The organism is Streptomyces sp. NPDC088097 (genome assembly GCF_044741845.1).
Classification (GTDB): Bacteria; Actinomycetota; Actinomycetes; order Streptomycetales; family Streptomycetaceae; genus Streptomyces.
This window is the reverse complement of the sequence record NZ_JBIUTJ010000001.1, coordinates 736554-1185511: the sequence shown is the minus strand read 5'-3', so window position 1 is coordinate 1185511 and position 448958 is coordinate 736554. Positions and strand designations below refer to the sequence as shown.

Below are 448958 nucleotides of genomic sequence, written 5' to 3'. Positions count from 1 at the left end.
CGCGAACAACTCGGCGGCGAAGTCCAGGATCGTCTCGACGACGGCTTCGGCGCCCCGCTCGCGGCCGGTGGCGCGGCGCGCCTCGTGCAGCAGGGTGCCGTCCCGGGCGATGAGGGCGGCCTTCATCCCGGTGCCGCCCACATCGAGGGCGATGACGTGTTTCACGGGTTTCACAGGAGACAGTCTCGCGTGCTCGGGAGGCAAAGGTCTAGTCCATTGGGGGGGATTGTTGAGTGGCCATACAAATTAGGGACCTTGGTCCGGATACGGTCCGGACACAGTCCGGACGAGTGCCCGCACAGGGGTGTGGAGGTGTCGCCAAAGTGGTGTAGACCTTACGTGCAATCGTACGTACGACAAGGGGTGGAACGAGAACTGTGAACGGCCGTTACCTGAGGTCGGCCGCGGCCGGCGCCGCACTGTGCCTGACCGCCGTCACCCTGGCGGGTTGTGGAACCGTTCCCGGCCTCGGCGGGAACAACGAGGTGACCCTCCGGGTCGTGGCGGCCGACTACGGCGACAATCCGCAGAACTCCTCGGCGGCCTACTGGAAGGGCCTCGCGGCCTCCTTCGAGGAGGCCAATCCGAAGGTCCACGTCGAGGTCAGCGTCTACTCCTGGTCGGAGGTGGACGCCAAGGTCGCCGAGATGGTCAAGGCCGGCAAGGCCCCCGACATCGCCCAGATCGGCGCCTACGCCGACTACGCGGCGGCCGGGAAGCTCTACACCACCGACGAGCTGCTCTCCGTGAAGACCGAGGCCGACTTCCTCGGCCCGCTCGCCGACGCGGGCAAGGTCAAGCGCGTCCAGTACGGCATGCCCTTCGTGGCCAGCACGCGCCTGCTCTTCTACAACCAGAAGCTGCTCGCCGACGCCGGGGTCATATCGAAGGACGCCAACGCGGCCTGGCAGCCCAAGAGCTGGGCGGAGCTGGAAGCGGCCGCCAAGAAGCTGAAGACGGCGGGCGTCCCCACCCCCCTCGCGCTGCCGCTGGGCCGCGAGGAGGCACAGGCCGAGTCCATGCTGTGGATGCTCTCGGGCGGTGGTGGCTACACCGACAACGAGGAGGTCTACACGATCGACTCCGAGGAGAACGTCAAGACCTTCGAGTTCCTCCGCGACAAGATGGTCGGCCAGGGCCTCACCGGCCCCGTCGAGCCCGCCAAGCTGGACCGTCAGGCCGCCTTCGACGCCTTCACGCGCGGCGAGGTCGGCATGCTCAACGGCCACCCGACGCTGCTCAAGCAGGCCGCCGGCAAGGGCCTCAAGTTCGGCATGGTGGCGATGCCGACCATCGACGGCACCGAGCACTCCACGATGGGCGTCGCGGACTGGGTCATGGCATTCAAGAACGGGCACCGGGCGGAGTCCGGGAAGTTCCTGGACCACCTGTACGCGGAGAAGAACGTGACCGCCTTCACCGGCAAGTACGACCTCCTCCCGGTCACCACCAGCGGCTTCCGCGCGATGGAGGCCTCCAGCGGCGGCTCGGCGACCCAGCTGAAGACCTTCCTGGCGGCCCTGCCGACGGCGCGGCTGTACCCGGTCGGCAAGAAGTCCTGGGCCGGGGTCAGCGAGGACGTGAAGAAGAACATCGGGCAGGTCGTCCAGCCCGGCGGGCAGCCGGCGAAGGTCCTGAACGACATCGCGACGAGCGCCGCCAAGCACGACGGCGACCGCTGACGACGCCTACCGCCGATGACGGTGGCCGTCGATGACGGTGGCTGCCGGCGACGGCGACGGTGGCCGTCGGCAGCCGGCCGGTGGCCTCCGGTCGGCTGTCGGCGCGCGCCGTTAATCTGGCCGTATGACGGACGACGGGCAGGCGGGTGAGGTGGACGGTACGGGTGGTGTGACGCGCGGGCGGCGGCTCACGGACGCCGAGGCCGCCGTCCTCGCCTACGAAGGACGCAGCTGGCCGGGGCCCGGAGCCAAGGAGCGGGCCATACGGGAGGGCCTCGGCCTGACCCCCGTCCGCTACTACCAACTGCTCAACGCCCTGATGGACGACCCGAGGGCCCTGGAGCACGCGCCGGGCACCGTCAACCGCCTGCGCCGGATCCGCGAGGCCCAGCGGGCCCGACGGTAGGCCGGCTCGCGGGCCGGCGGGCGGGGCCGTGGGCGGGGTGGGCGTGGCGCGGCCGCGCCGGTAGGGTCGACCGTATGGGGAGCCATCCGCACGACTTGCCGATGCCCGTCACCGCCGCTGGACGCGAGGGCCTGGAAGCCCTCCTGCGCACACCCCGCAGGGCCGTCGTAGCCCTCGACTTCGACGGCACACTCGCCGACATCGTTCCCGACCCCGACCAGGCCCGCGCGCACCCGGACGCCGTGCCGGCGCTCGCCGCGCTGGCTCCCGAGGTCGAGGCCGTCGCCGTGGTCACCGGCCGGCCGGCCGGTGTCGCGGTCCGCTACGGAGGCTTCGCCGGGGTCCCCGGCCTGGAGCACCTCGTCGTCCTCGGCCACTACGGAGCCGAGCGGTGGGACGCCGTCAGCGGCAGCGTCCACGCCCCGGCCGAACACCCCGGGGTCGCGGCCGTACGGGCCGAGCTGCCGGGCTTCCTCGACGCGATCGGCGCCTGGCGCGGCACCTGGATCGAGGAGAAGGGCCGGGCGCTGGCCGTCCACACCCGGCGCGCGGAGGACCCGGTGGCGGCCTTCGAGGCCCTGCGCGAGCCCCTCTCGGAGCTGGCCGCGCGCCACGGGCTGATGGTGGAGCCGGGCCGGGCGGTGCTGGAGCTGAGGCCGCCGGGCATGGACAAGGGCGTCGCCCTGACGGAGTTCCTCGCGGAACGGGACGCCGGGCCCGTGCTGTACGCCGGGGACGACCTGGGCGACCTCGCGGCGTACTCGGCGGTCGAGAAGCGGCGGGCCGACGGGTTGCCGGGGCTGCTGGTGTGCAGCGGCTCGGCGGAGGTGCCGGAGCTGGCGTCCCGTGCGGATCTGGTCGTTCCTGGGCCGGAGGCGGTGACGGGGCTGCTGGCCGCGCTTGCTGTCGCCCTGCGGAGTCGCTGACCTCCGGTCCGGTCCGGTCCTGGTGGGGTCCGGTGCGGGGTCCGGTGCCGGGTGCGGGGCCGGTGCCGGGTGCGGGTGGGGTGGCGCTGCGCGGTGCTGGTCCCCGACCCGCCCTTCCTCCGTTCCCCGGGCTGCGCCCGGACCCCCCGTTGGGTGCGGCGTCGTTGCGGGGGCTCCGCCCCCGGGCCCCCGCGCCTCAAACGCCGGCGGGGCTGGAAGGTCGCCTCAAGCGCCGGCGGGGCTGGAAGTGGCGCCGGGGCTGGAGGGGGCTCTGGGGGCGGAGGGGATCAGGTGTGGGTGGGGCTCAGGTGTGGGTGGGGTTGGCCTTGGGGTGGGTCAGGGCGGTCAGTTGGGCTTCGAACCAGGTGGACGGGGGGAGGGCCGTGGAGGCCGCTGCCAGGCGTTTGGTGCGTTCCGCGCGTTCCGCGTCCGGCATGGACAGGGCCTCGTGGAGGGCGGCGGCCGTCGCCGTGACGTCGTACGGGTTCACCGTCAGCGCGTCGGCCCGCAGTTCCTCGTACGCCCCCGCCCCGGTGGACAGCACCAGCGCGCAGCCCGCCTCCGAGACCACCGGGATCTCCTTCGCGACCAGGTTCATGCCGTCCCGGACCGGGTTGACCAAGGCCACGTCCGCCATCCGGTACGCGGCCAGTGAGCGCGCGAAGTCGTCCTCGACGGAGACCAGCACGGGCTGCCAGTCCGCCGTGCCGAACTCCGCGTTGATCTCCGCCGCCAGCTCCCGCACCGAGGCGGTGTAGGAGCGGTACGCCTCCAGGTCCTGCCGGGACGGGTACGCGGAGGCCAGGTGCACCACCCGCTCCCGCCATTCGGGGTGCGTGGTCAACAGCTCGCGGTAGGCCAGCAGCCCGCGCAGGATGTTCTTCGACAGCTCGGTGCGGTCCACCCGGACGATCGCCTTGCGGTCGCCGACCTCCGCCCGCAGCGCCGCCAGCTTGTCGTCCACGACCGGCCGGTGCGCCAGCGCGCGCAGGTCGTCGGCGTCCACCCCGAGCGGGTACGGGCCCACGTGCGTGAACCGCTCCTCGCCGAGCCCGCCCCCCGCCGACACGCGCCGGTGCGCGACCCCGTGGTCCCCGCTCCCGGACGGCCGGGACGGCTCGGCCACCCCGGTCGCGTCGTCCAGCCGCGCGCCGAGCAGGAAGTTCTCGGTCCACGCCCAGGTGTGGAAGCCCAGCCGGTCCGCGCCGAGCATGCCCCACATCAGCTGCTGCCTGATGTCGTCGGGCAGCATCCCCAGGAAATCGGGCGACGCCCACGGCGTGTGCGTGAAGTGCCCGATCCGCAGGTCCGGCCGCAGGTCGCGCAGCAGGCCCGGGACCAGCGCCAGTTGGTAGTCCTGGACGAGGACGGCGGCGCCCTCGGCGGCCTCCTCGGCCAGGGCTTCGGCGAAGGCCCGGTTGTAGACGACGTAGGAGTCCCAGCGGCGACGGAAGGCCGCGTCGAAGACCGGCTCGCGCGGGACGTCGTAGAGGTGGTGGTGGGTGAACCAGAGCACCGAGTTCGCGATGCCGTTGTACGCGTCGTCGTACACCTCGGGGTCGATGGCCAGCATCCGCACCCCCGGCTCGGCGACGCCCCGCCGCACCGCCTCCCGGTCCGCGTCCGAGAGGGCCGCGCAGATCCAAAGGGCCCCCGGCTGTTGCGCGAGGGCCGCCGACAGACCGGAGACGAGACCGCCCCCGCCACGCCGGGCGTCGAGCGTCCCGTCGTCGGAGAGGGCGTAGGACAGCGGGCCGCGGTTGGCCGCGACGAGTACCTGGGAAGCCATGCCGCGAACCTAGCCCGGGAGGTTCCGGCTCAAACGTCTACCGCGTCACGCCACCCGCCGTCCCGCGTACTCCTTGACGTCGACCATCGGCGGTCGCTCCTCGGTGTCCACGGCGTACGTGCGCGGCACGAAACCGCCCGGCCCCCGCTCGAACTGGGTCAGCGCCGGCCGTACGAGGTGCCCGCGCGAGAGCCGCAGCTGCGCCGTGCGGTAGATCGCGGCGGCCATCCGGCCCAGCGCCTGCCCGTCCTGGTGCCGGTGCAGCCGGACCCCGACGTCCACCTGGGCCAGCGCGTCCAGCCCGACGGTGTGCAGCGCGTCCACCAGCAGGCCCAGCTCCACCCCGTACCCGACGGGGAACGGCAGCCGCTCCAGCAGGGAACGGCGTACGGCGTACTCGCCCCCCAGCGGCTGCACGAAACCGGCCAGCTGCGGCCAGTGCAGGTTGAGCAGCGGGCGGGCCACCAGCTCGGTGACCCGGCCGCCCTGGCCCGGGGCGTCGCCGAGCGGGCGGTCGTACATGGCCTTGACGAACTGGACCTGCGGATCGGTCAGCAGCGGGCCGACGATGCCGGACACGAAGGAGGCCGAGAAGTCCCGCAGGTCGGCGTCCACGAAGCAGACCACGTCCCCGTCGGTGGCGAGCAGCGAGCGCCACAGCACCTCGCCCTTGCCGGGCACCGCCGGGATCCTCGGGAGGATCTCGTCGCGGTGCACCACGCGGGCCCCGGCCTCGGCCGCGACCTTCGCCGTCCGGTCCGTGGAGCCCGAGTCGATCACGACCAGCTCGTCCACGAGCGGGGTGGGCGGGCCCTCGATCAGATCGCGCCGGATCACCTCCACGATCTGCCCGACCGTGGCCTCCTCGTCGAGCGCGGGCAGCACCACGCTGACCGTCGTCCCGGTGGCCCGTTTCCGGTCGAGCAACTGGTCGAGCGGTCGATCGGCGGCGGACCAGGAGCGGTCGGCCAGCCAGCGCTCCACCTCATCCAGCACTCTGAGCACTCCCTGCGGCGTAGAGGGTTTGGACGGAAATGTGATCCATCTCGCGGTTCGGACGTCTGTCTCAACCGCCCGTCCCTTCGGTTACAGTCTTGAACAACGCGAAGGCCCGCCGCATGCCGGGGGGTCCCGCACACAAACGCACCGGCGCGCCACAGAGCGCGTGTGTCCGGTGCCATACCGCTCATCCAGAGGGGCAGAGGGACACGGCCCGTTGAAGCCCCGGCAACCCTCCAGTCGGTTCTCGCGATGCGTTTTTCGGACGCACTCCCGCGAGGTCCCCGACTAGGGAAGGTGCCAATTCCGTCTCATGGCGAAGTGCGCCATGGGGAAGATGAGGAGAAAGGGCCTCGCCATCATGGCTGCACAGACTGTTCCCACCTCTGTTGACCTCGGACCCGCCAACGGTCTTTCCTGTCGCGAGTGCGGCACCCGCTTCGAGCTCGGCCCCATCTTTGCGTGCGCCGAGTGTTTCGGACCGCTGGAAGTGTCCTACGACCTTCCCACCGGTGACCCCGAGGCGCTGCGCGCGGCGATCGAAGCCGGCCCGAACAACATCTGGCGCTACGCGCCGCTGCTGCCCGTCCCCGCCGACGTGGCCTCCAAGCCCAGCCTGAACCCCGGCTTCACCAAGCTCGTGGACGCGGCCAACCTGGCCAAGGAGCTGGGCTTCACCGGCAAGCTGTACGTCAAGGACGACTCCGGCAACCCGACGCACTCCTTCAAGGACCGCGTCGTGGCCATCGCCGTCGAGGCCGCCCGCGCCTTCGGCTTCACCACCCTGTCCTGCTCCTCCACGGGCAACCTGGCCGGCGCCGTCGGCGCCGCGGCGGCCCGCGCCGGCTTCCGCTCCTGCGTGTTCATCCCGCACGACCTGGAGCAGGGCAAGGTCGTCATGGCCGGTGTCTACGGTGGCGACCTGGTCGGCATCGAGGGCAACTACGACGACGTCAACCGCTTCTGCTCGGAGCTCATCGGCGACCCGCTGGGCGAGGGCTGGGGCTTCGTCAACGTCAACCTGCGCCCGTACTACGGCGAGGGCTCCAAGACCCTGGCGTACGAGATCTGCGAGCAGCTCGGCTGGCAGCTGCCCGACCAGATCGTCATCCCGATCGCGTCCGGCTCCCAGCTGACGAAGATCGACAAGGGTCTGCAGGAACTGATCAAGCTCGGCCTGGTCGAGGACAAGCCCTACAAGATCTTCGGCGCCCAGGCCGAGGGCTGCTCCCCGGTCTCCACCGCCTTCAAGGCCGGCCACGAGGTCGTCCGCCCGCAGAAGCCGAACACCATCGCCAAGTCCCTGGCGATCGGCAACCCGGCCGACGGCCCGTACGTCCTGGACATCGCGCGGCGCACCGGCGGCTACGTCGAGGACGTCAACGACGAGCAGGTCGTCGAGGCGATCAAGATCCTGGCGCAGACCGAGGGCATCTTCGCGGAGACCGCGGGCGGTGTGACCGTCGGCGTGACGAAGAAGCTGGTCGAGAACGGGCAGCTGGACCCGGCGCTGACCACGGTGATCCTGAACACCGGTGACGGCCTCAAGACCCTGGAGGCGGTGGCCGACGACAGTGGCCAGACCGCCACCATCCGACCGAGCCTGGACGCCTTCCGCGCCTCGGGCCTGGCCTGATCACCCTCCCGATCACCCTCCCGACTTCCGGAAAGGCGGTAGCGCCATGAGCGTCAACGTCCGCATCCCCACCATCCTGCGCACCTACACCGGCGGCGTCGCCGAGGTCCCGGCCGAGGGCACCACCCTGGCCGAGGTCATCGACTCCCTGGAGAAGAGCCACCCGGGCATCGCCGCGCGCGTCCTGGACGACCAGGGCAAGCTGCGCCGCTTCGTGAACGTGTACGTCAACGACGACGACGTGCGCTTCGAGGGCGGCCTGCAGACGGCGACCCCGGACGGCGCCGGCGTCTCGATCATTCCCGCCGTCGCGGGCGGCTGCTGACCCCTGCGGCATCCGGCCGGCGACCCGCGGGATCCGGCCGAACCCCGGCACACCTGAATTGCCCCCTCCGCTAATAAGCGGAGGGGGCAATTCTGCTTGATTGGGCGCGGTAGGGTTGGGGAAGTCCCCTCCGCTGTTCTTGCCCGCCGCATATGAGCGGGCCCCGGAAGGGTTGACATTGAGTCAACATGTAGGCGCGCTATGGGGCATTGGCGAAGATTGCCGGGCCCGAGTTGCCCTGGAATACCGCAAATTTTCACTCTATTTCAATCTTTCCGCGTGTCCGGAATTCTCGTCGGAATGACCTGTTGCAGACAGCAGCGGTGCGGATACATTCAGCCCCGGTCGAGGCGTTCCGGCGCAAGTTCTGACCCGGTTCCGCGAAGTGCGGAGCCGCGCAAGGGCCAGTAATAGGGGAGTTAGGCATGGCTCAGGGCACCGTCAAGTGGTTCAACGCGGAGAAGGGCTACGGCTTCATCGCGGTCGACGGTGGTGCGGATGTGTTCGTCCACTACAGCGCCATCCAGATGGACGGGTACCGCACCCTTGAAGAAGGTCAGCGGGTCGAGTTCGAGATCTCGCAGGGCCAGAAGGGTCCGCAGGCGGACATGGTCAAGCTCGCGGCCGGCGGCTGAGTACCAGCGCGTTCGACCAACGAGACCGAGACACACGAGGGGCCCACATCCTGGACACGGGATGGGGGCCCCTCGTGCGTGCGGCGCCCGGGTGTCGGCCCGGAATCCGGCCCGGCGTTGCCCGAAGCCGCTTGCACTCGGGGGGGTCGAGTGCTAATCATTGGCGTTAGCACTCTCCAGGTGAGAGTGCTACTAAGACGAGGACCGGGTCGGTGAGGCCCGCTGGATCCGCCGGTAAGGAAACCGACGGATCCGCAGGCCGTCCGTCGCGGGCGCGGGCGCGGTCCGGAGCAATCCACCCCTTCCCCCATGGCTACAACATGGGAGGGACCCCCTGGGAGGACCACTTCAGATGGCCAAGATCATTGCGTTCAACGAGGAGGCCCGGCGCGGTCTCGAGCGGGGCATGAACCAGCTCGCCGATGCCGTCAAGGTCACCCTTGGCCCCAAGGGTCGCAACGTCGTCCTTGAGAAGAAGTGGGGAGCGCCGACGATCACCAACGACGGCGTCTCCATCGCCAAGGAGATCGAGCTCGAAGACCCGTACGAGAAGATCGGCGCCGAGCTGGTCAAGGAAGTCGCCAAGAAGACGGACGACGTCGCCGGCGACGGTACGACCACCGCCACCGTTCTGGCCCAGGCGCTCGTGCGCGAGGGCCTGCGCAACGTGGCCGCCGGCGCCAACCCGATGGCCCTCAAGCGCGGTATCGAGAAGGCCGTCGAGGCCGTCTCCGCCGCCCTGCTGGCGCAGGCCAAGGACGTCGAGACGAAGGAGCAGATCGCCTCCACCGCCTCGATCTCCGCCGCCGACACCCAGATCGGCGAGCTCATCGCCGAGGCCATGGACAAGGTCGGCAAGGAAGGCGTCATCACGGTCGAGGAGTCGCAGACCTTCGGCCTGGAGCTTGAGCTCACCGAGGGCATGCGCTTCGACAAGGGCTACATCTCGGCGTACTTCGCCACCGACATGGAGCGTATGGAGGCGTCGCTCGACGACCCGTACATCCTGATCGTCAACTCCAAGATCGGCTCGGTCAAGGACCTGCTGCCGCTCCTGGAGAAGGTCATGCAGTCCGGCAAGCCGCTGCTGATCATCGCCGAGGACGTCGAGGGCGAGGCCCTGTCGACCCTGGTCGTCAACAAGATCCGCGGCACCTTCAAGTCCGTCGCCGTCAAGGCTCCGGGCTTCGGTGACCGTCGCAAGGCCATGCTCGGCGACATCGCCATCCTCACGGGCGGCACCGTCGTCTCCGAGGAGGTCGGCCTGAAGCTGGAGAACGCCGGTCTCGACCTGCTGGGCCGCGCCCGCAAGGTCGTCATCACCAAGGACGAGACGACCATCGTCGACGGCTCCGGTGACAGCGACCAGGTCCAGGGTCGTGTCAACCAGATCCGCGCCGAGATCGAGAACTCCGACTCGGACTACGACCGCGAGAAGCTCCAGGAGCGCCTCGCGAAGCTGGCCGGCGGCGTGGCCGTCATCAAGGCCGGCGCCGCGACCGAGGTGGAGCTCAAGGAGCGCAAGCACCGCATCGAGGACGCCGTTCGCAACGCGAAGGCGGCCGTCGAAGAGGGCATCGTCGCCGGTGGTGGCGTGGCCCTGCTCCAGGCTTCCTCGGTCTTCGAGAAGCTCGACCTCACGGGTGACGAGGCGACCGGCGCCAACGCCGTCAAGCTCGCGCTGGAGGCCCCGCTCAAGCAGATCGCCGTCAACGGTGGCCTGGAGGGTGGCGTCGTCGTCGAGAAGGTGCGCAACCTTCCGATCGGCCACGGCCTGAACGCCGCGACCGGCGAGTACGTCGACATGATCGCCGAGGGCATCATCGACCCGGCGAAGGTCACGCGCTCCGCGCTGCAGAACGCCGCGTCGATCGCCGCGCTGTTCCTGACGACCGAGGCCGTCATCGCCGACAAGCCCGAGAAGGCCGGTGCCCCCGCGGGCGGCGGCATGCCGGGTGGTGACATGGACTTCTGATCGGCCCCTGGCTGATCGGCTGTTCTCGAACGAGGGCGGCACCCCGACGGGGGTGCCGCCCTCGGGCGTTTGCGGGCACGGTGGTTCAGGCGGCCGGCCGCGCCACGAAGACGACCTCCTCGTGGTGCGCGTCCAGCGCGATGTTCAAAGAGGCGTCGAGGGCGTCCGCGAGCCTACGCAGGAGCGGGAGCGTCGGCACTGCGTCGGCCCCTTCGACGCGGGAGATCTTGGCCTGGGTGAGCCCTGCCCGATCCGCCAGCTGGGCCTGGGAAAGCCCGAGGTCCTTGCGCCGGTCGTACACAGCCTTGGCGAAGGCCATGGCCAGCCTGATTTCGGCCCGCTCCAACTCGACCTCGGCGGATTCGGCGTACTGCGAGCCGACGGTCTTTTCCCTCGCCAACTTCCAGCGGCTGTGGCTCATCAGGCGCCCCTTTCCTCGCCGCGGCTGTATGTCGTGTGTGCGGGTTCGTGCTCGCCACCACACACCGTACGGGCGGTCACGGCCCGGCCGATCTGGCCCGACTCGTGTGCCCGGGTCTTGCGGAAGACGGTGAGCAGCACGATCCTGCGTCCCGGTGCGAACCAGTAGGTGATGCGCGTCGCCACACCGTCGAGCGTGGGCCTCAGCTCGTACACCCCATCCCTGAGGGGACGGGCGAACGGCATGGGGGTGAGGGGCCGTGGGTGGCCAGCAGGTCCGCGTACTCCTCGACCTTGCGGTACTGCCGGTCCGGCAGCAGCTCCAACCAGGTGCGCACCTCGGGCTCCACCTCGATCGCATAGGGCTCGTGCATGCGGGCGACCGTATTATGTCGTCAACGACATAATACGCGGGAGGCGGCCATTCGCATCCCAACGAGTGGGCTCGGGCTTCGGGGTTGACGGCCCGGGTGGTTGACTGGAGAGCATGACCGAGCCCTTCGTCAAGATCTGCGGACTCAAGACCGCGCACGACGTCGACGTGGCCGTGGCGGCCGGCGCCGACGCCGTCGGGTTCGTCTTCGCGCCCGGGAGCCCGCGGACCGTCGGGGCCGGCGAGGCGCGGGAGCTGGCCCGGCGGGTGCCGCGGGGGATGCTGACCGTGGGGGTGTTCCGGGGGCAGTCCGTCGAGGAGGTCCGCCGCCTGGCCGAGGAGAGCGGGGTGCGCGGCGTACAGCTCCACGGGGACGAGGGCCCCGATTACTACGAGGCCCTGCGCGCGCCCGGCCGGACCCTGCTGCGGGCCACCGCCGAGCACGTGCGGCGCTGCGGGGAGTACGGGGAGGACCTGCTGCTGATCGACGCCCCCGACCCCGGCTCCGGCAAGCCCTGGAACTGGGGCTCCGAGGAGTTCACGGCGCCCGAGGGCCGCTGGCTGCTGGCCGGCGGGCTCACCCCGGCCAACGTGCGCGAGGCCCTCCTGGCCACCGGGGCCCGGGGGGTGGACGTCTCCAGCGGGGTCGAGCGGGAGCGCGGGGTGAAGTCCCCCGAGCTGATCCGCGCCTTCGTCGAGGCCGCCCGCTCCGGAGGCTTCGTAGAGTAGTCACATGATTACGCTGGGCGAGCGTATGGGTATGCCGAGGGCATGGACTCGGAACCGTTCGGATGGCTGCGGCGCCTGACCGCCCGCCTCGTCCCAGGGGGAGGGGGCGGCGGCCTCCCGGTGTTCACCCCGCGCCGCGCCGCCGTCTTCACCGCCGACTTCGCCTCGACCACCCAGTGGGTGGCGGGCCGCTCCTGGGCGTATCCGGGCGGCGGCCCGGTCAACCCGGGGGACAACAAGCTCGACCACCTCGTCGCCGACCCCGACTACAGCCGCGGCGGCACCTTCCGCGCCACCCTGCGCCCCGACGGCGACTGGGACGCCGGGCTGCTCACCACCGAGGGCAGCGACGAGGGCTTCATGGTCCGCGCCGGGGACGTCCTGGAGGCCCGGGTGCGGCTGCCGTCGGAGACGGGCGCCTGGCCGGCGATCTGGACCTGGCGGGACGGCGGCCAGGAGATCGACGTCTTCGAGTACCACCCCGACAACCCGGACCTCCTCGAACTGTCCAACCACGTCCGCGAGGCGCACCGTTACCACCGCGACCCCGCGGTCCGGCCCGGTGCGTGGGTCGACCTGAAGGTCGAGTTCGGCAGGAACTCGGTCGTCTGGTGGGTCAACGGCGCCCGCGTCTTCGCGGACCGCCGGGGCGTGGGGCGGACCTGGAGGGCGTACCTCATCGTCAACCTGTCGGTCTGCGCGGGCCGTTACCACCCCGCGCCGGGCCCGGAACTGCGCGAGATGTCCTACGAGGTCGCGCGGCTCCAGGTGTACCGGGCCTGACCCTCCCGGCCGGCCGGGAGGGGTCGACGGCGCGGTCGCGTAGGGGGCCTTCGAGCCCCCCGGGGGTGGACCTGGGTGGGCACGGCTGTGACGGCCCGGGGCCCCCGGTCGGGGATCATCGCGGGCCGCCCTGTCGGCGGCAACAGCCCGAACCGGCCGCTGTTCACCAACGGTCTCTGACGGACCCCACGAAGGTGGCCCAGGCCCGCGCGCGGAACACCACGTGCGGGCCTTCGGGCTGCTTGGAGTCCCGAACGGGCACGACCCCGGGATGGCCGTCGGCCACTTCTAGGCAGTTACCACCGCTGCCGTCGCTGTGGGTGGACTTCCGCCAGGTGGCCATCTCCAGGCATTCGCCGCCATCGCCGCCGCTGTAAGAGGACTTGTGCCAAGTGGCCGTGGACAGGTCGTACTCAGGCATGCTCGTAATCCTTTGCTGCGGACTCGATCATGGCCAGGGATTCTCTTGGTGGCAGTGCACTGGCCGTGACGAGATCGTAGTTGAGGACGTGGCGCGCCACCGTGGCCGGATCATCGAAGAGCCTCCCCGTTCCGTTCCCTTCGGTGTAAGAGAGTGTCGGCGCGTCATCGAAGGACATGATCTTGAGGAGCCCCATCATGCCCGCGTGGGCGCCGGCATCGAATGGGACGACCTGCGCGATGATCCTGTGTGACCGGATCAGTGCGGTCACGTGCCGGAGCGTATGAGCCATCACCTGCGGGCTGTCGACCACGCGACGGATGACTGCCTCGTCGAATACGCACCACAACAGTGGTGTTGTTGGATCGGACAGCAGCTCGGACCGAGCCAATCGGGTTTTCACCAGCTCGTTGATGACGTCGTCCGTCGCCGTCGGCTGATAGGCGCGGAAGACTGCCCGTGCGTAAGTCTCTGTCTGGAGCAACCCGGGGATGATCAAGGGGGCGTAGTCCCGGATCACCGTAGCCAAGGACTCCGCGTCGGCCGCCTCCGCGAAGTGGTCGGGGTATTTGGACTTGGCCAGCGCCGTGCAGTTGCGGAAGAAGAAGCCGTCCGTGTCGAGGATCTCGTCCAACTGGCGGGCCAATTCGGGGTGCATCCGCCGCGTGCCCGCTTCGAGTTGGCCGATGAAGGAGCCGCTCACGAAGAGTGGCGCTCCCAGTTCGTCCTGGCTGAGGCCGGCCCGGTTGCGTGCCACGCGCAGTTCGGCTCCGAGGAGGGCGCGGGGGGAGGTGGAGGGGTCGAGGTCCTTGGGTCCTGGCATGGGAACTCCCGGTACAACACGTGCGGTTGTCGGCTGGTCGTCATTGAAAGGCTAGCCGGCGCGCCGCCACTCTGGGTGGGGAAGTCGATTACTCAGAGCGAAAGGTGACATGTCATGGTGCTCACTCCCCAGGAGCGGATGGTGGCGGCCGAGGAGGCCGTGCGGCAGTTGAAGGACGCCCTCAACGGGGTCGGCGTGCTGTTCCCCTCGCTCGGGGTGGACGGGGTGTCGGCCGCCGGGTCGTACGGGTTGCCGTTGGTGGACCTCGGGCGGTGCAACCTCGACACCGCGCTGCGGCTCGCCGCCGTGCTGCACGAGCGGGCGCATCCGTGAGCGGGGACGCCGCCTCGCGGTCCGAGGCGTTCCGGGAGGGGGTCGCGGCGGCCGGGCGGAGCTGGGAGTTCGAGGCGTGCTGGAACCTGTGGCTGCTGGAGCGGGTCCTGCGCGGTCTTCGGGACTCCCGCGACACCGATAACTCAAACCATCACATAAGTGACAATCAGTCACCCCGTCCCTAATCTCTGGCCCATGAGACGACGGCTTTCGGCGATCATCGCGGCGTGTGTGGCCGTGCTCCTCGCGCTGGTGGGCGGCCCCGCGGCCGCCCAGGTGACCAACCCGGACGGCGGCAAGGGCGGCCGGGCCGAGTGCGCCCCCGGAGTGCCGGTCGGGCCCGCCGGCGAGAGGTTCTACGACCCGCCGGCCCCGCTGCCCGAGGGCGACCACGGGGACCTGATCTGGGCCCAGCGGGTCCAGGCCCCCGACGGCGCCCGCGCCTGCCGGATCCTCTACCTCTCCGCCCTCGGCGACGGCAAGCCCGTCGCCGTGTCGGGGATCGTCGCCTGGCCCGACCGGGCCGCCCCGCGCCAGGGCCGCAACGTCGTCGCCTGGGCGCACGGGACGGTCGGCGGGCCGCGCATGTGCGCGCCGTCCGCCGTGCCGAACCCGGCCGTGAACCTGATCGACTACTTCACGTACGACAGCCCCTTCGGCATCGACGTCGGCGTCCCGGCGCTCACGAAGCTGCTCGACGCGGGGGACGTCGTCGTCGGGACCGACTACCAGGGCCTCGGCACGCCCGGCGTGCACCAGTACGTCGTCGGGGCCACGGAGTCCAACAACGTGCTGGACTCCGTCCGCGCGGCCCGGCAGATCGGCGCGGCGCACGCCAACGACAAGGCGGCGGTGCTGGGCTGGTCCCAGGGCGGTGGCGCGGCCATGTTCGTCGCGCAGAACGCCTCCTCGTACACCCCCGAGACCCGTCTCGTCGGCGTGGCCGGCCTGGCCCCGGCGGCCGACCTCGGGCCGCAGTTCGAGGGCCGGGTGCTGCCCGGTCCGACGGATGCCACCTCGCCCTCGCACCAGGCGGCGCTGCGAACCAACGTCTACCGGGGTTTCCTTGCCGCCTACCCGGAGCTGAAGGCCTCGCAGGTGCTCAAGCCGGCCGGGCTGGACGCGCTCCAGGGCGACGGGGTGGCGTGCATCGAGCACTTCTCCGACGTCATCCAGAACAACGTGGGGAACGTCGGACAGCTCGACACCCTCTTCAAGAACATCCTGGAAGTGCCGCGGAGCTGGTTCCAGCGCTTCCACGAGAACACCCCGGGCTACGTGACCACGGTGGCGCCGGTGCTGGTGATGCAGGGGACCGCCGACACGGTCATCAACCCGTACTCGACGACGGAGTACGTCAAGCGGGCCTGCACCTTCGACCAGCCCGTCCAGTACACGCGCTACCAGGGCGCGACGCACCAGACGATCCCCTTCGTCGCCCAGGACGAGTACCTGGCCTGGATCGCGGAACGCTTCGCGGGTCGCCCGGCCCCGTCCAACTGCTGACACCACGGCCGGCGGGCGGGGAGCGGGCCGGACACGGTGTCGTGCCCGCCGCTCCCCGCCCGTCGGCGGCGTACGGCCGGATCTAGGCGGGGACCGTCGCCTTCGGCTCGGTGGCCGGGCCGGTGGTGGCGGGGCCGGCCGCGGTGGGGGTGCCCGCTTCGGCTCCGGCCTCGGCGGTGGTGGCCGGGTCGGTGTTGAACTCGGCCAGCATCTCCTTCGTGAAGCCGAAGAAGTAGGTGGCGGCGAAGCCGACCAGGTAGCCGACGGCGAGGCCGCCCGCGTAGATGGCGATCGTCGGGCCCAGGCCCGACTTGCCGTTCAGCAGCGGGAACAGGGCCCAGCCGGAGGGGCCGATGGCGGTGGAGCCGAAGGCCACGCCCATCTGGTTGAAGAGGCCGACGAAGGCGCCGCCCGCCGCGCCGCCGACGCAGGCGGTGATGAAGGGGCGGCCCAGCGGCAGCGAGACCCCGTAGATCAGCGGTTCGCCGACCCCGAGGAAGCCCGCCGGGAGCGCGGACTTGATGGTGGCGCGGATCGAGCCGTTGCGCGGGAGCTTGTAGTAGACCGCGATGGCCGCGCCGACCTGGCCCGCGCCCGCCATGGCGAGGATGGGCAGGAGCACCGTGTAGCCGGACTGCTCGATGAGGGTGGTGTGGATGGGGATCAGGGCCTGGTGCAGGCCCAGCATCACCAGCGGCAGGAACAGTCCGCCGAGGACCAGTCCGGCGAAGGCGCCGCCGGTGGCGAGCAGCCAGTTGGCGAAGGTGCCGATGGCGGTGGAGACCTCACCGGCGACGAACATCAGGCCGAAGATGGTCACCAGGCCCGACACCAGGACGGTGAGGGTGGGGGTGACGAGCACGTCCAGGGCCTCGGGGACCCACGTGCGGCACCACTTCTCCACGTACACGGCGAGCAGGGCCGCGGCGAGCGCGCCGAGGACGCCGCCCTGGCCGGGCTTGAGCTCCATGCCGAAGGCCGTGATCTTGGCGACGCCCGGGAAGACGATGATCGCGGCGACGGCGCCGCCGAGGATCGCGGTCCCGCCGAACTCCTTGGCCGTGTTGTAGCCGACGAAGACGGCGATCAGGGACATGAACCCGGAGGCCATCGCGGCGAGCGCGGGCACGAGCGCCGGGAGCCAGCCCAGATTCGTCAGCAGGCCGTTGAGGCCGGCGAGGATGCCGCAGCCGATGAGGGCGGGGATCAGGGGGACGAAGATGTTCGCGATGCGGCGCAGGAACAGCTTGAAGGGCGTGGAGTTCTTCGCCTTCCGCGCGTCCTTCAGGGCCGCGCCCTGGGCCGCGAGTTCCTCGGCGCCGACGGGCTTGGGCGCCTGCGTGCGGCCCTCGGCGACGAGGGCCTCGAACTCGGGGGTGACGCGGGCGACGGTGCCCGGCCCCAACACGATCTGGTAGGTGTCGTCCTCGACCACTCCCATGACCGCCGGCACGGCCTTGAGGGCCTCCTCCTGGACGAGGGAGGAGTCGCGCAGACCGATGCGCAGGCGGGTCATGCAGTGCGCGACGGAAACGATGTTGTCCGGGCCGCCGACCAGAGGAAGGATCGCGGCGGCTGTGGCGCGGTTCTTGTCAGTGGACATGTGGTGGTCGCCTTGCGTTCGGGACGGGCGTCGGGTCGAGGGGCTAGCGGGCGTCGGTCAGGGCGGCGCGGAGGTGGCCCTGGGAGGTGGCGAGGAGTGCGGCGGCGGTGGGGCCGTCGACGCCGCCGAGGATGACGAGGATGGCGTTCTTGACCTCGCCGTCGGTGGCGGTGAGCGCGGCCTCGATCTCCGCGTCCTCGGCGCCGGTGGCCAGGGAGACGATGCGGCGGGAGCGGGCGCGCAGCTTCTCGTTGGAGGCGCGCACGTCGACCATGAGGTTCCCGTACGTCTTGCCGAGGCGGATCATCGTGACGGTCGAGATCAGGTTCAGTACGAGCTTCTGCGCGGTGCCGGCCTTGAGGCGGGTGGACCCGGTGAGCAGCTCCGGGCCGACGACCACTTCGATGCCGTGGTCGGCGGCGGCGGCCAGGGCGGAGCCCGCGTTGCAGGAGAGTCCGACGGTGAGGGCGCCGCGGGCGCGGGCCGCGGTGACGGCGCCGATCGCGTACGGGGTGCGGCCGGAGGCGGAGATGCCGATGACGGTGTCGTCGGGGCCGATGCCCAGCGCGGCGAGGTCCTCGGCGGCCAGTTCCTCGGAGTCCTCGGCGCCCTCGACGGCCTTGACCATGGCGGACGGGCCGCCCGCGATCAGGCCGACGACCCGGGAGGGGTCGGTGTTGAAGGTGGGCGGGCACTCGCTCGCGTCCAGGACGCCGAGCCGGCCGGCGGTGCCGGCTCCCGCGTAGACCAGCCGGCCGCCGCGTGCCATGCGGGCGGCGATCCCGTCGACGGCGGCGGCGATGACCTCCAGCTGCCCGGCCACGGCGGCCGGGACGGTGGCGTCCTCGGCGTTCATGATGCGGGTGATCTCCAGGGTGGACAGCCGGTCGATCTCCGCCAGTTCGGGGCGGAAGGCCTCGGTGGTGAGGGTGTCGAGCTGGGCGCGGAGGGCGGCGTACGCGGTCATGGGCGGAGGCTCCTAGCGGGTGGTACGGGCAGTACGGGTGGTGCCGTCGGGGTGCGAGGGGTCGGCTCCGGCGGGCCCGGGGTGCGGCGGGCGCGGGGCGCGGTGGCGGGGGGCGAGGGCCTCGTAGGAGGCGGCGAGCGCGGGCGCGGCCGTCTCGTAGGTGCGCTGGGCGACACCGACGAACAGGCAGTCCACGACGAGGAGCTGGCTCGTCCGGCTCGACATGGCGGCCGGGCGCAGTTGCGTCTCGCGGGGGGCGGAGGTGGCCAGCACCAGGTCGGCGTAGTGCGCGACGGGGCCGTTGGGCCGCCCGGTGATCGCGAGGGTCGTCGCGCCGCGCTCGAAGGCGATGCGCAGCGGGTCGATCACGTCGGTGGTCGTGCCGGAGTGGGTGATGGCGATGGCCACGTCCCCGGGGCGCAGCAGGACGGCGTTGGTGACGGCCAGGTGCGGGTCGGCGTGGACGTGCGCGATCAGGCCGATGCGCTGGAGCTTCTGCGCGAGGTCACAGCCGACGAGGTGGGAGGCGCCGACGCCGTGGATCTCGATGCGGCGGGCGGACGCGAGGGCCTCGACGGCGGCCGACAGCTGCGTCAGGTCGAGCTGGGCGGCGGTGTCGGCCAGGGTCTGCGCCTCCTCGGCGGCCAGCTTGGCGACCACGGCGGATAGCGGGTCGTCGACGGCTATGCCGGCGGCGACGGCGGGGGCCGCCCCGGTCTCCTGCTGCGCGGCGAGCGCGGCCAGGGCCAGGCGCAGGTCGCGGTAGCCCGGGTAGCCGAGGTGGCGGGCGGTGCGGACGATGGTGGCCTCGCTGGTGCCGGTGCGCTCGGCGAGGGCGGTGACGGTGAGCTGGGCGCAGCCGGCCGGGTCCGCGGCGACGACTTCGGCGACGGTCTGCATGGAGCGGGTCATGGAGGGGCCGAGGCTGCGGACGCGGGCGCGGAGGGCGGCGGGGGCGGGCGACGGGTTCGTCGGGGGCGCGGACGGGGCCGCGGGGGCCTCGGCGCCGCCGTTGAAGGTTTCTTTCGCGTTCTTGCTCACTCCTGAAATCTATTTTCAGAAGGGGGTGGGCGTCAAGAAGCCATAAGGCACCAGGGGGGTGGGACTTCGGACCCGGCACGGGTTCACAATGGGCGCATGGACCCTACGACCCCCCTGGAACAGGCGCTGCACGTCGCGCGCGCCCTGGTTCTCGCCGATCTCGCCGCCGGTGAGGTCTCCGATGCCGATGTCGTCTCCCTCGTCGAGGACGCCGTCACGCACCGCCGGTGGTGGGTGGAGCAGTGGCCGGAGGGGGTCGACTACCTCGCCGGACTCGTCGCGCAGGACGTGAAGGACGCCCTGCTGGAGAAGTACGGCCGCTGGCCGCTGTGCCCCGTCTGCGGGCACGGGGAGCCGCACGCCCTGGACGTGGAGCCCGAGCTGGGGCCCGATCCGCAGTGGGTGTGCTCCGAGGCGGGCGTGCGCGTGTCGGCCGTCGGCGGCCTCGGCCCCGTCCTCCACCCGGAGCGGTGAGGCACCCGTGACGGTCTACATCGACCCGCCGATCTGGCCGGGCCACGGCCGCATGTGGTCGCACCTGGTCAGCGACGTCTCGTACGAGGAGCTGCACGTCTTCGCGCAGTCCATCGGCTGCCCGCCGCGCGCCTTCGAGCGGGACCACTACGACGTGCCCTCGCACCGGTACGCGGACGCGGTCGGGGCGGGCGCGGTGGAGATCGGCAGCAAGGAACTGGTCCGCCGCATCACGGACGCCGGCCTCCGCCGCCCGAAGGGCCGCCCGGTGGCATGAGGGCCCGGGCGGTCCTTCGGGGGCGCCGTCAGGCCTTGGCGTCGGCGGTCGGGTGGGCCGGGGCGGGGGTGCCCGTGGCGATCACGCGGGTCGCGGTGGGGCGCGTACGGCGGTCCAGGCGCAGGGCGATCACGGTGAGGCCGATCGCGGCGAGGGTCATGGCGGCGCCCGCCCAGGCGGGGGAGGCGAAGCCCAGGTCGGCGTCGATGACGGTGCCGCCCAGCCAGGGGCCGCCCGTGTTGCCCAGGTTGAACGCGGCGGTGGTGGTGGCGCCGGCGAGGGTGGGCGCGGCGCCCGCCACGTTGAACATGCGGGCGTTGAGGGCCGGGGCGGTGAAGAAGGCCGAGACCCCGAGCAGGAACGCCAGCGCGATGGTCGCCGCCGCGACGGAGGCCAGCAGTGCCAGGGCCGCCAGGAAGACGGTCGAGGCGGTGATCCCCCAGAGCATCACCCCGAAGAGGTGCGCGTCGGCGATCCGGCCGCCCACGGTGGTGCCGATGAGCGCGCCGACGCCGAACAGGCCGAGGATCCAGGGGACCCACTTCGCGTCCAGCCCGGCCACGTCGGTCAGCAGCGGGGACAGGTAGCTGAAGGCGCAGAAGACCCCGCCGGCGGCGAGCGCGGTGATGCCGATGGACAGCCACACCTGGCGGTCGCGGTAGATCCGCAGCTCGCGGCCGAGGCGGGGCTTCTCGGCGGGCAGCGGGATCTTCGGGATCAGGGCCAGGATCCCGACGAGGGCGACGGCCGAGGCCACGCCGACCGACCAGAACGCGGCCCGCCAGCCGAACTGGGCACCGAGGAAGGCGCCGAGCGGGACGCCGAGGACGTTGGCGATGGAGAGGCCGCCGATCATCACCGCCATCGCGCGGGCCCGCTGGTCCTTGTCGACCATGGCGATGGCCACGGCCGCGCCGACGGCCCAGAACCCGGCGCAGGCCAGCGCCGACACGACGCGGGAGGCGAAGAGGAACCCGTACGAGGGGGCCAGCGCGCCCGCGATCTGCCCGAGGCCGAAGAGGCTGATCAGGGAGACGAGGGTGGTGCGGCGCGGCAGGCGCAGGGTGGCCACGGCCAGCAGCGGCGCCCCGACCACCATGCCGATGGCGAACGCGGATATCAGCAGCCCGGCCTGGGGGATGGTGACGCCCATGTCGTCGGCGATGGGCGGGAGGAGCCCGGAGAGCATGAATTCGCTGGTGCCGAGCGCGAAGACCGAGAGGCCGAGGACGTACACGGCCACGGGCATGCGCGTGCGTGCGGGTGCGGGTATGGAGGCTGCGGGCATGACAGTCACAAACCATCCCGAAGCGCATCGCATTCCCGCCGTGGCCGGAATCCGTCAGGTCGCGGGGGTCAGCGCGTCGAGTTCGGCGGTCAGGTTGGCGCGGGCCGGGGCCTCCCAGTGGTCGGTCCCGTACGGGGTGCGGAAGAGCCGGGGCAGCGCGAGCAGCTGGCGCAGGACGGCCGCGCGACCGGTGCGGAACGCCTCGTCGGGGACGAAGGAGTACTCGGCGCGCACGGCGGCGGCGTAGGCGGCGTAGGCCCGCGGGGCGCCGGCGAGGACGGCCAGGTCGGCGTCGCAGAGGGCCTCGCCGTTGGTGTCGCCGGGGGCGGGGTCGTGGGTGACGGTGAGGCGGACCAGGCGGGCCACCTCGGCGGTGCGGGCCGCCCCGACGCCCAGCTCGGGCAGGGCGCGCTCGGCGAGGGCGGCGCTGCGCTCCTCGTTCTCGGAGCGGTCGGGTCGGTAGACGGCGTCGTGGAACCAGGCGGCCAGCTCCACGGCGGCGGGGTCGGCGGCGTGCCCGGCCAGGGTCTCGGCGTGGGCGAGGACCGCGATCAGGTGCGCGGTGGTGTGGTAGCGCCGCCGGGGCTCGGCCCAGGCGGCGAGCAGGCGGTCCGCGTACGGGGCGGGGTCGGTGGCCGGGTCGGCGCCGGCGGCGGCGGTGGTGGCCCGCCAGCGGGCGCGGAGATCGGCCTCGGCGGCCGGGTCGAGGTCGGTGGTGTCGGTGTGCGCCGGGTCTGTGTTCATGCGCACATTGTGGGGGTGGCGTGATTGTGCTGGTGGAGCGCGGGCGGTGGCCCGTATTCTGGATATTGGACTAGACCTATTTTCCATACCCGACCAACCCGGAACAAAGGACGGCATCGAATGAGCAACCGTGCGCTCCTGGAGGTGATCGCCCTCGACGTGGAGGACGCGGTCGCGGCCCAGGCCGGTGGGGCGGACCGCCTTGAGCTGGTCACCGACATGGCCGCCGACGGGCTCACCCCGCCGCGCGAGACCTTCGCGGCGATCAGGGCGGCCGTCGACATCCCGCTGCGCGTGATGCTCCGCCGCACGGACGGCTTCGCCGCGGGCGACGTCTCCGCACTGGTGACGGCCGCGCGGGAGCTGCGGGCCGAGGGGGCGCGGGAGTTCGTCCTCGGGTTCCTGAACCCGGACGGCAGCCCGGACCTCGACGCCGTCGAAGCGGTCGTCGCCGAGCTGTCCGGCTGCGCCTGGACCTTCCACCGGGCGATCGACCGGACGGCGGACCGGGACGGCCTGCGCAAGGCGCTGGCCGACTTCCCGGGCCTGGACACCTACCTCACGGCGGGCTCGGCCGCCGGGGTCTCCGAGGGCCTGCCGGTCCTCGTCGCGGAAGCCGCGCGGGCGGGCGAGCCGGGATACGGGGCCCGGATCCTGGTCGGCGGCGGCCTGACCCTGGAGCACGTCCCGGTGCTGCGGGAGGCGGGCATCGACGCCTTCCACATCGGCGGCGCGGCGCGGCCCTCCGGGTGGGACCGACCGGTCTCCGCGGCGGCCGTCGCGCAGTGGCGCACGGCACTGGGCTAGGCCGCCTCCGGGCCGCCCCTTCCGGGCCGGGCCGGGCCGCCGCGTGGGACCACGCGGTGAGGCCTACGCGGTGGGGCCTACGCGGTGAGGCCTACGCGGTGGGGCCTACGCCGTGAGGGCCTCCGGCAAGGGGGCCGAGTGGAGGGCCGTGAGGCCGGAGACGGCGCGGGTGAGGCAGACGTACAGCCGGCGCAAGCCGGTCCGCTCGTCCGGCTCGCCCGACACGATCGCGGCCGGCTCGTCCAGCACGACGTAGTCGTACTCCAAGCCCTTCGCCAGCGAGGCCGGCACCAGCGTCAGCCGGGACTCGGCGGTGGTCTCCTCGCCCGGCGACAGGTACGGCAGCCCGGCGCCGAGGAGGGCGTCGCCCAGCTCGGGGATCCGGGCGTCGGCCGCGATGAGGCCGACGGACCCCTCGTGCAGCAGCGCCTCCCGGCAGGCCGCGAGCACCGCGTCCGTCAGGTCCTCCGTCCGCGCGACGACCAGCGAGCCCGGGGTCTCGCGGACCGAGGACACCGGGGCCAGCCCCGGCGAGATCGCCGGGAGCAGCCGGGACGCGTACGCGATGACCTCGCGCGGCACGCGGAAGCCCGCCGTCAGCTCCTCCAGCACCGCCTCCGGCTTGCCCAGGTGGGTCAGCGCCTCGGTCCAACTGCGCGTCGCCCACGGGGTCGTGCCCTGGGCGAGGTCGCCCAGCACGGTCGCCGAACCGGTCGTGCAGCGGCGCCCCACGGCCCGGTACTGCATCGGGGAGAGGTCCTGCGCCTCGTCGAGGACGACGTGGCCGAGCGAGTGCGTCCGCTCCACCAGGTCGCGGGCCTCGTCGATCAGGACCAGGTCCGCCGCCGACCACTTCGCCGACTTCACGCCGCGGAACGGCTTGGGCCACAGGAGGAGCTTCTGCTCCTCGTCCGTCAGGACCCCCTCCGCGTGCCGGGCGAGGAACTCCGGTTCGGCCAGGAGGCGCAGGACCAGCTTGGCCGGCTCCACCAGGGGCCAGGCCTGCTTCACGGCCGCCTTGACGGCGGGATTGCGCGCCACCGCGTCCTGGACCCGGTCGTCGGGGGCCTCGCCCGCCTGCTCCATGCGGACGAGGATCGTGTGGGCGATGCGCTGCGGCAGGGCGTCGCGGGCCGCCCCGTAGCGGATGTCGCGCTCCTGGAGTTCGGCGACGATCTCCGCCAGCTCGTACGCCGGCACCCGCCAGCGGCGCGAGCCGCGGACCACCATCAGGGGTTCGGTCGGCTCGCTGACGTGGGAGCGGACCGCGCGGCGCAGGACCGTCGCCATCCGGGCGTCGCCCTTGACCACGGCGGTCGCGGCGGGGTCGACGGCGCCGACCTCCAGACCCTCGCGGGCGACGAGGTCGTCCACGGTGGCCTGCTTGACCTCCAGCTCGCCCAGGGCGGGCAGGACCTGCTCGATGTAGTGGAGGAAGGAACGGTTCGGCCCGATGACCAGGGTTCCGGTGCGGGCCAGCCGGTCGCGGTGCGCGTAGAGGAGGTAGGCGACGCGGTGCAGGCCGACGGCCGTCTTCCCGGTGCCGGGGCCGCCCTGGACGCAGACCGAACCGGACAGGCCGGAGCGGACGATCTCGTCCTGCTCGGGCTGGATCGTCGCGACGATGTCGCGCATGGGGCCGACGCGGGGACGCTCGATCTCCTGCTGGAGCAGCTTGCTGACCGTGGCCGCGCTCTCCGCCGGATCGGACAGGTGCTCGTCCTCGTACGCGGTCAGCTCGCCGCCCGTGTAACCGAAGCGGCGGCGCAACGAGACGTCCTGCGGATCGGACTTCGAGGCGCGGTAGAAGGGCTGGGAGACGGGCGCGCGCCAGTCGATCACCATGGGGTCGCCGCCGGCGTCGTGGACGTGCCGGCGGCCGATGTAGAACTGCTCGCCCTCCGCGCCCTCGGCCAGCTCCGCGCCGGGCGCGTGCAGGTAGTTCAACCGGCCGAAGAAGAGCGGGGTGTGGGCGAGGTCGGCGAGCGCCTTGATCCGGTCGTCGATCTGGGCCTGAAGGACGATGGCGTTGACCCAGTTCGCGGTGACGTCGCGGATGTCGAGGCCTTCGACGTCCTCGCGCATCGCGCGCAGGGCGCCGCGCGAGGCGCTCAGGTGGGCCCGTTCCCGGCCGAGGGGGTCGATGTCGGTCGCGGCCGTGGTGTCGGGGGCGTGCGCGGGCATGGGGAGTGCCTCCAGGCTGCTGCTCGGTGCGGATCAGATGCCCACCGGTTTCCGGCCGGTGGGCGGCTCTCCCCGGTACGGCGGCGGGAGGCGGCAAGAGCGGAGAGTGTAGTCACCGGGCGGCGCCCGCGCGAACGGATTGTCCGGGCCGAAAGTCCCTCTGGGGCGGGACCTCCGTACGGGTGTCATACGCGGGAGTGTCAGACCTCCGACAGAGCCACTAGGGGACGGCATGGGCCGGGAGGAGGACAACGGAGGGCTTGAGGTTCCCTCCCGAGAGCGATGCGGGGGAGGGGGTCGCGAGCGCACCATGGATACATGACCACCGCAACCTTCACCCCGATCAGGGACGGCCGCGCCGGAGGCGCCACCGCCATCTCCGACTCCCGTCCCCGCCTCCGCGTCGGCGACGTGCTGCGCGCCGCGAAGGTCTTCGCCGCGACGGCCGTGAGCGTCGTCGTCCTCGGTGAGTACGCCGAGGACGCGGGCGTCATACGCCGCTGAGCCGGGCTTGGAGCCGGGCTTGGAGCCGGGCTGAGCCGGGCTGAGCCGGGCCTGTGTCCGGGCCACGTCCGGCCTGAGCCGGGCCGTGCCGTGTCCGATCCGGGCTCGATCCCGGCCTGAGTCCGGACTGAGCCCCGCCCGGGCCTGGCCTGATCCGGGCGGTGCGGGGGCGCTGATCCACTAGGGTCACGCGCGTGACCCGCAGCCCCGACCCCGCCCGTACGCCGTCACCCCTCGTCGGAGTGCTGGTCACGGGCTCGCTGCTCGCGCTGGGCGTGCTCTGCATCGCGCTGCGCGTCCCGACGGCCGACGCCGTGCTCCACGACTTCGACGCCGCCGACTGGCATCCGCCCAGCGCCTACCCGCCGTTCGCCGCGATCCTGTTCACCCCGGCCGCCTGGCTCCCGGCCGGTGTGCTGAAGGCCGTTCTCGTCCTGGGGAACGCCTGCCTGCTGGCCCTGCTGATCCTGCTGTCCTGCCGACTCGGGGGACTGCGGGCCCGCCGGGGCCCGGTCCTGGCCGCCACCATCGGCGGGCTGTGGCTGGAGCCCCTGTTCCAGACCCCGCTGCCGGCGCAGATCAACCTCGCGCTGGCCTGCCTCGCCGTGTGGGACCTGGGACGACCGCGTACCGCGCTCGGGAAGGGCTTCGCCCTGGGCGTGGCCGCCGGGATCACCCTGACCCCGGCCGTCTTCGTCCCGTACCTGCTGCTCACCGGCCGGGTCCGGGCCGGGCTGACCGCCCTGGCGGGCTTCGCCGGGACGGCGCTGCTCGGCCTGCTCGTCCTGCCCGGGGCCTCCGCCGACTTCTGGTCCCGTCACCTGCCCGAGACCGGGCGGGCCCTGCTGCTGGACTGGCCCCACCTGTGGGTGTGGTCGGTGCCCCTGCTCGCGGTGCTGGCCGGCGCGCAGACCGCCCCCCGCCGGGCCCGACCGGCTCCCGCCGTCCCCGACCCCGCCGTCGCTCCGGCCCCCGCCGTCGCGCCGGCCGTGGTCCCCTGCCCGAGGTCGGCCCCCGGGCAGGAGTCGGTGACGGGCCCGGTCAGTCGCTCGCCAGCAGCTCGTCGGCGTCCATGATCCGGTAGGCGTACCCCTGTTCGGCGAGGAAGCGCTGCCGGTGGGCGGCGAAGTCCTGGTCGATGGTGTCGCGGGCGACCACCGAGTAGAAGCGCGCCTCGTGACCGTCCGCCTTCGGGCGCAGCACCCGGCCGAGGCGCTGTGCCTCCTCCTGGCGGGAGCCGAAGGTGCCCGACACCTGGATGGCGACGGTCGCCTCGGGCAGGTCGATGGAGAAGTTCGCGACCTTCGAGACGACCAGCACGCTGATCTCGCCCTCGCGGAAGGCATTGAAGAGCTTCTCGCGCTGCGCGTTCGAGGTCTCGCCCTTGATGACGGGCGCGTCCAGGTGCTCGCCCAACTCGTCGAGCTGGTCGATGTACTGGCCGATGACCAGGGTCTGCTCGCCCTGGTGCTTGCGCACCAGTGCCTCGGTGACCTTGCGCTTCGTCGCGGTCGTCGCGCAGAAGCGGTACTTCTCCTCGGTCTCGGCGGTCGCGTACGCGAGCCGCTCCGCCTCGGTGAGGTTGACGCGGACCTCGACGCAGTCGGCGGGCGCGATGTAGCCCTGCGCCTCGATCTCCTTCCACGGGGCGTCGAAGCGCTTCGGCCCGATGAGGGAGAAGACGTCGGACTCCCGGCCGTCCTCGCGCACCAGGGTCGCCGTCAGGCCGAGGCGGCGGCGGGCCTGGAGGTCGGCGGTGAACTTGAAGACCGGCGCGGGCAGCAGGTGCACCTCGTCGTAGAGGATCAGGCCCCAGTCCCGGGAGTCGAACAGCTCCAGGTGCGGGTAGACGCCCTTCCGCTTGGTCGTCAGCACCTGGTAGGTGGCGATGGTGACGGGCCGGATCTCCTTGCGGGTGCCGGAGTACTCGCCGATCTCCTCCTCCGTCAGGGTGGTCCGCTTGATCAGCTCGTGCTTCCACTGGCGGGCCGAGACGGTGTTCGTGACCAGGATCAGCGTGGTCGCCTTGGCCTTCGCCATGGCCCCCGCGCCGACCAGGGTCTTGCCCGCGCCGCAGGGCAGGACGACGACCCCGGAGCCGCCGTGCCAGAAGCCCTCGACGGCCTGCTGCTGGTAGGGGCGCAGCGACCAGCCGTCCTCGACGAGGTCGATCGGGTGGGCCTCGCCGTCCACGTACCCGGCGAGGTCCTCGGCGGGCCAGCCCAGCTTGAGCAGGGTCTGCTTGATCTGTCCGCGCTCGGAGGGGTGCACGGCCACGGTGTCCGGGTCGAGGCGGGCGCCGACGAGCGGGGCGATCCGCTTGGAGCGCAGGATCTCCTCCAGCACGGGCCGGTCGGTGCTGGTCAGGACCAGACCGTGGACGGGGTGCTTGGAGAGGGTGAGCCGGCCGTAGCGGGCCATGGTCTCGGCGACGTCGACGAGCAGCGCGTGCGGGACGGGGTAGCGGGAGAACTCCACCAGGGCGTCGACGACCTGCTCGGCGTCGTGTCCGGCGGCGCGGGCGTTCCACAGTCCGAGCGGGGTGATCCGGTAGGTGTGGATGTGCTCGGGGGCGCGTTCCAGCTCGGCGAAGGGCGCGATGGCCCTGCGGGCCGCCCCGGAGAGCTCGTGGTCGATCTCCAGGAGGAGTGTCTTGTCGCTTTGGACGATCAGGGGCCCGTTCACGCGGCACGTCCCTTTCCGGCGGTGATACGGCCGCCCGGACGCGGGCGGCCAAACCTCCAGTCTGCCCTATGGGGCTCCCGGCCGGGTGGGCTCGGCGCCGGTGCCGCGCGGGGAGCGGGGCCGCCGACCGCCACCGGAGCGGGTCGGCTACGCGCCGAGGTGGGGCAGTGGGCCCGTCGGGTAGGGGGTCTCCACCGGCAGCAGGGCGCGGGCGGCCGTGTCCTCGCCGGCGCGGACCAGGGCGTGGACCTCCCGGGCCAGGGGGGTCACGTCGCGGACGGAGACCGTCCACTCGTCCGCGTAGGCCCGGGAGAGGGGCCCCGACAGGCCCAGCTGGAGGGAGCGGTGGGCCAGCGGGTTCAGGTGCAGGTCGCGCTCCGGGTCCCACTGCACCCGCGCCGCCGACGCGGCCAGGGCGTCCTTCCAGGCGGCGTGGTCCGCGTGCACGCCCCGGACGTAGTGCGACAGGCAGGCCCCGGCCAGGGCGCGGTCGAAGCCGGCGCGGGTGATCTCGACGGCCAGGACCGTCTCCTGATCGGCCTTGGCGGCCCAGCCGCAGCGGTACATCATCCACAGGAACGAGGGCTTGATCCAGGTCATCCGCTCCCGCTTCCACGCGGGCGGGAAACGGCCGTCGCGGGCCGCCGGCATGCCGATCCGGGGAGCGTACGCCTGGTACACCGTGACGGTGTCGGCGGTGTGGGCCGCGCGGATCCGGTGGACGGGCTCGGCGGCCGGGGCGCGGGGGGTGGCCGGGGCGGAGGCAGCGGTCGGGGTGGAGTCGTGCGGGGCGGGCATCCGGTCAGGATGCGACAGCCGCCCGCCGGCCGGCGAATCGTTTTCGCCGCCGGGCGTGCGTGCGCGGACCCTTCAGACCTGGTCCTCCGCCAACTCCGCCACTCCCGTGATCCGGTGCAGCGCGTACGTGCGCACCTCGTCCGCCGTGTGGTCGTAGCCGGTGACGAAGCCGCCCTCCACCCGCACCGGGGCCAGGACGCGCTGGCTCGCCGCGCCCTCCGCGTTCACGTACCCGATCCACACCGCCGACCCGGTCAGCGCCGCCGCCTGCACCGTCGCCAGGGTCTCCGCCGCGCTCGTGCGCGGGAGGGCGCCCGGGGCCGGGGCGACGCCGCCGGAGGGCGCGGGTTCCTTGCGGACCGCCGTCGCCGCGAGGTCGCCCGCGCGGATCGCCCGTACCGCCGCGCCGAGCAGCGTCGCGTCCGGCACCGGAGGCCCGTCCGGGACGGGGGCCGGCGCCGAACGGGGCGGGGTGCGGTGCGCGTCGGCCCGCGCCAGCAGCACGTCGCCGGTACGGGACTCCGCGGCCGGGGCGTAGCCCATCCCCCGCAACCCGTCGAGCAGCGCCCTCGGTTCGGCCTGCGCCGCGAGCACGGTCGGCGCGATGCGGCGCAGCCCCAGCCCGGCGGACCGCTTGTCGGCGAGGATCTCGCCCAGCATCGCGTCGTCGTCGCAGCGCACGTACGAGGAGGCCGCCCCGACGCGCAGGTGCCCGTGCCGCCGGGCCACGTCGTCGATCAGGTACGACAGCGGCTGCGGCACCGGGGTCCGGCTGTGCTCGGCGAGGAAGGCGTGCAGGTCGACAGCGGTGTGCCCGGCGTCCAGGGCCCGGCGCACCGACCCGGGCGTGAAGCGGTACACCGTCGCCCCGCCCTTGGACTCGATGTTCGCGAGCACCGCCAGGGTGTCGCCGAGCGGCCGGCGCAGCGGCCCGGGGGCCACCGCCGTCAGGTCGGCCTGGAGCAGGACGTGGTCCACCGGCTCCGGCAGCAACGGGGCCAGCAGCGGCGCCGGATCACGGTGCTCCAACAGGGCCCGCCCGAAGACGCTGAGCGCGCCCCGGCCGGTGACGCCCAGCACCTCGGCGTCGTTCAGGGTCCAGTGCGCGAGGCGGGCGCGCAGATCGCTCGTCCCGCGTACGGGCCGCTCCCACGCGAGCCGGTCCAGCAGCGCGTCCGGATCGGGGGAGGCGCCCTCGGGCAGCTCCGCCAGCAGGTCCAGGACCCGGCGGCGCACCTCGGGCGCGGCGGACCGGTCCAGGTCCGAGCCCAGCGCCGACAGGGTGCGGCCCTTGGCGTCCTGCTCGCCGATCAGCCCGGCCGTGCGGGTGGCCGCCAGCCAGGCCGCGGCCGGCACCGACCACCGCTCGGCGGGCGGGAGTTCGCACCAGGCGTCGAAGGCGGGGGTGGGCGCGTACCGCTCGTCGGCCTCCCCGTCACTGGCCACCAGCCCGGCCGCGTAGGCCAGTTCCACCCAGAACGCCGCCTGCTGCTCGGTGGTGTCCAGGGTGGTCGCGGCCCGCTTGAGGTCCCGTACGGCCAGACCGCCCGCCCGCAGCACGGCCGGACCGGTGTGCTCCCAGGACTTGACCAGCTCCTCCAGGGTGGACAGCGCGGCCAGGGCCTGCCCGGCGGCGTTCGCGTCCACAAGCTGTGGACGGTGCTCGCGGTGCGTGCCGACCTGCGGCGCGAGCGGGGCCGTCCGCCGGTGCGCGAACCCGCCGCGCAGGTGCAGGGCCACCTCGCGGGGCAGCAGGACCGTCCGCGCCGAGGCCGGCAACAACAGCCCCCGGTCGCGCAACCAGCGCACCGGCGGCGTCGGGTTCGGGGTCACCTCCCCGTACGGCGGCCCCCACACCAGCCGCCCGAGCACCTGGTGGGCCTCCGCGGGGGCCTCGTCCAGCAGCGCCGACATCCGCTCCGGGTCGGTGAACAGCCCGGTCAGCGCGGCCACCGCCGACACCGGATCGTGGGTCCCGGGCAGCCCGGCCGCCGTGACGATCTCCTGGATCCGGGTCGGGGACATCCCGGCGGTAGCCTCGGCGACGGTCGGGCCCAGGCCCGTCGGGGAGGGCCGCTGCGCCGAGGGGGCCAGCAGCTCGCGGGCGGTGCGGACCAGCCGCAGCCGCTCCTCGTCCCCCCACACCAGGGCCTGGTCGCGCAGGGTGCCGAGCGCGCGGGGCAGCGCGGCGCGGGCCGCCTCGTCCTCACCGCCCGTCAGCAGCGACTCCAGCACCGGGTACGGGCACGGCTCCGGGGCCACCGCGAGGGCCTCGGCCGTCTGGAGCGCGAACCGGTCCAGTCGGTCCAGGGCGCGCACCACCGAGGCGCGGGTCCCGGCGCGGGTCGCCAGCTGCGTGATGTCGCCGGGGACGGGCCCGAGGAGGTCCGGGCGCGCGTGCAGCAGGGCGGCGAGGCCGACGTCGTCGCGGGCCCGCAGCGCCTCGGCGAGGGAGCGCGGGGGATTCGCCGCTACGGTCGCGGCGGCGGTGCTTGCCTCGGGCACGGTGGTCGCCTCCTGGTCACGTCGGCCGGTTCGTCCGCCGATCCCCATCCGGTCAACGGTATCCGCTGCGCCGACGGCCGCTCCACGGGCGCACGCGCTACCTTCGGGTCAGGCGGGTCGGGAGGAGCCGGGGCGTGGCAATCGAGAGCGACCATCTGGTCTACGAATATCTGAGCCGGGTCGGGGACTTGGCCCAGCGCAGGCAGCTGTCCTCGGGGGACCGCATGCGGCTCGTGTCGGGGCTGCGGGACGAGATCGACCGTCGGCGCGCCAAGTACGAACCGGAGACCCCGGCGGCCGTCCGGCGCATCCTGGAGCGGATCGGGACGCCGGAGGAGGTCCTCGACACCCTCGGCACGCTGTCGGCCCCCACGGCCCCCACGGCCCCCACCGCCACCGCGCCGCCGCCGGCGGCGCCCTCCGCCGTGCCGGAGCAGCGCGCCGGCGGACTGCGGCGGAGGCCTGCGGCGCGGGAACGAGAGCGGGAACGAGAACGGGAACGAGAGCGGGAGCCGGAGAACGTGCCGCCGCACCTGGCCGGGCTCGACGAACTCGGCCCCGGTGGCGGCGAGGAGCCCGACTGGTGGCGGCTCGGCGCGACCGGGGCGGGGCCGCAGGTGGAGGGGTTCGCGGGCGGCATCGAGATCCCGGACCTCTTCAAGGAGCGCGACCCGCGACGGGACCCCGAAGCCGATCCGGAGACGGGGACGGAGACGGAGCCGGGGACGCGGACGCGGACGGACAAGGAGAAGGCGTCGGGCCCGGACCCGGGCGCCGACCCCGACCGGCCGCCCCGGGGCGCCCGGGCGCGGCGGCTCGTACGGCTCCTGCGCGAGCGCCGCAAGGCGGCGGCCGTCGTCCCGGAGGCCCCGGCCCCGGCGCCGGCCGTCCGGCGGCGCCTCCACGTCTTCCTCACCCTGGCGGCATTGCTGCTGGTGGCGGGCTCGATCAGCGGCTACTGGCTGCTGCTCGGGGCCGGCTGGCTGCTGGCCTACGCCTCGCGCGTGCTCGGTCCCGCCGAGCGCAAGTGGGTCCTCCTCGGGGTGCCGGCCACGGTCCTCGCGGGGGCGGTGGTGTGGCTGTGGGGGCGGCGCAACGGTCGCTGGGGCGAGGCGCTGGCCGCCGAGGCACTGGGCGGCGCCTTCCAGGACATGTGGCCCCTGCTGGCCCGGGTGGCCGCCCTGACGACGGCCGCGTACCTGGCCTGGCGCGCCCGCCGGTAGCCCCCGGCGGGCGGCACGTTCCCCCCGGCCCTGCACCGCCCCGGGGCCCCGCCACAATGGAGGGCATGAGCTCCCAGACCACCGCCCAGCTGACCGTCGGCTTCGACCTCGACATGACCCTGATCGACTCGCGTCCCGGGATCAGGGCCACCTACCAGGCCCTTTCCGCCGAGACGGGCACGTTCATCGATGCCGACGAGGCGGTCACCCGGCTCGGTCCGCCGCTGGAGGAAGAGCTCGCGTACTGGTTCCCCGAGGCGGAGATCGCGGCCATGACGGTCCGCTACCGGGAGATCTATCCCACATACGCCATCGAGCCGACCGAGGCGATGCCCGGAGCCCGCGAGGCCGTCGAGGCCGTCCGGGCCCTCGGGGGCCGCGCGATCGTCGTCACGGCCAAGCACGAGCCGAACGCCCGCCTCCACCTCGCGCACTTGGGCATCGAACCGGACGCCGTCGTCGGCTGGCTGTGGGCGGAGGCCAAGGCGGGCGCGCTGCGCGAGTACGGCGCGCAGGTGTACGTGGGCGACCACGTGGGCGACGTACGGGGCGCGCGGACGGCCGGCGCGCTGTCGGTCGTCGTGCCGACCGGCCCGTGCCCGGAGCCCGAACTGCGCGCGGCCGGCGCCGACGTGGTGCTGGCCGACCTCACCGCGCTGCCCGCGTGGCTGGAGGCGTACGTGGCCGCGCGCGCGGCATAGCGGAGCGCGCGCCGCGGCCCTCAGGCCCGCGCGACCCGACCCCGACCTCAGGCCTGCGAGGCGCGGGCCGCCCTGCGCTGCGCGGCGGCCGAGCGCAGCACGCCCGCCGCCGAGAGGGCGAAACCGACGCCCATGAGCATGCACACGGCCCACGCGTACGACGGGAACGGGTCGGTGTCCAGGAACAGCGGAGCCATGGTGGCGAGGGTGGCCACGGCGCCGAGGGCGAACACGATGCCGCCCGCCTTGACGAGTCCGTCGCCGGGCCGCGCTTCGTCTTGATGAGGAGTAACAGTCACCCCACCAGGGTAGTTCCCTGGCCGAAGCGGTGAACCGGGAAGGACCGGGGAACGACTTGTCACCCGTTTCTGGACCACTAGCCTGGAGGAGCCGGGTCGAAGGACCCGCCGCACTGCTATCCGGAGCCGGTTCGCACCGGCCGACCGGACCCGACGAGCACAAGGACAGAGGACGGACGTGCCCACCGGCAAGGTCAAGTGGTTCAACAGCGAGAAGGGCTTCGGCTTCCTCTCCCGCGACGACGGCGGCGACGTCTTCGTGCATTCGTCGGTACTCCCCGACGGCGTCGACGCGCTCAAGCCCGGCCAGCGCGTCGAGTTCGGTGTCGTCGCGGGCCAACGCGGTGACCAGGCACTTTCGGTGATCGTCCTGGATCCCGCGCCCTCCGTCGCGGCGGCTCAGCGCCGCAAGCCCGACGAGCTGGCCTCGATCGTGCAGGACCTGACGACCCTGTTGGAGAACGTCACCCAGCAACTGGAGCGCGGTCGCTACCCGGACAAGGCGCACGGCTCGAAGATCGGCGACATGCTCCGCGCGGTCGCCGACCAGCTCGACGTCTGATCCTCCCCGCGCGTCCCCGGTGCCCCGCCCCTCGACGAGAGCGGCGGGGCACCGGCGCGTCCGGACGAGGTCAGGGGAAGTCGAGGGCGCCGGCGGCGATGGCCGGAACCAGTCCCTCGGCCGCGGCCCTGGTCAGGAGCCCGCGGACGGCCGCGTAGCCGGCCTCGCCGAGGTCGGCGGTGAACTCGTTGACATACAGCCCGATGTGCTGGTCGGCGACCGCCGGGTCCAGCTCCTGCGCGTGGGCGCGGACGTACGGCCGCGAGGCCTGCGGGTCCTCCCACGCCATCCGCACCGACGCGCGGGCCGACTCGGCGAGCACGCGCAGCGCGTCCGTGCCCAGCGAGCGCCTCGCGATGATCGCGCCCAACGGGATGGGCAGGCCGGTGGTGGACTCCCAGTGCTCGCCCATGTCGGCGAGGCAGTGGAGCCCGTAGTCCCGGTAGGTGAACCGGGCCTCGTGGATGACCAGTCCGGCGTCCACGCGACCGTCGCGGACCGCCGGCATGATCTCGTGGAACGGCAGCACCACGACCTTGCCGACGCCCGCCGGCAGCACGTCCGCCGCCCACAGCCGGAACAGCAGGTAGGCCGTGGAGCGTTCGCTCGGCACGGCGACCGTGCGGCCGGTCAGGTCGAGACCGGGCTCGCGCGAGAGCACCAGCGGCCCGCACCCACGACCCAGGGCCCCGCCGCAGGGCAGCAGCGCGTACTCCTCCAACACCCAGGGCAGCACGGCGTACGACACCTTCAGCACGTCCAGCTCGCCGCGCTCGGCCATGCCGTTGGTGACGTCGATGTCGGCGAAGGTGACGTCCAGGTCGGGCGCGCCCGGGACCCGGCCGTGCGCCCAGGCGTCGAAGACGAAGGTGTCGTTCGGGCAGGGCGAGTAGGCGATCTTGAGCGGTTCAGCGGTGCTCATGGCGTTCTCCCCAATTCACGAGTACGGGTCCCAGGGCGCGGAATCCGGCGCTCAGGGCGGCCAGCGCCTCCCCGATCCGCCAGGCGTCCCGGTCACGCGGTCCGACCGCGTTGGACACCGCCCGGACCTCCAGGACCGGCAGCCCGTAGGCGGCGGCGGCCTCCGCCACCCCGAAGCCCTCCATGGCCTCGGCCCCGGCCATCGGATGACGGGCGGCCAGCTCGGCGGCGCGGGAGGCGCTGCCGGTGACGGTCGACACGGTCAGGACGGGAGCCAGGAGCGCCCCCGTGGCCTCGGCGGCGCGGGCGGCCAGCTCGGGCGGCGGCAGGTGCGTGGACCGGCCGAAGCCCAGCGCGTCCACCGGGAGGAAACCGTCGGGGGTCTCCGCCCCCAGGTCGGCGGCGACGAGCGCGTCGGCGACCACGAGGGATCCGGGCGGGGCGGCGGGCGCGAACCCGCCGCCGATGCCGGCGGACACGACGAGGGAATAGTCGGCCAGCGCGAGCGCGGTGGCCGTGGCGGCGGCGGCCGCCGCCGGTCCGACACCGCCGACCATTACGTCGACGGCGAGGCCGGGCAGGTCTCGACGGGTGATGAGGTACCCGCCGCGCAGGGTGCGCGGCTCGGGCGTGACCGGATCCGGATGAGGGGTCAGACCGGTGGCCACGGAGTCGGCCTCCGCGGCCACCGCCGTCACGACGAGCGCGCGCATGGGTGGGGTACTAGTCCTTGAGCTTCAGCTTGAACGACCAGACGGAGAGCGGCTTGCCGTCCTTGCCCACCTGGACGAAGCCGAGCATCTTCGAGGCGGGGGCCTCGCCCTGACCGCCGGTCGCGAAGACGTCGGCGCCCTGGAAGCTGCGGTAGGTGTTCGACGAGGGCTCGGTGATCGGCTGCCCGTCGAGGACCGCCTGCCACTTCTTGCCGTCCGCGACGACCTCCGGCTCGACACCCAGGCGCAGGGTGTCGCCGCGGCCGTACACGATGGTCTTGGCGTCCTTGAGGCCCGTCAGGCACTCCTGGACGCGGTCCATGGCGAGGTCCTTGGAGCCGTCGCCGTGGCATTGGGACTCGGCGGACACCGTGGAGGTGCCGACGGTCACCGTCGCGAGGGGCGTCGGCTTGTCGCAGGCGGACAGGAGGAGGAGGCCGGCGGACACGGCTCCGAGGGCCGCGACGCTGCGGCGGGCCCTACCCGGGAAAAGCGGTGCGGTCATGAGCCGAAGGCTATCGGGCGACCCGCTCCGCCCGTGGCAGGGGGTCCTCGGCCACGTCGCTGCCCTCCCGGGCGGGGCGGGGGTGGGGTGCGGCGCCGCCGCGGGGTGGCTCCGGGCGGTTGGGCCGCGCCCGGGCCTCCCGGGGCTCCGCCCCGGACCCCGCGCCTCAAGCGCCGGCGGGGCTGGGTGTGCGCCTCAAGCGCCGGCGGGGCTGGATGCGCGCGGCGGGGCTGGGTGTGCGCCGGCGGGGCTGGGTGTGCGCCTGCGGGGCTGGATGTGGGTCAGGCCGGGTGGGCTTGGGGGTGGCCGGGGTGGTCGCGGCGGGTGGACAGGAGGCCGCGGACGGCGACCAGGGTGCCCAGGGCCACCATGCCCGAGGCGACCGCCATGCCCAGCACCCCGTTCAACGGCAGCGCGATCCCGATCGCGCCCCCCAACACCCACGCCACCTGGAGCAACGTCTCCGAGCGGGCGAACGCCGACGTCCGCACCGCCTCCGGCACGTCCCGCTGGATCATCGCGTCCAGCGACAGCTTCGCGAGGGCCTGGCAGAATCCCGCCGTCCCGGCCAGCACCGCCACGAACAGCCCGCTGAACAACACCGCCGACAGGATCGCCACGCCGAGCGTCACCGACAGCACCGCCGCGACGATCGCCTCCGGCGCCCGCGCCCGCAGCCACGCCCCCACCGCCGTCCCGCACGCGTTCCCGACGCCCGCCGTGACCCCCACGATCCCCAGCGACACCGCCGCGCTCTGCCCGCCCAACGGATGCTCCCGCAGCAGGAACGCCAGGAAGAAGATCAGGAACCCCGAAAGCCCCCGCATGGCCGCGTTCGCCAACAGCCCGCACAGCACCGGCCGGCTCACCGTCCGCAGCCCCGGCCGCTTCGAGTGCGCCTCGTGGGTGGACAGCCGCGCCCGGCGCTCGCCCTTGGCCTCGTCCACCTTCGGCGGCAACTGGAACGCCGCGACCGTCCCCCACACGAAGATCGCGCAGGCCCCGTAGAGCGGCCACGGCGGCCCGATCGTCTGCAACCCCGCCCCCACCGGCGCCGCCGCGCCCGTCGCGAGGAGCCCGGCCAGCGTCACCCGGGAGTTCGCCTTGACGAGTGAGAACGTCGGCGGCAGGAGTCTGGGCACCACCGCGCTGCGCACCACCCCGTACGCCTTCGACGCGACCAGCACGCCCAGGGCCGCCGGATACAGCTCCAACCCGCCCGTGGCCACCGCGCCCGACATCATCAGCGCCAACAACGCCCGCGCCAACATCGCGCAGGCCATCGCCGCCCGCCGCCCGTGCGGCAGCCGGTCCAGCAACGGTCCGATGACCGGGGCCAGCACCGTGAAGGGGGCCATCGTGATCGCCAGGTAGAGGGCCACCCGGCCGCGCGCCTCGTCCGTGGGGACCGAGAAGAACACCGTCGAGGCCAATGCCACCGTGATCATCACGTCGCCGGCGCCGTTGATCGCGTGCAGCTCGATGAGCCGCCCGAGGCCCGACTCGCCCGCGCCGTGCGCGTGCGTCGCCCGCCGGATCCCGCGCGCCGTACCGGTGAAAGGGAGGTGCAGGGCGCGCCCGACAGCCCGGCCGGCCCGCCTGGCCGGTCCCGAGCCGTCTGCGGACGACCGTGCGGGAGCCACGTGGCCCATAGTGCCCCACACGGCTCGCGGGGACCCCTCCCGGCGTGTCGCACCTGCCGCCGACGGGCCGCCGTGTCCGCCGGTTGCCCTCCTGTTGTCCGCGAATCGGACCTCGCATGTGGGACGAAGGCTTCGAAGGAGGTAGCGTGCGTAGCGCGCCACCGGCGGTTGCTCTTGGCCGCGCGCCTCTTCGCGATCCCGCAGAATGGATCGCAGTGGGGTGCGCCCGAGGCCGATCGGGGCGCGGACGTCGACGCGGCCCTCTGGTCCGCTCCGCCCGCGCTACGTACGGATGACACCGACGGGTCGTTGTGGACGACAGTACGGACGGCGCACTCGTGAGACGGCGTAGGAGAGAACGAGACCTGTGAGTGCTGCGACGACGCGAAGCCGTACCCCGCGTACCCCTGCCCCCGATCGGCTGTGCGCCGAGGCGGTGGACCTCGCCCGCTCGGCGGCCGAGGAGGCCGCCTTCCCCAACCTGGTGGGCGAGCACCTCTCCGTAGTGGCGGAGGGCGACAGAGTCGTCACCCACTTCTTCGAGTGCCGGGAACCCGGCTACCGCGGCTGGCGCTGGGCCGTCACGGTGACCCGCGCCTCCCGCGCGAAGAACATCACCCTCGACGAAACGGTGCTGCTCCCCGGCGACGACGCCCTCCTCGCCCCCGAGTGGGTGCCGTGGAGCGAGCGGCTGCGGCCGGGCGACATGGGTCCGGGCGACCTGCTGCCGACGGACGCCGACGACCTGCGACTGGAGCCGGGCTGGTCCGGCGAGGACGCCCCGCCGCCGAACTCGGTGGTCTCGCAGGAGATGGGCCGGCTCGTCGAGGCGGAGGACGCGGTCGTCACCGACCGGGTCGTCGTCCCCGAGCGCGGCTCCATCGCCTCCGTCGCCGAGGAACTGGGCATGCGCCGCACGCGCGTGCTCTCCCGCTACGGCCTGCACAGCGCGGCCGACCGCTGGGACGAGTCCTTCGGCGCCAAGACCCCGATGGCGCAGGCCGCGCCCGCGTCCTGCGTGTCGTGCGGGTTCCTCGTCGCGATCGGCGGCTCCCTGGGGCAGGCCTTCGGGATCTGCGCGAACGAGTTCGGCCCGGCCGACGGGCGCCTCGTGTCCCTCTCGTACGGGTGCGGCGGCCACTCGGAGGCCGCGGTCGTCCCGAAGCCGCCGAAGCCGGCGCTGCCGGTGCTCGACTCGATGGCGACGGACGAGTTCCCGCTCCGCCCGACCGCCGACACGGGCTCGGTCCCGGCGACCGACCTCGACTCGGCGGACCTCGGCCACAGCTGACGCCCCACCCGTCCGGGCGCCGCCCGGACGGACGGGGGCCCGGACGGGTCGGTCAGGGCGGTGGCGCCGCTCCGGGCCTGATCCGCCGGATCGGACGCGGACCTCCGCAGAGCCCTCCACGGCCCGCCGTCCGCCGCGTAGGCTCCCCGCATGGGGGACACGGACGGGTACGCGGGCACGGACATGGTGGGGATGACGGGGCGGGTCACCGGGACGGTCGGGCCCGGCCTGGTCGGCGAGGTCATCGTCCGCATCCGGGGTGGCGCCGAGCACTTCCTCGCCCACCCGGCGCCCGGCGAGGGCCGGATCGCGGTGGGCACGGTGGTGACGGTGGTCGAGCACCTGCCCCCGCGCACGGTCTACGTGATGGCCGCCTACGACGGCCTCGGGGGATAGGGAGCGGGATGGCGCGCCCCGACCACGCGGTCCGCCGGTTGGTCGTCGAGGGCCGGACCTTCCACTGGTCGGTCCGCCACGTCCACCACGTCCGGAATCCCGACGGGTCCCTGACCTGCCACGACACGCTCAATCTACGGCTGCCCCCGCACGGCGGCCGGCTGCGCGTGGTCTTCCCCTGGGGCCGGGGTCGGATCCTGCCCGGAGTCGGCTGGGTGCCCGGGGCGGCCGGCGCGGTCCCCCCGGGCGAGCGCGTCGCCGTGAACCTGCACGAACCGGGCACCGCCAGAGCCGTGGTGGACCGGTTGCTGGAGGACGGTTGGGACCCCGAGGACCGGCACGGCCGGGACGTCGACGGATGGGACGTGTCGGCCTCCGTATCAAGATGGCGACAAGAATGATCCGGCCGCTTCTCCGGTGACCCCGGCAGGCGCAGAATCCCCTCGTCGGTGTCGAACGGCACCGCGCTAAGGGGGCGTTGCTGATGACCGTCGGCGTCGTGGCGGGACTCGTTCTCGCAGCAGTCGTGGCCCTGATCGGGCTGTTCAAACTCATGTGGCGGGTGGCCGAACCGAACGAGGCGCTCGTCATCTCCGGCTCCGCGCACAAGACCGAGGGCATCGGCGAGGGCATGGGGTTCCGCATCGTCACCGGGCGCGGGACGATGGTCCTGCCCGGGGTGCAGGCGGTGCGCAAGTTGTCGCTGGACCTCAACGAGACCCAGTTGAACGTGGACTGCGTCACCCACCAGGGCATCCCGCTGCGGGTGAAGGGCGTGGTCATCTTCAAGATCGGCGACGACTTCGTGTCCATCGCGAACGCGGCCCGCCGGTTCCTGGACCAGCAGAAGATGATGCCGGAGCGGGTGCACATCGTCTTCGCCGGCCATCTGCGGTCCATCGTGGGCGGACTGACGGTCGAGGACATGATCCGCGACAGGGAGAAGCTGACCGGGCAGACCCGGATGGCCTGCGGGACCGAGATGGAGAAGCTCGGTCTGATCGTCGACTCGCTCCAGATCCACGAGATCGAGGACCCGACCGGCTACATCAAGAACCTGGCGATGCCGCACGCGGCCGCCGTCCAGCGTGACGCGCGCATCGCGCAGGCCGAGGCCAACCGGTTGGCGACCGAGGCCGAACAGGCCGCCTTCGCCCGGATGTCGGAGGCCACCCGGGACAGCGAGATCCTCCAGGCCGGCTACCAGGCCGAACGGGACAAGGCCGCCGCGACCGCCCGTCAGGCGGGCCCGCTGTCGGAGGCCGCCGCCCGCCAGGAGGTCGTCGTGCAGGAGACCCGGGTCGCGGAGCTGGAGGCGCACCGGCGCGAGCAGCAGCTCCAGGCCGACGTGCGCAAGCCCGCGGACGCGGCCGCCTACCAGACGAGGACCCTCGCCGAGGCGGAGCGCGACGCACGCATCTCGGCGGCCCAGGCCAAGGCCAAGGAGACCGAGCTGGCGGCGGCGGCCGAGGCCACCCGGGTCAGGACGGCCGCGGCGGCCGAGGCCCAGGCGACCGAGGCGCGCGGCCTCGCCGCCGCCACCGCGACCCGGGCGAGCGGTGAGGCCGAGGCCGCCGCCACCCAGGCCAAGGGGCTCGCGCAGGCGGAGTCGGCGCGGGCGAACGGCCTCGCGACGGCGGAGGCGGCCAAGGCCAAGGGCCTCGCCGAAGCCGAGTCGATCAAGGCGCGGGCCGCCGCGCTGGCGGAGAACCAGGAGGCGGTCGTCGCGCAGCAGCTCGCCGAGAACTGGCCGGCGATCGTGGAGGCGGGCGCGGGCGCCTTCGGCAACGTCGAGCACATGGTGCTGCTGAACGGCGCCGAGGGCATGTCGGAGGTGTTCGCGAAGGCCCTGACCATGGGCGGGGCGGGACTCGGGATGGCCCGCCAGATGCTGGCCTCGATGGCCCAACAGGCCCCGGGGTCAGCGGCGCCCGGGGGAGGGGACCCGGACCCGAGGACCTCCGCCGTCACGCCCGTGAACGGCAGGGACCCGCGTCCGGGAACGGGACGGATCCCGATCGACGACCAGGCGTAGGCCGCCCGCCGCCCGCCGCCCGCGGGCGCGGCGCCGGAGGGCCGCTCACGCCTTGGGACGTCGCCCGAGCAGCCGTTTGCCCGCGAGGACCACGGCCGTGCCCGCCGCCAGGACGAGGACCCCCTTGCCGTACCCGCCGGCGGCCCCGCCGTCCGCCGGGTCGCCGGAGGCTCCCGGGGCGGCCGAACGGCCCCCGGCCGGGGCGGGCGAGGCGGGCGGGGTGGCCGCGCCGCCGGGGGCGGGGGCCACGGGGACGGCCACGACCTTGCTGTTCGCGCCCTCCGCCCCGAACATCAGGGTCTTGCCGTCCGGGGTGTAGGTCACCGACTCCGCCTGGCCCTGCCAGGGCGCGCCGACGCTCTCGCCCGCGCCCTCGGTGCGGCCGTCCTTCCACGGATAGCTGCGGGCGGTGAAGTACCCGCGCAGGGTCAGCCGGTTCCCGTCGGGGGAGAAGGCCCCGTCCGTCACCCACGGCACGTCCCCGACCCGCCGGAAGACGTTCTTCCCGTCCGCCGACAGCCGCTCGGGCCCCTCGTATAGTCCGCCCTTGGTCTCGTTCTTGCTCGCGATGTACACCCGGCCCGTCACCGGATGGACCATCAGCGCCTCGGCGTTGCGCGGCCCTTCCTCGTACGTGACGGTGAACTGCTCTGCCTTGACGGTGGCGTCGCGCAGTTCCTTCGGCTCGGGGAACCGGTAGATCCAGACGTGGTCCCAGGTGCCGTCGCGGTTGTCCCCGATGTCCCCGACGTACAACTGCCCGTCCGGGCCCAGCGAGATGGCCTCGACGTCGCGGGGCTTGCCGATCCCGGTCAGGGTCACCCGGGCCACGGTCCTCCCGGTCGCTGAGTCCACCCCGTACACGTACGGGCCGTCGTCGCTGTCGTTGTGCGTCCAGTACACGCCCGGGTGGATCCGGCTCGCCGCGAGCCCGCTCGACTCGGTGACGCGGGGGTCGGTGATGGTGAAACCGGAGGGGCCGGACGCGCCGGGGGCCCCGGACGCGAGGGCGGGCGCCGCCGACAGCGGCAGGGCGCACACGACCGCGGCGGCGACGGTCGCGACGGCGGTGGCGAGGGCGGCGGACGGGACGGTCGACCGGGGCAGCAGGCGCATTCCCCCAGCCTGCCGGCCCGATGCGCGTGTTCGGCATCACAGGGGTGCCTGTCGGGTGATCGGCGATGATGACCGGATGCGTTTCATGTTCGTCGGCGACTCCATGACCATCGGACGCGCCGGCGACTGGACCTGGCGCTACCGCATGTGGCGCCACCTCCAGGACACCCTCGGCGCCCCCTTCGAGATCGTCGGCCCGCGCACCGCGCTCTACGACACCTCGACGGACACTCCCACCAGCGAGGCCTACGCCGCCCCGGACTTCCCCGCGCCCGCCCGCCGCCACCTGGCCGGCTGGGGCGAGGGCTGGCAGCACATGGCCCCCCTCATAGGGCCGGCCGTCCGCGCCGCCGAACCGGACGTACTGCTCGTCTCCCTCGGCCTGATCGACCTCGGCTTCTACACGAAGGCCGAGCAGACCGCCGCCAACCTCCGCGGCTTCGTCGCCGCCGCCCGAGGGGCCCGTCCGGGCGTGCGGATGGTCCTGATGCCGGTGATACCGAACGTCCGCGCCGAGTCGGACGCACCCTTCGCCGAGGAGGTCGCCCGCTTCAACGAACTGCTCGCCAAGGCCGTCGCCGACCTGACGGACGCCACCTCGCCGATCCTGCTCGCCGCCCGCCCGCAGGCGTACGACATCCACCGCGACACCTACGACGGCACCCACCCCAACGCCGACGGGGAACACCGCCTGGCCGGCGAGTTCGCCGCCGTCCTCCACCAGGCCTGGGGCGTCGGCGGCCCCTACCGGCACACCCCGCAGGCGTAACACGCCCGTCACGACCGGGTCTTGCTTCGAGCGCACTCCAGGCAGTTGGCTTGGGCCCATGAAGTACACGCAGCTCGGACGCACGGGACTCAAGGTCAGCCGACTCGTTCTCGGCACGATGAACTTCGGTCCCCAGACAGACGAACCCACCAGCCACGGCATCATGGACAGCGCCCTCGACGCCGGCCTGAACTTCTTCGACACCGCCAACGTCTACGGGTGGGGCGAGAACAAGGGCCGCACCGAGGAGATCCTCGGCACCTGGTTCGCGCAGGGCGGCGGGCGCCGCGAGAAGACGGTCCTCGCCACCAAGGTCTACGGCTCCATGGCCGCCGAGGGCGACCCGTGGCCCAACTACGACCGGCTCTCGGCGCTCAACATCCGCCGGGCCGTCGACGCGAGCCTCAAGCGGCTCCAGACCGACCACATCGACGTCTACCAGTTCCACCACGTCGACCGACAGACCCCCTTCGAGGAGATCTGGCAGGCCGTCGAGGTCCTGATCCAGCAGGGCAAGATCCTCTACGCGGGCTCCTCCAACTTCCCCGGCTGGAAGATCGCCCAGGCCAACGAGACCGCGAAGCGCGGCGGCCGGCTCGGCCTGGTCAGCGAGCAGTGCCTCTACAACCTCGCCGAGCGGCGCGCCGAGATGGAGGTCATCCCGGCCGCGCAGGAGTACGGCCTGGGCGTCATCCCCTGGTCCCCGCTGCACGGCGGGCTGTTGGGCGGGGCGATCCGCAAGTCCGCCGAGTCGGGGCGCACCGCCTCCGGCCGGTCGGCGGACGCGCTGGCCAACAGCGCGGTGCGGGCGCAGGTGCAGGCGTACGAGGACCTCCTCGACAAGCACGGCCTGGAGCCCGGCGACGTGGCCCTGGCGTGGCTGCTGAGCCGTCCCGGCGTCACCGGCCCCATCGTCGGACCGCGCACGCCGGAGCAGCTCGCCTCCGCGCTGCGGGCGCTGGAGCTGGAACTGTCGGAGGAACTGCTCGCCGCCCTCGACGAGATCTTCCCCGGCCCGGGCGCCTCGCCGGAGGCCTTCGCCTGGTAGACCGGGCCGTGCCCGCGTCGCTCGCGGTGGTGGCTACTGGCCCACGGCGGCCGCCACCGCGACGACGACGAACATCAGCACGAGCACACCGGCCATGACACGGTTTCTGGTCTTCGGATCCACCCGTCGAGACTAACGCGACCGGCCCCCGGGCCCGTGCCGGGGGCTGCGAGACTTCCGTCATGGTGACCGTGGAGGACGTACGGCGGCTGGCCCTGGCGCTGCCGCGCAGCGAGGAACACCTCGTCCGCGACCGGGTGAAGTTTCGCATCGGCCGCATCGTGTACCTGGCCCTGTCCCGCGACGAGAGCGAGCTGGGCTTCGCCTTCCCCAAGGAGGAGCGGGCCGCGCTGGTCGCCGCCGAACCGGAGAAGTTCTTCCTGCCGGGCACCGGGGACATGCGCTACCACTGGGTGGAGGCCCGGATGGCCGCCCTGGACCCCGCCGAACTGGCGGAGCTGGTCACCGAGGCCTGGCGGATGTGCGTCCCGGCGAAGGTGGCCCGCGCCCACCTCGGGACCCCCGAGGACGCGCTGCCGCCCGCGCCCGGAGCCGCCCGGCTACGGGCCGCCGCCGAGGTGTTCGGGGCCTTCCCCGGGGTGGACCGCAGCTGGCTCGCCCTGGTCGAGGACACCGCCCCCGGCCCGGACCTGGCCACCGCCGCCCACCGGGCGGTCCTGCACCGCTGGCTCAACTCCTGGGGCTGCCGCCTGCGTTATCCCCGACCGGGGGAGCCGGACCCGCTCGACACCGGGCTCGACGCCTGGTGGACCCGGCACGCCCTGACCGGCGACGGCCTGCCCTCGGCGCCGCTCGCGGAACTGACCGACCGCGACGTCGCCGCCCTCGCGGTCGCGTACGGGGAGCTGTCCGCGCTGCCGCTCGGCCGGCGCACCCTCGGCCCGACCGCCGCCGCGAAGGCCCTCTTCGCGCTCCGGCCGCGCACCGTGATGCCGTGGGACGCGGCCATCGCGACCCGGCTGCACGGCGGCCGTGACGCCGGGGCCTTCGCGCGCCACCTGCGCACCGGCCGGGCCTGGGCGCGGGCGGCGCTCGCGGAGACGGGCCTGACCGAGGAGGCCCTGACCGCCGACCTGGGACGCCCCGGGCTGCCGCTCGCGAAGGTCCTCGACGAGTACTTGTACGTCACCCTGAGCCACCGCTCCGGCGCCGCTCAGCCGGTCCCGGTGCCCGCCAGGGGCCAGGCGCCGACCACCTCGTAGCGGGGCTGTTCGCCCGGGACCCCGTGGACGGGGAGGTTGCTGCGCACCAGGCTGAGGGTGTCCACCCGCCAGGGCGCGCCCTCGAAGCCGGCAAGGGCCTCCACGGCGGGCCGCAGGTCGGCCCCGTCGTGGCCCCGGGCGAGCGTGAGGTGCGGGGTGTAACGGTGGTGCTGCTCCATGGGCACCCCGGCCCGTCGGGCGGCGGCGTCGGCCCGCTCGGCGAGCAGCCGCAGCGTGTCGATGCCGCCGGCGGCCCCGACCCACAGGGCGCGCTCGCCGAAGTGGCCCGAGCCGTGGATCCGGAGCCCGAAGGGGGCCGTACGGGCCGCCGCGCGGGCCAGGCGGGCGTGCAGGTCGGGCAGGAGCGCCTCGGGGACCTCCCCCATGAAGGCGAGCGTGAAGTGCCAGCCCGCCTCGGCGGTCCAGCGCAGCCGCTCCCCGCGCGGCACGGGAGCCAGGGCCGAGCGGAGTTCCGCGACGGCGGGGGCGTCGGGCAACACGGCGGCGAACAGCCTCATGCCCCGACGATATCCCGCCCCGCCCGCCCCCGATCGGGCGACGGCGACTGGGCCGGCAGCAGGGGCCGGGGCAACGGCAGGGGCAGGGGCAGCGGCCGGGGGCGGTGCGGCCCCCGGCCGGACGCTACGCCGCCGTGGCCAGCTCGCGTGCGCGGGTCGAGGGCACGAAGGCGATGCCGTGGCGGTCCAGACGGACGCGCAGGTTGCCCACGCGGGCCAGGACGGCGGCGACGCCCAGAGCCGCCAGCAGCGAGATCGCCCCGCCCGAGGCCATGCCCACCCGGGCCCCGTAGGTGTCGGTGACCCAGCCCACCAGCGGGGCCCCGACCGGGGTGCCGCCGGTGAAGACCATCATGAACAGGGCCATGACCCGGCCCCGCATCTCGGGGTCGGTCGCCATCTGGACGCTGGAGTTGGCGACGACATTGACGGTCAGGCCGAACATCCCGACCGGCACCAGCAGCGCCGCGAACAGCCAGAAGCCGGGGGCGTACGCCGTCACCAGCAGCAGCCCGCCGAACAGTGCGGCGGCCGAGACGAGCAGCCGCAGCCGAGCCTGGCCGCGTCGGGCGGCGAGCAGCGCGCCCGCCAGGGAGCCGGCCGCGATCAGGGTGTTGAACAGCCCGTAGGTGCCCGCGTCGCCGTGGAAGACGTCGCTGACGTAGGCCGACAGCCAGATCGGGAAGTTGAACCCGAAGGTGCCGATGAAGCCGACCAGGACGATCGGCCAGATCAGCTCGGGCCGACCCGCCACGTAGCGCAGGCCCTCCCGGAGCTGGCCCTTCGCCCGCGGCTGCGGGGTGACGGGGTGCAGGTCCCGGGTCCGCATCATCAGCAGCGCGGCGATCGGTGCGGCGAAGGACAGGCCGTTCAGCAGGAAGGCCCAGCCGGAGCCGACGGCGGTGATGAGTACACCGGCGATCGCCGGGCCGACCAGCCGCGCGGACTGGAAGTTGGCGGAGTTCAGGCTGACCGCGTTCGCGACCTGCGCCGGGCCGACCATCTCGGGTACGAAGGTCTGGCGCGCCGGGTTGTCCACGACGGTGACCAGGCCGAGCAGGAAGGCCGCGAGGTAGACGTGCCACACCTGGACGTGTCCGGCCAGGGTGAGGACGGCGAGGGCGATGCCGGTCAGGCCCATCGCGCCCTGCGTGGCGATCAGCAGCGGTCGCTTCGGCAGCCGGTCGGCGAGGACGCCTCCGTAGAGGCCGAACATCAGCATCGGCAGGAACTGCAGGGCGATCGTGATGCCGACGGCGGAGGCGGATCCGGTCAGGGACAGGACCAGCCAGTCCTGGGCGATGCGCTGCATCCAGGTGCCGGTGTTCGATACGACCTGGCCGGTCGCGAAGAGTCGGTAGTTGCGGATCTTCAGCGAGCCGAACATGGAGTTCGTGCCCGCCGGGACCGCGGTAGAGGGGGTGGATGTGTGGCCGGGTGCGGAGTCTGCTCCGGTTCCCGTACTCAAAAGCGTTCGCCTCCAGGCGTCGTTCCTACAGGTGCGCGAGCTTCTCCAGGACGGGGGCGGCCTCGCGGAGCTTGGCCCACTCGTCCTCGGACAGCTCGGCGGCGAGCCCGGCCAGGAAGGCGTTGCGCTTGCGACGGCTCTCTTCGAGCATCGCCTCGGCCTCCTCCGTCTGGCTGACCACCTTCTGGCGGCGGTCGTCGGGGTGCGGTTCGAGCCGGACCAGTCCCTTGGCCTCCAGCAGGGCGACGATGCGGGTCATCGACGGGGGCTGGACGTGCTCGCGCCGGGCCAGCTCACCGGGGGTGGCCTGGCCGCATCGGGCGAGGGTGCCGAGCACCGACATCTCGGTCGGGCTCAGCGATTCGTCGACGCGCTGGTGCTTCAGGCGTCGGCCCAGCCGCATGACGGCGGAGCGGAGGTCGTTCACGGCGGCAGCATCGTCGCCATGGGAAAGGTCAGACATGTCTTTAGAATAACTCATTACTCTTCCTAAGGAACACCGGGTATCCCCCTGCCCCTCCCGTCACTCGTACGGGTGAGTCGACGGCGGAAAGTGACGCGCGTCCGCACCCTGTGGCCCGACCCTTTCGGCATGGGGACACATGTGCTGAGCATGCGCATAGACGGGGAGCTGCTGGAGCGGCTCCGGCACCATGCCGCCAAACGCGGAATGAGCGTCCAGGACTATGTCGTCCGGACGCTCATTCGCGATGACTTCGACGAGCGGTTCAAGACCGCCGTCGACGAGACAGAGAAGTTCTACGGTCTGACGTGACCGCCGTGGGCGGCCTGCGTCCGGCCCCTGGGGCCTAGGTGAGGCCGAGCGCCGGCATGGCGTAGTAGAAGACGAACACCGCCGAGACGACGTACATGGCGACCGGGACCTCGCGGCCCCGGCCCGTCGCCAGTCGCAGGACGGCGAAGGTGATGAAGCCGATGCCGATGCCATTGGTGATCGAGTAGGTGAAGGGCATCGTCACCATGGCCAGGAAGGCCGGGACGGCGACGGTGAAGTCGCTCCAGTCGATGTCCTTGACCGAGCCCGCCAGGATCAGGAAGCCGACCGCCACCAGGGCGGGGGTGGCGGCCTGCGAGGGCACCATCGTGGCGATCGGGGTGAGGAACAGCGCCACGGCGAAGAGGGCGCCCGTCACCACGTTGGCCAGGCCCGTACGGGCGCCCTCGCCGACGCCGGCCGTGGACTCCACGAAGCAGGTGGTGGCGGAGGAGGAGGTCGCCCCGCCCGCGGCGACGGCCAGGCCGTCGACCAGCAGCACCCGGTTGATGCCCGGGAAGTTGCCGGCCTTGTCGATCAGCTTCGCCTCGTCGCCGACGCCGAGGATGGTGCCCATCGCGTCGAAGAAGCAGGACAGCAGCACGGTGAAGACGAACAGGACGCCCGTCAGCAGGCCGACCTTCTGGAAGCCGCCGAAGAGGCTGACCTGGCCGACGAGCCCGAAGTCGGGCGCGGCCACCGGGCTGCCCGGCCACTGCGGGACGGTCAGGCCCCAGGCCAGGTCCGGCAGGTCGGTGATCAGCTGGACGGCGACCGCGATCAGGGTCATGGCCACGATGGAGATCAGGATCGCGCCCGGGGTCTTGCGGATCAGCAGCGCGAGGGTCAGCAGCACCCCGACGGCGAAGATCAGGACCGGCCATCCGTGCAGGTGGCCGCCCGTGCCGAGCTGGAGCGGGACCGTGGTGTGCGCGAGGTCCGGGATGCGGGTGACGAAGCCGGAGTCGACCAGGCCGATCAGCATGATGAACAGGCCGATGCCGATCGCGATGCCCTTGCGCAGGCTCAGCGGCACGGCGTTCATGACCCGCTCGCGCAGGCCGGTGGCGACCAGCAGCATCACCACGAAGCCGGCGAGGACGACCATGCCCATGGCGTCCGGCCAGCTCATCCGCGGGGCCAGCTGGAGGGCCACGACGGTGTTCACGCCGAGGCCGGCGGCCAGCGCGATCGGGACGTTGCCGATCACACCCATGAGGAGGGTGGTGAAGGCCGCCGTCAGCACGGTGGCGGTGACCAGCTGGCCGCTGTCGAGCTGGTGCCCGTACATGTCCTTCGCGCTGCCCAGGATGATCGGGTTCAGCACGATGATGTAGGCCATCGCGAAGAAGGTCGCCAGGCCGCCGCGGACCTCCCGGGCGACGGTCGAACCGCGCTCGGAGATCTTGAAGTAGCGGTCCAGGGCGGTGGTGGGGGCCGCGGCGGGTGCCGAGGTGCTCATGCGGTCCTCAAACTGGTCGATTTAGTGGTTCGTACGAATAAATCAGGCCGTAGGCAAACCGTTTCAGTATGAACACATGAACGAGCGGCCGTCCATCTCCGCGCGTAGACCCGTTTTCCGGCCACCTAGACTGACGGCATGGCGAAGTGGACTGCGAAGCATGAGGCGCCCGAGCCCCTGGAGGGGCCGGTCGTCGCTACCGTCACGGGCGGCACGATCCTCTGGTTCGCCCTGTTCCTCGTTCAGCTCCCCTTCTACGGGTGGTTCGCGGACCGGGAACTCCTGTGGTGGCTGTGGACCTGCGCGGCCGGTGGCGGGCTCGGCCTGATCGGCGTCTGGTACGTCCGGGGCCGCGACGCCGCCCTCAAGCGCCACGCGGCCGAACGCGCCGCCGCCGAGCCCCCGGCGCGGGCCGCCGGGGATTCCGCTGGCGAGCGGGACCGATAGGGCGGCGAAGCCCGCCGTACCTGCGGACGATTCCACTCATCCTGAAGTCGGATCTTCCGACCGCTCGGCGGGTGAACCGTTGGAACGCCCTTTACCGTCGAAAGCATGACGCAGCGGGCAGGGATCGACCATGACGGGCCGGAGCGGTCCGGCGCCGCCATCGACGCGGGGGCCGAACTGGATCCCGTCCACCCCATGAAGCCCCCCGCCCCCCGCTTCAAAGCGGGCGGCCTGACCACCGCCGAGGTGGCCGAACGGGTCGCCCGGGGAGAGGTCAACGACGTCCCCGTCCGCTCCTCGCGCTCCACCGCCGAGATCGTCCGCGCGAACGTCTTCACCCGCTTCAACGCCATCATCGGCGTCCTGTGGGTGATCATGCTCTTCGTCGCGCCCATCCAGGACAGCCTCTTCGGCTTCGTGATCATCGCGAACACCGGCATCGGCATCATCCAGGAGATGCGGGCCAAGAAGACCCTCGACGGCCTCGCCGTCATCGGCGAGGCCAAACCCAGCGTCCGCCGCGACGGCGCCACCTCCGAGATCTCGACCTCCGAGATCGTCCTCGGCGACGTGATCGAACTCGGACCCGGCGACAAAGTCGTCGTCGACGGCCGCGTCGGCGAGGCCGAAGGCCTGGAGATCGACGAGTCCCTCCTCACCGGCGAGGCCGACCCCGTCCTCAAGAAGGCCGGCGACCCGGTCATGTCCGGATCCTTCGTCGTCGCCGGCGGCGGCGCCTTCACCGCCACCAAGGTCGGCCGCGAGGCCTACGCCGCCCAGCTGGCCGAAGAGGCCTCCCGCTTCACGCTCGTCCACTCCGAGCTGCGCTCCGGCATCTCCACCATCCTCAAGTACGTCACCTGGATGATGATCCCGACCTCGATCGGCCTGATCATCAGCCAGCTCGTCGTCAAGGACAACAACCTCAAGGACTCCATCGCCCGCACCGTCGGCGGCATCGTCCCGATGATCCCCGAGGGCCTCGTCCTGCTGACCTCCGTGGCCTTCGCCATCGGCGTCATCCGCCTCGGCCGCCAGCAGTGCCTGGTCCAGGAGCTGCCCGCCATCGAGGGCCTCGCCCGCGTCGACGTCGTCTGCCTCGACAAGACCGGCACCCTCACCGAGGGCGGCATGGACGTCACCGAGCTGCGCCCCCTCGGTGGGGCGGACCCGGCCTACGTGCAGAAGGTGCTCGGCGCCCTCGGCGAATCCGACCCGCGCCCCAACGCCAGCCTCCAGGCGATCATCGACGCCTACCCCGACAGCGCCGAATGGCGCTGCACCGAGTCCCTGCCCTTCTCCTCCGCCCGCAAGTACAGCGGTGCCAGCTTCAGCGAGGGCGACGGCGAGAACAACACCTGGCTGCTGGGCGCCCCCGACGTGCTCCTGCCCGCCGGCGACCCCGCCCTGGAGGAGATCAACGGCCTCAACGAGCAGGGCCTGCGCGTCCTGCTCCTGGCCCGCTCCGCCCGCGAACTCGACCACGCGGGCGTGGCCGAGGGGGCCCGGCCGACCGCCCTCGTCGTCCTCGAACAGCGCCTGCGGCCCGACGCGGCCGACACCCTGCGCTACTTCGAGGACCAGGAGGTCAAGGCCAAGGTCATCTCCGGCGACAACGCCGTCTCCGTGGGAGCGGTGGCCGCGAAGCTCGGGCTGCCGGGCGCCGAGAACACCGTCGACGCCCGCAAGCTCCCCACCGAGCAGGCCGAGATGGCCGCCGTCCTCGACGAGAACGCCGTCTTCGGCCGGGTCACCCCGCAGCAGAAGCGCGACATGGTCGCCGCCCTCCAGTCCAAGGGCCACACGGTCGCCATGACCGGCGACGGGGTCAACGACGTCCTCGCCCTCAAGGACGCCGACATCGGCGTCTCCATGGGCTCGGGCTCGGAGGCCACCCGGGCGGTCGCGCAGATCGTCCTGCTCAACAACAGCTTCTCCACCCTCCCCTCGGTGGTCGCCGAGGGCCGCCGGGTCATCGGCAACATCACCCGCGTCGCGACCCTCTTCCTCACCAAGACGGTCTACTCCGTACTCCTGGCCGTCCTGGTGGTCTGCTCGCAGGTCGAGTACCCCTTCCTGCCGCGCCACCTGACCCTGCTGTCCACGCTCACCATCGGCATCCCGGCCTTCTTCCTGGCCCTGGCGCCGAACAAGGAGCGCGCCAAGCCGCACTTCGTGAAGCGGGTCATGCGCTACGCCATCCCCGGCGGGGTCGTCGCCGGCGTCGCCACCTTCGTGACGTACGTGATCGCCCGCGCCCACTACAGCGGCCCCGACGCCCTCAAGGCCGAGACCAGCGCCGCGACGCTGACCCTGTTCCTCACCTCGATGTGGGTCCTGGCGATCATCGCCCGCCCCTACACCTGGTGGCGGGTGGGCCTGATCGGCGCGATGAGCGGGGCCTTCCTGATCGTGCTCGTCGTCCCCTGGCTCCAGGACTTCTTCCAGCTGGAGCTGGAGGGCGTCACGATGCCGTGGATCGCGGTCGCCATCGCGGTGGTGGCGGCGGCCCTGATCGAGTTCGCCTTCCGCTGGGTCACCCGGAAGTTCCCCGCCTGAGGGCTGTCCCCGGCCCCCCAACTCCCCCGTGACCAGGCATGCCTATGATCGATGCCCGCAACGGGGAGGTACGGCATGTCGGACGGTCTGGGCCAGTGGAACGGCGGCCCGACGGGCGCCGGTACGAGCATCCGGGAGGCCTGAGATGGGACGGCTCCGGGACAGGTGGACGGGGACCAGGTACCCCGACGTCGACGTCAGGGCCCTGCCGACCACGGAGTTGAGGGAAGCGCTGCTCGCGTTGGGCGGCCCGGACAGCGGCTTCCGCGTGCGGCAGGGGTTCGGCAAGGAGAAGGCCGACGTCGTGGCGGAGCGCCGGGTCCCGGAACTGGACCTGAACGTCAAGATCCGGATGCGACTGGTCCCGATGAGCCGCGAGGTCGTCACCATCGAGGAGCAGTGGGGGCGGGAGGTCTCGCACGACGGGAGCAAGGTGCGGACCTACGGCCGTGGGGGTTCGACCCGGATCGCCCGCCAGTGGGAGATCCGGAAGGGCCCCGACGGGCGGCGGCGCCTGGTCGAGACGTTCCGCTACAGCTCACGGGAGATGAAGGACCCCCTGCGGAGCGCGGTGCTCGACGCGGGGTGGACCTGGCGCGGGGTGCTGTTCCGGTTCTGAGGGGACGCGACGGGCCCCCCGGGGACGCACGGACGCACGACGGGCCCCCACGGGGGCGCCGCCGGCCCCCGGGGGAGCGGCGGACCCCCGGGGAGGCGGTCTCAGTCGAACCAGCGGTCGCGGGCCAGTTCCGGTGTGCGGGAGGGGTCCTCCAGGAGGGCGGCGACCTCGAAGCGGCGCGGCCACTGGCCCGCCGCCCAGGCCAGGGCGGCGGCCACACCCTCCAGGGTGGAGGCGTGCAGCGTGCCGTCCGGGGTGCGGCGCCAGTCCAGTTCGGTGCCGCCCGCGATCAGCTCCTCGTGCTCCAGGTACGTCGCCGGGGTCGCCGGACCCAGCAGGGCGCGCACCGACTCCGGCACCTCGTGCTCCTCGCCCGGCGTGCTCACCTCGGCCGGGACGGTGTCCGACAGGCGGCGGACCTGGAGGAGTTCGGCGAGGTCGGCCGCCCGGGACGGGGAGACCGGCAGGAGCGGCAGCCCCCGCGTCAGCGGCAGGAGGTCCGGGGCGTCGGCGATGACCGCGTCGGCGGCGTCGACCACGACCACCTGCCCGTCCACCACCGCGCGCAGCTCGTCGGGCAGGGTGACCTGCTCGGGGTCCAGGTGGGCCAGCGCCCCGTAGAGGCCGTGCAGTTGTCGGCCGGTGACCTCGCGGTCCGGGTCGGCGAGGCGGCCCAGCAGCTCGGCGGCGCCGCCGGGCTCCTCCAGGAGGGCGCGGGCGGTGGTGCGTACGCCCAGCGCCCGCAGGACCTGCTCGTCCTCGAAGCCGGTGGCGTCGGCGGGCGCGTAGAGGCCCTCCAGCAGCGGGTCGCCGCCCGCCGCCCGCAGTCCGGCGGGGCGGCGGCCGTCGAGCACCGGGTGGTCGCGCAGCCACCAGGCGGTGTACGAGCGCACGGACTCGGTGGTGCCGTCCGGGAGCAGGATCCGCACGGGCTGGGTCAGGGCGTCGCGCAGCGGGGGCTGGGCCAGCATGGCCAGGGCCTGGGGCCAGCGGTCGTCGTCGACGAGGTCGAGGTCGCGCACGGCGACCAGCTCGGTGGCCACGGGCGGGACCGGGGTGTCGGGGAGCTGGTCGAGAAGGTCCTCGCACCAGACGTCGACGGCGTCCAGCAGTCCGGCGTCGTCGGGCTCGGCGAAGTCCCCGTCGCGGGGCTCCAGTTCGTCCGGGTCCAGGACCACGTCGGTGGCGCGGACCAACTGGAAGAAGGTCAACACCCCGCAGGCGGCCAGGGTTTCCTCGTCCCAGCGCGCCGCCAGCTCGGCATCCAGGTACGGGATCTCGTCCTCGCGCAGTACGGAGGCCAACGCGCTGCCCGCGAGCAGGAGTTCACCGGCCGGGGTCGGCTCGCCGTCCTCATCGGGCAGGGCCAGGGCGCCCAGCCAGGGCTCGTCCCCGGCGCTCAGGCCCGCGTCCCGGACCAGGGTCAGGACGGTCTCGGCCAGCTCGTCGGGGTCCAGGACGTCCGCGTCCTCGTCCCAGATGTCCCCGGCGTCCAGCGAGGCGGCGACGGCGGCGCGGACCTGCGGGGTCGTCAGGACGGCCCGGGCGGTGGCGGGGAGGGCGCCGAGCTTCTCCAGCAGCGGGTGCGCGGCGTCGGGGTGGGCCACCTTGAGGCCGAGGCGGGCCAGGTTGACCGGGGTGTCGGCGTAGGGGAGCAGGACGTGGCGGGGCCCGATGGTGGTGCGGCCGTCGGCCAGCGGTACGGGGAGCCCGGACAGCCGGTCGGGGTCGACCCCGGCGAGGGTGTCGTAGAGGCGGTGCCACCAGTCCGGGGTGCGCTCGATCCCGGCGATCCGCTCGATGGCGTCGCCGAGCGGCAGCCGGCCCACCCCGAGGGTGCGCAGCTCGGAGCGGCGCTCCAGCCCGGCGGGGAGCAGGGTCGGGAGCACCTCGGCGAGGACCCGTACGGTGTCGGCGCCGGCGCCCTCGACGACCTCGGCCTCGAAGGGGCGCAGGGCGTGGCGCTCCCGCGCGGCGGTGGAGTCGTCGGAGGCCGCGAGGTCCCCGGAGGCCGCGAGGTCCTCGGCGGTCGCGGTGTCCTCCGCCTCCGCGGGGGCGGCCGGTGCGGCGGGGGCGAGGAAGGCGGTGCGGGGCAGGCGGGCCAGGACGGCGCCGCGCAGGGCGCCGTCCAGCTCGCCCTTGCCGAGCGGGCCGGGGACGAGGTCCACCAGGGCGGTGCTCACCGGCTCCCAGGTGCCGAGGAGTTCGGCGTACGCGTCGGCCGCGCGCTCGACGAGGAAGTCGGTCAGCGGTCCGGGCGCGGGGTGGCGGCGGGTGGGGTCCAGGGGCAGGGTCGCGATGAGCAGCCCGGGGATGCCGAGGGGTTCGTCAGTGGGGGTCGGGGCGTGCACGAAGGGAGCGGTGCGGGGGTGTTCGGGGGCGCCGTCGAGGTCGACGGGGACGGCCCAGGTGACCGCCCAGGCGGGCCGGAGACGTTCCTCCAGGGGCCGGTCGGCGAGGAGCGCGGGCTCCAGGGGGCCGGTGTGGCGGACGGTGCGCCAGCGGTGGGTGCCCGAGGCGGAGTCCTCGATGACGGTGTACGGGCCCTCGGTGCGCCGGTAGAGGGTCCGGGAGCCGCCCGCCGGGGTGTCGACGACGACCTCGCGCAGGCCGGGCAGGGTCAGCAGGAGGGCGTCGTCGATCCCGGCGAGGAGGCGTTCGGCGAGGTCGGCGGCGGCGGCGTCGCGCAGCGGGAGGACCACGACGGTGTCGTACCCCTCGGGGGCGGTGCCCTCGGCGGGCAACGGCAGGCGCAGCAGCGGGACGTGGCCGTCGCGGCGGCGCAGTTCGTCGCCGAGGCCGGGGCTGCCGCCGGCGGCTTCGCGGGCCAGCTCGCGCGCTTCGGCGAGGGACCAGCGGACACCGCCGTGGCGGCCGAGGACGGCGGGCTCGTCGGAGACGGCCAGCACGGCGGCGAAGCCGACGCCGAAGCGGCCCACGGCGTCCGACGCGTTCTCCCGCTTGGCGGAGGCGCGCAGGGTGCTGAGGGACTCCACGCCGGTGGCGTCGAGCGGGGCCCCGGTGTTGGCGGCGGCGAGGACGGCGGGCCCGTTCGCGTCGGCGGGGTGCAGGGTCAGCCTGAGCCGGCCGGGCACCTGCGCGCGGGCCGCGGCGTCGGCGGCGTTCTGGGCCAGCTCGACGACGAGCCGGTCCCGGTAGCCGCCGAGCGCCAGGTCCTCTTCGGCGTTGGCGTCCTCCCGGAAGCGGGCCGGGCCGGCGCCCCAGGCATCCAGCACCGCGCGCCGCAGTCGGGCCGTGCTGAAAGGGTCCACGCCGCTCCGGGCCGCCGTCACTCGCACGCTCACGCCGCTGCCTCCAAGATGTGCCGGGTTCGGGACCAGTTCCTGCCCCGAACGCCTGAAGGTATCGCGTGTGGGGTTACGCCTTGCCCGTGAGGTGGGCGAACACGACCACGTTGGAGTCCCAGTGGCGGTCCGCGGTGAGGTTGCCGCCGCAGGTGATGAGGCGCAGCTCGGCCTTGCCGTGGGTGTCCCCGTAGACCTTGTCCGAGGGGAAGGCGTCCTTCTTGAAGGTGTCGACCTCGTCCACGGCGAAGACGGCCGTGCTCCCGTCGGTGCGGTGCACCTCGATCTGCCCGCCCTTCTTGAGGGACTTGAGGTTGAAGAACACCGCCTTCGGGGCCTGCGGGGTGTCCATGTGGCCGACGATCGCGGCCGGTCCGGCCTCGCCGGGGGTGGGGCCCTGCTGGTACCAGGCCGCGTCGTCGGGCTTGGCGAAGTCGGGCTCCCGCATGACGCCCCGGTCGTCGAGGCCGACGGTGTCGAGGGGGGCGTCGACCTTGATGTCCGGGATGGTGACGCGGTCCGGGACGGACGGGGCGAGGGAGGAGGCGGCCACGGCGTTGACGGGCTTGACCTCCGAGGAGCCGGCGGCGGAGGAGCAGCCGCAGGCGAGGGAGGCGGCGAGGGCCGTGGCCCCGGCCAGGGCGGCCGCGCGGCGTGCGCGGCGGCCGCCCCGGCCCGGGGCACGGTGGGGGATCCGCTCAGCCACGGGTGGACTCGGCGACGTAACCGACGGGTGCCTGACCGGTGTTCACGGAGCCGCGGGGCGTCTTGTGGTCGCTCGGCTTGAGCGGCTTGACGTCCGGGTTCACGTGCGGGTTCACGTGGGTCTTCTTGTCCGGGGTGGACTTGCCCTCGGTGGAGAACTTCACGGTGTCGAACTTCTTGCCGCCCGCGTAGGCGTCGACGCCGTAGTAGCCGGACTTGACGTCCTGGGCGACGGTGGCGGTGCCGGTGAAGGTGCCCTTGCCGTCGCTCTTGAGGTTGACCTGGCCGCCGGCGAAGGCGAGCGACTTGACGGACGCGTCCTTCGCGGAGGTCTTGACGGTGACGACGACCTTGTCCCCGGCGCGACCGAAGTCCGTGGAGAGCTGGACTGTGGAGGGCGCGGGGGTGGGCTTGGGGGAGTCGGCCTTGACGTGCAGCTGCGCGGTGGCCTGGAGCTTCTGTCCCTCGGGGCCGGTGCCGACGAGCGAGACGCCGTAGTCGCCGTCCTTGACGTCGGCGATCGTGGCGCTGACGCCCCTGCCGTCGGTCATCTTGACGTTATTCAGGGCCGAGGAGGAGACGGAGAGGTTCGTCGAGCCGTCCGGGACCTCCATGGAGAGGGTGACGGAGTCACCCGGCTTGACCGGGGAGGTGGGCACCGACAGGGCCGCGTGGGCGGGCTTGGGGGTGGAGCTCGCGCTCGCGCTCGCCGAGGGAGAGGGGGACGCCGTGGAGTCGGCGGCGAAAGCGGTGGTGGCGCCGCCGAGAGCCATCGACGAGGCGAGGGCGATCGCCGAGATGGTGAGTGCCTTGCGCATGTGATTCCTCCTGAACGGGCCGGGGCTTCTTCCCGGCACATCAGACATGAGGGACATCGCGGGGCATTCGGTTGCGTGGGGTTTTCGGGTCGGCGAGGGGCCCGCCGAAGGTCCCGAGGGGTGAATCCGCAGGCCGTGCGAGGGATCGGGAAGGTCCGTTTGCGGTCTCTTTGCCCCCATTTTTGGGACCAAAGTCCCGGCCCCAGCCCCGGAACCGACATGCGCGGCGCCCGCCGCCGCGAACGCCGGAGCCCCCGGCGACAGGAGGTCGCCGGGGGCTCCGGGGAAAACTACGGTCCGACGGTCAGAGCTGCTCGATGACGTAGTCGACGCACGCCGTCAGCGCCTGCACGTCCGCCGGGTCGATCGCCGGGAACATCGCCACGCGCAGCTGGTTGCGGCCCAGCTTGCGGTACGGCTCGGTGTCCACGATCCCGTTGGCGCGCAGCACCTTCGCGACCGCTGCCGCGTCGATGTCGTCCGAGAAGTCGATCGTGCCGATGACGGCCGAGCGCTTGTCGGCGTCCTGCACGAACGGGCTCGCGTACTTCGAGGACTCGGCCCAGCCGTACAGGTTGCGCGCGCTGGCGGCCGTACGACCGGTCGTGAACTCCAGACCGCCCTGGTCGTTCATCCACCGCAGCTGCTGGTCCAGCAGGAAGAGCGTGGACAGCGCCGGGGTGTTGTACGTCTGGTTCTTGAGCGAGTTGTCGATCGCCGTCGGGAGCGAGAAGAACTCCGGGATGTGCCGGCCGGAGGCGTGCACGCGGGCGGCGCGCTCCAGGGCGGCGGGGGAGAACGCCGCCAGCCACAGGCCGCCGTCGGAGGCGAAGGACTTCTGCGGGGCGAAGTAGTAGACGTCGGTCTCGGTGATGTCCACCGGCAGACCGCCGGCGCCCGAGGTCGCGTCCACCAGGACGAGCGAACCGGCGTCGGCGCCCGCGACGCGCTTGATCGGCGCCGCGACACCCGTCGAGGTCTCGTTGTGCGTGTACGCGTACACGTCCACGCCCGCCTCGGCGACCGGCTCGGGGTGCGTACCCGGCTCGGAGGAGATCACCGACGGCGCGTCCAGCCACGGCGCGAGCTTCGCGGCCGTGGCGAACTTCGAGGAGAACTCGCCGAAGGTGAGGTGCTGCGACTTCCGCTCGATGAGACCGGCGGTCGCGACGTCCCAGAAGGCGGTGGAGCCGCCGTTGCCCAGGATCACCTCGTAGCCCTCGGGGAGGGAGAAGAGGTCCCTGAGGCCCTGACGCACCGATCCGACCAGGTTCTTGACCGGGGCCTGGCGGTGCGAGGTTCCGAGCAGGGAGGTACCGGTGGCGGCGAGGGCGTCCAGCGCCTCGGTCCGCACCTTGGAGGGGCCCGCGCCGAAGCGTCCGTCGGCGGGCTTGATGTCAGCGGGAATCCGGATCTCAGCCACGAGCGGAGCGTATCGGGTCGCGCACCGCGCTTCGAAGGCGAGTCCACCCGATGAGACGCACGGTACCGGTGGGAGGCTGAACGCGTGACGTCTACCGGTGAACTCGAACGGACATTGCGGGCGAACGTGCGCGGCGAGGTGGACTTCGGTGCCGCCGCGCGGGCCCTGGTCACCATGGACGCCTCCAACTACCGCCGCGTCCCGCTCGGCGTCGTCGCCCCGCGCGACGCCGAGGACGTGACCGCGGCCCTGAGGGTCTGCGCCGACGCGGGCGTCCCCGTCGTCCCCCGGGGCGGCGGCACCTCCATCGCCGGACAGGCCACCGGGACCGGCGTGGTCCTCGACCTCACCCGGCACATGGACGCGGTGCTCTCCGTGGACCCCGCCGCCCGCACCGCCGTCGTCCAGCCCGGCCTCGTCCTCGACCGGCTCCGCGACGCCGTCCGCCCCCACGGCCTCACCTTCGGGCCCGACCCCTCCACCCACTCCCGCTGCACCCTCGGCGGGATGATCGGCAACAACGCCTGCGGAGCCCACTCGGTGGCCTGGGGCACCACCGCCGACAACGTCACCGAGCTGGCCGTCACCACGTACGGCGGCACGCACCACCGTCTCGGCACCGGATGGGCCGGAGCCCCGGCGGGACTGCGGGAACTGATCGCCGGGAACCTCGCGGTCCTGCGCACCGGGATGGTGCCCGGCGTCGCCGACGGCTTCTCCCGACGGATCTCCGGCTACGGCGGCCTCGACGCCCTCCTCCCCGAGCGCGGCGTGGGCCTCGCCCGGGCCTTCTGCGGCAGCGAGGGCACCCTCGGGGTGGTCACCGAGGCGGTGGTGCGCCTCGTAGAACTCCCCGCCGCGCCCGTCCTCGTCGTCCTCGGGTACGCCGACGAGAGTGCGGCGGCGGACGCGGCCGCCGGCCTCCTCCCGTACGGCCCGCTCACCGTCGAGGGCATGGCCGCCGACCTCGTACGGGGCGCCACCGGGCTCCCCCGGGGCGGCGCCTGGCTGTTCGTGGAGATGCCCGACGAGGGCGCGGGCCGGGCCCTGCTCCGGGCCGCCGACGCCCTCGACGCCACCCTCCTCACCGACCCGGCCGGGCAGCGCGCCCTGTGGCGGATCCGCGAGGACGCCGCCGGCACCGCCACCCGCACCCCGGACGGCTCGATGGCCTGGCCGGGATGGGAGGACTGCGCGGTGCCGCCCGCGCGGCTGGGCGCGTACCTGCGCGCGTTCCGACGGCTCCTCGCCTCCCACGGGCTGCGCGGGACCCCGTACGGGCACTTCGGCGAGGGCTGCGTCCACGCCCGCATCGACTTCGACCTCGTGACGGGCGAGGGCGTGGCCCGCTTCCGCGCCTTCTCCTCCGACCTGGCCGACCTCGTGGTCGCCCACGGCGGCTCCCTCTCCGGCGAACACGGCGACGGGCAGGCCCGCGCGGAGCTGCTCCCGCGCATGTACGGCCAGGACGTGATCCGGCTCTTCGGCGCCTACAAGGACCTCTGGGACCCGGCGGGCGGCATGAACCCCGGCATCCTCGTCCGCCCCGCCCGCCTCGACGAGAACCTCCGCTTCGCCGTCCTGCCCGCGACCCCCTTCGCCGCCGACGTCGCCCGCTGCGTCGGCGTCGCCAAGTGCCGCACGACGGAGGTGGGCGGACCGGCGGTGATGTGCCCCTCGTACCGGGCCACGGGAGAGGAACGGCACTCCACGCGCGGCCGGGCCCGACTGCTCCACGAGATGCTGGCCGGGGAGGTCGTCCGGGACGGGTGGCGCTCCCGGGAGGTCGCCGACGCCCTCGACCTGTGCCTCGGCTGCAAGGGCTGCCTCAGCGACTGCCCCGTGGGCGTCGACATGGCCTCCTACAAGTCCGAGTTCCTCCACCGCCACTGGTCGGGGCGGCTGCGCCCGCTGTCCCACTACCTCCTGGGCGGCCTCCCGACCTGGCTCCGCCTGCTCTCGGCCCTGCGCCTGACCCGCCCGGCCGGCTCCCTCACCCGCCTCGGACTCCCCCTCCCGGGCCTGACCCGCGAACGCCCCCTGCCGGCGCCGGCGGCAGTCCCGTTCAGCCGGTGGTGGCGGGGGCGGGGGGTTCGGGTCGGCGGGGGCGGGGGTGCGGTGGGTGCGGGTGCCGTGGGTGCGGATGTGGGTGCTCGTGTCGTCGGTGCGGGTGCCGGTGCCGTCGTCACCGTGACCCTGTGGCCCGACACCTTCACCGAGCACCTCGGCCCCGAGGTCGGGCGGGCCGCCGTCGCCGTGCTGGAGGCCGCCGGGCTCCGGGTCGAGGTGCCCCGCCGCAGGGTGTGCTGCGCCCTGACCTACGTCTCCACCGGCCGCCTGGACACGGCCCGGGCCGTCCTCCGCCGCACCCTGGACAGCCTGGACGCCCCGGGGGAGCCCCGGGGCCCCCTCGTCGTCCTCGAACCCAGCTGCGCGGCGGCCCTGCGCGCCGACCTCCCCGCCCTGCTCCCGGACGACCCCCGCGCGCACCGCCTCGCCGCGACCGTCCGCACCTTCGCCGAGACCCTGGAGGAGTACGCCCCCCACTGGACCCCGCCCCGCCTGGACCGGCCCGTCGCCGGCCAGACCCACTGCCACCAGCACGCCGTCCTCGGCGACGCCGCCGACCGCCGCCTGCGCGAGCGCGCCGGCCTGACCGGGGAACTCAGCGGCGGCTGCTGCGGCCTGGCCGGCAACTTCGGCTTCGAACCGGGCCACCACGCCGTCTCGGTGGCGTGCGCCGAGGAAGCCCTGCTCCCGTCCCTGCGCGCCGCCGCCCCGAACGCGGCCGTCCTCGCGGACGGCTTCTCCTGCCGGACCCAGATCGACCAGCTGTCCGACCGGCGGGCCCGCCACCTGGCAGAACTCCTGGCGGAGGCGCTCCCCACCCCGACCGACCGGCCCGTGTGAGGAACCCGTGTAAGGAAAACGAAGCCGTCATGCTCCTTACCGACGGCTTAGTCTGGAGAGATGCCCGCACCCTCCTCCTCCCCGGCGACCACCGCCGCTGCCGGCGCCCCCGCCACCACCCAGGCCGGGCCCGACGCCACCCCCGCCCGCGGCGGCCCGGTGGCCTTGGTGGTCGCGGCCGGGATCTCGGTGCAGTTCGGAGCCGCCATCGCGGTCATGATCATGCCCAGGGTGGGCGCCGCCGGCGTCGTCAGCCTGCGCCTGGCCGCCGCCGCGCTGGTGCTGCTCGCCGTCTGCCGGCCCAAGCTCCGCGGTTACGGCCGCGCCGACTGGGGCACCGTCGTCGCCTTCGGGGTGGCGCTGGCCGGCATGAACGGCCTCTTCTACCAGGCCATCGACCGCATCCCGCTCGGCCCCGCCGTGACCCTGGAGGTCCTCGGCCCGCTGGCCCTGTCCGTGATCGTCTCCCGCCGGCTGGTGAACCTGCTCTGGGCGGCCCTCGCCCTCGCCGGGGTCGTCCTGCTGTCCACCCACGGCGGAGGCGGCTTCGGCGGACTCGACCCGCTGGGCGCGGCGTACGCCCTCGGAGCGGGCGCGATGTGGGCCGCGTACATCGTCTTCAGCGCCCGTACCGGACGCCGCTTCCCCCAGGCCGACGGCCTGGCCCTGGCCATGGCGCTGGCCGCCGTGCTGTCGCTCCCGCTGGGCATCTGGGAAGCGGGCACCGACCTGCTGCGCCCGAGCACCCTCGCGCTCGGCCTCGGCGTCGCGGCCCTGTCCTCGGTGCTGCCGTACACGCTGGAACTCCTCGCGCTGCGCCGGATGCCGGCGCCGACCTTCGCGATCCTGATGAGCCTGGAGCCGGCCATCGCGGCGACCGCGGGCTTCCTGCTCCTGAACCAGGCCATGTCCCCGCTCGACGCCCTCGCGATCGCCCTGGTGATCACGGCCAGCATGGGCGCGGTCCGCTCCCAGATCGGCCGCCGAAACCGCCCGGCGGCCTGAGCCGGGGCGGGGGCTGCGGGGGAACCTCGGCGGGGTGCCGTTGACCGGTTTCGCGGATGGTGTGGGGGTTTCCCGCCAGTCCACTGTCCTTCCGTGCCGGTCCGATTTTTCAAGGGCGCTCACTGCGTTCGCGTCGCTACGCGATTTCGCTGCGCTCCACCCTTGACCGACCGGCCCGTCACGGAATGCCAAAGACTGTCGGGAAGCCCCCAAAAGAACGGGCTGGTCTGAACGAGGGAGGAGCGGCCCCGTCATAGGCAATGGGACGGCCGCTTCGGCGACCAGACCGGGCATCCGGGTCCCTCGCAGAACCTTTCAGGACGGTGGAGACGGCCCACGCACCATGCCGTGCCCCCTCCCACTCGGCTCAGCGTCTGCGATCCGTCTGTGGCCGGACACAAGCCGCATGAGGCCCGCGAGGCCTTGCGGCTTTTTGTGGTCAAGCAGGTGCGTTAGCGAACGATAGTGAATCGTTAACGGCCCGGTTTACGGTAGGCCTCGGAGATCATCGCTGGTTTATGCGGCGTGATTCCTTCACGAATTACGCATTTCCATCCCAGTTGATTGCTCCGCCCCGAGAGTCGTGAGCCGCAGTCTTCCCCACGTTTCGCCCTGAATCGGAGAACAGGCATGAGCCCTACCCGTCGTGACGTCCTGAAGTGGGCAGCCGGAGCCGGTGGCCTGGCTGGTGCCACCGTGCTCGGCCTGCCGAGTACGGCAACTGCCGCAAGCTGGTCCGCCCGGTCCTGGATGGGACAACTCTCCAACAGCCTTCCCGTCGCGAAGCTGACGATCCCCGGAACCCACAACACCTGCGCCAACAGCGGCATAAGCATCGCCAAATGTCAGGACTGGGACCTGCTGACGCAGCTCAACAACGGAATCCGTTTTCTCGACATCCGTTTGAACGGATTGCAGGGCTCCGCGAACCAGATGGGCCTTTACCACGGCAACGTGTACATGAAGAAGCTCTTCCAGGACGTCCTCAACGACTGTGACTACTTCCTGCGGAGCAACCCGAATGAAGTGATCATCATGCGAGTCAAGAACGAGAACGCGGGAGGCCAGGCGCTCGGTGCAGAGGAATTCAGGCGCCGCTTCAACTGGCACTTGGACGACCCGTCGATGCATTTCCGTCCGCTCTTCTGGACCATCCCCGAGTGGCCCACCCTGGGCCAAGCTCGCGGCAAGGTGGTGCTCCTCACCGACTTCAGCCACGACTGGACCGTCCTGAAGTGGGACAGCCACTGCAAGATCCAGGACAAGTACAACGTCCCGGACGACGAGAAGAAGAAGGCGATCGTCGACTGGTTCGACGCGGCGTGGTTCGACCAGACCACTTCTCAGATGTTCATCAACTTCACCAGCACCGCCAAGGGGCCCATCCCCGAACCTTCCATCGGGGCCCAGAAGATCTTCCCGAGCGTCTACTCGTACCTGGAGCCCAGGAAGGCCCAGCGAGCCCGCTTCGGCATCGTGCCCATGGACTTCCCCAACTACCGCCCCGACATCATGAACCTCCTGATCGACAAGAACTTCATCTAAGTCATCGTTGCTTTTGGTCAGTTGTTCTGCTGTCGCCCGAGCAGACTCCCCTGTTCCTGCTTCAGGCCGGCGAACCCGAGCCGCGCATATGCGGCGATGCCCTCGGGGAAGGGCACCACCGACTGGTGCTGGTCGTAACAGTCACGCTCCCACCGGGCAACTGTGATCTCGTAGCCGGATACGTGGGCGCAGAGCTGAAGCAGGATCGGCGGCATCTCTCGTTCGCTCAAGAGGTCAGCGTGCTTGATGACGAGGTCACGCATCCTTTGGATGTTCGGAAGGAAGACCGTCTTGACCCAAAGCCGCCATTCGGCGAGTTCTTCCTCGGTGGGAGGCAGCTCATGCACAAAGGGCGACCTGCCGTCATCGCGAGCGTTGCGCTCCATGAACGCGCCGAATACGCGGCTGTTGGCCTCAGTGAGGGCGAACAGCGGCGCGCGGCGTCGGCTACGGCACCTCGCCGCGTTGTCGGAACGCCCGAATACGTCCAGTATTCGGGCGTCCCTCCGCCTTGCGATGCACCGCATCCGACGCCGCGCGCTGATCCACCACGGATTACGGGACAGCCCTTAGGAAGCGTCACCTCACTTGGCTAGACGTCATTTCGACGACCCAGCGGTGGCGGCCGAGCTGCTGCTCTAATGCCCGGACTTGGGGGTCTTCATCCCTCCTGGGCCCTCTCCCCCGCCCTCATGACCGCTTCCCCACATCCACGGTTGATGACTTCGTCATTCCGTGCGGTCAGAGAGCGGGGGAGTCTGTCCGGGCCGCAGACGCTAAGCCGAGTGGAAGGGGTCGCGATCTGATGCGTGGGCCGTCTCCACCGTCCTGAAAGGTTCTGTGAGGGACCCGGATGCCCGGCAGGCTCGCCGAAGCGCCCGCCCCACGGCCCCTGAGGGACCCGCTCCTCCCTCGTTCAGACCAGCCCGTTCTTTTGGGGGCTTCCCGACAGTCTTTGGCATTCCGGGACGGGCCGGTCGGTCAAGGGTGGCCGAAGGCCATCGCGTAGCGACGCGAACGCAGTGAGCGCCCTTGAGGGACCGGATCGGCACGGAAGGACAGTGGACTGGCGGGAAACCCCCAAACGTTCCGAGAGCCCGGTCAACGGTGCACCGCTCAGTTTCCCCCGAAGCCCCCGCCCCGCCCCCTCACCCCAGCGGCAGATCCACGTACGACGGGGTGGCGTCCGGGGAGGTGAAGGCGAGGGTGGCGCGGGGGTGGTTGGCGTCGCCGTAGAAGGGGTCTCGGGCCGTCAGGACGAGGCGGACGCGGTGGCCCGGGGGGAGGTCGTAGGCCGTCGCCTGGAGGTCCAGGTCCGCTTCGACCAGGGTGTCCGGGGTCGGGTCGAGGTCGGTGTACGGGGCGTGGGTGACGAGGTGGGCCGTGCCGTCGGGGGCGAGGTCCAGGAGGTACGCGACGAAGCTGGAGCCGGGGTTCGGGGCGCGGTAGGTGACGCGGAGGCGGGGGGTGCCGCGCAGGCGGGTGGGTTCCCGTACGGGCTCGGAGGTCCAGGAGGCGGCCACGGTGGGGTCGAGGGGGGCGGCCGGGTAGGACTTCGGGAGTCCCGCCAGCTCGGCGTGGCCGGAGCGGGCGACCTCTTCGGCGACGGTGGTCGGGGTGTCGACCCCGCACAGGATGGTCGCCGACCAACCCGGGTCGGGTTCCGCGGTCAGTTCGGCGGCGCCGGTGAGGTGCAGGCGTCGGATGTGGCGGGTGAGGGAGTGCCAGGTGGGGGCGGGGGCGAGGGTCCGCGTCCACATGGCCTCGGTGAGCACCTCGCCCTCGTCGGCGATGGGGTCGTCCACGCCGCCCAGGTGGTGGTCGAACCAACGGTGGGCGTCGGTCCAGACCCGATTGGGCAGGCCGAGCAGTCCGGTGGTCTCGGGGTCGCCGTGGTCGCCGACGGAGAGGTCGGCGCGCTTGGGGCCGGTGAGTTCGTTGAACAGGCTCAGGGTCTGGTTGGGCGGGAAGAGGGTCTCGTGCCAGGCGTGGGCGAGGAAGACCGCGACCTGGCGGCGGTTGAGTTCCTTGACGTGGGTCAGGGGTGAGCGCCGTTCCGCCCAGCGCAGGTTCTCCTCGGCGTCCCGGTCGGCCAGGACGTTCTCCAGGGCCCGCTGCGTTCGCGCGCCGAGTCGGGCCCGGGCTGCGGCCGAGAGCAGGGCCCGTACGGCGGCGGTTCGGGGGGTGGAGTTCTCGTAGAGGACGCGGCCGAGGTCGCCCCAGCCGCTGAGCGCCACCACCGCGTCCACCCGGGGGTCGTGCGCGGCGACGAGCTGGGCGATGGCGGCGCCGTAGGAGAACCCGAGGAAGCCGATCCGGGTGACCGGGCCCGCCGTGCGTTCCAGGAGGTGGTCCAGGGCGCGGCTGCCGTCGGCGACGTCGAGGGGGCCCGCCAGCTCGGCCTGGCCCTCGGAGCCGGCGAACCCCCGGACGGTGTAGGCGACGACGTCGTGGCCGCGCGCGGTGAGCAGGCTCGCCTGGACGGCGTACGCGATCCAGCCGAGCGGGTGCCAGGGCGAGGGCATGACGACCGCCGGGCGGGGCGTGGAGCCCGTGTGCCGCCAGAGCGCGGCGTCGAGGAGGTCGCCCTGGGCGCCGGCGATCTTGCCCCGGCTGAAGACGGCGACGGCCCGTACGGCCTCCACCTCGGCGGCGCGGGCGGGCGGCAGGCCGGTGGTGTCGCCGCTCTCCAGGGCTGCGGCGAAGGCGGTCAGCGCGGCCGTGTCCAGTTCGGGATGGAGGCCGGAGTGGAGACCGGGATGGAGGCCGGGGCGGGCCGGGTTCGGGGCCGGGTGCGCGGGCGGGTTCGCGGCTGGGTTCACGGCTGGGTTCACGGCGGTTCATCCTCTTCGTCTCGTCGAGTGGCATGGACGGGGTCGGATGCGACGGCGTGGGGGGCTCGGGTGGGGCGGCGGGCGTTCAGTATCGGCGGGTGCGCGGGGGCGTACGGGGTGGTGCGAGCGGAACGGCCGGATGCGCCCCCGGGCCGGGTGTCCTGTGGATCTCGGGCGGGGGGTGGAGCGGCCTCGGGGGATGTCGGATGGTCGAGCAAGTGGGTTTTTCCGTAGGCGTGTTGGGTGCGGTGGCGTGAATGTGGGGTGGACGTGCGGAAATCATGCAAGCGTGCTTGATTGTTTTCCCGGTCGATGCCAGGCTGCCTCCACGCCGAGAGGGGAGCACTCCGTGCCCGAGCCGTCCGCCGCCACCGCCGTCTTCGTCGATCTGGCCGAGGAGGGACGTGAACTCGACGCCCTCGTAGCCGAGTTGCCCGGCCAGGAGTGGGCGAGAGCCACCCCCGCGAGCGGCTGGAGCATCGCCCACCAGATCGCCCACCTGCACTGGACCGACCGGGCCTCGCTGCTCGCCCTCACCGACGCCGAGGGCTTCGCGCGCGAGGTCGAGGTGGCGCTCGCGGCGCCCGATTCCTTCGTCGACGAGGGCGCCGAGGAGGGCGCCCGGACCGCGCCCCCCGAGCTGCTCGCGCGCTGGCGGGCGGGCCGGGTCGCCCTCGGGGAGGCGCTCGGCGCGGCCTCGCCCGACACGCGGTTCCCCTGGTACGGGCCGCCGATGAAGGCCGCGTCCATGGCGAGCGCCCGCCTGATGGAGACCTGGGCGCACGGCCAGGACGTCGCCGATGCCCTCGGGGTGCGCCGCGTCCCCACGGCCCGGCTGCGGCACGTCGCGCGGATCGGGGTCCGGGCGCGGGACTACGCGTACGCCGTGCGCGGACTGAAGCCGCCGGCGGGGGAGTTCCGGGTGGAACTCCGGGCCCCGCAGGGGGGCGAGGTGTGGGCGTACGGCCCCGAGGACGCCGAGCAGCGCGTCGAGGGGCCCGCCCTGGACTTCTGCCTCCTGGTGACCCAGCGGGCCCACCGCGCCGACCTCCGTCTCACCGCGACCGGCCCCGACGCCGACGCCTGGCTGGACATCGCCCAGGCCTTCGCCGGCCCGGCCGGACCCGGGCGCGCCCCGGCCGGGGGCGCCGCGTGAGCCGCCGGCCGCTGCGCGTCGGCAACGCCTCCGGCTTCTACGGGGACCGCCTCGGCGCACTGCGCGAGATGCTCGAAGCCGGCCCCCTGGACGTGCTCACCGGGGACTACCTGGCCGAGCTGACCATGCTGATCCTCGGCCGCGACCGGCTCAAGAACCCGGACCTCGGCTACGCCAAGACCTTCCTGCGCCAGTTGGAGGACTGCCTCGGCCTCGCGCACGAGAAGGGCGTACGGATCGTCGCGAACGCCGGTGGCCTCAATCCGGCCGGACTCGCCGACGCGGTACGGGAACTCGCCGCCGAGGCCGGCGTCCCGGTCTCCGTCGCGCACGTCGAGGGCGACGACCTGATGCCCTACGAGGAGGGGGCCCTCACGGCCAACGCCTATCTCGGCGGCGCCGGGATCACGGCCTGCCTGCGCGCGGGCGCCGACGTGGTCGTCACGGGCCGCGTCACCGACGCCGCGCTGGTCAGCGGGGCGGCGGCCTGGTGGTTCGACTGGGATCCGGAGGACCACGACCGGCTGGCGGGGGCGGTGGTCGCCGGACACGTCCTGGAGTGCGGCACCCAGGCCACCGGCGGCAACTACTCCTTCTTCACCGCCCACGACGTGCGCCGCCCCGGCTTCCCCCTCGCGGAGGTCTCCGAGGACGGCTCGGCCGTCATCACCAAGCACCCCGGCACGGGCGGGGTGGTCTCCACGGGCACCGTCACCGCCCAACTGCTGTACGAGACCCAGGGCGTGCGCTACCTCGGCCCCGACGTCACCGCCCGGCTGGACAGCGTACGGCTGGCGCCGGAGGGCCCCGACCGGGTGCGGATCACCGGGGTCGTCGGAGAGGCCCCGCCCGACACCCTCAAGGTGGGCGTGACCCGCATCGGCGGCTGGCGCAACGAGATGGTCTTCGTGCTGACCGGCCTCGACGTCGAGGCGAAGGCCGCGCTGGTGCGGGAGCAGCTCGCCGGGGTGCTGGCCGGCGCCGCCGAGGTCCGCTGGACCCTGGCCCGGACCGACCACGAGGACGCCGACACCGAGGAGACGGCCGCCGCCCTGCTGCGGCTGGTGGTGCGCGACCCCTCCCCGGACCGGATCGGCCGCGCCCTCACCTCGGCGGCCGTCGAGCTGGCCCTCGCCAGCTACCCGGGCTTCCACGTCACCGCCCCGCCGGGAGCCGCCCAGCCCTACGGGGTGTTCTCCTCGGGGGCCGTGGACGCCGCCCGGGTGCCGCACACCGCCGTCCTCGCCGACGGGACCCGGCTGGACGTACGCAGGCCGGTCGCGGCCGAGGGGGCCCCGGCGGCGGAGCGGACCCCGTTCCCCGGCGCCGAGGCGGCCACCCCCGCCCCGCCCCCCGAGCCCGTACCCACCATCCGGGCCCCGCTCGGCCTGCTGGTCGGGGCCCGCAGCGGGGACAAGGGCGGCGACGCCAACATCGGGGTCTGGGTCGAGACCGACGCCGCCTGGCCCTGGCTGCGCGACACGCTCACCGTCGAAGCCCTCCGACGGCTGCTCCCGGAGACGGCCGCGCACCCCGTCGAACGGCACGAACTCCCGCACCTGCGCGCCCTGAACTTCACCGTCCCCGGGATCCTCGGCGCCGGGGTCGCCTCCGGGCACCGCTTCGATCCGCAGGCCAAGGCCCTCGGGGAATGGCTGCGCGCCCGCCACGTGGACGTCCCGACCCACCTCCTGCCACCGACCCCGACCCCGTGACCGACCCCGACCCCGCGACCGGCCCCGACTCCGTCACCGCCCCCGCCCCCGCGACCGACCCCGACCCCGCCCCCGCCCCCGCCCACCGTCCCGGAGGGAAACCGCCCGTGACCCGCCTCTCCACCACCGTCGACCCGCTCGACCCCGAGCACGCGCGGGCCCGTGACGCCGCCCTCGAACGCCTCGACGCCCTCACCACCGAGCACGCCAAGGCCCTGGCCGGGGGCGGCGAGAAGTACACTGCCCGCCACCGGGACCGGGGCAAGCTCCTCGCCCGCGAGCGCGTCGAGCTGCTCCTGGACCCCGACACGCCGTTCCTGGAGCTGTCCCCGCTCGCCGCCTGGGGCAGCGACTACCCCGTCGGGGCCTCCATGGTCACGGGCATCGGCACCGTCGAGGGCGTCGAGTGCCTGATCACCGCCAACGACCCCACCGTGCGCGGCGGCGCCAGCAATCCGTGGACCCTGCGCAAGGCGCTGCGGGCCAACGAGATCGCCCGTCAGAACAGGCTGCCCTGCATCAGCCTCGTCGAGTCCGGCGGCGCCGACCTGCCCTCGCAGAAGGAGATCTTCATCCCGGGCGGGGCCATCTTCCGCGACATCACCCGGCTCTCGGCCGACGGCATCCCGACCGTCGCCGTCGTCTTCGGCAACTCCACGGCCGGCGGCGCGTACATCCCGGGGATGTCGGACCACACCATCATGATCAAGGACCGGTCGAAGGTGTTCCTCGGTGGTCCGCCCCTGGTCAAGATGGCCACCGGCGAGGAGAGCGACGACGAGTCCCTCGGCGGCGCCGAGATGCACGCCCGCGTCTCCGGCCTGGCCGACTACTACGCCCTCGACGAGTACGACGCGATCCGCCAGGCCCGCCGTGTGGTCGCCCGGCTCAACCACCGCAAGGCGCACCAGGATCCGCCGATCGCCGCCGAGCCGCTGTACGACCCCGAGGAGCTGCTCGGGATCGTCCCGCCCGACCTGAAGACCCCCTTCGACCCCCGCGAGGTCATCGCCCGGATCGTGGACGGCTCCGACTTCGACGAGTTCAAGCCCCTCTACGGGGCCAGCCTGGTCACCGGCTGGGCCACCCTGCACGGCTATCCCGTCGGCATCCTCGCCAACGCCCAGGGCGTGCTCTTCAGCGCCGAGTCGCAGAAGGCCGCGCAGTTCATCCAGCTCGCCAACCAGCGGGACATCCCCCTCCTCTTCCTCCACAACACCACCGGCTACATGGTCGGCAAGGAGTACGAGCAGGGCGGCATCGTCAAACACGGCTCCATGATGATCAACGCGGTCTCCAACTCCCGCGTCCCGCACCTGTCCGTGCTCATCGGCGCCTCCTACGGCGCCGGCCACTACGGCATGTGCGGACGGGCCTACGAGCCCCGGTTCCTCTTCGCCTGGCCCAGCGCCAAGTCCGCCGTCATGGGCCCGGCCCAGCTCGCGGGCGTGCTCTCGATCGTGTCCCGGCAGTCCGCCGCCGCCAAGGGCCTCCCGTACGACGAGGAGGCCGACGCCGGGATGCGGGCCTTCGTCGAGGCGCAGATCGAGTCCGAGTCCCTCCCGATGTTCCTGTCCGGGCGGCTGTACGACGACGGGGTCATCGACCCGCGCGACACCCGTACCGTCCTCGGCCTGTGCCTGTCGGCCGTCCACAACGCCCCCGTCGAGGGCGCCCGTGGCGGCTTCGGCGTCTTCCGGATGTGAGCCCGCAGATGACCCAGCCGACGAATCCGATCACTTCCCTGCTCGTCGCCAACCGGGGCGAGATCGCGGTACGGATCTTCCGCACCGCCCGCGCCCTGGGCCTGGCCACGGTCGCCGTCCACTCCGACCCCGACGCCGACGCCCTCCACGTCCGGGAGGCCGACGCCGCCGTCCGGCTGCCCGGCGCCGCTCCCGCCGACACCTACCTGCGTGCCGACCTGATCATCGAGGCCGCGCGGGCGGCGGGCGCCGACGCCGTCCACCCCGGCTACGGGTTCCTCTCCGAGAGCGCCGACTTCGCCCACCGGGTCCGGGCCGCCGGCCTGACCTGGGTCGGACCGCCGCCCGGGGCCATCGAGGCCATGGCCTCCAAGACCCGGGCCAAGGAGCTGATGCGCGCCGCCGGAGTGCCGCTCCTGGAGCCCGTGGACCCGGCCGCCGCCACGGTCGCGGACCTGCCCCTGCTGCTGAAGGCCGCGGCGGGCGGCGGAGGCCGCGGGATGCGCGTCGTACGGGACCTCGACCTGCTCAAGGAGGAGCTGGAGGGGGCCCGCGCCGAGGCCCTGTCCGCCTTCGGGGACGGGGAGGTCTTCGCCGAGCCGTACGTGGAGCGGGGCCGCCACGTGGAGGTGCAGATCCTGGCCGACGCCCACGGCACCGTCTGGGCGCTGGGCACCCGCGACTGCTCGCTCCAGCGTCGCCACCAGAAGGTCATCGAGGAGGCCCCCGCGCCCGGCCTGCCCGACGCCCTGCGCGAGAGCCTGCACGCCGCCGCCGTGGCCGCCGCCCGGGCCGTCTCCTACGAGGGGGCGGGCACCGTCGAGTTCCTCGTCACCGCCGACGGCCGGCCCTACTTCCTGGAGATGAACACCCGCCTCCAGGTCGAGCACCCGGTCACCGAGGCCGTCTTCGGCCTCGACCTCGTCGCCCTCCAACTGCGGGTCGCCGAGGGCGCGGCCCTTCCCCTGGAGCCGCCGCAGCCCACCGGCCACGCCGTCGAGGCCCGTCTCTACGCCGAGGACCCCGCCCGGGGCTGGCGGCCCCAGACCGGGGTCCTGCACACCCTCGACATCCCGGGCACGGTCCGCGTCGACACCGGCTTCACCGCCGGGGACCCGGTCGGCATCCACTACGACCCGATGCTGGCCAAGGTCGTCGCGCACGCGCCCGGCCGCGCCGAGGCCGTCCGGCTCCTCGCCCACGCCCTGGCCGGGGCCCGCATCCACGGCCTGACCACCAACCGCGAGCTGCTCGTACGCTCCCTGCGCCATCCCGAGTTCACCGCCGGGCAGCTCGACACCGGCTTCTACGAGCGCCACCTCACGGCCCTGACCGGCGAGACCCCGGACCCCGCCCTGGCGGTGCTCGCCGCCGCACTCGCCGAGGCCGCCCCGGCCCCCGGAGCCTCCCTCGCCGCCCGCCTCGGCGGCTGGCGCAATCTGCGGTCCCAACCGCAGACCCGCCGCTACACGGTGGACGGGGCCGAGTTCGAGGCCCGGCTCCAGCCGGTGGAGCACCCCGGAGTCCGTGTCCTGGCCGCCTCGCGCGAGCTGGTCACCCTCGAAGTCGAGGGCGTCCGAAGGGTGTTTCACGTGAAACACCAAGCGAACGGGACGGGGCGCACCGAGATCTACGTGGACTCCGCGCTCGGCGCCCACACCCTCGTCCCCGTGCCCCGGTTCCCGGACCCCCAGGACCGCACCGAACCGGGCTCCCTGCTCGCCCCCATGCCCGGCACCGTCGTCCGGATCGCCGAGGGGCTCGCCCCCGGCATCCCCGTCACCGCCGGGCAGCCCCTGCTCTGGCTGGAGGCCATGAAGATGGAGCACCGCATCCTCGCTCCGGCCTCCGGCACGCTCACCGCGCTCCACGCCGCCATCGGCCAACAGGTCGATTTCGGCGCCCTGCTCGCCGTAGTCCAGGAGGAAACGCAGTCATGAGCCCCGCCGTGATCGAGACAGAGGAACACCAGGCCCTGCGCGCCGCCGTCGCCGCCCTCGGGCGCCGCTACGGCCGCGACTACCTCGCCCGTGTCGCCCGCGAGGGCGGCCACCCCGACGAGCTGTGGGCGGACGCGGCCAAGCTCGGCTACCTCGGGGTCAACCTGCCCGAGGAGTACGGCGGCGGGGGAGGCGGCATAGCCGAACTCTCCATCGTCCTGGAGGAACTGGGCGCGGCGGGCTGTCCGCTGCTGATGATGGTGGTCTCCCCGGCCATCTGCGGCACGGTCATCGCGCGCTTCGGCACCGAGGCCCAGAAGCGGGCGTGGCTCCCGGGACTGGCCGACGGCAGCCGCACCATGGCCTTCGGCATCACCGAACCGGACGCCGGCTCCAACTCCCACCGGATCACCACCACGGCCCGCAGGGACGGCGGGGAATGGGTGCTGACGGGTCGCAAGGTCTTCATCTCCGGGGTGGACATCGCCGACGCCACCCTGATCGTGGGCCGGACCGAGGATGCCCGGACCGGCCGTCTCAAGCCCTGCCTGTTCATCGTGCCGAGGGAGAGCGCGGGCTTCGCCTTCACCGCCATCGACATGGAACTCCAGGCGGCGGAGAAGCAGTTCGAGGTGGTCATGGACGGGGTGCGGCTGCCCGCCGAAGCCCTGGTCGGCGACGAGGACGCGGGCCTGCTCCAGCTGTTCGCCGGACTGAACCCCGAGCGGGTCATGACGGCAGCCTTCGCCATCGGCATGGGCCGGTACGCCCTGGCCAAGGCCGTGGACTATGCCAAGACCCGCCAGGTGTGGAAGGAACCCATCGGCAGCCACCAGGCCATCGCGCACCCGCTGGCCCAGGCCCACATCGAGCTGGAGCTGGCCCGCCTGATGATGCAGAAGGCGGCCCACCTCTACGACGCGGGCGACGACATGGGGGCGGGGGAGGCCGCGAACATGGCGAAGTACGCGGCGGCCGAGGCCTGCGTACGGGCCGTGGACCAGTCCGTCCACACCCTGGGCGGCAACGGCCTCACCCGCGAGTACGGCCTGGCCTCCCTGATCACCGCGGCCCGGGTCGCCCGGATCGCCCCGGTCAGCCGCGAGATGATCCTCAACTTCGTCTCCCACCAGAGCCTGGGCCTGCCCAAGTCCTACTGACCCCCGGCCCCGGCCCCTGACGCCCGCCCCGCCCCGACCGGCCCCGGTGGGGGCGGGGTGGCCGCGTACGCTCCCGGGCGGGGATCCGTACGCCCCCGGGGGAGCCCACCCCCCGTCCGTACGCCCCGCCCGTACACCCCTCCGGAGGAGACATGGCCCCACTCGTGCACGCCGGCCAGGCGACCGGCATCACCACGCTCACCCTCGACTCCCCGGGGAACCGCAACGCGCTCTCCGCGGGGCTCGTCGGCGAACTGCGCGCCGCCCTCGCGGGGGCCGCCGCCGACCCCGCCACCCGAGCCGTGGTCCTGACCCACACCGGCACCACCTTCTGCGCCGGCGCCGACCTGAAGGCCCCCTGCGCACCGGCCGACTTCCTCGCCCTGCTGTGCGAGATCGCCGAACTGCCCCGGCCGGTCGTCGCCCGCGTCACCGGCCACGTCCGGGCCGGCGGCCTCGGCCTGCTCGGCGCCTGCGACATCGCCGCCGCCGGGCCCCGGTCCACGTACGCCTTCACCGAGACCCACCTCGGTCTGGCCCCCGCCGTGATCTCGGCGGCCCTGCTGCCGCGCCTCGACGCCCGCGCCGCCTCCCGCTACTTCCTCACCGCCGAGCCCTTCGGCCCCGCCGAGGCCGCCCGGATCGGCCTGCTCACCCTGCACGCCGAGGACGATGTGGACGCCGCCCTGGAACCCGTCCTCGGCGGGCTGCGCAAGGCCGGCCCCGAGGCGCTCGCCGCCACCAAGGTCCTGGTCACCGCCGGGCTGCGGGAGGCCCTGGAACGGGACGGGGAGCGCCTCGCGGAGCTGTCCGCGGCCGTGTTCGCCTCCGCCGAGGCCCGTGAAGGCATCACCGCCCGCTTCGAACGCCGGGACCCCTCATGGGCGCGATGACCGGCCCCAAGCAGGCCCGCAGCCGGGTCACCCGCCGCCACCTCCTGGAGGCGGCCGTCTCCTGCCTCGCCGAACACGGCTGGGCCGGCTCCACGGTGGCCGTCGTCGCCGAACGGGCCGGCGTCTCGCGCGGCGCCGCCCAGCATCACTTCCCGACCCGCGAGGCCCTCTTCACCGCGGCGGTCGAGTACGTCTCCGAGGAGCGCTCCACCGCCCTGCGCGAGCTGTTCCAGGCCGCCCCGGCGCCCCGCCCGGCCGTCGTCGAGGCTCTGGTCGAGCTGTACACGGGCACGCTCTTCCGGGCCGCCCTCCAACTGTGGGTGGCCGCCTCCAACGAGGAGCAGCTGCGCCCGCAGGTCGTGGAGCTGGAGGCCCGCATGGGTCGGGAGACGCACCGGTTCGCCGTGGAGCTGCTCGGCGCCGACGAGTCGGTGCCCGGGGTCCGCGAGACCGTGCAGGGCCTCCTGGACATGGCCCGGGGCCTGGGCCTGGCCAACGTCCTGACCGACGACGCGGCCCGCCGCGCCCGCGTGGTGGCCCAGTGGTCCCGCATCATCGAGGCCGCGCTGACCCCTGGGCCCGCGCCGGCCTGAGCGCGGAGCGCCGAAGGCGCCGCACCCCCGTGACGGGAGTGCGGCGCCCTCGGCGTGCCGGCGCGGGGCGCCGGTGTCGTGCTCGCGGGTCCGGGTCAGGCCGTTTCGGACATGTCCTCGTAGCCCTGGATGTCACGCGGGTCGCGGCGGCCCGGGCCCGTGTAGCGGGCCGAGGGGCGCACCAGGCGGCCGGTGCGCTTCTGCTCCAGGATGTGCGCCGACCAGCCGGCCGTGCGGGCGCAGCTGAACATGGAGGTGAACATGTGGGCCGGCACCTCGGCGAAGTCCAGCATGATCGCGGCCCAGAACTCCACGTTGGTCGCCAGCACCCGGTCGGGGCGGCGCGCGTGCAGCTCTTCCAGCGCGGCCTTCTCCAGTGCGGCGGCCACCTCGTAGCGCGGGGCGTCGAGCTCCTTGGCGGTGCGCCGCAGCACGCGGGCGCGCGGGTCCTCGGCGCGGTAGACGCGGTGCCCGAAGCCCATCAGGCGCTCGCCCTTGTCGAGCGCCTTCTTCACGTAGGCCACGGCGTCGCCGGTGCGCTCGATCTCCTCGATCATGCCGAGGACGCGCGAGGGCGCGCCGCCGTGCAGCGGACCGGACATCGCGCCGACCGCGCCCGACAGGGCCGCGGCCACGTCGGCGCCGGTGGAGGCGATGACGCGGGCGGTGAAGGTGGAGGCGTTCATGCCGTGCTCGGCGGCCGAGGTCCAGTACGCGTCGACGGCCTTGACGTGGCGCGGGTCGGGCTCGCCCCGCCAGCGGATCATGAACCGCTCGACGACGGACTCGGCCTTGTCGATCTCGCGCTGCGGCACCATCGGCAGGCCCTGCCCGCGGGCGGACTGGGCGACGTAGGACAGCGCCATGACGGCGGCCCGCGCCAGGTCGTCGCGGGCGGTCGCCGCGTCGATGTCCAGGAGCGGTTTCAGGCCCCACACGGGCGCGAGCATGGCGAGCGCGGACTGCACGTCGACCCGGATGTCCCCGGAGTGCACCGGGATGGGGAAGGGCTCGGCGGCGGGAAGGCCCGGGTTGAAGGCACCGTCGACCAGCAGGCCCCACACGTTCCCGAAGGAGACGTGGCCGACCAGGTCTTCGATGTCGACCCCTCGGTAGCGGAGCGATCCGCCTTCCTTGTCGGGCTCGGCGATCTCCGTCTCGAACGCGATGACCCCTTCGAGTCCGGGTACGAAATCGGACATCAGGCGGCTCCTCAAATAGTGCGAACACGCGCGGCTCCCGGCGTGATTCGCGGTCCGGCGCGGTCATCCCCGTTGATGCCCGGCACGGCCGATGGTCATCCGTGCGGGGACCCTCGGACCGGCCCCAAGATTTTGTCCGTTCCGCTTGGGGTTCGGAAGCGTGACATACGGCACACTCCCCGGTCCCGTCCTGCGGCAGGATGTGCCGCGTGACCCATCAGGACCTTGACCCCGCCGTCATGCGCAAGCAGTACCGCTCCGAGATCGTCGAGGAGGGGAGCCTCGCCGACGAGCCGATGGCACAGTTCGCGCACTGGTTCCGGCAGGCCGCCGACGCCCACCTCTTCGAGGCCAACGCGATGGTCGTCTCGACCGCCACCCCCGAAGGCAGGCCCAGCTCCCGCACCGTCCTGCTCAAGCAGTTCGACGCGCGCGGCTTCGTCTTCTACACCAATTACGGCTCCCGCAAGGGCCGCGAGATCGACGCGAACCCGTACGTCTCGCTGCTCTTCCCCTGGCATCCGATCGCCCGCCAGGTCATCGTGACGGGCACCGCCACCCGCGTCGGCCGCGACGAGACCGCCGCCTACTTCCGCTCCCGCCCGCACGGCTCGCAGCTGGGCGCCTGGGCCAGCGAACAGTCCAGCGTGATCGCCTCGCGCGCCGAGCTGGATCGTCGGTACGCGGAGCTGGAGGCGCGCTACCCGGAGGGCGAGCAGGTGCCGGTGCCGCCGGAGTGGGGCGGGCTGCGGGTGGTGCCCGACGCGGTGGAGTTCTGGCAGGGCCACGAGAACCGGCTGCACGACCGGCTGCGCTACGTCCTGGTGGACGGCGGCGGGTGGCGGCTGGAGCGGCTCTGCCCGTAGCGGGGTTGCGCGCGGGGACCGCGGGCGGGACCGCGCCCGCACGCGCGGGGGCCCGGCGGCCCGTGAACGCAGGCGACCCGCGGTCTCGGGTTCCTCTCCTGCAGTGAGAGGAGCCGGCCGGACGTACCGGCGAGACCGCGGGTCGGGTGACTGCTTGGGATTGGCGCCAGGCGGGCTGCGCCGGGCACCGCACTGGGTGCGTTGCTGACGACGGGCCCTTAGCCCGCAGCCACCTCACGCGTCCGGTTTCCGTACATTTCGGGAACCACCTCCCTTCTCGTGTAGGACAGAGCGTAGGCCTGCTCTCCGAGGGCCTCAAGCTATTTATTCGACTCCTTGCGCGATGTCTCAACTCGCCTACCCCTGCCGGGAGTTGCTCCCTACACTGGCCCTCCGTCACTGGGGGAGGGGTTGTCATGAGCGCACGGTCACTGCCGCGCGACTACCGGGTCCGGGCCCAACAGATGAACGCCGTCTACATCGCCGTCGCCCTGGGCACGGCCGGCATCGCCCTGTCCGTCCTGAACCTCAAGGACGTGGCGGGCGGAGTGAAACTGCTGATCATGGCGGTGATCCTGCTCCTGTTCGGCTGGCTGCTGTGGGCCTCCAAGCGCTGCTCCACCTCCGCCGACCTCAAGGGCATCCGGGTCCGCCGCTTCACCGGCAGCCGCAGCCTGCGCTGGGAGGACGTCCAGGAGATCCGGGCCGTGCCCAATCCGAGCGCGGGCATGGCCAAGAACCAGCCGAAGTTCATCTCGTACGCCTACGACTACACCGGGCGCCGGCTCCAGCTCATGTACCTGGACGACAACCACGTCGACGTGGCCCGCGAGATCGGCCTGATGCGCGGCGCCTGGGAGGAGCTGCGCGGCGAGGACTGGGAGCCCGAGCCCGAGGCGCTGGCCCGCATGGGACGCCAGGAGAGCCGCGGGCGCAAGGCGCTGGCGGCGACGGGCTGGGTCCTCGGCTTCATCGCGGTGGTCGCCGTCATCTCCGTGGTGGTGATCGTCGCCGGCGGCTGACCGGACCCGCGCCCGCGTCCCCTTCGCGCCCCCCGGCCGCGCCTTCGCATAGCGAACATTCCGGGACGATTGCGGGAAGCGGCTGTGGTCTGCGTCACGTTCCAGTTCAATGATCTGACGTGCCGCACACGCGAACACCTGCGGGGGGTGCCAGGTGAGTGCTTCCGGACGGGGCGATACCGCCGACGACCTGCTCGCAGCGCTGCTCGACGGGATGGACGCCGCCCTGTGCGCGTTCGACTCCGCCGGCGTGATCACCCACTGGAACCGCGAGGCCGAACGGATCCTCGGCTGGAGCGCCGCCGAGGCCGTCGGCCGCCACGGCTTCGCGGGCTGGGCCGTCCGCCCCGCCGACGCCGACGAGATCCAGGACCGGCTGATGTCCGCGCAGGAGGCGCCCGGCCGACAGGTCCACGAGTTCGCCCTGCTGACCAAGGACGGCGGACGGATCCTCGTCCGCACCCAGTCCGCCGCGGTGCCCGGCTCCGACGGGAAACCGGCCGGGGTCTACTGCGCCTTCAGCGAGGTCCACGCCCAGATCGACCTGGAACGCTCCATCGCGCTGAGCGAGGCGCTGATGGACGACGCCTCCTGGGGGGTGGTCCTCGTCGACGTCGACCTGCGCCCGGCCGTGGTCAACACCCACGCCGCCCGCGCCTTCGGCTCCGGCCGCGCCGCCCTGCTCGGGCGCCCGCTCGGCGACCTGCTGCTCCAGGGCGTCGAGGAGCTGGAGGGCGCCCTCCAGCACGTACTGGCCGAAGGGGCGCCGCCCGCCCCGCTGGAGCTGTGGGTGTCCGTACGGACCCCGGAGGGGGTGCGCAGGCGCTGCTGGCGGTGCGGGTTCCTGCGGCTGGCCTCGCCGCTCGCGGAGGAGCCGGTGCCGCTCGGCGTCGGCTGGCTGTTCCAGGACGTCACCGAGGCCCGGCGGGCCGAGCTGGACACCGGGCAGCTGCGCTTCCGGACCAACCAGCTCCAGCGGGCCGGGCGGGCCGCCGCCGAGTGCGAGGACCCGGCCGAGGCGGCCGCCGTACGCCTCGACTACGCGCTGGCCGGGTTCGCGGAACACGCGCTGGTCGACGTACTGGAACCGGGCCCGCGCCGCCGCCTCGTCCGCGCCGCCGCCTCCCCCTCCGGGCTGGCCCTGCTGCTGCCGGGACCGGGAACCATCCCGGTCCGCTACGAGCCCGCGCACCCGGCGCTCCAGGCCCTCGACCGCGTCGGCCCCGTCCGGGCCAGCGCCCCCGGCGCCCCCGGCGGAGACCCGGCCGAGGGCTGGGCCCGCGCCCGCCGGTGGCCGCCGGGAGCCACCCACGCCCTGTGCACGGTGCTGCGCAGCCGCGGCCGCACCCTGGGCACCCTGACCTTCCTGCGCGGCGCCTCCCGCCCCGCCTTCGAGCGCCCGGACGCCCTGTACGCGGAGGAGGTCGCGGCCCGCGTCGCCGCCGACCTGGACCTGGCGACGGCGACCTCGACGGGGAGCCCGGCGGACAATGCGCCGGACGACGCGCCGGGCGACCGGACGGGCTCCTAGAGGGGCGTCAGGGCTTGGTCTCGCCGGTCTTCGCGGCGGGCGGCAGCGCCCAGACATGGGCCGGGGTGACGATCTTCGTCACGGCGTTCGCGACCTGGCTGCTGAGCGAGCCGCCCCGGTCGGTGTCGGAGTTGATCAGGATCACCAGCGTGGCCCCGGTCGCCGGCAGCCCGACGGCGATCGTCTCGTAGCCGGGCAGGTCGCCGTTGTGCCCGACCCAGCCGTTGAACTCGGCGATCCCCAGCCCGTACGAGACCCCGGGGAAGCCCGTCGGCTCGGTGCGCAGCCGCTGCGCCTGCGTCGCCGGCTTCAGCAGCCGGCCGTCCAGCAGCGCGGGCACCCAGGCGCCCAGGTCTTCCAGGTCGGAGGTCATGGCCCCCGCGGCCCACCCCCAGGAGGGGTTCCAGTCGGTGGCGTCGACGACCTTCCCGCCCGGACTGAAGGTGGTGTAGCCGTGGGCGTGCGGCTCGGGGAACGCGCTGCCGGACGGCAGGGCGGTGGAGTTCAGCTTCAGCGGGGCCGCCACGTGCTCCCGGAGGTAGCCGGACAGCGGCTGCCCTGACACCTTCTCCACCAGCAGGCCCAGCAGCACCGTGTTGGTGTTGCTGTACTGCCACTTGGCGCCCGGGGCGAAGTTCGGCGGGTGCGCGAAGGCGTAGGTCAACACCTCCCGCGGGGTGAAGGCCCGGTGCGGGTCGGCGCGCAGCTCGGCGAGGAACTTCTCGTCGTCGGTGTAGTTGAAGAGCCCGCTGCGCATGCTGGCCAGCTGCCGCACGGTGACGTGCTCGCCGCCGGGGACCCCGGCGACGTACTTCGAGATCGGGTCGTCGAGGCCGACGAGGCCCCGGTCGACGAGCTGGAGGACGCCGGTGACGGTGAAGGTCTTGGTGACGCTGCCGATCCGGCTGTACATGTCGGTCTTCATCGGGACGCCGGTCTTGACGTCGGCGACGCCGAAGGCCTTGACGTACTCGCCCCGTCCCGGGATCCGCAGGCCGATGTTCACCCCCGGGACGTCGGCCTTCTCCATCACGGCGGCGATGGCCGTGTCGAGCCGTCGCACGGTCCCGGGGTCGAGGTCGGCCGGTACGGACGCGGGCGCGGCGGCGACCGTCGTGGGGCCCGCGGGCGGCGCGGCGGCCGCGGACGCGGGGGCGACGCCGGAGCCCGCCATCAGCAGCGTCAGGGCCGCCGCGCAGGCGGGCAGGGCTCGGGCCCCGACTCCGGCCGACGCCCGGCGGCAACGGGCCTCGGGAACGCGGGGTGCACGACGCGGGGCACGGTGCGTGGGCATGGGGCATCGCCTCCGAGTCCCCGAGGCCCCGAGCTGGACCTCACCAGCCTAGGAACGGCCCGAGGCGGCCGCGACCCGGTTCGGGATCGGGGCAGGTACCGGGGCAGGCCGTGACGTCGGCGGTGTCAGGGGGGCGTCAGAGGCGTCGGCGGCGTCAGGGGCAGTAGCGGCGTCAGCGGCATCAGTGGCGGAAGAAGATCCGGTCGCCGTACTCCTGCATGACCCGGCCGTTCCACTCGTGGCCGCCGTCCACGTTGCCGGAGCGCAGCAGTGGCGGCTCCAGGCCCCGGGAGGCGAGTTCGCCGGCCGCCACGGCCATCACGGCCTGCATGATCGCGCTGGTCACCACGGTGGAGGCGGGGGCGAACGGCGCGTCGATGGCCTCGTGCGTCAGCTCGGCGTCCCCGACGGCGATCTTGCTGTCGAGGACGATGTCGCAGTGGTCCTTGAGGTAGGTGCCCGAGACGTGCCGGGACTTGGTCTCCGTCGCGTACGCCACCGAGGTCACCCCGATGACCGTCAGGCCGATCGCGCGGGCGTTCATCGCCATCTCGACGGGCAGCGCGTTGCGCCCGGAGAGGGAGATGATCACGAGGACGTCCCCGTCGGAGGCCGGGCTGCTGTCCAGGACCGCCCCGGCGAGGCCGTCCACCCGCTCCAGCGCGCTGCCGAGGGTGGCGGGCATGACGTCGATCCCGACGGTGCCGGGGACGGCCAGGAAGTTCATCACCGCGAGTCCGCCGGCGCGGTAGACCACGTCCTGGGCGGGGAGCGAGGAGTGTCCGGCGCCGAAGGCGAAGAGGCGGTTCCCGGAGGCGACGGCCGCGGCGATGGCGGTCCCCGCCTCGACGATCCGATCGGACTCCTCGTCACGCACCCGCTCCAGCAGGCCGATGGCGGCGTCGAAGAACTGCCCGGCCAGCTTGCTCTCGCTCATACGCCGAAGGCCCTTCAGGGTGGGGTGCGGTGGGGGTGCGACGGTGTCCGCCGCTCACCGTGCGGTCTGGACCAAGGACCTGTCAATACGAACGTCAATCCCGGGCCCAAAGGCCTGGCAGCGGGGCCGCGGCGGGCGAGTGTGAAGATCTGCGGACATGTCCCGTACATGCCTTGACGCTCGGCGCGGGACGGTTGTCGGCCCGATGCGTCAGAATTGGGTGCAGGGCCAGCGCACGCAATCCGAGGGGCACGAATGTCCGGACTGATCGATACCACGGAGATGTACCTCCGCACCATCCTCGAACTCGAAGAGGAAGGTGTGGTCCCCATGCGCGCCCGGATCGCCGAGCGGCTGGACCAGAGCGGTCCCACCGTCAGCCAGACGGTGGCGCGCATGGAGCGGGACGGACTGGTGTCCGTGGCCAGTGACCGCCATCTGGAGCTGACCGAGGAGGGGCGCAAGCTCGCGACGCGCGTGATGCGCAAGCACCGCCTCGCGGAGTGCCTGCTCGTCGACGTGATCGGGCTGGAGTGGGAGCAGGTCCACGCCGAGGCCTGCCGCTGGGAGCACGTGATGAGCGAGGCGGTGGAGCGGCGCGTACTGGAGCTGCTGCGTCACCCGACCGAGTCTCCGTACGGGAACCCGATCCCGGGCCTGGAGGAGCTGGGGGAGAAGGCCGAGGCGGACCCGTTCCTGGAGGACGGCATGGTCAGCCTGTCGGAGCTGGACCCGGGCAGCGAGGGCAAGACGGTGGTCGTCCGTCGGATCGGTGAGCCGATCCAGACCGACGCCCAGCTGATGTACACGCTGCGCCGGGCGGGCGTACAGCCCGGTTCGGTGGTCAGCGTGACGGAGTCCCCGGGCGGGGTGCTGGTCGGCAGCGGCGGAGAGGCCGCCGAGCTGGACTCGGAGATCGCCTCGCACGTGTTCGTCGCCAAGCGCTGATCCCTCGCCGAGCGCCGAGCCGACTCCCGTAGAGGTGGTCGGCGGTTCGGTGGTTGGCGGTTCAGGGGCGGGAAATGTGGACGGTCCCGGCGCCTTGCGGCGCCGGGACCGGTCCTCCCCTGGCTGACCCGGAGCCCCGAGCTCTCAAGGTCATCCCCTTCGGACCGTCTTCCCCGATCGGTCCGCCTCCCTGTTGAAAGGATCTCCATCGGCAGCGGCGGCCAATCCTTGAGCAAGGTCACTCGAAAGAGCGGTGTTGTCGGCGCGAACCCGATTCTCGAATACAGGTTCGATAGTCTGGCCGGGAGCGAAGGGGGTGCATCTGCGGTGGTACAGCGCATCGATGTGACGGGGGCCGACGGGGTCCGCCTGGCCGCCTGGGAGTTCCGCGAACCGCCGGCGGAGCCCCTGCGACCGCCGGTGCTGTTACTCCACGGGCTGATGGGCCGCGCCCTGCACTGGGCCGGCACCGCGCGCTGGCTCGGCGAACACCGCCGCGTCGTCGCCCTGGACCAGCGCGGCCACGGCCAGAGCGAGCGCCCGCCGCCCGGACCCGGCCTGAGCACCCCCCTGGGCCGGGACGCCTTCGTGGCCGACGTCGAGGCCGCCATCGAGCAGCTCGACCTCGGCCCCGCGGTCCTGATCGGCCACTCCATGGGCGCCCTCACCGCCTGGCAGCTCGCCGCCCGCCGCCCCGAGCTGGTCCAGGCGCTCGTGATCTGCGACATGCGGGCCTCCGCGCTCGGCGAGGCCTCGCAGCAGGAGTGGGAGGAATGGTTCCGCCACTGGCCCCTGCCCTTCCCCACCCAGGACGCCGCCCGCCGCTGGTTCGGCGAGGACGATCCCCGGGTGGAGCGCCCCGACCCCGGGCGGGGGGACTTCTTCGCCGAGGTCATGCACCGGGCGCCGGACGGCTGGCGCCCGATCTTCTCCCGCCGCCAGATGTTGACCGCCCGCGCCACCTGGGTCCACGACGCCCACTGGGAGGAGCTGGCCCAGGTCCGCTGCCCCACCCTGGTCGTCCGCGGCCTGGACGGCGAGCTGGGCCGCGCGGAGGCCCAGGAGATGGTCCGCGTCCTCCCGGCCGGCCAGTACGCCGAGATCCCGGACGCGGGCCACTACCTCCACTACGACCACCCGGCCGCCTGGCGCGCGGCCCTGGAGCCCTTCCTGGAGGGAGTCACGGCGAACGCGACCTAGGCGCGACCGGGTCCCCCCTCGGGGGCTGGGCCGTCTCTTTCGGATCTTGGCGGCCCGGCAAGATCCGAAAGAGCCGGCTAGGCCCGGCCGGTGTTCAGGAGGATCTCCAGCAGTTCCTCGGGGGCGTCCCGCATCACGTTGTGCCCGGAGTCCACGGCGTGCGTGCGCCAGGAGGGGTCGGCGGTCAGGCGCTCGTACTGGGCGGCGAAGGGGGAGGGACCGTCCCAGCCGGTGGCGTAGACGAAGTCCCGGCTCCCGAAGCGGTCGAGGCCGTCCTTCAGGCGTACCGCCTGGAGGAGCGAGGCCAGCGGGTGCGGGGTCGCGCGCGGGTCGAAGAACGGCAGCGGGGCGCTGGAGTACCCGGTCTCGCCCGCCCCGGAGAGGTACCAGCCGCGCTCCTGCTCGCCGACCAGCGACCAGCAGGAGTCCCCGTCCGCCGGGACCGTCGCGTCCACGTAGACCAGCCCCGCCACCCGCTCCGGCACGCGGTCGGCGGCGCCCGTGACGACCATCCCGCCGTAGCTGTGCGCGACCAGGACCGCGTCGGTGATCTGGTGGTCGGTCAGGAGCCCCACCACGTCGTCGATGTGGGTGTCGAGGTTGACCGAGGCGCCCAAGAGGTGCTTGCGCTCGCCCACCCCGGTGAGGGTCAACGGGAAGGCCTCGTGGCCGTGCGCGCGCAGCGCCCGGGCGAGGGGTTCGAAGGTCCAGGCGCCGTGCCAGGCGCCGGGTACGAGGACGTAGGTGGTCATCGGGGTCTCCTCGGAGGTCGTGGAGGGGTGCGCCGCGAGGGCGACGGTCAGTCGACCGTCAGTACGATCTTGCCCGTCGTGCGGCGGCCGTCGGCGCGTTCGTGTGCCTCGGCCGCCCGTTCCAGTGGCAGGACGGTGTCGATCTCCGGCCGCAGCAGCCCGGCTTCCACGAGGCCGGCGATCTCCCGCAGGCCCGCCTGATCGGCCTCCACCGCCATGAAGCAGGCCCTCAGCCCCAACGGCCGCGCCACGGCCGCCAGATGGGACTCGGCCGGGGAAGCCAGCGAGACGACCAGGCCGCCGGGGCGCAGGGCGCGCAGCGAACGCGGCCCGTACTCCCCGCCGATCGTGTCCAGGACCACGTCCACCGGGTCGATCGCCGTCTCGAACGCGGTCCCGGTGTAGTCGACCACCTCGTCGGCGCCCAACTCCTTGAGCAGGGCGTGCTTCTGTGCCCGCGCGGTGCCGATCACGTACGCCCCCCGGGCCTTGGCGATCTGCACGGCGAGGTGACCGACCCCGCCCGCCGCCGCGTGCACCAACACCCGCTGCCCGGGCCGCACCCGCGCCGTGTCCACCAGGGCCTGCCAGGCGGTCATCGCGGCCAGTGGGGGGGCGCCCGGTGTGGGGGCGCCCCCTGCGGGGTGGGTGGCGGGGGGTCAGCCCCTGCTGACCGCGGTGAGGATTTCCGGGAGGCGGCGGGAGACCGTGGGGGAGGCCAGGCGCAGGCCCGCCCAGGTGGCCAGGGTGCCCCAGAGGGCGCCGAAGGGCAGGACGGTCCAGGCGAGGCCGGAGAAGCCGTCCACCGCGGCGACCAGGATGGTCAGGACGATCACCGGCGAGCAGATCAGCGCCGAGGCGACCAGGCCCAGGAAGATGCCCAGCCAGGCCAGACCGCCCTGGCCCGGGGCGACGTTCTTGAAGGCGCCGTCCGACGGGATCGAGTACGGGAAGCGGGCCGAGGTCAGCGCGCCCGTGCACAGCATCGAGCCCAGCAGGGCCAGCGTCAGGCCCAGCGCGGGCGGGAAGCCGTGCCAGTCGCCGACCAAGGCGGCCGTGGCCGTCGTGACGACGACCGAGTACGGGACGGTGATCAGGGCCAGCGCGGCAGCCCGGGCCCGCAGCTCCACGAAGGCGTCGCGCGGGGAGGAGATCGTCTGGGCGACCATCCAGAACGCCGAGGTGTCCTGCCCGAACTGGTTGTACATCTGGACGCCCAGCATCCCCGCGCCGAAGCACGCCAGGTACACCGAGCCGGTGCCCTGGAGGGCGTTGAAGATCGGGACGATCGCACCGACCGCCAGCGCCGACACCCAGGCCGCCTTCGTCTTCGGGTCCCGCACCACGTAGCGCAGGGTGCGCTGCATGGTGGCTCCCGTACGGCCCGCCGGGAGGAAGGACCAGACGCCGCCCGTGCCGCGGTCCTTCGCCGGCCGGGCGGAGATGACCGTCGAGCCGTCCGGGGTGACCATCAGCTTCGTCAGGCTCCGCTCCCAGAACCAGAGCAGCCCCGCCAGGGCGAGCAGGGTCAGGGCGAGCTGCGCCACCGCGACCCCGTACGAGCCCTCGCTCGCGGAGTCCACCATGGCGACCGCCGTCATCGGCGGCACCCACCGCAGCACGGCCCGCGCCGGCTCCAGTTGCTCCAACCCGCCCGTCTGCAGCAGGCGCTGACTGGCGAAGTTGGCCACCTGGGCGCCGATCGCGATCAACAGGCCGCTGAGCAGCGCGAGGTCGCGCCCCTTGCGGCTGGAGAGCAGTCGCACGTTGGCCGTGGCCACGGCGCGGGCCAGCGTCACGCAGCCGAGCAGCAGCAGCGGCGCGCCCACGACGGCCGCCACCACCCCGGCCGCGCCCCGCGCGAGCGCCGCCACCGAGCCGACGGCCAGGCAGAGCGTGAACAGCGGGCCGATCCCCACCAGGGAGGAGGCCAGGAGGGCCCGTACGAGAGGCCGCGGGCGCAGCGGCAGCATCACGAGCCGGCTCGGGTCGAGGGTCTCGTCGCCGGTGGGGAAGAACAGCGGCATCACGGTCCAGCCCAGCGCGATGATCGCGGTGAGCAGCACCACCACGGCGCCCGCGTGGGCGTTGCCGTGCAGCAGGGCCAGGCCGAGGGTGGCGAGGGCGCTGAGGACGAGCGAGAACACCAGGCTGACGATCCAGGCGGCCTTGCGCTTCGAGGAGCCCTTGAGGCCGTTGCGCATCAGCGACAGCTTCAGCCGGACGAACAGCGGGACCAGCGAGACGGATGGGGCGGCCGAGGTGGTCGGGCCGGCGGAGGCGGTTGTGGTTGTGCTCGTGGTCTCGGTGGTGGCGGTCATCGGGCGCCGCCGAGCCAGTCGAGGGAGCCGCCGTCGGCGCGGTCCTGGGCGCCGACGAGTTCGAGGAACGCGCTCTGCAGGGAGGGCGCGGAGCCCCGTACGTCGGCCAGCGGACCGGCGGCGCGGATCTGCCCGGCGGCCATGACGGCCACCCAGTCGCAGAGCGATTCGACGAGCTCCATCACGTGGGAGGAGAACACGACGGTGGCGCCGGAGGCGGTGTAGCGCTCCAGCACCCCGCGGATGGTCTGCGCCGAGACCGGGTCCACGCCCTCGAAGGGCTCGTCCAGGAAGAGGACTTCGGGGTTGTGCAGCAGGGCCGCGGCGAGGCCGATCTTCTTGCGCATGCCGGTCGAGTAGTCGACGACCAGCTTGTGCTGGGAACCCGCCAGGTCCAGGACGTCCAGCAGCTGCGTGGCCCGCTTGTCGGTCTCCTCGCCGGGCAGGCCGCGCAACCGGCCCATGTAGCCGAGGAGTTCGCGGCCGGAGAGCCGCTCGAAGAAGCGCATCCCCTCGGGCAGCACCCCGATGCGGGACTTCACCTCGACCGGGTCGGCCCACACGTCGTGGCCGGCGACGATCACGCGTCCCATGTCCGGGCGCAGCAGCCCGGTCACCATCGACAGCGTGGTCGTCTTGCCCGCGCCGTTCGGGCCGACGAGCCCGATGAACCGGCCGGCGGGCAGTTCGAGATCGATTCCCCCGACGGCCACCTGCTCGCCGAACCGCTTCCACAACCCCTCGACGCGGACGGCCGCGGGCCGCCCGGCCCCCGTGCCCGTCGTGTCCCCCTTCGCCCCCGTTGCCGCCGTCGACCCTGTGGCCCCCGCGCCCGTCGTGCCCGCCGCGTCGGTGCCGCCCGCTGCCGCATAACCCTGGTCCGGCATGCGCCCGCCTCTCGTTCCGTTCCCCGTGGTCGTACGTTCCTCACCATAGGAGGGGGGAGGTGCGGGAGGCAGTTACGTATGTCATGAACTTGCGGACACGAATGTCAGCGGTCGGCGTGGGCGGCAGACGGCAGACGGCAGCCGGCGATGCAGACGATCAGCCGCCCGGCGGTCAGCGCCGGTTGCGGGCGGCGGCGGCCTCGCTGCCGCACGCGTACGCGAGAGCGTCGATCAGTTCCTCGGTGTCCGGCAGCCAGCGGTTCGCCGGAGTGGGCTTGCGCGCCCACTGCACGGGGCCCTTGCCGCCGTAACGGGTCGGCGGGGCCGGCACGAACTCGCCCTCGCCGCGCGCCGCCAGGTCGATCATGGACGGGGACCAGCCCGACTTGCGCACCAGATCGGCCATCTTCACGCCGGCGCCGGGCAGGACGAAGAACAGCATCCGGTGGTCGGGGGTCAGGGCCACCGGCCCGAGCGTGCGCTGGTGGCGCTCCAGCCGGGCCAGCGCCAGGAAGCCGGCGGAGTCGGGCACGTCCAGCACGTCGAAGGTGCGGCCGGTCGGCAACAGGATCGAGGCCTGCGGGTGCCGCGCCCAGTTCCGGCGCACCCCGACCGCGCTGCCCGAGGCCAGCGAGGCCCACTCCTTCACCGTCGGGTGCGCCCCGGGGGCCGTGCAGTCCGCCGCCCCGCAGGAGCACGTCTCCCGGCCGTCGCCGTGTTCCAGCCAGGTGCCCGCGAAGACGTCCCAGTGCCGCTCCTCGACGTACCGCAGGGCATGGTCCAGCGCCTGTTCGCCGCGTTGCTGGGGGATGGGCGCGGTCTCCGTGACTCCGATGGTCTCTTCCACGACCATCACAACTCCCGGGGTCACGGGGGGTTACGGGCGTAAACCAGCCGGTGGGCGCTGCATCGATCCTGCATACGGGGCGCATAGGAGCACACGCGGGGGCGCGTAGGAGGCCGGGGCGCGGTCGTTGGGTAACGACACGTCGCAGAGGGGAAGATTCTCCGCACTTCAGGCGGGAAGTGATCATTCCATCGCTCTCCCGTGGCTTCAGGGGGTTTTTGAATGGCAGCCAGGCCTCTCGTCGCCCGTCAGCCGAACGAACGGCTGCAGGCGCTCATCCAGGAAGCCGGGTGCTCCAATGCCGGGCTCGCCCGGCGCGTCAACATGTGCGGGGCCGAGCACGGCCTCGATCTCCGCTACGACAAGACGTCCGTGGCCCGTTGGCTGCGCGGTCAGCAGCCGCGCGGTCGGGCCCCGGGCATCATCGCCGAGGCGATCGGCCGCAAACTCGGCCGGACCGTCACCATCGACGAGATCGGCATGGCCAACGGCAAGAACCTCGCCTCCGGCGTCGGCCTGCAGTTCTCCCCGACCGTCATGGGGGCCATCGAGCAGGTCAGCGAGCTGTGGCGGAGCGACGTGGGGCGGCGCGACTTCCTCGCCGGGTCCAGCGTCGCGGCCTCGGCGCTGGTCGAACCGAGCCGCGACTGGCTGATCACCGGCGCCGACCCGCAGGTGGCCCGCAGCGGCGGGGCACGCGTGGGGATGTCCGACGTGGAGGCCGTCCGGGCCACCACGCAGGCGCTGACCGAGCTGGACCACCGCTTCGGCAGTGGGCACGTACGGCCGGTGGTCGTGCACTACCTCAACTCGGTGGTCTCCGGGCTCATCGGCGGCTCCTACCGGGAGCCGGTCGGGCGGGCCCTGTTCGCGGCGGTGGCCCGGCTGACCGAACTCGCCGGGTACATGGCGGTGGACACCGGCCAGCCGGGCCTCGCCCAGCGCTACTACATCCAGGCCCTGCGGCTGGCCCAGGCCGCGGGCGACCGCGCGTACGGCGGCTACGTACTGGCGGCCTCCATGAGCCACCTCGCCGCCGAACTGGGCAACCCCAGGGAGATCGCGCAGCTGGCCCGGGCCGCCCAGGAGGGCACGCGCGGGCAGGTCACGCCGAGGGTCGAGGCGATGTTCTACGCCGCCGAGGCGCGCGGGCACGCCCTGCTCGGCGACCCCCGGGCCACGGCGGTGCTGTCCGGGCGGGCCGTGACGGCGCTGGAGCGGGCGGAGCCGGAGTCCGGCGACGACCCGGTCTGGATCCGGCACTTCGACCGGGCCTACCTGGCGGACGAGCTGGCCCACTGCCACCGCGACCTGGGGCAGGCCGACGCGGCGGCGCGGCGGGCGGAGGAGGCCCTGCGGGGGCTGCCGGTGGAGAAGGCGCGCCGGCGGGCCATCGGGCTGCTGCTGCTGGCGGCGGCGCAGGTGCAGCAGCGGGAGGTGGAACAGGCCTGTCAGACGGCGACCAAGGCGGCCGATCTGCTGGGGTCGCTGCGCTCGCGACGCGGCGCGGAATACCTGGACGACTTCCGGACGCGACTGGAGCCGTACCGGGAGGAAGCGGCGGTCAGGGAGTTCGGGGCGAGGCTGGAGGTTCAGGTGGCCTGACGCGCCCGCGGGGTGACCGGGTAGCGTGACCCGACGTCCGGAGCAGGTGCGGGGCAGTCGGAGAACGCGGAGGAGTACCGGTGACGCAGAACGGACAAGGGGGCGTCCCCCAGCCCGGGTCGGCGCATCCGGCACACCCGGATCCGGATCCGGACGCGTATCCGGCCCCGGGCCGCGCGCCGGAAGGAGCCGGTCGGCAGGACGACGCGCAGGGCCCCCCGCAGGCCGGGGAGCCCTGGGCCGCGCCGGCCTACGGGTACCCGGACCAGTCGCAGCAGGCGTACGGGCAGCCGGGGCACGGGCAGGACCCGTACGGCGCCCCGGCCCCCGGCCCGGCCCCCGCTCCGGGGCCGGAGCAGGCGTACGGAGGCGGGTACGGCGCGCCCCCGTACGGGCAGCAGTCGTACGGGCAGCAGGCGTACGCACCCGCGGAGCCAGGCGGGCCCGCCTACGGCTACCCGCCGGCGGGTCACGTCGTCGGGCCCGGCTTCGAGGGGCCGGGCGATCCGCACGGGTACGGCTACCCGCCCATCCCGGAGGCGGCCACCCAGTACATCCCGCCGGTCCCGTCGGCTCCGGGCCATGAGGCGGCGACGCAGTACATCGCGCCGGTCCCGTCGGCTCCGGGCCATGAGGCGGCGACGCAGTACATCGCGCCGGTTCCGTCCGCTCCGGTGCACGAGGCGGCGACGCAGTACATAGCGCCGGTTCCGTCGGCTCCGGGCCATGAGGCGGCGACCCAGTACATCGCGCCGGTCCCGTCCGCCCCGGTGCACGAGGCGGCCACGCAGTACATCGCGCCGGTCCCGTCCGCTCCGGTGCACGAGGCGGCCACCCAGTACATCCCGCCCGTTCCGTCCGGGCCGGGGGCCGAGGACGCGACGCAGTTCATCGCGCCGGTGCCCGCCGGGCCCGCTCCGAACGCCGCCGAGGGGTTCGACGGGCTCTTCCGCTCGGACTCCGACTCCGCCGGGCACACCCAGCACCTCCCGCCCGTGCCGGCGCAGGCCGCGCCGCCCCGGCGGACCCCGCCGCCGGCCCCGCCCCAGCAGTACGCCCCGCGGCGGCCCGGCCCGCCGCAGTCAGCGCCGCAGCATCAGCAGTACGCGCCGCCGCCCCCGCCCCCGCCGGGTCCCCGCCGGATATCGCCCGTGGTCATCGCCGCCGGGGTGTTCGGGCTGGCCGTGGTCGGGCTCGGGGTCGGCGCGCTGCTCAGCGACTCCAAGCCCAGCAACAACGACCCGGCCGCGGTGGCCCCGCAGCCCAAGGACTCGGCAGCCGCCGAGGCGGCGGCCGGGGAAGCCCCCGTGGACCCGGCTCGCCCGCAGGCCGTCCAGCTCGACAAGCTCCTCGCGGACAGCAACGACAGCCGGGCATCGGTGATCAAGGCCGTCGAGGACATCAAGGTCTGCAAGAACCTCCCCCAGGCCGCGCAGGACCTGCGCGACGCGGCCAACCAGCGCGAGGGGCTGGTCACCCGGCTCCAGGAGCTGAAGGTGGACAAGCTCCAGGACCACACGAAGCTCTCCGCCGCCCTCTCGCGCGCCTGGAAGGCCTCGGCGGACGCCGACGGGAGCTACGCGGACTGGGCGGACGAGATGGCCCGCGACCGGGGTGCCTGCAAGGACGGCAAGGCCAAGAGCACCGACAACGCCTCCGACGGCAACAAGTCCAGCGGCGAGGCGACGAAGGCCAAGCAGTCGGCGTCGGTCATGTGGAACCGGATCGCCACCAAGTACTCGCTCACCCCCCGCGACACCACCGCGCTGTGAGCCTGCGCACCGGCCTGGGCCGACTGTTCGGCTCCGAGGGCCCGGGCTCGGTCCCGGGACGGCCGGCGGAGGGGGACGCGTCCCTGGCGGAGGCCACGGCGTTGCTGGGCACGAACATGGAGGCGATCGCCGGGGACTTCAGCCTGGAGGGCATCCGCTCGCTGGGCAGCCCGGTGGCCACGCACGTCTCCAACGGGGGCGGGTCCCTGCTGGAGCTGTGGCTGGAGCCGTTCGGCCAGGACTACTGGCTGCGGCCCGGCGAGACCTTCGTGGTGACCTCGTACGGGAAGACCGGCGACGGCGCCGTGTTCGAGGTGGTCCACGAGCCGGAGCGGATCCAGGTGTGGGCCACGTCGTTCTTCGCCACCGTCACCTTCCCCGACGGCACCGAGGTCCCCGGCGGCCACCAGCGCCCGCGCGAGGAGTACTACTAAGGCCGTAATCCCCGCGCGCCCGCCGGGGATTACGGGACAGCCCTTGGGGCGTCAGGCCGAGCGGGGGGCCTGTTCCAGGACCGAGGTCATGTCCTGGGGCGCCTCGCCGGGCTGGGTGATCAGCCGGCCGGCCTGGACGACCTGGAAGCTGACCCGGCCGTTGACCAGGCGCGGGAAGCCGGAGATGGCGCGCATGTCCTGGTAGCGCCAGCTCAGGTCCGGGGTGAGGCCGCCGGTCTTGACCCCCGAGCTCTGGCCGAGGGCCCGGGCCACCTTGCGGCCGGTGATGTCCCCGTCGTCCATGCCCCTGAGGATCTCGCTCAGCACGGTGTACGCGATCCAGGTCGTCTGGGCCCCGCTGTCGTCGGGGTCGACGGAGTCGTCCCCGAAGGCCTGCTCGGAGATCACCTTGCGCATCGGCGCCCACAGCGGGTCGGTGGAGACCGGGTACCAACTGGTGAGCAGGGCGCCTTCGAAGGGGCTCTCCTTGCCGCCGGTGCGGTCCACCAGGGCCTGGCTGACGCTGCCGAGGACCGAGGAGATCTGCGGGTCCTTCTGCGGGGCCTGGGAGTTGACCCGGCGGAAGGCGTCGAAGAAGGTCTCGGTGCGCTCGCCGAGGACGGCGGTGACACAGCTCTTGGCGCCGTCCTTGGCAGCCTCCTTCGTCGACCCGCCCGCCGAGGGCGACGGGGTGGACGAGGAGGACGGGGAGGACGGGGAAGCCGTGGAGCCGGAGCCGGAGCCGGAGCCGGAGCCGGAGCCCGTGGCCGTGGTGCCCGTCAGGGCGTCGCGCGCCTGCTGGGTGAAGTCGGTGGCGTCCTCGGCGGCCCGGATGTCGTGGGCGTCGGCCATCTTGTTGACCTTCAGCCCCGCGTTCAGCAGCACCGGCATGGAGTCGCCCGCGAGGGTGTCGGGCCGGACCAGGGACACCTCGGAGCAGGCCTTGCCCAGCTGGTGCCCGGCGCCGGCCAGGAGGGCCGGCTGGCCGCCGTTGATCGGGTAGGACAGGGTGCTCTGGAACTCCTCGGACGACACCCCGTAGCCGCCGACGAAGGGGATGCCCGCGGCCTCCAGCGGGGCCATGAAGGAGCGCCCGTGCTGGCTGTAGGAGCCCACGACCGCGATGGCCTTCTCGGAGACGGCCTGCCGGGCGCACTCGCCGGCGCCGGCCGGGGTGTTCTTCTCGTTGCAGGTCAGCACGCGCAGCTTGTGGCCCTTGATGCCCCCGTTGGCGTTCACCCACCGCTCGTAGGCCTTGGCCATGCCGGGCATGCCCGGCATGTTGGTGGCCTTGGTGTCGATCGGGGCGAACGTCATGACCGTGAGGGTGTCCCCGGAGCCCCCCGAGCCACCGGGGATCACCCCGCACCCGGCGGTGAGACATGCACCCATCGCCGTGGCCAGAAGGGTGCGGGAGAAGGATGCTGCGCGTCGCCGATTGGTCATGTCCACGCACCATTCCGCTCGCCGGGGAACGAAGGAGTGAGGTGTACACAACATTCGGTGACGACCAGGTGAACGCCGGGGGAGCGGGCTCGCCGGCCGGTGCGACGAAGAGGCGCGGGCGGGGGCGCCGGTGGGGGCGCGGGCGCCTGAAGATCGCTCCGGGGAGGAACGTACGATCGAAAGCGTGACATTCGCCCAAGGTTCGAAGAACTCTTCCCGCCGCGGCGGCCGCTCCTCCACCATGGGCGGCATGCCCCTCAACGACATGCCGTGGTGGCGCTGGCGCAGCAACGTGCGCTCGGCGCTGCACATGCTTTCCGACCCGGAGTTCCAGGAGCAGACCTGGCTCGCCGGAATCGGAGGGTACGGAGACGTCACCGACGCCGTGTACCGGCTGGTCGAGGACACCTGGCTCGACAGCTGGTCCGCCGACAAGTACGTCGGCACGATCTTCCGCGACACCCAGGAGGCGGCCCTCGTCGACCTCGCCGTGCTGCGGGTGCTGCGGATCCTGCACCAGGCCGGGCCGGACGCGCCCGTCTCCACGTACCTGGCGCACCCGGACTGGCCCGAGGCGGTGCGGGCGGCGCGCGACGCGCACGTACGCCTCGCGACCGCCGACGGGGAGGACCCGGACGAGCGCCCCAGCTCCGTGGAAGTGCTCAAGATCCTGACCAGCGCGGTGTGAAACGGCGTGTCGTCGTGAAAGGCTGTCCCGTCATGAGCGAACTCCCGCAGCCGAAGGCGCAACAGCTGACCCAGCAGTACGTACTGACCCTCTCGTGTCCGGACAAGCAGGGCATCGTGCACGCCGTGTCGAGCTATCTCTTCATGACCGGCTGCAACATCGAGGACAGCCGGCAGTTCGGCGACCACGACACCGGCCTCTTCTTCATGCGCGTGCACTTCTCGGCCGCCGAGCCCGTCACCGTGGAGAAGCTGCGCGCGAGCTTCGCCGCGATCGGCGACTCCTTCCGCATGGACTGGCAGATCCACCGCGCCGACGAGCGCATGCGGATCGTCCTGATGGTGTCGAAGTTCGGGCACTGCCTGAACGACCTGCTGTTCCGCTCCAGCATCGGCGCCCTGCCCGTGGAGATCGCGGCCGTGGTCTCGAACCACACCGACTTCGCCGAGCTGGTCGGCTCCTACGACGTGCCGTTCGTCCACATCCCGGTCACCAAGGACACGAAGGCCGCCGCCGAGCGGCAGGTGCTGGAGCTGGTGCGGGAGCAGAACGTCGAGCTGGTCGTGCTCGCCCGCTACATGCAGGTGCTCTCCGACACCCTGTGCAAGGAGCTGAGCGGGCGGATCATCAACATCCACCACTCCTTCCTGCCGAGCTTCAAGGGCGCGAAGCCGTACCACCAGGCGCACGCGCGCGGTGTGAAGCTGATCGGCGCCACCGCGCACTACGTGACGGCGGACCTCGACGAGGGCCCGATCATCGAGCAGGAGGTCGAGCGCGTCGGCCACGAGGTCACCCCCGACCAGCTCGTCGCCATCGGCCGGGACGTGGAGTGCCAGGCGCTGGCCCGCGCGGTGAAGTGGCACAGCGAGCACCGCGTGCTGCTGAACGGCACGCGCACGGTCGTCTTCGCCTAGGCCGGTGCGTGCGTGCGGACGGGGCCCGGCCGCGACCGGGCCCCGCGACCGCGGGCGTTATGCGTCCGGGGCGGCCACGCCGCAGTAGCCCGAGAAGGCCGCCAGGATCTCGTCCTCCGTGATCCGGCCGTCGCCGTCCGCGTCCAGGGCAGCGGCGACCTGCACGGACAGCTCCTCCGGGGTGCCCAGCACCCGCATCACGCGGGCCGCCGCCGCCGGGGTCGCCCCGGCGCCGTCCTCGTTCGCCACCGCGATCACGGCCGCCAGGAACGGCCGGGCGATCTCCGCGAACCGCTCCGGGCTGTCCCGCAGCCGCTTCGCCGCCCCGGTCACGAACTCCTCGCGCGAGACCCGCTGGTCCCCGTCCACGTCGGCGATCCCGGCCATGCCCTGCCAGAAGGCCTCGGCGCCGATGAAGACGGCCTGGCCCCGGTCGGAGCGCGCGGTGGTGCCGAACTCCTTCAGTACCGCCTGGGCGGCCGTGTTGAAGTCCTCCCGGTCGATGTAGCCGGAGCCGTCCTGGTCGAAGGTGGCGAATCGGGCGGCGATCTTGCGCTCGTACTCTGCGCTGTCCATGTTCGGCGTTCCGCCTTCACGTGTGCGATGGGGTGCGGTGAGGATGCAGTTCAAGACAGGCAGGAGCGTAAGGCCTCGGTGGCCTGCGCGTTAAGCGAAGCGGTCAAGGAGGTGGCCGCATCGAACCCGCGCACGGGGCGCGCGGCGGGGCGCGTACAGATGTGCGCACGCGTGTGTCGCCCCACAGGCCCCGGAGTTCACGGGACGCGCCCGTGGCGACTTCACGGACCGGCACTAGCACGCGTCCGCACTTCCGAGGCGAGCTTCTCCCAAAACAGGCGCGGTGTGGCCGGTGCCCACTACATTTGACGGGTCGACACAGGGCTGGAGGCGCACCATGGCGAAGGACGTTCCACCGCGTTGGGACCGCCGCATGCAGCAGCGACTCGCCCGCGGTGAGGCCGCCGCGCTCGGTGAGCTATACGACCGCTTCGCCTCCCTCGTGCACAGCCTGGCCCATCGGGTCCTCGGCGACGAGAAGGCCGCGGACCGCATCACCCGCGAGGTCTTCGGCTACATCTGGGAGAACCCGGACGCCTACGACCCCAAGCAGGGTTCGATGCGTTCGTGGGTCGCCCGCATCACCCAGGGCCAGGCCGTCGCCCGGCTGCGCCAGGCAGAACTGGGGCGCGGCTCGCGCGAGGAGCTGGAGCAGAAGGTGCGCAGCGCCAACGCGGCGGCCCGCGCCGACTTCATCGTCACCTCCATGCCCGCGCCGCTGCGGGCCGCCCTCGAACTGGCCTACTTCAAGCGCCGCGACTACCGTCAGGCCGCCGCCGACCTCCAGATCAGCGAGGACGAGGCGCGGCGCCGGTTGCGGCTCGGCCTCCAGCTCCTGTCGACCGCCAACGCCCTGCCCCGGGAGGACCCCGCTCCGCCCGGACGCGGCCCGAGCGGATATGGAACCACCCGATGACCGGTCCCTCCGAAGAGCTTCCCGACGACGGCCGCGAGCGGCCCCCGAGCGGTCCGCCGCGGATACCCGGGCCCCGCGCGGCCGGTGACGACCTGCGCCCGCCGCAGCCGCTGCCGCTGCCCGCGCCCCGGCCGCGGGTCGTGCCCGATCCCGCGCCGGCGCCCACCCACGCGGTGCTCAAGTCCCTGCTCGGAGCGTGGGCGTTGGCCGCCTGCTCCGCCGAGGAGACCGAGGCCGTCGAGGACCACCTCACCGAGTGCGCGCCCTGCGCGGAGGAGGCCCTGCGGCTGCGGGACGCCGTCGGGCTGCTGCACCCCGAGGAGAGCCTCGACCTGAAGCCGCTGCTGCGTTCGCGGGTGCTGGAGGACTGCCTCGGCAAGCGGCCGGCGCGGATCCCGGTGCCGGTGTGGGCGAGCCCGTACGACACGGAGACCGCGCGCCTGGACGCGCTGCTGCGGGACTTCGGTGACGCCGAGTGGCACACGCCCGTACGCCTGAAGTGGTTCGAGGAGGAGCGGCGCCGCACGCACCGGACCACCGTGGCGGGGGTGATAGGGCACCTCCTGACGGTGGACGGGATGATCGCCACCGCCCTCGGACTGGACGACCCGCTCGGTCCCGAGGCCCCGCGCGGCGGCCCCACGGGCCGGACGGAGCACTTCTGGAGCTCCTCACCGCACCCGACCACCCGTCGGGTCCGCGAACCCTGGCGGGACCAGGGCCACACCCTGGTCCGTACGGTCTCCTTCGCCGGCCGGGGCGTCGCCGAACTCTCCGTGGACTACGGGGGCTTCGCCCTGCCGCTCGGGGACGCCTTCCTGGAGCGGGCCTTCGAGTGCTGGGTGCACGCCTGGGACATCGCGGAAGCGGTGGACTACCCGTACGAGCAGCCCTCGGGCCCGCACCTCAACCGCATGATCGACCTCGCGGCGCGCCTCCTGCCGGGCGCGCTGGCGGGTCGGCGCCGCTCGGGCCTGGCCGCGCCCGCGCGGGGCCTGGTCGCGGCGGGGGCTCCGGGGCGGACCCTGCACCTGGAGATCGAGGGCGCGGGCGGGGGCGGCTGGGACATCGCCCTGGACTCCCCGGCCGCGAGGCCCTCGCGGGAGCACACGGTGGCGGAAGTGGCTCTGGACGGGCTGGAGTTCTGCCAGCTGGCCGCCGGGCACATCTCGCCGGAGGAGGCGGCGGTGGGCCAGACCGGCGACCGCGAGGCCATCCGCGACGTCCTCTTCGCGGCGGCCTCCCTCAGCCGACTGTAGGAAGGGACCGCCCCGTCGCGGAGCCCGACCCGCCGCCCCGCCCGGCCCCCGCCCGACCCCTGCCCGGCCCGCCGCACCCGGCGGGGGAGCGGTCAGGCGTACCGCTCGCGGAGCCGGTACTTGAGGACCTTGCGCAGGGCCTCGTTGCGGGGCAGGGATTCGACCAGCTCCAGCTGTTCGGGGAGCTTGTGCGGGGACAGGCCCTGGGCGCGGAGGTACGAGGTCAGCTGGGGCAGGGTCAACGGGGCCGCGTCCGGGGGTTGTTCGACCACCGCGCAGACGCGCTCGCCGCGTTCCGGGTCGGGCAGGCCGATGACGGCCACGTCGCCCACGGCGGGGAGCTGGTGCAGGAGGTCCTCGATCTCCTTGGCGGAGATGTTCTCGCCCTTGCGGATGATCACGTCCTTGCTGCGTCCGGTCAGGACGAGGTGCCCGCTCGGGGTGAGGTGTCCGAGGTCGCCGGTGATCAGGTAGCCGTCGGGGTCGAAGACGCCGTCGGTGGCGCCCTCGCGGCCCAGGTAGCCCTGGCAGACGGCCTCGCCGCGCAGTCGGACCTCGCCGTCGGTGTTCGGCGGGAGGAGGGCGCCCTCGGGGGTGGTGATGCGGATGGACATGCCCTCGGGCGGGCGGCCCTCGGTGGTGGCGAGGTGGTCCGCGGTGTCCTCCGGGTCGCCCATGGTGATCATCGGGACCTCGGTCATGCCGTAGCCGTGGGTCAGTTGGCAGCCCAGCTCGCGCACCACCGCGTGGTAGATCTCCGGGGGCTTGGGGGCGCCGCCGCCCGCGAGCAGCCGCAGGGTGGGGATCAGCCTGGTGGCGGGGTCCTTGCGCTGCTCGGTCAGGAACATCGAGTAGAAGGCGGTGGAGCCGCCCGCGACGGTGACCCCGTGGCGGCGGTACCCGTCGAGGGCGGCCGGCAGCGCGAACTTCTCGAAGAGGACCGCCGGGAATCCGTACAGCAGCAGCATCACGGTGTAGTCGGGCCCGGCTATGTGCGCGAACGGGAAGGCCATCGATCCCACGTCCGCCGGGGTCAGGCGCAGGGCGTGGGCGAGGCAGGAGCCGCCGGCGAGCAGGGAGCGGTCGGTGTGCAGGACGCCCTTGGGGTCGGAGGTGGTCCCGGAGGTCCAGTAGATCCAGCGGACGTCGGTCCCGGTGGCGGGGGGCGGGGGCAGGACGGAGGGATTGCCGTCGGGGAGGTCGTCGTAGGCCTCGAAGACCCCGTGCGCGCCGAGCCGGGCGGCCATGGCGGTGTGGTCGTGGCCCCGCCAGACGCCGGGGACGGCGAAGTACTCGGCCTTGGACTCGCGCAGCGCGAAGCCGACCTCGCGGTCCCGGTAGAAGGGGATCACGGGCGACTGGACGGCGCCGAGCCGGGCGAGGGCGACGGACAGCAGGACCGTCTCGATGCGGGTCGGCAACTGCCAGGCGACGACGGTCCCGGGGCGCACGCCCATGTCGTGCAGGCCGGCCGCGACGCGTTCGGCGCGCTCGCGCAGGGCGCCGAAGGTGAGGGTGCGGTCGTCGGCGGGGTCCTCGGCGGCCTCGATCAGGACGGGGCCGTCGGGGGTGAGGGCGGCCCGGCGGGTGACCAGCTCCCACAGGGTCCGGGACCGGCTCAGTTCTGTCGCTGTCGCGATGTCCGTCATCCGGACCTCCCCAGGCAGGCTGCGGCTCAACACATTATCTGACGGATGGTCAGATCCAGCGCAGAGCGTAGAGCGCGGACGCTTGTCGGTCCAGGGGTGGCGGGGCTAGCTTGTTTCTGACGACCCATCAGATCGGGTCGTGCCGGCGTGTCGGATTGGGGAGACAAACGATGGAACTGCCTCGGATCATCAGCGTCGACGACCACGTGATCGAACCCGCCCACCTCTTCGACGTGTGGCTGCCCGCGAAGTACCGCGACCGCGGCCCCAAGCCCCTGACCGCGGGCATCGGCGAGCTGGCGTACACCGGCGGCAAGTACGTGATCACCATGGATCCCGACGGGCCGCCGACCGACTGGTGGATATACGAGGACCTCAAGTTCCCGTACAAGCGCAACATCGCCGCCGTCGGCTTCGACCGCGACGACATGACCCTGGAGGGCATCACCCGCGAGGAGATGCGGCGCGGCTGCTGGGACCCCAAGGCGCGGCTGCTCGACATGGACCTCAACCACGTCGAGGCCTCCCTGTGCTTCCCGACCTTCCCGCGCTTCTGCGGCCAGACCTTCGCCGAGGCCCACGACAAGGAGGTCGCCCTCGCCTGCGTGCGCGCCTACAACGACTGGATGGTCGAGGAGTGGTGCGGCGACAGCGGCGGCCGACTGATCCCGCTGTGCATCATCCCGCTCTGGGACATCGACCTCGCCGTCGCCGAGATCCGGCGCAACGCCGCCCGCGGCGTGCGCGCCGTGACCTTCTCGGAGATCCCGACGTACCTCGGCCTGCCCTCGATCCACTCCGGCTACTGGGACCCCTTCTTCGCCGTCTGCCAGGAGACCGGCACCGTCGTCAACATGCACATCGGGTCCAGCTCCCAGATGCCCGCCGCCTCCCCCGACGCCCCGCCCGCCGTCCAGGCTTCCCTGAGCTTCAACAACGCCATGGCCTCGATGATGGACTTCCTGTTCAGCGGGGTCCTCGTCAAGTTCCCCACCCTCAAACTCGCCTACAGCGAGGGCCAGATGGGCTGGATCCCCTACGCCCTGGAGCGCGCCGACGACGTGTGGCGCGAGCACCGGGCCTGGGGCGGGGTCAAGGACCTGATCCCCGAGCCGCCGTCCACGTACTACTACCGGCAGATGTTCTGCTGCTTCTTCCGCGACAAGCACGGCATCGCCTCGCTGGACGTCGTCGGCCGCGACAACGCCACCTTCGAGACCGACTACCCGCACGTGGACTCGACCTTCCCGCACACCAAGGAGGTCGCCCTCGACCACGTCAAGGGCCTGGACGAGGAGACGGTCTACAAGCTGATGCGCGGCAACGCCATCCGCATGCTGGGCCTCGACCTGGACCGGGACCGGGGCGTGGACCGGGACCGGAGCCGGAACCGCTGATGGACCTCACCCACACCGAGGAGGAACAGGACTTCCGGGAGCGGCTGCGCGCATGGCTGGCGAAGGTGCTGCCCGAGCTGCCCGCCAAGCCCTCCCCGGACGACTGGCCGGGCCGCAGGGCCTACGACGCCGGCTGGCAGCGCCGCCTGCACGACGCCGGCTACGCGGGCCTGCACTGGCCGACGGACGCCGGGGGGCGGGGCGCCACCCCCACCCAGCACCTGATCTTCCTGGAGGAGACCGAGCGCGCGGGCGCCCCGTACGTCGGCGCGAACTTCGTCGGGCTGCTGCACGCCGGCCCCACCATCGCCGCCGAGGGCACCGCCGAGCAGCGGGCGCGCTGGCTGCCGCCCGTGCTGCGCGGGGACGAGGTGTGGTGCCAGGGCTTCAGCGAGCCCGGCGCCGGCTCCGACCTGGCCTCCCTGCGCACCCGGGCGGTGCGCGACGGGGACGATTACGTGGTCACCGGCTCGAAGATCTGGACCTCGCACGCGGAGGTCGCCGACTGGTGCGAGCTGCTGGTGCGGACGGACCCCGGCGCGGCGAAGCACCGGGGGATCTCCTGGCTGGCCATGCCGATGGACGCGCCCGGGGTCACGGTGCGGCCCCTGCGCACGCTCGCCGGGTCCACCGAGTTCGCGGAGATGTTCCTCGACGAGGTGCGGATCCCCGTCGCGAACCGGGTGGGCGCGGAGAACGACGGCTGGCGGGTGACCATGGTGACCCTGTCCTTCGAGCGGGGCACCGCCTTCGTCGGCGAGGTCGTCGCCTGCCGCCGCACGCTCGCCGGGCTGGCCCGCAGGGCCAAGGAGAACGGCCGCTGGGACGATCCGGTGCTGCGGCGCCGGCTCGGCCGGCTCCACGGGGAGTTCGGCGCGCTGTGGCGCCTGACCCAGTGGAACGTCAGCGAGTCGGAGAGGTCCGGCGGGGTCCCCGGCATCGGCGGCTCCGTCTTCAAGCTGGCCTACTCGCACGCCCGCCAGGAGCTCTACGAGGTCGCCGCGACCGTGCTGGGGCCCGAGTCGCTCTCCCTGGAGGAGGAGTGGACCCTGGACCGCCTCTCCTCGCTCTCCTACACCATCGCGGCCGGCACCTCGCAGATCCAGCGCAACATCGTGGCCGAGCGGATCCTCGGCCTGCCGAAGGGACGGTGAGCGGCGCCATGGACTTCCAGCCGACGGAGGACCAGCGGGCCCTGCGGGCGGGCGTACGGGGCCTCCTCGCCGGACGGTACGGGCGCGAGGCGCTGCGGGCCTCCGTGGACGCCGGCGACGCCGCCGGGCCGGTCGTGGACCGGGCGCTGTGGCGGGAGTTGGGCGAGGCGGGCTTCTTCGCGCTGCGGCTCCCGGAGGCCGCCGGGGGTGTCGGCCTGGGGCTCCCGGAGGCGGTGCTGGTCTTCGAGGAGGCCGGACGGGCGCTGCTGCCCGGGCCGCTGGTGGCCACCCACCTGGCCGCCGGGACCGTGCCCGGCGCGGCGGAGGGCACCGCCGTGGTCACCGCCTTCGACCTGGCCGGGCCCCTGGTGGCCCACCTGGGGGAGGCCGACGCCGTGCTCGGCGCCGGCGCGGGCGGGGTCCCGCCGGGGGAGCGGGTGCGTTCGGCGGACCCGCTGACCCCGCTGTGGCGGGCGGCGGGGAGCCCGCCCGTTCCCGGGGAGCACCGGGACGCGGGGGCGCTGCTGACGGCGGCCCTCCAGGTCGGGAGCGCGCTGCGGACGCTGGAGCTGGCGGTGCGGTACGCCGGGGAGCGCGAGCAGTTCGGTCAGCCCATCGGGGGCTTCCAGGCCGTCAAGCACCTGTGCGCCGACATGCTGGTGCGGGCCGAGGTGGCCCGTACGGCCGTGTACGCGGCGGCGGTGACGGGGGACCCGGCCGAGATCGCCGCGGCGAAGCTCCTCGCGGACGAGGCCGCGGTGCGGGGCGCCCGGGACTGCCTCCAGGTGCACGGCGGGATGGGCTTCACCTGGGAAGCGGACGTGCACCTGCACCTCAAGCGGGCGTGGGTGCGGGCCGAGCAGTGGCGGGGGGCCGGGGAAGCGGAGGAACTCCTCGCGGAAGCGCTCCTCGCGGAGGCCCTGCGGTGAGCACCGCTCGATCCGTAGCTCGCTGTGACGAGTAGGTGCGGGAGGGACGGCGCGGGACGCATGTCCGATTACAGAGAGTTGATATCGGTTTGTGTCCTTCGCCCACCCCGATACGGGCCGGCGGGAGGGGTCCGCTCCGGTACGCTCCCACGAATGCGAGCGGTTGAGCGGCGCGAGCGTCGCACAGTATGCACCACGCCCACTCCTTCGCGCTGGAATATGCCCGAAGCGCTTGTTGTGGTGACTGTACGTCAACCATGCTGCTCGACGCGGGGATCACATGCGGTGATCCCACCCCGTCGCGAGGCGAAGTGTCCGCCGGTTCGGATGGTGTGAGCGGTGCAGGTGCTTCAGGTGCAGCTTGAGGTAGGAGCGGACCCGGCCGAGGTCGGTCGGGCCCGACGGTGGGCGCGGTCCCGCCTGGCGGGCTCGGGCATAGGGGACGACGAGCCCCTCGCCGAGACGCTGATCCTGCTGATCTCCGAACTCGTCACGAACGCCGTCGTGCACACGGGCTGTCCCGCCGTGCTGCGGATGCTGCTCGGGGGACCGGGGGTGCGGGTCGAGGTCGCCGACGTGAGCGACCGGGCGCCGGCCCGGCGGCAGGCCGCCGGGGACGACACGGGCGGGCGCGGGCTGGAGCTGGTCGACGGGCTCGCGGACCGGTGGGGCTGGCAGCGCGAGGGCGCGGGCAAGCGGATCTGGTGCGAGGTGGACCGGGCGGAGCCGCAGAAGGCCGACACGGACCAAGATTTTGCCCGGCGCCGGGAACCGCACGTGTACCTCTAACGAGGTGTTGACGGTTCGTCACGGGTTGATCACCCTGGTGGTGAACGATTCGTCGCGAGGGGACGCCAAGGGTCCTGCCTTGACGAGTGCGGGTCGTGGGGTGGCGGCTGCCGTGCCGCGCTCGGGGCGTGCGCGAACGCACGCCGCCACCCGTAGGTCACGCCCGGCCGGGGTCATCCGCCTCCGCCGGCGGCCCGCGCCGAGACCTCCCGTACGTCGCCGCCGCGCGCCCGGATCCAGTCCTCCAGGTCCTCGCCCCCGAGCGGGGTCCGCACGCCGTCGGGGGCCTCGTGCACGGCGGGCCCGAACACCGAGCCGGTCAGCCCGGCCCCGCTCGCATGTCCGTGCCGCCCGTCTGCGCCGGCTGCCTTCCGTACCGCTGTCGTCAGGCGGCGGCGTCAGGTGGCGGTGTCAGGTGGCGGTGTCAGGCGGCGTCGAGCCACGGGCGGCGGCCCGGGCCCGTGGGGTGGGTGCCCGTGACGCCCATGACCACCGAGTAGAGGGTGGTCTCGGCCGTGATGAAGAGGCGGTTGCGCTTGGCCCCGCCCCAGGCGATGTTGGACACCGTCTCCGGGACGTTCAGCCGGCCGATCAGGGTGCCGTCGGGGTCGTAGCAGTGGACGCCGTCGGCCATCGCGGCGGCCCACAGCCGGCCGCCGTCGTCGAAGCGCAGGTTGTCGAAGCGGCTCCCGGTCGCCGCGTCGGCCTTGGCGAAGACCTCGCCGTCCGAGAGGCGGTCGCCGTCCGGGTGGACGTCGAAGACGCGGATGGCGCCGCCCCGGGTGTCGGAGACGAACAACCGCCGCTCGTCGGGGGAGAAGACGAGCCCGTTGGGGGCGCTGAAGCAGTCGGCGACCAGGCGGACCTCACCCGAGACGGGGTCGATCCGGTAGACGTTGCAGGAGCCGATCTCGCTCTCGGCGCGGTAGCCCTCGTAGTCGCTGGTGATGCCGAAGTCCGGGTCGGAGAACCAGATCGAGCCGTCCGACTTCACGGCCGCGTCGTTGGGGCTGTTGAGGCGCTTGCCCTGCCAGCGGTCGGCCAGCACGGTGACGGTGCCGTCGTGCTCGGTGCGGGTGACCCGCCGGTTGCCCTGCTCGCAGGTGATCAGGCGGCCCTGGCGGTCCAGGGTGTTGCCGTTGGTGTGCCCGGCCGGCGAGCGGAAGACGCCGACCGCGCCGGTGGTCTCGTCCCACTGCAGCATCCGGTCGTTGGGGATGTCGCTCCACACGAGCCGGCGCCAGGCGGGGAGGTAGATCGGGCCCTCCGCCCAGCGACAGCCGGTGTACAGGACCTCCAGGGCATCGTCGCCGTTCATGCACCGGCCGGTGCGGAAGCGGTCGTCGAGACAGGTGTAGAGCCCGGGGCGCTCGGTGGTCATGTGCGCGTCCTTCCCTGGAGAGATGCCGAATCGTGTTCGGCTATGGATCATTATCGCGATATGACATCTGGTCTCCTCAAGGATTATATGAACGAAGTGCCGTAGATCACGGAGCGATTCGGGTCAGAAGATCACGGAGCGATGCGCGTCAGAGCAGGGCCACCGGGGCGACCGGGGTGCCCGTGCCGCCCACGAAGGGCTCCGGCATGGCCGAGAGCAGGAAGGAGTGGCGCCCGGCTTCCGCGCAGGCCGTGGACAGGACTTCCAGGTTCCAGTTCTGGCCCTGGTGCATGCCCATCTCCACCAGGTCCAGCGCGTGCACCGGCAGCCACAGGTTCTCGATCTCCGGCGGGAAGATCTCGAAGGTCAGGGTGTCGTTGGCGACGGCGGCCACGTCCCGGGCGTGGAACCACTCGGGGGTGCGCACGGACAGCCCCGGCGACGGGAAGCCGTAGCCGTGCTTGTCGCCCGCCAGGTAGACTTGGACCTGGCCGGTGCGGACCAGGACGATGTCCCCCGCGCGCACCGTGACCCGGCCGAATTCCTCGGCCTGCGCCAGGTCCTCCGGGGTCACCGCGTGGCCCCCCGGCAGCCGGTCGAGGCCCTTCGCCCGGGCCACGTCCAGCAGGACGCCCCGGGAGACGATCGGGCCGGCCTTGTCGATGCCGCTGAACTCGCTGCGCCCGTGCGGGGTGATCGAGGAGGCGGGGCGGCCGTTGTAGATCCGGCCCGAGTGGGAGACGTGCGTCAGCGCGTCCCAGTGGGTGGCCGACTGCAGGCCCATGGTCACGGCGTCGTCGCTGCACGCCACCGTGCCCGGGCCGAAGATCTCCTGGTTGATCTGCACCATCGTGTGCAGCGGGTTGATCCGCCCGGGGATCATCCCCACCTGCACCCCGTCCTCCTTGAGCGGCAGGGCCAGGGGGATCCGACGACCGGTGCGCACCTCGGTGGCAGCCGCCCGGACCACCTCGTCCGTGACCAGGTTCAGGGTGCCGATCTCGTCATCGGCGCCCCAGCGGCCCCAGTTGTTGACGCGCTTGGCGATGTCGTGGAACTCGGGGGGCAGGGACATGGTCTCGATCAGCTCCTTGCGAGGCGGACGGCAACAGGGGCTTGTGTGAAGGGATCTGACGGGACATAGAATCTAACGGACCGTCAGAAAATGCGGGAAGGGGCCGGACGTGGGGAACTTCTTGGCAGGAAAGGTCGTCGCCGTCACCGGCGCCGGCCGGGGCATCGGACGCGCCGTGGCACTCGCCGCCGCCGCCGAGGGCGCCAAGGTCGTCGTCAACGACTACGGCGTCGGAATGGAAGGCAACGAGCCGACCAGCGAGATCGCGGACGGCGTGGTGAAGGAGATCCTCGCCGCCGGCGGGGAGGCCGTCGCGGTCGCCGACGACATCTCCACCATGGCGGGCGGCCAACGCGTCGTCGACACCGCGCTCGCCCGGTACGGACGCGTCGACGGGGTCGTCTGCGTCGCCGGCATCCTGCGCGAACGGATGCTCTTCAACATGTCCGAGCAGGAGTGGGACCCCGTCATCGCGACCCACCTCAAGGGCACCTTCACCCTCTTCCGCGCGGCCTCCGCCGTCATGCGGCGCCAGGGGAGCGGCACCCTCATCGGCTTCACCAGCGGCAACCACCAGGGCTCCGTGGCCCAGGCCAACTACAGCGCCGCCAAGGGCGGGATCATCTCCCTCGTCCGCAGCGCCGCCCTCGGCCTCAACAAGTACGGGGTCACCGCCAACGCGGTCGCCCCCGTCGCCCGCACCCGCATGTCGGCCAACGTGCCCATGGAGCTCAAGGAGATCGGGGAACCCGAGGACGTCGCCGCCCTGGTCACCTACCTCCTCAGCGACCGGGCCGGGGCCGAGGGCATCACCGGGCAGGTCTACACGATCGCCGGACCCAAGATCGCCGTCTGGGCGCAGCCCCGCGAACTGCGCGCCGGGTACGCCGAGGGCTCCTGGACCCCCGAGAAGATCGCCGACTTCCTGCCCGGGACGGTGGGCACCGACCCGATGCCCATGCTCGCGCAGCTGGAGGCCATGGCGAAGGCGGCGGCCGCCAAGGACCGCCCGAACGCGTAGGGGGCCCGGTGGACTTCAGCTTCGGCGCCGAGGACGAGCGGCTGCGCGCCCACGCCGCCGCCTGGCTCACCGAGCACCTCACCGGCCCGTACGCCGACGCCGTCGGCCTCGGCGGGCCCGGAAGCGAACACGAGGGGGTGGCGGTCCGCCGCGCCTGGGAACGCGAACTGGGCGCGGGCGGCTGGATCGGCCAGGGCTGGGACGTCCCGGACGGGGCGTACGGGCAGCGGCGGCTCTCCCTGACCGGGCAGGTGGTGTGGGCGGAGGAGTACGCGGCGCTGCGCGCGCCCGGCCGGGTCGGCCACATCGGGGAGAACCTCCTCGCCCCCACCCTCATCGCCTACGGGAGCCGCGAACAGCGGGAGCGCCACCTCCCCGGCATCGCCCGCGGCGAGGAACTGTGGTGCCAGGGCTACAGCGAGCCGGACGCGGGCTCCGACCTGGCCGGGATCCGCACGGCCGCCGTCCGCGATCCGGCGGACGGGCTGTACCGGGTCACCGGCCAGAAGGTCTGGACCTCCCTCGCCCAGGACGCCGACTGGTGCTTCGTCCTGGCCCGCACCGAAGCCGGCTCGCGCCGCCACCACGGCCTGTCCTTCCTCCTCGTACGGATGGACCAGCCCGGCCGCGTCGAGGTCCGCCCCATCCGGCAGATGTCCGGGACCAGCGAGTTCAACGAGGTCTTCCTCGACGGGGCCGTCGCCGCCGAGGTCGTCGGCGGCGAGGGCGACGGCTGGACCGTGGCCATGGGCCTCCTCGCCCTGGAACGCGGGGTGTCCACCCTCGTCCAGCAGATCGGCTTCGCCGCCGAACTGTCCCGGGTGATCGGGGCCCACGCCGCCGGGGGCCCCGGGGACCCCGTCCTGCGGATGCGCCTCGTACGGCAGTGGGCCGAGCTGCGCACCATGCGGTGGAACGCCCTGCGCACCCTCGGGGCCGAGGGCGGGCCGGGCGCGCCCAGCGTGGCGAAGCTGCTGTGGGGCGGCTGGCACCGGCGGCTCGGGGAGCTGGCGGTGGAGGTCCGGGGGGCCGCGGCGAGCGCCGGGCCGGCGCTCTGGGCGCGGGAGACCCCGTACGAACTCGGACTCGACGAGGAGCAGCGCCTGTTCCTGTTCACCCGGGCCGACACGATCTACGGCGGTTCGGACGAGATCCAGCGGAACATCATCGCCGAGCGGGTGCTCGGCCTGCCTAAGGAGCCCAGGTGAGAGGCGTCGTTTTCGACGGCAAGCAGGTCCAGGTGGTCGACGACCTGGAGGTCCGGGATCCGGGGCCGGGGGAGGTGCTGGTGGCGGTCGCGGCGGCCGGGCTGTGCCACAGCGACCTCTCGGTGATCGACGGGACCATCCCGTTCCCGCCACCGGTGGTGCTCGGGCACGAGGGCGCCGGGGTGGTGGAGGCGGTCGGGGCGGGCGTGACGCACGTGGCGCCCGGGGACCACGTCGCGCTGTCCACCCTCGCCAACTGCGGGGCGTGCGCGGACTGTGACCGGGGCCGGCCGACGATGTGCCGCAAGGCCATCGGGATGCCCGGGCAGCCCTTCTCCCGGGGCGGGAAGCCGCTCTACCAGTTCGCCTCCAACTCGGCGTTCGCGGAGCGGACCCTCGTCAAGGCCGTGCAGGCGGTGAAGATCCCGGACGACATCCCCTTGACCTCGGCGGCGTTGATCGGCTGCGGGGTGCTCACCGGGGTCGGGGCCGTCCTGAACCGGGCGCGGGTCGAGCAGGGCGACTCCGTCCTGGTCATCGGCAGCGGCGGCATCGGGCTCAACGTCCTCCAGGGCGCCCGGATCGCCGGCGCCACCACCATCGTGGCGGTGGACGCGAACCCGGCGAAGGAGGCGGTGGCCAGGCAGTTCGGCGCCACACACTTCATCGACGCCTCGACGGTCGCGGACACCTCGGCGGCCGTACGCGAGATCCTCCCGACGGGCGCCGACCACGCCTTCGAGTGCGTGGGCAGCCCGAAGCTGATCCGGCAGGCCATCGACCTGTTGGACCGGCACGGCAACGCGGTCCTGCTGGGGGTGCCCGGCTTCAAGGAGGAGGCGTCCTTCCTGGTGTCCTCCCTCTTCCTGGACAAGACGATCATGGGATGCCGCTACGGGTCCTCGCGCCCCCAGCGCGACATCGCCGTCTACGCGGAGCTGTACCGGCAGGGGAAGCTGCTGCTGGACGAGCTGGTCACCGAGGTCTATCCGGTGGAGGACTTCGCGAAGGCGGTGGACGACGCCCACCACGGCCGGGTGGCCCGCGGGGTGCTCACCTTCTGACGGGACCCCCGCCCCGGGACTTGGCCCGGGGCGGGGGCGCGGCGAGCGGGGCGGGGGCGGCGAGCGGCGGGCCGGGTGGGCCGTGGCGGGCGGGTCAGTCCGTGAAGCGGCCGAAGCGGCCCTTGTGGAACAGGAGGGGGTCGCCCTCGCCGGCCGCGCCCATGGCCTCGACCCGGCCCACGACGATGAGGTGGTCGCCGCCGGTGTGGACGGCCTGGATCCGGCAGTCGAGCCAGGCCGGTACGTCGTCCAGTTGCGGGGATCCGGTGGCGGGGGCCGGCCGGTGGGCCACCCCGGCGAACTTGTCGGCGCCGCTGACCGCGAAGGCCCGGCACAGGGTGCCCTGCTCGGCGCCGAGGATGTTCACGCAGAAGACGCCGGCGCGCGCGATGCGGGGCCAGGTCGTCGAAGTGCGGGCCACCATGAAGGTGATCAGGGGCGGGTCCAGGGAGAGCGAGGCGAAGGACTGGCAGGCGAAGCCGGCCGGGCCCTCCTCGCCCTCGCCGGGCGGGGCGGTGATGATCGTGACCCCGCTGGCGAAGTTCCCGAGCACCGCCCGGAACTCGGCGGGGCCGACGGGCGCCCGCTCGTCCGCGCCGACGGCCCTCAGGTCCGGGCGGGGGAGCGCGTCTACGTGTGCCGGCTCGGCCCCCGTGGAGGTGGGGGCGCCGACCGATCTGAGGTATCGGACGACGGTGGCCGCCATCCCTGCGTGTCCCATCACACCCCCGATTGAAACTGACGGCTCGTCAGATGGGAAGGGGGGTGGCGACCCCGGTACGCGCCCGTTCCTCTTCCCGCGGCCGGGCCGACCCCCCGAACGGGTGAAACCCCCGGGAGCCCCACCCCCGCACGGTGGCCGGGCGCGCGACGGCTCGGCATGGTGGCGGGCGGGCCGTACCCCCGTACCGCCCGCCCAGATCGCAGGAGGACCCGCTCATGCTCGGCACCGACTTCCGTACCGGATCCCCCAACTGGCTCGACCTCGGCAGCCCCGACACGGCGGCGACCGCCGCGTTCTACGGGGACGTCCTCGGCTGGGAGTTCGTCTCCGCCGGGCCCGAGGCGGGCGGCTACGGCATGTTCCAGGTCGGCGGCAGGACCGTCGCCGCGCTCGGCCCGCTCACCGAGGAGGGGGCGACGTCCGCCTGGATGGTGCACTTCCGGAGCGACGACGTCCAGGCCACCGCCGCGGCGGTCCGCGACGGGGGCGGCCGGGTGCGGATGGAGCCCATGGACGTCATGGGCGAGGGGTGGCTCGCGCAGTTCACCGACCCGCAGGGCGCGGAGTTCGCCTGCTGGCAGCCCGGCAGGACCGGCGGACTGGGCGCCACCTCCGAGGTCAACACCCTGCTGTGGGTGGAGCTGCACGTACCCGACCCGCCCGCCGCCATCGACTTCTACGCGGGCCTCTTCGGCTGGCGGAGCGCCGAGATGCCGGTGCCCGGGATGGCGTACCGGGTGCTCAGCATCGCCGACGGCGACCAGCAGGACGGCTCCTTCGGCGGGGTCGCCCCGCAGGGCGACGGCGCGGGCGCCGGATCGAACGAGGTGCCGTGCTGGGTGCCGTACTTCCACGTGGCGGACGTGGACGTGACCGCCGCCGTCGTGACCGCCGGCGGCGGGTCGGTGCTGATGCCCGCCGCGGACGTGCCGCAGGTCGGCCGCATCGCCTGGGTCGCCGACCCGGCCGGAGCGGTGTTCGCGCTGATGAAGCCGGACCCGCGGATGTGAGCCCTGGGCGGGGCCGTGGTCGGTCGGGCACGTGGTCCCGCGGGCCGGTTCAGCGCCCCAGGTACTTGGGCGTACGGCGCTCGACGAAGCTCGCGACGCCCTCGTTCGCGTCCGCCGTCGTCATGTTCAGCTCCTGGGCGGCGGCCTCCGCCGCCAGTGCCGTCGCCCGGTCGCTGTCCAGGGAGGCGTTGACCAGCTGCTTCGTCAGCGCCAGGGCGCGGGTGGGGCCCTGCGCGAGGCGCTCCGCCCAGGCCCGCGCGGCGTCCTGAAGCTCGGCGGCCGGGACCACCTTGTTCACCAGCCCGAGGCGGGCCGCGTCGGCGGCGGGCAGGGAGTCCCCGAAGAACATCAGCTCCTTGGCCTTCTGGGGCCCGACCAGGCGGGGCAGCAGGTAGGCGCCCCCACCGTCGGGGACGAGGCCCCGGCGGACGAACACCTCGATGAAGCGGGCCTCCTCGGCGGCGACGACCAGATCGCAGGCGAGGGCGAGGTGGGCGCCGATCCCGGCGGCGGTGCCGTTCACGGCCGCGATGACCGGCTTCTCGCAGTCCAGGACCGCAGTGATCAGCCGCTGGGCGCCGAGCCGGATCATCCGGGCCACGTCCCCCGCGACCCGCTCCCCGGTGGCCGGCGCGCCGCGCAGGTCGGCCCCGGCGCAGAAGCCCTTGCCGGTGGCGGTGACGACGACGGCCCGTACGTCGGGGTCGGCCGAGGCGTCGGCGAGCAGCGCGATGACACGCTCGCGTTGGGCCCCGGTGACGGCGTTCATGGCCTCGGGGCGGTTGAGGGTGATCCAGGAGACGCCGTTCTCGACGCGGTGCAGGATCTCGTCGGCGGGGTCGATGTTCATGGAACTCCGTTCCTCGGTGGCCCCCGCCCCGACCGGGCGGGCTCGATCGCGGGTCGCCCCGCGAGGGCGGAGCCGCCGTACGTGGAGGCTGACGGTCAGAGGCAGATGGCCAGCGCGTCCAGCGCCACCGCGCCCTGACCGCGCGGGAGCACCATCAGGGGGTTGATGTCCAGCTCGGACAGCACGTCGCCCAGTTCGAGCGCCATCCGTTGGACCCTGAGGACCACCTCCACCAGCGCGTCCACGTCCGCCGGGGGCGCGCCCCGGACGCCCTCCAAAAGGGCGTGGCCGCGCAGTTCGGTGAGCATGTGGCGGGCCTGGTCCTCCCCGAAGGGCGGCACGCGGACCGCCGTGTCGTTGAGGACCTCCACCAGGACCCCGCCGAGGCCGACGGTGACGGTGGGGCCGAAGAGGGGGTCCTGGGTGACGCCGACGACCATCTCGACGCCCCGCTCGACCATCTGGCAGACCAGGACGCCGTCCAGCGGGACGTTCTCGTAGCGGGCGATGTCCGTCAGCTCCCGGTACGCGTCGCGGATCTGGCTCGCCGAGGTGAGGCCGATCTTGACCAGGCCGAGTTCCGTCTTGTGCGCGAGCTGGGGCCCCGAGGCCTTCATGACGACCGGATAGCCGACCAGGCCCGCCGCCCGGACGGCCGCCGCCGCGCTGGTGACCAGCTGCTCGCGCGGTACGCGGATCCCGTACGCCCGCAGGAGCTGCTTGGCGGCGTGCTCGCTGAGCTGCTGGCCGGGCCGCATCAGGGCCTGGGCCTTGCGGTACGAGGGGGAGGGGGTGCGGGGAGCCTCGTCGAAGGGGGAGCGGTAGGAGGCGGTGAAGCGGTGGTGGCCGAGGTAGGCCCGTACGGCGGTGATGCAGTTGCCGAAGGTGCGGAAGGTGGCCACGCGGGAGGAGCCGAGCAGGGTGGTGCGGTAGGCCTCCTCCGTGCCGACGGGGGAGCCCCAGATCACGCAGATGACCTTGTCGGTCTGCTCGGCCGCGTCGACGAGGTCCTGGGCGAGCCTGTCGCTCATCGGGGGGAAGGGCCCGGTGATGGGACAGATCAGGACGCCGACGGAGGGGTCGGCCAGGATCGCGTCGATGATCTTGCGCCCGCGCCAGTCGCCGACGGGGTGCCCGCCGTTGTCCACGGGGTTGGCGACGTTGAGGTACTCCGGTATCCACTGGTGCAGCTCGTCCTGCTTGGCCCCGGAGAGGGTCGGCAGGCTCAGGCCCGCCTCGGTGGCGAGGTCGGAGAAGTGGGCGCCGGTGCCGCCGGAGATGGAGTAGACGACGACCCCGTCGGCCTGCGGGGGCCGCGCCCGCGCCAGCAGGGCGGCGGTGTCCTGGAGCTCGTCCAGGCCGTCGACCCGGATGACCCCGAACTGCCGCATCGCGGCGTCCACGACGGTGTCGGCGCCGGTCAGCTTGCCGGTGTGCGAGGCGGCCATGCGGGCGCCCGTCTCGGTGCGGCCAACCTTGACGGCGACGACGGGGACCCCGTTGCGGGCGGCCCGGTCGGCGGCGAGGAGGAAGGACCGGCCGTCCTTGAGGCCCTCCACGTAGCAGGCGATGGCCCCGACCTCGGGCCGCTCGGCGAAGTACGAGATGAAGTCGGAGGTCTCCAGGTCGGCCTCGTTGCCCGTCGGCGCCCAGTGGGAGAGGCGGATGCCCAGCTCCTGGAGGGTGTAGACGGGGCGCCCCTGGTGGCCGGACTGGGTGATGAGGGCGATGGCCGGCCCGTCGAGGTCCTCGCGGAACGCCTCGAAGGCGTTGAGGTTGGTGTTCGGGCCGAGCAGCCGCAGCCCGGAGCGCCGTACGGCGGCGGCCAGACGGTCCTGGGCGGCGGCGCCCTCGTCCCCCGTCTCGGCGAAGCCGGAGGCGAAGGCGACGGCGAACTTCACCTTGGCCTCGGCGAGTTGCTCGATCACCGGCAGCGGGTCGGCCACCAGCAGCACGGCCAGGTCCACCTGCTCGGGCAGGTCCGCCACGGAGGCGTGGCAGGGGATCCCGAAGACGGCGGTACGGGTCGGGTGGACGGGGTGGATGCGGGCCCCGACGCGCTCGGCCCAGGCGATGAGCTGGCGGGTGATCCCGGTGTTGGGGCGGCCGTCGGCGTCGGAGGCGCCGACGACGGCCACGGACTCGGGCCGGAAGAACCGGTCCAGGTCGGGGACGTCGGAGTGCAGCGGTCGCCCGCTCACGTCCAGCGCGACCGTGTCCTCGGCGGAGGCGGCCGCCGTGGAGTGGACGGCCGTCCTGGGGGTCTCCCCGCAGGCCTCGACACGTGCGCGGAAGTCGGTGGTGAGGGTGCCGTGAGTAGATCCAAGCATCGCTTCGCCCGCTCCCTGCTCGATGATCCCGGTTCGAATCCTTAGCTGACGCGTAGTCAGATTACTGAACTGACGCGCCGTCAGGAACAGGGATGCGCAGGAAAGCTGGTGGAGGAGATGTGGGGATGCGCCTGAACGGTCGCAGAACCCTCCGCTCACGGTCCAGACCGGATCCGGCCTAGGCGGGTTGCGCGGCTTGCGGCTCGGGGTCGGCGGCTCGCGGCTCGTGGCTTGCGGCTTGCGGTGATTCTCACGGATCTCGGCGGCGCGCGTCCGGTGGTCGGCGAGTTCGGCGCGATCGGCAGGGTTCGTCGCGATGGGCGGGATTCGCCCCGATCGGCGGGGTGTGGCGTGATTGACAGGCTCCTGCCCCGAGTCCATGATTCCACTACACATCTAGTGGACTCATGGAAAAGGGGGAGCCGTGCCAGAACCGACCACTTCCGACGCGGCCGGCGCCCGGTGGGCCGTCGAGGCCGACCGGCTGGGCAAGAAGTACCGCCGCCGCTGGGCGCTGAGCGACTGCACCTTCCGCATCCCGGCCGGCTGCGTCGCCGCCCTCGTCGGACCCAACGGCGCCGGTAAGAGCACCCTGCTCTCCCTCGTGACCCGCCTCGTCGAGCCGTCCACCGGTGACCTCAGGATCTTCGGCGTCCCCGCCGCCCGACCGGAGGCGATGGCCCGCTGGGCCTACGTCGCCCAGGACAAGCCGCTGTTCAAGAACTTCACGGTGGCGGACACCCTGCGCATGGGCCGCGAACTCAACCCCTCCTGGGACCAGGAGACGGCCCAACGGATCGTGGACGGGGGCCGGCTCGCCGCCGACGCCCGCGTCGGGGACCTGTCCGGCGGCCAGCGCACCCGCGTGGCCTTCGCGCTCGCCTTCGCGGCGCGGCCCGAACTGCTCCTGCTCGACGAGCCGATGGCCGACCTCGACCCGGTCGCCCGGGACGAGATGAGCGCGCTCCTGCTGGCCGAGGCCGCCGAGAACGGGACCACCGTCCTCATGTCCTCCCACCAGCTGGCCGACATCGAGCACATGTGCGACTTCGTGCTCGTGCTCGACGACGGCCGGGTCCGGATGGCCGGAGAGACCGAAGAACTCCTGCCCATGCACACCCTCGTCACCGGCGTCCTCACCGAGACGGGCGAGCTGCCCGTCACGCTCGGCACGCACATCCTCGTCGAAGCCCGCACCTCCGGACGCCAGTTCACCGCCATGGTCCGCCACCAGGGACCCCTCGACGCAGCGTGGCAACAGGCCGCGCCGAGCCTGGAAGAGGTGCTGCTCGCCTACCTCCGCTCCCCGAGGGCGCCCGCGCTGCTCTCCCCGACCGCCGTCCCCGGCCACCGAGAGGAATCCGCGGCATGAGCACGCCGACCCAGGACGCCACCGCCGGCTCCGCCCGCCCCACCGCCGGCTCCACCCCGCCCACCCGCGCCCGCCGCCTGCGCGGCATGGCCTGGCTCATGGTGCGCCAACACCGCTTCCAGCTGTACTTCTGGGCCGCGCTGACGCTCGCCGGAGCGGCCTGGGCGGTCTACCAGCGGGCCGCCGCGCTCGATGCCCTCCGCGACGCGGGTTGGCCGGGCAAGCCGGTCCCGGAGATCGACGGCACGATCGCCAACCGGGTCTCGGCCGACTTCGACTCCTTCGGCCGTCTCCTCGCCTCCCTGCCCCTCCTGCTCGGCGTGTTCCTCGGCGCCCCGCTCATCGCCGCCGACCGGGAACACGGCACCGCCCGCCTGGTCACCACCCAGTCGCTCTCGCGCACCCACTGGCTGCTGTGGAAGCTCGGCTTCGCCCTCGCCGTGGCCGTCGCGACGACCCTGCCCCTGAGCCTGCTCTACGGCTGGTGGTGGCGCACCGTGGAGCCGTTCGTCGTGGGCGGCTGGCTGGAGAGCCCCGTCTTCGAGGCCACCGGCCCCGTCCTGGTCGCGACGGCCGTCTTCACCACGGCCCTCGGCCTCGCCGTCGGCGCGCTCACCCGCCGGTCCGTGGGCGCCATGATGACGACCTTCTTCGGCTCGGCCGTCGCCCTGGCCGTCCTCTCGTACGGGGAGGGCTCCCTGGCCACCCCGCGCCGACTGGTCTACCCCTTCGGCGCCGCCCGACCTGCGGGCTTCGACGGGGCCGTCGAGGTCGACCAGTGGATCTCCACCGGCTCCGGCAGGCTCTACGGGTGGAGCACCTGCGTGAACGACGCGGTGCCGGAGAACTGCCGGGCCTCGCTCGGTATCGTCAACTCGGTGTGGGAGTACTTCGGCCGCGACCAGATGGCGGGCATGCAGTGGGCGGCCGCCGGAGTGCTCCTGGCACTCGGCGCCGTACTCCTCGCCCTGTTCCTGACGCGGACCCGACGCGGTGCGCTCTAGAGCCGAGCCGCGGGAACGCGGGGCGAAGAACACCGGCAACGAAGGAGAAGGCACGCACCGTGGTCCTGTTTCGCATCGAACGGCGCAGCGGCCTGCCGGCCTACCTCCAGATCGTGCAACAGGTGGAGCAGGCGCTGCGCATGGGCGTGCTGGTGCAGGGCGACAAACTGCCCACCGCGGCGCAGGTGGCCGCCACCACCAAGGTCAACCCCAACACCACGCTCAAGGCCTACCGCGAGCTGGAACGGGGGGGCCTCGTCGAGGTCCGGCAGGGCTCCGGCACCTACATCACCCGCTCGCTGGCCACCCCGCAGACCACCCCGGAATCGCCGCTGCGCGGGGGGCTCGCCGCATGGATGGCCGAGGTGCGTGACCAGGGCCTCACCGCACGAGAGGCGACGGACCTGTTCGAAGCCGTACGCGACGCGTACTACCCACCCGCGCCCGCCCCCGCGCCGAGCCTCCCCCCGGAAGACCCCGCCGACACGGCGTGAGGCAGCGCGGGCGTGAGGCCGGGTTCAGCTGTGGGCGGCGGGGGACCATCAGCTCCAGCCCGGCGGCAACAGCTCCCAGGAGCCGGGCCCGACCCACGCGCCGAAGGTGACGGGGCCGGCGCCGCCCAGGTGGTCGGTGGAGAGCGGGACGATCCGGTCGCAGGTCGCGCGGCCGTCCCACCACACGGTGCCGGCCAGTGGCCCGGTGACCGCCAACAGCGTGGCGAAGCCGCAGCCGTGCTCCTCCAGGACCACGGCGCCGGCGGTCTTGCGGCCCTCCCACTCCTCGCACTCCAGGTCCCAGGCCCGCCAGGCGGCCAGGTGGGCCTGCCCCTCGGCGAAGTCCTCCGGCCGGGGCTCGCGCGCGTCCAGGGCGAGGTCCGCCTCCGCGTAGGAGTCGGGGTGCGGGAAGGGCTCGGCCAACAGATCGATCCGGGTCGGCAGGGCTCCGCCCCACGTCCAGCCCGCCGCCGAGCGGTAGGGGCGGAACACCGCCCTGCCGGGGGAGCCGGCCAGCAGATGGGCGCGGTACTCGGCGGGGAAGGACACGCCCAGCTCCCGCTCGGCAGAGTCCAGTTCGGCCGGGGTCGGCCCCGCCGCCTCCGGTTCGGCGGCGGTCAACGGGGGAGGGGGACGGGAGCGCCCTGACGGCGGGCGGTGCGGCGGGCCGCGCGGCGGGCGGCTGCCCGGGGGCGGCGCCGGCCGCGGGCGACCGCCTTGGCTATCTTCTCGGCGTCCAGGGCCAGTTCGCGCAGCATTCCGCTCAGCGGGTTGGTGTACCCGGTGAAGAAGAGCCCCGGGGTCCCGGCCGGTGTGCGGGCGCCCCGGACGACGGGCCGGCCACGCTCGTCCAGCACCCCGAGGTGGCCGACCAGGCCCTCCAAGCCGCGCCGGTAGCCGGTCGCCGCGATCACCGTGTCCGGGGTGATCCGCGTACCGTCCGCCAAGACCACCTCGTCGCCCTCGAAGGAGGCCACCGCGGCCACCGGCTCCACCCGGCCCGCGCGCACGGCGTCGATCAGGCCCACGTCCTGCACCGGGATCGCCCCCTGCTTGGCCCTGCTGTAGAGGCCGGCGGCGGGGCGCGGCAGGCCGTACGCCGTCAGGTCCGGGACGGAGGCCTTCGCGACGAGCGCCCCGAGCCGGTCCACGAGCGCCACCGGCAGGCGCCGTACGAGGATTCCCGTGCGCTGCGCCGGCCAACCGGCGGTGGAGCGGCGCACCAGGTGCGGGGCGGTGCGCACCGCGAGGCGGACCCGGGCGGCGCCCCCGTCGACGAGGTCCACGGCGATCTCGGCGCCCGTGTTGCCGACGCCGACGACGAGGACGTCCCGCCCGGCGTACGGCTTCGGCTCCCGGTACGCGGCGGCGTGCAGCAGCGTCCCGGTGTACCCCTCGCGGCCCGGCCAATCGGGCACGGCGGGGGTGTGGTTGAAGCCCGTCGCCACGACCACGGCGTCGGCGGCGAGCAGCCGGCCGCCGCTGGCGTGCAGGGTCCAGCCCTCCCCGTCGGCGGCGGGCTCGATCCGGGTCACCTCGACCCCGGTGACCAGCTCCAGCGCGTGGAACTCGGCGTACTTCTCCAGGTACCGCACCACGTCGGCGCGGGCGACCCAGCGTCCGAACCGGCGCGGGATCGTGAGTCCGGGGAGGGCGGAGAGCCGCCGGGTCGTGTGCAGGCGCAGCCGCTCGTAGTGGCCGCGCCAGGAGGCGCCGACCTCGTCCGCCCGCTCGACGACCACCGCCCGTACCCCCCGGGCGCGCAGCGCGGCGGCGACCGCGAGCCCGCCGGGTCCGGCGCCGATCACGTACACGGGGCGGGGCTGGGTGCTGGTCATGTCGGTTTCGGGCATGAGGAGTGAGCGTATCGACACCCACGGTTGATGGGTCTCGGACAAGGAGGGAATCGATTGCGGATCGATCACGGAAGGGTCCGTGCGGCACGCACCGCGAGGGCGCCGGGCGTCGGGTGGGTGCGAGGCCTTGCGGGATCGGCCGCGATCCGCTGAACTGACGTACCGTCAGATCGAAGGGTGGGTGAAGGATGCAGACCATCTGGCTCAGCGGCGCCGAATGGCTCGCCGTGCTCCGGATCGGCCTCGGCCTGTGGTGGCTGGAGAGCTGGCGGCACAAGGACAAGAAGGGCTGGTTCGAACGCGGCACCGGCATCGCCTGGGCCGCCGACGTCGCCGGCAAGCACCGCTGGCCCTTCGTGAAGACCGGCTTCCGGAGCGTCGTCCAGCCCCGCCCCAAGCTCATGGCGTACGTCGTCGTCTACGCCGAACTCGCCCTCGGACTCGGCCTGGTGCTCGGCCTCCTCACCCCCGTCGCCCTGATCGGCGGACTGCTGCTGAACCTCCTCTACGTGGTGCTGATGATCCACGACTGGGCCGAGCAGGGGCAGAACGCGATGATGGCGCTCATCTCGCTCGTCGCGCTCTTCGCCATGAGCTGGCAGGCCTGGTCCCTCGACGCCTCGATCGGACTCTTCCTGTGACCACCGCCCGCCACGACCTCCCCGAGACGGACGAGTTCACCCGCCCCTACTGGGACGCCGCCGCCGACGGACACCTCCTGCTGCGCCACTGCGCCGACTGCGGGCGGACCCACCACTACCCCCGCGAGTTCTGCCCCTTCTGCTGGGCGGGGGAGGACCGGGTCACGTGGGAACGGGCGAGCGGCCGCGCGACGCTCTACACCTGGTCGGTGATCCACCGCAACGACCTCCCGCCCTTCGGCGAGCGGGTCCCGTACGTGGCCGCCGTCGTCGACCTCGTGGAGGGACCCCGGATGATGACGGAGGTGGTCGACTGCGCGCACGACGCGCTGCGCATCGGCATGCCGCTGGAGGTCACCTTCCGCGAGGCGGCGGAAGGGATCTGGACCCCCCTCTTCGCCCCGGCGGGCTAGGTCCCCGGGGGTCACCCGGTGGTCCGCCACCCGGGGCCGGCTCGCCGCCCACGGGTCCCTTCCGGAGCGGGGCGTTCGCCGTAGGGTGAGCGGCGGCCGAGAGGGGCCACCGGACAAGGGAGCCATGCATGGCGCGGTACCTGATCTCCTTCGACGACGGCACGATGGTCCTGTCCGAGGAGGAGTTCCCCGAGGTGGTCGAGGCCTCGCTCGCGGTGGTTCAGGAGGCCCGGGAAGCCGGTGTGTGGGTCTTCGGCGGTGGGCTGGAGAGCCAACGGGCGAGCGTCGTGGCCACCGACGGGGCCGTCACCGAAGGCCCGTACCCGGAGACCAAGGCGGTCCTCGGCGGGTTCGCGATCGTCGACGTGCCCTCGCGCGAGGACGCGCTGGAGTGGGCCGCCAAGATCGCCGCCGCGTGTCGCTGTGCGCAAGAGGTCCGCGAGTTCCTGCCCGACCCGACCGCCTGATCGGGCAGCGTCCACGGGCCGCACCCGACCCGAGGCCCGCGCGGGGCCACCGTCGCGCGCCCGCGCCGCACGCCTTCCCGCGCCCCCGGGCCGTCTGCTCGACTGGGCCCCCTTCCGAACCAGCAGGGGGCTGTCATGGGAAGTGTGCTCAAGGATCCGGGAGTCCGTCGGTTCCTGGCGGGCGCGGCCGGTCTCGCCGCCGTGGTCGCCGGTTCGCTCGCCACGGCGCCGCAGGCGGCGGCCTCGGCGGGCGGCTGCACCGCGTCGACCGGGCCGGGCTACGTCTGCGTCAACGTGGACGGGTCGGGGCTCCGCGTCAACAAGGGCAACGTGGTCCGCACGAAGCCCGACGGCATCTGCAACTACAAGGCCGCGCTGGTCGCCAAGTACCCGGGCAAGTCCGACACGTACTACTGGGGGAGCTACCACAACGGCTGCGTCTACGGACGCGCCTACGTCGACGTCAACGTGCAGTGGACCTTCGCCAACGGGGTCCGGATCTGCGGCTACTTCTACGAGAACGGAGGCCTCCAGCCCGGCCAGCCGTGCGTGACGGTCCAGAGGTGAGCCGGGCCGGAGGGCGCGGGGCGCCGGACCGGCCGCGCTACGGCCAGAGCAGCTCCCGGGACCAGCCCGCGCCCTCGGCGGCGGCGCGGTAGCGCAGCCGGGTGTGCCGGCGGGCGGCGTCGCCCTGGAAGAACTCCACCTCGACCGGGGCCAGGACGTAGCGGGTCCAGGTCGGGGCGGGGGCGTCCGGTTCGACCCCCGCCCGCTCCCACGCCCGCTCCGAGGCCCGCACCAACTCCCCGGCGGACTCCAGGACCTCGCTCTGGCGCCCGGTCAGCGCGGCGGCGAGCGCCCCGCGCGAGCGCACCGCAAGGTCCGCCCGACTCTCCTCCGGCCCGCACGCGGTGACCCGACCCCGGACCCGGACCTGCCGGCCCAGCAGCGGCCAGTAGAACCCCAGCGCCGCGTCCGGGTGGGCCGCCAGCTGGTGGCCCTTGGCACTGGTGGCGTGCGAGGCGAAGTGCCACCCCCGCTCGTCGGCCTCGTGCAGCATCAGGGTCCGTACGTCGGGCCGCCCCTCGCCGTCCACCGTGGCCAGGCTCATGGTGTGCGGCTCCGGCTGCCCGGCCCGAGCGGCGTGCACGAACCACTCCCGAAACAGCGCCAACGGCTCGACGGGCGCCGCCCGGACGTCGAACCCGGGAAGCGGCGCGTCCCACACCCGCAGCGCGTGCAGGACGGCGCGGAACTCGCCGGGCTGGGTGGACGGGAGGGGTTCGTCGGGCCCGTTGAGTTCATTGATTTCGCTGGTCATGGGCCCAGGCTAGGGCTCCCGGCGGGAGCCCGCTGGGAGTTGTGGGGGCGGGGGCTTCGGGAAACCCCCACACCATCCGCGAGACCGCTCAACGGCACACCGGCGAGGTTCCCTACCCCCGCCCAAGGATCAGGGTGCCCGAGGAGCAGAACCAGCCGCCCGTGCCTGAGGCCAGGGCGACTTCCGGGAGGTGGCCGCCCGGTTTGAGGACCTGGCCCGGGCCCGCCTCGCCGCGGAGTTGGCGTACCGCTTCCACCAGGAGGAACAGGCCCCGCATGCCCGGGTGGCAGGCCGAGAGGCCGCCACCGTCGGTGTTGACCGGCAGCTCTCCCTCCCGCAGCAGGCGGCCCTTCTCCACGAAGGCCCCGCCCTCGCCCTTGGCGCAGAAGCCGAGGTCCTCCAGGGTGACCAGGGTCATGTAGGTGAAGGCGTCGTAGATCTCGGCGAGGTCCACGTCCGCCGGGGTCACGCCCGCGCGCTCGAAGGCCAGTCGGCCCGAGACGGCCGCCGGGGAGACGGTGAAGTCCTCCCACTCCGACATCGTGGTGTGCGAGACGGAGGTCCCCGCGCCCAGGATCCACACCGGCGCCTTCGCCGTGTCCGGTACGTAGTCCTCCGCCGCCAGCAGCACCGCGCAGCCGCCGTCCGAGCGGATGCAGCAGTGGAGCTTGGTGAAGGGGTCGGCGATCATCTCGGAGCCGAGGACCTCGTCCACCGTCAGCGGGGTACGGAACATCGCGTCGGGGTTGGTGGCGGCGTTGGCCCGGGTCTGGACGGCCACCGAGGCGAGCTGTTCCAGGGTCGTCCCGTACTCGTGCATGTGGCGGCGGGCCGCCATCGCGTACTTGGAGATCAACGTGTGCCCGTACGGGACCTCGAACTGGAGGGGCCCGCGCGCCCCGAAGGAGAGGTTCGAGGTGCGGCGGCGGGCCTTGATGTCGGCGCGGGCGGTGGATCCGTAGACCAGCAGGACGGCGTTGGCGTGCCCGGCGGCGATGGCGTCCGCCGCGTGGGCCGCCATGACCTCCCACGTCGAGCCGCCGACCGAGGTGGAGTCGACCCAGGTGGGGCGCAGCCCCAGGTACTCGGCCACCTCGACCGGGGCGAGGGTGCCGAGGCCGGCGGAGGCGAAGCCGTCGATGACGGAGCGGTCCAGGCCGGAGTCGGCCAAGGCCCGGCGGGCGGCCTGCGCGTGCAGGGCGTAGGGGGTCGGGCCGTCGACCCGGCCGCAGTCCGAGAGGGCGACGCCGACCACCGCGACCCGGCGGCGGGGCGTGGGGGAGGGGAGGGGGCGGGGCTGTCCAGGCAGTCCAGGCATGGGGCGACGGTATAACTGACGGTACGTCAGACGCTAGCCCGCGCGGGGTTTCCGAGCCGGCCGCTCCTCCGTCCTCGCGGTCGAGGCCCCCGCCGCCCGCGACCGAACCCCCCTCGCCCGCCCCCTGTGCATCTCACCTCCACCGCTCTAACATGACGGCCCGTCAGATACACCTCCGGCCACGGCCGGGAGGTGCCCTCGGGAGGAGCCCGACGATGGACGCCGCCTTCACCGCGGAGCAGGACGAGATGCGCCGCACCCTGCGCGAGATCCTGGGCAAACGTTGTGGTCCGGACGAGGTCAAGACCGCCGTCCGGACCGCTGACGGACACGACCGCGAGCTGTGGCAGCAGCTCGCCCGGCACCTCGGCCTGCCGGGCATCGCCATCGCCGAGGAGTACGGCGGGGTCGGCTGCGCCCCCGCGGACCTGGCGCTGGCCTGCGAGGAGACGGGCCGCGCCCTGCTCCCCTCGCCGCTGCTCGCCACCGCCGCGCTCGCCGCCCCGCTGATCGGCGCCCTCGGCACCGAGGCCCAGCGGGCCGCCCTGCTGCCCCCGCTGGCGGCCGGGGAGTCGACGGCCACCCTCGCCGTCCCCGGCCCCGCCCTGGCCACCGCCCTGGCCCTGACCGGCGACAACGCCCCCGGCGACTGGTCGGGCGGGGGCCGCGCGGGCGGGGTCCAGGCCCGGTCCGGGGAGGACGGCGGTTGGCGGCTCTACGGGGAGGCGGCGCAGGTCCTCGACGGGCACAGCGCCGACCTGCTCCTCGTCGGCGCGCACACCGGCGGCTTCGCCCGGAGCCGGACCCTGCTGTTCCTCGTACGGGCGGACGCGCCCGGGCTCGTACGGGCCCGGCAGGCCACCCTCGACGAGACCCGGCCGCAGGGCCGGATCCAACTGCGCGACGTGGGGGCCGAGCTGCTCGGGGAGGAGGACGCCGACGTACTGCCCGCCCTGGCCGGGGCCGGGCGCACCGTCTCCGGCGTCCTGGCCGCCGAAGCGGTGGGCGCGGCCGACCGGGCGCTGGAGCGCACGGTGGAGTACGTGCGCCGGCGCGAGCAGTTCGGCCGGGCCATCGGCTCCTTCCAGGCGGTCAAACACCGCCTCGCCGACCTGTACGTCCAGGTCCAGGCGGCCCGCTCGGCCGCCTACTACGCGGCGTGGGACCCGGACCAGGGCGCGCTCGCCCTGGCCCAGGCCCTGGAAGCCCTGCGGACCACCGCGGGCGAGGCCATCCAGTTGCACGGCGGCATCGGCTTCACCTGGGAGCACGACGCCCACCTCTACTTCAAGCGGGCGGCCGCCGACGAGCTGCTCTTCGGCCCCGTCCACCGGCTGCGCGAGCACGCCGCGCAGCGCTCCGGCCTCTTCACCCCACCCGCGACCCCGTTGAAGGCGGCCGTCTGATGTCTCCCGTGAAGCACGGCGTCAAGCTGATGCAGAAGGTCTCCTCGACCATGCTGTTCGCGAAGGTCGCCCCGCACTTCATTCCGGCCATGGACAAGGTCGTCCACAAGCTGACCAGGGGAAAGGTCCTGCTCAGCGCCCAGATGCTGCCGGGGGTGATCCTCACCGTCAAGGGGGCCAAGACGGGTGAGCCGCGCACCACCCCGCTCGCCTGCATGCCGGAGGAGGGCGGCGCGAGCTGGCTGCTGATCGGCTCCAACTTCGGCCGCCCCGGTCACCCGGCCTGGACCGGGAACCTGCTCAAGCATCCGGACGCGGACGTGAACTGGCAGGGGCGGGACATCGCCGTACGGGCTCGGTTGCTGGAGGGGGCCGAGCGCGCGGCGGCGTGGCAGGCGGTACTGGGGTTCTGGCCGCCGTACGCGACGTACCAGGCGCGCATCGAGCGCGAGATCAGGCTGTTCCGCGTCGAGCGACGCTGATCGGCTGAGCGGGGGCGCGCCGCCGGGACGGGCGCGGTGCCCGCACGTACCGTGCGGGCCGAGGACGGCGGACCCCCCGTGGGGTCCGCCGTTACTTGGTGGGCTTCTTGCCGGTGATGCCGAGGTGCACGAGCAGCGCCAGGTTGGGCTTCAACTCGGCCTGCTTGACGCCCCAGGTCTGGAAGCCCTTCTGGTGCGAGGCGACCGCGGCGAGCATCGCGACCAGCGAACCGGCCATCGCCGCGGGGCTGAGGTCCTTGTCGACCTTGCCCTTCGCCTGGAGCTCCTTCATCGACTCCGTGAGGGAGTTGGTGACGGAGTTCAGGATCTTCATGCGGATCTTGTAGAACCGCTTGTCGCCCTCGGCCGCGCCGAGGTCGACGACCCGCAGGATGGCGTCGTTGCGCCGCCAGAACTCCAGGAACCCGTCCACGAGTTCCTCGGCGGCCGCCCAGCCGGCCTTGCCGACCCAGTTGCGGCCCTCGACGAGGGCCGTCAACTGCGCCCCTTCGGTGGCCATTTGTTCGGCGATCTCCAGGACGGCGCCTTCGACGTCCGGGAAGTACTGGTAGAAGGTCGCGGGGGAGGTGCCGGCCTTTCGGGCGACGTCGATCACCTTGACGTCGCGGTACGGCGAGGAGCTGAGCATCTCGCCGAGGCAGTCGAGCAGTTTCTGCCGCGTCGCCTGGCCGCGCCGGCCGGCGACACGCCCGTCGACGGTGCGTACTTGTCCTGTCATGCCGTCAGCTTACCGAGGGGGGATCGGCGCGCTATTCGGCCGCCTGCAAATGGGGTCACTCCGGCCCCGACCAGGGCGAAAGGGGCTGTGGGGCGGCCTCGGCGAAGACTTTCGGCCGTATCCGACCAGGCCGGCGGGGTGGTACGAACGACTGCGTACCGTGAGGTATCCCCCGAATAGTCTTATCAACAGGCTGTGGACAAGTTTTCGGGCGGATCATGTCTGACAGGTATGAAATCAGACACCGAGGTGGATGCGGGGCCCCAGGGTTTGTAAGCCGCAAAAGCCCCGTACCTCCGCCCGACACGGAGCCGTACGCCCCGCTCAACGGAAGGAACCCGGCTCATGGCCGCATTCGCGGAAGGCTCGCCCTGCTGGGTGGACGCCTCGCTCCCTGACGTCGAGGCGGGCAAGCGCTTCTACGGGGAGCTCTTCGGGTGGACCTTCGGCGACAGTGCGGGACCCGCGTACGGGCACTACACCCAGGCCTACAGCCGCGGCCGCAACGTCGCCGCCCTCGCCCCCAAGCCCGACGGCCGCATGCCCACCGTCTGGGGCGTCTACCTCCACACCTCCGACGCCTACGCCTGCGCCGCCCGCATCCGCGCCGCCGGCGGCCAGATGATCATGGACCCGCAGCCCGTCGGCCCCTACGGCGCCGCCGCCTTGGCCGCCGACCCCGGCGGGGCCGTCTTCGGCCTCTGGCAGCCCGGCACCCACCACGGGTTCGAAGCCCAACAGGAGCCGTACACCTACTGCTGGGCCGAGGTCTACACCCGGGCCCGCGACGCCGTCGACGCCTTCTACGCCGAGGTCTTCGGCTACGTCCCCCAGGACCAGTACGCCGACGACGACGACACGGGCGGGCCCGCGGCCGAGTACCGCGTCTGGTCCCCGCCCGGCAGCCGACCCGGCACCGACACCGCCGTCCTGGGCCGCAGCCTGATCACCGACGCCTTCCCCGACATCATGCCCGCGCACTTCCTCGCCTACTTCGCCGTCCCGGACTGCGACCAGAGCGTCGCCACCGTCCAACGCCTCGGAGGGCGGGTCACGGCCGACCCCTTCGACACCCCGTACGGTCGGATCGCGGTCGTCGCCGACAACCAGGGCGCCGTTTTCGCCCTCCTCTCGGAGCACCGTGTGAAGACCGGCACGTGAAACCCGCACGGGAGCCGGGGCCGGACCGGGCGCGGGCCTGACAGAATCGGGCGTGTGCCACTCCGGGCCCCGGCCGCGGAGCGAGGCACCGCACGGAGTCCCGAGGGGCTCCGTCCGGACCGGCCGACCGCCGGGGCCGGAGCGTGGACGCGGGTCCGGCAGGGGCCCGTACGGGGAGGTGTGGAGGCGAGTGGTGGAGCAGCTTACGCAGCACGACCCGAGACGGATCGGCCCCTTCGAGGTGCTGGCACGGCTCGGCGCCGGCGGCATGGGGCTGGTCTATCTCGCACGGTCGGCGTCCGGACGCAGGGTCGCGATCAAGACGGTGCGCACCGAACTCGCGGAGGACCAGCTCTTCCGGGTCCGCTTCACCCGCGAGGTCGAGGCGGCGCGCGCCGTGTCCGGCTTCTACACCGCGGCCGTCGTCGACGCCGATCCCCGCGCCGCCGTGCCCTGGCTGGCCACCGCATACGTCCCGGCCCCCTCCCTGGAGGAGATGGTCAACGAGTGCGGGCCCATGCCCGCCCAGGGCGTCCGCTGGCTCGCGGCCGGCATCGCCGAGGCGCTCCAGTCCATCCACGGAGCCGGCCTGGTCCACCGCGACCTGAAGCCGTCCAACGTGCTCGTCGTCGAGGACGGCCCGCGCGTGATCGACTTCGGCATCGCGAGCGGGGTCTCCAACACCCGCCTGACCATGACGAACGTCGCCGTCGGCACCCCCGCCTACATGTCGCCCGAGCAGGCGAAGGACTCGCGCAGCGTCAAGGGCGCCAGCGACGTCTTCTCGCTCGGCTCCACCCTCGTCTTCGCCGCCACCGGGCACCCGCCCTTCCACGGGGCCAACCCCGTCGAGACGGTGTTCATGCTGCTGCGCGAGGGCCCCAACCTGGAGGGGCTCCCGGACGAGCTGCGGCCGCTCATCGAGTCCTGCATGCAGATGGACGCCACCTTGCGTCCCACCCCCGCCGACCTCCAGGCGCAGCTCGCCCCGCACCTCTTCGAGGGCGGCGACGAGAGCGGAACCGCCTCGGCGTGGCTGCCCGAGCGGGCCGTCGCGATGATCGAGGCCCGGCGCGCGGGACACCGTACGGCCGCGCCCGTCGCGCCCGTCGTCCCCGTTCCCGCCCCCGCGCCCGCGCCGTCCCCCGGGCCGCTCTCCGGCCCCGCCACGCACCGCCGCCCGCGCGGCGCCGCCGACCCGTGGGCCGACCCGCGCACCGGGCAGGCCGCGCCGCCGCGGCCCGACCGGCCTCCGATGGCCGCGGTGTCCTCGGCGCCGGACGCGCCCGTACGGCTCGGCGGGTCCCCGGTGCCGATCGGGCCCGGCCCGCGCGCCACGGCCACTACTCCCGCCGCGCACACCGGCGCCGATTCCGCGACGGCCTGGGTCCGGCCGCCCTCGGGCACCCCGGCGGCCCCCGCCTCCCCCGTCTCCTCCGCCTCCGTACCGGCCCCCGGGCCGTCCCCGGACAGCGGCCGTTGGCGCCCGTGGCGCTTCCGCATGTCCAACGAGGTCTGGGGCACCCCGACCGTCGCGGGCGACCTCCTCTACGTCACCTCCTTCGAGGTCCACGCCCTGGACGTCGGCAGCGGGCGCCGCCAGTTCAAGACCCGGGACGTCGCCTGGTCGATGGCGGTGGCCGACGGCCGCATCCACGCCTCCGACGGCCCCTCCCTCTACGCCCTGGACGCCACCGACGGCGCCGAGCGCTGGCGGCTGTCCACCGACGCCTGGGTGTACGCCCTGCGCGCCGAGCGGGGCACCGTCATCACCGCCACGCGCGGCGGCGGCGTACAGGGCTGGGAGGCGTCCAACGGCCAGAAGCTGTGGGAGCTGGCCGGGGCCCAGTCGGACTTCGAGACCCCGGAGGCGGCCCCCGTCCTCCAGGACGGCACCGTCTACGTCTGGCAGGACGCCCGGCTGAGGGCGCTCGACGCCCGCTCCGGCCAGGAGGCCTGGTCGTACCCGGTCGGCGACGCCGCCTCCTGCGGAAACGTCCCGGTCCGCGTCACGCCCGCCCCCGACGGCAACGTGTACGTCTGCGCCGGGACCCGCGTCCTGTCCGTGGACCGAGCCTCCGGCCGGGTCCGCTGGCACTTCGAGGCCCCGGCCGTCTTCCTGGCGCCCCCGACCTTCGCCCCGGGCCCGGCGGTCACCGGGGGCGGGGTCTACCTCGTCGACTACCTCGGCACCGTCTACGCCCTCGACGCCACCACCGGCAAGGACCGCTGGCGGATCACCACCGAGCCGCGGCCGGCCGCGGACCCGGTGCTGGTCGCCGCCGGCAACGTCCACCTGGGCGCGGGCAGCGCCCTCTACACCCTGGACGCGGTCACCGGCACCCCGAAGTGGAGGTTCGCGGCGGGCGGCGAGATCACCGGCTCGCCGGCGGTCGCGGACGGCAGGGTCCACTTCGGTTCCGCCGACCACTGCCTCTACACCCTGGACGCGGCGGGCGGCCAGCTCCGCTGGAAGCTGGCCACCGGCGGGGAGATCACCGGGGCCCCGGTGGCGGAGGCGGGCGTGGTCTACGCGTGCAGCAAGGACCGCTGCGTGTACGCCCTGGACGCGGCCAAGGGGACCGGCACGCGGAGCCCGGTATGACCCCTACGGGTAGCGCGGCGCACCAGGAGTGACAGGATGGACCCCATGAGCAACGTCTACTTCGACATCACCATCGACGGCAAGCCCGCCGGCCGCATCGAGTTCAAGCTCTTCGACGACGTCGTCCCGAAGACCGCCCAGAACTTCCGCGAGCTGGCCACCGGCCAGAACGGCTACGGCTACGCGGGCTCCGGCTTCCACCGCGTCATCCCGCAGTTCATGCTGCAGGGTGGCGACTTCACCAACCACAACGGCACCGGCGGCAAGAGCATCTACGGCGAGAAGTTCGCCGACGAGAACTTCACGCTGAAGCACGACCGTCCGTTCCTCCTCTCGATGGCGAACGCCGGCCGCAACACCAACGGCTCGCAGTTCTTCATCACCACCGTGGTCACCTCGTGGCTCGACGGCAAGCACGTCGTCTTCGGCGAGGTCGTCAAGGGCCAGGACGTGGTCGAGGCGGTCGAGAAGCTCGGCACCCAGTCGGGCGCCACCCGCTCCAAGGTCGAGATCGCCGCCTCCGGCGTCGTCGACGCCGCCTGACCCACCCAGCGCTGCCGGTCGGCCCCGTCCCCCACCCGGGGGGTCGGGGCCGCCGCCATGTCCGGGACAGCCCTTAGCCGTGGTCCTTCGGGGGCGGGTTCCAGGGCTCCGTGGCCGGCGGGACCGCGTAGGGCTCGGGCATCGGGGTGACCGGGGGCAGGGCCCGGCGGTCGCGGCGCGGGCGTCCGCTCATCACGGCGGCCGCGAGCAGCAACAGGGCTCCGCCGCCGAACGCGCTCGCGAGGCCGTTGCCCAGGCCCCCGCCGTCGGTGCCGACCGACAGGCCGCCGGCCGCCTGGCCCTGGCGGACCATCCAGAGCACCGCGAAGCCCAGGACCACGATCCCGGCCAGCGCCATGAGGGTGCGCGAGCGCAGGATCACCGCCGCCAGGGTGAGGACCGCCGCGAAGAGGAACGGCAACAGGAGCGAGCCCAGCAGCGCCGCCTTGTGGGCGGTGATGCCGGACCCCTCGAACAGCTCCTCGATGCGGTAGTCCCGTCCGTGGCGGCCGTCGTACCAGGCGCGGAAGGGGCTCCAGACGGCGACGGTCGCACCGACCAGGCCCATGAGGGAACCGAGCACGTTACGGATCATGATCCCGACGCTACGCCGGGCCCCCGGGGCCCGCACGCCGGCCGGGCGGGGGTCAGGAGGAGGCGCGGGCCGATCGGACCCGGGCGCGCAGGGCCTCGTTCATCGTGGTGAGACCGCGTGCCGTGCCGGTCAGGGTCTTTCCGAGGAAGGGGACCAGCAGGCCGCGGAAGCGCTCGCCGTGTTCCAGTCGGGTGGTGCGGCCCGGGCCCTCCGAGAGGCGGAAGTAGCGCTCGCCGTCGAGGAGCCCCGGGACCGGGCAGCGCCGGGTGACCCAACGCAGCTCGACACCGGGGACGACGGTCAGCACCCGGGGGCGCGAGGACCTGGGCCTGCCCGACTCCGGGTAGGTCCGCAGGTCCAGACGGGTGCCGGGGACCACCTCGCCCGCCGCTTCGCGGATGAGGGTGTTCCAGGTGCAGTAGCGGGGCAGGTCGGTCAGCGTTGCCCAGACCTCTTCGGGCGTCGCGTCGATGGTGATCTCGGTGGCGATGGTGGTGCGCACTGGTGCCGTGCTCCTCGTGGTGGGTTCGTACTCACCGAAGGGACGCGGGTGGGATGCGGCATGCCGCCGGGTTCGGTGCTCGGGATGCAACCACGGTTGCGGGCGGCGGGGCACGGCGAGGGAGAGATCTTCGCTCGCGGCGGAGAGACCGGAATCATCGATTCCGGCCGTGGGGTGGTGTATGCCCATACGTCGGGCGGACCGGGGAGGTCATCCTGGTGGCGCGCGAGCCCGAGCCCGAGCCCGCACCGGGCCCACCAGGTGCCCGTGCCTGATCAGCGCAGTCGGAACTCCGATCCCGGTCGCCGGCCCCCGAAGAGTTCCGCCTGCCGTTCCGGGGGCAGGTTGCCCAGCGCGATCAGGGCCGGCGCCTGGTCCAGGGCCTGCTGGAGCGCGGCCCGTTTCGCCGACCACAGCGCCCGCACCGTCCCCTGCACGGCCTCCGTCGGGAAGCCCGCCAGGGTCCGCGCCGAGCGCACCGCCGCCGCGAGCAGTTCCTCGGGCTCGACCAGCTCGGAGACCAGGCCGATCTCGTGGGCCCGCCGCGCGGAGAGCCGTTCCGCCGTGCCCATCAGGGACATCCGGGCGACCTCCCCGAACGGCATCCGCTGCGCCATGTAGACGGCCTCGTAGGCGCTGACCATCCCGTAGGTGGTGTGCGGGTCGAAGTAGGTGGCGGTGGTGGCGGACACGATGAACTCCGCCTCGCCCAACAGGTAGAAGGCCCCGCCGCAGGCCATGCCGTTGACGGCGGCGATCACCGGCTTCCACAGGTCGTTGGCCTTCGGGCCGATGGCGATCAGCGGATCGTCGGTCGAGTACGGGGAGCCCGGTTGCGGCACCTCCACCCCGCGGTCGACGCCGGTGCAGAACGCGGCCGTCCCCGCGCCCGTCAGCACCACCGCCCGGACCTCGTCCTCGTACCGGAACCCCCGCCAGACGGCGGCCAGTTCGGCCGCCGTCTCCAGGTCGACGGCGTTGTGCCGCCGCTCGCGGTCCAGGGTGACGACCGCGACCCCGGACTTCTCGTCCCGCTCCACCCGCAGCGTCAAGACTTCTCCAGGATCCAGCGCGGCACGGCCATCCCGCCCGTCTCGGTGAACACCACCTGGACCTTGGCGCCGATCCGCAGCCGCGCCGGGTCCACCGAGTCGAGCGGGGCGTCCGCGGAGGTGACCAGGTTCCCGACGAGCCGGATCGACGGGGCGTCGGCCAGCTCCACGAGGATCACGTTGTACGGGGCCTGCGCGGCGTAGGCGGGCAGCAGCGGGGGGTGCGGGCGGACGTAGGACCAGATCCGGCCCCGCCCGCTCGTCAGGCGCCACTCGGAGTCGAAGGACCGGCAGTGCGGGCAGCAGGGACGGGGCGGAAAGCGGGGACGGTCGCAGGCGGCGCAGGCCTGGATCCGGAGTTCGCCCCGCGCGGCGTACTCCCAGAAGGGGGCCCCGTCCTCGTCGGGGACGGGGAGCAGCAGCGCTTCCCCGGCGGCGGTCGTCTCGGCGGCGCGCGTCTCGGCGGCGGTCGTCTCGGTGGGGCTCGTCTCGATGGCGGTCATGGCGGGGCCTCCTCAGGCGCGCAGCAGGATCGCGGACGTCGGGACACCCTCGCCCGCCGTCACCAGGCAGGTCGCGGCGTCGGGCACCTGGGCGGTGGAGACGCCCCGGAGCTGCTTGACGCCCTCGTTGATCAGGTTGAAGCCGTGGACGTAGGCCTCGCTGAGGCCGCCGCCGCCGGTGTTGATCGGGAGCCGGCCGCCCATCTCCAGGGCGCCGCCCTCGGTGAAGGCGGCGCCCTCGCCGCGTCCGCAGAAGCCGTAGCCCTCCAGGGAGAGCGGGATCAGGGGGGTGAAGGCGTCGTAGATCTGCGCGACGTCCACGTCCTGGGGGCCGAAGTCGGCCTGCTTCCACAGGTGTCGGGCGGCGGTCCAGGCGGGGCCGGAGAGCGGGTCGTCGTTCCAGTAGTTGACCATCCCGTGGTGTTGGGAGGGCAGGCCCTGGGCGACGGAGTGGACGTAGACGGGCTTCTGCCGGCAGTCGCGGGCCCGTTCGGCGGAGACGATCACGCAGGCCAGGGCGCCGTCGGTCTCCAGGCAGTTGTCGAAGAGGCAGAGCGGGTCGCTGATCATGCGGGAGGTCATGTACATCTCGCGGGTCAGCGGGCGCTCGTACATCATCGCGGCCGGGTTCTCGTTGGCGCGGTTGCGGCAGGCCATCGCGACGTTGAAGAGGTGGTCGCGGGTGGCGCCGTACTCGTGCATGTAGCGGCGGGCCAGCATGCCGATCTCGTCGGCCGGGCGCAGCAGCCCGAAGGGCCGGGTCCACTGGCCGGGGGTCGGGAGCTGGACCGCGGTGTTCTTCCAGGGCCGGGGGCCGGAGCCGCGTTTGCGCGAGCGCCAGGCGACGCCGACGGTGGCCTGGCCGGTGGCCACGGCGGCGGCGAGGTGGCCGACGGTGGCGCAGGAACCGCCGCCGCCGTAGCCGATCTTGGAGAAGAAGGTGACGTCGCCGGCGCCGATGGCCTTGGCCACCTCGACCTCGTCGGTCTCCTCCATGGTGTAGGAGGAGAAGGCGTCGACCTCGGAGGGGTCGATGCCGGCGTCGGCGAGCGCGGCGAGGATCGCGCGGCAGGCCAGTTCCTTCTCGGACTGCGGCAGTCGTTTGGCAAAGGCGGTCTGGCCGATGCCGACGATTGCCGTAGCGTCCTTGAGCGTTGCCGCCATCGCCACCTCCGTGGTGCGTCGCCAGTGCTGACAGCCGCGAAGGCTACAGCTAATCTGACGGATAGTCAGCTACTGGGTCGCAGGGAGGGGTGGGCGATGCACGAGGGCGCGGGCGCGGAGGCGTACGGAAGTGGGGCGGGGGCCGGTACGGGGTCGGAGGGCGAGGCCGGGTCCGGGGTCCCGTCCGGGGTCGCGTCCGGCCCCGGGGGTCCGGCCGACCGGGCAGGGTCGCCGGACGACCCCCGCGGCGACCTGCGGTGGGGGAGCATCGCCGCACTCGTGCGGGACGCCGCCGCGCGGCACGGCGACCGGGAAGCCGTCGTAGACGGCCGGGTCCGGATCAGCTACGCCCAGCTCGGCGCCCGCGTCGAACGGGCCGCGGCCGCCTGCGTCGCCGCCGGGGTCGAAGTCGGCGACCGGGTCGCCGTCTGGGCGCCCAACACCCTGGAGTGGATCGTCTCCGCCCTCGGCGCCGTCAGCGCGGGCGCCGTCCTCGTCCCGCTCAACACCCGCTTCAAGGGCGCCGAGGCCGCGTACGTCCTGCACCGCAGTCGCGCCCGCCTGCTCTTCGTCACCGGCACCTTCCTCGGCACCTCCTACGTCGCCTCGCTGCGCCGCGCCGCCGCCGACGGCCCCGGCGCCGGACCCCTCCCGGGCCTGCCCCACCTCGACCAGGTCGTCGTCCTCTCCGACGACGCCCCCGAGGACTTCCGCACCTGGAAGGACTTCCTCGCGGGCGGTGACGCCGTCCCCGCCGAGGCGGTCCGCGCCCGCGCCGACGCCATCGCCCCCGACGCCCCCTCGGACATCATCTTCACCTCCGGTACCACCGGCAGCCCCAAGGGCGCCGTCATCACCCACGCCCAGTCCCTGCGCTGTTACGCCGTCTGGAGCGAACTCGCCGGCCTGCGCGAGGGCGACCGCTACCTCATCGTGAACCCCTTCTTCCACACCTTCGGCTACAAGGCCGGGATCATCGCCTGCCTGATGCGCGGCGCCACGATGATCCCCCAGCCCGTCTTCAACGTGGACACCGTCCTCGCCAACGTCGCCGCCGAGCGGATCTCCGTCCTCCCCGGGCCGCCCACGCTCCACCAGTCCCTCCTCGACCACCCCCAGCGCGACCACCACGACCTCTCCGCCCTGCGCCTCGTCGTCACCGGCGCCGCCGTGGTGCCGCTCCAACTCGTCGAACGGCTCCGCGCCGAACTGCACATCGCCACCGTCCTGACGGCCTACGGGCTCTCCGAGGCCGGCGGCATCGTCACCATGTGCCGCCGCGGGGACCGCGCGGAGGTGGTGTCCGCCACCTCCGGCCGCGCCATCCCGGACACCGAACTGCGCATCGCCGGCCCGGACGGCGAAGCGCGCCCCACCGGCGCGGCCGGCGAGGTGTGGGTGCGCGGGCACCACGTCATGCGCGGCTACTTCGAGGACTCCGAGGAAACCGCCCGCGCCATCACCCCCGAGGGCTGGCTGCGCACCGGGGACGTGGGCGTCCTCGACGCCGAGGGCAACCTCCGCATCACCGACCGGATCAAGGACATGTTCATCGTCGGCGGGTTCAACGCCTACCCCGCCGAGATCGAGCAACTCCTCGGCCTGCACCCCGAGATCGCCGATGTCGCCGTGGTCGGCATCGCCGATCCGAGGCTCGGCGAGGTCGGCAAGGCGTACGTGGTCCGCCGCCCCGGATCCCCGCTCACCGCGGACGACGTGATCGCCTGGTCCCGCCGGGAGATGGCCAACTACAAGGTGCCGCGCGAGGTGGAGTTCGTCACCGACCTCCCGCGCAACGCCAGTGGCAAGGTCCTCAAGACGCAGCTGCGCTCGCGCCGTACGCACACCTGACCCGGACCCGGACCCGGACCTGGACCCGAGCCGGTGCCCCGGCCCACCCCGGCCGGGGGCGTGGCGGGACACCACCGACGATCTTCACAGCGGCCCGCGTTAGCCTGCACGGGTGAGCCAGAACCAGTCAGCCGTCCGATTCCGCTGGGGGGCCCGGGTCTGGGCCGGGCTCGCCGCCGCGGCCGCCGTCGCCGTGGCGCTGGTCGTCACCGCCGTCACCCTGGCCTCCGGCCCGCCGCCCGGCGCGGACGGCGGCCCGAGCGACGGGGGCGCCGCCGCCGGACGCCGCAAGGCGGGCCTGACCGCCGCCGTCTCCGCCCCCTTCAGCGCCTTCACCGAGGGCTACGACTGCTACCGCATCCCGGCCCTCACCCCCACCAAGGACGGCGGACTCCTCGCCCTCGCCGAGGCCCGCACCTCCGGTTGCGACGACATCGGCGACATCGACCTGGTCATGAAGCGGTCCTCGGACAACGGCCGGACCTGGAGCCCCATGGAGGTGGTCCGGGGCGCCGGCGACCCCGGCGCCTACGGCAACCCCACGCCCGTCGTGGACTCCACCTCCGGCCGGGTCTCCCTCCTGTACGCGTACAGCACCTGGGCCCCCGACGCCGCCGGCAACCGGGTCCGCGGCCCCCGCGAACTGCGCCTGGCCCACAGCACCGACAACGGCGCCCACTGGACCGCCGAACCCAACCCCCAGCCCCAACTCAAGGGCGAGGACTGGGCCTGGGTCTCCGTTGGCCCCGGCCACGGCATCCAGCTCACCCCCACCCGCCCCGACCGCCCCGGCCGGCTCGTCGTCGGCGCCGACTACCGCACGGAGGCCGACGAGTCCGGAGCCCAGCTCCTCTACAGCGACGACGGCGGCCTGACCTGGAAGGCCGGTGCCCGCTGGGGAGCCCCCGCCGGCACCCCCGCCCCCAACGAGCCCGCCCTCACCCAGCTCCCCGACGGCCGGATCTACGTCAACGCCCGCTCCACCGCCACCTGCGGCACCGCCGACCACCGCGTGGCCGCCCTCGTCGACGACGCCGCCGCCCCCGCCTTCCCGGCCCCCGGCTTCGCCCCCGTCGGCGGGCTCCCGGCCCCGCCCGCCTCCGCCTCCCTGCTCCAGGTCCCCGGCGGGCCCCTGCTGCTGTCCGCGCCCTCCCGCCCCGGCGCGGAGTACTCCGACCGCTGGACCCTCGCCGTACGCAGCTCCCCCGACGGCGGTCGCACCTGGTCCCAGGAGGGCGGCGTCGTCCTGCGCGACCGCGCCGGCTACTCCGACATGGCGGCCCTGCCCGGCGGGCAGGTCGGCATGCTCTACGAGACGGCCAACGGCACCCCGCACGGCTACATCAAGTTCACCGCCTTCGGCCCCCCGGAGCTCCAGGCCGCCGCCGAGGACCTCACCCCCCGTCACACCACCGACGCCACCCCGTACCGCAACCACGCCGTCGTCCACGGGGCGCCCAAGCTCGGCAACCGGCCCGGCGGCGGCAAGGCCATGCGCTTCGACGGCAAGGACGACTTCCTGCGCCTCATCGACTGCCCCGACGAACTCCGCGTCGGCGAGGGGGACTTCGCGGTCACCGCCTGGGTCAAGTACAAGACGCGCGGCCAGGACCGCGACAGCGGCCTGCTCCAGCCCCTCGTCTGGGGCTACGGGCAGGGCCAGGGAGCCAAACAGTTCCGCGTCGAGGCCGACCCCGCCACTGGCGGGCTGACCGGCACGATCGACGCGGGCTCCGGCCCGGTCTCCGTCGCCACCCGGGGCCGCACCGACGACGACGCCTGGCACCACGTGGTCTTCCAGCGCCAGGGCGCCCGCCTCGGGATCTCCGTGGACGGCGGGCCGGCCACCACCACCGTGCTCGCTCCCCAGCAGAGGGACTTCCGCCCCCAGGGCGCCTTCACCATCCACCTCGGCACCCAGCCCGACCACAAGGCCTTCTACGCCGGCGCGCTGGACGACGTACGGATCTACGGGCGCTCCCTGTCCGGCAACGACGCCGCCCGCCTGCGCGACGGCAGCGAGGTCACCGACCAAGAGCGGGTGCACCTCACCTTCGACCGCATCTGGTGACGGCGCCCTACGCGGGACCGTGCGCGGGTTCCGGTGCGGGTTCCGGTACGGGCTCCCGCGCGGCGGCCTTCCGGGCCAGGACCAGGCGCCAGCGCGGGCTGCCGTCCGCGGCCCGGCCGAAGTGCTCCAGCGGGGCGCTCTCCACGACGAAGCCCGCCGCGCGCAGGTCGGCGAGGACCGGGCCGTAGGGGAAGGTGCGGTAGTACATGACGAACGGCGGCCGCCACACGGCGTTGCGCACCCGCATCGCCGCGTCGAAGCCGGCCACCGCCCACCACACCGGCGAGGTGAGCGGGAGCGGCGCGCCGACGGGGAAGGCGAAGAGGCCGCCCGGCCGCAGGGCGCGGTGCACCTCCGCGAAGAGGGCGGGTCGCTCGGCGGGCAGGAAGTGCCCGAAGGCGCCGAAGCTCACCGCCAGGTCGTAGGAGTCCCCGAGCGGATCCGGCAGCGCCAGCGCGTCGGCCCGTACGAGTTCCACCCCCTCGGGGTGCGCCCGCGCGGCCTCGGCCAGCATGCCCGCGCTGAGGTCCACCCCGGTCACCCGGTCCCGGCACAGCCGCCGCAGCATCGGCAGGGCGGCGCCGGTGCCGCAGCACAGGTCCAGCCCGGCCCCGAAGGCGGCGCCCTCCCGCTGCGCGAGGGTCTCCTCGACGGCGTCGAGCATCCGGTCCGGGGTGCGGAAGGGGGTCAGGTCGAACTTCGGCGCGAGCAGGTCGTAGCCGCGCTCGACGGAGGAGAGGGCCTGGACGGTCAGTTCGCGCAGGCTGGGGCCCTGTGAGGTGAACACGGGCCCAGCCTAGTGAGAGGAGCCGCCGGGTGGGGCGGGAGTGGCCGGCCAACTGCCGGGGCGGGGCCGGGCCGCCGACCCCGGACATGGGTGCGCGGCGGCTGTGGTGTCCCCCCTGACCACCACGGCCGCCGCGCCATTCCCCGTACGCGCGTTCCCCCCGGTACGCGTCCCCCGTACGTCATGCCGTGCGGTTCCCCCTCGTGAGCCGTCCCGTACGTCCCCCGTACATCCCCCGTGGGAAGGCTCACGCCGCACGTCCTGCCCCGACACGGTCCCCCGTACGTCCCCCCGTACGCCGTGTCGTGGGTCTGTTGCCGCTACGGGAGCGGAGGACCGGACGCGTGGTTGTCCAGCGTCACGATCTCTTCGTCCGAAGCGTGGTTGTCGGCCGGCTTGCTCGTCGCGGTGCCGGGCGGAAGCTTCGGGTCCGAAGGATCCGAAGGGCTCGGCGGGTTCGACGGGTCGAGCGGCTTGATCTCGATGCCCGAGGCGTGGTTGTCCAGCGGTCTGATGTCGCCGTCGAGCGGCAGGCTGTTCTCGTTCGTCGTCATCGGATCTCCTGATGGGTTGGCTTCGGGCCAGGGCCCGTTCGGCGATTCCCCCGAGGACCGCCGAACGGGTGATCCACCTACCGACCCGGGTGCCCCCCGCCGCGCCGGGTCGATGTATCCATCCTGACGCACGGCGATAAACGAACGATGAACGAGCCGTTCATCCCCGTCCGAGCATCCGCGCCGTCCACCCCTCGCCGCCCCGGACGGGACGACCCCGACGCCTTCCTCAGGCGGCCAGCTCGGCGGCCAACAGGGCCTGCACCTCGGCCAGCTCCGAGGACCCGAGCTGGGCGAACACCGACTCCGCGTCCCGCCAGCACGCCCGCGCCCGGTCCGGCTGGCCCAGCCGCCGCAGGGCCTTTCCGAGGACCGTCAGCACCGTCGCCCGGCGCCACTCCCCGCCGATCCCGCGCAACGCGATGGCCTGTTCGGCGTGCTTGGCGGCCAGCGTGGGCCGCCGGGCCGCGAGGTGCGCCTCCGCGAGGCGGAAGTGCGTGACGCCCTCCCACAGCGGCTGACGGTTGTCGTGGAACAGCGACAGCGCCTCCCCGAGCTGCGCGAGGGCCTCGCGCAGCCGACCGGCCTGGGTCAGGGCGATGCCCAGGGCGTACCGTCCGTTGGCCAAGCGGAGGGTCAGCCCCATCCGGTCGTAGATCGCGATGCCCTGCTGGGCGAGGTCGATGGCGCTGGACACCCGGCCCAACTGGACGTGGATCCGGGAGAGGTTGCACAGGGCGCTGGCCTCGCCGACCAGATTGGCGTCGGCCCGGAAGTTGTCGATGGCCTCCAGCAGGAAGCGCTCCCCGTCCGCGTACCGGCTCTGGTAGAGCGCGATGATCCCGAGGTCGTTGGGGGCCCAGCAGCTCGCCAGCGGATCGCCCGCCTCCCGGGCGAGGACCATGGCCCGACCGGCCTCCTCCTCACCCTCGGCGAAGCGGCCCGCGAACAGGTGGACCATGGTGAGGGCGGTCCGGGCGCGGCCCTCCGAGCGGGCGTCGCGCGCCGCGCGGCCGGCCTCGCGCAGGGTCAGGGCGGCCGACTCGTACTGCTTGGAGTTCGCCCCGGACTCGGCGAGGTCCTTCGCCGCCAGCAGCAGGTCGACGGCCCGGCGCAGCGCCCCGGGGCGCCCGGCGGACTGGCGTACGCAGGCCAGCAGCGGGTCGGCCTCGGCGAACAGCCAGTCCAGGGCGGCGCGGGGCTCGGTGAGCACCAGCCCGGGGTGGCGGGTGGCCGACAGGTGTGCGGGGAGGCGGTCGCCGGGGCGCTCCAGGGCGTACACCCGGGAGGCGGTGGCGAGGTAGAAGTCGAGGAGCCGGTCGAGGGCCGCCCCGCAGCCGCCGGGCGGCTGTTCGTCGCGCTCGGCGCAGGCGCGCGCGTAGAGGCGTACGAGGTCGTGGAAGCGGTAGCGGCCGGGGGCGGCCGACTCCAGCAGGGAGCAGTCGACTAAAGCCTCCAGGAGGTCCTCGGCGTCGTGCTCGGGCAGGTCGAGGACGGCGGAGGCGGCGGCCAGGGAGGTGTCGGGGCCGTCGGCGAGGCCGAGGAGGCGAAAGGCGCGCTGCTGGGCGGGCTCCAACTGGCCGTAGCCCAGCTCGAAGGTGGCTTTGACGGCGAGGTCGCCGGCCTGGAGCTCGTCGAGGCGGCGGCGTTCGTCGGCGAGCTTGGCGGCGAGGACGGAGACCGTCCAGGTGCGTCGGGCGGCGAGGCGGGAGGCGGCGATGCGGATGGCGAGCGGCAGGAAGCCGCAGGCGCCGACCACGTCGAGGGCGGCCTGCCGTTCGGCGCCGACCCGTTCGGTGCCGACTATGCGCGTGAACAGCTGTAGGGCCTCCTCGGGGCTCATCACGTCGAGGTCGACGAGATGGGCCCCGGCGAGGCCCGACATCCGGACCCGGCTGGTGACGAGCGCGGCGCAGCCGGCCGTGCCCGGGAGCAGCGGGCGGACCTGGGCGGCGTCGCGGGCGTTGTCGAGCAGGACCAGGACGCGGCGGCCGTCGAGGAGGGAGCGGTAGAGGGCGGCCCGGTCGGCGGGGGAGTTGGGGATGGAGCTGTCGGGGGTGCCGAGCGCCCGCAGGAAGGAGCCGAGGACGGCTTCGGGCAGGGCGGGGCGCGGTTCGGTGCCTTGGAGGTCGACGTAGAGCTGACCGTCGGGGAAGTGCGGTCGGGCGGCGTGCGCGACGTGCACGGCGAGGGTGGTCTTGCCGACGCCGCCGATCCCGGCGAGCGCGGAGACGGCCATGACCCGGCCGTCGCCGTCGGCGCCGGTGAGGATGTCCCCGAGTTCGGCGACGATGGGACTGCGGCCGGTGAAGTCGGGCACGGTGGCGGGCAGTTGGGCGGGTCGTACGGAGACGGCGGCGGCGGCCGGCGCCGGGCTCTCGGCGCGCGCCAGTTCGGCATCGGCGCGCAGGATCCGCCGCTGGAGCGCGGACAGCTCGGGCCGGGGGTCGACGCCGAGTTCCTCGGCGAGGAGGCGGCGGGTGTCGGCGTAGACGGCGAGGGCCTCGGCCTGCCGGCCGCTGCGGTAGAGGGCGAGCATCAGCAGCTCCCGCAGTCGCTCCCGCAGGGGATGGGCGGCGGTGAGCGCGGTCAGCTCGGAGACGGCCTCGGCGTGGTGGCCGACCTCCAGGTCCAGATCGAGGCGGGTCTCCAGCAGCTGGAGCCGCCATTCCGCGAGCCGGGTCCGCTCGGTGTCGGCGTGCGGCCCGGGGACCCCGGCGAGGGGTTCGCCGTCCCACAGGTCCAGCGCGCGGGCGAGCAGCGTACGGGCCAGGGTGCGGTCCCCGGCGGTGCGGGCGCGCTCGGCGTCCGTGGCGAGGCCGCGGGCGATCCCGAGGTCGAGGGCCTCTTCGTGGCGCAGCCGGATGGCGTACCCGCCGGCGTCGGTGACGAGCGAGTCCGGGTCGAGAACCTTGCGCAGCCGGGAGGCGTACGTCCGGATCGTGGCCAGGGCCTGCTGCGGCGGGTCCTCGCCCCAGATGGCGTCGATCAGCTCGGGCGCCGTCGCGGTGCGGCCGTCGCGCAGCAGCAGTACGGCCAGCAGGGCCCGCTGTTGGGGGCTGCCGGAGGGCAACGGCTCGGCGCCGCGCCAGGCGCGCAGCGGGCCGAGGACGGCGAAGCGGTTGCCGGAGGAGGGGGCGGGGGTTTCGGGCGCGGCGGTTTCGGGGGCGACGGGTTTGGGAGCGGCGGGTTTGGGAGCGGTGCCCGCCTGCCGGGCGTCCGTACCGCCCTCGGGCACGTCGGTGCTCGTCGTCGCGGACCGGGCTGCCTCGGGGTGGTTCCGCTGGTGCGGGATGGCCGGTACGCCGTCCATCTGTCGTTCCCCCTGCCTTCCGTCGGTTTAGGGGCCAGTCTGCCCTGTGTTGCACGAACACGTCAGCCCGCGCCGGAGTGATCGGCTCCCCGGCGCCGGAGAAGTGGCGCCGCACTAGCTGACGGTTCGTCAGATCAGCGCTACCGTAGGGGCCATGGAGACCTTCCCGAAGATCATCTCGGTGGACGACCACACGGTTGAGCCCCCCCACGTCTGGCGGGACCGGCTCCCGTCCAAGTACCGCGACACCGGCCCCCGGGTCGTCCGCGCCCCCCTCAAGGAAATGACCTTCCTCGGCGGGAAGTTCGCCCCCGTCATGGGGGCGCCGGGAGACGACGGCCCCATCGGCGACTGGTGGGTGTACGAGGACCTGCACCGGCCCCTCACCCGCCTCGACACGGCCGTCGGGTACGACCGCGACGAGATCAAGCTGGAAGTCATCACCTACGAGCAGATGCGCCCGGGGTCCTTCTCGGTTCCCGAGCGCCTCGCGGACATGGACGTCAACCACGTCCAGTCGGCCCTGTGCTTCCCCACCTTCCCCCGCTTCTGCGGCCAGACCTTCACCGAGGCCAAGGACCGCGAGCTGGGGCTGCTGGGCGTACGGGCGTACAACGACTGGATGGTGGAGGAATGGTGCGGCCCCGAAGCCCGGGGCCGCCTCATCCCCCTGACCCTCGTCCCCCTCTGGGACGCCCGCCTCGCCGCCGCCGAGGTCCGCCGCAACGCGGCCCGGGGCGTGCGCGCGGTCGCCTTCTCCGAGATACCGCCGCACCTGGGCCTGCCGTCCATCCACACGGACGACTGGGACCCCTTCCTGGAGGCGTGCAACGAGACCGGCACGGTCATCGCCATGCACATCGGCTCCTCCTCGCGGATGCCGTCCACCTCGGCGGACGCCCCGCCCGCCGTCGGCTCCACCATCACCTTCGCCAACTGCTGCTTCTCGATGGTGGACTGGCTGATGAGCGGCAAGTTCGAACGCTTCCCCAACCTGAAGATCATGTATGCCGAGGGCCAGATCGGTTGGATCCCGTACATCCTGGAGCGCGCGAACGTGGTCTGGGAGGAGAACCGCGGCTGGGGCGGTGTGGCGGACAAGGTCCTGCGCCCGCCCTCGGAGCTGTTCGCCGAGCACGTCTACGGCTGCTTCTTCGACGACGCCTTCGGCCTCAAGAACCTGGACTCGATCGGCGTGGCCAACGTCCTCTACGAAACGGACTACCCCCACTCGGACTCCACGTGGCCGAAGTCCCGCGAGGTAGGCGAGTCCCAGATGGGCCACCTGGCTCCGGACGTGGTGGACCGCATCGTGCGCGGCAACGCGATCGACCTGCTGAGCCTGACCCCGGAGGGCCTCTGGGCGGGGGCGTAGGGGGGTGGGGCGGGGTCGGGGGGAACCTCGGCGGTATGCGGTGGGGCGGTCTCTCGGATGGTGTGGGGGTTTCCCGCCAGTCCACTGTCCTTCCGTGCCGGTCCGGTCCCTCAAGGGCGCTCACTGCGTTCGCGTCGCTACGCGATTTCGCTGCGCTCAACCCTTGACCGACCGGCCCGTCACGGAATGCCAAAGACTGTCGGGAAGCCCCCAAAAGAACGGGCTGGTCTGTAGTGACGAGGAGCGGGTCTCTCATGAGCAGAGGGGCGGGCGCTTCGGCCGGCAGGCCGGGCATTCGGGTCCCTCGCAGAACCTTTCAGGACTCGACTCGGACTTCTCCACACCTGCGGTTGATCAGGACAGTGGGACGGGACCTGGGGCGCATCAGATCGCTACGCACTCCCACTCGGCTCAGCGACTGCGGGCCGTCAGGGCCTGGACATAGGCGCAGAAGACGTCGCGCGCCCTGCCTGCCGGCCGGGTGTGGCGTGCATCGTGCGGTGCGGGGTACACGGCTAATAGTGACCCAAGGAGGAGCCATGCCAACGTTGTTGACGCGGATCAAGCAGTTCGCGCGGAGTCCGCAGGGACAGCGGGCGGTCGCCTCGGCCCGCAGGGCCGCCGCAGACCCCCGGAAGCGTGCGCAGGCCGGTCGATTCCTGAGCCGCCTGCGCGGGAGGAAGTGACCGTTTCTCCCCGCCCCGCTCTGTCGGTGCCGTGATGCAGGATCGGCACGACAAGAGTCAACGAGGGCGGGGAGGCACCATGCCGATCACCAACCAGCAGGTCGCCGGACGTGAGTTCCTGCGACCGCTGTTCGCGGACGACTATTTCCCCGATCGCGTCCTCGACAAGGGGCGGGCGATCCTCGTGCGGCTGTGTGAGCGGATCGAGGCCGAGCGGCCGTCGGACTTGGCCGCCCTGTACGCGCTCACCCAGTCCGCCACGGGCGAGTTCAACCTCCTGGAAACGGAGTTCGAGGCGGCGGGAAGCGGCATCGAGACGGTTGCGCGGGAGGAGATCGCCGAGGACTTCTGGTTCGTGGCGAAAGCCTACGGTTTCGCGGACGCGGACGTGGAAGAACTGATCGCCACCCGGGATTGGTGAGCCCCGAAGGTTCCGAGCGTGGCGCGGTGGTCGACCACCGCGCTTTCTCGTCGCCGGAGTGACACTGGAGGAGTGACCGACACCGAACGGCAGACGGACCGGCGCTTGGAGCGAGCCATCCTGGAGTTGCTGGAACGTCGTGGCCCGGCCGCGACGATCTGCCCCTCCGACGCCGCGCGAGCGGTCTACACGGGGGATGGCGACGGCTGGCGCGCGCTCATGGAACCGGCCCGACGCGCGGCCCGGCGCCTGGTCGCGGCCGGCGAGGTGGAGATCACCCAGGCCGGCCGCCCCGTCGACCCGACCGAAGCACGCGGCCCCATCCGCATCCGCCGCACCCCGGCCCCTTAGGTCCGGTCCCGCCGGAGGTAGCCGGTCCTCGGACATCCTGCGTCCGGATCGAAGGTCGGGCACATCGCAGGGTCGTCTTCTTCGCCGAAGAGGAAGACGGACACCGTGCAGTCGGGGGAGGACAGCGTCAGCACGCTGCCGTGCGTGACCGCCTCGTCGCCACTCCCCATGGACGGGTCGTCAAACGCCCAACGTCCCGACGGGAGGCCCGACGGGCCGCAGTCCTCGGCTTCGAGGTACCTGCCGAAGTCTTCAGTGACGAAAGTGTGATCCTCGCGGAAGGTCAGGGAAACCGCCGTGTCACTCACTACCCACCGACCCGTGAGTTCGTCCGCCGAAATCGACGTCATATACATCGCTGTCGCCAGGGCGCAGGACGCCGTCAGAGCCGCAGCCGCCGCTGTGAGGGCCACCGATGACCACAGTCGTCGCTTCACGCACATCACTCCCCCAACAACCGGGCAACTTCCCGCCCCACCATATTTGAACACGCTCAAAATAAGTAGCCGGGAACCCCGCGCCCACCCCCAGACGGGCCGCAGTCGCTGAGCCGACCGGCAGTGCGTAGCGATCCGATGCGCCCCCGGTCCCCTTCCACTGTCCTGATCAACCGCAGGTGTGGAGTAGTCCGAGCCGAGTCCTGAAAGGTTCTGCGAGGGACCCGAATGCCCGGCAGGCTCGCCGAAGCGCCCGCCCCACGGCCCCTGACGGGGCCGCTCCTCGTCACTTCAGACCAGCCCGTTCTTTTGGGGGCTTCCCGACAGTCTTTGGCATTCCGTGACGGGCCGGTCGGTCAAGGGTGGCCGAAATCGCGTAGCGACGCGAACGCAGTGAGCGCCCTTGAGGGACCGGACCGGCACGGAAGGACAGTGGACTGGCGGGAAACCCCCAAACGTTCCGAGAGCCCGCCCCACACAGGCCCCGCCGAGGTTCCCCCCGCCCCACCGCCCAGGCCCTGCCGAGCCCTGAGCCGGTTTCCCGTTGTGACCAAGCTCGCAGTACGCGCTCGCACACCCGTGAGGGGAAGGGGGGTGTACCGCGTACACGTCCTCGCCCGCCCCCCTCACCGAGTACCCGCGCTTCGAGTTGGGGTGGGGATACCGGACGAACATGACGGGCGGGGAGGAGTTCCTGCTCCGGATGCACGGGACCGGTCACCGGACCGGCCACTGATGTCGCCGCCACTGACGTGGCCGCCCCTGACCTTGCACCCCGGCCCGGCCTCGGGGCATGCTTCGCCGGGGTACAGCGGGGAGGGAGCATGGCGGTGGACACGCGGACCGTGGTGACGGTGGTGCTGTGTGCGGCGGCGGCGCTCGGGGCCTCCGCGGCCGTGGCCGAGCTGGCACCGCCGGTCCAGGGGGCCGAGGGCGTACGGGCCGGGGTGGCTTCGCCGTCCGGTTCGCCGGGCGGGCCGTCGCGATCCGGAGGGTCCAAGCCTCAGCTCGCCACCCCGATGCCGAGCCCGGCGACGCCCAAGCCCGGCGGGCCCGCCGCCTTCACCGGAGCCCTGTTCACGGGCGGCCTGGACGGGGACCACTTCTGCACCGCCACCGTCGTGCGCAGCCCCGGGAAGAACCTGCTCGTGACTGCCGGCCACTGCCTGATGGAGGGTGAGCAGGCCCGCGACGGGGGCGCGGTCTTCGCACCCGCGTACGCGAACGGCATCGCCCCGTACGGCACGTGGAAGATAGAGCGGGTCTACGAGGACGAGCGCTGGGCCGAGGGCACCGACGACGACTATGACCTCGCCTTCGCCCGGGTGGTCCCCGACAACAAGGGCCGCGCCATCGAGGACGTCATCGGCGGCGCCCCCCTGGACACCACGGGCCGCGCCGGCGAGGAGGTCACGGTGACGGGCTATCCGGCGGACCGCAAGGTGCCCCGTACCTGTACGGCCGTCGCGGTGCGCCTCAGCGCGACGGAGCAGCGTTTCGACTGCTCCGACTTCCCGGGCGGCACGAGCGGCAGTGCCTGGATCGGCCGCGACGGGAAGATCATCGGCATTCTGACGGGCGGGGACACCGACGACGTCTCCACCAGCACGGTCCTCGGCGACTACGCGGCCAAGCTCTACGCGAAGGCCACCGCGGCCCGCTGACCGTCGCCCCCGGGCGGCAGTCAGGCCGGCAGCCGGGCGGGACGTTACGTCACGAGCCCCAAGTGGACCGGCTCGGACCGGGTTTCGGCGAGGAGGGTCGCCAGGCGCGGGGGCCAGAGGGGTTCGCCGAGGGTGGCGAGGCGTTGCGGCGAGAGCCACTGCCAGTGGATGTCCGGGGCTTCGAGCCGCGGCTCGCGGTGGGGGCCGCTGGTGACGTAGATGTGCTCGTGCTGGCGGACCGGGATGCCCTGGTGGGTGAAGTCGTGCTCCCAGGTGCACAGCAGCCGTTGGGGCTCCAGGTCGGTCCAGCCCGTCTCCTCGCGCAGCTCGCGCCGCACGCACTCCTCGGGGGTTTCGCCCGGGTCGATGCCGCCGCCCGGGGGCAGCCAGTGGATGCCGACTTCGATGTTGTTCTCCCGGAAGAGGAACACCGATCCGCTGGGGGAGAGGACGACGATGCGGGCTGCCTGACGCGGAGTTCTCATCAGTTCAGGGTAAGTCGGCCGGCCGCACCGCGGGAGGGGGCTGCGGGCCCTCTCCCGCAGCCCCGCGAGCGTCGGCGCACGCTGGTGTACTGGTCGGATGCGGGCGCCGACGCGGATGCCGACGCGCTCGCCCACGCCCACGCCCACGCCCACGCGGACGCCCACGCCCACGCCGGCGCGGGCACCGACGCGGGCGTCGCTCCCGACCTTGCCCCGGATACCGATCCGGACACCGACGCGGACGCCGACACCGACGTAGGCACCGACCCGACACCGGCGCCGGCGCCGACGTAGGCACCGACCCGACACCGGCGCCGACGTAGGCGCCGACGCCCGCGCGGCGATCAACCCGGATGCCGCCGCCCCCACCCCCCCTACGCCGCCTGGAGGGCCAGCGTCGGGGAGAGGCGGGCCGCGCGGATGGCCGGGTAGAGGCCGGCCACCGTGCCGATGGCGAGGGTGGCCGCGAAGCCGCCGGTGACGGCCCAGAGCGGGACCACCCAGGGGAGGTCGCCTACCCGGGCGTAGACGCCCGTCGCCGCTCCGCCCAGGGCGATGCCCGCGAGCCCGCCCAGCCCGGACAGGAGCAGGGACTCGGTGACGAACTGGATCCGGATCTGCCCCTTCGTGGCGCCGAGCGAGCGGCGCAGGCCGATCTCGTGGCGGCGTTCCAACACCGAGATGATCATGGTGTTGGCCACGCCCACCCCGCCCACCAGGAGGGCGATGCCGCCCAGCCCGAGCAGCAGGGTGCTGAACGCGCCCTCCGTGGCCGCCTTCGCCTGGAGCGCCGAGGAAGGGTCGGTCACCGAAACCGCGCTCGGCGTCTCGGGGTTGGCCGTCTGCCCGATGAGGGACCGGACGGCGGCCACCCGGTCGTCCACCGAGCGTTCGTAGACCGCCGTGGGGTGGCCGTCGAAGCCGAGCAGGTCCGTGGCGGCCTCCCAGCCGATGAGCGCCGAGCGTTCGATCTCCGGGGCGAGGGGGATCGGCTCCAGGATGCCGACCACCGTGAAGTAGCGGCCCCCGACGTACACCTGTTGCCCCGGACCGGTGATGCCCAGCCGTTGCGCCGAGACGTGCCCGAGCACCACCGAGGGGTAGCGTCCGGTGGCCGCGTTCAGCCAGGCGCCGTCGCGCATCTTGGCCCGCAGGGTGGCGAGGAGGTCGTCCTTGGCGGCCTTGAGGGCGATGCCGCCGGTCTCCCCGGACGGGACGTTCTCCGAGCGCAGTACGGACTGCGGTACGTCACCGACCGTGCCGACCGACTCGACGCCGTCGATCCGGGAGATCATCCCGGGGGCGTCCGGCGGGAGCTTCGTGTCCTGGCCCGTGAACATCGACTGGCCGGGGGTGGCGACCAGCATGTTCGTGCCCAGCTTGTCGAGTTCCCGCAGCAGCTTGGCCTGGCTGGACGAGGAGATCCCGACCACCGCGATCATCGTGGCGATGCCGATCGCGATCCCGAGGGCGGAGAGGAACACCCGCATGGGGCGCGAACGCAGCCCGGCCGAGCCCGCGTGCAGGACGTCCCGGGGAGTGAGCCGGGGCGGCGCGAGACGCGTCCGGTCCTTCGTACGGCCCGAAGCGCCGCCCCTCGTACGGTCCGAAGCGTCGCCCGTCGTGCCGCCCCTCGTACGGTCCTTCGTGCGGCGGCCCATCACGCCACCTCCGGACCGAGAACGGGTCCCACGGCCGGGCCCGCCACCGTGTCGGCCATCGTGTCGGCCGACGCTCCGCGGCGCAGGTCCGCGACGACCTCGCCGTCGCGGATGCGCACCTGCCGGGGCAGGGCGGCGGCGATCTCCTGGTCGTGGGTGATCACGGCGATGGTGGCCCCGTCCTCGTTCAGCTCGTGCAGCAGCTCCATCACCGACTGCCCGGACGCCGTGTCCAGGGCGCCCGTCGGCTCGTCCGCGAGCAGCAGGTCCGGCTCTCCCGCCACCGCGCGGGCGATGGCGACCCGTTGTTTCTGTCCGCCCGACAGCTCGTGCGGGCGGTGGTCCATCCGGTCGCCGAGGCCGACCCGCTCCAGCGCCCGCGCCGCCCGCCGGCCGCGCTCGGCGCGCGGGAGCCCTGAGTACAGCAGCCCCTCGGCGACGTTCGCCCGGGCACTGAGGCCCGGCACCAAGTGGAAGGACTGGAAGACGAAGCCGACGTGGCGCGAGCGCAGCGCCGACAGGGACCGGTCGGACAGGGTCGCGATGTCGTGGCCGGCGATGCGGACGGTGCCCGCGGTGGGCCGGTCCAGGGTGCCGACGATGTGCAGCAGGGTGGACTTCCCGGAGCCCGAGGGGCCGACGATGGCCAGCAGTTCCCCGCTCAGGACGTTCAGGTCCACCCCGCGCAGGGCGGCGACGCCGCCGGGGTACTCCTTGGTGACCCCGGCCAGCTCGACCACCGGGTACGCGCGGCCCCTCACAGTTTCGGCACCCCGACCCGCGCGCCCTCCTTGAGGTCGCCGCCGGTCACCTCGACCCGGCCGTTGCCGAACATGCCCAGCTCGACCTTGACGTCGCGCGCCCGGCCGTTCTCCACGACCTGGACGCCGAAGCCGCCGCCGGGCAGTGCCAGCAGGGCGTTGACCGGTACGGAGAGCACGCCGGTGCGGGTCTCGCCGGTCAGGGACACCGACACCGGGGACTGGTCGGGGCCCGAGACGTCGCCCGGGTCGTCGAAGACGACGCTCACCTCGACCTTCGCCTTCTTGTCGCCGCCCCCGCCCCCGCTTCCGCCGGATCCGGAACCGCCCGATCCGCCCGATCCGCCGCCGTCCTGTCCGTCCCCGCCGCCGGCCGTGTTGCCGACCGAGTCGATCTTCCCGCCGGCGGTCTTGCCGCCCGGCAGCCGCACGCTCACCTTGTCGCCCGTCTTCGCCGAGCCCGCCTTCGCCGCGTCCAGCTGGAAGCGGACGATCCGCTCGGTGCCGGTGACCGTCAGCACCGGCTTGCCCGGCCCCGGCTCGTCGCCGAGCGCCGCGTCGTTCCGCTTCACCCGCTGCGGGCCCGAGGCGAAGGCGATGTCCTCCTTGGCGACCTCGCCCGTCTCCTTGACCTTGTGGGCCTTCTGCCAGCGCTTCACTCCCGTCGCCGTACCGTCGGTGAAGGTGCCGTCCTCCGCGTTCAGCCCCGTCCCGTAGCCCAGCGCCACCAGGTTCCGTTTGAGCTGCTTGACGTCCTCGCCCTTGTCCCCCGTCTTCAGCGGGCGGTACATCGGCGTGGTTCCGTACATCAGCCGGACCGGCTTGCCGTTGATCTCGTACAGCCTCCCGTCCCGCTCGACGGCCGAGCCCTCGGCGGCGGTCCAGGTCAGGACCCCGGGGCCGGGCGCGCTCAGCCTGCGCTCCCGCGCGTAGCCGAGGGTGCCGTCCACCTGGGTCCCCGAGCTGAGGTCCCCGCGCAGCACCTGCGCCGTCGCCGGCGGCAGCCCGTCGGAGCGCTGCCGGCTCGTGTCGTCGTGCGAGGGCCGGTCGAGGACGGCGTAGCCGCCGCCCGAGACGGCCAGGACCACGGCCAGGGAACCCACCAGCCAGGCCGCGCGGCGCCCCATCAGGCCGCTTCGCACTTCTTCTGGGCCTCTTCGAAGGCCTTCTCCTGGCCCTTGGGCACCTCTATGCCGCTCTTCATGCCGCCGCTGTACTCGGGGTCCTTCAGGTCCACGCCGTTCTTGCGCATGCACTGGACCCAGGCCAGCTCCTTGTCCTTCTGCTCCTGCGTCGGACCCTCGCCGGACCCGGGCACCTGCATGCCGCACGCCTTCATGGCCTCCTGCATCTTCTGCGGGTCCGCGCCCCCGCCGAGGGTCATGCCGTTGGGGTTCTCGCCGGGCTTGGGCTCGGGCGCGTCCACGCCGTGCTCGCGCAGGCAGGCGCGCGTCTTCACCCCGTTGTCGGCGTCGGCGCCGCCGCCGGATCCGCCGGTTCCTCCCGAGCCGCCGCTCGCCGAGCTGGTGCCGCTCTCGCCGTCCTTGTCGGAGGAGCCGCTGTTCGTGCAGGCGGTGACGAAGAGGGCCAGACCGGTCAGGACGGTGGCCGTGGTCATGGTCAGGGATCGGTTCATGGGCCCGAGCGTGCGGGAAAGGGGGATTTCGCTTCCCTCTCGCAGACCGCTTACAACGGCGAAATGTTCTCCTCCTGTAGAGAGGGAGGATGCGAGTTCTGGTGGTGGAGGACGAGGAGTTCCTCCGGGAGATGATCGCCGAGGGGCTGCGCCGCGACGCGCTGGCCGTCGACGAGGCGGCCGACGGCCTGGAGGCGCTCAGCCGCCTGCGCCTGGGCGAGTACGACGTCCTCGTCCTCGACCGGGACCTGCCCGGCCTGCACGGCGACGAGGTCTGCCGCCAGGTGGTGCGCGAGCGGCTGCTGACCCGCGTGCTGATGCTGACCGCGTCCGGGACCGTACGGGACCGGGTGGAGGGGCTCGGCCTCGGCGCCGACGACTACCTCACCAAGCCCTTCGCCTACGACGAGCTCCTCGCCCGGGTCCTCGCGCTGGGCCGCCGCACCCGCCCGGCGCTGCCGCCCGTACTGGAACGCGCCGGACTCTCCCTCGACACCGCGCGCCGCTCCGCCGCCCGCGACGGTCACCGCCTCGCGCTCTCGCGCAAGGAGTTCGCCGTCCTGGAGGCGCTGCTGCGGGCCGAGGGCGCGGTCCTGGGCAGCGACGACCTGATCGAGCAGGTGTGGGAGCAGGACACCAGTTACAGCACGAACGCCGTACGCGTCACCCTGAGCAAGCTGCGCGCCAAGCTGGGCGAGCCGCCGCTGATCGAGACCGTCCCCGGCGCGGGCTACCGCATCACGACCGGCCCCGGGGGCGACACCTCCGCGCCGGGCGGTGCTCCACGATGAGAGCGGTGCTCCGATCCGAGCGAGCCCGGCTCACCGCCCTCTACGGCGCGCTGCTCCTCCTCGCCGGCGGCGGCCTCGTCGCCCTGGTCAACGTCCTGCTGCGCAACGGCCTCTACGGGCGCGTCAACGGAGCCGTCACCACCGTCCTGCCCGGCACCCCGATCGACCCGGGCGGCCACATCACCGAGTTCGAGCCGGCCTACCGGATCCCCCCGGGCGACGCCCCCACCCCGGAAGAGGTCCAGCAGTGGAAGGCCACCAAGGACGTCTCCCAGGCCGTCGCCCGGGCCACCCTGGAGGAGCTGACCCTCGTCTCCCTGGTCGCCCTCGCCCTCTTCGCGGTGCTCTCGGTGTGGCTCGCCTGGTGGATGGCGGGCCGGGTCCTGCGCCCCGTCGAGGTCATCACCGCGACGGCCCGCCGGCTGTCCGGGGCCAATCTCCACGAGCGGATCGACCTCCAGGCCCCGCCCGGGGAGCTCAAGCGCCTCGCCGACACCTTCGACGGGATGCTCGACCGGATGGAGGACCTGGTCGGGGCGCAGCGCCGGTTCGCCGCCAACGCCGCCCACGAGCTGCGCACTCCGCTGGCGGTGCAGCGGGCCGCCGCCGAGATCGGACTCGCGGGCGATCCGGAGCCGGCGAAGGTGGCCCGGATCCGGGAGCGGTTGATCTCGGTGGCCGACTCCAGCGAGCACCTCGTGGAGTCGCTGCTGCTGCTGGCCGTCTCCGAGGAGGGGCTGGAGTCGGTGGCGCCGGTGGAGCTGGCGCCGCTGGTGGAGGCGGAGCTGGCGACGGTCGTCCCGGCGGGTCCGGACGCGCCCGACCTCGTACGGAACCTCGCGCCGCTCACCGTCGACGGCGACGCGGCCCTCCTGGGGCACCTGGTGCGCAACCTCCTGGCCAACGCCGTCCGGCACAACCGCCCGGGCGGCCGGGTGGACGTGGCGACCGCCGTGACCTCCACCGGCGGGCTCCTGACGGTGGCCAACACCGGCCCGGTGATAGAGCCGGACGCGGTTCCCCGCCTGCTGGAGCCGTTCCGGCGCAGCGCGGCGCGCCGCCACACCGCCGGGGAGGGCGCGGGGCTCGGGCTGTCGATCGTCGCGTCCATCGCCCGGGCCCACGGGGCGCAGCTGGTGGCGGAGGCCAACCCGGCCCCCGGCGGGGGTCTCACGATCCGCGTCCGCTTCCCCATCGAGCCGCCACCCGGGCGGCCCTGACGGGCCGTGCCCGGGCAATGATGATCAGCTCATGTACGGTCGGAACAATGAGCAAGCACGCCCGAGCCCGCTCCCGCTCGCCCTTCCGCTTCGGTCGCCGGTCCCGGTCCGGTACGCCCGGCCCGGGGCGCGCGCGTACGCGCCCGGGGACCGCCGGCCGCCCGCCCCTGGCCCTGGGGATCGTGGCCGCCCTCGGGCTGCTGGCCTTCGCGGTCGGCTGGGTGCACGCCCTGCACGAGCAGCCCGGCGCGCCCGTCTCGCAGTCCCGCGCGGACGCCCGGCCGCACGGGCAGGACCGCGTCGCGCGGGGTACGCCGCGCGCGCAGGCGCCGACGCACGGGCTGCCGGCCTCGCTCGGCGAGGCGGTCCGTGCCCGGATCCCCGCGGACTCCCGCCAGCTGGTGCTGGTCACCGGTCGGGCGCAGGACTCCTCGGAGTCGACGGTCGCGTTCTACACCCGGCCCGCGCGGGGCGCCGACTGGGTCGAGGGCGCCCGGTGGCCGGCGCGCAACGGTGCCAAGGGCTGGTCCACGGCGCGCGAGTACGGGGACCTGACCTCCCCGGAGGGCGTCTACACCCTGAGCGACGCGGGCGGCCTGTTGCCGGCCCCGCCCGGCACGAAGCTTCCGTACGACCGTGACCAGGGCTTCGTGGCCACGGGCCAGGGGGTGAACGGGGAGTCCCTCGCCGGTTCCTTCGACTACGTGGTGGCCATCGACTACAACCGCCGCCAGGGCGTCTCCCCCCTCGATCCGGCCATGCCGGAGGGCGAGGGGAAGGGCGGCAACATCTGGCTCCACGTGGACCACGACGGGCCTTCCCAGGGCTGCGTCGGCCTGCCGAAGGAGGCGATGAAGCAGCTGCTGGAGACCCTGGACCCGGCGGCGAACCCGGTCATCGCGATGGGTCCGCAGGGCTTCTGACGCCGGGGCCCGCGACGCCGGGGCCCGCGACGCCAGGGTTTCCGACGCCAACGCCGACGCCGACGCCGACGCCGAGCCGCGCGCCGCCCAGCAGCAGGCCCACGTAGACGAGGTCGAAGAGGCAGCACAGCAGCCCGAGCCCGAGGAGGAACCCGGAGCCCTCCAGCACCCCGAACAGCAGGGTCGGGGCGAGCGTGCCGAGCCATTTGGCGACGGCGATGACGGGCGACTGGCCGCGGGGGCCGCCGCGGGCGGCGTAGAGCCCGATGAACAGGCCGGACATCAGCAGGTTCTGGAGGAACGCGGCGTAGCGGGTCGCGTCGTGCGTGCCGAAGTGGGCCAGGAAGAGCCACTGCACGGCGAAGCCGGTCCCGAAGACGAGCACGCTCCAGCCCGCGAACAGCGGCCGGGTCACGAAGGCGGGCAGTTCGGCGCGGCCGAAGCGCAGGTAGGTCCAGACGATCACGAGGTCGGCGAGCGCCCACACCACGTCGACCACGCCCTGGGCGGAGATCCCGGTGAGGAACTCGTTGACGGCGTAGGTCACCTCCCAGCCGAAGTTGAGCGCGAGCGCGGCCACCGGCATGGCGTACGTCCGCTCGCGCAGGCCGATCCGGATGGACTCGGCGTACACGACGGTCCAGGCGATCCCGCTGACGAGCGTGAGCATCAGATCCACCCGCGCACCTTAGGGGCTGCCCGCCCCGGGTGACAGGGGGCGGGTCGACGGGTGCGGGTCGTCCCCCCGATCCGCCTCCATCCCACCCCTTGCCTGACGGTCCGTCAGCTACGACGATGGCCCGGCACCGGTGTGACGAATCGGCGGTCGAACGGACCGGCAGCCGGACCGGCGGACGAAGGCGAGGCGGGCCCGTCATGGCACGCGTGTTTCCGGAAGGTCGGCTGGTGTACGGGATGCAGCTCCCGATCCAGTCGCAGAGCACCATCTACGCCGAACCCTGGGAGGCGTCGGCCGGCGCGGCCGATCTCGCCGCGGTGGCCCGCGCCGCCGACCGGGCCGGCTTCGCGTACGTGGCCACCTGCGACCACGTGGCCATCCCGCGCCGGCTCGCCGGCCCCATGAGCACCGTCTGGTACGACCCGGTCGCCACCCTCGCCTTCCTGGCGGGGATCACCGAACGGGTCCGACTGCTGAGTCACGTCGCGATCGTCGGCCTGCGCCACCCGCTGGTGACCGCCAAGCAGTACGCGACCCTCGACCACCTCTCCGGCGGCCGGCTGATCCTCGGGGTCGGGGCCGGGCACGTGCGCGAGGAGTTCGAGGTGCTCGGCGCCGACTTCGAGCGGCGCGGGGCCGTCCTCGACGAGATCCTGGACGCCCTGCGCGTCGCCCTCGGGCCGGAGGAGTACCCGGAGTTCGAGGGGGAGCGGTTCGCCTTCAAGGACCTCGGCCAGTTGCCCCGCCCCGCCCAGGCCCGGATCCCCGTCTGGATCGGCGGCTCCTCGCCCGCCGCGATCCGCCGGGCCGCCGTGCGCGGCGACGGCTGGCTGCCGCAGGGCGACCCGCGCGACAGGATCCCCGCCCAGATCGCCCGGCTGCGCGAACTGCGCGCGGAGGCCGGGAACTCCGACCCCGTCGAGATCGGCGCGATCACCGAGGCGCTCTACGTCGGCGAGCCCGGCTGGGACACCGGCCGCCGGGCCCTGACCGGCAAGGCGGAGGCGCTCGCGGAGTCCCTGCGCGCGTACCGGGCGCTGGGCGTGGACCAGATCCAGGTCCGCTTCCGCAGCCGCGACCGGGACGAACTGACCGACCAGATCACCGCGTTCGGGGCCGAGGTGGCTCCGCTCCTCAACGACTAGGAGACACCCGATGGGCAAGCTGGACGGGCGCGTCGTCATCATCACCGGGGCGGCGCGCGGCCAGGGCGAGCAGGAGGCCCGCCTCTTCGCCGCCGAGGGCGCGAAGGTGGTGCTGGGCGACGTACTGGACGAGCAGGGCGCGGCCGTCGCCAAGGAGATCGGCGAGGACCGGGCGCGGTACGTACGGATGGACGTGAGCCGCGAGGAGGACTGGGAGGCGGCGGTGGCCACCGCCCGGGAGGCCTTCGGCCCCGTCAGCGGCCTGGTCAACAACGCGGGCATCCTGCGCTTCAACGAGCTGGCCTCGACCCCGCTGGAGGAGTTCCGGCAGGTGATCGAGGTCAACCAGGTCGGGGCCTTCCTCGGCATCAGGGCCCTGGCCCCCGAGATCGAGGCGGCAGGCGGCGGGACGATCGTCAACACCTCCTCGTACACCGGCCTGTCGGGCATGGCGTACGTGGGCGCGTACGCGGCGACCAAGGCGGCGATCCTCGGGCTGACCCGGGTGGCGGCGCTGGAGCTGGCCGCGAAGAACATCCGGGTCAACGCCATGTGCCCGGGCGCGGTGGACACCCCCATGGCCAACCCCGGACTGCTGGACCCCGCCGGGATCACGGACGAGGCCCGCGACGCGATGGCGCAGCTGTACAAGCGGGTCGTGCCGCTGGGACGGGTCGGGCAGCCGCAGGAGGTGGCGAAGCTGGCCCTCTTCCTGACCAGCGAGGACTCCTCCTACATCACCGGCCAGCCGTTCGTCATCGACGGCGGCTGGACGGCGGGCGTCAGCATCGCCTGAGCAGTCATCTGATGGAGCGTCAGGTATTGACGGTCCCGCCCCCGCGATGGAACAGTCGACACATCGAATCTGACGCAACGTCAGAAATCAAAGGACGGTGAACCCCCTTGGAATTCGGGCTCTTCGTGCAGGGATACGTGCCTGAGGCGCGGTCCAAGGTCGACCCCGAGGCGGAGCACAAGGCGCTCCTTGAGGAGACCGAGTACGTCATCCAGGCCGACAAGTCCGGCTTCAAGTACGCCTGGGCGTCGGAACACCACTTCCTGGAGGAATACTCGCACCTCTCGGCGAACGAGGTCTTCCTCGGCTACCTCGCCGCCGCCACCGAGCGCATCCACCTCGGCTCGGGCATCTTCAACCCGCTCGCCCCGGTGAACCACCCGGTGAAGGTGGCCGAGAAGGTCACCATGCTGGACCACCTCTCCAAGGGTCGCTTCGAGTTCGGCACCGGACGCGGCGCCGGCAGCCACGAGATCCTCGGCTTCATGCCCGGCATCACGGACATGAACCACACCAAGGAGATCTGGGAGGAGACCATCGCGGAGTTCCCCAAGATGTTCCTCCAGGAGGAGTACGAGGGGTTCCAGGGCAAGCACTGGTCGCTCCCGCCGCGCAAGATCTTCCCCAAGCCGTACGGCAAGGCCCACCCGGCCATGTGGTACGCCGCCGGCTCGCCCTCCTCGTACGCGATGGCGGCGAAGAAGGGGCTGGGCGTCCTCGGCTTCAGCGTCCAGAAGGTCTCCGACATGGAGTGGGTGCTGGAGCAGTACAAGACGGCGATCCAGGAGGCCAAGGCGATCGGGGCGTTCGTCAACGACAACGTCATGGTCACCTCGACCGCGATCTGTGCCGAGACCCACGACAAGGCGGTCGAGATCGCGGTCAACGCGAACATGAACCGCTTCCAGTCGCTGGTGTTCCGCTACCACGACACCTTCCCGCGCCCCGAGGCGATCCCGCAGTGGCCCGAGACCCTGCCGGAGTACAACGCGGAGATCATCGAGCTGCTGATCGCGGAGGAACTCCTCATCTGCGGCGACCCGTCGGAGGTACGGGCCCAGTGCAAGCGCTGGGAGCAGGCGGGGGCGGACCAACTGTCCTTCGGCCTGCCGACGGGCGTCTCGAAGGAGGACACGCTGACGACGGTCAAGCTGATCGGCGAACACGTGATCCCCCACATCGACACGGACCCGATCCACCGCACGACCCGCTTCCGCCAGTCCGCGTAACGGCCGCCCGCCGCAAGCCCCGAACCCCCACCGTCCCCACCCGTCTTCCGGTCGCCGACCTCCGGCCCCGGGCACGATCCCGGGATCCCGGTCCCGGACGTCGGCCTCGGGCACGATCCCGATCCGGGGGCGCCGAGGCCTGGCCCCCGGCCCAGACCGAACCCGGCCCAGACCGAACCCGGCCCGGGGGCCGCTCCCTTGGCGGGAGCCGAGGGAGTCCAGGGCGCAGCCCCGACGGGCCCGACCCCTTTCGGGGCCACCTGTGGCCCGGGGCCGACCCGGCCCCGGACCCGAGACCGGCCCCCGGCGGGCCGACCCCGGCCCGGGTCCGATCCCCTCGGCGGGAGCCGAGGGATCCGGGGGTCCGGGGCGGAGACCCGGGGAACGGGGGAAGGGCGGGTAGGGGACGGCCCCGCAGGGCCCAGGGCCCAGGGCCCAGGGCCCACCAACCCCCGCTGGAGGGCGGCGTCTTCCCGGACCGCCGCCCCACGGCGGGTCCCGGCCGAGGGCCGGGGCGGACGGTGGCGGCCCACCACCCGCCCCGGCCCGAAGCCCCGCCCCGCCCCGCCAGGAGGTGCCCGCACCCCACCGGGGGCCCGCACCGTCCGCCCCGCCAGGGGCACCGCACCCCCCGGGGGGCACCGCACCCCCGCCAGGGGGACCCGAAGCTTCGTCATACCCGCCCGGCCAGGGCCCCGGCACGGGGCCCGGACCGACCGTTCACCGCCCGGCCAGGGCAAGGGCACGGGCCACCCAGGAGGGGACACCGTCATGCTCGACCACCTCATACGCGGCGCGACCGTCGTCGACGGGACGGGCGCGCCCGCGCGCGTCGCGGACGTCGGCATCCGGGACGGCCGCATCGTCGCGATCGCCGCCCCCGGCATCGTCACCGAGGAGGCCCGGACCAGCGAGGACGCGACCGGGCTCGTGCTGACCCCCGGGTTCATCGACCCCCACACCCACTACGACGCCCAGCTGTTCTGGGACCCGTACGCCACCCCCTCCATGAACCACGGCGTCACCACCGTCGCCGGAGGCAACTGCGGTTTCACCCTGGCCCCCCTGAACCCCGCCCGCCCCGAGGACGCCGACTACACCCGCCGCATGATGAGCAAGGTCGAGGGCATGGCCCTCAAGGCCCTGGAGGAGGGCGTCGACTGGACCTGGTCCACCTTCGGCGAGTACCTCGACGCCCTCGACGGGCGGACCGCCGTCAACGCCGGCTTCATGGTCGGCCACTGCGCCCTGCGCCGGCACGTGATGGGCGAGGACGCCGTCGGGGGACAGCCCACGCCCGAGCAGATGGGGCAGATGCTCGACCTCTTCCACGAGGCCATGGACGCCGGCGCCTGGGGCCTGTCCACCACCCAGTCCTCCACGCACTCCGACGGCGCCGGCGCCCCCGTCGCCTCCCGCCACGCGGAGCCCGCCGAACTCCTCGCGCTCTCCCGGGCCGTCTCCGAACACGAGGGCACCCAGCTGGAGGCCATCGTCGCCGGCTGCCTCGACCAGTTCTCCGACGCCGAGATCGACCTCTTCGTCGACATGAGCGCCGCCGCCGGCCGGCCCCTGAACTGGAACGTCCTCACCATCGACGCCTCCGTCCCCGAACGGGTCCCGCGCCAGCTGATCCCCTCCGAGCGCGCCCGCGCCGCCGGCGGCCGGATCGTCGCCCTGACGATGCCGATCCTCACCCCCATGAACATGTCGCTGGGGACCTTCTGCGCGCTCAACCTCATCCCCGGCTGGGGCGAGGTCCTCGCGCTGCCCGTCCCCGAGCGGATCGAGCGGCTCCGGGACGCCGACGTCCGTACGGAGATGCTGCGCCGCGCCGACAGCAAGGAGGCCGGCGTCTTCCGGCGCCTGGCCGACTTCGGGCGCTACGTCATAGGGGACACGTACAGCAAGGAGAACGAGGGCCTCTCGGGCCGCGTCGTCAACGACATCGCCGCCGAACGCGACCAGGACGCCTTCCACTGCCTCGTCGAGATCTGCGCCAACGACGACCTGCGCACCGTCCTGTGGCCGATGCCCACCGACAACGACCCCGCCAGCTGGGCCCTGCGCGCCGAGACCTGGCAGCACGAGGACGTCATGCTCGGCGGCTCCGACGCCGGCGCGCACCTGGACCGGATGTGCGGCGCCCCGTACACGACCCGCTTCCTCGGGGACTGCCTGCGCGGGCGCCGGCTGGTGCCGCTGGAGCAGGCCGTGAGGATGCTGACCGACGACCCGGCCCAGCTGTTCGGGCTGCGCGAGCGCGGCCGGATCGTCGAGGGCTTCCACGCGGACCTGGTCCTCTTCGACCCCGAGCGCATCGAGGCCGGGCCCGCGACCCTCGTCCACGACCTGCCCGGCGACAGCCCGCGGTTGGACGCGCGGGCGATCGGGATCGTGTCCGTACGGGTCAACGGGGTGGAGACCATCCGCGACGACGAGGTGACGGGCGCGATCCCGGGGATCGTGCTGCGTTCGGGCCGGGACACGAGGACGGTGAGCACCCGATGAGCGACGGGCGAGCGCAGGAGCTGTACATCGGTGGCGAGTGGGTGGAGCCCGCCGGCGGCCACTACGAGGTGATCGACCCGGCCGACGAGAGCGTCGTCGGCCTCGCCCCCGAGGCCTCCCGCGCCCAGGTCGAGGACGCGGCCCGGGCCGCCGCCGAGGCCTTCGGCGCGTGGTCGCGCACGAAGCCGGAGGCGCGCGCGGCCATCCTGGACCGGGCCGCGGACATCATGCAGCGGGAGTTCGAACCGTGGGCGGCCCTCGCCCAGGCCGAGACGGGCGCCCCGACGGGCATCGCGCGCGGGATGCAGGTGGGCGTCGGGGTGTCGCGTTTCCGGCGGTACGCGAAGGGCGCGCTGGAGCCGGTCGAGCGCGGGCTGCCCCCGCAGGTCACCGACGCCGGCCCGATGGGGAAGGCGAGCGTCCTGGGGGCGCTGGAAGTGCGCCAGCCGGTCGGCGTGGTCACCTGCATCACCTCCTACAACAACCCGTGGGCGAACCCGGCGGGCAAGGTCGCCCCGGCCCTGGCCATGGGCAACACGGTGGTGGTCAAACCGGCCCCGCAGGACCCGCTCTCGGTGTTCAGGATGGCCGCGGCTCTGCACGAGGCCGGCGTCCCGGCCGGAGTGGTGAACGTGGTCTCGGGCGCGGCCGTGGAGGTCGGCGAGGCGGCGGTCGACTCCCCGTACGTGGACATGGTGTCCTTCACCGGCTCCACGGGCGTCGGGCAGCGCATCGCCGAGGTGTGCGGCCGGACGATGAAGCGGCAACTGATGGAGCTGGGCGGCAAGGGGGCGGCGATCGTCCTGGCGGACGCCGACCTGGACGCGGCGGTGACGGGGATCGGCACCACCTTCTCCTTCTACAGCGGCCAGATCTGCACCGCCCCGACCCGGGTGATCGTCCACCGGTCGGTGTACGCGGAGCTGGTGGACAAACTGACCGGCTACCTGGCCTTCATGAAGGTCGGCGACCCGCGCGAGCGGGGCACCGTGGTCGGCCCGGTGATCTCGGCGGCGCACCGCGACCGCGTCGAGTCGTACGTGGAGCTGGGCCGGAAGGAGGGCGCGCGGATCGCCTTCGGCGGGGAGCGCCCGGTGGTGGGCGACGGCCGCGGCTTCTACGTGGCGCCGACCCTGCTCGTGGACTGCACGAACGACATGCGGGTGGTCCGGGAGGAGATCTTCGGGCCGGTGGTGGTGGTCGTGCCGTTCGACGGGGACGACGAGGAGGCCGTGGCCCTGGCCAACGACAGCGACTTCGGGCTGATCAGCTACGTCTGGTCCGGGGACTCGGCGCGCGCCTTCCGCGTGGCCCGCGCCCTGCGGGCGGGCGGGGTCGGGGTCAACACCATCGGCCGGAACATGGAGGCCCCGTTCGGCGGCTTCAAGCGCAGCGGCGTCGGCCGGGACGTGGGCTCGTACGCCCTGCACGCGTACAGCGAGACCCAGTCGATCGTCTGGACCGGCTGACCCGGCCGGCCCGAACCCGGCCGAGGCACCAGCCCCGGCCGGGTCACACCGCGCGGATCACACCGCCGGCTTTGCCGGGCCGGGGCCGGGGGCGTCCAGTGAGAAGGGGGCTTCGCCGCGGACGCGGCCGTTGATCTGGATCTGCACCAGGTGCTCCCCGGAGTGGTAGCGGCGGGTGGTGATCGGCTTGAAGGAGTGGCGCCTGGTGCCCGTGAGGGTCTGGCCGGGGGCGAGGGTGCGGGTGGTGAGCTTGAAGACCTTGGGGGTGCGGGCGCCATTGGCCTTGACGTGGTGGACGACGTAGTCGACGACCAGTTCGGCCGGCTCCGGGCCGGTGTGGGTGATCTCGTACGTGAAGACGAGGTGCTCGCCGACGGCGACGTGCGGGGTGGTCACCAGCGGCCCGGTGACGGTGACGGGGACGTCGGGGGAGTGGCCGAGGAGGGTCATCACCTCGGGGGCTCCGGCCTTGATCAGGGTGCGCAGGCCGTGCCGCACGACGCGATCCGTCGTGGCCCCGGGGTCGACCAGCCAGCGGGCGGCGGTCTCCACCGCGAGGGCGGGGTGGTCGCGGCTGATGTCGTTGAGGTGGTTGGACACCGAGCGCCGGACGTACGCGGACTCGTCGCGGTGCAGGGCGTCGAGCAGGGGCACGGTCGGCCGAGGGTCGGCGACGAAGGCGGGGAGCTGCGGCGCCCACGGCAGGCGGGGCCGGGTGCCCTCGCTCGCGAGCCGTCGGACGTGCGGGTCGGGGTCGGCGGTCCAGTCACCGATCACGGCCAGGGCGCGGGCGGGATCGGCGCGCAGGAAGGGGCGTACGGCGGATTCGGCGGTCAGCCGGGGGGTCAGGTCGCGGAGCAGGGCGAGGCCCGGCTCGAAGGCCTCCAGCCCCCGCACGGCGACGGCCTCGTTGACGGGGGCGGTCATCCAGCCGGTGAAGGCGGGGTCCTTTAGGGCCGTGCGCACGACGGCCTCGAAGGCGGCCCAGTCCTCGGGCAGGTCGGCGAGGACGGCGTCGCGCACGGCGGCGACGCGGACGGAGAAGCCGAGCCCGTCGAGGGATGCGGCACGGGCGGTGAGGGCGGGCGAGGCGGCCCTGCCGGTCGCGCGGGCGAGCAGATCGGCCAGGTTACTGACGGTATCCGCGCTGAGGAGCTCGTCGGCTGTGGGCATGGGGCCAGTGTGACGGACGGGCCCTTGGTATTGGGGGCCCGAAAATTTCCACGGGAAAGTTTTGAAACGGGCAAAACGGGCACACCTGCGGTTTCCGCATTCCGGAAGGTTTGTCCCGGAGCCTTCCGAACCATGAATAGATGCCTGAGTGAACCTTCTGTTGCGAGGGTGTGAACTGTCTCGTCCTCAAGATTCCAAGGGATTTAGCCCTGTGGGGGAGTGGACTTAAGTCCTCCGGATAAGGAAACCGCACCCTCTAACGTCCTGACTCATGACACAGCTGGACGTTCGGCCCCGAGGTACGCAGGGCGCAGACACGGTGAGCGGCGTCGCCCCGGGCGAGGCCGACGTTCGTGGCAAGGGGCTCGGCAAGGGCTCCGTCGGTCTGGTGGGCAGCGCCGTCCTCGGCATCTCCACCGTCGCCCCCGTGTACTGCCTGACCTCGACCCTCGGCTCCACCGCCGGTGAGGTCGGGGTGCAGATGCCCGCCGTCTTCCTGGCCGGCTTCATCCCGATGCTCCTGGTCGCCTTCGCGTACCGCGAGCTGAACAAGGCCATGCCGGACTGCGGCACCTCCTTCACCTGGACCGTCAAGGCCTTCGGACCCCGGATCGGCTGGATGTGCGGCTGGGGCCTGGTGATCGCCACGATCATCGTGCTGTCCAACCTGGCGGGTGTCGCCACCTCCTACTTCTGGCTGCTGGCCGGCGAGATCACGAGCAATCCGTCGATCTCCGCCCTGGACGACAACAAGCTCGTCCACATCGCCACCTGCCTGACCCTGATCGCCGTCGCCACCGCCATCAGCTACCGCGGCATGACCGCCACCAAGGGCATCCAGTACACCCTGGTCGGCCTCCAGCTCGCGGTCCTCGCGATCTTCGTCGCGATGGCCTTCCAGAAGGCCTCCGCCGGCAGCTTCGACACCGGGCTCAGCTTCTCCTGGGAGTGGATGAACCCCTTCGCGGTCGGCTCCATGGCCGCCTTCACCGCCGGGCTCTCCCTGTCGATCTTCATGTACTGGGGCTGGGACACCTGCCTCACGGCGAACGAGGAGACGATCGGGTCCTCCAAGACCCCCGGCCGCGCCTCGCTCATCGCGATGGTCGTTCTCGTCGGCTCCTACCTGGCCACCGGCGTCGCCGCCCAGATGGCCGTCGGCTCCGGCACCTCCGGCCTCGGCCTCGGCAACCCGGAGACCTCCGGCAACGTCTTCGCCGCCCTCGCCGGCCCCGTCATGGGCCCGATGCTCGGCATCCTGCTCTTCGTCGCCGTCCTCGCCTCGGCCGCCGCCTCGCTCCAGACCACCTTCATCCCGGTCGCCCGCACGGTCCTGGCCATGGCCACCTACGAGGCCCTGCCGGCCGCCTACGCCAAGGTCCACCCGAAGTTCAAGACCCCGGGCCGCGCCACCGTCGTCGCCGGCGTCGCGACCGGTGCCTTCTACACCGTGATGACCCTGGTCAGCGAGAACGTCCTCACCGACACGATCTTCGCGCTCGGCCTGATGATCTGCTTCTACTACTCGCTGACAGCCTTCGCCTGCGCCTGGTACTTCCGCGGCGACCTGCGCGCCTCCGGCCGCGACCTGCTCTTCAAGGGCGTCTTCCCGGTCCTCGGCGGAGCCCTTCTGGCGGCGGTCTTCTTCAAGACCCTCTACGACGCCTGGGACCCCTCCTACGGCTCCGGCTCGCACATCCCCGGCCTCGACGTCGGCAACGTCTTCGTCATCGGCGTCGGCCTGCTCGCCCTCGGCCTCGTGGTCATGTTCGTCACCGAACGCCGCAGCCCCGCCTTCTTCCGCGGCCAGGTGCTGACCAAGTCCACCCCCGCCCTGGTGGTCGAGGACTGACCCTCCGGCGGCCCGCCGCCCCGCTGTGTCACGCCCCACGGCCCCGGATCGATTCCCCCCGATCCGGGGCCGTGGCGCGTCCCGGAACAGGCGGTGCGCACCCCGGCCCCGGCCCTGGTGCGCACCCGGCCCCGGCCTCGGCCGCGCCTCGGCCTTGGCCTCGGTCCTGGCTCCCGCCCCGATCCGCGCCCCGTCCGCGCCCCGACCCGCCGCGACGCGCCGGGGGTGAAGTGACCCGGGGCCGTCGGGGATCGTTGGGCCCGGCATGAACCCCATGCACCCCGTCAAGCGCACCCTGTCGGCCCTCCTCCTCGGCGGCGCCGCCCTCGCCCTCGCCCCGGCCGTCGCCCAGGCAGCCGACGGCCCCAACATCCAGGGCCCCCCGATCGCCAAGCGCGTCGGCGACATCGTCGACCACCCCGCCCAGACCGTCCAGGACACCAAGACCGCCGTCAACGTCACCGCGGGCGGGGTCAAGAGCGCCGGCGAGGCCACCGACACCTCCCTCAGCAGCGCCGGCACCGCCCTGGGCGCCGGCCTCCCCAAGCCCCCCAAGGTCGGCTGACCCGCCGCTGGGTCACCCCGCTCGGTCCCGGCCGGTCCCGCTGGGTCACCCCGCTCGGTCCCGGCCGGTCCCGCTGGGTCACCCCGCTCGGTCACCTCGCTCGGTCCCGGCCGGTCCCGCTCGGTCACCCCGCCCGGTCACCCCGCCCGGTCCCGGTCGGTCCCGCTCAGGCGCCCCGGACGGCCCCCGCCGGGTCCGCCCCCGCCACGCCCGCGTGCACCCCGTGCAGGGTCGGGGCCAGCGCCTCGTCGAGCACGGCCCGGGCGAAATCGGCGTGCGAGATCCGGCTCGCCGCGTCGGCGGGGGCGAACGCGTAGCCCCCGCCGACCGGGCCGTCCCCCTCGCCGCCGGAGCCGTCCCCCTCGCCGAAGTCCCCGGCCGGGCTCAGCACCGCCCAGTCCAGCCCCTCCGGCGCGGCCGCCCGCAGGGCCTCGTTGCCCGCGCCGTGGCCGACGTAGAACTCCCGCCACTCCTGCGGGTACCCCGGGGTGTCCATCAGGAGCGGCCCGGCCGCCGTGGGCAGTACGGAAGCCAGCCCGACCGCCACCAGCCGCCGCACCCCCGCCGTCGCCAGCCCCTGGGCCATGGCCCGGGCCAGTTCCGGGAAGAACACCCCGGGCGCCACCCCGGGGTCGTACACGGCGACCACCGCCGCGTCGTGGCCGGCCGCGATCCGGGCCACCTCGGCCGCCGAGGTCACCTCCCCGTCGCCCCGGCCCGCCGCCGTCACCTCGATCCCGCGCGCCCGGGCCTGCGCCACCACGGCCCGACCGACCCGACCGCTCCCGCCGAAGACGACGACCCGCCCGTTGCCGCCCCCGCCCCCACCGTCGCTGTCGCCGTCGCTGCCCTTGCCGTCACTGCTCTGATGCGTCATGGGGGCGAGCGTAGGGAAGGCACTGGTTACCGATCGGATACCGACCTACCGTGGTGATCATGACGACGCAGCCGCCCCTGGACCCCGAGATGTTCGACCCCGTCTGCCCCTCGACGCTGGTCCCCTTCAGGGTCGGCGACAAGTGGGCCCCGATGGTCCTGCGCTGTCTGGAGGGCGGCCCCCGCCGCTTCTCGGAGCTCAAGGTGCCGATGCGCGGGATCACCTCCAAGTCCCTGACCCAGTCCCTGCGCGGGCTGGAGCGCGACGGTTTCGTGGCCCGCGAGGACGCCCGCTACGCCCTCACCCCGCTCGGGCGCGGCCTCCTGGGCCCGCTGGAGGCCGCCTGCGCGTGGACGCGGGAGCACTGGGACGAACTGATCGACGCCCAGGAGGCCGGCCTCGCCGCCTTCGCCGGGACTCAGCCCCAGGTGCGCGAGCAGAGCACCAGCCGGTAGCCGTCGGGGTCCGCGACGGTGACGCCGTGCTCGTCCCAGTACGGGTTGTGCGAGGCCACGCGGGTCCCGCCGCAGTCGACCAGCCGGCGCACGAGGGCCTCGTCGGGCTCCTCGCCGAGGTAGAGCACGAACAGGTCGTCGACGGTCGGAGTCGGGTCCAACGGCGCCGCCGGGTCCCGGGTCAGCTCGAAGTGCCAGCCCCCGTCGGCCGGCCCGACCATCAGCAGGTCGTGCTCACCGGGCTCCGCCGAGCTGCGCCACAGGACGGACAGGCCGAGCCCGTCGACGTAGAAGCGCTCGGCGGCGGCCAGGTCGAGGGAGGGTCGTGCGACGCGGACATGGGTCTTCGAGAGGATCATGCCGGGAGAGTACGGGGCCTCTCGGCGCCCGCGCTCACCGCTCACCGCTCGGCACGGTGGCGGGCGCGTAGAGGAAGGAGAAGCGCTCCATGACGTTCCTGCGCCGGGTGTTGTGGAAGGCGGCGATCCGCCACCCGCCGTCGCAGCCCCGCACCAGCGTGTACGTCTGGACCTTGGAGAGGGCGGCCGGCCGCCGGCCCTTGTGGATGTCGCCGCGTCCGGTGACGACGGCGACGTCCGCGCCGAGGAAGCGCAGCCCGAGGTAGGTCGCGGCCGGCTCGGTCCCCTTCACGAACCCTGCGAAGAGGGCGCGGTGTGACTCGGTGATGTCGGCCCGGCCCTCGTAATGGGTGCCGACGTAGGTCGTGTAGGTGGCGTCCTCGGTGAACTGCTCGCCGTACGCGTCCGCGTCGCCCGCCGCCCAGGCCCCGGTGAGGGCGTCGAGCGTGGCCCGGACGGCCTCGGCGTCCCGGGGGTCCGCGCCGGCCGGGAGGAGCGCGACGCAGTCCTCGACGCCAGTCCGGCGGACGCCCGAGGTGCGGTCCAGGTAGAGGTACGCGGCGCCCGCGGCCAAGGTGAGGAGGGCGAGGGAGACGACGGCGACGGCGATGGCGCTCATGATGCTGCCTCTCGATAGGATGACTGCACATGTGCATTATCTGCACACAGGCATTATCTGCATCAGTGCAGATATTTGGCAAGGGGAGAGAGATGGCCGAGCAGGACGAGCGCCGAACGGTCTTCCGCGACTACGTCGACGCGGTGGGGCTGCACGCGATGGCGGGCGCCGAGGCGGCCGGCCTCCAGGCCTCCGAGTGGTACGCCCTCAGCCGGATCACCCTCACCGGCGGTCTCACCTCGGGTGAACTGTCGGCGAGCACGGGCCTGACGACCGGCGCGACGACCCGCCTCATCGACCGCCTGGAACGCGCCGGATACGTCCGCCGCACCACGGACCCCGCCGACCGCCGCAAGGTCGTGGTCGAGGCCGTCCCGGACGCGCTCGTCGGTGTCGAGGCCGCCGTGGGCCCCGCCCGCCGCCGCCTCGGGGAGGTCCTGGCGGGCTACACCCCCGAGCAGCAGGCCCTCCTGTTCGACTACTTCGCCCGCGCCGCCCCCGCCTTCCGGGAGGCCACCGAGACCGTCCGCGCCCAGACCCAGGGCCGCCGGGTCAAGTAGCCGCGACGGACGGTCGGGGTCCGCCGGGGCGCCGTAAAAGCAGGTGCGGGTGCCCGGGGGCGCCGCCTAGCTTGAGTCGGTGAGCAGCGACTATCCATTCGCCGACGGCTACAACCTCGTGTGGGACCTGACCGGCTTCGGCGGTGTCGACGAGGAACTGGTCGAGTCCGTCTCGCTCTCCCGCGACCAGTATCTGAAGATCCGCCACTTCTTCGTCCTCGGCGACGATCCCTGGATGGTGGCGGGCGAGTACCGCGTGGCGCCCGGCATATGGGCGCGCGTGCGCGGCGCCGTCCCGGGACTCCGGTTCGAGCGCGACACCGACTACTTCCTCGGCGCCCGTCAGGCCTTGCCTGACGGGCGCTTCTGGCGTCCGGCCGCCGGCGTCGCGGCCCCGGGCCCGATTCCGCCTCCGTAGGCGTGTCTTCGAGGCTCCGAGCAGGCAAATCGGCTCATCTGTTGCCCACTTCGAGCCCCGGCGACGGGCCGCACCGGCCCTTGCGATGACGCATCGTGTTTAAGGCGGGGCGTTTCGGTAACACTTGGTAGTGACGTGCAGTCAGTACTCGACGGAAGGCAGGTAGATGTCCATGGTTACCGGGCTCATCCTCGTCGCGGTCGTCGTTGCCCTCATCGCGCTCCTGGCAGCGGCCCCCGCCGCGCCCGTGAAGCGGAACCCGTTCCCGCGCGGCGCGGGCACGCCCCGTCTGCGCACCGTCCCGGCCCCGCGCCGGGGACACCACCACCCCAGCAGCTGACCCGCGGCCCCGAAGGGCCCGCCCCCGAGCGGGGGGCGGGCCCTTCGGGCTGCCCTCGGGCGCGTGCTCCCCGGGCGTACGGTGCGCAACAGCGGGCGGGCAAGCCTCGCGCCGAACCGACCGACTACGGCAACTGACAAGGCGGCGCGCCACCCGTGAGTTCCACGTTGATCCGCTTGATAGAACCCTCCGACGGGCCCGTGCTCGCCGGTCTGCACGCCAGGGACAAGGAGACGTACGCGCGCTGGCTGCCCGAGAGGCCCGCCGCGTTCTACACGCCCGACGGGCAGGCCGCCGTGATCGCGGCCCTTCTGGCCTCCCACGCGCAGGGGGCCGCCTGGCCGGGCGTCGTGGTCGGCGACGGGGCCGTCATCGGGCAGGTCGCCATCAGCTCGATCCTGCGCGGCCCGTTCCAGAAGGGGTTCCTGGGCTACTGGATCTCCTCTTGCCACCAGGGCCTCGGACACACGAGCCGCGCGGTCGGGCTGGCCCTGCGGATCGCTGAGGAGGAGCTGAACCTGCATCGACTGGAGGCGCACACCCAACTGGAGAACCTCGCGTCCCAGGCGGTCCTCCGCAAGCACGGATTCAGCTCCTGGGGCATCGCCCACGAGCACTTCTACGCCGACGGCGCGTGGCGCGACGAAGTGTTCTGGGAGCGGAAGCTGAACGGCGGCCCCGCCGGAAGCCACCGGCGGCCCTGAGGTCCCGCGCCGGCGAGCGCCCGGGCGTCGGGAGCGCGGGACAGGGGTACCTAGGCGGTGACGGTGCCGAGGAATGTCGTCCAGGTGGCGGCGCCGAGCGCCAGTTCGGGGCTCACGGAGAGCTTGGAGTCCCGGACGTGGACGGTGTCGGCGCAGGTGGCGACCTCGACGCAGGCGTCTTCCGCGGCGTTGCTGTAGGTGGACTTGTGCCAGGAGAGGGCGACCTCGACACAGTTGTCGCCCTGACTGCTGCTGTAGCTGCTCTTGAACCACCGGAGCCGGGAGCTGTTCACAGGGATCCTCGCATTCGCATCAACAGGCCTGCGCTGTCCGCAGGATTGAGGGCCTGGATGCGAAGTTTTGCATACTGCTGGTGGAGGTCGCTGACGGCTTTCGGGTCGAAGATGACCTGTCCCGACTTCTGACTCTCGCTGTAGCCCACCCACTGGTGCTCCTCGGATTCCAGGAGGCAGAAGGGGCCGTCGGTGCCCGCGTGTTCCGGGCTGACCGTCGGCATGAGCTGGAGATCCACATTGGGCAGCCGGGCGCACACCAGGAGGCGGTCGATCAGCTCGCGGGTTACCGCAGCGCCTCCCGTCTGCCTCTCGATCACGGTCTGCTCGATGATGAAACTGAAACCGGTGTAGGGGGTGCGGTACAGCACCCTCTGCCGCTCCAGGCGGCGCGCGATGCGGTCCTCCGTCTCCTGCTCGGTGGGTACGGGCGGGACGTTCTCGATCTGGGCCCGGGCGTACGCCTCCGTCTGTAGCAACCCGGGAACGGACCGGCACTCGAACGTGTTGAGCGCGACGGCCTCCTCCTCCAGCTCCGCCCACTGCCGGAACCAGGACGCCAGTCCGCGTCGCCGCTTCAGCTGCCGGGCGGCGATGACGATGACGCCGAAGGCGTCCAGGACCTCTTCCGCCTTGTTCACGAACTTCGCCGACGGATGTCGGCGTCCCTGTTCCACCGAGGCCACGTACTGCACCGAGTACCCGACCAGTGGGTGGAACTGCTCTTGCGTCAGGCCCGCGCGTTTGCGGCAGGCCTTGACGGTGTCGCCGAAGTTCTTCAGGTCGGCATCGGGCTCCGTCTGCTTCTCGCCCCTGCCACCGCTGCTGTCGTCGTCAGCCGTCATCACGGTCACCTCCCCGCCGCCATGCTCACGGTAGGTGACTGCGCCTGTCCAGAGAGTTCGCTACTACAGTTCAAAAGTAGTAGTCGTGGTGCTGGGAACTACCGCCCCCACAAGGGACGTTCTCCTCATGACCACCCGCTCCGGCCCCACCCCGCCCCTCGTACGCGTGTTCACTCAGCGTTTCAGCAGCACCCCGCGCGGCGCCCGCCTCGCCCGGCAGCTGGCGCTCGTCGAGCTGCACGACTGGGGTGTTCCCGAGGGCACGGCGCCGTCCTACGGGGCCGCGCTCCTCGTCGCGGAGCTGGCCGCGAACGCCGTCACCCACGGCCGGCTTCCCGGACGGGACTTCGAGCTGCGCCTGACCCTGTTCGAGGGCGACGGAGACACCGCCGGGCTGTTGCGCGTCGAGGTGTCCGACGCCCGCCGGGACCGACGGCCCGCCGTGCGACCGCAGGAGTACGGGGCGGAGTCGGGCTACGGGCTGCGCGTCGTCGAGGGGATCGCGACCGGGTGGGGGGTCACGGACCGCCTGGTCGGCAAGACCGTCTGGGCGGAGCTGCCCGTCCGGCTCGACGCCGGGAAGCCGGTCGAGTGGCGCGCCCCGCGCGAAGGGCTTTCCATCGAAGGGTGAGCGCTCTGCGTATCGACGTGCACGCGCACCCGTGGACCGCCGACTACCTCGACCGCCTCGAAGCGCTGGGGAAGACCGATACGGGGACCCAGCGCGGGATCGGCGCCGGCGCGACCGGGGCCGAGCTGGACCACCGGTTCGCGTTGATGGACCGGGCCGGGGTCGACCTCCAGGTGCTCTCCGTGGCGCCCCAGTCCCCGCACCTCGCCGCCGAGGCCGAGGCCGAGGCGGTGGCCCGTACGGCGAACGACGCGTACGCCGAGCTGGTGGCCCGTTACCCCGGACGCTTCCGGGCCTTCGCCGCACTGCCCCTGCCCCACGTCGACGCCGCGCTGCGCGAGGTCGCCCGTGCCTTCGACGACCTCGGCGCGGTCGGCGTCGGCGTGACCACGACCGTGCTCGGCCGCACCCTGGCCGATCCGCTCTTCCGTCCCGTCTACGAGGAACTCGACCGGCGTGGCGCCGTCCTGTGCATCCACCCGGCCGGTGAGGGCGCCGCCAGCCCGCTGATCGCCGAGCACGACATGACCTGGATGGTGGGGGCGCCGGTCGAGGACACCGTGGCGATCATGCACCTCGTCCTCGCGGGTCTTCCCGCGCGCTACCCGCGGATGCGCGTCCTGGCCTCGCACCTGGGCGGCATCCTGCCCCTGCTGCCGCGTCGGCTCGACGACCACCTGGCCTTCGAGTCCCCGCAGACCCCCGAACTCCCCTCGATCGCCCTGGGCCGCCTCTGGTACAACACGGTCAGTCACGTGCATGGACCGGCGCTGGCCGCCGCGGCGGCCACCTTCGGGGCCGACCGCCTCGTGCTCGGCACGGATTTCCCGTACGAGGACGGGGAGGTCTTCGTACGGGCCGTGGAGTACGTCTCCGAGTCGGGGCTCGCCCCGCAGGAGGCCACGGCGATCCTCGACACGAACGCGGCGGACCTGCTGGGCCTCTCCGGGCCGTGAACCCCGGGCCGTGACCCCCGGGCGGGTCGACCCGGGTCGACCTCAGCCCAGGGAGGTCGGGAGGTTCGCCGGGAGGGAGGGGAGCTTGCCCGGCTCGCTGCGCTGGAAGGTGTCCGTGCCGGCGCCCTCCCACGTGACCTTCAGCGTGGTGGCGTTCACCGAGTCGACCTTGCCGTGGGAACGGGTCGCGCCCTGCGGGCACTTGAGGGTGATGGCCGCGCCGTCCGTGGTGCCCTGGCAGGTCAGTCCGGTGGCGCCCTCGACCACGAAGGCGACCTGGCCCTTGACGGTGAGGACGACGCCCTTGCCCGGGTTCTGGAGGGACACCCAACCGCCTTCGAGCGTGCCGCCCTTCGCGCCCCCGCCGGTCGAGGCGGAGGCGGCCGGCGCCGAAGCGGAGGCCGACGGGGCGGGAGCCTTGTCCGTCGCCGGGGTCTTGTCGGTGCCGCAGCCCGTCAGGGTCAGGGCGGCGACGGCCGCGGTGGCGGCGACGGTGGCGAGGCGCAGGTGGTTGAGCACGGGAAATCCCCCAGGGGTGGGTGAGTTGGGCGCCGGGACCGGCGGAGCGCGCCAAATTACCAGCCGTGCGGGGGACCCGCGGAAACGGGAGAGAACCCGGGGGCGACCCGGGGGCGCCGCTACAGGTACTGGGCGAAGTCGTCCAGGGTGCGCAGGATCTCCGCCTCGCCCGCCGAGGGGAGTTGGAGGACGACCTCCTCGATGCCCAGCTCGGCGTAGTGGGCCAGCTTGCCGGGGGTCGGCTGGACGGCGTACGGGACGACCTGGAGGGTCTTCGGGTCGCGCCCGGCCTCCTCCCAGGCCCGGCGGAGCACCGGCAGGGACTCGGACAGGCCCCGACCGCCGATGGGGAGCCAGCCGTCGCAGTGGTCGACGACGGCCGCGAACAGCTTCGGGCCGGCCGAGCCGCCGACCAGGGTGCGCGGCCCGTACAGCGGTTGTCCGGCGCCGAGTTCGCGCGGGGCCTGGACCGGCTTGGGGTGGGCGAAGGAGGCCTGGACGGAGCCGTACGGGCCCTCGTGGGCGGTGGGCTCCGGGGCCCACAGGGCGCGCATCAGGGCCATGTGGTCCCGGACCCGTTCGCGGCGGGTGGTCCACTCGACGCCGTGGTCGGCGGCCTCCTCGACGTTCCAGCCGTAGCCGATCCCGAGGGTGAGGCGGCCGCCGCTGAGGTGGTCGACGGTGGCCACCTGCTTGGCGAGGCCGATCGGGTCGTGCTGGGCGATCAGGGTGATGCCGGTCCCGAGGTGGAGGTGCTCGGTGACGGCGGCGGCCTGCCCGAGGGCGACGAAGGGGTCCAGGGTGCGCCCGTACTGCTCCGGGAGGTCGCCGCCCATGGGTGCGGGGGTGGCGCGGGAGGACGGGATGTGGGTGTGCTCGGGGAGGTAGAGGCCGGAGAAGCCGCGTTCTTCGAGGGAACGGGCCAGGCGGGTGGGGGAGACGGTCAGGTCGGTCAGGAAGACGGTCGTGGCGATCCGCATGGGCGAGGGCACCTCCGGGTCGTGGGGAGGCCAAGGTACGGCGTACGGACCGAAGTCGGCAGGCCCGCCGCCGCGCCGCGACCTCAGGCGCGCGGGTAGCGGGAGAGCCAGCCCGGGGCCGAGGCCGCGGGGCCGTGGAGGGCCGGGCCCTGGGTCATCTCCAGGGCGAAGTCGTCGGCCAGTTCCAGGATCGTCGCGCGGCCCTCCAGGTCGGTCAGCCAGGCCGCCGGCAGGGCCGTCTCCCCGTGCAGGGCGCCGAGCAGGGACCCGCAGACGGCGCCGGTGGCCGTGGAGTCGCCGCCGTGGTTGACGGCCAGGCGCAGCCCGTGCGGGACGTCCTCGGCGACCAGGGCGCAGTAGACGGCGATGGCGAGGGTGTCCTCGGCGTCGCGGCCGTCGCCGGGGGAGAGGGCCTCGACGGAGCGGGGGCCGGGCACGCCCTGGGTGACGGCGGCGACGGCGCGCTGGAGGGCGTCGGTGACGGGCTGGTGGCCGGGGCGGCTGCCGAGCAGGCCCAGGGCGCGCTGGATCGCGGCGTCCAGGGTCTCGCCCCGGGTCAGGCCGTGGACGATCACGGCGAGGGCTCCGGCGGAGAGGTACGCGGTGGGGTGGCCGTGGCTCTGGGTGGCGCACTCGACGGCCAACTGGAGGACGAGGGTCGGCTCCCAGCCGACCAGCAGCCCGAAGGGGGCCGAGCGGACAGTCGCGGCGGCGTCGCGGGCGGTGGGGTTCTTGGGTTGCTCCAGGGTGCCGAGGGTGTCGTCGGCGAAGCCCGTCATGCAGGCCCGGTCCGGTCCGCGGCGGGCGTAGAGCCACTCCTCGCGGGCGAGCCAGCCGTTGTCCTTGCGCCGCTCGTCGGGGCCCCAGTCGTGCTGGGTGGCCGCCCAGCGCAGGTACGCGCGGTGGACGTCGGTCGGGGGGTGCCAGCCGCCCGTGTCCCGGCGCACGTGGGCCCGTATCAGGCCGTCCACGGTGAACAGGGTCAGCTGGGTGGAGGCGGTGACGGAGCCCCGGCGGCCGTAGGCGGGGGCGGGTTCGGTCAGGCCCGCCAGGCCGTGGGCCTCGCGGATGCCGTCGAGGGAGAGGCCCGCGACAGGGGCGCCGAGGGCATCCCCGATGGCGGAGCCGAGGAGGGTGCCGCGCACCCGGCTGCGGAAGTCCTGCTGCTCGACGCGGCCCCACAGGGCGGTGGTCATGCTGACGCCGGCCCCCATGGTCTGCGGGCCCGGAGCGACGGCGGCGGTGGTGCCGGGCCGCGGGGTCCGCGCGGTCACGGGTGTCAGGACGGCGGTGGCCTCGCCCGTGTCCGCCGTGGTGCCGGCGTCCGCGGCGGCCCCCGTGGTCGGTGGGCCCGTCCCCGTCCCCGCTCCCGTGGCCGTCTTGATCGTCGTGTCCATGCCGTTTCCCCCCAGGCGTCAGTCGCGCACTGTAGTGGACAGGTTCGGTCGAATCCGGAAGGAGTCCGTCACTGCGCTCATAAGTGACCGGAGAACGGCCGGAAAGCGAACGAATCCGGCCGCTGTCCATATGGTGGCACGTTTTGCCACTCGCCTCCGGACCGGTTGGTTTCGGCCACACCGCGTTCACACACCGTTCTTGGGCGGCCCACAGCCTCGGGACATGAAGAAGGCACTCCTCGCCGCGACCGTCGTCGCCTCCGCACTCACCGCGTCCCTGGTCGTGGCCCCCGCCGCCTCCGCCTCCGGCTGGGACCTCCCCTGGAGCAACGGCCACCACCAGAGCCGCTCCGCCGTCCCCTTCACCGAGGCCACCGTCACCGCCGGGGCCGACGACTCCTTCACCCTGAAGTGGAACGCCAAGGGCACCAAGCGCGTGGAGATCAAGGCGAACGGCAAGGTCGTCGCCAAGGGCGGCGCCCAGGGCCTCACCGTGGTCAAGGGCCTGCCCGCCGCCGACCGGCAGTGGTTCGACTTCAAGCCGGAGCGCGGCGAGGGTCTGCGCCTGGCCGACCGGCTGGTCAAGCTGGAGGGCACCGCCAACTTCCGTGACGCGGGCGGCTACCGCACCACCAACGGCCAGTGGGTCAAGATGGGCGAGATCTACCGCTCGGACGCCCTGAACAAGCTCACCGCGAACGACCTCGCCAAGCTCCAGCGCCTGCGCGTCAAAACGGTCTTCGACCTGCGCATGCAGGACGAGCGCACCAAGGACGCCGACAAGGTTCCGGCCGGCGCCGGCTACGTCGTCGCCGACGTCTTCGCGGGCTCGCCCTCCTTCCAGGCGATGCCGAAGTCCCCGGACGAGGCCGTCCAGAACATGATCGACGCCGAGAAGACGATGGTCAGCGGCGACGGTGGCAAGAAGGCCTACACCCAGGTCTTCCAGGGCATCGGCAACGACCGCAGCCGCTCCGTCCTCTTCCACTGCACCGCCGGCAAGGACCGCACGGGCTGGGCGAACGCCACCCTGCTGACCGCGCTGGGCGTCCCCCAGGAGACGGTGATGGCCGACTACCTGGCCAGCAACGACTACCGCAAGGCCGCCAACGACGCGATCCTCTCCCACCTCCCGGCCGCCCAGGCCGCCGTCTACAAGCCGCTGCTCGACGTCCGCCCCGAGTACCTCAACTCCGGCTACGCCGAGGTCAAGGCGAAGTACGGCACCTTCGACCGGTACCTGAAGGACGGCCTCGGCATCGACTCCCGCGAGCTGCGCGACCTGAAGGAGGACCTCCTCGTCGGCTGACCCGACCACGAGCGTGCGAAGGGCCCGACCGGATCTCCTCCGGTCGGGCCCCTCGTCGTGCGCGGCCCGCCCAGTACCGGGTCAGTCCAGGACCGGGAGCAGCTCCGGCAGGTGGCCGTCCGAGGCGCGGGCCGAGTCCTGACGCTCCTGCGGCACCTCGCCGTAGAGGGTCGTACGGGCCTTCGCCGGCCGGCCCGCCGCCTCCGCGACCGCGACCAGGTCCCGCACGGACTTGTACGAGCCCCAACCCGATCCGGCCATCCGGGAGATGGTCTCCTCCATCAGGGTCCCGCCCAGGTCGTTCGCCCCCGACCGAAGCATCTCGGCCGCGCCCTCCGAGCCCAGCTTCACCCAGCTCGTCTGGATGTTCCGGATGTGCGGGTGCAGCAGCAGCCGGGCCATCGCCGTCACCGCCCGGTTGTCGCGGACCGTCGGGCCGGGCCGGGCGATGCCCGCCAGGTACACGGGGGCGTTGGTGTGGATGAAGGGCAGCGTCACGAACTCCGTGAACCCCTCGACGCCCTTGGCCTCCGCCTCCTGCTGGATCCGGGCCAGCGTGCGGAAGTGGCCGAGCCAGTGGCGGGGCTGGTCCACGTGCCCGTACATCATGGTCGAGGAGGAGCGGATGCCCAGCTCGTGCGCCGTGGTGATCACGTCGATCCAGTCCGCCGTGGGCAGCTTCCCCTTGGTGAGGACCCAGCGCACCTCGTCGTCCAGGATCTCCGCCGCCGTGCCCGGGATCGAGTCCAGCCCGGCCTCCTTGGCGGCCGTCAGCCAGTCCCGTACGGACATGCCCGTGCGGGTGGCCCCGTTGACCACCTCCATCGGCGAGAAGGCGTGCACGTGCATGCCGGGCACCCGGGCCTTCACCGCCCGCGCGATGTCGAAGTAGGCCGTGCCCGGCAGGTCCGGGTGGATGCCGCCCTGCATGCACACCTCGACCGCGCCCACGTCCCAGGCCTGCGCGGCCCGGTCGGCGACCTGGTCCAGGGAGAGGGTGTAGGCGTCCGCGTCGGTGCGGCGCTGCGCGAACGCGCAGAACCGGCAGCCGGTGTAACAGACGTTGGTGAAGTTGATGTTCCGCGTGACGATGTAGGTGACCTCGTCGCCCACCACCGACTTGCGCAGGTCGTCCGCGATCCGGCACAGGGCGTCCAGCGCCGGGCCGTCCGCGTGCAGCAGGGCCAGCGCCTGGGCGTCGGTGAGCCGCGTCGGATCGTCCGCCGCCCGCGCGAGCGCCGCCCGTACGTCGGTGTCGATCCGCTCGGGCACCATGCCGGGGGCGGCGGCCTCGCGCAGGGCCTCCCAGTCGCCGTAGACGTGGTCGAAGTCCTCGCGGCGGTCCCCGGTGCGACCCTCGGAGTCGATGGTGGTGTGCAGGTCGGTGCGCCCGTACGCGGTGAAGCCCTCGTCCGGCTCCTGCCAGGGCCGGCCCTCCACCTTCGCCGTCTCGTCCGCCATCCCCGTCTCCGGGTCGGCCAGCGCCCGCACGTGCGGCAGCAGCCGGGGGTCCAGCCAGGGCTCGCCGCGCAGCAGGAACTCCGGGTAGATCGTGAGCCGTTCGCGCAGCTCGAAGCCGGCGGCGGCGGTCCGCTCGGCCAGCTCCTCGATGTGCGGCCAGGGCCGCTCGGGGTTCACGTGGTCCGGGGTGAGCGGGGAGACCCCGCCCCAGTCGTCGATCCCGGCGCCGATCAGGAGCGCGTACTCGGCGTCCACCAGGTTCGGCGGGGCCTGGATGCGGGCGCTCGGGCCCAGGATGTGCCGGGCCACCGCGATGGCGGCGGCCAGCTCCTCCAGCTCCGCGTCCGGCATCCCGCGCATGGCCGTGTCCGGCTTGGCGCGGAAGTTCTGGACGATGACCTCCTGGATGCCGTGGTAGCTGCGCTGGATGCGGCGCAGCTCGAAGAAGGCGTCGGCGCGCTCCTCGTAGGACTCGCCGATGCCGATCAGGACCCCGGTGGTGAAGGGCACGTTGGAGCGGCCCGCGTCCTCCAGGACCCGCAGCCGCACGGCCGGGTCCTTGTCGGGGGAGCCGTGGTGCGGGCCGCCCGGCTCGGACCACAGGCGCGTGGCGGTGGTCTCCAGCATCATCCCCATCGACGGGGCGACGGGCTTGAGCCGCTGGAGGTCCGACCAGGACATCACCCCGGGGTTGAGGTGGGGGAGCAGGCCCGTCTCCTCCAACACGCGGATGGCCATGGCCCGTACGTAGGCGAGGGTGTCGTCGTACCCGTGCGCGTCGAGCCACTCGCGGGCCTCGGGCCAGCGGTCCTCGGGGCGGTCGCCCAGGGTGAACAGGGCTTCCTTGCAGCCCATCGCCGCGCCCTGGCGGGCGATGTCGAGGACCTCGTCGGGGGAGAGGTACATCCCGTGGCCGGCCTTGCGGAGCTTGCCGGGGACGGTGACGAAGGTGCAGTAGTGACACTTGTCGCGGCACAGGCGGGTGAGCGGGATGAAGACCTTGCGCGAGTACGTGATGACGCCGGGCCGCCCGGCGTCGGCGAGCCCGGAGTCTCTGACGCGGGCGGCGGACGCGGCGAGGTCTCGGAGGGCCTCGCCGCGCGCCCGGAGCAGTACGGCCGCCTCGGTCGCGTCGAGCGCGACACCGTCGCGGGCCCGACGGAGAGCGCGGCGCATCGCGTTGTCGGTCGGAGCGTCACTCGGAGTGGTCATACCGCGAGCATACGATCAGTGCCCCGGTGCGCGGAGGGGCTCATCGCATCAGCTCACCGGCGTTGACCAGCAGTGACTGGCCGGTTATCGCCCGCGCCCGGTCGGAGGCGAGGAACACGGCGGCGTCGGCCACGTCCCCGTCGGTGGCGAGGTCGGGCAGGGCCATCCGCTCGGTGAGGCGGCCGTGCACCTCGGCCTCCGGGACCCCCTCCGTGTGCGCGGTGAAGGTGACGAAGGCCTGGACGGGCGGCCCCCACATCCAGCCCGGCAGCACCGTGTTGACCCGGATCCGGTCCGGGCCCAGCTCGCGGGCCATCGAGTACATGGCGGAGGTCAGCGCGCCCTTGGAGGCGGCGTAGGCGGCCTGCTGGACCTCGTTGGGGGAGGCGATCGCGGACTGGGTGCCGATGATGACCACCGAGCCGCCGCCGCGCTCCTTGAAGGCGGGCAGGCAGGCGCGGGTCATGCGCAGGGTGCCCAGGAGGTTCACGTCCAGGATCTGCTGCCAGGTGCCGAAGTCGGCGTCCCGGAGCCCGCCGAAGTAGGAGTCCCAGGCGGCGACGTGCACCACCCCGTCCACGCCCCCGAAGCGTTCCCCGGCCAGCTCCACCAGGGCCCGGCACTGGGCCTCGTCGGTGATGTCGGTCGGCAGGTACGCGGTGTGCGCGCCCTCGGGGTCGATCTCGGCGGCGGACTTGGCGAGATTGGCCTCGGTGCGCGCCCCGAGGACGGCGTTGCCGCCGTCGCGGACCACGGCGGCGGCCACCTGGTGGCCGAGCCCGGCTCCGACGCCGGAGACGATGACGGTCTTGCCTCGCAGCAGCATGCGTGTGCCCCCTGGCGGCGGGATCCGGGGAGCGGACCCCGGATCCGACGAGTCGATCTGACGGGCCGTCAGGGTAGGGGTGCGGGCCGGGGTTGTGAAGGGGCGGGGAGAGGGGTCCGGGTCAGGCGGCCACGTCCGCGATGATGTGGGAGATCACCCAGACCGCCCAGAGCAACGGCAGGATCGCCACGTACGCCAACGGACGCGCGTGCACCGGCGGACCCTCTTCGAGGGACTGGCGCCCCGGCGCGGGACGCGGGTCGGGCAGCTTGGAGAAGCGGGTGGCGGCGATCAGGTTCCAGATCAGGGTGAAGGGCGTGAACACCACCAGGGAGACGGGGCTCCACCAGCCCTGGCACAGGGTCTTCGTGGTCATCGCCCGCACCATCGCCCGGCCGCACTGACGGCAGAAGGGCCCGTCCACGCGGTGGAAGCGCATCAGGACCAGCACGCCGACGTGCGCCCGCACCGTCATGTTCACGGCCTCCGGCGACCCGCAGGCCCGGCAGCCGGGCGCGGGGGCGCCGGGGTACTGGCCGGGGTACCCGGCCTGCTGCCCCTGGACGTACGGGCTCTGCGGGTACCCGCCCTGAGGGGGCTGCCCCTGGGGGTACCCGCCCTGCTGCGGGTACGGGGCCTGGGCGTGCGGGGCCTGGGCGTACGGGCCTTGGGGGTGGCCGCCCTGGGGGTGTGCGCCCTGGGGGTGGCCGCCCTGCGGGGGCACCCCGGTCGGCGGGCCGGCGGGCGTCGCGTACGGGTTGGCCGGATCCGGCGCCCCGGCGTACGGGTTGGACGGGACCGGAGCGCCCGCGTAGGGGCCGGGCGGGGGTGTGGTCATGGGGAAGGCCTTCGGGATCTGCGCGCGAGAGGCGGCGCCGTACGCCGGGGTGCGCTCGTGTGCCCGAACGTATCAGGCCAACTGCGTCCGCCCGGGCGGCCGTCGATCGCCCCGCCGCCGGCCGGTCCGTCTCCGCTCGCCCCCGCCCGTTCCCCGTGGCCGTCACCGCTCGCCGTGCCGCGCCACCAGTTCCCTGAAGGCGTCCGGGGCGATCGAGTCGATGCCCTTGCCCGACAGGACGTTCACCTCCCGGCCGTTGACCTCCACGACCGGCGTGCCCTTCTTGCCGCCCTCGTAGAAGGCCTGGGAGACCTTGTCGACCCACGGCATGTACGTCATCTCCTTGACCGCCTTGTTGAAGGCGGGCGTGCGCAGACCCGGCACCTGGTCGGCGAGGTCGAGGAGGGTGGCCGTCGAGCCGAACCTGTCGTCGTTCTCGTCCGCCGGGTGGTTCTCGTAGAGCACCCGGAGGTAGTCCATGAACTTCGCGGGGCTCTCGTTCACGGCCGCGCCCAGGGCGTTCAGCGCGCGCTTGGAGCCCTTCCCGCCGAGACCGCCGTCGAGGAAGGTCGCGAAGTGGTACTCGACCCGGTAGTTCCCGGCGTCCGCCTGCTCCTTGAGGGTGGGACCGAGCCCCGTCTCCACGCCCGCGCAGAACGGGCAGCGCGGATCCAACCACACCGACACGAGGTCCTTCGCGCCGTCCTTGCCGTACGGGACGACCACGCCGTCCTCGCCGGAGGTGTGCGCGGGCCGCAGGAACGGCTTGTCGCCGGCCTCGCTCCCGCCCGAAGCGGCCGAGCCGGAGGCGTAGGCGCCCGCGCCGACCGCGAGGGCGACGACGGCGGCCAGTGCGCCGCCGACGAGCAGCCGCCCGCGCAACCGGGCCCGCCGGCTCTCCGCCTCGCGCCGCGCGAGGAGTCGTTCGCGGGCCTCGCGTCGCCCGCTCTTCTTGATGCTCGCCATGGAACCAGGATAAAGAAGCACAACCACGCTGAGAGCGGGCCTTTGGGGTGTTCGGGGCGGGTCGAAGGTCCCGCACCCGAGCCCTCGCGTCGGACGGAGCGGACGGCGGGCGTGCGGGACGATCGTTCTGACGAGGAGGCTTGGACGTCCTGGGTCACAGGGCGGTGAAGGTGAGACGAATGGTGCGTCATATCTGGCGACTCGATGGCGAGTCGTATCCGAATACCTGATAGACAGAGGAATCTTCGGCTGTATCAGCCGGACGCCTTCGCCGGCCGCCTTGGGGGGATCGCCGCACCGTGAAGCCGCTTCACCGTCATGTAGTCAACACCTCGCGCAAAGTCCTGTGCACGGCCGCGCTCGCGGCCAGCCTGACCACCGCCGCCGTCGTGACCAACACTCCGATAGCCGGTGCGGGAGAGGCCGATCCGACCCCGGACAGCCCTCAGGCCATCGACCGTGGCGACGCCCGCCTCGACGTGCCGCCCACCGTGGCCGACCCGTTGGTCCCGCCCGCCGCGGGAACCGGGACGACCGAGAGCGCCTCCGGGATCCCCGCGACCGCCCTCGACGCCTACCGGCGCGCCGAGGTGGCCGTCGCCGCCGCGCTCCCCGAGTGCAAGCTGCCCTGGCAGCTCATCGCGGGCATCGGCCGCGTCGAGTCCGTCCACGCCTCCGGCTACGGCCTCAAGCCCGACGGCTCCACCGAGAAGACGATCCGCGGTCCCCGCCTCGACGGCAACGGCTTCGCGGAGATCCGCGACACCGACAAGGGCGAGTGGGACGGCGACACCGAGTACGACCGCGCCTTCGGCCCGCTCCAGTTCATCCCCTCCACGTGGAAGATCTGGAAGGCCGACGGCAACGGCGACGGCAAGCGCGACGCCAACAACATCTACGACGCGGCCCTCGGCACCGGCCTCTACCTGTGCTCGGGCGGCAAGGACCTCTCGCTCCCGGCCGACCTGGACAAGGCGATCCTCGCCTACAACCCCTCGCGCGATTACGTGAACACGGTGCTCGGCTACATGCGCCAGTACCAGGACGGCGCCGCCGGGGTCGAGAACCCGCCCACCGGTTCGTACCCGACGCCGCCCACGCCGAGCCTGCCCACCCCGCGCCCGCCGACCTCGCCGATCGTGCCGACCCCGGGCCCCGGCCCGGTCACCCGGCCCACGACCCCGCCGACCAAGCCGCCGACCAAGCCGGAGGAGCCCTCGAAGCCGACCCCGGCGCCGGCGACCCTCGCCAAGCTGGAGCGGGTCGGCGACACCGCGCTGGAGGCCACCACCGGGACGCTGCTCCCGGAGGGCGTCCGCTTCAAGGCGCTGCTGAGCGACGGCAAGCCGGCCGTCGACCAGGCCGTGGTGATCGCCGTCGAGGAGGACACCACCGGCGGGACCTCCTTCGTCCTCGCGCAGAAGCCGAGCGTGGTCGTCCGTACGGACGCCCAGGGCATCGCCTCCGCCCCCCGCCTGCGGGCGGGCTCGAAGGCGGGCACCTTCAGCCTCCGCGCCACGGCCTACGACGCCAAGGGCCAGTTCACCCTCAGCCTCTCGGGCAAGGTCACCGCGCCGGCGCCCAAGCCCGTCGAGGTGACCCGTACGGACGGCACCGGCCCGGTGAAGGTCGTCTCCGGCGACGCCGTCCAGGGTCTGCGGTTCCTGGCGTCCGCCGGCGCCGACCCGGCGGTCGGCGCCAAGATCACCGCCGGTCTGGTGGAGAAGGTGGACGGCGCCTGGGTCCCGGTGGACCCGAAGGCGGCGAAGGGTCCGTACTTCGCCGGGGCGAAGGAAGGGGAGAAGCTCTTCTCCCTGGCACTCCCCGAGACGGGCGCCGACGGCACGATCGTCCTGCCGAAGCTCCTCACAGCGGACGTCCCCGAGGGCACCTACCACCTGCGCCTGATCACGGCGGACAAGCGGGAGCTGATCGTGGAGATCCAGATCGCCGCGAAGCCCGCGACGACGCCGACCACCCCCGCCACCACCCCGGCGACCCCCGGGGTCTGACGCCCCGACCGGGACGAGCGCCCGGACCGACGACCGTGGGCCGGTCACCGTGAAGACGGTGACCGGCCCACGGTCGTTCCCCGGCCTCCAGGCATGCGCCCCCCGACCGGGAAAAGGCAGGAGCCCCGCCAACTCCGCTCGCACGGAGGAGGCAGGGCTCCTTGGGTAATGCTTAATCCAACCGCGATCCGGTCGGCCAGGCGACTAGGCCGGGACTACGTTCTCCGCCTGCGGGCCCTTCGGACCCTGCGTGACGTCGAACGACACCGGCTGGTTCTCTTCCAGGGAGCGGAAGCCAGAGGCGTTGATCGCGGAGTAGTGGACGAAGACATCCGGGCCGCCGCCGTCCTGGGCGATGAAGCCGAAGCCCTTTTCAGCGTTGAACCACTTCACGGTTCCGGTAGCCATGAGCCCTCCTATGGGCCAAAGGGTCGCCCTGCTCCAGAACCTGCTAAGAAGTCTGAAAACTACAAAAGCCTGCGGGTCACATGCTCCGCAGGCTCCGTACTGCAAGGGAAACCAAACTGCAACTTGCGTCGAGCCTAGCACGCGACCTCGGGGCGGGACCAGAGGGAAAGATCACGTCACCCGGACGTTTGAGACCCGCCTGATGGCTGACGTCGAGCCGGGGGCTAGTCTCGCGATGTGGACGTCTATCGCAGCCGGCCCCGCGTCGGCCACATCCAGTTCCTGAACTGCCTCCCCCTCTACTGGGGGCTGGCCAGAACCGGCACGCTGCTGGACATGGAGCTGACCAAGGACACTCCGGAGAAGCTGAGCGAACGGCTCGTCCGGGGCGAACTCGACATCGCCCCGATCACCCTCGTGGAGTTCCTCCGCAACGCCGATCAGCTCGTCGCCTTCCCCGACCTCGCCGTCGGCTGCGACGGCCCCGTGATGTCCTGCGTGATCGTCTCGCAGGTCCCGCTGGAGCAGTTGGACGGCGCCCGCGTCGCCCTCGGGTCGACCTCGCGCACCTCCGTACGCCTGGCCCAGCTGCTGCTCGCCGAGCAGTACGGGGTCCGGCCCGACTACTACACCTGCCCCCCTGACCTGGGGCTGATGATGCAGGAGGCGGAAGCGGCGGTGCTGATCGGCGACGCCGCGCTGCGCGCCTCGCTGCACGACGCCCCCCGGCTCGGGCTGACCGTGCACGACCTGGGGCACATGTGGAAGGAGTGGACGGGGCTGCCGTTCGTCTTCGCCGTCTGGGCCGCGCGCAAGGACTACCTGGCGCGCGAGCCCGACACCGTCCACCAGATCCACCGGGCGTTCCTGTCATCCCGGGACGTCTCCCTGGAGGAGGTCACCAAGGTCGCCGACCAGGCCGCCCGCTGGGAGGCCTTCGACGCGGAGCTGCTGGAGCGGTACTTCACCACGCTCGACTTCCGGTTCGGCCCCGAGCAACTGGCGGGCGTACGCGAATTCGCCCGCCGGACGGGAGAGGACACCGGTTACGCCGGGGACGTCACCGTGGAGCTGTTGAAGGCGCCGACCCCGGGCTGACCGGGCCAATGCGCGGGTAATGCCGCCCGGCCGGCGAACCCGGTAAGCGGAATGCGTCCGCGCCCCCGAATTCCGTCCGCTTTCACCATCCCGGGGCGCGTGCGGCGCCCCGGGGGAACTTCCGCACGCACGGTCCGGCTGCTTACGGGCGGACTTCCCCGCATCGTTCCCCCGTATCCGGCCCGTTCCCGAAAAGGGAATGCGCGCATTCCCCTTTCGACTCGGACCGACGGCGACGCGGCTGCCCTCCCGGGCCGTGGCGGGACGGCCTAAGGTGCTGACTGTTCTGGTGAGTTCAGACCTGGGGGGACGGGGACGCGATGCAGCCGCTCGAAGCCGGTGAGCCGCGGACGATCGGCGCGTACCGACTGCTGGGCCGGCTCGGCGCCGGCGGCATGGGACGGGTCTACCTCGGGCGCAGTGCGGGCGGCCGGACCGTCGCCGTCAAGGTCGTGCACCCCCACTTCGCCGCCGACGAGGAGTTCCGCGCCCGCTTCCGCCGCGAGGTGGAGGCCGCGCGGCGGGTGGGCGGGGAGTGGACGGCGCCGGTGCTGGACGCCGATCCGGAGGCGGCGGTGCCGTGGGTGGCGACCGGGTACGTGGCCGGGCCGTCCCTGGCCGGGGCGGTGGCCGGACACGGGCCGCTGCCGGAGGGCGCGGTGCGGGCGATCGGCGAGGGGCTGGCCCGGGCGCTGGTGGCGGTGCACGCGCTGGGCCTCGTCCACCGGGACGTGAAGCCGTCCAACGTGATGCTGCCGCTGGACCGGCCGCGCCTGATCGACTTCGGGATCGCCCGGGCCACCGACGGCACGGCCTCCCTGACCTCCACCGGCGTCTCGGTGGGCTCGCCCGGCTACATGTCCCCCGAGCAGATCCTCGGCAAGGGGGTCACCGGGGCCTCGGACGTGTTCTCCCTCGGGGCGGTGCTGGCCTTCGCCGCGACCGGGCACCCGCCGTTCAGCGGGGACAACTCCGCGACCCTCCTCTACAAGGTGGTCCACGAGCCGCCGGAGCTGGAGGGGATCGGGTCCGGGGAACTGCGCGGGCTGATCGGGGCCTGCCTGGCGAAGGCGGCCTCCGAGCGGCCGACGCCGCAGGCCGTGGCGGCGGCGTTGGCCGGGGCGATGGGCCGGCCCGGCTGGCTGCCCGGGCCGCTGGTGGAGGAGGCGAGCCGGGCGGCGGTGGCGCTGCTGGACCTCGACGCGGACCTGTCCGGGGGGCCGGCGCCGGACGCGTCGGGCCCGGTGCCGTTCACCGCGGCCTCCCACGGGGCGCCCGCGGCGGTCGGCTTCGGACCGCCGGACCCCTCGTACGGAATGCCGACCGGCACCCCCTACGGGACCGGAGGCGCGTACGGAACCCCGACCGGCGCCCCGTACGGGTCCGGTGGCCCCGGCGCGGCGGCGCTGCCGGAGCAGCGGACCGGTCCCGAGGGGCGGGCCGCCACCCTCCGCGTGGCCGGACGCCGCGTCAGCTGCACCCTGGTGGTGGCCGCGGCGGCCGCGGCGGTGGCACTGTCCGGCGGGCTGTACGGGCTGGAGATGCTGCCCGGCCAGGGCAGGGTCCGGGACAGCGCCTCGGGCGACGCCCACCCGTCCCGCACCCCGCTCCCGCAGGGCTCCGCCCCGGCCCCGCAGGGTTCGGCGTCCTCCTCCGGGCCGCCCGCAGGGGCCCGTACGACCGTCCCCCAGGCCTTCGTCGGCACCTGGAAGGGCACGGTCACCACCACCAACCTGGGCGTGCCCAGTGAGTTCGAGATCGCCATCAAGGCCGGCAAGAAGGGCGAGGTCGTCGGCCGGGACAGGTCGGTCCTCGACCTCCTGGGCACAGCCACCGACTGCAGCGGCGACTGGAAGCTGTCCTCGGCCACCGACCGGTCCCTCGTCCTGGACACCTCCGGCGGCCCCAACCCGGCCCCCGGGATCTGCTCGGGCGGATCCGCCGACGAGCGCTTCACTCTCAACGCGAACGGAACGCTGCACTACAAGTCGGGGGACCGCGCGGCCGGGAACCCCGAGGGCGATCTCACCCGCAGCCCCTGACGAGAGCCGACCACCCCTGGCGTACGCTGGATCGGTCCGGACCCCTTGACACACCGCCGAAAGGTGACGCACCGGTGACCGACCAGGCCGCTCTCCAGTCTGTCCTCGACCGTGCCGCCGCAGGGGGCCGGATCACCAAGGAAGAGGCCCTCGACCTCTACCGGCACGCCCCGCTGCACGCGCTCGGCCAGGCCGCCGACGCCGTGCGCCGGCGCCGCTACGCCGGTACGGAGCACATCGCGACGTACATCATCGAGCGCAACATCAACTACACCAACGTGTGCGTCACGGCGTGCAAGTTCTGTGCCTTCTACGCGGCCCCCAAGGACAAGAAGAAGGGCTGGTCCCGCGACCTGGAGGACATCCTGCGCCGCTGCGCGGAGACCGTCGAGCTGGGCGGCACGCAGATCATGTTCCAGGGCGGCCACCACCCGGACTACGGCGTGGAGTACTACGAGGAACACTTCTCCGCGATCAAGAAGGCCTACCCGCAGCTGGTCATCCACTCCCTCGGTGCCTCCGAGGTCGAGCACATGGCCCGCATCTCCGGCGTGAGCGCCGAGGAGGCCATCCGCCGGATCCACGCGGCCGGTCTGGACTCCTTCGCGGGCGCCGGCGCCGAACTGCTCCCGGCGCGGCCCCGCAAGGCGATCGCCCCGCTCAAGGAGTCCGGCGAGCGCTGGCTGGAGATCATGGAGATCGCCCACACGCTGGGCGTGGAATCCACCTCCACCATGCTGATGGGCACGGGCGAGACCAACGCCGAGCGCATCGAGCACATCGCGATGATCCGCGACACCCAGGACCGTACGGGCGGCTTCCGCGCCTTCATCCCGTACACCTACCAGCCCGAGAACAACCACCTCAAGGGCCGGACCCAGGCGACGATCTTCGAATACCTGCGGATGATCGCCATCGCGCGGCTCTTCCTCGACAACATCGCGCACATCCAGGGCTCCTGGCTGACCGTCGGCAAGGAGGCGGGCCAGCTCTCCTTGCACTACGGCGCCGACGACCTCGGTTCGATCATGCTGGAGGAGAACGTGGTCTCCTCGGCCGGTGCCAAGCACCGCTCGAACCGCATGGAGATCATCGACCTGATCCGCAAGGCGGGCCGGGTCCCGGCGCAGCGCGCCACCACCTACGAGCACCTCGTCGTGCATGAGGACCCGGCGAACGACCCCGTCGACGACCGGGTGGTCTCGCACATCTCCTCCACGGCCATCGAGGGCGGCACGGCGCACCCCGAGCTGAAGCTGATCTCCTCCAACTGAGGTCCGCCCGATGCTCACGCTGCACACCGCCGAAGTCCTCGTCGCCGGACCGGGGGCCGCACCGCTGGAAGGCGGCGCGGTCCTGGTCGAGGGCGACCGGATCGCACGCGTCGGCCCGTACGAGGAGCTGGCGGCCGGCGCCCCGCACGCCCGCGTGCGCCGCTGGCCCGGGGTGCTGACCCCGGGGCTGACGGCGCGCGGGGCGGACGAACTGCTGGAGCGGACCTACTACCCGGACGACCCGTACGAGATCGCCGAGTTGGGCGCCGACCCGATCACCGGAGCCGCGGCCCTCGCCGCCCTGGAGCTGACGGAGTCCCGCCGGGGCAACAGCGCCCGGCGCGGTACGCAGAAGCTCCTGGCGCGCGGGGTGGTCGCGGTGGCCGGCCGGTTCACCGTCCCCGCCGTGCGCACGGCGGTGGTCCGCTCGGGCCTCGCCGTCCTGCCGCCCCTCCCGTACGAGCCCCCGCCCTCCCTGGACCCCCTCGCCGGGCTGGACGCCGCCGCGGCGGCCTACTGCGGGGTGCTGGAGGCGGGGGCCCCGGCCCGGTTCGCGGTCTTCGCGGTCCCGGACGAGGCTGCCCTGCCGGAACGCGGGGCGACGACCTGCGTGGCCACGGTCGTCGCCGGTCGCCTCCTGCACCGGCGCCGCTGACGGCCGACGGCGTCGCCGGCCGTCGCCCGCGCTGCCGTCGACCGACGCGTCAGGGGACGCGGGGGCCGGCCAGGTAGGTGCCGTCCCGGGAGTAGGGCCAGGCGTTCGAGGTGCACCCGAGCAGGCCCTTGATCTGCTGCATCATCGCGGGCGCCGGCCGGCCGGGGCCCGGGCAGGTTTCGTGCTCGTGGCCCAGCTCGTGCCCCACCTCGTGGTTGACGATCAGCGCCCGGTACTCGTCCACGGAACCGCGGAACTGCGGCGACCCCTCCTGCCAGCGCTTGAGGTTCACCACGACCGTGTGCCCCACCCGACAGTTGGTCTCCCCGATCAGCTCGGGGGTGACCACCTCGCACAGCCGGTCGGTGGTGGCCGGGCCGGCGATCTTCACGGTGAAGTCCACCGGCTCCCCGGCCCCGGCCAGCCGGAACCCGTAGGCCGGGTCGCGTATCCAGCCCCGGCGGTCGCCGAGTATCGCCTCGATCTTCCGGGCGGCCGTGTCCGGATCGACCCCGGTGCCCCGCTCCACCTCCACCCGCCAGCGCCGCACGGGCCCCTCGCCCTGTGGCCGCCCGGCCGCGGAGGAGGCCGCGAAGCCGGGGTCGGCGCGGGCGGTGGGCGGCGGCGGCGCCGGATCGGCGGCCGGCTCCGTACCCCGGTTGTAGGCGGCCACTCCGAGGACCAACAGGGCCGTCGCGCACAGGACGGTGCGGCGCAGCCTCCGGCGGCGGTCGGCCCGCCGGGCACTGACGTAACGGACGTGCGGCATCGTGAACCCCCCCTGGTTACGTGATCCAGTGTGCCGGGCGGCCCGAACGGACGTCGGGGCGACCTGACCGCCGGCGGGAGGCGCGGGGACGGGCGACGGGTGGCGGGGGACGGGACCGGTGCGGGCCCTGAGAGGATGGGTCCCGTATCTGCCGACCCGCACAGCGAGGGGCCACCGCCAGTGACTAGGGCTTCCCTGGACAAGCAGCCGCACGAAGTCGCCTCCATGTTCGACGACGTGGCCGCGAACTACGACCTGACCAACGACGTGATCTCCCTCGGTCAGGCCCGCCTGTGGCGCAAGGCGGTCGCGAAGGCGGTCGACGCCCGGCCCGGAGAGCTGGTGCTCGACCTCGCGGCCGGCACGGCGACCTCCTCGCTGCCCTTCGCGCGGGCCGGCGCGTACGTCGTCCCCTGCGACTTCTCCCTCGGGATGCTCACGGAGGGCAAGAAGCGCAACCCCTGGCTGCCGCTGACCGCCGGGGACGCGACGAGGCTGCCCTTCAAGGACGGCGTCTTCGACACCGTGACGATCTCCTTCGGGCTGCGCAACGTGCAGGACACCGACGCCGCGCTGCGCGAGCTGTACCGGGTGACGAAGCCCGGCGGGCAGGTCGTCATCTGCGAGTTCTCCCAGCCGACCTGGGGACCGTTCCGCACCGTGTACATGGAGTACCTGATGCGGGCGCTGCCGCCCGTGGCCCGCGTGGTGTCCTCCAACCCCGACGCGTACGTGTACCTCGCCGAGTCCGTCCGCGAGTGGCCGGACCAGCCGGCGCTGGCCGCGCTCCTGCAGAAGGCCGGCTGGGCGAAGGTGGCCTGGCGCAACCTGAGCGGGGGCATCGTCGCCCTGCACCGCGGGACCAAGGCGTAACGACCCGTGGACTATCAGACGTTGCTGGAGCAGATCGCCGCCGACACGGCCCCGCTGGTCGGCAGCGGCACGCCCGCCGAGTACATCCCGGCGCTCGCGTCCGTCGACCCCACGCGGTTCGGGATGGCGCTCGCGGACGTCGACGGCAATGTCTACGGGGTGGGGGACTGGCGGGTCCCCTTCTCCACCCAGTCCGTCACCAAGGTGTTCTCGCTGGCCCTGGCGCTGGCCGAGGGCGGCGACAGCCTGTGGGAGCGGGTGGGGCGGGAGCCGTCCGGCAACCCCTTCAACTCCCTGGTCCAGCTGGAGTACGAGAGCGGGATCCCGCGCAACCCGTTCATCAACGCGGGCGCGCTCGTCGTCACCGACCGGCTCCAGAGCCTGACCGGCGACGCGAGCAGCGAACTCCTGGACTTCCTGCGGCAGGAGAGCGGGAACCCGGGCATAGGTTTCGACGCGGAGGTCGCCGCGTCCGAGCAGGAGCACGGCGACCGCAACGCCGCCGTGGCCCACTTCATGGCGTCCTACGGGAACATCGACAACCCGGTCCCCGCCCTGCTGGACCACTACTTCTGGCAGTGCTCCATCGAGATGACCTGCGCGGACCTGGCCCTGGCCGCGCGCTTCCTGGCCCGGCACGGGCTGCGCGCCGACGGCAGCCGGCTGCTGACGCGGAGCGAGGCCAAGCAGATCAACGCGGTGATGCTGACCTGCGGGACGTACGACGCGGCGGGCGAGTTCGCCTACCGGGTCGGCCTGCCGGGCAAGAGCGGGGTGGGCGGCGGCATCCTCGCGGTGGTCCCGGGCCACTGCACCCTCGCCGTCTGGAGCCCGGGCCTGGACCCCAAGGGCAACTCGGTCGCGGGTGTGGCGGCCCTCGACCGCTTCACGACCCTGACCGGCCTGAGCATCTTCTGACTAGCCGCCCCGAGGTACGGCTACGCGGGGTCGAAGGCGAACTCGTAGCGGCGGCTCCGGCGCCGGCCGCCCGGGAGGGACAAGGTTTCGGTCAGGGTCATCCCGAGGCGTTCCGCGACCGCCGCCGAGCGGACGTTCGCATCGTCGATCATCGCCACCACCCGCGTCACCCCGGCCTCCCGCACCCGGTCCAGCGTGGCCAGCGCGGCGGCGTACGCGTACCCCTGTCCCCACGCCCCGCGTCCCAGCCGCCAGCCGATCTCGATCTCCCCGACCGGCCCCCACGCCTTGGTCGCCGGCCAGGGCTGGGCCCCGGTGAAGCCGATGACGGCGCCGTCCCCGTCGAGCAGCGTCCACAGGCAGTAGCCGAGCAGTGCGTCGTGCATGCGCTGGCGCGCGGTGAACTCCTCGTACAGGGAGACCTCGGCGGGGCCGCCGAGGAACTCCATCACCTCCGGGTCGTCGAAGACCCGGTGCCAGGCACGGGCGTCCTCGTCGGTGGGCACGCGCAACTGCACGACGGGCAGCGGCCGGGTCGGTGAGGTGGTCATCAGGGCAGCCCTCCGGATCGCGATCTCTCTCGCTGCATAGACTGCGTCATGTCCGTGCCGTTGGGCACCCTTTATCGAGCCTTCGGGAGACCCCGCAGTGACCGAGCCCCTCTCCGAACACTCCGCGGATGTGATCGTCGTCGGGGCCGGGCCCGCCGGCTCCACCACCGCCTACTACCTCGCCAAGGCCGGACTGGACGTCCTGCTCCTGGAGAAGACGGCGTTCCCGCGCGAGAAGGTCTGCGGCGACGGTCTGACCCCGCGGGCGACGAAGCAGCTGGTCTCCATGGGGATCGACATCTCCGAAGAGGCCGGCTGGCTCCGCAACAAGGGCCTGCGGATCATCGGCGGCGGTCAGCGGCTCCAGTTGGACTGGCCGGAACTGGCCTCCTACCCGGACTACGGGCTGGTCCGCAAGCGCGACGACTTCGACGAGACCCTGGCCCGGCAGGCGCAGAAGGCCGGCGCCCGACTGTACGAGCGCTGCAACGTGGGCGAGCCCGTGCGCGACCCGCGCACCGGGCACATCACGGGCGTTCAGGCGAAGCTCGGCGAGGAGAAGACCCCGGTCACCTTCAGCGCCCCGCTCGTCGTGGCGGCCGACGGCAACTCCTCGCGGCTGTCCCTCGCGATGGGCCTGCACCGGCGCGAGGACCGCCCGATGGGCGTCGCCGTCCGTACGTACTTCACCTCGCCCCGTCACGACGACGACTACCTGGAGTCCTGGCTGGAGCTGTGGGACCGGCGCGGCGCGCAGGACCGGCTGCTGCCCGGCTACGGCTGGATCTTCGGCATGGGCGACGGTACGTCCAACGTCGGGCTCGGCATCCTGAACTCCTCCTCCGCCTTCAAGGAGCTGGACTGGCGCGAGGTCCTCAAGGCCTGGTGCGCGTCCATGCCGGAGGACTGGGGGTACACCCCGGAGAACATGACGCAGCCGATCCGCGGGGCGGCCCTGCCGATGGCCTTCAACCGGCAGCCGCACTACACCAAGGGCCTGCTGCTGGTCGGTGACGCGGGCGGCCTCGTCAACCCGTTCAACGGCGAGGGCATCGCCTACGCGATGGAGTCCGGGCAGATCGCGGCCGACGTCGTCGTGCAGGCACACTCCCGGGCCACCCCGGCCCTGCGCGAGCTGACCCTGCACAGCTACCCGAAGGTCCTCAAGGAGACCTACGGCGGCTACTACACCCTCGGTCGCGCCTTCGTGAAGTTGATCGGCAACCCGAAGGTGATGAAGGTCGCGACGCAGCGGGGCCTGACGCACCCGGTGTTGATGAAGTTCACGCTGAAGATGCTGGCGAACCTCACCGACCCGACGGGCGGCGACGCGATGGACCGCATCATCAACGGCCTGAGCAAGGTCGCCCCGAAGGCCTGATCGTTGTTCTCGCGCGCCGAGCCGTTCCCGCCGGGTGGTGGGGGCGGCTCAGCCGTTTCCGGGGCGGTCGGCCGGGGAGGCCGGTTCCGCGCCGTGCACCGTCTTGACGCAGCGGGCCAGGAGGGCGAGGCCGGAGAGCAACAGTGCGCCCGATACGCCCCATTCCAGGCTGAGTGTCATGGTTTCACCCGGCCGCTGCCAGGGGCGGGACGTGGTCAACAACCAGCCCCCCAGGGCGAGGAGGGCGAGTCCGCCGGCGGCGGGAACGGCGGCGTTCTCGCCGGTGCCGTGGTCCTCGTTGGGCGCTCGGCTCACGGAACCACCACCTCCAGGGTCCGGGCGGCCTGACGGTCAGACGCGCCGCACCCTATCTTCGCAGGGCTTCGGCCGGTTCGACACGGGCCGCCCGCCAGGCGGGATAGAGCCCGGCGAGCAGCCCCGTGACCAACCCCACGAGGGGCGCCGCGGCGACCGTGACGGGGTGGATCACCGGGGTCCAGTCGCGCGCCACCGAGACGGCGACCACCGTCAGCTCCCCCAACGAGGTGCCGACCAGCCCGCCGAGGGCCCCCAACGCGGCCGACTCGGTGAGGAACTGCGCCGAGACGTGTCGCCCCCGCGCCCCGAGCGCCCGGCGCAGCCCGATCTCCGACGTCCGCTCCAGGATCGCGACCAGGGTGGTGTTGGCGATGCCCACGGCGCCGATCACCAGGCAGATCCCGGCGAGCAGCAGGAAGAGCGAGCTGAGGTCGGAGGTGACCCCGGAGCGCAGCGTCCGAGGGTCGGGCGGCGGAACGGCCTTGAGGTACTCGGGGTGGTCGGGCCGCAGCGCGAGCGGCGCGAGCCCGGCGACCTGCCGCGCCGCCCCCAACTCGGTGGAGATCAACATGCTCGCGCCCCCGGGGGACGGTGGCCCCCACAGCTCCTCGGCGGTGGACCGGGGGACGATGACGGCCAGCAGGTTCTCGGGCTTGCGCTCCACGTCGGCGATGATGCCCGCCACGGTGAAGGGTTCCCGGCCGATGTGGAGGGCGGGACGGGTGGCCAGGGTGGTGATGCCCAGCCGTTCGGCGAGACCGCCGCCGATCAGGACCACGCGCTGTCGGCTCCGCTCGGCGAACCCGTCGTAAACGCGCCCCTCCCGGAGGGTGGGCACGAGGGCGTCGACGGCCCCCGGGGAGGCGGCCACCACCGTGGTCCCGGTGGTGGTGGCGCCGGTCGTGCCGCTGTCGGAGGGCAGGGCGCCGACGGTGGTCGCCGAGTCGAGCCGTACGGTCCACATGACCCCGGCGCTGCGGATGCCCGCGACCGCACGCAGCCGCTCTTCGGCGTCGGCGGGGAAGCCGGGGCCGGCGAACTCGTCCTGCTGGGCGGCCACGTCCTCGACGGTCACCTCGGTGGCGGTGAGGACGTTGAACCGGCCGTCGATCTGCGAGGAGATGGTGGCGGTCAGGCCGAGCACCGCCACGAAGCTGCCGACGCCCAGCACGGTCCCGAGGGCGGTGAGCGCGGCCCGGCCGGGGCGGCGCAGCATGCCGGCGACCGCCTCGGAGAGGGCGTCGCGCACGGAGAGCCGGGTCGGGTCGATCGATCGGGTCGGGTCGGTCGGTGGGGTCGGTAGGAACGGTGGGGTCGGCTCGGTCGGGGCGGTCGCCGGGGTCGGTTCGAGGCTCACGCGGGTGTCCGCTCGCCCAGTCGGCCGTCGCGGACCGTGACGGTACGGAGGCCCCGGGCGGCCACCTCGGCGTCGTGGGTGATCACCATGACGGTCATGCCCGCCGTGTGCAGTTCGTCCAGCAGGGTCAGTACGGAGGCGGCGTTCTCGGAGTCCAGGTTGCCGGTCGGCTCGTCGCACAGCAGGAGCGAGGGCCGTCCGACGAGGGCGCGGGCGATGGCGACGCGCTGGCGTTCGCCGCCGGACAGCCGGCCGGGCACGGCGCCCGCGCGGCGGGCGAGGCCGACCTGTTCGAGGGCCTCGCGGGCGCGGACGAGGCGCCGTGCGCGGGGGACCGAGGTGTAGAGCATGGCGAGGGAGACGTTCTCCAGGGCGCTGCGGTGGGGCAGCAGGTGGAAGGACTGGAACACGAACCCGATCCGGCGACCGCGCAGGGCCGTCCGCGCGCGGTCGGGGAGCCGCCCGGTGTCGATCCCGTCCAGCAGGTAGCTGCCGGCGGTGGGGGAGTCCAGCAGCCCCGCGACATTGAGGAAGGTGGACTTCCCCGATCCGGACGGGCCGACGATGGTGACGAACTCCCCCCGCCGTACGAGGAGTTCGCAGGGCTTGAGGGCCTCGACGGGTGGCGGTCCGGGGTAGGTGAGGGCGACCCCGCGGAACTCGATCACGGGCGGCTCGGGGGCCGGTGCGGCCCCGGGGGGCGGGGCCCCCGGGGCGCGGCCGGGGCGCGGGAACCTCACCGGGCGCCACCCCGGGCGCCCTTGGCGCCCTTGGCCGGCTCGGGGGCGGAGCCGATGACCACCCTGGTTCCGGCGGCGAGGTCGTCGGCCCGTACCGGGGTGACGGCGACGTAGCCGTCGCCGCTGGTGCCCGCCCGGACCTCGACGCGCCGCCGGGCGCCGTCGCCACCGAGCGCGGTGACGACCGTACGGCCGTCGGCCCCCGCGGAGACGGCGGTGACCGGGACGACGAGGGCGGGGCCGTCGGTCGAGGCCGACTCGATCGTCAGCCGTACGTCCTGACCCGCGAAACCGGCCGGCAGCGGCTGGTCGGCGCGGACCACCATCCGGTAGCCCAGCTCACCGGCGCCCCCGGCCTTGCCCTGGCCGCTTTGGCTGCCTTGGCCGCCTTGGTCGGGCTGCTGCGCGCCGGCGGACCGTGCGGCCGAGCGCTCGCCGGCGACCAGCACGACCCTGCCGCGGACCTCGGTCCCGGCGGCCTCGGAGGAGACCGTCACGGCCATGCCGGCGCGCAGCACCTGCCGGCGGTCCTCCTTCAGGTAGGCCTCGACGACGAGTTCACCGGCGGACAGGGTGAGGACGGGCCCGGACGCGGTCCCGCCGACCCGCCCGGCGACGGCGCTGACCCGGGCGGGGAAGGCGCCGACGAAGACGGTCTCGGCGGCGGGCAGCATCGGCCCTTCGGCGGCTTCGGCCGCGACCAGGGCGGCCCGCGCGTCGGCGAGCGACTGCCGGGCCCGCGCGAGCGACCGTTCGGCGCCGGCGTCGGTACGGGGGCCGGCGGCCTTGCCCGGGGCGGGCGCGGCGGTGGCGGTGGCCGTGGCGCCGGCCGAGGGGCCCGCGCCGTCGGTCTTGCCGTCCGCCTTGCCGTCCGTACCGGTCGGGGCGGTGGGCGTGCTCTGCGGCGCCGACGCGTCCTCCAGGGCCCACTGGGCGGACCGTACGGCCTCCCGCGCGGCCTTGACCGCCGCGCCCCCGTCGGCCACCGCCGGCAGCGGGTCGTAGCCGATGGCCCGGTAGCGCGCGCCGAGCGCGGCCTTGGTGCCGGCCCCGAACACCCCCTTCGCGTCGGGCCCGGTGGGGTGGCCGAGTTCGCGCAGCGCCTGCTGGAGCTGCGCGACGTCGTCGCCGGTGGCGCCCGGCCTGAGGTCGCGGTAGACGGGCAGGGTCCCCTTGAGGGTGAACACGGGCCGCCCCGACACCTCCGCGAGCAGCTGACCGGCGGCGATCGCGTCCCCGGCCTTGACCGGGAGCTTCGTCACGACGGGAGCGCCCGCACCCTCGCCGGCGCGTGGCTGCGGGGCGACGTCCACGCTCTGGTCGGCCACGACCGTCCCGCGCATCACCACCGTCTGCGCCAGCACCCGCCGCTCGACCTCGGCGGTCAGCGCGCCCTGCGCGGGCGGCCCGGTCTCGGCGGCGACCTGGGCGGGGGACTTCACCAGCACGGTGGCCAACAACCCGCCGACGGCCATCAACACGGCCCCGGCCACCACCCCGGCCACCACCCGCCGCCCCCGCCCGCCCCCGCTCCCCTCGGCCGGCCCGGGTTCGTCCACGGCAGCGCCGCGCGTCCTTCCCGCCGCGGCCGCCCCGTCCACGCTGCCGTCCCTGTCCCTGTCCACCACGACCTCCGGCAGTTCGCTCACCCGCCGAGCACGCTGTCCCCGTCGGAGACCTGGTGGAGCCGGCACTTCTTGACGGCTGCCGCGTGCCGGGTCTTCAGTTCCACGCTCTGCTCCGTCGTGAGGGACCGGTCGTCTACCTGGGCCGTCACCGGATCGGGGTCCGGGTACCAGGCGACGCCCTCGGCGCGCAGGCACGCGGACTCCGCGCGCGCCGCGGCGACCTGTTCGGGAGGGGCCTGTGAAGCTCCGGGCCGTGGGGGGAGCTTGCTCTCGCACGCCTTCCGGGCCTGGGCGAGGTTCTCGACCGGACGGTCCTTGTCCACGCGCGGTGCGCCGGAATCGGTGTGGGAGATCTTCACCCCCTGGTCCTTCAGGCAGTCGTAATAGGCGATCTCGGCCCGGGTGGGAGGCGGACTGTCGCTCGCCGAGGGTTCCTTGCCGCCGGAACACGCGCTGATCGCGAGGGCCAGCGCGAAGACGGTGACGGGCAGGTGTCTGCGCATGGAGGCGCCTCCCTTGGATGGGGGCCGAAGCCGGGAAGAGGAAGAGGCGTCACGTGGGAAAGGGCGACGCGTGAGCGGGACCTGATCGTAGGAATCCACGACGCGGTTCGACGGGAACGCGTAGGGCTCCCTCAATTCCTCGCGTGGCACTTCATCAGCGCTTCGCGCCGGGTCACTTTCAGTTCGTTGACCTGTTCCGCCGTGAAAGCGGAATCGTCGATCTGTGCGGTGACCGGGTCGGGGTCCGGGTACCAGGAGATGCCCTCGGCCCGTAGGCAGATGGATTCCGCGCGTACGGCGGCCAGCCGTTCGGGGGTGGCCGGCTCGGGTTTCCTCGGCGGCGGGGTCAGGGAAGCGCAAGCCTGGTAGGCGGCCGGGTCGGGGGTTTGGGTCTTGGCCTCGCGGGGGGCCCCGTAATCCGTGTATTCGATCTTCACGCCCTGCTTCCCCAGGCAGTCGAAATAGGCGATCTCCTGCGCCGTGGGCGGCGGGCTGTCGCTCGACTCGGGTTCCTTCCCGGCACTGCCGGAGCACCCCGACAGCGCGACGCACAGGAGGAGCACGGGGGCGAAATGGCGTGCTTGCACGGAGGATTTCCTTGCGCTCATAGGGGCGGAGGAGAGCGCCCCCGCGGCAATGCGCGGAGCACACCGCGCACACGGTAGGCATCGTGTCCACGTCGCTACAAGTCATCTATCGGCCAACGGCCTTGACGGCTCATCAGCCGATACCCGTCTTGTTCCGGGATGCGGAGTCGCTGTTGAATCCCCGCCGGGCGGAAGGATCGGATCTCCGCCCTGCTCCCATGACCGCACTGGAACCGAAAAGTGAGGTACGCGTGATGGACAAGGCAATGCGCAGGGTGGCGGCGGGCTGTGTGGCGGCCCTTTCCGTGAGTGCCGTTCTGTTGGGAACGGCGGGTCCGGCGGCCGCCGGGGCGAGGGACGGGAGTCTGGAGTACCAGGAGTTCGGTCTCTACTACTACCGAGGCCAGTCGGGGTGCGTATTCGACCTCACCGGAACCGACATGAACTTCAGTGACGACAAGTACCGGGGCTCTTGCGGTTCGTCCGGAAAGGGCGTGAACGACACGACCGAATCCTATTGGAACCGGGACAACTTCGCCTGGAAGGTCGGCACCGACAAGAATCTGGACGGGAGCGTCGGAGAGATCCCGTCGGCCTATTCGGGCGATGCCTCGGACAAGTTCCGGAACAAGATCAGTTCGGCCGACTACACCTTCCACGCCTGATCCGGAAGAAGGAATTCCCAGCGATGAGAAGCCCCCGGCGCCGTCCGTCGGCCGTTCCCGCCCTGTTGTTGGCGCTCGCGCTCTTGGCCGGCTGTTCCGGAGCCGAGGACGGCGCCGAGGGTGGGGCCGAGCCGGAGATCGGGGCGGTCGCCCTGGATCCGGCCACCTCCACGCTGGCCCTCCCGATGGACGCGTACACCGACACCGAGGCCGAGCGGATCCGGATGGGCCGCGTCCAGCAGGCCCTGCTCGCCCGGTGCATGGCCCGGTACGGGTTCTCGTACGGGGGCGCGCCGTCGGAGGAGCCCGCCGGGGGCGCCGCCGAGGACCGCCACCGGTACCTCTTCGGCCTGGCCGACCCGGAGTTCGCCGCCGCCCACGGGTACGACAAGGAGGCGGGTCGGGGCGAACGGGTCAAACCGTCCTCCCCGCCGCTCGGCGAGAGCGCGCGGCTGGTCATGACCGGAGCACCGGACGGGGCCCCGCCGGGCACGAAGGCGGTGGACGCGAGGAGCGAGGAGGAGGCGGCGGGCGTGGACAGCGGCCTCAGCGTCGGCGGGCTGAAGGTGCCGCCCGGCGGCTGCCAACGAGAGGGCTACCGCAAGCTGTACGCCCCGACCAAGGACAGCGTGGACCTGCTCTTCGCGTTCGACCTGTCCTCGGAGGCCCACGAGCGCTCCAAGCGGGACTCCCGGGTCCGGGCGGCGTTGGCGAAATGGTCGTCCTGCATGGACAAGTCGGGATACGGGGGGATCGACACCCCCTACGACGTCATCGAGGAACTCGGCCTGGGCGAGGACAAGGCGGGCCCCAAGGCGGTCACCGCCGCCAAGGCCGACGTCGCCTGCAAGCGCGAGGTGAACCTCGTGGGGATCTGGGCCGCGGTCGAGAAGGCCTACCAGGAGCGGCTCGTGAACGAGAACGCGGAAGCCCTCGCGCTCTACGGGAAGCAGCGGGAGGCCCGCTTCAGGCTCGCGGCGACCCTGGCCTGAGGGCGACCCCTGCCCTGAGGGCGGCGACCCTGACGGGCCGGCACGCTCCGCCGGCCCGCGCGGCCCGCGCGGCCCGCCGTCACCCCCACCGCCCCCGCACAGCGCGCCCAGGGCATGCCGGAGGGCCGGCGCTCCACCCCCGAGCGGGGGAGCGCCGGCCCTCTTGGCGATCGGGACGATCAGAGCACGCGGACGGCGCCCGTGGGCATGTCGTAGCTCATGTTGCGCTCGACGATGCCCGTGCTGGGGTTCTGCGCGCCGACGAACTTGCCGCCGCCCACGTAGATGGCGACGTGGTAGGCGCTGCCCTTGGAGCCCCAGTACAGGATGTCGCCGGCCTGGAGGTTGCTCAGCGAGACGGAGCGACCGGCCACGGACTGGTCCTGCGAGGTGCGGTCCAGGGAGATGTTGGCCTGGCGGTAGGCGGCCTGGACGAGGCCCGAGCAGTCGTACGCGGAGGAGCCGGTGGCCCCCATGACGTACGCCTTGCCGACCTGGGCGCGGGCGAAGTTCACGATGGCGGCTGCGGAACCGGTGGCCGAGGACGTGGAACCGGTGCTGGAGCCGCTGCCCGTGCCCTTGGAGGGGCTGAAGCCGCTGTCGCCGTCGTCGGAGGAGGAGGCGGTGGTGAGGGAGGTGCGGCCGGAGCTGCGGTTCGCGCGCTCGGCCTCGGCCTTGCGGTCGGCCTCCTGCTTGGCCTTCTGCTCGGCGACCTTGGTGGCGTCTTCCTTGGCCTGCTTGGCCTCGGCGGCGGCGCCGGTGCGGGCGGTCTCCTCCAGGGTGTCGAGCTCGCCGGTGACGGCGGCCTCGACGGCGGCGACGCGGGTGTTCTCCGCGGCCGTGTTCACGGCGTTGGAGACGGAGGAGCCGAGGTCGAGGTCGAGGACGGGCATTTCCATCGTCGTCTCGGGCAGGGGCTCGGTGGAGGGGGACGCGCTCGCGGTCCCGGCCATGGCCAGGGTGCTGAGGACTCCACCGGCAACTCCGGCGCGGACCGCCAGCTTCGAGACGCTGCGGCGGGGCTTCCGGTGGCTGGGTATGTGAGCGGTGTGGGACATGAGAACAACCGGTATCAGGGCGTCAGGGGTCCCTTCAAGAAACGTGGTCTGCGCCACAGTTGCCGGAAAACATGTTTAACCGGGCGCGTCGCGGGCGTTATTGACGCCGTAACGGGCGTAACGGACACCCCTTCACAAGGCTGTGATCTTGGGCTTTCAGTAATTAGTCCGAATTGATCTCGGGCCTACCATCGGCCCGGACAGATGGCCAAGCCCCCTTTCGTGGCGCTCAGCTCGACGTGACGCAGGTCACAGTTACCTACACCCGTGAGGGCGCTGTGGCCGGTCCGTGATGTGGCTGTGAGGTCGCCGTGCCTTTCGTGAACGGATGCACACCATCCGCTCCCCCTTCACGCACCCGTCGACCCCCGTCCACCGTCGTCCACTCCGAGCCTCACGGGCTCCCCCGAGTGGGGGACGCGGGTTCCCTTACCACCCGAGGGTCGGCCCGAGCCAATTTGCCTGCACCCGACATCATTTGATAGAGCGCCACCCCCTTCCACCTGCGACTACGAGCCTCGATGTCACCTTTGGTGATCATGTGGATGCCTTGCGTGTGAAGATCACGACTCATCGGACTTCATGATCGTTCGTCAGGTGGTGGAGATCACAAACTCGTTGTTGTAACCCGTGTCGCAGATCACAGACCGGCAGGCATAAGATGCGCACCAGTCCGGCTTGTGAACTGCCTCACATGCGAGCGCTCGATCACAGGGTGATCTTCGCCAGGCAGGGCGCTCGTCGCCGGCGCAGCGGCCCCAACGGTCAAGGACGACTGGAAGGAGCGAGGAGCGTGAATGCGTACGCACCCATCCTCGTGCTCGGCGCCATCGGCGCAGGGTTTGCGATCTTCTCCGTGGTCATGGCCACGCTGATCGGCCCAAAACGGTACAACCGGGCGAAGCTTGAAGCCTACGAGTGCGGCATCGAGCCGACCCCGATGCCCGCCGGTGGCGGTCGCTTCCCCATCAAGTACTACCTCACGGCGATGCTCTTCATCGTCTTCGACATCGAGATCGTCTTCCTCTACCCCTGGGCCGTCACCTTCGACTCCCTGGGGATCTTCGGGCTCGTCGAGATGCTGCTCTTCGTGCTCACCGTCTTCGTCGCCTACGCCTACGTGTGGCGTCGCGGCGGCCTGGAATGGGACTGAGGGGCTGAAGTTTCCATGGGACTGGAAGAGAAGCTGCCGAGCGGCTTTCTGCTGACCACCGTCGAACAGGCGGCGGGCTGGGTGCGCAAGTCATCCGTCTTCCCCGCCACCTTCGGCCTCGCCTGCTGTGCCATCGAGATGATGACCACCGGCGCCGGCCGCTACGACCTGGCCCGCTTCGGCATGGAGGTCTTCCGCGGCTCCCCGCGCCAGGCCGACCTGATGATCGTGGCGGGGCGCGTCAGCCAGAAGATGGCGCCGGTACTGCGCCAGGTGTACGACCAGATGCCCGCTCCCAAGTGGGTCATCTCCATGGGTGTATGCGCCTCTTCGGGCGGAATGTTCAACAACTACGCGATCGTCCAGGGCGTCGACCACATCGTGCCGGTGGACATCTACCTCCCCGGCTGCCCGCCCCGTCCCGAGATGCTCCTGGACGCGATCCTCAAGCTCCACCAGAAGATCCAGGGCTCCAAGCTCGGCGTGAACCGGGAAGAGGCGGCGCGCGAGGCGGAGGAGGCGGCCCTCAAGGCCCTCCCCACCATCGAACTGAAGGGGCTCCTGCGGTGAGCGACGACCCGGCCGTGGAAAACGGCAACAACGTCCCTGCGCCCAGGGCCTCGACCGGGCCCGAGGTGATCGGTGTCCGCAAGGGCATGTTCGGGGCGGACAACGGCGGCGACACCAGCGGCTACAGCGGCCTGGTCCGCACCGTGGTCCTGCCCGGCGCGACGAGCCGCCCCTACGGCTCCTACTTCGACGAGGTCGCCGACGAACTCGAAGGCGCCCTGGAGGAGCAGGACCTGGTCCCCGGGAACGCCATCGAGAAGACGGTCGTCGACCGGGGCGAGCTGACCTTCCACATCGCCCGGGAGCACCTCGTACGGGTCGCCTCCACCCTGCGCGACGACCCGGCGCTGCGCTTCGAGCTCTGCACCGGTGTCAGCGCCGTCCACTTCCCCGGGGACAAGGGACGCGAGCTGCACGCGGTCTACCACCTGCGCTCGCTCACCCACGGGCGGATCGTGCGCCTGGAGGTCTCGGTCCCCGACGCGGACCCGCACCTGCCCTCGCTCGTCACGGTCTACCCGACCAACGACTGGCACGAGCGCGAGGCGTACGACTTCTTCGGGCTCGTCTTCGACGGCCACCCGGCCCTCACCCGGATCATGATGCCGGACGACTGGCAGGGCTTCCCCCAGCGCAAGGACTACCCGCTCGGCGGCATCGCCATCGAGTACAAGGGCGCCCAGATCCCGGCTCCCGACCAGCGGAGGTCGTACAGCTGATGAACACCCCGAACGCGTCGAACCACGCCTCCGCCCGCGAGACGACCGAGGGCACCGTCTACACCGTCACCGGGGGTGACTGGGACGAGGTCGTCCAGTCCGCCGCCCGCGCCGACGACGAGCGCATCGTCGTCAACATGGGCCCGCAGCACCCGTCGACCCACGGAGTGCTCCGCCTGATCCTGGAGATCGACGGCGAGACGGTCACCGAGGCCCGCTGCGGCATCGGCTACCTCCACACCGGCATCGAGAAGAACCTCGAATACCGGAACTGGACGCAGGGCACCACCTTCGTCACGCGCATGGACTACCTGACGCCGTTCTTCAACGAGACGGCGTACTGCCTCGGCGTCGAGAAGCTTCTCGGCATCACCGACCAGATCCCCGACCGGGCCACCGTCATCCGCGTGCTGCTGATGGAGCTCAACCGGCTCTCCTCCCACCTGGTGTGCATCGCAACCGGCGGCATGGAGCTGGGCGCGACCACGATCATGATCTACGGGTTCCGGGACCGCGAACTGATCCTCGACGTCTTCGAGACGATCACCGGCCTGCGCATGAACCACGCCTTCGTCCGCCCCGGCGGCCTCGCCCAGGACCTGCCCCCGGGCGCGGTCGACCAGATGCGCGAGTTCGTCAAGACGATGAAGAAGAACCTGCCGGAGTACGACAAGCTCGCCACCGGCAACCCGATCTTCAAGGCCCGCATGCAGGACGTCGGCTACCTCGACCTCACCGGCTGCATGGCGCTCGGCGCCACCGGCCCGATCCTGCGCTCGGCCGGCCTGCCGCACGACCTGCGCAAGGCCGACCCGTACTGCGGTTACGAGACCTACGAGTTCGACGTGCCGACCACCGAGAGCTGCGACTCCTACGGACGCTTCCTGGTCCGCCTGGAGGAGATGCGCCAGTCCCTGCGGATCGTCGAGCAGTGCCTGGACCGGCTGGAGCCGGGACCGGTGATGGTCGCCGACAAGAAGATCGCCTGGCCGGCGCAGCTCGCCATGGGCCCCGACGGGCTCGGCAACTCGCTCGACCACATCAAGAACATCATGGGCACCTCCATGGAGGCCCTCATCCACCACTTCAAGCTGGTGACCGAGGGCTTCCGGGTACCGGCCGGCCAGGCCTACGCGGCCGTCGAGTCCCCCAAGGGCGAGCTCGGCGTCCACGTGGTCTCCGACGGCGGCACCCGCCCCTACCGGGTCCACTTCCGCGACCCGTCCTTCACCAACCTTCAGGCCATGGCCGCGATGTGCGAGGGCGGCCAGATCGCCGACGTCATCGTCGCCGTCGCCTCCATCGACCCCGTGATGGGAGGCGTCGACCGATGACAGCCCGTCGTGAGACCCAAGGCGTCCAGCTGGGGATGCCGCAGCTCCCCGCACCCGACTTCCCCGCCGACGTCCGCGCCCGGATGGAAGCGGACGCCCAGGAGGTCATCGCCCGCTACCCCGACAGCCGCTCCGCGCTGCTGCCGCTCCTGCACCTCGTCCAGGCACAGGAGGGCTACGTCTCGCGCACCGGCATCCGCTTCTGCGCCGAGGTGCTGGGCCTGACCACCGCCGAGGTCACCGCGGTCGCGACCTTCTACACGATGTACCGCCGCAAGCCGTCCGGGGACTACCAGGTCGGCGTGTGCACCAACACCCTGTGCGCGGTGATGGGCGGGGACGCCATCTTCGAGGAGCTGAAGGAGCACCTCGGAGTCGGCAACGACGAGACCACCGCCGACGGCAAGGTCACCCTCGAACACATCGAGTGCAACGCGGCCTGCGACTACGCCCCCGTGGTGATGGTCAACTGGGAGTTCTTCGACAACCAGACCCCCGAGTCCGCCAAGGCCATGGTCGACGACCTGCTGGCCGGCCGGCCCGTCGAGCCGACCCGGGGCGCGCCCCTGTGCACCTACAAGGAGACCGCCCGCATCCTGGCGGGCTTCCCCGACGAGCGCGAGGGCGCCGTCCAGGCGAGCGGCGGCGCCGGGCAGCCGTCCCTGATCGGCCTGCGCATCGCCCGGGGCGAGTCCCCGCACGCTCCTGTCGTCCGTCCGCGCGGGGAGTCCCGCGGCGGCGCAGCCACCGAGGGAGGGGAGTGATGTCCGTGTCCACTCCGAAGGAAAGTCGCGGGAGCACCTCCCAGCCGGAGGCCGGGGGAGGGACGAGCCCCGAGAAGCTCCTCGCGCCCGTGCTCTCCGCGTTCTGGGACGAGCCCGAATCCTGGACGCTGGAGACCTACCGGCGCCACGAGGGCTACGAGGGCCTGCGCAAGGCCCTCGCCATGACCCCGGACGAGGTCATCGCGTACGTCAAGGACTCCGGTCTGCGCGGACGCGGCGGCGCGGGCTTCCCCACCGGCATGAAGTGGCAGTTCATCCCGCAGGGTGACGGAAAGCCGCACTACCTCGTCGTGAACGCGGACGAGTCGGAGCCGGGAACCTGCAAGGACATTCCCCTGCTCTTCGCGAACCCGCACTCCCTCATCGAGGGAATGATCATCGCCTGCTACGCGATCCGCTCGGACCACGCCTTCATCTACCTGCGCGGCGAGACCGTGCCGGTCCTGCGGCGCCTGCACGAGGCCGTGCGCGAGGCGTACGCCGCCGGGTACCTCGGCAAGGACATCGGGGGCAGCGGACGCGACCTCGACATCACGGTGCACGCGGGAGCGGGCGCGTACATCTGCGGCGAGGAGACGGCACTGCTCGACTCCCTCGAAGGCCGGCGCGGACAGCCCCGGCTGCGTCCCCCCTTCCCCGCGGTCGAGGGGCTCTACGCCTGCCCCACTGTCGTCAACAACGTCGAATCCATCGCCTCGGTTCCCGCGATCCTGAACAAGGGCAAGGACTGGTTCAAGTCGATGGGGACGGAGAAGTCCCCCGGCTTCACGCTGTATTCGCTCTCCGGACACGTCAGCGGACCCGGTCAGTACGAGGCCCCCCTCGGCATCACCCTGCGCCAGATCCTCGACATGAGCGGCGGGATGCGCCCCGGGCACCGGCTGAAGTTCTGGACCCCGGGCGGCTCCTCCACCCCGATGTTCACCGACGAGCACCTCGACGTCCCCCTGGACTACGAGGGCGTCGGCGCCGCCGGCTCCATGCTCGGCACCAAGGCCCTCCAGTGCTTCGACGAGACCACCTGCGTGGTCCGCGCCGTCACCCGGTGGACCGAGTTCTACGCGCACGAGTCCTGCGGCAAGTGCACCCCCTGCCGCGAGGGCACCTACTGGCTCGTCCAGTTGCTCCGCGACATCGAGGCCGGCAAGGGCGTCATGAGCGACCTCGACAAGCTGAACGACATCGCCGACAACATCAACGGCAAGTCCTTCTGCGCCCTCGGCGACGGCGCCGCCAGCCCGATCTTCTCCTCGCTCAAGTACTTCCGCGAGGAGTACGAGCAGCACATCACGGGCCAGGGCTGCCCCTTCGACCCCAAGAAGTCGACCCTCTGGGCTGACACGGAGGTGAACGCATGACCGTCACCACGAACGCTCCCGCCGGTGGCGGAGAGGCCGCTGTGCCACCCGCCGACCTGGTGTCGCTGACCATCGACGGCGCCGAGATCTCGGTCCCCAAGGGGACCCTGGTCATCCGGGCCGCCGAACAGCTCGGCATCGAGATCCCCCGGTTCTGCGACCACCCCCTCCTCTCGCCGGCCGGCGCCTGCCGCCAGTGCATCGTCGAGGTGGAGGGCCAGCGCAAGCCGATGGCCTCCTGCACCATCACCTGCACCGACGGCATGGTCGTCAAGACGCAGCTGACCTCGCCGGTCGCCGACAAGGCCCAGCGCGGGGTGATGGAGCTGCTGCTCATCAACCACCCGCTGGACTGCCCCGTCTGCGACAAGGGCGGCGAATGCCCCCTGCAGAACCAGGCGATGTCGCACGGCAACTCCGAGTCCCGCTTCGAGGGCCACAAGCGGACATACGAGAAGCCCGTCCCGATCTCCACGCAGGTGCTCCTGGACCGCGAGCGGTGCGTGCTGTGCGCGCGCTGCACCCGCTTCTCCAACGAGATCGCCGGCGACCCGATGATCGAGCTGGTCGAGCGCGGTGCGCTCCAGCAGGTCGGCACCGGCGAGGGCGACCCCTTCCAGTCGTACTTCTCCGGCAACACCATCCAGATCTGCCCCGTCGGCGCGCTGACCTCGGCCGCCTACCGGTTCCGCTCCCGCCCCTTCGACCTCGTCTCCTCCCCGAGCGTGTGCGAGCACTGCGCGGGCGGCTGCGCGACCCGGACCGACCACCGCCGCGGCAAGGTCCTGCGCCGGCTGGCCGCCGAGGACGCCGAGGTCAACGAGGAGTGGATCTGCGACAAGGGCCGCTTCGGGTTCCGCTACGCGCAGCGCCCGGACCGGCTCACCACCCCGCTGGTCCGCGGAGCCGACGGGGTCCTCGCCCCCGCGAGCTGGCCCGAGGCCCTGGAGGCCGCCGCCAAGGGGCTCGCCGCCGCGCGCGGCCGGGCCGGAGTGCTCACGGGCGGCCGGCTCACCGTCGAGGACGCCTACGCCTACTCCAAGTTCGCCCGGGTCGTCCTCGACACCAACGACATCGACTTCCGGGCCCGCGTGCACAGCGCGGAGGAGGCCGAATTCCTGGCCGCCGCCGTGGCCGGCACCGGCAAGGACCTCGACGGCACCGGGGTCACCCACAGCTCCCTGGAGGCGGCCCCGGCCGTCCTCCTCGTCGGCATCGAGGCCGAGGAGGAGGCCCCCGGGGTCTTCCTGCGGCTGCGCAAGGCCCACCGCAAGCACAAGCAGCGGACCTTCGCCTTGGCCCCCTTCGCCACCCCGGGCCTCGCCAAGGCGGGCGGCACCCTGCTCGCCGCGGCCCCCGGCACCGAACCCGAGTGGCTCTCCGCCCTCGCCACCCGTACCGGCCTGGAGGCGGGCGGCGCCGAAGCCGCCGAGGCCCTCCGCGCGCCCGGCGCCGTCATCGTGGTCGGGGAGCGCCTCGCCGGCGTCCCCGGCGCGCTGACCGCCGCCGTACGGGCCGCCACCGCCACCGGGGCCCGACTGGTGTGGATCCCGCGCCGGGCCGGGGAGCGGGCCGCAGTCGAGGCGGGCGCGCTGCCGTCCCTGCTGCCGGGCGGGCGCCCCGCCACCGACCCCCGGGCCCGTACGGAGGTCGCCCGCGCCTGGGGGCTGGACGAACTCCCGCACCGCTACGGCCGTGACACCGGGCAGATCGTCGAGGCCGCCGCCGGCCGCGAACTGTCCGCCCTGCTCGTCGCCGGTGTGGAGGTCGCCGACCTCCCCGACCCGGCCCGCGCCCTGATCGCCCTGGAGGAGGCCTTCGTGGTCTCCCTGGAACTGCGACCGGGCACGGTCACCGACCACGCCGACGTGGTGCTCCCGGTGGCGGCCGTCGCCGAGAAGGCGGGCGCGTTCATCAACTGGGAGGGCAGGCTCCGGCCGTTCGAGGCCGCCCTCAAGCCCGACCAGATGACCCGCCGCCTCGCCCCGGCCGACGCCCGCGTGCTCCACATGCTGGCCGACGCCGCCGACCGGCCGATCGCCCTGCCCGACGTACACGCCGTACGCCGCGAGCTGGAGCGGCTCGGCCCCTGGGAGGGCGAACTCGCCGCAGAGCAGTCCACCGACCCCGAGCCGCTGCCCCGCCCCGCTTCGGGCGAGGCCGTCCTCGCGGGCCACCGGCTGCTCCTCGACCAGGGCCTCCTCCAGGACGGCGACGAGGCCCTCGCCGGCACCCGGCACGAGGCCGCCGCCCGGCTCTCGCCCGCCACCGCCGCCGAGACCGGCGTCAAGAACGGCGACGTCCTCGCCGTCACCGGCCCGGCCGGATCGGTGGAACTCCCGCTGCGGGTCACCGAGATGCCCGACCGGGTCGTGTGGCTGCCGCTGAACTCCACCGGCTCCGGCGTCCTCGCCGACACCGGAGCCCGCCCGGGCACCCTCGTACGCATCGGACCGGCGACCCCGGCCGACGCAGGCGACACCACTGCGGAGGTGGGCGCGTGAACGCGGTACAGCTCGCCGCGGAGGACCTTTCCCTCTTCGGCCGCGACGTCTGGTGGCTCGTCCTCGTCAAGGCGGTGTTCTGCTTCGCCTTCCTGATGGTGACCGTGCTCTTCTCCATCGTGTGGGAGCGCAAGGTCGTCGCCTGGATGCAGCTGCGCATCGGCCCCAACCGGCACGGCCCCTGGGGCATGCTCCAGTCGCTCGCCGACGGCGTGAAGCTCATGCTCAAGGAAGACCTGATCGTCAAGCGGGCCGACAAGGTCGTCTACGTCCTGGCCCCGATCATCGCGGCGATCCCGGCCTTCATGGCCATCGCGGTGATCCCCTTCGGCCCCGCCGGCAACGAGGTCTCCATCTTCGGCCAGCGCACCACGATGCAGCTGACCGACCTGCCCATCGCGATGCTCTACATCCTCGCGGTGGCCTCGGTCGGCATCTACGGCATCGTCCTGGCCGGCTGGTCCTCCGGCTCCACGTACCCGCTGCTCGGCGGCCTGCGCTCGTGCGCGCAGATGATCTCGTACGAGATCGCGATGGGCGCGGCCTTCGCCTCGGTCTTCCTCTACTCCGGGTCCATGTCGACCTCGAAGATCGTCGAGGCGCAGGAGGGCCGCTGGTTCATCGTGCTCCTGCCGGTCTCCTTCATCATCTACGTGATCACGATGGTCGGCGAGACGAACCGCGCCCCCTTCGACATGCCGGAGTCCGAGGGCGACCTCGTCGGAGGCTTCAACACCGAGTACTCCTCCATCAAGTTCGCGCTGTTCATGCTGGCCGAGTACGTCAACATGGTCACCGTCTCGGCCGTCTCGGTCACCCTCTTCCTGGGCGGCTGGCGGGCCCCGGCGCCGATCTCCACGTACTGGGAGGGCGCGAACCACGGCTGGTGGCCGATGCTCTGGTTCGTCATCAAGGTCCAGCTGCTCCTCTTCTTCTTCATCTGGCTGCGCGGCACGCTCCCGCGCGTGCGCTACGACCAGCTGATGAAGCTGGGCTGGAAGGTGCTGATCCCGGTCTCCGTGGTGTGGCTGATGCTGGTCGCCACCGTCCGGGCCCTGCGCAACGAGGCCTACGACTTCAGCGAGATCGTCCTGTACGTCGGCGGCGCCGTCGTGGCGATCCTGCTGCTCTCCTTCGTCGTCGACCTCTTCCGCGACAAGCGCGAGAAGGCCGTCGCCGAGGAGGCCGGGCAGGCCGCCGCGGCCGCGCCCTTCGACGCGATGGCGGGCGGATTCCCCGTACCGCCCAAGCCCGGCCAGCACCTGGAACCCGTACCGCGCAGGCGGCCCCGCGCCGAGCGGGAGCTGCTGGTCAGCGGCCCGGCGAATGCCGACAGTGACCGAGAGGAGGGTTGAGACGTGTCTGACGAAAAGTGGCAGAACCCGGTGGCCGGCTTCGGCGTGACCTTCAAGGCCATGTTCAAGAAGCGCCTCACCGAGCAGTACCCGGAGCAGGAGAAGACCACCGCGGCGCGCTTCCACGGACGCCACCAGCTCAACCGCCACCCCGACGGCCTGGAGAAGTGCATCGGGTGCGAACTGTGCGCCTGGGCCTGTCCCGCCGACGCGATCTACGTGGAGGGCGCGGACAACACCGAGGAGGAGCGCTACTCCCCGGGCGAGCGGTACGGGCAGGTGTACCAGATCAACTACGCCCGCTGCATCCTGTGCGGACTGTGCGTCGAGGCCTGCCCCACCCGGGCGCTGACCATGACGAACGAGTTCGAACTGGCCGACTCCAGCCGGGAGTCGCTGATCTACACCAAGGAGCAGCTGCTCTCCGGGCTGACCGAGGGCATGGTCGAGGCCCCGCACTCCATCTTCCCGGGCACCGACGAGCAGGACTACTACCGCGGGCTGGTCACCGAGGCCGCCCCCGGCACGGTCCGGCAGGTCGCCGTGTCCAAGGGCGAGACGGGCGCCGACAGCCACGAGGGGGTGGGGGCATGAGCGCCCTCGCGGCGGCGGCCGGTGCCACGCTGACCTCCACCGGCGAGGCCGTCCAGTTCTGGGTGTTGGGCACGGTCGCCGTCATCGGCGCCCTGTCCACGATCCTGATGAAGAAGGCCGTCCACAGCGCGCTGAGCCTGGCCGGAACCATGATCATCCTGGCGGTGTTCTACCTCGCCAACGGGGCGTATTTCCTGGGCGTCGTCCAGGTCGTCGTCTACACCGGCGCCATCATGATGCTGTTCCTCTTCGTGGTCATGCTCGTCGGCGTCACCGCCGCCGACTCCCTGAAGGAGACCATCAAGGGACAGCGCTGGTTGGCCGTCCTGTGCGGGCTCGGCTTCGGGATCCTGCTGATCGCCGGCATCGGCCACGCCAAGCTCAGCCACTTCAACGGACTCGGGCGGGTCAACTCCGCCGGACACGTCGAGGGCCTGGCCGAGCTGATCTTCACCCGCTACATCTTCGCCTTCGAGATCACCGGCGCCCTGCTGATCACGGCGGCCGTCGGCGCGATGGTGCTGACCCACCGCGAGCGCACCGAGCGGGCCGCCACCCAGCGCGAACTCGCCGAGAAGCGCGTGCGCGAGGGCGTCCAGCTCCCGCCGCTCCCGGCCCCCGGCGTCTACGCCCGCCACAACGCGGTGGACGTCGCCGGGCTGCTCCCGGACGGCACCCCGTCCGAGCTGACCGTCAACAAGACCCTGCGGGCCCGCGGACAGATCCGCGACGTCTCCAGCGAGGCCCTCGACGACCTCAAGGCGCTGGAGCAGCGCTCCGCGGAGCGCCTCGGCCGTGAGGAGGCCTCGAAGTGAATCCGGTCAACTACCTCTACCTGGCCGCCCTGCTGTTCACGATCGGCGCCGCCGGGGTCCTCCTGCGGAAGAACGCGATCGTGCTGTTCATGTGCGTGGAGCTGATGCTCAACGCCTGCAACCTGGCGTTCGTCACCTTCTCCCGCATGCACGGGAACCTCGACGGCCAGATCATCGCGTTCTTCACGATGGTCGTCGCCGCCGCGGAGGTCGTGGTGGGCCTCGCGATCATCGTGTCGCTCTTCCGTACCCGCCACTCGGCCTCGGTCGACGACGCCAGCCTGATGAAGCTGTAAGGGGCGTTCACCGTGGAGAACCTGATTGCGCTGCCGATCGCGGCGCCCCTGCTCGGAGCGGTGGTGCTGCTCTGCGGCGGCCGTCGCCTCGACAAGGTGGGGCACTGGATCGGCACACTGCTCGCCGCCGCCTCCTTCGGGATCGGCGTGGCGCTCTTCGTCGACATGCTCGGTCGCGGGGCCGAGGACCGGACCATGCACCAGCGGCTGTTCAGCTGGATCCCCGTCGAGGGCTTCCAGGCCGACATGGCCTTCCAGCTCGACCAGCTGTCGATGACCTTCGTCCTGCTGATCTCCGGCGTGGGCACGCTCATCCACATCTACTCCATCGGCTACATGGAGCACGACGAGCGCCGCCGCCGTTTCTTCGGCTACCTCAACCTGTTCGTCGCGGCCATGCTGCTGCTGGTCCTCGCCGACAACTACCTGCTGCTCTACTTCGGCTGGGAGGGCGTCGGCCTCGCCTCGTACCTCCTGATCGGCTTCTGGCAGCACAAGCCCAGCGCGGCCACCGCCGCGAAGAAGGCCTTCCTCGTCAACCGCGTCGGCGACATCGGCCTCTCGATCGCGATCATGCTGATGTTCACCACCTTCGGGACCTTCGCCTTCGGGCCGGTCTTCGGCGCGGTGGGCGACGCCTCCGAGGGCAAGCTGACGGCGATCGGCCTGATGTTGCTGCTGGCGGCCTGCGGCAAGTCGGCCCAGGTGCCGCTGCAGTCCTGGCTCGGTGACGCGATGGAGGGCCCGACCCCGGTCTCGGCCCTCATCCACGCGGCCACCATGGTGACCGCCGGCGTCTACCTCATCGTCCGCTCGGGCGCGATCTTCAACGGGGCGCCCGACGCCCAGCTGGTGGTCACCGTCGTCGGAGCCGTCACCCTGCTCTTCGGTGCGATCGTCGGTTGCGCCAAGGACGACATCAAGAAGGCCCTCGCCGGCTCCACGATGTCGCAGATCGGCTACATGATCCTGGCGGCCGGTCTCGGCCCGATCGGGTACGTGTTCGCGATCATGCACCTGGTCACGCACGGCTTCTTCAAGGCGGGCCTCTTCCTCGGCGCCGGTTCCGTGATGCACGGGATGAACGACGAGGTCGACATGCGCAAGTACGGCGGCCTGCGGAAGTTCATGCCGATCACCTTCGTGACCTTCGGCCTCGGCTACCTCGCCATCATCGGCTTCCCCGGCCTGTCCGGCTTCTTCTCCAAGGACATGATTATCGAGGCGGCCTTCGCCAAGGGCGGCACCCAGGGCTGGATCCTCGGCGGGGTCACCCTGCTGGGCGCCGGCATCACCGCCTTCTACATGACCCGGGTCATGCTCCTCACCTTCTTCGGCGAGAAGCGCTGGCAGCCGGACGCGGAGGGCCACGAGCCGGACCCGCACGAGTCCCCGAAGTCCATGACCATCCCGATGATCGTCCTCGCCTTCGGCTCGGTCTTCGCCGGTGGCTTCTTCGAGATCGGCGAGCGCTTCCTGAACTGGCTGGAGCCCGTCACCGGTTACGAGCACGGCAACCCGCCGGTCAGCGCCATGGCGGTCACCGCGTCCACCATGGTGGTCCTCGCCGTCGGTGTCGCGATCGCCTGGGTCATGTACGGCAAGAAGCCCGTCCCGGTCCTCGCCCCGCGCGGCTCGTTCCTCACCCGGGCGGCCCGGCGGGACCTGTACCAGGACGACTTCAACCACGTCGTCCTCGTACGCGGCGGCGAGCACCTGACCCGCTCGCTCGTCTACGTGGACCACAGCCTCGTCGACGGGGTGGTCAACGGCACGGCCGCCTCGGTCGGCGGGCTCTCGGGCCGACTGCGCAAGCTGCAGAACGGCTACGCCCGCAGCTACGCGGTCTCGATGTTCGGGGGCACGGCGATCCTCGTCGCCGCGACCCTGCTGATGAGGGCGGTGTGAGATGAGTTTCCCGCTTCTGACGGTGACGGCGGCCGTGCCCGCGGTCGGCGCGATCCTCACGGCGGCCGTCCCGGCCACCCGCCGGACCGCCGCCAAGTGGCTCGCGCTGCTGTTCTCCCTGGCGACACTGGCCCTGGCCGTGCTCGTCGCCGTCCGCTTCGAACCCGGGGGCGAGCGCTACCAGCTCACCGAATCCCGGTCCTGGATCGCCGACTTCGGGGTCCGCTACGAGTTGGGCGTCGACGGCATCGGGGTGGCGCTCATCGCGCTCACCGCCCTGCTGATCCCCTTCGTGATCGGCGCCGGCTGGAACGACGCCGACCCGCTGGAGACCAACTCCTCGCGGTGGCGCCCGACCCAGGGCTTCTTCGCCCTGATCCTCATGGTCGAGGCGATGGTGATCATCTCCTTCGAGGCCACCGACGTCTTCCTCTTCTACGTCTTCTTCGAAGCCATGCTCATCCCGATGTACTTCCTCATCGGCGGCTTCGGCGACCGGGCCCACTCCGGGTCCGACGAGAACGCGTCCGCGCAGCGCTCGTACGCGGCCGTCAAGTTCCTCCTCTATAACCTGGTCGGCGGCCTGATCATGCTGGCCGCCGTCATCGGCCTGTACGTCGTCGCCGGGAACTTCTCCCTCCAGGAGATCACCGCCGCCCGCGCCGCCGGCACCCTCGACATGGCGACCAACACCGAGCGGCTCCTCTTCCTCGGCTTCTTCTTCGCCTTCGCGGTGAAGGCCCCGCTGTGGCCGCTGCACACCTGGCTGCCGAACGCGATGGGCGAGGCCACCGCCCCGGTCGCCGTACTGATCACCGCGGTCGTCGACAAGGTCGGCACCTTCGCGATGCTCCGCTTCTGCCTCGGGCTCTTCCCCGAGGCCAGCAAGTGGGCCACGCCGGTGATCCTCGTCCTGGCCCTGATCAGCATCGTCTACGGCGCGCTGCTCGCGGTCGGACAGCGCGACATCAAGCGCCTGGTCGCCTACGCGTCGATCTCGCACTTCGGCTTCATCGTCCTGGGCATCTTCGCGATGACCTCCCAGGGCCAGTCCGGTGCGACGCTCTACATGGTCAACCACGGCATCTCCACGGCCGCGTTGATGCTGGTGGCCGGCTTCCTGATCTCGCGGCGCGGCTCGCGGCTCATCGCCGACTACGGCGGCGTCCAGAAGGTGGCCCCGGTCCTCGCGGGCACCTTCCTGATCGGCGGCCTCGCCACCCTCTCGCTCCCGGGACTCGCCCCGTTCGTCAGTGAGTTCCTGGTCCTGGTCGGCACGTTCGCCCGCTACCCGGTCGTCGGCATCATCGCCACCGTCGGAATCGTGCTGGCCGCCCTCTACACCCTCGTGCTCTACCAGCGCACGATGACCGGCCCCGTGAAGGAGGAGGTCCGCACCATGCCGGACCTGCGCCTGCGCGAGGTCCTGGTGGTCGCCCCGCTGATCGCCCTGCTGATCGGCCTCGGCGTCTACCCGAAGCCGCTCACCGACATCGTCAATCCGGCGGTGGAGCACACCATGTCGGACGTGAAGCAGACGGACCCGAAGCCAGAAGTGGCTGTCGAGGCCAAGAACGGGGAGGGGGCGAAGTGAGCACCCTGACTGCTGCCCAGAGCCTGCTGACGCTCGCGGCCGAAGGTCCGGTCGACCGGATCCCGGCCCCGCACATCGAGTACGCGCAACTCTCGCCCACGCTGATCGTGGTGGGCGCGGCCATCCTCGGAGTCCTCGTCGAGGCCTTCGTCCCGCGCCGGGCCCGCTACTACGCGCAGGTGTTCCTGGCGGTCGCCGCGCTGGCCTCGGCCTTCGCCGCGGTCGTCGGGCTCGCCGCCGGCGGGTACGGATCGACCAAGGCGCACATCGCGGCCATGGGCGCCATCGCCGTGGACGGCCCCGCGCTGTTCCTCCAGGGCACGATCCTGCTGGCCTCGATCGTGGCCGTCTTCACCTTCGCCGAGCGGCGCCTCGACCCGGCCGCCCACGGCAACCGGGTGGACTCCTTCGCCGCGCAGGCCGCTTCCGTACCGGGCAGCGACAGTGAGAAGGCCGCCGTCAGGGCCGGGTTCGCCACCACCGAGGTGTTCCCGCTGGCCCTGTTCGCGGTCGCCGGCATGCTGATCTTCCCGGCGGCCAACGACCTGCTGACGCTGTTCATCGCGCTGGAGGTCTTCTCCCTCCCGCTGTACCTGCTCTGCGCGCTGGCCCGTCGCCACCGGCTGATGTCGCAGGAAGCCGCAGTGAAGTACTTCCTGCTGGGAGCCTTCTCCTCCGCCTTCCTCCTCTTCGGCATCGCGCTGCTCTACGGCTACGCGGGCTCCGTCTCCTACGCGGTCATCGCCGACGTGGTCGACGGCACCGTCGCCAAGATCGACCCGGCCCTCGCGGCCACCATGGGCAACGACGTGCTGCTGCTGATCGGCGCCGCGCTGATCCTGATGGGCCTGCTGTTCAAGGTCGGCGCGGTCCCCTTCCACATGTGGACCCCGGACGTCTACCAGGGCGCCCCGACCCCGGTCACCGGCTTCATGGCGGCGGCGACGAAGGTGGCCGCGTTCGGCGCGCTGCTGCGCCTGCTGTACGTCGTCCTGCCGGGCCTGCGGTGGGACTGGCGCCCGGTGATGTGGGGCGTCGCGATCATCACGATGCTCGCGGGCGCCGTGATCGCGGTGACCCAGACCGACGTGAAGCGGCTCCTGGCCTACTCCTCGATCGCGCACGCGGGCTTCATCCTGGCCGGTGTGATCGCCACCTCCGAGGAGGGCGTCAAGGCCGTCCTGTTCTACCTGGGCGCCTACTCCTTCGTGACGATCGGCGCCTTCGCGGTGGTCACGCTGGTGCGCGACGCGGGCGGCGAGGCCACCCACCTGTCCAAGTGGGCGGGCCTGGGGCGGCGTTCGCCGCTGACGGCGGCCGTGTTCGCGGTGTTCCTGCTGGCCTTCGCGGGCATCCCGCTGACCTCCGGGTTCACCGGCAAGTTCGCGGTGTTCAAGGCGGCGGCGGAGGGCGGCGCGGGAGTGCTGGTCGTGGTCGGTGTGATCTCGTCCGCGATCGCCGCGTTCTTCTACATCCGGGTCATCGTCCTGATGTTCTTCAGCGAGCCGAAGGCCGACGGCCCCACGGTCGCCGTTCCCTCGCCGCTGACGATGACCACCATCGCGGTGGGCGTCGCGGTCACCCTGGTCCTGGGCCTCGCGCCGCAGTACTTCCTGGACCTGGCGGGCCAGGCGAGCACCTTCGTACGCTGACGCACCGCTCTCCACACGGCAGGGCCCGACTCCCTCGGGGGAGCCGGGCCCTGCCGTGTGTGCGGGCGGTGTGGTCACCGGCCGGGGGACCCGTACCCATGGTCGGGCCCCACCCCCGTTCCGTAAGGTTCATTCACCATAAGGGCCCATTACCAACCAAGGGGGCGGGCGGCGATGCCGGACACCGGGACCAGTGAGCTCGTGCGGATGTGGATCGACGGCTGGGTCGTCTCGCGCGGCAGCTCGGACCCGATCGACGAGCCCTGGGGGTGGACGATCGACGTCGGCCGGCCCCACCACGTCGCCCGGCACGTAATGCCGGAGCCCTCCGAGCCCGCTGTGCGCGAGATCGTCGCCGCGACGAGCGCGCCCGGGACCTGGCTGAAGCTGTTCGCCGAGGAGCGGGCGGTCCTGCCCTGGGTCGGGCCGGGCTGGCGGTGCGACGTCCCAGGGTTCCTGATGACCTGCCACCTGGCGCCGGAGCGGGTCGAGGCGCCGGCCGGCTACACGCTCACCCGTTGGGCCCGGGGCGGGGTCAGCCGGGTGCTGGTCCGGACGGGCGCCGGGCACTTCGCCGCCCGTGGTCAGATCGCCCGGGCGGGCGCCCACGCGGTGGTCGACCAGGTCGAGACCGCCCCCGAGCACCGGCGCAAGGGCCTGGGCGCCCTGGTGATGCGCGCCCTGCAGAGCGACGCGCACGAGGCCGGCGCGAGGACCGGGCTCCTGGTCGGCACCCCCGAGGGTCGGGCGCTCTACTCCGCGCTGGGCTGGACCACCCGCTCCCCGATGACGAGCCTCTGGTACGCCCCGGCGGACACCGCCGCGTGAGCGGCAGCGGCCCTTAGGCGGGACGCGACCGCTTCGGCATGATCTCGGTGAGGTCCAGGTCGACGGTGAAGGGCACGGAGACCTTCAGCCGGTCGTGGAAGATGCCGGTGCTCGTGTACGAGCCGGTGGCCGGTTCGCGCTCGAAGACGTAGACCACCGCCCGGCCGTCCCGGTTCTCGACCCGCCAGTAGTGCGGGATCTTGGCGCGGGCGTACTTGATCGGCTTGGTTTCGCGGTCGCGGGTGACGGACTCGGGAGAGACCACCTCGATGGCGAGCAGGACCGCCTCGGCGGCAAACCGAGTCTGCTGTAGGTCGGTGAGGACATCCTCGCGGAACACGACGACATCGGGCTCGGGGCGGTTGCGTCGGTCGATGTCGATCGTGAACTCGCGCAGGACTTCCAAACCCTGCGGTAGCAGCGGTTCCAGCCCTGACTTGAAGAAGTCGACCGCCCGCGTGTGAAAGAGGGTCTGCGGACTCACGAAGATCAGGCTCCCGTCGATCAGCTCCGTGTGCGGAGGCAGATTCGGAAGCGTGTCCAGGTCGTCCGCGGTCCAGCCGCCCTCGGGGGGGACCGGCCAGCTGTGTTCCGGGTTCATCAGTGCTCCCATGAGCCGGATTCTTGCGAGTCCGCTCAGCGTATCGCCGGGGATCCGCGGAACGCCGCTCTTATGGGTGAGTCATATGCGGGGAGCACGTGACCGATCGGACGAGCGTGGCAGTGCCCCCAGTGCCCAGTGCCTGGTGCCTAGTGGCCGTGCTCGTGCATCGACGCGGAGGAGGAGGCGGCGGCGCCCGGGACCTTCGGCGGCTTGTTCGGACAGGGGAGGGCAGGGTTCCAGTTGTGGAAGCGGCCGGCCGGGTTCTTCTCGTACGCCCACATGTGCAGGTCGTAGTGCTTCGGCATGCCCGCCCAGTGGCCCGGCATCGGCCCGTCGAAGGGCAGTCCGAACATGCTCGGGCGGTCGTCGGTGGTCTTCAGGTCCTGGTCCCGGTCGGTGGACATCCACTCCACGGTCTGGAGCTTGCGGCGGCCCTTGCGGTCCTTCTCGTAGCTGTAGAGGAGCGCGGTCGGCTTGGCCGGGTCCTTCGAGCCCCAGTTGGCCTGCTTGACGTAGTGGTAGCCCATGGAGCCCACCCCGAAGGGGTTGCTCATGCACGCCTCGCCGTGCGGGACGTAGCCGTCCTTGAGGGCCGCCTGCTCGTCGACGTACTTGGCGGTCACCCGGATCGCCGTGGCCATGTCGCGCATCGCCTGCTTGTTCTGCGGGTTGGGCGCCGGGCCGTCCACGGCGTGGGCCGGGGGGAGGGCGGCGAGCACGATCGACGCCCCGGCGACGGAGCAGGCGAACAGGGCCTTCAGGCTGCGGCGTTCGGGCATGGGGGCTGCTCCTGGTGTTCGGGGTCACGGTGTGCGGCTCCCGTTCACCTTCGCGAGGGGGCGGGGGCCGCGCACGCGGCGGGACTCCGAACGGGGGGCCGGTACCGCCTAAGGAGTGGCGGCGGGAGCGACCGGGCGGGGCGGCCTGGTGGTGCCGGGGCGGCAGGCGACCGAGGTGTTGAAGGGCTCGAACCGTCCGGCCGGGTTGCCCTTCCACAGCCACAGGTGGAGCGCGTAGTGGACCTTCTGCCCCGGGTAGCGGGGCGGCAGCGGGCCGCGGAAGGGCTCGCCGAACAGGGAGGGCCGGTCGTCGTCGGTGTCCTCCCGGCCGTCGCGGTCCACGACCATCCACTCCATGCCCGCCAAGCGCCAGCTGCCCTTGCCGTCGCCCTCGTAGAGCAGGGCGGTGGGCTTCTTCGGGTCGACGGAGCCGTCGTAGGCGTGGTTGAAGTGCGGGTAGCCCAGCGAGCCGGCGCCGCCCGACGGGTTCACCACGCAGTACTGGTCGGGGACGTACCCGGCGGCGACGGCCGAGGCGTGCCGTTGGAACCTGGCGGTCGCCTGGTAGGTCTGGGCGAGTTGGGTCGCGGGCGTGAGTCGGGGCGAGGGTGCGGCGGGGGCGGACGGCGCGGCCGCCAGCGTCGCGGCGGCCGCGAGGGCCAGGGGGACGAGCCTGCCGGTACGAGGGAGCATGCGAGCAGCGTCACTTCGCCGCCCCGGGCCCGCCACCGGGGCGACCCGGGCGGGGTACGCCCGAGTGGCGGGGCGGCGGGAGGACCCACCGCCCCGTCAGGGGCGTTCGGCCGATGCGCCCTAGCGCGCCGCGGCGATGGTGCCGGTGACCTCGCCGAGGCCGATGCGGGTGCCGTCGGCGCCCGGGGCCCAGGCGGTGAGGGTGACGGTGTCGCCGTCCTCCAGGAAGGTCCGCTTGCCGTCGGCCAGCTCGATGGCGTCGCGGCCGTTCCAGGTCAGCTCCAGCAGCGAGCCGCGCTGGTCCGCCTCGGGGCCGCTGACCGTGCCGGAGCCGTAGACGTCGCCGGTGCGCAGGGAGGCGCCGTTGACGGTCATGTGGGCCAGCTGCTGGGCGGCGGTCCAGTACATGGAGGCGAACGGCGGGCGCGCCACCTCCTGCCCGTTGATGGAGACGGTGATGCGCAGGTCGAAGCCGCCGGGGCGGTCCGCTTCCGCGTCGTCGAGGTACGGCAGGAGGGGGAAGTCGCGGGCGGGCGGGGTGACGCGGGCCGCGTCCAGGGCCTCCAGGGGGGTGACCCAGGCGGAGACGGAGGTGGCGAAGGACTTGCCGAGGAAGGGGCCCAGCGGGACGTACTCCCAGGCCTGCACGTCGCGCGCGGACCAGTCGTTGAGGAGGAACAGCCCGAAGACGTGGTCCTCGAACCGGCCCAGCTCGACCGGCTCGCCCATCGCGGAGGGCACGCCCACGACGAAGCCGACCTCGGCCTCGATGTCCAGCTTCACCGACGGCCCGAAGACGGGCGCCGGGTCGGTGGGGGCCTTGCGCTGCCCGTGGGGGCGCACGACGTCCGTCCCGGAGACCACGATCGTGCCCGAGCGGCCGTGGTAACCGATCGGGAGGTGCTTCCAGTTGGGGGTCAGCGCGTCCCCGTCCGGCCGGAAGATCTTCCCCACGTTGGTGGCGTGGTGCTCGCTCGCGTAGAAGTCGACGTAGTCGGCGACCTCGTACGGCAGGTGCAGGGTGACCGCGTCCAGCGGCAGCAGGTGCGGTTCCACCGTCTGGCGGTGGCCGGGGTCGGTGACCCAGGCGGTCAGCGCGCGGCGCACGTCGTGCCAGGTGCGGCGGCCGGCGGCGAGCAGCGGGTTCAGCGAGCCCTGGACGAGCACCCCGGCGTACGGGGACCCCAGTGCGATGGCCACCGCCCCCGCGTCGAGCACGTACCCGCCGATGCGCACGCCGACGCGGCGCCGCGCGGGCTCCTCGGGGGTGGTGAACACCCCGTAGGGGAGGTTGTGCGGCCCGAACGGGTCGCCCTCGGGGAGGTCGAGGGGGCTCTGCTGGGGCATGGGATGCTGCCTCGCTTTCGACGCGGTCCGGGGGTGTCCCGGGAGCTGGTTGACACGTTACGTGCCGGGTGGGGTCTGTGGGAGGCCGGATTCCTGCTCTATTTGTAGGACTTGTCCGAGGGGGTCCGTATCCTTGGCCCGGTGACTTCCGCCCTCCCCTACGCCTTGATCGCCACCGACCTGGACGGGACTCTGCTGTGCGCCGGGGACACCGTCTCCGCCCGCTCGCGCACGGCGCTCGCCACGGCGCGCGCGGCCGGCGCCCGACACGTCGTCGTCACCGGCCGCCCCGTCCCGCAGGTCCGTCACGTCCTCGAAGGCCTTGGGTACACGGGGCTCGCGGTGTGCGCGCAGGGCGCGCAGGTGTACGACGCGGCGCGCGGCCTCCTGCTGCACTCCGTCTCCATGGACCGGGGGCTGGCCGAGGTGGCCCTCGGCAAGATCGAGGCCGAGATCGGAGAGGTGTACGCCGCCGTCAACCAGGACGGCCTGGACGCGGAGATGCTGATGGGGCCCGGCTACCGGATGTGGCACCCGCACCTCCCGACGGTCCGCGTACCCGGTCGGGACGACCTGTGGTCGGCGCCGATCAACAAGGTGTTGCTCCAGCACCCGCGCCTGGACGACGACGAACTGACGCAAGTGGCCCGGTCGGTGGTCGGGGACCTGGTCAACGTCACCATGGCGGGCGAGCACACGGTGGAGCTCCAACCGCCGGGCATCGACAAGGCCGTCGGACTGGGCCGGGCGGCCGAGGAACTCGGCGTACCGGGATCCGCGACGATCGCCTTCGGCGACATGCCGAACGACGTCCCGATGTTCGCGTGGGCCGGGTGGGGCGTGGCCATGGCCAACTCCCACCGCGAACTCATGGCGGTCGCGGACGAGGTCACCCTCTCGAACGAGGCGGACGGCATCGCCGCCGTCCTGGAGCGCCTCTACGGCTGACGCACGCGCGGCGTCTCCACCCGGCGGGGTCACCGGGCGACCCCGCCGGCCGTACGGATGCCCGCCTCGGCGGCGGCGGTACGGCGGATGTGGCTCATCTCGGCCGGGATGTTCCGGGCCTCGCCGAGGTCGGTGACCTCTCCGGCGCGGGCCTCCGGCGCGCGGAACCCGGCGGCGGTCTCGGGGTGCCGGGCGATGGCCACCTCGACGGCCCACGCCTCGGTGAAGGTACGAAGAGGAGCGGCGGACACCTCGGCACGTGCACGGGCGGTGCCGGCCGCACGGTCACGGTCGAAGTCCGCGAGGAGGTGCGGGGCGATCCGGGCGAGGGCCGCGCGGATCGCCTCGGGCCGGGCGGGGCTCAGGGCGCGGGGTGCCCGGGTTCCCAGCTGTGGGCGCCGGGGTGGCGCAGGTACCGGCAGCAGCCGTCTCCGCTCCGTCCCGGGCCGTTGTCCGTCGCCGGGCAGTCCGGGCGGTCGAGGACCGTGCCCGGCGCGTCCCCGTCGGACCAGTGGGCCCACAGGGCCGTCCCCGTGCCGGCGTCGTGGACCAGGTCCGCGTGGTGCCCGTCGGGGTGCCGGGAGAGGGCGCACCGCAGCTCCGGCCCGTCCCGGAGGGCCACCGCGAGCGCCCGGAACTCCCCGGCCTCCGCGAGCGCGTTCAGGTGGGCGGGGGAGAGGGTGCCGGGGGCGCCGCACGGTGGGGGCGGAGGAGGACAGCTCACGCGCCCCACCCCCGGGCGAGGAGGTACGTCACGCAGCCGACCCACGCGACCGCCCCCAGCGTCACGGCCGCCGCCTCCGCCGCCGGGTTCCGCCCGGCCGCCGCGCGGTCCGCGAGGCCCGCGTCCAGCAGCGCGAGGAACACCGCCCGGTAGGCGGGGTCCGACTCGATTCGGTCCAGCTCGGGGCGCGGGTCGGCCGTCACAGCAGCCCCTCCGTACTGCGGGCGTTGCGCCGCGCGATCTCGGCCCGGAGCCGCTCCATCGGGTCGGCGGGCCGCACGTCCCCCGGCACCGCCTCCCACTCGGGCCCACCCCGCACGGGCCGCAGCGCCCAGTAGGGCCCGGCGGTCCCCCGGAACTCACCGAGCCGGTCCCCGCGGCCGGTATCCACCACGAGCGTGCCGGGGGGTGGTGCCTCCGGGTGGTTCACTTCACGCATGCCCGTGCCTCTCCGTGGCGACTCGACTACCCATCGGGTTCAGAGTGGCCGCGAACTGGAGAGGCTTCAACCTGTCGAATCAGAACGAAAGATTGGTCAGGAACCCTTGAACCGCAAGGAGTTGAATCCGGAGCGCGGCCCCCAGGCGGCGTTCGGAGCGCGTCTGCGCAGCTTGCGCGAGGAGCACGGCTGGACGCAGGAGGTCCTCGGCGAACGGCTGGGCTATTCCAGCACCCACGTCTCGGCAGTCGAAACCGGACGCAAGGTGCCGACCTTGCGTTTTTCGCGCAGTGCCGACGAGGCCTTCGGCACCGGCCACGGGGAGAGGTCGTTCGAGCGCGAGTGGCGCGAGATCCGCCACGGCGTACTGCTGGAGGGCTTCCCGGAGTTCCTCGGGTACGAGAGCCGCGCCGTGGAGATCCGGCTGTACGAGGTGGGTGTCATACCCGGGCTGTTGCAGACGCCCGAGTACGCGACCGTGCTCGCCGAGAGTGCGGTCAAACGAGGCGCCATCACCGCCGACCAGGCGGCCGAGCGCATCGCGATCGTCGCGGACCGACAGGCCGTGCTGCTGCGCACCCCTCCGCCGCTGATCCTCGCGGTCCTCGACGAGAGCTGCATCCGTCGACCCCTCGGCGGCCCTGCCGTCATGAGGGACCAGTTCGCGCGGCTGCTGGAATTCGCCGAACTGCCGAACACCGTCGTCCAGGTCGCCCCGTTCGAGATGGGAGAGCGCCGACCGTTCAACCTGCCCGTCACCGTACTGACGCTGGCTGACCGCTCGATCATGTCCTACGCGGAATCGGCCCAACGGGGCCATCTGGAGCGGGACAACAACTCCGTGGTGCCCATGCTGACGGCCTACCATCAACTCCAGGCCGAGGCATGCACCCAGGCAGAGTCCGTGGCCATGATCGATCAGCTACGAAAGGGCACCTCGTGACGACCGAATCCCCCCGCTGGTTCACGTCCTCGTACAGCGATAACGGCGGCCAGTGCGTCGAGGTCGCCACCCATCTCGTCGCCTCGCGCGGTGTGGTCCCCGTCCGGGACTCCAAGCGGGCCGACAGTCCTGAACTCGGTTTCACCACCGCCGCGTTCGCCGTCTTCGTGGACGGCATCAAAGCCGTCTGACTTCGAGAAGGGGCTCCCCATGACGACCGAATCCCCTCGCTGGTTCACGTCCTCGTACAGCGATAACGGTGGCGCGTGCGTCGAGGTCGCCACCAATCTCGTCGCCTCGCGCGGTGTGGTCCCCGTCCGGGACTCCAAGCGGGCCGACAGTCCTGAACTCGGCTTCACCGCCGCCGCGTTCACCGCGTTCCTGGACGGAGTCAAGGGCGTCTGACCGCCGCTCCGGCGGACCCCGGGCGGGTGCCCGGGGTCCCGGGGGTCAGCCCGCCGTGCGGGGGAGGCGGCGGTGCCAGGTGCGGTGGAAGACCACCTCGTCGCCCTCGCGGCAGATCACCTCGTTCGACGTCAGGAACCCTCCCTCGTCACACGAGATCTCCGACCGGGTGTCCACCCGCGCGTCCCACTCCAGCTCCGGCCGGTGCAACCGGATCCGCCACTCGCTGCGCGTCTTCGCGGACAGGGCGTCGCCGTCCCGGATCTCGTAGACCTCCACCGCGTCCTCGGAGAACTCCAGCCCGTCCGGGTACACCCGCGTGCCCCCGTAGCGGGGGTCGACCTCCAGGCGCCAGGTCCCGGCGGCGACGTCCCGTACGACCAGGCGTTCCGGGCGCGGCTCGTCCAGGGTCTCGGGGAAGACCACCCCCAGCGGCTCCGCCTGCTCCGGAGCCTCGAAGACGATGTCCTCCCGGGCGTCGCCGGAACCCGACCGGACGGGGAGTTCCAGCGTGCTGCCCGCCGGGTCCAGGGTCCAGCCGGCCTCGGAGCCCGCTCGCGGCCAGATCCACGGCCAGTACGCCGAGGACAGCGCGAGCCGGATGCGGTGCCCGGGCGGGAAGGAGTGGCCGATGCCGTTCAGCTCGAAGGTGACGTCCTCGTACGCGCCCACCGGCCACGGCACGGCCCGGTCCCGGCCCTGGCGCGCCGACAGGTTCAGCGCGCCCCGGGTGACCAGGGTCGAGGACCCGTCCGGGCCGACGTCGCACAGCCGCGCCACGACCTGCCCGTACGGCACGTCCATCCGCAGCCGCAGCGTCATCGAGGGGCGGCCCAGGATCTCCACCGGCTCGCCCGGCTCCACCGGGAACTCGAAGCACGCCGACTTCGCGTCCTCCTCCCGCTGGTCCGGCGGCAGGTCGGCGTCGTTGCCGAAGGGGAAGAAGCGGCCCGCGTCCAGCCCGGTGTGCTGCGGCGAGGCCACGTCCACCGGGGCGCCCTGGAGGCCGTAGGAGACCGGGACCACCGAGGGGGAGGGCCAGGCGCGGTCGCCGACCCAGCGGCCCTCCAGGCGCTCGTACACGGTCGCCGGCCGGTGCGACTCGCTGATCCAGGACCGCAGCAGCGGCTCGTCCATGACCCCGTCGTCCTCGCCCTTGAGCCAGTGGTCCCACCAGCGCAGGGTCTCCTGGAGGAAGCCGATCGCCGGGCCCGGCGGCAGCCCGCGGTCCGGGTACCGGTGCGACCAGGGCCCGATCAGGCCCCGCACCCGGTTCGCGGGCAGCGCGGAGACCAGTCGCAGCACGGTGTCCCGGTAGGGGTCGTGCCAGCCGCCCACCGCGAGGACGGCCGCGCGGATCGTCCCGTAGTCCTCGCAGACGCTGCCGTGCCTCCAGTAGTCGTCCCGGGTCTGGTGCGCGAGCCAGGTGTGGACCAGCGGCTCCATGTGCTCCAGGCGGTCCAGCCACCGCTCCTTCCAGCCCTCGCCCGCGTACAGCGGGTCCGGCGGCCGGGAGGCGAAGGCCAGCATGGTCGCGGCCCAGGCGTGCATGTCGACGGCGAGGACCGAGCCGCCCATGTAGTGCACGTCGTTGTCGTAGCGGTCGTCGGTGGAGCAGACGGTGACGACCGCCTTGAGCGCCGAGGGGGCCAGCGCGGCGATCTGGAGGCTGTTGAAGCCGCCCCAGGAGATCCCGAACATGCCCACCGCGCCCGTGCACCACGGCTGCGCCGCGAGCCACTCGACCACCGCGACCCCGTCGGCCAGCTCCCGGGCGTCGTACTCGTCGCCGGGCCGGCCCCCGCTGATGCCGTGGCCGCGCACGTCGACCCGTACGGAGGCGTAGCCGTGCCCCGCGTACCAGGGGTGGCGCTGCGCGTCGCGGGGGGCGGTCCAGTCGGTCAGGCGGTACGGGAGGTACTCCAGCAGGGCCGGAACGGGCTCGTCCGTCACCGGGCGCCAGATCCGGGCGTAGAGCTCCACGCCGTCGGCCATCGGGATGCGGACGTCCTCGTGGGCGGTCGCGTACGGGAAGTCGGTACGGATGATCATCGGAGGCGGTTCACCGGTCCCCTCGGGGCGTGGCGGCGGTCAGTGGACGGGGTGCATCGTGCGGCGCAGCCAGGGCGCCATGGCGATCACGATCAGGCCCACCGCGACGGCGACGGCGCCGTTGACGCCGAAGTACACGGGATTGGAGACGTGGCCGTAGACCTTGACCACCTGGGCCTGGATGCCGTTGGCGAGGGCCAGCGAGAGGAACCACAGGGCCATCGTCTGACTGGCGTACGCCTTGGGTGCGAGCTTGGTGGTGGCGGACATCCCGGAGGTTTCCAGGAGGACGTCGCCGAGGCCCAGCAGCAGGTACGACCCGACGATCCACCAGGCGGCCATCCGGTAGGTGTCGCCGGTGTGGCCGGAGGTCGGGATGACCATCAGCAGGAAGGACAGGCCTCCCAGGATCACGCCGAAGGCGATCTTGTTGGAGGCGTGCGGCTGGCGGGGGCCCATGCGGGACCACAGCCCGGCGACGACCGGGGCCAGCAGCACCTCGAAGGCGCCGAGCGCCGAGGCGTACCAGCTCGCCGGGAAGTGGAAGCCGAGGATCTCGGTGCGGGCGTTCGTCGAGGCCAGCAGCATCATCGTCGAGTAGGCCTGGAAGAGGATGAAGTTGAAGGCGACCGAGGCCAGGAAGAGCACCACGTAGGGCCGCAGCCGGCCGCGCTCCTCGGGCGTCACGCGCGGGCTGCGGAACATCACGGCGAAGTAGACGATCGGGGCGATCACCGAGACGAGGGTGAGCACGTCGACGAACCGGGCCATCGTCAACCAGCCGACGCTCGCGAGGAGGGTGGCGAGGAGCGCGAAGACGACGAGGCCCCCGACGATGCGCCATACGGCGGTGCGCATGGCGGCGGGCGCGAGGGCGAACTCGGCGGAGTGCTTGCGGCCGGCCAGGTGGCGGCGGCCCAGCACGTACTGGATCAGCCCGGCGGTCATGCCGATGGCGGCGGCGGAGAAGCCCCAGTGCCAGCCCTCGTGCTCGCCGAGCCAACCGGTGATCAGGGGTCCGGCGAAGGCGCCGATGTTGATGCCCATGTAGTAGAGGGCGAAGCCGGCGTCGCGCCGCTGGTCGTCGGTCCGGTAGAGCTTGCCGACCATGCTGGCCACGTTGGGCTTGAGCAGTCCGGTGCCCGCGCTGATCAGACCCAGGCCCACCCAGGTCATGACGGCGGTGGGCACGGCCATGGCGTAGTGGCCGCAGGCGATCAGGATGCCGCCGAAGAGCACGGCCCGGTACGAACCGAGGATCCGGTCGGCGAGCCATCCGCCGGCCACCGAGACGAGGTAGACCATGGTCCCGTAGGCCGCCGAGACCGAGGCGGCGGTGGCCGGGTCCATCCCCAGGCCGCCGTTCGCGACCGTGTCCGCGAAGTAGAGGACGAGGATGGCCTGCATGCCCAGGAAGGAGAACCGCTCCCAGACCTCCAGCCCGGACAGCGTGGCCAGACCCCTGGGGTGGCCGAAGAACGCGTGGTCGTCACCGGGGGGCGGCTGGTCCGCCTCCGGATCGTCCGGTTCGGCCGTATCGGGCGTGGTTCTGGACAAAACATATTCTCCGGTTGTTTCGGCTTCTTCAGAACATACCGGTGCGCATCGGGCGATGCGCGCGTGGCAGCCGGGCATGCGCTCTGGGTGATCGAAAACAGACCGGATACGCTGGCTGGAGAGATGGCAGCGACACATCGAACATCCATGTGATCGTCAGCAGACAGGAGTACCCCTCGTGACCGTCGTCGGGCCGTTCGGACTGAGCGTGCGGGACCAGGCTCTTGAGAGCGATGTCCAGGCCGGGCTGGCTGCCGTCGAGGCTGGTCTGCTGGAGGCCACCAAGAGCGAAGTCCCCTTCATCACCGAGGCCGCGCAACACCTGGTGCGCGCCGGGGGCAAGCGGTTCCGCCCGCTGCTGGTGATGCTCGCGTCCCGCTTCGGCGATCCGTACGCGCCGGGAATCGTGCCGTCCGCGGTGGTCGTGGAGCTCACGCACCTGGCCACCCTCTACCACGACGACGTCATGGACGAGGCGGACGTGCGCCGCGGGGTGGACAGCGCCAACACCCGCTGGGGCAACTCCGTGGCCGTCCTGACGGGTGATTTCCTGTTCGCCCGCGCCTCCCACATCCTGGCCGACCTCGGACCGGAGGCCGTCCGCATCCAGGCGGAGGCCTTCGAGCGCCTGGTGACCGGTCAGATCCTGGAGACGGCGGGCCCGCGCGACGGCCGCGACCCGGTCGCCCACTACCTCGACGTCATCGCAGGCAAGACCGGCTCGCTGATCGCGGTCTCCGGCCGCTTCGGCGCGCTGATGTCCGGCGCCGACGAGTCGGTCGTCGACATCCTGACCCAGTACGGCGAGCGCCTCGGCACCGCCTTCCAGCTCGCCGACGACGTCCTCGACATCGCTTCCGACTCGCACGAGTCCGGCAAGACCCCCGGCACCGACCTGCGCGAGGGCATCCCGACGCTGCCCGTGCTGCTCCTGCGGGAGATGGCCGAGCGCGAGGGGCGCGAGGAGGACCTGGAGCTCGTACGCCTCCTCGACGGCGACCTCAGCGACGACGTCCGCCACGCCGAGGCCCTCGCCCGGCTGCGGGTGCACCCCGCGCTGGAGCAGGCCCGCCGCGACACGATCCGGTACGCGCAGGACGCGCGCGCCGTGCTCGCCCCGCTGCCGGAGTGCTTCGCGAAGTCGGCCCTGGAAGAGCTGTGCGACGCGGTGGTCCACCGCGCCGGCTGACGGCTCCCGCCGACGCCCCCACGGGCCCTCCGGTCCCCGCGACCCCTACGGGTCGGGGGCGGGGGGCCCGCGTCGTGTCATCCCACGGTCGTACGCGAGGTTGAGTCCGGGGGCTGACGCCCCGCAGCCGTCGATTTGGTCAGATGGAGTCATCAACCCCACCAGATCGGGTGAGTGCGGCGACACGGGGGTCGCCGCCGAATACACAGAGGGCAGGGCACTGACATGGCAGCGAACACGAAGACCTCTCGCAAGGCCGCCCGGTACGCCGTACCGGTCGCCGTGGCGGGCGTCGCCGCGGCGACCGTGGCGATGGTTCCGGCCTTCGCCAACGCCGGCGGCCCGGACCTGCCCAAGGTCACGGCGCAGCAGCTGATCGAGAAGGTCGCGGCCTCCGACGTCCAGCAGCTCTCCGGGACGGCCAAGCTCAGCACCGATCTGGGCCTGCCGACGATGGCGTCCGGCCTGCTCGGCGGCGGTGGGGTCACCGGTGGCTCGGCCGACCCGCAGGACAAGGTCGCGCAGCTGGCCAACGGCACGCACACCTTCCGCGTCGCGGCCGACGGCCCGGACCGGCAGAAGCTCACCTTCCTCGACGGCAAGGACGAGTACAGCCTCGTCCACAACGGCGCGGACGTGTGGGGATACGACTCCAAGTCCAACGAGGCCTTCCACGAGAAGGAGCCGCAGGGCTCCGAGCGGGGCGGCGACAAGAAGGCCGCCGACCGGCTCGCGTCCTCCCCGCAGCAGCTCGCGCAGGAGATCCTGAAGGAAGCCGGTCCCACCACCGACATCAGCGTGGGCGACACCGCCCAGGTCGCCGGGCGGGACGCCTACCAGCTCGTCCTGAAGCCGAAGCAGTCCGGCTCCACGGTCGGTTCGGTCCAGATCGCGATCGACGCCAAGAACGGCGTGCCGCTGCGCGTGCAGTTGCTCGCCGCCAAGGGTGGCAAGCCCATCGTGGACGCGGGCTTCACCAAGGTCGACTTCGCCAAGCCGGCCGCCGACACCTTCTCCTTCACCCCGCCCAAGGGCGCCAAGGTGACCGAGGGTTCCGACGCCGCCCGCGAGCACGGGGCCGAGGGCAAGGGCGACGGCTTCAAGGCGCTGGACTCCTTCCCGGGCCTGGGCGCGCTGACCGGTGGGGCGAACGGCAAGGGCGACGTCAAGGTCCTCGGCGAGGGTTGGGCGACGGTCGCCCGCATCGACACGGGCGCGGGCAAGGGCCTCAAGGACATGCAGAACGACAAGAACACCCCCAAGGAGGCCCAGCAGTTCCTGAACTCGCTCGGTGACAAGGTCTCCGGGAAGTTCGGCGAGGGCCGGGTCGTGTCGACCCGCCTGGTCAACGCGCTGATCACGGACGACGGCAAGGTCTACGTCGGCGCGGTCACCAAGGACCAGCTCGTGAAGACGGCCGACTCCGCGAAGTAGCCGCCGCACGACGAAGGGTGGCCCGGGACTGTGTCCCGGGCCACCCTTCGGTCTTTCCACTCCTGCGTACAGCGCGGTCGCTGTACCGTGAGCGCCATGTCGAGACACGTCACCATCCGCCTGGACGAAGAGTTCCACGAACGCCTCAAGGCGCGCGCGGCGGCGCTGGGGACGACGGTCACCGCGCTGATCACCGAGGTCACGGAACGCGAACTCGACGAGGACCGGAAGAGTTTCCTGTCCGGCATAGACGAGTTCGCCGACCACTGGGGCTACTTCCAGGAGCGGTTCGGCAATTGAAGATCACCATGGAGTGGGCCTGGACGGCCCTCGCCCACCATCTGCCGTCGGATCCCGCCGTGTGGGATCCCTCCGGGGTGGCCGCCGCCGTCGCCCGGCACCAGAACGACCTGGTGCTCGTGCCCGAACAGCCCGCCCCGGACACCGCGTGGCGGGCCGCCGCGTTCCTGCACACCCTCGCGGTGTGCCCGGCGCTGGAATCCCCGATGAACGAGTTCTACGCCGCCGCGGCGACCCGCTCGTACCTGCGGGTGGCCGGCGCGCGCCAACTGCCCTCGCCCGAGGAGTTGGGCGATCTGGTGGAGGCCGCGAAGCTGGGCCGGGTGGATGTCGACGCGGTCGCGCGGGAGCTGCGCGCCCGGATGGAGGACCCGCTGCCGGCCTCGCTGCGGGCGCACTCCGAAGAGGCGTAGGACCGCCCGCCGGGGATCAGGACCCCGACGGGCGGACCGGTCACGTGCCGGGTCCGGGTCGGCTGCGGCTGCGGTTCGGCTGCGCGCTCGGCTGCGGATCGGCTCCGGCTAGAAGGTGATCTTCCAGCTGTTGATGTAGCCGACGTCCTGCGCCGCCACGTCCTTGACCTGGAGCTTCCACACCCCGTTGGCCACCTCGCTCGACGCGTTCACCGTGTAGGTCGCGATCACGTTGTCGGCCGAGTCGGAGCTGGAGGCCTTCAGCGGGTACGAGGTGCCGTCCGGGGCGATCAGGTTGATCACCAGGTCACCGCGGTAGGTGTGGACGATGTTCACGTCGACCTTGGTGGTGGCCGGCGCGTTGCCCGTGACGCCCGAGACCGTGATCGGCGAGGTCACCGCGGCGGCGGGGGAGTCCGGGACGGTGATGTCCGCGGTGTTCTCGAAGGACTGGCCCGGCGGGACCGGGGTGGCCGCGCCGAGGGTCCAGACCGCGTACGCGATGGCGTCGGAGTTCCGGTCCAGGGCGGTGTCGTTGATGTTCGCCAGCGAGTCGCACGAGGCGTGGTAGCAGCGGTCGAAGGCCTGACCGGAGGTGCCGCCCCACTTCTGCGCCTGGGCCGCCGTCTTGGTGTAGTCGGCGCCGGAGAACAGACCGCCGACGGGTATCCCCGCGCTCTTGAAGGGCGCGTGGTCGGAGCGGCCGTCGCCCTCGGTCTCGATCTCGGTCGCGATGCCGAGGCCGGCGTAGTAGTTCTTGAAGGTCTGCTCGATGGTCGGGTCGTCGTCGTAGACGAAGTAGCCCGGGTTCGGCGAGCCGATCATGTCGAAGTTCAGGTAGCCGGAGATCTTCGACTTCTCGGCGGCCGGCAGGTTGTTCACGTAGTACTTCGAGCCGACCAGGCCCAACTCCTCCGCGCCCCACCAGCCGAAGCGCAGGTGCTTCGTGGGCTGGAGGCCCGCGCGGGACACGGCGAGCGCCGTCTCCAGGACCGCCGCCGAGCCCGAGCCGTTGTCGTTGATGCCCGCGCCGGCCGTCACCGAGTCCAGGTGCGAGCCGGACATCAGGACCGAGTTGGGGTCTCCGCCCGGCCAGTCCGCGATCAGGTTGTAGCCCGTGGCGCCGCTGGAGGTGAAGGTCTGGAGCGTGGTGGTGAAGCCGGCGGCGTCCAGCTTGCCCTTCACGTAGTCGATCGATGCCTTGTAACCGGTGCGCCCGTGGGCCCGGTTGCCGGCGTTGTTCGCCGCGATGGTCGAGAGCTGCGACAGGTGCGCCTTGACGTTGGCGAGCGGGATGTCGGGCGGCGTCGGCGCCGCGGCGAGCGCGGCGGGCGTGGCCAGAGCGGCGGGGGAGGAGGCGGCGATCAGGCCCGCGACCGCGAACGCGGTCACGGCGACGAGGCGCCGGGGGACGGACAGGCTCATGTGGGGGCTCCGTGATTCCGAATGGGGATGAGACGGAACGTGCGGGGATAGAGCAGGTGAGCGTGCGTGCGTCAGTGCGAGCCTGATGTTCAGCGAGAGCATGACTGTCCGTCAAGACCACAATCCGGTCAGGGGCGTTCGCTCAACGGACGATCCCCGGTACGAAGGTTCCGTACCGGGGATCGAGGGGTCCGAGAGGGAGCTGTTACGCGGACTCGCGGGTCGGCGCCGCCGCCGTGACGGGGGCCGCCTCGGCGATCGCCTCGGGCGGGACCTCGCAGATCGGGACGGCGCCCGCGCCGGCCGCCGCGAGACGGGCCCGGTTGCGACGGGCGGTCCGCAGGGCGTCCCAGGTCAGCAGGATCAGCGCGACCCAGACCAGCGAGAAGCCGGCCCAGCGCTCGGGCGGCATCGCCTCGTGGAAGTAGAGGACCCCGAGGCCGAACTGGAAGACCGGCGCCATGTACTGGAGCAGCCCCAGCGTGGACAGCGGCACCCGGATCGCCGCCGCGCCGAAGCACACCAGCGGGATCGCGGTCACCAGACCGGTCGAGGCGAGGAGCAGGGAGTGCCCGACCCCCTCGGAGGAGAAGCTCGACCGCCCCTGCGCCCCGAGCCACAGCAGGTAGCCGAGCGCGGGCAGGAACAGCACCGCCGTCTCGGCGGTCAGCGACTCCAGGCCGCCCATGTTGAGCTTCTTCTTGATCAGTCCGTACGTGGCGAAGGAGCAGGCCAGCGTCAGCGAGATCCACGGCGGCCGTCCGTAGCCGACGGCCAGCACGATCACGGCGGCGAAGCCGATGCCGACGGCCGCCCACTGCGCGCGGCGCAGCCGTTCCTTGAGGAGCAGCACGCCGAGGGCGATGGTGACCAGCGGGTTGATGAAGTAGCCGAGGCTGGCCTCGACGACCTGGCCGTTGTTGACCGACCAGATGTAGAGGCCCCAGTTCACGCTGATCACGACGGCGGCCAGCGTGGTCAGCGCGAGCTTGCGCGGTTGGCGCGCCAGCTCGGCGATCCAGCTCCACCGGCGCAGCACGAGGAGGGCGATCCCGACCGCGGCCAGGGACCACACCATGCGGTGGGCGAGGATCTCGATGGCTCCGGAGGGCTTGAGCAGCGGCCAGAAGAGGGGCACGAGCCCCCACATCCCGTACGCGCCGAATCCGTAGAGCAGACCCGTGCGCTGCTCGTTGTCTGCCTTCACGGGGCCTCCAGTGCGACTTCCGGCCAATCTCACAACCTCACGACGGTAGCGCCGCACGGGGCGGATGTCATGCCCGTCGAGGGGAGATGCTAGTGACACTCCGCGTGCCGCGCGAGGGTGCGGGCGGGCGGGAGGTCGCCGGGCCGGAAGCCGCCGGGGCGGTGCCGGGTCAGGCCAGGGCGGCGGTGATGGCCTCGGACACCGGGGTCGTGGGCCGCCCGATCAGGCGGGCCAGGTCCCCGCTGGTGCCCGCCAGCCGGCCCCGCCCGATGGCCGCGTCCACGTCCACGAAGATCGTCGCGAACCCGTCGGGCATCCCGGCGCCGGTCAGCACCTTGTGGTGCTCCTCCGCCGGTACGGCCGCGTACGCGACCTCGCGCCCGGACTGCCGGGCGACCTCGGCCGCGTACTCGGCCAGGCTCCAGGCGGTGTCCCCGGACAGCTCGTAGACCTGCCCGAGGTGGCCCTCGCCGGTCAGCACCGCGGCGGCGGCCGCCGCGTAGTCGGCGCGGGCCGCCGAGGCGATCCGGCCCTCGCCGGCGCTGCCGACGACCGCGCCGTGCTCCAGGACCACGGGCAGCTGCCGGGTGTAGTTCTCGTGGTACCAGCCGTTGCGCAGGAAGGTGTAGGGGAGGCCGGAGTCGAGGATGACCTGCTCGGTGGTCGTGTGCTCGGCCGCCAGCTCGAAGTCGGCCTCGGGGCCGCCGAGGATGCCGGTGTAGGCGAGCTGGGCCACGCCGGCGGCCTTCGCGGCCTCGATCACGGCGGTGTGCTGGGGCAGGCGGCGCCCGATCTCGTTGCCCGAGATCAGCAGGACGCGGTCGCCGGCGCGGAAGGCCCCGGCCAGGCTCGCGGGGTCGTCGTAGTCGGCGACCCGTACCTCGACGCCGCGGGCGGCCAGGTCGGCCGCCTTCTCCTCGTTGCGGACCACGACGGCGATCCCGGCGGCCGGGGTGGTGGCCAGCAGCTCCTCGACGACGAGACGGCCGAGGGCTCCGGTGGCTGCGGTGACGACGATGCTCATGATGCGCTCCTGTTTCGCGGGAATGACACCACCTTAAGGGAAGCGCTAACTTTTTGAAAGTGCTACCTGGGGGTAAGTGTCCGCGTGTCGGAAACGGAGCCCGCGAACCCGCGAACCCGCGAACCCGCGAACCCGCGAACCCGCGAACCCGCGAAGCCCGGCCCCCTCGGGGGTCCGGGCTTCGACGGAGTGCGGTCGGCGCACGCGGCTCGGCGGGCGCGGCCCGACGGGCGTCCTAGTCGGAGACGGTCCAGGTGTCGGCGCCCGCGAGGAGCGTGGCGAGGTCGCCCTTGCCGCGCTGGTCGATCGCCTTGTCGAGCTGGTCGGCCATCAGGGTGTCGTATACGGGCCGCTCGACGCTGCGGAACACCCCGATGGGGGTGTGGTGCAGGGTGTCGGGGTCGGCCAGCCGGGACAGCGCGAAGGCGTTGGTGGGGCTGGTGGTGTGGGCGTCGTGCACGAGGATCCGGGCCTCGTTCTCCGGGGTGACCGCGACGACCTCCAGGTCCCCGGTGCGCGGGTCGCGGACGACTCCCTTGGCGTTGTCGGCGCCGAAGCGGATCGGCTGCCCGTGCTCCAGGCGGATCACGGCCTCCTGGGCCTGCTCGTTGTCCTTGAGGACCTCGAAGGCGCCGTCGTTGAAGATGTTGCAGTTCTGGTAGATCTCGACGAGCGCCGTACCCGGGTGGGCGGCGGCCTGGCGCAGGACCTCGGTGAGGTGCTTGCGGTCGGAGTCGACGGTGCGCGCCACGAAGGAGGCCTCGGCGCCCAGCGCCAGGGACACCGGGTTGAACGGCGCGTCGAGGGAGCCCATCGGCGTCGACTTGGTGATCTTGCCGACCTCGGAGGTGGGCGAGTACTGGCCCTTGGTGAGCCCGTAGATCCGGTTGTTGAACAGCAGGATCTTCAGGTTCACGTTGCGGCGCAGCGCGTGGATGAGGTGGTTGCCGCCGATGGAGAGCGCGTCGCCGTCACCGGTGACCACCCACACCGACAGGTCCCGCCGCGAGGACGCCAGGCCCGTCGCGATGGCCGGGGCGCGGCCGTGGATCGAGTGCATCCCGTAGGTGTTCATGTAGTACGGGAAGCGGGAGGAGCAGCCGATGCCGGAAACGAAGACGATGTTCTCCTTCGCCAGCCCCAGTTCGGGCATGAAGCCCTGGACGGCGGCGAGGACGGCGTAGTCGCCGCACCCCGGGCACCAGCGGACCTCCTGGTCCGACTTGAAGTCCTTCATGGACTGCTTCGCCTCGGCCTTGGGGACCAGGGACAGCAGATGGGGAGCGTCGGTCACCTCAGTCATTGATGGCCTCCTTGAGAACCGTCGCGAGCTGCTCAGCCTTGAAGGGCATTCCGTTCACCTGGTTGTACGACTGGGCGTCGACCAGGTACTTCGCCCGGATCAGACCGGCCAGCTGTCCGAGGTTCATCTCGGGCACCACTACCTTGTCGTAACGCTTCAGGACCTCTTCGAGATTCCTCGGGAAGGGGTTGAGGTGGCGCAGGTGGGCCTGCGCGATGGCGTGGCCGGCCAGGCGCAGCCGGCGGACGGCCGCGGTGATGGGCCCGTAGGTCGAGCCCCAGCCCAGCACGAGGGTGCGGGCCTGGTGGGGGTCGTCCACGTCGAGGTCCGGGACCAGGATGTTGTCGATCTTGGCCTGGCGGGTGCGGACCATGAAGTCGTGGTTGGCCGGGTCGTAGCTGATGTTGCCGGTGCCGTCCTGCTTCTCGATGCCGCCGATGCGGTGTTCGAGGCCGGGGGTGCCCGGTACGGCCCACGGGCGGGCCAGGGTCTCCGGGTCCCGCTTGTAGGGCCAGAACACCTCGGTCCCGTCGGCCAGGGTGTGGTTGGGGGCCGCCGCGAACTGCACCGTGAGGTCGGGCAGGTCCGTCACGTCCGGGATCCGCCAGGGCTCGGAGCCGTTGGCGAGGTAGCCGTCGGACAGCAGGAACACCGGGGTCCGGTAGGTCAGCGCGATCCGGGCCGCGTCCAGCGCGGCGTCGAAGCAGTCCGCCGGGGTGCGCGGGGCCACGATCGGGACCGGGGCCTCGCCGTTGCGGCCGTACATGGCCTGGAGGAGGTCCGCCTGCTCGGTCTTGGTCGGCAGGCCGGTGGACGGACCGCCGCGCTGGATGTCCACGATCAGCAGCGGCAGCTCCAGGGAGACCGCCAGACCGATGGTCTCGGACTTCAGGGCCACACCGGGACCCGAGGTGGTCGTCACGCCCAGGGCCCCGCCGAAGGCCGCGCCCAGGGCCGCGCCGATGCCGGCGATCTCGTCCTCGGCCTGGAAGGTCCGCACGCCGAAGTTCTTGTGCCGGCTCAGCTCGTGCAGGATGTCGGAGGCCGGGGTGATCGGGTACGAGCCCAGGTAGAGCGGCAGATCGGCCTGCCGGGCCGCCGCGATCAGCCCGTACGACAGGGCCAGGTTCCCCGAGATGTTGCGGTAGGTGCCCGCCGGGAAGGCCTGGGTCGCGGGCGCCACCTCGTAGGAGACCGCGAAGTCCTCGGTGGTCTCGCCGAAGTTCCAGCCGGCACGGAAGGCGACGATGTTGGCCTCGGCGATAACGGGCTTCTTCGCGAACTTCTGCCGCAGGAAGGTCTCCGTACCCTCCGTCGGCCGGTGGTACATCCAGGACAGCAGCCCGAGCGCGAACATGTTCTTGCTGCGCTCGGCCTCCTTGCGGGACAGCCCGAAGTCCTTCAGCGCCTCCACCGTCAGGGTGGTGAGCGGCACCCGGTGGATGTTGTACGCGTCCAGGGAGCCGTCCTCCAGCGGGGAGGTCTCGTAGCCGACCTTCGCCATCGGACGCTTGGTGAACTCGTCCGTGTTGACGATGATCTCCGCGCCGCGCGGGACGTCCGCGATGTTCGCCTTGAGCGCCGCCGGATTCATCGCCACCAGCACGTTCGGCGCGTCGCCGGGCGTGAGGATGTCGTGGTCCGCGAAGTGCAACTGGAACGAGGACACGCCCGGCAGGGTCCCGGCGGGTGCCCGGATCTCGGCGGGGAAGTTCGGCAGCGTCGAGAGGTCGTTGCCGAAGGACGCCGTTTCCGAGGTGAAACGGTCACCCGTGAGCTGCATGCCGTCACCCGAGTCACCCGCGAAGCGGATGATCACCCGGTCCACACGGCGGATTTCCTTGCCGGTCCCACCGGGCGCGAGCGTGGTGCGCTGCTCGCCGATGGACCCACCGGCCCCGTCGGCCTGCTCGGCCGGGCTACTGACCTGGCTGGTCACTGAACTGGACCTCCTTCGAGGCGCGGGCGTTCGTTCCCAAGGTCAACCCTACGTCCGTGAGGACTTCAGGCCCTGGGACCGCCCGCATGCTGGACCGCCCGTTTCGGGGCGGTATGTCCGACAGACATCGTGCACGAGACGAAATGACGAATGGCGAAATACTGCAAACCCATCGGCGGCCACGGCCGCGCCCTACCTGACACCATGTCAGTCAATCAAGACCTCAGGTACGTGAGAACCGCCAGTACGCGCCGGTGATCCCCGTCACTGGGGGACAGGCCGAGCTTCATGAAGATGTTGCTGACGTGCTTCTCCACCGCGCCGTCGCTCACCACGAGCTGCTTGGCCACGGCGGAATTGGTCCGCCCTTCCGCCATCAGGCCCAGTACCTCGCGCTCGCGCGGGGTCAGACCCGCCAGGACGTCCTGCTTGCGACTGCGGCCGAGCAACTGCGCCACGACCTCCGGGTCCAGGGCCGTACCGCCCCGGGCCACCCGTACGACGGCGTCGAGGAACTCCCTCACGTCCGCCACCCGGTCCTTGAGCAGGTATCCCACGCCGGTGCTGGAACCGGCCAGCAGTTCGGTGGCGTACTGCTCCTCCACGTACTGAGACAGCACCAGCACGCCGATGCCCGGGTACGCGCGCCGCAACTGCACGGCGGCCCGCACGCCCTCGTCGGTGTGCGTCGGCGGCATCCGCACGTCGGCGACCACCACGTCCGGCAGCGCGTCCTGTTCGGCCAGCTCCGCCACCGTCTTGATCAGGGCCTCCGCGTCCCCCACACCGGCGACGACGTCATGCCCCCGGTCGGTCAGCAACCGGGTCAGGCCCTCACGGAGCAGCACTGAGTCCTCGGCGATGACCACCCGCACCCTGTCGTCCACGTTCTCGCAGCTCCCGCGTCCACTCGTCACTCCCGACCACCGCCCGAAGGCGGGGGTTCCTGGCACAGCCAAGCATCCCAGGCCGGAGGATCGGTCAAGGCGGGTACGGGCCAACACGTCGGCGCGCGGCGGGAGTTTCCGTGGACGCGGCGGCGCCGGTGGCCCCGCTCGGGGGGTCACCGGCGCGTTCGGCGCGCGGAGTTGGGGGCCGGGGGCGCACGGGCGGGCCGATGGGCCGGGCCCTAAGCCCCGTCTTGTCCCGCGGGTCGGGGCAGCCTTCAGGCCCGCCAGGGCAGCTCCGCCGTCACGGTCGTCCCGTGACCCGGCGCGGAGTCCACCACCAGGATCCCGTCCACCGCGCCCAACCGCTCGGTCAGCCCGTTCAGACCGGACCCGGACCCGGACCCGGAAGCCGGAGCCGCGCCGTTGCCGCTGTCCCCGGGGCTGTGGCCGTCGCGGTGCGCCCCGCCCCGTCCGTCGTCGGCGACCTGGATCAGCAGCCGGTCCCCGGAGCGCCACACGTCCACGCTCGCGCTCCCGGCCCGGGCGTGCTTGCTGACGTTCTGGAGCAGCTCGCAGACCGTGAAGTAGGCGATCCCCTCGATGGCCGCCGCCGGCCGGGAGGGCAGGTCCACCGCCACCTTCACCGGCACCGCGCACCGCGCGGCCACCGACGACAGCGCCGCGTCCAGACCCCGGTCGGTCAACACCGCCGGATGGATGCCCCGGGCCAGGTCACGCAGCTCTTGGAGGGCCACCTTCACCTCGCCGTGGGCCTCGTCCACCAACCGCACGGCCGCCTCCGGGTCATCGACCAGCTTCTCCTTCGCCAGCCCCAGGTCCATGGCCAGCGCCGACAGCCGCGCCTGGGCCCCGTCGTGCAGGTCCCGCTCGATGCGCCGCAGGTCGGCGGCGGCCGTGTCCACGACCACCCCCCGGTCGGACTCCAGCTCGGTGACCCGGCTGTCCAGCCGCGAGGGCCCGAGCAGCCCCGCCACCAGGACCCGGTCGACGGTGGTCAGCGCCCGCAGCACCCACGGGGTGGCCAGCGTGAGGGCCAACCCGGTCAGGGAGGTGGCCGCGATGGCCAGGGGGGAGTCGAGGTAGAAGGCGTAGTCGTCGTTGCGGAACAGCTGGAGGCCAGGCTGGTCGGTGAAGGCGGGGAAGACCCAGAACCACAGCGGGTAGAGCAGGTAGGCCCACCCGCACGCCCACAGCGTCACCGCCAGGCAGAACGCGAACACCGCCCACGGGAAGTGGATCACCGAGTACAGGGCGTGCCGCCACGCGCTGCCGCTCTTGAGCAGCGCCCCCAGCGCGGGCATCGCCCCGCTCTTGCGCGCCCGGATCGGCGCCGGGTCCGCGACCGGCACCCGCAGCAGCCCCCGCACCCGGGCCCGCTCCACCTGACCGAACCCCCGGCACATCGCGAGCACCCCGGCCAGGACCGGAACGCCGAGGAAGGTGACGAGCAGTCCCGCGCCCAGGCTCACCCCCGCGATGGTGAGCGAGAAGTACAGGGTGCTCAGCGGCAACCCGAGGAGCAGGTACCCGAACTCCCGCCAGGTCCGCCCCGACACCGGCGCCAGCAACACCGCCCCGAGGCCGCCCGTACCCCGGCCCCCGTCCTTGCCGTCACCCATGATCCCGACCCGCCCTTCCGTCTCCTCGACCCGTACACCCCCACCCTGCCGCCCCCTCCCCACCCCTGACCATCCGGCCAATGGCCCTCTCCCCCGGGGGGTTAACCCCACCCCGACCGACCTGCCGGCAGCCGTCCGCGCGCGAGCCGCTCTCCCCACCCGGCCCCGCCCGCCGCCCCCCAGCCCGACGACCACACACGCGCGCCCGCCCCCGCCCCGGCCCCGACCGACCCGGCCCCACCAGCCCGACGGGCGCGCATGGGCGCCCGAGCCCGACCCCGCCCTTCCAGCCCCGCCGGCGTTTGAGGCGCGGGGGTCCGGGGGCAGGCCCCCGGCAACGGACCCGCACCCACGGCACCTCACCCGCACCTCACCGCGCCCGGCCCGGGCCCCCGCTCGCCCCCCCAGGACGCGAAAACGGGCCCCCGCCCACCCGGGCAGGAGCCCCGTCCACACCACACCGCACCCCGGCCGGCCAGGCCAGACGCCAGGCCAGACGCCAGGCCGGACGACGGGCCGGACGACGGGGGCGAACCCCTACGCCCGGTCCCGCCAGGGAAGTTCCGCCGTCACCGTCGTGCCCGCCCCCTCGGGGGAGTCCACCACGAACACCCCGTCCACCGCCCGCAACCGTTCCGCCAGCCCCGCCAACCCCGTACCACCGCCGGAGACCCCCGCTCCGCCCCGACCGTCGTCCGACACCCGGAGCAGCAGCCGGTCCCCGGACCGCCACACCTCGACGCCCGCGCCCCGCGCCCCCGCGTGCTTGCTGACGTTCTGCAGCAGCTCCGACACCACGAAGTACGCGATCCCCTCGATCGCCGCCGCCGGCCGCGCCGGCAGGTCCACCGCCACCTTCACCGGAACCACGCACCGCGCGGCCACCGACGACAGCGCCGCGTCCAACCCCCGGTCGGTCAACACCGCCGGATGGATCCCGCGCGCCAGGTCCCGCAGTTCCTGGAGGGCGAGCTTCACCTCACCGTGCGCCTCGTCCACCATCGCCGCCGCCCCCTCCGGGTCCTCCAGCAGTTTCTCCTTCGCCAGGCCCAGCCCCATCGCGAGTGCCACCAACCGTGCCTGCGCCCCGTCGTGCAGGTCCCGCTCGATGCGCCGCAGGTCCGCCGCGGCCGTGTCCACGACCACCCCGCGGCCCGTCTCCAGCTCGGTGATGCGCCGCTCCAACTCGTCCGACGGCGACAGCAACCCCCGCACCATCGCCCGGTCCACGTTCGCCATTCCCCGCACCACGTACGGCAGCACCGGCCACAGCACGAACAGCCCCGTCAGGGTGATGGTGAAGGTCAACACCCCCCACGGCAGCCTGACCAGCTCGTACAGCACGGTCCGCCAGCCCACCGGGTCCTTCACCCCCGCCCACAGCCAGGCGAAGAACCCGCCCGCCCGCTTCGGCCCGGGCAGCGGCGTCGGCTCGGCCACCCGTACGCCCAACAGGGCCCGCGCCCGCGCCCGGTCGAGCCGACCGAGCAGCCGCGAACCCCGCAGACCACACGCGAGCAGCGGCAGACCGACCGCGGTCACCGACATGCCGCCCGACACGCTCACCATGACGACCGTGTAGACGAAACCGATCACCGCGACCGGCAGATTGCTCAGCAGGTAGGCGATCTCCTTCCACGTGGACCCGTGGAAAGCGGGTCGTACGGGAGGCGGAGCGGAGGCTTGATCGTTCGCGGTCATGCGACACAGCCTGCCAATTCCGTCCCACCGATGCCATGGGGCAGCCAGGCGCCAGTGAACGGGGGGTAACCCCACCCCGCGCGACCAGGCCCTAGACTCCCGTCCGTACCAGATCACCCGAAGCGAAGACAGCGGCCCAGGAGCGAGGAAACGGACGTGCCCGAACCGACGGTGTCGACCGTGACCAGCGCCGCGACCCACATGATCGCGGCGGACTACTTCCGGAGCTATTCGGTCCTCGGCCTGCTCGCCGTCGTCGGCGTGCTGTTCGTCGCCGTCGCCTTCGGCGCGGGCCGCCTGCTGCGGCCCGTGGTGCCCACCCGCGAGAAAATGCTGACGTACGAGTGCGGCGTGGACCCCGTCGGCGAGGGCTGGGCCCACACCCAGGTCCGCTACTACGTCTACGCGTTCCTCTACGTCATCTTCGCCGTCGACTCCATCTTCCTCTTCCCGTGGGCCACGGTCTTCGCCGCCGCCGGCTACGGCGCCACGACCCTGGTGGAGATGTTCGTCTTCCTCGGGTTCCTGGCCGTCGGCCTGCTCTACGCGTACAAGAAGGGCGTCCTCGAATGGACGTGACACCGCAGGCGGACGCGGCTGCGACAGCGCAGCCCGCGACGCCGCAGCCCGTCCTCCTCCCCGAGCCCAAGCGCCTCGGCGTGCTCTCCCGCCTGGCCCCCGAGCCCATGAAGGTGGTCCTGAACTGGGGCCGCCGCTACAGCCTGTGGGTGTTCAACTTCGGGCTCGCCTGCTGCGCGATCGAGTTCATCGCCGCCTCCATGGCCCGGCACGACTTCATCCGCCTCGGGGTCATCCCCTTCGCGCCCGGCCCCCGCCAGGCCGACCTGATGATCGTCTCGGGCACGGTCACCGACAAGATGGCCCCCGCCGTCAAGCGGCTCTACGAGCAGATGCCGGAGCCGAAGTACGTCATCTCCTTCGGCGCCTGCTCCAACTGCGGCGGCCCCTACTGGGACTCGTACTCGGTCACCAAGGGCGTCGACCAGATCATCCCCGTCGACGTCTACGTGCCCGGCTGCCCGCCGCGTCCCGAGGCGCTCCTCCAGGGCATCCTCAAGCTCCAGGAGAAGATCGCTCGCGAATCGCTCGCCGACCGCTACGCGAACGCGCCCGCCGTCTCCGTCTCCCAACTCACCAGCGCACTGGTCACCCCGCCGCCCGCGCCCGCCCCGGGAGCCGACGCGTGAACCTCTACGACTCCCTCCCCGACGCCGCCGCGACCGTCTTCGGCGAAGAGGCTGTGGGCACCTTCGCGTACGAGGTCCTGACCGTGGACGTCCCGGTCGGTTCCTGGATCGCCGCCCTGGAGATCGCCCGCGACAAGCTGGGCTGCACCTACTTCGACTGGCTGAGCGCCGTCGACGAGCCCGGCACCGGCTTCCGGATCTGCGCGCACGTCGTCAGCCTGGAGAACCACCGCGTACGCCGCCTGCTGCTGCGCACCACCGTCCCGCACTCCGCCCCCTCCCTGCCCTCCGCGGTCGCGGTGTACGCGGGAGCGCAATGGCACGAGCGCGAGACCTTCGAGATGTTCGGGGTCACCTTCACCGACCACCCGAACCTCGTCCCCCTGCTGCTCCCCGAGAACTTCGAGGGCCATCCGCTGCGCAAGGACTTCGTCCTGGCCGCGCGCGTGGCCAAGGCGTGGCCCGGCGCCAAGGAGCCGGGCGAGGCCCACGACCCCGACGCGCCCAAGCGCCGGCAGATGCTCCCGCCCGGCGTGCCCGACCCGAACGAGTGGGGCCCCCTCAAGGGCCAGCTCCCCCCGGCTCCCGCCCGCCCGGCGCGCACCGCCCGCGCGGCCGGAGCCGCCGCCACCCGCACCCCGCGCGAGGGGGCCCCGCCCCGCCGCGCCCGCTCGGTGTCGGACGGCTCGGCCACCCAACCCCCCGCCGACACCGCGACGGACCCGGCCACCGGCACCCCGGACCCGGCGACCCCGCCCCGCCCGCCCCGCCGCACCCGCTCGGTGTCGGACGGCTCCGCGAGCCAGGCACCCCCGGCCACCCCGACGGCCGACACCCCGGCCTCCTCGGCCACCCCGGCAGCCCCGGCCTCCTCGGCCACCCCGGCCTCCTCGGCGCCCCCGGCCTCCCCGGCGGACCCGGGCTCACCGGCCGCCGAGTCACCGGCCGCCGGCGCCCCGGCCGGTGGAACCGCCGCCCCGCGCCCTGCCCGGCGTACGCGCTCGGCATCGGAGGGCTCCGCGAGCCAGGCGGACCCGGCAGCCCCGGTGGGAGACACCCCCGCACCGGAGTCCGGGACCCCCCGCCGTACCGCCCCGCGCAGCGCGGACGCGCCCTGGCACCACGCGAAGCCCGCCTTCGAGGAGCCCCCGGGCACCCCGCCCGAGCCCAAGGCCGAGCCCAAGGCCGAGCCCAAGGCCGAGCCCAAGGCCGAGCCCAAGGCCGAGCCCAAGGCCGCGCCCGAGCCCAAGGCCGCGCCCGGGCCCAAGACCACCCCCGCTCCAGACCCTGATCCAGGCCCGGACCCCGATCCCGACACCACCGGAGGCGACGCGTGAACGACGTCCTCGACGTCGCCCTGCGACTGATCGTCGTCTTCGCCGTCTTCCTCGTGCTCCCGCTCGTCGTCGGGCAGGCCGAGCACAAGGTGATGGCGCACATGCAGGGCCGCCTCGGCCCCATGTACGCCGGCGGCTTCCACGGCTGGGCCCAGCTCGTCGCCGACGGCGTGAAGTTCGCGCAGAAGGAGGACATCGTCCCGGCCGCCGCCGACCGGCGGATCTTCCAGCTCGCCCCCGCCGTCGCGCTGTTGCCGTACCTCCTCGTCCTCCTCGCCGTCCCCATCGGCCCGGGCGACGGCGCGGTCGGCCAGGTCATCGACGCCGGGCTCTTCTTCGCCCTCGCGGTGATGGGCATCGGAGTCCTCGGGTCCCTCATGGCCGGCTGGGCCTCGGCCAACAAGTTCTCCCTGCTCGGCGGCCTCCGCACCGCCGCCCAGCTGCTCGCGTACGAGCTGCCCATGCTGCTCGCCGCCGCCTCCGTCGCCATGGCCGCCGGGACGGTCTCGCTGCCCGGCATCGTCGGCGCCTTCGAGTGGTGGTGGCTGCCCTGGCAGATCATCGGCGCCCTCGTCTTCTTCACCGCCGGGCTCGCCGAACTCCAGCGCCCGCCGTTCGACATGCCCGTCGCCGACTCCGAGATCATCTTCGGCGCGTACACCGAGTACACCGGCCTGCGCTTCGCGCTGTTCCTGCTCGCCGAGTACGCCGGCATCGTCGTGCTGTGCGCGCTGACCACCGTCCTCTTCCTCGGCGGCTGGCACGGTCCCTTCGGCGGCGACGACCTCGCCTGGGTCTGGACCCTCCTGAAGGTCGCCGTCCTCGCCTTCGTCGTGATCTGGCTCCGCGTCAGCTACCCGCGACTGCGCGAGGACCAGCTCCAGAAGCTCGCCTGGACCGTACTCATCCCCCTCGCGCTCGCCCAGATCGCGCTCACCGGCATCGTGAAGGTGGCGATCAACTGATGCCCATGCCCGGATCCGGCCTCGCCAAGGGCCTGGCCGTCACCCTGCGCACGATGACCAAGCGCGCGCACACCGCCCAGTACCCCGAGACGCAGCCCGAGCTCCCGCCCCGCAGCCGCGGGGTCATCGGCCTGTTCGAGGAGAACTGCACGGTCTGCATGCTCTGCGCCCGCGAGTGCCCCGACTGGTGCATCTACATCGACTCCCACAAGGAGACGGTGCCCGCCTCCGTGCCCGGTGGCCGCGAGCGCAGCCGCAACGTCCTCGACCGCTTCGCCATCGACTTCGCCCTCTGCATGTACTGCGGGATCTGCATCGAGGTGTGCCCCTTCGACGCCCTCTTCTGGTCGCCGGAGTTCGAGTACGCCGAGACCGACATCCACGAGCTCACCCACGAACGCGACAAGCTGCGCGAGTGGATGTGGACCGTCCCGGCCCCGCCCGCCCTCGACCCGGCCGCCGAGGAGCCCAAGGAGATCGCCGCGGCCCGCAAGGCCGTCGAGAAGGCGGAGGCCGCCGCTGCCGCCGCCGCGGCCACTCCCGACGCCACCCCCGACGCACCGGCGGGAGGCACCGCCTGATGTACGCAGCCCAACTCGCCGCGACCGCTGCGGCCCCCGCCACCGCCGGCCCCGGGTTCCTCTCCCCGACCGGCGTGGAGATCGCCTTCGTCCTCGTCGGCCTCGCCACCTTCGGCGCGGCCCTCGTCACCGTCACCACCAAGCAGCTCGTGCACGCCGCTCTCTGGCTGGTCGTCGCCCTCGGCGGGATCGCCGTCGAGTACCTGCTGCTGACCGCCGAGTTCATCGCCTGGGTCCAAGTGCTGATCTACCTCGGCTCCGTGGTCGTCCTCCTCCTCTTCGGGCTGATGCTCACCAAGGCGCCCATCGGACGCTCCCCGGACGCCGACTCCGGCAACCGGTGGGTGGCGCTCGGCGTCGCCGTCGTGGCCGGAGCCGCCCTCGTCTGGGTGGTCGTCGACGCCTTCCGAACCACCTGGATCGACCTCGAGGGCCCCGCCCAGGGATCCACCCAGATCGCCGGGGAGATCCTCTTCCAGCACTGGGTGCTCCCCTTCGAAGCGCTCTCCGTGCTCCTCCTCGCCGCCCTGATCGGCGCCATCGTGCTCTCCCGCCGCAACACCCCCGCCGAGGAGGCGGCCGACGCCGCCGCCCGCGACGCCGCCGGCCGCACCGGGAAGGGACAGCACTGATGCACCTCGCCTACCCCGCCGTACTCGCGGCCCTGCTCTTCGCCACCGGCCTCTACGGAGTGCTCGCCCGCCGCAACGCCATCCTGGTCCTGATGTCCGTCGAGCTGATGCTCAACGCCGTCAACCTCAACCTGGTGGCCTTCGACGTCTGGCTGCGCGACGCCCTCCACGCCGGCCAGGCGCTCACCCTCTTCACCATCGCCATCGCCGCCGCCGAGATCGGCATCGGCCTCGCGATCGTGCTGATGGTCTACCGCAACCGCGGCACCTCGGACGTCGACAGGCTCCGCGACACCGCGGAGGGCCACGAGCCCGACCAGACCACCACCCGGCCGGAGGTCGCCGCGTGAGCACCACGACCCTCGCGGTCCTCGTCCCCGTCCTGCCGTTCCTCGGCGCGGTGGCAGGCCTGCTCCTCGGCCGGAACGCGCCCGGCTTCGTCCGCCCCCTCGCCATCCTCCCGACGCTCGGCGCAGCGGTACTGGCCGTCCTCGTCGCCGTCCGCCAAGGCGGCGGCCCGGCCATCGACACCGCCACGGAACTGACCCCGACCGGCTCCGTGCCGATCGACCTCTCCCTGCACATCGACGGCTTCGCCGCGCTCGTCGCCGTCCTCGTCGGCGTCGTCGCGACCTGCGTCCAGCTCTACTCGACGGCGTACCTGCGCGAGGACCCCCGCTACCCCTCCTACGCCGCGCTCGTCTCCCTCTTCACCTCCGCCATGCTGCTCGTCGTCTACTCCGGCGACCTGATGGTCCTGCTGGTCGGCTGGGAGGTCATGGGCATCTGCTCGTACTTCCTGGTCGGCCACTACTGGGAGACCGAAGCGGCCCGTTCCGCGTCCCTGAAGGCCTTCCTCGTCACCAAGCTCGGCGACGTCCCCTTCCTGATCGGACTGTTCGCGCTCGGCGCCGACGCCGGCTCCTTCCGCATCACCAAGATCCTCGGAACCGTCGCCGCGGGCGGCCTCGACCACCCGACGCTGATCGCGCTGCTCCTGCTCGCCGGAGTCGCGGGCAAGTCCGCCCAGTTCCCGCTGCACACCTGGCTCCCCGACGCCATGGCCGGCCCCACGCCGGTCTCCGCGCTCATCCACGCCGCGACGATGGTCGCCGCCGGTATCTACTTCATCGCCCGGCTCCTCCCCGTCTTCGCGTCCTCCCGCGCCGCACTGGTGGTCATGGCGGTGATGGCCGCCGTCACGATGGTCGGCTCCGCCCTCGCCGCCCTCGCCCAGGACGACATCAAGCGGGTCCTCGCCTACTCCACCATCGGCCAGCTCGGCTACATGACCGGCGCCCTGGCCGTCGGCGACCGCGGCGCGGCCGTCTTCCACCTCCTGTCCCACGGCGCCTTCAAGGCGCTCCTCTTCCTCGGCGCCGGCGTGATCATCCACGGCGCCGGCACCAACTCCCTGGCCGCCATGTCCCGCATGGACGGCCTGGCCAAGCGCATCCCCGACGCCTTCTGGACGATGACGATCGGCCTGCTCGCGCTCGCCGCCATCCCACCCTTCGCCGGCTTCTTCTCCAAGGAAGCCGTCCTCGTCGCCGCCGAGCACACCGCCGGCGGACACTCCGACCTCGCCCCCAGCGCGGCCGGTTGGCTGGTGCTGATCGCCGGCATCCTCACCGCACTGCTCACCGCCGCCTACGCCACCCGGCTGTGGCTGATGGCCTTCCGCGGCCGGGGAGCCGCCGCCCCCGACCACGGCAGGGAGCCCTTCGCCATGACCGGCGTGCTGTGGCTGCTGGCGGTCCCCTCGATCGCCTTCGGCCTCGCCGCCGGCCCCCTCGCCGACTGGTTCGACGGTCGGGAACTCACCCCGTCCGTGGCCACCTCGCTGCTCGGCACGGGCGCCGCGCTCATCGGTGTGATGCTGACCTGGGCGCTCTGGCAGCGCGCCACCGTCCGGGCCGCGGCCGCCGTCGCCGCGAAGGCGCAGGCCGCGCCGACCTCCCTGACGGTCCCCGGACCGGCCGTCGCCGCCGCCCCGGGCTCGGCCGCGGCCGAAGCCCAGGAGTCCGCCGCCGAGACCCCCGAGGTCGCCCAGGTGACGCACGACCACCCCGCCGTCCCGGTCGGACCCGCCCCCGACCCCGGGCGCGCGCTCCTCGGCCCCCTCCACCGGCACGCCGCCGACGGCTTCCACCTCGACGCCGTCTACGACCGGCTGTTCGTCCGCCCCGTCCGCGGGGCCGCGAGCCTGGTCCGCTTCCTCGACCGCGAGGTCGTGGACACGTACGTCCGCGGCGCGGGCGCCGGCCCCCGGCTGCTCGGCAGCCTGGTCCGCCGCGCCCAGACCGGCAACGTGCAGAGCTACCTGAGCGCCCTGCTCGCCGGCGCCGTGGTCCTGGTGATCGCCACGGCCGTCCTCGCCAACGTCAACGCCGGATCGTGAGCCGAGAGTCAGCCGTGATCGATATCAGCCCGTCCGTGATGCAGTTCCTTCTGGCGTTCATCGTGGCCGCACCCCTCCTGGGGGCCGTCGCGGCCCTCCTCCCGGTCCCGCCGGGGCTCAAGGGCAAGAGCCCCGAGCAGGCGGTGCTCCGCCACGGAGTCACCGTCACCGGCGTCATCCTCGCCGCGGCCGTCGCCCTCACCCTGGGCTTCGACCACGACGCCCCGTCCCGCTTCCAGGCGACGACGGACATCAGCTGGATCCAGGCGCTGAACATCCGGATCCACCTCGGCGTCGACGGCATCTCGCTCCCCCTCCTCCTGATGACCGCGCTGCTGTTCTTCCTCTGCGCGGTGTACAGCTACTTCAAGCTCCCCGCGGGCCCCTCCCCGAAGGCCTTCGTCGCGCTGATCCTGGTCCTGGAGTCCGGCACCCTCGCCACCTTCGCCGTCCTCGACCTGCTGCTCTTCTTCCTCGCCTTCGAGATGGTCCTCATCCCGATGTACTTCCTCATCGCCCGTTGGGGCGGTGCTCAGCGCCAGGCGGCCGCCTGGAAGTTCATCCTGTACACCCTCCTCGGATCCGTCGTCATGCTGCTCGGCCTGCTGCTGATCGGACTCAACAGCGGCACCTTCGACATGGTGGCACTCGCCTCTGACAACGGCAGCGGACTGTCCCACACCACCCAGCTCCTGGCCGTCCTCGCCATCGGCACCGGCCTCGCCGTGAAGACCCCGATGTGGCCGCTGCACAGCTGGCTCCCGGACGCCCACACCGCCGCCCCCACCGTCGGCTCCGTGCTCCTCGCGGGCGTGATGCTGAAGATGGGCACGTACGGTTTCGTGCGCATCCTGCTGCCCGTCACCCCCGACGGCATGCACACCTTCGCCCCCTACCTCGGGGCGTTCGCCGCCGTCGGCATCGTCTACGGATCCCTCGCCTGCCTCGCCCTGACCCGCAAGGGCAACAAGGGCGACCTCAAGCGCCTGATCGCCTACTCCTCCGTCGGCCACATGGGCTTCGTCCTCCTCGGCATCGCCTCCATGACCCCCACCGGAGTCAACGGCGCGCTCTTCGCCAACATCGCCCACGGCCTCATCACCGGCCTGCTCTTCTTCCTCGTCGGCGCCCTCAAGGACCGCTACGGCAGCAGCGACCTGGACACCCTCGCCGGAGCCACCGGCGCCGCCCTCTACGGCCGCGCCCCCCGCCTCGGCGCCTTCCTCGCCTTCGCCGCCGTCGCCTCCCTCGGCCTGCCCGGCCTCGCCGGCTTCTGGGGCGAGATGCTGGCCCTGTTCGGTGCCTTCGACCCGGCCGCGGGGCTGTCCCGACCCGCCTTCCTCACCTACATGGCCGTCGGCGCGTTCGGCACCCTGCTCACCGCCGCCTACCTGCTGATCGTCGTCCGCCGCGTCTGCATGGGCGACCCGAAGGCCGGCCCCGCACCCGCCCTCGCGGACATCCAGACGTACGAGTTCGCCGCCTGGACCCCGCTCGTCGCCCTCACCGTCCTGGCGGGCCTGTGGCCCGCGGTCCTCCTCGGCCTCACCGACCCGGCCGTCCAGAAGCTCCTCGCAGGAGGCAACGCATGACGGCCCTCGCCGCCGCCACGCCCACGAACCTGGTCCAGTCCGTCGACTGGACCGCGATCGCGCCCGTGGTCGTCACCGCCGCCGTCGCCCTCGTCGTCCTGGTCGCCGACCTCTTCGTACCGGAGCGCCGCAAGCCGGTCCTCGGCTGGATCTCCGTCGCCGGCCTCGCCGCCGCGACCGCGGCCCTCCTGCCCCTGCGCGCCGGGGACCGCGCCACCTTCTGCCTGCTGAGCGACCAGAGCGCCTGCAGCTACACCGCGGACCACTTCGCGCTCGCCGTGCAGTTCCTCGTCCTGGCGGGCGCCCTGATCACGGCCCTGCTGTCGGTGACCGCGGTCCAGGACGCGCGGATGCCGGCGGGGGAGTATTGGTTCCTGCTGCTGTCCTCCGCCGCCGGCGCGGCCCTGCTGCCCGCCGCCCGCGACCTCGCCACCCTGATCGTGGCCCTCGAAGTCGCCTCGCTGCCCGCGTTCGCCCTCGTCGGCATGCGCCGCGGCGACCGGCTCTCCTCCGAGGCCGCCCTGAAGTTCTTCCTGTCCTCGGTCACGGCCACCGCCGTCTCCCTGATGGGCATCAGCTTCGTCTACGCCGCCACCGGTTCTCTGCACCTCACCCAGGTCGCCGACCGGCTCGAAGACGTCCCCGGACAGCTCGACACCCTCGCCATGGCGGGCGTCGCCCTCACCCTCGTCGGCTTCGCCTTCAAGACGGCCGCCGTCCCGTTCCACTTCTGGGTCCCGGACACCTACGTGGGCGCCCCGCTGCCCGTCGCCGGCTACCTCTCGGTGATCGGCAAGGCCGTCGGATTCACCGGCCTGATCCTCGTCACCGTGATCGCCTTCCCGACGTACTCCGAGATCTGGGGCCCGGCCCTGGCCGTCCTCGCCGCGCTCACCATGACGCTCGGCAACACCGCCGCCCTGCGCCAGTCCGAGGACCGGCAGAACGGCGCCGTACGGCTCCTGGCCTGGTCGTCCGTCGGCCAGGCCGGCTACCTCCTGGTCCCGATCGCCGCCGCCGCGTACACCGACCGCGACCAAATCGGCTCCACCGTCGCCTACGCGCTGATGTACGCCGCCGCGAACCTCGGGGCGTTCTCCGTCGCCGCCCTGGTGGCCCGTACGAAGCCCCTGCACCGCCTCGCCGACTACCGGGGCCTGTACGCCGAGCGCCCCGTCGTCGCCCTCGCCATGGCGTTCTTCCTGCTCTGCCTGGCCGGACTGCCGCCGGGCATCATCGGCCTCTTCGCCAAGGTCACGGTCTTTCGGTCCGCCGTGGACGCCGGCCTGGGCTGGCTGGCCGTGGTCATGGCCGCCAACGTCGTCATCGGCCTCTACTACTACCTGCGGTGGACCGCGCTCCTCTTCCGTCCCGCCGAACAGGAGACGGCCACCACCCCCGCGAAGACCCCCCGGCCCCTCGTGGCGGCCATCGCCCTCACCGGCGTCGCCGCCCTGCTCCTCTCGGGCGCCCCGCAGCTGATCCTCCGCTTCGCCTCGGGCAGCCTCTTCCCCCAGTGACACCGGCGCCCTGATCCGTACGGCATGACCCGAACGGCGTAACCCCCGCCGCCGCCCACCGCTCCCCGGCCCGCCCCGGCCGCCGGGGCGGGGGCGCCGTCGCGCCCTGGGAACCGGAAGCCTCCACCTCGCGTTGACCAGGAAGGGAGGGTCCACTGGACCGAAGACCTTCAGGTCCTCGGGTCCGTGGACCTTCGGACTCCTGACGGGGTTCCCCTGCCGCACCACTTGGAGGGCGCACCGTGCACCGCCGGCACAACGGGCTGAAGACCGCCGTACTCCTCGGCGGGATGTCCGCACTCATCATCCTCATCGGCAGCTTCTTCGGACGGGGCGGCCTGATCATCGCCGTCCTTGTCGCGCTGGGGACGAACGCGTACGCGTACTGGAACAGCGACAAGCTGGCCCTGCGCGCGATGCGAGCCCGGCCGGTCAGCGAGTTCGAGGCCCCCGAGCTGTACCGCATGGTGCGCGAGCTCTCCACCTCGGCCCGCCAACCCATGCCCCGCCTCTACATCTCCCCGACCGAGGCCCCCAACGCCTTCGCCACCGGCCGCAATCCGCGCAACGCCGCCGTCTGCTGCACCGAGGGCATCCTGCGCATCCTCGACGAACGGGAGCTGCGCGGGGTCATCGGCCACGAGCTGAGCCACGTCTACAACCGCGACATCCTGATCTCGTCGGTCGCCGGCGCCCTGGCCTCCGTGATCATGTTCCTGGTGAACTTCGCCTGGCTGATCCCGGTCGGTCGGTCGAACGACGACGAGGGTCCCGGCCTGTTCGGCATGCTCCTGATCATGATCCTCGGGCCGTTGGCCGCCTCCGTGATCCAGCTCGCCATCAGCCGCTCGCGCGAGTACGAGGCCGACGCCTCCGGAGCGCAGCTCACCGGTGACCCCCTGGCCCTGGCCAGCGCCCTGCGCAAGCTCGACGCGGGCACCAAGCAGCTCCCGCTGCCCCCGGAGCCCCGCATCGAGACGGCCAGCCACATGATGATCGCCAACCCCTTCGGTCCGGGAGCGGGAGTGTCCAAGTTGTTCTCGACCCACCCCCCCATGGCCGAGCGCATCGCACGCCTCGAACAGATGGCAGGTCGAAGTCAGTGAAAACCCTCCTGAACGTCATATGGCTCGTGCTCAGCGGAATCTGGCTCTTCCTCGGCTACTGCCTGGCGGGCGTGCTCCTCTGCATCACGATCATCGGCATCCCGTTCGGCATCGCGGCCTTCCGCATCGCCGTCTACGCCCTGTGGCCCTTCGGATACACCACAGTCGAGCGCCACGACGCGGGCGCGGGCTCCTGCGTCGGCAACGTCCTGTGGCTGGTCCTCGCGGGCTGGTGGCTGGCCCTCGGCCACATCGTCACCGGCATCGCCCTCTGCCTGACGATCATCGGCATCCCCTTCGGGCTCGCCAACTTCAAGATGGTCCCCCTCTCCCTGCTCCCGCTGGGCCGCGAGATCGTCCCCACGGACGCCCCCTTCGCCTCCCGCTGAAGGGCTCCCTTCGTCCTCCGGTGAGGGGCTCCCTTCGGCCACCGGTGAAGGGCTTCGCGCGGCCGGCGTGAGGACGAGGGGCGCGCGGGGGAGCGGCCCGCCGCCGGAGCCGTCGATCCCCTCGGCCGAGGGTTATCCACAGGCCCGAGCGGATGTGGGCGCGGTGCCTCACCATGAACACATGCACGAGACCGGACCGTTGCCGCAGCAATCCTCTGCCCGCTTACGCACCCTTTCGCGCGGGCCCGACACCCCGCCGATCCCCACGTGCCCGGGGCATCTCCGCGCCCGTACGGGGCGGTCGAGCCCCCGAACCGGCCCGCCTGCGCGCCGGGTTCAGCTCCCGACGCGAGAGCGGCCACCCGGCCCGAGCCGGGCGCGCAGCCCGTAGACCAGCGCGCCCAGCGCCAACACCGCCGCCCCCGCCCCCACCGAGGCCAAGGGCAGCGCGCAGGCGAGCAGCACACAGCCGGACAGCCCGACCGCTGCCACGGCCCGCCCCTTGACACCTGAACCGAGAGTCCACGCGGAAACGTTGGCGATCGCGTAGTAGACCAGCACTCCGAAGCTGGAGAAACCGATCGCGCCCCGCAGATCGGTGGTGGCCGCGAGCACCGCCACCACCGCGCCCACGGCCAGCTCCGCATGGTGCGGAGCCCGGTGCCGAGGGTGTACGGCGGCCAACGCGCGCGGGAGATGACCGTCCCGCGCCATCGCAAGCGTGGTCCGCGACACCCCGAGCACGAGGGCCAGCAGCGAGCCCAGCGCGGCCAGAGCCGCACCCACCCGGACGACCGGGGCCAGCCCGGGCCGCCCGGCCGCCCCCACCGCGTCGGCCAACGGCGCCGCCGACCCGGCCAGTGCCTGAACCCCGAGGACCGACAGCACCGCCACCGTCACCGCCGCGTACACCAGCAGGGCGATGCCCAGCGCGATCGGCACCGCGCGCGGGATCGTGCGCTCCGGATCCCGCACCTCCTCGCCCAGGGTGGTGATCCGGGCGTAGCCCGCGAAGGCGAAGAACAGCAGCCCGGCACCCTGGAGCAGCCCGGCCGCCCCGACCCGCTCCCCACCGCCCGGCCACCCCGAACCGGCCGCCTCCGAGGTCAGGCACACCACGACGACCCCGGCCAGCACGGCGAGCACCGCCGCCACGATCAGCCGGGCGATCCGGGCGGACTTCCGCACCCCGCCGTAGCTCGCGGCGGTCAGTGCCACCACCGCCGCCACGGCCACCGCGTGCCGCTGCGCGGGCCACAGGTAGGCCCCGACGGTCAGCGCCATCGCCGCGCAGGAGGCCGTCTTGCCGACCACGAAGCCCCACCCGGCCAGATAGCCCCAGAACGGGCCGAGCTGCTCGCGCCCGTACACGTAGGTCCCGCCCGAGGAGGGGTGGCGGGCCGCCAGCCGCGCCGAGGAGTGCGCGTTGCAGTAGGCCACGACGGCCGCCACCGCCAGGGCGGCGGGCAGGCCGGCCCCCGCCGCGCCCGCCGCCGGGGCGAGGGCGGCGAAGATCCCGGCGCCGACCATCGCGCCGAGCCCGACGACGACGGCGTCGGACACGCCCAGGGTGCGTTCGAGTCGCTGTTCCACGAGCGGAGGGTAGACGCCCTAGATGACGCCCTCACGACCGGGAAGCGGCATCCGCTTGCGCTCCCACCCCTCCAGGGCGGTCAGGCAGGCGTGGTCCATGTGCCGCAGCCCGCCCAGATCCAGGCGCACCGACGGGGCCTGCGGGAGCGCCTCCAGGGCGTCCAACAGCTTGGGCAACCGCAGGAAGCTGGCGTTCCCCACGATCCGGACGCAGAGTTCCTCTCCCTCCCACGCCTCCTCGATGTGCACGTGGGAGGTCTCCCAGGCGGCCTTGGCCACGGCCAGCACCAACCCGATCAGCACCCCCTCGAAGAGGCTGGTGGTCACGATCGCGAGGGCCGTCGCCACCAGCACCACCGCCTCGCCCCGGTGCGTCCGCCACAGGGCGGCCACGGCCCGCGCCGGCAACAGCTTCCAGCCCGCGTGCAGCAGCACCCCGGCGAGCGCCGACAGGGGCACCGCCTCCAACACCCCGGGGACGGCCACCGCGAACAGCAGCAGCCAAGCCCCGTGCAGGATCCGGGCGTTGCGGGTCCGCGCCCCGGCCTCCACGTTGGCGGCGCTGCGCACGATGACGGCGGTCATCGGCAGGGCCCCGAGCAGCCCGCAGACACTGTTGCCCACGCCCTGGGCGATGAGTTCCCGGTCGTACTCGGTCCGGGGCCCGTCGTGCATCCGGTCGACGGCCGCGGCACTGAACAGGGTCTCGGCGGAGGCGATGAGGGCGAGGGCGACGACGGTACCCAGCGCCCCGACGGAGGCCAGCACCCCGAAGTCGCTCCAGGCGGGCGGCGCCACGGCGTCGAGCACCCCGGTGACCCGCACCTTCTCCACGGGCAGGTCCAGCGTCACCGTCAGCGCGGTGGCGGCGGCCACCGCGACGACCGCGCCCGGGACCACCCGCAGCCGGGGCGGCAGTCGGCGCCAGCCCACCAGGAGGGCGATGGTCCCGGCCCCCAGCGCGACGGCGACCCAGTCGGCCCCGGTCGCCAGCCCGTGCGCCCCGCCCAGCTTGGCCAGGGTGGGCCCGGGCGCCGGTACGCCGCCGAGGGCGTAGAGCTGTCCGACGATCAGCACGAGCCCGATCCCGGCCAGCATCCCGTGCACGACGGCGAGGGAGATCGCCCGGAACCACCGCCCGAGCCGCAGCACCCCCATGCCCAGTTGCAGCACCCCGGCGGCCAGGACCAGGACACCGAGGGCGGGCAGCCCGTACGCGCTCACGGCCTCGTAGACGAGCACGGTCAGCCCGGCCGCGGGCCCGCTGACCTGGAGCGAGCTGCCCCGGAACCAGCCCGTCACGAGACCGCCGACCACCCCGGTGACGATCCCCAGCTCGGCCGGCACCCCGGACGCGACCGCCACCCCCACACAGAGCGGAAGCGCGACCAACGCAACGACCACGGACGCCCCGAAGTCATCACGGAAAGCACCGGCCCCGGACATACGTGAACCCCCTGCCACAAGGTGATGGACGTGTCACCCAGCGTGCTGGGCGCATCCGTCCACGCCTAGTGACCACAGGGGGCCCGGAAGGAGCACGCGCCGCTCACGCCGGGCACGCACCCTCCCGCGCGCCGGGGGCGAGCACGACGAAGGGCACGACGCGGGCGGCCGCCGAGGTTCCCCTCGGCGAACCGCCCCCGCCGTGCCCCACGGCTCCGCTCGGTGCCGGCGCGGGCGCCGGTCAGCGGTAGTTCACGTACTGGATGGCGAAGTCCAGGTCCTTGCCCTTGAGGAGGGCCTGGATGGCTTGGAGGTCGTCCCGGCTCTTGGAGGTGACGCGCAGCTCCTCGCCCTGGACCTGGGCCTTGACGCCCTTGGGACCCTCGTCCCGGATGATCTTCGCGACCTTCTTGGCGTTCTCCTGGGAGATGCCCTCCTCGATCGTGGCGAAGATCTTGTACTCCTTGCCGGACAGCTGCGGCTCGCCGGCGTCCAGCGCCTTCAGCGAGATCCCGCGCTTGACCAGCTTGGTCTCGAACACGTCGAGGACGGCCTTCACGCGCTCCTCGGAGTTCGCCTCCATGAGGATCTTCTCGCCGGACCAGGCGATGGTGGCGCCCGTGCCCTTGAAGTCGTAACGCTGCGAGAGCTCCTTGGCGGCCTGGTTGAGGGCGTTGTCGACCTCCTGCCGCTCGACCTTCGAGACGATGTCGAAACTGGAGTCGGCCATGTGCTGTGGCTCCTTGAAGTCGGTTGTGTCGTGCCCCGCGGGGCGCGGCCGGACAACCCCGGCACGCTCCGCAAAGCCTAGCCACCACGCCGGCGCGGAGTACTGATCAATCCGGTGGCGAACCACCCCCGCACATCGGGTATCGTTTACGTCGTTGCCAGGGAGCGCCGCCGTAAGGCGGAAAGAAGGCAGCGATCATGGCGGTGTGCCCGAGTGGCCAAAGGGAGCAGACTGTAAATCTGCCGGCTCAGCCTACCCAGGTTCGAACCCTGGCGCCGCCACGCGAGTGGAACCCCCGTTCATCTGCGGAAGCGCAGTGAGCGGGGGTTTCTTCGTATCTCCGGCCTCCGTGTGACTCCATCTGCCGCGTCCCGCGCACCGATCCGCGCGGGCCGTCGTTCATGGGGGCGTGACATGGACATCGGACACACGGGGGAAGGTCGGCGGCGGCGTGCTCGCCGCCCTGCTCGGAGCCGGCATCCCGGCCTTGGTGGGGGCCGCCCTGCACGGCCACGACGGAGAGCCCTACCGCGAGACCCGGCTCGTCTTCGCCACCCACCGCCCCGAAGGCCGGACCCCCGTCCGCGACGGGGAGTTCACGCGCTTCCTGGACCACGAGGTCACCCCCGCGTTCCCCGAAGGCCTCACCGTGCGCCCCGGGCGCGGCCAACGCGGCGCCACGCACGGCGCGATCGTCCGCGAGACCTCGTACGAGGTGGTGCTGCTCTACCCCGAGAAGGAGGCCGAGGAGCGCGGAGCCCAGGTCGAACGCATCCGCCGGGCCTACGGAGACGCCTTCCGGCAGGACACCCCGGTCGGCCGCTCCGACACCGAGGTCAAGGCATGGCCCTGACGGGCGCTCAGCGCCGAGCCCCTCAGTTGCCCGCCATGTCCTTCACCGCCACCGGGACCGGGGTCGAACCCGACACCAGCTCCAACGTCAGGCCCGCCGTCGCCGGGGTCTCCACCAGCTCGGCCAGCACCGCCGCCACGTCGTCCCGCGGCACCGACCCGCGCCCCGTGCTCGCCTCCAGGCGGACCAGCCCGGCCCCCTCGTCCTCCGTCAGCGCACCCGGCCGCAGGATCGTCCACTCCAGGCCGAGCCTGGTCCGGACGTGGTCGTCGGCCTCGCCCTTGGCCCGCAGGTAGGCGTCGAAGACCTGGTCGCCCTCGTGCCGGGAATCGGCGCCCATCGAGGAGACCATCAGGAAGCGCCGTACACCGGCCCGTTCCGCGGCGTCGGCGAACAGCACCGCCGCGCCCCGGTCCACGCTGTCCTTGCGCCCCACGCCGCTGCCCGGACCGGCCCCGGCGGCGAACACCGCGGCGTCCGCGCCGTGCAGGATCCCCGCGACGTGCTCGACGGACGCCGACTCCAGATCGCAGAGCACCGGTTCCGCACCGGCCGCCCTCAGGGCGCCGCCCTGCTCCGGGTCGCGGACGATCCCCGCGACCTCGTACCCGCGCGCGGCGAGCAGGCGCTCCAGCCGCAGCGCGATCTGACCGTGTCCACCCGCGATGACGATGCGCATGTCCCGACCGTACGTCGAGCCGGGCGCCGACGCCCGCGAACGGAGGGGCGAACGCTCAGGGGCCGGGCTCCGTACGCCCCTGGCGGGGCAGGTCGAGGGCCACCGCGACCGCCGAGTCGCAGTACTCCCGTACGGCACTCGTACGGGCTACGACGCGCCCCCGGTGGATCACGATCCGGCTGTACGCGAGGGAGAGCACGCCCGCGATCCGGTCCCCGCGGACGGCGAGCAGCTCCGCCGGGAAGCCGGCCTCCACCCGCACCTCCGGCAGGCCCATCGCCTCGCGGGCCGCCGTGCTGACCGCCTCGTAGGCCTCCGCCGGACGCAGCCCGCCCTGGGAGGCCAGGAGGTACGCCGCCTCGAACGGGTCGCCCCGGCCGACCGGGTTCCCGGCGTCCCGCAGCGCCCCGCTGCCCGCGGCGACCCGGACCCCGGCCGCGCGCAGCAGCCGTACGGGAGCGGTGCGCAGGCCCCGGCGTTCCAGGGCGGCGCAGTCCCCCTGGGGCAGGCAGGTCACCCCCACCCCGGCGGCGGCCAGCTGGTCGGCGGCGCGCGCGGCCGCGTCCAGGGGGAGCCGGGACAGACCGCCGCAGGGGCCGATGGTCACCCCGGGCCGGAGCCCCCCGGCCATCGCGGCGAGCCGGGCGAGACGGCCGGGGTCGTCACCGTCGGTGTGCAGGTCGACGGGGCAGCCGTGCTCGGCGGCCAGCTCCAGGACCGCTTCGAGGAAGCCCGTCGGGTCGGGGTCCAGGTCGGGGCAGCCGCCGATCACCGAGGCGCCCATCTTGACCGCGTCGCGCAGCATGGCGAGCCCGTCGGCTCCGGCCACCCCCGTCAGCAGCCGGGGGACGGCCACCGCCGTGAGGTCGGTGAGCCCGCGCAGGGAGCGGCGGGCCTGGAGGACGGCCTCCATGGGGCCGAGGCCGTGCACGTCGCCGATCCGGACGTGGGAGCGCAGGGCGGTCGCCCCGTGGCCGAGCTGGAGCAGGGCCGACTCGGTGGCGCGGCGCTGCACCTCGTCGGGGGCGTACGAGACCGGCCCCTCGGAGTCCGCCGTCAGGGCGGTGTCCCCGTGGGCGTGCGGCTCGGCGGGGGCGGGCAGGAGCAGGTAGCCGGTCAGGTCGACCCGGGACAGCGCCGGCGCGGGCAGGCTGCCCGCGGTGCCGACGGCCTGGATCCGGCCCGCGCCGAGCCGGACGTCCACCGTGCGGCCGTCCGTGAGCCGGGCCCCGGCCAGCAGCAGCCCGCCGGTCTCGGGTCCGGAACCGCGGGCGCCGCCACCGGCAGGGTTGCGCGGGGAGTGGGACGGCTGCTGCGGCTGGCTGTCGGACATCGCGCTCCTGCGGTGGCTCGGGCGGTTCCTGTGCCGTGGCCGCAGCCTGCGGCCCAAGATCACGCAGCGTGCTCAGAGCCTAGGGCGCGGGGCTCGTCGGTTCGCGGAAGAGCGAAATAGTCGTACCGGTGTGGTGCCCGTGCGCCGGGGCGGAGCCGACCGCGCTCCGGCGCGGAGCAGGCGGGGCCGCATAACAACCTCCGAAACTCTTCGGCGGGGGCTCGCGGACCGGTTGGAGGGGGCGGAGTGGTCGGGGGAGGGGAGGGGCGGTTGTGACACCTGACACAAACGGGGCGGAAATCGGTCCGAGAGGGCTCGGGCCTTGATCGAAATACTCTTGCCGGGGCCTTCAGGGCCCAGTCCCCCCAAAGGATTTGGGCGATCGGCGGGCGACCGTGTAATGTCTTCATCGCTCGCCCCAATAGCTCAGTCGGTAGAGCGTCTCCATGGTAAGGAGAAGGTCTGCGGTTCGATTCCGCATTGGGGCTCTGGTGAGAGAGGCCCCCCATCCTCGGGTGGGGAGCGGATCTCATCAAAGCGGCGTAGCTCAGTCGGTAGAGCAAGCGGCTCATAATCGCTGTGTCACCGGTTCAAGTCCGGTCGCCGCTACACCCAGTAGCCGATTGCGGGGTCGGTCTCCCGATCGGCTACTCTTTTATGCGTTCATCCGTCCTACTGTCCGTCAAGGAGCACTCACGTGGCTGCCACCGACGTCCGCCCGAAGATCACGCTGGCCTGCGTGGAGTGCAAGGAGCGGAACTACATCACCAAGAAGAACCGGCGTAACAACCCGGATCGCATGGAGATGAAGAAGCACTGCCCGCGTTGCAACTCGCACACCGCGCACCGCGAGACCCGCTGATCCTGGCGAAGTCTCTCGACTAATTGGCATCGTCACGAGGTCGTCCCCCTCATTTGGGGGGCGGCCTCGTGTCGTTTCCGCGTATCCGATCGCTGATCACCGATCACGGTTCGCGGCCGCGAGCGCGGTAGCGGTGAGTGACGGTCGTCCGCTCGCCTTTGTGTGTCCTTGTGTTGTTTCCAACTGGAGGTAGTGAGCCATGGCCCTCGACCAGTCCTTCGTGGGGCGGACCTACCCGCCCACCGATCCCTACGAGGTGGGTCGGGAGAAGATCCGCGAATTCGCGGTCGCGGTGGGCGACGACAATCCCGTCTACACCGACCCCGAGGCGGCCAAGGCCTTCGGCCACCAGGACGTCATCGCCCCCCCGACCTTCGTGTTCGCCATCACCTTCGCCGCTGCCGGCCAGGTCATCGCAGACCCCCAGCTCGGGCTGGACTACAGCCGCGTCGTGCACGGGGACCAGAAGTTCTCCTACGTCCGCCCCGTGCGGGCGGGCGACCGGCTCACGGTGACCTCCACGATCGAGTCCGTGAAGTCCCTCGCCGGCAACGACGTCATCGACATCCGCGGCGAGGTCCACGACGAGTCCGGCGAGCACGTGGTGACGGCGTGGAGCAAGCTCGTCTCCCGCGCCCCCGAGGAGGCCTGAGATGACCGCGAAGATCCAGTACGACGACGTCGAGGTCGGCACCGAGCTGCCGGGGGCCTCCTTCCCCGTGACGCGCGCCACGCTCGTCCGGTACGCGGGCGCCTCGGGTGACTTCAACCCGATCCACTGGAACGAGAAGTTCGCCAAGGAGGTCGGGCTGCCGGACGTGATCGCGCACGGCATGTTCACCATGGCCGAGGCGATCCGTGTGGTGACCGACTGGGCCGGCGACCCCGGTTCGGTCGTCGAGTACGGCGTCCGCTTCACCCGCCCGGTCATCGTCCCGAACGACGACGAGGGCGCCGTGATCGAGATCAGCGCGAAGGTCGCCGTGAAGCTGGACGACAACCGGGTCCGGGTGGACCTGACGGCGACGAGCGCGGGCCAGAAGGTCCTCGGCATGTCCCGTGCGGTGGTCCGGCTCGCCTGAGGCTTCCCCCCCCGCCCGACGCCGGGCGGGGCGACAGGGTGTGCGCCCCCACGCGGTGGCGCACACCCCGCCCCGCGAGGGCCGTCGCCCCGTGCCGCCACCACCCGCCCGCCCCCGCCCCGCCGCCGCCCCCCTCTTCCGCCCCCCTGCACACGTGGAAAGTGCCGCGCCCATCGGTCTTGCCAAGTTAGTGATTGAGCACTAACTTGAAGACATGGCCAGGATGAGTGCAGAGGAGCGGCGCGAGAGCGTCATTCGAGCGGCGGCCCGGGAGTTCGCCCAGGGCGGCTACTACGGGACGTCGACCGAGGCCATCGCCAAACGGGTCGGGGTCTCACAGCCGTACCTGTTCCGGCTCTTCCCCAACAAGCAGGCCATCTTCCTCGCGGCGTCCGCCCGCTGCCTGGAGACCACCCGGCAGGTGTTCGCCGACGCGGCGGACGGCCTGGAGGGCGACGAGGCGCGCCACGCCATGGCGGAGGCCTACACCCGGCTGATCGCCGAAGACCCGCACGTGCTCCAGATGCAGCTCCAGATGTACGTCACCATCGCCGCCGCCGAGGCGGCCGGGGACCGCGAGCTCGGTGAGCTCGTCCGGGCCGGCTGGCTCGCGCTGTGGGACACCGTCTCGGTGCCCCTGGGGTGCGACGCCGTCGCGACCGCCGGCTTCATGGCGCAGGGGATGCTCATCAACACCCTCTCCGCCATGGGATTTCCGCCCGGTCACCGCATCTGGGAGGGCCTCTACCCCTCGGGCGCGGTCGAGGGGCGGTAGCCCTCACCCTCGGGCCCGAGCGGCCCGGGCCTCTTTCTGTCCATCGAAGTTAGTCAGCAATAACTAACCAATCGCAGGGGGATCCACACCATGAAGCAGCGAGAGCACCAGCCACGGCACCAGCCACAACACCAGTCACGGGGCCGGCAGGAGGAACCGGGGAGCCGTCGGGAGGAAGGGGCCCGGCTCAGTCGGTCCGCCGTCTGGGCGCTCGTCCTCACCGGCGCCGCCAGCTTCATGGCAGCCCTCGACAACCTCGTCGTCACCACCGCCCTCCCCGCCATCCGCGCCGACCTCGGCGGAAAGCTGGAGGACCTGGAGTGGACGGTGAACGCCTACACGCTCACCTTCGCCGTCCTGCTGCTCTTCGGATCCGCCCTCGGGGACCGCTTCGGCCGCCGCCGGCTCTTCGTCGCCGGGCTCGCCGTCTTCAGCGCGGCCTCCGCCGCGGCCGCCCTCGCCTCCGGGATAGACGAGCTGATCGCCGCCCGCGCCGTCCAGGGCGTCGGCGCGGCGATCATGATGCCGCTCTCCCTCACCCTGCTCACCGTCGCCGTGCCGGCCGCCCGACGCGGCATGGCCCTCGGCATCTACGGAGCCGTCAGCGGCCTCGCCGTCGCCAGTGGCCCCCTCATCGGCGGCAGCCTCACCGAGCACATCTCCTGGCAGTGGATCTTCTGGCTCAACGTGCCGATCGGCGTCGCCCTGATCCCGCTCTCCCGACTGCGCCTCAACGAGTCCACCGCCCCCGGCTCCCGCCTCGACGTCCCCGGCACCCTCCTCATCAGCGGCGGCCTGTTCGGCATCGTCTACGGCCTGGTCAACGCCAACGCCCACGGCTGGACCAGCGCCCCCGTCCTGACCGGCCTGATCGCCGGCAGCGCCCTCGTCGGCGGGTTCGTCGTGCACGGTTTCCGCAACGCGAACCCCATGCTCCCCATGCGTCTCTTCCGGGACCGGGGCTTCTTCGGGATCAACTTCGCCGGCCTGCTGATGTACCTGGGCATGTTCGGCTCGATCTTCCTGCTCAGCCAGTTCCTCCAGGGCGTCGCCGGCTACTCGCCCACCGAGGCCGGACTGCGCATGCTCCCCTGGACCGGCATGGCCGTGATCGTCGCCCCGATCGCGGGCATCCTCTCCGACCGGATCGGCGGCCGCCCCGTCGTCGTCGCCGGACTGGTCCTCCAGGCCATCGGCCTCGGCTGGTTCGCGGCCGTCCTCAGCACCGACGTCTCCTACAGCACCCAGCTCCCGGCCCTGATCCTCAGCGGGATCGGCATGTCCCTCTACTTCGCCCCCGCGAGCAACGTGCTCATGTCCACCGTGACCCCCGCCGACCAGGGCAAGGCCTCCGGCACCAACAGCGCCCTGCGCGAGGTCGGCGGAGCCCTCGGTGTGGCCGTCCTCGCCTCCGTCTTCTCCGCCCGGGGCGGCTACGAGACCCCGCAGACCTTCACCGACGGGACCGTGCCCGCCCTCTGGATCGGCGCCCTCGTCGTCGCCCTCGCCGCCGGGCTGGCCCTGCTCCTGCCCCGCCGGAACCGGCCCCCGGCCCGCGTCGCCGGCTCCGACGCCCCCACCGCGGAGCGCCCCGCCGGAGAGCCGGCCCCCGCCGCCGGCTGATCGCCGCCCCGGCCCAACCCCGCGCCCCTCGCCGACCCCGCTCGCCGGCCGCGCCCGCGCCCGGGCGGGCCCGCGAGCACCGCGGCCCCGGCCGCGCGCGAGGTTCCGTACGGCCCCGTGACCACCAAGGAGAACCCGTCATGCCCGACATCCCCTGGTCCACGCCCACCCAGGCCGCCCCCGACGCCGAGGTCTACGTCATGGCCTCCCGCTTCGAGACCGCCACCCTCGGCGGCGCCGTGAAGTTCTTCCTCAAGGCCCCCGGCATCGTCCTCCAGATACGCAAGGCCCCCGGCGCCCACGGGGTCGCCCTGCGCGCCCGCGTCCTGCGCCGCACCTTCCTGACCCTCTCGGCCTGGGAGGACCGCGACGCCCTCTACCGCTTCGCCCGCAGCGAGCCGCACCGATCCAGCTCCCGGGCGGCGGCCGCCTTCACCAAGGAAGCCGCGTTCACCTTCTGGACCGTGCGCGCCTCGGAACTGCCCATCCGCTGGGAGGAGGCGGAGCGCCGTCTGGCGGAGCAGGAGCGGACCTCCTGAGGCGACCTGCCGAGTGCCCGGCGGGGATGCGAGGGGGGTGGACCGTACTCTTGTCCACGTGCAGGAACTCCACGATGCCCCCCTCGCCCCCCTGACCACCTTCCGCCTCGGCGGCCCGGCGGCCCGGCTGATCACCGCCACCACGGACGCCGAGGTCGTCGACGCCGTGCGCGCCGCGGACGAGAGCGGCACCCCGCTCCTGGTCATCGGCGGCGGCAGCAACCTGGTCATCGGAGACCGGGGCTTCGGCGGCACCGCCCTGCGCATCGCGACCACCGGCTACGACCTGGACGGGACGCGGCTGGAGCTCGCCGCCGGCGAGAACTGGAGCGACGCCGTCGCCCGCACCGTCGCGGCGGGCCTGGCGGGCATCGAATGCCTCGCCGGGATCCCCGGCTCGGCCGGCGCCACCCCGATCCAGAACGTCGGGGCGTACGGCCAGGAGGTCTGCGACACCATCACCGAGGTCGTCGCCTACGACCGCGCCACCCGCGCGACGGTCACCCTGAGCGCCGCCGAGTGCGCCTTCCGGTACCGCAACAGCACCTTCAAGGACCAGCCCGACCGCTACGTCGTCCTGCGCGTGCGCTTCGCCCTGGAGGACGCCGGCGGGCTCTCCGCCCCGATCAAGTACCCGGAGACCGCCCGCGCCCTCGGCGTCGAGGCCGGAGACCGGGTCCCGGCCGCCGCCGCCCGCGAGACCGTCCTGCGCCTGCGCGCCGGCAAGGGCATGGTCCTGGACCCCGCCGACCACGACACCTGGTCCGCCGGATCCTTCTTCCACAACCCGATCCTGACCGACGAGGCCTACACCGCCTTCCTCGCCCGCGCCCAGGACCGCCTCGGCCCCGACACCACGCCGCCCGCGTACCCGGCCGGCGAGGGCCGTACGAAGACCAGCGCGGCCTGGCTGATCGACAAGGCCGGCTTCACCAAGGGCTACGGCGCCGGTCCGGCCCGGATCTCCACCAAGCACACCCTCGCCCTCACCAACCGCGGCGGGGCCACCACCGAGGACCTCCTGGTGCTGGCCCGCGAGGTCGTCGCCGGAGTGCACGCCGCCTTCGGCGTGACCCTCGTCAACGAGCCGGTGACGGTGGGCGTCGACCTCTGACATGCGCTGCCCCCGGCACGGGGCCGGTACGGACCCCACCCGCCTCGTGGGACGCGAGATCAGCCGGGTCGTCGCGTCCTGGCACATCTGGGAGGGCGAGCGTTCCGAGGCGCCCCTGGACGTCTGGCTGGTCGACAGCGCGGGCGACTGCACGCGCATCACCACCGGGTCGGACCAGTGCCTCATCGTCGAGGCCGCCGTCCCCCACGCCCCGCACGACATGGGGGAGTGGGGCCGCATCGAGGTCGGCGAGGACCTCGGCGACCACGCCTTCCTGCGCCATCTCGGCCGGACCGTCGCCTCGGTGGCGGAGTTCGGCCTCCCCGAGCAGGGCCGCACCCACCTGGAGATCGGTTTCCCGGACGGGGACAGGGTGCGGGCCGACTGTTACGACGGGGACCTGCGGCTCACCCGCTGAGCCAGTGGTCGATCCCGCCGAGCAGCTTGGCCTGTACGTCCTCCGGCGCGGCGCTGCCGCGCACCGACTGGCGGGCCAGCTCGGCGAGTTCGGCGTCCGTGAAGCCGTGGTGGAGGCGGGCGATCTCGTACTGGGCCGCGAGGCGGGAACCGAAGAGCAGCGGGTCGTCCGCGCCCAGCGCCATCGGCACGCCGGCCTCGAAGAGGGTCCGCAGCGGCACGTCCTCGTGACGCTCGTACACCCCGAGGGCCACGTTGGAGGCCGGGCAGACCTCGCAGGTGATCTGCCGGTCGGCGAGCCTCTTGAGCAGCCGGGGGTCCTCCGCGGCCCGTACGCCGTGCCCGATGCGGGTGGCGTGCAGGTCGTCGAGGCAGTCCCGCACCGAGGAGGGCCCGGTCAGCTCGCCCCCGTGGGGGGCGGCGAGGAGGCCGCCGTCGCGGGCGATGGCGAAGGCCCGGTCGAAGTCGCGGGCCATGCCCCGGCGCTCGTCGTTGGACAGGCCGAACCCGACGACCCCGCGGTCGGCGTAGCGGACGGCCAGCCGGGCCAGGGTGCGGGCGTCCAGGGGGTGCTTCATGCGGTTGGCGGCGATCACCACCCGCATCCCGAGGCCCGTCTCGCGGGAGGCGGAGTCCACGGCGTCCAGGATGACCTCGACGGCCGGGATCATGCCGCCGAGGAGCGGGGCGTAGGAGGTGGGGTCGACCTGGATCTCCAGCCAGCCGCTGCCGTCCCGTACGTCCTCCTCGGCGGCCTCGCGCACCAACCGGCGAATGTCGTCGGGTTCGCGCAGGCAGGAGCGGGCGGCGTCGTAGAGGCGCTGGAAACGGAACCAGCCGCGCTCGTCGGTGGCGCGCAGCTTGGGCGGCTCCCCGGCGGTCAGCGCGTCGGGGAGGCGGACCCCGTACTTGTCGGCGAGCTCCAGCAGGGTCGATGGTCGCATCGAGCCGGTGAAGTGCAGGTGGAGGTGGGCTTTCGGCAGAAGCGTGAGATCGCGTACGTGCTCCATCTCCCGATCCTGCCGTACGCGCCGCCCGATCGGCAGCCGGATTACCTGAACGGGACCTTGCCCGAACGGAAATTCTGGTTCCGCGCCCACCGGTGAGCCCGCGGAGCCCCGGAAACGCCCGAGCGGCGACTCCCGGTGGGGGAGCCGCCGCTCGGGCGCTCGACGGACAGGTCCGTGATCAACGGGCCTAGGCCTTGGCCTCGGCCAGCAGCTTCTGGAGGCGGGACACGCCCTCGACCAGGTCCTCGTCGCCCAGGGCGTAGGACAGGCGCAGGTAGCCCGGGGTGCCGAAGGCCTCGCCCGGGACCACCGCGACCTCGGCCTCGTCCAGGATCAGCGCGGCCAGCTCGGCGGAGGTCTGCGGGCGCTTGCCGCGGATCTCCTTGCCGAGCAGCTCCTTGACCGACGGGTACGCGTAGAAGGCGCCCTCGGGGGTCGGGCAGAAGACGCCGTCGATCTCGTTCAGCATCCGCACGATGGTCTGGCGGCGGCGGTCGAAGGCCGTGCGCATCTCGTGGACGGCGTCCAGGTTGCCGGAGACGGCGGCCAGCGCCGCGACCTGGGCCACGTTGGAGACGTTGGAGGTGGCGTGCGACTGCAGGTTGGTCGCGGCCTTGACCACGTCCTTCGGGCCGACGATCCAGCCCACGCGCCAGCCGGTCATGGCGTACGTCTTGGCGACGCCGTTGACGATGATGCAGCGGTCGGCCAGCTCGGGGACGATCGCCGGGAGGGAGACGAACTTCGCGTCGCCGTAGACGAGGTGCTCGTAGATCTCGTCGGTGAGGACCCACAGGCCCTTGTCGGCGGCCCAGCGGCCGATGGCCTCGGCGTCGGCCTCGCTGTAGACGGCGCCCGTCGGGTTGGACGGGGAGACGAACAGGACGACCTTGGTGCGCGCGGTGCGCGCGGCCTCCAGCTGCTCGACGGAGACCCGGTAGCCGGTGGTCTCGTCGGCGACGACCTCCACCGGGACACCGCCGGCGAGGCGGATCGACTCGGGGTAGGTGGTCCAGTACGGGGCCGGGACGATGACCTCGTCGCCCGGGTCGAGGATCGCGGCGAAGGCCTCGTAGATGGCCTGCTTGCCGCCGTTGGTCACCAGGACCTGGGAGGCGTCGACCTCGTAGCCGGAGTCGCGCAGCGTCTTGGCGGCGATGGCGGCCTTCAGCTCGGGCAGGCCGCCGGCCGGCGTGTAGCGGTGGTACTTCGGGTTGCGGCAGGCCTCGACCGCCGCTTCCACGATGTAGTCCGGGGTGGGGAAGTCGGGCTCGCCCGCGCCGAAGCCGATCACCGGACGTCCGGCGGCCTTGAGGGCCTTGGCCTTGGCGTCCACGGCGAGGGTGGCGGACTCGGAAATGGCGCCGATGCGGGCGGACACCCGGCGCTCGGAGGAAGGCGTTGCAGAGGTCATGCGGCCAATCGTCCCAGACGGCCCGGAAGCGCCGCACACCGTTTCAGGTACCGGACGGAGCAGGTCCGGATCCTTTCTGTTCGACGTCAGGGCCCGGAACACGTATGCTCACCTCTCGTTGGTCCCCGCCAAGCGCCCCAGAGCGTGCGCACTCCGTGCACTCGCTCGGATGCGGTAGGTTGGGGAACGCAAAGGGTCGTAGCTCAATTGGTAGAGCACTGGTCTCCAAAACCAGCGGTTGGGGGTTCGAGTCCCTCCGGCCCTGCTCCACACTCCTTCTCGGATGTGTGCGCAGGTACGTACTTCGATGCAACGCCGTGCGGCGCAACCGGGCGCGGCTACGGCCACGACCCGGATTCAGGTGAGAGACGTGACGGACGCCCTGGGCTCCATCGACATGCCTGACGCCGAGGACGACACCCGCGAGAAGAAGGCCCGCAAGGGCGGCAAGCGCGGCAAGAAGGGCCCTCTCGGCCGTCTCGCGCTTTTCTACCGCCAGATCGTCGCGGAACTCCGCAAGGTCGTATGGCCCACTCGAAACCAGCTCTCGACGTACACCACCGTGGTGATCGTGTTCGTCGTCATCATGATCGGTCTTGTGACCGTGATTGACTATGGGTTCCAGGAAGCCATCAAGTTCGTCTTCGGCTGATCCCCGCGGAGGGCGGCGCCTTGATGGGTGCCGCCCGTTTTCGCATGTTCGACCACCTTTTGTATCCAGGAAGAAGCAGCCACCGTGTCTGACCCGAACCTGAACGTGAGCGACGAGTCCGTCGAGTCCGTCGAGTCCGTTGAGGACCAGCTCGACATCGTCGAGGGTGCCGACGCCGTGGACCCCGACGAGGTCGAGCTGGCAGACGCCGAGGCCGGCACCGCCGCCGAGGAAGCCGCGCTCCACGTCGAGGACGAGGCCGACGAGGCTGACGAGATCGAGGACGACGCCGAGGCCGAGAACGCCGCCGACGCCGTCGAGGACGACGCCGAAGACGAGACCGACGCCGCCGCGGACGAGACCGACGAGGACGAGGCCGAAGAGGCCGCCGAGGTCGAGCCCGCCGAGCCGGTCGACCCCGTCCAGGCCCTCCGTGACGAGCTGCGCCTGCTCCCCGGCGAGTGGTACGTCATCCACACCTACGCGGGCTACGAGAAGCGCGTGAAGGCGAACCTCGAACAGCGCGCCGTCTCGCTCAACGTCGAGGACTTCATCTACTCGGCCGAGGTGCCCGAGGAAGAGATCGTCCAGATCAAGAACGGCGAGCGCAAGAACGTCCGGCAGAACAAGCTGCCCGGTTACGTTCTCGTCCGCATGGACCTGACGAACGAGTCCTGGGGCGTCGTCCGCAACACCCCCGGCGTCACCGGCTTCGTGGGCAACGCGTACGACCCGTACCCGCTGACGCTCGACGAGATCGTCAAGATGCTCGCGCCGGAAGCCAAGGAGAAGGCCGACAAGGCCGCCGCCGAGGCCGCCGGTCTGCCCGCGCCGTCCGTCAAGCGCACCATCGAGGTCCTGGACTTCGAGGTCGGCGACTCGGTCACCGTCACCGACGGCCCGTTCGCGACGCTGCAGGCGACGATCAACGAGATCAACCCGGACTCGAAGAAGGTCAAGGGCCTCGTCGAGATCTTCGGTCGCGAGACCCCGGTCGAGCTCAGCTTCGACCAGATCCAGAAGAACTGATCCAGGTCTTCTGGACCACTGCTTCGAACAGGTCAGACCACCCCGAAAAGGGCGGTCTGACCTGCTCGGTTTTCAGCCTCGCACCGATACCCGTTATCGTGGTGCGGTATGCCTCCATCCGGATGACCGGATTGGCGGCGAAAAACTCTCACTAGGACCCGGAGAGAGCAATGCCTCCCAAGAAGAAGAAGATCACGGGGCTCATCAAGCTCCAGATCAAGGCCGGCGCGGCCAACCCGGCACCGCCGGTCGGCCCCGCGCTCGGTCAGCACGGCGTCAACATCATGGAGTTCTGCAAGGCCTACAACGCCGCGACCGAGTCGCAGCGTGGCATGGTCGTGCCGGTGGAGATCACGGTCTACGACGACCGTTCCTTCACCTTCATCACCAAGACTCCGCCGGCCGCGCGCCTCATCCTGAAGAGCGCGGGCGTGGAGAAGGGCTCCGGCGAGCCGCACAAGACCAAGGTCGCGAAGCTCACGCGTGACCAGGTCCGTGAGATCGCCACGCTCAAGATGCCCGACCTCAACGCCAACGACATCGACGCGGCCGAGAAGATCATCGCCGGCACCGCGCGTTCGATGGGCATCACGGTCGAAGGCTGATTCAGCCACCCCGCCCAGCAGCACCAGTGGTAGGACCAAGCGCTGGTCCGCACCACGACTCCACGCCTGAAGTCACCAAACAGGAGCAGAAGTGAAGCGCAGCAAGACTCTCCGCGCTGCGGACGCCAAGATCGACCGGGACAAGCTGTACGCCCCGCTCGAGGCCGTCCGTATCGCCAAGGAGACCTCCGCGACCAAGTTCGACAGCACCGTCGAGATCGCCTTCCGCCTGGGTGTAGACCCGCGCAAGGCCGACCAGATGGTCCGCGGCACCGTGAACCTCCCGCACGGCACCGGCAAGACCGCCCGGGTCCTGGTCTTCGCGACCGGTGACCGTGCTGCGGCCGCGGAAGCCGCCGGCGCCGACATCGTCGGCGATGACGAGCTGATCAACGAGATCGCCAAGGGCAACCGCCTGAACGAGTTCGACGCGGTCGTCGCCACCCCGGACCTCATGGGCAAGGTCGGCCGCCTCGGCCGCGTGCTCGGTCCCCGTGGCCTGATGCCGAACCCGAAGACCGGCACCGTCACCATGGACGTCGCCAAGGCTGTCACCGAGATCAAGGGTGGCAAGATCGAGTTCCGCGTCGACAAGCACTCGAACCTGCACTTCATCATCGGCAAGGTCTCCTTCTCCGATGAGCAGCTGGTCGAGAACTACGCGGCGGCCCTGGACGAGATCATCCGTCTGAAGCCGTCCGCCGCCAAGGGCCGCTACATCAAGAAGGCCGCCCTCAGCACCACGATGGGTCCCGGCATCCTGCTGGACTCCAACCGCACCCGGAACCTCCTCGTCGAGGAAGACCCGGCGTCTGTCTGATCCGGCCCAGGCCAGATCGGACCACTGAGTGGTTGAACGGGCTCCGCACCCCCTTTCGGGGGGGTGCGGGGCCCGTTTCCGTTTCGTGGCCACAATCGAGAGGCGCGCGGCCCAAACCCCGGTTAAGGTCAAGACTTCGCCAAACGATCACACAGGGGTGGGGACTCCACATGACGACGTACCGCAACAGGACCGCCGGGGCCGTACTGGCCGCCGCACTGCTCGTGGGTGGGGCCACGGCCTGCGAGAGCGGCAAGAAGGACGACGGCGGCAAGGCGGCGGGCGCCCAGGCGACCCCGTCCGCCCCGGGCGCCGGCCAGGGCGCGGCGAAGGGCGTCGCGAACGCGACCCCGGCCGCGTACCTGGAGAAGGTGCAGAAGAAGTCCGAGGAGATCACCTCGCTGCGCTACACCGCGGTGACCACCTCCGGGGGCGAGACGAGCAACAGCGAGGTGTCGCTGCAGACGAAGCCCTCCCTGGCCATGACCATGAAGGTCAGCGGCGGTGATGACGCCGCCGAGATCCGCCTGGTCGACGGCGCCATGTTCATCGGCGCCGACGGCCAGTGGATCAAGTTCGACATGAAGAGCGCGGACGCGGCCACCCAGAAGAAGCTGGAGGGCTCCGGCGGGGACAAGTCCGCCGAGAACCCGGGTGACCGCGCCGGCGAGCTGCTCAAGGCCGAGGACCTCAAGACCGTCGGCGACGAGACCGTGGACGGCGTGAAGACCAAGCACGTCAGCGGCACGGTCACCCTGGAGCAGATGCGGGCCGCCCTGACCGGCGCGACGCCGGAGGCCCGGACGCGCCAGGAGAAGTCGGTCCAGGCCCTGGAGGACGAGGGGATCCAAAAGCTCACGATCGACATGTGGATCGACGAGTCGGACCACACCAAGCAGGTCCGCACCCGCGGCGAGGCCAAGAACGGCCCGCTGGAGTCCACGATCAAGTTCCTCGACTACAACCAGCCGGTCGACATCGCCGCCCCGCCGGCGGACCAGGTCATGGACCTCGCCGAGCTGTCGAAGGGCTGATCAAGGCCCTTGGTGGCCGCTCGGGTCCGGTCGTCGCCGGCCCGACCCGGGCGGATTTGCTTGACATCGGATGCTTCGCGTACGCTTCACCAGAAGCCAAAGACCGCTGGTCGTTGCCGTGCTCGCAAGAGTGCGGTGGCCGAAGGATCCGCCGCAAGCGGACGTCCTGCGTAGGTGTTCGTGGAAGGTTCCCAGATTCGTCTGGTCGAGCCGTGCCCCGTGCGCTTGCGCCGGGGCGTTTTGTTTGTCCGGCCCCTTCTGAGCGGTCCTCATCACCCGGAAGGAGGCCGAAGCGCTATGCCGACGCCCAACAAGGCTGCCGCGGTAGCCGAGCTCAAGGACGCGTTCCAGAGCTCGAACGCCGCCGTGCTGACCGAGTACCGGGGTCTCACCGTCGCGCAGCTCAAGACGCTGCGTCGTTCGCTCGGTGAGAACGCCCAGTACGCCGTGGTGAAGAACACGCTGACCAAGATTGCGGCCAACCAGGCCGGGATCACCGCGCTGGACGAGCACTTCGCTGGTCCTACCGCGGTCGCCTTCATCACCGGTGACCCGGTGGAGTCGGCGAAGAGCCTGCGTGACTTCGCCAAGGACAACCCGAACCTCATCATCAAGGCGGGTGTCCTTGATGGTAAGGCGCTCACCGCCGATGAGATCAAGAAGCTTGCGGACCTCGAGTCCCGCGAGGTTCTGCTCAGCAAGCTGGCCGGCGCGTTCAAGGGCAAGCAGTCTCAGGCTGCCTCGCTCTTCCAGGCGCTGCCGTCGAAGTTCGTCCGCACCGCGGAAGCGCTTCGCGTCAAGCTCGCCGAGCAGGGCGGTGCCGAGTAATTCGGCTCGCGCACTGATCCACGCCGCCTAGTGCGTGGGTCAAAGCGGGCCGTTACGCCCGCCTCTCAATACATCCGGCACCTGCCGAATTAGTGGAAGGATCGCCCATCATGGCGAAGCTCACCCAGGACGAACTCCTCGCCCAGTTCGAGGAGCTCACCCTCATCGAGCTCTCCGAGTTCGTGAAGGCGTTCGAGGAGAAGTTCGACGTCACCGCCGCCGCGGCCGTCGCCGTTGCCGGCCCGGGCGCCCCCGCCGCCGCTGAGGCCGTCGAGGAGCAGGACGAGTTCGACGTCATCCTCACCGGTGCCGGCGACAAGAAGATCCAGGTCATCAAGGTCGTGCGCGAGCTCACCTCCCTGGGCCTCAAGGAGGCCAAGGACCTCGTGGACGGCGCCCCGAAGCCCGTTCTCGAGAAGGTCGCCAAGGAGGCCGCTGACAAGGCCGCCGAGGCCCTCAAGGCTGCCGGCGCTGGCGTCGAGGTCAAGTAACACCTCGGGGGCCCTCTGAGGCCCCTTCAAAGGGCGATCACCCGTAAGGGTGGTCGCCCTTTGGCGTACCCGCAGTGCCTGACTTGCCCTGGTCTCGTTGGGGAGTAGGGTGATCATCGTTGCCTCGGAGCAGGGTCCGGAGATGATCCGCCTGGAGCAGGAGCCCTTGACGAACGGCCGGCGGCGCGCAATTCTCAGTCCCGTCGCCGGGCACTCGGGCGGATCGGCCGGTTCGATCCCGGATCCGAGGTATGGATCGGTGACGAAGAGGGCAGTACTGATACGCGCTCTGTGTGCGAGAGCCGCAGCAGCGTTAGGGACGCAGGGTTGGTTTTTAAACGACGTGGGGAAGGCCTGTTGCCGGTTTCCGGAAACCTGGTCTGGACATCAGTGAGCCTTGTGGCTACACTGACCCTTTGCGCTGCCTGTTAGCTGCCCCCTGCCCGTCGCCAGGGGCATGCCCACGCTTGAGCACACCTGACTGATCGTCCCTGAACTGGTCATTTGGCCGGATCGAGAGCGCCTGTCTTCTGTGTCGGCTGGGACCGGTACGCGCGTAGTGAGTCCGAGCCCTCGGAAGGACCCCCTCTTGGCCGCCTCGCGCAACGCCTCGACCAATACGAACAACGGTGCCAGCACTGCCCCGCTGCGCATCTCCTTTGCAAAGATCAAGGAACCCCTCGAGGTTCCGAACCTCCTGGCGCTGCAGACCGAAAGCTTTGACTGGCTGCTCGGGAACGCCGCCTGGAAGTCTCGCGTCGAGTCGGCGCTTGAGAGTGGACAGGACGTCCCCACCAAGTCCGGTCTGGAAGAGATCTTCGAGGAGATCTCGCCGATCGAGGACTTCTCCGGGTCGATGTCGCTGACCTTCCGCGACCACCGTTTCGAGCCGGCGAAGAACTCTGTCGACGAGTGCAAGGACCGCGACTTCACGTTCGCGGCGCCGCTGTTCGTCACGGCCGAGTTCACGAACAACGAGACCGGAGAGATCAAGTCTCAGACGGTCTTCATGGGCGATTTCCCGCTCATGACCAACAAGGGCACCTTCGTCATCAACGGCACCGAGCGTGTCGTCGTGTCGCAGCTTGTCCGCTCCCCCGGTGTCTACTTCGACTCCTCCATCGACAAGACGTCCGACAAGGACATCTTCGCCGCCAAGATCATCCCGTCCCGGGGTGCCTGGCTTGAGATGGAGATCGACAAGCGCGACATGGTCGGTGTTCGCATCGACCGCAAGCGCAAGCAGTCCGTCACCGTTCTCCTGAAGGCTCTCGGTTGGACCACCGAGCAGATCCTGGAGGAGTTCGGCGAGTACGAGTCCATGCGCGCCACCCTGGAGAAGGACCACACCCAGGGTCAGGACGACGCGCTGCTCGACATCTACCGCAAGCTGCGTCCGGGCGAACCGCCGACCCGCGAGGCCGCTCAGACGCTGCTCGAGAACCTCTACTTCAACCCGAAGCGCTACGACCTCGCGAAGGTCGGCCGCTACAAGGTGAACAAGAAGCTCGGCGCGGAAGAGCCGCTGAACGCCGGTGTGCTCACCACCGACGACATCATCGCGACCATCCGTTACCTCGTGAAGCTCCACGCGGGCGAGACCGAGACCACCGGTGAGTCGGGTCGTTCGATCGTCGTCGAGACCGACGACATCGACCACTTCGGCAACCGTCGTCTGCGCAACGTCGGCGAGCTCATCCAGAACCAGGTCCGCACGGGTCTGGCTCGTATGGAGCGCGTCGTCCGCGAGCGGATGACGACCCAGGACGTCGAGGCGATCACGCCGCAGACCCTGATCAACATCCGGCCGGTCGTCGCCTCCATCAAGGAGTTCTTCGGCACCAGCCAGCTGTCGCAGTTCATGGACCAGAACAACCCGCTGTCGGGTCTGACGCACAAGCGTCGTCTCTCGGCTCTGGGTCCCGGTGGTCTGTCCCGTGAGCGGGCCGGCTTCGAGGTCCGTGACGTTCACCCGTCGCACTACGGCCGCATGTGCCCGATCGAGACCCCTGAAGGCCCGAACATCGGTCTGATCGGCTCGCTCGCGTCCTACGGTCGCGTCAACGCGTTCGGCTTCGTCGAGACCCCGTACCGCAAGGTCATCGACGGTGTCGTCACCGACGACGTCGACTACCTGACCGCGGACGAGGAAGACCGCTTCGTCATCGCCCAGGCCAACGCCGGCCTGTCCGAGGACATGCGCTTCACCGAGAACCGCGTGCTGGTTCGTCGTCGTGGCGGCGAGATCGACTACATCGCCGGCGACGACGTCGACTACATGGACGTCTCCCCGCGCCAGATGGTGTCCGTCGCGACCGCGATGATCCCCTTCCTGGAGCACGACGACGCCAACCGTGCCCTCATGGGCGCGAACATGATGCGCCAGGCCGTTCCGCTCATCAAGGCGGAGGCGCCGCTCGTCGGCACCGGCATGGAGTACCGCTGTGCGGTCGACGCCGGTGACTCGATCCGTGCGGAGAAGGACGGTGTCGTCCAGGAGGTCTCGGCCGACTACATCACCGTCGCCAACGACGACGGCACGTACACCACGTACCGCGTCGCGAAGTTCTCCCGCTCGAACCAGGGCACCTCGGTCAACCAGAAGGTCATCGTCAACGAGGGTGACCGGATCATCGAGTCCCAGGTCCTCGCCGACGGTCCTGCGACCGAAGAGGGCGAAATGGCCCTCGGCAAGAACCTGCTCGTGGCGTTCATGCCCTGGGAAGGTCACAACTACGAGGACGCGATCATCCTGTCGCAGCGCCTCGTACAGGACGACGTCCTCTCCTCGATCCACATCGAGGAGCACGAGGTCGACGCCCGTGACACCAAGCTGGGCCCGGAGGAGATCACCCGGGACATCCCGAACGTCTCCGAAGAGGTCCTCGCGGACCTCGACGAGCGCGGCATCATCCGCATCGGTGCGGACGTCGTCGCCGGCGACATCCTGGTCGGAAAGGTCACGCCGAAGGGCGAGACCGAGCTGACCCCGGAGGAGCGCCTGCTCCGCGCCATCTTCGGTGAGAAGGCCCGCGAGGTGCGTGACACCTCACTCAAGGTCCCTCACGGTGAGATCGGCAAGGTCATCGGTGTCCGCGTCTTCGACCGCGAGGAGGGCGACGAGCTTCCTCCGGGCGTGAACCAGCTGGTTCGCGTCTACGTCGCCCAGAAGCGCAAGATCACCGACGGTGACAAGCTCGCCGGCCGCCACGGCAACAAGGGTGTCATCTCCAAGATCCTTCCGATCGAGGACATGCCCTTCCTTGAGGACGGCACGCCGGTCGACATCATCCTGAACCCGCTGGGTGTCCCGTCCCGAATGAACCCGGGACAGGTCCTGGAGATCCACCTCGGCTGGCTCGCCAGCCGCGGCTGGGACGTCTCCGGTCTGGGCGAGGAGTGGGCCGAGCGCCTCAAGGTGATCGGCGCCGACCGCGTCGAGCCCGGTACCAACGTCGCCACCCCGGTGTTCGACGGTGCCCGCGAGGACGAGATCTCCGGCCTCTTCGAGCACACCATCCCGAACCGCGACGGGGACCGTCTGGTCCTGCCGACCGGCAAGGCGCACCTGTTCGACGGCCGCTCCGGCGAGCCGTTCCCGGAGCCGGTCTCGATCGGCTACATGTACATCCTCAAGCTCCACCACCTGGTCGATGACAAGCTCCACGCGCGGTCGACCGGTCCGTACTCGATGATCACGCAGCAGCCGCTGGGTGGTAAGGCGCAGTTCGGTGGCCAGCGCTTCGGTGAGATGGAGGTGTGGGCGCTTGAGGCTTATGGCGCCGCTTACGCCCTCCAGGAGCTGCTGACCATCAAGTCCGATGACGTCACCGGCCGCGTGAAGGTCTACGAGGCCATCGTCAAGGGCGAGAACATCCCCGAGCCGGGCATTCCCGAGTCCTTCAAGGTGCTCATCAAGGAAATGCAGTCGCTCTGCCTCAACGTGGAGGTGCTGTCCTCGGACGGCATGTCCATCGAGATGCGCGACACCGACGAGGACGTCTTCCGCGCGGCGGAGGAGCTCGGTATCGACCTGTCCCGGCGTGAGCCGAGCAGCGTCGAAGAGGTCTGACGGGCCTGACGGGGGGCTCGCTCAAGAGCCCCCCGTCATCCCCGGGACCGTTCAGACCATGATTGAGACTCGACCCCGAAAGAGGGATTGACGCACAGTGCTCGACGTCAACTTCTTCGACGAGCTGCGGATCGGCCTTGCCACCGCGGACGACATCCGAACCTGGTCCCACGGCGAGGTCAAGAAGCCGGAGACCATCAACTACCGCACGCTCAAGCCCGAGAAGGACGGACTCTTCTGCGAGAAGATCTTCGGTCCTACCCGGGACTGGGAGTGCTACTGCGGCAAGTACAAGCGTGTCCGCTTCAAGGGCATCATCTGTGAGCGTTGTGGCGTCGAAGTCACGCGCGCCAAGGTGCGCCGTGAGCGGATGGGCCACATTGAGCTCGCCGCTCCCGTCACTCACATCTGGTACTTCAAGGGCGTTCCGTCGCGACTTGGCTACCTGCTGGACCTCGCGCCGAAGGACCTCGAAAAGGTCATCTACTTCGCCGCGTACATGATCACGTTCGTGGACGACGAGCGCCGCACCCGCGACCTCCCGTCGCTGGAGGCCCACGTCTCCGTCGAGCGCCAGCAGATCGAGAACCGTCGCGACTCGGACCTCGAAGGCCGCGCCAAGAAGCTCGAGACCGACCTGGCCGAGCTTGAGGCCGAGGGCGCGAAGGCCGACGTACGCCGCAAGGTGCGCGAAGGTGCCGAGCGCGAGATGAAGCAGCTCCGTGACCGCGCCCAGCGCGAGATCGACCGCCTCGACGAGGTGTGGGCCCGCTTCAAGAACCTCAAGGTCCAGGACCTCGAGGGCGACGAGCTGCTCTACCGCGAGCTGCGTGACCGCTTCGGCACGTACTTCGACGGTTGCATGGGCGCCGCCGCGCTGCAGAAGCGCCTGGAGTCCTTCGACCTCGACGAGGAGGCCGAGCGCCTCCGCGAGATCATCCGTACCGGCAAGGGCCAGAAGAAGACCCGTGCGCTCAAGCGCCTCAAGGTCGTCTCCGCGTTCCTGCAGACCAGCAACAAGCCCAAGGGCATGGTTCTGGACTGCGTGCCGGTGATCCCGCCGGACCTGCGTCCGATGGTGCAGCTGGACGGTGGCCGCTTCGCGACCTCCGACCTGAACGACCTGTACCGCCGCGTGATCAACCGCAACAACCGCCTGAAGCGCCTTCTCGACCTCGGTGCCCCCGAGATCATCGTGAACAACGAGAAGCGCATGCTCCAGGAGGCCGTCGACGCCCTCTTCGACAACGGTCGTCGTGGTCGTCCGGTGACCGGTCCCGGTAACCGTCCCCTGAAGTCCCTCAGCGACATGCTGAAGGGCAAGCAGGGTCGATTCCGTCAGAACCTCCTCGGCAAGCGCGTGGACTACTCCGCGCGTTCCGTGATCGTCGTCGGTCCTCAGCTGAAGCTGCACCAGTGCGGTCTGCCGAAGGCCATGGCGCTGGAGCTCTTCAAGCCGTTCGTGATGAAGCGCCTGGTGGACCTGAACCACGCGCAGAACATCAAGTCGGCGAAGCGCATGGTCGAGCGCGGCCGCACGGTCGTCTACGACGTGCTCGAAGAGGTCATCGCCGAGCACCCGGTTCTGCTGAACCGTGCGCCCACGCTGCACCGCCTCGGCATCCAGGCCTTCGAGCCCCAGCTGGTCGAAGGCAAGGCCATCCAGATCCACCCGCTCGTCTGCACCGCGTTCAACGCGGACTTCGACGGTGACCAGATGGCCGTGCACCTGCCGCTTTCGGCAGAGGCGCAGGCCGAGGCCCGCATCCTGATGCTGTCCTCGAACAACATCCTGAAGCCGGCAGACGGTCGTCCCGTCACCATGCCGACCCAGGACATGGTGCTGGGTCTGTTCTTCCTCACCACCGACGGTGAGCTCCGTGACGTCAAGGGCGAGGGCCGCGCGTTCGGCTCCACGGCCGAGGCGACCATGGCGTTCGACAACGGTGAGCTGGCTCTCCAGTCGGCCGTCGACATCCGCTTCCCGGTGGGCACCATCCCGCCGCGTGGCTGGGTGCCCCCGGTCGCCGAAGAGGGCGAGCAGGAGTTCCAGCAGGGCGACCAGTTCCGGCTGCGCACGACCCTGGGCCGCGCGCTCTTCAACGAGCTGCTGCCCGAGGACTACCCGTTCGTCGACTACTCGGTGGGCAAGAAGCAGCTCTCCGAGATCGTCAACGACCTGGCCGAGCGCTACCCCAAGGTCATCGTGGCGGCGACGCTCGACAACCTGAAGGCGTCCGGCTTCCACTGGGCGACCCGTTCGGGCGTCACCGTGTCCGTCTCCGACATCGTCGTGCCCGAGGCCAAGAAGGCCATCGTCAAGGGCTACGAGGAGCTGGACGAGAAGGTTCAGAAGCAGTACGAGCGCGGTCTGATCACCAAGGACGAGCGCACGCAGGAGCTCATCGCGATCTGGACCAAGGCGACCAACGAGGTTGCCGAGGCGATGAACGCGAACTTCCCCAAGACGAACCCCATCTTCATGATGGTTGACTCGGGTGCCCGAGGAAACATGATGCAGATGCGACAGATCGCCGGTATGCGTGGTCTGGTGTCGAACGCGAAGAACGAGACCATCCCGCGTCCGATCAAGGCGTCCTTCCGTGAGGGCCTCACCGTCCTGGAGTACTTCATCTCCACGCACGGTGCCCGTAAGGGTCTGGCGGACACCGCCCTGCGTACCGCCGACTCGGGTTACCTCACCCGTCGTCTGGTGGACGTCTCGCAGGACGTGATCATCCGCGAGGAGGACTGCGGTACCGAGCGCGGCCTGAAGCTGAAGATCGGTGTCAAGGACGAGACCGGCGCTCTGCGCAAGGCCGACGACGTCGAGACCTCCATCTACGCCCGCATGCTGGCCGAGGACGTCGTCATCGACGGCAAGGTCATCGCGCCGGCCAACGTGGACCTCGGCGACGTGCTCATCGACGCCCTCATCGCGAACGGCGTCGAGGAGGTCAAGACCCGCTCGGTCCTGACCTGTGAGTCCGCGGTCGGCACCTGTGCCTTCTGCTACGGCCGCTCGCTGGCCACCGGCAAGCTGGTCGACATCGGTGAGGCGGTCGGCATCATCGCCGCCCAGTCCATCGGTGAGCCCGGTACCCAGCTGACGATGCGTACCTTCCACACCGGTGGTGTGGCGGGTGACGACATCACGCAGGGTCTGCCGCGTGTCGTCGAGCTCTTCGAGGCCCGTACGCCGAAGGGTGTCGCCCCGATCTCCGAGGCCGCCGGTCGCGTGCGGATCGAGGAGACCGAGAAGACGAAGAAGATCGTCATCACGCCCGACGACGGCAGCGAGGAGACGGCGTTCCCGATCTCCAAGCGCGCCAAGGTCATCGTGCACGAGGGCGATCACGTCGAGGTGGGCCAGAAGCTCACCATGGGTGCCACCAACCCGCACGACGTGCTGCGCATCCTCGGCCAGCGTGCCGTCCAGGTCCACCTGGTCGGCGAAGTCCAGAAGGTCTACAACTCGCAGGGCGTGTCGATCCACGACAAGCACATCGAGATCATCATTCGGCAGATGCTCCGCCGCGTGACGATCATCGAGTCCGGCGACGCGGAGCTCCTGCCGGGCGAGCTCGTCGAGCGCTCGAAGTTCGAGACCGAGAACCGTCGCGTGGTCACCGAGGGCGGTCACCCCGCCTCCGGCCGTCCGCAGCTGATGGGTATCACCAAGGCCTCGCTGGCGACGGAATCCTGGCTGTCGGCCGCCTCCTTCCAGGAGACGACCCGAGTCCTGACGGATGCGGCGATCAACGCCAAGTCCGACAGCCTCATCGGCCTCAAGGAGAACGTCATCATCGGTAAGCTCATCCCGGCCGGTACGGGCCTCGCCCGCTACCGCAACATCCGGGTCGAGCCCACCGAGGAAGCCAAGGCCGCGATGTACTCGGCCGTCGGTTACGACGACATCGACTACTCGCCCTTCGGCACCGGCTCCGGCCAGGCTGTCCCGCTGGAGGACTACGACTACGGCCCGTACAACGGCTGAGTCGCGCCAGAGCAGTAACCGCAGGGCGGTCACCCGAGAGGGTGGCCGCCCTGCGGCGTTTCCGGGTCCGGTGGGATCAGCGGGTGCGGCCGTCGCCCCGCTGGGGCTGCTGCTGCGGAGCGGAGGCCGGCCTGCCGGGGGTCCGCGGGGGTGCGGCCGGGGAAGTCGTGGCGGCGCCCGGGAGCGCCCCGCCGCCGCGCAGCCGTGCGGCCGCGGCGACCGAGACCGGGGTGGAGGGGGCGCCGGCCGTGGGGGCGCCGGCCGTGGCGGCGGGTGCGGCCGCGGAGGCCGCCGCGGCGAACCCGGCACGGTCCAGGAACGGGCCGGCGGTCACCTTCCATGGGGTGACGTGGGGATCCACCTCCTGGCGGACCACCCGTTCCATGAGGGTGGCCATCTCCACCGGTCCGATGCCGCCGGGTACGGGGGTGATGTGCTGCGGTATCCCGGCGGCCTCGGGGCGGATGTCGCCGCGGACGCTGCCGTCCGGCTGGGGGACGAAGCCCGAGTCGATCACGACCCGGTGGTGGGGCTGGATGTGGTCGGGTCCGAGGATGCCCGGGTTGCCCGTGACGGAGATGACGATGTCGGCCTGCCGGACCCGGCCCAGGTCGTCGCCTTGGTCCAGGGTGATCGGGTCGTGGCCGTTCTCCCGGAGCAGTCCGACGACGCCCTGGCCGACGAAGCCCTTGCTGCCGACCACGGCGATGGAGGGCATGTCCTGGGCGAAGGGCTCGGCGACCCGGTAGATGCCCTCGGCGGTGGCGCAGGCCGGGTACGGAGAGCGGCCCTTGAGCAGGGCGTCGATGTCTTTCGCCGGGTCCAGGTGGGCGACGACCGGCATGAGGTTGATCGGCGGCGGGAACTGAATGATGATCGCGCGGGTGCTCGGGTCCGCGTTGTGGCGTTCCAGGACCTTCTGGAAGCCGGCACGGTCGGTCCCGGGCGGCAGGATCACGTGCTCGGCCTTGAAGCCGAGGTGTTCGAACGCCTTCACCTTCTGTTCGGCGGACACGCGGGAGGCCTCCAGGCGGATCCGCCAGTCCGGCGGGTCGTCCCGGGCCGGGGCGAACCGGATGATCGTGACCTTCTGTTCTCGGGGCCGGACGATCTCCTGGTAGTGCGCGTACAGCTCGCGGGCCTGGCGCAGGACGTCCCGGCCCGAAACCAGTTCCGTCACGTCAGGGGACCCAGTCCGGCCAGGACCTCGGGGACGGGCGTCAGCGGGTGGCCGCCGAGCAGCCGGGTCACCTCGTCCGCGGTCAGCTCCCGGTCGCCCTCGTAGTCGTCCGCGTACCCGGTCCCGGTGACGTCGAGGGAGATCGCGGTGAACGTCTCGGGCCCGGGGACGTAGTGGTACGAGAAGTCGCCGAAGTGCGCGATCCACAGGACGGATCCGAGGTGGGGGCTGAGCTTGGCGCGGAGCAGGGGCAGGGCGGCCTCCGCGACGCACGAGAAGTCGTACGTGATCCCGCGGTCGTCCGGGTTGTCGGCGAGCTCCGAGACCACGGCGACGGCCTGACCGGTGGCCGGATCGTAGGCCGCGCGGAGCAGGGCGTGGGCCTCGCCGGCGAGCGGGTGCCGCCACCGGAACAGCTGGGTGATCTGGGGAAGGTCCATGTGTCTCTCCATGTGCGGGTCGGTCAGTTGTGCTTGAGCGCCGAGACGAGCAGTCCTCCGGCGGGGCCGGGTGTCACGAAGATGCCGGTGTCCTTGAGGGCCCAGGCGGGCACGACGGTGCCCGGCGGGAGGACCTTGGGGGCGCCGGTGCCGGCGGCGAGGTCGACCTCCGCGGCGGAGGTGTCGCCGAGCCCGTTGCCGACGGTCCCGTAGGCGGTGCCGGCGTCGGTGACCGACCGGACGAAGACGCCCTGCTTGCGCTGCTCGTTCTCGCTCAGGCAGGTGCCCTGGAGGCGCTGGAGGTCGAAGGCGGCGGTGCCGTCGGCGATGAAACGGCCGTTGGGGGAGGTGACGGCGCCGCCGTGCTTCATTTCGCAGGGCATGCTCGTCTCCAGCTTCCCCGTGGCGGCGTCGTGGACCGCCGTGAGCGGGGAGAGGATCTTGTCGGCCGGGGTGTGCCAGGACGAGAAGACGTGACCGCGGACGGCGGATCGGTAGACGCCGTCCATGCTGACCTCGCCCTTCTTCGCCGACGCGCCCGGCGGGATGGCGTCGAAGGAGGTCCAGGCGCCGGGGACGAGGAAGGCGCCGTAGAAGTCCTGGACCAGCCACCCCTTGCCGGTCCTGACCTCCCCGCGTCCCTTGGTGCAGGAGTCGCCGCAGGCGTCGATCGTGCCCGTCGCCGGGTCCACGGCCACGGAGCCGTTGGAGGAGCCGCTCCAGTGGACCTGGAGGCCCGTCCCGTAGTCCTCGACGCGGAGGTTGGCTTCGTCGTCGTTGCCGTTCGGCCCGCTCGTCCGGACCGGGACGTCGATCTCGCGCAGGGGGGCGACGGCGGCACCGGAGGCGTCCGCCGGGTACACCGCCAGACGGACGACCTCCTTCCCCTTGTTCAGGGCGTCCTCGCCGAGGATGCCGTGCGCCCAGGTCACGACGTACTCACGGCCGTCCTGGACGGCGGTCGACACCGAGGGCAGCTCCACCGAGTCCCCGTCGTACCCGTACTTCCCGGCGTCGGACATGGAGGCGGGGGGCTGCCACGGCCTGCCGGTGAACAGGATCCGTCCGGTGGAGGCCTGGCGCAGCCGGGTGACGTAGCCGTCCTCGGAGGCCGTGACGTACGCGACGGCGTCCGTCCGGGTGGCGACCGCGACCGGTGGCTTGGAGCTGTACTTCTTCGGCATCCAGCTCAGGCTCTGCTGCCACCCCTGGTCGGCCGCGTACGCCGGCGGCACCGTCAGCAGGACCGTGACGCCCTCGGCGGACGGGGCCGCCTTCCCGGGTGGCGCCGCGCCGTTCCGGGCGGGGTCCGGCGCCTTGCCGTCGCCCCCGCCGCACCCGGCGAGGAGCGCTCCCGCCAGGAGCGCTCCCGCCACCGCATTTCCCCTACGCACAGCTGTTCCGCCTTCGGTGAGAATCAGTACGCCTCTACCACCGGTGCCGGTTTGGCCCGGTGGGATCCTTCCTTGCATCCGGCGAACGGCCCCGCCGGGCTGCGCAGTTCGCCCATCACGGCGCCCAGGTGGTCACGGTGCCAGAGCGCGGGGCCGCTGGGCCCGGCCCCCGGGTCCGTCAGCTCCTGCCAGGCCAGCCACAGGCCGTGCAGCCGGGCCACCGCCTCCAGGTGCTCCCACCAGCGCGGACACCACGGCGAGGACGAGGTGGCCTCCCGGCCGTAGACGGGAAGCAGCAGGGCGTGGACCCAGGTGACGAGCAGCTCCAGCTCCTCCTCGTAGGCCTTGTCGTCGAGGTAGAGGATGAAGGGCGGCGGCCCGCCGGCGCCGGCGGGTGTGCTCATCGGGACGCCTCCCTCGCCGCGCGGGCGGTGATGGCCCCCACCTCGGCCTGCGCGGCCGCCTGAATGCGGTCGGCGCCCGGCTCCAGGTACCAGGGACGCAGCCGGATCAGGGCGGGCCGGACACCCGTGGCCAGCAGGAGCGCGGTGCCCTTCGGCAGCGCCCGGATCCGGTCCACGGGCAGGATCCGCTCCAGCCGGTACGAGGTCGAACGGGTGCGGCCGTCTTTGCTCCGGGAGTAGCTGACCGTGCTGACGTCCTGCTCGCCGACCAGCCGGGAGATCTTCTCCACGAAGTCCGCGTCGTCGAGGCCGGCGCCGAGCAGCTTGATCGTCGAGGCGCCCCAGAGGGCGTCCATGCCGGCCTCGCCCCACACCCGGGATCCCTGCCGGTAGCTCTGCAGCAGGGTCACGATGTTGATGCCGCGCGAGCCGAGGTGCGAGTACAGGTCCGGCAGGTCGGAGATCCGGCAGACGTTCGCGGCCTCGTCGAGGACGGCGGTCATCGGCGGTTCGAGCCGGCCGCCCATGCGCTCCGCGGCGCGGACGCCGGCCCGCAGCACGGAGTCGGCGACGGCCGCGATCACGCCGGCGGCGGAACCGCCGCCGTCCTTGGACAGCAGGTAGAGGGTGTCGGTGCCCAGGACGTGCCGGTCGGGACGGAACTCCGGCAGCACCGGGTCCGGGCTCACCCAGGCCGCGATCCGCGGGTCCAAGAGGCAGGCCACGCACTGCCGGGCCGTCTCGTAGATGCCGTCGCGGGTCTCGACGGCCCCCTGGATCGTGCCGCGGAGCTGCTCGGCGAGGGCCGTCATGCCGGCGTCGCGCAGCAGGTCGATGGGTGTGCGGTCGGCAGGGTCGGCCAGCCAGCCCAGGACCTCGTCGATGCCGCGGCCGCCCTTGCTGGCGGCATGGAAGAGGGCGGTGAGGGTGTTCTGCGCGGCGGAGATCCAGAAGTCCCGCTTGGAGGAGTCGTCGTTGACGGCGCCCACGAAGTGGCCCGCGAGCCGGCGGGCGCCCTCGATGTCGCGGGCGTCGGCGAGCATGTCCCACCACATGGCGCGGGGCGTGTGGGCGATGCCCTGCGGGTCGAACGTCCAGACCTGGCCTACCCGTTCGCGTTCGGCGCGGGTGACGCTGTAGACGTCCGACTTGTTCGAGGTCAGCAGGACGCTGCCGCGGGCGCGCAGGACGCGGGGGACGGCGATGCCGGTGGACTTGCCGGCCCGGGGGGCCATCAGGTCCAGCTCCACGTCCTCGTAGCTGGAACGCAGCTCGGGGCCGCCCGGTTCCAGGTTGCCCAGCAGGTTGCCGCTGTCGTCCGGGGTGGGCTTTCCGTTGGTGAGCTTCCGCAGCTGCGGGCGCAGTTCCAGGGCGCGGGCGGCCGCGCCCTTGGGGAGCATCGCGGCGAGCTCCTTGCGGCCGGCCAGGCCGTCGGAGCGGGCACCGCCCTTGCGCACGAGCAGGATCAGGGCCGCCACCAGTCCCAGGAGCACGCCGAACGTCACCGCGATACCGGCGCCGGACCCGGCGACGGAGGTACCGGGCCAGAGCGCCTGCGGACCGTCCTGGACCAGGGTGGCGAGGGTGCTCAGGGCGAACGGGGGAGGGTCCCAGCCCGCGCCCGTGGCGGCCGCGCCGAGCGTGCCGCCCAGCCAGGCGGACAGGAAGCCGAGGAAGACGACGGCGGCGACCCCGACGATCAGCCAGGGGAGGAGGTCCTCGGCGGAGCCGCCGCCCTTCTTCCCGGGGGCGCGTGAGGTCACCGCCCCTCCCTGGGCTTGATCAGGGGGAGCTTCCCGGCGTCGGTCCAACGGTTGTTGGTGTTGTGCAGGTTCTTCTCGGTCTCCGTGATGGCCACCTTGATGGGGATGCCCGGCCTGCCGCCGACCTTGATCAGGAAGCGGCCGCGGCCGGGCGGCTCGGAGCTGGCCGTGGGGTTGGCCCAGCCCGGAGGGGAGGACCAGGACGAGACCAGGTCGATCTCCCGCTCCGACATGCCGATGACCTTGCTGAGCTCCTCCATCTCGGTACGGGGCAGCCCCGCGCACACCACCATCCCGGCGCGCTCCACGAAACCGCGGGCCTTCGCCCGGTCGGATTCGTTGCCGAGGGCCTCGGCGTCCTTGAGCGTGTGGGTGATCTTGGCGTCGCCGAGCCCGAGCGAGCGGTTCAGGCGGGTCAGGGCGTCGATGCGTTCCACGATGCCGGAGGCGGCGCGTAGCGGCCGCCACAGCTCGTCGAGGACGGTGAAGAACCAGCGCTGCGGAGCCAGGCCCGCGTCCGCCAGGGCGTGCGCCGCGGCGACGGTGCCGAGCCCGTCCGACCACGCGGCCAGCATCGCGGCGGCGGTCAACTGGGTGTCGGCCTCACCGATGCGCGAGATGTCCACGCAGACGGCCGGGGCGTTGGGGTTGATCCGGGTGGAGGTTTCCGTGGCGAAGGTGTCGCCGAGCGGACCGTCCAGGATGCCGATCAGAGAACGGTGCAGCGGATCGACCGCCTCCTGGTAGCGCTCCTGGTTGCCGCGGTCCAGGGTGACGGCGCGGACCCGGTCCGGGCCCTCGTCGAGCACCTTGAGCAGGTCGGGCAGCAGCGGCGGCCGGCCCGGGGTGGCGCGGTCCTTGAGGTGGTGCAGGCACGCCGAGAGCACCGACTGCTCGTGGTCGTCCATGGGGCGGCCGCGCATGATGGTGATCAGCGCGGCGACCATGTTCAGCACACGGCCGTGCGCCTCCGCCTGGAGGACCCGCCCGGCCTCGCCGCCGATCCTTTCGGCCGCCTCGCCCATCGCGCCGGGGTCCAAGACGTTGATCCCGCCGACGCCGCGGCCGATGGAGATCACCTGGCCGCCCAGGGCCCGTACGGTGTCCGCGTAGTCAGGCTTGAGGTCGCCGAGGACCAGCGGCACCACACCGGTCGCGGTCATCCCGATGAGCATCCGGTTGACCAGGGTGGACTTGCCGAGTCCGGGCATGCCGAGCATGAAGAGCGACGGGTTGGAGATGTACCGGGCACGGGTGAACCAGGAGATCGGGTCCCCGCACACCGTCGCCCCGGTGTGCAGGTGCTGACCGAGCGGCACACCCGTCATGGGCGCCCCCGAACCCGCGGCGAAAGGCCACAGCCCGCACGCCTGCACGGTGGTGGCGCGCCACATCGAGGGCGGGTCCATGTGGCCGACTTGCCCGCCACCGGGACCGGCCCAGCCGCGCGACGGCGTGACGGGTGTCCGGGGCTGCCGGGGGGCCTGGGGCTGCTTCTTGCTCACAGCGTCTCCCTGAGCTGGTACGGGATGAGGGTGTGCTCCCACGGCAGCAGGCCGACCGGCAGGGTGCAGGTGAACGCGGCCGCCTGCATGCGGTCCGCGGGACGCATCAGGATGCGCGAGGAGGCCTGGAGGTTGCGTACGGTGATCGACGCGTCCGCCAGCTGCTCCTCGTCCGCCACCGTGACCGTGACCATCATCGAGAACTCGACGAGGCCGGCGCCCGAGGCCTCCTCTGCGGCGGTCTGTTCGGCGGCGCGCATCTCGGACGCGGCGCGGGCCTGGACCAGCCCGCGCCGGGAGCCGGCCATGAAGTGGGCCGAGCGGCGGTCGGCCTCCACGATCCGGGCCGACGTCCCCGGGTCGATGGGCCGGTAGACCAGCGAGACCCGCTTGCGGCGGGTGCCCTGCGCGGGCTCCAGCAGTCCGCGCAGCACGCTGGAGCGGACGGTGCCGCGCGGGGCCAGCGTGAGCATCCACGTCCGGGACACCCCGGAGTCGTGCCTGTACCCGTCGACGGTTTCTACCGCGACGGCCGGCCCCGCGTCGTGCCACTGCACCCCGGTGACACCGTGCTCGGCACGCACGTTCAGGATGTCCGGGGCGATCGCCGGGTCGTAGGCGGTGCGGACAATCTCCGAGATCTGCTCCGCGGACAGCGGAGAGGCGGAGCCGCCGCCGGCCGCGACCAGTCCGGACAGCAGGGAGGGCAGGCGCATCGACAGGTCGGTGATGATGTCGTCCTGCTTGCGCCGCGGGCCGGGCGCGGCACCGTAGGTGAGGGCGATGTACGTGTGCATCTCCGAGGACGCGGACGGGTAGCGGGCCACGACCTCCTCCATGACGGCTCGGGCCGCCGGCGGGGCGTCGGGCACGATCCGCGGCAGCACCTCGGCGGCGAGCCGGGTCCCGGTGTCGGGCGCCGTCTCGACGACGACCTGCGCCCCGCGCAGGCCGGGCTCGTGGGAGAGCCGGGCCAGCCAGTCACCCCAGGAGGCCACCCAGATGTCCACCTGTTGCGGGTCGACGAGGGATCCGCCGTCCGGCTCGCAGGCCATGACGATGGTGTAGAGGTTGCGGCCCGGGTGGTGCAGGACGCCGAAGGGGCGGCCGTAGGCGTCGTTGCCCTCCAGCATCTTCACGCGGGCGAGCATGCCGGGCGGGGAGAAGTGCCCCTCCGTACGCCGCGACAGCGGGCCGGAGACGTAGGTGTGGGAGCCGTTCGCCTTGCGCTTCATCCAGCCGATCCGCACGGCCACCATCTGGTAGACGTTGCGGCCGTCGGCGGTGCGCAGCGCGAGCGGTCCGAGGAAGAGCGCCAGCGGTATCAGGACTCCGATGGCGGCGGGGAGCGAGATCAGGGACGCGAGCAGGACGACCACGAGCCCGCCGAACGCGACGACCGTCCCGAGCAGACCGAGCGGCCCGAGGCCGGGCCTGCGGGGCCGCCGCCAGTTTCCGTAGGTAGGCCGCGCCATGGATTCGGTGGCCATGGGTTTCCTTTCGGGAGTGTTCGTCGGTGGGGTGTGGCCGGAGGGGCGGCCGGATCAGCGGGTGCGGCCGGGGGCGGGCGGGGTCTGGCCGGGGAGCCGGGGAGCGGGCGTCCGGGTCGGGGGCGCGGTGCCGGTGGCGGCGCCCCGGGGAGAACGGAGGCGCCCGGCGGCGGCGATGCCGACGGTGGTGTCGCCGCGCTGGAAGGTGGCGGTGCTCGCCGGGACGGTGGTGGCGGGCGCGGTGCGGGTGAAGGACCCGCGGTCGGTGGTGATCAGGCCGGTGGCCAGCCCGCGCTCGGCGAGCTTCCGGGCGTTCTCGCGGCCGATGGAATGGCCCTGGCCGGTGGTGGTCTTGCCATAGAGGGCGTGGATCATGCCTTCGGGGGACATCCGTCCGCCGTACCGGTCGGTGCCCTGCTCGTAGGCGAGGCGGCCCTTCAGCCAGCGGTCCGCGTTCTGGGCCAGCGAAACGTCGACGGGGACCTCTACGGAGAGGATGACGCGCTGGTCGTAGCCGTCCTGGGCGAGGCCGGACAGGAGCTGGGCGCCGACGGCCTCATTGGCGAGGGTGGCGTCGTAGAGGAGGTTGTAGCCCCCGTCGCGTGCCCATTCCTCGAACTGGTCTCGGAGGAAAGAGGCTTCTCTGTGGAGCAGGCCGGACATCTCGGCCGGGGCGAGCTCCCGCCCGAAGGGCAGGGCCATGGACCCGGGGTCCATGGCGGGGAGCCCGGCTCCCTCGAAGAGGGCACGCTTGAACAGGTCGGGGTCCAGGACGACGTAGTCCTTGATGTCCAGTCCGTGTGCGGACGCGAGATGGCGGCCCAGGTCGGGATCCTCCCGCTGCCACCGCACCAGATTGTCCTGGGCGGTGCTCTTGCCGGCGCCCGGCGCCCCCGCCGTCATCAGCACGGCCTGGCCGCCTTGAGGACGATCGCGGTTCGCCGCGATGAAACGCTCCAGGACGGTCTGGTGCAGGTCCTCCCGACCCTCCCACCGGACACCGCGGCGGAACCGCCCCTCGGTGTCCGTCGGTCCGGGAGACAAGTCGCCACCACGCGCCATCCGCCGCTGCAACTCGCCGTAGAGCTGTGCGTACTCCCCCGTCAGCATGTCTCTCCGATCAGTGATCCCATGGTCCGCGCAGGGTCAGTCCCGGGCGTCGATCCGCTGCTGGATCTCGGCGAGGTCCTCGCGGGTGATGAGACCGCGCAGCGCGGCGCCGGACACCACGCTGTGCGTGTTGTCCTGGCGGGTGGGCTCGATGACGAGGTCGTCCCGGACCTCATCCTCGAAGTCCCAGGCGGCGACGGTGGCGAGCATCTCCTCACGGGGGATGCCGCCTCGTGCGTAGAGCTGGAGGTAGGCGCGGAGAGAGGGCTGGTCCGTCATCGGTGTTCCTTTCGTGCGGGCGTCAGCAAGCCGGAGCGGGGACGCGCGGAGGCTGCCGCGCGTCCCGCGCTCGGGCTACTGGTTGTGGCCCTTCATACCGTCGTTGTCGTCCAGCGATCCGGCGACCTCGTTTGCCGCGCTGATGCCCGCCTGGACGACGACCGCGGCCGCCTGGACGGCGACTGCCGCGCCGCCCGCGGCACCTCCCGCGGCACCTCCCGCGGCACCTCCCGCGGAGGATCCTGCGCCTGCCGACGGGGAGCCCGCGGGGCCGCCTCCGCCTCCGCCTTCGCCGCTTCCGGCCCCACCGCCCCCACCGCCCCCACCGCCGCCTCCGCCACTGGCGATGCTGATGGCGCCGGAGGCGATGTTGTTCGCGACGTTCAGTGCGACGGTTCCGCCGGACGTGCCGCCGAGCGCGGCCGTCGCGGGGACGACGAGCTTGAGCAGCGCGGGCAGAGCGAAGACCGAGAGGATCAGCATCCCCATGCCGGCGATCACGCTGTCCAGGCTCTTCTCGTCCTTCGTCATCGACGTGGCGGAATAGATGATCAGCGCGGCGGCGGGCTTGTAGAGGAGCCACGCCGTGGTCCAGCCGATGTGCTTCTTCCACCAACCCTCGCCCCAGCCCGTCATCGACGAGGCCGCGGCGATGGGAAGCGTGCCGATCAGCATGATCAGGACGCCGAGCCGGATGTACATCAGGATGATCTGAACGAAGCTCGACAGCATGACCAGGATGCCGAAGATGATGATCGTGCCGGGACTCTCCAGCGCGGCGAAGCCGACGATCTTCTCGGCGTTCTCCCCGAGGTTGGCCTTGCCGTAGACCTCTTTGGCGTAGGCGTCGGAGGCCGCGTACAAGGACTGCGCGATCACGGGTGCCATGGCGCTGACGAGGATGACCTTCCACATCCCCATGAACGCCTGCTGCATGGACTGGCCCTTGCGCTCGTAGGCCATCCGGAACGCGGCGATGAGGACGGACGCGACGGCGACGTAGCCGACGATCCAGCTGGTCTCACCCATGATGGCGCCGAGACCGGTGCCCTTCTGGGGGTTCAGCGTGGTGCCGTCGCCGACCTTGAGCCAGACGCCGTTGAGAGTCTTGAGGATCTCGCCGACCGCTTTGCCGATCGCCTGGGCGAAGGCGCCCACGGCGCCGTCGGCGACGGCGCCGCCGACGCCCTTGACTCCGTCCTTGGCGCAGTCGATCGGATGGAGCACGCAGTCCTTGACGTCACCCGGGCTCGGCAGCTCAACCGGCATTTCCGCCTCCCCAGATGATGAAGCCGTCCGTTCCGGTCACCGACGCCACGCCTTCGAGGAGCGATCCCGTGAGGGTGGGACGGAGCTTCCAGTCGCCGTCCTCCCACACCACGGAAGCCGTTCCCGACGCGTAGCCCTTCTCGGGCAGTTGGATCAGCAGCATGACGGTCGCCTGGGTCGCGGAGTAGCTGAGGACCGAGAAGCCGGCGTAGGTTCCGTTGCTTCCCGGGGCGCCCTTCTTGGTCTGGTCGGCCGGCAGGCTCCCGCGCTTCTTGATGAACTCGTCGCGGCCGGCTCCGCGCGCCATCTGCCGGTCGGCCACCTCACGCCACCGCGGTCCGGTGAAGTGGGTGGAAATGCCGTGCACCGCGAGTACGGCGCCCGTCGGCGTATGGGCGTAGCAGCTCCAGAGCGGGCCGTCGAACTTGCGCGGCCCCAGCGAGTCGGACACCGGGAGCAGGTCGGTGTCCGACTGCTTCCACTGCAGGTCCGCCGGGCTCTGCGTCGGCACGTTCTGGTCGCTGTCGTTCGTGCTGCACCCCGCGGGGCGCCCTTCCGTCGAACCGGGCGGTGTCGCCGACGGCGTGGTGGCCGGCGGGCCGCTCGCCGTCGGCTGCGACGGCGCGGGCTGCCCGGTGTCGCCGGTCGTGTCTTCACCGGTCAGCAGGACGAAGCCGCCGATCAGGAACATCGCCAGCAGGAACGCGGCCGAGATCAGCCAGCCGCGCTGTTGCCAGAACGGCTTCTCCCATTCGCCGCTGCTGCCACGGGATCCTCCGGTACCCCTCATCGGTCAGCCCCCGGATCAGTTGAAGACGAAGGCGACGAGAGGGCCGGCCGTGGCCACCAGGACACAGCCGCCCAGAACCATGCCGAGACGTCCCATGTGCTCGGAGCCCTCGCCGCGGCGCATCGATATCGCCATCATGGCGCCGGTGATCAGGACGCCGGCCACTCCGGCCGCGGTGCCCGCCCAGGCCACGATGCCGAGCACGTCGTTCACCTTGGCGGTGAGTTCCGGAGGTGCGTCCATTCCGGGCTTCGGGACATCAGCCGCGAGAATGACGGCGGCGTCGCGGACCTTGCTGAGCATGAGAAATCCCCCTGGATGATGTTTTACGCCGACCAACTGGTCGAATTGTCAACGGTGTTGCGATCCAATAGCCGACGGCATCATGGCAGGGATGGCGTACAGGGCGATCGGTTGAGTCCGGCTTGTGACCGGGTCGCAGCAATTTCCGTCGAGGGCCCGGCTTCAGCCGGAGAGCAGGAAAGCGACGATCGGTCCCGCCGTGGCGCCGATGACGCAGGCGCCCAGGACCGTGGCCAGCTGGGTGAGGTGTTCGTCGCCGGTGCCCGAACGCAGTGCGATGGCCATGCGGGATCCGACGATCAGCACCCCGAGCATTGCGGCGGCGGACACGAACCACGCCATCCAGCCGAGCACGCGGTCGAGGGGGCCCGTGACGTTTTGGCCGACTGCCAGCATCCACTCCATTGCGCTTCCCCTCATGGTGGCGGTCATCGACTGCCGATCAGTTTGGACAGCGCGGAAGCCTCCCGGGGTGCCGGCCCGGACAGGTCGCCCATGCGCCAGGCCGGAATCCACGGGATCCGGTGGATCTTGACGACCGAGCCGATCACCTTGATGCGTTTGGCCAGTTCCTGGGGCAGGCGCCCGGGGGCGTCGGCGACGAGAACCACTGCCTGCAGAACGCTTCCTGACGGCTGCTCATTCTTTCGGATCATATCCAGTACCTGTGACACCGCCTGGAGTCCCGACGCGTGCGTGCGGGCCACGAGGAGGATCCTTCCGGACGCTCCGCCCGCCGGGTCGGGCCATCGGGATCCGGCGTCGAACCCGCCGAACACCGTGGCCAACGTGGTGGCTCCGGCGCCGCCGTGGGCGTTCATCCAGCTGACGGAAGAAGTCTCCGAAAGGGTCGCACTGGCCGGAAACGAGTTGTCCGCAATGGGGTGTTGGGGTGGGGCGGAGGCGTCGGCCCGTGCCGCCGCCGCGCCGACCGGTCCCCGGATCCAGATCTCCGGCCCACCCGCCGTTTCCTGATGCATGGCTTCAACTCCCCCCGTGTCGACGTCGGCCCGCCCACTCGCGTAGCGTCCTGCGTCGACAACTTAGTGCGAATCTCTGGGGATTGTTTGTGACAGTCTCGTGACCCTCTACCGGGCGGCCCCCCAGGAGACTCGCACGGGTAAACGGCATTGGAACATGTCGACGGGGGAGCGATGTCGAAAGAGGGGGGCGGCGCGGCCATGTGGGTGGCCGGCGCCGCGGTCGCGGTCGTCATGACGCCTTTCGTACTGTTCGTGGGCGTCAGCGGTGGCGGAACCGACCTGGGACTGGCCGGCGGGGGAGGGGCGTTGAACCCCAAGAACGTTCCCCCGCAGTACGTGCCCTGGGTGCTGAAGGCGGGCTCGATCTGCCCGCAGATCACGCCACCCGTCATCGCGGCGCAGATCGAGGCCGAGTCCGGCTGGATCAACGGCAGGACATCGCCCGTCGGTGCGCAGGGCCTGTCCCAGTTCATGCCCGGAACCTGGGTCGGCTGGGGCCGGGACGACGACGGCAACGGCCGGGTGGACCCCTTCGACCCGGGCGACGCGATCATGGCCCAGGGGCGCTACGACTGCGCCCTGGCCAGGGACGTCGAGGGCTACAAGGCGCGCGGCATAGCCAGCGGCCCCACCCTCGACCTCGCCCTCGCCGCCTACAACGCGGGACCGGGCGCCATCGAGAAGTACGGCGGCATACCCCCCTACCAGGAGACCCAGAGCTACGTCGTCGCCATCAAGAGCGCCATGGCGAAGTACACGGCGATCGGGTCCGACCCCGGCACGGGCACCATCCCCGCAGGGCAGCGGATGGCCATGCCGGTGCGCGGCAACCCGCCGGTGACCTCGCCCTACGGCATGCGCGTGCACCCGGTGACGGGCGTCACCAAGCTGCACACGGGCATGGACTTCGGCCTCGGCGAAGGCAATCCGGTGCTCGCGGCCAAGGAGGGCACCGTCACCTTCGCGGGATGGAACACTGCCTACGGAAACCGCGTCGTCATATCGCACGGCACCATCGGCGGCTCGCAGATCTCGACGACCTACAACCACATGTCCGCCCTGAACGTGGGTGTCGGTCAACAGGTCGGAGTCGGGACCGTGGTCGGGCTCGTCGGAACGACGGGCTACTCCACCGGCGCCCACCTCCACTTCGAGGTCCAACAGAACGGTGAATACGTGAACCCCGCCCCCTGGATAGGCAGATGAGCGGGCGGACCGGCGGGGAGACGATCGTCGTGCGCAGGGTTGCCGGCCTGGCACTCGCGGCGGCGGCGGGCGCCGTGCTCCTGACAGGATGCGGTCTGCGCGACCTGCGGGACGACAAGGGCGCGGGGCCGGCGGCGTCGCCGTCCGTTTCCGAGACCTTCGCCGTCAAGGCCCCGGTGCCGCCGGGCAAGCCGCTCGACGCGCAGGCGAAGGTGCAGCCCGTACCGTCGCCGGACGCCTCCGACGCGAGCGCGGTGGCGCGAGCCTGGCTGGCGACGGCCTACGGCTACGACACGGGCTATGACAACGGACCGCAGGACGCGAGACTCCGGGCCCTCCCGTACCTCACCGAGGAACAGGCGAACGCCGAGCGCGACTACCGGTCCGGCGCGGGCAGCGGCTGGGACTGGGCGACGTGGGCGGAGCACCGGGCGTGGATCACGCTGGAGATCACCCCGGACGAGGACGACCAGGGGCCGGGCGGCACATCCGGGGCTTCCTTCCTGACCTTCTACGTCGACGGCACGGCCCACGGCCGTGACGACTGGACGGGCCCGGGGCCACGGCTGACCGCCGTGGTGAAGCTGACCATGGCCGGCCCGGCCGGCTGGCGGGTCGCTGCGGTGATCGTGACACCGGCCGCGACCCCGCCCCGGGCGGTCCCGACCGGCCCCTCCTCTCCTTCTCCTTCTTCCACACCCGCACGCTGAGCAGAGCCGAGGAACCCATGCCCCTCTTCAGTCGCCGAGCCCGGCAGCCGGAGCCGGCCCCGCAGCCCGGCCCCTTGGCCCCCGTGTCCGTGGACGTACGGATCACCGGGGCCGGGTATGCGGAGGTGGCGGGCATGCCCGTCATCGCGGGCGTGGGGGAGGAGCCGCAGGACGCCGTCCTCGACTACCTCCACCGGCAGGTGCTGTCCACGGGAGCGCCGGTCCTCGCGAACGTGTGGGACGAGCGGATCGCCTTCGTCGTACGGATCCAGGTGCTGGAGGACGGCTCCAGCCGGTTCACCGCCCAGCCCGAGCCGCTTCCCGGAGCGCCGTTGGCCGTCGGCCGGCCGGCCGACACCTCCGCCGAGGAGGTACCGGAGGAGCCGGCACCGCCCGCGCCCGTCCCGCAGCCCGTTCCCGCACCGTCACCGGTCCCGCCGGCGCGGCCCGTTCCCGCACCGTCCCCCGTGCCCGCGCACCCCGTCGGCGACCTCGTCGCCGGACCCGGGGCGCGGATCCAGGAGGCGCTCCTTTCCGGGCGCATCGAGTGGGCCGCCACTCTCGCGCAGCAGAGCGTGAACGCGGCCGCCGAGCGACTCGGCTGGGAGTCGCCGGAGGTGCTGCAACTGCGCGAGCTGAACGCCTACGTCGCCTTCGTCGCAGGGGACAGCCGCCGGGCCTTTCACAGCTCCATGGAGATCGCCCGCGTCCGCAGCGGCCGCGACGACCCGCAGGCCATACAGAGCGTGCTGAACGCCGCGGCGGCCTGGATCAAGGTCACCGACCCGGCCGAGGGGATACGGATGGGGCGCGACCTGCTCGCGCTCTGGACCGCCCTGCCCGGAGCCGACGCCGCGCAGCTGGAATCGGCCCGTGCCCGCATGGCCAGGCTGGAGCAGCGGGCCGGCGCCTAGGCCCGGCCGCGGCGGCGGACGTACGCCGTGGTGGTGACCGCGGCCATGGTCAGGAGGGCCAGGGCGGCCGCTGCCAGGCCCGGGGTGAGGCCCTTCGGGGTGAAGGTGCAGGAGACCTTGTCGGTGCCCGGGGTGAGGGGGACCGAGACCAGGCCGTGGAAGGCGCGCTGCGGGGCCGAGCACTGCCAACCCGGGACGGCCGTCATGGCGAAGACGGCGGTGCCGGTGGAGCCGGGCGGGAGGGTGGCCTCGATGCTGTGGCCGCCCGCCGAGACGGAGGTGGCGCCGGTGGCGGTGAGCCGGCGGACGGTCGCGTCGAGGCCGTCGCGGTCCAGGCAGCCGACGGGGTGGGCGCCGGCCGTGGCGTTCTTGGTCCGGGTGTTCACGGTGACCTCGACACGGCCCGACGGCGGTACCTGGCCCAGGGGGACGACCCCGCTCATGCGGTCCTCCAGGCGGCGCTGGACGCCGTTGCCGTGCAGGGTGCCGTAGAGCGCGGGTGAGTACCAGTAGGCCTCGGAGCCGGGGGTGCACTGGGCCGCGTACGTCTGGGCGGTGGCGGTGCCCCCGGCGGTGACCTCCGGGACCCGGTAGACGGCGGCGCCCAGGACGTTCTCCTGGTGGGCGTAGACGCTGTCCGCCGGGTTGGGGGAGGTGAACGCCGCGGAGGGGCGGACGGTGACCAGCGGGGGAGCGGGGAACTTCGAGCCGGTCCAGCTGCCCGGGGCGGCGCCCGGGCGGACCCGCGCACCGATCGAGAAGATCGCGTCGAGCACCGGGTTGTCGGCGCCGAAGAAGGTGCGGCCGTCGTTCTTGTAGCCGTAGCCGAGGGGCTCCAGCGCCTCGTAGGTGGCCTGCGGCAGGTAGCTGCTGTAGTACTGCGGGCCCTCCGCCTGGAGGGCCAGGGCGTCGTTGTACGAGGTCTGCGGCGCGCCGGAGTCCGTCCGGTAGGCGGGCCAACCGTCCACGCCCCGGACGGCCTCGAAGTGGTCGGTGATGGACCGGTTCGAGGTGACGGCCGGCTTCGCCCAGCTCTCGCGGGCCCGCCGGGCATCGGCGTTGGCCGCCGCCACGGTGGACTCGGCGAAGACGACGGCGACCATCAGGACGGCGGCGACGGGCACGAGGAAGCGCCGCTTGTCGCCCAGCGAGAGCAGGACCAGGGCCAGCAGCGACAGGGCCCCGCCGCCGAGCACCGCGGGCCAGGTCCAGCCGCCGAAGTCGTTGGTGTGGCGGAGCACGAAGGTGGCGAGCACCAGCAGACCGGCCGAGAGCGCCAGGTGCAGCGGGCGCGGCCGGTTGGCCAGCGCCAGCCAGGCCAGGACGACGACCATCGCGCTGAACACGAAGGCCTCGCGGTACGGGTTGCCGTTCGGCACGGCCAGGCCGTGCCAGACGAACTGGGTCGGCGGGAACTGGAACGAGGCCACCACCAGCAGGGTCGCGGCGGCCCACACCAGGCGGACGCGCCGGGCCACGGCGGTGTTGAAGAGGAACGAGCCGGCCAGGATCAGCCCCAGCGAGGCCACGTACAGCCGGGGCCGGCCGCCCCACAGGTGGGTCGCCGGCAGCATCCCGGTGAGGAAGACCTCGATGCGGACGGGGTCGAACGCCGCCGCCTTCGTGGGCTGGGCGGAGCCGCTGGAGAGGAACGACGGCAGCAGCAACGGCAGGGTCAGCATGATGCCCACGCAGGCCGCCGAGGCGGCCCTGCCCACGGCCCGCAGCCGCTGGGCGCCGGTCAGGTCGAGGGTGACCAGACGGACGGCGAGCAGGACGCAGGCCGCCATCGTGGCCATCATCGCGGTGTAGAAGTTCCCGTACCAGGCGAGCGCCACCAGCAGCGCCACCCCGGGCCAGCGGCGGCCCTCCAGACACCATTCGACGGCGATGCCGAGCATCGGCAGCGCCACCATCCCCCACAGCCACATCGGGATGTACGAGGCGTCGCTCAGCGCCCACCCGCACAGCCCGTACGTGGCGCCGAGCACGCCCCGCTGCCACCAGGGGCCGGGCTGGAGCTTGCCGAGGTAGACCGTCATCAGGGCCGCGGCGGTGCCCATCGTGATCGGGGTGATCACGAAGACGGCCAGGTCCACGTGGGCGCGCGGGACGAGGACGGCCAGCCAGGAGAACGGGTTGCCGAGGTAGGTGTAGTAGTCGGACAGGAACTGTTGTCCGAAGCCCCCGCGCCAGGTGAACAGGACGTCGCCGGCGGCCTGGCCGTGGACCAGGTCCCACAGGGCGCGGTGGAAGGGCACGTACTGGTTGGCCTGGTCGTTCAGGGCCCGTCCGGGGCCCCCGAAGGGGAAGCTGCCGCGGGCGAGCCAGGCCGCGCAGAAGGCGCCCGAGGTGACGAGGAAGGCGAGGAGGGGCCCGTAGAGGCGGGAGAGCCGTCCCGGGCGCCGTGGCGAGGGGGCCGGGGCGCCGTCAGGGGGCGGACTGCCCGCCGTCGTCGGCTCCGAGGTGACCGTCCCCAATGTCCTGCTCCTGGCTCTCGTACGTTTTCGGCTGACTCGCTGCGATTCGATGGCAGTCTAGTTGGCCGCCCTACCACGTCGGAGCGGGGTCCGCGCGGCCGGCCCGGTCGAAAGGGCCTTCGCCCGTGCGGCGCCTGAGCTGCGGAGCCCCGGCGGGGGTGGGGTCGAGGCCCATGTTTTGACCGGAGTGGATGCGGTGGGTACGCTCAGACCTTGTGCCTGGGGTGTGCCTGGGCTCCCGTGCGTGTCCATCAACCGCATGCGAGCTCGTCTTTCGGCCACCGCGATCCATGCGTTTCCGTGCTTGCACGGAGGTCCGCCGGATCCGACACACCCGACCGCGTGGGTCGGCAACGTTCCAGGTTAGCTCCACTACACGGCACACAGAAACCGGAGAAGTAGTGCCTACGATCCAGCAGCTGGTCCGGAAGGGCCGGCAGGACAAGGTCGAGAAGACAAAGACCCCCGCGCTTGAGGCTTCGCCCCAGCGTCGCGGCGTCTGCACGCGAGTGTTCACGACCACCCCGAAGAAGCCGAACTCGGCGCTCCGTAAGGTCGCGCGTGTGCGTCTGACCTCCGGCATCGAGGTCACGGCCTACATTCCGGGCGAGGGACACAACCTGCAGGAGCACTCCATCGTGCTCGTGCGTGGTGGCCGTGTGAAGGACCTGCCGGGTGTTCGTTACAAGATCATCCGCGGTGCGCTTGACACCCAGGCTGTCAAGAACCGCAAGCAGGCCCGCAGCCGCTACGGCGCCAAGAAGGAGAAGTAAGAATGCCTCGTAAGGGCCCCGCCCCGAAGCGCCCGGTCATCATCGACCCGGTCTACGCATCTCCTCTGGTGACGTCGCTCATCAACAAGATCCTCCTGAACGGCAAGCGCTCCACCGCCGAGCGCATCGTTTACGGCGCCATGGAAGGCCTCCGCGAGAAGACCGGCGCTGACCCGGTCATCACGCTGAAGCGCGCGCTGGAGAACGTCAAGCCGTCGCTTGAGGTCAAGTCCCGCCGTGTCGGTGGAGCCACCTACCAGGTGCCGATCGAGGTCAAGCCCGGTCGTGCGGCCACCCTCTCGCTGCGTTGGATCGTGGGTTACTCCCGCGCCCGTCGCGAGAAGACCATGACCGAGCGCCTCATGAACGAGCTCCTCGACGCCTCGAACGGCCTCGGTGCGGCCGTCAAGAAGCGTGAAGACACGCACAAGATGGCCGAGTCCAACAAGGCCTTCGCGCACTACCGCTGGTAGTCCCACCCCACATCGAGACCGAGAGAAGACCGAAGCCTTATGGCTACCACTTCGCTTGACCTGGCCAAGGTCCGCAACATCGGGATCATGGCCCACATCGACGCGGGCAAGACGACCACCACCGAGCGCATCCTGTTCTACACCGGTGTGTCTTACAAGATCGGTGAAGTCCACGACGGCGCCGCCACGATGGACTGGATGGAGCAGGAGCAGGAGCGTGGTATCACCATCACGTCTGCCGCTACGACCTGCCACTGGCCCCTCGAAGACGTTGACCACACGATCAACATCATCGACACCCCGGGTCACGTCGACTTCACCGTCGAGGTGGAGCGTTCGCTCCGCGTCCTCGACGGCGCCGTCACCGTCTTCGACGGTGTCGCCGGTGTGGAGCCGCAGTCCGAGACGGTCTGGCGTCAGGCCGACCGTTACGGCGTGCCCCGCATCTGCTTCGTCAACAAGCTCGACCGCACCGGTGCCGAGTTCCACCGTTGTGTCGACATGATCAAGGACCGCCTCGGTGCGGTTCCGATCGTCATGCAGCTCCCCATCGGCGCCGAGATGGACTTCCAGGGTGTAGTCGACCTGGTCACCATGAAGGCGTTCGTCTGGTCCGCCGAGGCGACCAAGGGCGAGATGTACGACATCGTCGACATCCCGGAGACCCACCAGGAAGCCGCTGAAGAGTGGCACGCCAAGCTGGTGGAGCAGGTCGCCGAGAACGACGACCAGATCATGGAGCTGTTCCTCGAGGGCATCGAGCCCACCATCGAGCAGCTGCACGAAGCGGTCCGTCGCATCATCATCGGTTCCGGCAAGGGCACGGGCGCCACGATCACCGCGGTGTTCTGTGGCACGGCGTTCAAGAACAAGGGCGTTCAGCCCCTGCTCGACGCCGTCGTCCGTTACCTCCCCTCGCCCCTGGACATCGAGGCCATCGAAGGCCACGACGTCAAGGACGCCGAGCTGGTCGTGAAGCGCAAGCCCTCGGACGAGGAGCCCCTTTCGGCGCTCGCGTTCAAGATCATGCGTGACCCGCACCTCGGCAAGCTCACCTTCGTCCGGGTTTACTCGGGCCGCCTGGAGGCCGGCACTGCGGTGCTGAACTCCGTCAAGGGCAAGAAGGAGCGCATCGGCAAGATCTACCGCATGCACGCGAACAAGCGTGAGGAGATCGCCGCGGTGGGCGCCGGTGACATCGTCGCCGTCATGGGTCTGAAGCAGACCACCACCGGTGAGACGCTGTGTGACGACAAGGCCCCCGTGATCCTGGAGTCCATGGACTTCCCGGCTCCGGTCATCCAGGTCGCCATCGAGCCCAAGTCCAAGGGTGACCAGGAGAAGCTGGGTGTCGCCATCCAGAGTCTCGCGGAGGAGGACCCCTCCTTCCACGTTCACTCGGACGAGGAGACCGGCCAGACCATTCTCGGCGGCATGGGCGAACTGCACCTTGAGGTGCTGGTCGACCGCATGAAGCGCGAGTTCAAGGTCGAGGCCAACGTCGGCAAGCCGCAGGTCGCCTACCGCGAGACGATCCGCCAGACGGTGGAGCGTCACGACTACACCCACAAGAAGCAGACCGGTGGTACCGGTCAGTTCGCCAAGGTGCAGATCGCGATCGAGCCGATCCTCGAGGCCGACGGTCCGGCGTACGAGTTCGTGAACAAGGTCACCGGTGGCCGCATCCCGAGGGAGTACATCCCCTCGGTCGACGCGGGCGCTCAGGAAGCCATGCAGTTCGGCATCCTGGCCGGCTACGAGATGACTGGCGTCCGCGTCATCCTTCTCGACGGTGGCTACCACGAGGTCGACTCCTCGGAGCTCGCCTTCAAGATCGCCGGTTCGCAGGCCTTCAAGGAGGCCGCGCGCAAGGCGTCCCCCGTACTGCTCGAGCCGATGATGTCCGTCGAGGTCACCACGCCCGAGGAGTCCATGGGCGACGTGATCGGCGACATCAACTCCCGCCGTGGCCAGATCCAGGCCATGGAGGAGCGTCACGGTGCGCGTCTCGTGAAGGGCCTCGTGCCGCTTTCGGAGATGTTCGGCTACGTCGGAGACCTCCGCAGCAAGACCTCGGGTCGCGCCAGCTACTCGATGCAGTTCGACTCCTACGCCGAGGTTCCCCGGAACGTCGCTGAGGAGATCATCGCGAAGGCCAAGGGCGAGTAACTCTTCCGAGTACACGCTTTAGGCTTGTCACCGGAGCCTCTGGGGCAACAGGAGTAACACTCTCGTTGCCCCGGGGGAACCGGCTATCCAGCAAAGATCACCTGGCGCCGCTGATTCAAGGCGTACAGAACCACTCTCAGGAGGACCCCCGTGGCGAAGGCGAAGTTCGAGCGGACTAAGCCGCACGTCAACATCGGCACCATCGGTCACATTGACCACGGTAAGACGACCCTCACGGCCGCCATTACCAAGGTGCTGCACGACAAGTACCCGGACCTGAACGCGGCTTCGGCCTTCGATCAGATCGACAAGGCTCCTGAGGAGCGCCAGCGCGGTATCACCATCTCGATCGCGCACGTCGAGTACCAGACCGAGGCGCGTCACTACGCCCACGTCGACTGCCCGGGTCACGCGGACTACATCAAGAACATGATCACCGGTGCCGCGCAGATGGACGGTGCCATCCTCGTGGTCGCCGCCACTGACGGCCCGATGCCGCAGACCAAGGAGCACGTGCTCCTGGCCCGCCAGGTCGGCGTTCCGTACATCGTCGTCGCCCTGAACAAGGCCGACATGGTGGACGACGAGGAGATCCTGGAGCTCGTCGAGCTCGAGGTTCGTGAGCTCCTCTCCGAGTACGACTTCCCGGGCGACGACCTGCCGGTCGTCCAGGTCTCCGCGCTGAAGGCGCTCGAGGGCGACAAGGAGTGGGGTGACAAGCTCCTCGGCCTGATGGACGCCGTGGACGAGGCCATCCCGACCCCGCCGCGTGACACCGAGAAGCCCTTCCTGATGCCCGTCGAGGACGTCTTCACGATCACCGGTCGTGGCACCGTCGTCACCGGTCGCATCGAGCGTGGTGTCCTGAAGGTCAACGAGACCGTTGACATCATCGGCATCAAGAAGGAAAAGACCACCACCACGGTCACCGGCATCGAGATGTTCCGCAAGCTGCTCGACGAGGGCCAGGCGGGCGAGAACGTCGGTCTGCTCCTCCGTGGCATCAAGCGCGAGGACGTCGAGCGCGGCCAGGTCATCATCAAGCCGGGTTCGGTCACGCCGCACACCCAGTTCGAGGCCGCCGCGTACATCCTGTCGAAGGACGAGGGTGGCCGTCACACCCCGTTCTTCAACAACTACCGCCCGCAGTTCTACTTCCGTACCACGGACGTAACGGGCGTCGTGACCCTCCCCGAGGGCACCGAGATGGTCATGCCCGGTGACAACACCGACATGACGGTCGACCTCATCCAGCCCGTCGCGATGGAAGAGGGCCTGAAGTTCGCCATCCGTGAGGGTGGTCGTACCGTGGGCGCCGGCCAGGTCACCAAGATCAACGTCTGATCGTTGTTCTGACCCGGTCGCCCGCGTGAGCGGGCACCATGTTCGACCGAGGGGCCCCTTCCCTCCGCTCCGGCGGTGGGGGAGGGGCCCTTTGTCGTACCCCCGGCGCGGACGTGTACATGCCCTGTGAGACGCTCCGCTGCGATCGCTTGATCGTTTGGGAACGGGCACGTGTTCAGGGTGGGGAAGCATGGGACAGCGGGACGACGGGGGGCCGACCATCTCCGACGAGGAGTGGGCGCGGTTCAGCGAGCAGGTGGGACGGGAGGCCGCGCAGGCGCCCAAGGAGCCGTCCGCGCGGGCGCGGATGGTGACGGAGCGGCTCCGCCGGGAGGACGAGGAACGCACGCGGGCCGCTCGGCGCGGGCCGTTCGGACGCCGCCGGGGGCGGGCGGCCGTACCGCACGAGCCGCCGGGATGGCGGACCGGGCCGGAGTGGCAGGAGCGGACGGCGCGCGGCCGGGCGAAGCGGCGGCTCAAGGCGGGGGTGGCGGTGGTCTTCATCGCCGGCCTGGCTCTGGTGGCCGTACGGCCGGAGTTGGTGATCGACCGGATGACGGGCAAGGCCGGGGCCCGTGAGGAGGCCGCGAAGGCGGCGCCGCTGCCCGCGGAGTCCGTACGTCCGACCGCGGCCCCGCCGGACGTGTACCCGGACCGGCCGACCCTGAAGGAGCCCTTCCGCGGCTCGCCGGCGCTCCAGTGGGCGGACGGCGCCGCCGGCATCGAGGTCCCGGAGGCGGAGTCCGTCGGCGGGGCGCCGCAGGAGGAGATCGCGGACGCGCTGGTGAAGGCCAAGCAGTTCCTGGTCGCGGCCAACCTCGACCCGGCCGTGCTGCGCGGGGAGCGGCCGACGTCCGCGCTGGCCCTGCTGGACCCGCGCGACGACCGGACGCCGGGGGAGGTGGCCGTCTCGTACGACCGGCCCAGCGCGGAGCACGATCCCCTGACCCTGTTCACCCGGTACGACCCGGCGGAGCTGAGGCCCGTGGGCGACGTGGTCAAGGTGCGGGGCCGGATGTGGGTGGAGACGGGTGCGGAACCCGGACAGGCCTCGGTGAAGGCGGACTACACCTTCGTGTATCCGTTCGTGAAGGTGACGGGCAACCAGGAGGACGTCGCGCGGACCATCGTGCGCCGCGAGCTGACCTTCACCGTGTTCGACCCGAGCCGGTGGCAGAGGACGCAGGGCAAGCTGTGGCTGTTCCACTACCGGCCGGACATCAGCAACACGACCTGCGACCGCGGCGACGGGTACCTGCACCCGTCGTTCTTCTCGGACCCGGCGGGGGCGAACGGACCGGAACCCTCCGGAACCCCGGTCGACCCGTACGACCGGACCAAGACCATCGGGGAGTTGCCGCAGGAGGGCTGTCTCCTGGCGTCCCGTACCTGACCAGGCAGGGGACCCCGTCGGGCAAACGCGTGCCACAGTTTGACGTGCCCGCCCGGCGGGGTATTGTCTTCGCCCCGATTGGCCAGGTACGTGTCTCGTATGGCAGACTACTCAAGTTGCTCGGATGAGTGCCGATGCTGTGCGCCTCCCGCCGGGAGGACCGGAAGCAAGTCCCACAGTACTCGTCGTCCTTAATCTGCCTTTCGGGGCAGCAATGAGGACGGACGTACGGGAATCTTCTGGGAAGTGTCAGCAAGGTGTTCACCAGGCACTCGGTGGGTGTTTCTCCCCCGATGCGCGGTCAGGGACCGCATCCCCTTGGACGAGGGAATTTCCGTATGGGAATTTTCTGTAGAGGGAGTGCGACACGCCCGACCGCGTGGGTCGGAGAAGAGACTGCGGGAGCGATCCCGCGGCCGATCGGGAGCCAGAGCGTTCCACTTACAGACAGGACTACGGAGTAGCCATGGCGGGACAGAAGATCCGCATCCGGCTCAAGGCCTACGACCACGAGGTCATCGATTCGTCGGCGAAGAAGATCGTCGAGACGGTGACGCGCACTGGTGCGTCGGTCGCGGGCCCGGTGCCGCTGCCCACTGAGAAGAACGTGTACTGCGTCATCAAGTCGCCGCACAAGTACAAGGACTCGCGCGAGCACTTCGAGATGCGCACGCACAAGCGCCTGATCGACATCCTCGACCCGACCCCCAAGACCGTTGACTCGCTGATGCGCCTGGACCTTCCGGCCGGCGTTGACATCGAGATCAAGCTCTGAGAGGCGTCGAGAAGATGGCAAAGCAGATCAAGGGCGTCCTGGGCGAGAAGCTCGGCATGACCCAGGTCTGGGACGAGAACAACCGTGTCGTCCCGGTCACCGTGGTCAAGGCCGGACCCTGCGTCGTTACCCAGGTCCGTAAGAACGACATCGACGGCTACGAGTCGGTCCAGATCGCCTTCGGCGAGATCGACCCGCGCAAGGTGAACAAGCCCCTCAAGGGCCACTTCGCCAAGGCCGACGTGACCCCCCGCCGCCACCTGGTGGAGCTCCGCACCTCCGACGCCGGCGAGTACACGCTCGGCCAGGAGATCACTGCCGCTGTGTTCGAGTCGGGCGTCAAGGTTGACGTCACGGGCAACAGCAAGGGCAAGGGCTTCGCCGGTGTCATGAAGCGTCACAACTTCAAGGGTCTCGGCGCCGGTCACGGTGTCCAGCGCAAGCACCGCTCCCCCGGTTCGATCGGTGGCTGTGCCACCCCTGGGCGTGTCTTCAAGGGCATGCGCATGGCCGGTCGTATGGGCAACGAGCGTGTCACCACCCAGAACCTGACCATCCACGCGGTTGACGCGGAGAAGGGTCTGCTCCTCATCAAGGGTGCGGTCCCCGGTCCGAACGGCGGCCTCGTCCTGGTCCGTACCGCGGCCAAGGGGGCTTGAGGTAATGAGCACCATTGACATCCTTTCGCCGGCAGGCGACAAGGCCGGTACCGTCGAGCTCCCCGCGGAGATCTTCGACGCCAAGACCAGCGTTCCGCTGATCCACCAGGTCGTTGTCGCTCAGCTGGCTGCTGCCCGTCAGGGCACGCACAAGACCAAGCGTCGTGGCGAAGTCCGTGGTGGTGGCCGCAAGCCGTACCGCCAGAAGGGCACCGGCCGCGCTCGCCAGGGTTCCACCCGCGCTCCGCAGTTCGTCGGAGGTGGCGTCGTACACGGCCCGCAGCCGCGTGACTACTCGCAGCGGACCCCGAAGAAGATGAAGGCCGCCGCTCTCCGCGGTGCCCTCTCGGACCGTGCGCGTCACTCCCGCATCCACATCGTCACCGGTGTGGTCGAGGGTGCCGCCTCCACGAAGGCCGCCAAGACGCTGTTCGGCAAGATCTCGGAGCGCAAGAACCTGCTCCTGGTCGTCGACCGCGCCGACGAGGCCGCGTGGCTGTCCGCCCGCAACCTGCCCCAGGTGCACATCCTGGAGCCGGGCCAGCTGAACACGTACGACGTGATCGTCTCTGACGACGTGGTCTTCACTCAGGCCGCGTTCGAGTCCTTCGTGTCTGGCCCCAAGGCCGACGAGACCGAAGGGAGCGACGCCTGATGTCTGAGGCGACCGTTACCAGCAAGACCTTCTTCGACCCGCGCGACCTGCTGATCAAGCCGGTTGTCTCGGAGAAGAGCTACGCGCTTCTGGACGAGAACAAGTACACGTTCATCGTCGCGCCCGGCGCCAACAAGACCCAGATCAAGCAGGCCGTGGAAGCGGTCTTCTCGGTCAAGGTCACCGGGGTCAACACGATCAACCGGCAGGGTAAGCGCAAGCGCACCAAGACCGGTTTCGGCAAGCGCGCGGACACCAAGCGCGCCATCGTGACCCTTGCCGAGGGCAACCGTATCGACATCTTCGGCGGCCAGGCCTCCTAACGGAGGTCTAGTCGTCCGGAATCGGACGAGGACTGAGAAATGGGTATCCGCAAGTACAAGCCGACGACCCCGGGCCGTCGTGGCTCCAGCGTCGCCGACTTTGTCGAGATCACGCGGTCCACGCCGGAGAAGTCGCTGGTTCGCCCCCTGCACAGCAAGGGCGGCCGTAACAACACCGGTCGGATCACCGTTCGCCACCAGGGTGGTGGACACAAGCGCGCCTACCGCGTGATCGACTTCCGTCGTCACGACAAGGACGGCGTGCCGGCCAAGGTCGCGCACATCGAATACGACCCCAACCGCACCGCGCGCATCGCGCTCCTGCACTACGCCGACGGCGAGAAGCGCTACATCATCGCGCCGAAGGCTCTGAAGCAGGGCGACCGGATTGAGAACGGCCCCACGGCCGACATCAAGCCCGGTAACAACCTGGCACTCCGCAACATCCCGGTCGGTACCACGATCCACGCGATCGAGCTCCGTCCCGGTGGCGGCGCCAAGTTCGCCCGCTCGGCTGGTGCCTCTGTGCAGCTGCTTGCGAAGGAGGGCACCATGGCCCACCTCCGCATGCCGTCCGGCGAGATCCGTCTCGTCGACGCCCGCTGCCGCGCCACGGTCGGCGAGGTCGGCAATGCCGAGCAGTCGAACATCAACTGGGGCAAGGCCGGCCGTATGCGCTGGAAGGGCGTTCGCCCCTCCGTCCGCGGTGTCGCGATGAACCCGGTTGACCACCCGCACGGTGGTGGTGAGGGCAAGACCAGTGGTGGTCGCCACCCGGTCTCCCCGTGGGGTCAGAAGGAGGGTCGTACTCGCTCGCCGAAGAAGGCTTCGAGCAAGTACATCGTCCGCCGCCGCAAGACGAACAAGAAGCGCTAGGAGCGGGTTTAGATGCCGCGCAGTCTCAAGAAGGGGCCCTTCGTCGACGACCACCTCGTAAAGAAGGTGGACGTCCAGAACGAAGCCGGCACCAAGAACGTCATCAAGACCTGGTCCCGTCGCTCGATGATCATCCCCAGCATGCTGGGTCACACCATCGCGGTGCACAACGGCAAGACCCACGTCCCGGTGTTCGTCACCGAGTCGATGGTCGGCCACAAGCTCGGCGAGTTCTCGCCGACTCGCACCTTCCGCGGCCACGTCAAGGACGACCGGAAGTCGAAGCGCCGCTAAAGGCGGGGTGGTTACGACTATGACTTACACCGAAGGGACAACCATGGAAGCCAGGGCCCAGGCGCGGTACATCCGCGTCACGCCCATGAAGGCCCGCCGAGTGGTGGACCTTATCCGTGGCATGGATGCCACGGAGGCTCAGGCGGTCCTGCGTTTCGCCCCGCAGGCCGCGAGCGTGCCGGTTGGCAAGGTGCTCGACAGCGCCATTGCCAACGCCGCACACAACTACAACCACCCGGACGCCTCCACGCTGGTCATCAGCGAGGCGTACGTGGACGAGGGCCCGACCCTGAAGCGGTTCCGTCCGCGTGCCCAGGGCCGTGCCTACCGGATCCGCAAGCGGACCAGCCACATCACCGTGGTCGTCAGCAGCAAGGAAGGTTCCCGGTAATGGGCCAGAAGGTAAACCCGCACGGGTTCCGGCTCGGCATCACCACCGACTTCAAGTCGCGTTGGTACGCCGACAAGCTGTACAAGGACTACGTCAAGGAAGACGTCGCCATCCGCAGGATGATGACGTCCGGCATGGAGCGCGCCGGCATCTCGAAGGTTGAGATCGAGCGCACCCGTGACCGCGTGCGTGTGGACATCCACACCGCTCGTCCGGGCATCGTCATCGGTCGCCGTGGCGCCGAGGCCGACCGCATCCGCGGTGACCTCGAGAAGCTCACGGGCAAGCAGGTCCAGCTGAACATCCTCGAGGTCAAGAACCCCGAGCTTGACGCTCAGCTGGTTGCCCAGGCCGTTGCCGAGCAGCTCTCCTCCCGCGTCTCCTTCCGTCGTGCCATGCGCAAGAGCATGCAGGGCACGATGAAGGCCGGCGCCAAGGGCATCAAGATCCAGTGTGGCGGTCGCCTCGGCGGCGCCGAGATGTCCCGCTCCGAGTTCTACCGCGAGGGTCGTGTGCCGCTGCACACGCTGCGCGCGAACGTGGACTACGGCTTCTTCGAGGCCAAGACCACCTTCGGCCGTATCGGTGTGAAGGTCTGGATCTACAAGGGCGATGTCAAGAACATCGCCGAGGTTCGCGCCGAGAACGCTGCGGCCCGTGCGGGTAACCGCCCGGCCCGTGGCGCGCAGGGCGCTGGCGACCGTCCCGCCGGCCGTGGTGGCCGTGGTGGCGAGCGCGGCGGCCGTGGTGGCCGCAAGCCGCAGCAGGCTGCTGGTGCCGAGGCCCCCAAGGCCGACGCTCCCGCCGCCGCTCCGGCCGAGAGCACCGGAACGGAGGCCTGACCGACATGCTGATCCCTCGTAGGGTCAAGCACCGCAAGCAGCACCACCCGAAGCGCAGCGGTATGGCCAAGGGCGGTACTGAGGTCTCGTTCGGCGAGTACGGCATCCAGGCGCTCACCCCGGCCTACGTGACGAACCGCCAGATCGAGGCGGCTCGTATCGCGATGACCCGCCACATCAAGCGTGGCGGCAAGGTCTGGATCAACATCTACCCGGACCGCCCCCTGACGAAGAAGCCGGCCGAAACCCGCATGGGTTCCGGTAAGGGTTCTCCCGAGTGGTGGATCGCGAACGTGCACCCGGGCCGGGTCATGTTCGAGCTGTCCTACCCGAACGAGAAGATTGCTCGTGAGGCGCTCACCCGCGCTGCTCACAAGCTTCCGATGAAGTGCCGGATTGTTCGGCGCGAGGCAGGTGAGTCGTGATGGCGACGGGAACCCAGACGTCCGAGCTCCGCGAGCTCGGTAACGAGGAGCTCGTTGGCAAGCTGAGCGAGGCCAAGGAAGAGCTGTTCAAGCTTCGCTTCCAGGCCGCCACGGGTCAGCTGGAGAACAACGGCCGGCTCAAGTCCGTCCGTAAGGACATCGCTCGCATCTACACCCTGATGCGCGAGCGTGAGCTCGGTATCGAGACGGTGGAGAGCGCCTGATGAGCGAGAAGAACGTGACTGAGACGACCGACCGCGGCTTCCGCAAGACCCGTGAGGGTCTCGTCGTCAGCGACAAGATGGACAAGACCGTCGTCGTCGCTGTCGAGGACCGCGTCAAGCACGCCCTGTACGGCAAGGTCATCCGCCGTACGAACAAGCTCAAGGCTCACGACGAGCAGAACGCTGCCGGCGTCGGCGACCGCGTCATCATCATGGAGACGCGTCCGCTGTCGGCGAGCAAGCGCTGGCGCATCGTCGAGATCCTCGAGAAGGCCAAGTAAGAATTCGCGCAAGCGGATTCCCAGTCCAAAGCCTGAGGGGTTTCCCGCAGGTTCGTTCCGCCAGGCTCGGTGGGGGCGCTCGCTCTTCGGAGTGTGAGGCCCCCGCCGGGAACCGGCAGACAAACAGGAGATACACGTGATCCAGCAGGAGTCGCGACTGCGTATCGCCGACAACACTGGTGCCAAGGAAATCCTTTGCATCCGTGTTCTCGGTGGTTCCGGTCGCCGCTACGCGGGCATCGGTGACGTCATCGTCGCCACCGTCAAGGATGCGATCCCCGGTGGCAACGTGAAGAAGGGTGACGTCGTCAAGGCTGTCATCGTTCGCACCGTCAAGGAGCGTCGCCGCCAGGACGGCTCGTACATCCGCTTTGACGAGAACGCCGCCGTCATTCTGAAGAACGACGGCGACCCTCGCGGCACCCGTATCTTCGGCCCGGTGGGCCGTGAGCTGCGCGAGAAGAAGTTCATGAAGATCATCTCGCTCGCGCCGGAGGTGCTGTAAGCATGAAGATCAAGAAGGGCGACCTGGTTCAGGTCATCACCGGTAAGGACAAGGGCAAGCAGGGCAAGGTCATCACGGCCATCCCTACTGAGAACCGCGTCCTGGTCGAGGGTGTCAACCGGGTCAAGAAGCACACCAAGGCCGGCCAGACCGCTGGTGGCTCGCAGACCGGTGGCATCGTGATCACCGAGGCTCCGATCCACGTCAGCAACGTTCAGCTGGTCGTGGAGAAGGACGGCCAGAAGGTCGTTACCCGCGTCGGTTTCCGCTTCGATGACGAGGGCAACAAGATCCGCGTTGCCAAGCGGACGGGTGAGGACATCTGATGGCTACCACTCCGCGTCTCAAGACGAAGTACCGCGAGGACATCGCGGGCAAGCTGCGTGAAGAGTTCTCCTACGAGAACGTCATGCAGATTCCCGGCCTCGTGAAGATCGTGGTCAACATGGGTGTGGGCGACGCCGCCCGCGACTCCAAGCTGATCGACGGCGCCATCAAGGACCTGACGACGATCACCGGTCAGAAGCCGGCCGTCACGAAGGCCCGCAAGTCCATCGCGCAGTTCAAGCTGCGCGAGGGTCAGCCGATCGGCTGCCACGTCACCCTCCGCGGTGACCGCATGTGGGAGTTCCTGGACCGTACGCTGTCGCTCGCGCTGCCGCGTATCCGTGACTTCCGTGGTCTGTCGCCGAAGCAGTTCGACGGCCGTGGCAACTACACCTTCGGTCTCACGGAGCAGGTCATGTTCCACGAGATCGACCAGGACAAGATCGACCGTACCCGGGGTATGGACATCACCGTGGTTACCACGGCGACCAACGACGACGAGGGCCGCGCCCTCCTTCGTCACCTCGGCTTCCCCTTCAAGGAGGCGTAAGCGAGATGGCGAAGAAGGCTCTCATCGCGAAGGCTGCCCGTAAGCCCAAGTTCGGTGTGCGTGCGTACACCCGCTGCCAGCGCTGCGGTCGCCCTCACTCCGTGTACCGCAAGTTCGGCCTGTGCCGCGTGTGCCTTCGTGAGATGGCTCACCGTGGCGAGCTGCCGGGCGTGACCAAGAGCTCCTGGTAACTCCCCCTCGTCCGTAAGGACTTGAGGAGTACCAGGCACTCTCGGTAAGCATCTGGACGGCGGATGCCCGGCCGCACATGCCGTAGGCTTGTGTGGTTGGGCGTCCGCCGCCCATAACGACTTACTACGCCGTAGGTCCCCGCACCGCACCCGTCCCGCCTCTGAGTGGGGAGAGGGATGGCGCATACAGGAAACCCCGGCGAGAGAGGCCGAAGGCCACTTCATGACCATGACTGACCCGATCGCAGACATGCTCACGCGTCTGCGTAACGCTAACTCGGCGTACCACGACACCGTCGTGATGCCGCACAGCAAGATCAAGTCGCACATCGCGGAGATCCTCCAGCAGGAGGGCTTCATCACCGGCTGGAAGGTCGAGGACGCCGAGGTCGGCAAGAACCTCGTCCTCGAGCTGAAGTTCGGGCCGAACCGTGAGCGCTCCATTGCGGGCATCAAGCGGATTTCGAAGCCCGGTCTGCGCGTATACGCGAAGTCCACCAACCTGCCGAAGGTTCTTGGCGGCCTGGGCGTGGCGATCATCTCCACGTCCCACGGTCTCCTGACCGGCCAGCAGGCAGGCAAGAAGGGCGTAGGTGGGGAAGTCCTCGCCTACGTCTGGTAGTCGGGAACGGAGGAAAAGCAATGTCGCGAATCGGCAAGCTCCCCATCCAGGTTCCCGCCGGTGTGGACGTCACCATCGACGGCCAGACGGTCGCTGTGAAGGGCCCCAAGGGTTCCCTCGCGCTCACCGTCAAGGCGCCGATCGAGATCGTCAAGGGTGAGGACGGCGTTCTGAACGTCACCCGCCCCAACGACGAGCGTCAGAACAAGGCCCTTCACGGCCTGTCCCGCACGCTGGTGGCGAACATGATCACCGGCGTGACCGCGGGATACGTCAAGGCTCTCGAAATCAGCGGTGTCGGTTACCGCGTCGCCGCGAAGGGCTCCAACCTGGAGTTCCAGCTTGGCTACAGCCACCCGATCCTGATCGAGGCGCCCGAGGGCATCTCCTTCAAGGTCGAGTCGCCCACCAAGTTCGCGGTCGAGGGCATCGACAAGCAGAAGGTCGGCGAGGTCGCCGCCAACATCCGCAAGCTGCGGAAGCCCGACCCGTACAAGGCCAAGGGTGTCAAGTACGCCGGCGAAGTCATCCGCCGCAAGGTCGGAAAGGCTGGTAAGTAGCCATGGCATACGGTGTAAAGATCGCCAAGGGCGACGCGTACAAGCGTGCCGCCAAGGCTCGCCGCCACATCCGCATCCGCAAGAACGTCTCGGGTACGGCGGAGCGTCCGCGCCTCGTCGTGACGCGTTCCAACCGCAACATCGTTGCTCAGGTCATCGACGACCTCCAGGGTCACACCCTGGCGTCCGCGTCGACCCTGGACACCTCGATCCGCGGTGGCGAAGGCGACAAGAGCGCCCAGGCCCAGGCCGTCGGCGCACTCGTCGCCGAGCGTGCCAAGGCTGCGGGTGTCGAGACCGTCGTGTTCGACCGCGGTGGCAACCGATACGCCGGGCGCATTGCCGCTCTGGCTGACGCCGCCCGCGAAGCCGGGCTGAAGTTCTAAGCCCCGGTTCCGGGACTCACGGACGTAACAGAGAGAGGTAATCCAATGGCTGGACCCCAGCGCCGCGGAAGCGGTGCCGGTGGCGGCGAGCGGCGGGACCGGAAGGGTCGCGACGGTGGCCCTGCCGCCGAGAAGACCGCTTACGTTGAGCGCGTTGTCGCGATCAACCGCGTCGCCAAGGTTGTCAAGGGTGGTCGCCGCTTCAGCTTCACCGCGCTGGTCGTGGTGGGCGACGGTGACGGCACTGTAGGTGTCGGTTACGGCAAGGCCAAGGAAGTTCCCGCGGCCATCGCCAAGGGTGTCGAGGAAGCCAAGAAGTCCTTCTTCAAGGTTCCGCGCATCCAGGGCACGATCCCTCACCCGATCACGGGCGAGCGTGCCGCGGGCGTCGTGCTCCTGAAGCCGGCTTCCCCCGGTACCGGCGTTATCGCCGGTGGCCCGGTGCGCGCCGTTCTGGAGTGCGCCGGCGTTCACGACATCCTGTCGAAGTCGCTCGGCTCTTCGAACGCGATCAACATCGTGCACGCGACCGTCGCGGCCCTCAAGGGTCTGCAGCGTCCCGAGGAGATCGCGGCTCGCCGTGGTCTGCCCCTCGAGGACGTCGCTCCCGCGGCTCTGCTTCGTGCACGTGCCGGGGCGGGTGCGTAATGGCTCGCCTCAAGATCACGCAGACGAAGTCGTACATCGGCAGCAAGCAGAACCACCGCGACACGCTGCGTTCGCTCGGGCTCAAGCGCCTGAACGACGTCGTGGTCAAGGAGGACCGCCCCGAGTTCCGCGGAATGGCTAACACCGTCCGCCACCTCGTGACGGTTGAGGAGGTTGACTAACATGGCTGAAAACAGCCCGCTGAAGGCCCACAACCTCCGTCCCGCCCCCGGCGCCAAGACCGCGAAGACCCGTGTCGGTCGTGGTGAGGCGTCGAAGGGTAAGACGGCCGGTCGTGGTACGAAGGGCCAGAAGGCCCGTTACCAGATCCCGCAGCGCTTCGAGGGTGGGCAGATGCCCCTCCACATGCGTCTGCCGAAGCTCAAGGGCTTCAAGAACCCGTTCCGCACCGAGTTCCAGGTCGTGAACCTGGACAAGCTCGGCGCTCTCTACCCCGAGGGTGGAGAAGTCACGGTGGCCGACCTGGTCGCCAAGGGCGCGGTTCGCAAGAACAGCCTCGTCAAGGTCCTGGGCCAGGGCGAGCTCTCCGTGGCGCTGCAGGTTTCGGTTGACGCCGTTTCCAGCTCCGCCAAGGAGAAGATCGCTGCCGCTGGTGGCACCGTGACCGAGCTCGTCTAAGACGAACTCAGTGACAAATAGCTAGAAACCCGACCGGGGATGCCTCACATATGGGGCATCCCCGGTTGGTCGTTCCACGGGAGGTGCAGTCGCCGGTAAGGTGGCCTGCACCTTTACTTGTACGTATTCGTCGATCCCTCAGACCGTCACCTCTGACGCAGTAGCGCGGGGGTCGCAGGAGGCACCGTGCTCACCGCGTTCGCCCGGGCGTTCAAGACGCCCGACCTGCGCAAGAAGCTGCTCTTCACGCTCGGCATCATCATGTTGTATCGGCTCGGGTCCCACATCCCCGTGCCCGGCGTGAACTACAAGAACGTTCAGATCTGCGTGGACCAGATGGGGAGCAGCAACAGCCTCTTCGGTCTGGTCAACATGTTCAGCGGTGGCGCGCTGCTGCAGATCACGATCTTTGCGCTCGGCATCATGCCGTACATCACTGCGAGCATCATCCTGCAGCTGCTGACCGTGGTCATCCCGAAGCTGGAGAACCTCAAAAAAGAGGGTCAGTCCGGCACGGCGAAGATCACTCAGTACACGCGCTATTTGACGGTCGCGCTCGCGATCCTGCAGGGCACCGGGCTGGTCGCCACCGCGCGCACCGGCGCTCTGTTCGGTACCTGCCCGGTCCGTTCCGAGATCGTCCCCAACCACTCGATCTTCACCACCGTCGTCATGGTGATCACCATGACCGCCGGTACCTGCGTCGTGATGTGGCTCGGTGAGCTGATCACCGACCGCGGCATCGGCAACGGCATGTCGATCCTCATGTTCATCTCCATCGCGGCCGGTTTCGTCGGCGCCCTGTGGACGATCAAGCTCCAGGGCAAGATCGCCGACGGCTGGGTCGAGTTCGGCGTGGTCATCCTCGTCGGCCTGGCGATGGTGGCCCTGGTGGTCTTCGTCGAGCAGGCGCAGCGCCGCATCCCGGTCCAGTACGCGAAGCGCATGATCGGGCGACGCGCCTACGGCGGCACGTCCACCTACATCCCGCTCAAGGTGAACCAGGCCGGTGTCATCCCGGTCATCTTCGCCTCGTCGCTGCTGTACATCCCGGCCCTGATCGTTCAGTTCAGCGGCTCGACCGCCGGCTGGGCGACCTGGATCCAGAAGCACTTCGTCAAGGGCGACCACCCGTACTACATCGCGACCTACTTCCTCCTGATCGTCTTCTTCGCGTTCTTCTACGTGGCGATCTCGTTCAACCCCGAGGAAGTTGCGGACAACATGAAGAAGTATGGTGGCTTCATCCCGGGCATCCGCGCGGGTCGGCCCACGGCCGAGTACCTGAGCTACGTACTCAACCGGATCACGTGGCCCGGCTCGCTGTACCTGGGTCTCATCGCTCTTGTGCCGACGATGGCGTTGGCGGGCTTCGGGGCGAACCAGAACTTCCCGTTCGGCGGGACGAGCATCCTGATCATCGTGGGTGTGGGTCTGGAAACCGTGAAGCAGATCGAGAGCCAGCTCCAGCAGCGCAATTACGAAGGGTTCCTCCGCTGATGCGTATCGTCCTCGTCGGACCTCCTGGTGCGGGCAAGGGAACGCAGGCAACCGTGCTTGCCGAGACCCTCTCCATCCCGCACATCTCCACGGGCGACCTGTTCCGCGCGAACATCAGCCAGGGCACCGAGCTCGGCAAGCAGGCGAAGGCGTTCATGGACGCCGGCGACCTGGTGCCGGACGAGGTCACCATCGGCATGGCCAAGGACCGCATGGAGGAGCCGGACGCCGTGAACGGCTTCCTGCTCGACGGCTTCCCGCGCAACGTCTCGCAGGCCGAGGCGCTCGACGTGATGCTCAAGGCTGCGGGCATGAAGCTCGATGCCGTCCTCGACCTGGAGGTCGAGGAGGACGAGATCGTCAAGCGCCTGGCGGGGCGGCGCACCTGCCGCAACGACGGCGCGCACGTCTTCCACGTCGCGTACCGCCCGTCCAAGGTCGAGGGTGTCTGCGACATCTGCGGCGGCGAGCTGTACGTGCGCGAGGACCAGTCCGAGGACGCGGTCCGCAACCGGCTGGACGTCTACCACACGCAGACCGAGCCGATCATCGACTACTACAAGGCCCAGGGCCTCGTGTCGACGATCCCGGCGCTGGGTGAGGTCAAGGACGTCACGCAGCGTGCGATGGACGCCCTGAAGAAGTAGTCCCCCGTAGTGCAGGTACGGCCGCGGTGTCCCCAGGGCATCGCGGCCGTACTGTTGACAAGACTTGTTCGAGAAGAACCGTTCCGAAGCTGGAAGGCACGTTCCCATGGTCCAGATCAAGACCCCCGAGCAGATCGCGAAGATGCGCGAGGCGGGGCTGGTCGTCGCGGCGATCCACGCGGCGACCCGTGAGGCGGCCGTTCCGGGCGCCACGACACGGGATCTGGACATGGTGGCCCGCAAGGTGATCGCGGACGCCGGCGCCAAGTCGAACTTCCTCGGCTACGGCGGCTTCCCCGCGACCATCTGCACCTCGGTCAACGAGGTCGTCGTCCACGGCATCCCGGACGACAAGACCGTCCTCAAGGACGGGGACATCATCTCCATCGACGCCGGTGCGATCATCGACGGCTGGCACGGTGACGCGGCCTACACGGCCTTTGTCGGCACCGGTCACGCTCCGGAGCTGGTGGAGCTGTCCCGGGTGACCGAGGAGTCGATGTGGGCCGGTATCGCGGCCATGAAGCTCGGCAACCGCCTGGTGGACATCTCCAAGGCGATCGAGACGTACATCAAGCGCCAGCCCCGTCCGACGACGGGTGAGCACAGCCTCGGCAAGTTCGGGATCATCGAGGACTACGGCGGCCACGGCATCGGCTCCGAGATGCACATGGACCCGCACCTCCTGAACTACGTCTCGCGCCGGCGGGGCAAGGGGATCAAGCTCGTCCCGGGTCTGTGCCTGGCGATCGAGCCGATGGTGTCCCTGGGCACCGCCCAGACGGAGGTCCTGGCGGACGACTGGACGGTCATCACCACGGACGGCACCTGGTCCTCGCACTGGGAGCACTCCATCGCGCTGACCGAGGCCGGTCCCATCGTCTTGACCAGTCCCGACTGCGGCAAGGCGAAGCTCGCGGAGTACGGCGTGACCACCGCGCCCGATCCCCTCGGGTAGCCCTCTCGGTTAATGATCTAGACTCTGGGGCACACTTTCCGGATTCGTCTTTCTGGGTGCCCTGACGTAGACTGACTCGTCGGCTCTCGTGCACTTCCATGTCTGCAAGCAACACCTGCAAACATCGCGAGTACACGGGCCGATCAAGGTAGCCGATTCGAAAGGCGAAGCGTGGCCAAGAAGCAAGGTGCCATCGAAATCGAGGGCACCGTGATCGAGTCCCTCCCGAACGCGATGTTCAGGGTGGAGCTCCAGAACGGTCACAAAGTCCTCGCGCACATCAGCGGCAAGATGCGCATGCACTACATCCGCATCCTCCCTGATGACCGGGTCGTCGTGGAGCTCTCCCCGTACGACCTGACGCGTGGCCGGATCGTCTACCGATACAAGTAGATCTTGTCCTCACTCCCGACCGGACATCACGTCCGGCGCGGGTGGTGGCACTGACCCGGAGAACCTCACCCACATGAAGGTCAAGCCGAGCGTCAAGAAGATCTGCGACAAGTGCAAGGTGATCCGCCGTCACGGTCGGGTCATGGTCATCTGCGACAACCTGCGCCACAAGCAGCGCCAGGGCTGACGCACGCCGACCGACCTGCCTTCCGCAGTTCTTCGCGCGACGTAAGAAAACGTACATACGCAGAACCCGCCCAGCCCTGAAGAGGGTCGGCGGCACCTCCGGCGGGGGCCGGGGACCCGGACGTACCACCACCCATCAGGCGTGGTCGGCGGTCGGGGACGGTTCTGCTGAAGACCCCCGAACACACAGGAGCCATTGAATGGCACGCGTTTCCGGTGTTGACATCCCGCGCGAAAAGCGCGTGGAGATCGCACTCACCTACGTCTTCGGTGTCGGTCGCACCCGGTCCAAGGAAATCCTTGCGGCCACCGGTGTGGACCCGAACACCCGCGTTCGTGACCTGGCCGAAGAAGACCTGGTCAAGATCCGCGAGTACGTGGACGCCAACCTCCGCACCGAGGGTGACCTCCGCCGCGAGATCCAGGCCGACATTCGCCGCAAGGTCGAGATCCAGTGCTACCAGGGTATCCGCCACCGTCGCGGCCTCCCGGTGCACGGTCAGCGCACCAGCACGAACGCTCGTACCCGCAAGGGTCCGCGTCGCGCGATCGCCGGTAAGAAGAAGCCGGGCAAGAAGTAGTCCTGTTCAGCGGTCTTGCGCTGTAGGACCGACCACCTCCCGTAGGAGATTTAGATGCCCCCCAAGGGTCGTCAGGGCGCTGCCAAGAAGGTGCGCCGCAAGGAAAAGAAGAACATCGCTCATGGGCACGCCCACATCAAGAGCACGTTCAACAACACCATCGTTTCGATCACGGACCCCGCGGGCAACGTGATCTCCTGGGCCTCCGCCGGCCACGTCGGCTTCAAGGGCTCGCGCAAGTCCACCCCCTTCGCCGCGCAGATGGCCGCCGAGTCGGCCGCCCGCCGCGCGCAGGAGCACGGCATGCGCAAGGTCGACGTCTTCGTCAAGGGTCCCGGCTCCGGCCGTGAGACCGCGATCCGCTCCCTCCAGGCCACTGGCCTCGAGGTCGGCTCGATCCAGGACGTCACCCCCACCCCGCACAACGGCTGCCGTCCGCCGAAGCGCCGCCGCGTCTGACGCAGCGACGCCTGTGCGTCTTTGAGTGTTCGGGCGGCACGCACCCTTCGCGGGGGACGTGCCGCCCGTACCCTTGCTGTATGTAGTGCCCGTCGGACGTCAAATAGTGGGCGTCCACGACTGAAGGAACACACATGCTTATCGCTCAGCGTCCTTCGCTGACCGAAGAGGTCGTCGACGAGTACCGCTCGCGGTTCGTGATCGAGCCGCTGGAGCCGGGCTTCGGCTACACCCTCGGCAACTCCCTGCGCCGTACGCTCCTGTCCTCGATCCCGGGTGCCGCTGTCACCAGCATCCGCGTGGACGGCGTCCTGCACGAGTTCACCACCGTGCCGGGTGTCAAGGAAGACGTCACCGACATCATCCTCAACATCAAGCAGCTGGTCGTCTCCTCGGAGCACGACGAGCCGGTCGTGATGTACCTGCGCAAGCAGGGTCCCGGCCTGGTCACCGCTGCCGACATCGCGCCCCCGGCCGGTGTCGAGGTGCACAACCCGGACCTGGTCCTCGCCACGCTCAACGGCAAGGGCAAGCTGGAGATGGAGCTGACCGTCGAGCGCGGTCGCGGCTACGTCTCCGCCGTCCAGAACAAGCAGCTGGGCCAGGAGATCGGTCGCATCCCGATCGACTCCATCTACAGCCCGGTCCTCAAGGTCACCTACAAGGTCGAGGCGACCCGAGTCGAGCAGCGCACCGACTTCGACAAGCTGATCGTCGACGTCGAGACCAAGCAGGCCATGCGCCCGCGCGACGCCATGGCGTCCGCCGGCAAGACCCTGGTCGAGCTGTTCGGTCTGGCGCGCGAGCTCAACATCGACGCCGAGGGCATCGACATGGGCCCCTCGCCGACGGACGCGGCCCTGGCCGCCGATCTGGCGCTGCCGATCGAGGAGCTGGAGCTCACGGTCCGCTCGTACAACTGCCTCAAGCGCGAGGGCATCCACTCCGTGGGTGAGCTCGTCGCCCGCTCCGAGGCGGACCTGCTCGACATCCGCAACTTCGGTGCGAAGTCGATCGACGAGGTCAAGGCGAAGCTGGCCGGCATGGGCCTGGCCCTCAAGGACAGCCCGCCCGGATTCGACCCGACCGCCGCCGCCGACGCCTTCGGCGCCGACGACGACGCGGACGCCGGTTTCGTCGAGACCGAGCAGTACTAAGCACCACAGAGAACTTTCCCGGGGCATCCGCCCCGGGGGAACTGTCACCGGTACCTGACACGGCCGGTGCAGATATGAAGGAGTAAGACCATGCCGCGTCCCGCAAAGGGTGCCCGTCTGGGCGGCAGCGCCGCGCACGAGAAGCACCTCCTCGCGAACCTCGCGAAGGCGCTCTTCGAGCACGGCCGCATCACCACCACCGAGGCCAAGGCCCGTCGCCTGCGTCCCTACGCCGAGCGTCTGGTGACCAAGGCCAAGAAGGGCGACATCCACAACCGTCGCCTGGTGCTGCAGACGATCACGGACAAGAGCATCGTGCACACGCTCTTCACCGAGATCGCCCCGCGCTACGAGAACCGCCCCGGTGGTTACACGCGCATCACCAAGATCGGCAACCGTCGTGGCGACAACGCCCCGATGGCCGTGATCGAGCTGGTCGAGGCCCTTACGGTCGCCCAGCAGGCCACCGGTGAGGCCGAAGCCGCCACCAAGCGCGCGGTCAAGGAGGCGGAGGCCAAGGCCGACGCCACCGAGACCGAGGCCGCCGAGGAGACCAAGGAGGCCTGATCCCGCTTCGGGATCGAGCTTGCTTGATCGGCTCTGAACGGGCCCGCCCCTTCCGGGGGCGGGCCCGTTCTGTTTTTCGCGGTACTCGCGCTTCTGAGAGGATCTGTCACGTGAGTGACGAGGTGGAGCCCGGGCACGTCCGGGTAAGGCTGGACCTGTCCTACGACGGCAAGGACTTCTCCGGCTGGGCCAAGCAGCGCACGCTGCGGACCGTGCAGGGGGAGCTGGAGAGCGCCCTGCGCACGGTGATGCGGCTGGGCGAGCCGGTCGATCTGACGGTGGCCGGTCGCACCGACGCCGGGGTGCACGCGCGCGGGCAGGTCGCGCAGTTCGACCTGGCCGAGGAGGTGTGGGCCGAACACCAGGACAAGCTGCTGCGCCGGCTCGCCGGGCGACTGCCGCACGACGTACGCGTCTGGAAGGCCGCCGAGGCCCCCCAGGGCTTCAACGCCCGTTTCTCCGCCATCTGGCGCCGCTACGCCTACCGCGTGGGCGACCACCAGGCCGGCGTGGACCCGCTGCGCCGCGGGCACGTGCTGTGGCACCAGTGGCCCCTGGACGTGGACGCCATGAACGAGGCGTCCGCCGCGCTGGTCGGCGAGCACGACTTCGCCGCGTACTGCAAGAAGCGCGAGGGCGCCACGACGATCCGTACGCTCCAGCAGCTCGCCTGGGTGCGCGGCGAGGACGGGATCGTCACCGCGACCGTGCGGGCCGACGCCTTCTGCCACAACATGGTCCGCTCGCTGGTCGGCGCACTGCTGCACGTCGGCGACGGGCACCGCCCCACCGACTGGCCGGGCGAGGTGCTGGGCGCGGCCGTACGGGACTCCTCGGTGCACGTGGTGAAGCCGCACGGGCTCACCCTGGAGGAGGTCGGCTACCCCGCCGACGAGCTGCTGGCCGCCCGCAGCAAGGAAGCGCGCAACCTGCGGACCCTCCCGGGCGCCGGCTGCTGCTGACCGCGGGCAAACCGTTTGGGTGGATCGCGGCCCGACCGGGAGAATGCGCGGCATGGGACATCTCGAAGCCAACCACCTGGAGTACTACCTTCCCGACGGGCGGGTCCTGCTCCCCGACGTCTCCTTCCGCGTGGGGGAGGGGTCGGTGGTGGCCCTGGTGGGGGCGAACGGCGCCGGCAAGACCACCCTGCTCAAGCTGATCTCCGGTGAGCTCCAGCCGCACGGGGGCGGCGTCGCCATCAGTGGCGGGCTCGGGGTGATGTCGCAGTTCGTGGGCTCCGTCCGGGACGAGACGACCGTACGGGACCTGCTGGTCTCGGTGGCGCAGCCGCGGATCCGCGAGGCCGCGAAGGCCGTGGACCGGGCCGAGCACCTGATCCTGACCGTGGACGACGAGGCCGCGCAGATGGCGTACGCGCAGGCGCTCAGCGACTGGGCCGACGTGCAGGGCTACGAGGCGGAGACCCTCTGGGACGTCTGCACCACGGCCGCCCTGTCGATCCCGTACGACAGCGCCCAGTACCGCGAGGTGCGCACGCTGTCCGGTGGTGAGCAGAAGCGGCTGGTGCTGGAGGCGCTGCTGCGCGGGCCGGACGAGGTGCTGCTCCTCGACGAGCCGGACAACTACCTGGACGTCCCGGGCAAGCGGTGGCTGGAGGAGCAGCTCAAGGCCACGCGCAAGACGGTGCTGTTCGTCTCGCACGACCGGGAACTGCTCACCCGAGCCGCCGAGAAGATCATCAGCCTGGAGGCGAGCCCGACCGGCAGCGACGTGTGGGTGCACGGGGCCGGCTTCGCGACCTACCACGAGGCCCGCAAGGAGCGCTTCGCGCGCTTCGAGGAGCTCAAGCGCCGCTGGGACGAGGAGCATGCCCGCCTGCGGGCGCTGGTGCTGCGGCTGCGCAACCAGGCCGCCTCCAGCCCCGACATGGCCTCGCGCTACCGGGCGATGCAGACGCGCTTCCAGAAGTTCGAGGAGGCCGGCCCGCCGCCGGAGCCGCCGCGCGAGCAGGACATCCGGATGCGGCTCAAGGGCGGGCGTACGGGGGTGCGCGCGCTGACCGTGGAGAACCTGGAGCTGACGGGCCTGATGAAGCCCTTCTCCCTGGAGGTCTTCTACGGGGAGCGGGTCGCGGTGCTCGGCTCCAACGGATCCGGCAAGTCGCACTTCCTGAGGCTGCTGGCCGGCGACGAGGTCAAGCACACCGGCACCTGGAAGCTCGGCGCGCGGGTGCTGCCGGGCCACTTCGCGCAGACGCACGCCCACCCGGAGCTGTTCGCGCGCACCCTCGTCGACATCCTGTGGACGGAGGCGGCCAAGCCGCTCGGCGCCGCGATGGGGGCCCTGCGCCGCTACGAGCTGGAGCGACAGGCGGACCAGCCCTTCGAGAAGCTCTCGGGTGGTCAGCAGGCACGTTTCCAGATCCTGCTGCTGGAACTGGCCGGTACGACGGCGCTGCTCCTGGACGAGCCGACCGACAACCTGGACCTGGAGTCGGCCGAGGCCCTCCAGGACGGGTTGGAGTCCTACGACGGAACTGTGCTGTGCGTCACGCATGACCGGTGGTTCGCGCGGACATTTGACCGCTACCTGGTCTTCGGTTCGGACGGTGTTGTGCGGGAGACTCAGGAACCCGTGTGGGACGAGCGGCGGGTCGAGCGCGAGCGCTGAGACCCCGCGGCACGTCTCGACGTACCGAGTCGGACGCAAGCGCCGGGGGCGACCACCCCCGGCGGTCGAGGGGGGAGGCGTTGTGGGGCTGCGGCCTAGCATCTGGGTCCTGAAGTGGAACCATCCGTCCACGGCGGACCGGGTGGTCGGCTGGCTGCTCCGGCCGGCGCCCCGCTCCTGGCGGGTGGTCTCCCTGCTGATCCTGCTGACCGTCTCGGTCTCGACCAGCCTGCGGTCGAACTGGGGCTCCGACAACGCCTTCGTGGTCAAGGCGGCGCAGGCGCTGCTGTCCGGGGCCTCCCCGTACGAGGACAAGCGGTTCCTGTACCTGCCGAGCGCCGTGCTCATGGCGGTGCCGGAGGCGTTGCTGCCGCAGGTGGTGCTGCGCTGGCTGCTGCCGGTGGGCATGACGGGGCTGGTGGGGCTGGGCTGGTGGGCGGCCCTGCGGCTGTTCGCCGTGCCGGTGTGCTCCCGTTTCGCGGTGGGCGGCCTCGGGCTGCTCGCACTGGCCTACAAGCCGTACGTGAACCTCGTGCTGATCGGGAACTGGACGGCCATCTCGGCCGCCGCCCTGCCGGTGGCGCTGTTGCTCGCGCACCGGCGGTCCTGGGCGGCGGCGGGGCTCGTGGTGGGCCTGGCCATCGCCTGCAAGCCGATGCTGGTGCCGATCGGGCTTCTCTTCGTCCTGGCCCGGCAGTGGCGCGGGCTGTCCGTGGCGGTGCTGGTGCCGGTGCTCGTGTCGCTGGCGGGGGCGCTGCTGATGCCGAGCCCGACGCTGTTCTTCACCAAGACCCTGCCGTTCCTCTTCCAGGGCCAGGACGCCTACGCGCTGCCGTGGGACGCCTCCCCGATCGCGGTGCTGCCGCGTCTGGGGGTGCCGGAGTCGGTGGCCGTGCTGCTGGCGGGCGCGGGGGCGGCCGCCGGGCTGTGGGGGGCGTGGGCACGGTGGCGGCGTACGGAGGGGGAGACCGACGGGGGCGCGCTGCGGCTGGCGGAGACGGCCTGCATGGTGATGCTCGCCGCATTCCTGGTGTCGCGGCCCTCCTTCGACCACTACCTCCTCGTGGTGCTTCCACTGCTGCTCGCCTCGGGGGTGCGGGAGGGGTCGATGCCGCGCTCCCCTTGGTTCTGGGCGGGTCTGGCGCCTCAGTTCGCGCTGGTTCCGTGGCCCTCCGAGTTCGAGCACAAGAGGCGGGCGTTCCGGGACTTCGCGGCGCTGTGCGCGCTCTCGGGATTGTGCGTATGGCGCGCACTGCGCTCGGGCCGGGTTAGGCTGGAAGCCGTACGAACTGCGGGGTCCCCACCCAGGACCGATCCGGAGTGCACCGCGGCCCCCGTTGAAGCGGGGTCGCGGACCGCGTTTTGACCCTTCCAGGTCTTCACGGGTATCCTGCTGGTTCGTTATGCGTATTGGCTTGCTCATTCTCACGTGAATTTGCCTTACGCCGGTCCACCGGGCCGATGACCAGCGGTACACACGGGTTGCGTCCCCGATGTGAACCAGGGCTGTCGTGATCGTCCGTGGTGACCCATGTCAGGACCCGTCCCTTCGGGCTCACCCCCCGGGGATGACCCACCACTGAAGAAGCGAAGGCATACGCGTGCGTACGTTCAGCCCCAAGCCCGGCGACATCTCGCGCCAGTGGCTCGTCATCGACGCCCAGGACGTTGTCCTCGGCCGTCTGGCGACCCAGGTTGCTGCCCTCCTGCGGGGCAAGCACAAGCCGACTTACGCCCCCCACATGGACATGGGCGACTTCGTCATCGTCGTCAACGCCGACAAGGTTCACCTGTCCGGCAACAAGGCGACCCAGAAGATGGCGTACCGCCACTCCGGCTACCCGGGTGGTCTCCGCTCCGTGCGTTACGACGACCTCCTGGCGAACAACCCGGAGAAGGCCGTCGAGAAGGCCATCAAGGGCATGCTCCCCAAGAACACCCTGGGCCGTCAGATGCTCTCGAAGCTGAAGGTCTACTCGGGCGATGTGCACCCCCACGCTGCTCAGCAGCCGGTGCCGTTCGAGATCACCCAGGTCGCGCAGTAGTTCCGGCCACCCCCTAGACCGTAGAAAATTCTGAGGAGCATCGTGGCCGAGACCACCGCCGAGACCCCTGTCGTCGAAGAAGAGTTCGAGGGCAACGTCGAGGAATACACCACCGAGTCCGCGGACGTAGTCGAGGGCGACTACACCTCGGAGTCCCTTGCCGGTCGCTTCGGTGACCCCCAGCCGGCCGCCGGCCTGGGCCGTCGCAAGAACGCCATCGCCCGCGTCCGGATCGTTCCGGGCACCGGCAAGTGGAAGATCAACGCCCGCACCCTTGAGGACTACTTCCCCAACAAGGTGCACCAGCAGGAAGTCAACGAGCCCTTCAAGCTCCTGGAGCTTGACGGCCGCTACGACGTCATCGCCCGCATCTCGGGTGGCGGCGTCTCCGGCCAGGCCGGTGCCCTGCGCCTCGGTGTCGCCCGTGCGCTGAACGAGGCGGACGAGGACAACAACCGCCCGGCGCTGAAGAAGGCCGGCTTCCTCTCGCGTGACGACCGTGCGGTCGAGCGCAAGAAGGCCGGTCTCAAGAAGGCCCGTAAGGCTCCGCAGTACAGCAAGCGTTAATCTGCGCCTGCTGTTCTGCAACGAAACCGCCCCGGCAGCACTCTTTGTGCTGTCGGGGCGGTTCGTTTACCGCCATAAGCGGCACATAGATGTCACAACTGGTCACAAGCGATGCGTGAACTCGGGAGGACAACAGTGGGACGACTCTTCGGGACGGACGGTGTACGGGGCGTCGCCAACGCGGATCTGACGGCTGAGCTGGCGCTCGGCCTCTCCGTGGCGGCGGCGCACGTACTGGCCGAGGCGGGCACCTTCGCGGGTCACCGCGCCACGGCCGTCGTCGGCCGTGACCCCCGCGCGTCGGGCGAGTTCCTGGAGGCCGCGGTCGTCGCGGGCCTCGCGAGTGCCGGCGTGGACGTCCTGCGCGTCGGTGTGCTGCCCACCCCCGCGGTGGCGTATCTCACCGGTGCGCTGGGCGCCGACCTCGGCGTGATGCTCTCCGCGAGCCACAACGCGATGCCCGACAACGGCATCAAGTTCTTCGCGCGCGGCGGCCACAAGCTCGCCGACGACCTGGAGGGCCGGATCGAGTCCGTCTACGAGGAGCACCGCACCGGCGCCCCCTGGGACCGGCCCACCGGTGACGGCGTCGGCCGCGTCTCCGACTACGACGAGGGCTTCGACAAGTACGTCGCCCACCTCATCGGGGTCCTCCCCAACCGCATCGAAGGCCTCAAGATCGTCCTGGACGAGGCCCACGGCGCCGCCGCCTACGTCTCGCCCGAGGCCTTCGCCCGCGCCGGCGCGGACGTCGTCACCATCGGCGCCGAGCCCGACGGCCTCAACATCAACGACGGCTGCGGCTCCACCCACCTGGGCCTGCTCAAGGCCGCCGTCATCGAGCACGAGGCCGACTTCGGCATCGCGCACGACGGCGACGCCGACCGCTGCCTGGCCGTGGACCACACCGGCGCCGAGGTCGACGGCGACCAGATCCTCGCGGTGCTGGCACTGGCCATGCGCGAGTCGGGCCACCTGCGCGAGAACACCGTGGTCGGCACCGTCATGTCGAACCTGGGCTTCAAGCTGGCCATGGAGGCCGAGGGCATCGCGGTCGTCCAGACCGGTGTCGGCGACCGCTACGTGCTGGAGTCGATGAAGGAGCACGGCTACGCGCTGGGCGGCGAGCAGTCCGGCCACGTGATCATCCTCGACCACGCCACCACCGGCGACGGCACCCTGACCGGCCTGATGCTCGCGGCGCGCGTCGCGGCCACCGGACGCACCCTGGCCGACCTGGCCGGGGTCATGGAGCGGCTGCCGCAGATCCTGATCAACGTCCCGGACGTGGACCGGACCCGGGTCACCACCTCGGGCGAGCTGGCCGCGGCCGTCGCCGACGCCGAGCGGGAGCTGGGCGCCACCGGCCGGGTGCTGCTGCGCCCCTCCGGTACGGAACCCCTCGTCCGCGTGATGGTGGAGGCCGCCGACATCGAGCAGGCCCGCGCCGTCGCCGGCCGGCTGGCCGACGTCGTGAAGTCGGCGCTCGGCTAGACGCTGTTACTGCGTGGCGCACCCGGGGGTCGGAGCATCCGGCCCCGCTGGGTGCGCCACAGCAGTTTCCAGGCCAGCAGGGTCAGCGAGCCCGACAGGACGATGCCCGCCAGGTTCAGCGCGAGCTGGATGGACGAGCCCCACATCTGGGCGAACTCCCCGTAGCTCAGGGCCACGGCCGCGTTGGCGGCGGCCGGCACGGTGGTCACCGAGATCGCCACGCCCACCAGCGCCCCCGCCTTCGACGAGGTCAGCGACAGCATCCCGGCCATGCCGGCGAGCAGCGCGACCACGAAGGAGAACGGGTCGGGCTTCCACACGAAGCTGGTGTTCGGCCGGGGGGCGTCCAGCATGCTCACGTGGAACAGCCCTATCCCGCTCATGGCCAGGCTGAACAGGGTCGTCGCCGCCATCGCCGCGGCGAAGCCGACGACCAGGGCGATCACCGAGCGCCAGGCGAGTCTCGGGGCGCCGCGCACCAGGCCGGTGCAGATCCCGGCGAGCGGGCCGAACTCGGGGCCGACCGCCATCGCGCCCACGATCAGGACGGCGTTGTCCAACACCACGCCACAGGCCGCGATCATCGTGGCGATGATCAGGAACGCGCAGTAGGTGATGGTGAGGGTGGACTCCTCGTGCGAGGACTCGGCCAGCTGCTCCCAGATCACCGCGTCGGCGCCCTCGCCCGGGGCCTCGTCCTCGGCACGGTCGGCGCGCCGGGAGATCGACAGGTCGATGTTCTCCACGGCGATGGAGCCGCTGTCGGGCAGGCCCAGCGCGCGCAGCTCGGCCAGCAGCTCGTCGGCGGCCTCGCGGGCCACGTCGCACAGCACCACGTCGCCCTCGGGATCGCGGGCCGCGCCGGGGAGCACGACCAGGTGCGTGGTGCCGACCGTCGCGTCGATCAGCGCCACGACCCGCTCCGTGAGTGCCTGCGGGGTGATCATCCTCAGGTGCAGCATCCACGCACCCTACGGCTCACAGCTTGCGCAGGCTCAGCTTCTGCACCTTGTGGTCGGGCCCCTTGCGCACGACGAGCGTGGCGCGCCCGCGCGTCGGGGCCACGTTCTCCAGCAGGTTGGGCTTGTTGATGGTCCGCCACATCGTCTGCGCGTACTCCAGCGCCTCCTCCTCGGAGACCTGGGTGTACTTGCGGAAGTAGGAGAACGGGTTCTGGAACGCCGTCTCGCGCAGCTTGCGGAAACGGTTGAGGTACCAGCGCTCGATGTCCTCGGGGCGCGCGTCGACGTACACGCTGAAGTCGAAGTAGTCGGCGAGGCCGACCCGGGTGCGGCCGTCCTTGCCGGGGAGGGCCGGCTGGAGGACGTTGAGCCCCTCGACGATCAGGATGTCCGGGCGGCGGACGACGAGCTGCTCGCCGGGGACGATGTCATAGATCAGGTGGGAGTAGACGGGGGCCGTGACCTCGTCCTTGCCGGCCTTGATGTCGGCGACGAAACGGGTCAGCGCACGCCGGTCGTAGGACTCCGGGAAGCCCTTGCGGGAGGTCAGGCCGCGGCGCTGGAGTTCCTTCATCGGGTACAGGAAGCCGTCGGTGGTGACCAGCTCCACGCGCGGGTGCTCGGGCCAGCGGGCGAGGAGCGCCTGGAGCAGACGGGCCACCGTGGACTTGCCGACGGCCACCGAACCGGCGACGCCTATGACGAACGGGGTGCCCGTTTGGGCGCCGTGGCCGTTGCCGGCGTCGCCGAGGAAGGTGTTCAGGGTGCCGCGGAGGTTGTTCGTGGCGCCGACGTAGAGGTTGAGGAGGCGGGAGAGCGGGAGGTAGACGTCCCGTACCTCGTCGAGGTCGATGACGTCGCCCAGGCCGCGCAGCCGCTCGACCTCCTGCGCGGTCAGGGGCAGGGGCGTCCGCTCGCGCAGGGCGCTCCACTCGGCCCGGGTGAGGTCGACGTAGGGGGAGGCGTCGGGTACCCGGCGGGGGCCGGTGCGCTCCGTCGCGCGGTCCGGCGTGCAACGCGTCGGCGATGTGATCACAAGGCCATTGTCGGCGTTCCGGCCCGGTTGTGGATGGTGGGGTCGGTCACGTGGGGGAATGCCCCGATGGAGGGGTGGGACGCTCCCCGTGGGGTACGGGTGGGGGTTGTACGCGCTCCGGTCTCGATCGGAAACACGTGGAGTCTCGTGACGATCACGATTCCGCGAGGTTGCGCGGAACTCCGCTCCCGGCATCGGACCGAGTCATAGATTGACAGGGCCGCTGCGCTGACCCGCGCCCGAGCGGTGTTCGTTCCATGGGGGAGATCTTTCGTGCGTACCGCTTTCGTCCGTCGTGCCGTCCTGGCCGTTTCCGCGGCCTCCCTGACCCTGCTGGTGACCGCGTGCGGCTCGGGGGACGCGAAAGAGCCCGCCGAGGGAGCCGGCGCCGGTGGCCCGGCGAGCGCCCCGGCTGCCGCGGGCGGCAAGGGGAAGCCGGCCGCCGACCTCACCCCGCTGCTGGTCGCGCAGGCCGACCTGCCCGGCTTCAAGGTCGCGCCGGACGCGGGCGCCGCGCTGATCGCCAAGGGTGTCGTGCCCAAGAGCGACAAGCCGGCCTGCGAGTCGCTGGTGCAGCTGCAGGCCTCCGCCGCGGTGCGTACTCCCTCTTCCGGGCCCGCGGGCGCGGCGTGGATCTCGGTCGCGGACAAGCCGAAGGCCCCCGACGCGAACGCGAGCGCCGAGGAGAAGCTGGACGCGATCACGGGCGCCCTCTCGGTGACGAAGACCTCGGTGGGCCTGCACTCCTACGACGGCAAGGGCGCCGAGGACGCGTTCGCCGGCCTCAAGGCCGCCGGCGCGTTCTGCGCGAACGGCTACACGGTGACCGCCGAGGGCGAGAACACCAAGGTCGAGAAGGTCACGGCCGGTGCCCCGGTCACGGCGGGCGACGAGGCCCTCTCCTACGCGGTGGTGGCCGACCTCGGCGACGGGGTCAAGGCCCTGACGCAGATCGTGGCCGTCCGCAAGGGCAACACCCTGGCCACCTTCAGCAGCCTGAACCTCACCGGCGAGGCCGCCCAGCCGAAGGCGGTCGTCGAGGCCCAGCTCAAGAAGCTCGGCTGACGGGGATGGACAGAGGGGGGAAGGCCCTGACCCGGGTCGCGCTGCCGCTGGCCCTGCTGGTGCCCGCCGCGCTGCTGCTCACCGGGTGCGGGGCGAGGACGGCCGGGGCCGACACGGTCGCGGCCAACGGGAACGCGGAGGAGTTCGTGGCCTCGGCCGGGGCGCGCGCGGACGGTGCGCGGACCGGGACCGGATCGGGCACCGCCTCCGGTGCCTCGGCGTCGGCCGCGCCGCGCGGGAAGTCCGACGTGGAGCTGGCCGAGCTGCTGCTGACCGAGGGGGACCTGCCCAACCACCGGGTCGACGGGCAGAGCGGTGACAGCCCGCTGGTCACCGTGGACCGGCCCGAATGCCGAGCGCTGGCCTACGCCGCCGTCGGCTTCCTGCCCAGCGGCAAGACCGGCTGGGCCAGGGCCTCGGTGGTGGCCGTCTCCGAGGAGTTGCCCGTCGACGCCTCGGAGCGCCTGAAGAAGCAGGCCGCGCTGGACGCCGCGAACTCGACGGTGACGGTGGTGACCCTCGGCTCGTACGCGGGCAAGACCGCCGCCGGGCACCTCGCCGAGCTGCGCGCGGCGGCCGGGGCCTGCGCGGGGGGCTACGCGGCGACCGCGAACGGCGAGCCGTCCGTCAGGGTCACCAAGGTCACGGCGCTGCCCGCGCCCGTCGGGGCGGGCCCGGGGTTCGACGCCGACGAGGTCCTCGCCTACTCGGTGGAGGCCGAGTCCGCCGGGGAGGGCTACGAGACGGAGCTGGTCGTGGTCCGCCACGGCGGTACCGTGGCCAACTTCTTCGCCGCCCGACTGTCCGGGCAGGTCGAGCTGCCGGCCCCGGTGGTCGAGGCGCAGCTCGCCAAGCTCGGCTGAGGCCGACCGCAGCGGTCTGAGGAAACGTTCGAAGGACTGTTGTTCGAAGGACCGTTCACCCCGCCCCGGCACTCGCCGGGGCGGGGTTTTTCGTCCGGTTCGGGTACCGGGCAGACGGCCAACTACGGCGTACGCTGCGGCCTATGTGCGGAATTGTGGGTTACGTAGGAGCGCAGTCGGCGCTCGATGTGGTCATCGCCGGACTGAAGCGGCTGGAGTACCGCGGCTACGACTCGGCGGGCATCGCCGTGGTCGCCGACGGGGAGCTCGCCACCGTCAAGAAGGCCGGCAAGCTGGTCAACCTGGAGAAGGAGCTGGTCGGGCGACCGCTGCCGGCCGGCTCCACCGGACTGGGGCACACCCGGTGGGCGACCCACGGGGGGCCCACCGACCTCAACGCCCACCCCCACCTCGACAACTCGGGCCGGGTCGCGGTCGTACACAACGGCATCATCGAGAACTTCGCCGCGCTGCGCACCGAACTGGCCGAGCGCGGACACCGGCTGGAGTCCGAGACGGACACCGAGGTGGTGGCGCACCTGCTGGCGGAGCGGTTCGCGGACACCGGGGACCTCGCGGAGGCGATGCGCCAGGTGTGCCGGCTGCTCGACGGCGCCTTCACCCTGGTCGCCGTGCACGCCGACGAGCCCGACGTGGTGGTCGGCGCGCGCCGCAACTCCCCGCTGGTGGTGGGCGTCGGGGAGGGGGAGAACTTCCTCGCCTCGGACGTGGCCGCCTTCATCGCCCACACCCGCTCCGCGATCGAGCTGGGACAGGACCAGGTCGTCGAACTCCGGCGCGACGGGGTCACGGTGACCGACTTCCACGGCGCCCCCGCGCAGGTGCGGGCCTACCACGTGGACTGGGACGCCTCGGCGGCCGAGAAGGGGGGCTACGACTACTTCATGCTCAAGGAGATCGCCGAGCAGCCCAAGGCCGTCGCCGACACCCTCCTGGGCAGGATCGACGCGAGCGGCCTGCTGACGCTGGACGAGGTGCGCATCCCCACCTCGGTGCTCCGCGAGGTCGACAAGGTCGTGATCGTGGCCTGCGGTACGGCCTACCACGCGGGCATGATCGCGAAGTTGGCCATCGAGCACTGGACCCGCATCCCCTGCGAGACGGAACTGGCCAGCGAGTTCCGCTACCGCGACCCCATCCTCGACCAGCGCACGCTGGTGATCGCGATCTCGCAGTCCGGCGAGACCATGGACACCCTGATGGCGCTGCGCCACGCCCGCGAGCAGGGCGCCCGGGTCCTGGCCGTGTGCAACACCAACGGCTCGACGATCCCGCGCGAGTCGGACGCCGTGCTGTACACGCACGCCGGTCCGGAGGTGGCCGTCGCCTCCACCAAGGCGTTCCTGACGCAGCTGGTGGCCTGTTACCTCGTCGCGCTGTACCTCGGGCAGGTGCGGGGCACGAAGTGGGGCGACGAGATCGAGGTGGTCATCCGGGAGCTGTCGGACATCGCCGCGGCCGTCGACACGGTCCTGGAGACGATGGAGCCCGTACGGGAGTTGGCGCGGTCCCTGGCCCACAAGAACACCGTGCTGTTCCTGGGGCGCCACGTCGGCTACCCGGTGGCGCTGGAGGGCGCGCTCAAGCTCAAGGAGCTGGCGTACATGCACGCCGAGGGCTTCGCGGCGGGCGAGCTGAAGCACGGGCCGATCGCGCTCATCGAGAAGGACCTGCCGGTGGTGGTCGTCGTGCCGTCGCCGCGCGGTCGATCGGTCCTCCACGACAAGATCGTCTCGAACATCCAGGAGATCCGGGCCCGCGGGGCGCGGACCATCGTCATCGCCGAGGAGGGCGACGAGGCGGTGGTCCCGTACGCCGACCACCTGATCCGGATCCCGGCCACCCCCACGCTCCTCCAGCCGCTGGTGGCGACGGTGCCGTTGCAGGTGTTCGCGTGCGAGCTGGCGACGGCGCGGGGCAACGAGGTGGACCAGCCGCGTAACCTCGCAAAGTCGGTGACGGTGGAGTAGCGGGCGGGACGGGCATTGTGATTATCGGCGTGGGGATCGACGTCGCGGAGATCGAGCGGTTCGGCGCGGCACTGGAACGCACGCCGAACCTGGCGCACCGGCTGTTCGTCGAGGCCGAGCTGACGCTGCCGAGCGGCGAGCGGCGCGGAACCGCCTCGCTCGCCGCCCGGTTCGCGGCCAAGGAGGCCCTGGCCAAGGCCCTCGGCGCGCCCGGAGGCATGCTCTGGACCGACGCCGAGGTGTACGTGGAGGCCTCGGGTCAGCCCCGGCTGCGGGTGTCGGGGACGGTCGAGGCCCGCGCGAAGGCGCTGGGGGTCACCTCCTGGCACCTCTCGCTGAGCCACGACGCCGGGGTCGCCTCCGCGGTGGTCATCGCCGAGGGCTAGGTCGTAGAGGGTGACGGCCTCGGCGCCGCCGTGGCCGTCTTCGGCGTTCACGGCACGGTGTGCTGCGTTCACGGCACGGTGTGCGGCGTTCACGGCACGGTGTTCGGGCAGGCTGGGGCCATGCGTACTGCTTACAGCGTGGAGACCGTACGGGGCGCCGAGCGCGAGCTGATGGCCCGGCTGCCGGAAGGCGCCCTGATGGCGCGGGCGGCGGCCGGGCTGGCCGCCGTCTGCGCGCGGTTGCTGGCCCACCGCCGGGGCCGGGTGTACGGCTCCCGGGTCGTGCTGCTGGTCGGCCCCGGGGACAACGGCGGCGACGCCCTGTACGCGGGCGCCCGGCTGGCGCGGCGCGGGGCCGGGGTGACGGCCGTGCCGATGGACCCGGAGCGGATGCACCCGGGCGGCCTGGCCGCGCTGCTGGCCGCCGGGGGGCGCGTGGCGGACACCGTCCCGCACCGGGCCGACCTGGTGCTGGACGGGCTCCTCGGGATCGGCGGCAAGGGCGGGCTGCGTCCGGCCGGGGCCGCGCTGGTGGAGCGGATCCCGGCGGGCGCGCCCGTCGTCGCGGTGGACCTGCCCAGCGGGGTGGACGCCGACAGCGGGGAGGTCGCGGGCCCGGCGGTGACGGCCGAGGTGACGGTGACCTTCGGGGCGTACAAGCCGGGGCTGTTGATCGACCCCGGGGCCTCACGGGCGGGCGCGCTGCACCTGGTCGACATCGGGCTGGAGCTGCCGCCGCCGGAGCTGGAGGCCCTCCAACACGCCGACGTCGCGGGGCTGCTCCCGGCGCCGACGGCGTCCAGCGACAAGTACCGGCGGGGCGTCGTCGGGGTCGTCGCCGGCTCGGAGCGGTACCCGGGCGCGGCCGTGCTGGCCGTCGCCGGGGCGCTGCGCGGGGGCGCGGGCGCGGTGCGGTACGTGGGCCCGGCGGAGAAGGCGGTGCTGGCGCACTACCCGGAGGTGCTGATCGGGCCGGGCCGGGTGCAGGCCTGGGTCCTCGGGCCGGGCATCGGCGACGGCCGGGGCGCCGAGGTAGCGCGGGCGCTGGCGGACCCGGACGTACCGGTGCTGGTGGACGCCGACGGGCTGCGCGGGCTGGACCCGGAGGTGGTGCGCGGGCGCCGGGCGGCGACCCTGCTGACCCCGCACGCGGGCGAGGCGGCGGCCCTGCTGGGCGAGGCACGGGAGGTGGTGGAGGCGGGCCGGCTGGCCGCCGTACGGCAGCTGGCGGCGCGGTACGGGGCCACGGTGCTGCTCAAGGGGTCCACGACCCTGGTGGCCGGACCGCTGCCCGGGGCGCCGGTCCGGGTCAACCCGACCGGGACCCCGTGGCTGGCCACCGCCGGGAGCGGCGACGTCCTGTCCGGGCTGGCCGGCTCCCTGCTGGCCTCCGGCCTGGACGGCTCGGACGCGGGCTCCGTGGGCGCCTACCTCCACGGCCTGGCGGGCCGGATGGCCGCCGACGGGGCCCCGCTGGTGGCCCACGAGGTGGCCGCCGCCGTCCCGCGGGCCTGGCGCTCGCTCACGAGCTGACCGCGCCCCGGAGCGGTCGGGGCGTGGGTAGATCGGGAGCTGGGACGGGGTTCTGAGAGACTGTCCGCGATGAACGAGACACCGATGCGCGCGTATGCCGAGATCGACCTGGACGCGGTACGGGAGAACGTACGCGCCCTGCGCGCACGGGCACCCCGCTCCCAGCTCATGGCCGTCGTCAAGTCGAACGCCTACGGGCACGGCGCCGTCCCGTGCGCCCGCGCCGCCCAGGAGGCCGGCGCGACCTGGCTCGGCACCGCCACCCCCGAGGAAGCGCTCGCCCTGCGCGCCGCCGGGATCGAGGGGCGGATCATGTGCTGGCTGTGGACCCCCGGCGGTCCGTGGCGGGAGGCCGTCGAGGCCGACATCGACGTCTCGGTCAGCGCCCTGTGGGCCCTGGACGAGGTCCGCGAGGCCGCCCGCGAGGCCGGCCGCACCGCCCGGATCCAGCTCAAGGCCGACACCGGCCTCGGCCGGGCCGGCTGTCAGCCCGCCGACTGGGCCGAACTCGTCGGCGCGGCCGTCGCCGCCCAGGCCGAGGGCACCGTCCAGGTCACCGGCCTCTGGTCGCACTTCGCCTGCGCCGACGAACCCGGCCACCCCTCCATCCGGCTCCAGCTCGACGCCTTCCGCGACATGCTGGCCTACGCCGAGAAGGAGGGCGTGGACCCCGAGGTCCGACACATCGCCAACTCGCCCGCCACCCTCACCCTCCCCGAGAGCCACTACGACCTCGTCCGTACCGGCATCGCCGTCTACGGGGTCTCGCCCGCGCCCGAACTCGGCACCCCCGCCCAGCTCGGCCTGCGCCCCGCGATGCGGCTCAAGGCCTCGCTCGCCCTGGTCAAGTCCGTCCCGGCCGGGCACGGCGTCAGCTACGGCCACCACTACACGACCCGCTCCGAGACCAACCTCGCCCTCGTCCCGGTGGGCTACGCCGACGGCATCCCGCGCTGCGCCTCCGGCCAGGGGCCCGTCCTCGTCGGCGGCAGGATCCGCCACGCGGCCGGCCGCATCGCCATGGACCAGTTCGTCGTCGACCTCGAAGGCGACGACGCCCGCGTCGGTGACGAAGCGGTGCTCTTCGGTGACGCCGAGCGAGGGGAGCCCACCGCCGAGGACTGGGCCCAGGCCGCGCACACCATCGCGTATGAGATCGTCACTCGTATCGGAGGTCGGGTCCCCCGGGTCTACCTGGGCGACTGAACGAGGACGGGGAGGCGGTCGTGAGCGAGAACTGGCGAAGGGCCGGCTGGGCCGGCGCTGCCATCGGAGTCATAGCGGCGGGCGCCGCCGCCGGAGTCGCGGTCGAACGGATCACCGTGGGCCGGGGCATCCGCATGAAGGCGCGCCTCGCCCTGGACGCGGCGGGCGACTACGGCTCCCTGCGGGGCACCGAGGGCACCTGCCGGGCCGAGGACGGCACCGAGCTGTACTACGAGATCGACGAGCTTCCCACGCCCGACAGCGGCAAACGCCGCTCGCGCCGCAAGGGCCGGGAACCCGTCACCGTCGTCTTCTGCCACGGCTACTGCCTGAGCCAGGACTCCTGGCACTTCCAGCGCGCCGCCCTGCGCGGCGTCACCCGTTCGGTCTACTGGGACCAGCGCAGCCACGGCCGCAGCGCGCGGGGTCCCTCCCGGGCCGACGGCGGGCCCGTCACCATCGACCAGCTCGGCCGCGACCTGCTGGCCGTCATCGAGGCCACCACCCCCGAAGGCCCGCTGGTGCTCGTCGGCCACTCGATGGGCGGGATGACCGTCATGGCCCTCGCCGAGCAGTTCCCGGAGCTGGTGCGCGACCGCGTGCTCGGCGTGGCCCTCGTCGGCACCTCCAGCGGCCGCCTCGACGAGGTCACCTACGGGCTGCCCGCCGTCGGCGTCGGCGCCGTGCGGCGGCTGATCCCGGGCGTGCTCAAGGCGCTCGGCTCCCAGGTCGAACTCGTCGAGAAGGGGCGCAGGGCCACCGCCGACCTCTTCGCCGGGATGATCAAGATGTACTCGTTCGGCTCCCGCGACGTCGATCCGGCCGTCGCCCGCTTCGCCGAGCGGCTGATCGAGGCGACCCCGATCGACGTGGTCGCGGAGTTCTACCCGGCCTTCCAGACCCACGACAAGAGCGCCGCCCTCCAGCGGTTCGCGGACATCCCCGTCACGGTCATCGCCGGGGACCGCGACATGATCACCCCGGCCGCGCACAGCATCGCCGTCAAGGAGGCCCTGCCCGCCGCCGAACTGGTGGTGCTGGAGGACACCGGACACCTGATGATGCTGGAGCGCCCCGACATCGTGACGGGCCTGCTCCTGGACCTGCTGGCGCGCACCGGAGCGGTTCCGGCAGCGGCTAACGTTGGGGCGCATGGAAGAAGTACCGCGGGAAGCGCCGCGCAGCCCGGCCGCTGAGGTCCTGGCCGAGGCCGCCGCCGAAACCCTGATCACCGTCGAATCGCCCGCCTCCATGCAGGAACTGGGCCGACGCATCGCCGGCCTGCTGCGCCCCGGCGACCTCGTCCTGCTGACCGGGGAACTCGGCGCGGGCAAGACCACTCTGACCCGGGGCCTGGGGGAGGGGCTCGGCGTACGCGGGGCCGTGACCTCGCCGACCTTCGTGATCGCCCGGGTGCACCCGAACCTGGGGGGCGGGCCGGCGCTGGTGCACGTGGACGCGTACCGGCTCGGTGGCGGTCTCGACGAGATGGAGGACCTGGACCTGGACGTCTCGCTGCCCGAGTCGGTGGTGGTCGTCGAGTGGGGCGACGGCAAGGTCGAGGAGCTGTCCGACGACCGGCTGCACGTGGTGATCGGGCGGGCCGCCGGCCACGAGGAGGTCTTGGACGACGTGCGCGAGGTGGTGGTGCGCGGCGTCGGCACGCGCTGGGCCGGAGCCGAACTGACCGGGCTGGGCGCCCGGTAGGCGGCGCGCGACAGGAGGACGGGCGGTCGGGGAGGCGGGCGAAGGAGCCCGCGGAACCGGCCGCCCCTTCGCGTTCGGAGGTACCGACAAGGTGCCGACAACCTGTCGGGAAGATATTGCGCCGATGCCCGGACCCGTGGTCACATGGTACCCAGCGCTGGTTAGGGCTACCTAAGTAAAGTGTCCGGGCGTCCAGGAGGCAGCCGTGTCGACAGCAGGAGCAGAACGGGTCCCCGCGGTGCGGCCCCTGTCCGCCGTGTCGGCGGGAGCGTCGGTCTCCGCCTACTCCATGGGCGCGCTGCTGGCCGCGGGAGCGGCGGCCACGGCCGTCTCCACCCCGCCCGCCCGCGCGGACCGGCAGGACCCCCCGGACGACGCGGAACAGGCCGCCCCGACGGAGTCGGAAGCGGCCTGATCCCCCGAAGGGGTGATTGCGCGGAAACGGGGCGGCCCCGGGCCCTGTCACGGCGCCGAGAGGGTCGGCCGGCCAGGATCCGAAGGAGCGGCAGGGGCTAAGGGCTGTCCCGTCATCCCTGGTGGGCGCGGATTCACCACGGATTGCAGGAGAGCCCTTAGGGAACGACGACGACCTTCGAGTTGATCGTGGCGAACGCCCACATCGCGTCCCCGTCGGCGCGGGCCATGCGGATGCCGCCTGCCTTCTTCACGGGGTCCGGCGCCGGAGTCGCACCGTCCACGCGGGCGCTGAAGCCGATCGCGATCCCGTCCGTGCTGGCGAAGCGGACGACGTGTTCGATCGGCACCCCGTCCGTGCCGGTCACCGTGCCCGAACGCGACCCGACCAGGTAGCTGCCGGGCGCCGGGTTCACCGTGCTCGGCGTCACCGCGAACGACTTCGGGTCCCGGCCGTCCTCCCCGACCAGCCACACCCGCTTCTGCGAGACCGAGTACACGACCCGCACCCCGTTCCCCGAACCGGACGGCAACGCCGCCGGCTTCGCCGGGTCCTGCTTGGTGGGGGCCTGCGTCGGGGCGGTGGCCGGTGCCTGCGCGGCGGGCTTCACCGGGTGCGCGGGGGCGGTCGCGGAGGCCTGGTACCCCAGGAAGGCGATGGCGCCGATTGCCGCGGCGGTGAGCCCGGCCACGATTCCCGAGCTGCTGCGTGCCACCTTGCTCCACCTCTCCGCGCCTGCGAGGACGATCTTCGTACCGTTGGGGGCGTGCCCCGGTCGAAAGGTAGCAGCCGTGCCCCCGCCGTCACCGGCCGCAAGGCCCGGGGCCCCGGGAGTCGTAGGCTGTTCGCGTGCTCTTGCTCGCCGTAGATACCGCCACGCCCGCCATCACCGTCGCCCTGCACGACGGGGAGTCCCTCCTCGCCGAGTCCCACCAGGTCGACGCCCGTCGCCACGGGGAGCTCCTGCTGCCCTCCGTCGACCGGGTCCTCGCCGAAGCCGGGGTGAAGCTCGAAGCCCTCACCGGCATCGTCGTCGGCGTCGGCCCCGGCCCGTACACCGGGCTGCGCGTCGGCCTCGTCACCGCCGCCACCTTCGCCTCCGTCCTCGGCGTCCCTGTGCACGGCCTGTGCACCCTCGACGGACTCGCCTACGCCGCCGGCGCCGCCGGGGTCGAGGGCCCCTTCGTCGTCGCCACCGACGCGCGGCGCAAGGAGGTCTACTGGGCGCGCTACGAGGACCCCCGCACCCGGACCGCCGGCCCGTCCGTGGACCGCCCCGCCGAGATCGCCGAACAGGTCGCGGGCCTGCCGTCCGTCGGCCAGGGCGCCCGGCTGTACCCGGAGGTCTTCACCGACGCCCGGGAGCCCGAGCACCAGTCGGCCGCCGCCATGGCCGCCCTGGCCGCCGAGCGCCTCGTGGCCGGCCTGCCCTTCGAGAACACCGATGGACAGCAGCCCGCCCCCCTCTACCTGCGCCGGCCCGACGCCGAGGTGCCGAAGAACTACAAGGTGGTCACACCGAAGTGACGGCCCCGACCACAGTGACCGCGGTGCTCCGCGAGATGCGCTGGTGGGACATCGCGCCGGTGCTGGAGCTGGAGCGCGAGCTCTTCCCCGAGGACGCCTGGTCCGCCGGGATGTTCTGGTCCGAGCTGGCCCACTCCCGCGGCCCCGCCGCCACCCGCCGCTACCTCGTCGCCCACGACCCCGACACGGGCCGCCTCGTCGGCTACGCCGGCCTGGCCGCCGCCGGAGACCTGGGCGACGTACAGACCATCGCGGCCGCCCGCGACCAGTGGGGCACCGGCCTCGGCGGCCGGCTGCTGGCCGAACTGCTGCGCGCCGCCACCGCCTTCGAATGCGCCGAGGTCCTGCTGGAGGTACGGGTGGACAACACCCGTGCCCAGCGGCTCTACGAGCGCTTCGGCTTCGAGCCCATCGGCTTCCGGCGCGGCTACTACCAACCCGGCAACATCGACGCGCTCGTGATGCGACTGACCGACCCCGCACAAGCGAGAAGTGAAAGCAGTGACAGCAATGGCTGACGAACCCCTCGTCCTCGGCATCGAGACCTCCTGCGACGAGACCGGCGTCGGCGTCGTCCGCGGCACCACCCTGCTCGCGGACGCCATCGCGTCGAGCGTCGACGAGCACGCCCGCTTCGGCGGGGTCGTGCCCGAGGTCGCCTCCCGGGCCCACCTGGAGGCCATGGTCCCCACCATCGAACGCGCCCTGAAGGAGGCCGGGGTCAGCGCACGCGACCTCGACGGCATCGCCGTCACGGCCGGCCCGGGTCTGGCGGGCGCCCTCCTGGTCGGCACCTCGGCGGCCAAGGCCTTCGCGTACGCGCTCGGCAAGCCGCTCTACGGGGTCAACCACCTCGCCTCGCACATCTGCGTCGACCAGTTGGAGCACGGGCCGCTGCCCGAGCCCACCATGGCGCTCCTCGTCTCCGGCGGACACTCCTCGCTGCTGCTCGCCCCCGACATCACCAGCGACGTACGGCCGCTCGGCGCGACCATCGACGACGCGGCGGGCGAGGCCTTCGACAAGATCGCCCGCGTGCTCCAGCTGGGCTTCCCCGGCGGCCCGGTCATCGACCGGCTCGCGCGCGAGGGCGACCCCAAGGCGATCAACTTCCCGCGCGGTCTGACGGGGCCGCGCGACGCCCCGTACGACTTCTCCTTCTCCGGCCTCAAGACGGCCGTCGCCCGCTGGATCGAGGCGAAGCGGAAGGCGGGCGAGGAGGTCCCGGTGCGCGATGTGGCCGCCTCCTTCCAGGAGGCGGTGGTGGACGTGCTGACGCGCAAGGCCATCCGCGCCTGCAAGGACGAGGGCGTCGACCACCTGATGATCGGCGGCGGTGTGGCGGCCAACTCGCGGCTGCGCTCGCTGGCGCAGGAGCGCTGCGACGACGCGGGGATCATCCTGCGCGTGCCCCGGCCGAAGCTGTGCACGGACAACGGCGCGATGGTTGCCGCGCTGGGCGCGGAGATGGTCAAGCGGAACCGACCGCCCTCGGACTGGGACCTGTCCGCCGACTCCTCCCTGCCGGTGACGGAGCCGCACGTTCCGGGCACCTCCCACACGCACGGGGACGACGCGGAGCACGGGCACGCGCACGGGACCACGCACGGGCACGGCCACGATCACGACCACGTGCACGAGCTGAGCAAGGACAACCTCTACTCGTGAACACCGTCGCGCTGATGTGGGAGGCCCGCGCCGTCAACGGCCGGGGCAACGAACTGCTGGAATGGGCCCGCGCCCAGGTCCTGGCCCGGGAGCCGGTCCGGCGCGAGGTGATGCGCGCCGCCCAGGACCGGGTGCTCGTGCTGACCTGGTGGGAGGCCCCGGAGGGAATGGCGGCTGAACTCCCCGAACTCCCCGAGCCCGCAGCGGACCTGATCACCCGTCCGGTCCACCGTTGGCGGTTCGAGTCGGTGGAGGTCACCGGCGGCTGAGTCGACGCCGTGCGGGGGCGGGCCGCGCCGAGGCGGGCCCGGCGCGACCCCGGCCTGCGGCTATGGTCATGCCCATGCCTAGCCGTGACCTCCCGCCCCCGCCGCCGCCCGCGCACCTGCGCGAGTGGCTGGACGAGACCGTCGTACGGGCCGACCGCGCGCGCTTCCTGAGCGACCTGAGCCGGCGCGGCCTCGGCCCGGGCCGGCTGCTGCTGCTCTGGGCGGTCACCGCGGTCTTCGCGCTCGGCTGGAGCTTCGTCGGCATGGCCGTGATGGCCTTCGAGTCCGAAGACCCCCTGGAGTCCCTCTTCGGGACCCTGTTCGGAGTGATCGGGCTCGGCGTGCTGGTGCCCGCCGGGTTTTGGTTCGCCTGGGGCGCCCGCCGCGACCGCGAGGTGCGCCGGCTCTTCCACGCCTGGTTCGAGGCGGGCCGCGACCCCGTGGCCGACGCCCGGCTGCGCGTACCCGGCCGGAGCCTGATGTGGCTCGTGGGCTCCCTGCTGCCGGCCGCGTTCGGGCTCTGGACCGCCTTCGCCTCGGCGGCGCGGGCCGAGCCGGGCTCGGAGACCTACGGGGAGGTCGCCTCCTTCATCGGGCTCGGCATGATCCTGTGGATCGCCGGACTGCTCGGACTCGCCAAGGCGGGCGCCCACTACCGCTGGGCGGTACGGGCCTTCCCCACGACCCCGTCGGGGGCGGCGGGGGCGGCTGCCCTGGTGGCCCCGGTTGCTCCGGCTGCCCCGGCCGACCCCGGCGGGGGTCCCGTCGAGCGGCCGGTCTGAGGTGGGCGTGGGGTGGCTGCCCGACTGGGGCCAGGGGCCGCTGCGGGCCCTCCCCGCCCTCCCCGACCTGCCGGCCGCCCGCCTGCGCGGGCCCGCCGCGGTGGTCGAGGCCGTCTGGGAGGGCCTGGTACTGGCGGCGCACTGGCAACGGGACCGCCACGACCTGCGCCGGCCGGGCCGACCGTACCCGCCGCTCCTCGCCCTGCTGGAGGCGGCGCGCGCCGACCCCGTCCTGGGGCGGCTCCGCCCGTACACCAGCCACTGCACGCTGCTGTTCAGCGCGTGCGTCGACTTCCCGTACGACGTGCGGGTGTCCTCCGTCGAGCCCCTGTCCGACGGCCGGTTCCGGGTCCGCCCGCGCGGCGGCGCCACCGCCGAGGGGTACGCCGACACCCCCGAGGCGGCCCTCGCCCTGATCACCGCCGACCTCCCGGCGGGCCTCGGCCCGGCGGCGGGAGCGGGACCGACCGGCCCTAAGGAGTCCGCGCCGGGGAGCCGATCAGCATCGACGGCGCCCCCGCCACCCGGGTCAGGAACACCGTCGCCGAGTTCGGGCCCTGCGGCTTGACCTTCCTGCGCAGCTCCTCCGGCTCGATCGCCGAACCCCGCTTCTTCACCGTCAGGATCCCCACCCCGCGCTCGCGCAGCAGCGCCTTGAGCTTCTTCAGCCCGAAGGGGAGCACGTCGGTGATCTCGTACGCGGTCGCGTACGGGGTCGCGCGCAGTTCGTCGGCGGTGATGTAGGCGATGGTCGGGTCGATCAGCCGACCGTCCAGGCTCTCGGCCACCTCGGCGACCAGGTGCGCCCGGATCACGGCCCCGTCCGGCTCGTAGAGGTAGCGGCCGACCGCTCCCGCCTCCGGGTCGGGTAGCGGATCCGCCGTCATCAGCTCGCGCGGCCCGGGCAACAGGGTGGCGCGCACAGAGCCGGGGGCGGTGCCGAACCACAGCACGGCCTCCTTCACGTCCCCCTGGTCGGAGATCCACTCCGCCTCGGCCTCGACGGGCACGGCCTCGTGCGGGATCCCGGGGGCGATCTTGATCGCGGCGTACTCGGCCGCGCGGGCCGTCTCCACGGCCCAGGACAGCGGCGGCGAGTAGCCCTCCGGGTCGAAGATCCGGCCGCGTCCGCCCCGGCGCGCGGGGTCGATGAAGACGGCCTCGTACGCGGACACGTCCACGTTCGTCACGTCCGCCTCCCGGACCTCGATCAGGTCCGCCAGCCCCAGCGCCTCGGCGTTGGCCCGCGCGACGGCGACGGTCAGCGGGTCGAAGTCCACCGCCAGCACCCGGATCCCGAGCCGGGCCAGCGCCAGGGCGTCCCCGCCGATCCCGCAGCACAGGTCCGCGACGCTCCGTACGCCCAGCTCCGCGAGGCGCCCGGCCCGGTAGGAGGCCACCGACGCGCGGGTGGCCATCTCCCCGCCGCCGGGGGTGAAGTACATCCGGAACGCGTCCTCGGCCCCGAACTTGACCACCGCGCGCTGCCTGAGGCGGGCCTGCCCGAGCGCCGCCGACACCAGCGGCGCGGGGTGTTCGCGGCGCAGCCGGGTGGCCACGGCCAGCTCCTGGGCGGGGTCGTAGTCGCGGAGCGAGCCGAGGAGGGCGCGGCCCTCGGGGGTGAGGAGGGTGGCGAAGTCTTCGGGGGTCACCGCTCCATTGTGGGCCAGTAGGAGGAAGGGCGGGATCCGGCCGTGGTGTCGTCCGCGGCGTGGTGCGGTGCGATGCAAGTATCCGCTGCTATGCAGCTTGTACGACAAAACGGAAATTCTGCGCAGTTCGGTCACCGGCTCGCGGCGCGCCCGCGCGGCCGGTACGGGGTGGCCCTTGCGGCACTGCTGGTCGCGGCCCTGGGTACGGGGTGCGGAGCCGCGGAGTCGGGCACGCCGGCCAAGAAGCCGGGCCAGGCCGGCGAGGCGGGCCCCGGAGCGGCGGGTGGACTCAGCTCCGCCGAGAAGGCCAAGGCCGCCCAGCAGGCCCGGATCGTCGCCGCCAAGAAGTGGGGCCTGCTCAAAGTGCCGCTCGCGGCCCCGGCCGCGCCGAAGACGAAGCCGGAGATCACCACCCGGGACGGCTTCGAGGTCGAGGACCAGGACGAACTCCCGCCCGTCTTCACCACCGTCCCCACCGAGGACAAGGTGGTCTTCCTGACCATCGACGACGGCGCGGAGAAGGACCCCGAGTTCATCAAGATGATGAAGGAGCTGAAGATCCCGTACACGGCGTTCCTCAGCGACTACCTCGTCCAGGACAACTACCCGTACTTCAAGGAGATGCAGGCGGCGGGCGTCACCCTCAACAACCACACGCTCAACCACCGCTACATGCCGGCTCTCTCCTACGACAAGCAGCGCGAGGAGATCTGCGGCCAGCAGGACACCATCCAGAAGCAGTTCGGCAAGCGGCCCGCGCTCTTCCGCCCGCCGTACGGCAACTACAACCAGGACACCCTCAAGGCGGCCAAGTCCTGCGGCATCAAGGCCGTTCCGCTGTGGAACGCCGAGGCCTTCACCAACCGGATGGACTACCGGGAATGGGACCGCGATCTGCACCCCGGTGACATCATCCTCACGCACTTCCGCGGACGCGAGGACTGGAAGGGCACGATGCCTGACATGATCCGTCAGGTCATGAAGACCGTCACGGACAAGGGTTACTCCGTGGCCCGCCTGGAGGATTACTTGTGAGGTACGCGCGTCGGTTCGTAGCCGGGACGCTGACGGCCGGCGCGCTCACGTTGTCCCTGACGGGGTGCGGGAACAGCGTGGATCCGATCGAGAGGCTGGGCCGCAAGACGGCGCAGGACGTCGGGACGCCGTCGGCGTCCCCGTCCCCGTCCGCGTTGGCGTCCGCCGGGGCCTCGGCACGGGCCGGGACCCCGGCGGACGAGGCGTACCGCAAGTGGGGGCTGACCGCCCCCGTCCAGTACGCCCCCAAGCCCGCCAACAAGCCGCAACTCCCGAAGGCCACCCCGGGCAAGGCGGCCGTCGTGGACCGAATACCCGTCGCGCCGACGGAAAAGGTCGTCTTCCTGACCTTCGACGACGGCGCCGAGAAGGACCCCGAGTTCCTGAAGATGGCGGCCGACCTGAAGCTGCCGATCAGCATGTTCCTGACGGACAACGTGGCTTCGTCGGACTACGGCCACTTCGAGAAGCTCCGCGACAACGGCTCGGCCAGCACGATAAACAATCACACCCTGACCCACCCGAACCTCCGGACCCTGCCCTTCGCGGCGCAGAAGAAGGAGATATGCGGCCAGCAGGACCGCCTGGAGAAGCGCTTCGGCAAGCGCCCCACGCTCTTCCGGCCGCCGTTCGGCAACTACAACGACGAAACCCTCCGGGCCGCCTCCGAGTGCGGGATCTCCTCGGTCGTCCTGTGGCGCGCGTCGATGCAGATCAACAACTTCCAGTACGCGGAGGGCTCCGCCCTCAAGCCGGGCGACATCATCCTGGCCCACTTCCGCGGCCCGTCGGAGCTCAAGGGCGCGACGGAGATCCAGATGACGACGCGCATGCTCCAGCGCATCCAGGAGCAGGGCTACACGATCGGCCGGCTGGAGGACTACGTGTAGGGGCGGGGTGGGGGGGGTGGGGCGGGGTCGGGGGGAACCTCGGCGGTATGCGGTGGGGCGGTCTCGCGGATGGTGTGGGGGTTTCCCGCCAGTCCACTGTCCTTCCGTGCCGGTCCGGTCCCTCAAGGGCGCTCACTGCGTTCGCGTCGCTACGCGATTTCGCTGCGCTCAACCCTTGACCGACCGGCCCGTCCCGGAATGCCAAAGACTGTCGGGAAGCCCCCAAAAGAACGGGCTGGTCTGAAGTGACGAGGAGCGGGTCCCTCAGGGGCCGTGGGGCGGGCGCTTCGGCCGGCAGGCCGGGCATTCGGGTCCCTCGCAGAACCTTTCAGGACTCGACTCGGACTACTCCACACCTGCGGTTGATCAGGACACCCGAACGGGACCTGGGGCGCATCGGATCGCTACACACTGTCTCTCGGCTCAGCGACTGCGACCCGTCAGGGGCTGGACATAGGCCACGACGAAAAGCCTTCGCGCGGGCGGGACGGGGGGTCGTAGGCTCCACCGTCCGTGGCCGGGACAGGCGGAGGGGATCCATGTTCAGCGGGAAGATGCATGCCGACGAGGTCGACATCGACGAAGCGCTCGTCGGGAGACTGGTCGCCGCGCAGTTCCCCCAGTGGGCGGACCTCGCCGTCACCAAGGTGCGTTCGGCCGGTACGGACAACGCCATGTACAGGCTGGGCGCCGACATGGCCGTGCGCCTGCCGCGCATTCCCGATTCCGTCCGGCAGGTGGCCAAGGAGAACCGTTGGCTGCCGCGCCTCAGCCCCCACCTCCCCTTGGCCGTCCCCACCCCGCTGGGGCGGGGCGTGCCCGGTGAGGGCTTCGACTTCCCGTGGTCCGTGTACCGCTGGATCGAAGGCGAGAACCTCTTCGACGAGCCCGTCGCCGACCTGCGCGAGACCGCGCTCCAACTCGGCGCCTTCGTCGCCGCCCTCCAACGGATCGATGCCACGGGCGGACCGTTCTCCTTCAGGGGAGGGCCGGTGAGCACTCGTGACGAAAGCGTTCGCGAGGCGATCCGGGACCTGGGCTCGGACGGAACGGTGGACGGTGACGCCGCGACGGCCCTGTGGGAAGAGGTCCTGCGACTTCCGCAGTGGCAGGGCGATCCGGTCTGGGTGCACAGCGATCTCCTGCCGGGGAACCTACTGGGTCACCGAGGCCGGCTCTCGGCCGTCATCGACTTCGGAGCCGTGGGAGTCGGCGATCCCGCCTGCGACATGATGGCCGCCTGGTCCCTGCTCTCGTCCGAGACCCGCGACCTCTTCCGCGAGGCGGTCGACGTCGACGACGCGACCTGGGCCCGAGGTCGCGGCTGGGCCCTGTGCTTCGGCCTCACCGCCGAGCACGAATACCGCGTGACCAACCCCGTACTGGCCGCCGTCGCCCACCGCACCGTGGCCGAGGCCCTCTCCGACCATCACCCCCACACCGCCTGACCTCCCCAGGCCCTCTCGTCTGCCGAGGGGGCGAGCATCGTCCCCAGACGGGCCGCAGTCGCTGAGCCGAGAGACAGTGTGTAGCGATCCGATGCGCCCCAGGTCCTGTTCAGGTGTCCTGATCAACCGCAGGTGTGGAGTAGTCCGAGTCGAGTCCTGAAAGGTTCTGCGAGGGACCCGAATGCCCGGCCTGCCGGCCGAAGCGCCCGCCCCACGGCCCCTGAGGGACCCGCTCCTCGTCACTTCAGACCAGCCCGTTCTTTTGGGGGCTTCCCGACAGTCTTTGGCATTCCGGGACGGGCCGGTCGGTCAAGGGTTGAGCGCAGCGAAATCGCGTAGCGACGCGAACGCAGTGAGCGCCCTTGAGGGACCGGACCGGCACGGAAGGACAGTGGACTGGCGGGAAATCCCCACACCATCCGCGAGACCGGTCAACGGTGCACCGCCGAGGTTCCCCCCGCCCCCACCCCCGCCCCCACCACCGGGGTGATCGTGGTTTCCGCCGGGCCGCGGGCGTCCGCCTCGCGTTGGCGTTCCGCGCTGTCGCTGATGCGCAGGAGGAGGGCGATCATGATCCAGTTGGCCAGGAGCGAGGAACCGCCCTTCGCCAGGAAGGGCAGGGCCTTGCCGGTCAGCGGGATCAGGCCCGTGACTCCGCCCGCCACCACGAACACCTGGAGCGCCAGCGCCGAGGCCAGCCCCACCGCCAGGAGCTTGCCGAAGGGGTCCCGCGCCGCCAGGGCCATGCGCAGGCCCCGCTGCACGAGGAGTGCGTAGATGATCAGGACGGCCATGACCCCGGCCAGGCCGAGCTCCTCGCCGACCGTGGTCAGGATGAAGTCGCTGCGGCCCGCGAAGTTGATCAGTTCGGGATGGCCCATGCCGAGGCCGGTGCCCGAGATGCCGCCCGTGCCGAAGCTGAACAGCGCCTGCGCCGATTGGTCGGAGACGATCCCCTCCGGGGGCTTGTCCCAGTAGATGGAGAGGGGGTTGAGCCAAGCGGCCACGCGGCCCTTGACGTGCGGCTGGGTGGAGCCGACCACGAAGGCGCCCAGGCACGCCATGAGCAGACCGCAGACGATCCAGCTGGTGCGCTCGGTGGCCACATAGAGCATCACCACGAAGACGCCGAAGAAGATCAGCGAGGTGCCGAGGTCGCGTTCGAAGACCAGCACCAGCAGCGAGACGATCCACACGGTGATGAGGGGGCCGAGCTGTCGCATCGGCGGCAGTCGCATGCCCAGGAACTTGCGCCCGGTCAGGGCGAGCGAGTCGCGGTGGATGACCAGGTAACCCGCGAAGAAGATCGCGATCACGATCTTCACGAACTCGCCCGGCTGCAACGAGAAGCCGAAGAGGATGATCCAGCGCTTGGCGCCGTACGTGTCCGCGCCGAAGAACGCCGGCGCGATCAGCAGCACCAGGGCGACGGCCATCGAGATGTAGATGAACCGCTGGAGCAGCCGGTGATCGCGCAGCAACGCCACCACCAGGATGCAGGCGGCGACCCCGACCACCGTCCACACGAGCTGGCCGGGCGCGTACGGGGGAGAGTTGTAACGCTCCATGTATCCCTGGTCCAGCCGGTGCAGCAGCATCAGGCCGAGTCCGCTGAGCAGCATGGCCAGCGGGAAGATCAGTGGATCCGCGTACGGGGTGAAGCGGCGGATGCCCAGGTGCCCCACCAGGGACAGCAGGGTCATGCTGATGACGAAGCTCGTCAGCTGCGGCGGCAGCTCGCCGTTCATCGCCAGGCTCGCGCTCACGTGGCCGAAGACGGTGACGGCGAGGACGAGGAGCAGCAGCAGCCCTTCGGTGCGCCGGCGGACACCCGCCGACGTGATCGGCCTCAATCCACGCACGGGACGCCGCCGCCGTCGATCACGCCCGAGTCCGAGCCCGAGCCGGCGTCCGAGCCGGCGTCCGGCCGCCGTGGCGGTGGCGGGGCCGCCTGGGAGGGCGGGGGAGAGGCAGTGGAGGAAGCGGCGCCCGGTGCACTGGGGCTCGCAGGGTCGGCCTGGTGCGGGCCTGTCTGCTCGGCAATGAGGCGCTTTATCTTCATGTCATCTACGACGTTGATGTCCTCCCCGAGGTTCCTTCCGAACCCTTCGATGGGGAGTGTCATAAATTGCACTTTTCCACCGGACAGGTTCTTCGCCTGCTTCACGAACGGCAACAGGTCCCAGCCCGCGTCCGTCACCACGTCCTGCTTCGCGGTGTCCACGAGCTTGATCAGCTTCACCGGGTCCGTGAAGGTCCCGGCCGAGTTCAGCTTCCGCGTCGCGCCCGCGAGGAAGGCCTGCTGCCGCTTCGTGCGGTCCAGGTCGCCCCCGACGAGGCCGTGCCGCTGCCGGACGAAGGCCAGTGACTGCTGCCCGTCCAGGGTCTGCCGGCCCGCCGGGAAGTCGGCGCCGGAGTAGGAGTCCTTCACCGGCTTGCGCAGACACACCGGTACGCCGTCCAGCGCGTCCGCGAGGTGGTGGAAGCCCGCCAGGTTCAGCTCGGCGAAGTGGTCGACGGGGACGCCCAGGAAGTCCCGTACGGTCGCGATCTGCGCCTTGCGCCCCGCCTCGCGGCCCTCGCGCTCCAGCCGGCGGCGGTCGTGGACGCCCCGGGCCGACAGCCGTTCCTCCTCGGCCGCCTTCGCCAGCCCGTACGCCTGCTTGATCTTCCCCTTGCCGCCCGTCGACCCGTCCGGACCGGACAGCGGGACGAAGTCGTCGCGCGGGATCGAGAAGGCCTTGGCCTCGCTGCCGTCGCCCGGCACGTGCAACAGGATGAGGGTGTTGGCGTTGTAGCCGCCGATGTCGGAGCTGCCGGCGTGCAGCTTCTCCAGGACGGCCGCCGGGAGCGGTTCGCCGTTCTGGTCCCGGCGGCTGTCCAGGCCCATGAGGAGGATGTTCGTATCGCCGTGCGCGGACTTCTCGGCGCCGTCCAAGGCCTTGGAGCTGCCGATGCTCGACGCGAGGTCCCGGTAGACGTACCAGGCGGTGCCGCCCGCCATCACCGTCAGGGCGCAGCCCGCGACCAGCAGGGTGCGGCCGATCCGGCGGGGCGAGGGCCTGCGGCGGCTGTTCTTCCTCCGTTGCGCGCTCATGTCCGTCGATGCTGGCGCAGGGGCACTGAAGGAATCCTGAGGGCGACGTGGCGCCCCCTCGGCGGCCCGCCGGCGCGGCCCCCGACCTCAGCGCCCCGCCGGGATGCGCAGCTCCAGCAGCGCGCCCCCTCCGGGCGCCTCCCGGGCGCGTACGTCGCCGCCGTGCGCGCGGGCGATCTCCCGGGCGATGGCCAGGCCCAGCCCGGTCCCGCCGCTGCCCCGGCCCCGGTCCGCGTCGAGGCGTACGAAGCGCTCGAAGATCCGGTCCCGGTCCGCCGGCGGGATTCCGGGGCCGTCGTCCGCCACCTCCAGCACCGCCCAGCCGTCCTCGGCGACCGCCCGGACCCCGACCCGGGAGCGGGCGTGGCGCAGGGCGTTGTCCACGAGGTTGGCCAGGGCCCGCTCCAGGCGCGCGGGGTCCCCGTACGCCGGTACGGGCGCGGACGCGTCCAGTCGGAGCGCCGCCCGCGCGGCGGGCCGCCGGGCGGCGTCCTCGGCGGCCACCAGGGCGAGGTCCACGGGTTCGGCGGGGCGCGGCTCGGGGCCGCCGTCGAGCCGGGCCAGGAGCAGCAGGTCGGCGGCGATCCGCTGGAGCCGCTCGGTGTCGGCCAGCGCGGCGGCCACCGACTCCCGGTCGGGCCGCTCCATCGCCAGGGCGACCTCCAGCCGGGAGCGGACGGCGGCCAGGGGGTTGCGCAGCTCGTGCGAGGCGTCGGCGGTGAACTGGCGCTGGCGGGCGTCGGAGCGCTCCAGTCGGTCCAGGGTGTCGTTGACGGTCCGGGCCAGCCGGGCGATCTCGTCGGCGCCGCCCGGGTCGGGGACGCGCCGGTCGAGCCGGCTGGCGGTGACGGCGGCCAGCTCGGTGCGGATCGCGGTGACGGGGCGCAGCGCGTGCCCGGTGACCCATCGGGCCAGGGCCGCCGCGAAGGCGATGAGCGGGGGCGCGCCGGCGAGCAGGCCGCCGGCGATGGCCGCGGTGGCGTCGTCGACGTCGCCGAGCACGGTCATGGCGTAGACGGTGTGCGGATCGTGGCCGCCGGGCGGTCCGGGCGCGGCGACGGCGACGACCACGCGCCGCTCGCCGTCGGGGCGGGCGGGCGGCAGGACGACCGAGCGGGAGTCCTGGCCGGGGCCGGGCGCGAGCGTGCCGGGCCCGGGGACGTCCTGCGGGCCGCCGCTGGCGGCGACCGTGCGCCCGGCCGCGTCCCGTACGAGGACCAGGTCGACCCCGCCCTCGGGCGCGGGCAGCCGGCCGCCGGAGGGAAGGGTGCGGGCGTCGAGCTGGGCGGCGACCTTGCGGGCGGCCAACTCGGTGCGCCCGGTGGTGTTGTCGAGGAGGTTGGCGCGCAGCAGGGTGTACAGCCACAGCCCGCCGGCGGCCAGGACGGCGGCCATCGCGAGGGCGGCAGCGGCGGCGGCGCGGGTGCGCAGGCCGACGGAGCGGGACGTCCTAGCCACCGTCGGGGGCCATCCGGTAGCCGGTGCCGTGGACGGTGAGGATGGAGCGGCGGCCGAAGGGTGCGTCGATCTTTTTGCGCAGGGAGGAGACGTAGACCTCGACGATGTTGGGGTCGATGTCGTGCGGGGCGTCCCAGACCTCGTCCAGGATGTCCTGTTTGGCGACGGCCCGGCCGGGGCGTTCCATCAGGCAGGCGAGGACGCCCAGTTCGCGGGCGGTCAGCTCGATCTCGTGCGGACCCCGGCGGCAGCGCCGGTCCTGCGGGTCGAGGAAGAGGTCCCCGGCGCGCAGTTCGGCGGGCTCGGCCGGTTCGGTGGACGCGGTGGCGGCGCGGCGGACCAGGGCGCGCAGGCGGGCGCCGAGGACCACGAAGGAGAAGGGCTTGGTGAGGTAGTCGTCGGCGCCGGCGTCGAGGCCCTCCGCCTCGTCCCGTTCCCCGTCGCGGGCGGTCAGCACCAGGACGGGGGTGGGGTCGCCGTGGGCGCGCAGGCGGGCGCATATCTCGGCGCCACCGAGGCCCGGCAGCATCAGGTCCAGCAGGACGACGTCGTACGGGCCGCCGGTGAGGGCCAGTTCGAGGCCGCGGTGGCCGTCGTGGGCGACCTCGACCCGGTGGCCGTCGGCGGACAGGCCCCGGCGGAGGGACTCCGCCAGGCTCTCTTCGTCTTCGACCACCAGGATGCGCACGGCTCAAGCGTCACATACCGGGCGGAGCGGCCTTCGCCGGGTGCAGGCCGCCTACGGGCCGCCCGCCTCAGGCCGTCGACGGGCCGCCGCGGCTCAGGCCGCCGAGGGCTCGGGGGCCGGGGCCGGGGCCGGGGTGGCGGGCCCGCGGGCCGTGCGGACCACGCTGGTGACGTTCCAGGCGGCGAAGCCGATCACGGCCAGGGCGGTGAGCCCGGGGATCAGCAGCGACGTGGTGTCGGTGACGAAGGCCTCGGTGGCGCCGGGCCCGTCGGTGGCCACCTCCACGGGCCCGGTCGGGACCTCGTCGAGGATGGTGGGCACGGAGAGGTGCGCGATCTCGAAGGAGCCGTCGGCGGCGGCGAAGGACCCGCTGCACTTGAAGCCGTCGGAGCCGCGCCGGGACTCGTAGGGCGTGCACCGCTCGGCGGTGAAGGAGCCCTTGGCGCCGGTCGCCAGGGTGACCAGCTGGGGAACGAAGTAGTAGAGGGCGACGAAGGTGCCGACGAGGGCGACGACCGTGCCGTAGCCGCGTCTGACGCCGAGGCCGCGGATCGCGGCGCCCCAGCCCACCCCTGATGTTGATGTGCTCATGGCGCGAACCATAACCGCGGCGCCGCCCGGTCGGCGCCGGAATTCTCCTCTGACCTGCGGAAGGAACTGTTCCGGCCAGCCGGCCGGGCTCCGTCGGATGGCTGGGAACAGCCTCTCCATGGGAGGGGTGGGGCGCGTTTGCAGGCGGCCTGAATCGGAGGAATCCGTGGCGCGTGTTGGCACTCCGCTTGACCGAGTGCTAATCGCCGGAATAGTGTCGCACCTGGCACTCGCCACTGGTGAGTGCCAACGCAGCGACAGGCAGGTCCGGCACCCGCGACGACGGATCGACCTGGTCGCCACCCCAGACAGTTAGCCCCGGATCTCCGAAGGGGGAGGTCGGATCGTGACGACCACCAGCTCCAAGGTTGCCATCAAGCCGCTTGAGGACCGCATTGTGGTCCAGCCGCTCGACGCCGAGCAGACCACGGCCTCTGGCCTGGTCATCCCGGACACCGCGAAGGAGAAGCCCCAGGAGGGCGTCGTCCTCGCGGTCGGTCCCGGTCGGTTCGAGGACGGCAACCGTCTTCCGCTCGACGTCACCGTCGGCGACGTCGTGCTGTACTCCAAGTACGGCGGCACCGAAGTGAAGTACAACGGCGAGGAATACCTCGTCCTCTCGGCTCGCGACGTGCTCGCGATCGTCGAGAAGTAATTCGCTTCTCCAGTTTTGCTTTGAACTGCGCCCCTGGTCACCCTGCTGATGCCGGGCGGCGAGGGGCGTAGTTCGTTTCAAGGCGGTCGCGGTGAGCGGCCGAGGATCGCAACGAGAGGGCATACCGCTCCCATGCCGAAGATTCTGAAGTTCGACGAGGACGCCCGCCGCGCTCTTGAGCGTGGCGTCAACAAGCTTGCCGACACGGTCAAGGTGACGATCGGCCCCAAGGGCCGCAACGTCGTCATCGACAAGAAGTTCGGCGCTCCCACCATCACCAACGACGGTGTCACCATCGCCCGCGAGGTCGAGCTGGACGACCCGTACGAGAACCTGGGCGCGCAGCTCGTGAAGGAGGTGGCGACCAAGACCAACGACATCGCGGGCGACGGCACCACCACCGCCACCGTGCTGGCCCAGGCGCTGGTCCGCGAGGGCCTGCGCAACGTCGCCGCCGGCGCCTCCCCGGCCTCCCTGAAGAAGGGGATCGACGCCGCGGTCAAGGCCGTGTCCGAGGAGCTCCTCGCGACCGCCCGTCCGATCGAGGACAAGTCCGACATCGCCGCCGTGGCCGCGCTCTCCGCGCAGGACACCCAGGTCGGCGAGCTCATCGCCGAGGCGATGGACAAGGTCGGCAAGGACGGTGTCATCACCGTCGAGGAGTCCAACACCTTCGGCCTGGAGCTGGAGTTCACCGAGGGCATGGCCTTCGACAAGGGCTACCTCTCCCCGTACATGGTGACCGACCAGGAGCGTATGGAGGCCGTCCTCGACGACCCGTACATCCTGATCAACCAGGGCAAGATCTCCTCCATCCAGGACCTCCTGCCGGTGCTCGAAAAGGTCATCCAGGCGGGCGCCTCCAAGCCGCTGCTGATCATCGCCGAGGACATCGAGGGCGAGGCGCTCTCCACCCTCGTCGTCAACAAGATCCGCGGCACCTTCAACGCGGTCGCCGTCAAGGCACCCGGCTTCGGTGACCGTCGCAAGGCGATGCTCCAGGACATGGCCACCCTCACCGGTGCCACCGTCATCGCCGAAGAGGTCGGCCTCAAGCTCGACCAGGCCGGTCTGGACGTACTGGGCTCCGCCCGCCGCGTCACGATCACCAAGGACGACACGGTCATCGTCGACGGTGGCGGCAGCTCCGCCGACGTCGCGGGCCGCGTCAACCAGATCAAGGCCGAGATCGAGTCCACGGACTCCGACTGGGACCGCGAGAAGCTGCAGGAGCGCCTGGCGAAGCTCGCCGGTGGCGTCTGCGTCATCAAGGTCGGCGCCGCCACCGAGGTGGAGCTCAAGGAGAAGAAGCACCGCCTTGAGGACGCCATCTCCGCCACCCGCGCCGCGGTCGAGGAGGGCATCGTCTCCGGCGGTGGCTCCGCGCTCGTCCACGCCGTCAAGGTCCTTGAGGGCAACCTCGGCCTGACCGGCGACGAGGGCACCGGCGTCTCCGTGGTCCGTCGTGCCGCGGTCGAGCCGCTGCGCTGGATCGCCGAGAACGCGGGCCTTGAGGGCTACGTCATCACCGCGAAGGTGGCCGAGCTCGAAAAGGGTCAGGGCTTCAACGCCGCGACCGGCGAGTACGGCGACCTGGTCAAGGCCGGCGTCATCGACCCGGTCAAGGTCACCCGTTCCGCGCTGGAGAACGCCGCTTCCATCGCCTCCCTGCTGCTCACGACCGAGACCCTGGTCGTCGAGAAGCCGGCCGACGACGAGGGCGACGCCGGTCACGGCCACGGTCACGGCCACAGCCACTGAGGCAGGCCGCCCGGGCTGACGCCTGAGACGTGAGAGGGCCCTGGTCACCGCTGCCGAGCGGGGGTGACCAGGGCCTCTTGCGTACCCGGAGCCGCCGCGTCCGGGGCCCGGCGCCACTCAGCCGGGCATGGTGCCCGCCGTGCCCGCCGACATGTCCGCCGTCATGCCCATCTGGCGCATCAGGCCCGGCGCGTCGTAGTACCACCAGTCCTCGGCGATCCGGCCGTTCTCCATGCGGAACGTCGTGCAGCCCGACATGGTGACCGTCTTGCCCGTCGGAGCCATCCCCATGAACGCCCCCTTGTGGGTGCCCCGCCAGTCCCACAGCGTGGTGACGCAGTCCCCCTCGGCGATCTGGCGCGTGACGTCGAACGAGAAGTCGAACGCGTCGCGCCACATGCCCATCGTCCGCCGCATGCCGTCGCGCCCGTTGCCGCGTCCCTCGGTGTCCATCATGTCGTGGGTGATGTAGTCGGCCGCGACGCACTCGTCGATGGCGTCGAACTCGCCCCGCACGGCGATCTCCTGGAAGACCCGGTTCGCGACGAGCTTGTCGAGGTACTCGTTCCGGACCACGTCCAGGTCCATGAACTTCGGCATGCCCTCGCAGAGGGCCACCATCTCCTGGAACATCCGGTCGGTTTCCGGGAGGTGAGAGTTCCTCATGGCCTCCTCGTACGAGGGGAATTCGACGAGGTCCACGTAGTGCGTCCGCGCATCGCGGTCCTGGCCGATCATGGTGTGGGTGACCGTGCGCCTGCCACTGGTCTGTTCCGCGTAGCGGTCGATGAGGGTGTTCATCTCGTCGAACCGGGTGGTCTCGTAATCGATCACCTGTACGAATGTCATCGCGTCGCCTCCCGCGCTGGATAGGACACGTCCAGTTTAGGGAGATTTCACCCGTTCGGCGGGTTTACTGGGGGCCGTACTTGCGGCCGGTACGCGAGGACACCCCGCCCAGGAGGCCGCGCGGGGTCAGCTTCACCACGCTCATCAGGGCCTTGTACCGCGGGTCCGGGATCGAGACGGTCCGGCCGCGCGCCAGGTCGGCCAGTGCCGCGGCGACGAGCTTGTCGGCGTCCAGCCACATCCAGCCCGGGATGTTGTCCGTGCCCATGCCGGCCCGCTCGTGGAACTCCGTCCGTACGAACCCGGGGCACAGGGCCATCAGCCGCACGCCGGAGCCGGCCAGGTCCTTCGCCGCGCCCTGGGTGAACTGCACCACCCAGGCCTTGCTCGCGCCGTAGGTGCCGCGCGGCAGGAAGGCGGCCACCGAGGCCACGTTGATGACCCCGCCCCGCCCGCGCTCGCGCATGGACGCGGTCGCCGCCGAGGTCAGCCGCAGCACCGCCTCGACGTGCACCTTGATCATGGTCAACTCGTCGGCCATGGACACTTCGAGGTAGCGGCCCTTGTTGCCGAAGCCCGCGTTGTTGACCAGCAGGTCCACCGGGTGCGTACGGTCCGCCAGCCTGGCCTCGACCGACGTGATGCCCTCCTCCGTGGACAGGTCGGCGGCCAGCACCTCCGCCTCGATGCCGTGCCGGTCGTGCAGCTCGGTGGCCTGCTCGGCGAGCCGCTTGGTGTCGCGGGCGACCAGTACGAGGTTGTGGCCCTGGGCGGCCAACCGGCGGGCGAAGGCGGCGCCGATGCCCGCCGTGGATCCTGTGATCAACGCAGTCGTCATAGGCGCAACCTAGCCGTCCGCGCCGAGCGCCGCGCCTGTCGGTCGGCTCCGTTCGATCCCGTGAGCCTCCGGTTCCACGGTGTCACCACACGCACCGCCCGACTCAAAGGGGTGGCTGGATATTGGCCTCGTGGTCAAAGCCGGGCTTATGCTCGAAGGGTGATCGAGGCACGTCATCTCCGGGTCCTGCGCGCTGTCGCCGGGACCGGGTCCTTTTCCGCCGCAGCCCGCGAACTGGGCTGCACCCAGCCCGCCGTCTCCCAGCAGATGAAGGCGCTGGAGCAGTCGGCGGGCACCCCGCTGCTCATCCGCGCGGGCCGCGAGATGCGCCTGACCCAGGCGGGCGAGGCCCTCGTGCGGCACGCGGCCGGGATCCTGGCCGGCCTGACCGCCGCCGAGGAGGAGGTCGCGGCCATCGCGGGCCTGCGAGCCGGCCGGGTCCGGCTGGTCTCCTTCCCGAGCGGCAGCTCCACCCTGGTGCCCACCGCCCTCGCCGCGATGCGCGCCGCGCACCCGGGCACCCGGATCTCGCTGGTCGAGGCCGAGCCGCCGCGCTCGGTGGAGATGCTGCGCGAGGGCGACTGCGACGTGGCACTGGCCTTCCGCTACGGGGGCGCGTCCGGAGCCGCCGCCGAATGGGAGGACCTGGTGGTCACCCCGCTGCTGACCGACCGGCTCGTCGGCCTGGTGCCCGAGGGGCACCGGCTGGCCGGAGCCGAACGGGTGGGCATCGCGGAGCTGGCCGACGAGCCCTGGATCGCGGGCTGTCCGCGCTGCCGCCGCCATCTGGTGGAGGTGTGCGAGGACGCGGGCTTCACCCCGAGGATCGACTTCGCCACCGACGACTACCCGGCCGTGGTCGGGTTGGTCGGGGCGGGGCTCGGGGTCGCCGTGCTGCCGGAGCTGGCGGTGGAGTCCGTACGGGCCAAGGGCGTGAGCACCCTCGCCGTGGAGCCCGCCGTCGAGCGCGAGGTCGTGGCGCTGACGCTGCCCGACCTGGCGCGCGTGCCGGCGGTGGCGGCGACCCTGGGCGAACTGGTCCGGGCCGCCGCGCGCTGACCGTACGGCGGTACGGCCGGCGCGCGACGTCACGGAGGCGGGTCGGTGGGGCGGAGCCGCCGGGGTACCCGGCGGCTCCCTTGGCGGCTCCTCAGAGGAAACGTTCCTTCGGGCGTTTCCGGGCGGTTTCAGTGCGGCGCGATCGGCCCGATCGTGCTGGATGCCGGGATCAGGCGGTGCCGTGCGCGGCCCATGAGCTCTTCGCGTTCGTCCTCGGTGAGGCCGCCCCACACCCCGTAGGGCTCGCGGACGGCGAGGGCGTGCGCGGCGCACTCTGCGCGCACCGGGCATCTCATGCAGACCTCTTTAGCCGAGGTCTCGCGCGCGCTCCTGGCCGCACCGCGCTCGCCCTCCGGGTGGAAGAAGAGGGAGCTGTCGACCCCGCGGCAGGCGGCCAGCAACTGCCAGTCCCACAGGTCGGCGTTCGGTCCGGGGAGGCGGGAGAAATCTGCCATTGGTAGTCCTCTTGGTGCCGGTACTGAGGCGGATACGGTCCATGTCTCCACACCTACTGTCGTAGTAGATGTAAATATGACTCATTGGGAATCTAGCCTCAGACACATGCCAAACGGAAGAAAAGCCGCCAAATAGGGCATAGCTCCAGATGGAGGACACGCGATGCGCGGCTACGCCATCGTGATCGTCGCCTCACGTAGAGTGCCGAAGGTGTCCGTCGAACCCGTAACTCTTTCGAGTGACCATCGTTGAGAGTGCGAAGGCGGTTGAACCAAGAAGTTCCCGGACAGGTGTCCGAGGGCATCGACCGCACAGGTGACGATACGTACCAGCCTGGAGGCTCAAGGTGACGCGCATCAGCAGCTGCGGAGGGCGGTCATGACATCCGTCCTCGTCTGCGACGACTCCCCGCTTGCCCGAGAGGCGCTCCGTCGCGCGGTTGCCACCGTGCCCGGCGTCGAGCGTGTGACGACGGCTGCCAACGGCGAGGAAGTCCTCCGCCGCTGGGGTGCCGACCGCTCCGACCTGATTCTGATGGATGTCCGGATGCCCGGCCTCGGCGGTGTCGAGACGGTCCGCCGGCTCCTGTCCGCCGACCCGGGGGCCCGCATCATCATGCTGACGGTCGCCGAGGACCTGGACGGCGTGGCCCTCGCGGTCGCCGCCGGCGCCCGGGGCTATCTGCACAAGGACGCCTCGCGCGCCGAACTGCGGGCCACGGTCACCCAGGCGCTCGCCGACCCGACCTGGAGGCTGGCCCCCCGCCGGCTGCGTTCGGCCGAGATGGGCGCCGCGCCCACGCTCACCGCGCGCGAGATCCAGGTGCTGGAGGGCATGAGTCACGGCCGGTCCAACGCGGAGATCGGGCGCGAGCTCTTCCTCTCCGAGGACACGGTCAAGACCCACGCCCGCCGACTGTTCAAGAAGCTCGGCGCCTCGGACCGGGCGCACGCCGTGGCGCTCGGTTTCCGCTGGGGCCTCGTCCGCTGAACGTGAGCCCCGTTCCGACGGGGCCGCCGGCTCTCACGGGCCGTCCCGTCCGCCATCGGCGGGCGGGGCGCCGCGTCGTCCCGGCGGTTCACGGGACGCCTCCGCGGAACCGGTGCGCGGCCGGGGATTGGCGGTGCACAATCCGGGGGACGTGTCGCTTCGGGCGCGATGCCGCATCCTTGGGGGTGTGCCGCATTCTTGGAGAGGCCGAGTTCCCGATTCCTCGGGGACGCAGATTCGGGCCGAGCGGAGGGGAGGGCGCAGATGACCAGTTCCGGCGCACCCGCTCATAACGCTTCGATGCACAACACGGACCACGGTGCCGCGAATGCTCCGGCGCCAAGGCACCATGGATTGATGCGCGACGACGAGGCCATGGGGTCATCCCCGGCCACAAGCCCCACCGGCGCCGCCAAGGGCGGCAGTGCCGGGGCCGTCAGCGCGCTCGTTCGCCGCGCGGTCGACGGGGACGAGCAGGCCACGCACGATCTGCTGGCCTTCGTGCACCCCCTCGCCATCCGCTACTGCCGCACCCGCCTGTCGCGGCTGCCGGGTGATGCCCGTCACTTCGTCGAGGACCTGGCGCAGGAGGTCTGCGTCGCCGTGCTGATGGCGCTTCCGCGCTACCGGGACACCGGGCGCCCCTTCGAGGCGTTCGTCTTCGCGATCGCCGCCCACAAGGTCGCCGACCTCCAGCGGGCCGCCATGCGCCACCCCGGGAGCACCGCCGTCCCCTCCGACGAGATGCCGGAGCGCCCCGACGACTCGCTCGGCCCCGAAGAGCGGGCGCTGCTGAGCAGTGACGCGGCCTGGGCCAAGAAGCTCCTGGCCAACCTGCCGGAGAACCAGCGCGAGCTGCTCGTCCTGCGGGTGGCCGTCGGGCTGACCGCCGAGGAGACCGGCCAGATGCTCGGAATGTCCCCGGGTGCGGTGCGGGTCGCGCAGCACCGGGCGTTGAGCCGACTGCGGGCGCTCGCCGAGCAGTAGGAGCCGGCGCGATCCGCCGACCGGCGCAATCCTCGTAGGAAACGACAAAACTTCTGCTTGACCTTGGTCGTGGAATGAGACGCGTCGGGATCCCGTTAGCATGGACATCCGCGCTGAGCAAGACCATTTGGAAGGTGTCATGACCGCCGACGGAGTGCCCGACAAATTCGCCACGCTCGGACTGACCTACGACGACGTGCTGCTGCTGCCGGGCGCGTCGGACATGTCGCCTGATGCGATCGACACCTCCTCCCTGATCTCGCGCAACGTGCGCGTCAACGTGCCCCTGCTGTCCGCCGCCATGGACAAGGTCACCGAGGCCCGGATGGCCATCGCGATGGCCCGCCAGGGTGGCGTCGGCGTACTGCACCGCAACCTTTCCATCGCCGACCAGGCCAACCAGGTCGACCTGGTCAAGCGCTCCGAGTCCGGCATGGTCACCGACCCGATCACGGTGCACCCGGACGCGACGCTGGGCGAGGCCGACGAGCTCTGCGCGAAGTTCCGCATCTCCGGCGTCCCGGTCACCGACCCGGCCGGCAAGCTGCTCGGCATCGTCACCAACCGCGACATGGCCTTCGAGTCGGACCGCAGCCGCCAGGTGCGTGAGGTCATGACGCCGATGCCGCTGGTCACGGGCAAGGTCGGCATCTCGGGCGTGGACGCCATGGAGCTGCTGCGCCGCCACAAGATCGAGAAGCTTCCGCTGGTCGACGAGTCGGGCATCCTCAAGGGCCTGATCACGGTCAAGGACTTCGTCAAGGCCGAGAAGTACCCGAACGCCGCCAAGGACAAGGACGGCCGCCTCCTGGTCGGTGCGGCCGTCGGTGTCGCCGGGGACGCCTACGAGCGCGCCCAGGCCCTCATCGAGGCGGGCGCCGACTTCATCGTCGTCGACACCGCGCACGGCCACTCCCGCCTGGTCGGCGACATGGTCTCCAAGATCAAGTCGAACTCCTCGGTGGACGTCATCGGCGGCAACATCGCCACCCGTGACGGAGCCCAGGCGCTCATCGACGCCGGTTGTGACGGCATCAAGGTCGGCGTCGGCCCCGGCTCGATCTGCACCACCCGCGTGGTCGCCGGCATCGGCGTCCCGCAGGTCACCGCCATCTACGAGGCCGCGCTGGCCGCCAAGGCCGCGGGCGTCCCGGTCATCGGCGACGGCGGCCTGCAGTACTCCGGCGACATCGCGAAGGCCCTGGTCGCGGGGGCCGACACGGTGATGCTCGGCTCGCTGCTCGCGGGCTGCGAGGAGTCCCCGGGCGAGCTGCTCTTCATCAACGGCAAGCAGTTCAAGTCGTACCGCGGCATGGGCTCGCTCGGCGCGATGCAGACCCGCGGCGACCGCAAGTCCTTCTCGAAGGACCGCTACTTCCAGGAGGGCGTCGGCGGTGACGACAAGCTGATCCCCGAGGGCATCGAGGGCCAGGTCCCCTACCGCGGCCCGCTCTCGGCGGTCGTGCACCAGCTCGTCGGCGGCCTGCGCCAGTCGATGTTCTACGTCGGCGGACGCACCGTCCCCGAGCTGCAGGACCGCGGCCGCTTCGTCCGGATCACCTCGGCGGGCCTCAAGGAGAGCCACCCGCACGACATCCAGATGACCGTGGAAGCACCGAACTACAGCCGCAAGGGCTGAGCGGAGCGATGACGAAGGGGGCGGGCCCGTCGGGGCCCGCCCCCTTCGGCGTGCCCGCGCGCCGTTCGCGGACCCGGCGGCGTCCGTACAGCGGTCATGGGAACGCGAGTGACCGGCGTTCGGGGATACTGGACAGGCAGACCCACAGGAAAGGCCACCACACGTGACTGAGATCGAGATCGGGCGCGGCAAGCGCGGCCGCCGGGCGTACGCCTTCGACGACATCGCCATCGTCCCCAGCCGGCGTACGCGGGACCCGAAGGAGGTCTCGATCGCCTGGCAGATCGACGCGTACCGCTTCGAGCTCCCCTTCCTGGCCGCCCCCATGGACTCCGTGGTCTCCCCGCAGACCGCGATCCGCATCGGCGAGCTCGGCGGCCTCGGCGTGCTGAACCTCGAAGGCCTGTGGACCCGCTACGAGGACCCGCAGCCCCTCCTCGACGAGATCGCGGAGCTGGACGAGGAGACCGCCACCCGCCGTCTCCAGGAGATCTACGCGGCTCCGATCCAGGCGGACCTGATCCGGCAGCGCATCAAGGAGGTGCGCGACTCCGGTGTCGTCACCGCCGCCGCGCTCTCCCCGCAGCGCACGGCCGAGTTCTCCAAGGCCGTCGTGGACGCGGGCGTGGACATCTTCGTCATCCGCGGCACCACCGTGTCGGCGGAGCACGTCTCCGGCGCCGCCGAACCGCTGAACCTGAAGCAGTTCATCTACGAGCTGGACGTCCCGGTGATCGTGGGCGGCTGCGCCACCTACACCGCGGCCCTGCACCTGATGCGCACCGGCGCCGCGGGTGTCCTGGTGGGCTTCGGCGGCGGCGCCGCGCACACCACGCGCAACGTGCTCGGCATCCAGGTCCCGATGGCCACCGCCGTCGCGGACGTGGCCGCGGCCCGTCGCGACTACATGGACGAGTCGGGCGGCCGCTACGTGCACGTCATCGCCGACGGCGGCGTGGGCTGGTCCGGCGACATCCCCAAGGCCGTCGCCTGCGGCGCGGACGCGGTGATGATGGGCTCTCCGCTGGCCCGTGCCACGGACGCGCCCGGCAAGGGCAAGCACTGGGGCATGGAGGCCGTCCACGAGGACGTGCCGCGCGGCAAGAAGGTCGACCTCGGTACGGTCGGCACCACCGAGGAGATCCTCAGCGGTCCGTCGCACCTGTCCGACGGCTCGATGAACATCTTCGGAGCCCTGCGCCGCTCGATGGCCACCACCGGCTACAGCGAGCTCAAGGAGTTCCAGCGGGTCGAGGTCACGATCGCGGACTCGCAGCACCGCCGCTGACCCGGTCCCCGGGTCACACCGCACGTACGCCGGAGGGCCGGCGCCCCGCTCCGGGGCGCCGGCCCTCCGGCGCGTCTCAGGCCAGACCGCGCCTGCGCTTGCGCAGCAGGAGGGCCCAACCGGTGACGACCGTCAAGGTGAGGATGCCGATGATGACGACCCCGGCCCACTCGGGCCCGTCGGGGCTCAGCTCCGGGTCCAGCTCGGCGGAGACCGCGACGGCGAGGAGCAGGCACATGAGCCCCCCGAACAGGCCCAGCAGCCACAGGCCGGCCGTGACCGAGGCGCTGCGCTTCACGGGGTGCGCGACCGGCTTCGCCGGTCCCGGCCGGGGGATGCGGTCCGGCTCGCGGGTGGGCATCCGGACCACCGCGGCGGGCGGGACCCCGGCGTCCAGGGGGGCCAGTTCGGCGGCGGTGATCCCGAAGAGGGTGGGCTCGACGAGGAGGTTGAAGCCGTCGGCGCCGACCAGATGGCGGCCGCCGTCCGGGTAGACGTGCATGAGGGTGCAGTCGGCGAAGCGGATGGTGACCCGGTCGTCCGGCCCGGGGCCGATGCGGCTGACGCCGTCGCTCGCGACGAGGAGGGCGACGGAGTCGTCCTCGACCGCGCGGTAGCGCCGTCCGGTGACGAAGTCGGCGGATTGGGTGGGGGCCGCGGTCAGCCCGGCCCATTCCAGGCCCCGGCCGGGCGCCTGGACCAGGGCTCCGGCCCACACCGCGCGCGCGACCTCGCGGAGGTCGGCGACGGTGACCGCCTCCAGTTCGGCCCGGGTCTCGGCGATGCCGAGGCCGTCGTGACGCATCAGCAGGTCCATGGCCTCGGCCGGGAGCATGGCCACGGCCGGCTCGGGCCGGTCGAACCGGGCGAGCACGCCGGCCCGTACGGAGTCCAGCTCGGACTGCTCGACGCGGCCGGCCCGGAGCTTGGCGAGGACGTCGACGAAGGCGCCGACCATGGCGTCCTGCTGCCGGGGCAGGGCGTCGGCGTACGCGGTGACGGTCGCGAAGTCGGTGTCGCGGGGGTGGTACTCCGCGGCGGCGGTGTAGGAGTAGCCGCCCTTCTGGCGCAGCGTGCGGAAGAGCTCCTTGCCGAGGACCTCGGTGAAGAGGCTGCCGGCGCCGGAGCGGGGGATCACCGAGGTCAGCACGATCATGCCGTCGTCGCCCTGGAAGTGGGCGGGGGTGGTGGGGAGCGCGGAGGTCGGTTCGGGGCAGGGGAGCCACTGGCCGGCGGGGAGGGTGAGGTCGAGGCCCTCGGGGACGGTGCCGCTGGTCATCCACAGGACGGCGTTCTCGGTGGTGAACCGGGTACGGGCCCAGTCGCGCACGTTGGCGGCGGTGAGCCGGTGCAGGCCGGCCTCGGCGTAGCTGGTGAGGCCGTAGCCCCGCGAGCCGTAGCGCCACAGGTTCATGCCGTGACCGGGGCCGTGGCCGCGGCCGGCGGCCTCGGTGCGCAGGATCTCCTTCTCGGTCTCCAGCCGGTCCATGGGCAGGTCGCGCAGGGCGGCGCAGACGCCGTTGAGGTACTCGACCACGTCGGTGGGGGTGCCCGTGACGTGGAAGTGCGTGTAGGCCGGGGCGGTGGCGCCGTTGTAGTGGAGGTCGCTCAGGCCGTGCCCGTGCAGGGCGAGGTGCTCGACGAGGTGGGTGATGCCGCTGGTGGCGAGGGTCTCGTCGGCGCGGCCCACGCGGAAGAGCAGGCCGGCGGTGACGGGGCCGGTGCCGGGGGCCAGGACGGTGCGGATGCCGCCGACGGTCGTGTGGACGATGCCGCCGGTGGTGGTGGTGAGGGCGGTGGTGGTGGTGGGCCCGGAGGACGCTTCGGTGGTCATGGTGGTCTTCCTCAGCCCTTGGCCAGTGCGGTCTTGCGGTGGCGGGTGAACGCGGCCTCGGCGTCGTTGTCGACGTAGCCCCAGGGGAAGCTGCTCGCGCGGTCGCCGAGGGCCCGGAAGTGCGGGGCCGCCTCGGCGTGGCGGCCGGCCGCGCTGTGGGCGGCGGCGAAGGCGTTGTGGGCGCCCACGGCGTGGAAGGCGTCGGCGCGTGCGGCGGGGTGCAGGACGGAGCGGGCGGCGGCCCGGGCGAGCGCGGTGTGTTGGGCGGGCTCGCGCAGGTAGGACTCCGCGGCGGCGCGGTCCCCGTCCTTGCGCAGCTCCAGGTAGTGCTCCATCTGCGCGAGGGCGACCAGCGCGCCGTGGGGGCCGCCTTCGGGGGCCGCCTCGGCGCGGGCGCGGGCGAACTCGTGCGCTTCCTCGAAGGTGCCGCCCCATTTGGGGCAGAGCTTCTGGAGCAACTGCATCTGGCCGGAGTAGTGGTGCGGGTGGTGCTCGGCGAGGCGTTCGTGGCGGCGGACGGCTTCGCCGGTGCCCAGTTCGAGTCCGCGGGCGTTGATGACGCGCAGGTACCAGGCGAGGGCGTGGTCCGGGTGCTCGGCGCAGAGGTCGATGAGCAGGACCTCGGCCTCGCGCAGATGGGCGTGGAAGGAGTCGAACTGCGCGCGGGAGACGTGCTCGGCGCGTTGGCCGGTGCGGATGTTCCACCCGGCCATGATCAGGTGGTCGGCGAAGACGGCACGCAGCAGCGGATCGCCCGGTCGCCCCTTCATGGCGTGCTGGAGGAAGAGCCGGGCGTTCGCGGCCTCGGCCACCGTCCGGCAGGCGAGGGCGCGGTCGTCCTCGTCGGTGAGCGAGGCGAACGTCCCCAGGACGGCGTCCAGGTCGTTGCGCAGGACGGCGGAGCGCAGGTCGGCCAAGACCGGGAACTGCTCAATGGGTTCGAGGAGCGGCCGGCCGAGCGGCGGCGTGAGAGCGGACACGGGCGGATCATATGACCGGACGTGTGTTCGTCAACAGGGATTTCGGGGGACTTCCGCAGCGGTCTTCGCTGATCAGAGCCCTGGCGCGGGCCGCCGGAGCGGCCCGCGGTCCGAAGGAGACGCCCTAGTCGGCGGTCTTGCGGGTGATCTGGAAGGCCGCGTACCCGCCGATGGCGAGGAAGAGGAAGGTCATCGGGCCGGCATTGGCCTGCCAGTTGTCGACGACCTCGGAGGTCCGCTGGGTCAGTACGTCGACCACGGTCTCGGAGAGCTGCTCGGCACCCGACAGGGCGACGCCGAAGAGCTGCCCCGCCAGGACGGCGGCCACCGAGACCAGGACGGCGACGACCGGGAGGACGGCGTTGCGCCCGCCGATCTTGCCCGCGGCGAAGCCGACCAGGGCGCCGACACCGACGGCCGCGTAGCCGATCTCGTGCTCGGTGGCCTTGACGATCGCGCCGTAGATCGCGGCGGAGACCAGCCCGGCGACGACGGCGGCGAGGACGCCGAAGGCGACGTTGCCGGAGGCCGGCGCCGGCGCGGGCGCCTGGGTGTAGGACGAGGGCGCGGGCGGCTGGAAGTTCTGGCTCATTCGGGAATCCCCCCCGGGGATCGGCACGCACGTGCGGCCGTAGGCCATAAGTGCGAGATAAGTGGTGCCGCAGGCTAACAGGGAGCCAGGACATCCCGGGGGTGGATTCCGGTCGGAAGGCCGGTCCGGTGCGTGACGTGACCGCACCGCGACCGGGCCGTGACCTGCGGGGGCGTCAGAGTCGGTGGGCCGCGCCGGCCGGGCTGGCCCCCCGAGTGTCGAGGAGCAGTTGGGCCTTCACCGCCAAGCCCTGGAGGTCGTAGGTGCGGTGGTGCTGGAGCAGGATCGTCAGATCGGCGTTGGCGGCGGCCTCGTAGAGCGAGTCGGCGCGCGGGACGGGCTGGTCGCGCACCCGCCAGCCCGCGATGTACGGGTCGTGGTAGCTGATCTGCGCCCCGAGGTCGAGGAGCCGGCTGGCGATCTCGTGGGCGGGGGAGCCCTCTTGGTCGGCGAGGTCCGGCTTGTAGGTGACCCCGAGCAGCAGGACGCGGGCGCCGCGGGCGGACTTGCCGTGTTCGTTCAGGAGCGTGGCCGAGCGCTGGATGACGTACTGCGGCATCCGGTCGTTGATCTCCTGCGCCAGACCGACCATCCGCAGGGGGTGGCCCGGGGTGCGGGTGGTGTGGGGGAGGTAGTTGGGGTCCAGGGGGACGCCGTGACCGCCGACCCCGGGGCCCGGGCGGAAGGCCTGGAACCCGTACGGCTTGGTCTCCGCGCACCGGATGACGTCCCACAGGTCGACGCCGAGGTCGTGGCAGAGCACCGCCATCTCGTTCATCAGGGCGATGTTGACGTGCCGGTAGTTGGTTTCGAGCAGCTGGACGGTCTCCGCCTCGCGCAGGCCCCGGGCGCGCACCACCTTCTCGGTGAGGCGGGCGTAGAAGGCGTGCGCGGACTCGGTGCAGGCGGGGGTGAGGCCGCCGATCACCTTGGGGGTGTTGGCGATTCCGTGGGTGCGGTTGCCCGGGTCGTGCCGGCTGGGGGAGTAGGCCAGGTGGAAGTCCCGGCCGGCGCGCAGCCCGGAGCCGCCCTCCAGGATCGGCCGCAGGTAGTCCTCGGTGACGCCCGGGTGGGCGGCGGATTCGAGGATCACGGTGGTGTGCGGGCGCAGCCGCGCGGCGAGGGCTCGGCCCGCCTCGCCGACGGCGGAGAGGTCGAGCGCGCGGTCGGCGCCGAGCCGGGTGGGGGCGCAGATGACGGCGGTACGGACCCGGCCGAGTTCGGCGGGGTTGGTGGTGACCCGGAAGCCGGCCGCCGACATGCGGCGGATCTCGGCGGCCGTGAGGGTGCTGTCCGTGGTGGGACCGCTGTCGTAACCGACGGTCTCGATTCCGGCGGCGACGGCCGCCTGGGCGAGGGGGAGGCCGAGGTGGCCGAGTCCGATGACGGCGAGATCTGCGGGCATGGGTGGCCGTCCCTTCCCTTCCCTGACGTGAGGGGGCGGTGCGCGTCCGTTGGGCGGACGGGAAGTCCGTCAGGAGCTGGCGCAATGTCAGACTAGGCGTATATATGACAGATATGTCGCATTGTGGATCCGTGGTCGCCGTTGTGTTGTCCACAGGCGGTGGCTGATGTCCGCGCGGCGGTTCAGAATCATGAAACGGGAGATGTGAGCGGGATCATCCGCATCGTGCGGGTACGGCCCGCACCAACGGGAGGCAACCGTGAGGACAGCGACACTGGGACCGGCACAGCGCGCCGAGGCGCTCGCCCGGATGGCCGATCGGGAACTGGACGTACTGGTCGTCGGCGCGGGGGTGGTCGGCGCCGGCACCGCGCTCGACGCGGTCACCCGAGGGCTTTCGACCGGGCTGGTGGAGGCCCGTGACTGGGCGTCGGGCACCTCCAGCCGGTCGAGCAAGCTCATCCACGGCGGCCTGCGGTACCTGGAGATGCTCGACTTCGCCCTCGTACGGGAGGCGCTCAAGGAGCGCGGACTGCTGCTGGAGCGGCTCGCCCCGCACCTGGTCAAGCCGGTGCCCTTCCTGTACCCGCTCCAGCACAAGGGCTGGGAGCGCCTCTACGCCGGTTCGGGGGTGGCGCTCTACGACGCCATGTCCATTTCCAGCGGCCACGGACGCGGGCTCCCCACGCACCGTCACCTCTCGCGCCGCAGGGCCCTGCGCATCGCGCCCGCGCTGCGCAAGGACGCGCTGGTGGGGGCCCTGCAGTACTACGACGCCCAGATGGACGACGCGCGCTACGTCGCCACGCTGGTGCGGACGGCCGCCGCGTACGGGGCGCACTGCGCCAACCGGGCCCGGGTGGTCGACTTCCTGCGCGAGGGCGAACGGGTGGTGGGCGCCCGGGTGCGGGACGTCGAGGGCGGGGGCGAGTACGAGATCCGCGCCAAGCAGGTCGTCAACGCGACGGGGGTGTGGACGGACGACACCCAGGCGCTGATCGCCGAACGCGGCCAGTTCCACGTACGGGCGTCCAAGGGCATCCACCTCGTCGTACCCAAGGACCGGATCCATTCCGCCACCGGGCTGATCCTGCGCACGGAGAAGTCCGTGCTGTTCGTGATCCCGTGGGGCCGGCACTGGATCGTCGGGACCACGGACACCGACTGGGACCTGGACAAGGCGCACCCGGCGGCGTCGAGCGCGGACATCGACTACCTGCTGGAGCACGTGAACTCGGTGCTGGCGGTGCCGCTGACCCGGGACGACGTCCAGGGCGTGTACGCGGGCCTGCGGCCCTTGCTGGCGGGGGAGTCGGACGCGACGAGCCAGCTCTCGCGCGAGCACACGGTGGCGCACCCGGTGCCGGGGCTGGTCGTGGTGGCCGGCGGCAAGTACACGACGTACCGGGTCATGGCGAAGGACGCGGTCGACGAGGCGGTGCACGGGCTGGACCAGCGGGTCGCCGAGTGCGTCACGGAGGACGTGCCGCTGGTGGGGGCGGAGGGGTACCGGGCCCTGTGGAACGGCCGGGCCCGGATCGCCGCTCGCACCGGGCTCCATGTGGTGCGGGTGGAACACCTGTTGAACCGGTACGGGTCCCTGGCGGAGGAGCTGCTCGACCTGATCGCGGCCGACGCCTCGCTGGGCGAGCCGCTCACCGGGGCGGACGACTACCTGCGGGCGGAGGTCGTCTACGCCGCCTCGCACGAGGGCGCGCGGCACCTGGACGACGTGCTGACGCGGCGGACGCGGATCTCGATCGAGACCTTCGACCGGGGGACGAGGTCGGCCCGGGAATGCGCGGAGTTGATGGCTCCGGTACTGGGCTGGGACAAGCAGCAGATCGAGAAGGAGGTCGAGCACTACGAGAAGCGGGTGCAGGCGGAGCGGGAGTCGCAACGTCAGCCGGACGACCAGACGGCCGACGCGGCCCGACTGGGCGCCCCTGACATCGTTCCGCTGTAAGGGGTAGGAGGGGGGTGCGGGAACCGGCGGACCCGCGGCTTCCGTCCGATGCGGAGTGAGCAACAATGAGGTTTCTGCCGGGGTGGGTTACCGTGCACCCCGGCGGCTGCCGGGGCAGCCGGGGCACGCTGCACGATCGCAGAGGGGACGCATGTCGAAGCCGGAGCACACCGAGTCGCCTGTCGGGGCGGAGTCGCCTGAGGCGGAGCCGGAGGCGAAGTCGGGGAAGGCTGCGGACGCGGCGAAGTCCCGCTCGGAGTCGTCGTCGGCCGCCGATCCGGACCCGAAGCCCGGGTCCGACGCCGGTTCGGAGCCCGATGCCGGGCCGGACGCCGAGGCGGCGAAGCCGGCTGCCGCGAAGCCTGGCGCTACGAAGCCCGGCGTTACGAAGCCTGGTGCTACGAAGCCCGGCGTTACGAAGACCGCTGCCGCGAAGCCCGCCGTGGCGAAGTCGGCCGCCGCGAAGCCGGAGCCGACGTTGTCGAAGTCCCTTACCGGTGCGGAGCAGGACGGCCCCGGGGAGAAGTCCGCCTCCGGCGACGGCAAGTCCGGCGCCGGTTCGCGGACTGACGCGCCGCGGGAGAAGGCCGGCCCGGCGGACCGCGAGCCGGATGCGGGGCCGAAGGCCGGCCCCGTGGACGCGAAGCCCGCAGAGCCTAAGGTGGCCGCGGCCGGGCAGGACGCTCCGGTGGCGAAGGCCGGCGCCGAGGGCGCGAAGACCGTTCCCGGCGGCGCCAAGGCCGGTGCCGAGGGCGCGAAGGCCGCTCCCGGGGACGCGAAGACCGTTCCCGGGGACGTGAAGGCCGGTGCCGAGGGCGCGAAGCCGGCCGGCGCGGCCAAGGGCGCGCCCGTTCGGGCCGAGGCCCGTCCCGCGGACCGGAAGCCCGGGGCGCCGAAGGCCGGCGCCGCCGGGCCGGACGCCGCCAAGGGCGAGGGCGAGGACGGCCAGGACAAGGGCCGGCTCCTCGCGCGGAGGTACCGGCTCGGATCCGTGCTCGGCAAGGGCGGCATGGGCACGGTCTGGCGCGCCGAGGACGAGGTCCTGGGCCGGACCGTCGCCGTCAAGGAGCTCCGCTTCGGCCACGGCGTCGACGAGGACGAGAAGCGCCGGCTGATCACCCGTACCCTCCGCGAGGCCAAGGCCATCGCGCGGATCCGCAGCGAGGGCGCCGTCACCGTCTTCGACGTGGTCGACGAGGACGGCCGGCCGTGGATCGTCATGGAGCTCATCGAGGGCTCCTCGCTCGCCGAGTTCGTCCGGGAGAACGGCCCCCTCACCCCGCACCGCGCCGCCGAGGTCGGCCTCGCGGTGCTCGAAGTGCTCCGCGCCGCCCACCGGCAGGGGATCCTGCACCGCGACGTGAAGCCCTCCAACGTGCTCATCTCCGGCAGCGGTCGCGTCGTCCTCACCGACTTCGGCATCGCGCAGGTCGAGGGCGACCCCTCCGTCACCTCCACCGGCATGCTCGTCGGCGCCCCCTCCTACATCTCCCCCGAGCGCGCCCGCGGCCAGAAGCCCGGCCCGCCCGCGGACATGTGGTCCCTCGGCGGGCTGCTCTACGCGGCCGTCGAAGGCGTGCCCCCGTATGACAAGGGCTCCGCGCTCGCCACGCTCACCGCCGTGATGACCGAGGCCGTCGACCCGCCGAAGAACGCCGGCCCCCTCACCGAGGTGATCTACGGGCTGCTGGTCAAGGACCCGGACCGGCGCCTCGACGACGACCGTGCGCGCGCCATGCTCACCGCCGTCGTCAACTCCCCGGAACCCGAGCCCGAGCCGGAGCCCGTGCCGCTCCCGGAGGTCGAGGAGACCCGGCTCATATCCCTGACCAAGAGCAAGGCCGAGGCCGACGCGGAGAGGGCTGCCGAGAAGGCGGCGGAGAAGGCCGCCGAGAAGGCGGCCCGCAAGGACCGCGAGCGCCGCGAGCGCGAGCAGCGCGAACGCACCCGCGCCGCACTCAAGTCGGCCCGCAAGGCGGCCGCCGCGGAAGCCGCGGCCGCGTCCGCCGCCTCCGCCGCCGAGGCCCCCGCGTCCCGGCCCGCACCGGTCACGGCCTCGCTCACCGACGTCGTACCGCGTCGCACCATCGTCCTCGTGATCGTCGGCGTGGTCGTGGTCCTCGCCGTCATCGCGTCCCTGATCGTCTACGGCCTGCGGGGCGACGACGAGGACAAGGGGAGCAAGGACGCCGGCAAGGCGGCCCCGGGCCCGGTCTCCTCCGGCAGCGCCTCGCCCGGCGGTTCCGCAGCGGGTGCCCAGCCCGGCGCCTCGCCCGCCACCGGCCCGTCCGCCTCGCCCTCTCCCTCGCCCTCGCAGCCCGCCGGGAGCGGAGCCCCGAGCGGTGACACCGGACAGGGTCAAGGCCAGGGCCAAAGCCAGGGCCAGGGAGCCGGTCCGGGCGCGCCGGGAGGCGCCGTCCCCGCCGGGTTCACCACGCTGACCGAACTCGGCTTCCACTTCTCGATGGCCATGCCGGACGGCTTCCACCGGACCGGCACGGCGGGCGAGAACTCCGGCGGCATCTACAGCCGCGACGGCGGATTCCCCCGGATCCAGGTCGACTACACCTCCTCGCCCGGCAAGGACGCCAGGGCCTCCTGGCTGGAGCTGGCTCCGGCCGTGGCCGGCAGCAGCAAGGGCTACCGGCTCCTGCGGGTGGACACCGTGCAGTACCGGGACTACCCGACCGTCGCCGACTGGGAGTTCGAGCGCGAGCAGAACGGCCAGAAGATCCGGGTGCTGAACCGGGGCTTCCGGGCCGACGCCAAGCACGGCTACGCCATCATGATCAGCTGCCCGGTGGACCAGTGGGACGGCCCCGAGTGCACGCAGATGCGCGACACGGCGTTCCAGACGTTCCAGTCGCTGGACTGACGGGCGGGCCGCGCAAGCCCGGGACGCGGGCGGCCCGGGCGACGTATCGTGTCAGCGGGGCCGTTGGGGGACCCGCCCCCAGCTACCGCTGGGCGGCGCCCCCGCACTCGGGGGAGGCGATGTGGAGGACTACGCGGGCCGGATCCTGGCCGACCGCTACCGTCTGCCGTTGCCGCCGTCCGACGAGTACGAGCTGATCGAGACGCGGGCCTTCGACACGCGCAGCGGCCAGGAAGTCCTCGTACGGCAGGTGCCGTTGCCGGAGGTCGTGGACGCCGAGCTGCTCGACGGGACGTACACGACGGCCGCCGAGCGGCATCCGAGCGCCGAAATACCGGCCGTGCGGCGGGCCATCGCCGCCGCGCAGGCCGCCGCCTCCGTACCCGACCACCCGCGTCTGGACCAGGTCTTCGACGTCTTCGCGGAGGGCGGCTCACTGTGGATCGTGAGCGAACTCGTCCCCGCCAGGCCGCTGGCCGCGCTGATCGCCGACGAACCGATGAGCCCCTACCGTGCGGCGGAAGTGGCCTCCGACGTGCTGACGGCCCTGCGCGTGCTGCACGCCCACGGCTGGACCCACCGCAACATCACCGTCCGGACGGTGCTGATATGCGACGACGGGCGGGTGGTCCTGACGGGCCTGGCGGCGGGCGCCGCCGAGGAGGCCCTGTGCGGCTACGACCCGGTGCCCCCGCCGGACCCCGACCCGGACGACCCGGCCGACTTCCCGCTCCCCCCGACGGGTTGGGAGCCCCCGCCCCCGAGCGCGGGGAACCCGGCGTACGCACCGCTGGTGGCGCCCGGCTACGACACCGGGCCCCGCTACACCGACCACATCCTCCCGGAACCGGCGGCTCCGCAGGCCCTTGAGCCTCCGCAGGCCCCGCCGGCGCTCCCGCAGCCCCGCCCCGAGCCGCAGCCCGGCCCCGCCGACCTGGAGGCCACCGCCCGCGCGGGCACCATCGCCGCGTACCGGACCGGCACCCGGGCCGCCGCCGCGAAGGTGGCGCAGGAGCGCGGGCCCGTCGTCGTGCCGAGGCTCCCTCCGACGGGGGCGAACCTCCCCCAGGAGTACGCGTTCCCGTACGGCGGCCCGGACACCGCGGCCGCCACCCCCTGGCACGGAGCCGCCCCCCGCCGCCCGGCCGAGCCCGCGCCGGAGCGCGCCCCGGAGCCGGATCCCACACCGGAGCCCGTGCCGGAGCCGGAGCGGTACCGGGAGCCGGAGCCCGCACCCGGGCCCGCCGCGCTGCCCGCACCGCCGCCCGCCCCCGAAGCGGACCGACCCGCCGCCCTGCCCGCCCGGCTCGCCCTCCCGCAGGGCTACCGCCAGGCCGAGGCCGCGCCGGACGCACCGCCGCCCGTCCTCCCCGACGGCCGGGCGGGCGACGGCCGATCCGGCGACGGCCGATCCGGTGGCGCCCGGGACACCGGCCGCGGTGGCTGGGACACCGGCCCCCGCGACCGCGGCGGCTGGAACGCCGGTGGCGGGGACTACGGCGGCCCCCGCACCGGCCTCGACGCCGAGCGCGCCCGCCAGACCCGGATGGCCGTCATCGGCGCCGTCACCGAGCGGTGGGCGCCCGAGCAGGCCGGACCCGTGCACGGGCACTGGCAGTTGGCCGCGCCCGTCGGTCCCGCCACCGACCTCTGGGCCCTGGGCGCCCTGCTGTACCGAGCGGTCCAGGGCCACGCCCCGTACCCCGAGGAGAGCGTGGCGGAACTCGTCGAGCTGGTATGCGCGGAGCCCCCCGCCTTCGCCGAGGAGTGCGGCCCGCTGCGCCCGGTCGTGGAGTCCCTGCTGCGCCAGGACCCGACCGAGCGGCCCGACTTCGAGGAACTGCGCGGCTGGCTGCGCTCCCTGGTGCGCTCCGCCCCGGAGCCCGACGGGGACTTCGCCATGCTCCCCATGGCCGAACCGGACCCGGCGAGCCTGCCCGAGGTGCGCCGGCGGGGGGAGTTGCACGGCCGCCACCGCAACCCGGCCGCCCCCCACAAGCCCCGCGCGCTCGGCCGGACCCTGCTGGTCGGGGTGTTGGCGCTGTGCGCGGCGGCGGTGGCGTACGCCATGCTGTTCATGCCGCGTTCGGGCGGGACCGAGGAGCCGGACCGGCAGAACACGGCCGCCCAGAGCCCGGCGGCCCCCACCCCCGGCAAGAGCGCCACCCCCACCCCGCGCCCCTCCGGCGCCGCCACGCCCTCCGCCCCGGCCTCGCAGTCCAAGGCCGCCGGACAGACCGACGGGCCCGCTCCCGAGGGCTTCACCCTGGAGCAGGACCCGGAGCACTTCGCCATCGCCGTCCCCAAGGACTGGGCCCGGCGCGGCATCAACGAAGCCGGTCAGGTCCGCTACGTGCAGGGCGCGTTCACCCTCACCGTGGTCCCCGGCCGGGACCGGGTCGAGGGCAATCCGGACCCGAAGGGGTACCAGCAGGACAAGGAGCCGGAGCTGTCCCCCTGGCGCAATTCGACCTGGGCGGAGTCGGGGGACGTCAAGTCCACCACCGTGGGCGGACAGCTGCGGGTGACGGGTCGGTACACCTGGATCGACTCGACGGGCCGTACCGTCCTGGCCCGCAACTTCGTGGTGGCCCTCGGCGGGACCTACCACGTCGTCATGGTGACGGGCCCGAAGGACGAGGAGGACAAGGTCACCGACGTCTTCGAGAAGGCCACGGCGAGTTACAAATCCGGAGGCTGACAGTCCATCAGTACGGCGATTGCGTCACAGTGCTGTCTCACGGGCCCCGCACGGCTGCGACTTCGCCCGCGGGCTCCGTAATCTGGCCCGGAGTGCACAGAGCGGCGGGAATTCGTGGAACAGCAGACAGGCGCGGGCGCGGTGCTCGCGGGCCGTTACCGGCTCGTGGAGCCCATCGGCAGCGGTGGCATGGGCAAGGTGTGGCGCGCTCACGACGAGCTGCTGCACCGGACGGTCGCGGTCAAGGAACTGACGGCGGGTCTGTACGTCGCCCAGGCCGACCGTGAGGTTCTGCACGCCCGGACCCAGAAGGAGGCCCGGGCCGCGGCACGCATCCAGCACCCGGCGGTCGTCACCGTTCACGACGTGCTGGAACACGACGACCGGCCGTGGATCGTCATGGAGTACATCGACGGCCCCTCCCTCGCCGAGGCGGCCAAGGCCGCGGGCCGGATCGAGCCCCGTGAGGCCGCCCGGATCGGCCTGCACGTCCTGGGCGCCCTGCGCGCCGCGCACAAGGTCGGCGTACTGCACCGGGACGTGAAGCCGGGCAACGTCCTGCTGGCCAAGGACGGCCGGGTGCTGCTGACCGACTTCGGGATCGCCGCGATCGAGGGCGACTCCTCCATCACGCGGACGGGCGAACTCGTCGGCTCCATCGACTACCTGGCCCCCGAGCGGGTCACCGGAGGCGCTCCCGACCCCTCCTCGGACCTCTGGTCGCTGGGCGCCACCCTCTACACGGCCGTCGAGGCCCGTTCGCCCTTCCGCCGCACCTCGCCCATCTCCAGCCTCCAGGCCGTGGTGAACGACGAGCCGCCCGCGCCGGTCCAGGCCGGCGCGCTGGGCCCCGTCATCACGGCGCTGCTGCGCAAGGACCCCGCCGAGCGCCCCTCCGCCGCCGAGGCCGAGCGGATGCTGATCGAGGCCATGGAGGGCCGTGCTCCCAAGGCGGCCCAGGCGTACGTGCCCACGCGCGTCCTGAGCGCCGAGGAGCAGGTTCCCGCCCGGCCCCCGGAGCCCCGCGCCGACGTCCGGGCCGAGCACCGCACCCCCGCGCCGCCCTCCACCGCCCCGCCCGCGCCCCCGACCGGGGGCACCTCGGGCCGGCTCAAGCGTGCCGCCGGCGTCGCCCTCGTGGCGGCGCTGCTCGGCGGCGGCGGGGTCTTCGGGGTGCTGACGTACCTCGGCGGCGGCGGCGACGGCCTGCGCGACGGCGGCGCCGCCGACCGGTCGACCGGCGCCCCCGACCAGCCGGCCAAGGACGGCGACGGCGTCAAGGTCGACGGCCCGGCGTCGGCCACTCCTCCGGCGGGCTACGCCAAGGCCGAGGACCCGGCCGGCTTCTCGCTCTTCGTCCCGGACGGCTGGCGGCGCCAGCTCGACGGGACCCAGATCGACTACACCCCGGACAACGGGCGGCACCTGCTGCGGATCGCCGTCGCCGCGAAGTCGGAGTACCCGAACCCGTACATGCACCTCCTCGACATGGAGAAGCAGCTCCAGCAGCGCACCGACTACAAGCGCCAGGCCCTGCACCAGAACGGCTTCCGGGGCACTGAGCAGGCGGGCCTGTGGGACTTCACCTGGACGGAGAAGGGCCCCCTCGCCGGTCCCCGCCGGGCCATCGAGCAGATGTACGTGGCCCCGGACGGCACCGAGTACGCGATCTACCTGTCGGGGCCGGCCGCGGAGTGGTCCAAGCTCCGCGCGCACTTCGACATGGTGCTCACGGGCTGGCAGCCCGCCTCGAAGAAGGGCTGACCGGGTCCCCGCCCGGGGGTTCCAGGGGCCCGGTGGGCCCGAGCGAGCCGCGCGGCCGGGGGGATCGCGCCATCCTCCGCCGATCGCGCCAGCGATCGCCGGCAGAATTGGCAAAATCCGGTTACCCACGGGTACCCAAAGGCTCGCGGGCGGAATACGCTCACCGCCATGACGGACTCGCAGGCCCCCGCCGCCCCCCTCCGCGCCGAACCCCAGCCCACCAACCCGCTCGCCCCGGCCCCGGCCGGTGCCCGCACCGCCGCCGACGTGGTCACTCCCGCGCTGGTCGCCAGGCTGACCCGCGGGGTCCTCGGCTCCGGACGCACCGCCAACCACACCCCCTTCACCGGGGACAAGCTGGCGGACCTGCCCGAGGCCGGTCCCGAGGACGTGGCGGCGGCCTTCGCGAAGGCCCGCGCCGCACAGCCCCGGTGGGCCGCGGTCCCCGTACGCCGGCGGGCCGCCGTCCTGCTGCGCTTCCACGACCTGGTCCTGGCCCGCCAGGCCGAGGTGCTCGACCTGATCCAGCTGGAGACCGGAAAGGCCCGCCTGCACGCCCACGAGGAGGTGCAGGCCGTCGCGATCGCCGCCCGCCACTACGGCCGCAAGGCCCCCGGCTACCTGCGCCCCAAGGGCCACACCGGGGCGATCCCCACCCTCACCAAGGTCACCGAACTGCGTCAGCCGCGCGGGGTCGTCGGCCAGATCGCCCCGTGGAACTACCCCCTCGAACTCTCCGTCGGTGACGCCCTGCCCGCCTTCGTCTCCGGCAACGCCGTTGTGATGAAGCCCGACACCGAGACCGCGCTCACCGCCCTGTGGGCCCGTGACCTGCTGATCGAGGCCGGCCTGCCCGCCGAGGTCTTCCAGATCGTCCTCGGCGAGGGCCCCGTCGTCGGACCCGAGGTGGTCAAGCACGCCGACTACGTCTCCTTCACCGGCTCCACCCGGACCGGCCGCGAGGTCGCCCGGGGCGCGGCCGACCGCCTCGTCGGCGTCTCCCTCGAACTCGGCGGCAAGAACGCCATGCTCGTCCTCGCCGACGCCGACGTGGAGAAGGCCGCCGCCGGCGCCGTCCGCGCCTGCTTCTCCTCCGCCGGACAGCTGTGCATCTCCATCGAGCGGCTCTACGTCCACGCCTCGATCGCCGACGCCTTCGTCGAGCGCTTCGCGGCCCGCACCAAGGCCATGCGGCTCGGCAACTCCCTCGCCTACGGCGCCGACATGGGCTCCCTGGTCGGCGAACGCCAGCTGGAGACCGTGCGGCGGCACGTGGACGAGGCCGTCGCCAAGGGCGCCACCCTCGTCGCCGGCGGCGTCGCCCGCCCCGACATCGGCCCGCTCTTCTACGAGCCCACCATCCTCGACGGCGTCGAGGCCCCGATGGCGGTCTGCGGCGAGGAGACCTTCGGCCCGGTCGTCTCGATCTACCGCTTCACCGACGAGGACGCGGCCGTCGCCGAGGCCAACGCCACCGCCTACGGCCTCAACTCCAGCGTCTGGACCAAGGACGCCCGCCGGGGCCACTCCGTCGCCGCCCGCCTGCGCACCGGCACCGTCAACATCAACGAGGGCTACGCGCCCGCCTACGGCAGCGCCCAGGCCCCGATGGGCGGCATGAAGGACTCCGGCCTCGGCCGCCGGCACGGCTCCGAGGGCATCCTCAAGTACACCGAGGCCCAGACCGTGGCCCACCAGCGGCTGCTGCCCATGGCGCCCTCGATGGGCATGGACGACGCCAAGTACGCCGAGTTCATGACCCGCAGCCTCAAGGTCTTGAAGGCGCTCCGATTCCGTTAGGCACGACCGCCCGGGAGGCAACGCAGTGTCGTACGACCACGGCCAGGACCACGCTTACGACTACGACGTCATCGTCATCGGATCGGGCTTCGGAGGGTCGGTCTCGGCACTGCGCCTCACCGAGAAGGGCTACCGCGTCGGCGTGCTGGAGGCCGGCCGACGCTTCACCCGCGCGAGCCTGCCGAAGAACAGCTGGGACCTGCGCAACTACCTGTGGGCCCCGGCCCTCGGCCTGTACGGGATCCAGCGCATCCACCTGCTCGGCAACGTGATGGTCCTCGCGGGGGCCGGGGTGGGCGGCGGCTCGCTCAACTACGCCAACACCCTCTACGTGCCGCCCGCGGCCTTCTTCGAGGACCGGCAGTGGGCCTCGGTCACCGACTGGGCCGCGGAACTGGCCCCGTACTACGACCAGGCGAAGCGGATGCTCGGCGTCCGGCTCAACCCGACGCTGACCCCCTCCGACGTCCACCTCAAGGCGGTCGCCGAGAAGATGGGCGTCGCCGACTCCTTCCACATGGCCCCCGTCGGCGTCTTCTTCGGAGACGGCGGGGACGCCGAGGGGCAGGCCGCGGCGGGCCCCGGCCAGGAGGTCCCGGACCCGTACTTCGGTGGCGCCGGCCCCGCCCGCAGCGGCTGCACCGAGTGCGGCGAGTGCATGACGGGCTGCCGGCACGGTGCGAAGAACACCCTCAACGAGAACTACCTGCACCTGGCCGAGCGGGCCGGTGCCGTCATCCACCCCATGACCACGGTCACCGCCGTCTCCGAACACCCCGACGGCGGCCACCGCGTCCGCACCGTCCCCACCGACCACCGCCGCAAGGGCCGCGCGAAGGTGCTGCGCGCCCGGTACGTGGTCGTCGCGGCCGGTACGTACGGCACCCAGACCCTGCTGCACACCATGAAGGACCTGGGCGAACTGCCGCGCCTCTCGGAGCGCCTCGGCGACCTGACCCGCACCAACTCCGAGGGTCTGGTCGGCGCCCAGACCGACGAGCGGCGCTACCGCAGGCGCCACGGGCCGGACAGTCGGCCGGACTTCACCAAGGGCGTGGCGATCACCTCGTCGGTGCACCCCAACGCCGACACCCACATCGAGCCCGTCCGGTACGGCAAGGGTTCCAACGCCATGGGGTTCATGACCATCCTCCAGGTGCCCTACGCCCGCCACCGGGTCCGGGCCTGGTTCGCCCGTACCGCCCGCCACCCCCTGCAACTGGCGCGCTCCCTGTCGAACCGGCGTTGGTCGGAGCGGACCATCATCGGCCTGGTCATGCAGTCCGTGGACAACTCCCTGACGACGTACCGCAAGCCCGGCGGCCCCGGCAAGGGCCTGTTGACCGCCCGTCAGGGCCACGGGGCGCCGAACCCGGTGCAGATCGAGGAGGCCACCCGGGCGGCGACCCTGCTGGCCGAGGAGATCAACGGCTTCCCCGGCAGCAACGTCGGCGAGCTGATGGGGACCCCGCTCACCGCGCACTTCCTCGGTGGTTGCCCGATCGGCGCCTCGCCCGAGGAGGGGGTGGTGGACCCCTACCACCGGCTCTACGGGCACCCGGGCATCTCGGTGGTGGACGGCTCGGCGGTCTCGGCGAACCTCGGGGTCAACCCGTCGCTGACCATCACCGCGCAGGCCGAGCGGGCGATGTCGTACTGGCCGAACAACGGCGAGGCGGACCCGCGGCCCGAGCAGGGAGCGGCGTACGTCCGTCTGGAGGCGGTGGAGCCGGCCCGTCCGGCCGTCCCCAAGGAGGCCTTCGGCGCGCTGCGGCTGCCCTTCCTCGCGGTCCCCGAGGTGCCGTCCCGCCGGGACACGGCACAGTCGGCCGAAGCGGAAACGGAAGCCGGGACATGACCGGGCGGGTACCGCGCTCCCCCTCCGAGCGCGGTACCCGCCGCGGTACAAGAGTGGACAGGCGGTCGCCGGAGAAGGTTGTACCGGAATCCCGGACCGGGGGTTGTGGCGTCGGTCACACGGTGAGCCGCGCAACTGTGGCCCGGTCCCACGGGTCACAGGGTGCATGAGACAGCGCATCTCCCTGGCGGTCGCCGGGGGCCTGGTGGCCACGGGGCTGGCCACCGCTCCCGCGGACGCCGGGGAACCGGTCTTCCGACTGGAGGCGCCGGCCACCCTGGCCCTGCCGGCGCACCCGGCGACGGGCGATCCGCGGCCGGCGGCGCTGACCTTCCGCCTGGGCGCACCGGAGACCGGGACCCCGGAGTTCGGGATCTCGTGGTTCGGGACCACCGGGTCCGGGGCGACGGGCGTCGAGACCTGGGGCGGCGTCGAGGGGTTGGGCTTCGGGGCCGCGGGCTTCGGGGCCGCGGGTGTCGAGTCGGGCGCGACCGGTGCGGAGTCCGGCGGGGACGCGGGCGACGGATCGGGCGGCGGATCGGGCGGGGCGTTCGCGGGGGAGTTCACCTTCACCGTGGAACTGGCCGGGCTCGCCGGGCTGGCGACCGTACGGGAGGCCCGGGTCCGGGGCGACGGGGCGGCGCCCGCCGGCTCGTGCGTGCCCTCCGGAACCACCCTGGTCTGCACGGACCGGGGCCCCGCGGCCGGCCGGGGCGCCGACTTGGAGCTGATCGCCGAACCGGGCGCCGTGCCCGGGGCCACCGGGGACGTCACGGTGACCGGCGCGGTGGCCGGGGCCACGATCGCGCCCGCCACCACGACCGTCCGCGTCGGCGGCCCGGACCTGCTCGTCGCGGAGCTGGACCTGCGGCGCGACCCGAAGCCCGGCGAGAGCCAGCCGTTGCCGCTCGCGTTCACGAACCTCGGCACCGAGCCGGCGCGCGGCGCCGTCCTGGAGCTGGAGGTCACCCGGGGCATGGAATTCGAGGAGCGCTACGACAACTGCTCCTACCGGGACACCCGCGCCACGACCCGCGCGCTCTGCTCCCTGGACGGCGAGTTCGAGGCCGGGGCGACGTACGAACTCGCCGCCGCCGGCCCGCCGCGGCTCCGGGCCGGCGCGCACGCCGCCGCGGAACTGCTCGGCTACGGAGTCCGACCGGCCGACGCCCCCTCCGGCAGCCGCCCCCCGCCCCTGACCGGGCGCCCCTACGGCGGTGACCGCACGCTCCTCGCGCGCCGGACGTGGGACGCGCCGACCCTCCCCCCGACCCCTCCCGGCGCCGAGCGCCGGCGCGCGTTCGACTTCGCCGTGCCGAACACCGCCGACCTCGTGGCCGATCCGCTGCGGCTGAAGGGCCCGGCCGGAGCCGTGGTCACGGCCGTGGCCGTCGTGCGCAACCTCGGCCCGGCCCGGCTGGCGGACCCCCGCTCGGCGGCCCCGGCGGCGGTGGCGGACGTGGTCGTCCCGCAGGGCGTCCGGGTGGTCGGGGCCCCCGGGGCCTGCGCCCCGGTGGCGGGAGCCGGTTCCGCCCGCTACGTCTGCGCGACCGGCCCCGTACTGCCGGAGGCCGAGGAGGCGAGGTTCCGCTTCGAGCTGCGGATCGAGAAGGTGATCCCGGACGCCCTGGGCTCCGTCACCGCGGGCCGGCGCGGCCCGGGCGGCGTGTCCGAACGGCACCCCCTCGACCCGAACCCGGTCAACGACACGGCCGCCTTCACGGTGAACGCGACCGGCCTCGCCGTTGCGACGCCGGGTCACGGGGTGGGGCTCCCGGCCCCGGGCGGGTCCGGGAGCGTGGTGCTCCTCCCGGGCGGGACGGACCCGGGCGCGAGCGCCTCGGCGCACGGACGGGACGGGATGCCCGCGCGGGGACCGGCCGGGAACGAGGCGGTGGCCCTGCTGATCGGCTCGGGCGGGGCGCTGCTGGTGGCCGGGGGCGGGGCGCTGTACCTGTCGACGCGTCGGCGGCGCCCGGCGGCGTAGGGCGCGGACGGCGAAACGGCCGGCCCGAGGCGTCCCTCGGACCGGCCGTCCTCCAACGGTGACCGGGCTGCTGTCCCCTGCCTTCCGGTCACAAGAGGGAGCGAGGTCCCACGACGCGCGCCGTCGGGCGGCACGTCTCATCGCTCCCGCAGACCCACGCGTGGTGGTGCGGACCCGCGCCTGGCCGGCGCGGACATCCCCACCAACGAAGGCCGCCGGGGCCGGTCACGGTCCGGACGGGTGTCGAACGTCCGCCCGCGGGCCCGGCGGGCTCAGACCCGGCCGCGGCACAGCTCCAGCACGGTCATCGCCAGGGAGGTCCCGGGCCGGCCGAGGGCGTCGCTCCAGTGCGCGAGCACCTCCATCTCGCGCGACAGGTGCACGCGGCGTCCGCCCGAGGTGATCCGGGCCTCCTGGATGACGGTCGAGACGGCCATCCGTTCCTGGATCAGCCCGATGATCCGGTCGTCGAGGGCGTCGATGCGCTCGCGGCTGTCGGCGATCAGCTGCTCGGGGGCGGTGGCGGGGGCGGGAGCAGGGGCGGTGGCGGTCGTGTTCACGGTCGGTCTCCTGTCGGGTGGGGTCCGCAGGTCCGGGGGAAACGCCAGAGCGCCCCGGTCCTGTCGGACCGGGGCGCTCTGGGAAGTCAGCGGCTCAAGCGAGCATCACGAGGACCCATGGCGACCGGACCGACCGGTGCCATAGGTAAACAGGAAGCTCAGCTGCTTGCGCATGGGACGGATTATTACCTTCCGTCCCTCCGCTTGCCAAGCCGGTTCGGACGGTGAGACGAAAGGGCCCCGGTGTCCCCCGTTAGAATCGACAAAACAGCCACCTCTTCCGCCGGAAGGCCTGCCCCGTGCCAGAAGCACCCTCCGCCGCCCACGACAGCGCCCCGGACACGGTTCTCGTCGTCGACTTCGGCGCCCAGTACGCCCAGCTCATCGCCCGCCGCGTGCGCGAGGCCCGCGTCTACAGCGAGATCGTGCCCAGCACGATGCCCGTGGCCGAGATGCTCGCCAAGGACCCGAAGGCGATCATCCTCTCCGGCGGTCCGTCCTCCGTGTACGAGGAGGGCGCCCCGCGTCTGGACGACGCCCGTGCGCTGTTCGAGGCCGGCGTCCCCGTCTTCGGCATGTGCTACGGCTTCCAGCTGATGGCGGTCACCCTCGGCGGGCGGGTCGACAACACCGGCGCCCGTGAGTACGGCCGCACCCCGCTGGCCGTCTCCAAGCCCGGCTCCACCCTCTTCGAGGGCACCCCCGACAACCAGTCGGTGTGGATGTCGCACGGCGACGCCTGCTCCGCGGCGCCCGAGGGCTTCTCCGTCACCGCCTCCACGAACGTGGTTCCGGTCGCGGCCTTCGAGGACGACGAGAAGAAGCTGTACGGGGTCCAGTACCACCCCGAGGTCATGCACTCCACGCACGGCCAGCAGATCCTGGAGCACTTCCTCTACCGCGGCGCCGGCCTGGCCCCCACTTGGACCACCGGCAACATCGTCGAGGAGCAGGTCGCGGCCATCCGCGAGCAGGTCGGCGACAAGCGCGCCATCTGCGGCCTGTCCGGCGGAGTGGACTCCGCGGTCGCCGCGGCCCTCGTGCAGAAGGCCATCGGCTCCCAGCTGACCTGCGTGTACGTGGACCACGGTCTGATGCGCAAGGGCGAGACCGAGCAGGTCGAGAAGGACTTCGTGGCCGCCACCGGCGTCCAGCTGAAGGTCGTCGACGCCCAGGAGCGCTTCCTGAACGCCCTGGCCGGGGTCTCCGACCCGGAGACCAAGCGCAAGATCATCGGCCGCGAGTTCATCCGCGTCTTCGAGCAGGCCCAGGCCGAGATCATCGCCGAGGGCGGCGCCGACGTGGCCTTCCTGGTCCAGGGCACCCTGTACCCGGACGTCGTCGAGTCCGGCGGCGGCACCGGCACCGCCAACATCAAGTCCCACCACAACGTGGGCGGCCTCCCCGACGACATCGAGTTCGAGCTGGTCGAGCCGCTGCGCCAGCTGTTCAAGGACGAGGTCCGGATGGTCGGCCAGGAGCTGGGCCTGCCGGACGAGATCGTCCAGCGCCAGCCCTTCCCCGGCCCCGGCCTCGGCATCCGCATCGTCGGCGAGGTCACCAAGGAGCGCCTGGACCTGCTGCGCGAGGCCGACGCCATCGCCCGCCACGAGCTGACCGCCGCCGGCCTGGACCGGGAGATCTGGCAGTGCCCGGTCGTGCTGCTCGCGGACGTCCGCAGCGTCGGCGTCCAGGGCGACGGCCGCACCTACGGCCACCCGATCGTGCTGCGCCCCGTCTCCTCCGAGGACGCGATGACCGCGGACTGGACGCGCATGCCGTACGAGGTGCTCGCGACGATCTCCACCCGGATCACCAACGAGGTCCCGGACGTGAACCGCGTGGTCCTGGACTGCACCAGCAAGCCCCCGGGCACCATCGAGTGGGAGTAGCACTCCCCGCCCGCCGTGCGTGACGGAGCCGCCGCTCTCCTCGGGGAGCGGCGGCTCCGTCGCGTGTATGGCCTCCTCGCCCGGCCACCGGTACCTTGCGCCGCGACCCGAAAGTCCGCGACCCGAGTCCGCGACCCGACGCCCGCGACCCGAAGTCCGCGGTCCGATCCGCATGGAGGCGCCCATGGCCGAGCAGCCCGTACCCGTGCCCGTGGAGAGGCTGGGCTTCGCGATGCCGCCCGTGCACGACGGCCCGGCCGCCGAGCGCGCCCACCGCAAGGAGCGGCTCGCCGAGGCGCTGCGGCTGCTGGGGCGGCTCGGGTACGAGGACGGGGTGGCCGGACAGGTCTCCGTACGGGACCCGGAGTTCGAGGACTGCTGCTGGGTGAACCCCTTCGGGCGGGCCTTCTCCGGGCTGACCGCCCGGGACCTGCTGCTCGTCGACGGGGCGGGGCGGGTGCTCCGGGGGGAGCGCCGGGTCAACGAGCTGGCCTTCGCGGTGCACGCCGCCGTCCACCGGGAGCGCCCCGAGGTGGTGGCCGTCGTGCGGACGCAGGGCCCGTACGGGCGCGCCCTGGCCTGCCTCGGGGAGCTGCTGGCCCCCGTCACCGAGGAGGCCTGTGCCTTCTACGAGGACCACGCCCTGCTGGACGAGTACGCCGCCGCAGAGGACCCCGCGCGGATCGGGCGCGCGCTCGGCCCGTACAAGGCGCTGATCCTGCGCAACCGGGGCCTGCTGACGGTCGGTGACTCGGTGGAGGCGGCCGTCTGGTGGTTCGTCGCCGCCGAACGGGCCGCGCAGGTCCAGCTGATCGCGCGGGCCGCCGGGAAGCCGGTGCCCATCGACCACCGCAGCGCGGCCCTGACGCGCGGACGCTTCGGCTCGGACCTGGCCGCCTGGGTCAGCTACCAGCCGCTGCGGGAGGCCGCCGGCGCCGCGGGCGGGGCCGGCGTCAACATCATGAACGGTTAATCACCTGCTCTGACATCGTGCGCAATCCGGAGCACTACCGCAGTGGTGCACAATTCGCTGGCATTGCACCGGAGTTCAGAGAGGCGGCACGCGCGTGGCTGTCCAAGAGATCCCCCGAAGTACCCACGGCGGCGCCTGCACCTGCGACGACTGCCCGCACGGAGCCCGCGAGGGACACCGTCGGGCGGTGGCCGCCTTCCTGGAGAAGCGCGACGAGTTCGCCTCCGGACAGGGCCTGCCCGCCGCGGTGGCGCGCTCCGCCGGAGCGTCCCGCCAATGGGTGTCCGACGAGCTGACCCTGTCCGCCCGGACGGTCGCCGACCGGGGCCGGGAGGCCGGCCACTCCTGGCTGTACCTCCTGTCCAGACGGGCCGTCCTCACCCTGTGGATCGCCGCCGGGGTGCTGCTCGTCGTCCAGGTCGGCACCGCGCTCGGCACCGGCTGGTCCACCGCCCGCACCGCCGGCCTGCTGGCCGCCCTGGTCCTGGCCGGGCTGCTCACCGTCGCCGCCCGCGCCCAGACCCTGCGCGGCGGACTGCTGGCCCCGCTGGTCGGCGAGGACAACCGGCTGTCCACCTCCCGGGCCGTCCCGGCCGCCTGGCTGGTCCTCACGGCCTTCGCCGCCCTGCTGCCGGCGCTGCGCCTCGCGGCGTCCTCGCCCGGACCGGAGCGCCAGACCCTCTACGACGGGCTCGCCCTGGACCGGGCGCTGCCCCTGCTGTCGGTGCTCGCCCTGACCTCCGGGGCGGCCGTGCTCGTACGCCGGGTCGTGGCGGTCCGGATCGCCGGGCAGCGGCTCCAGAAGCTCCCGGCGGACCGCCCCACCGGCGCCGACCTGCTCACCGACGACGCGGGCCGGGGGAGCTTCACCGACGCCCAGTACGTCCTGGTCTCCACGGTCGTGCTGGCCTACGCGGCGGTGTCGCTGGCCCGCTTCCCCGACCGGCTGCCCCGGCTGCCCTGGTCCCTCGCGCTGCTCGTGGCGCTCTCGGCGGTCGTGTACCTGGCCGCCAAGTACGCCGAGGGCAGCCGTCCGCTCGTACTGTCCGTGGTCCGCAGGCGCGAGCCCGGGGACATCGACGCCGCGCTGCGCCCCGGCGACGACATCGAGATCCGGGGCGTGGGCTTCGTACCGCCGGGGGCGCAGACCCCGGAGATGCTCGCCCGATTGGTCGTACGGATCGGAGCCGTCCACGTGCACGTGCCGCTGGTCCCGGTGGCGGGCGGATTCAGCAGCCCGTCCGACGCGGTGCTGACCGTACCGGTGCCCGCGGAGGTCGAACCGGGCCGCATGGAGATCCAGGTGGTGACCGCCGCGGGGGTGGAATCCAACCGCTACGCCATCGACGTGGCCGAGTGAAGCGGGTAGACATGGGGGCGTGACCCGAACCGACGTTCTCCCAGGGCAGCGGACCACCCCGCTCAGAGATTCGGCCGCCCGCCACGCCCTCCTCCCGCTGCGGATCTTCCTCGGCGTGACGTTCGTCTACGCGGGGCTCGACAAGCTGACCGACTCCGCGTTCCTGTCCGCCTCCGGCACCGGCTCCATCGGCGAGCTGATGCGCGGGGTGCGCGACACCTCCGCGATCCCCGCCCTGGTGGACCTGTCCCTCAAGGCCCCCGTCGGCTTCGGCATCGCCATCGCCATCGGGGAACTCCTCGTCGGGCTGGGCGTGCTCGCGGGGATCCTGACCCGGGTCGCGGCCGCGGGCGGTGCGCTGATCTCGCTCAGCCTCTGGCTCACCGTGTCCTGGGCGGTGACCCCGTACTACTACGGCAACGACCTGATCTACCTGATGGCCTGGATCCCGCTGGTCCTCGCCGGAGCGCCCTACTGGTCGGTGGACTCGATGATCCGGTCGCGCTGATCGCGCCGTACCGCGTACGTGACCAGCCCGACCAGGGCCGCCAGGGCGAGTCCGCCCAGGGCGAGCGGGACCACCGCGAACCACGCGACATCGGCCTCGCCCGCCGCGTCGAGCAGGTAGAGGACCCCGCTCGCGATCAGGACCAGACCGGCCAACAGCCGTCCCGGCTGGAACTCATGACGCCGCACGGGCCACCTCCACCTGTCCCACACCCGCGCTGAGGTGCAGCTCGATCGTCCCGCCGGCCTCGGTGCCGGCGGCCGGGGGCAGGGTCTCCCGCCGGGTTTCCCCGCCGCTCTTGATCCGGATGCCCGGCCCGGCCTCGCCCGGGATCTCGATGTCGCCGAGGCGGATCGTGACGTCCGCCTCCGCGGTGACCTCCCGGGGGACGATCACCTTGAGCCGGCCCGACTCGATGGAGGCGTGGACCGACACCGTGGTCCCCTTCGGCACGTCCAGGCGGCTCAGGTCCAAGGTCGCGAGCCCGGTGCCCGAGGTGTAGCTCGGGGCGACCTCGGCCACCGACGCCGGACGCCACTTCACGTCGTGCCAGTCCGTGCCGATCTCGCGCGGCAGGACGGACGCCCCCGCCAGCAGTCCGGCCGTGACCAGCCCCAGCAGGACCGTGCCGAAGCCGGTGCGGCCCTTGACGGAGCTGACGGCCAGACCCAGCCCGAACGCGGCGAGCGAGCAGGCCAGCCCCACCTGGAGGGCGTGCGAGAGGGTGCTGCCGTCCCAGACCGCGGCGGTGCCGGCCCCGCCGGCGAGCAGGGCCAGGACGAACACCCGGCCGCCGATGCCCCCGCCCCGCCGTCGGTCCGGGGACCCGGGACGCGCCCGCGCCGGGGCGCCGTCCGCGACCGACCCGGCGGCGTCGGCGGGAGTGTCGTCGGGGCCCCACAGGTAGCCGGTGGCGCCGACCGGGCCGGTCGTGCCGTCCTTCACCAGCGGGTCCCGCCACCACGACGGGCTCCCGGGCACCGGTGGGGCCTGGGTCTCCGGCGGCGCCGGCCGGTGTCCGACCGGCCGCTCGGAGTCGGCGGAACCCGCCTCGGCGGGCGGGGTGTGGCGGTGGCGCTGGGACCAGTACGAGGCCCCGCCCAGGGCCAGGACGACCAGTACGGAGAAGGCTCCCATCACCCCGTTGTCCACCATCGACAGGAACAGGGCGCAGCCCACGAGGGCGCCGAACACCGCCGCCAGGGTGGACCCCTCGACGCGGCCGGTGAGCAGCTTCTTGCCCTCGCTGTCCTCCTCGCCCTCCTGGGGCAGCAGCAGCCAGGCGAACCCGTAGAAGATCAGACCGACGCCACCGGTGACGGTCAGCACCGCCAGGACGATCCGGAACACCACCGGGTCCAGGTCGAAGTACCGGCCGAGGCCGCCGCACACGCCCGCGAGGACCTTGTCGCGCTTGCTGCGGCGCAGGGGTGGGCGTTCTCCCGGGGCGGGTGCCCCGGGATCCGCCGGCGGGGCGTCGTGTACGTCGGTCATGGGTCCATGGTGACGTCCCCGGCCCGCCCGCGGCACCGGGGCCGACCCTGGCGCAACCCTGATATCCCCCCGGTGCGACTGGGGGAACGCCCTGATGTCCCGGCGCCCCCACGCGTGTGACCCTTGGTGGCATGCCCGTAGCAGTCGCTCCCCGCCCTCCGCACCTCGCGGACACCGAAGTCCCGCCGCCGCGCAAGCTCTACCGCAGCGCCGACGGCCGGATGCTCGGCGGCGTCGCGCGCGGCCTCGCCGGGCACCTCGGACTGCCCGTGCTCTGGGTCCGGCTCGCCTTCCTCGGCATGTTCATGTTCGGCGACGGGCTGGGGATGCTGCTCTACGCCGCCTTCTGGGTCTTCGTCCCGCTCGGCGTGGGCGGCAGCAGCGGCCACCACTCCTGGTTCGAGACCCTCCCCGACGGCACCCGCCACCTGCGCAAGCCGGACAAGGGAGCCGTGTCCGGGCTGATCGCCCTCGTCGTCGGCGTCGCGATCTTCGCCTCCCAGCTCTCCGTCGGCGGCGCCGGCGGTCGCTACGTCTGGCCGACCCTGCTCGTCGGCGCCGGCGTCGTCCTCGTCTGGCGCCAGGCCGACAACGCCCGCCGCGCCCACTGGAGCGACGTCGCCGGCAGGAACGGCCGCCTCCTCCAAGTGGGCCGGGCCCTCGCCGGAGTCGTCCTCGTCGGAGTGGGCCTGACCGTCTTCATCGTCGTGCGCGGCTCCGCGGCCCAGCTCGGCAACGTCCTCACCGCCACCCTCGCCGTCCTCGTCGGCGTGGCCCTCCTCGCCGGACCCTGGCTGATCCGGATGACCCAGGACCTCTCCGAGGAACGACTGATGCGCATCCGGGCCCAGGAGCGCGCCGAGGTCGCCGCCCACGTCCACGACTCCGTCCTGCACACCCTCACCCTGATCCAGCGCAACGCCGAGGACGCGGGCGAGGTCCGCCGGCTCGCCCGCGCCCAGGAACGCGAGCTGCGGAACTGGCTCTACAAGCCCGAGGGCACCGGCAAGGACGAGGCGGAGGAGCCGGCCACCTTCGCCGAGGCCGTCAAGAAGACCGCGGCCGAGGTCGAGGACCACCACGGCGTCCCCATCGAGGTGGTCCTCGTCGGGGACTGCCCGCTCGACGAGAAGCTGGCCGCACAGATCCAGGCCGCGCGCGAGGCGATGGTCAACGCCGCCAAGTACGGTGGCGAGGGGGGACCGGTGCAGGTGTACGCGGAGGTCGAGGGACGCACGGTGTTCGTGTCCGTACGGGATCGCGGACCGGGCTTCGACATCGACGCGGTACCGGACGACCGCATGGGCGTACGAGAATCGATCATCGGCCGGATGCAGCGCAACGGCGGGACCGCCCGGCTGCGGTCCGCGCCCGACGGCGGCACGGAAGTCGAGCTGGAGATGGAGAGGGCGGCATGACGGAGGACAACGCTGTGACGGAGACCCGACGGGTCAGGGTGGTGCTCGTCGACGACCACCGCATGTTCCGTACGGGAGTCCAGGCGGAGATCGGGGAGACCGCGCGCACCGGGGTGGAGGTCGTGGGCGAGGCCGCCGACGTGGACCAGGCCGTCACCGTCATCACCGCCACCCGCCCCGAGGTGGTCCTCCTCGACGTGCACCTGCCCGGCGGCGGCGGCGTCGAGGTGCTGCGCCGCTGCGCCCCGCTGATGGGCGCCGTCGAGAACCCGGTGCGCTTCCTGGCGCTGTCGGTCTCCGACGCCGCCGAGGACGTCATCGGGGTCATCCGCGGCGGTGCCCGCGGGTACGTCACCAAGAACATCACCGGCGCCGACCTGGTGAAGTCCGTCTTCCGCGTACAGGAGGGCGACGCGGTGTTCTCCCCGCGACTGGCCGGCTTCGTCCTCGACGCCTTCGCCTCCACGGACGCGCCGCCGGTGGACGAGGACCTCGACCGCCTCACCCAGCGCGAGCGCGAGGTGCTGCGGCTGATCGCGCGCGGGTACGCGTACAAGGAGATCGCCAAGCAGCTGTTCATCTCGGTGAAGACCGTCGAATCGCACGTCTCGGCGGTCCTCAGGAAGCTCCAGCTCTCCAACCGCCACGAACTGACCCGCTGGGCGACGGCCCGCCGCCTGGTCTGACCCCCGCCCCGCCGCCCGCTCGGGATGTGATCCACGACGCACGGGCGGCGGGCAACCGGACGGCCGCGCGGACGGTCTTCGCCGGCGTGATGAGCCTGACGGGGACCACCTTCTTCGCGACGACGATCGCCCTGGCCGCGATCGGCGTCGCCCTGCCACTGGCCGTGTGGGGCAAGGTCCGCGGCCCCGCCGTGGCGCGCCTCGCCGCGCGCGGCACGATGGTGGTCTTCGCCCAGGTCACCGCCGTCGCCCTGGTGTTCGTCGCGGTCAATCGCGACATGAACTTCTACGCCTCCTGGGGCGACCTCCTCGGCACCGGGAAGTACGTGACCGCCGCCCCCGACCTCGGCCCCGACGGGCTCGGCGGCAAGAAGGCCGAGCAGGTGCGGGAAGAGCCCAAGGTCCGCCAGGAGTTCGCGCCGGTCGACGGGCTCGGCGGGCGGGTCCGCAAGACCGAACTGGACGGGAAGATCTCCGGGGTCAAGGGCGACGTCATGGTGTGGCTGCCGCCCCAGTACGACGACCCGGCCTACAAGGACAAGAAGTTCCCGGTGGTGGAGCTGATCCCCGGCATCCCCGGGACGGGCAAGTCCTGGTTCCAGGGACTCCACGCGCACGAGGTGCTGGAGCCGCTGATGAAGGAGGGCAAGGTGGCGCCCTTCATCCTGGTCTCCCCGCGCGCCATGCTCGTCGGCAACGCCGACACCGGCTGCGCCAACCTCCCCGGCAAGGTCAACGCCGACAGCTGGTTCAGCGTCGACGTCCGCAAGATGGTCACCGACAACTTCCGCGCCTCCGACGAGGCCCGCACCTGGGGCGTGGCCGGCTACTCGGCGGGCGCCTACTGCGCCGCCAAGCTGGCCGTCCTGCACCCCGACCGCTACAGCGCCGCCGTCTCGCTGTCCGGCTACAACGACCCCGGTCAGGAGCCGAGTTCGCTGGTCGCGCAGGACCCGCAGACCCGTCGCGAGCACAACCTGAAGGAGCTGCTCAAGGGCCGGCCCACCCCTCCGGCGGTGGCTCTGTGGATGTCGGGCGCCGAGCAGGACGGCTACCTGTCCGGTACGGACCTCAAGGGCCTGGCGCAGAGCCCGACCTCGGTGCACGCGGAGAAGGTCACCGGCGGGCACAACCTGGAGTCCTGGTCGCGGCAGATCCCGCAGACCTTCGGATGGCTGAGCAAGCAGGTCCGGACGCCGTAGGGGCCCCGGCCGTCACGCCGGACGGGCCGCGCCCGCCCAGGGCATCGAGTCCACCGGGGCGAGGCGGACCGTCGAGCCGGGGCGCGGGGCGTGGATCATCTGGCCGTTGCCGACGTACATGCCGACATGGGTGACCCCCGCGTAGAAGAAGACCAGGTCACCGGGGGCGAGTTGGCCGCGCGAGACCCGCTGTCCGGCGTTGATCTGGGTGTAGGTGGTGCGGGGGAGCGACACCCCGGCCGCGCGCCAGGCCGCCTGGGTGAGCCCCGAGCAGTCGAACGAGCCCGGTCCCGTCGCCCCCCAGACGTACGGCTTGCCGATCGCCCCGTACGCGAAGGCCACCGCCCGGGCCGCGCGGGAGCCGTCGGTGGGGGCCGGGGGCGCGGGTCGCGCGGAGCCGGTCGGGGCGCCGGCGCCGCCCGACTGGGCCTCGTAGGCCGCCCGTTCCTCGGCGGTGAGGCGGGCCAGCAGCTCCCTGGCGGTGTTCAGCTTGGCCTCGATGGCGGCCTTCTGCCCGGCCAGCGCGCTCTGCCGGCCCCGGAGGTCCGTGAGCTGGGAGGCGGCCTTGTCGCGCAGCTGCCCGACCTCGTCGAGCCCGCGCCGTACGGAGGACACCTCGGCGACGGTGCGGTCGCCGGCCCGGGTCAGCAGGGAGGCCCGCTCCAGGTAGTCCTGCGGGTCGGTGGCCATCGCCAACTGGAGGGCGGGGCCCAGGCCCCCGCTGCGGTACTGGGTGGCGGCGAGCGAACCGAGCGCGCGCCGGGCGGTGTTCAGCCGGTCCGTCTTGCGGGCGGTCTCGTCCCGCAGGCCCGACAGGGCCCGCTCGGCGGAATCCGCCTCCTCCTTCGCCCCGTTGTACCGCTCGGTGGCCTCCTCGGCCTCCCCGTAGAGCCGGTCGACCTGCGTCTTGACCTCGGCGGGGCTGAGTTGGGGCTCGGCCTGGGAGGTGCCTTCGAAGGCGGTGGCGGTCGCAGCGCCCGCGAGGACGAGGGTGGCGGCGGTCCTCACGGTGCCGCCGGAGAGCGGGCGCTGCCTGGGCTTTCGATGACTGGCCACGGGGGCCTCACGTCCTTCCGTCGGTCCTGGGGGAGGACGCTAAACCGGAAGGTCACGGGCAGATGACGGCTTGCTCCGAACTGGCCCACTCCGACCGCCGGTGATCGTCGATGACCGAACGGGGGCGATCGGTGCCAGGCGGATGATCAGCGCCGGGAGGACGATCGGAGCCGGAGGACGGCCGGCGCCGGAGGGCGATCAGTGCCAGAGGACGGCGATGAAGATGTTGGCGACCGTCAGGCCGCCGACGGCCGCGAAGAGACCCTTCTCCACGTGCTCCTCGTCGCGCTTGACGTAGACGAGCGCCAGGATCACGAAGAGGATCGCCAGCTTCACGCCGATCTTGACGTGGTTCAGCGGGTCGCCGTCGCCCATCTCGCGGAAGCCGACCAGCAGCACGCCGGTGACGAGCATGGTCAGCGCGCCGTGCAACATCGCGGGCACGAAGCGGGCGGCGCCGGCGCCCATCGCCTTCATCTGCGTCAGGAACCCGCCGAGGAGGGAGGCGATCCCGATGATGTGGAGGCCGACGAAGACGTTGGTCAGGACAGTCATGCCGACGAGCGTACGGGTGGCCCCGCGTCCCCCTGAGGCCGGGGCGGGGCCGCCGGGGGAGGGGTGCGCACGGGGTCCTCCGGGAGCGGGACACCTGCGTAGGGTGTGCCCATGCCCGCCCCCGCCGCCGAGCCGTCCCACCCCGCCGTCGACCGGATCGAGCTGGCCTCCGTCCTCGCGGCACTGGGCCACCCGGCCCGGCTGGAGATCGTCCGCAGGCTCGCCGCCACCGCGGAGTCCTGCTGCGGGGACGTGGTCCCGGACCTGCCCCGCTCCAGCGTCACCCACCACATCAGGACCCTGCGCGAGAGCGGCGTGGTCCTCCAGAGCCCCCGGGGCCGCAAACACCTCCTCGCGCTGCGCCGCGAGGACCTCGACGCCCGCTTCCCCGGCCTGCTGGACCTCGTGCTGGCCACCCTCGCGGAGGGCTAGGCCGTATCCGAAAGAGACGGCCCGGGCCGGGGTGTCCGGTGGATCAGGGCCGGGGTCGACCCTGGCCCACCAGGCACTCCCTGGGTCACGCCTTGGGCTCCGTCCGTCAGTTGAGGCACTGGGGGACGGCGGGGGCGCTGGTGACGCAGTTGTTCGGGGTGTTGAGCGCGATGATGCTCGCGGTCGTGCTGACGGTGCCGGTTTCGTTGTAGACCCCGCCGGCGGCGGTGACGGCCTTGTTGCCGGTCACGATGGCGTGGTTGAGGGTGGTCGACGCGGAGGCCGAGCCGAAGTTGGCCACGCCGCCGCCGACGGTGCCCGCGGAGTTGCCGTTCAGCACGCTCCGGGTGATCGTCAACTTGGCGTCGTTGGCGACCCCGCCGCCCCGCTCGGCGGCCGTGTTGTCGCTGAGCACGGTGTGGTCGAGGGTCATCGTGCCGTCGTTGGCGAGTCCGCCGCCGTTGTGGAGCGCGCTGTTCTTGTTGATGAAGCTGTGCGCGACCGTCGTCGTGGTCCCGGTGCTGCCGCCGATGCCGCCCGAGTACTGGGCCCGGTTGTCCTTGATGATCGTGCGGACGACCATCAGATCGCCCTCGTTGTGGATGCCCCCGCCGAAGTCCCCGGGGGCGGTGGCGGCGCCGTTGGTGATGATCGCGTCGCGCAGGTCCAGGCTGCCGCCCGGGGCGACGCGCAGGATCCCGAACTCGGGCGCCGCGTTGGAGCGGGTGATCGTGGCGACCCTGCCCTGGACGACCACCGTCGAGGTGATCGTCGGCAGCGGCGCGGTGAGCGTGTACGTACAGCCCGGAGCCAGCGCCAGGGTGCCGCCCGAGACGTTGGCCGCGGTGATCGCGGTGCTGAGGGCCGCCTCGCCGCAGGCCACGGGGGTGGGCGCGGCCGAAGCGGGCACGACGGCCGAGCCGACGAGAGCTGCCGCGCCGAGCGCCGGCAGCAGGGCGCGGGTGAGCAGGCGGGCGCGGGCGGAGGGGCGGCGTGCGTTCACGGGGGGACTCCTTCGCGGGTGTGACGGGGACCTGGCAGTGGTGCCCCCGGACCCGCTCGGAAGTAACGGGTCGGGCCGCCTCCCCGCCCGGACGGCGCACCCGCCACGCCGCCGGGGGAGTAGCCGGTGCACCCGGGTGGCGGCCACGGGACGGTGGCGCGGCGGGCGCCGGCCGGCGCCGGTCCTTCGGGCCGCGCTCCGGCCCCGGGCTCCCGATTTCGGTCCCCCTCGGGCTTCCGGGGCCCGATTTTCCGGGGGCGGGACCGGCTGTCGGTCCCGCCCCCTAGACTCGGAAGGCGATGAGCAGCCTCTTTGACGACAGTTTCCTGACGGACCTCACCCCCTCCGACGAGGTCCCGCCGCCGCCCGAGGAACACGCCGCCCCGGAATCGGGCGCCGACGACCTCTTCGGGGGCCGCTTCGACGCGCCCGCGCACGGGGACGCGTACTACCGGGACGGCGCCCCCAGGCCCGTCATCGACCCGGCGACGCTCCTCGACGGGCTGAACGAGGAGCAGGCCGCCGCGGTGGTCCACGCGGGATCCCCGCTGCTCATCGTGGCCGGCGCCGGCTCCGGCAAGACCCGGGTGCTGACCCACCGCATCGGACACCTGCTGTCCGCGCGGCACGTCCACCCCGGCCAGATCCTGGCGATCACCTTCACCAACAAGGCCGCCGGCGAGATGAAGGAGCGCGTCGAGAACCTGGTCGGCCCGCGCGCCAACGCCATGTGGGTCTCGACCTTCCACAGCGCCTGCGTCCGCATCCTGCGCCGCGAGTCCAAGCGCCTCGGCTTCACCTCCTCGTTCTCGATCTACGACGCGGCCGACTCGAAGCGCCTGATGGCGCTCGTCTGCCGGGACCTGGACCTGGACCCGAAGAAGTTCCCGCCGAAGGCCTTCAACGCCAAGATCTCCAACCTCAAGAACGAGCTGATCGACGAGGACGCCTTCGCCGGTCAGGCGGCCGACGGGTTCGAGAAGACGCTCGCCCAGGCGTACGCGATGTACCAGGGGCGGCTGCGCGAGGCCAACGCGCTCGACTTCGACGACATCATCATGACCACCGTCCACCTCCTCCAGGCCTTCCCCGAGGTGGCCGAGCACTACCGGCGCCGCTTCCGGCACGTCCTGGTCGACGAGTACCAGGACACCAACCACGCCCAGTACACGCTCGTGCGCGAGCTGGTCGGCACCGGCTACCCGGACCTGCCGCCCGCCGAGCTGTGCGTGGTGGGTGACGCCGACCAGTCGATCTACGCGTTCCGCGGCGCGACGATCCGCAACATCCTCCAGTTCGAGGAGGACTACGCCGACGCGAAGACGATCCTGCTGGAGCAGAACTACCGCTCCACGCAGACGATCCTGTCCGCCGCCAACGCGGTCATCGAGCGCAACGAGAACCGGCGCGCCAAGAACCTGTGGACGCAGGCCGGATCCGGCTCCGTCATCACCGGCTACGTCGCGGACACCGAGCACGACGAGGCCCAGTTCATCGCCGACGAGATCGACCGCCTCACCGACGCCGGTGACGCCAAGGCGGGCGACGTCGCGATCTTCTACCGGACCAACGCCCAGTCCCGCGTGTTCGAAGAGATCTTCATCCGCGTCGGACTGCCCTACAAGGTCGTCGGCGGCGTCCGCTTCTACGAGCGCAAGGAGGTCCGCGACGTCCTCGCGTACCTGCGCGTCCTCGCCAACCCCGAGGACAACGTCCCCCTCCGCCGGATCCTCAACGTGCCCAAGCGCGGCATCGGCGAACGAGCGGAGGCGATGATCGACGCGCTCGCGATGCGCGAGAAGATCACCTTCCCGCAGGCCCTGCGCCGCGTCGACGAGGCCTTCGGCATGGCCGCCCGCTCCACCAACGCCGTCAAGCGCTTCAACGTGCTGATGGAGGAGCTGCGCACCATCGTCGACTCGGGCGCCGGCCCGGCCGTGGTGCTGGAGGCGATCCTGGAGCGGACGGGTTACCTCGCCGAGCTCCAGGCCTCCACCGACCCGCAGGACGAGACCAGGATCGAGAACCTCCAGGAACTGGCCGCCGTGGCCCTGGAGTTCGAGCAGGCCCGGGAGACCGCCGCCGCCGAGGCCGTCGAAGAGGGGGAGGCCGCCCCCGCCCCCGGCACCCTCGCCGAGTTCCTGGAGCGGGTCGCGCTCGTCGCCGACTCCGACCAGATCCCCGACGAGGACGAGGACGGATCCGGGGTCATCACGCTGATGACCCTGCACACCGCCAAGGGCCTGGAGTTCCCGGTGGTCTTCCTGACGGGCATGGAGGACGGGGTCTTCCCGCACATGCGCGCCCTGGGCCAGACCAAGGAGCTGGAGGAGGAGCGCCGGCTGGCCTACGTGGGCATCACCCGGGCCCGCGAGCGGCTGTACCTGACCCGGTCCGGCATGCGCAGTGCCTGGGGCACCCCCTCGTACAACCCGCCCTCGCGGTTCCTGGAGGAGATCCCCGCCGAGTACCTCCAGTGGAAGCGCACGGGGGCCGCGCAGAAGCCGGCCGGTCCGATGCGCGGGTCCTCGTACGGATCCGGTGGATCGGGCGGCGCGAAGAGCTCGTTCGGCACCTCGCCCGAGTCGTTCCTGTCCTCCTCGCGCGCCAAGTCCGGCCCGTCCGGCTTCGCCACCCGCAGGGCCGGCGACAAGCCGGTCGTGGCGCTGGTCGTCGGGGACCGGGTCACGCACGACCAGTTCGGGCTGGGCACCGTCATGGAGGTCCGGGGCGCCGGTGCGGACGCGCAGGCCACCGTCGACTTCGGGGACGAGAAGCCGAAGCGGCTGCTGCTGCGTTACGCACCGGTCCAGAAGCTGTAGAGCGGGACGGCGGGAACCCGCGGAGGACGGCGGAAGGGCCGGGCAGCTCGGCCGCCCGACCCTTCCGTCACGTGGTGCGTGTGATGCGCGTGGTCTGTGGGGTTCCGGGACAGCCCTTAGGTCGGGTCGAGGCCGTGGTTGCGCAGCCAGGCCGCGGGGTCGATCGCCGCGCCCGCGCCGGGCCGTACCTCGAAGTGGAGGTGCGGGCCGGTGGAGTTGCCGGAGTTGCCGGAGTAGGCGATGACCTCGCCGGCCTTGACCTTCCCGGACCGGATCTTGGTGCTGCTCAGGTGGCAGTACCAGGTCTCGGTGCCGTCGGGCGAGGTCACCAGGGCCATGTTGCCGTAGGCGCTGTTCCACTGGGTGCGGACGGTGCCGTCCGTGGCGGCCATGACGGGGGTGCCGTAGGAGACCGGGAAGTCGATGCCGGTGTGCACGGACATCCACATGCCGCCGGCCTGGCCGAAGCCGGCGCTCAGGCCGTGCTGCGCGACGGGGATCGCGAACTTGGGGCGGGCCGCTTCCTTGGCCGCGGCCTCCTCGGCCTTCTTCTTCTTCTCTTCGTCCTGGCGCTGGCGGAGGTCGATGCGTTCCTGCGTACGGCTCGCCCGGTCCGCGAAGTTGTCCGCGTCCGCGCTGAGCGCGGCCAGCTGGGTGTCGAGCTTGTTGTTCGCGGCGACCGGCTTGATCGAGGCAGGGTCGGCGGCGGAGGCCACCGTGGTCGTCTGCTCGGTGGGCTGGTCGGTGCCGGTCAGTCCGCCGACGGAGGCGGCGGCGACTCCCGCGACCCCCATCACGCAGGCGGAGGGGACGGCCACCGTCAGCAGGGCGGACCGCTTGGCCGGAGTGCGGCGCCGGCTGCCGGAGTTGGCGTTGCCGGCGGGCTTGCCGGAGGACCGTCGCGCGGAGCGCGGGGCGGAAGGGCCGGCGGGCGTGGCGGCCATGGCCTGCGTGGGCAGGTCGTGGACCTGGCCCTCGGGCGTCCCGCCTTCGGCGAGCGGCTCGAAGACGGAGGTCTCGTCGTCGGCGTACGCGTCGGCGTACGGGTCGACGGCGGAGATCACGGACGTCTCCATGGCCTCGAACGACGCGAAGGTCGCGGTCGGTTCGTAGGCGGACGCGTCGTAAGAGGCGTCGTAGGAGGAGGCGGTCGTGTCGGAGGACGCGGTGGCCTCGACGGGCTCGGAGTACGCGGGGACCACGGTCGTGGCCTCGTAGGCGTAGCCGGAGCTCTCGCCGCCGCCGTTCCAGGCACTGGCGTCGTAGGTGCCGGTGTCCTGTCCGTACCCGGCGAAGTTCCACTGCCCGGTGGGCGCGGCGGCCGCCGGGTCGTAGGAGAAGCCGGAGGACTGGAAGTCGGTGTCGACGGGAACGCCCCAGGCGCCGGTGTCCCCTTGGCCCGAGGTGTCCCCGGAGCCGGTCTGGGCGGGCACGGCGGCGAGGTGGGGCTGCTGCCCGGTCCACGCGGTGGTGTCGTACGAACCCGTGTCGGCGCCGTACGCGTAAGTGCCGTACGGGGCTTGGTCGTAGGCGCTCTGAGGTGCGTAGTCCGTGGCGTACTGGTAACCCTGACCCTGCGTTTCATAGGAAACGTATGCCTGGTCACCAGCGAAAGTGGTGGTGGAAAGGCCGTCGTATCCCATTTCGGGATACTGGCCCGACGTTGGGCGGTCGTTCACCAACTTCTCTTTCGCCTCGGCAGTGGGGGGCCTGGGTGGCCGGGGAACTCGATGTTCACCGGAGGAGAGCAGTGGCGTGACTGTACCCGGCGGTTACTCGACTGGACAATCTTCAGCGGGCCTCGACCTCGCGGGAACCGGGCATTCGACCGCCTTTCGGTCCTCGCCACACTCAGCCTTGGCCTTGAGTTCGAAAGAAGTTCGAACAAGTGGCCCGAATGGTGGACGGGGGAGCCGTCAGACGGCCCGGCCGTGGAGTCCGGTTCGTGCGGTACCGCGGCTTCCGTCCCCGGCCGGGAGGGTCGGCGCGGAGGTGGGGCCGGTGACGGGCGTGGTGGCGGACGCGTCTGAGGGCGTGGCGGCGGGCGCGGAGTCCACGGCGCGCAGGGGGCCGTCCAGGACGCGGCGGACGGCCGTGACGACGGCGGGGTGGACCGGCAGGGCGAGGTGGCCGATGCCGGTGACCTGGACGTTCGTCGGGTTCAGGTCCGGGTGCGCGATCCTGGCCGTCCCCGTCGGCTCCATCAGCGCGTCGAACTCGCTCCAGAAGGCCACGCAGCGGGTCCGGCAGCCGGGCACGGGCGCCGCGAGTTCGGCCATCACCGGGGAGCCGGGTCGCATCTGGCGGACCAGCGGGTGCGCGTCCATGAAGGGCGCGACGCGGGTGCCCCCGTGCGGGGTGCCCAGCGTGACCAGCGTCCGTACGCGGGCGTCACCCCCGAGCCGCTGCACGTAGTACCGGGCCACCAGACCGCCGAGGCTGTGCCCGACGAGGTCCACCCGGTCCTGGCCGCTGCGCTCGCACAGCTCCTCCACGCGGCGGGCGAGGTGGCGGGCGGTGACGCGCAGGTCCCGGGTGAAGGGGGAGTAGTTGTACGTCTCCACGCGCCGCCGGCCGCCGGCGCCGAGGGCCCGCCGCAGCAGGACGAAGACCGACCGGTTGTCGGTGAACCCGTGCAGGAGCAGGACCGGCGGGTACGCGTGCCCGCCGGTCGTGTCCGCGGTGGCGGTGGCGGTGGTGTCGGCGCCGGCGCTGCCGTCGGGGCCGGCCGCGCCGGCCGCTCGGTCGGGGCCGGCCGCGCCGCGGACGGGGTCCGGCTCCGCGAGGCGTTCCGGGCCGATGCCGGTCGGGTAGAGGAGCAGGTGTCCGGCGAGGACCAGGGCCTCCAGGACGGCGGCCCGCAGGGCGGCCCCCGTGCGCGGGACGGGCGGTGGCGCGATCGTCAACCCCATGAACGGCCTCCCCTGGACCTCTTGGGTGCGCGGGGCCGTGGCGCCGACACGGCCCCGCCACCGTGCCGTGCGGCTGGCGGCGCGGTGGCGGGGCGACTGGCGGTGGTGAATCAGCGGCTTCCCACGTGTGATTTCCCCCTCCTGGTTGACCGCGAAACGGTGCGGTGCGCGATGCTGTACTTAACGTTCGTTCACTCGGGAGGCAGTGCGATGGGTGTGACCGGTCCGATCCGTGTGGTGGTGGCCAAGCCGGGTCTCGACGGCCACGACCGCGGGGCCAAGGTGATCGCGCGGGCGCTGCGGGACGCGGGCATGGAGGTCATCTACACCGGCCTCCACCAGACCCCCGAGCAGATCGTGGACACCGCGATCCAGGAGGACGCGGACGCCATCGGCCTCTCGATCCTCTCGGGCGCGCACAACACGCTCTTCGCGCGCGTCCTCGAACTCCTCAAGGAGCGCGACGCGGAGGACATCAAGGTCTTCGGCGGCGGGATCATCCCGGAGGACGACATCGCCCCCCTCAAGGCCAAGGGCGTGGCCGAGATCTTCACCCCGGGCGCCACGACCACGGCCATCGTGGACTGGGTCAACGCGCACGTCAGGCAGGCCTGACCGCCGGGCGACCGTCGCCCGCGACGCCCGGAGCGCGCGCGCTGACCCTCGTGCCCGCCAGGTTCGCCGTGCCGGGCGTGGCCGTCATGTCCGGCGGCCCGCCGGGCCCGTGACCGGTATCGGGTTCGGGCCGGGCGTCGCGTTTGGGATGGGCGTCGCGGGTGGGGTCAGTTCGGCGAGCATCGTCGCGCGCAGGCGCAGGGTGGCGACCAGCCGCGCGAAGGCCTCCGCCCAGTACGAGGCCGCGCCCCCGGTCCCGGCCGGTTCACCGGGGTCCTCGACGGTGGTGGTCAGTGCCTCCAGCCGGGCCGCCTCCGCCGGGTCGAGGCAGCGTTCCGCCAGGCCCATCACCCCGCTGAAGCTCCACGGGTAGCCGCCCGCGTCGCGGGCCGACTCCAGCGCGTCCACCACCGCCCGGCCCAGCGGTCCCGCCCAGGGGACCGGGCAGACGCCGAGCAGCTGGAAGGCCTCCGAGAGCCCGTGGGCCCGTATGAACCCCGCCACCCACGCGGCCCGTTCCTCCTCGGGCAGGGTCTCCAGCAGTCTCGCCCGCTCCGCCAGGGACGCCGTGCCCGGACCCTCCGCCGGCGGGGCGGACGGCTCGCCGAGGAGGGCCTCGGACCACCGCGCGTCGCGCTGGCGCACCGCCGCCCGGCACCAGGCGGCATGCAGCTCCTCCGCCCAGCCCGGAGCCACCGGCAGGGCCAGGATCTCCGCCGGGTCGAGGCCCCCGAAGCGGTCCCGCCAACAGGACAGCGGGGCCGCCTCCACCAGTTGACCGAGCCACCAGGCCCGCTCCCCCCGCCCCGCGGGCGGACGTTCGACCACCCCGTCGCGGAGCATTCCCGCGTCGCACTCCGCCGGCGGCGTCACCCCCCGCGGGCCGACGCAGGCCAGCGCCCGCGCCGCCATCCGCCCGGCCAGGGCCGAGTCCGGCAGTGCGGACAGCAGTTCGGCGGCGGTCGCCCGGACGTTGCGGCTGCGGTCGCCCAGAGCCGCTTCCAGGAAGGGCTCGTCCGCGTCCGACAGCCCCGACCTCAGCGAGTCGAGGAACATCAGGCGGTCCTCGGCGCGCTCGGCGCCCCAGGTCGTGGCCAGCAGCCGGGTCGCGGCGGCCGGCTCGTGGGCCCGTACGGAGCCCAGCAGCGCGACCCGTTCCGCGAAGAGCCCCTCCTCCCAGAGCCGTTCCACCGCTTCCCCGTCGGCGGGGTCGGGCGGTTCCCCCGAACCGCCCGCCGCGCCGCGCAGCGCGAACCGCCAGTCCGGATTCAGCCGGGCCAGCCACCGTCCCCGGGGCCCGGCCAGGGCCAGGGCCGGCGGGCGCAGGTCGGTCCGGGCCCGGGCGGCGTCGAGCAGGGCCGGGAGCAGTTCCGAGGGCGCCCGGTAGCCGCGCCGCCCGGCGGTGGCGAGCCACTGCGGCAGCAGTTCCGTCAGGTCCGGGGCGGCCCCCCGCCGCCCACCCGTGCCGCCCGCGCCGGTCCGGCCCGCCAGGAGCTGCGCGAGCCGCCGTCCGGCGGCCGGCGGGGGCTCCGGGCGGGGATCCGGGGGCGCCGGAACCGGCCGGGGCCCCGCCTCGGCGGGTCTCAGGCCGGCCCGGCGGCGCAGGGTCTGCACGGCCGCCGCGTCGAGCAGGGCCTGCGGGGACCCGCCCCGCCGCCCGGTTCCGAGCAGCGAGGCCGTCACCAACTCCTCCCAGTCCTCTTCCCCCGCCGGCCTTGTCGTTCCCCGTGGCGGTGTCTGTCGTGCCGGGTCTTCGCCCACCCGGCCTCGGCCCCCTTCGACTGCGTGCACCGGACCCCTCCCCTCGTCGTGTTCCGCACCCCGGTCCCGCCCCCTCCGCGGGACCGGGGCATGCTTCAGCTGGCGTGGTTGTCGTCCACAAGAGCCCCCCGGCTTCGTTGTTTTTCGGCGGCGCCCCCGCGCCGCCGTCCCCCTGCGCGGTTCCCCGCGCCCTTCTTCACCCCAGCGGGACCGGTTCCGCGGCATGCGGATGCCAGACCGTGAGCGGGGTGAAACCTCGGTGCCCGCACTCGCCGAAGACCGTGACGGGCCCGCCGCCCGACAGGGCGGCCAACTGCCAGAGTCCGGAACGGGAGCGGCCCCCGGTGAGCGTGACCGGCAGTGCGGACGTCCCCTCCACGTCCGCCAGTTGCCAGGCCCCGTCCCCTCCTCCGCCCGGTACGGGGACCACCGGACCCAGCACCACCGGCCAGGAGTCGAGCCACGGATCCTCCCGCAGCCCGGCCCCGTACGCCTCCAGCGCCGCGGCCGTGCCCACCCCGACCGGAGTCGGGACGCGCACGGGCGCCGCCGGAGAGCAGTCCACGAGGTCCGCCCGCAACCCCGCCGAGCCGGGCCGGAAGCGGGCTTCCGCCTCCAGCGCCAGTCCGACGGGCAGCGCCAGGTCCGGTGGCCGCCCGGGCGGACCGAACTCCAGCACCAGCGCCGGGCGTTCGGTGTCCAGACCGCGCAGCCAGGTCCGTCGGGTGACGAGCCGGCCGTCCGGGGACACCGAGTCGTACTGGGCCAGTACGAGCCAGCGGTCCCTGACGCCCTCCCCCTCCGTCGGGACCGGCAGCCCCATCCGGCTCCGGACGGTCGCGGCCAACGGCTCCGGCAGCCCGGACACCCCTGACCAGGCCCTGTTCAGCAGGTGCAGGAGCGCGAACTCCTCAAGCATCCGGGCGGGCCGACCCGGGTCGCAACCGGGTATTGCCCCCAACTCCCGCACCCTGGCCGCGAGCCCGGGCGCCTGGGCGTCGACCATGCGGGCCGCGACCTCCTCCCAGGGTGCGTACCCCGCCTGTTCCTGGCCCGCGAGACCTCCGCGCACCAGGTCCGTGAGCCGACGCTCCAACTCCGCGACCCCCGCCCCGACGCGCGCCGCCCGCCGCTCGGACCGCGCCCCCGCCCCGTCCGTCCGCACCGCCCCTCCCGTTACGGAAGCGGAACCTCCGCTTTGTGTCCGCGGACCCGCCCGCGCCTGCTTCGAAACCACCTCCCGCGACCTCTCGTCGCACGCCTGACCCCTCGTCTGCTCCGCCGGGCGGCGGACCCCCTCTTGCGTCATGTGAACCACCGTAGAGACCGCCACTGACAATTGCCCTGACCTGCAACAATGGTTCGAACAAAGGGCGTTGTCAGTGCGATGGTGCACGCTGGATCCAGCCGTCGGGAACGGCCGGCGAGCACTGGAGGGGGACCATCACCATGCCCGGAAACGGCACGGGTACCGAGGCGCTGCGACCGCACGCCGAGGACGCCTTCGCGCACGAACTGAAAGCCCTGGCGGCGGCCGACGACCGGCCCCGCCCGACCCGCTGGAAGCTCTCCCCGTGGGCCGTGGCCACCTACCTGCTCGGCGCCACCCTGGACGACGGCACCGTCATCACGCCCAAGTACGTCGGCCCGCGCCGGCTCGTCGAAGTCGCCGTCGCCACGCTCGCCACCGACCGCGCCCTGCTCCTCCTCGGAGTCCCCGGCACCGCCAAGACCTGGGTCTCCGAGCACCTCGCCGCCGCCGTCAGCGCGGACTCCACCCTCCTCGTCCAGGGCACGGCCGGCACCCCCGAGGAGGCGATCCGCTACGGCTGGAACTACGCCCGCCTCCTCGCCGAGGGACCGAGCCGACAGGCCCTCGTACCCAGTCCCGTCATGCGGGCCATGGCCGAGGGGACCACGGCCCGGATCGAGGAACTCACCCGCATCCCGGCCGACGTGCAGGACACCCTGATCACCGTCCTGTCCGAGAAGACCCTGCCGATACCGGAGCTCGGCCAGGAGGTGCAGGCCGTGCGGGGCTTCAACCTCATCGCCACCGCCAACGACCGCGACCGCGGGGTCAACGAGCTGTCCAGCGCCCTGCGCCGCCGCTTCAACACCGTCGTCCTGCCGCTGCCCGCCACCGCCGAGGACGAGGTCGACATCGTGGCCCGCCGCGTCGACCAACTCGGCCGCTCCCTCGACCTGCCGGCCGCCCCCGAGGGACTGGAGGAGATCCGCCGGGTCGTCACCGTCTTCCGGGAACTGCGCGACGGGATCACCGGCGACGGCCGCACCAAGGTGAAGTCCCCCAGCGGAACGCTGTCCACCGCCGAAGCGATATCGGTGGTCACCGGCGGACTCTCGCTGGCCGCGCACTTCGGGGACGGAGTCCTGCGCCCCCGCGACGTCGCCGCCGGGATCCTCGGCGCCGTCGTCCGCGACCCGGCCGCCGACGGGGTGGTCTGGAAGGAGTACCTGGAGACGGTCGTCCGCGAGCGGGACGGCTGGAAGGACTTCTACCGGGCCTGCCGGGAGGTGACGGCATGAGCCCCGCGGCCGTCGCGGAGCCGCTGCTGCTGGGGGTGCGCCACCACGGGCCGGGCTCCGCGCGGGCGGTGCGGGCCGCCCTGGAAGCGGCCCGGCCCCGGGCCGTGCTGATCGAGGGACCGCCCGAGGGGGACGCGCTGCTGCCGCTCGCCGCCGACCCCGGGATGCGCCCGCCCGTGGCGCTCCTGGCCCACGTCGCCGACGACCCCGCCCGGGCGGCGTTCTGGCCGATGGCCGACTTCTCCCCGGAATGGGTCGCCCTGCGGTGGGCGCAGGCCCGGGACGTCCCGGTCCGCTTCATCGACCTGCCCGCCGCCCACTCGCTGGCGGCCCGGGACGGGCCGCTGGAGGCGCGGAAGCCCGACCCGGTGCCCGTCGACCCGATCGCGGTCCTGGCCGAGACCGCCGGGTACGAGGACCCGGAGCGCTGGTGGGAGGACGTGGTCGAGCACCGGGGCGCGGGCGGGGAGGACCCCCTCGCCGCGTTCGGGGCCGTCGCGGAGGCCATGGAGGCCCTGCGCGAGGCGTACGGGGACGGCGGGCGCGGCGCCTCCCGGGACGCGGTCCGCGAGGCGTACATGCGGCAGAAGGTCCGGGCCGCCCGCAAGGAGTTCGGCGCCGACCTCGCCGTCGTGTGCGGCGCCTGGCACGTACCCGCCCTGAGGTCCGGGGCCACGGTCGCCGCCGACCGGGCGCTGCTCGCCGGGCTGCCCCGCGTCAAAGTGGAGACCACCTGGGTGCCGTGGACCCACCGCCGCCTCGCCCGCGCGGGCGGGTACGGGGCCGGCGTCACCTCGCCCGGCTGGTACGCACACCTCTTCGCCGCCCCCGACCGGCCCGTCGAGCGCTGGCTCACCGAGGTGGCCGGCCTGCTGCGGGCCGAGGACCTCCCGGTGTCCCCGGCCCACGTCATCGAGGCGGTCCGGCTCGCCCGGACCCTGGCCGCGCTGCGCGGGCGTCCCCTGCCCGGCCTCGGCGAGACCCTGGAAGCGGTCCGGGCCGTGATGTGCGACGGCTCGGACGCCCCCCTCGCGCTGGTCGAGGACCGGCTCGTCGTGGGCGACGTACTCGGCCGGATACCGGACGCGGCGCCCGCCGTCCCCCTCCAGCGGGACCTCACCCGGACCGCTCGCTCGTTGCGGCTCAAGGTCGAGCCCCGACCCCGCGAGCTGGAGCTGGACCTGCGCAAGGACACCGACCAGGCCAAGTCCCTGCTGCTGCACCGGCTGCGCCTGCTCGGGATCGACTGGGGCGCCCCCACCGCCTCCCGGGCCGGCACCGGCACCTTCCGGGAGACCTGGCGGCTGTGCTGGGAGCCCGAGCTGTCCGTACGGATCGCCGAGGCGGGCGTCTGGGGCACCACCGTCCTCGGCGCGGCCACTGCCCGGGTCGAGGCCGGGGCGGCGACCGCCCGTGAACTGGGCGCGGTCACCGCGCTCGCCGAGCGGTGCCTGGCGGCCGGGCTCTCCGAGGCGCTGCCCGCCGTCCTCAAGGCCCTGGCCGACCGGGCCGCCCTGGACACCGATGTGGGCCGGCTCGCCGAAGCCCTGCCCGCGCTGGCCCGTTCACTGCGCTACGGGGACGTGCGGGGCACCGACGCGGTGGCGCTCGGCGCGGTCGCCGCGGGGCTGGCCGAGCGGATCTGTGTGGCCCTGCCACCGGCCTGCGCCGCCCGGCCGGCCGCGGACGCGGCCGCCGCCCTGCGGGGTCACCTGGACGAGGTGCACGGGGCGATCGGGCTGCTCACGGACCCCGAGCGCCCCGACGACGCGGACGCGGACGAGACCGCCGACCGACGTGACCGACGTGACCGGCCAGACCGGCCCGACCGGACCGCTCTGGGCGAGGGGACGGGCGGGCTGCGCGGGCGCTGGTCGGCGGTGCTGCGGGGGCTGGCCCGCCGGGACGGCGTGCCCGGACTGATACGCGGCCGGGCCGCCCGGCTGCTGCTGGACGGGGGCGGGCTCCCGGCCGGGGAGGCGGCCCGCCTGATGGGGCTCGCCCTGTCGCCGGCGGTGGCCCCGGCCGAGGCGGCGGGCTGGATCGAGGGGTTCGCCGGCGGCGGCTCGGGCGGCGGCACGCTGCTGGTCCACGACGACCGGCTGAGGGGCCTGATCGACACCTGGCTGGTGTCGGTCCCGGAGGACGCCTTCATCGACGTACTGCCGCTGCTGCGGCGCACGTTCGGCGCGTACCAGTCGGGAGTGCGGCGGACCCTGGGCGAGCTCGCGCGGCGCGGCCCCGGCCGCGCGGCGCCCGCGGAGGCCGCCGCGGCCCGCCCGGGCTTCGCCCCGGACCTGGACCCGGAACGGGCCGACGCGATGGTCCCGACGGCCCTGCTGCTCCTCGGGGAGCCGCCCCGATGACCCGGAACCGCAGGAGGGACAACGCGTGCGGGAGGAACGGAAGATGACCACGAAGGGCGCCACGGTGAAGGCGGCGACGGACGCCACGACGAACGCCACGACGGACACCGAGGCCGAACGGCGCCTGAGGCGCTGGCGGATGGTGCTCGGCGGGGGAGAAGCCGAGGGGACCGGCCGCGCGCTCGACGGCCGGGACGCGGCGATGGACTCCGCCCTCGCGGCGCTGTACGACGGCGCGGGAGGCGACCGGCCCCGCGGGGAGCGCTCCGCCGGACTCGGGGGCTCCGCGCCGAGGGTGGCGCGCTGGCTCGGGGACATCCGTACGTACTTCCCCACCCCGGTGGTGCGGGTCGTGCAGCGGGATGCCATCGAGCGGCTCGGCCTGTCCGCGCTGCTGCTGGAACCGGAACTGCTGGAGGCCGTCGAACCGGACGTCCACCTGGTCGCCACCCTGCTGTCCCTGAACAAGGCCATGCCCGAGACCACGCGGACCACCGCCCGCGCCGTCGTCCGCACGGTGGTGGGGCAACTGGAGCGGCGCCTCGCGGTGCGCACCCGGTCCACGCTCACGGGCGCCCTGGACCGTTCGGCGCGCACCGCCCGTCCCCGCCACCGGGACATCGACTGGAACGCCACGATCCGGGCCAACCTGAAGAACTACGTCCCGGAGCGGCGCACGGTGGTGCCCGAGCGGTTCGTCGGCCACGGCCGCTCCGCCCGTTCGCTGCGCAAAGAGGTGATCCTCTGCGTCGACCAGTCGGGCTCGATGGCGGCCTCCGTCGTCCATGCCGCCGTCTTCGGCGCGGTCCTCGCCTCCGTGCGTTCCCTCTCCACCCACCTCGTCGTCTTCGACACGGCCGTGGTCGACCTCACCGACCTGCTCGACGACCCGGTGGACGTCCTCTTCGGGACCCGGCTGGGCGGTGGTACCGACATCAACCGCGCCCTCGCCCACTGCCAGTCCAAGATCACCCGGCCCGCCGACACCGTCGTGGTCCTGATCAGCGACCTCTACGAGGGCGGCATACGCGGCGAGATGCTCCGGCGGGTGGCCGCGATGAAGGAGGCGGGAGTGGAGTTCGTCGCCCTCCTGGCCCTGTCCGACGAAGGGGCGCCCGCCTACGACCACGAGCACGCGGCCGCCCTGGCCTCGCTCGGCGCCCCCGCCTTCGCCTGTACCCCCGACCTCTTCCCCGAGGTGATGGCGGCGGCCCTGGAGAAGCGGCCCCTCCCGCTGCCCGTGGAGGGGTGAGCGGCGCCCGCGCATATCGGTGGATCGCACGAAGTCGCAGTTCAACCGTGAGGCGATCTGTGACAGGTATCACCGCTCAGGTGTGATCTGCGATTTAGGGACCTACGTCCCACGGGGATAACCTGCGGGACGGACATGCCGCGTCCACGGTCACCGTGTGCGCCTACCCAGTGACAGCGCCGTCACGTTGCCCTCCGCGGCACGCCCACGCAGATAGCAGAACCAAGAATCACTGCGAATCTTCGAAGACTAGGGACGGACGCGCGTGGACCTGTTCGAGTACCAGGCGAGGGACCTCTTCGCCAAGCACGGTGTACCGGTGCTGGCCGGTGAAGTCATCGACACGCCTGAGGCGGCTCGCGAGGCCACCGAGAAGCTGGGCGGCAAGTCGGTCATCAAGGCCCAGGTGAAGGTCGGTGGCCGCGGCAAGGCCGGCGGCGTCAAGCTGGCCGCCACCCCGGACGAGGCCGTCGCCCGTGCGACGGACATCCTCGGGATGGACATCAAGGGCCACACGGTCCACAAGGTGATGATCGCCGAGACCGCTCCGGAGATCCTGGAGGAGTACTACGTCTCGTACCTCCTCGACCGCACCAACCGCACCTTCCTGGCCATGGCCTCGGTGCAGGGCGGCATGGACATCGAGGAGGTCGCGGAGAAGACCCCCGAGGCCCTCGCGAAGGTCCCGGTCAACGCCAACGAGGGCGTGACCATCGAGAAGGCCCGCGAGATCGTCGCCCTGGCGAAGTTCCCGACCGAGGTCGCCGAGAAGGTCGCCGAGGTCCTCGTGACCCTGTGGGCGACCTTCATCGCCGAGGACGCGCTCCTCGTCGAGGTCAACCCCCTCGCGAAGGTCGCCAACGGCGACATCATCGCCCTCGACGGCAAGGTCTCGCTCGACGAGAACGCCGAGTTCCGCCAGCCGGGCCACGAGGAGTTCGTGGACCACGCGGCCGCGAACCCGCTTGAGGCCGCCGCCAAGGCGAAGAACCTCAACTACGTCAAGCTCGACGGTGAGGTCGGCATCATCGGCAACGGCGCGGGTCTCGTCATGAGCACCCTCGACGTCGTCGCCTACGCCGGTGAGAACCACGGCGGCGTCAAGCCCGCCAACTTCCTCGACATCGGCGGTGGCGCCTCCGCCGCCGTCATGGCCAACGGCCTTGAGATCATCCTCGGCGACCCGGACGTCAAGTCCGTGTTCGTCAACGTCTTCGGTGGCATCACCGCCTGTGACGAGGTCGCCAACGGCATCGTCCAGGCGCTGGCCCTGCTGGAGGAGAAGGGCGAGGCGGTCACCAAGCCGCTCGTCGTCCGTCTCGACGGCAACAACGCCGAGCTGGGTCGCAAGATCCTCTCGGACGCCAACCACCCGCTGGTACAGCGCGTGGACACCATGGACGGCGCGGCCGACAAGGCCGCCGAGCTCGCGGCTGCGAAGTAAGGGCAGAGGTCACAGACTCACATGGCTATCTTCCTCAACAAGGACAGCAAGGTCATCGTCCAGGGCATGACCGGTGCCACGGGCATGAAGCACACCAAGTTGATGCTGGCTGACGGCACCAACATCGTCGGCGGCGTGAACCCGCGCAAGGCCGGCACCACCGTCGACTTCGACGGCACCGAGGTCCCGGTCTTCGGCTCGGTCGCCGAGGCGATGAAGGAGACGGGCGCGAACGTCTCCGTCCTCTTCGTCCCGCCGGCGTTCGCCAAGTCCGCCGTCGTCGAGGCCATCGACGCCGAGATCCCCCTCGCCGTCGTCATCACCGAGGGCATCGCGGTGCACGACTCCGCCGCCTTCTGGGCCCACGCGATCGCCAAGGGCAACAAGACGCGGATCATCGGCCCGAACTGCCCGGGTCTGATCACCCCCGGCCAGTCCAACGCCGGCATCATCCCGGGCGACATCACCAAGCCCGGCCGCATCGGTCTCGTGTCCAAGTCGGGCACGCTGACCTACCAGATGATGTACGAACTGCGTGACCTCGGCTTCTCCTCCGCCGTCGGCATCGGTGGCGACCCGGTCATCGGCACCACGCACATCGACGCCCTGGAGGCGTTCGAGGCGGACCCCGACACCGACCTGATCGTCATGATCGGTGAGATCGGCGGCGACGCCGAAGAGCGCGCGGCGGACTTCATCGCGAAGAACGTCACCAAGCCGGTCGTCGGTTACGTCGCGGGCTTCACCGCCCCCGAGGGCAAGACCATGGGCCACGCCGGCGCCATCGTCTCCGGTTCTTCTGGCACCGCACAGGCCAAGAAGGAGGCCCTTGAGGCCGCGGGCGTGAAGGTCGGCAAGACGCCGACCGAGACGGCCAACCTGGCGCGCGAGATCCTCAACGCCGCCAAGTAGTCGCCGGTCCGCCCGCCGCACGCACGCCCGTGGACACGGGCGCACGGACGCGCGGACGGAACGCAAGGGCGTGGCCCGCACCCCTCGGGGGGTGCGGGCCACGCCCTTTTCGCGTGCCCGCGCTCGTTCGCGCGTGCCCGGTCCCGGTTCCGGTCCCGGTCAGTCCAGTCGGGGCGCGAGCCGGGCCGGTCCGGAGGCCGGATCGGAGCGCAGCTTGTCCTGGAGCGCCCGGCTCCGGTCGGTGAGTTGCTGGGGGCCGCTGTGCGGGGGGACCCCGGAGACGCTGGTGCCCGGCGCGCGAGGGGGCTCGTACCGGACCGGGGCGGTGGCCAGGGTGTAGCCGGTGGCCACCGCGATGACCACGGTCAGACCGAGCGCGCCCTTGGTCCACCGCCCGGCCCGGTACTCCCCGAGGGCGCGGACCCGGGGCGCCGGGCGGGTTTCCAGGGTTACGGAGGGCCGTAGCGAGCCGAGTCGTTCGCGCAGCACGGCCGACACCTTGTCGGGCTCCACGGCGGCCAGTTCGGGGATCCGGTCGGCGAGGTCGGCGTGCGCGTTGAGCAGCCGGTTCCCGGCGGTCGGGGTGCTGGCCTCGGTCTCGGCGGCGGTGTCGGGCAGGTCCAGCCCGACCCCGTCGTAGAGGAGCACCGTGCGGCGGTGCACGGGCGGCAGGGCGAGCACCGCGTCCAACAGGATCCGGTCGGCGGCCTCGACCGGGGGCTTGTCGGGGCGCCGGTGGGCGCGGCGGAACCGGTGCCAGGGGGAGAGGGCGTACTCGTACGCGGCCGCGCGCACCCAGCCGACCGGATCCGGGTCGGCGGCCACCTCGGGCCACTGCCCCCAGGCCTGTTGGAACGCCCGCTCCACGGACTCCTGCGCCAGCGCGCGGCGGCCGGTGAGCAGGTACGCCTGGCGCAGCAGGGCGGGCGCCGCGTAGGCGTGGAGGGCGTCGAAGGCTTCCGCGGGCCCGAGCGGGGGGCGTGCGGGGTCGGGTTCGGGCGCGGTCTCGGTCGCGGTCGCGGCTGCGGTGTCGGGCGAGGTGTCGGGCGCGGTCGTGGGCTCGGGCGCGGCCCCCGTGGTGAGCCCGGGTGTCGTGTCGGGTGCCGTGGCGGGGGACTGGGCGGCGGGCGGCGCGGGTTCGGTCCCCGGCTCGGGTGCCTGGGTGGTCGGGGTGGGCGGGATGGGGGTGGTGGTCGATGCGCCGGGGGGCGGGTCGAGGGGGGCGGGGGCGGGGGCGCCCGTCCGGACGGGGCTCTTGGCCTCGTGGCGCACCATGCTGACGGGTGGTTTGGCGGCGCGTTTGACCGCCGCCTTGGGTCGGGTGCCCGGTCCGCCGGTCCGGGTCGGCGGGGCCGCGGCGTGGTTCCGGGTGCCGCCGGGGGCGCGCGGCGTCGTCGCCGTCTCCCCGGACGGCTCGGGTCTCGGGGGGTCGTGCGCGGCGGTCGGGGCGCGGTGCTCCGCCGTCTTCGCCGCGGCCGGCTCCGCTGCCGCGGCCGGCTCCGTCCCCTGGTCCTGCTCCGGTTTCGGGTCCGGTGTCGGGTCCGGTGTCGGCTCCTGGCTCCGTTCCCGGTCGGGGGACTGGTCGGCCCGGGGGGAGGCGTCCGGGTCCGTGAGCCGGGCCAGGAGACCGGCGTACGCCTCGCGCTTGCGGCCGCGCGGCTCCGTGCGACCCGTCTCCCAGGAGCGGACGGTGGTCGCGGTGACCCCCATCGCCGAGGCCACCTCCTCGTGCGTCAGCCGGCCCGCTTCGCGCAGCCTGCGGCGCTCCTTGGGGGAGGGGAGGCCCAGATCCGCGTCGGAGGTCGTCGTCTCGACGTCTTGAGTCATTCCACGCTCCCCGCGACCCGGCAGCCTTGGGCGATAAAGTACATAAACGTATATTGAGCGACACCACGGTCATTCGCCTGTTACCCGCCCATAGCGCGTGTCGTTGGCACCATGGCGGGGTGACCCAAGTGACCGAACGCGGGACCCCGTTGTCCACGGCCCCGCGACCCGGTGTGCGCCGCCGTTCGCCGGCCGCCGCCGCCTGTGTGCTGGGCGGCGCCATGGCCGCCGGACTGGGGCTCGGCTTCCTGGCCGTGCTCGTGATCGTGCTGTGGATCAGTTCCCCCTACCCGGACAGCGGCCCGGGCGGCGCGCTGCACCTGGCCGCCGGCCTGTGGCTGATGGCCCACGGGACGGAACTCGTCCGCTACGAGACCCTCTCCGGGGTGCCGGCCCCCGTCGGCCTGACCCCGCTGATGCTGGTGGCGCTGCCGGCCCTGTTGATGCGACGGGCGGCCCGGCTGGGCAGCGCGTCCGGGGACGGCCGCGACGGCGACGAGGTGCTCCCGGCGAGCGTCGTGTTCTCCGCCGTGACCTGCGGATACCTCGCGGTCGGGGCGCTGGCCACGGTGTACGCGGCCGGTGGTCCGCTGCCGGCCGACCCGCTGAGCGCGGCCTTGCACGTCCCCCTGGTGGCGGTGCTCGCCGCGGCGGGCGGGGTGTGGGTGGCCAAGGGGCGGCCTCCGGGGCCGCTGCCGGACTGGATGCCGCAGGGCGTGCGCAAGGCCGTCGGGCGCCCCCGTTACGCGCTGGCGCTGCGGGCGGGGGCGGCCGGGGTCCTGGTCCTGCTGGGCGGCGGGATCCTGCTGGTCGGGGCGTCGCTGGCGTGGCACGCGGCGGAGGTGCAGGCCTCGTTCCTGACGCTGACCGGGGTGTGGTCGGGGAGGTTCGCCGTCCTGCTGCTCGCGCTGACGCTGATCCCGAACGCGATGGTGTGGGGCGCGGCGTACGGGCTGGGGCCCGGGTTCGCGTTGGGCACCGGGGCCACCGCGACCCCGCTGGGCTTCGAGGGGGCGGCGGCCCTGCCGGGGTTCCCGCTGCTGGCGGCGCTGCCGTCGCAGGGGCCGGGGACCCCGCTCACCTGGGCGGCGGCCGCGGTACCGGTGGTCGCGGGGCTGGTGGTGGGCTGGTTCGCGGTACGGCGGGCGCGGGAGGTCTCGTACGGGGAGACCGCGCTGACGGCGGCGCTGGGCGCGGTGGTGTGCGGGCTGGCGATGGCCTGCCTGGCGGCGGCTTCGGCGGGCCCGCTGGGGTCGCGGGCGCTGGCGAGCTTCGGGCCGGTGTGGTGGGAGGTGGGGGCGGCGGCGGTCGCCTGGACGGCGGCGCTCGCGGTGCCGTTGGCGGTGGGCGTGCAGGCCTGGCGGATGCGGCCGGCGCGGGGCGCCGGTCGTGCGGTGGATGCCTGGCACGACTCGGGCGTCCGCGAACTCCGCTGGGCGGCGTTGCGCAAACTGGCCCCGCCGATGGCCTCGCCGGCCGCCCCGCCTGTGACTGCGGCGGCGGTCGCGCCCGTGGCTCCGCCGGTGGCCGAGGCGGCCGTGCCGCTGGTGGCCGCGCTGCCGATGGTCCCGGCGGTGGCTGCGGCTCCGGTCGCCTCGGTGGCTCCGCCGGAGCCGACCCCGGAGCCGACCCCGGAGTCGGTGGTCGCGCCCGCGCCGGCCTCCGTACCGCAGGCTCCTCTGCTGCCCCCTGTGGCCGGGTCCCGCGTTCTGGCCCGCCGGCCTCCGCCGGGCTAGCGGCCGGGGCTGCGCCCGGTTTCCGGGGCTCCGCCCCAGGCCCCGCGCCTCAAGCGCCGGCGGGGCTGGATAGGGCGGGGCTGGGCCGGGGGGGGCAGGTCGCTGTTGTGTGGGCCTGTGGGGTGGTGTCGGGGTCAGCGTTGGACCTTGAGGACGTTGCCCAGGACGTTGTCCGGCAGGAGGTCGTTGCACTGGAGTTCCGCCGTGCGGGTCAGGGCGTCGTCGCGGCAGACGTAGAAGTCCTTGTACGCCAGCTGCAGCCCGTACGAGGTGGCCGCCAGGAGGATCGCCAGGGTGGCCGTGACCAGGCCGCTCACCGCCGCCGCGCGCTGCGAGCGCAGCGCCGTCGCGGACACCGGCGCGGGCGCGGGCGTCGGCGTGGACACGGCGTCCTTCGTCGGGGCCGCGCGACCGCGCAGGGCGCTGATGCCCCAGTACATCGCCAGCGCGCCCAGCAGCAGGCCGGCGGAGGGGATCCCGAAGATCCCGAAGAAGAACCCCCACATGCCCGCGAGCATCGCGTACCGCGCACGCCGCTGGACCGGGTCCTTGAGGTCGGGGCCTCCCGCCTCCGGGGCGGGGCCCTCGCCCCGGCCGCCCCGGTCGTCGCCACCCTGCGGTTGGCGCGGTTCCCAGGGTTGGTCGGGCCGACCCTCCGGCGGCGCCGCGAAGGGGTTGTCGTCGGTCGAGGGGTCGGGCTGACGGCGGTCCGGCATCGGGTGCGTTACTTCCCCTGTGTCGTGGGCACGGCGCGCGCCGGTCGTGTGGCGGCGGCGCGTACCGCGTCGTTCGCGGCTTGTACGCCAGACGCTACCGCCCGCCCGTCCCCCCGTCCCTCGGGGGCGGTCCGGTGTGCCGGTATCGTTGCGTGCGGTCGGTGGCTTCGTATGGTTCCCCGTATATCGGTACCCCGAAGTTTCGTATGACCACACAAGACGAACGACGGCATTCCCGTAAGAAAGGGCCTCCCATGCCCGCCTCCCGCCTGGTCGTGCTGGTCTCCGGCTCCGGCACCAACCTCCAGGCCCTGCTCGACGCCATCGACGCACACCCCGGCGGAGCCGAGGGCTTCGGCGCGGAGGTGGTCGCGGTGGGGGCCGACCGAGAGAACATCGCGGGCCTCGAACGGGCGGAGAAGGCCGGGATCCCCACCTTCGTCTGCCCGGTCAAGGCCTACGGGAGCCGCGCCGAGTGGGACGCGGCGCTGACCGCGGCCACCGCCGCGCACGCGCCCGACCTCGTCGTCTCCGCCGGGTTCATGAAGATCGTCGGGACGAGCTTCATCGACCGCTTCGGCGGCCGGTTCATCAACACCCACCCCGCCCTCCTCCCGGCCTTCCCCGGCGCGCACGGGGTGCGCGACGCCCTCGCGTACGGGGCGAAGGTCACCGGCTGCACGGTCCACTTCGTGGACACCGGCGTGGACACCGGTCCGATCATCGCCCAGGGTGTCGTGGAGATCGGGGACGGGGAGGGCGAAGCCGCTCTGCACGAGCGGATCAAGGAAGTCGAGCGCCAGCTGCTCGTCGACGTCGTGGGGCGCCTGGCCCGGCACGGCTACCGCATTGAGGGACGAAAGGTAACAATCCAGTGACCGCCGTAGAGCGCGAGACCGCAGACACCAACGAACCGACCACCAGCCAGCGGCCGATCCGTCGTGCGCTCGTCAGCGTCTACGACAAGACGGGACTGGAAGAGCTGGCCCGCGGCCTGCACGAGGCGGGTGTCGCGCTCGTCTCCACCGGCTCCACCGCCTCCAAGATCGCCGCGGCCGGAGTGCCCGTCACCAAGGTCGAGGAGCTGACCGGCTTCCCCGAGTGCCTCGACGGCCGGGTCAAGACCCTCCACCCGCGCGTGCACGCCGGCATCCTCGCCGACCTGCGCCTGGAGGACCACCGCAACCAGCTCGCCGAGCTGGGCGTGGAGCCCTTCGACCTCGTGGTCGTCAACCTGTACCCGTTCCTGGCCACCGTCCAGTCGGGTGCCACCCCGGACGAGTGCGTGGAGCAGATCGACATCGGCGGCCCGTCGATGGTCCGCGCCGCGGCCAAGAACCACCCCTCCGTGTCGGTCGTCACGAGCCCGGCCCGCTACGCCGACGTCCTGGACGCGGTGAAGAACGGCGGCTTCGACCTGACCGCCCGCAAGCGGCTCGCGGCGGAGGCCTTCCAGCACACCGCCGCCTACGACGTCGCGGTCGCCTCCTGGTTCACGAACGCGTACGCCCCGGAGTCCCCCGCGGCCCCGCTGCCCGAGTTCCTCGCGGGCGCCTGGGAGCGCAAGTCGACCCTGCGCTACGGCGAGAACCCGCACCAGGCCGCCGCCCTGTACACGGACGGTCAGCCCGGCGGGCTCGCCAACGCCGAGCAGCTGCACGGCAAGGAGATGTCCTACAACAACTACGTGGACACCGACGCGGCCCGCCGCGCCGCCCACGACCACGACGAGCCCTGCGTCGCGATCATCAAGCACGCCAACCCCTGCGGCATCGCGGTGGGCGCGGACGTCGCCGAGGCCCACCGCAAGGCGCACGCCTGCGACCCGGTCTCCGCGTTCGGTGGCGTCATCGCGGTCAACCGTCCGGTCAGCGTCGAGCTGGCCGAGCAGGTCGCGGAGATCTTCACCGAGGTCATCGTCGCGCCCGGCTACGAGGACGGCGCGGTCGAGGTCCTGGCCAAGAAGAAGAACATCCGCGTCCTGAAGGTGGAGGGCACCCCGCAGCAGCCGGGCGACCTCAAGCCCATCTCCGGTGGCGTGCTGCTCCAGCAGAGCGACACGTTCGAAAAGGGCAAGGGCCTGGCCGAGGGTGACGACCCCGCGAACTGGACCCTGGCGACGGGTGACGCCCTGTCCGCCGACGAACTGGCCGACCTGGCCTTCGCGTGGAAGGCCTGCCGCGCGGTCAAGTCCAACGCGATCCTGCTCGCCAAGGACGGCGCCTCGGTCGGCGTCGGCATGGGTCAGGTCAACCGGGTGGACTCGGCGAAGCTCGCCGTCGAGCGGGCGGGCGCGGAGCGCGCGCGGGGCTCGTACGCGGCCTCGGACGCCTTCTTCCCCTTCGCCGACGGGCTGGAGATCCTGACGGCGGCCGGCATCAAGGCCGTCGTGCAGCCGGGCGGTTCGATGCGGGACGAACTGGTCATCGAGGCCGCGAAGGCGGCCGGCGTGACCATGTACCTCACGGGCACCCGCCACTTCTTCCACTGACGGGACCCGCACGACGTACCGAAGGCCGCCCCCCGCAGTGCGGGGGGCGGCCTTCGGCTTGTTTCAAGCGGTACCGACTACTTCTTCACGACGATCGTGCCGGCGGCACGGTCGTGCCAGCCCTGCAGCTTGCCCGAGTTGTCGAAGAAGGGGGAGAGGTAGACCAGGAGCTGACCGATGCCGCAGAGGAACGCGCCGACCATCGGGATGATCCAGCGGATGAAGCCGCCGCCGAGGCCCGGGTTCTGGCCGGTGTTCTCCTTGACGACCTTCAGACCGAGCGCCAGCTTGCCGACCGTCGCGCCCACGAACGCGATCATCAGCCATTCGTAGAGGAGCGTGGCGACGAAGAAGATCAGGATGGCGCCGAAGAACGCGGCGATGATGCCACCGGCCGCCTCGGCCTGGTTGTTGACGCAGCTCTGGTACGCGACGGCGTCCATCCCGGTGCAGTCGTCCAGGGACTTGGAGGCACCGAAGATGCCCGCCATGCCGATCGAGCTGAAGATGAGGTACAGCACGAAGATGATCGCGCCGTCGATCGCGCGGGCGCCGAAGCGACGGCCCATCGTGGCGACGCCGACGGTGCCGAGGCCGGCGACATTGATGAAGCCGTTGTTGGCCTGCAGCGTGCCGGGGGCCTGCGGGGGCACGGCGCCGTAGGGGGCCTGACCCGGCTGCTGCGGGTAGCCGTAGCCGCCCTGCGGCGGGACGCCCTGCGGGGCCTGCTGGGGGTAGCCGTAGCCCGGCTGCTGCCCCTGCGGGTTCTGGCCCTGCGGGTTCTGCGGCTGCTGGCCGTAGGGGTTGTTCGGGTCGCCGAAGCTCATCTTGGGTGGTTCCTCCGTGGAAGTGCGGGGACGCACGGCAAGGCAAGGAGGAAACAACTTGGATGCGGTCCGCCCCCCGGCACTGCCCGCGGCACTCTTTACCCGTGCATGGTGGTCCCCCCGGGGATTCCTTGTCCAGTTGGTTCCTGATGTAGCCCCTACTTGTTGTGCAAGTGCAACCAACCGGGCACCCTTGCGACTCCCTTGACTGGAACCGGGAGCGGTCCATCCGCGAGGATGGGGGACATGACCGCCCAGATTCTCGATGGCAAGGCCACCGCAGCCGCGATCAAGTCCGAACTGACCGCCCGAGTGGCGGCGCTGAAGGAACGGGGCATCACCCCGGGCCTCGGCACCCTGCTGGTCGGTGACGATCCGGGCAGCCGTTGGTACGTCAACGGCAAGCACAAGGACTGCGCCGAGGTCGGCATCGCCTCCATCCAGCGCGAACTGCCCGCGACGGCCTCCCAGGAGGACATCGAGGCGGTCGTGCGGGAGCTGAACGCGAACCCCGACTGCACCGGCTACATCGTCCAACTCCCGCTCCCCAAGGGCATCGACACCAACCGTGTCCTGGAGCTGATGGAGCCGACCAAGGACGCCGACGGCCTGCACCCGATGTCGCTCGGCCGGCTGGTGCTGAACGAGCCCGGCCCACTGCCCTGCACCCCGTACGGGATCGTCGAGCTGCTGCGCCACCACAAGGTCGAGATCAACGGCGCGCACGTCGTCGTCCTCGGCCGGGGCATCACCGTGGGCCGCTCCATCGGGCTCCTGCTGACCCGCAAGTCTGAGAACGCCACCGTGACCCTGTGCCACACCGGTACGCGCGACCTCTCCGGGCTGCTGCGCCAGGCGGACATCGTCGTCGCGGCGGCGGGCGTCGCGCACCTGGTCAAGCCGGAGGACGTGAAGCCGGGCGCGGCCGTGCTCGACGTGGGCGTGAGCCGCGACGAGAACGGCAAGATCGTCGGGGACGTCCACCCGGGCGTCGCCGAGGTGGCGGGCTGGATCTCCCCGAACCCGGGCGGCGTCGGTCCCATGACGCGGGCGCAGCTGCTGGTCAACGTCGTCGAGGCGGCGGAGCGGATCACCGGTGAGGGCTGAGGGCGAGGCGGGCCCGGAGGCGGCCGCCGAGGGCCCCGAGGAGGGCGCCCGGGCGACGGGTCCGACCGGGTCGACGGGTGCGACGGGGTCGGCAGGGTCGGCAGGGTCGGCCGAGACCGGGGAGTCCCCGGATCCGGCTGCGGCTCCGGCTGGGGCTGCCGCCGACACCGCCACCCCCGGGGCGAAGTCCCGACGGTTCCCCTCCGTCACGCGGGACACCGCCCGGCCCGAGGGCGGCGGTCGGGCCGCGCCCGGGGACGCCCCCGCGCCGGCCCGTCAGTGGCCGATGCTCAGCGTCCTGTCCGCCACCGCCGTCGGATTGTTGCTCACCGCGATGGGGCACCCCCGGGTCGGCTGCCTGCTCATCGGTGTCGCGCTGATCGGGGCCGCCGTGATGCGCCGCGTCCTGCCCTCGGTGGGCATGCTCGCGGTGCGCTCCCGTTTCACGGACATGGTCACGTACGGGCTGTTGGGCGTGGCGATCACGCTGCTGGCGCTGGTCATGGAACCGCAGCCGTGGCTGCGGATCCCCTTCCTGGAGACCGCCGTCCGCTTCACCGTCCGCTAGCGGTAGCCCCCGACGGATCGGCGAGCGCGGTCAGGGCCGCCGCGATCGCCGGGTGGGTCTCGGTGCCCGCACGGACCAGTGCCTCCAGGGTCCGCCCCGGCCCGGGCAGTTCCCGTACGACCGTGCCCGGCGGCGGGGCGTCGCACATCAGTCGGGGCAGGAGCGACACGGCCCGGCCGGTGGCGACCAGCCAGAGCCCGGCCCGCAGGTCCGCGCAGTCGTGCGCCACGCGCGGGGTGAAGCCGGCGTTGCGGCAGGTGTGCAGGAGCATCTCCCGGCAGCTGCTCGGGGCCGGCGCGGACACCCAGTCGACCGTGCGCAGCGCCGCGAGTCCGTCCCGCTCGAAGGCGGGGACGAGCGCCTCGGGCAGTGCCAGGCAGAGCGGGTCCTCGAACAGCGGGACGGCGGTGGTGCCGCTCGCGGGCGGGGCGCCGAGCAGCGGGTAGGCGTACGTGACCGCCAGGTCGAGGCGGCGCCGGCGCAGCAACGGCACGGCCTCCTCCGGGTCGGCCTGCACGATGCGCGGCCTGAGCCCGGGGTGGCGTACGGCGAGGGCGGCGACGAGCGGGGCGGCGACCGTCGCGAGGGCGCTCGGGGCGCAGCCGACGGTGAGCTCGCCGACCGGCCCCGCGTCGAGGGCCCGGACGGCCCCCTCGGCACGCTCCAGGGCGGCCAGTACGGGGTCGCAGGCGGCGGCCAGGGCCGTTCCGGCGGGGGTGAGGCGCAGCCCGCGCCCCTCCCGTTCGACGAGGGCGGCGCCGGCCTCGGCCTCCAGGGCGCGCAACTGCTGGGAGACCGCCGAGGGGGTGACCCGGTGCAGGTCGGCGACGACGGTCACCCTGCCGTGTTCCGCCAGGTCCCTGAGGATGATCAGCCGCTTCACGTCAAGCATGAGTTCATCTTAATGGTCCGTGTAGCAGAGGTAGCTGGACTTCACATTCACGGCCCGCGATGCTCGTGCCATGAACCCCTTGAAGGTGCTCGTCATCGGCGCGAACGGAACCCTGGGCAGTGCGGTCGTCACCGCCCTGCGCGAGCGCGGCCACCAGGTGGCCACCGCCTCCCGCACGCACGCGGACGTCACCGTCGACATCACCGACCCGGAGTCGATCCGGGCCATGTACGCACGGGTGGGCGCCGTGGACGCGGTGGCCTGCGCCGCCGGCAACGTCCCCTGGTTCCCGCTGGCCGAGCTGGGCACCGCCGACGTCCGCGCCGGGCTCGAAGGCAAGGTCGTCAGCCAGGTCGAGCTGGTCCGCCAGGGAGCCGCCGTCCTGCCCGACCACGCCTCCTACACCCTCATCACCGGAATCCTGGCCCGCGAGCCCCTGCTCTCGGGCTCGGTCGCCTCCCTCGTCAACGGCGCCGTCGAGGCCTTCGTACGGGCCGCCGCCATCGAACTCCCGGGCCGCCAGCGGATCAACGCCGTCAGCCCGACCGTCTTCACCGAGTCCCTGGACGTCTACGGGGACACCTTCGCCGGATTCGACCCGGTGCCGGTCGCCCGCGCGGCGAACGCCTACGTCAAGTCCGTGGAGGGGCACCGGACGGGACAGGTCTTCCGCGTGGAGTAGAGGCGCCCGGCGCGACGCGGCCCGGGGTCCTGCGGCGAGGTCCGGCGACGGGTCCGGCGCCCCGTCGGGCCTTCGAAAGGCAGGCGCCGTGTGCCGCGCACCACAGGGGCCCGGGGATTGGGGGGCGCGCGGGTCGGATAGCCTGACGGAGGATGTCTCTTCACGTCAAGATTCACAGGCAGCGAAGCGGCGTCCTCCCAGCACCTTGGGGTCCAGCACATGGGGCAGGGACGCCCCACCGCCAGCTGTCTAACGGAGAAGGCCATGACCCGCACTCCCGTGAATGTCACCGTGACCGGCGCTGCCGGCCAGATCGGCTACGCGCTGCTCTTCCGCATCGCGTCCGGCCACCTGCTCGGCGCGGACGTGCCGGTCAAGCTCCGCCTCCTGGAGATCCCCCAGGGCATGAAGGCCGCCGAGGGCACGGCCATGGAGCTCGACGACTGCGCCTTCCCGCTGCTCGCCGGCATCGACATCTTCGACGACCCGAACAAGGGCTTCGAGGGCGCCAACGTCGCGCTGCTCGTGGGCGCCCGCCCGCGCACCAAGGGCATGGAGCGCGGTGACCTGCTCTCCGCCAACGGCGGCATCTTCAAGCCGCAGGGCGCCGCGATCAACGCGAACGCCGCGGACGACATCAAGGTCCTGGTCGTGGGCAACCCGGCCAACACCAACGCGCTCATCGCGCAGGCCGCCGCCCCGGACGTACCGGCCGAGCGCTTCACCGCGATGACCCGCCTGGACCACAACCGCGCGATCTCGCAGCTGGCCGCCAAGACCGGCGCCGCCGTCTCCGACATCAAGCGCCTCACCATCTGGGGCAACCACTCGGCGACCCAGTACCCGGACATCTTCCACGCGGAGATCGCCGGCAAGAACGCCGCCGAACTCGTCAACGACGAGCTGTGGCTGGCCGACACCTTCATCCCGACCGTCGCCAAGCGCGGCGCCGCGATCATCGAGGCCCGTGGCGCGTCCTCGGCCGCCTCGGCCGCCAACGCCGCCATCGACCACGTGCACACCTGGGTCAACGGCACCGCCGCGGGCGACTGGACCTCGATGGGCATCCCGTCGGACGGCTCCTACGGCGTCCCGGAGGGCATCATCTCCTCCTTCCCCGTCACCACCAAGGACGGCAAGTACGAGATCGTCCAGGGCCTGGACATCAACGAGTTCTCCCGTGCGCGCATCGACGCGTCCGTGGCGGAGCTCGTCGAGGAGCGCGACGCGGTGCGCGAGCTCGGCCTGATCTGATCCGACCGCGGACCCGTCGGTCCGCAGGTGAACACCGAAGCGCCCCCGCCAAACCCGGCCGGGGCGCTTTGGCGTGAATCGACCTGTCCGGGCGCCGTGGGTGGAAATAAGGTCACTCGGTGAGCGAGCACCTGATCCCCCCTCAGCCCGGTGACGTCCCCCGGCCGGTCGCGAGTGACGGGCGGCCCCCGGTGCATCCCGCCCTCAGCGAATCCGGCCGGTTGCTGTGCGCCGGAACCTACCTCGACGCCCCGTACCGCGATCGGGTGATCGACGAGCTGTTCGTGCACGAGGAGCGGATCGCCGCCCCCTCGTACGGGTTCGACGCGACCCGCGTCCTCGCCCACGCGCTGCGCGCCCGCCGCATCGAGATCGCCTGGGCCGCGGCGATCCTCGGCGCCTGGTTCATCGGCTCCCTGCTGACCGGCGGAACCCTCGCGGCGTTACTCGTGCCCTTCCTGCTGTTCAGCCTGTCCCGTTGGCTGCGCCGGCGCGAGAGCGGCCCGGCCCGCTTCCTCGGCGTGGTGGTCCTGATCGCCACCTGGGTGATGCTGCTGCTCGTGGTCATCGGGCTGTGGGCGTACCTGGCCGCCGCCTCGTGGGACCTGGTCGAATTCGGCCGGCTGTTGTCCGGCGACGACGGCCGCTACGGCGGCTACGGGAGCGATTCCGTCTACGGCGGCTCCGCGTACGGCGACGGCGACGGCGGCGCGGGAACGGGCGCCCTGCTGTGGCTGCTGCCCGCGGCCTTCGCGGGCATCGTCGCCCTCGTCGGCCTCCAACGCGGCCACGCCGCCCGCGTCATCGCCACGCAACTCTCCCCGGACCGGTACGCCGACCGGGCCCGCGATCCCGCCGAAGCCTCGCAGGGCGCCCGCTTCGCCCGGGTCGGGGCGCGCATCCTGGGCGAGCAGTACGCGCCGCTGGTCATGTACAACATCGGCGATCCGTTCTGCGGCGCGGGGGAGCCGTTCCGGCCCTGGCAGCTCTCGGTCGAACTGCGCCGGCGCGAGGGCCCCGACGCCGGCCGCGAGCCGTACCCCGTCACCAACGCGCACATCGTGGAGCGGATCGTGCCGCTCCTGCACGCCCTGCGGGTGCCCTCCCCGCACGGCTCCCCGCAGGCGCGCGAGGCCGTACTGGACCGGCTGCGCGAGCTGGTCGTCGACGAGTGCGTCTTCCTGCCGGCCGTCGGCCTGCCGCACCGGGACAGCGCGCCCCTGGGCCCGGAGCACTTCGCCGCGCACCGCCTCGGCGCCATCGAGGAGGGCGGGGAGCGCCGCCGCCACTTCCTGCGCGTCCGGGTCGGGGGGTGGGACGAGAACCTGGTCGTCACCGTCTTCGTACGGGTCCACACCCAGGGCCGGATGTTGATGCTGGAGGTGGCCCCGCACGTGCTGCTCCCCGTACGGGCCCGCTTCCGCGACGCCGACGCCGACGCCCACCGCCTGCTGCACAACAACTGGTTCGGCACGGCGGCCTCGGCCCTCGCCGCCACTCCCGGGTCCTTCCTGACCGCCGTCACCACCCTGGCTCGGGGAGCGGCCAGTTGGTGGCGGATCGCCACCGGCGGCCACGGCGGCGCCCGGCCGCAAGGGCCGCGGGCCTCGGTGCGGGAACTCGGATCGAGCGACGAGGGCTCCCTCTTCCACCTCATGGACCTCGACCGGTACCTGAAAACCGTTCAGGACCGGGTGGTCGGCGGGGTTACCGTCGCTCTGCACGAAGCGGGCTGGCACACGGACGAGTTCGCCCGGCGCGCCGTCCACGTCGCGGAGGGCGGCGTGTTCATCCAATCGGTGAACGGCAGCGCCTTCAGCGTCGGCGGCACCGGACACGACAACACCGTCCGCGGCGGCGGTACGGGCAGCGGCAAGGGGAGCAGCGGTGGAAAGTAACGGCGACGGGTCCTCGATCAGCATCGGCGACATCAGCGGCAGCGCGTTCAGCATCGGCGGCGACCAGAACACCAACACCGTGAACCACGGGGGTACGGCGGAGGCCGCTCCCGGGGCGGAAGAACTCCTGGAGGCGGTCCGCGAGCTGCGCGCCGCGCTCGTCCGGCTGCCCCGCGGCCCGGAACGCTCCGGACTCGACTCCGCACTGGACGAGGCCGCCGGTGAGCTGGAGGAGGCCGGGGAGATCCGGCCCGGCCTGCCCGCACGGTTGCGCGGAGCGCTGGAGCGGTGGGCCCCGCTGGTGGAGTCGGTGAGCGCCGCCACCGCGCTGGGCGAGCTGCTCGTCTCGTTGGGAGGCTGACCGGTGGCCCCTTCCGACGACGCCCGGTGGGATCCGCAGGCCCAGCGCTGGGAGTGGGGCCCGCGACCCGCCCCGCCGGGGGAGCCCGGGTCCGCGGGGGACGGGCAGGCCGGGTCCGGCCTCCCGCTCCAGCCGCTCCCGTCCCAGCCGCAGCCGTCCGAGCCGCAGTCGTACCCGCTCCAGCCGCTGCCGTCGCTTCCGCCGGCGCCGCCCGCGTACCCGCCGTGGAGTCCGCAGCCGTCGGCGCCCGCGCCGCCTCCGCCGCGCGTCGGGGCGCACCCGTGGCGGGGCCCGTTGCTCGCCGGTGTCGTGGCCGCGGCGGTCGCGGGCGGGGGAGTGGCGGCGTGGATGCTGCTGGGCCGGACGCAGCCGTCGACCGCCGCCGGGGGTGCGTCCGCCCCTTCGGCGGTGTCCCCGGCGGTGACGGGCCCGGCCGGCGGGGGCCCGGGTGCGCCGGTGGACGCGAGCACGAGTCCCCGTACGAGTACGAGTCCGAGCGGCTCGCCGAGCGCCGCCGGGCCCGGCTCCACGGTCGTGCGCGACGACGCGGGCTTCTCCGTGGCCGTCCCCTCCGGCTGGCAGCGCAGCCGCGACGAGACCGGCAGCGGGTCCTTCTACCGCCTGCCGGGGGACCGCGCCGCCCTGTTGCAGATCTTCAAGGTCGTGGAGGATCCGGCCACCGGGGCCTGCGAGTTGCTGGGGCTGTCCTCGCGGAACCTGGCCGGCGGGACCTCCGGCTACCGGCAGGTCTCCCTGGACCCGGTCGGCGGCGGTTCGGCCTGCGAACTGGTCTACGAGTACGACAGCGCGGAGTCCCGCGGCCGCCGCCGGGGCATGGAGCGGATCGTCTCCACCCCCGACGGCACGCGGTGGGCCCTGCTGGCGGCCGGTCCGGCCGCCGAGTCCGCCACCACCCGGGCGAACCTGACGGCGGCGCTGGACTCGTTCCGGCCCGAGTGACCCGTGGGCGAGGAGCGCCGAGGGGCGTCAGGCCTTCTTGTACATGCCCGGGGTGTAGTGCCCCGGGAGCGCGCGGGAGGTGACGGCGAAGCGGTTCCACACGTTGATCGTCGCGATGAGCCCGATCAGGTGGGCCAGCTCGGTTTCCTCGAAGTGCGCGGCGGCCCGCTCGTAGACCGCGTCGGGCACGAAGCCGTCGGTCAGGACGGTCACGGCCTCGGTCAGCTCGATCGCCGCGAGCTCCTTCTCCGTGTAGAAGTGGCGCGACTCCTCCCAGGCGCTGAGCTGCACGACGCGCTCGACGGTCTCGCCCGCCGCCAACGCGTCCTTGGTGTGCATGTCCAGACAGAAGGCGCAGTGGTTGATCTGCGAGGCGCGGATCTTGACGAGCTCGGCGATGACCGGGTCCACACCCTTCTCGGACGCGGTGTTCAGGGCGAGGACGGCCCGGTAGACCTCGGGGGCGAGCTTGCCGATGTTCATCCGGGGGGTGTGCTCGGGGGCGAGCCCGCGGGCCTCGGTGGTGGTCGTGGTGGTGTGCGCTGCGTTGTCCATGCCTCCACCCTAGGAAGACATCGGCCCGCGAGTATGGTCCACATTCATGACGGGAACATGGGCCACTTTCGGAGCGGACCTCCACCTCGACCTCGCGGCCGTGACGGGTGTACGGGGCCTTCGGGCCGCGCTGACGGAGTCCCTGAGGGAGGCGGCGCGGACGGGACGGCTGGGGCCCGGGACCAGACTGCCGTCCTCCCGCAGCCTCGCCGCCGACCTGGGCATCGCCCGCAACACGGTGGCGGAGGCGTACGGGGAACTCGTCGCCGAGGGCTGGCTGACGGCCCGCCAGGGCTCCGGGACCCGGGTCGCCGCACGGGCCCGCCCGCGCCGCCCGGCGGCCGCCGCGCCGCCGCTGCGACCCCCGGCGCGGCGGGGCCCCTCGTACAGCCTGGTCCCCGGCTCCCCCGACCTCGGCGCCTTCCCCCGCGCGGGCTGGCTGGCGGCGGCCCGGCGGGCCGTCAACGCCGCCCCGAACGAGGCCTTCGGCTACCAGGCGGACGCGCGCGGTCGGCCGGAGCTGCGGGAGGCCCTGGCCGGCTACCTGGCCAGGGCGCGCGGGGTGTACGCCGATCCGGAGCGGATCGTGCTGTGCGCCGGTTTCGCGCACGCGCTGATGCTGCTCGGTCGGACCCTGCGCGAGGGGCGCTCGCGGGAGGTGGCGGTGGAGGGGTACAGCCTCGACTTCCACCGGGAGATCCTCGCCAAGGCCGGGCTGCGGACCAGACCGCTGTGGGTGGACGGGGCCGGCGCGCGCACCGGGGACCTCGCGGGGCTCGGCCCCCGGGTGGGCGCGGTGCTGCTGACCCCGGCGCACCAGTTCCCGACGGGCGTCGCGCTCACGCCGCAGCGGCGGGCGGCGGCGGTGGACTGGGCGCGGACCACCGGCGGCCTGATCCTGGAGGACGACTACGACGGGGAGTTCCGCTACGACCGCCAGTCGATCGGCGCCCTCCAGGGCCTGGACCCGGACCGGGTGGTCTACCTCGGCACCGCCAGCAAGTCCCTGGCCCCGGGGCTGCGGATGGGCTGGATGGTGGTCCCGCCGGAGTGGCTGGACCGGGTGCTGGAGGCCAAGGGGCGCTCCGACTGGTCCTCCAGCGCCCTGGACCAGCTCACCCTGGCGGAGTTCCTCACCTCCGGGGCCTACGACCGCCACGTGCGCGGCATGCGGCTGCACTACCGGCGCCGCCGCGACGAGTTGGTGGCGGCGGTGGCGGGGCGGGTCCCGGTGTCGGGCATCGCGGCCGGGCTGCACGCGGTGCTGGACCTGCCCGAGGGGGCCGAGCGGACCACGCTCCAGGCCGCCGCCTGGCAGGGCCTGGCCCTGGAGGGGCTGGGACGCTACCGCCACCCCGCATCGGCGATGCCGCCCCGGGAGGCCCTGGTGGTCGGCTACGGCACCCCCTCCGGGAGCGCCTGGACCCCCACCCTGGCGGCCCTCGCCACCACCCTGCCCTGAGGCTCGCGCGGAGGTGGCCCGCCCGCCCCCGCCCCCACCACGCCGGGGTCAGGCGGCCCGCGACGGCTCCGGCTCCGGCTCGCCGAAGCGGGACAGGGCCAGGGCGCCGGCCACCGCCACCGCGAAGCCGAGGACCGCCAGCCAGGTGAACCCCTCGCGGGTGCGGTCGCCGAGCCAGACCACGCCCACCACCGCCGGGCCGATCGTCTCGCCCAGGACCAGGCCGGCCGTCGCCGCCGTCACCGAACCGCGTTGCAGGGCGGAGGTCAGCAACAGGAACGCCGCCGCCCCGCCCAACAGGAGCGCGTACAAGGCGGGGTTGCGCAGCTCCGACACCGAGAGGGAGTCGATGAGGCGCACCGAGACCTCCACCACCCCGAAGCCCGTGCCCGCGGCCAGGCCGAGCACCAGCGCGCGCGAGCCGTCGGGCAGTCGGCCCGCCGCGGCGCCGACCAGCAGCACCAGTACCGCCACGCCCAGCAGCCCCCACTTCAGCGCGAGCGAGCCCTCTCCCGAGCCCTCCTCGCCGGAGGCCAGCCCGAGCATCAACAGGCCCGCGCACACCACCGCCACCGCGCCCCACTCCGTGCGCGACAGCCGTGCCCCCATCAGCCGGGCCGCGACCACCGCCGTCACCGCGAGGCTCGCGGCCAGCGCCGCGCCCACCGCGTAGATCGGGAGGTGGCGCAGGGCGATGATCTGGAGGACGAAGCCGACGGAGTCCAGCCCGAGTCCGGCCAGGTAGCGCCACTGCCGCACCGCCCGCAGGAACAGGGCCGTGTCCACGCCCGAGCCGGTCCCCGGCTCCGCCGCCCGCGCGGCCATCGCCTGGAGCACCGACGCCGTACCGAAGCAGACGGCCGCACCCAGCGCGCAAATCATCCCAATCAGCACGAGCCCGACTGTAGGCCCTGCCGCCCGCGCCGGCCGTGACAAGGGTGTGACGGCGGCCGGATTCCAAACCTCCGTGCCCCCGGCCTACTCTGTCGGCACTACGCCATCCAGGGGGAGCGAATACAGGCCATGGAATCCAGCGCCACCACCACAGCCACCAGCGCCACCACCACAGCCGCCACGGCGGGCACCACGCGCACCGCGAGCACCACCGTCACCGGAGCGGGCGCCGCCGCCACGCGCCGCCGCATGCGCTCCGGCGCCGTCGCCCTCGGCGGCATGGGCCTGCTCGCCGTCACCCTCGTGGCCTGCGGGAGCGGCGACGATCCCGACAAACGCTGCGCCTCCCGGTCCACCCTGGACCACCTGAACATGAAGGACTGCTCCACGGGCGGCCACGGCGCGTACTACTACGGCGGCAGCGTCAACAAGGGCAAGGTGAAGGACGGCAGCTTCGACAAGCCCTCCGTCACCCGCGGCGGCATCGGCAACAGCCACAGCAAGAGCTCGGGCGGCTGAGCGCACCCATGGAGCGCCACACCATCGAGCCCCGCCCGGACTGGCAGAAGACCGTCGAGGAGCAGGGGCTGATCTACCCCCTGACCCGCTACCCCGACGACTCGCTGCGCCCCTACTGGGACGAGAGCGCGTACTACGCCTTCACGCTCCCCGAGGTCGAGGCGCTGGAGGAGGTCGTGGAGGAGCTGCACGCCATGTGCCTGGCCGCCGCCGCGCACATCGTCGAGCACGACCGTTTCGCGGACCTCGGCGTCACCGACCCCAAGGTGGCCGCGCTGATCGCCGAGTCCTGGCGCCGGCGCGCCGAACAGCCGTCCCTCTACGGCCGGTTCGACCTGCGCTACGAGGGGCCCGAGAGCCCCGCCAAGATGCTGGAGTACAACGCCGACACCCCCACCTCCCTGGTCGAGGCGGCGAGCCCGCAGTGGTTCTGGATGGAGGAGCGCTTCCCCGGCGCCGACCAGTGGAACTCCCTCCACGAGCGCCTCGTCGAGGCCTGGCGCCGACAGGCCGAGCTGCTGCCGCCCGGCCCGTTGCACTTCGCGCACTCCGAGACGGACGAGCTGGGCGAGGACCTGATGACGGTGGCCTACCTCCAGGAGACCGCCGAACAGGCCGGCCTGGAGACGCACGCCCTGTCGGTGGAGCAGATCGGCTGGGACAGCCTCTCGGGCCGGTTCGTCGACGAGAAGCTCCGCTTCATCCGCGGCTGCTTCAAGCTCTACCCGTGGGAGTGGCTGGCCACGGACGAGTTCGGCCCGCAGGTCCTCGGCACCTACGACCACGGCGGCGGCTCCGGCACCACCGCCTGGATCGAACCGCTGTGGAAGATGCTGCTGTCCAACAAGGCACTGCTGGCGATCCTGTGGGAGCTGTTCCCGGAGCACCCGAACCTGCTGCCGGCCTACCTCGACGGCCCCCGCGAGCTGGCCGCCCCGGACGGGCCCGGCTACGTGGCCAAGCCCCTCCTGGGGCGCGAGGGCGCCGGGGTCACCCTGCACGGGGCGGGCGGGGACGGGGAGCCGTTCACCCCCGAGGAGGGGGAGGCGTACGTCTTCCAGGCCCTCGCGCCGCTGCCCGACTTCGACGGCAACCGCGTCGTGCTCGGAGCCTGGGTGGTCGAGGAGGAGGCCGCCGGGCTCGGCATCAGGGAATCGGCGGGGCCGGTCACGGACGAGTACGCCCGCTTCCTGCCCCACGTCATCCTCTGACCCGGCAGGGCCGTCCCGCGGCCCGTGCGGCCCGTCAGGCGAGCACGGCCCGGAGCCGGTCCAGCCCCCAGTCCAGGTCCTCCTTGGAGATCACCAGCGGCGGGGCGATCCGGATCGTGGAGCCGTGGGTGTCCTTCACCAGCACCCCGCGCTCCATCAGCCGCTCGGAGATCTCCCGGCCCGTCCCGCGGGCCGGGTCGACGTCCACGCCCGCCCACAGGCCCCGCCCGCGCACGGCGGTCACCGCGCCCGCGCCGACCATGAGGTTCAGCTCCCGGTGGAGGTGGTCGCCGAGTTCGGTGGCCCGCTGCTGGTACTCGCCCGAGCGCAGCATCGCGATCACCTCCAGGGCGACGGCGCAGGCGAGGGGGTTCCCGCCGAAGGTGGAGCCGTGCTCGCCGGGCCGGAACACCCCGAGCACGTCCCGGTCGGCGACCACCGCGGACACGGGCACGACCCCGCCGCCGAGCGCCTTGCCCAGGAGGTACACGTCGGGGACGACGCCCTCGTGCTCGCACGCGAAGGTCTTCCCGGTGCGGCCCAGGCCCGACTGGATCTCGTCGGCGATGAAGAGCACGTTCCGCTCGCGGGTCAGCTCCCGGACGCCCCGGAGGTAGCCGGCGGGCGGTACGAGCACCCCGGCCTCGCCCTGGATCGGCTCCAGGAGCACGGCCACGGTGTTCTCGGTGACGGCGTGGGAGAGCGCGGTGAGGTCCCCGTACGGGACGATCTCGAAGCCGGGGGTGTACGGGCCGAAGTGGTCGCGGGCGTCGTGGTCGGTGGAGAAGGACACGATGGTGGTGGTCCGGCCGTGGAAGTTGTCCGCCGCCACCACGATCTTGGCGTGGCCGTCGGGGACGCCCTTGACCTCGTAGCCCCACTTGCGGGCCGTCTTGACCGCCGTTTCCACGGCCTCCGCGCCCGTGTTCATGGGCAGCACCATCTCCTTGCCGCACAGGGCGGCGAGTTGGGTGCAGAAGTCGGCGAAGCGGTCGTGGTGGAAGGCGCGGGAGGTGAGGGTGACCCGCTCCAGCTGGGCGCGGGCCGCGTCCAGCAGACGGCGGTTGCCGTGGCCGAAGTTGAGCGCCGAGTAGCCGGCGAGCAGGTCCAGGAAGCGGCGTCCCTCCACGTCCGTCATCCACGCGCCCTCGGCCGAGGCCACGACGACGGGCAGGGGGTGGTAGTTGTGCGCGCTGTGCGCGTCGGCGGCGCGGATGGCGTCGGCGGTGGCGGCGCCGGTGGGCGCGGCGGTGGCATCGGCAGTGGTCGACACGGGGTCTCCGATCGGTCGGTCTTCCGTCCGTCTGGCCTGGTCCGGCCGGGCCGGTGACGTAAGGGTGGCGTCCTTTCTATCGTCGCTCGGATCGTGGGCGGAGAAACCTTTCGACCGGCGCGCCCGCTAAGGTGTGCGGTACGCACGGCGACTGGCGCACGGAGAACGAACTCCGGGGGAGTCGTGCGCGCACGACCGCACACAGGGCCGCTCGCCTGGGCCTCGCGGGGACGAGAGACGACATCGACCCCGGAGGAACCGCCATGAGCGCGAACCACCGTCACCCCGCCCTGCTCGCCACCGATCCCGAGCTGGCGTCCTTCATCGCCGCCGAGGAGAACCTCCAGGCGGAGACCCTGCGCCTGATCCCGAGCGAGAACTACGTGTCCGCGGCCGTGCTGGAGGCCTCCGGCACCGTCCTGCAGAACAAGTACAGCGAGGGCTACCCGGGCCGCCGCTACTACGAGGGCCAGCAGAACATCGACCGCGTCGAGGCCCTGGCCGTCGAGCGGGCGAAGGGGCTGTTCGGCGTGGACCACGCCAATGTGCAGCCGTACTCCGGCTCCCCGGCGAACCTGGCCGTCTACCTGGCCTTCGCGAAGCCCGGCGACACGGTGATGGGCATGGCCCTGCCGATGGGCGGCCACCTCACGCACGGCTGGGGCGTCTCGGCGACCGGTTCCTGGTTCCGCGGGGTCCAGTACGGGGTCCGCGCCGACACCGGGCTCATCGACTACGACGCGGTGCGCGACCTCGCGTTCAAGGAACGCCCGAAGATCATCTTCTGTGGCGGCACGGCCCTGCCCCGCACCATCGACTTCGCGGCCTTCGCCGACATCGCCCGCGAGACCGGCTCGGTGCTCGTCGCCGACGTGGCCCACATCGCGGGCCTGATCGCGGGCGGCGCCCACCCCTCCCCGGTGCCGCACGTGGACGTGGTGTCCACCACCACCCACAAGACCCTGCGCGGCCCGCGCGGCGCGATGCTCATGTGCAAGGAGGAGCACGCGAAGGCCATCGACAAGGCGGTCTTCCCCGGCCTCCAGGGCGGCCCGCACAACCAGACCACCGCCGGCATCGCGGTGGCCCTGCACGAGGCGGCCCAGCCCTCCTTCACCGCGTACGCCCACGCGGTCGTCGCCAACGCCAAGGCGCTCGCCGCGGCCCTGCTGGAGCGGGGCTTCGACCTGGTCTCGGGCGGCACCGACAACCACCTGATCCTGATCGACCTGACGGGCAAGGACGTCCCCGGCAAGGTCGCCGCCAAGGCCCTGGACCGGGCCGGGATCGTCGTCAACTACAACACCGTGCCGTTCGACCCGCGCAAGCCCTTCGACCCCTCGGGCATCCGGATCGGAACCCCGTCCCTGACCTCGCGCGGCCTGACCGCCGCGCACATGCCGCTGGTCGCCGAATGGATCTCCCGGGCCGTGGACGCCGCCGCCAAGGGCGACGAGCCGGCGCTCGCCGCCGTCCGCGCCGAGGTCACCTCGCTGATGGCGGCCTTCCCGGCCCCGGGCCTGCCGCTCGCCTGACCCGGTCCGGCCCGACCCCGCACGGCCGCCGCGCCGGCGCGTTCGCGTCGGCGCGGGGCCGGAGCCCGCCGGGCACCTGAGAGAATGGGGCCATGGCTTCTGATCGTCCCCGCGCGCTCTCCGGCATCCAGCCCACCTCCGGCTCGTTCCACCTCGGGAACTACCTCGGAGCGATCCGCCAGTACGTCGCCCTCCAGGAGACGCACGACGCGTTCTACATGGTCGTCGACCTGCACGCGATCACCATGCCGCAGGATCCGAGGGAACTCCGCGCGAACACCCGGCTCTCCGCCGCCCAGCTCCTCGCCGCCGGCCTGGACCCGGAGCGCTGCACCCTCTTCATCCAGAGCCACGTGCCCGAGCACGCGCAGCTCGGATGGGTCATGAACTGCATCACCGGCTTCGGCGAGGCCGGCCGGATGACGCAGTTCAAGGACAAGTCCGCCAAGGGCGGCGTCAACAGCGCCAGCGTCGGCCTGTTCACGTACCCGATCCTCCAGGTCGCCGACATCCTGCTCTACCAGGCGAACGCGGTCCCCGTCGGCGAGGACCAGCGCCAGCACATCGAGCTGACCCGCGACCTGGCCGAGCGCTTCAACCAGCGCTTCGGGAAGACCTTCACGCTCCCCGCCGCGCACATCGTCAAGGAGGTCGCGAAGATCTACGACCTCCAGGACCCGGCGATCAAGATGTCGAAGTCGGCGTCGTCCCCCAAGGGCCTGATCAACCTCCTCGACGAGCCCAAGGTCACCGAGAAGAAGATCAAGAGCGCCGTCACCGACACCGGGACGGAGATCCGCTTCGACCCGGCGGAGAAGCCCGGCGTCAGCAACCTGCTCACGATCTACTCCACCCTCACGGGGGACGCGATCCCCGAGCTGGAGGCCAGGTACGAGGGCAAGGGCTACGGCGCGCTCAAGACCGACCTGGCGGGCGTGATGGTCGACTTCGTCACACCCTTCAAGCAGCGCACCCAGGAGTACCTGGACGACCCGGAGACCCTGGACTCCCTGCTGGCCAAGGGTGCGGAGAAGGCCCGCGCCGTCGCAGCCGAGACCCTGGCGCAGGCCTACGACCGGCTCGGCTTCCTGCCCGCCAAGCACTGACGGACCGAGGCCCCTGGCGGCCGAGGGGGTGCGGGCGCCACACTGGGGCGCAGCACTCACGCACACGACGGAGGAGAGACACGTGGGGACCGTAACGCTCGGCGTTTCGATCGCGGTCCCGGAACCTCACGCCGGCCTGCTCCAGCGGCTGCGCGCCGGTTTCGGGGACACGGCCGCGCACGGCATCCCCACGCACGTCACCCTCGTACCGCCCACCGAGGTGGAGGCGGGCCGGCTGCCGGGCATCCGCCGGCACTTGGCGGAGGTCGCCGAGTCCTTCCGGCCCTACGCGATGAGGCTGGAGGGGACGGGAACCTTCCGCCCCGTCTCCCCGGTCGTCTTCGTCCGGCTCGCCGAGGGGGCCCAGGGCTGCACCCGGCTACAGGGCCGGATCCGCGACCCCGAGGGCCCGCTCGCCCGCGAGCTGGCCTTCCCGTACCACCCGCACGTCACGGTCGCCCACGGGATCTCCGAGGAGGCGATGGACCGCGCCTTCGCCGAGCTGTCCGACTACGCCGCCTCCTGGCGGTGCGAGGGGTTCGCGCTCTACGAGCAGGGCTCGGACGGGGTCTGGCGGAAACTGCGCGAGTACCCGTTCGGCACCGGACCCACCGGCGTGCCGGCGCAGGCGGGGCCGGCCGCGTCACAGGTGCCCCCGGTCGCCGGCGCGGCGATACGCCGCTCCTGACGCAGCGGTCGCAGGGCGCGGAAGGTGCGGAAGCGGAGCCTCCGCAGGACCAGGGCATGGAACGGGCGGTCCGTCGGGCCCGCTTCGGGAAAAGTCACAAACGACGACCGTAGTACCCGTAAGCCGCAATACCGGCTATTTCCGACGCCTCAATTACGGTGACTTTCATGGACTGGCTGACGAAACTCCCGGCGATCGGACCGCTGGTGGCCGCCCTGATGCGGACCCACGCCTGGCGCTCCTACGAGCGCCTCGACCGCGTGCACTGGTCCCGGCTCGCCGCCGCGATCACCTTCATCAGCTTCCTCGCGCTCTTCCCGCTGATCACCGTGGCCGCGGCCGTCGGCGCGGCGCTGCTCAGCAAGGAGCAGCTCGACAGCCTGCAGAAGAACCTCGCCGAGCAGGTCCCCGGCATCTCCGACCAGCTCGACCTCGAAGGGCTCGTCGCCAACGCGGGCACCGTCGGCCTCGTGGCCGGCGCGCTCCTCCTGTTCACCGGCATCGGCTGGGTCGGCTCGATGCGCGACTGCCTGCGCGCCGTCTGGGACAGGGACGACGAGGACCAGGGCAACCCCGTCGTCCGCAAGGGCAAGGACGCGCTCGTCCTGCTCGGCCTCGGCGGCGCGGCCGTGGCCTCGGCCGCCGCTTCGATCATCGGCTCCAGCGCGGTCGGCAAGTTCGGCGCCGCCCTCGGCGTCCCGCGCGACGGGGCCGGCGGCGCGCTGCTGCGCGCGGGGGCCTTCGGCGTCGGCGTGGTGGCGGCCTTCCTGCTGCTCCTCTACGTCCTGAGCCTGCTGCCCGGGGTCGAACCCCCGCGCCGCCGGCTGGTCCAGGCCGCGCTGATCGGCGCCGCCGGGTTCGAGCTGCTCAAGCTGCTGCTGAGCGGCTACATGCGGGGGGTGGCGGCCAAGAGCATGTACGGCGCCTTCGGCGTGCCGATCGCCCTGCTGCTCTGGATCAACTTCACGGCGAAGCTGCTGCTGTTCTGCGCCTCCTGGACGGCCACCCGTGACGACGGCACCGAGCCGGTGGCGGGTGGGGAGCCGGAGCCGGATTCCTCGCCGGAGCCTTCATCGGAGCCCTCGCCGGATTCCTCGCCGGAGCCCTCG

432 protein-coding genes, 4 tRNA genes, 3 pseudogenes and 1 riboswitch (2 of these 440 cut by a window edge) are annotated in these 448958 nt (G+C 72.2%); of the genes and pseudogenes, 273 read left to right on the top strand and 166 right to left on the bottom strand.

The annotated features are described in order from the left end of the window. Window positions 1–165, bottom strand: the start of a protein-coding gene (locus ACIOD1_RS05440; RefSeq protein WP_365620723.1) for an ROK family protein. The gene continues 768 nt to the left of window position 1, outside the view; 165 of the gene's 933 nt are visible here — the first part of the coding sequence; its start codon is at window positions 163–165; the stop codon falls past the left edge of the window. Window positions 166–377: 212 nt separating this feature from the next. Here ACIOD1_RS05440 and ACIOD1_RS05435 point away from each other — a divergent pair, with 212 nt between their 5' ends. The 3 genes from ACIOD1_RS05435 (at window position 378) to otsB (ending at window position 3014) form a co-directional block, all read left to right on the top strand. Further along, entirely contained in the window at window positions 378–1682 is a 1305-nt protein-coding gene (locus tag ACIOD1_RS05435) for an extracellular solute-binding protein (protein ID WP_365620438.1), read from the top strand. 124 nt (window positions 1683–1806) lie between these two features. Beyond that, window positions 1807–2088, top strand: a complete 282-nt coding sequence (locus ACIOD1_RS05430) for a DUF3263 domain-containing protein (protein ID WP_365620435.1) — start codon at window positions 1807–1809, stop codon at window positions 2086–2088. 74 nt (window positions 2089–2162) lie between these two features. Continuing rightward, the gene (otsB, locus tag ACIOD1_RS05425; RefSeq protein ID WP_401900248.1) at window positions 2163–3014 is read left to right on the top strand and encodes a trehalose-phosphatase; all 852 of its coding nucleotides are present in this window, start codon (window positions 2163–2165) and stop codon (window positions 3012–3014) included. A gap of 304 nt (window positions 3015–3318) precedes the next feature. Here otsB and ACIOD1_RS05420 read toward each other — a convergent pair whose 3' ends face one another. Continuing rightward, window positions 3319–4803 (bottom strand): trehalose-6-phosphate synthase, encoded by a 1485-nt coding sequence (locus ACIOD1_RS05420; RefSeq protein WP_401900245.1) that lies wholly within the window; start codon window positions 4801–4803, stop codon window positions 3319–3321. Window positions 4804–4848: 45 nt separating this feature from the next. Next, a complete protein-coding gene (locus ACIOD1_RS05415; RefSeq protein ID WP_365620426.1) occupies window positions 4849–5799 on the bottom strand; it encodes a glucosyl-3-phosphoglycerate synthase in 951 nt (316 codons plus the stop codon). 187 nt (window positions 5800–5986) lie between these two features. Continuing rightward, window positions 5987–6146: riboswitch (SAM riboswitch) on the top strand. Between ACIOD1_RS05415 and thrC the strand changes: the two genes are divergently transcribed. From thrC to groL (ACIOD1_RS05395), 4 genes are all read left to right on the top strand, one after another. Beyond that, window positions 6140–7438, top strand: a complete 1299-nt coding sequence (gene thrC, locus ACIOD1_RS05410; protein WP_365620423.1) for a threonine synthase — start codon at window positions 6140–6142, stop codon at window positions 7436–7438. (Overlaps the previous riboswitch by 7 nt.) A 46-nt stretch (window positions 7439–7484) precedes the next feature. Then, entirely contained in the window at window positions 7485–7763 is a 279-nt protein-coding gene (locus ACIOD1_RS05405) for a MoaD/ThiS family protein (RefSeq protein WP_365620420.1), read from the top strand. Between the two features lie 425 nt (window positions 7764–8188). Next, window positions 8189–8398: a cold-shock protein gene (locus tag ACIOD1_RS05400; RefSeq protein ID WP_365620417.1), complete on the top strand. Its 210-nt coding sequence runs from the start codon at window positions 8189–8191 to the stop codon at window positions 8396–8398. Window positions 8399–8750: 352 nt separating this feature from the next. Further along, the gene (groL, locus tag ACIOD1_RS05395) at window positions 8751–10373 is read left to right on the top strand and encodes a chaperonin GroEL (RefSeq protein WP_365620415.1); all 1623 of its coding nucleotides are present in this window, start codon (window positions 8751–8753) and stop codon (window positions 10371–10373) included. Between the two features lie 85 nt (window positions 10374–10458). Here the strand turns inward: groL (ACIOD1_RS05395) and ACIOD1_RS05390 are convergent, their stop codons facing one another. From ACIOD1_RS05390 to ACIOD1_RS05380, 3 genes are read right to left on the bottom strand one after another with little or no spacing between them, the layout of a single operon-like run. Further along, window positions 10459–10794, bottom strand: coding sequence for a helix-turn-helix domain-containing protein (locus ACIOD1_RS05390; RefSeq protein ID WP_365620413.1), 336 nt, complete (start codon window positions 10792–10794; stop codon window positions 10459–10461). Then, window positions 10794–11039, bottom strand: coding sequence for a type II toxin-antitoxin system RelE/ParE family toxin (locus tag ACIOD1_RS05385; protein ID WP_401900239.1), 246 nt, complete (start codon window positions 11037–11039; stop codon window positions 10794–10796). Before ACIOD1_RS05385 ends, ACIOD1_RS05390 begins: the two co-directional genes overlap by 1 nt. Continuing rightward, complete coding sequence (locus ACIOD1_RS05380; protein ID WP_401900238.1) at window positions 10997–11167, bottom strand: hypothetical protein; 171 nt, start codon at window positions 11165–11167, stop codon at window positions 10997–10999. Before ACIOD1_RS05380 ends, ACIOD1_RS05385 begins: the two co-directional genes overlap by 43 nt. Window positions 11168–11280: 113 nt before the next feature. Between ACIOD1_RS05380 and ACIOD1_RS05375 the strand changes: the two genes are divergently transcribed. Together ACIOD1_RS05375 and ACIOD1_RS05370 are read left to right on the top strand one after the other, a co-directional pair. Then, complete coding sequence (locus ACIOD1_RS05375) at window positions 11281–11895, top strand: phosphoribosylanthranilate isomerase (protein WP_401900236.1); 615 nt, start codon at window positions 11281–11283, stop codon at window positions 11893–11895. Between the two features lie 42 nt (window positions 11896–11937). Further along, complete coding sequence (locus ACIOD1_RS05370; protein WP_365620406.1) at window positions 11938–12678, top strand: beta-glucanase; 741 nt, start codon at window positions 11938–11940, stop codon at window positions 12676–12678. A 163-nt stretch (window positions 12679–12841) separates the two neighbouring features. On the opposite strand, the gene ACIOD1_RS05365 is transcribed toward ACIOD1_RS05370, so the two are convergent. Together ACIOD1_RS05365 and ACIOD1_RS05360 are read right to left on the bottom strand one after the other, a co-directional pair. Then, window positions 12842–13099: a DUF397 domain-containing protein gene (locus ACIOD1_RS05365; protein ID WP_365620404.1), complete on the bottom strand. Its 258-nt coding sequence runs from the start codon at window positions 13097–13099 to the stop codon at window positions 12842–12844. Next, entirely contained in the window at window positions 13092–13922 is an 831-nt protein-coding gene (locus tag ACIOD1_RS05360; protein ID WP_401900233.1) for a Scr1 family TA system antitoxin-like transcriptional regulator, read from the bottom strand. The genes ACIOD1_RS05365 and ACIOD1_RS05360 overlap by 8 nt, the downstream gene beginning before the upstream one ends. Window positions 13923–14036: 114 nt before the next feature. Here ACIOD1_RS05360 and ACIOD1_RS05355 point away from each other — a divergent pair, with 114 nt between their 5' ends. Beyond that, a complete protein-coding gene (locus tag ACIOD1_RS05355; protein WP_365620398.1) occupies window positions 14037–14255 on the top strand; it encodes a hypothetical protein in 219 nt (72 codons plus the stop codon). Window positions 14256–14450: 195 nt separating this feature from the next. After that, on the top strand, window positions 14451–15761 hold the full coding sequence (locus ACIOD1_RS05350; protein WP_401900230.1) for a lipase family protein: 1311 nt from the start codon (window positions 14451–14453) through the stop codon (window positions 15759–15761). A gap of 82 nt (window positions 15762–15843) precedes the next feature. Here the strand turns inward: ACIOD1_RS05350 and ACIOD1_RS05345 are convergent, their stop codons facing one another. Genes ACIOD1_RS05345 through ACIOD1_RS05335 form a run of 3 tightly spaced genes read right to left on the bottom strand, consistent with a single transcriptional unit; the run spans window position 15844 to window position 19372 of the window. Further along, window positions 15844–17364, bottom strand: a complete 1521-nt coding sequence (locus ACIOD1_RS05345) for a PTS transporter subunit EIIC (protein WP_365620393.1) — start codon at window positions 17362–17364, stop codon at window positions 15844–15846. Between the two features lie 43 nt (window positions 17365–17407). After that, a complete protein-coding gene (gene murQ / locus ACIOD1_RS05340; RefSeq protein ID WP_401900227.1) occupies window positions 17408–18331 on the bottom strand; it encodes an N-acetylmuramic acid 6-phosphate etherase in 924 nt (307 codons plus the stop codon). 12 nt (window positions 18332–18343) lie between these two features. After that, window positions 18344–19372, bottom strand: a complete 1029-nt coding sequence (locus tag ACIOD1_RS05335) for a MurR/RpiR family transcriptional regulator (protein ID WP_401900225.1) — start codon at window positions 19370–19372, stop codon at window positions 18344–18346. Window positions 19373–19468: 96 nt separating this feature from the next. Between ACIOD1_RS05335 and ACIOD1_RS05330 the strand changes: the two genes are divergently transcribed. Continuing rightward, window positions 19469–19846 (top strand): hypothetical protein, encoded by a 378-nt coding sequence (locus ACIOD1_RS05330; RefSeq protein ID WP_365620384.1) that lies wholly within the window; start codon window positions 19469–19471, stop codon window positions 19844–19846. Window positions 19847–19853: 7 nt separating this feature from the next. Next, the gene (locus ACIOD1_RS05325; RefSeq protein WP_365620382.1) at window positions 19854–20123 is read left to right on the top strand and encodes a DUF4031 domain-containing protein; all 270 of its coding nucleotides are present in this window, start codon (window positions 19854–19856) and stop codon (window positions 20121–20123) included. A 28-nt stretch (window positions 20124–20151) separates the two neighbouring features. On the opposite strand, the gene ACIOD1_RS05320 is transcribed toward ACIOD1_RS05325, so the two are convergent. Both ACIOD1_RS05320 and ACIOD1_RS05315 read right to left on the bottom strand, forming a co-directional pair. Then, window positions 20152–21372, bottom strand: coding sequence for a Cmx/CmrA family chloramphenicol efflux MFS transporter (locus tag ACIOD1_RS05320; RefSeq protein ID WP_365620720.1), 1221 nt, complete (start codon window positions 21370–21372; stop codon window positions 20152–20154). A 93-nt stretch (window positions 21373–21465) separates the two neighbouring features. Next, entirely contained in the window at window positions 21466–22155 is a 690-nt protein-coding gene (locus tag ACIOD1_RS05315; RefSeq protein ID WP_401900222.1) for a hypothetical protein, read from the bottom strand. Between the two features lie 120 nt (window positions 22156–22275). Here ACIOD1_RS05315 and ACIOD1_RS05310 point away from each other — a divergent pair, with 120 nt between their 5' ends. Continuing rightward, window positions 22276–22962, top strand: a complete 687-nt coding sequence (locus ACIOD1_RS05310; RefSeq protein ID WP_365620376.1) for a copper homeostasis protein CutC — start codon at window positions 22276–22278, stop codon at window positions 22960–22962. A 105-nt stretch (window positions 22963–23067) separates the two neighbouring features. Here ACIOD1_RS05310 and ACIOD1_RS05305 read toward each other — a convergent pair whose 3' ends face one another. Next, window positions 23068–25146, bottom strand: coding sequence for a HelD family protein (locus ACIOD1_RS05305; RefSeq protein WP_401900219.1), 2079 nt, complete (start codon window positions 25144–25146; stop codon window positions 23068–23070). A gap of 318 nt (window positions 25147–25464) precedes the next feature. Here ACIOD1_RS05305 and ACIOD1_RS05300 point away from each other — a divergent pair, with 318 nt between their 5' ends. Then, window positions 25465–25650: a hypothetical protein gene (locus tag ACIOD1_RS05300; protein ID WP_365620370.1), complete on the top strand. Its 186-nt coding sequence runs from the start codon at window positions 25465–25467 to the stop codon at window positions 25648–25650. 194 nt (window positions 25651–25844) lie between these two features. Continuing rightward, complete coding sequence (locus ACIOD1_RS05295; protein ID WP_401900216.1) at window positions 25845–26726, top strand: glycosyltransferase family 87 protein; 882 nt, start codon at window positions 25845–25847, stop codon at window positions 26724–26726. On the opposite strand, the gene ACIOD1_RS05290 is transcribed toward ACIOD1_RS05295, so the two are convergent. The 3 genes from ACIOD1_RS05290 to ACIOD1_RS05280 form a co-directional block, all read right to left on the bottom strand. Continuing rightward, entirely contained in the window at window positions 26692–28335 is a 1644-nt protein-coding gene (locus ACIOD1_RS05290) for a DNA repair helicase XPB (RefSeq protein ID WP_365620364.1), read from the bottom strand. The two genes, ACIOD1_RS05295 and ACIOD1_RS05290, sit on opposite strands and share 35 nt — an antisense overlap. Window positions 28336–28482: 147 nt before the next feature. Then, complete coding sequence (locus ACIOD1_RS05285) at window positions 28483–29133, bottom strand: DUF4291 domain-containing protein (protein ID WP_401900214.1); 651 nt, start codon at window positions 29131–29133, stop codon at window positions 28483–28485. Between the two features lie 72 nt (window positions 29134–29205). Continuing rightward, window positions 29206–31686 carry a helicase C-terminal domain-containing protein gene (locus ACIOD1_RS05280; RefSeq protein ID WP_365620358.1) on the bottom strand — a complete coding sequence of 827 codons (2481 nt, stop codon included), beginning with the start codon at window positions 31684–31686 and terminating at the stop codon, window positions 29206–29208. 86 nt (window positions 31687–31772) lie between these two features. On the opposite strand from ACIOD1_RS05280, the gene ACIOD1_RS05275 reads away from it, so the two are divergent. Next, window positions 31773–32861 (top strand): hypothetical protein, encoded by a 1089-nt coding sequence (locus ACIOD1_RS05275; protein ID WP_401900211.1) that lies wholly within the window; start codon window positions 31773–31775, stop codon window positions 32859–32861. A gap of 65 nt (window positions 32862–32926) precedes the next feature. Continuing rightward, window positions 32927–33562 carry an HAD family hydrolase gene (locus ACIOD1_RS05270; RefSeq protein ID WP_365620352.1) on the top strand — a complete coding sequence of 212 codons (636 nt, stop codon included), beginning with the start codon at window positions 32927–32929 and terminating at the stop codon, window positions 33560–33562. Between the two features lie 47 nt (window positions 33563–33609). Here the strand turns inward: ACIOD1_RS05270 and ACIOD1_RS05265 are convergent, their stop codons facing one another. Next, window positions 33610–33861: a hypothetical protein gene (locus tag ACIOD1_RS05265; RefSeq protein ID WP_365620350.1), complete on the bottom strand. Its 252-nt coding sequence runs from the start codon at window positions 33859–33861 to the stop codon at window positions 33610–33612. Window positions 33862–34039: 178 nt separating this feature from the next. Between ACIOD1_RS05265 and ACIOD1_RS05260 the strand changes: the two genes are divergently transcribed. Then, window positions 34040–34423 (top strand): cold-shock protein, encoded by a 384-nt coding sequence (locus ACIOD1_RS05260; RefSeq protein ID WP_365620347.1) that lies wholly within the window; start codon window positions 34040–34042, stop codon window positions 34421–34423. Window positions 34424–34493: 70 nt separating this feature from the next. On the opposite strand, the gene ACIOD1_RS05255 is transcribed toward ACIOD1_RS05260, so the two are convergent. The 4 genes from ACIOD1_RS05255 to ACIOD1_RS05240 all read right to left on the bottom strand — a co-directional run bounded on the left by ACIOD1_RS05255 (window position 34494) and on the right by ACIOD1_RS05240 (window position 38214). Beyond that, window positions 34494–35345: a 1,4-dihydroxy-6-naphthoate synthase gene (locus tag ACIOD1_RS05255; RefSeq protein WP_401900208.1), complete on the bottom strand. Its 852-nt coding sequence runs from the start codon at window positions 35343–35345 to the stop codon at window positions 34494–34496. Further along, complete coding sequence (locus ACIOD1_RS05250; protein WP_401900206.1) at window positions 35332–36057, bottom strand: futalosine hydrolase; 726 nt, start codon at window positions 36055–36057, stop codon at window positions 35332–35334. The genes ACIOD1_RS05255 and ACIOD1_RS05250 overlap by 14 nt, the downstream gene beginning before the upstream one ends. A gap of 10 nt (window positions 36058–36067) precedes the next feature. Next, window positions 36068–36562, bottom strand: coding sequence for a DUF2771 domain-containing protein (locus tag ACIOD1_RS05245; RefSeq protein ID WP_365620338.1), 495 nt, complete (start codon window positions 36560–36562; stop codon window positions 36068–36070). A 281-nt stretch (window positions 36563–36843) separates the two neighbouring features. After that, on the bottom strand, window positions 36844–38214 hold the full coding sequence (locus ACIOD1_RS05240; protein ID WP_365620335.1) for an MFS transporter: 1371 nt from the start codon (window positions 38212–38214) through the stop codon (window positions 36844–36846). Between the two features lie 358 nt (window positions 38215–38572). Here ACIOD1_RS05240 and ACIOD1_RS05235 point away from each other — a divergent pair, with 358 nt between their 5' ends. From ACIOD1_RS05235 to ACIOD1_RS05220, 4 genes are all read left to right on the top strand, one after another. After that, complete coding sequence (locus ACIOD1_RS05235) at window positions 38573–39496, top strand: DUF3027 domain-containing protein (protein ID WP_365620332.1); 924 nt, start codon at window positions 38573–38575, stop codon at window positions 39494–39496. Between the two features lie 150 nt (window positions 39497–39646). Then, entirely contained in the window at window positions 39647–39892 is a 246-nt protein-coding gene (locus ACIOD1_RS05230) for a hypothetical protein (protein ID WP_365620329.1), read from the top strand. A gap of 8 nt (window positions 39893–39900) precedes the next feature. Continuing rightward, window positions 39901–40293, top strand: a complete 393-nt coding sequence (locus ACIOD1_RS05225; protein WP_401900202.1) for a hypothetical protein — start codon at window positions 39901–39903, stop codon at window positions 40291–40293. 83 nt (window positions 40294–40376) lie between these two features. Continuing rightward, window positions 40377–41927 (top strand): SPFH domain-containing protein, encoded by a 1551-nt coding sequence (locus ACIOD1_RS05220; protein WP_365620323.1) that lies wholly within the window; start codon window positions 40377–40379, stop codon window positions 41925–41927. A gap of 45 nt (window positions 41928–41972) precedes the next feature. Here ACIOD1_RS05220 and ACIOD1_RS05215 read toward each other — a convergent pair whose 3' ends face one another. Continuing rightward, a complete protein-coding gene (locus ACIOD1_RS05215) occupies window positions 41973–43043 on the bottom strand; it encodes a WD40 repeat domain-containing protein (RefSeq protein ID WP_401900200.1) in 1071 nt (356 codons plus the stop codon). A 76-nt stretch (window positions 43044–43119) separates the two neighbouring features. Here ACIOD1_RS05215 and ACIOD1_RS05210 point away from each other — a divergent pair, with 76 nt between their 5' ends. The 3 genes from ACIOD1_RS05210 (at window position 43120) to ACIOD1_RS05200 (ending at window position 46083) form a co-directional block, all read left to right on the top strand. After that, on the top strand, window positions 43120–43812 hold the full coding sequence (locus tag ACIOD1_RS05210) for a GDSL-type esterase/lipase family protein (protein ID WP_365620317.1): 693 nt from the start codon (window positions 43120–43122) through the stop codon (window positions 43810–43812). Between the two features lie 58 nt (window positions 43813–43870). Continuing rightward, window positions 43871–44860 (top strand): aldo/keto reductase, encoded by a 990-nt coding sequence (locus ACIOD1_RS05205; RefSeq protein WP_365620314.1) that lies wholly within the window; start codon window positions 43871–43873, stop codon window positions 44858–44860. Between the two features lie 182 nt (window positions 44861–45042). Then, window positions 45043–46083 (top strand): MmcQ/YjbR family DNA-binding protein, encoded by a 1041-nt coding sequence (locus tag ACIOD1_RS05200; protein ID WP_365620312.1) that lies wholly within the window; start codon window positions 45043–45045, stop codon window positions 46081–46083. Here the strand turns inward: ACIOD1_RS05200 and thpR are convergent. The 3 genes from thpR to ACIOD1_RS05185 all read right to left on the bottom strand — a co-directional run bounded on the left by thpR (window position 46035) and on the right by ACIOD1_RS05185 (window position 48532). Beyond that, a complete protein-coding gene (gene thpR / locus ACIOD1_RS05195; protein WP_365620309.1) occupies window positions 46035–46601 on the bottom strand; it encodes an RNA 2',3'-cyclic phosphodiesterase in 567 nt (188 codons plus the stop codon). The two genes, ACIOD1_RS05200 and thpR, sit on opposite strands and share 49 nt — an antisense overlap. A gap of 124 nt (window positions 46602–46725) precedes the next feature. After that, window positions 46726–48069 (bottom strand): MFS transporter, encoded by a 1344-nt coding sequence (locus tag ACIOD1_RS05190; protein ID WP_365620306.1) that lies wholly within the window; start codon window positions 48067–48069, stop codon window positions 46726–46728. A 25-nt stretch (window positions 48070–48094) separates the two neighbouring features. Next, window positions 48095–48532, bottom strand: coding sequence for a MarR family transcriptional regulator (locus tag ACIOD1_RS05185; protein ID WP_365620303.1), 438 nt, complete (start codon window positions 48530–48532; stop codon window positions 48095–48097). Between the two features lie 129 nt (window positions 48533–48661). Here ACIOD1_RS05185 and ACIOD1_RS05180 point away from each other — a divergent pair, with 129 nt between their 5' ends. Continuing rightward, on the top strand, window positions 48662–48844 hold the full coding sequence (locus ACIOD1_RS05180; RefSeq protein ID WP_266574969.1) for a ribbon-helix-helix protein, CopG family: 183 nt from the start codon (window positions 48662–48664) through the stop codon (window positions 48842–48844). Between the two features lie 34 nt (window positions 48845–48878). Here ACIOD1_RS05180 and ACIOD1_RS05175 read toward each other — a convergent pair whose 3' ends face one another. Continuing rightward, window positions 48879–50306: an NCS2 family permease gene (locus ACIOD1_RS05175; RefSeq protein WP_365620300.1), complete on the bottom strand. Its 1428-nt coding sequence runs from the start codon at window positions 50304–50306 to the stop codon at window positions 48879–48881. Between the two features lie 138 nt (window positions 50307–50444). On the opposite strand from ACIOD1_RS05175, the gene ACIOD1_RS05170 reads away from it, so the two are divergent. The 3 genes from ACIOD1_RS05170 to ACIOD1_RS05160 all read left to right on the top strand — a co-directional run bounded on the left by ACIOD1_RS05170 (window position 50445) and on the right by ACIOD1_RS05160 (window position 53931). Beyond that, the gene (locus ACIOD1_RS05170; RefSeq protein ID WP_365620298.1) at window positions 50445–50753 is read left to right on the top strand and encodes a DUF2530 domain-containing protein; all 309 of its coding nucleotides are present in this window, start codon (window positions 50445–50447) and stop codon (window positions 50751–50753) included. 105 nt (window positions 50754–50858) lie between these two features. Next, window positions 50859–53312, top strand: coding sequence for a cation-translocating P-type ATPase (locus ACIOD1_RS05165; RefSeq protein WP_365620295.1), 2454 nt, complete (start codon window positions 50859–50861; stop codon window positions 53310–53312). Between the two features lie 145 nt (window positions 53313–53457). Then, entirely contained in the window at window positions 53458–53931 is a 474-nt protein-coding gene (locus ACIOD1_RS05160) for a hypothetical protein (protein WP_401900195.1), read from the top strand. Window positions 53932–54032: 101 nt separating this feature from the next. Here the strand turns inward: ACIOD1_RS05160 and ACIOD1_RS05155 are convergent, their stop codons facing one another. The 4 genes from ACIOD1_RS05155 to serC form a co-directional block, all read right to left on the bottom strand. Beyond that, window positions 54033–57230: a sacsin N-terminal ATP-binding-like domain-containing protein gene (locus tag ACIOD1_RS05155; RefSeq protein WP_401900490.1), complete on the bottom strand. Its 3198-nt coding sequence runs from the start codon at window positions 57228–57230 to the stop codon at window positions 54033–54035. 79 nt (window positions 57231–57309) lie between these two features. Next, window positions 57310–57942 carry a class F sortase gene (locus tag ACIOD1_RS05150; RefSeq protein WP_365620288.1) on the bottom strand — a complete coding sequence of 211 codons (633 nt, stop codon included), beginning with the start codon at window positions 57940–57942 and terminating at the stop codon, window positions 57310–57312. After that, window positions 57935–58759, bottom strand: coding sequence for a hypothetical protein (locus ACIOD1_RS05145; RefSeq protein WP_401900193.1), 825 nt, complete (start codon window positions 58757–58759; stop codon window positions 57935–57937). The genes ACIOD1_RS05150 and ACIOD1_RS05145 overlap by 8 nt, the downstream gene beginning before the upstream one ends. 304 nt (window positions 58760–59063) lie before the next feature. Next, window positions 59064–60182, bottom strand: coding sequence for a phosphoserine transaminase (gene serC, locus ACIOD1_RS05140; RefSeq protein WP_365620282.1), 1119 nt, complete (start codon window positions 60180–60182; stop codon window positions 59064–59066). Between the two features lie 84 nt (window positions 60183–60266). Here serC and ACIOD1_RS05135 point away from each other — a divergent pair, with 84 nt between their 5' ends. The 3 genes from ACIOD1_RS05135 to ACIOD1_RS05125 all read left to right on the top strand — a co-directional run bounded on the left by ACIOD1_RS05135 (window position 60267) and on the right by ACIOD1_RS05125 (window position 65642). Next, on the top strand, window positions 60267–63092 hold the full coding sequence (locus tag ACIOD1_RS05135; protein WP_401900192.1) for an FAD-binding and (Fe-S)-binding domain-containing protein: 2826 nt from the start codon (window positions 60267–60269) through the stop codon (window positions 63090–63092). A gap of 60 nt (window positions 63093–63152) precedes the next feature. After that, window positions 63153–64097: an EamA family transporter gene (locus ACIOD1_RS05130; RefSeq protein WP_365620277.1), complete on the top strand. Its 945-nt coding sequence runs from the start codon at window positions 63153–63155 to the stop codon at window positions 64095–64097. 750 nt (window positions 64098–64847) lie between these two features. Beyond that, the gene (locus ACIOD1_RS05125; RefSeq protein WP_401900189.1) at window positions 64848–65642 is read left to right on the top strand and encodes a phosphatidylinositol-specific phospholipase C; all 795 of its coding nucleotides are present in this window, start codon (window positions 64848–64850) and stop codon (window positions 65640–65642) included. Window positions 65643–65659: 17 nt separating this feature from the next. On the opposite strand, the pseudogene ACIOD1_RS05120 reads toward ACIOD1_RS05125, so the two are convergent. Together ACIOD1_RS05120 and ACIOD1_RS05115 are read right to left on the bottom strand one after the other, a co-directional pair. After that, window positions 65660–66076, bottom strand: a pseudogene (locus ACIOD1_RS05120) (hypothetical protein); the annotation flags it as partial. A gap of 714 nt (window positions 66077–66790) precedes the next feature. Next, a complete protein-coding gene (locus ACIOD1_RS05115) occupies window positions 66791–68476 on the bottom strand; it encodes an alpha/beta fold hydrolase (RefSeq protein ID WP_401900187.1) in 1686 nt (561 codons plus the stop codon). Window positions 68477–68825: 349 nt separating this feature from the next. Between ACIOD1_RS05115 and ACIOD1_RS05110 the strand changes: the two genes are divergently transcribed. The 7 genes from ACIOD1_RS05110 (at window position 68826) to ACIOD1_RS05080 (ending at window position 77639) form a co-directional block, all read left to right on the top strand. Beyond that, the gene (locus tag ACIOD1_RS05110; protein WP_365620269.1) at window positions 68826–69632 is read left to right on the top strand and encodes a TIGR03084 family metal-binding protein; all 807 of its coding nucleotides are present in this window, start codon (window positions 68826–68828) and stop codon (window positions 69630–69632) included. A 68-nt stretch (window positions 69633–69700) separates the two neighbouring features. Next, the gene (locus ACIOD1_RS05105; RefSeq protein WP_401900487.1) at window positions 69701–71347 is read left to right on the top strand and encodes an acyclic terpene utilization AtuA family protein; all 1647 of its coding nucleotides are present in this window, start codon (window positions 69701–69703) and stop codon (window positions 71345–71347) included. Window positions 71348–71454: 107 nt separating this feature from the next. After that, window positions 71455–73053, top strand: a complete 1599-nt coding sequence (locus ACIOD1_RS05100; protein WP_365620266.1) for a carboxyl transferase domain-containing protein — start codon at window positions 71455–71457, stop codon at window positions 73051–73053. An 8-nt stretch (window positions 73054–73061) separates the two neighbouring features. Next, the gene (locus tag ACIOD1_RS05095) at window positions 73062–74993 is read left to right on the top strand and encodes a biotin carboxylase N-terminal domain-containing protein (protein ID WP_365620263.1); all 1932 of its coding nucleotides are present in this window, start codon (window positions 73062–73064) and stop codon (window positions 74991–74993) included. Beyond that, window positions 74990–76153, top strand: a complete 1164-nt coding sequence (locus tag ACIOD1_RS05090) for an acyl-CoA dehydrogenase family protein (RefSeq protein ID WP_365620260.1) — start codon at window positions 74990–74992, stop codon at window positions 76151–76153. The genes ACIOD1_RS05095 and ACIOD1_RS05090 overlap by 4 nt, the downstream gene beginning before the upstream one ends. Before the next feature lie 152 nt (window positions 76154–76305). Beyond that, the gene (locus ACIOD1_RS05085) at window positions 76306–77046 is read left to right on the top strand and encodes an enoyl-CoA hydratase family protein (protein ID WP_401900185.1); all 741 of its coding nucleotides are present in this window, start codon (window positions 76306–76308) and stop codon (window positions 77044–77046) included. After that, window positions 77034–77639 carry a TetR/AcrR family transcriptional regulator gene (locus ACIOD1_RS05080; RefSeq protein ID WP_365620255.1) on the top strand — a complete coding sequence of 202 codons (606 nt, stop codon included), beginning with the start codon at window positions 77034–77036 and terminating at the stop codon, window positions 77637–77639. Before ACIOD1_RS05085 ends, ACIOD1_RS05080 begins: the two co-directional genes overlap by 13 nt. A 95-nt stretch (window positions 77640–77734) precedes the next feature. Here ACIOD1_RS05080 and ACIOD1_RS05075 read toward each other — a convergent pair whose 3' ends face one another. Next, window positions 77735–78841 carry a citrate synthase 2 gene (locus ACIOD1_RS05075; protein ID WP_365620252.1) on the bottom strand — a complete coding sequence of 369 codons (1107 nt, stop codon included), beginning with the start codon at window positions 78839–78841 and terminating at the stop codon, window positions 77735–77737. A gap of 200 nt (window positions 78842–79041) precedes the next feature. Between ACIOD1_RS05075 and pdxH the strand changes: the two genes are divergently transcribed. From pdxH to ACIOD1_RS05060, 3 genes are all read left to right on the top strand, one after another. Then, complete coding sequence (gene pdxH / locus ACIOD1_RS05070) at window positions 79042–79707, top strand: pyridoxamine 5'-phosphate oxidase (RefSeq protein ID WP_365620249.1); 666 nt, start codon at window positions 79042–79044, stop codon at window positions 79705–79707. A gap of 416 nt (window positions 79708–80123) precedes the next feature. Then, entirely contained in the window at window positions 80124–80729 is a 606-nt protein-coding gene (locus ACIOD1_RS05065) for a PH domain-containing protein (RefSeq protein ID WP_365620246.1), read from the top strand. A 154-nt stretch (window positions 80730–80883) separates the two neighbouring features. Further along, on the top strand, window positions 80884–82260 hold the full coding sequence (locus ACIOD1_RS05060) for a PAS domain-containing protein (RefSeq protein ID WP_401900181.1): 1377 nt from the start codon (window positions 80884–80886) through the stop codon (window positions 82258–82260). A gap of 7 nt (window positions 82261–82267) precedes the next feature. Here ACIOD1_RS05060 and ACIOD1_RS05055 read toward each other — a convergent pair whose 3' ends face one another. Next, the gene (locus ACIOD1_RS05055; protein ID WP_401900180.1) at window positions 82268–83554 is read right to left on the bottom strand and encodes a serine hydrolase domain-containing protein; all 1287 of its coding nucleotides are present in this window, start codon (window positions 83552–83554) and stop codon (window positions 82268–82270) included. 181 nt (window positions 83555–83735) lie between these two features. Then, entirely contained in the window at window positions 83736–84491 is a 756-nt protein-coding gene (locus ACIOD1_RS05050; RefSeq protein WP_365620239.1) for an SIS domain-containing protein, read from the bottom strand. 255 nt (window positions 84492–84746) lie between these two features. Between ACIOD1_RS05050 and ACIOD1_RS05045 the strand changes: the two genes are divergently transcribed. Next, complete coding sequence (locus ACIOD1_RS05045; RefSeq protein ID WP_365620236.1) at window positions 84747–85439, top strand: metal-dependent transcriptional regulator; 693 nt, start codon at window positions 84747–84749, stop codon at window positions 85437–85439. A gap of 327 nt (window positions 85440–85766) precedes the next feature. Then, window positions 85767–86639 carry an alpha/beta hydrolase gene (locus tag ACIOD1_RS05040; protein ID WP_365620233.1) on the top strand — a complete coding sequence of 291 codons (873 nt, stop codon included), beginning with the start codon at window positions 85767–85769 and terminating at the stop codon, window positions 86637–86639. 77 nt (window positions 86640–86716) lie between these two features. Here ACIOD1_RS05040 and ACIOD1_RS05035 read toward each other — a convergent pair whose 3' ends face one another. The 5 genes and pseudogenes from ACIOD1_RS05035 to ACIOD1_RS05015 all read right to left on the bottom strand — a co-directional run bounded on the left by ACIOD1_RS05035 (window position 86717) and on the right by ACIOD1_RS05015 (window position 91452). Beyond that, window positions 86717–87391: an alpha/beta hydrolase gene (locus ACIOD1_RS05035; protein WP_365620230.1), complete on the bottom strand. Its 675-nt coding sequence runs from the start codon at window positions 87389–87391 to the stop codon at window positions 86717–86719. Window positions 87392–87438: 47 nt separating this feature from the next. Beyond that, a pseudogene (locus ACIOD1_RS05030) lies at window positions 87439–88044 on the bottom strand (NADP-dependent oxidoreductase); the annotation flags it as partial. A 6-nt stretch (window positions 88045–88050) separates the two neighbouring features. Then, window positions 88051–89712 carry a transporter gene (locus ACIOD1_RS05025; protein WP_365620227.1) on the bottom strand — a complete coding sequence of 554 codons (1662 nt, stop codon included), beginning with the start codon at window positions 89710–89712 and terminating at the stop codon, window positions 88051–88053. Continuing rightward, window positions 89709–90599, bottom strand: a complete 891-nt coding sequence (locus ACIOD1_RS05020; protein ID WP_365620224.1) for an ABC transporter ATP-binding protein — start codon at window positions 90597–90599, stop codon at window positions 89709–89711. Before ACIOD1_RS05020 ends, ACIOD1_RS05025 begins: the two co-directional genes overlap by 4 nt. Before the next feature lie 172 nt (window positions 90600–90771). Further along, window positions 90772–91452 carry a bifunctional DNA primase/polymerase gene (locus ACIOD1_RS05015; protein WP_365620222.1) on the bottom strand — a complete coding sequence of 227 codons (681 nt, stop codon included), beginning with the start codon at window positions 91450–91452 and terminating at the stop codon, window positions 90772–90774. A gap of 216 nt (window positions 91453–91668) precedes the next feature. Here ACIOD1_RS05015 and ACIOD1_RS05010 point away from each other — a divergent pair, with 216 nt between their 5' ends. From ACIOD1_RS05010 to ACIOD1_RS05000, 3 genes are all read left to right on the top strand, one after another. Next, window positions 91669–93051, top strand: coding sequence for a transcriptional regulator (locus tag ACIOD1_RS05010; RefSeq protein ID WP_365620219.1), 1383 nt, complete (start codon window positions 91669–91671; stop codon window positions 93049–93051). A gap of 80 nt (window positions 93052–93131) precedes the next feature. Continuing rightward, complete coding sequence (locus tag ACIOD1_RS05005) at window positions 93132–94823, top strand: hypothetical protein (RefSeq protein ID WP_401900175.1); 1692 nt, start codon at window positions 93132–93134, stop codon at window positions 94821–94823. After that, window positions 94820–95257 (top strand): hypothetical protein, encoded by a 438-nt coding sequence (locus ACIOD1_RS05000; protein WP_365620213.1) that lies wholly within the window; start codon window positions 94820–94822, stop codon window positions 95255–95257. The genes ACIOD1_RS05005 and ACIOD1_RS05000 overlap by 4 nt, the downstream gene beginning before the upstream one ends. A gap of 51 nt (window positions 95258–95308) precedes the next feature. On the opposite strand, the gene ACIOD1_RS04995 is transcribed toward ACIOD1_RS05000, so the two are convergent. After that, window positions 95309–96703, bottom strand: a complete 1395-nt coding sequence (locus ACIOD1_RS04995) for an ABC transporter substrate-binding protein (protein WP_401900173.1) — start codon at window positions 96701–96703, stop codon at window positions 95309–95311. 241 nt (window positions 96704–96944) lie between these two features. On the opposite strand from ACIOD1_RS04995, the gene ACIOD1_RS04990 reads away from it, so the two are divergent. Together ACIOD1_RS04990 and purU are read left to right on the top strand one after the other, a co-directional pair. Beyond that, window positions 96945–97391, top strand: a complete 447-nt coding sequence (locus ACIOD1_RS04990; protein ID WP_365620714.1) for a hypothetical protein — start codon at window positions 96945–96947, stop codon at window positions 97389–97391. A gap of 32 nt (window positions 97392–97423) precedes the next feature. Next, complete coding sequence (gene purU, locus ACIOD1_RS04985; protein WP_401900171.1) at window positions 97424–98308, top strand: formyltetrahydrofolate deformylase; 885 nt, start codon at window positions 97424–97426, stop codon at window positions 98306–98308. A gap of 57 nt (window positions 98309–98365) precedes the next feature. Here purU and ACIOD1_RS04980 read toward each other — a convergent pair whose 3' ends face one another. Further along, on the bottom strand, window positions 98366–98884 hold the full coding sequence (locus ACIOD1_RS04980; RefSeq protein WP_365620204.1) for an EF-hand domain-containing protein: 519 nt from the start codon (window positions 98882–98884) through the stop codon (window positions 98366–98368). 337 nt (window positions 98885–99221) lie between these two features. On the opposite strand from ACIOD1_RS04980, the gene ACIOD1_RS04975 reads away from it, so the two are divergent. Together ACIOD1_RS04975 and ACIOD1_RS04970 are read left to right on the top strand one after the other, a co-directional pair. Further along, window positions 99222–99800 (top strand): sigma-70 family RNA polymerase sigma factor, encoded by a 579-nt coding sequence (locus tag ACIOD1_RS04975; RefSeq protein ID WP_365620201.1) that lies wholly within the window; start codon window positions 99222–99224, stop codon window positions 99798–99800. Beyond that, window positions 99797–101059: a maleylpyruvate isomerase N-terminal domain-containing protein gene (locus ACIOD1_RS04970; protein WP_401900170.1), complete on the top strand. Its 1263-nt coding sequence runs from the start codon at window positions 99797–99799 to the stop codon at window positions 101057–101059. The genes ACIOD1_RS04975 and ACIOD1_RS04970 overlap by 4 nt, the downstream gene beginning before the upstream one ends. A gap of 92 nt (window positions 101060–101151) precedes the next feature. Here the strand turns inward: ACIOD1_RS04970 and ACIOD1_RS04965 are convergent, their stop codons facing one another. Continuing rightward, the gene (locus tag ACIOD1_RS04965; RefSeq protein ID WP_401900168.1) at window positions 101152–102708 is read right to left on the bottom strand and encodes a class I adenylate-forming enzyme family protein; all 1557 of its coding nucleotides are present in this window, start codon (window positions 102706–102708) and stop codon (window positions 101152–101154) included. 170 nt (window positions 102709–102878) lie between these two features. On the opposite strand from ACIOD1_RS04965, the gene ACIOD1_RS04960 reads away from it, so the two are divergent. The 4 genes from ACIOD1_RS04960 to ACIOD1_RS04945 all read left to right on the top strand — a co-directional run bounded on the left by ACIOD1_RS04960 (window position 102879) and on the right by ACIOD1_RS04945 (window position 106977). Then, window positions 102879–104105: an amidohydrolase family protein gene (locus ACIOD1_RS04960; RefSeq protein WP_401900167.1), complete on the top strand. Its 1227-nt coding sequence runs from the start codon at window positions 102879–102881 to the stop codon at window positions 104103–104105. Continuing rightward, window positions 104105–105259 carry an acyl-CoA dehydrogenase gene (locus tag ACIOD1_RS04955; protein WP_401900165.1) on the top strand — a complete coding sequence of 385 codons (1155 nt, stop codon included), beginning with the start codon at window positions 104105–104107 and terminating at the stop codon, window positions 105257–105259. The genes ACIOD1_RS04960 and ACIOD1_RS04955 overlap by 1 nt, the downstream gene beginning before the upstream one ends. An 8-nt stretch (window positions 105260–105267) precedes the next feature. Then, window positions 105268–106188, top strand: coding sequence for an acyl-CoA dehydrogenase family protein (locus ACIOD1_RS04950; RefSeq protein ID WP_401900162.1), 921 nt, complete (start codon window positions 105268–105270; stop codon window positions 106186–106188). A gap of 339 nt (window positions 106189–106527) precedes the next feature. Then, on the top strand, window positions 106528–106977 hold the full coding sequence (locus ACIOD1_RS04945) for an ATP-binding protein (RefSeq protein ID WP_365620184.1): 450 nt from the start codon (window positions 106528–106530) through the stop codon (window positions 106975–106977). A 173-nt stretch (window positions 106978–107150) separates the two neighbouring features. Here ACIOD1_RS04945 and ACIOD1_RS04940 read toward each other — a convergent pair whose 3' ends face one another. The 3 genes from ACIOD1_RS04940 to ACIOD1_RS04930 all read right to left on the bottom strand — a co-directional run bounded on the left by ACIOD1_RS04940 (window position 107151) and on the right by ACIOD1_RS04930 (window position 109433). After that, window positions 107151–107273 carry a hypothetical protein gene (locus ACIOD1_RS04940; protein WP_365620181.1) on the bottom strand — a complete coding sequence of 41 codons (123 nt, stop codon included), beginning with the start codon at window positions 107271–107273 and terminating at the stop codon, window positions 107151–107153. A 128-nt stretch (window positions 107274–107401) separates the two neighbouring features. Beyond that, window positions 107402–108358, bottom strand: coding sequence for an SMP-30/gluconolactonase/LRE family protein (locus ACIOD1_RS04935; RefSeq protein WP_365620178.1), 957 nt, complete (start codon window positions 108356–108358; stop codon window positions 107402–107404). Window positions 108359–108506: 148 nt separating this feature from the next. Then, window positions 108507–109433 (bottom strand): cyclase family protein, encoded by a 927-nt coding sequence (locus tag ACIOD1_RS04930; protein ID WP_365620175.1) that lies wholly within the window; start codon window positions 109431–109433, stop codon window positions 108507–108509. Between the two features lie 109 nt (window positions 109434–109542). Here ACIOD1_RS04930 and ACIOD1_RS04925 point away from each other — a divergent pair, with 109 nt between their 5' ends. Genes ACIOD1_RS04925 through ACIOD1_RS04915 form a run of 3 tightly spaced genes read left to right on the top strand, consistent with a single transcriptional unit; the run spans window position 109543 to window position 112726 of the window. After that, complete coding sequence (locus ACIOD1_RS04925; RefSeq protein ID WP_365620172.1) at window positions 109543–110454, top strand: SDR family oxidoreductase; 912 nt, start codon at window positions 109543–109545, stop codon at window positions 110452–110454. Between the two features lie 8 nt (window positions 110455–110462). Then, window positions 110463–111662 (top strand): acyl-CoA dehydrogenase family protein, encoded by a 1200-nt coding sequence (locus ACIOD1_RS04920; RefSeq protein ID WP_401900157.1) that lies wholly within the window; start codon window positions 110463–110465, stop codon window positions 111660–111662. Next, window positions 111659–112726: a Zn-dependent alcohol dehydrogenase gene (locus ACIOD1_RS04915; RefSeq protein WP_365620167.1), complete on the top strand. Its 1068-nt coding sequence runs from the start codon at window positions 111659–111661 to the stop codon at window positions 112724–112726. Before ACIOD1_RS04920 ends, ACIOD1_RS04915 begins: the two co-directional genes overlap by 4 nt. Before the next feature lie 94 nt (window positions 112727–112820). Here the strand turns inward: ACIOD1_RS04915 and ACIOD1_RS04910 are convergent, their stop codons facing one another. After that, window positions 112821–113432 (bottom strand): flavin reductase family protein, encoded by a 612-nt coding sequence (locus ACIOD1_RS04910; RefSeq protein ID WP_365620711.1) that lies wholly within the window; start codon window positions 113430–113432, stop codon window positions 112821–112823. Between the two features lie 233 nt (window positions 113433–113665). Between ACIOD1_RS04910 and ACIOD1_RS04905 the strand changes: the two genes are divergently transcribed. Then, window positions 113666–114460: a VOC family protein gene (locus tag ACIOD1_RS04905; RefSeq protein WP_365620164.1), complete on the top strand. Its 795-nt coding sequence runs from the start codon at window positions 113666–113668 to the stop codon at window positions 114458–114460. Window positions 114461–114509: 49 nt separating this feature from the next. Here the strand turns inward: ACIOD1_RS04905 and ACIOD1_RS04900 are convergent, their stop codons facing one another. Both ACIOD1_RS04900 and ACIOD1_RS04895 read right to left on the bottom strand, forming a co-directional pair. Further along, window positions 114510–115310: an enoyl-CoA hydratase/isomerase family protein gene (locus ACIOD1_RS04900; RefSeq protein WP_401900153.1), complete on the bottom strand. Its 801-nt coding sequence runs from the start codon at window positions 115308–115310 to the stop codon at window positions 114510–114512. A 95-nt stretch (window positions 115311–115405) separates the two neighbouring features. Next, window positions 115406–117640, bottom strand: a complete 2235-nt coding sequence (locus ACIOD1_RS04895) for an acetate--CoA ligase family protein (RefSeq protein ID WP_365620158.1) — start codon at window positions 117638–117640, stop codon at window positions 115406–115408. A gap of 424 nt (window positions 117641–118064) precedes the next feature. Here ACIOD1_RS04895 and ACIOD1_RS04890 point away from each other — a divergent pair, with 424 nt between their 5' ends. The 3 genes from ACIOD1_RS04890 to ACIOD1_RS04880 are packed head-to-tail and all read left to right on the top strand — an operon-like array spanning window position 118065 to window position 120510. Beyond that, entirely contained in the window at window positions 118065–119012 is a 948-nt protein-coding gene (locus tag ACIOD1_RS04890; RefSeq protein WP_365620155.1) for an ABC transporter ATP-binding protein, read from the top strand. Next, window positions 119009–120016, top strand: a complete 1008-nt coding sequence (locus ACIOD1_RS04885; protein ID WP_365620152.1) for an ABC transporter permease — start codon at window positions 119009–119011, stop codon at window positions 120014–120016. Before ACIOD1_RS04890 ends, ACIOD1_RS04885 begins: the two co-directional genes overlap by 4 nt. 59 nt (window positions 120017–120075) lie before the next feature. Beyond that, the gene (locus tag ACIOD1_RS04880) at window positions 120076–120510 is read left to right on the top strand and encodes a GntR family transcriptional regulator (RefSeq protein WP_401900149.1); all 435 of its coding nucleotides are present in this window, start codon (window positions 120076–120078) and stop codon (window positions 120508–120510) included. 48 nt (window positions 120511–120558) lie between these two features. On the opposite strand, the gene ACIOD1_RS04875 is transcribed toward ACIOD1_RS04880, so the two are convergent. Both ACIOD1_RS04875 and ACIOD1_RS04870 read right to left on the bottom strand, forming a co-directional pair. Beyond that, window positions 120559–121131, bottom strand: coding sequence for an SMI1/KNR4 family protein (locus ACIOD1_RS04875; protein ID WP_401900146.1), 573 nt, complete (start codon window positions 121129–121131; stop codon window positions 120559–120561). Beyond that, window positions 121128–122363: a flavin-containing monooxygenase gene (locus ACIOD1_RS04870; protein WP_401900143.1), complete on the bottom strand. Its 1236-nt coding sequence runs from the start codon at window positions 122361–122363 to the stop codon at window positions 121128–121130. Before ACIOD1_RS04870 ends, ACIOD1_RS04875 begins: the two co-directional genes overlap by 4 nt. Before the next feature lie 191 nt (window positions 122364–122554). Here ACIOD1_RS04870 and ACIOD1_RS04865 point away from each other — a divergent pair, with 191 nt between their 5' ends. From ACIOD1_RS04865 to ACIOD1_RS04850, 4 genes are all read left to right on the top strand, one after another. After that, on the top strand, window positions 122555–123007 hold the full coding sequence (locus ACIOD1_RS04865) for a DoxX family membrane protein (RefSeq protein ID WP_401900141.1): 453 nt from the start codon (window positions 122555–122557) through the stop codon (window positions 123005–123007). Then, entirely contained in the window at window positions 123004–123420 is a 417-nt protein-coding gene (locus ACIOD1_RS04860; protein WP_365620139.1) for a Zn-ribbon domain-containing OB-fold protein, read from the top strand. The genes ACIOD1_RS04865 and ACIOD1_RS04860 overlap by 4 nt, the downstream gene beginning before the upstream one ends. Window positions 123421–123548: 128 nt before the next feature. Continuing rightward, complete coding sequence (locus tag ACIOD1_RS04855; RefSeq protein ID WP_365620137.1) at window positions 123549–123887, top strand: YciI family protein; 339 nt, start codon at window positions 123549–123551, stop codon at window positions 123885–123887. A gap of 135 nt (window positions 123888–124022) precedes the next feature. Beyond that, window positions 124023–124454 carry a hypothetical protein gene (locus ACIOD1_RS04850; protein WP_365620134.1) on the top strand — a complete coding sequence of 144 codons (432 nt, stop codon included), beginning with the start codon at window positions 124023–124025 and terminating at the stop codon, window positions 124452–124454. A gap of 37 nt (window positions 124455–124491) precedes the next feature. On the opposite strand, the gene ACIOD1_RS04845 is transcribed toward ACIOD1_RS04850, so the two are convergent. Next, window positions 124492–125208 (bottom strand): pyridoxal 5'-phosphate synthase, encoded by a 717-nt coding sequence (locus ACIOD1_RS04845; protein ID WP_401900138.1) that lies wholly within the window; start codon window positions 125206–125208, stop codon window positions 124492–124494. A gap of 112 nt (window positions 125209–125320) precedes the next feature. Then, window positions 125321–126526 carry a thiolase C-terminal domain-containing protein gene (locus ACIOD1_RS04840; protein WP_401900135.1) on the bottom strand — a complete coding sequence of 402 codons (1206 nt, stop codon included), beginning with the start codon at window positions 126524–126526 and terminating at the stop codon, window positions 125321–125323. 215 nt (window positions 126527–126741) lie between these two features. Between ACIOD1_RS04840 and ACIOD1_RS04835 the strand changes: the two genes are divergently transcribed. Together ACIOD1_RS04835 and ACIOD1_RS04830 are read left to right on the top strand one after the other, a co-directional pair. Further along, on the top strand, window positions 126742–127932 hold the full coding sequence (locus ACIOD1_RS04835; RefSeq protein ID WP_365620126.1) for an acyl-CoA dehydrogenase family protein: 1191 nt from the start codon (window positions 126742–126744) through the stop codon (window positions 127930–127932). Continuing rightward, window positions 127932–128414 (top strand): nitroreductase family deazaflavin-dependent oxidoreductase, encoded by a 483-nt coding sequence (locus tag ACIOD1_RS04830; RefSeq protein WP_365620123.1) that lies wholly within the window; start codon window positions 127932–127934, stop codon window positions 128412–128414. Before ACIOD1_RS04835 ends, ACIOD1_RS04830 begins: the two co-directional genes overlap by 1 nt. Window positions 128415–128505: 91 nt before the next feature. Here the strand turns inward: ACIOD1_RS04830 and ACIOD1_RS04825 are convergent, their stop codons facing one another. Beyond that, entirely contained in the window at window positions 128506–129153 is a 648-nt protein-coding gene (locus ACIOD1_RS04825; RefSeq protein ID WP_365620121.1) for a TetR family transcriptional regulator, read from the bottom strand. A 345-nt stretch (window positions 129154–129498) separates the two neighbouring features. On the opposite strand from ACIOD1_RS04825, the gene ACIOD1_RS04820 reads away from it, so the two are divergent. The 3 genes from ACIOD1_RS04820 (at window position 129499) to ACIOD1_RS04810 (ending at window position 133462) form a co-directional block, all read left to right on the top strand. Beyond that, complete coding sequence (locus ACIOD1_RS04820) at window positions 129499–130314, top strand: VOC family protein (RefSeq protein WP_401900131.1); 816 nt, start codon at window positions 129499–129501, stop codon at window positions 130312–130314. A 190-nt stretch (window positions 130315–130504) separates the two neighbouring features. Beyond that, a complete protein-coding gene (locus tag ACIOD1_RS04815) occupies window positions 130505–132919 on the top strand; it encodes a serine/threonine-protein kinase (RefSeq protein ID WP_401900129.1) in 2415 nt (804 codons plus the stop codon). Window positions 132920–132955: 36 nt separating this feature from the next. Next, window positions 132956–133462 (top strand): peptidylprolyl isomerase, encoded by a 507-nt coding sequence (locus ACIOD1_RS04810; RefSeq protein ID WP_401900127.1) that lies wholly within the window; start codon window positions 132956–132958, stop codon window positions 133460–133462. A gap of 73 nt (window positions 133463–133535) precedes the next feature. Here ACIOD1_RS04810 and ACIOD1_RS04805 read toward each other — a convergent pair whose 3' ends face one another. The 5 genes from ACIOD1_RS04805 to ACIOD1_RS04785 form a co-directional block, all read right to left on the bottom strand. Further along, window positions 133536–134057, bottom strand: a complete 522-nt coding sequence (locus ACIOD1_RS04805) for a hypothetical protein (RefSeq protein WP_365620112.1) — start codon at window positions 134055–134057, stop codon at window positions 133536–133538. 52 nt (window positions 134058–134109) lie between these two features. Beyond that, on the bottom strand, window positions 134110–134559 hold the full coding sequence (locus ACIOD1_RS04800) for an SRPBCC domain-containing protein (protein ID WP_365620109.1): 450 nt from the start codon (window positions 134557–134559) through the stop codon (window positions 134110–134112). Between the two features lie 275 nt (window positions 134560–134834). Further along, window positions 134835–135611 carry an enoyl-CoA hydratase/isomerase family protein gene (locus tag ACIOD1_RS04795; protein WP_365620106.1) on the bottom strand — a complete coding sequence of 259 codons (777 nt, stop codon included), beginning with the start codon at window positions 135609–135611 and terminating at the stop codon, window positions 134835–134837. Continuing rightward, window positions 135608–136033 carry an OB-fold domain-containing protein gene (locus ACIOD1_RS04790; RefSeq protein ID WP_365620705.1) on the bottom strand — a complete coding sequence of 142 codons (426 nt, stop codon included), beginning with the start codon at window positions 136031–136033 and terminating at the stop codon, window positions 135608–135610. Before ACIOD1_RS04790 ends, ACIOD1_RS04795 begins: the two co-directional genes overlap by 4 nt. A gap of 93 nt (window positions 136034–136126) precedes the next feature. Further along, window positions 136127–137278: a lipid-transfer protein gene (locus ACIOD1_RS04785; RefSeq protein WP_365620103.1), complete on the bottom strand. Its 1152-nt coding sequence runs from the start codon at window positions 137276–137278 to the stop codon at window positions 136127–136129. Window positions 137279–137374: 96 nt separating this feature from the next. On the opposite strand from ACIOD1_RS04785, the gene ACIOD1_RS04780 reads away from it, so the two are divergent. Both ACIOD1_RS04780 and ACIOD1_RS04775 read left to right on the top strand, forming a co-directional pair. Then, entirely contained in the window at window positions 137375–139129 is a 1755-nt protein-coding gene (locus ACIOD1_RS04780) for a FadD3 family acyl-CoA ligase (protein ID WP_401900123.1), read from the top strand. Window positions 139130–139241: 112 nt separating this feature from the next. After that, window positions 139242–141200, top strand: coding sequence for an exo-alpha-sialidase (locus ACIOD1_RS04775; protein ID WP_401900122.1), 1959 nt, complete (start codon window positions 139242–139244; stop codon window positions 141198–141200). A 7-nt stretch (window positions 141201–141207) separates the two neighbouring features. On the opposite strand, the gene ACIOD1_RS04770 is transcribed toward ACIOD1_RS04775, so the two are convergent. The 3 genes from ACIOD1_RS04770 to ACIOD1_RS04760 form a co-directional block, all read right to left on the bottom strand. Beyond that, complete coding sequence (locus ACIOD1_RS04770) at window positions 141208–141987, bottom strand: class I SAM-dependent methyltransferase (protein ID WP_401900119.1); 780 nt, start codon at window positions 141985–141987, stop codon at window positions 141208–141210. A gap of 320 nt (window positions 141988–142307) precedes the next feature. Beyond that, a complete protein-coding gene (locus tag ACIOD1_RS04765; protein ID WP_365620091.1) occupies window positions 142308–142541 on the bottom strand; it encodes a hypothetical protein in 234 nt (77 codons plus the stop codon). A gap of 229 nt (window positions 142542–142770) precedes the next feature. Further along, window positions 142771–145854, bottom strand: coding sequence for a BTAD domain-containing putative transcriptional regulator (locus tag ACIOD1_RS04760; protein ID WP_401900117.1), 3084 nt, complete (start codon window positions 145852–145854; stop codon window positions 142771–142773). 154 nt (window positions 145855–146008) lie between these two features. Here ACIOD1_RS04760 and ACIOD1_RS04755 point away from each other — a divergent pair, with 154 nt between their 5' ends. The 3 genes from ACIOD1_RS04755 (at window position 146009) to ACIOD1_RS04745 (ending at window position 148687) form a co-directional block, all read left to right on the top strand. Next, window positions 146009–147229, top strand: coding sequence for an amidohydrolase family protein (locus ACIOD1_RS04755; RefSeq protein WP_401900115.1), 1221 nt, complete (start codon window positions 146009–146011; stop codon window positions 147227–147229). Window positions 147230–147994: 765 nt separating this feature from the next. Beyond that, window positions 147995–148336: a DUF5713 family protein gene (locus tag ACIOD1_RS04750; protein ID WP_365620082.1), complete on the top strand. Its 342-nt coding sequence runs from the start codon at window positions 147995–147997 to the stop codon at window positions 148334–148336. Window positions 148337–148408: 72 nt separating this feature from the next. Then, the gene (locus ACIOD1_RS04745) at window positions 148409–148687 is read left to right on the top strand and encodes a DUF3253 domain-containing protein (protein WP_401900113.1); all 279 of its coding nucleotides are present in this window, start codon (window positions 148409–148411) and stop codon (window positions 148685–148687) included. On the opposite strand, the gene ACIOD1_RS04740 is transcribed toward ACIOD1_RS04745, so the two are convergent. Further along, window positions 148684–149124 (bottom strand): hypothetical protein, encoded by a 441-nt coding sequence (locus ACIOD1_RS04740; protein WP_401900111.1) that lies wholly within the window; start codon window positions 149122–149124, stop codon window positions 148684–148686. The genes ACIOD1_RS04745 and ACIOD1_RS04740 overlap by 4 nt on opposite strands. Before the next feature lie 563 nt (window positions 149125–149687). Here ACIOD1_RS04740 and ACIOD1_RS04735 point away from each other — a divergent pair. Further along, window positions 149688–149824, top strand: a pseudogene (locus ACIOD1_RS04735) (DUF6879 family protein); the annotation flags it as partial. A gap of 130 nt (window positions 149825–149954) precedes the next feature. Next, window positions 149955–150788, top strand: coding sequence for a trypsin-like peptidase domain-containing protein (locus tag ACIOD1_RS04730; RefSeq protein WP_365621311.1), 834 nt, complete (start codon window positions 149955–149957; stop codon window positions 150786–150788). A 44-nt stretch (window positions 150789–150832) separates the two neighbouring features. Here the strand turns inward: ACIOD1_RS04730 and ACIOD1_RS04725 are convergent, their stop codons facing one another. Beyond that, a complete protein-coding gene (locus ACIOD1_RS04725; protein ID WP_365621314.1) occupies window positions 150833–151273 on the bottom strand; it encodes an NUDIX domain-containing protein in 441 nt (146 codons plus the stop codon). An 84-nt stretch (window positions 151274–151357) separates the two neighbouring features. Here ACIOD1_RS04725 and ACIOD1_RS04720 point away from each other — a divergent pair, with 84 nt between their 5' ends. After that, complete coding sequence (locus ACIOD1_RS04720) at window positions 151358–151567, top strand: hypothetical protein (RefSeq protein WP_401900108.1); 210 nt, start codon at window positions 151358–151360, stop codon at window positions 151565–151567. A gap of 80 nt (window positions 151568–151647) precedes the next feature. Here ACIOD1_RS04720 and ACIOD1_RS04715 read toward each other — a convergent pair whose 3' ends face one another. The 4 genes from ACIOD1_RS04715 to ACIOD1_RS04700 are packed head-to-tail and all read right to left on the bottom strand — an operon-like array spanning window position 151648 to window position 155331. Continuing rightward, on the bottom strand, window positions 151648–152934 hold the full coding sequence (locus ACIOD1_RS04715; protein ID WP_365621317.1) for an ABC transporter permease: 1287 nt from the start codon (window positions 152932–152934) through the stop codon (window positions 151648–151650). Next, window positions 152934–153695, bottom strand: a complete 762-nt coding sequence (locus tag ACIOD1_RS04710) for an ABC transporter ATP-binding protein (RefSeq protein WP_401900105.1) — start codon at window positions 153693–153695, stop codon at window positions 152934–152936. Before ACIOD1_RS04710 ends, ACIOD1_RS04715 begins: the two co-directional genes overlap by 1 nt. After that, on the bottom strand, window positions 153692–154822 hold the full coding sequence (locus ACIOD1_RS04705; RefSeq protein ID WP_365621323.1) for a peptidoglycan-binding protein: 1131 nt from the start codon (window positions 154820–154822) through the stop codon (window positions 153692–153694). Before ACIOD1_RS04705 ends, ACIOD1_RS04710 begins: the two co-directional genes overlap by 4 nt. Further along, window positions 154822–155331 carry a hypothetical protein gene (locus ACIOD1_RS04700; RefSeq protein ID WP_401900102.1) on the bottom strand — a complete coding sequence of 170 codons (510 nt, stop codon included), beginning with the start codon at window positions 155329–155331 and terminating at the stop codon, window positions 154822–154824. Before ACIOD1_RS04700 ends, ACIOD1_RS04705 begins: the two co-directional genes overlap by 1 nt. Window positions 155332–155420: 89 nt before the next feature. Between ACIOD1_RS04700 and ACIOD1_RS04695 the strand changes: the two genes are divergently transcribed. From ACIOD1_RS04695 to ACIOD1_RS04685, 3 genes are read left to right on the top strand one after another with little or no spacing between them, the layout of a single operon-like run. Further along, complete coding sequence (locus ACIOD1_RS04695; RefSeq protein WP_365621329.1) at window positions 155421–156122, top strand: response regulator transcription factor; 702 nt, start codon at window positions 155421–155423, stop codon at window positions 156120–156122. Continuing rightward, window positions 156119–157342, top strand: a complete 1224-nt coding sequence (locus ACIOD1_RS04690; RefSeq protein WP_401900099.1) for an ATP-binding protein — start codon at window positions 156119–156121, stop codon at window positions 157340–157342. The genes ACIOD1_RS04695 and ACIOD1_RS04690 overlap by 4 nt, the downstream gene beginning before the upstream one ends. Before the next feature lie 47 nt (window positions 157343–157389). Then, window positions 157390–158265: a L,D-transpeptidase family protein gene (locus ACIOD1_RS04685; RefSeq protein WP_365621335.1), complete on the top strand. Its 876-nt coding sequence runs from the start codon at window positions 157390–157392 to the stop codon at window positions 158263–158265. On the opposite strand, the gene ACIOD1_RS04680 is transcribed toward ACIOD1_RS04685, so the two are convergent. Beyond that, the gene (locus ACIOD1_RS04680) at window positions 158237–158935 is read right to left on the bottom strand and encodes a hypothetical protein (RefSeq protein WP_401900482.1); all 699 of its coding nucleotides are present in this window, start codon (window positions 158933–158935) and stop codon (window positions 158237–158239) included. The genes ACIOD1_RS04685 and ACIOD1_RS04680 overlap by 29 nt on opposite strands. Window positions 158936–159141: 206 nt before the next feature. On the opposite strand from ACIOD1_RS04680, the gene ACIOD1_RS04675 reads away from it, so the two are divergent. The 5 genes from ACIOD1_RS04675 to ACIOD1_RS04655 all read left to right on the top strand — a co-directional run bounded on the left by ACIOD1_RS04675 (window position 159142) and on the right by ACIOD1_RS04655 (window position 166094). Then, window positions 159142–160089: an LLM class F420-dependent oxidoreductase gene (locus tag ACIOD1_RS04675; RefSeq protein WP_401900096.1), complete on the top strand. Its 948-nt coding sequence runs from the start codon at window positions 159142–159144 to the stop codon at window positions 160087–160089. 10 nt (window positions 160090–160099) lie between these two features. Beyond that, a complete protein-coding gene (locus tag ACIOD1_RS04670) occupies window positions 160100–160885 on the top strand; it encodes a glucose 1-dehydrogenase (RefSeq protein WP_365621340.1) in 786 nt (261 codons plus the stop codon). 107 nt (window positions 160886–160992) lie between these two features. After that, window positions 160993–162114 carry an LLM class flavin-dependent oxidoreductase gene (locus ACIOD1_RS04665; protein ID WP_365621343.1) on the top strand — a complete coding sequence of 374 codons (1122 nt, stop codon included), beginning with the start codon at window positions 160993–160995 and terminating at the stop codon, window positions 162112–162114. Between the two features lie 771 nt (window positions 162115–162885). Continuing rightward, complete coding sequence (locus ACIOD1_RS04660) at window positions 162886–164625, top strand: amidohydrolase family protein (RefSeq protein ID WP_401900094.1); 1740 nt, start codon at window positions 162886–162888, stop codon at window positions 164623–164625. Further along, on the top strand, window positions 164622–166094 hold the full coding sequence (locus ACIOD1_RS04655; protein WP_365621349.1) for an aldehyde dehydrogenase family protein: 1473 nt from the start codon (window positions 164622–164624) through the stop codon (window positions 166092–166094). The genes ACIOD1_RS04660 and ACIOD1_RS04655 overlap by 4 nt, the downstream gene beginning before the upstream one ends. A 57-nt stretch (window positions 166095–166151) precedes the next feature. Here ACIOD1_RS04655 and ACIOD1_RS04650 read toward each other — a convergent pair whose 3' ends face one another. Then, window positions 166152–167267, bottom strand: coding sequence for a DNA alkylation repair protein (locus ACIOD1_RS04650; RefSeq protein WP_365621352.1), 1116 nt, complete (start codon window positions 167265–167267; stop codon window positions 166152–166154). Between the two features lie 271 nt (window positions 167268–167538). Here ACIOD1_RS04650 and ACIOD1_RS04645 point away from each other — a divergent pair, with 271 nt between their 5' ends. Both ACIOD1_RS04645 and ACIOD1_RS04640 read left to right on the top strand, forming a co-directional pair. Continuing rightward, window positions 167539–169119, top strand: coding sequence for an APC family permease (locus tag ACIOD1_RS04645; protein WP_365621355.1), 1581 nt, complete (start codon window positions 167539–167541; stop codon window positions 169117–169119). A gap of 265 nt (window positions 169120–169384) precedes the next feature. Further along, on the top strand, window positions 169385–169684 hold the full coding sequence (locus tag ACIOD1_RS04640) for a hypothetical protein (protein ID WP_401900091.1): 300 nt from the start codon (window positions 169385–169387) through the stop codon (window positions 169682–169684). 166 nt (window positions 169685–169850) lie between these two features. On the opposite strand, the gene ACIOD1_RS04635 is transcribed toward ACIOD1_RS04640, so the two are convergent. After that, a complete protein-coding gene (locus ACIOD1_RS04635) occupies window positions 169851–170561 on the bottom strand; it encodes an NAD(P)H-binding protein (protein ID WP_365621361.1) in 711 nt (236 codons plus the stop codon). A gap of 59 nt (window positions 170562–170620) precedes the next feature. Here ACIOD1_RS04635 and ACIOD1_RS04630 point away from each other — a divergent pair, with 59 nt between their 5' ends. Continuing rightward, complete coding sequence (locus ACIOD1_RS04630; RefSeq protein WP_365621364.1) at window positions 170621–171016, top strand: helix-turn-helix domain-containing protein; 396 nt, start codon at window positions 170621–170623, stop codon at window positions 171014–171016. Here ACIOD1_RS04630 and ACIOD1_RS04625 read toward each other — a convergent pair. Both ACIOD1_RS04625 and ACIOD1_RS04620 read right to left on the bottom strand, forming a co-directional pair. After that, complete coding sequence (locus ACIOD1_RS04625) at window positions 170980–171375, bottom strand: VOC family protein (protein ID WP_365621367.1); 396 nt, start codon at window positions 171373–171375, stop codon at window positions 170980–170982. The two genes, ACIOD1_RS04630 and ACIOD1_RS04625, sit on opposite strands and share 37 nt — an antisense overlap. Window positions 171376–171409: 34 nt before the next feature. Continuing rightward, window positions 171410–171994 carry an SgcJ/EcaC family oxidoreductase gene (locus tag ACIOD1_RS04620; RefSeq protein WP_401900089.1) on the bottom strand — a complete coding sequence of 195 codons (585 nt, stop codon included), beginning with the start codon at window positions 171992–171994 and terminating at the stop codon, window positions 171410–171412. 92 nt (window positions 171995–172086) lie between these two features. Between ACIOD1_RS04620 and ACIOD1_RS04615 the strand changes: the two genes are divergently transcribed. From ACIOD1_RS04615 to ACIOD1_RS04600, 4 genes are all read left to right on the top strand, one after another. Then, window positions 172087–172554 carry a MarR family transcriptional regulator gene (locus tag ACIOD1_RS04615; protein WP_365621373.1) on the top strand — a complete coding sequence of 156 codons (468 nt, stop codon included), beginning with the start codon at window positions 172087–172089 and terminating at the stop codon, window positions 172552–172554. 79 nt (window positions 172555–172633) lie between these two features. Continuing rightward, window positions 172634–172972 (top strand): hypothetical protein, encoded by a 339-nt coding sequence (locus tag ACIOD1_RS04610; protein WP_365621376.1) that lies wholly within the window; start codon window positions 172634–172636, stop codon window positions 172970–172972. A 172-nt stretch (window positions 172973–173144) separates the two neighbouring features. Beyond that, window positions 173145–173312: a hypothetical protein gene (locus ACIOD1_RS04605; protein WP_365621379.1), complete on the top strand. Its 168-nt coding sequence runs from the start codon at window positions 173145–173147 to the stop codon at window positions 173310–173312. A gap of 176 nt (window positions 173313–173488) precedes the next feature. After that, entirely contained in the window at window positions 173489–174016 is a 528-nt protein-coding gene (locus tag ACIOD1_RS04600; RefSeq protein ID WP_365621381.1) for a GNAT family protein, read from the top strand. Window positions 174017–174066: 50 nt separating this feature from the next. Here the strand turns inward: ACIOD1_RS04600 and ACIOD1_RS04595 are convergent, their stop codons facing one another. Together ACIOD1_RS04595 and ACIOD1_RS04590 are read right to left on the bottom strand one after the other, a co-directional pair. Continuing rightward, complete coding sequence (locus ACIOD1_RS04595; RefSeq protein WP_365621384.1) at window positions 174067–174309, bottom strand: DUF397 domain-containing protein; 243 nt, start codon at window positions 174307–174309, stop codon at window positions 174067–174069. Continuing rightward, a complete protein-coding gene (locus tag ACIOD1_RS04590; protein ID WP_365621387.1) occupies window positions 174306–175154 on the bottom strand; it encodes a helix-turn-helix transcriptional regulator in 849 nt (282 codons plus the stop codon). Before ACIOD1_RS04590 ends, ACIOD1_RS04595 begins: the two co-directional genes overlap by 4 nt. 127 nt (window positions 175155–175281) lie before the next feature. On the opposite strand from ACIOD1_RS04590, the gene ACIOD1_RS04585 reads away from it, so the two are divergent. Together ACIOD1_RS04585 and ACIOD1_RS04580 are read left to right on the top strand one after the other, a co-directional pair. Continuing rightward, complete coding sequence (locus ACIOD1_RS04585; RefSeq protein WP_365621390.1) at window positions 175282–175785, top strand: ATP-binding protein; 504 nt, start codon at window positions 175282–175284, stop codon at window positions 175783–175785. Then, window positions 175782–176741, top strand: coding sequence for an amidohydrolase family protein (locus tag ACIOD1_RS04580; RefSeq protein ID WP_401900086.1), 960 nt, complete (start codon window positions 175782–175784; stop codon window positions 176739–176741). The genes ACIOD1_RS04585 and ACIOD1_RS04580 overlap by 4 nt, the downstream gene beginning before the upstream one ends. A gap of 42 nt (window positions 176742–176783) precedes the next feature. Here ACIOD1_RS04580 and ACIOD1_RS04575 read toward each other — a convergent pair whose 3' ends face one another. The 3 genes from ACIOD1_RS04575 to ACIOD1_RS04565 form a co-directional block, all read right to left on the bottom strand. Beyond that, the gene (locus tag ACIOD1_RS04575) at window positions 176784–177260 is read right to left on the bottom strand and encodes a hypothetical protein (protein WP_401900083.1); all 477 of its coding nucleotides are present in this window, start codon (window positions 177258–177260) and stop codon (window positions 176784–176786) included. 119 nt (window positions 177261–177379) lie between these two features. Next, on the bottom strand, window positions 177380–178240 hold the full coding sequence (locus tag ACIOD1_RS04570) for a TIGR03619 family F420-dependent LLM class oxidoreductase (RefSeq protein ID WP_365621399.1): 861 nt from the start codon (window positions 178238–178240) through the stop codon (window positions 177380–177382). Window positions 178241–178323: 83 nt separating this feature from the next. Continuing rightward, complete coding sequence (locus tag ACIOD1_RS04565) at window positions 178324–179436, bottom strand: ADP-ribosylglycohydrolase family protein (RefSeq protein WP_365621830.1); 1113 nt, start codon at window positions 179434–179436, stop codon at window positions 178324–178326. A gap of 424 nt (window positions 179437–179860) precedes the next feature. Here ACIOD1_RS04565 and ACIOD1_RS04560 point away from each other — a divergent pair, with 424 nt between their 5' ends. Continuing rightward, a complete protein-coding gene (locus ACIOD1_RS04560) occupies window positions 179861–180946 on the top strand; it encodes a tyrosine-protein phosphatase (RefSeq protein ID WP_401900081.1) in 1086 nt (361 codons plus the stop codon). Window positions 180947–181027: 81 nt separating this feature from the next. On the opposite strand, the gene ACIOD1_RS04555 is transcribed toward ACIOD1_RS04560, so the two are convergent. From ACIOD1_RS04555 to ACIOD1_RS04540, 4 genes are all read right to left on the bottom strand, one after another. Continuing rightward, window positions 181028–183619, bottom strand: coding sequence for a bifunctional FO biosynthesis protein CofGH (locus ACIOD1_RS04555; protein WP_401900079.1), 2592 nt, complete (start codon window positions 183617–183619; stop codon window positions 181028–181030). Window positions 183620–183659: 40 nt separating this feature from the next. Next, a complete protein-coding gene (locus tag ACIOD1_RS04550) occupies window positions 183660–184445 on the bottom strand; it encodes an SDR family oxidoreductase (RefSeq protein WP_365621408.1) in 786 nt (261 codons plus the stop codon). 121 nt (window positions 184446–184566) lie between these two features. Then, the gene (locus ACIOD1_RS04545; protein WP_365621411.1) at window positions 184567–185283 is read right to left on the bottom strand and encodes a hypothetical protein; all 717 of its coding nucleotides are present in this window, start codon (window positions 185281–185283) and stop codon (window positions 184567–184569) included. 162 nt (window positions 185284–185445) lie between these two features. After that, window positions 185446–186249, bottom strand: coding sequence for a thioredoxin domain-containing protein (locus ACIOD1_RS04540; RefSeq protein ID WP_401900076.1), 804 nt, complete (start codon window positions 186247–186249; stop codon window positions 185446–185448). Between the two features lie 299 nt (window positions 186250–186548). Here ACIOD1_RS04540 and ACIOD1_RS04535 point away from each other — a divergent pair, with 299 nt between their 5' ends. Then, window positions 186549–188261: a lytic transglycosylase domain-containing protein gene (locus ACIOD1_RS04535; protein WP_365621416.1), complete on the top strand. Its 1713-nt coding sequence runs from the start codon at window positions 186549–186551 to the stop codon at window positions 188259–188261. A 204-nt stretch (window positions 188262–188465) separates the two neighbouring features. Here ACIOD1_RS04535 and ACIOD1_RS04530 read toward each other — a convergent pair whose 3' ends face one another. After that, the gene (locus tag ACIOD1_RS04530; protein WP_365621419.1) at window positions 188466–188669 is read right to left on the bottom strand and encodes a cold-shock protein; all 204 of its coding nucleotides are present in this window, start codon (window positions 188667–188669) and stop codon (window positions 188466–188468) included. Between the two features lie 237 nt (window positions 188670–188906). On the opposite strand from ACIOD1_RS04530, the gene ACIOD1_RS04525 reads away from it, so the two are divergent. From ACIOD1_RS04525 to ACIOD1_RS04510, 4 genes are all read left to right on the top strand, one after another. Next, the gene (locus ACIOD1_RS04525; RefSeq protein ID WP_365621421.1) at window positions 188907–189767 is read left to right on the top strand and encodes a menaquinone biosynthesis protein; all 861 of its coding nucleotides are present in this window, start codon (window positions 188907–188909) and stop codon (window positions 189765–189767) included. Window positions 189768–190087: 320 nt separating this feature from the next. Beyond that, window positions 190088–191809 carry a serine/threonine-protein kinase gene (locus ACIOD1_RS04520; protein ID WP_401900073.1) on the top strand — a complete coding sequence of 574 codons (1722 nt, stop codon included), beginning with the start codon at window positions 190088–190090 and terminating at the stop codon, window positions 191807–191809. A gap of 74 nt (window positions 191810–191883) precedes the next feature. After that, window positions 191884–193083 carry a cyclic dehypoxanthinyl futalosine synthase gene (gene mqnC, locus ACIOD1_RS04515; protein ID WP_401900071.1) on the top strand — a complete coding sequence of 400 codons (1200 nt, stop codon included), beginning with the start codon at window positions 191884–191886 and terminating at the stop codon, window positions 193081–193083. A gap of 10 nt (window positions 193084–193093) precedes the next feature. Continuing rightward, the gene (locus tag ACIOD1_RS04510; protein WP_365621430.1) at window positions 193094–193738 is read left to right on the top strand and encodes an imidazolonepropionase-like domain-containing protein; all 645 of its coding nucleotides are present in this window, start codon (window positions 193094–193096) and stop codon (window positions 193736–193738) included. A gap of 49 nt (window positions 193739–193787) precedes the next feature. Here ACIOD1_RS04510 and ACIOD1_RS04505 read toward each other — a convergent pair whose 3' ends face one another. Next, window positions 193788–194507 (bottom strand): DUF3152 domain-containing protein, encoded by a 720-nt coding sequence (locus ACIOD1_RS04505; RefSeq protein ID WP_365621433.1) that lies wholly within the window; start codon window positions 194505–194507, stop codon window positions 193788–193790. A 180-nt stretch (window positions 194508–194687) separates the two neighbouring features. Between ACIOD1_RS04505 and ACIOD1_RS04500 the strand changes: the two genes are divergently transcribed. Continuing rightward, a complete protein-coding gene (locus tag ACIOD1_RS04500) occupies window positions 194688–195380 on the top strand; it encodes a demethylmenaquinone methyltransferase (protein WP_401900069.1) in 693 nt (230 codons plus the stop codon). Between the two features lie 6 nt (window positions 195381–195386). Further along, window positions 195387–196298 (top strand): glutaminase, encoded by a 912-nt coding sequence (locus ACIOD1_RS04495; RefSeq protein WP_401900068.1) that lies wholly within the window; start codon window positions 195387–195389, stop codon window positions 196296–196298. Window positions 196299–196318: 20 nt separating this feature from the next. On the opposite strand, the gene ACIOD1_RS04490 is transcribed toward ACIOD1_RS04495, so the two are convergent. After that, window positions 196319–196849: a GNAT family N-acetyltransferase gene (locus ACIOD1_RS04490; RefSeq protein WP_365621441.1), complete on the bottom strand. Its 531-nt coding sequence runs from the start codon at window positions 196847–196849 to the stop codon at window positions 196319–196321. Window positions 196850–196946: 97 nt separating this feature from the next. On the opposite strand from ACIOD1_RS04490, the gene ACIOD1_RS04485 reads away from it, so the two are divergent. After that, complete coding sequence (locus ACIOD1_RS04485) at window positions 196947–198230, top strand: geranylgeranyl reductase family protein (RefSeq protein WP_365621444.1); 1284 nt, start codon at window positions 196947–196949, stop codon at window positions 198228–198230. Window positions 198231–198278: 48 nt separating this feature from the next. Here the strand turns inward: ACIOD1_RS04485 and ACIOD1_RS04480 are convergent, their stop codons facing one another. The 6 genes from ACIOD1_RS04480 to ACIOD1_RS04455 form a co-directional block, all read right to left on the bottom strand. Next, entirely contained in the window at window positions 198279–198545 is a 267-nt protein-coding gene (locus ACIOD1_RS04480) for a hypothetical protein (RefSeq protein ID WP_401900066.1), read from the bottom strand. 52 nt (window positions 198546–198597) lie between these two features. Continuing rightward, window positions 198598–199818 (bottom strand): ABC transporter permease, encoded by a 1221-nt coding sequence (locus tag ACIOD1_RS04475; RefSeq protein WP_401900479.1) that lies wholly within the window; start codon window positions 199816–199818, stop codon window positions 198598–198600. 83 nt (window positions 199819–199901) lie between these two features. Next, entirely contained in the window at window positions 199902–200645 is a 744-nt protein-coding gene (locus ACIOD1_RS04470) for an ABC transporter ATP-binding protein (protein ID WP_401900064.1), read from the bottom strand. After that, window positions 200642–202294, bottom strand: coding sequence for a peptidoglycan-binding protein (locus ACIOD1_RS04465; RefSeq protein WP_401900061.1), 1653 nt, complete (start codon window positions 202292–202294; stop codon window positions 200642–200644). The genes ACIOD1_RS04470 and ACIOD1_RS04465 overlap by 4 nt, the downstream gene beginning before the upstream one ends. Further along, on the bottom strand, window positions 202291–202776 hold the full coding sequence (locus tag ACIOD1_RS04460; RefSeq protein ID WP_401900058.1) for a hypothetical protein: 486 nt from the start codon (window positions 202774–202776) through the stop codon (window positions 202291–202293). Before ACIOD1_RS04460 ends, ACIOD1_RS04465 begins: the two co-directional genes overlap by 4 nt. 131 nt (window positions 202777–202907) lie before the next feature. After that, window positions 202908–203363, bottom strand: a complete 456-nt coding sequence (locus tag ACIOD1_RS04455) for a hypothetical protein (protein ID WP_365621455.1) — start codon at window positions 203361–203363, stop codon at window positions 202908–202910. A 218-nt stretch (window positions 203364–203581) separates the two neighbouring features. On the opposite strand from ACIOD1_RS04455, the gene ACIOD1_RS04450 reads away from it, so the two are divergent. Both ACIOD1_RS04450 and ACIOD1_RS04445 read left to right on the top strand, forming a co-directional pair. After that, window positions 203582–204028 (top strand): hypothetical protein, encoded by a 447-nt coding sequence (locus ACIOD1_RS04450; protein ID WP_365621458.1) that lies wholly within the window; start codon window positions 203582–203584, stop codon window positions 204026–204028. Window positions 204029–204051: 23 nt separating this feature from the next. Next, on the top strand, window positions 204052–205020 hold the full coding sequence (locus tag ACIOD1_RS04445) for a hypothetical protein (protein WP_401900056.1): 969 nt from the start codon (window positions 204052–204054) through the stop codon (window positions 205018–205020). 179 nt (window positions 205021–205199) lie between these two features. On the opposite strand, the gene ACIOD1_RS04440 is transcribed toward ACIOD1_RS04445, so the two are convergent. After that, window positions 205200–206078, bottom strand: coding sequence for an NlpC/P60 family protein (locus tag ACIOD1_RS04440; protein WP_365621464.1), 879 nt, complete (start codon window positions 206076–206078; stop codon window positions 205200–205202). Between the two features lie 793 nt (window positions 206079–206871). On the opposite strand from ACIOD1_RS04440, the gene ACIOD1_RS04435 reads away from it, so the two are divergent. The 15 genes from ACIOD1_RS04435 (at window position 206872) to ACIOD1_RS04365 (ending at window position 223543) form a co-directional block, all read left to right on the top strand. After that, entirely contained in the window at window positions 206872–207231 is a 360-nt protein-coding gene (locus tag ACIOD1_RS04435) for an NADH-quinone oxidoreductase subunit A (protein WP_045946775.1), read from the top strand. Window positions 207232–207246: 15 nt separating this feature from the next. Continuing rightward, window positions 207247–207801: an NADH-quinone oxidoreductase subunit B family protein gene (locus ACIOD1_RS04430; protein WP_365621467.1), complete on the top strand. Its 555-nt coding sequence runs from the start codon at window positions 207247–207249 to the stop codon at window positions 207799–207801. Further along, the gene (locus ACIOD1_RS04425; RefSeq protein WP_365621470.1) at window positions 207798–208520 is read left to right on the top strand and encodes an NADH-quinone oxidoreductase subunit C; all 723 of its coding nucleotides are present in this window, start codon (window positions 207798–207800) and stop codon (window positions 208518–208520) included. Before ACIOD1_RS04430 ends, ACIOD1_RS04425 begins: the two co-directional genes overlap by 4 nt. Next, window positions 208520–209854 (top strand): NADH-quinone oxidoreductase subunit D, encoded by a 1335-nt coding sequence (locus ACIOD1_RS04420; RefSeq protein ID WP_365621473.1) that lies wholly within the window; start codon window positions 208520–208522, stop codon window positions 209852–209854. The genes ACIOD1_RS04425 and ACIOD1_RS04420 overlap by 1 nt, the downstream gene beginning before the upstream one ends. Continuing rightward, window positions 209851–210618 carry an NADH-quinone oxidoreductase subunit NuoE gene (gene nuoE, locus ACIOD1_RS04415; protein ID WP_365621476.1) on the top strand — a complete coding sequence of 256 codons (768 nt, stop codon included), beginning with the start codon at window positions 209851–209853 and terminating at the stop codon, window positions 210616–210618. The genes ACIOD1_RS04420 and nuoE overlap by 4 nt, the downstream gene beginning before the upstream one ends. Continuing rightward, window positions 210618–211997 carry an NADH-quinone oxidoreductase subunit NuoF gene (nuoF, locus tag ACIOD1_RS04410; RefSeq protein WP_365621478.1) on the top strand — a complete coding sequence of 460 codons (1380 nt, stop codon included), beginning with the start codon at window positions 210618–210620 and terminating at the stop codon, window positions 211995–211997. Before nuoE ends, nuoF begins: the two co-directional genes overlap by 1 nt. Continuing rightward, window positions 211994–214501, top strand: coding sequence for an NADH-quinone oxidoreductase subunit G (locus ACIOD1_RS04405; RefSeq protein ID WP_401900051.1), 2508 nt, complete (start codon window positions 211994–211996; stop codon window positions 214499–214501). The genes nuoF and ACIOD1_RS04405 overlap by 4 nt, the downstream gene beginning before the upstream one ends. Next, window positions 214498–215856 carry an NADH-quinone oxidoreductase subunit NuoH gene (gene nuoH, locus ACIOD1_RS04400; protein ID WP_365621484.1) on the top strand — a complete coding sequence of 453 codons (1359 nt, stop codon included), beginning with the start codon at window positions 214498–214500 and terminating at the stop codon, window positions 215854–215856. Before ACIOD1_RS04405 ends, nuoH begins: the two co-directional genes overlap by 4 nt. Window positions 215857–215916: 60 nt before the next feature. Next, a complete protein-coding gene (gene nuoI, locus ACIOD1_RS04395; protein WP_401900476.1) occupies window positions 215917–216450 on the top strand; it encodes an NADH-quinone oxidoreductase subunit NuoI in 534 nt (177 codons plus the stop codon). After that, a complete protein-coding gene (locus ACIOD1_RS04390) occupies window positions 216447–217265 on the top strand; it encodes an NADH-quinone oxidoreductase subunit J (protein WP_365621490.1) in 819 nt (272 codons plus the stop codon). The genes nuoI and ACIOD1_RS04390 overlap by 4 nt, the downstream gene beginning before the upstream one ends. Next, window positions 217262–217561 (top strand): NADH-quinone oxidoreductase subunit NuoK, encoded by a 300-nt coding sequence (gene nuoK, locus ACIOD1_RS04385; protein WP_365621493.1) that lies wholly within the window; start codon window positions 217262–217264, stop codon window positions 217559–217561. Before ACIOD1_RS04390 ends, nuoK (ACIOD1_RS04385) begins: the two co-directional genes overlap by 4 nt. A 12-nt stretch (window positions 217562–217573) precedes the next feature. Beyond that, window positions 217574–219469 (top strand): NADH-quinone oxidoreductase subunit L, encoded by a 1896-nt coding sequence (gene nuoL, locus ACIOD1_RS04380; RefSeq protein ID WP_401900049.1) that lies wholly within the window; start codon window positions 217574–217576, stop codon window positions 219467–219469. Window position 219470: 1 nt separating this feature from the next. Then, a complete protein-coding gene (locus ACIOD1_RS04375; protein ID WP_365621499.1) occupies window positions 219471–221063 on the top strand; it encodes an NADH-quinone oxidoreductase subunit M in 1593 nt (530 codons plus the stop codon). Between the two features lie 5 nt (window positions 221064–221068). Further along, window positions 221069–222715, top strand: a complete 1647-nt coding sequence (gene nuoN / locus ACIOD1_RS04370) for an NADH-quinone oxidoreductase subunit NuoN (protein ID WP_401900473.1) — start codon at window positions 221069–221071, stop codon at window positions 222713–222715. 174 nt (window positions 222716–222889) lie between these two features. Further along, the gene (locus tag ACIOD1_RS04365; protein ID WP_401900046.1) at window positions 222890–223543 is read left to right on the top strand and encodes a GNAT family N-acetyltransferase; all 654 of its coding nucleotides are present in this window, start codon (window positions 222890–222892) and stop codon (window positions 223541–223543) included. Window positions 223544–223556: 13 nt separating this feature from the next. Here ACIOD1_RS04365 and ACIOD1_RS04360 read toward each other — a convergent pair whose 3' ends face one another. The 4 genes from ACIOD1_RS04360 to fahA all read right to left on the bottom strand — a co-directional run bounded on the left by ACIOD1_RS04360 (window position 223557) and on the right by fahA (window position 226966). After that, window positions 223557–224156, bottom strand: coding sequence for a Uma2 family endonuclease (locus tag ACIOD1_RS04360; protein WP_365621508.1), 600 nt, complete (start codon window positions 224154–224156; stop codon window positions 223557–223559). 137 nt (window positions 224157–224293) lie between these two features. Then, window positions 224294–224926, bottom strand: a complete 633-nt coding sequence (locus tag ACIOD1_RS04355; RefSeq protein WP_401900044.1) for a hypothetical protein — start codon at window positions 224924–224926, stop codon at window positions 224294–224296. A gap of 108 nt (window positions 224927–225034) precedes the next feature. After that, window positions 225035–225619, bottom strand: a complete 585-nt coding sequence (locus ACIOD1_RS04350) for a hypothetical protein (RefSeq protein WP_401900043.1) — start codon at window positions 225617–225619, stop codon at window positions 225035–225037. A gap of 120 nt (window positions 225620–225739) precedes the next feature. After that, entirely contained in the window at window positions 225740–226966 is a 1227-nt protein-coding gene (gene fahA, locus ACIOD1_RS04345; protein ID WP_365621515.1) for a fumarylacetoacetase, read from the bottom strand. A gap of 141 nt (window positions 226967–227107) precedes the next feature. Between fahA and ACIOD1_RS04340 the strand changes: the two genes are divergently transcribed. Next, window positions 227108–227914, top strand: coding sequence for an HAD family hydrolase (locus tag ACIOD1_RS04340; RefSeq protein WP_365621518.1), 807 nt, complete (start codon window positions 227108–227110; stop codon window positions 227912–227914). Between the two features lie 29 nt (window positions 227915–227943). Here ACIOD1_RS04340 and ACIOD1_RS04335 read toward each other — a convergent pair whose 3' ends face one another. The 4 genes from ACIOD1_RS04335 to ACIOD1_RS04320 form a co-directional block, all read right to left on the bottom strand. Further along, window positions 227944–228165, bottom strand: a complete 222-nt coding sequence (locus ACIOD1_RS04335; RefSeq protein ID WP_401900040.1) for a hypothetical protein — start codon at window positions 228163–228165, stop codon at window positions 227944–227946. 110 nt (window positions 228166–228275) lie between these two features. Then, window positions 228276–228638, bottom strand: a complete 363-nt coding sequence (locus ACIOD1_RS04330; RefSeq protein ID WP_365621524.1) for a hypothetical protein — start codon at window positions 228636–228638, stop codon at window positions 228276–228278. Beyond that, window positions 228635–228841 carry a hypothetical protein gene (locus ACIOD1_RS04325; protein ID WP_365621527.1) on the bottom strand — a complete coding sequence of 69 codons (207 nt, stop codon included), beginning with the start codon at window positions 228839–228841 and terminating at the stop codon, window positions 228635–228637. Before ACIOD1_RS04325 ends, ACIOD1_RS04330 begins: the two co-directional genes overlap by 4 nt. Further along, the gene (locus ACIOD1_RS04320; protein WP_365621530.1) at window positions 228838–229077 is read right to left on the bottom strand and encodes a hypothetical protein; all 240 of its coding nucleotides are present in this window, start codon (window positions 229075–229077) and stop codon (window positions 228838–228840) included. The genes ACIOD1_RS04325 and ACIOD1_RS04320 overlap by 4 nt, the downstream gene beginning before the upstream one ends. Window positions 229078–229183: 106 nt before the next feature. Between ACIOD1_RS04320 and ACIOD1_RS04315 the strand changes: the two genes are divergently transcribed. From ACIOD1_RS04315 to ACIOD1_RS04305, 3 genes are read left to right on the top strand one after another with little or no spacing between them, the layout of a single operon-like run. Further along, window positions 229184–230020, top strand: coding sequence for a helix-turn-helix domain-containing protein (locus tag ACIOD1_RS04315; protein WP_401900036.1), 837 nt, complete (start codon window positions 229184–229186; stop codon window positions 230018–230020). Beyond that, window positions 230017–230211 carry a DUF397 domain-containing protein gene (locus ACIOD1_RS04310; RefSeq protein WP_401900034.1) on the top strand — a complete coding sequence of 65 codons (195 nt, stop codon included), beginning with the start codon at window positions 230017–230019 and terminating at the stop codon, window positions 230209–230211. The genes ACIOD1_RS04315 and ACIOD1_RS04310 overlap by 4 nt, the downstream gene beginning before the upstream one ends. Window positions 230212–230230: 19 nt before the next feature. Continuing rightward, complete coding sequence (locus ACIOD1_RS04305; protein WP_401900032.1) at window positions 230231–230425, top strand: DUF397 domain-containing protein; 195 nt, start codon at window positions 230231–230233, stop codon at window positions 230423–230425. 45 nt (window positions 230426–230470) lie between these two features. Here ACIOD1_RS04305 and ACIOD1_RS04300 read toward each other — a convergent pair whose 3' ends face one another. After that, window positions 230471–232477, bottom strand: coding sequence for a CocE/NonD family hydrolase (locus ACIOD1_RS04300; protein ID WP_401900031.1), 2007 nt, complete (start codon window positions 232475–232477; stop codon window positions 230471–230473). A 39-nt stretch (window positions 232478–232516) separates the two neighbouring features. After that, the gene (locus ACIOD1_RS04295) at window positions 232517–234034 is read right to left on the bottom strand and encodes a peptide MFS transporter (protein ID WP_401900028.1); all 1518 of its coding nucleotides are present in this window, start codon (window positions 234032–234034) and stop codon (window positions 232517–232519) included. Window positions 234035–234212: 178 nt separating this feature from the next. On the opposite strand from ACIOD1_RS04295, the gene ACIOD1_RS04290 reads away from it, so the two are divergent. The 4 genes from ACIOD1_RS04290 to ACIOD1_RS04275 all read left to right on the top strand — a co-directional run bounded on the left by ACIOD1_RS04290 (window position 234213) and on the right by ACIOD1_RS04275 (window position 237370). After that, window positions 234213–235223 carry a polyprenyl synthetase family protein gene (locus ACIOD1_RS04290; protein ID WP_365621547.1) on the top strand — a complete coding sequence of 337 codons (1011 nt, stop codon included), beginning with the start codon at window positions 234213–234215 and terminating at the stop codon, window positions 235221–235223. Window positions 235224–235448: 225 nt separating this feature from the next. Continuing rightward, on the top strand, window positions 235449–236657 hold the full coding sequence (locus tag ACIOD1_RS04285) for an outer membrane lipoprotein carrier protein LolA (protein ID WP_401900026.1): 1209 nt from the start codon (window positions 235449–235451) through the stop codon (window positions 236655–236657). 96 nt (window positions 236658–236753) lie between these two features. Beyond that, a complete protein-coding gene (locus ACIOD1_RS04280) occupies window positions 236754–236957 on the top strand; it encodes a hypothetical protein (protein ID WP_251050317.1) in 204 nt (67 codons plus the stop codon). After that, complete coding sequence (locus ACIOD1_RS04275) at window positions 236954–237370, top strand: hypothetical protein (RefSeq protein ID WP_365621553.1); 417 nt, start codon at window positions 236954–236956, stop codon at window positions 237368–237370. The genes ACIOD1_RS04280 and ACIOD1_RS04275 overlap by 4 nt, the downstream gene beginning before the upstream one ends. A gap of 108 nt (window positions 237371–237478) precedes the next feature. On the opposite strand, the gene ACIOD1_RS04270 is transcribed toward ACIOD1_RS04275, so the two are convergent. The 8 genes from ACIOD1_RS04270 to ACIOD1_RS04235 form a co-directional block, all read right to left on the bottom strand. Further along, on the bottom strand, window positions 237479–238795 hold the full coding sequence (locus ACIOD1_RS04270) for a M28 family metallopeptidase (RefSeq protein ID WP_365621556.1): 1317 nt from the start codon (window positions 238793–238795) through the stop codon (window positions 237479–237481). 205 nt (window positions 238796–239000) lie between these two features. After that, a complete protein-coding gene (gene rarD / locus ACIOD1_RS04265; RefSeq protein ID WP_365621559.1) occupies window positions 239001–240002 on the bottom strand; it encodes an EamA family transporter RarD in 1002 nt (333 codons plus the stop codon). Between the two features lie 169 nt (window positions 240003–240171). Next, window positions 240172–241026, bottom strand: a complete 855-nt coding sequence (locus ACIOD1_RS04260) for an SDR family oxidoreductase (RefSeq protein WP_365621562.1) — start codon at window positions 241024–241026, stop codon at window positions 240172–240174. A 235-nt stretch (window positions 241027–241261) separates the two neighbouring features. Beyond that, on the bottom strand, window positions 241262–242329 hold the full coding sequence (locus ACIOD1_RS04255) for a 2-oxoacid:ferredoxin oxidoreductase subunit beta (protein WP_365621565.1): 1068 nt from the start codon (window positions 242327–242329) through the stop codon (window positions 241262–241264). Beyond that, on the bottom strand, window positions 242322–244268 hold the full coding sequence (locus tag ACIOD1_RS04250) for a 2-oxoacid:acceptor oxidoreductase subunit alpha (RefSeq protein WP_365621568.1): 1947 nt from the start codon (window positions 244266–244268) through the stop codon (window positions 242322–242324). Before ACIOD1_RS04250 ends, ACIOD1_RS04255 begins: the two co-directional genes overlap by 8 nt. A gap of 215 nt (window positions 244269–244483) precedes the next feature. Beyond that, entirely contained in the window at window positions 244484–245143 is a 660-nt protein-coding gene (locus ACIOD1_RS04245; protein WP_401900471.1) for a LuxR C-terminal-related transcriptional regulator, read from the bottom strand. A 290-nt stretch (window positions 245144–245433) separates the two neighbouring features. After that, the gene (locus ACIOD1_RS04240; RefSeq protein ID WP_401900022.1) at window positions 245434–246798 is read right to left on the bottom strand and encodes a sensor histidine kinase; all 1365 of its coding nucleotides are present in this window, start codon (window positions 246796–246798) and stop codon (window positions 245434–245436) included. 537 nt (window positions 246799–247335) lie between these two features. Next, a complete protein-coding gene (locus ACIOD1_RS04235) occupies window positions 247336–248499 on the bottom strand; it encodes a sensor histidine kinase (protein WP_401900021.1) in 1164 nt (387 codons plus the stop codon). A gap of 156 nt (window positions 248500–248655) precedes the next feature. On the opposite strand from ACIOD1_RS04235, the gene ACIOD1_RS04230 reads away from it, so the two are divergent. The 12 genes from ACIOD1_RS04230 to ACIOD1_RS04175 all read left to right on the top strand — a co-directional run bounded on the left by ACIOD1_RS04230 (window position 248656) and on the right by ACIOD1_RS04175 (window position 260230). Continuing rightward, complete coding sequence (locus ACIOD1_RS04230; RefSeq protein WP_401900019.1) at window positions 248656–249078, top strand: NADH-quinone oxidoreductase subunit A; 423 nt, start codon at window positions 248656–248658, stop codon at window positions 249076–249078. After that, entirely contained in the window at window positions 249069–249707 is a 639-nt protein-coding gene (locus ACIOD1_RS04225) for an NADH-quinone oxidoreductase subunit B family protein (protein ID WP_365621577.1), read from the top strand. Before ACIOD1_RS04230 ends, ACIOD1_RS04225 begins: the two co-directional genes overlap by 10 nt. Beyond that, entirely contained in the window at window positions 249704–251044 is a 1341-nt protein-coding gene (locus tag ACIOD1_RS04220; RefSeq protein WP_401900017.1) for an NADH-quinone oxidoreductase subunit C, read from the top strand. The genes ACIOD1_RS04225 and ACIOD1_RS04220 overlap by 4 nt, the downstream gene beginning before the upstream one ends. After that, the gene (locus tag ACIOD1_RS04215) at window positions 251041–252009 is read left to right on the top strand and encodes a complex I subunit 1 family protein (RefSeq protein WP_365621583.1); all 969 of its coding nucleotides are present in this window, start codon (window positions 251041–251043) and stop codon (window positions 252007–252009) included. Before ACIOD1_RS04220 ends, ACIOD1_RS04215 begins: the two co-directional genes overlap by 4 nt. Next, window positions 252006–252590 carry an NADH-quinone oxidoreductase subunit I gene (locus ACIOD1_RS04210; protein WP_365621845.1) on the top strand — a complete coding sequence of 195 codons (585 nt, stop codon included), beginning with the start codon at window positions 252006–252008 and terminating at the stop codon, window positions 252588–252590. The genes ACIOD1_RS04215 and ACIOD1_RS04210 overlap by 4 nt, the downstream gene beginning before the upstream one ends. Then, the gene (locus tag ACIOD1_RS04205; RefSeq protein ID WP_401900015.1) at window positions 252590–253222 is read left to right on the top strand and encodes an NADH-quinone oxidoreductase subunit J; all 633 of its coding nucleotides are present in this window, start codon (window positions 252590–252592) and stop codon (window positions 253220–253222) included. Before ACIOD1_RS04210 ends, ACIOD1_RS04205 begins: the two co-directional genes overlap by 1 nt. Next, on the top strand, window positions 253222–253572 hold the full coding sequence (gene nuoK / locus ACIOD1_RS04200; protein ID WP_365621589.1) for an NADH-quinone oxidoreductase subunit NuoK: 351 nt from the start codon (window positions 253222–253224) through the stop codon (window positions 253570–253572). The genes ACIOD1_RS04205 and nuoK (ACIOD1_RS04200) overlap by 1 nt, the downstream gene beginning before the upstream one ends. Beyond that, window positions 253569–255623, top strand: a complete 2055-nt coding sequence (locus ACIOD1_RS04195; RefSeq protein WP_365621592.1) for an NADH-quinone oxidoreductase subunit L — start codon at window positions 253569–253571, stop codon at window positions 255621–255623. Before nuoK (ACIOD1_RS04200) ends, ACIOD1_RS04195 begins: the two co-directional genes overlap by 4 nt. Window positions 255624–255661: 38 nt before the next feature. Further along, a complete protein-coding gene (locus ACIOD1_RS04190) occupies window positions 255662–257215 on the top strand; it encodes a NuoM family protein (RefSeq protein ID WP_401900469.1) in 1554 nt (517 codons plus the stop codon). Then, window positions 257212–258735 carry an NADH-quinone oxidoreductase subunit N gene (locus ACIOD1_RS04185; protein WP_365621595.1) on the top strand — a complete coding sequence of 508 codons (1524 nt, stop codon included), beginning with the start codon at window positions 257212–257214 and terminating at the stop codon, window positions 258733–258735. Before ACIOD1_RS04190 ends, ACIOD1_RS04185 begins: the two co-directional genes overlap by 4 nt. Before the next feature lie 242 nt (window positions 258736–258977). Then, window positions 258978–259841, top strand: a complete 864-nt coding sequence (gene htpX, locus ACIOD1_RS04180; RefSeq protein ID WP_365621598.1) for a zinc metalloprotease HtpX — start codon at window positions 258978–258980, stop codon at window positions 259839–259841. Next, the gene (locus ACIOD1_RS04175) at window positions 259838–260230 is read left to right on the top strand and encodes a YccF domain-containing protein (RefSeq protein ID WP_365621601.1); all 393 of its coding nucleotides are present in this window, start codon (window positions 259838–259840) and stop codon (window positions 260228–260230) included. Before htpX ends, ACIOD1_RS04175 begins: the two co-directional genes overlap by 4 nt. Before the next feature lie 336 nt (window positions 260231–260566). Here ACIOD1_RS04175 and ACIOD1_RS04170 read toward each other — a convergent pair whose 3' ends face one another. From ACIOD1_RS04170 to ACIOD1_RS04160, 3 genes are all read right to left on the bottom strand, one after another. After that, window positions 260567–261823 carry an APC family permease gene (locus ACIOD1_RS04170; protein ID WP_401900011.1) on the bottom strand — a complete coding sequence of 419 codons (1257 nt, stop codon included), beginning with the start codon at window positions 261821–261823 and terminating at the stop codon, window positions 260567–260569. An 18-nt stretch (window positions 261824–261841) separates the two neighbouring features. Then, window positions 261842–263269, bottom strand: a complete 1428-nt coding sequence (locus tag ACIOD1_RS04165) for a SulP family inorganic anion transporter (RefSeq protein WP_401900009.1) — start codon at window positions 263267–263269, stop codon at window positions 261842–261844. Window positions 263270–263510: 241 nt separating this feature from the next. Then, a complete protein-coding gene (locus ACIOD1_RS04160; RefSeq protein WP_365621610.1) occupies window positions 263511–263999 on the bottom strand; it encodes a YajQ family cyclic di-GMP-binding protein in 489 nt (162 codons plus the stop codon). A 199-nt stretch (window positions 264000–264198) separates the two neighbouring features. On the opposite strand from ACIOD1_RS04160, the gene ACIOD1_RS04155 reads away from it, so the two are divergent. Together ACIOD1_RS04155 and ACIOD1_RS04150 are read left to right on the top strand one after the other, a co-directional pair. After that, window positions 264199–264280, top strand: a tRNA-Tyr gene (locus ACIOD1_RS04155). A gap of 128 nt (window positions 264281–264408) precedes the next feature. Beyond that, the gene (locus ACIOD1_RS04150) at window positions 264409–264852 is read left to right on the top strand and encodes a DUF3574 domain-containing protein (RefSeq protein WP_365621613.1); all 444 of its coding nucleotides are present in this window, start codon (window positions 264409–264411) and stop codon (window positions 264850–264852) included. 22 nt (window positions 264853–264874) lie between these two features. On the opposite strand, the gene ACIOD1_RS04145 is transcribed toward ACIOD1_RS04150, so the two are convergent. Further along, entirely contained in the window at window positions 264875–265531 is a 657-nt protein-coding gene (locus ACIOD1_RS04145; protein ID WP_365621616.1) for an SDR family oxidoreductase, read from the bottom strand. A gap of 55 nt (window positions 265532–265586) precedes the next feature. Further along, entirely contained in the window at window positions 265587–266864 is a 1278-nt protein-coding gene (locus ACIOD1_RS04140) for an amidohydrolase family protein (protein ID WP_401900005.1), read from the bottom strand. Between the two features lie 415 nt (window positions 266865–267279). Between ACIOD1_RS04140 and ACIOD1_RS04135 the strand changes: the two genes are divergently transcribed. The 10 genes from ACIOD1_RS04135 to ACIOD1_RS04090 all read left to right on the top strand — a co-directional run bounded on the left by ACIOD1_RS04135 (window position 267280) and on the right by ACIOD1_RS04090 (window position 273277). Next, window positions 267280–267352, top strand: a tRNA-Thr gene (locus ACIOD1_RS04135). 48 nt (window positions 267353–267400) lie between these two features. After that, window positions 267401–267473: transfer RNA gene (locus ACIOD1_RS04130), tRNA-Met, on the top strand. Window positions 267474–267561: 88 nt separating this feature from the next. Continuing rightward, a complete protein-coding gene (gene rpmG / locus ACIOD1_RS04125; RefSeq protein WP_007265873.1) occupies window positions 267562–267726 on the top strand; it encodes a 50S ribosomal protein L33 in 165 nt (54 codons plus the stop codon). 199 nt (window positions 267727–267925) lie between these two features. Next, window positions 267926–268378: a MaoC family dehydratase N-terminal domain-containing protein gene (locus tag ACIOD1_RS04120; protein WP_365621622.1), complete on the top strand. Its 453-nt coding sequence runs from the start codon at window positions 267926–267928 to the stop codon at window positions 268376–268378. Window position 268379: 1 nt separating this feature from the next. Beyond that, the gene (locus tag ACIOD1_RS04115) at window positions 268380–268808 is read left to right on the top strand and encodes a MaoC family dehydratase (RefSeq protein ID WP_401900003.1); all 429 of its coding nucleotides are present in this window, start codon (window positions 268380–268382) and stop codon (window positions 268806–268808) included. Window positions 268809–269022: 214 nt separating this feature from the next. Continuing rightward, window positions 269023–269583, top strand: a complete 561-nt coding sequence (locus tag ACIOD1_RS04110; RefSeq protein ID WP_365621627.1) for a helix-turn-helix domain-containing protein — start codon at window positions 269023–269025, stop codon at window positions 269581–269583. A 90-nt stretch (window positions 269584–269673) separates the two neighbouring features. After that, the gene (locus tag ACIOD1_RS04105) at window positions 269674–271206 is read left to right on the top strand and encodes a DHA2 family efflux MFS transporter permease subunit (protein ID WP_401899999.1); all 1533 of its coding nucleotides are present in this window, start codon (window positions 269674–269676) and stop codon (window positions 271204–271206) included. A gap of 140 nt (window positions 271207–271346) precedes the next feature. Next, window positions 271347–271745 (top strand): DUF3291 domain-containing protein, encoded by a 399-nt coding sequence (locus ACIOD1_RS04100; RefSeq protein WP_365621632.1) that lies wholly within the window; start codon window positions 271347–271349, stop codon window positions 271743–271745. 13 nt (window positions 271746–271758) lie between these two features. After that, window positions 271759–272859, top strand: coding sequence for a UDP-N-acetylmuramate dehydrogenase (locus tag ACIOD1_RS04095; RefSeq protein WP_401899997.1), 1101 nt, complete (start codon window positions 271759–271761; stop codon window positions 272857–272859). Window positions 272860–272905: 46 nt separating this feature from the next. Next, entirely contained in the window at window positions 272906–273277 is a 372-nt protein-coding gene (locus tag ACIOD1_RS04090) for a hypothetical protein (protein WP_365621636.1), read from the top strand. Here ACIOD1_RS04090 and ACIOD1_RS04085 read toward each other — a convergent pair. Beyond that, window positions 273267–274286: an adenosine deaminase gene (locus ACIOD1_RS04085; RefSeq protein ID WP_365621639.1), complete on the bottom strand. Its 1020-nt coding sequence runs from the start codon at window positions 274284–274286 to the stop codon at window positions 273267–273269. The two genes, ACIOD1_RS04090 and ACIOD1_RS04085, sit on opposite strands and share 11 nt — an antisense overlap. A gap of 187 nt (window positions 274287–274473) precedes the next feature. Beyond that, window positions 274474–275700, bottom strand: a complete 1227-nt coding sequence (locus tag ACIOD1_RS04080) for a pyridoxal phosphate-dependent aminotransferase (protein ID WP_365621642.1) — start codon at window positions 275698–275700, stop codon at window positions 274474–274476. Between the two features lie 192 nt (window positions 275701–275892). Between ACIOD1_RS04080 and ACIOD1_RS04075 the strand changes: the two genes are divergently transcribed. From ACIOD1_RS04075 to ACIOD1_RS04030, 10 genes are all read left to right on the top strand, one after another. Next, window positions 275893–275965: transfer RNA gene (locus tag ACIOD1_RS04075), tRNA-Trp, on the top strand. Window positions 275966–276070: 105 nt separating this feature from the next. Continuing rightward, window positions 276071–276352: a preprotein translocase subunit SecE gene (gene secE, locus ACIOD1_RS04070; RefSeq protein ID WP_030230573.1), complete on the top strand. Its 282-nt coding sequence runs from the start codon at window positions 276071–276073 to the stop codon at window positions 276350–276352. Between the two features lie 84 nt (window positions 276353–276436). After that, complete coding sequence (nusG, locus tag ACIOD1_RS04065; RefSeq protein WP_365621645.1) at window positions 276437–277381, top strand: transcription termination/antitermination protein NusG; 945 nt, start codon at window positions 276437–276439, stop codon at window positions 277379–277381. Window positions 277382–277551: 170 nt separating this feature from the next. Next, window positions 277552–277986, top strand: coding sequence for a 50S ribosomal protein L11 (rplK, locus tag ACIOD1_RS04060; RefSeq protein ID WP_053682632.1), 435 nt, complete (start codon window positions 277552–277554; stop codon window positions 277984–277986). A gap of 91 nt (window positions 277987–278077) precedes the next feature. After that, window positions 278078–278806 carry a 50S ribosomal protein L1 gene (rplA, locus tag ACIOD1_RS04055; RefSeq protein WP_365621648.1) on the top strand — a complete coding sequence of 243 codons (729 nt, stop codon included), beginning with the start codon at window positions 278078–278080 and terminating at the stop codon, window positions 278804–278806. Between the two features lie 170 nt (window positions 278807–278976). Beyond that, complete coding sequence (locus ACIOD1_RS04050; protein WP_401899991.1) at window positions 278977–279840, top strand: hypothetical protein; 864 nt, start codon at window positions 278977–278979, stop codon at window positions 279838–279840. A gap of 297 nt (window positions 279841–280137) precedes the next feature. After that, window positions 280138–280668: a 50S ribosomal protein L10 gene (gene rplJ / locus ACIOD1_RS04045; protein WP_008739730.1), complete on the top strand. Its 531-nt coding sequence runs from the start codon at window positions 280138–280140 to the stop codon at window positions 280666–280668. 110 nt (window positions 280669–280778) lie between these two features. Beyond that, window positions 280779–281159 carry a 50S ribosomal protein L7/L12 gene (rplL, locus tag ACIOD1_RS04040; protein ID WP_365621654.1) on the top strand — a complete coding sequence of 127 codons (381 nt, stop codon included), beginning with the start codon at window positions 280779–280781 and terminating at the stop codon, window positions 281157–281159. A 589-nt stretch (window positions 281160–281748) separates the two neighbouring features. Continuing rightward, complete coding sequence (gene rpoB, locus ACIOD1_RS04035; RefSeq protein WP_365621657.1) at window positions 281749–285231, top strand: DNA-directed RNA polymerase subunit beta; 3483 nt, start codon at window positions 281749–281751, stop codon at window positions 285229–285231. Between the two features lie 97 nt (window positions 285232–285328). Further along, window positions 285329–289228 (top strand): DNA-directed RNA polymerase subunit beta', encoded by a 3900-nt coding sequence (locus ACIOD1_RS04030; protein ID WP_365621660.1) that lies wholly within the window; start codon window positions 285329–285331, stop codon window positions 289226–289228. Between the two features lie 76 nt (window positions 289229–289304). Here ACIOD1_RS04030 and ACIOD1_RS04025 read toward each other — a convergent pair whose 3' ends face one another. The 14 genes from ACIOD1_RS04025 to ACIOD1_RS03960 form a co-directional block, all read right to left on the bottom strand. Continuing rightward, on the bottom strand, window positions 289305–290408 hold the full coding sequence (locus ACIOD1_RS04025) for a tetrahydrofolate dehydrogenase/cyclohydrolase catalytic domain-containing protein (protein WP_365621663.1): 1104 nt from the start codon (window positions 290406–290408) through the stop codon (window positions 289305–289307). Continuing rightward, a complete protein-coding gene (locus ACIOD1_RS04020) occupies window positions 290405–290848 on the bottom strand; it encodes a hypothetical protein (protein ID WP_401899987.1) in 444 nt (147 codons plus the stop codon). The genes ACIOD1_RS04025 and ACIOD1_RS04020 overlap by 4 nt, the downstream gene beginning before the upstream one ends. 23 nt (window positions 290849–290871) lie before the next feature. Further along, window positions 290872–292224 carry a hypothetical protein gene (locus ACIOD1_RS04015; RefSeq protein WP_401899986.1) on the bottom strand — a complete coding sequence of 451 codons (1353 nt, stop codon included), beginning with the start codon at window positions 292222–292224 and terminating at the stop codon, window positions 290872–290874. 41 nt (window positions 292225–292265) lie between these two features. Beyond that, window positions 292266–292646 carry a DUF4913 domain-containing protein gene (locus ACIOD1_RS04010; RefSeq protein ID WP_365621670.1) on the bottom strand — a complete coding sequence of 127 codons (381 nt, stop codon included), beginning with the start codon at window positions 292644–292646 and terminating at the stop codon, window positions 292266–292268. After that, complete coding sequence (locus tag ACIOD1_RS04005; protein ID WP_365621673.1) at window positions 292643–294409, bottom strand: TraM recognition domain-containing protein; 1767 nt, start codon at window positions 294407–294409, stop codon at window positions 292643–292645. The genes ACIOD1_RS04010 and ACIOD1_RS04005 overlap by 4 nt, the downstream gene beginning before the upstream one ends. Then, window positions 294406–295818, bottom strand: a complete 1413-nt coding sequence (locus ACIOD1_RS04000) for an ATP/GTP-binding protein (RefSeq protein WP_365621851.1) — start codon at window positions 295816–295818, stop codon at window positions 294406–294408. Before ACIOD1_RS04000 ends, ACIOD1_RS04005 begins: the two co-directional genes overlap by 4 nt. Before the next feature lie 92 nt (window positions 295819–295910). Then, window positions 295911–297404 (bottom strand): SCO6880 family protein, encoded by a 1494-nt coding sequence (locus ACIOD1_RS03995; protein WP_365621675.1) that lies wholly within the window; start codon window positions 297402–297404, stop codon window positions 295911–295913. Window positions 297405–297458: 54 nt separating this feature from the next. After that, entirely contained in the window at window positions 297459–298514 is a 1056-nt protein-coding gene (locus tag ACIOD1_RS03990; protein ID WP_401899983.1) for a zeta toxin family protein, read from the bottom strand. A gap of 36 nt (window positions 298515–298550) precedes the next feature. Beyond that, on the bottom strand, window positions 298551–298793 hold the full coding sequence (locus ACIOD1_RS03985; protein WP_401899981.1) for a hypothetical protein: 243 nt from the start codon (window positions 298791–298793) through the stop codon (window positions 298551–298553). Window positions 298794–298868: 75 nt separating this feature from the next. Beyond that, on the bottom strand, window positions 298869–300062 hold the full coding sequence (locus tag ACIOD1_RS03980; protein ID WP_401899979.1) for a hypothetical protein: 1194 nt from the start codon (window positions 300060–300062) through the stop codon (window positions 298869–298871). After that, window positions 300052–300852, bottom strand: a complete 801-nt coding sequence (locus ACIOD1_RS03975; RefSeq protein WP_401899976.1) for a hypothetical protein — start codon at window positions 300850–300852, stop codon at window positions 300052–300054. The genes ACIOD1_RS03980 and ACIOD1_RS03975 overlap by 11 nt, the downstream gene beginning before the upstream one ends. 15 nt (window positions 300853–300867) lie before the next feature. Further along, complete coding sequence (locus ACIOD1_RS03970; RefSeq protein WP_365621689.1) at window positions 300868–301155, bottom strand: hypothetical protein; 288 nt, start codon at window positions 301153–301155, stop codon at window positions 300868–300870. Window positions 301156–301317: 162 nt separating this feature from the next. Next, window positions 301318–301575 carry a hypothetical protein gene (locus ACIOD1_RS03965; RefSeq protein ID WP_401899973.1) on the bottom strand — a complete coding sequence of 86 codons (258 nt, stop codon included), beginning with the start codon at window positions 301573–301575 and terminating at the stop codon, window positions 301318–301320. A gap of 8 nt (window positions 301576–301583) precedes the next feature. Next, complete coding sequence (locus ACIOD1_RS03960) at window positions 301584–302135, bottom strand: DUF6668 family protein (RefSeq protein WP_401899972.1); 552 nt, start codon at window positions 302133–302135, stop codon at window positions 301584–301586. 174 nt (window positions 302136–302309) lie between these two features. On the opposite strand from ACIOD1_RS03960, the gene ACIOD1_RS03955 reads away from it, so the two are divergent. Genes ACIOD1_RS03955 through ACIOD1_RS03945 form a run of 3 tightly spaced genes read left to right on the top strand, consistent with a single transcriptional unit; the run spans window position 302310 to window position 304968 of the window. Further along, complete coding sequence (locus ACIOD1_RS03955) at window positions 302310–303344, top strand: peptidoglycan DD-metalloendopeptidase family protein (protein WP_401899969.1); 1035 nt, start codon at window positions 302310–302312, stop codon at window positions 303342–303344. Next, a complete protein-coding gene (locus tag ACIOD1_RS03950) occupies window positions 303341–304054 on the top strand; it encodes a hypothetical protein (protein ID WP_401899967.1) in 714 nt (237 codons plus the stop codon). Before ACIOD1_RS03955 ends, ACIOD1_RS03950 begins: the two co-directional genes overlap by 4 nt. Window positions 304055–304071: 17 nt before the next feature. Then, window positions 304072–304968: a hypothetical protein gene (locus ACIOD1_RS03945; protein ID WP_401899966.1), complete on the top strand. Its 897-nt coding sequence runs from the start codon at window positions 304072–304074 to the stop codon at window positions 304966–304968. Here ACIOD1_RS03945 and ACIOD1_RS03940 read toward each other — a convergent pair. Then, window positions 304965–307448, bottom strand: coding sequence for a YfhO family protein (locus ACIOD1_RS03940; RefSeq protein ID WP_401899964.1), 2484 nt, complete (start codon window positions 307446–307448; stop codon window positions 304965–304967). The genes ACIOD1_RS03945 and ACIOD1_RS03940 overlap by 4 nt on opposite strands. Before the next feature lie 401 nt (window positions 307449–307849). Here ACIOD1_RS03940 and rpsL point away from each other — a divergent pair, with 401 nt between their 5' ends. The 41 genes from rpsL to glmM all read left to right on the top strand — a co-directional run bounded on the left by rpsL (window position 307850) and on the right by glmM (window position 336961). Further along, on the top strand, window positions 307850–308221 hold the full coding sequence (gene rpsL / locus ACIOD1_RS03935) for a 30S ribosomal protein S12 (RefSeq protein WP_007265893.1): 372 nt from the start codon (window positions 307850–307852) through the stop codon (window positions 308219–308221). Window positions 308222–308223: 2 nt separating this feature from the next. Next, complete coding sequence (rpsG, locus tag ACIOD1_RS03930; protein WP_330298073.1) at window positions 308224–308694, top strand: 30S ribosomal protein S7; 471 nt, start codon at window positions 308224–308226, stop codon at window positions 308692–308694. A 39-nt stretch (window positions 308695–308733) separates the two neighbouring features. After that, a complete protein-coding gene (gene fusA / locus ACIOD1_RS03925) occupies window positions 308734–310863 on the top strand; it encodes an elongation factor G (RefSeq protein WP_365621707.1) in 2130 nt (709 codons plus the stop codon). A gap of 150 nt (window positions 310864–311013) precedes the next feature. After that, window positions 311014–312207: an elongation factor Tu gene (gene tuf, locus ACIOD1_RS03920; protein ID WP_365621710.1), complete on the top strand. Its 1194-nt coding sequence runs from the start codon at window positions 311014–311016 to the stop codon at window positions 312205–312207. A 190-nt stretch (window positions 312208–312397) separates the two neighbouring features. Then, window positions 312398–313600, top strand: coding sequence for a hypothetical protein (locus ACIOD1_RS03915; protein WP_401899961.1), 1203 nt, complete (start codon window positions 312398–312400; stop codon window positions 313598–313600). A 466-nt stretch (window positions 313601–314066) separates the two neighbouring features. After that, complete coding sequence (gene rpsJ / locus ACIOD1_RS03910) at window positions 314067–314375, top strand: 30S ribosomal protein S10 (RefSeq protein WP_003948644.1); 309 nt, start codon at window positions 314067–314069, stop codon at window positions 314373–314375. Between the two features lie 14 nt (window positions 314376–314389). After that, the gene (gene rplC / locus ACIOD1_RS03905) at window positions 314390–315034 is read left to right on the top strand and encodes a 50S ribosomal protein L3 (protein ID WP_053682621.1); all 645 of its coding nucleotides are present in this window, start codon (window positions 314390–314392) and stop codon (window positions 315032–315034) included. 4 nt (window positions 315035–315038) lie between these two features. Then, window positions 315039–315689, top strand: coding sequence for a 50S ribosomal protein L4 (gene rplD / locus ACIOD1_RS03900; RefSeq protein ID WP_365621716.1), 651 nt, complete (start codon window positions 315039–315041; stop codon window positions 315687–315689). After that, the gene (gene rplW / locus ACIOD1_RS03895) at window positions 315689–316012 is read left to right on the top strand and encodes a 50S ribosomal protein L23 (protein WP_365621719.1); all 324 of its coding nucleotides are present in this window, start codon (window positions 315689–315691) and stop codon (window positions 316010–316012) included. The genes rplD and rplW overlap by 1 nt, the downstream gene beginning before the upstream one ends. A 39-nt stretch (window positions 316013–316051) precedes the next feature. Then, window positions 316052–316888, top strand: coding sequence for a 50S ribosomal protein L2 (gene rplB / locus ACIOD1_RS03890; protein ID WP_008739715.1), 837 nt, complete (start codon window positions 316052–316054; stop codon window positions 316886–316888). A gap of 12 nt (window positions 316889–316900) precedes the next feature. Further along, window positions 316901–317182, top strand: a complete 282-nt coding sequence (gene rpsS, locus ACIOD1_RS03885) for a 30S ribosomal protein S19 (protein WP_008739713.1) — start codon at window positions 316901–316903, stop codon at window positions 317180–317182. Between the two features lie 43 nt (window positions 317183–317225). Next, a complete protein-coding gene (rplV, locus tag ACIOD1_RS03880; protein ID WP_007265904.1) occupies window positions 317226–317573 on the top strand; it encodes a 50S ribosomal protein L22 in 348 nt (115 codons plus the stop codon). Continuing rightward, complete coding sequence (gene rpsC, locus ACIOD1_RS03875; protein ID WP_008739710.1) at window positions 317573–318415, top strand: 30S ribosomal protein S3; 843 nt, start codon at window positions 317573–317575, stop codon at window positions 318413–318415. Before rplV ends, rpsC begins: the two co-directional genes overlap by 1 nt. A gap of 5 nt (window positions 318416–318420) precedes the next feature. Further along, a complete protein-coding gene (rplP, locus tag ACIOD1_RS03870) occupies window positions 318421–318840 on the top strand; it encodes a 50S ribosomal protein L16 (RefSeq protein ID WP_112447745.1) in 420 nt (139 codons plus the stop codon). Beyond that, the gene (gene rpmC, locus ACIOD1_RS03865) at window positions 318840–319064 is read left to right on the top strand and encodes a 50S ribosomal protein L29 (RefSeq protein WP_365621724.1); all 225 of its coding nucleotides are present in this window, start codon (window positions 318840–318842) and stop codon (window positions 319062–319064) included. Before rplP ends, rpmC begins: the two co-directional genes overlap by 1 nt. Then, window positions 319064–319345 (top strand): 30S ribosomal protein S17, encoded by a 282-nt coding sequence (gene rpsQ, locus ACIOD1_RS03860; protein WP_112447744.1) that lies wholly within the window; start codon window positions 319064–319066, stop codon window positions 319343–319345. Before rpmC ends, rpsQ begins: the two co-directional genes overlap by 1 nt. A gap of 136 nt (window positions 319346–319481) precedes the next feature. Continuing rightward, the gene (rplN, locus tag ACIOD1_RS03855) at window positions 319482–319850 is read left to right on the top strand and encodes a 50S ribosomal protein L14 (protein WP_008739701.1); all 369 of its coding nucleotides are present in this window, start codon (window positions 319482–319484) and stop codon (window positions 319848–319850) included. A 2-nt stretch (window positions 319851–319852) separates the two neighbouring features. Further along, complete coding sequence (rplX, locus tag ACIOD1_RS03850; RefSeq protein WP_365621729.1) at window positions 319853–320176, top strand: 50S ribosomal protein L24; 324 nt, start codon at window positions 319853–319855, stop codon at window positions 320174–320176. Further along, window positions 320176–320727, top strand: coding sequence for a 50S ribosomal protein L5 (gene rplE, locus ACIOD1_RS03845; protein ID WP_030388859.1), 552 nt, complete (start codon window positions 320176–320178; stop codon window positions 320725–320727). Before rplX ends, rplE begins: the two co-directional genes overlap by 1 nt. A gap of 5 nt (window positions 320728–320732) precedes the next feature. Continuing rightward, complete coding sequence (locus ACIOD1_RS03840) at window positions 320733–320918, top strand: type Z 30S ribosomal protein S14 (RefSeq protein WP_003956452.1); 186 nt, start codon at window positions 320733–320735, stop codon at window positions 320916–320918. 223 nt (window positions 320919–321141) lie between these two features. Beyond that, entirely contained in the window at window positions 321142–321540 is a 399-nt protein-coding gene (gene rpsH / locus ACIOD1_RS03835; RefSeq protein ID WP_067163170.1) for a 30S ribosomal protein S8, read from the top strand. A 20-nt stretch (window positions 321541–321560) separates the two neighbouring features. After that, window positions 321561–322100 (top strand): 50S ribosomal protein L6, encoded by a 540-nt coding sequence (rplF, locus tag ACIOD1_RS03830; RefSeq protein ID WP_365621733.1) that lies wholly within the window; start codon window positions 321561–321563, stop codon window positions 322098–322100. Window positions 322101–322102: 2 nt separating this feature from the next. Continuing rightward, window positions 322103–322486, top strand: a complete 384-nt coding sequence (gene rplR / locus ACIOD1_RS03825) for a 50S ribosomal protein L18 (RefSeq protein WP_008739696.1) — start codon at window positions 322103–322105, stop codon at window positions 322484–322486. A gap of 45 nt (window positions 322487–322531) precedes the next feature. After that, the gene (rpsE, locus tag ACIOD1_RS03820) at window positions 322532–323134 is read left to right on the top strand and encodes a 30S ribosomal protein S5 (RefSeq protein WP_073912880.1); all 603 of its coding nucleotides are present in this window, start codon (window positions 322532–322534) and stop codon (window positions 323132–323134) included. Further along, the gene (rpmD, locus tag ACIOD1_RS03815) at window positions 323134–323316 is read left to right on the top strand and encodes a 50S ribosomal protein L30 (protein WP_041985698.1); all 183 of its coding nucleotides are present in this window, start codon (window positions 323134–323136) and stop codon (window positions 323314–323316) included. Before rpsE ends, rpmD begins: the two co-directional genes overlap by 1 nt. Window position 323317: 1 nt before the next feature. Then, window positions 323318–323773 carry a 50S ribosomal protein L15 gene (rplO, locus tag ACIOD1_RS03810; protein ID WP_365621738.1) on the top strand — a complete coding sequence of 152 codons (456 nt, stop codon included), beginning with the start codon at window positions 323318–323320 and terminating at the stop codon, window positions 323771–323773. A gap of 186 nt (window positions 323774–323959) precedes the next feature. Next, window positions 323960–325273 carry a preprotein translocase subunit SecY gene (gene secY / locus ACIOD1_RS03805; protein ID WP_365621740.1) on the top strand — a complete coding sequence of 438 codons (1314 nt, stop codon included), beginning with the start codon at window positions 323960–323962 and terminating at the stop codon, window positions 325271–325273. Further along, window positions 325273–325920: an adenylate kinase gene (locus ACIOD1_RS03800; RefSeq protein ID WP_365621743.1), complete on the top strand. Its 648-nt coding sequence runs from the start codon at window positions 325273–325275 to the stop codon at window positions 325918–325920. The genes secY and ACIOD1_RS03800 overlap by 1 nt, the downstream gene beginning before the upstream one ends. A gap of 106 nt (window positions 325921–326026) precedes the next feature. Next, window positions 326027–326878 carry a type I methionyl aminopeptidase gene (map, locus tag ACIOD1_RS03795; RefSeq protein WP_365621746.1) on the top strand — a complete coding sequence of 284 codons (852 nt, stop codon included), beginning with the start codon at window positions 326027–326029 and terminating at the stop codon, window positions 326876–326878. Between the two features lie 171 nt (window positions 326879–327049). Beyond that, on the top strand, window positions 327050–327271 hold the full coding sequence (infA, locus tag ACIOD1_RS03790; protein WP_014047798.1) for a translation initiation factor IF-1: 222 nt from the start codon (window positions 327050–327052) through the stop codon (window positions 327269–327271). A 73-nt stretch (window positions 327272–327344) separates the two neighbouring features. Next, the gene (gene rpmJ / locus ACIOD1_RS03785) at window positions 327345–327458 is read left to right on the top strand and encodes a 50S ribosomal protein L36 (RefSeq protein WP_003956441.1); all 114 of its coding nucleotides are present in this window, start codon (window positions 327345–327347) and stop codon (window positions 327456–327458) included. Window positions 327459–327657: 199 nt separating this feature from the next. Next, window positions 327658–328038, top strand: a complete 381-nt coding sequence (gene rpsM / locus ACIOD1_RS03780; RefSeq protein ID WP_365621749.1) for a 30S ribosomal protein S13 — start codon at window positions 327658–327660, stop codon at window positions 328036–328038. A gap of 54 nt (window positions 328039–328092) precedes the next feature. After that, complete coding sequence (gene rpsK / locus ACIOD1_RS03775; protein ID WP_267751561.1) at window positions 328093–328497, top strand: 30S ribosomal protein S11; 405 nt, start codon at window positions 328093–328095, stop codon at window positions 328495–328497. A gap of 134 nt (window positions 328498–328631) precedes the next feature. Further along, window positions 328632–329654, top strand: a complete 1023-nt coding sequence (locus ACIOD1_RS03770) for a DNA-directed RNA polymerase subunit alpha (RefSeq protein ID WP_008739666.1) — start codon at window positions 328632–328634, stop codon at window positions 329652–329654. Between the two features lie 90 nt (window positions 329655–329744). Further along, complete coding sequence (rplQ, locus tag ACIOD1_RS03765; RefSeq protein WP_365621754.1) at window positions 329745–330221, top strand: 50S ribosomal protein L17; 477 nt, start codon at window positions 329745–329747, stop codon at window positions 330219–330221. Between the two features lie 110 nt (window positions 330222–330331). Beyond that, on the top strand, window positions 330332–331183 hold the full coding sequence (gene truA / locus ACIOD1_RS03760) for a tRNA pseudouridine(38-40) synthase TruA (RefSeq protein ID WP_401899946.1): 852 nt from the start codon (window positions 330332–330334) through the stop codon (window positions 331181–331183). Window positions 331184–331235: 52 nt separating this feature from the next. Further along, window positions 331236–332855 carry an ATP-binding cassette domain-containing protein gene (locus ACIOD1_RS03755; protein ID WP_365621760.1) on the top strand — a complete coding sequence of 540 codons (1620 nt, stop codon included), beginning with the start codon at window positions 331236–331238 and terminating at the stop codon, window positions 332853–332855. An 82-nt stretch (window positions 332856–332937) separates the two neighbouring features. Next, window positions 332938–334221, top strand: a complete 1284-nt coding sequence (locus ACIOD1_RS03750; RefSeq protein ID WP_365621763.1) for a glycosyltransferase family 87 protein — start codon at window positions 332938–332940, stop codon at window positions 334219–334221. A 235-nt stretch (window positions 334222–334456) separates the two neighbouring features. Further along, a complete protein-coding gene (gene rplM, locus ACIOD1_RS03745) occupies window positions 334457–334900 on the top strand; it encodes a 50S ribosomal protein L13 (protein WP_365621766.1) in 444 nt (147 codons plus the stop codon). 42 nt (window positions 334901–334942) lie between these two features. After that, on the top strand, window positions 334943–335467 hold the full coding sequence (rpsI, locus tag ACIOD1_RS03740; RefSeq protein ID WP_365621769.1) for a 30S ribosomal protein S9: 525 nt from the start codon (window positions 334943–334945) through the stop codon (window positions 335465–335467). 135 nt (window positions 335468–335602) lie between these two features. After that, a complete protein-coding gene (glmM, locus tag ACIOD1_RS03735) occupies window positions 335603–336961 on the top strand; it encodes a phosphoglucosamine mutase (RefSeq protein ID WP_365621772.1) in 1359 nt (452 codons plus the stop codon). Here glmM and ACIOD1_RS03730 read toward each other — a convergent pair. Both ACIOD1_RS03730 and coaA read right to left on the bottom strand, forming a co-directional pair. After that, on the bottom strand, window positions 336958–337923 hold the full coding sequence (locus tag ACIOD1_RS03730) for a DUF389 domain-containing protein (RefSeq protein WP_401899941.1): 966 nt from the start codon (window positions 337921–337923) through the stop codon (window positions 336958–336960). The genes glmM and ACIOD1_RS03730 overlap by 4 nt on opposite strands. Window positions 337924–337939: 16 nt before the next feature. Continuing rightward, on the bottom strand, window positions 337940–338959 hold the full coding sequence (coaA, locus tag ACIOD1_RS03725; protein WP_365621778.1) for a type I pantothenate kinase: 1020 nt from the start codon (window positions 338957–338959) through the stop codon (window positions 337940–337942). 273 nt (window positions 338960–339232) lie between these two features. Between coaA and ACIOD1_RS03720 the strand changes: the two genes are divergently transcribed. The 9 genes from ACIOD1_RS03720 (at window position 339233) to ACIOD1_RS03680 (ending at window position 348125) form a co-directional block, all read left to right on the top strand. After that, window positions 339233–340024, top strand: a complete 792-nt coding sequence (locus tag ACIOD1_RS03720; protein ID WP_365621781.1) for a hypothetical protein — start codon at window positions 339233–339235, stop codon at window positions 340022–340024. A gap of 5 nt (window positions 340025–340029) precedes the next feature. Beyond that, window positions 340030–340887, top strand: a complete 858-nt coding sequence (locus ACIOD1_RS03715; RefSeq protein WP_401899938.1) for a hypothetical protein — start codon at window positions 340030–340032, stop codon at window positions 340885–340887. Between the two features lie 143 nt (window positions 340888–341030). Continuing rightward, entirely contained in the window at window positions 341031–342878 is a 1848-nt protein-coding gene (glmS, locus tag ACIOD1_RS03710) for a glutamine--fructose-6-phosphate transaminase (isomerizing) (protein WP_365621788.1), read from the top strand. Window positions 342879–342892: 14 nt separating this feature from the next. Continuing rightward, window positions 342893–343264: a holo-ACP synthase gene (locus tag ACIOD1_RS03705; protein ID WP_365621855.1), complete on the top strand. Its 372-nt coding sequence runs from the start codon at window positions 342893–342895 to the stop codon at window positions 343262–343264. A 120-nt stretch (window positions 343265–343384) separates the two neighbouring features. Beyond that, window positions 343385–344797 carry an NAD(P)H-hydrate dehydratase gene (locus ACIOD1_RS03700; protein ID WP_365621791.1) on the top strand — a complete coding sequence of 471 codons (1413 nt, stop codon included), beginning with the start codon at window positions 343385–343387 and terminating at the stop codon, window positions 344795–344797. Window positions 344798–344866: 69 nt separating this feature from the next. Next, window positions 344867–346003, top strand: a complete 1137-nt coding sequence (gene alr / locus ACIOD1_RS03695; protein ID WP_365621794.1) for an alanine racemase — start codon at window positions 344867–344869, stop codon at window positions 346001–346003. Window positions 346004–346023: 20 nt separating this feature from the next. Then, window positions 346024–347199, top strand: coding sequence for an alpha/beta hydrolase (locus ACIOD1_RS03690; RefSeq protein ID WP_365621797.1), 1176 nt, complete (start codon window positions 346024–346026; stop codon window positions 347197–347199). Continuing rightward, complete coding sequence (gene tsaE, locus ACIOD1_RS03685) at window positions 347156–347710, top strand: tRNA (adenosine(37)-N6)-threonylcarbamoyltransferase complex ATPase subunit type 1 TsaE (RefSeq protein ID WP_365621800.1); 555 nt, start codon at window positions 347156–347158, stop codon at window positions 347708–347710. The genes ACIOD1_RS03690 and tsaE overlap by 44 nt, the downstream gene beginning before the upstream one ends. Window positions 347711–347915: 205 nt before the next feature. Continuing rightward, complete coding sequence (locus tag ACIOD1_RS03680; protein WP_365621803.1) at window positions 347916–348125, top strand: hypothetical protein; 210 nt, start codon at window positions 347916–347918, stop codon at window positions 348123–348125. Between the two features lie 157 nt (window positions 348126–348282). Here the strand turns inward: ACIOD1_RS03680 and ACIOD1_RS03675 are convergent, their stop codons facing one another. Then, window positions 348283–348840, bottom strand: a complete 558-nt coding sequence (locus ACIOD1_RS03675) for a hypothetical protein (protein WP_365621806.1) — start codon at window positions 348838–348840, stop codon at window positions 348283–348285. 134 nt (window positions 348841–348974) lie between these two features. Here ACIOD1_RS03675 and tsaB point away from each other — a divergent pair, with 134 nt between their 5' ends. The 6 genes from tsaB (at window position 348975) to ACIOD1_RS03645 (ending at window position 352939) form a co-directional block, all read left to right on the top strand. Beyond that, complete coding sequence (tsaB, locus tag ACIOD1_RS03670; RefSeq protein ID WP_365621809.1) at window positions 348975–349652, top strand: tRNA (adenosine(37)-N6)-threonylcarbamoyltransferase complex dimerization subunit type 1 TsaB; 678 nt, start codon at window positions 348975–348977, stop codon at window positions 349650–349652. Between the two features lie 35 nt (window positions 349653–349687). Continuing rightward, window positions 349688–350170: a ribosomal protein S18-alanine N-acetyltransferase gene (gene rimI, locus ACIOD1_RS03665; RefSeq protein WP_365621858.1), complete on the top strand. Its 483-nt coding sequence runs from the start codon at window positions 349688–349690 to the stop codon at window positions 350168–350170. Further along, on the top strand, window positions 350163–351320 hold the full coding sequence (gene tsaD, locus ACIOD1_RS03660) for a tRNA (adenosine(37)-N6)-threonylcarbamoyltransferase complex transferase subunit TsaD (protein ID WP_401899932.1): 1158 nt from the start codon (window positions 350163–350165) through the stop codon (window positions 351318–351320). The genes rimI and tsaD overlap by 8 nt, the downstream gene beginning before the upstream one ends. Further along, entirely contained in the window at window positions 351317–351589 is a 273-nt protein-coding gene (locus ACIOD1_RS03655; RefSeq protein WP_365621815.1) for a hypothetical protein, read from the top strand. The genes tsaD and ACIOD1_RS03655 overlap by 4 nt, the downstream gene beginning before the upstream one ends. A gap of 74 nt (window positions 351590–351663) precedes the next feature. Next, the gene (locus ACIOD1_RS03650; protein WP_401899929.1) at window positions 351664–352371 is read left to right on the top strand and encodes a hypothetical protein; all 708 of its coding nucleotides are present in this window, start codon (window positions 351664–351666) and stop codon (window positions 352369–352371) included. A 7-nt stretch (window positions 352372–352378) separates the two neighbouring features. Then, entirely contained in the window at window positions 352379–352939 is a 561-nt protein-coding gene (locus ACIOD1_RS03645; protein WP_401899927.1) for a DUF6193 family natural product biosynthesis protein, read from the top strand. Here the strand turns inward: ACIOD1_RS03645 and ACIOD1_RS03640 are convergent. Continuing rightward, window positions 352845–354059 (bottom strand): methyltransferase domain-containing protein, encoded by a 1215-nt coding sequence (locus ACIOD1_RS03640; RefSeq protein ID WP_401900464.1) that lies wholly within the window; start codon window positions 354057–354059, stop codon window positions 352845–352847. The genes ACIOD1_RS03645 and ACIOD1_RS03640 overlap by 95 nt on opposite strands. Window positions 354060–354113: 54 nt before the next feature. Between ACIOD1_RS03640 and ACIOD1_RS03635 the strand changes: the two genes are divergently transcribed. From ACIOD1_RS03635 to ACIOD1_RS03625, 3 genes are all read left to right on the top strand, one after another. Next, complete coding sequence (locus ACIOD1_RS03635) at window positions 354114–355058, top strand: polysaccharide deacetylase family protein (RefSeq protein WP_401899924.1); 945 nt, start codon at window positions 354114–354116, stop codon at window positions 355056–355058. Between the two features lie 77 nt (window positions 355059–355135). Beyond that, a complete protein-coding gene (locus ACIOD1_RS03630) occupies window positions 355136–355948 on the top strand; it encodes a polysaccharide deacetylase family protein (protein WP_401899922.1) in 813 nt (270 codons plus the stop codon). Between the two features lie 539 nt (window positions 355949–356487). Further along, a complete protein-coding gene (locus ACIOD1_RS03625; RefSeq protein WP_365622964.1) occupies window positions 356488–357396 on the top strand; it encodes an aminoglycoside phosphotransferase family protein in 909 nt (302 codons plus the stop codon). Window positions 357397–357827: 431 nt separating this feature from the next. On the opposite strand, the gene ACIOD1_RS03620 is transcribed toward ACIOD1_RS03625, so the two are convergent. The 5 genes from ACIOD1_RS03620 to ACIOD1_RS03600 all read right to left on the bottom strand — a co-directional run bounded on the left by ACIOD1_RS03620 (window position 357828) and on the right by ACIOD1_RS03600 (window position 363230). Next, window positions 357828–359258 carry an FtsW/RodA/SpoVE family cell cycle protein gene (locus ACIOD1_RS03620; protein ID WP_365622962.1) on the bottom strand — a complete coding sequence of 477 codons (1431 nt, stop codon included), beginning with the start codon at window positions 359256–359258 and terminating at the stop codon, window positions 357828–357830. After that, a complete protein-coding gene (locus ACIOD1_RS03615) occupies window positions 359246–360493 on the bottom strand; it encodes an LCP family protein (RefSeq protein WP_401899919.1) in 1248 nt (415 codons plus the stop codon). Before ACIOD1_RS03615 ends, ACIOD1_RS03620 begins: the two co-directional genes overlap by 13 nt. 87 nt (window positions 360494–360580) lie before the next feature. Then, a complete protein-coding gene (locus ACIOD1_RS03610) occupies window positions 360581–361951 on the bottom strand; it encodes a sensor histidine kinase (RefSeq protein WP_401899916.1) in 1371 nt (456 codons plus the stop codon). Further along, window positions 361944–362639 carry a response regulator transcription factor gene (locus ACIOD1_RS03605; protein ID WP_401899915.1) on the bottom strand — a complete coding sequence of 232 codons (696 nt, stop codon included), beginning with the start codon at window positions 362637–362639 and terminating at the stop codon, window positions 361944–361946. The genes ACIOD1_RS03610 and ACIOD1_RS03605 overlap by 8 nt, the downstream gene beginning before the upstream one ends. A gap of 93 nt (window positions 362640–362732) precedes the next feature. Beyond that, window positions 362733–363230 (bottom strand): hypothetical protein, encoded by a 498-nt coding sequence (locus ACIOD1_RS03600; protein WP_365622954.1) that lies wholly within the window; start codon window positions 363228–363230, stop codon window positions 362733–362735. Between the two features lie 346 nt (window positions 363231–363576). Between ACIOD1_RS03600 and groES the strand changes: the two genes are divergently transcribed. Both groES and groL (ACIOD1_RS03590) read left to right on the top strand, forming a co-directional pair. Then, window positions 363577–363885, top strand: coding sequence for a co-chaperone GroES (groES, locus tag ACIOD1_RS03595; RefSeq protein ID WP_055418319.1), 309 nt, complete (start codon window positions 363577–363579; stop codon window positions 363883–363885). Window positions 363886–364017: 132 nt separating this feature from the next. Beyond that, the gene (gene groL, locus ACIOD1_RS03590) at window positions 364018–365646 is read left to right on the top strand and encodes a chaperonin GroEL (RefSeq protein ID WP_365622952.1); all 1629 of its coding nucleotides are present in this window, start codon (window positions 364018–364020) and stop codon (window positions 365644–365646) included. A 117-nt stretch (window positions 365647–365763) separates the two neighbouring features. On the opposite strand, the gene ACIOD1_RS03585 is transcribed toward groL (ACIOD1_RS03590), so the two are convergent. Together ACIOD1_RS03585 and ACIOD1_RS03580 are read right to left on the bottom strand one after the other, a co-directional pair. Continuing rightward, window positions 365764–366495 carry an ester cyclase gene (locus tag ACIOD1_RS03585; RefSeq protein WP_365622950.1) on the bottom strand — a complete coding sequence of 244 codons (732 nt, stop codon included), beginning with the start codon at window positions 366493–366495 and terminating at the stop codon, window positions 365764–365766. A 64-nt stretch (window positions 366496–366559) separates the two neighbouring features. Next, window positions 366560–367333 carry an SDR family oxidoreductase gene (locus tag ACIOD1_RS03580; protein WP_365622948.1) on the bottom strand — a complete coding sequence of 258 codons (774 nt, stop codon included), beginning with the start codon at window positions 367331–367333 and terminating at the stop codon, window positions 366560–366562. A gap of 159 nt (window positions 367334–367492) precedes the next feature. Here ACIOD1_RS03580 and ACIOD1_RS03575 point away from each other — a divergent pair, with 159 nt between their 5' ends. After that, a complete protein-coding gene (locus tag ACIOD1_RS03575) occupies window positions 367493–368392 on the top strand; it encodes a LysR family transcriptional regulator (protein WP_365622946.1) in 900 nt (299 codons plus the stop codon). A 128-nt stretch (window positions 368393–368520) separates the two neighbouring features. Here the strand turns inward: ACIOD1_RS03575 and ACIOD1_RS03570 are convergent, their stop codons facing one another. Beyond that, complete coding sequence (locus ACIOD1_RS03570; protein ID WP_365622944.1) at window positions 368521–368847, bottom strand: WhiB family transcriptional regulator; 327 nt, start codon at window positions 368845–368847, stop codon at window positions 368521–368523. Window positions 368848–369226: 379 nt separating this feature from the next. Here ACIOD1_RS03570 and ACIOD1_RS03565 point away from each other — a divergent pair, with 379 nt between their 5' ends. The 4 genes from ACIOD1_RS03565 (at window position 369227) to ACIOD1_RS03550 (ending at window position 373752) form a co-directional block, all read left to right on the top strand. Then, window positions 369227–369838, top strand: a complete 612-nt coding sequence (locus tag ACIOD1_RS03565) for a response regulator transcription factor (protein WP_003948568.1) — start codon at window positions 369227–369229, stop codon at window positions 369836–369838. Window positions 369839–370195: 357 nt separating this feature from the next. After that, window positions 370196–370825, top strand: a complete 630-nt coding sequence (locus tag ACIOD1_RS03560; protein ID WP_401899908.1) for a sigma-70 family RNA polymerase sigma factor — start codon at window positions 370196–370198, stop codon at window positions 370823–370825. A 139-nt stretch (window positions 370826–370964) separates the two neighbouring features. After that, window positions 370965–372464 carry an IMP dehydrogenase gene (guaB, locus tag ACIOD1_RS03555; RefSeq protein ID WP_365622942.1) on the top strand — a complete coding sequence of 500 codons (1500 nt, stop codon included), beginning with the start codon at window positions 370965–370967 and terminating at the stop codon, window positions 372462–372464. A 163-nt stretch (window positions 372465–372627) separates the two neighbouring features. Further along, on the top strand, window positions 372628–373752 hold the full coding sequence (locus ACIOD1_RS03550; protein WP_365622940.1) for a GuaB3 family IMP dehydrogenase-related protein: 1125 nt from the start codon (window positions 372628–372630) through the stop codon (window positions 373750–373752). A gap of 76 nt (window positions 373753–373828) precedes the next feature. On the opposite strand, the gene ACIOD1_RS03545 is transcribed toward ACIOD1_RS03550, so the two are convergent. From ACIOD1_RS03545 to ACIOD1_RS03530, 4 genes are all read right to left on the bottom strand, one after another. Further along, the gene (locus tag ACIOD1_RS03545; protein ID WP_401899904.1) at window positions 373829–375586 is read right to left on the bottom strand and encodes an insulinase family protein; all 1758 of its coding nucleotides are present in this window, start codon (window positions 375584–375586) and stop codon (window positions 373829–373831) included. Window positions 375587–375597: 11 nt separating this feature from the next. Further along, the gene (locus ACIOD1_RS03540; protein ID WP_401899898.1) at window positions 375598–376566 is read right to left on the bottom strand and encodes a hypothetical protein; all 969 of its coding nucleotides are present in this window, start codon (window positions 376564–376566) and stop codon (window positions 375598–375600) included. Between the two features lie 124 nt (window positions 376567–376690). Continuing rightward, complete coding sequence (locus ACIOD1_RS03535) at window positions 376691–377158, bottom strand: hypothetical protein (RefSeq protein WP_365622934.1); 468 nt, start codon at window positions 377156–377158, stop codon at window positions 376691–376693. A 175-nt stretch (window positions 377159–377333) separates the two neighbouring features. Beyond that, a complete protein-coding gene (locus ACIOD1_RS03530) occupies window positions 377334–378563 on the bottom strand; it encodes a nucleotide sugar dehydrogenase (RefSeq protein ID WP_365622932.1) in 1230 nt (409 codons plus the stop codon). 259 nt (window positions 378564–378822) lie between these two features. On the opposite strand from ACIOD1_RS03530, the gene ACIOD1_RS03525 reads away from it, so the two are divergent. The 7 genes from ACIOD1_RS03525 to ACIOD1_RS03495 all read left to right on the top strand — a co-directional run bounded on the left by ACIOD1_RS03525 (window position 378823) and on the right by ACIOD1_RS03495 (window position 393514). Next, entirely contained in the window at window positions 378823–380529 is a 1707-nt protein-coding gene (locus ACIOD1_RS03525) for a glycerol-3-phosphate dehydrogenase/oxidase (protein ID WP_401899895.1), read from the top strand. Window positions 380530–380680: 151 nt separating this feature from the next. Continuing rightward, a complete protein-coding gene (locus ACIOD1_RS03520) occupies window positions 380681–383404 on the top strand; it encodes a protein kinase (RefSeq protein WP_401899892.1) in 2724 nt (907 codons plus the stop codon). A gap of 121 nt (window positions 383405–383525) precedes the next feature. Continuing rightward, window positions 383526–386105 carry a serine/threonine protein kinase gene (locus tag ACIOD1_RS03515; protein WP_401899889.1) on the top strand — a complete coding sequence of 860 codons (2580 nt, stop codon included), beginning with the start codon at window positions 383526–383528 and terminating at the stop codon, window positions 386103–386105. A 114-nt stretch (window positions 386106–386219) separates the two neighbouring features. Next, window positions 386220–387869 (top strand): serine/threonine-protein kinase, encoded by a 1650-nt coding sequence (locus ACIOD1_RS03510; RefSeq protein WP_365622924.1) that lies wholly within the window; start codon window positions 386220–386222, stop codon window positions 387867–387869. A 168-nt stretch (window positions 387870–388037) separates the two neighbouring features. Then, window positions 388038–389669, top strand: coding sequence for a succinic semialdehyde dehydrogenase (locus tag ACIOD1_RS03505; protein ID WP_365622922.1), 1632 nt, complete (start codon window positions 388038–388040; stop codon window positions 389667–389669). Between the two features lie 25 nt (window positions 389670–389694). Further along, on the top strand, window positions 389695–391527 hold the full coding sequence (locus ACIOD1_RS03500) for a GMC oxidoreductase (protein ID WP_401899887.1): 1833 nt from the start codon (window positions 389695–389697) through the stop codon (window positions 391525–391527). Window positions 391528–391693: 166 nt separating this feature from the next. After that, window positions 391694–393514, top strand: coding sequence for a hypothetical protein (locus ACIOD1_RS03495; RefSeq protein ID WP_401899885.1), 1821 nt, complete (start codon window positions 391694–391696; stop codon window positions 393512–393514). 272 nt (window positions 393515–393786) lie between these two features. Here ACIOD1_RS03495 and ACIOD1_RS03490 read toward each other — a convergent pair whose 3' ends face one another. Beyond that, window positions 393787–394074 carry a chorismate mutase gene (locus tag ACIOD1_RS03490; RefSeq protein ID WP_365622916.1) on the bottom strand — a complete coding sequence of 96 codons (288 nt, stop codon included), beginning with the start codon at window positions 394072–394074 and terminating at the stop codon, window positions 393787–393789. Between the two features lie 299 nt (window positions 394075–394373). Here ACIOD1_RS03490 and guaA point away from each other — a divergent pair, with 299 nt between their 5' ends. The 4 genes from guaA (at window position 394374) to ACIOD1_RS03470 (ending at window position 398807) form a co-directional block, all read left to right on the top strand. Next, window positions 394374–395966 (top strand): glutamine-hydrolyzing GMP synthase, encoded by a 1593-nt coding sequence (gene guaA / locus ACIOD1_RS03485; RefSeq protein ID WP_365622914.1) that lies wholly within the window; start codon window positions 394374–394376, stop codon window positions 395964–395966. 172 nt (window positions 395967–396138) lie between these two features. Then, complete coding sequence (locus ACIOD1_RS03480) at window positions 396139–396939, top strand: class II aldolase/adducin family protein (RefSeq protein ID WP_365622912.1); 801 nt, start codon at window positions 396139–396141, stop codon at window positions 396937–396939. 94 nt (window positions 396940–397033) lie between these two features. Next, complete coding sequence (locus tag ACIOD1_RS03475) at window positions 397034–398299, top strand: hypothetical protein (protein WP_365622910.1); 1266 nt, start codon at window positions 397034–397036, stop codon at window positions 398297–398299. Between the two features lie 19 nt (window positions 398300–398318). Next, complete coding sequence (locus ACIOD1_RS03470; protein WP_365622908.1) at window positions 398319–398807, top strand: DoxX family protein; 489 nt, start codon at window positions 398319–398321, stop codon at window positions 398805–398807. On the opposite strand, the gene ACIOD1_RS03465 is transcribed toward ACIOD1_RS03470, so the two are convergent. Continuing rightward, the gene (locus tag ACIOD1_RS03465) at window positions 398771–398995 is read right to left on the bottom strand and encodes a hypothetical protein (protein WP_365622906.1); all 225 of its coding nucleotides are present in this window, start codon (window positions 398993–398995) and stop codon (window positions 398771–398773) included. The two genes, ACIOD1_RS03470 and ACIOD1_RS03465, sit on opposite strands and share 37 nt — an antisense overlap. After that, entirely contained in the window at window positions 398982–400301 is a 1320-nt protein-coding gene (locus ACIOD1_RS03460) for a PspC domain-containing protein (protein WP_365622904.1), read from the bottom strand. Before ACIOD1_RS03460 ends, ACIOD1_RS03465 begins: the two co-directional genes overlap by 14 nt. Window positions 400302–400432: 131 nt before the next feature. Between ACIOD1_RS03460 and ACIOD1_RS03455 the strand changes: the two genes are divergently transcribed. The 3 genes from ACIOD1_RS03455 to ACIOD1_RS03445 are packed head-to-tail and all read left to right on the top strand — an operon-like array spanning window position 400433 to window position 403607. Beyond that, window positions 400433–401719, top strand: coding sequence for a PspC domain-containing protein (locus ACIOD1_RS03455; RefSeq protein ID WP_401899881.1), 1287 nt, complete (start codon window positions 400433–400435; stop codon window positions 401717–401719). Further along, window positions 401716–402405, top strand: coding sequence for a response regulator transcription factor (locus ACIOD1_RS03450; protein ID WP_365622900.1), 690 nt, complete (start codon window positions 401716–401718; stop codon window positions 402403–402405). Before ACIOD1_RS03455 ends, ACIOD1_RS03450 begins: the two co-directional genes overlap by 4 nt. A gap of 26 nt (window positions 402406–402431) precedes the next feature. Then, entirely contained in the window at window positions 402432–403607 is a 1176-nt protein-coding gene (locus ACIOD1_RS03445; protein WP_365622898.1) for an alpha/beta hydrolase-fold protein, read from the top strand. Between the two features lie 12 nt (window positions 403608–403619). On the opposite strand, the gene ACIOD1_RS03440 is transcribed toward ACIOD1_RS03445, so the two are convergent. Further along, window positions 403620–404663, bottom strand: a complete 1044-nt coding sequence (locus ACIOD1_RS03440; RefSeq protein WP_365622896.1) for an NlpC/P60 family protein — start codon at window positions 404661–404663, stop codon at window positions 403620–403622. Window positions 404664–404861: 198 nt separating this feature from the next. Beyond that, complete coding sequence (locus tag ACIOD1_RS03435; protein ID WP_365622894.1) at window positions 404862–405218, bottom strand: hypothetical protein; 357 nt, start codon at window positions 405216–405218, stop codon at window positions 404862–404864. A gap of 111 nt (window positions 405219–405329) precedes the next feature. Between ACIOD1_RS03435 and ACIOD1_RS03430 the strand changes: the two genes are divergently transcribed. Continuing rightward, complete coding sequence (locus ACIOD1_RS03430; RefSeq protein ID WP_365622892.1) at window positions 405330–405650, top strand: helix-turn-helix domain-containing protein; 321 nt, start codon at window positions 405330–405332, stop codon at window positions 405648–405650. A 106-nt stretch (window positions 405651–405756) separates the two neighbouring features. Here ACIOD1_RS03430 and ACIOD1_RS03425 read toward each other — a convergent pair whose 3' ends face one another. Beyond that, window positions 405757–406653 carry a hypothetical protein gene (locus tag ACIOD1_RS03425; protein ID WP_365622890.1) on the bottom strand — a complete coding sequence of 299 codons (897 nt, stop codon included), beginning with the start codon at window positions 406651–406653 and terminating at the stop codon, window positions 405757–405759. Window positions 406654–406952: 299 nt separating this feature from the next. Here ACIOD1_RS03425 and pcrA point away from each other — a divergent pair, with 299 nt between their 5' ends. Beyond that, window positions 406953–409475: a DNA helicase PcrA gene (pcrA, locus tag ACIOD1_RS03420; RefSeq protein ID WP_365622888.1), complete on the top strand. Its 2523-nt coding sequence runs from the start codon at window positions 406953–406955 to the stop codon at window positions 409473–409475. Window positions 409476–409591: 116 nt separating this feature from the next. On the opposite strand, the gene ACIOD1_RS03415 is transcribed toward pcrA, so the two are convergent. Next, on the bottom strand, window positions 409592–411118 hold the full coding sequence (locus ACIOD1_RS03415; RefSeq protein WP_365622886.1) for a M23 family metallopeptidase: 1527 nt from the start codon (window positions 411116–411118) through the stop codon (window positions 409592–409594). A 273-nt stretch (window positions 411119–411391) separates the two neighbouring features. Further along, window positions 411392–412387 carry an esterase/lipase family protein gene (locus ACIOD1_RS03410; protein WP_401899877.1) on the bottom strand — a complete coding sequence of 332 codons (996 nt, stop codon included), beginning with the start codon at window positions 412385–412387 and terminating at the stop codon, window positions 411392–411394. A 210-nt stretch (window positions 412388–412597) separates the two neighbouring features. Between ACIOD1_RS03410 and ACIOD1_RS03405 the strand changes: the two genes are divergently transcribed. Continuing rightward, window positions 412598–413002 (top strand): cobalamin B12-binding domain-containing protein, encoded by a 405-nt coding sequence (locus tag ACIOD1_RS03405; RefSeq protein WP_365622883.1) that lies wholly within the window; start codon window positions 412598–412600, stop codon window positions 413000–413002. A gap of 84 nt (window positions 413003–413086) precedes the next feature. Here ACIOD1_RS03405 and ACIOD1_RS03400 read toward each other — a convergent pair whose 3' ends face one another. Both ACIOD1_RS03400 and ACIOD1_RS03395 read right to left on the bottom strand, forming a co-directional pair. Then, a complete protein-coding gene (locus ACIOD1_RS03400; RefSeq protein ID WP_401899874.1) occupies window positions 413087–414685 on the bottom strand; it encodes a DUF5691 domain-containing protein in 1599 nt (532 codons plus the stop codon). Window positions 414686–414959: 274 nt separating this feature from the next. Further along, entirely contained in the window at window positions 414960–415928 is a 969-nt protein-coding gene (locus tag ACIOD1_RS03395) for a hypothetical protein (protein WP_401899872.1), read from the bottom strand. Window positions 415929–416212: 284 nt separating this feature from the next. Here ACIOD1_RS03395 and ACIOD1_RS03390 point away from each other — a divergent pair, with 284 nt between their 5' ends. The 5 genes from ACIOD1_RS03390 to sucD all read left to right on the top strand — a co-directional run bounded on the left by ACIOD1_RS03390 (window position 416213) and on the right by sucD (window position 423287). After that, window positions 416213–417313 carry an AAA family ATPase gene (locus ACIOD1_RS03390; protein ID WP_365622877.1) on the top strand — a complete coding sequence of 367 codons (1101 nt, stop codon included), beginning with the start codon at window positions 416213–416215 and terminating at the stop codon, window positions 417311–417313. Further along, window positions 417310–419679 (top strand): DUF5682 family protein, encoded by a 2370-nt coding sequence (locus ACIOD1_RS03385; RefSeq protein WP_365622875.1) that lies wholly within the window; start codon window positions 417310–417312, stop codon window positions 419677–419679. Before ACIOD1_RS03390 ends, ACIOD1_RS03385 begins: the two co-directional genes overlap by 4 nt. Before the next feature lie 43 nt (window positions 419680–419722). After that, entirely contained in the window at window positions 419723–420931 is a 1209-nt protein-coding gene (locus ACIOD1_RS03380; RefSeq protein WP_401899869.1) for a VWA domain-containing protein, read from the top strand. Between the two features lie 265 nt (window positions 420932–421196). Then, on the top strand, window positions 421197–422375 hold the full coding sequence (sucC, locus tag ACIOD1_RS03375) for an ADP-forming succinate--CoA ligase subunit beta (protein WP_365622873.1): 1179 nt from the start codon (window positions 421197–421199) through the stop codon (window positions 422373–422375). A gap of 21 nt (window positions 422376–422396) precedes the next feature. Then, complete coding sequence (gene sucD / locus ACIOD1_RS03370; protein ID WP_365622871.1) at window positions 422397–423287, top strand: succinate--CoA ligase subunit alpha; 891 nt, start codon at window positions 422397–422399, stop codon at window positions 423285–423287. A 159-nt stretch (window positions 423288–423446) separates the two neighbouring features. On the opposite strand, the gene ACIOD1_RS03365 is transcribed toward sucD, so the two are convergent. Next, window positions 423447–425114 carry a helix-turn-helix domain-containing protein gene (locus ACIOD1_RS03365; RefSeq protein WP_401899866.1) on the bottom strand — a complete coding sequence of 556 codons (1668 nt, stop codon included), beginning with the start codon at window positions 425112–425114 and terminating at the stop codon, window positions 423447–423449. Window positions 425115–425233: 119 nt separating this feature from the next. On the opposite strand from ACIOD1_RS03365, the gene ACIOD1_RS03360 reads away from it, so the two are divergent. Continuing rightward, on the top strand, window positions 425234–426850 hold the full coding sequence (locus tag ACIOD1_RS03360) for a DUF6350 family protein (protein WP_401899865.1): 1617 nt from the start codon (window positions 425234–425236) through the stop codon (window positions 426848–426850). 134 nt (window positions 426851–426984) lie between these two features. Here ACIOD1_RS03360 and ACIOD1_RS03355 read toward each other — a convergent pair whose 3' ends face one another. After that, entirely contained in the window at window positions 426985–427566 is a 582-nt protein-coding gene (locus tag ACIOD1_RS03355) for a hypothetical protein (RefSeq protein ID WP_365622865.1), read from the bottom strand. A gap of 254 nt (window positions 427567–427820) precedes the next feature. Between ACIOD1_RS03355 and purN the strand changes: the two genes are divergently transcribed. Both purN and purH read left to right on the top strand, forming a co-directional pair. Then, window positions 427821–428444: a phosphoribosylglycinamide formyltransferase gene (gene purN / locus ACIOD1_RS03350; protein ID WP_365622863.1), complete on the top strand. Its 624-nt coding sequence runs from the start codon at window positions 427821–427823 to the stop codon at window positions 428442–428444. Next, the gene (purH, locus tag ACIOD1_RS03345) at window positions 428441–430057 is read left to right on the top strand and encodes a bifunctional phosphoribosylaminoimidazolecarboxamide formyltransferase/IMP cyclohydrolase (RefSeq protein WP_365622861.1); all 1617 of its coding nucleotides are present in this window, start codon (window positions 428441–428443) and stop codon (window positions 430055–430057) included. Before purN ends, purH begins: the two co-directional genes overlap by 4 nt. 77 nt (window positions 430058–430134) lie before the next feature. Here the strand turns inward: purH and ACIOD1_RS03340 are convergent, their stop codons facing one another. Then, a complete protein-coding gene (locus ACIOD1_RS03340) occupies window positions 430135–430884 on the bottom strand; it encodes an RDD family protein (RefSeq protein ID WP_365622859.1) in 750 nt (249 codons plus the stop codon). 246 nt (window positions 430885–431130) lie between these two features. Between ACIOD1_RS03340 and ACIOD1_RS03335 the strand changes: the two genes are divergently transcribed. Together ACIOD1_RS03335 and ACIOD1_RS03330 are read left to right on the top strand one after the other, a co-directional pair. Continuing rightward, the gene (locus ACIOD1_RS03335) at window positions 431131–431991 is read left to right on the top strand and encodes a bifunctional methylenetetrahydrofolate dehydrogenase/methenyltetrahydrofolate cyclohydrolase (protein ID WP_365622857.1); all 861 of its coding nucleotides are present in this window, start codon (window positions 431131–431133) and stop codon (window positions 431989–431991) included. Further along, window positions 431981–432559, top strand: coding sequence for a DUF3017 domain-containing protein (locus tag ACIOD1_RS03330; RefSeq protein WP_401899861.1), 579 nt, complete (start codon window positions 431981–431983; stop codon window positions 432557–432559). Before ACIOD1_RS03335 ends, ACIOD1_RS03330 begins: the two co-directional genes overlap by 11 nt. Here ACIOD1_RS03330 and ACIOD1_RS03325 read toward each other — a convergent pair. Further along, on the bottom strand, window positions 432546–433451 hold the full coding sequence (locus tag ACIOD1_RS03325; RefSeq protein WP_365622853.1) for a LysR family transcriptional regulator: 906 nt from the start codon (window positions 433449–433451) through the stop codon (window positions 432546–432548). The two genes, ACIOD1_RS03330 and ACIOD1_RS03325, sit on opposite strands and share 14 nt — an antisense overlap. A 79-nt stretch (window positions 433452–433530) precedes the next feature. Here ACIOD1_RS03325 and ACIOD1_RS03320 point away from each other — a divergent pair, with 79 nt between their 5' ends. From ACIOD1_RS03320 to ACIOD1_RS03300, 5 genes are all read left to right on the top strand, one after another. Continuing rightward, window positions 433531–434133: a short chain dehydrogenase gene (locus ACIOD1_RS03320; RefSeq protein WP_401900461.1), complete on the top strand. Its 603-nt coding sequence runs from the start codon at window positions 433531–433533 to the stop codon at window positions 434131–434133. 264 nt (window positions 434134–434397) lie between these two features. Next, window positions 434398–435387 carry a malate dehydrogenase gene (locus ACIOD1_RS03315; RefSeq protein WP_365622851.1) on the top strand — a complete coding sequence of 330 codons (990 nt, stop codon included), beginning with the start codon at window positions 434398–434400 and terminating at the stop codon, window positions 435385–435387. A gap of 119 nt (window positions 435388–435506) precedes the next feature. Further along, complete coding sequence (locus tag ACIOD1_RS03310) at window positions 435507–437285, top strand: hypothetical protein (RefSeq protein ID WP_401899857.1); 1779 nt, start codon at window positions 435507–435509, stop codon at window positions 437283–437285. Continuing rightward, window positions 437275–437646, top strand: coding sequence for a hypothetical protein (locus ACIOD1_RS03305; protein ID WP_401899855.1), 372 nt, complete (start codon window positions 437275–437277; stop codon window positions 437644–437646). Before ACIOD1_RS03310 ends, ACIOD1_RS03305 begins: the two co-directional genes overlap by 11 nt. Before the next feature lie 3 nt (window positions 437647–437649). Next, window positions 437650–438606 (top strand): hypothetical protein, encoded by a 957-nt coding sequence (locus ACIOD1_RS03300; protein ID WP_401899853.1) that lies wholly within the window; start codon window positions 437650–437652, stop codon window positions 438604–438606. Window positions 438607–438633: 27 nt separating this feature from the next. Here the strand turns inward: ACIOD1_RS03300 and ACIOD1_RS03295 are convergent, their stop codons facing one another. Continuing rightward, entirely contained in the window at window positions 438634–439161 is a 528-nt protein-coding gene (locus ACIOD1_RS03295) for a carboxymuconolactone decarboxylase family protein (RefSeq protein WP_401899850.1), read from the bottom strand. 46 nt (window positions 439162–439207) lie between these two features. On the opposite strand from ACIOD1_RS03295, the gene ACIOD1_RS03290 reads away from it, so the two are divergent. After that, the gene (locus ACIOD1_RS03290) at window positions 439208–440623 is read left to right on the top strand and encodes a PLP-dependent aminotransferase family protein (protein WP_365622842.1); all 1416 of its coding nucleotides are present in this window, start codon (window positions 439208–439210) and stop codon (window positions 440621–440623) included. Between the two features lie 48 nt (window positions 440624–440671). Here ACIOD1_RS03290 and ACIOD1_RS03285 read toward each other — a convergent pair whose 3' ends face one another. Then, window positions 440672–441505: a DMT family transporter gene (locus ACIOD1_RS03285; RefSeq protein ID WP_365622986.1), complete on the bottom strand. Its 834-nt coding sequence runs from the start codon at window positions 441503–441505 to the stop codon at window positions 440672–440674. Window positions 441506–441646: 141 nt separating this feature from the next. Between ACIOD1_RS03285 and ACIOD1_RS03280 the strand changes: the two genes are divergently transcribed. Continuing rightward, window positions 441647–442036, top strand: a complete 390-nt coding sequence (locus ACIOD1_RS03280) for a hypothetical protein (RefSeq protein WP_365622840.1) — start codon at window positions 441647–441649, stop codon at window positions 442034–442036. An 8-nt stretch (window positions 442037–442044) separates the two neighbouring features. After that, window positions 442045–443247: a glutathionylspermidine synthase family protein gene (locus tag ACIOD1_RS03275; RefSeq protein WP_365622838.1), complete on the top strand. Its 1203-nt coding sequence runs from the start codon at window positions 442045–442047 to the stop codon at window positions 443245–443247. A 34-nt stretch (window positions 443248–443281) separates the two neighbouring features. Here ACIOD1_RS03275 and rocD read toward each other — a convergent pair whose 3' ends face one another. Beyond that, window positions 443282–444520, bottom strand: coding sequence for an ornithine--oxo-acid transaminase (rocD, locus tag ACIOD1_RS03270; protein ID WP_401899847.1), 1239 nt, complete (start codon window positions 444518–444520; stop codon window positions 443282–443284). A gap of 263 nt (window positions 444521–444783) precedes the next feature. Between rocD and glyA the strand changes: the two genes are divergently transcribed. The 4 genes from glyA to ACIOD1_RS03250 all read left to right on the top strand — a co-directional run. After that, complete coding sequence (gene glyA, locus ACIOD1_RS03265; RefSeq protein ID WP_365622836.1) at window positions 444784–446055, top strand: serine hydroxymethyltransferase; 1272 nt, start codon at window positions 444784–444786, stop codon at window positions 446053–446055. A 92-nt stretch (window positions 446056–446147) separates the two neighbouring features. Then, complete coding sequence (trpS, locus tag ACIOD1_RS03260; RefSeq protein ID WP_365622834.1) at window positions 446148–447161, top strand: tryptophan--tRNA ligase; 1014 nt, start codon at window positions 446148–446150, stop codon at window positions 447159–447161. An 82-nt stretch (window positions 447162–447243) separates the two neighbouring features. Then, window positions 447244–447849: a 2'-5' RNA ligase family protein gene (locus tag ACIOD1_RS03255; RefSeq protein WP_365622832.1), complete on the top strand. Its 606-nt coding sequence runs from the start codon at window positions 447244–447246 to the stop codon at window positions 447847–447849. Between the two features lie 167 nt (window positions 447850–448016). Next, window positions 448017–448958 carry the 5' portion of a YihY/virulence factor BrkB family protein gene (locus tag ACIOD1_RS03250; RefSeq protein ID WP_401899844.1) on the top strand. It continues 75 nt past the right edge of the window, so only the first 942 of its 1017 coding nucleotides appear in the window; its start codon is at window positions 448017–448019; its stop codon lies off the right edge, out of view.

What these genes read in the sequence shown, in the direction of transcription:
- ACIOD1_RS03985 (WP_401899981.1), bottom strand. Translation starts at nt 298,793, where the DNA reads ATGACGGACCAGCCCTCTCTCCGCGCCTACCTCCAGCTCTACGCACGA.
- ACIOD1_RS04910 (WP_365620711.1), bottom strand. Translation starts at nt 113,432, where the DNA reads ATGGCGGCCACCGTCGTCCGATACCTCAGATCGGTCGGCGCCCCCACC.
- ACIOD1_RS05025 (WP_365620227.1), bottom strand. Translation starts at nt 89,712, where the DNA reads ATGACCGCCACCACCGAGACCACGAGCACAACCACAACCGCCTCCGCC.
- ACIOD1_RS04625 (WP_365621367.1), bottom strand. Translation starts at nt 171,375, where the DNA reads ATGATCCTCTCGAAGACCCATGTCCGCGTCGCACGACCCTCCCTCGAC.
- ACIOD1_RS05090 (WP_365620260.1), top strand. Translation starts at nt 74,990, where the DNA reads ATGAGCCCCGCCGTGATCGAGACAGAGGAACACCAGGCCCTGCGCGCC.
- ACIOD1_RS04240 (WP_401900022.1), bottom strand. Translation starts at nt 246,798, where the DNA reads ATGGGTGACGGCAAGGACGGGGGCCGGGGTACGGGCGGCCTCGGGGCG.
- ACIOD1_RS04565 (WP_365621830.1), bottom strand. Translation starts at nt 179,436, where the DNA reads ATGACCACCGCCCTGTGGGGCCGCGTCGAGCAGCAGGACTTCCGCAGC.
- ACIOD1_RS05300 (WP_365620370.1), top strand. Translation starts at nt 25,465, where the DNA reads ATGACCACCGCAACCTTCACCCCGATCAGGGACGGCCGCGCCGGAGGC.
- ACIOD1_RS05095 (WP_365620263.1), top strand. Translation starts at nt 73,062, where the DNA reads ATGACCCAGCCGACGAATCCGATCACTTCCCTGCTCGTCGCCAACCGG.
- ACIOD1_RS03535 (WP_365622934.1), bottom strand. Translation starts at nt 377,158, where the DNA reads ATGAGCCAGAACTTCCAGCCGCCCGCGCCCTCGTCCTACACCCAGGCG.
- ACIOD1_RS05430 (WP_365620435.1), top strand. Translation starts at nt 1,807, where the DNA reads ATGACGGACGACGGGCAGGCGGGTGAGGTGGACGGTACGGGTGGTGTG.
- ACIOD1_RS05230 (WP_365620329.1), top strand. Translation starts at nt 39,647, where the DNA reads ATGGGGGACACGGACGGGTACGCGGGCACGGACATGGTGGGGATGACG.
- ACIOD1_RS04190 (WP_401900469.1), top strand. Translation starts at nt 255,662, where the DNA reads ATGCAGTTCCTTCTGGCGTTCATCGTGGCCGCACCCCTCCTGGGGGCC.
- ACIOD1_RS04440 (WP_365621464.1), bottom strand. Translation starts at nt 206,078, where the DNA reads ATGTCCCACACCGCTCACATACCCAGCCACCGGAAGCCCCGCCGCAGC.
- ACIOD1_RS03450 (WP_365622900.1), top strand. Translation starts at nt 401,716, where the DNA reads ATGACGGAGGACAACGCTGTGACGGAGACCCGACGGGTCAGGGTGGTG.
- ACIOD1_RS03390 (WP_365622877.1), top strand. Translation starts at nt 416,213, where the DNA reads ATGCCCGGAAACGGCACGGGTACCGAGGCGCTGCGACCGCACGCCGAG.
- ACIOD1_RS04560 (WP_401900081.1), top strand. Translation starts at nt 179,861, where the DNA reads ATGAAGAAGGCACTCCTCGCCGCGACCGTCGTCGCCTCCGCACTCACC.
- ACIOD1_RS05125 (WP_401900189.1), top strand. Translation starts at nt 64,848, where the DNA reads ATGGGACAACTCTCCAACAGCCTTCCCGTCGCGAAGCTGACGATCCCC.
- ACIOD1_RS03385 (WP_365622875.1), top strand. Translation starts at nt 417,310, where the DNA reads ATGAGCCCCGCGGCCGTCGCGGAGCCGCTGCTGCTGGGGGTGCGCCAC.
- ACIOD1_RS04655 (WP_365621349.1), top strand. Translation starts at nt 164,622, where the DNA reads ATGAGCGACGGGCGAGCGCAGGAGCTGTACATCGGTGGCGAGTGGGTG.
- rpmJ (WP_003956441.1), top strand. Translation starts at nt 327,345, where the DNA reads ATGAAGGTCAAGCCGAGCGTCAAGAAGATCTGCGACAAGTGCAAGGTG.
- ACIOD1_RS05055 (WP_401900180.1), bottom strand. Translation starts at nt 83,554, where the DNA reads ATGCCCACGCACCGTGCCCCGCGTCGTGCACCCCGCGTTCCCGAGGCC.
- nuoK (WP_365621589.1), top strand. Translation starts at nt 253,222, where the DNA reads ATGCACCTCGCCTACCCCGCCGTACTCGCGGCCCTGCTCTTCGCCACC.
- ACIOD1_RS03410 (WP_401899877.1), bottom strand. Translation starts at nt 412,387, where the DNA reads ATGGGGTTGACGATCGCGCCACCGCCCGTCCCGCGCACGGGGGCCGCC.
- rpsC (WP_008739710.1), top strand. Translation starts at nt 317,573, where the DNA reads ATGGGCCAGAAGGTAAACCCGCACGGGTTCCGGCTCGGCATCACCACC.
- ACIOD1_RS05085 (WP_401900185.1), top strand. Translation starts at nt 76,306, where the DNA reads ATGGCCCCACTCGTGCACGCCGGCCAGGCGACCGGCATCACCACGCTC.
- ACIOD1_RS04375 (WP_365621499.1), top strand. Translation starts at nt 219,471, where the DNA reads ATGAGTTTCCCGCTTCTGACGGTGACGGCGGCCGTGCCCGCGGTCGGC.
- rpmD (WP_041985698.1), top strand. Translation starts at nt 323,134, where the DNA reads ATGGCTCGCCTCAAGATCACGCAGACGAAGTCGTACATCGGCAGCAAG.
- ACIOD1_RS04300 (WP_401900031.1), bottom strand. Translation starts at nt 232,477, where the DNA reads ATGATCATCCGTACCGACTTCCCGTACGCGACCGCCCACGAGGACGTC.
- ACIOD1_RS04140 (WP_401900005.1), bottom strand. Translation starts at nt 266,864, where the DNA reads ATGTCCGACAGCCAGCCGCAGCAGCCGTCCCACTCCCCGCGCAACCCT.
- ACIOD1_RS03380 (WP_401899869.1), top strand. Translation starts at nt 419,723, where the DNA reads ATGACCACGAAGGGCGCCACGGTGAAGGCGGCGACGGACGCCACGACG.
- ACIOD1_RS04930 (WP_365620175.1), bottom strand. Translation starts at nt 109,433, where the DNA reads ATGTCCCTGCCCCCCGAGTTCCACGACATCGCCAAGCGCGTCAACAAC.
- ACIOD1_RS04540 (WP_401900076.1), bottom strand. Translation starts at nt 186,249, where the DNA reads ATGGCGAGCATCAAGAAGAGCGGGCGACGCGAGGCCCGCGAACGACTC.
- sucD (WP_365622871.1), top strand. Translation starts at nt 422,397, where the DNA reads ATGGCTATCTTCCTCAACAAGGACAGCAAGGTCATCGTCCAGGGCATG.
- ACIOD1_RS04850 (WP_365620134.1), top strand. Translation starts at nt 124,023, where the DNA reads ATGGGAAGTGTGCTCAAGGATCCGGGAGTCCGTCGGTTCCTGGCGGGC.
- rplR (WP_008739696.1), top strand. Translation starts at nt 322,103, where the DNA reads ATGGCATACGGTGTAAAGATCGCCAAGGGCGACGCGTACAAGCGTGCC.
- ACIOD1_RS05175 (WP_365620300.1), bottom strand. Translation starts at nt 50,306, where the DNA reads ATGAGCACCTCGGCACCCGCCGCGGCCCCCACCACCGCCCTGGACCGC.
- ACIOD1_RS04160 (WP_365621610.1), bottom strand. Translation starts at nt 263,999, where the DNA reads ATGGCCGACTCCAGTTTCGACATCGTCTCGAAGGTCGAGCGGCAGGAG.
- ACIOD1_RS04955 (WP_401900165.1), top strand. Translation starts at nt 104,105, where the DNA reads ATGGACCTCACCCACACCGAGGAGGAACAGGACTTCCGGGAGCGGCTG.
- ACIOD1_RS03615 (WP_401899919.1), bottom strand. Translation starts at nt 360,493, where the DNA reads ATGAGCGCGCAACGGAGGAAGAACAGCCGCCGCAGGCCCTCGCCCCGC.
- ACIOD1_RS05220 (WP_365620323.1), top strand. Translation starts at nt 40,377, where the DNA reads ATGACCGTCGGCGTCGTGGCGGGACTCGTTCTCGCAGCAGTCGTGGCC.
- rplF (WP_365621733.1), top strand. Translation starts at nt 321,561, where the DNA reads ATGTCGCGAATCGGCAAGCTCCCCATCCAGGTTCCCGCCGGTGTGGAC.
- ACIOD1_RS05305 (WP_401900219.1), bottom strand. Translation starts at nt 25,146, where the DNA reads ATGCCCGCGCACGCCCCCGACACCACGGCCGCGACCGACATCGACCCC.
- alr (WP_365621794.1), top strand. Translation starts at nt 344,867, where the DNA reads ATGAACGAGACACCGATGCGCGCGTATGCCGAGATCGACCTGGACGCG.
- fahA (WP_365621515.1), bottom strand. Translation starts at nt 226,966, where the DNA reads ATGCCCCAGCAGAGCCCCCTCGACCTCCCCGAGGGCGACCCGTTCGGG.
- ACIOD1_RS04695 (WP_365621329.1), top strand. Translation starts at nt 155,421, where the DNA reads ATGCGAGTTCTGGTGGTGGAGGACGAGGAGTTCCTCCGGGAGATGATC.
- ACIOD1_RS04430 (WP_365621467.1), top strand. Translation starts at nt 207,247, where the DNA reads ATGGGACTGGAAGAGAAGCTGCCGAGCGGCTTTCTGCTGACCACCGTC.
- ACIOD1_RS04115 (WP_401900003.1), top strand. Translation starts at nt 268,380, where the DNA reads ATGACCGCGAAGATCCAGTACGACGACGTCGAGGTCGGCACCGAGCTG.
- murQ (WP_401900227.1), bottom strand. Translation starts at nt 18,331, where the DNA reads ATGACCGCGTACGCCGCCCTCCGCGCCCAGCTCGACACCCTCACCACC.
- ACIOD1_RS05080 (WP_365620255.1), top strand. Translation starts at nt 77,034, where the DNA reads ATGGGCGCGATGACCGGCCCCAAGCAGGCCCGCAGCCGGGTCACCCGC.
- glyA (WP_365622836.1), top strand. Translation starts at nt 444,784, where the DNA reads ATGAGCGCGAACCACCGTCACCCCGCCCTGCTCGCCACCGATCCCGAG.
- rpsQ (WP_112447744.1), top strand. Translation starts at nt 319,064, where the DNA reads ATGAGCGAGAAGAACGTGACTGAGACGACCGACCGCGGCTTCCGCAAG.
- ACIOD1_RS04285 (WP_401900026.1), top strand. Translation starts at nt 235,449, where the DNA reads ATGGCAGCGAACACGAAGACCTCTCGCAAGGCCGCCCGGTACGCCGTA.
- ACIOD1_RS04450 (WP_365621458.1), top strand. Translation starts at nt 203,582, where the DNA reads ATGACCGCACTGGAACCGAAAAGTGAGGTACGCGTGATGGACAAGGCA.
- ACIOD1_RS03520 (WP_401899892.1), top strand. Translation starts at nt 380,681, where the DNA reads ATGTCGAAGCCGGAGCACACCGAGTCGCCTGTCGGGGCGGAGTCGCCT.
- purU (WP_401900171.1), top strand. Translation starts at nt 97,424, where the DNA reads ATGAGCGAACTCCCGCAGCCGAAGGCGCAACAGCTGACCCAGCAGTAC.
- ACIOD1_RS04810 (WP_401900127.1), top strand. Translation starts at nt 132,956, where the DNA reads ATGGACCCCATGAGCAACGTCTACTTCGACATCACCATCGACGGCAAG.
- ACIOD1_RS04460 (WP_401900058.1), bottom strand. Translation starts at nt 202,776, where the DNA reads ATGCGCAGACACCTGCCCGTCACCGTCTTCGCGCTGGCCCTCGCGATC.
- ACIOD1_RS03915 (WP_401899961.1), top strand. Translation starts at nt 312,398, where the DNA reads ATGGGACAGCGGGACGACGGGGGGCCGACCATCTCCGACGAGGAGTGG.
- ACIOD1_RS03530 (WP_365622932.1), bottom strand. Translation starts at nt 378,563, where the DNA reads ATGCCCGCAGATCTCGCCGTCATCGGACTCGGCCACCTCGGCCTCCCC.
- ACIOD1_RS04645 (WP_365621355.1), top strand. Translation starts at nt 167,539, where the DNA reads ATGACACAGCTGGACGTTCGGCCCCGAGGTACGCAGGGCGCAGACACG.
- ACIOD1_RS03800 (WP_365621743.1), top strand. Translation starts at nt 325,273, where the DNA reads ATGCGTATCGTCCTCGTCGGACCTCCTGGTGCGGGCAAGGGAACGCAG.
- ACIOD1_RS04205 (WP_401900015.1), top strand. Translation starts at nt 252,590, where the DNA reads ATGTACGCAGCCCAACTCGCCGCGACCGCTGCGGCCCCCGCCACCGCC.
- ACIOD1_RS04900 (WP_401900153.1), bottom strand. Translation starts at nt 115,310, where the DNA reads ATGAACATCGACCCCGCCGACGAGATCCTGCACCGCGTCGAGAACGGC.
- ACIOD1_RS04905 (WP_365620164.1), top strand. Translation starts at nt 113,666, where the DNA reads ATGCTCGGCACCGACTTCCGTACCGGATCCCCCAACTGGCTCGACCTC.
- ACIOD1_RS04110 (WP_365621627.1), top strand. Translation starts at nt 269,023, where the DNA reads ATGGCCAGGATGAGTGCAGAGGAGCGGCGCGAGAGCGTCATTCGAGCG.
- ACIOD1_RS03285 (WP_365622986.1), bottom strand. Translation starts at nt 441,505, where the DNA reads ATGATTTGCGCGCTGGGTGCGGCCGTCTGCTTCGGTACGGCGTCGGTG.
- rpmC (WP_365621724.1), top strand. Translation starts at nt 318,840, where the DNA reads ATGGCGACGGGAACCCAGACGTCCGAGCTCCGCGAGCTCGGTAACGAG.
- ACIOD1_RS05420 (WP_401900245.1), bottom strand. Translation starts at nt 4,803, where the DNA reads ATGGCTTCCCAGGTACTCGTCGCGGCCAACCGCGGCCCGCTGTCCTAC.
- rpsK (WP_267751561.1), top strand. Translation starts at nt 328,093, where the DNA reads ATGCCCCCCAAGGGTCGTCAGGGCGCTGCCAAGAAGGTGCGCCGCAAG.
- ACIOD1_RS04865 (WP_401900141.1), top strand. Translation starts at nt 122,555, where the DNA reads ATGCAGACCATCTGGCTCAGCGGCGCCGAATGGCTCGCCGTGCTCCGG.
- ACIOD1_RS04365 (WP_401900046.1), top strand. Translation starts at nt 222,890, where the DNA reads ATGCCGGACACCGGGACCAGTGAGCTCGTGCGGATGTGGATCGACGGC.
- ACIOD1_RS05020 (WP_365620224.1), bottom strand. Translation starts at nt 90,599, where the DNA reads ATGCCGGACCAGGGTTATGCGGCAGCGGGCGGCACCGACGCGGCGGGC.
- ACIOD1_RS03970 (WP_365621689.1), bottom strand. Translation starts at nt 301,155, where the DNA reads ATGCTCAGCAAGGTCCGCGACGCCGCCGTCATTCTCGCGGCTGATGTC.
- ACIOD1_RS03990 (WP_401899983.1), bottom strand. Translation starts at nt 298,514, where the DNA reads ATGCTGACGGGGGAGTACGCACAGCTCTACGGCGAGTTGCAGCGGCGG.
- ACIOD1_RS04100 (WP_365621632.1), top strand. Translation starts at nt 271,347, where the DNA reads ATGCCCGACATCCCCTGGTCCACGCCCACCCAGGCCGCCCCCGACGCC.
- ACIOD1_RS04615 (WP_365621373.1), top strand. Translation starts at nt 172,087, where the DNA reads ATGGCCGAGCAGGACGAGCGCCGAACGGTCTTCCGCGACTACGTCGAC.
- ACIOD1_RS04165 (WP_401900009.1), bottom strand. Translation starts at nt 263,269, where the DNA reads ATGTCCGGGGCCGGTGCTTTCCGTGATGACTTCGGGGCGTCCGTGGTC.
- ACIOD1_RS04605 (WP_365621379.1), top strand. Translation starts at nt 173,145, where the DNA reads ATGGTTACCGGGCTCATCCTCGTCGCGGTCGTCGTTGCCCTCATCGCG.
- rplX (WP_365621729.1), top strand. Translation starts at nt 319,853, where the DNA reads ATGAAGATCAAGAAGGGCGACCTGGTTCAGGTCATCACCGGTAAGGAC.
- rpsE (WP_073912880.1), top strand. Translation starts at nt 322,532, where the DNA reads ATGGCTGGACCCCAGCGCCGCGGAAGCGGTGCCGGTGGCGGCGAGCGG.
- ACIOD1_RS04780 (WP_401900123.1), top strand. Translation starts at nt 137,375, where the DNA reads ATGCACGAGGGCGCGGGCGCGGAGGCGTACGGAAGTGGGGCGGGGGCC.
- purN (WP_365622863.1), top strand. Translation starts at nt 427,821, where the DNA reads ATGCCCGCCTCCCGCCTGGTCGTGCTGGTCTCCGGCTCCGGCACCAAC.
- ACIOD1_RS04660 (WP_401900094.1), top strand. Translation starts at nt 162,886, where the DNA reads ATGCTCGACCACCTCATACGCGGCGCGACCGTCGTCGACGGGACGGGC.
- ACIOD1_RS05245 (WP_365620338.1), bottom strand. Translation starts at nt 36,562, where the DNA reads ATGACCGCACCGCTTTTCCCGGGTAGGGCCCGCCGCAGCGTCGCGGCC.
- ACIOD1_RS05355 (WP_365620398.1), top strand. Translation starts at nt 14,037, where the DNA reads ATGGTGCTCACTCCCCAGGAGCGGATGGTGGCGGCCGAGGAGGCCGTG.
- ACIOD1_RS04935 (WP_365620178.1), bottom strand. Translation starts at nt 108,358, where the DNA reads ATGACCACCGAGCGCCCCGGGCTCTACACCTGTCTCGACGACCGCTTC.
- ACIOD1_RS05215 (WP_401900200.1), bottom strand. Translation starts at nt 43,043, where the DNA reads ATGCGCCTGCTGCCCCGGTCGACCGTCCCGTCCGCCGCCCTCGCCACC.
- ACIOD1_RS04305 (WP_401900032.1), top strand. Translation starts at nt 230,231, where the DNA reads ATGACGACCGAATCCCCTCGCTGGTTCACGTCCTCGTACAGCGATAAC.
- ACIOD1_RS04830 (WP_365620123.1), top strand. Translation starts at nt 127,932, where the DNA reads ATGTCTCCCGTGAAGCACGGCGTCAAGCTGATGCAGAAGGTCTCCTCG.
- ACIOD1_RS05310 (WP_365620376.1), top strand. Translation starts at nt 22,276, where the DNA reads ATGAGCAACCGTGCGCTCCTGGAGGTGATCGCCCTCGACGTGGAGGAC.
- ACIOD1_RS05330 (WP_365620384.1), top strand. Translation starts at nt 19,469, where the DNA reads ATGGACCCTACGACCCCCCTGGAACAGGCGCTGCACGTCGCGCGCGCC.
- ACIOD1_RS03290 (WP_365622842.1), top strand. Translation starts at nt 439,208, where the DNA reads ATGACGGGAACATGGGCCACTTTCGGAGCGGACCTCCACCTCGACCTC.
- ACIOD1_RS03340 (WP_365622859.1), bottom strand. Translation starts at nt 430,884, where the DNA reads ATGAGCTTCGGCGACCCGAACAACCCCTACGGCCAGCAGCCGCAGAAC.
- ACIOD1_RS05255 (WP_401900208.1), bottom strand. Translation starts at nt 35,345, where the DNA reads ATGAGCACCGCTGAACCGCTCAAGATCGCCTACTCGCCCTGCCCGAAC.
- ACIOD1_RS04855 (WP_365620137.1), top strand. Translation starts at nt 123,549, where the DNA reads ATGGCGCGGTACCTGATCTCCTTCGACGACGGCACGATGGTCCTGTCC.
- ACIOD1_RS05160 (WP_401900195.1), top strand. Translation starts at nt 53,458, where the DNA reads ATGGGACGGCTCCGGGACAGGTGGACGGGGACCAGGTACCCCGACGTC.
- ACIOD1_RS04120 (WP_365621622.1), top strand. Translation starts at nt 267,926, where the DNA reads ATGGCCCTCGACCAGTCCTTCGTGGGGCGGACCTACCCGCCCACCGAT.
- rplK (WP_053682632.1), top strand. Translation starts at nt 277,552, where the DNA reads ATGCCTCCCAAGAAGAAGAAGATCACGGGGCTCATCAAGCTCCAGATC.
- ACIOD1_RS04355 (WP_401900044.1), bottom strand. Translation starts at nt 224,926, where the DNA reads ATGCCCGAACGCCGCAGCCTGAAGGCCCTGTTCGCCTGCTCCGTCGCC.
- rplJ (WP_008739730.1), top strand. Translation starts at nt 280,138, where the DNA reads ATGCCGACGCCCAACAAGGCTGCCGCGGTAGCCGAGCTCAAGGACGCG.
- ACIOD1_RS04825 (WP_365620121.1), bottom strand. Translation starts at nt 129,153, where the DNA reads ATGACAGGACAAGTACGCACCGTCGACGGGCGTGTCGCCGGCCGGCGC.
- ACIOD1_RS05035 (WP_365620230.1), bottom strand. Translation starts at nt 87,391, where the DNA reads ATGACCACCTACGTCCTCGTACCCGGCGCCTGGCACGGCGCCTGGACC.
- ACIOD1_RS03755 (WP_365621760.1), top strand. Translation starts at nt 331,236, where the DNA reads ATGGGACATCTCGAAGCCAACCACCTGGAGTACTACCTTCCCGACGGG.
- ACIOD1_RS04510 (WP_365621430.1), top strand. Translation starts at nt 193,094, where the DNA reads ATGCTCACGCTGCACACCGCCGAAGTCCTCGTCGCCGGACCGGGGGCC.
- ACIOD1_RS04650 (WP_365621352.1), bottom strand. Translation starts at nt 167,267, where the DNA reads ATGCCCACAGCCGACGAGCTCCTCAGCGCGGATACCGTCAGTAACCTG.
- ACIOD1_RS05365 (WP_365620404.1), bottom strand. Translation starts at nt 13,099, where the DNA reads ATGCCTGAGTACGACCTGTCCACGGCCACTTGGCACAAGTCCTCTTAC.
- ACIOD1_RS05165 (WP_365620295.1), top strand. Translation starts at nt 50,859, where the DNA reads ATGACGCAGCGGGCAGGGATCGACCATGACGGGCCGGAGCGGTCCGGC.
- ACIOD1_RS05225 (WP_401900202.1), top strand. Translation starts at nt 39,901, where the DNA reads ATGGCGCGCCCCGACCACGCGGTCCGCCGGTTGGTCGTCGAGGGCCGG.
- ACIOD1_RS03960 (WP_401899972.1), bottom strand. Translation starts at nt 302,135, where the DNA reads ATGCATCAGGAAACGGCGGGTGGGCCGGAGATCTGGATCCGGGGACCG.
- ACIOD1_RS04280 (WP_251050317.1), top strand. Translation starts at nt 236,754, where the DNA reads ATGTCGAGACACGTCACCATCCGCCTGGACGAAGAGTTCCACGAACGC.
- ACIOD1_RS04715 (WP_365621317.1), bottom strand. Translation starts at nt 152,934, where the DNA reads ATGGGCCGCCGCACGAAGGACCGTACGAGGGGCGGCACGACGGGCGAC.
- ACIOD1_RS03405 (WP_365622883.1), top strand. Translation starts at nt 412,598, where the DNA reads ATGGGTGTGACCGGTCCGATCCGTGTGGTGGTGGCCAAGCCGGGTCTC.
- ACIOD1_RS05345 (WP_365620393.1), bottom strand. Translation starts at nt 17,364, where the DNA reads ATGTCCACTGACAAGAACCGCGCCACAGCCGCCGCGATCCTTCCTCTG.
- ACIOD1_RS03460 (WP_365622904.1), bottom strand. Translation starts at nt 400,301, where the DNA reads ATGACCGACGTACACGACGCCCCGCCGGCGGATCCCGGGGCACCCGCC.
- rplO (WP_365621738.1), top strand. Translation starts at nt 323,318, where the DNA reads ATGGCTGAAAACAGCCCGCTGAAGGCCCACAACCTCCGTCCCGCCCCC.
- fusA (WP_365621707.1), top strand. Translation starts at nt 308,734, where the DNA reads ATGGCTACCACTTCGCTTGACCTGGCCAAGGTCCGCAACATCGGGATC.
- rpsJ (WP_003948644.1), top strand. Translation starts at nt 314,067, where the DNA reads ATGGCGGGACAGAAGATCCGCATCCGGCTCAAGGCCTACGACCACGAG.
- rimI (WP_365621858.1), top strand. Translation starts at nt 349,688, where the DNA reads ATGCGCTGGTGGGACATCGCGCCGGTGCTGGAGCTGGAGCGCGAGCTC.
- ACIOD1_RS05270 (WP_365620352.1), top strand. Translation starts at nt 32,927, where the DNA reads ATGAGCTCCCAGACCACCGCCCAGCTGACCGTCGGCTTCGACCTCGAC.
- ACIOD1_RS04755 (WP_401900115.1), top strand. Translation starts at nt 146,009, where the DNA reads ATGGAGACCTTCCCGAAGATCATCTCGGTGGACGACCACACGGTTGAG.
- ACIOD1_RS05130 (WP_365620277.1), top strand. Translation starts at nt 63,153, where the DNA reads ATGCCCGCACCCTCCTCCTCCCCGGCGACCACCGCCGCTGCCGGCGCC.
- ACIOD1_RS05045 (WP_365620236.1), top strand. Translation starts at nt 84,747, where the DNA reads ATGTCCGGACTGATCGATACCACGGAGATGTACCTCCGCACCATCCTC.
- ACIOD1_RS04010 (WP_365621670.1), bottom strand. Translation starts at nt 292,646, where the DNA reads ATGAGCACACCCGCCGGCGCCGGCGGGCCGCCGCCCTTCATCCTCTAC.
- groL (WP_365622952.1), top strand. Translation starts at nt 364,018, where the DNA reads ATGCCGAAGATTCTGAAGTTCGACGAGGACGCCCGCCGCGCTCTTGAG.
- ACIOD1_RS03570 (WP_365622944.1), bottom strand. Translation starts at nt 368,847, where the DNA reads ATGGCAGATTTCTCCCGCCTCCCCGGACCGAACGCCGACCTGTGGGAC.
- ACIOD1_RS04835 (WP_365620126.1), top strand. Translation starts at nt 126,742, where the DNA reads ATGGACGCCGCCTTCACCGCGGAGCAGGACGAGATGCGCCGCACCCTG.
- trpS (WP_365622834.1), top strand. Translation starts at nt 446,148, where the DNA reads ATGGCTTCTGATCGTCCCCGCGCGCTCTCCGGCATCCAGCCCACCTCC.
- ACIOD1_RS04960 (WP_401900167.1), top strand. Translation starts at nt 102,879, where the DNA reads ATGGAACTGCCTCGGATCATCAGCGTCGACGACCACGTGATCGAACCC.
- rplW (WP_365621719.1), top strand. Translation starts at nt 315,689, where the DNA reads ATGTCTGAGGCGACCGTTACCAGCAAGACCTTCTTCGACCCGCGCGAC.
- ACIOD1_RS04020 (WP_401899987.1), bottom strand. Translation starts at nt 290,848, where the DNA reads ATGGACCTTCCCCAGATCACCCAGCTGTTCCGGTGGCGGCACCCGCTC.
- ACIOD1_RS04555 (WP_401900079.1), bottom strand. Translation starts at nt 183,619, where the DNA reads ATGACCACTCCGAGTGACGCTCCGACCGACAACGCGATGCGCCGCGCT.
- ACIOD1_RS04080 (WP_365621642.1), bottom strand. Translation starts at nt 275,700, where the DNA reads ATGACCTCTGCAACGCCTTCCTCCGAGCGCCGGGTGTCCGCCCGCATC.
- ACIOD1_RS05205 (WP_365620314.1), top strand. Translation starts at nt 43,871, where the DNA reads ATGAAGTACACGCAGCTCGGACGCACGGGACTCAAGGTCAGCCGACTC.
- ACIOD1_RS04685 (WP_365621335.1), top strand. Translation starts at nt 157,390, where the DNA reads ATGAGCAAGCACGCCCGAGCCCGCTCCCGCTCGCCCTTCCGCTTCGGT.
- ACIOD1_RS04490 (WP_365621441.1), bottom strand. Translation starts at nt 196,849, where the DNA reads ATGACCACCTCACCGACCCGGCCGCTGCCCGTCGTGCAGTTGCGCGTG.
- ACIOD1_RS05360 (WP_401900233.1), bottom strand. Translation starts at nt 13,922, where the DNA reads ATGCCAGGACCCAAGGACCTCGACCCCTCCACCTCCCCCCGCGCCCTC.
- ACIOD1_RS04185 (WP_365621595.1), top strand. Translation starts at nt 257,212, where the DNA reads ATGACGGCCCTCGCCGCCGCCACGCCCACGAACCTGGTCCAGTCCGTC.
- ACIOD1_RS03560 (WP_401899908.1), top strand. Translation starts at nt 370,196, where the DNA reads ATGCGCGACGACGAGGCCATGGGGTCATCCCCGGCCACAAGCCCCACC.
- ACIOD1_RS04845 (WP_401900138.1), bottom strand. Translation starts at nt 125,208, where the DNA reads ATGACCAGCGAAATCAATGAACTCAACGGGCCCGACGAACCCCTCCCG.
- rpsH (WP_067163170.1), top strand. Translation starts at nt 321,142, where the DNA reads ATGACCATGACTGACCCGATCGCAGACATGCTCACGCGTCTGCGTAAC.
- ACIOD1_RS03505 (WP_365622922.1), top strand. Translation starts at nt 388,038, where the DNA reads ATGACGGACTCGCAGGCCCCCGCCGCCCCCCTCCGCGCCGAACCCCAG.
- ACIOD1_RS04360 (WP_365621508.1), bottom strand. Translation starts at nt 224,156, where the DNA reads ATGGGAGCACTGATGAACCCGGAACACAGCTGGCCGGTCCCCCCCGAG.
- ACIOD1_RS03975 (WP_401899976.1), bottom strand. Translation starts at nt 300,852, where the DNA reads ATGAGGGGTACCGGAGGATCCCGTGGCAGCAGCGGCGAATGGGAGAAG.
- ACIOD1_RS04590 (WP_365621387.1), bottom strand. Translation starts at nt 175,154, where the DNA reads ATGACGGCTGACGACGACAGCAGCGGTGGCAGGGGCGAGAAGCAGACG.
- rplC (WP_053682621.1), top strand. Translation starts at nt 314,390, where the DNA reads ATGGCAAAGCAGATCAAGGGCGTCCTGGGCGAGAAGCTCGGCATGACC.
- ACIOD1_RS03545 (WP_401899904.1), bottom strand. Translation starts at nt 375,586, where the DNA reads ATGACCACCGAAGCGTCCTCCGGGCCCACCACCACCACCGCCCTCACC.
- ACIOD1_RS04570 (WP_365621399.1), bottom strand. Translation starts at nt 178,240, where the DNA reads ATGCGGATCGCCACGACCGTCTTCCTGACCGACCTGACCGTCTCCCCC.
- map (WP_365621746.1), top strand. Translation starts at nt 326,027, where the DNA reads ATGGTCCAGATCAAGACCCCCGAGCAGATCGCGAAGATGCGCGAGGCG.
- otsB (WP_401900248.1), top strand. Translation starts at nt 2,163, where the DNA reads ATGGGGAGCCATCCGCACGACTTGCCGATGCCCGTCACCGCCGCTGGA.
- ACIOD1_RS03430 (WP_365622892.1), top strand. Translation starts at nt 405,330, where the DNA reads ATGCCCGCCCCCGCCGCCGAGCCGTCCCACCCCGCCGTCGACCGGATC.
- ACIOD1_RS03700 (WP_365621791.1), top strand. Translation starts at nt 343,385, where the DNA reads ATGCGTACTGCTTACAGCGTGGAGACCGTACGGGGCGCCGAGCGCGAG.
- ACIOD1_RS04950 (WP_401900162.1), top strand. Translation starts at nt 105,268, where the DNA reads ATGGACTTCCAGCCGACGGAGGACCAGCGGGCCCTGCGGGCGGGCGTA.
- ACIOD1_RS05370 (WP_365620406.1), top strand. Translation starts at nt 11,938, where the DNA reads ATGGACTCGGAACCGTTCGGATGGCTGCGGCGCCTGACCGCCCGCCTC.
- ACIOD1_RS04320 (WP_365621530.1), bottom strand. Translation starts at nt 229,077, where the DNA reads ATGCGTGAAGTGAACCACCCGGAGGCACCACCCCCCGGCACGCTCGTG.
- ACIOD1_RS05010 (WP_365620219.1), top strand. Translation starts at nt 91,669, where the DNA reads ATGGCAGCCAGGCCTCTCGTCGCCCGTCAGCCGAACGAACGGCTGCAG.
- ACIOD1_RS05200 (WP_365620312.1), top strand. Translation starts at nt 45,043, where the DNA reads ATGGTGACCGTGGAGGACGTACGGCGGCTGGCCCTGGCGCTGCCGCGC.
- ACIOD1_RS04000 (WP_365621851.1), bottom strand. Translation starts at nt 295,818, where the DNA reads ATGGACCCGCCCTCGATGTGGCGCGCCACCACCGTGCAGGCGTGCGGG.
- ACIOD1_RS04760 (WP_401900117.1), bottom strand. Translation starts at nt 145,854, where the DNA reads ATGGACGGCGTACCGGCCATCCCGCACCAGCGGAACCACCCCGAGGCA.
- ACIOD1_RS04970 (WP_401900170.1), top strand. Translation starts at nt 99,797, where the DNA reads ATGACCGGTCCCTCCGAAGAGCTTCCCGACGACGGCCGCGAGCGGCCC.
- ACIOD1_RS03295 (WP_401899850.1), bottom strand. Translation starts at nt 439,161, where the DNA reads ATGGACAACGCAGCGCACACCACCACGACCACCACCGAGGCCCGCGGG.
- ACIOD1_RS04785 (WP_365620103.1), bottom strand. Translation starts at nt 137,278, where the DNA reads ATGGCGGCAACGCTCAAGGACGCTACGGCAATCGTCGGCATCGGCCAG.
- ACIOD1_RS03355 (WP_365622865.1), bottom strand. Translation starts at nt 427,566, where the DNA reads ATGCCGGACCGCCGTCAGCCCGACCCCTCGACCGACGACAACCCCTTC.
- glmS (WP_365621788.1), top strand. Translation starts at nt 341,031, where the DNA reads ATGTGCGGAATTGTGGGTTACGTAGGAGCGCAGTCGGCGCTCGATGTG.
- ACIOD1_RS03495 (WP_401899885.1), top strand. Translation starts at nt 391,694, where the DNA reads ATGAGACAGCGCATCTCCCTGGCGGTCGCCGGGGGCCTGGTGGCCACG.
- ACIOD1_RS04630 (WP_365621364.1), top strand. Translation starts at nt 170,621, where the DNA reads ATGACGACGCAGCCGCCCCTGGACCCCGAGATGTTCGACCCCGTCTGC.
- ACIOD1_RS05065 (WP_365620246.1), top strand. Translation starts at nt 80,124, where the DNA reads ATGAGCGCACGGTCACTGCCGCGCGACTACCGGGTCCGGGCCCAACAG.
- ACIOD1_RS03280 (WP_365622840.1), top strand. Translation starts at nt 441,647, where the DNA reads ATGGAATCCAGCGCCACCACCACAGCCACCAGCGCCACCACCACAGCC.
- rplL (WP_365621654.1), top strand. Translation starts at nt 280,779, where the DNA reads ATGGCGAAGCTCACCCAGGACGAACTCCTCGCCCAGTTCGAGGAGCTC.
- ACIOD1_RS04980 (WP_365620204.1), bottom strand. Translation starts at nt 98,884, where the DNA reads ATGGACAGCGCAGAGTACGAGCGCAAGATCGCCGCCCGATTCGCCACC.
- ACIOD1_RS05105 (WP_401900487.1), top strand. Translation starts at nt 69,701, where the DNA reads ATGCTCGAAGCCGGCCCCCTGGACGTGCTCACCGGGGACTACCTGGCC.
- groL (WP_365620415.1), top strand. Translation starts at nt 8,751, where the DNA reads ATGGCCAAGATCATTGCGTTCAACGAGGAGGCCCGGCGCGGTCTCGAG.
- ACIOD1_RS03365 (WP_401899866.1), bottom strand. Translation starts at nt 425,114, where the DNA reads ATGACTCAAGACGTCGAGACGACGACCTCCGACGCGGATCTGGGCCTC.
- ACIOD1_RS05385 (WP_401900239.1), bottom strand. Translation starts at nt 11,039, where the DNA reads ATGCCGTTCGCCCGTCCCCTCAGGGATGGGGTGTACGAGCTGAGGCCC.
- ACIOD1_RS05075 (WP_365620252.1), bottom strand. Translation starts at nt 78,841, where the DNA reads ATGTCCGATTTCGTACCCGGACTCGAAGGGGTCATCGCGTTCGAGACG.
- ACIOD1_RS03275 (WP_365622838.1), top strand. Translation starts at nt 442,045, where the DNA reads ATGGAGCGCCACACCATCGAGCCCCGCCCGGACTGGCAGAAGACCGTC.
- ACIOD1_RS04675 (WP_401900096.1), top strand. Translation starts at nt 159,142, where the DNA reads ATGGCACGCGTGTTTCCGGAAGGTCGGCTGGTGTACGGGATGCAGCTC.
- ACIOD1_RS05145 (WP_401900193.1), bottom strand. Translation starts at nt 58,759, where the DNA reads ATGCGCAAGGCACTCACCATCTCGGCGATCGCCCTCGCCTCGTCGATG.
- ACIOD1_RS03565 (WP_003948568.1), top strand. Translation starts at nt 369,227, where the DNA reads ATGACATCCGTCCTCGTCTGCGACGACTCCCCGCTTGCCCGAGAGGCG.
- rplE (WP_030388859.1), top strand. Translation starts at nt 320,176, where the DNA reads ATGGCTACCACTCCGCGTCTCAAGACGAAGTACCGCGAGGACATCGCG.
- rplD (WP_365621716.1), top strand. Translation starts at nt 315,039, where the DNA reads ATGAGCACCATTGACATCCTTTCGCCGGCAGGCGACAAGGCCGGTACC.
- ACIOD1_RS04530 (WP_365621419.1), bottom strand. Translation starts at nt 188,669, where the DNA reads ATGGCTACCGGAACCGTGAAGTGGTTCAACGCTGAAAAGGGCTTCGGC.
- guaB (WP_365622942.1), top strand. Translation starts at nt 370,965, where the DNA reads ATGACCGCCGACGGAGTGCCCGACAAATTCGCCACGCTCGGACTGACC.
- nuoI (WP_401900476.1), top strand. Translation starts at nt 215,917, where the DNA reads ATGTTCAAGAAGCGCCTCACCGAGCAGTACCCGGAGCAGGAGAAGACC.
- pcrA (WP_365622888.1), top strand. Translation starts at nt 406,953, where the DNA reads ATGAGCAGCCTCTTTGACGACAGTTTCCTGACGGACCTCACCCCCTCC.
- ACIOD1_RS03415 (WP_365622886.1), bottom strand. Translation starts at nt 411,118, where the DNA reads ATGGGATACGACGGCCTTTCCACCACCACTTTCGCTGGTGACCAGGCA.
- ACIOD1_RS04690 (WP_401900099.1), top strand. Translation starts at nt 156,119, where the DNA reads ATGAGAGCGGTGCTCCGATCCGAGCGAGCCCGGCTCACCGCCCTCTAC.
- ACIOD1_RS03435 (WP_365622894.1), bottom strand. Translation starts at nt 405,218, where the DNA reads ATGACTGTCCTGACCAACGTCTTCGTCGGCCTCCACATCATCGGGATC.
- rplB (WP_008739715.1), top strand. Translation starts at nt 316,052, where the DNA reads ATGGGTATCCGCAAGTACAAGCCGACGACCCCGGGCCGTCGTGGCTCC.
- ACIOD1_RS03945 (WP_401899966.1), top strand. Translation starts at nt 304,072, where the DNA reads ATGCCCCTCTTCAGTCGCCGAGCCCGGCAGCCGGAGCCGGCCCCGCAG.
- ACIOD1_RS04585 (WP_365621390.1), top strand. Translation starts at nt 175,282, where the DNA reads ATGACCACCCGCTCCGGCCCCACCCCGCCCCTCGTACGCGTGTTCACT.
- ACIOD1_RS04050 (WP_401899991.1), top strand. Translation starts at nt 278,977, where the DNA reads ATGACGACGTACCGCAACAGGACCGCCGGGGCCGTACTGGCCGCCGCA.
- ACIOD1_RS04635 (WP_365621361.1), bottom strand. Translation starts at nt 170,561, where the DNA reads ATGACGCATCAGAGCAGTGACGGCAAGGGCAGCGACGGCGACAGCGAC.
- ACIOD1_RS04990 (WP_365620714.1), top strand. Translation starts at nt 96,945, where the DNA reads ATGGGCGGCATGCCCCTCAACGACATGCCGTGGTGGCGCTGGCGCAGC.
- ACIOD1_RS03315 (WP_365622851.1), top strand. Translation starts at nt 434,398, where the DNA reads ATGACCCGCACTCCCGTGAATGTCACCGTGACCGGCGCTGCCGGCCAG.
- ACIOD1_RS04520 (WP_401900073.1), top strand. Translation starts at nt 190,088, where the DNA reads ATGCAGCCGCTCGAAGCCGGTGAGCCGCGGACGATCGGCGCGTACCGA.
- ACIOD1_RS03955 (WP_401899969.1), top strand. Translation starts at nt 302,310, where the DNA reads ATGTCGAAAGAGGGGGGCGGCGCGGCCATGTGGGTGGCCGGCGCCGCG.
- ACIOD1_RS03840 (WP_003956452.1), top strand. Translation starts at nt 320,733, where the DNA reads ATGGCGAAGAAGGCTCTCATCGCGAAGGCTGCCCGTAAGCCCAAGTTC.
- ACIOD1_RS05350 (WP_401900230.1), top strand. Translation starts at nt 14,451, where the DNA reads ATGAGACGACGGCTTTCGGCGATCATCGCGGCGTGTGTGGCCGTGCTC.
- ACIOD1_RS04445 (WP_401900056.1), top strand. Translation starts at nt 204,052, where the DNA reads ATGAGAAGCCCCCGGCGCCGTCCGTCGGCCGTTCCCGCCCTGTTGTTG.
- ACIOD1_RS05400 (WP_365620417.1), top strand. Translation starts at nt 8,189, where the DNA reads ATGGCTCAGGGCACCGTCAAGTGGTTCAACGCGGAGAAGGGCTACGGC.
- ACIOD1_RS03995 (WP_365621675.1), bottom strand. Translation starts at nt 297,404, where the DNA reads ATGGCCACCGAATCCATGGCGCGGCCTACCTACGGAAACTGGCGGCGG.
- ACIOD1_RS04805 (WP_365620112.1), bottom strand. Translation starts at nt 134,057, where the DNA reads ATGATCCGTAACGTGCTCGGTTCCCTCATGGGCCTGGTCGGTGCGACC.
- tsaE (WP_365621800.1), top strand. Translation starts at nt 347,156, where the DNA reads ATGGAAGAAGTACCGCGGGAAGCGCCGCGCAGCCCGGCCGCTGAGGTC.
- rplP (WP_112447745.1), top strand. Translation starts at nt 318,421, where the DNA reads ATGCTGATCCCTCGTAGGGTCAAGCACCGCAAGCAGCACCACCCGAAG.
- ACIOD1_RS04550 (WP_365621408.1), bottom strand. Translation starts at nt 184,445, where the DNA reads ATGCTGCTGCGAGGCAAGACCGTCATCGTCTCCGGCGTCGGAGCCGGG.
- ACIOD1_RS05240 (WP_365620335.1), bottom strand. Translation starts at nt 38,214, where the DNA reads ATGGGCCACGTGGCTCCCGCACGGTCGTCCGCAGACGGCTCGGGACCG.
- ACIOD1_RS04390 (WP_365621490.1), top strand. Translation starts at nt 216,447, where the DNA reads ATGAGCGCCCTCGCGGCGGCGGCCGGTGCCACGCTGACCTCCACCGGC.
- ACIOD1_RS04105 (WP_401899999.1), top strand. Translation starts at nt 269,674, where the DNA reads ATGAAGCAGCGAGAGCACCAGCCACGGCACCAGCCACAACACCAGTCA.
- thpR (WP_365620309.1), bottom strand. Translation starts at nt 46,601, where the DNA reads ATGAGGCTGTTCGCCGCCGTGTTGCCCGACGCCCCCGCCGTCGCGGAA.
- ACIOD1_RS04820 (WP_401900131.1), top strand. Translation starts at nt 129,499, where the DNA reads ATGGCCGCATTCGCGGAAGGCTCGCCCTGCTGGGTGGACGCCTCGCTC.
- ACIOD1_RS04765 (WP_365620091.1), bottom strand. Translation starts at nt 142,541, where the DNA reads ATGACGACGAACGAGAACAGCCTGCCGCTCGACGGCGACATCAGACCG.
- ACIOD1_RS03950 (WP_401899967.1), top strand. Translation starts at nt 303,341, where the DNA reads ATGAGCGGGCGGACCGGCGGGGAGACGATCGTCGTGCGCAGGGTTGCC.
- ACIOD1_RS04680 (WP_401900482.1), bottom strand. Translation starts at nt 158,935, where the DNA reads ATGCTCACGCTCGTCAGCGGGATCGCCTGGACCGTCGTGTACGCCGAG.
- ACIOD1_RS04965 (WP_401900168.1), bottom strand. Translation starts at nt 102,708, where the DNA reads ATGACGGACATCGCGACAGCGACAGAACTGAGCCGGTCCCGGACCCTG.
- ACIOD1_RS03650 (WP_401899929.1), top strand. Translation starts at nt 351,664, where the DNA reads ATGCCTAGCCGTGACCTCCCGCCCCCGCCGCCGCCCGCGCACCTGCGC.
- ACIOD1_RS04885 (WP_365620152.1), top strand. Translation starts at nt 119,009, where the DNA reads ATGAGCACGCCGACCCAGGACGCCACCGCCGGCTCCGCCCGCCCCACC.
- ACIOD1_RS05405 (WP_365620420.1), top strand. Translation starts at nt 7,485, where the DNA reads ATGAGCGTCAACGTCCGCATCCCCACCATCCTGCGCACCTACACCGGC.
- ACIOD1_RS04085 (WP_365621639.1), bottom strand. Translation starts at nt 274,286, where the DNA reads ATGGAGCACGTACGCGATCTCACGCTTCTGCCGAAAGCCCACCTCCAC.
- ACIOD1_RS04260 (WP_365621562.1), bottom strand. Translation starts at nt 241,026, where the DNA reads ATGAGCATCGTCGTCACCGCAGCCACCGGAGCCCTCGGCCGTCTCGTC.
- nuoF (WP_365621478.1), top strand. Translation starts at nt 210,618, where the DNA reads ATGTCCGTGTCCACTCCGAAGGAAAGTCGCGGGAGCACCTCCCAGCCG.
- ACIOD1_RS03455 (WP_401899881.1), top strand. Translation starts at nt 400,433, where the DNA reads ATGCCCGTAGCAGTCGCTCCCCGCCCTCCGCACCTCGCGGACACCGAA.
- ACIOD1_RS05250 (WP_401900206.1), bottom strand. Translation starts at nt 36,057, where the DNA reads ATGCGCGCGCTCGTCGTGACGGCGGTGGCCGCGGAGGCCGACTCCGTG.
- ACIOD1_RS03980 (WP_401899979.1), bottom strand. Translation starts at nt 300,062, where the DNA reads ATGCCGGTTGAGCTGCCGAGCCCGGGTGACGTCAAGGACTGCGTGCTC.
- ACIOD1_RS04255 (WP_365621565.1), bottom strand. Translation starts at nt 242,329, where the DNA reads ATGACTGAGGTGACCGACGCTCCCCATCTGCTGTCCCTGGTCCCCAAG.
- ACIOD1_RS04350 (WP_401900043.1), bottom strand. Translation starts at nt 225,619, where the DNA reads ATGCTCCCTCGTACCGGCAGGCTCGTCCCCCTGGCCCTCGCGGCCGCC.
- ACIOD1_RS03770 (WP_008739666.1), top strand. Translation starts at nt 328,632, where the DNA reads ATGCTTATCGCTCAGCGTCCTTCGCTGACCGAAGAGGTCGTCGACGAG.
- ACIOD1_RS03585 (WP_365622950.1), bottom strand. Translation starts at nt 366,495, where the DNA reads ATGACATTCGTACAGGTGATCGATTACGAGACCACCCGGTTCGACGAG.
- tsaD (WP_401899932.1), top strand. Translation starts at nt 350,163, where the DNA reads ATGGCTGACGAACCCCTCGTCCTCGGCATCGAGACCTCCTGCGACGAG.
- ACIOD1_RS05185 (WP_365620303.1), bottom strand. Translation starts at nt 48,532, where the DNA reads ATGTCTGACCTTTCCCATGGCGACGATGCTGCCGCCGTGAACGACCTC.
- ACIOD1_RS05380 (WP_401900238.1), bottom strand. Translation starts at nt 11,167, where the DNA reads ATGCACGAGCCCTATGCGATCGAGGTGGAGCCCGAGGTGCGCACCTGG.
- ACIOD1_RS04670 (WP_365621340.1), top strand. Translation starts at nt 160,100, where the DNA reads ATGGGCAAGCTGGACGGGCGCGTCGTCATCATCACCGGGGCGGCGCGC.
- ACIOD1_RS04505 (WP_365621433.1), bottom strand. Translation starts at nt 194,507, where the DNA reads ATGCCGCACGTCCGTTACGTCAGTGCCCGGCGGGCCGACCGCCGCCGG.
- ACIOD1_RS03635 (WP_401899924.1), top strand. Translation starts at nt 354,114, where the DNA reads ATGCAGCTTGTACGACAAAACGGAAATTCTGCGCAGTTCGGTCACCGG.
- rpsS (WP_008739713.1), top strand. Translation starts at nt 316,901, where the DNA reads ATGCCGCGCAGTCTCAAGAAGGGGCCCTTCGTCGACGACCACCTCGTA.
- ACIOD1_RS05390 (WP_365620413.1), bottom strand. Translation starts at nt 10,794, where the DNA reads ATGAGCCACAGCCGCTGGAAGTTGGCGAGGGAAAAGACCGTCGGCTCG.
- nuoE (WP_365621476.1), top strand. Translation starts at nt 209,851, where the DNA reads ATGACAGCCCGTCGTGAGACCCAAGGCGTCCAGCTGGGGATGCCGCAG.
- ACIOD1_RS04640 (WP_401900091.1), top strand. Translation starts at nt 169,385, where the DNA reads ATGAACCCCATGCACCCCGTCAAGCGCACCCTGTCGGCCCTCCTCCTC.
- ACIOD1_RS05280 (WP_365620358.1), bottom strand. Translation starts at nt 31,686, where the DNA reads ATGGGGATCGGCGGACGAACCGGCCGACGTGACCAGGAGGCGACCACC.
- ACIOD1_RS03965 (WP_401899973.1), bottom strand. Translation starts at nt 301,575, where the DNA reads ATGAGGGGAAGCGCAATGGAGTGGATGCTGGCAGTCGGCCAAAACGTC.
- ACIOD1_RS04620 (WP_401900089.1), bottom strand. Translation starts at nt 171,994, where the DNA reads ATGAGCGCCATCGCCGTCGCCGTCGTCTCCCTCGCCCTCCTCACCTTG.
- ACIOD1_RS04895 (WP_365620158.1), bottom strand. Translation starts at nt 117,640, where the DNA reads ATGCTTGGATCTACTCACGGCACCCTCACCACCGACTTCCGCGCACGT.
- ACIOD1_RS05180 (WP_266574969.1), top strand. Translation starts at nt 48,662, where the DNA reads ATGGGGACACATGTGCTGAGCATGCGCATAGACGGGGAGCTGCTGGAG.
- ACIOD1_RS03600 (WP_365622954.1), bottom strand. Translation starts at nt 363,230, where the DNA reads ATGAGCACATCAACATCAGGGGTGGGCTGGGGCGCCGCGATCCGCGGC.
- ACIOD1_RS03580 (WP_365622948.1), bottom strand. Translation starts at nt 367,333, where the DNA reads ATGACGACTGCGTTGATCACAGGATCCACGGCGGGCATCGGCGCCGCC.
- thrC (WP_365620423.1), top strand. Translation starts at nt 6,140, where the DNA reads ATGAGGAGAAAGGGCCTCGCCATCATGGCTGCACAGACTGTTCCCACC.
- ACIOD1_RS04750 (WP_365620082.1), top strand. Translation starts at nt 147,995, where the DNA reads ATGCCGATCACCAACCAGCAGGTCGCCGGACGTGAGTTCCTGCGACCG.
- ACIOD1_RS04975 (WP_365620201.1), top strand. Translation starts at nt 99,222, where the DNA reads ATGGCGAAGGACGTTCCACCGCGTTGGGACCGCCGCATGCAGCAGCGA.
- ACIOD1_RS03325 (WP_365622853.1), bottom strand. Translation starts at nt 433,451, where the DNA reads ATGCTTGACGTGAAGCGGCTGATCATCCTCAGGGACCTGGCGGAACAC.
- ACIOD1_RS05015 (WP_365620222.1), bottom strand. Translation starts at nt 91,452, where the DNA reads ATGGTCGTGGAAGAGACCATCGGAGTCACGGAGACCGCGCCCATCCCC.
- ACIOD1_RS04270 (WP_365621556.1), bottom strand. Translation starts at nt 238,795, where the DNA reads ATGAGCCTGTCCGTCCCCCGGCGCCTCGTCGCCGTGACCGCGTTCGCG.
- ACIOD1_RS05320 (WP_365620720.1), bottom strand. Translation starts at nt 21,372, where the DNA reads ATGCCCGTGGCCGTGTACGTCCTCGGCCTCTCGGTCTTCGCGCTCGGC.
- ACIOD1_RS04705 (WP_365621323.1), bottom strand. Translation starts at nt 154,822, where the DNA reads ATGGGGCGCCGCGCGGCCTGGCTGGTGGGTTCCCTGGCCGTGGTCCTG.
- ACIOD1_RS05285 (WP_401900214.1), bottom strand. Translation starts at nt 29,133, where the DNA reads ATGCCCGCCCCGCACGACTCCACCCCGACCGCTGCCTCCGCCCCGGCC.
- rplQ (WP_365621754.1), top strand. Translation starts at nt 329,745, where the DNA reads ATGCCGCGTCCCGCAAAGGGTGCCCGTCTGGGCGGCAGCGCCGCGCAC.
- ACIOD1_RS04235 (WP_401900021.1), bottom strand. Translation starts at nt 248,499, where the DNA reads ATGACCGCGAACGATCAAGCCTCCGCTCCGCCTCCCGTACGACCCGCT.
- ACIOD1_RS04145 (WP_365621616.1), bottom strand. Translation starts at nt 265,531, where the DNA reads ATGCGCATCGTCATCGCGGGTGGACACGGTCAGATCGCGCTGCGGCTG.
- ACIOD1_RS04420 (WP_365621473.1), top strand. Translation starts at nt 208,520, where the DNA reads ATGAACACCCCGAACGCGTCGAACCACGCCTCCGCCCGCGAGACGACC.
- rpsM (WP_365621749.1), top strand. Translation starts at nt 327,658, where the DNA reads ATGGCACGCGTTTCCGGTGTTGACATCCCGCGCGAAAAGCGCGTGGAG.
- ACIOD1_RS03715 (WP_401899938.1), top strand. Translation starts at nt 340,030, where the DNA reads ATGGACAGAGGGGGGAAGGCCCTGACCCGGGTCGCGCTGCCGCTGGCC.
- ACIOD1_RS04225 (WP_365621577.1), top strand. Translation starts at nt 249,069, where the DNA reads ATGGACGTGACACCGCAGGCGGACGCGGCTGCGACAGCGCAGCCCGCG.
- pdxH (WP_365620249.1), top strand. Translation starts at nt 79,042, where the DNA reads ATGTGCCGCGTGACCCATCAGGACCTTGACCCCGCCGTCATGCGCAAG.
- ACIOD1_RS05050 (WP_365620239.1), bottom strand. Translation starts at nt 84,491, where the DNA reads ATGAGCGAGAGCAAGCTGGCCGGGCAGTTCTTCGACGCCGCCATCGGC.
- ACIOD1_RS04545 (WP_365621411.1), bottom strand. Translation starts at nt 185,283, where the DNA reads ATGACCACACCCCCGCCCGGCCCCTACGCGGGCGCTCCGGTCCCGTCC.
- ACIOD1_RS04700 (WP_401900102.1), bottom strand. Translation starts at nt 155,331, where the DNA reads ATGAACCGATCCCTGACCATGACCACGGCCACCGTCCTGACCGGTCTG.
- ACIOD1_RS04995 (WP_401900173.1), bottom strand. Translation starts at nt 96,703, where the DNA reads ATGACCAATCGGCGACGCGCAGCATCCTTCTCCCGCACCCTTCTGGCC.
- ACIOD1_RS05315 (WP_401900222.1), bottom strand. Translation starts at nt 22,155, where the DNA reads ATGAACACAGACCCGGCGCACACCGACACCACCGACCTCGACCCGGCC.
- rplV (WP_007265904.1), top strand. Translation starts at nt 317,226, where the DNA reads ATGGAAGCCAGGGCCCAGGCGCGGTACATCCGCGTCACGCCCATGAAG.
- ACIOD1_RS05375 (WP_401900236.1), top strand. Translation starts at nt 11,281, where the DNA reads ATGACCGAGCCCTTCGTCAAGATCTGCGGACTCAAGACCGCGCACGAC.
- ACIOD1_RS04405 (WP_401900051.1), top strand. Translation starts at nt 211,994, where the DNA reads ATGACCGTCACCACGAACGCTCCCGCCGGTGGCGGAGAGGCCGCTGTG.
- ACIOD1_RS04840 (WP_401900135.1), bottom strand. Translation starts at nt 126,526, where the DNA reads ATGCCTGGACTGCCTGGACAGCCCCGCCCCCTCCCCTCCCCCACGCCC.
- rpsG (WP_330298073.1), top strand. Translation starts at nt 308,224, where the DNA reads ATGCCTCGTAAGGGCCCCGCCCCGAAGCGCCCGGTCATCATCGACCCG.
- ACIOD1_RS03335 (WP_365622857.1), top strand. Translation starts at nt 431,131, where the DNA reads ATGACCGCCCAGATTCTCGATGGCAAGGCCACCGCAGCCGCGATCAAG.
- ACIOD1_RS05210 (WP_365620317.1), top strand. Translation starts at nt 43,120, where the DNA reads ATGCGTTTCATGTTCGTCGGCGACTCCATGACCATCGGACGCGCCGGC.
- ACIOD1_RS03730 (WP_401899941.1), bottom strand. Translation starts at nt 337,923, where the DNA reads ATGCTGCACCTGAGGATGATCACCCCGCAGGCACTCACGGAGCGGGTC.
- ACIOD1_RS03625 (WP_365622964.1), top strand. Translation starts at nt 356,488, where the DNA reads ATGTTCAGCGGGAAGATGCATGCCGACGAGGTCGACATCGACGAAGCG.
- ACIOD1_RS04870 (WP_401900143.1), bottom strand. Translation starts at nt 122,363, where the DNA reads ATGCCCGAAACCGACATGACCAGCACCCAGCCCCGCCCCGTGTACGTG.
- ACIOD1_RS04725 (WP_365621314.1), bottom strand. Translation starts at nt 151,273, where the DNA reads ATGAGAACTCCGCGTCAGGCAGCCCGCATCGTCGTCCTCTCCCCCAGC.
- ACIOD1_RS03480 (WP_365622912.1), top strand. Translation starts at nt 396,139, where the DNA reads ATGGAGGCGCCCATGGCCGAGCAGCCCGTACCCGTGCCCGTGGAGAGG.
- ACIOD1_RS05170 (WP_365620298.1), top strand. Translation starts at nt 50,445, where the DNA reads ATGGCGAAGTGGACTGCGAAGCATGAGGCGCCCGAGCCCCTGGAGGGG.